The sequence below is a fragment of the Stutzerimonas sp. CXK-1 genome (assembly GCF_057738225.1).
On the sequence record NZ_CM173217.1, the window covers coordinates 279156 to 726002 of the forward strand.

Below are 446847 nucleotides of genomic sequence, written 5' to 3' on the forward strand. Positions count from 1 at the left end.
CCGGTCCTGGCGCTGGATGCTGCTCAGGAGCAGGCGGCGCAACAGGTCATCAAGCGCTTTCTGCAAGAGCGCTTCGAGCTCGAGCTGGGCTCGTTCGAGGCGCAGGAAGTGCTCGATCTGTTCGCCCGGGAAATCGCGCCGCTGTATTACAACAAGGCGATCTTCGACGTGCAGAGCCACCTGAAGGAGCGGTTCGAGAGCATCGAAAGCGACTTGTGGGCGCTCGAGAAGAGCTGACCCTTAACCGACACTTGATTTGAACAGGTTCAAGCCATGCTGATTATCCCCGCTATCGATCTCAAGGACGGCGCCTGCGTACGTCTGCGCCAGGGCCTGATGGACGACGCCACGGTGTTCTCCGACGACCCGGTGGCCATGGCTGCCAAGTGGGTCCAGGCCGGCTGCCGCCGCCTGCATCTGGTCGACCTCAACGGGGCCTTCGAAGGCCAGCCGGTCAACGGCGAAGTGGTCACCGCCATTGCCAAGCGTTACCCGGACCTGCCGATCCAGATCGGCGGCGGTATCCGCACCCTGGAAACCATTGAGCACTACGTGCGCGCCGGTGTCAGCTACGTGATCATCGGCACCAAGGCGGTCAAGGAGCCGGAGTTCGTCAGCGAGGCCTGCCGCGCCTTCCCGGGCAAGGTGATCGTCGGCCTGGATGCCAAGGACGGCTTCGTCGCCACCGACGGCTGGGCCGAAGTTTCCAGTGTTCAGGCCACCGACCTGGCCCGCCGCTTCGAGGCCGACGGCGTCTCGGCGATCGTCTACACCGACATCGCCAAGGACGGCATGATGCAGGGCTGCAACGTCGAGGCCACCGTGGCGCTGGCCAATGCCAGCCGCATCCCGGTGATCGCTTCCGGTGGCATCCACAACATCGGCGACATCCAGAAGCTGCTCGACACCAACACCCCGGGCATCATCGGCGCCATTACCGGCCGCGCGATCTATGAAGGCACGCTCGACGTCGCCGAGGCGCAGGCGCTCTGCGACCTGAAAGACAAGGACGAGTGATGCGCTGAACTGCGGTGGATCGGCGAAGCGTGATCCAGCCTGCACACAGAAGGACGAGTAAGCCGTAGGGTGGGCACCGCTTCGCTTGCCCACCGTGCATTCGGTGACCCGGTGGATGCCCACCCAACGAGAGAGATCGACCATGGCCCTGGCCAAACGCATCATTCCCTGCCTCGACGTGGACAACGGCCGCGTGGTCAAGGGCGTCCAGTTCGAGAACATCCGCGACGCCGGCGACCCGGTGGAAATCGCCCGCCGCTACGACGAGCAGGGCGCCGACGAGATCACCTTTCTCGACATCACCGCCAGCGTCGACAACCGCGACACCACCCTGCACACCGTCGAGCGCATGGCCAGCCAGGTATTCATTCCGCTGACCGTGGGCGGTGGGGTCAGGACCGTGCAGGACATCCGCAACCTGCTCAACGCCGGTGCCGACAAGGTCTCGATCAACACCGCTGCGGTGTTCAACCCGGAGTTCGTCGGCGAGGCGGCGGATCGTTTCGGCTCCCAGTGCATCGTCGTCGCCATCGACGCCAAACGGGTTTCCGCGCCGGGCCAGCCGGGTCGCTGGGAAATCTTCACCCATGGCGGGCGCAAGCCCACCGGGCTGGATGCAGTGGCCTGGGCGAAGAAGATGGAAGACCTCGGTGCCGGCGAGATCCTGCTCACCAGCATGGACCAGGACGGCGTGAAGAGCGGCTACGACCTGGGCGTCACCCGCGCCATCAGCGAGGCGGTAGGCGTGCCGGTGATCGCTTCCGGGGGGGTCGGCAATCTGCAGCACCTGGCCGATGGGATTCTCGAAGGCAAGGCCGATGCAGTGCTGGCGGCGAGCATTTTCCACTTTGGCGAATACACCGTTCCGGAGGCCAAGGCCTACCTCGCCGCCCGCGGTATCGTGGTGCGCTGAGTGACCCGGCGCCGTTGGCGCCCTGAAGAGGGAGCGAGTACGAGGACCTGTCCGCCGGAGCGCGGACGTCACCAGGAGGACGACACAGATGTTCAAGGCGCTGATCACAACAATGGCCGCCACGCTGCTCGGCTGCACGCTGGCGCATGCCGAGCCCACCCCGCGCATCGACCTGCTCACCGAGAATTTCCCGCCGTACAACATGGCCGAAGACGGCAAGAACTTCGCCCGTGACGAGCACATCAGCGGTATCGCCGCCGACATCGTTCGCGAGATGTTCCAGCGTGCCGGCATCGAATACACCCTGACGTTGCGCTTTCCCTGGGAGCGCATCTACAAGATGACGCTGGACAACCCCGATTACGGCATCTTCGTGACTGCGCGCCTGCCCGAGCGGGAGGCGTTGTTCAAATGGGTGGGGCCGATCGGGCCGGATGACTGGGTATTGCTGGCGCGCGCCGACAGCCCGATCACGCTGCGTAGCCTCGACGAGGCGCGCCAGTATCAGATCGGTGCCTACAAGGGCGACGCGATTGCCGAGCATCTCGAGGGGCAGGGGCTGCAGCCGCAGCTGGCATTGCGCGATCAGGAGAACGTGAAGAAGCTGATCGACGGCAAGATCGACCTCTGGGCCACCGGCGATCCGGCCGGGCGCTATCTGGCACGTCAGGATGGAGTAACCGGTCTCAAGCGCGTGCTGCGTTTCGACAGTGCCGAGCTTTATCTGGCACTGAACAAACAGGTCGACGACCAGACCGTCCAGCGCCTGCAACAGGCGCTGGATCAGATGCGTGCCGATGGCACGGTGGACGCGATCAACGCGCGCTATCTGGACTGAGTCCCGAGCGGCGGCAGGTTGGCGTCGCCGCCGATCACAGTTTGGCCTTGCCGAGCAGGCCGCCCAGCGTCGTCTGCAGGTCGGCCGGCAACACGACCATCTTGGCGTTGCCGCTGCTGGCAAGGTTCTCCAGCGAGGTGATGTACTTCTCGCCGAGCAGGTACATCATCGGGCCGCTGTCGTTGCCGATGCTCTCGGCCACCAGCTTGATCGCAGTGGCCGAAGCCGTGGCCAGCTCGACCTGCGCCGATGCGTCGCGCTTGGCTGATTCCAGGCGCGCCTCGGCTTCGAGAATCGCCGCCTGCTTGGCGCCCTCTGCGCGGGTGACGGTTGCCTTGCGCTCGCGCTCGGCGGCGGCCTGCATCTCCATTGCGCGCTGCATGGACTCCGACGGCGAGATGTCCTGAATCTCTATGCCCTTGACGGTCAGGCCCCAGTCGCCGGCCTGCTCGGCCATGCTGTCGCGCAGCTTGGCCTTGATGATGTCACGCGACGACAACGCCTCGTCGAGCTCCATCTCGCCGATGATCTGGCGCAGGGTGGTCTTGGTCAGGTTGGAGATCGCCGACTTGTAGTCGGTGACACCGTAGACCGCCTTCACCGGATCGGTGACCTTCACGAAGCACAGCGCGTTGGTCAGGATCACCGCGTTGTCCTTGGTGATCACTTCCTGCTGCTCGATGTCGAGAATCTGGTCCTTGGTCACCAGCTTGTAGGCGACGTTATCCATGTAGGGAATGAGGATGTTGAGGCCGGGGATCAGCGTGCGCTGGTAGCGGCCGAGGCGTTCGACGATCCACTCGTCGCCCTGTGGAACCAGGCGCACGCCCTTGGCGATGGTGATGAGAGTGATGGCCGCGACCACGACCGCAATGACAAGACCGGGTGTCATAAAACTGCTTCCTTGTTGAGTGAGTTGATCCGTTTGAACCGGGCTCAGGTCCGTGCAACTTTCACGCAGTTGCCTTCGAAGGCGAGTATGCGCACCCGTTCGCCTGCGGGGATGGCCTCTTCGGCCATGCAGGTCCACTGCTCGCTGCCCAGGATTGGCTTCTGGAAGCGCACCTTGCCGTGCTGGAAGGGCGCGACGGCGCTGACCAGCAAGCCGATCTCGCCGACGACCTCGCCCTGTGCCGTGCCGGACTGGGTCTTCAGCCGATTGCCGGCGAACACCCGGAACCAGAGCAGCACCATGACCAGCGAGGCGCCGCTCCACAGGGCGATCTGTGCGGTCAGCGAAAGCCCGGGTAGCAGCCACAGGGCCAGCGCCACCAGCAGCGCGCCGACACCGAACCAGAGAATGAAGAACGAGGGCACCACCAGCTCCATGATGATCAGTACGGCGCCCGCGACGATCCAATACCACCACTGAATATCCATGCCTGTCCCGCTCCCCTGTGCGCTCCGGCCACTACGCTAGGTTATACGGACCGCGCGCTTGGCGGCACCTCGAAATCAGCGGATTGTGCTGGCCGACCGATACCGGCCGCCTTTGCCGTGTGCGGCCATGGCGCGGTTGCCACGGGTGGCGATCATCTGGCCGAGGCTGATCCAGTCGATGCCGCGCCCGGCCAGACGCGGTAGCTCGCGTTCGAGCAGGCTCAGGGTGCTGTCGTAGGGATGGCCGATGAGGACCACCGATCCCTGCCGGCGCGCCAGTGCGATGGCGGCCTGGAAGCGCTCGGCGACCGCCGCCGGGCTGGCGTCGTCGTCGAGGAAAATGTCGCGCGACAGGCTCGCCAGTTGGACCTGTTGTGCGCTCGCCGCGGCCACCGTACGCGGGGTGGTGCGACTGTCGAGGAAGAACAGGCGGCGCCGCTGCAGCTCACGCATCAACTGGCTCATCGCCTCGGGCTGCTCGGTCATCGCGCTGCCCATGTGATTGTTGACGCCGCTGGCATGCGGGACCGCGGCCAGTGCGGCTTCCAGGCGACGCTGGCGCTCGGCGCCTGGCAACTGCGGTTGCCAGGCGAAGGGGCCACCCGCTGGGGCCATGGGCAGGTGCAGCATCACCGTCTTGCCGGCATGCGCTGCGGTGATCGCCAATTCCCGGGCATGCGGGGTGTCGGGCAGGATCGCCAGCGCCACCGGGCCGGGCAGCGCCAGGACCCGACGGTCGCGGGCCGGACTCTGCCCAAGGTCATCGATGACCAGTGCCAGACGAGGCCGTTCGGCCGGTGCCGCGGCCAGGCAGGCTGGCGCCACCAGGCTGAACGCCAGGCCGAGCGCCAGCCAACCGCGGGTCACGTTCACTGCCCGCGGGTGAGGTTCAGGCCCTTGAGCAGGTTGAGCGCCTGGCCGAGCTGGTAGTCCTCGTCCTGCGGGCGTGCCTTGTCGGCGGCAAAGCTGCTGCTCGGCCGGTCCGCGCCGCCGTTGCCATTGCCCAGATGGCCGGCCAGGTCGGCCTCGCGCAGCATTTCGCCGGCCTGCTCGCGGGTCAGCTTGGCGCGGGCGACCTCGATGTCCGGAACGATGCCCTGGGCCTGGATCGAACGCCCGCTCGGCGTGTAGTACAGGGCCGTGGTCAGTTTCAGCGCGCGGTCGTTGTTCAGCGGCAGCACGGTCTGTACCGAACCCTTGCCGAAGCTGTCGGTTCCCATCACTACGGCGCGCTTGTGGTCCTGTAGCGCGCCGGCGACGATTTCCGATGCCGAGGCGCTGCCGCCGTTGATCAGCACCACCAGCGGTACGCCTTCGCTGGCATCGGCCGGGTCGGCGGAGAAACGCAGCTCGGAATTGGCAATGCGGCCCTTGGTGTAGACGATCAGTCCCTTGGTGAGGAAGTGATCGGAGACTTCCACCGCAGCCTGCAATACGCCGCCAGGGTTGTTGCGCAGATCCAGCACCAGACCGCTGAGCTTCTTGCCGCCGTTGTCTTTCTTCAGGCGGGCCAGCGCCTTGCCGACCTCTTCTCCGGTGTTGACCTGGAACTGGGTGACGCGCAGGTAGCCGTAGCCGGGCTCGAGTAGCTGGCTCTTGACACTCTTGACCTTGATCACTGCTCGGGTGAGCTTGACGTCGTACGGCTTGCCGCCTTCGCGGACCAGGGTGAGAGTGATGTCGCTGCCCGGCTTGCCACGCATCTGTGCGACGGCGTCCATCATCGACATGCCCTTCGTGGGCTTGCCGTCGATCTTGATGATCAGGTCGCCGGCCTCGATGCCGGCCCGCGAGGCTGGCGTGTCGTCGATCGGCGAAACCACCTTGATGAAGCCGTCCTCGACGCCCACTTCGATGCCAAGGCCACCGAACTCGCCACTGGTGCTCTCCTGCAGCTCGGCGAAGGCATCGGGCTCGAGGTAGGCCGAGTGCGGGTCGAGGTTGCTGAGCATGCCCTTGATGGCGTTTTCCAGCAGCGTCTTGTCGTCCACCGGTTCCACATAAGACGCCTTGATGCGGTCGAGCACCTCGGCGAAGGTGCGCAGCTCGTCGAGCGGCAAGGGCGCCTTGTCCGTCGTGGCGGGCGGCTCGGCGGCCGCCGCCTGTGGTGCCGGCTCCTGGGCCCAGGCAAGGCCGTGCGAGCCTAGCGTGACGGCCAGGGCCACCAGGGAAGGACGTGCAAAGCGACGCAGGTGCAGCATGTCAAACTCCAGTCATCAGGGGCGCTAACCTTGCGCGCGGCACCATTGCGCCGGGTCGCTGGGGCGGCCCTGTTGGCGAATGGCGAAATAGAGCGCGGCGGTCTCCTGACCGCCGCTGGTTCCGACCGTGGCGATAGGGTCGCCGGCCTTGACGATGTCGCCGGCGTCACGCAGCAGGCTCTGGTTATGGCCGTACAAGCTGAGATAGCCGTTGCCGTGATCCAGAATCACCAGCAGCCCGGCGCCGCGCAACCAGTCGGCGAACACCACGCGCCCACCGTGCACCGCGCGGACCTGGGTGCCGGCCTGCGCGCCGATCAGCACACCGTCCCACTTGCTTCGAGCGTCGCCACCGCGCGGAGTGCCGTAGCGGGCGACGATGCGTCCATCGACTGGCCATGGCAGCTTGCCTTTGGCCTTGGCGAACGGGCCGCCGAAGCTGTTGCCCGCGCTGGATACCAGAGGGCCGCCGCCCCCGGCACCCGCACCCCCGCGCTGCTGCTCACGCGCGGCTGCCAGCGCACGCTGACGCGCCGCCTCGGCTTCGCGAGCCTGACGGGCGAGGGTCTGTTCGATGGTGTTGAGGACGCGCTCGAGCTGAGCCTGGTCTTCGCGGCGGGCCTGCAGTTTCTGTTCGCGTGAGGCGATGTCGCGGTTGAGCTTGGCCAGCGCCTGGCGACGCTCCTGGCGGGCCTCGGCCAGCTGCGCACGGCGCTGTTCCAGCCCGTCACGGCGCTCGGCAAGCTTGGCCTGTTCGGCGGCGATATCGGCCTCCACATTGGCCAATTGCCGCAGCGTCTCATTGAACTGTGCCACCTGCTCGAAGCGGGCTTTGCTCAGGTAGTCGTAATAGGTCAGCGTGCGGCTGAATTTCTCCGGGTTCTGCTGGTTGAGCAGCAGCTTCAGGTACTCCTGGCGGCCATTGCGGTAGGCCGCTCGTGCCTGAATGCCGATCAGGCGCTGCTGCTCGATACGCGCGCCTTCGAGCGTGGTCTTCTCGTCGTCCAGTTTCTGCAGTTCGGCTTCGCCGCGGTCGATCTCGTGCTGCAGCGTATCGACCTGCTTCTCCAGCTCGCCCATCTCGCTCTCGGTAGCCTTGAGCTGCTTCTGGATGCCGGTCTTTTCCTGCTCGATGGTTTTGAGCAGTTTCTGCAGTTCGGCGATGTCCTTGCGGGCGGCTTCGATCTGCTGCTGCGTGGCCGCACGCTCGTCGGCGATGACGGAGCCTGCCAGGCAGAGCATTACCAGTGCGAAGAGGGCGCGGAGCATGCGGGCTTACCGGAGGAACTGGACGGCCTAGTATGCCTAAAAACATGGCCGGAAGCTTGGCGGCGATCGCGCCCCGTCTGGCTTCCGGCCGATGGCGTCAGCCGTTGAGCTGGATGATCGAATGGCCGGTCATCTCCTCCGGCACCGGCAACCCCAGCAGGGTCAGCATCGTTGGAGCGACGTCCGCGAGCACGCCGCCTTCGCGAATGCTCGCCTTGCGCTTGCCGACATAGATGAAGGGCACCGGCTCGCAGGTATGGGCGGTATGCGCTTGCCCGGTCACGACATCTTCCATCTGTTCGACGTTGCCGTGGTCGGCGGTGATCAGGGCTTCGCCGCCAACCTTCTCCAATGCCTCGACCAGGCGGCCCATGCAGGCGTCGAGGGTTTCGACCGCCTTGACGGCGGCCTCGAACACGCCGGTATGGCCGACCATGTCGCCGTTCGCGTAGTTGACGACGATCACGTCGTAACGCTGGTTCTCGATGGCGTCGACGATGCGATCGGTCACCTCGGGCGCGCTCATTTCCGGCTGCAGGTCGTAGGTGGCGACTTTCGGCGAGGGGATGAGGATGCGCTCTTCGCCCTCGAACGGCTCTTCGCGGCCGCCCGAGAAAAAGAAGGTCACATGGGCGTACTTCTCGGTCTCGGCGATGCGCAGCTGGGTCTTGCCATTCTTGGCCAGGTACTCGCCGAGCACGTTGTTCAGGGCCTCTGGGGCGAAGGCCGCCGGTGCCTGGATGCTCGCGGCATACTGGGTAAGCATGACGAAGCCTGCCAGTTGCGGCGTGCGGGCGCGCTGGAACTCGCTGAAGCCCGGTTCGACGAAGCAGCGAGTCAGCTCGCGCGCACGGTCGGCGCGGAAGTTCATGAACACCACGGCATCGCCATCCTCGACGCGCACCGGCTCGCCGACAGTGGTGGCCTTGACGAATTCATCGCTTTCGCCACGCTCGTAGGCGGCAATCAGGCCGTCCACGGCGTAATCGGCGTGGAATTCGCTCTGGCCCTCGACGATCAGGTTGTAGGCCTGCTCGACGCGCTCCCAGCGATTGTCGCGATCCATGGCGTAGTAACGCCCGATCAGGCTGGCGATGCGGCCCTTGCCCAGGCGGGTGAACGTGGCCTGCATCAGTTCGATGGAGCTCTGGGCGCTCTTGGGCGGTGTGTCGCGGCCGTCAAGGAATGCATGCAGGTAGATTTTCTCGGCACCGCGCTTAGCGGCCAGTTCGGCCATTGCGACCAGGTGGTCCTGGTGGCTGTGCACGCCACCGTCGGAAAGCAGGCCGAGGATGTGCACTGCCTTGCCGGCCCCGACGGCCTTGTCCACGGCTTCGCAGATCGCCGGATTGCTGAAGAAATCGCCGTCACGGATGGCTTTGGTGACGCGCGTGAAGTCCTGATACACCACCCGGCCGGCGCCAAGGTTCATGTGGCCGACCTCGGAGTTGCCCATCTGGCCATCCGGCAACCCGACGTCCATGCCGCTACCGGAGATCAGGCCGTGCGGCTGCGTGGCGAGCAGGCGATCGTAGACCGGGGTGTGGGCGGCATGGATGGCATTGAAGTCAGGGCTGTCGCTGTGTCCGAAGCCGTCGAGAATGACCAATACCAGGGGTTTGGGTGCGGAAGGCATCGCGTGAGGGCTCCTTGGCGCAGGGCGAAAAAAGGCGACCAGTCTACTGTCTGGACTGTTGCAGGTCACGATTGATCAGGGTTCAGCCGCCTGGGGGCGCTGTGTATACTGGCCCGCATTTTATCGCCTGGGTACCTGTTGATGCTCGCTAACCTGATTGAATTTGTCTCTAACCACTATGTGCTGAGCAGCCTGTTCGTCGTGCTGCTGGTGCTGCTGGTGATCACCGAGGCCCGCAAGGGCGGCAAGAGCCTGACTTCGCGCGAGCTGACGACGATGGTCAATGGTGGCCAGGGCGTGGTGTTGGACGTGCGTCCGAAGAAGGAGTTCGCCACCGGCCACATCGTCGACGCATTGAACATTCCGCACGACAAGCTGGTCAGCCGAATGGGCGAGCTGGAAAAACACAAGGGCAAGACCCTGATCGTGGTCGATGCCATGGGACAGCACGCCGGAGCGGTCTGCCGGGATCTACAGAAGGCAGGCTTCACCGCCGCCAAGCTGTCCGGAGGGATCTCGGCCTGGCGCGGCGACAATCTGCCAGTGGTCAAGTGAACATGCCCAAGGTCGTCATCTATACCACCGCCTGGTGCCCCTTCTGTGTCCGGGCCAAAGCCCTGCTCGACAACAAGGGCGTCGCCTATGAAGAAATCGCCGTCGACGGCAAACCGGCTTTGCGCGCCGAGATGGCGAGCAAGGCCGGGCGCACGTCGGTGCCGCAGATCTGGATCGGCGAGCGGCATGTCGGAGGGTGTGACGACCTGTATGCGCTCGAACGCGCCGGGCGGCTGGACGCGTTGCTCCAGGCCTGATGGCGCCGCTCTCTCTTCCATAACGACACGCACAACAGAAGGCTCATGAAATGACCGAACAAGCCAATAACGGTGCCGCCGCGAACGAGCAGCAGGGCGCGCAATTTTCCCTGCAGCGTATCTATGTTCGCGACCTGTCCTTCGAGGCACCGAAGAGCCCGGAGATTTTCCGTCAGGAATGGAACCCGAGCGTCGCTCTGGATCTGAATACCAAGCAGAAACCGCTGGAAAGCGATTTCTTCGAAGTGGTGCTGACCCTGTCGGTGACCGTCAAGACGGGCGAGGAGGTTGCCTTCATCGCCGAGGTGCAACAGGCCGGCATCTTCCTGATCAAGGGGCTGGACGCCGGCGCCATGAGCCATACTCTTGGCGCCTTCTGCCCGAACATCCTGTTCCCCTACGCTCGCGAGGCGCTCGACAACCTGGTCACGCGTGGCTCGTTCCCGGCATTGATGCTGGCGCCGGTGAACTTCGATGCGCTCTATGCGCAGGAGATGGCGCGGATGCAGCAGGGTGGTCAGGCACAGCACTGAGTGCCTTGAGGCGGGTCGCGAGCGATCCGCCTCGTCCTTCCTTACCTGACGGTTACCACCAGCTTGCCGATCGCCTTGCGCTGCCCCAGCGCGGCAATCGCCTCACCGGTGCGCTCGAGTGGGTAACGGTGCGAAATCACTGGTTTGAGCTTGCCTTCGGCGTACCAGGCGAACAGCTGCTTGAAGTTCGCGGCATTGTCATGCGGCTGGCGTTGCGCAAAGGCGCCCCAGAATACGCCGACCAGCGCGGCACCCTTGAGCAGGGGCAGGTTGGCTGGCAGCGAAGGAATCTCCCCGGCGGCAAAGCCGACCACCAGCATACGGCCGTTCCAGGCGATGCTGCGAAACGCCTCCTCGAACAGGCCGCCGCCGACCGGGTCGTAGATCACATCCACGCCTTGCCCACCGGTCAGTTCTTTCAGACGCTCTTTCAGGCTTGCCTCGGTGTAGTTGATCAGTTCGTCGGCACCGGCCTGGCCAGCGGTCTCCAGCTTCTCATCGGTGGAGGCGGCTGCGATCACACGGGCGCCCATGGCCTTGCCGATCTCGACTGCCGCCAGACCGACTCCCCCGGAGGCGCCGAGCACCAGCAGCGTTTCGCCCGGTTGCAGGTTGCCACGCTGCTTCAGAGCGTGCATCGAGGTGCCATAGGTCATGCTGAATGCGGATGCGGTCTCGAAGTCCATGCCGTCGGGGATCGGCAGCGCGTTGTAGGCCGGCACTGCGACCTGCTCGGCAAAGCTGCCCCAGCCGGTGAGGCCCATGATCCGGTCCCCTGGCTTCAGGTGGCTGACCTTCTCGCCTACTGCAGCGACCACGCCGGCCGCCTCGCCACCCGGGGAAAATGGAAAGGGGGGCTTGAATTGGTACTTGCCTTCGATGATCAGCGTGTCGGGAAAATTCACGCTGGCAGCGTGCACGTCGAGCAGGACTTCGTTGGGCTTGATGCTCGGGCTGGGCACCTCTTCGAGGACCAGGTTTTCGGGCGGGCCGAAATTTTTGCAGAGAATGGCTTTCATCGGGGTTCCTTTATAGGTGTTTTTGGCGGCCGTGATGGCTGGAGTCTAGGCGGCCGTGATTCAGGAACAACGAGCATGGCCGTCTGTAATGGCAGTGCATAAGCCGTTCGCAGGCTTGGGTCGCGCCGCTCGACTGGTTATGCTGGCGCAATCTCATTCTGGAGCTCGCCCGTGAAGCGCATCATCGCTCTTGTCTTTGCCCTAGGTCTGGCGCTGCCGGTCTGCGCCGAGGAGCCTGCCGCCGAAGAGGGGGCGCCACAGGTCGTCTATTACGCACTGGTGCCTGCGCTGGTCGGCAATTATGGCGGCGGAGAGCGATTGAAGTACTACAAGGCTGACGTGGCCCTGCGCATCACTGGCAAGGAAGCCGAGGAGAAGGTCAAGCATCACGAGCCGCTGATCCGCAATCAGCTGGTCATGCTGTTCTCTCAGCAAACCGATGCGAGCCTCGGCAGCGTCGAGGCCAAGGAGCAGTTACGTCAGGAGGCGCTCAAGCAGGTCCAGGAGGTGCTCACGCAGGAAGAGGGCAAGCCGCTGGTGGACGACCTGCTGTTCAACAATCTGATCATCCAGTGAGCAGTGCATCGCGCAGGTTGAGCACTGTCTGCCACTGCTGTTCATCCACCGGCATCACCGACAGTCGGCTGCCTTTCTTGACCAGCGCGAGTTCGGATAGGTGCGGGTCGGCCTTGAGCAGGGGCAGGCTCAGTACCTCGCCGAAGCGTTCGACGAACTCGATATCCACGGCGCTCCAGGGGTTGTTGGCGTCGCTGGCTTTCGGGTCGAAATAGTCGCTCTGTGGGTCGAGTGCCAGCGGGTCGGGATAGGCGCTCCGCGTGATTCGGCCTATGCCGGCGATACCGGGCGTGGCGCAACTGGAGTGATAGAAGTAGAACAGGTCACCGGCGGCCATCTGCCGGATGAAATTCCGCGCCTGGTAATTGCGCACGCCGTCCCAGCGGCCAGCGCCCCTGTTTTCAAGGTCGCGGATGGAAAATTCATCAGGTTCGGACTTCATCAGCCAGTAGTGCATGGCGGCTCTCCGGAGGTTTTTTGTTAGCTCTGTCGCGGCTCCGACAATCGGCTATACGCGCCATTTGCGCAGAGCGATTGCTTGACGGAAAATGCCGCGGCTGTTGAGTTGGGTCGTCGAAACCAGAACGAAAAAAACCGTTTCGACGTGGACGATTCGCCTTGCAGGGGGAGGCGATCATTATGAAGCGCAAACCGGATATTCTCTGGGTTTTGGTACTTATCTTCGGGCTCGGTGTGGTCACCACCGGCTACACGCAGAGTCTCTGGGAGCGGCAGGCCGAGCCAGGCGGCGCGCCGGTCCTCCAGACCACCACGCAGGCTCAGCGCTAGTCATCCGAGTCGTGGCGCGAGCAGGTCTCCGGGCGATACCAGTCTCGGTCCGTCACGGTCGCATCCAGCGCCACATCCCAGCTCGCAAGCGGCAGTCGGTCGACCTTCTGACATTCATGGGCCAGGCCCAATAGGGTGGGCTTGCGCCAGCTCTTCTGGCGGGCGCGGTAAGCCAGGCTGCGGTCGTAGAAGCCGCCTCCCATGCCCAGCCGGCCGCCGGCCTCGTCGAAGCCCACCAGCGGCATCAGCAATAGATCCAACGTCCAGACCTTCCGCTGAGCTTCGCGTGCTCGCACGGGTTCGGGTATTCCGTAGCGGTTCGGCCTGAGTCGCTCGCCGGGTCGTACGCGTTGAAAGATCATCCGTGTGCGCGGCCATGGATCGAGCACCGGAAGGTAGGTGGCCTTTCCTCGTCGCTGGGCAGCGCGCAGCAATGGGCGCGGATCGATTTCGCCATCGTTGGGCAGGTATAGGGCGATGTGCCGAGCACGCCGAAACAGCGGATGTTGGGCGAGCAGGCGATAGAGGCGTTGCGCGGCGAGCCGTTGCTCGAGCGGTGAAAGGCTGCGGCGAGCCTGGCGGAGTTGCCGCCGTAAAGCGGCGCGAGACAGGCCCGCGGCGCTGATCATGAAAGGTAGCTCCCCAGCATGCCGCTGCCGGCGTAGGCCCTTGAACCCGAGAGTTCAAGGTGGCGACTACAGAGAACCTTCAGGCTTTCCGTCAGGCGGACATGCACACCGGTCCCACGTGTAGCCTCCATGGTGTTGCTTATCGGGAGAGGGTCATCGCCGACTGGCGCACATGCCAGGGAGTTGCGGGGATTATACCTCAATGCTTTTGCATCTGTTCCCGTTTCATCGGGCATCGCGGCGCTACGACGAATGGTTTTCAGTGAGGGGCCGCCGAGGCTGCACGTGCGCGCCATGCTGCCGCCGGCCGCGCGGGACCTCGGCTTCCGTACGGTGACGCGCAGAGGGTAGTTCACTCGACGTTCGATCAGTTGCCTGAGGGGTTCGGGTCGGTAGCCAAGGCGCTGTCGACGCGCTCGAGCAGCATGCGCACGTGCTCGCGGGCGCTGCTGGCTTCGGCGTCGAGCTGGTCGTTCTTGTGCAGCAGTTCGTGGGTGATGTTCAGGGCAGCCATCACCGCCACGCGGTCGGCGCCGATCACCTTGCCGCTGCTGCGGATGTCGCGCATCTTGCGATCCAGATAGCGCGCGGCGCCTTCCAGGTTGCTGCGCTCCTCGGGCGGACAGGCGATGCAGTATTCCTTGTCCATGATGTGCACGGTGACGGTGTTTGGCTGGGTCATGAGTCCTGCTCCAGGGCTTTCAGGCGCGAAATCATCGATTCGACCTTCAACCGGGCCATTTCGTTCTTTTCGATCAGATGAGCGCGCTCCTCGCGCCAGGCCTGCTCGTTCGCCTGCAGCAGGCGATTCTGGGCCTTGAGTTGCTCGATGCGCTGGATCAGCTGCTCGAGCTTGGCGGTCAGCAATCGCAGATCGGCGTCTTCCATGGGATTCCTACTAGGGGGCGCGGGCAGGGCCGCCGGGCTTCGATGGTCTTGCCGCAATCGCCGATGCTAGGATACGGAGCCTTCATTCTAGTCATTGCGCTCTGGTGCGCCTAGCCGCCATGTCGATTCAAGCTTCCCCTTATGCAGCCTTCGCCAGTTTGCTGCAGAACGCTCCGCAAGCCGTCTCCCCCGCCGAACTGCACGGGCTGCTGCTCGGGCGCAGCTGTGCCGGCGCCAGTTTCGATCCCGATGCCTGGCTGACCGATGCCGCCGATCTGCTTGGCGAGATGCCCGAAGGCCCGGTCCGGCAGGCGCTGATCGGCCTGCAGGAAATGGTCAAGAACGAACTGGCCGGCGAGGACGTCGCACTGGTTCTGCTGCTGCCCAGCGACGAGGCCAGCCTGACCGAGCGCGCCGTGGCCCTCGGCCAGTGGTGTCAGGGTTTCCTGGCCGGCTTCGGCCTGACCGCGGGTGATCGTGCGCTGAGCGACGAGGCGCGCGAGGTGCTGCAGGATCTCGCTGCCATCGCGCAGATCCAGGACTCGCTGGAGGAGTCCGAGGACGGTGAGAACGACTACATGGAGGTGATGGAGTACCTGCGCGTCGCGCCGCTGCTGCTGTTCGCCGAATGCGCCAAGCCTCTGCCGCCTACCGCCAAACCTTCCTTGCACTGAGATGTCCCGATGACTCGCATCCCGAAATCGGAATATGCCCGTCGGCGCAAGACGCTGATGGAGCAGATGGGCCCCGACAGTATCGCCATCCTGCCTGCCGCGCCGATGTACATCCGCAACCGGGACGTCGAGCACGTCTATCGCCAGGACAGCGACTTCCAGTACCTCTCCGGGTTTCCCGAGCCCGAAGCGGTGATCGCGCTGATTCCCGGTCGCGAACACGGCGAGTACGTGCTGTTCTGCCGCGAGCGCGACCCCGAGCGCGAGCTCTGGGACGGGCTGCGTGCCGGCCAGGACGGTGCAGTGCGCGACTACGGTGCCGACGATGCCTTTCCGATCGGCGACATCGATGACATCTTGCCCGGCCTGATCGAAGGTCGTGAGCGCGTCTACTACGCCATCGGCAGCAACGAGTCGTTCGACCACCGGCTGATGGAGTGGATCAAGACCATTCGCTCCAAGGCCCGCCAGGGCGCACAGCCGCCCAGCGAGTTCGTCGCGCTCGACCACCTGCTGCATGATCTGCGGCTGTACAAATCGGCGGCCGAGGTGAAGGTGATGCAGGCCGCGGCCGAGATCTCCGCGCGGGCGCATGTGCGGGCGATGCAAGCGGCGCGCCCTGGCTTGTTCGAGTATCACCTCGAGGCCGAATTGGATTACGAGTTTCGCAAGGGCGGGGCAAAGATGCCGGCCTACGGCTCGATTGTCGCCAGCGGGCGCAACGCCTGCATCCTGCATTACCGGGAGAACGACCAGCCGCTGAAGGACGGCGACCTGGTGCTGATCGACGCGGGGTGCGAGATCGACTGCTACGCCAGCGACATCACCCGCACCTTCCCGGTCAACGGCCGGTTTTCGGCAGAGCAGAAGGCCATCTACGAGCTGGTACTGGCTGCCAACGAGGAGGCGTTCAAGCACATCGCGCCGGGCAGGCACTGGAACGAGGCCCACGAAGCCACCGTGCGGGTCATCACGGCCGGGCTGGTCGAACTCGGCTTGCTGCAGGGCGAGGTCGATGCGCTGATTGCCAGCGAAGCCTACAAGCCGTTCTACATGCATCGCGCCGGCCACTGGCTGGGCATGGACGTGCACGATGTCGGCGATTACAAGGTGGGCGGCGTCTGGCGCGAGCTCGAGCCGGGTATGTGCATGACCGTAGAGCCCGGCATCTACATCGCGGCCGACAACCAGAACGTCGAGCGCCGCTGGCGGGGAATCGGTGTGCGCATCGAGGATGACGTCGTGGTCACCAAGACCGGCTGCCAGGTTCTGACCGGCGGCGTGCCTAAGCGCGTCGAGGAGATCGAGGCGCTGATGGCCGCTGTGCGAGAAGAGGGGCTCTGACTTGAGCACACTGGCGATTATCGGCGGTGGGCTGGTAGGCGCCAGCCTGGCGCTGGCCTTGCAGGCCGGCGCACGTGAACGCGGCTGGATGATCCAGCTGATCGAGCCTTTCGCACCTGGCGATGAATACCAGCCGAGCTACGATGCCCGCTCCACGGCGCTGTCCTATGGCACCCGGCTGATCTACGAGCGCCTCGGCATCTGGGCCGAGATTGCCAGGCGCGCTGAGCCGATCCGGCGCATCCATGTCTCCGAGCGCGGCAAGTTCGGCGCGACCCGGCTGGATGCCTCGAACGAAGGGGTGCCGGCGCTCGGCTATGTGGTCGAGAATGCCTGGATCGGCCACTGCCTCTGGCAGGCGCTGGACGATACGGTCATCACTCGCCGCTGCCCGGCGGAAGTCGCGGCGCTGGAACCGATCGAGACGGGTTATCGCCTGACCCTTGCCGATGGCGCGACGCTCGACTGCGCACTCGCCGTGCTCGCCGACGGTGGGCGTTCGGCCCTGCGCGAGCAGCTGGGTATTCATGTGCGGCGTCGGCCCTATGGGCAGACGGCGCTGATCGCCAATGTCACGCCCGGCCAGCCGCATCAGGGCCTGGCCTACGAGCGTTTCACCGAGCAGGGGCCCATGGCCTTGCTGCCGTTGCCCGATGATCGTTGTGCGCTGGTCTGGACGCGCTCGCATGCCGATGCCGAGCAGCTGGCGCTGCTTGATGACACGCCGTTTCTCGAAGCCTTGCAGCAGGCTTTCGGCTTTCGCCTGGGCGGCTTCCGCCAGGTCGGTACACGCCACCTCTATCCGTTGGCATTGGTCGAAGCCGAGGAGCAGGTGCGCAGCGGGCTGGTGGTGCTCGGCAATGCGGCGCACAGCCTGCACCCCATCGCCGGGCAGGGCTACAACCTGTCGCTACGCGATGTCGATGCACTGGCCGATGCGCTGCTAAGCAGTCGTGCGCCGCTGGGTGACCCGGCGCTGCTGCATGACTATGCGCTGCGCCAGCAGCGCGATCAGTGGATTACCGTGGGGTTTTCCGATCAGGTAACCCGGCTCTTCGGCGACTCGGGGCCCTTCGTCTCGGCCGGGCGCAGTCTCGGGCTGATCGGCCTGGACCTGCTGCCGCCAGCCAAGCGCTGGTTCGCCCGTCAGGCGATGGGCCTTGGCGTACGACCGCGCTGAGTCGCGGGCACCAATCACAACCTTGCAGCCGGTGCGCGATGGGCGCCCAAAGGAGAAGCAGATGCAGGCGGATCTGGTCATCGTCGGCGCCGGCATGGTCGGCAGTACGCTCGCGCTGGCCCTGGCCGGTAGTGGGCTGAGCATTCTGGTCGTCGATGCCGGCGCGCTCGAGGTGTCGGCTTTCGAAGCGGCAGCGCCCTTCGAGCCGCGGGTCAGCGCCCTGTCGATGGCCAGTCAGCGCATCCTCGAGCGCGTGGGCGCCTGGCCCGGCATCGTCTCCCGCCGCGCCTGTCGATACACCGACATGCGAGTATGGGACGGATCAGGCACCGGGCAGATTCACTTCTCCGCTGCGTCGGTGCATGCCGAGGCGCTCGGGCATATCGTCGAGAACCGCGTGGTGCAGGATGCGTTGCTCGACGCCCTGCGCGCCGGGGGCGAGATCGAGCTGCTCGGCAATGCATCGCTGCAGACGCTCGAGCGCGATGGCACGGGCTGGCAGATCGAACTGGCCGACGGCCGTCGGATCCGCTCGGAATTGGTGGTCGCGGCCGATGGCGCGCAATCGACGGTGCGTCGTCTGGCGAACTGCGAGACGCGCGAATGGGATTACCTGCACCATGCCATCGTGACCAGTGTGCGCTGCGCCGAACCCCACCTGCGCACGGCCTGGCAGCGCTTCACCGATGATGGCCCGCTGGCCTTTCTGCCGCTCGAACGCGCCGGCGATCAGCACTGGTGCTCGATTGTCTGGTCGTGCACCGAGCCGGAGGCGCGCCGGCTCATGGCGCTCGATGACGAGGCGTTCCGCGCTGCGCTGGGTCGGGCCTTCGAATATCGTGTGGGCGAGATTCAATCGGTCGATCCGCGGCTGTGCATTCCGCTGCGCCAGCGTCACGCCAAGCGCTATGTGCAACCCGGCCTGGCGCTGGTCGGCGATGCCGCGCACGTCATCCATCCGCTGGCGGGGCAGGGTGTCAATCTTGGCCTGCTCGATGCCGCGACCCTGGCCGAGGTGCTGCACGCGGCACTGACCCGCGGCGAGCGGCCCGGCGAGCTGCGCGTGCTTTCACGCTACGAACGTCGTCGCATGCCGCACAACCTGGCGATGATGGCGGCGATGGAGGGCTTCGAGCGTCTGTTCCAAGCCGATCCACTGCCGCTGCGCTGGTTGCGCAACGCCGGGCTCAAGGGCGTCGAGGCGCTGCCCGAGCTCAAGTCGATGTTCGTACGGCAGGCCCTTGGCCTGACCGGTGATCTGCCGGAGCTGGCGCGCGCCTGAAACACGCTGCGACAGGCGGTCGCCCAATGTCGCATTGAGAAGCTAAATAACATTCACTACTATTTGGCTCTCCCAAGCTCCGCAAGAGGCACGCTACATGCAGGCAAGCAAAGGTTTTCTCGCCGCGTTGACCCTGACGGCCCTGTCGGGCGCCGTGCAGGCGGCCGATGAAGTCGTGGTGTATTCGTCGCGTATCGACGAGCTAATCAAGCCGGTGTTCGACGCCTATACCGAAAAGACCGGTGTGACCGTCAAGTTCATCACTGACAAGGAAGCGCCGCTGATGGCGCGGCTCAAGGCTGAAGGCGAGAACACGCCTGCCGACCTCTTGCTGACTGTCGATGGCGGCAACCTCTGGCAGGCCGAGCAGATGGGCATCCTGCAGCCGCTCGACTCCGAGGTGGTCAAGCAGAACATTCCGGCTCAGTACCGTTCCTCCAGCGATGCCTGGACCGGCCTGTCGCTGCGCGCGCGGACCATCGTCTACTCGCCGCAGCGGGTCAAGGAAGGCGAGTTGTCTACCTACGAGGCACTCGCGGGCGACAACTGGGAAGGCCGCCTGTGCCTGCGCACCAGCAAGAAGGTCTACAACCAGTCGCTGACCGCGACGATGATCGAGACCCACGGCGCGGAGAAGACCGAAGAAATCATCCGTGGCTGGGTCGACAACCTGGCCACCGACGTCTTTGCCGACGATACCGCGCTGATCCAGGCGATCGATGCCGGCCAGTGCGATGTGGGGATCGTCAACACCTACTACTACGGCCGTTTGCACAAGAGCGATCCGCAGTTGAAGGCCAAGCTGTTCTGGCCGAACCAGGGCGACCGCGGCGTACACGTCAACCTCTCGGGCATCGGTCTGACCAAGCATGCGCCGCATCCTGAAGCGGCGCGCAAGCTGGTCGAGTGGATGACCGGGCCGCAAGCGCAGAGCATCTTCGCCGACATCAACATGGAGTACCCGGCCAATCCGGCGGTGAAGCCGTCAGCCGAGGTTGCCAGCTGGGGCGAGTTCAAGGCCGACACCATTCCGGTGGAAGTCGCTGGCAAGCGCCAGGCCGAAGCGATCAAGCTGATGGATCGCGCTGGCTGGAACTGAGGTCTGGTGCGGGTGGGCGCCCGGGGCGCTTTCCCGCAGATTGCCGAGCTGATGCCGTTATACTCGACGCCCCCTCCATGGGGGCGTCGTCTTTCCTGCTGCCGAGGCCCGAGTGTCCCATCCCGTCGAGCACCGCTGGTATCCCATCGCTTTTGCCGTCGCTGCGCTGGTTCTGTTGCCGCTCAGCGTCTTGCTGCTCAGCTGGCACGAGGTCGACCGCGAGATCTGGTCGCACCTGTGGGAAACCCAGATGCCACGCTTGCTCGGCAATACCTTGACGCTGGTGGCCGGGGTCTCGATCGGCGTGACCCTGCTCGGGGTCAGCCTGGCCTGGCTGACGGCCCTGTGCGAATTCCCCGGCCGGCGCTGGCTGGACTGGGCGCTGATGCTGCCCTTCGCCATTCCCGCCTATGTCCTGGCGTTCGTCTTCATTGGCCTGCTGGATTTCGCCGGGCCGGTGCAGAGCCTGGCGCGCGAATGGTTCGGCAGCGACATCCGCTTCCCGCGGGTGCGCTCGACCGGTGGGGTGATCGTCGTGCTGGTGCTGGTCTTCTATCCCTATGTCTACCTGCTGGCACGCTCGGCCTTCCTGGCCCAGGGCAAGGGATTGATGGAGGCGGCACGGGTGCTGGGCCAGTCGCCGCTACAGGCGTTCTGGCACGTTGCGCTGCCAATGGCGCGCCCGGCGATCGGTGCGGGGCTGGCCCTCGCCCTGATGGAAACCCTGGCCGACTTCGGTGCGGTCTCGGTGTTCAACTTCGATACCTTTACCACGGCGATCTACAAGACCTGGTACGGCTTCTTCAGCCTTACCAGCGCGACCCAGCTAGCCAGCCTGCTGTTGCTGGCGGTGATGCTGGTGCTCTACGGCGAGCGGCGGGCCCGCGGTGCGGCGCGGCCGGCAAACGAGCGCGCGCGCAGCGCGGCGTTGTATCGGCTGCACGGCTGGAAGGCGCTCGCCGCGACCGCTTGGTGTGTGCTGGTGTTTCTCTGTGCCTTCGTCGTGCCTGTCCTGCAATTGTTGACCTGGTTGTGGCAGCGCGGACGCTTCGATCTCGATGAGCGATATGCCGCGCTGATCATGCACACCCTGTCGCTCGGCGGACTGGCTGCGACGGTCACGGTGGGCGTCGCCCTGCTGCTTGCCTTTGCTCGCCGGCAGGCGCCGGTGCGCTCGATTCGCGCCGCAGTGGGGCTGGCGAACCTCGGCTATGCGTTGCCGGGGTCGGTGCTGGCCGTGGCGATCATGCTTGCGTTCAGCTACCTCGACCGCGAACTGGTGATTCCGCTGTCGACTTGGCTGGGCGGGGCTGGCAAGCCGATTCTGCTCGGCAGCCTCGGCGCGCTGCTGGTGGCTTACCTGATCCGCTTCATGGCGGTTGCCTTCGGCCCGCTGGAGAGCAGCCTTGCGCGCATCCGTCCCTCCCTGCCGCAGGCCTCGCGCAGCCTGGGCGTCGGTGGGCCGGCACTGTTCCTCCGGGTCTACCTGCCGCTGCTCCTGCCCGGCGCCCTGAGTGCCGCGCTGCTGGTGTTCGTCGATGTGCTCAAGGAGATGCCGGCTACGCTGATCATGCGACCCTTCGGCTGGGACACGCTGGCCGTACGCATCTTCGAAATGACCAGCGAAGGGGAGTGGGCGCGTGCCTCGCTGCCAGCGCTGACGCTGGTGCTGGTCGGGTTGTTGCCGGTGGTGCTGCTGATACGCCGTTCGGCCAGGCGCTGAGCTCGCCGACAGCGCGCCGTGACCTGTCATGACCTTGGGGCTACAATGCGCGCCAATTCGAACGCCGGCCCCCCGCGGGCCGGTCCTATCGCCCGTCACACCCAGCCGCTTCGGCGACCTGCCCGGAAGGAGACACCCATGGGTCAGCGTACTCCCCTTTACGATCAGCACCTCGCGCTCGGCGCCAAGATGGTCGATTTCGGCGGCTGGGACATGCCGCTGCACTACGGCTCGCAGGTCGAGGAGCATCACCAGGTGCGTCGTGACTGTGGGGTGTTCGATGTGTCGCACATGACCGTCGTCGACGTCGCCGGTGCGCAAGCTGCCGATTACCTGCGGCGGCTGCTGGCAAACGACGTGGCGCGCCTGCAGAGCGTCGGCAAGGCGCTGTACACCGCCATGCTCAACGAGCGCGGCGGAGTGGTCGACGACCTGATCGTCTACCTCACCGACTGGGGCTATCGCCTGGTGGTCAACGCCGCCACCCGCGAGAAGGACCTTGCCTGGATGCAGCGGCAGGCCGAGGGGTTCGCGGTAGAGATCCGCGAGCGGCCGGAGCTCGCCATGCTGGCGATCCAGGGGCCCAGCGCCCGCGAGCGTACCGCCGAGCTGGTCGACCAGAACCGTGCCAGCCTGATCGAGCAGCTCAAGCCCTTCCAGGGGCTCGCCGAGGGAGACTGGTTCATCGGTCGTACCGGCTATACCGGCGAAGATGGCCTGGAGATCATTCTGCCGGCCGAGCAGGCGCCGGACTTTCTCAGCGAACTGGTGGGCGCCGGCATTCCGCCGATCGGCCTGGGCGCGCGCGACACCTTGCGCCTGGAAGCCGGCCTGAATCTGTACGGCCAGGATATGGACGAAGACGTCTCGCCGCTTGCCGCGAACATGGGCTGGACGGTGGCCTGGGAGCCAGCCGAGCGGGATTTCGTCGGCCGCCAGGCGCTCGAGCAGCAACGCGCTGCGGGCGATCTGCCACGGCTCGTCGGCCTGGTTCTCGAAGAGCGTGGCGTCCTGCGCGCGCACCAGGTTGTGCGGGTCGCCGGGCTGGGCGATGGTGAAATCACCAGCGGCAGTTTCTCGCCTACGCTTGGCAAGTCGATCGCCTTGGCGCGGGTGCCGGCCGGCACCGGCGAGCGCGCCGAGGTCGAGATTCGCGGCAAGTGGTATCCGGTACGCGTGGTGCAGCCGACCTTCGTGCGTCACGGCAAGGTACTGGTGTAAATTCGGCAGACGTCTCGCGCCAACCGCGTCACCCACTGTCGACAGCCTTGAGGACCTTACAAGATGAGCAACATCCCCAGCGATCTGCGTTACGCCTCCAGCCATGAGTGGGCCCGCCTCGAAGCTGACGGCAGCATCAGCGTCGGCATTTCCGACCACGCCCAGGAGGCGCTGGGCGATGTGGTCTTCGTCGAGCTGCCGGAAGTCGGCCGCACCCTGAGCGCCGGCCAGGAGGCCGGGGTCGTCGAGTCGGTGAAGGCTGCGTCGGACATCTACGCGCCGGTCTCCGGCGAGGTGATCGCGGTGAACGAACAACTCACCGACTCGCCCGAGCAGGTCAACAGCGATCCCTATGGCAGCTGGTTCTTCCGACTGCAGCCGAGCGACCCGGCGGAGCTCGAAAAGCTCCTCGATGCCGCCGCCTACGAGGCCGCCTGCGCACAAGCCTGATTCCATGCAAAAGCCCCGCTTCGTCGGGGCTTTCGTTTTTTGAGAGTACCGCCATGCCGCATATGCCGAATCTTTCACAACTTCAGCAACCTGACGCCTTCCTGCGGCGCCACCTCGGGCCGGATGCCAGCGAGCAACAGGCGATGCTCGAGGCCCTGGGCCTGGGCAGCCGCGATCAGCTGATCGACGAGACGGTACCGCCGGCCATCCGCCTGCAGGGTGAGCTGGCGCTGCCCGCTGCGCTCGACGAGCCGGCCGCGTTGGCGAAGCTGCGTGGCTATGCCGAGCAGAACCAGTTGTGGACCAGCCTGATCGGCATGGGCTACCACGGTACGCTCACGCCTGCCGTCATCCTGCGCAACGTGCTGGAGAACCCCGGCTGGTATACCGCCTACACGCCCTATCAACCCGAGATCGCCCAGGGGCGGCTGGAGGCGCTGCTGAACTACCAGCAGATGGTCATCGACCTGACCGGGCTCGATCTGGCCAATGCCTCGCTGCTCGACGAGGCGACCGCCGCCGCCGAGGCGATGACCCTGGCCAGGCGTGTCGCCAAGAGCAAGAGCAATCGCTTCTTCGTCGACGAGAACTGCCATCCGCAAACCATTTCGGTGGTGCAGACCCGTGCCGAGGCCTTCGGCTTCGAGCTGACGGTCGCTCCGCTGGAAGAACTGGCCCAGCAGGAAGTGTTCGGTGCCCTGCTGCAATATCCGGATACCCACGGCGAGATCCACGACCTGCGCCCGTTCATCGAGCAGCTGCACGCCGGTCAGGCGCTGGCCTGCGTCGCGGCCGATCTGCTCAGCCTGCTGCTGCTGTCCCCGCCGGGTGAGCTGGGCGCCGATGTGGTGCTGGGCTCGACGCAGCGTTTCGGTGTGCCGATGGGCTACGGTGGTCCGCATGCGGCTTACTTCGCCAGCCGTGACGACTACAAGCGCGCGATGCCCGGACGCATCATCGGCGTGTCCAAGGACGCGCGCGGCAACACCGCACTACGCATGGCGCTGCAGACGCGAGAGCAGCATATCCGCCGCGAGAAAGCCAATTCGAACATCTGCACCGCGCAGGTGCTGTTGGCCAACATCGCCGGTTTCTATGCCGTCTACCACGGGCCGGAAGGGCTCAAGCGTATCGCCCAGCGCGTGCACCGGCTGACCTGCCTGCTGGCCGCCGGGTTGGAGCGCAAGGGCGTCGTGCGGCTCAACCAGCACTTCTTCGACACCCTGACGCTCGAGGTCGGCGGTGCGCAGACTGCGATCATCGAGAGCGCCGTGGCGGCGCGCATCAATCTGCGTGTGCTGGGCCGCGGCAAGCTCGGCGTGAGCCTCGACGAAACCTGCTCCGAAGCGACCGTCGAGCAGTTGCTGGCGATCTTCCTCGGCGCCGACCATGGTCTGGACCTCGCCGAACTCGATGCCGGGGAGCTGCCCAGCGGCATCCCGGATGAGCTGCAGCGCACCAGCGGCTACCTGGCCCACCCGGTGTTCAATGCGCACCACAGCGAGACCGAGATGCTGCGCTATCTCAAGCAGCTCGAGAACAAGGACCTGGCGCTGAACCAGGCGATGATTCCGCTCGGCTCCTGCACCATGAAGCTCAATGCCACCAGCGAGATGATTCCGATCACCTGGCCGGAATTCGCCAACGTGCACCCCTTCGCTCCGCGCGAGCAGGCGGTCGGCTACCGGCTGATGATCGACGAGCTCGAGCGCTGGCTGTGCGTGATCACCGGCTTCGACGCCATCAGCATGCAGCCCAACTCCGGCGCCCAGGGCGAGTACGCCGGTTTGCTGGCTATCCGCAAGTATCACGAGAGCCGCGGCGAGCCGCAGCGCGACGTCTGCCTGATTCCCTCGTCGGCGCATGGCACCAACCCGGCCTCGGCCCAGATGGCCAGCATGAAGGTGGTCATCGTCGACTGTGACAAGGCCGGCAACGTCGACCTGGAGGACCTCAAGCGCAAGGCCGCCGAGGCTGGCGAGCGGCTGTCTTGTCTGATGATCACCTATCCGTCGACCCACGGCGTCTACGAGGAGAACGTGCGCGAGATCTGCGCGGCGATCCACGCCCAGGGCGGCCAGGTCTACATGGACGGCGCCAATCTCAACGCGCAGGTCGGGCTGGCGCGTCCGGCGGACATCGGCGCCGATGTCTCGCACATGAACCTGCACAAGACCTTCTGTATCCCGCATGGCGGCGGCGGCCCTGGCATGGGGCCGATCGGCGTCAAGGCGCATCTGGCGCCCTTCGTTGCCAACCATCCGGTGGTCGATCTCGAGGGGCCTCAGCCGGGCAATGGTGCAGTCAGCGCGGCGCCCTGGGGTAGCGCGAGCATCCTGCCGATCAGCTGGATGTACATCGCCATGATGGGGCCGAGCCTGCGTGATGCCACTGAAGTGGCGATCCTCAACGCCAACTACCTGGCCAACCGTCTGGGTGGCGCCTTCCCGGTGCTATACAGCGGACGCAACGGCAGGGTTGCGCACGAGTGCATCCTCGACTTGCGACCGCTGAAGGCCGAGACCGGCATCAGCGAGGAAGATGTCGCCAAGCGTCTGATGGACTACGGCTTCCACGCGCCGACCATGTCCTTCCCGGTGCCCGGCACGCTGATGATCGAGCCGACCGAAAGCGAGTCGAAGGCCGAGCTCGACCGCTTCGTCGAAGCCATGTTGAGCATCCGCGCCGAGATCGCCAAGGTGCAGGAAGGCCAGTGGCCGGCAGACAACAACCCGCTGGTGCGCGCCCCGCACACCCTGGCCGACGTGATCGGCGACTGGGATCGCCCCTACAGCATCGCCGAGGCGGTAACGCCAAGCGCCCATGCCCGTGCGCATAAGTACTGGCCGGCGGTGAACCGCGTGGACAACGTCTATGGCGACCGCAATCTGTTCTGCGCCTGCGTGCCGGTGGAGGCTTATCGCGATTGAGTGGGCGGGCTGGGCGGGCGCCGTTCAGCGGCGTCAACCCGCCCGGTTGGCCGAGGAAGATGATCGGCGCTGAACCAGCATCTGGCGCCGATGCATTTCTGCTTGGCGTGGGGCCTTGCATCCCGTTCGGGCCTGGCGCGGCAGTGAGACAGGCGCCCGCTTATGCGCCTGTCTCTTGGTCGCTGTCGGCCGGCTCTTCCAGCCCCAGCCAGCTGGCCAGCACCTGCTGCGCTTCGTCTACGCCCTGACGTTTGGGCGCGGAAAACAGCTGCACGCTGACGCTTTCGCCCCAACCCTTGCGGATGTCGCGCTGGATTGCCAGCAGGGCATTCTTTGCCGCGCCGAAGGCCAGCTTGTCGGACTTGGTCAGCAGGATGTGCAGCGGCATCTCGGCGGCGCCGGACCAGTCGAGCATCATCCGGTCGAACTCGGTCAGCGGGTGGCGGATATCCATCATCAGAAACACGCCGACCAGGCTTTCCCGGCTACCCAGGTAGGCTTCGAGGTGTCGTTGCCAGTGCTGTTTCAGCGGAATCGGAACCTTTGCATAGCCGTAGCCGGGCAGGTCGACCAGCCGACGTTCGTCATCCAGTCGAAAGAAATTGAGCAGCTGGGTGCGGCCGGGAGTCTTCGAGGTGCGCGCGAGGTTGGCGTGGGTCAGCGTATTGAGCGCGCTGGACTTGCCGGCATTGGAGCGACCGGCAAAGGCGACCTCGCGACCTTCGTCGGCGGGGCACTGGTCCACCTTGGCGGCGCTGATGAGAAAGCTGGCCTGTTGGCAGAGGCCGAGAATCGGGTTCTTCGGGGGCATGGGGAGTCCGGTGGCGGCGCAGGGGGTGCGGCAATGGTTCATTTCCGTTTCGCAAGCGGGAGTATATAATGCCGCGGATTTTGTGTGCGCTTTGCTCTCTGGAGCCTTGGCACATGCGCGCCGATGCGGTGCCGAACAGCCGCAGCCGCCCTGGCGGAACGCTGCCCGGTGCGTCCATAACGAGCGCCGTCATGACCTCGCCGGTATGCGCGGCCCGAGAACACCACAAACCTTTAGCCGTAGTTGGATGAGCTGATGAACAAAATACTCGTGAGTCTGCTGTTGACCCTTGGCATCACCGGTATGGCCCACGCGGCTGGAAACGCCGAAGCCGGGCAGGGCAAAGTTGCAGTGTGTGGCGCCTGCCACGGTGCCGATGGCAACAGCGCGGCCCCGAATTTCCCCAAGCTCGCCGGTCAGGGCGAGCGCTATCTGCTCAAGCAATTGCAGGACATCAAGGCCGGCAGTACCCCGGGTGCGCCTGAAGGCGTCGGCCGCAAGGTGCTGGAGATGACCGGGCTGCTCGATCCGTACAGCGATCAGGATCTTGCGGATATCGCCGCCTACTTCTCCAGCCAGAAGATGACCGTCGGCATGGCCGATCCCAAACTGGTCAAGCAGGGCGAGAAGCTGTTCCGTGGCGGCAAGGTCGATGTCGGCATGCCGGCCTGCACCGGTTGCCACGCGCCGAACGGCGTCGGCATCGAGGCGGCGGGCTTCCCGAAACTCGGCGGTCAGCACGCGGCCTACGTGGCCAAGCAGCTCACCGATTTCCGTGAGGGCAACCGTACCAACGATGGCGACACGATGATCATGCGCAACATTGCCGCCAAGCTGAGCAACAAGGACATCGAAGCGCTGTCCAGCTACATCCAGGGCCTGCACTGATCGTAGCGGGCTAGCCTGAAAAGGGCGGTCGGACGCAAGTCCGGCCGCCCTTTTTGCATTCTGCGTCCGGCTCTAGAATGTCGTGCACGCGACCGGCGGAAAACGCTGGCGAGCTGCCGCGTTTTATAGGAGCCTGTCGCGCAAACGTTCTGAGGGTCAAGGAGTCTTCCATGCGCAAACTCGTACTCGCCGCCGTTCTGGCTACCTGCAGCCTGTTCGGCCTGCCGGCCGTAGCTGCCGACTTCCAGGCCGGCAAGGAGTATGTCGAGCTCAAAAGCCCGGTACCGGTTTCCGAGCCCGGCAAGATCGAGGTCGTCGAGCTGTTCTGGTACGGCTGCCCGCACTGCTACAAGTTCGAGCCAACGATCAATCCGTGGGTCGAGCAGCTTCCCGATGATGTCGCCTTCAAGCGCATCCCGGCGATGTTTGGCGGCGTCTGGAATGCGCACGGGCAGATGTTCATCGCGCTGGAAAGCATGGGTGTCGAGCGCAAGGTGCACGACGCCGTGTTCCGCGCCTACCACGAGCAGGGCAACAAGCTGGCTACGCCCGAGGCAATGGCCGACTTCCTCCAGACCCAGGGGGTCGACCGGGACGCCTTTCTCAAAGCCTATAACTCCTTTGGCGTGAAGAGCCGCGTCGAACAGGCCAAGAAGCTGGGCATGGCTTACCAGATCAGCGGCGTTCCAGTGATGATCGTCAATGGCAAATACCGCTTCGATCTGGGCTCGGCCGGTGGTCCGGAGCGCACCCTGCAGGTGGCCGACTTCCTCATCGAGAAAGAGCGTTCGGCGCAGTAAATCACCATGTTGCGCCGCTGGAGCGCCACGCGGGCGGCCAGGGCCGGGCAGGCCCAGGTCAACCCGCATTGCCTTGATCGCAGCGGTCTGCCCCGCGACGGCCGGCTGCGCTTGCTCAGTTTCAATATCCAGGTTGGTATCAGCACCGAAGGCTACCGTCACTATCTGACGCGCAGCTGGCAGCACCTGTTGCCGCATTCCGGGCGTGCGATCAACCTGCAGCGAATCGGCGAGTTGCTCGAAGGCTACGACCTCGTTGCGCTGCAGGAGGTCGATGGCGGCAGCCTGCGCTCCGATTACATCAACCAGGTCGAGCGTCTGGCTCACCTGGGTGCTTTTCCCTACTGGTATCAGCAGCTAAACCGCAACCTCGGGCGTTTCGCCCAGCACAGCAATGGTGTCCTGAGTCGCCTGCAGCCGCGCGAACTGGAAGATCACCCGCTGCCCGGGCCATCCGGGCGTGGCGCCATCCTGTTGCGCTTTGGTGACACACCCGACGCGCTGATGGTCGTGGTGATGCACCTGGCGCTCGGTGGTCGTGTGCGAGCCCGCCAACTGGCCTATATCCGCGAACTGATCGGCGATTGTCGGCATGTCGTGCTCATGGGCGACATGAACACCCACGCCACCGAGCTGTTGGAAGTGTCGCCGTTGCGTGATCTCGGTTTGCTGGCGCCGCAGGTGCAGGCGACCTTTCCCAGTTGGCGCCCGCAGCGCTGTCTCGACCATATCCTGCTCAGCCCCGGCCTGGCGCTGGAAAGGGTGGAAGTGCTGCCGTTGCCGATATCCGATCATCTGCCGGTGGCGGTGGAGATCCGCCTGCCCGACGCGCTGCATGCGCAGGCTCTGCCGGCCAAGCAGGAGCAAGCCGGATGACCGTAGAAGAGCAGCGCTGGCGGGAAAAGTATCTGCAGCTACTGGAGCAGCAGGAGCGCCAGGAGGCGCGCTGGGAGCAGCGCCTGGACCTGTTGCGGCGCAGCCTGGTCCGCAGCAGCCTGGCGGTCGAGGGCGCCGACCCGGGAGTCGAGCAGTGCCTGAGGAAGATGCGCGAGATCCTGCGGGACGGTGATCTCGACAGCGGGCTCGACGTGCTGGTGCCGCGCCTGGAAAAGGCCGTGCTGGATTCCGAGCGACACCGCCATGAGCGCAGCCTGCGCTTGCATGAAGCGCTGCAGCGCCTGGTGGCTCAGTTGCTGGCTCTGGAGCTGCCGGGCGAGGTTCGGCGGGCGCTCAAGCGCTTTGGCAAACAGCTGGACCGCCGTGCGTCCCAGCTGCGCGAGCTGCCGTCGCTGCTCGGGGAACTCGGCGCGCTGCAGGCGCAGGCGCTGCAGGTCCGTCAGCCGGAACCGGCGCCGGGACTGCTGCGGCGCCTGTTCGGCAAGCGCAACGAGGCAGACGGCGTGTTGGGCGAGCCAATTACGCCCGTGCTGGCCGAAGAGCCAGCCTCACCACCTCCGCTGGACGAGCCGGGCCCGGACGTGGCACCGACGCCATTGTCGCTGGCGGCCGAAGTGGTAGAGCAATCTGCCGACGCCGACGCCGACGCCGACGCCGACGCCGACCCGGACACAGCAGCTCCGACGGTACCGGCCGAGCCCGTGGTCTTCCAGGCCGCCAGTGCGGCCGACTACGCCCTGCCCGAATCGCCGGATCAGCCCTATAGCGCCATTGCCGAGCACGTCGAGAGCACGCTGCGTAGCCTGCTCGATGCGCTGCGGCTGCCCGAGCACCGGCAGCCGCAGGCCGAGGCCCTGCGGGTACGCATTCAGCACGGCCTCAACTGGTACGAACTGGTCCCGGTGCTCGACGACCTCGCCGGGCTGATGGTCGCGGTCAGCGACCAGAGCCAGCGCGAATTCGAGGCCTACCTGCAGACGCTCAACGAGCGCCTGGTGGCGATGCAGAACAGCCTGGCCGCCGCTCATCAGGGGCATACCCAGGGGCGGGAAGCGGCGGATGTCCTGGACGCCCAGCTGCGCGAGCAGGTCGGCGGCCTGCAGACCAGCATGCACCAGGCGACCGATCTGGCCAGCCTGAAGCAGGCAGTGCAGACGCGCCTGGACGGGCTGCTGCACACTGTCGACTGCTACAAGCAACAGCGCAGCGAGCAGGAACAGGCACTCGGCGAGCGCCTGCAGCAGCTGGTCACCCGGGTCGGTGTGCTCGAAGAGGCGGCGCGCGGCCTGCGTGAAAACCTCTCCGAGCAGCGGCAGAAAGCGCTGGAGGATTCACTGACCGGCCTGCCGAACCGCGCCGCCTGGAGCGAGCGCCTGGAAATCGAGGTGTCGCGCTGGCAGCGCTATGGCGGCGACCTGCTGCTGGCAGTCATCGATATCGACCATTTCAAACGTATCAATGACGACTTCGGCCATCTCGCCGGCGACCGCGTGCTGCGCATCATCGCCACCGAGCTGCGCAAGCGGCTGCGCAAGACCGACTTCATCGCCCGTTTCGGCGGCGAGGAGTTCGTCCTGTTGCTGCCGGCGACCGCCATCGCCGCTGGCCAGGGTGTGCTGGAAGCGCTGCGGACGGCGATCGAGGCTTGCCCGTTCCACTTCAAGGGCGAACGGGTGCAGGTGACCTTTTCCGCCGGCGTTACCGCCTTCACCGGGGAGGACGATGGCGAGCAGGCCTTCGAACGGGCCGACCAGGCCCTGTATCGAGCCAAGCGCGCCGGGCGCAATCGGATCGAGGCGGGCTGACGGGTTGCCTGGGATGGCAGCGGCCCGGCACGTATAATCCGCGCCCCGTCGCCTATCTGCGTCATCCAGTCGTCGACCAGAGGTCACCCATGAAAGCCTTCGGCCTTGTTGCCCTGCTGCTGTTGCTCGCCGGCTGCGCCAGCGGCCCGGAAATCGACACGCGCTACAGCGCGGTCGCCCAGGACAGCCGCGCCCAGTTCATCGTTCTGCACTACACATCGACCGATTTCGAGCACTCCCTCGAGCTGCTCTCTCGAGGCGAGGTCAGCAGCCATTACCTGATCGACCGGGCTCCGGCGAAGATCTATCGATTGGTCGACGAGAATCGCCGTGCCTGGCATGCCGGCGAGAGCGAATGGCAGGGCCGAACCTGGCTGAACTCCAGTTCCATCGGTATCGAGCTGGTCAATCCGGGCTATGAGCAGACCGCCGATGGCCGTCGGCTCTGGTACCCCTACCCGGAGCCGCAGATCGATGCCTTGATCCTCTTGCTCAAGGACATCATGCAGCGCCACGGGCTGAAACCGGGGGCGATCGTCGGCCACAGCGACATCGCGGCGCAGCGCAAGGTGGACCCTGGTCCGTTGTTTCCCTGGAAGCGCCTGGCCGATGCCGGGCTGCTGCCCTGGCCGGACGCCCGGCTGGTCGCCGCGCACCGTGAAGTCTTCAGTCGTGCGCTGCCGGCTACCGAATGGTTCCAGACGCAACTGGCGCAGCAGGGCTACCGGGTGCCGCGGCACGGGATGCTCGACGAAGAAACGCACAACGTGATCGCCGCTTTCCAGATGAAATATCGGCCGGCGCGCTTCGACGGTATGCCCGATGCCGAAACCGCGGCGATTCTCGCCGCCCTGGAGGCGCAGCGCTAAGGCCTAGCGCCGCGTCGCGCCGATCAGCCTCGAATCGGCCAGGGCCGCCGTGCGATGTACCGTGGCGGCGCGATATTCCTCGTCGGCGAGCATGGCCAGAAAGGCTTCCCTGGACGGATAGCTGACCAACAGAATGTCGTCCCACTGCTCGTCCGCCGGGGCGATGAGCGCAGCGTGGGCCTGGGCCATCAGCGTTACCTCGCCGCCAGCGGCCTTGACCTTGGCCAGCGCGGTACGGCTGTAGCGGGCGTAGGCCTTGCGGCCGCTGCAGGCTGCATGCGCGCTGCCCGAGGGGTAGTTGGCCTCGGCGTGATAGCGCAGCAGGTTGAGCATCAGCACCGGCGTGCCGGCGGGCATTGCCTCGGCATAGTGGGCCAGCTGCTGCGCGCTGGGATTCAGACTCGGCATGGGGTCTCCTCGAACGGGCGCCGTCAGATGGGCAGCGCGACGTAGAAGATGGTGCCGTGGCCGATCCGCGAGTGCACGCCAATCCGCCCACCATGCAGCTGGGCGATTTCCTTGCATAAGGCAAGCCCCAGTCCGGCTCCGCCACGCCGGCGACCGATTTGCACGAAGGGCTCGAAGATCCGCGCCTGCTGGCTGTAGGGAATGCCCTCGCCATTGTCTTCGACGCTGAGAATGATCCGCTCGCCATGATGGCGGGCAAGCAATCGCACCTCGCCGCCCTTGGGGGTATGGCGCAGCGCATTGCTCAACAGGTTGTCCAGCACCCGGTCGATCTGCTGACGGTCGAGCAGCATGCTCGGCAGCGGCGCCTGTACCTCCAGGGTGAGCGTGATGTCCTGTTCGGCGGCAGGCGTCAGGAAGCGCTGACGCGCGCCCTCCAGTAGCTCGGCGATGTCGCACTGGACCAGCTCGAGCTTCTGCTGGCCGCTCTGATAGCGCGAGAAGTTCAGCAGGTCGTTGATCAGCCGGACCAGCCGCTGCATTTCCTCGTGCACTGTGACCAGGAGGTCCGATTCGCGGCTGCCCTCGGGAAACTTCAAGCGTTCGCGCAGCAGGCTGAAGGCCATCTGCATGCCGGTGACCGGGGTTCGCAGCTCGTGAGAGGCGCGCAGGACGAACTCGTTGCGCACCCGCTCGAAGGTGCGCTGGTCGGTGACATCGTGCAGCACCATCACGGCGCCGCTGATGCTGCCGTCGTGATGGCTGACCGGGCTCATGCGCCAGGCGAGCAGGCGCCGCTCGCCATCGGCCTCGATGACCAGGTCCTGCGGGGGCGCGGCCAGCGGCTTGTCGTCCAGCACCTGGCGGGTCGCCTGGTCGAGTTCCGGTGCGTCGAGCGCCTCGCCGACACGCGCGCCGAGGTGCTCCTCCTCCCACGCCAGTTGGCGTTGCGCGACCGGGTTGGCGTGCTCCAGGCGGCCCTCGCGATCGATGATCAGCAGGCCGTCATCGATGCTGTCGAGCAGCGCCTGCAGGCGCTGCTGGCCGTTGACCAGGGCCTCCACGTTGGTTTGCTTGAATTCGTGCAGCGCCTGGGCCATGAGCCCGAAGCGCCGGCTCAGCGAGGACAGCTCGGCGATCGGCGAGCTCGGCAGGGCGATGTTGAAGTCGCCGCGGCCGATCTGGTCGGCGGCGGCGGACAGCCGCTCGATCGGCTCGCCGAAACGGCGCGCGAAACCGTGCGCGGTAATGAAGCCGATCAGCAGCACGGCTACGCCGGTCAGGCCCAGCACGCCGGCCAGTAGAATGGCGCGATCGCGGCTGTGCTGCTCCATTTCGCGGATGTGCTGATAGGCGCGGTTCTGCACCTCCAGCAGGCGCTCGCGCACGGCGGAGAAGGCATCGCCCAACGCCTGGTCGTCCGCGGTCGTCCAGTCGGCGCTGTGCGGCACCGTGAGCTGCTCGACGAAACGGGCGAACGCCGCGCTGATCTCGCGCAGGTCCCGCTCCTGCTCGGCGCTCGTGCTCTCGCCGAGGCGCTGCTCCAGCAGCGCCTCGAACTTGGCCTGCTCACGCTCCAGCAGCGCGACATCGGTCTCGGCATGCATCCGCCCGAGCAGCATGTTGCCCAGGGCATGGCGCATCTGCTGGTTGAGTTCGATGGCGGTGAAATTGTCGCCGATCAGGCGCTCCTGGCTCTTGGCCATCTGCATCACGCTGACCAGCGCCAGCATCAACCCGAGCAGGGCTACGGTCATCAGTGCCGAGAACCCGAGAAACAACCGGGTTCGAAGCTTCATGTGCAGTTTCATAGGCCGTACTGCTTGCGTTTTCGGTACAGCGTCGAGGCGTCGATGCCGAGGATGCGCGCTGCCTGCTCGAGGGTGCCGCTGGTGCTCAGCACGCCGGCGATATGGGCGCGCTCGAGCGCCTCGAGGCTCATCGGTTCGCCGATGCGCGGGGCATTGCTGCCCGCCTGTTCGCCGAGCCCGAGGTGGTGGACCTCGATAATCTGCTGCGGGCAGATGATGCTGGCGCGCTCGATGACGTTGCGCAGCTCGCGCACGTTGCCCGGCCAGCGATAGGTCTTCAGCGCGGCAATCGCCTCATCGGTGAAGCCGCGGGCCGGCCGCCCGTAGTTCTTGACGAAGGAGGCGAGGAAGCGCTCGGCCAGCGGCATCACGTCTTCGGGCCGCTCGCGCATCGGCGGCAGGTTGAGCGTGATGACGTTCAGGCGGTAGAGCAGGTCTTCGCGGAACTTGCCCTCGCGCACCATTTCCTCGAGGTTGAGGTTGGTCGCCGCGAGGATGCGCACGTCGGCGCGACGCGTCACCGGGTCGCCGACGCGCTCGTATTCCTTGTCCTGGATGAAGCGCAGCAGCTTGGGTTGCAGCGCCAGCGGGAAGTCACCGATTTCGTCGAGGAAGAGCGTGCCGCCGTCGGCCTGGTTGACCCGACCCAGGGTGCTTTCGGTCGCCCCGGTGAACGCGCCGCGGTTATGGCCGAACAGCTCGCTTTCCATCAGGTCCGCCGACAGCGAGGGGCAGTTGATGGTGACGAAGGCCTTCTTCGAACGCCGGCTCCAGGTGTGGATGGCGCGCGCCAGTTCGCCCTTGCCGGTGCCGGACTCGCCGAGGATGAGGATGTTGGCATCGGTATCGGCGACCTGCCGGGCGGTTTCCAGCACGGCCATCATGGCTGGACTGTGCGAGCCGAGCGCGTCGCTACGCTGCTGGACCTGCCCCTCGAGCGCCTCGAGACGGGCAGCCATCTGCCGCACTTCCAGTTGCTTGGCTGCCGACAGCCGCAGCTGCTCGGGGCTGCATGGCTTGAGCAGGTAGTCGGCCGCGCCGGCCTGCATGGCATCGACGGCGGTGTCCACGCCTGAGTGCGCGGTGACGATCACCACCCGCATCCAGGGTGCCAGCGTGCGCATGATCTGCAGTACGTCGAGACCGTTGTCTTCGCCCAGGCGCAGGTCGAGGAAGCAGACGTCGAACACCTGGCGCTGCAGGATGGCTTCGGCCTGTGCGGCGCTGGCGGCGGTCATCACGGTATAGCCGCGATCCTCCAGGCAATAGCGGAAGGTGCGCAGGATCGCCGCTTCGTCATCCACCAGAAGAATACGTCCGCCGGTTTCCGTGGTCTGCTCCATGAACGCTCCAGTCAGCAAGGCGATGAAAAGGGAAAAGAGAGGTGCCGCTGGCGTCTCGCCCGCCAGCGCGAGTGCTTAGTCTACGAAAAGTCTTGCAAGTTGCACGGTCCGAGCGTCGCAAGCGCTACGGCGTGTCATCTGGCGTCTCGATCCGGCGCGCCGCGGCGCGGAGCCATCGCCGGCTGGCGAGGTCGAACACTCAGCGGCACTTCGCGTGCCGAGACCAACGCGCATATTCGAGGAGGATCGCATGAACACCAACGTCCAGCAGCTCAACGAACTGATCGAGATCACCCGCGACGGCCAGCGTTTCTACCAGCACGCCATCGAGGAAGTAAAGGATGTCGAGCTGCAGCACCTGTTCCGCGACATGGCCCAGGCCAAGACCCAGATCATCCAGGCGCTGGCCGTCAAGGTAGCCGCCAACCATGCGCAACCCGCCGCGGGTGGCACCGCGCTCGGGCGGCTGCGTGAACTCTATGCCGACACCCGGGCGCATATCGGCGATCGTTCGAAGGCCTATGTCGAGCAGCTGCTGCATGCCGAGGAGCGCATCCTCGAGGCCTTCGAGAGCGCCTGCGACGGAGCCGAGCCGGACGTCCGCGCGCTGCTCGCGGTCGAGCTGCCGAAACTGCGCGCCTGCCACCAGCGCATGCTGCAGCTGAAGAACAGCTTTGGCTGAAGGCTTGCAAAATGCACGGGCCCCATAGGGGGCTCTTGCAATTTACGCTGGCGGGCTGATCGATGTGTATTTGCAACCTATTGAAAAATAAAGGAAAAATCTTCAAATAGCTTCTGGCACGGCTACTGCAATGTGTTCTGCAAACGCAATTGCACGTACCCCATGCTTAGAAGGAGTTGAGGATGAACCGCGAAGCCCGCTTTTCCCTAGCCAGCAAAGGTTTCCTCACCGCTGCCGTGGTTGTCCTGATCATGGGCGCCGAGCGTCCGCTTTCCCAGCCAGTTGGTCAGGAAGCGCCGCAGGCAGCGGAACGAATCGGCATGTACGACGCTCAACCAATCGAGATCACGCGAACCGGTCAAGCGCCGCAGTCGCTGGACTATCGCTCGCTGCGCTCGGAGCAGCGTTGGGTGTTCTGAGAGAAGGATGAAGCACGGCCAAGGACGATCGGCGAGCAGTTCGCAATCAGTTCCGTAGCAAGAGGAGTCACGCCATGCTGAGTTGGGCCATTACCTTCCTGATCATCGCCATCATCGCCGCGGTATTGGGCTTCGGTGGTATCGCCGGCACCGCAACGGGTATCGCCAAGATCCTGTTCGTGGTTTTCCTGGTGCTGTTCGTCGCTTCGCTGATCTTCGGACGGGGTCGCGGGCCGCGAGTCTGACCACGCGTATGAGCCGCCTTCGGGCGGCTCGGGCCAGGGAGCTGCAGCGGCATAGGATGCCAGTCTTTCCGAAGGATGCAGCCGCATCCTTCGACAGAGGAGCTTCCCCTGACCGGGTTGCTCACAGGGACAGATCCCGTACGGGATGAACCAGGGGGTCGGGTTGCTCTGCCTGGCGGAGCGATCTAGGGGTACAGGGGGTGCCTCCGGTAACGGACCAGGTTCGGCAGGCGCTGCCGCCGGAGCGGCTTGAACGACCGCTCCGGCGCGCAGCCAGTCCCTTTCTTCGCATCACCGTCATCATTCCTCCTTGCGGGCCGCTATCATCGCCGGCACTCGCAAAGGAGAACGTCATGCTCAACGGCCTCTGGCTGGGATTCTTCATCGTTGCCGCCTTGGCTGCGCTGGCACGCTGGCTGGTGGGCGGCGATCCCGGCGTCTTTGCCGCCCTCGTCGAAAGCCTGTTCGCCATGGCCAAGCTGGCCGTGGAAGTGATGATCCTGCTGTTCGGCACCCTGACGCTGTGGCTGGGGTTCCTGCGTATCGCCGAGAAGGCCGGCCTGGTCGAAGCCCTGGCGCGGCTGCTCGGCCCGCTGTTTCGTCGGCTGATGCCGGAGGTGCCGCCGGGCCATCCGGCGCTGGGCCTGATCACCCTCAACTTCGCCGCCAACGGCCTCGGCCTGGACAACGCCGCCACGCCGATCGGGCTCAAGGCCATGCGCGCCCTGCAGACGCTCAACCCGTCGGAAAGCACTGCGAGCAACGCCCAGATCCTGTTTCTGGTGCTCAACGCCTCTTCGCTGACCCTGCTGCCGGTGTCGATCTTCATGTACCGCGTACAGCAGGGCGCCGACGATCCCACCCTGGTGTTCCTGCCGATCCTGCTGGCGACCAGCGCCTCGACGCTGGCCGGCCTGCTGTCGGTGGCTGTAATGCAGCGCCTGCGCCTCTGGGACCCGGTGGTGCTGGGCTACCTGGTGCCCGGGGCGCTGTTGCTCGGCGGCTTCATGGCGCTGCTCGCCGGGCTCTCGGCGACCGTGTTGGCGTCGTTGTCCTCGCTGCTCGGCAACCTCACGCTGTTCGGCCTGATCGTCGTCTTCGTGATGGTCGGCGCGCTGCGCAAGGTGCCGGTCTACGAAAGCTTCGTCGAAGGTGCCAAGGAAGGCTTCGACGTGGCCAAGAGCCTGTTGCCCTATCTGGTGGCGATGCTGGTGGCGGTCGGTGCCCTGCGCGCCTCCGGTGCGCTGGAGTTCGGCCTGGACGGCATCCGCTGGCTGGTCGAGGCGTTCGGCTGGGACACCCGCTTCGTCGATGCCTTGCCCACCGCGCTGGTCAAGCCGTTCTCCGGTTCGGCGGCACGGGCGATGCTGATCGAAACCATGCAGAACCATGGCGTCGACAGCTTTCCCGCGTTGGTCGCCGCGACGCTGCAGGGCAGTACCGAGACGACCTTCTATGTGCTGGCGGTGTATTTCGGCGCCGTCGGCATCCAGCGGGCACGGCATGCGGTGGGCTGTGCGCTGCTGGCGGACCTCGCCGGGGTGATCGCGGCGATCGGGGTGTGCTACTGGTTCTTCGGTTGACGCTGGCTGCGGCTTGGTGTGCTCGTAGGGTGGATGGCCGAAGCCATCCACCGTGAGCTGCATCGTCCTGCCGTTCAACGAGCCGCCTGGTGGGCCGGGTCACTTTCTCTTCGAACGCGCAGAGCAACGTGCGCGGCTCTGCCGCTGGATGGCCTCGGCGATCAAACCCTATAGGAAGCCTTGTCCCTGCGGCTGCCACAAAAAAAGAACCCGCCTGACGGCGGGCTAAAGCGTGGCTCGTTGCCAGAGCCGAAACACCGGCTCGGCGAGAAACATCACCAGAAACAACCTGAGCACCTGCACCGCCGTCACCAGCGCCACCGATAGCTGCAACGCCTCGGCCGTCAGGCACAGCTCGGTGATGCCGCCGGGCATCATCCCCAGCATCAGTGAGGTTTCGTCCAGTGCCGTCAGCCAACCCAGCCCGGCTGCCAGCGCGGCGGCGACCAGCATCGCCGAGAGGGTGAACAGCAGCACCCGCAGCAGAAAGGCCGGCGCGCTGCGAAAGAAGGCCCGGTCGAAGTGACAGGCCAGCGACGAGCCGATCAGCCACTGGCCGACCTGGCCGAGCCCGTCCGGCAAGCCGATGTGCAGATCGAACCCGGCGCTGGCCAGCGCGCAGACGGTCAGCGGGCCGAGCATCCAGGGATTGGGCTGGCCGAGCCGGCGCCAGAGCAGGGCCAGCAGACCGCCGGCTGGTAGCAGCACGGCCAGCCAGAAGCCGTCGACCGGTAGCGGTGCCGGTGCCTGGATCGGCGGCAGGCTCCAGGTGAAGAGCGCGGGGATCAGCAGCACCACCAGCAGCATGCGCAGGCTGTGCGCGGCGGCCACGCGGCCGGGGTGGGCGGCGTGGCGGCTGGCCAGGTTGACCATCTCGCTGGCGCCGCCCGGCATGCTGGCGAAGTAGGCGGTGGCCCGATCGCAGCCGCCGCGCGAGAGGATGGCCATGCCGATCAGGCTCAACGCCAGGGTGCCGAGTGCGCCGGCGAGGATCACGCCGAAGTGCACCAGCACCTCGCGCATCACCTCGCCGGTGAAATGCAGGCCAATGGCGCTGGCGACGATCCACTGCCCGGCCTGACGGCCGCGCGGCATCTCACTCACCAGCCAGCCGCTGCAGCGCACCGCGATCACCGCCAGCAGCGAGCCGACCATCCACGGCAGTGGCCAGTTGGCCAGACTCGCCAGCCAGCCGCCGACCGCGCCGATCAGTGGCGTTGCCCACCAGGCCGGCAGCCGCTGGCGCATCTCAGGCCTGTGCCTCGACCACGTTGCCGCGACGGCGCTTGAGGTACCAGCGCAGCCCCGGCATGGCCAGCATCGCCACGGTCAGTGCCCACAGCGCCAGGGTGATCGGGCTGCCCCAGAGAATGCCCAGCTCACCGTTCGAGATCGACAATGCGCGGCGCAGGTTGTCTTCCATCATCTCGCCGAGCACGAAGCCGAGAATCAGCGACGACAGCGGGAAGTCCAGCTTGCGCAACAGGTAGCCGAACACGCCGAGGCCGACCATCAGCACCAGGTCGAAGGTGGTGCTGTGCACCGAATACACACCGACCATGCTGATCACGGTGATCGCTGGCACCAGCACCCAGTTCGGCACGGCGAGCATGCGCGAGAACAGGCCGACCAGCGGAATGTTCATCACCAGCAGGATCACGTTGCCGATGAACAGCGAAGCGATCAGGCCCCAGACCACGTCCGGCTGCTGTTCGAACAGCAGCGGGCCGGGGGTGATGTTGTAAAGCGTCAGCGCGCCGATCATCACCGCCGTGGTGCCCGAACCCGGTACGCCGAGGGTCAGCATGGGAATCAGCGAGCCACAGGCCGAAGCGTTGTTGGCCGCTTCCGGCGCCGCCAGACCGCGCAGGTCGCCATCGCCGAAGCGGCCCTTGTCGCCGGCCATGCGCTTCTCGCTCATGTAGGTCATGGCACTGGCGATGGTCGCCCCGGCGCCCGGCAGCGTGCCGATGACGAAGCCAGCCACGGCGCTGCGCACCATGGTGAAAAAGGTCAGGCAGAACTCCTTGAAGTTGAACAGCAGCCGGCCGCTGGCCTTCACCGCCTGCTGCCCACTGTGGGTTTTCTCCAGCATCAGGAGGATCTCGCTGACGCTGAAGAAGCCGATCACCACGATGACGAACTGGATGCCATCGGACAGGCTGACGCTGCCGAAGGTGAAGCGGTAGACGCCGGTGGTCGAGTCGACACCGACGGTGGCCAGGCCCAGCCCCATCAGCGCGGCCATCAGCGTCTTCACCGGCTTGTCACCGACCATGCCGCCAAGGCAGGCGATGGCGAAGATCATCAGCACGAAGTATTCCGCCGGGCCGAAGGCCACCGCCCACTTGGCCAGCAGCGGGGCGAACAGCACCACGCCGCAGGTGGCGATGATGCTGCCGATGAACGAGCTGACCGCGGAAAGCGAAAGGGCGATGCCGGCCTTGCCCTGGCGCGCCAGCGGGTAACCGTCGAGGGTGGTCATCACCGCGGCGGCATCACCCGGCACGTTGAGCAGGATCGCCGAGATGCGGCCGCCGTACTCGCAGCCCAGGTACACCGCGGCGAGCAGGATCAGCGCAGTCTCCGGCGGCAGGCCGAGGGCAAAGGCCAAGGGCAGCAAGAGCGCCACGCCGTTGATCGGGCCGAGCCCCGGCAAGAGGCCGACCACGGTGCCGACGAAGGCGCCGAACAGCGCCACCAGCAGGTTGGTCGGCCGGGTGGCGACGTCGAAGCCCTGCAGCAAGAAATTCAAAGTTTCCATATCAGCTCTCCAGCAGACGCAGCAGGCCGAGCGGCAGCGGCACGTCCAGCAGGTAATCGAACAGCCCGTAGAGCAGCACGCCAAGCAGCACGCCGCTGATCAGGCTGGGCCACAGGCGACCGTTGAACAGCAGGCCGAGGGCAAAACCGGCCAGGGCGGTGGCGATGACGAAGCCCAGGGTCTCGAACAGCAGTGCGTAGGCCAGCAGCGCGAGCACGCAGAGCACGGCGCGCATGGCCATGCCGCGGTCGAGCGGCGGGGTGGGCGCCTCGTCGTGTTTGAGCAGCAACCACAGGGCACCGCAGCCCATCAGTGCCAGCAGCAGCAGCGGGTAGGCGCGCGGGCCGACCGGGTCGTAGGCGAAGGGCGCCTCGAAGCCCCAGGCGAGCAGGGCGAGGCCGGCGCAGGCGAGCAGCCACGCCGCGGCGAAGACACGTACGTACATGACGGGATACCTCAGGGATTCGGCGACCCGGCAGCTGCCGGGCCCGCCGTGCGGCCCGCGAACGCGGGCCGGTTCGCGTTACTTGACCAGGCCGAACTCGCCGGCCAGCGCCTTGTAGTCCTGCACCTGCTTCTGGACGAAGGCTTCCAGCTCGTCGCCGGTCATCGACAGCGGGAACAGGTCGCGCTGTTCGCGCAGCTTGGCGAAGTCCTCGTCGGCGAGCAGGGTGTCGAACCGGGTCTTCCACCAGTTGAAGTCCTCGTCAGGCACTTCCGGCCCCATGTAGAAGCCGCGGATTACCGGCCAGCTGATGTCGTAGCCCTGTTCCTTGGCCGTGGGGATGTCGGCGAGCTTGCCCGGCAGACGCTCGTCGGAGAGCACGGCAAGGATGCGGATCTTGCCGGCGTCGAGCTGCGGGGTGACTTCGCCGAGGCCGCTGCTGGTGACCTGCACATGGCCGCCGAGCATGGCGGTGAGCGTTTCGCCGCCACCCTCGAAGGCGACGTAGCGCAGCTTCTTCGGATCGACCCCGGCAGCGCGGGCGATCAGCGCGGTCTGCATCCAGTCCTGGCCGCCGATGGTGGCGCCGGCGCCGAACACTACGCTGCCCGGGTCCTTCTTCACGGCGGCAATCAGCTCGTCGAGGTTCTTGTAAGGCGCGTCGGCTCGCACCGAGATGGCGCCGTAGTCAGTGCCGACCGCCGCCAGCCAGCGCACGGCGTTCTCGTCGTAACGACCGAACTTGCCCTGCGCGAGGTTGAGCAGCGAACCGCTGGAGAAGGCGGTGATGGTGCCAGGTTCGTCCGCGCGCTGGGCGACCACTGCGTTGTAGGCCACCGCACCGACGCCGCCGGGCATGTAGGTGACGCGCATCGGCGCTTCGAGCAGGCCGCTGTCCTTCAGGCCGCTCTGGGCCAGCTTGCAGGTCAGGTCGAAACCGCCGCCGGGCTTGGCCGGGGCGATGCACTCGGGGCGCTTGGGTTCGGCCAAGAGCTGGCTGGAGAGCAGCAGGCAGGACGACAGCAGGGCAAAACGGCTGAGTCGGGTTTTCATCGAAAGGTCCTCTTCTTGTTCTGTTTACCAGATCGGCAGGCTGTAGCTGACGATCAGACGGTTCTCGTCGGCGTCGCGGGCGAAGTCGGAGCGGAACATCGCGTTGCGCCAGCGCAGCGCGACGTTCTTCAGCGGGCCGCTCTGCACCACGTACTTGAACTCGAAGTCGCGTTCCCACTCGCTGCCGTTGTTGCCGCCTGAGTACTCGGCGTTGTCACCGGAGATATAGCGAGTCAGGAAGGTCAGCCCGGGGATGCCGACAGCGGCGAAGTTGTAGTCGTAACGGGCCTGCCAGGAGCGCTCGTCGGCATTGGCGAAGTCGTTGATCTGCACGAAATTGACCAGGAACGGATCACCGCCGTCGATGTAGGCGTAGCCGGTGTCGCCGCGCATCTGCTGGTAGCCGACGCTGACCTTGTGCCCGCCGAGGCTGTAACCGAGCATGCCGTTCCAGGCCTGGTTATCGATCTTGCCGGCATTCGCCGCGCCGGTGTCGTCGCTGAGCATCACGCGCAGGTCGGCGCTCAACGCCGAATCCTCACCCAGCGGCTTGACTGCCAGCAGGCCGAAGAAGTGCTGGCGGTAGATGTCATCCAGCTCGCCATAGTAGTAGCGCCCGGTGAGGTTCTTGTTGAAGGCGTACTCGGCGCCGGCGTAGCTCAGGTGATCGGCCTCGGCGGCGCTGGCGAAACGGCTGTTCTTGTTGTTCAGCTGCAGGTCCTGGGAATTGGTCGAGGAGCGGTCGATCACCTTGTCCAGGCGCCCACCGGTCAGGATCAGGCCGTCGATATCGGTGGAGGTGACGGTGGCACCTTCGAACACCTGCGGCAGGGTGCGGCTGTCGCTGGCCTTGACCACCGGCGTCTCGGGAATGTGCGAGCCGTAGCGCAGCTCGGTCTCGCCGATCCTGGCCTTGGCGGTCAGGCCCAGGCGGCTGAACTCGTCCGGCGTGCCGCCGTCGTCCTGTACCGGCAAGAGGTCGGTGCCGGCGCGGCCGCCACCGGAATCCAGCTTGACGCCGAGCATGCCCAGGGCATCGAGGCCGACGCCGACGGTGCCTTCGGTAAAGCCCGACTGAACGTCGAGGATGAAACCCTGGGTCCACTCCTCGCGCTTGGACTGGCCGCTGCCTTCGCGGAAATCGCGGTTCAGGTAGATGTTGTGGGTCTGCAGGGTCGCGCTGCTGTCTTCGATGAATGCGGCCTGGGCAAGAGGCGCCAGCGAGGCGGCGGCAACGGCAAGGGCGAGGCGGGCAGGGACGGGGGAACGTCTGACGGCTGTCAGCATCGATTTTCTCCACTGTTGTTTTTGTTGTAGCGGCGCAGGCGCCGCGCGGGGTGGGTCGAGCCACCTGCGAGCGATCCTAGGCGGCCAAGCTTTCGCCAGCCTTTCAGCGCGCCGTCGGGTGATTTCTGCCGCTACACTGGCGCTCCGTTGGCAATCGCAGAGGGCAGGCAGATGCGCATTCTCTTGGTCGAGGACCACCCGCCGCTGGCCGAAAGCGTGGCCCAGGCCCTGCGCGCCGCCGGCTGGACCGTGGACCTGCTCGACGACGGCGTTGCCGCCGACCTGGCGCTGGCCAGCGAGGACTATGCGCTGGCGATTCTCGACGTCGGCCTGCCGCGGCTCGACGGCTTTCAGGTGCTGGCGCGCCTGCGCGAGCGCGGCAAGACGCTGCCGGTACTGATGCTCACCGCGCGCGGCGAGGTCAGCGACCGCGTGCACGGGCTCAACCTCGGTGCCGACGATTACCTGGCCAAGCCGTTCGAACTGTCCGAGCTGGAAGCGCGGGTCAAGGCGCTGCTGCGCCGCAGCGTCGGCGGCGGCGAACGCCAGCAGCGCTGCGGCGCACTGGTCTACGACCTGGATGCGCGGCGCTTCAGCCTGGCCGACGAGCCACTGACGCTGACCTCCCGCGAGCAGGGCGTGCTGGAAGCGCTGATCGCCCGCCCCGGTCGGGTGATGAGCAAGGACCAACTGGCCGCCCAGGTATTCGGCCTCGACGAGGAGGCCAGCGCCGACGCCATCGAGATCTACATCCATCGCCTGCGCAAGAAACTCGAGGGCCAGCCGGTGCGCATCGTCACCTTCCGCGGGCTGGGCTATATGCTCGAGGCGCTCGATGGCTGAGCGCGGGGCGGCCGGCAGTCTGCGTGCACGGCTGCTGCTGCGGCTGGCGATCCTGCTCACGCCGCTGCTGCTGTACGGGGCCTGGAGTGCCTACTGGAACGGCCGCGCCGCCGCCGATACCGCCTACGACCGCACCCTGCTGGCCTCGGCCCGGGCGATCGCCGAGGGGCTGGTGACCAGCGACGGCAGGCTGCGCGCCAACGTGCCCTACGTGGCGCTGGACACCTTCGCCTACGACAGTGCCGGACGCATCTATTACCAGGTGCTGGACACCGAGGGGCGCCTGGTCAGCGGCTACGAACAGTTGCCCGCGCCGGGTGCCGAGGTCCGTCGCACCGACGACTACCCGGCGCTGGCGCGCTTCTACGACGGCGAGTTCCTGGGCCAGGGCGTGCGCCTGGTGAGCTTGCTGCAGCCGGTCAGCGAACCCGAGCTCAACGGCATCGCCGAGATTCGCGTGGCCGAGACGCTCGGCGCGCGCGAGCGCATGGCGCGCAGCCTGTTGAGCGACACGCTGTGGCGCCTGGGCCTGCTGGCGCTTGCCGCGCTGATGCTGGTCTGGCTGGCGGTCAGCGCGGCGTTGCGCCCGTTGGCCCGGCTCAGCGAGGCCGTGCAGGACCGCGCCCCGGACGACTTGCGGCCGTTGCCGCTGGTCGATGTGCAGCGCGAGCTGAAGCCGCTGGTCGGCGCGCTCAACGGCTTCACCGAGCGCCTGCGCGGGCAGTTCGAGCGCCAGGCGCGCTTCATCGCCGATGCCTCCCACGAGCTGCGCACGCCACTGGCGGCGCTCAAGGCGCGCATCGAACTGGGCCTGCGCGAGCCGCAGCCCGAGGTCTGGCGCAACACGCTGGAGGAAGCCGGGCAGAGCACCGACAAGGTCATCCACCTGGCCAACCAGCTGCTTTCGCTGGCGCGTATCGAAAGCGGTGCGCAGTCGATCGCCGAGGGCGGCGCGCAGCGCCTGGACCTGTCGCAGCTGGCCCGCGAGCTGGGCCTGGCGATGGCCGCGCTGGCGCATCAGCGCGGGGTGGCCTTGGCGCTCGAAGCCGAACAGCCGGTATGGGTAGTCGGCGAGCCGACCCTGCTCAGCGAATTGCTCGGCAATCTGGTGCACAACGCCCTGGCCCACACGCCCGCCGGTGGCAACGTGATCCTGCGGGTGCGCGAGGGCGGGCTACTGGAAGTCGAGGACGACGGCCCGGGTATTCCGCCGGCCGAGCGCAGCCGGGTATTCGCGCGTTTCTACCGCCGCGACAGCGCCGGCCACGGCGCCGGCCTCGGGCTGGCCATCGTCGGCGAGATCGTCCGTGCCCACCGGGCCGGCATCGAGCTCGGCGAGGGCGCGCTCGGCGGTCTGCTGGTTCAGGTGCGTTTTCCCGGCAACGAGCGTTGAGGCCGCGTGCTCAGCCGCGCCGGCGGCCCCAGAACTGCTGTACCAGCTCCTGCATGCCTTCGGCCAGCCGCGCCACGCCCGAAGCGCTTTCCTGGCTCTGCAGGCCGCCGGTCACGTGGTCGTCCGAGCCGACCCGGATGCTCACGATGTTGCGATTGATCTCCTCGCTCACGGCACTTTGCTGATCCACCGCCGCGGCGATCTGGCTGCTCATCTCGCTGATCTCGTTGACCCGGCTGTTGATGCCGTTGAGCGAGCGCTCGGCCTCGCCGGCATGTGCGACGCTGCGCTGTGCCTCTTCGCGGCTGTGCTGCATCACCTGCACGGCCTGGCGGGTGCCGTCCTGCAGGGTGGCGATGGTGCGCTGGATCTCCGCAGTCGCCGACGAGGTCCGCAGGGCCAGGCTGCGCACCTCGTCGGCGACCACGGCGAAGCCGCGGCCCTGGTCACCGGCGCGCGCCGCTTCGATGGCGGCGTTGAGCGCAAGCAGGTTGGTCTGCTCGGCAATGCTGTGAATGACCTCGAGGACCCGGCTGATCTCCTGGCTGTGCGTTTCCAGCTGGTGGATCACTTCGGCGGCCCGCTGGATCTCCTCGGCCAGGCGCAGAATGCTGCTGCCGGTCAGGCTGACGATCTGCTCGCCGCTGGCTGCCTCGCCATGCGCATGGGTAGCCGCCTCTGCGGTGCGCAGGGCATTCGCCGCGACCTCCTGGATGCTCGCGGCCATCTGGTTGATCGCCGTGGCGACCTGGTCGGTCTCGCTCTGCTGGCGCGAGGCGCTTTGCGAGCTGCTCTGTACCGCGCTCAACAACTCGCGCGAGTGCCGGCTGAGCTGTCGGCTCGAGTCGGCGATGCGTCCGACCACGGCGCCGGCTTCGGCTTCGAGCATGCTGATGGCAAAGCCGATTTCGCCGATCTCATCGGCGCGCCCGGTATAGATCAGCTGGCTGACCGGGTTGTGGCCGATCTCGCGGGCCCGCTCGGCCAGCTGCGCCAGGGGCCTGAGGGCCACCATGCCCAGCGTCGCAGCCATGCCGCCGGCCAGCACCACGCCAACGGCCAGGGCGAGTGCCGGCGCGCCAGCCAGCAGCAGGCCGACGCCGGCCCCCAGCGTGGCGCCACCGCCGGCGAGCAGAGCGGACCGGCCGCGCAAGCCGAGCCGACGCGCCCGCAGCGCCGCCGGCAGGCCGCCGCCATGCAGCTTGGCGTAAAGTGCCTCGGCATTGCGGATCTGCTCCGGTTGCGCCCGGGTGCGGACCGATTGGTATTCGATGGTCTCGCCGTTGCGGCTGACTGGCGTGGCGAAGGCGCTGACCCAGTAGTGGTCGCCGTTCTTGCAGCGGTTCTTGACGATGCCCATCCAGGATTTGCCGCTGCGCAGCGTGGCCCAGAGATCGGCGAAGGCCGGTTCCGGCATGTCCGGATGGCGCACGATGTTGTGCGGCTGGCCAAGCAGCTCGGCTTCGCTGAAACCGGAGATTGCGACGAAATCGGCGTTGGCGTAGGTGATCGTACCCTTGAGGTCGGTGGTGGAAAGGATGTTGGCGGTTTCGCCGACGGCGACTTCGCGGCCGCTGACGGGATGGTTGGTGCGCATAGACAGAACGTCCCTGGTAAATGGTCTGAATACGCGAGGCAATGGGCGCGCATCAGCCGGCGCGCCTCGTTGTTATGGTCGATCGTGGTGTGGCGGTCAGTCTTTATCCTTGACGGGTTCGTCGGTCTCCAGCCGCTCGAGCAGCTCGATCAGGCGCCGGCGCAGCTGCCCCAGCTCACGTGACTTGAATGAGCGGCGTGTGCGCTCGAGCACCTGGACGGTCTCTTCCAACGCGGTGCGCAAGGTTTCTTCGGTCAACATGCGTCTTCTTCTGGCTACCCGGTCAGGATGCATGGCGATTGTGACGCTGCAGGTACGGCCAGGCCTGAAAACAAAAAAGGCGCCAGTCGTGGGTGCTCCAGAGGAGCAACACGAATGGCGCCTTAGCTTTCAGGTCCGGGTTGCCCTGAGCGGTAAAGCCGTTCTCGCTGTACACGAGACTGATGGCATTTTGCCTTTACCTTGATGCGCTAACAAGTCTGCCTCCCGATGCCGTGTCCGATTCATGGGCCGCGGTATGCCTCAGCGGCTGGCCGGGCCGCGGCGCTGCGTCCAGAACTGCTGGACCAGCATCTCCATGCTGTCGGCCAGCTGCGCGACGCCGTTGGCGCTCTGTCGGCTGCGCAGGCCGTTTTCCACGTGATGATCCGAGCTGCTGCGGATGCTCGCGACGTTCTGGTTGATGTCTTCGCTTGCCGCGCTCTGCTCCTCCACGGCCGCCGCAATTTGCATGCTCATCGCGCTGATCTCGTTGACCCGCAGGTTGATGTCGCGCAGGGAGCTGGCGGCCTGCTCGGCCTGCTGCACGCTCTGCACGGCCTGCTCGCGGCTGTGCTGCATGACCTGCACGGCCTGGCGTGCACCGTCCTGCAGCGCGGCGATCATCGCGTTGATCTCCTGGGTGGACTGTTGGGTGCGCGACGCCAGGCTGCGCACCTCGTCGGCGACCACGGCGAAGCCGCGGCCCTGCTCGCCGGCGCGTGCCGCCTCGATGGCCGCGTTGAGCGCCAGCAGGTTGGTCTGCTCGGCGACACCGCGGATCACGTCGAGCACCTTGGTGATGTCGTTGCTGTGCGCCTCCAGCTGGTGGATCACCTCGCCGGCCTGCTGGATGTCCCGGGCCAGCTGGCCGATGCTCGCGCCGGCGCGGTTGACCACCTCGGTGCCGCTGCCGGCTTCGCTATCGGCGCGGCTGGCTGCCTCGGCGGTGCGCTGCGCACTGGCGGCCACCTCCTGCACGCTGGCCGCCATCTGGTTGATCGCCGTGGCGACCTGATCGGTTTCGCTTTGCTGGCGCGAGGCGCTCCGGGTGCTGCTGTCCATGGCGGCCAGCAGTTCATGCGCGTGCCGGTTCAACTGGCGTGAGGCATCACCGATACGGCCGACCATCGCGCCGGCTTCGGTTTCCAGCATCTGCATGGCGAAGCCAATCTCGCCGAACTCGTCGCGTCGCCCGGTATAGACCAGTTGGCCGACCGGGTTGTCGCCGAGACGGCGCGCCTGCTCGGCCAGTTGCCGCAGGGGCGCCAGGGCCGCGTAGGTCAGGCCGCCGCTGGCCAGCGCGGCGCCTGGCGACACGCCGGCGATGGCGCCACCGATACCGGCGCAGGCCGCGGCAGCGACACCGGCAAGCGCTGCCACCCGGCTGCGGACGCTCAGCGGCCGACGACGCAACGCCGCGGGCGGCCGCTTGTCGCGCAGGCGTGCATAGAGCTGCTCTGCCGCGGCGACCTGCTCCGGCCGCGGTTTGGTGCGTACCGATTGATATTCGACGACTCGGCCGTCCCGGCTGATCGGCGTGACGAAGGCACTGACCCAATAGTGATCGCCGTTCTTGCAGCGATTCTTGACCATGCCCATCCAGGAGCGGCCGGCACGCACGCAGGACCACAGATCGGCGAAGGCCTCGGGCGGCATGTCCGGGTGGCGAACCACGTTGTGATGCTGGCCGAGCAACTCCTGCTCGTCGAAACCGCTGATCCGGATGAAGTCCGGGTTCACATAGGTGATGTCGCCGTTGAGGTCGGTGGTGGAGAGGATGTTGGCGCTATCGCTGTAACTGACCTCGCGGCCAGTGACGGGCAGGTTCATACGCATGATGGATTCTCGCGAGCTAGCCGAAGTTGTTGTTCTGTACCGCTACGCACGTCTGGCTGCGATGCGCTATGGCGCGTCGCCCTTGCCGTGATCAACTCCAGTGAGAATCCCTGTCTCGGACGGTCCTGCAGGCCCGAGGCGCACCGCCACGGAAAAACTACCCAGAAAAAAAAGCGCCAACGTCGATCATCCGGGGACAGTCTCCGTTGGCGCGCATGTATCGCGAGGCTTTCCGGGCTTCCTCACCACGGAAAGAATGTGACGCTGATCTCATATTGATATCAGCGAATCCGCGATCACAAGCGTACTTAGGGAGTACCTCCTTGGAGGTATTTGCCTGCTTGGCACAGCAAACTTGTACAGAAATATACATATGTACAACTGCATGTACAATAAATCTGTCTTGCAGGCCGCAACCCTGAACGCGATGGCCGGTCTATTTCTGGCATGCGAGCGCCTTTGCCGGTTTCGGCTGTTGCCAGCTCGGTCGCCTGCTAGACTCCCTATTCCGCGCAGACTCACGAGGGATGCCGGATCAACCGAAAACAACCAGAAAAGGAGTGCATCCATGAAAGGCAAATCCTTGGCATGGATCTTCACCGCTGCATTGGCGGGTGCCGGTCTGAGCAACCTGGCTCAGGCCCAGGAGCGATTCGTCACCATCGGCACCGGCGGTCAGACCGGCGTCTACTATGTGGCTGGCCAGTCGATCTGTCGTTTCGTCAACCGCAACGCCGAGAACATCAAGTGCAACGCCCCGGCCAGCGGCGGTGGCGTGGCCAACGTCAACGGTCTGCGTAGCGGCGAGTTCAACTTCGGCATCATGCAGTCCGACCACCAATACAAGGCGATGAAGGGCCTGGCACCGTTCGAGAAGGAAGGCGCCATGGATGACATTCGCGCGGTCTTCTCGCTGCAGAGCGAGGTCTTCACCGTACTCGCGCGCCGCGACGCCAACATCAAGGGCCTCGACGATCTGAAGGGCAAGCGCGTCAACATCGGCAACCCCGGTTCCGGCCAGCGCGACACCCTCGAAGAAATCATGCAGGTCAAGGGTTGGGACAAGTCGGCCTTCGCCCTGGCCGCCGAGCTCAAGCCGGCCGAGCAGGCCAGCGCCCTGAGCGACAACAACATCGACGCCATGACCTACTTCGTCGGTCATCCGAACGGCGCGATCCAGGAAGCGACCACCACCGTCGATGCGGTACTGGTACCGATCACCGGTCCGGAAATCGACAAGCTGCTCAAGGAAAAGACCTACTACACCAAGGCCGAGATTCCCGGCGGCCTGTACAAGGGCAATGACTCGCCAACGCAGTCCATCGGCGGCAAGGCCGTGCTGTCGACGACCTCCAAGGTCGATGCCGACGTCGTCTACCAGCTGGTCAAGTCGGTGTTCGAGAACATTGAGCGCTTCCAGCGTCTGCACCCGGCATTCAAGGACCTCAAGCCCGAGGACATGATCAAGGTCGGCCTGACCGCGCCGCTGCACGAAGGCGCCGAGCGCTACTACAAGGAGCGTGGCTGGCTGTAAGGCGGCCGGCGGGCCGTGGCTGCGGTCCGTCTGCGTCTCATGCCTCACCCGAAACCCGTGTGCCGAGTCGGCCACGGGTTTCTTGGGTTAACGATTCCTGAAAAACAGGCCCCATTTGATGCAAGACAAACATCTTTCCACCGAGGAACTGATCGCTCAGGACGTCGGTGCCCGTTTGCCGGAAGGCTTCATGGCCAAGGCCATCGCCGGGTTGGCCCTGGCCTGGTCGCTGTTCCAGCTGTGGATCGCCTCGCCGCTGCCGTTCATCTTCCGCATCGGCGTGCTCAACGATACCGAGACGCGCTCGATCCACCTGGCCTTCGCCCTGCTGCTGGCCTTTCTCGCCTATCCGGCCTTCAAGCGTTCGCCGCGTGATCGCGTGCCCTTGCTGGATGTGGCGCTCGGCCTGGTAGCGGCGGCCAGTGCCGCCTACCTGTTCATCTTCTACGAGCAACTGGCGCAGCGCCCCGGCAACCTGACGACCGCCGACCTGGTCACGGCCTGTATCGGCATTCCGCTGCTGCTCGAGGCGACCCGCCGGGCGCTCGGCCCGCCGTTGGCGATCATCGCGCTGGTGTTCATCGTCTACAGCCTGGCCGGCCCCTGGATGCCGGGGCTGCTGGCGCATCGCGGGGTGAGCTTCACGGCGATGGCCAACCACCAGTGGATCACCACCGAGGGCGTGTTCGGCATCGCCCTGGGCGTGTCCACCAGCTTCGTGTTTCTCTTCGTGCTGTTCGGTGCGCTGCTCGAGCGCGCCGGTGCCGGCCACTACTTCATCCAGCTGGCGTTCAGCCTGCTCGGCCACATGCGCGGCGGCCCGGCCAAGGCCGCGGTGGTCGCATCGGGCATGACCGGCCTGATCTCCGGTTCGTCGATCGCCAACGTGGTGACCACCGGGACCTTCACCATTCCGATGATGAAGAAGGTCGGCTTCTCCAAGGAAAAGGCCGGGGCGGTGGAGGTCGCGTCTTCGGTCAACGGCCAGATCATGCCGCCGGTGATGGGCGCGGCGGCGTTCCTCATGGTCGAGTACATCGGCATGCCCTATGTGGAGATCATCAAGCATGCCTTCCTGCCGGCGGCGATCTCCTACATCGCGCTGCTCTATATCGTGCACCTGGAAGCGCTGAAGCAGGACATGCAGCCGATCGGCACGCACCAGCCCAAACCCTGGCTGCGCCGGCTGACCGGCTTCGCCTTCGGTGCGGCGCTGATCAGCGGCCTCTCGCTGGCGGTCTACTACGGCCTTGGCTGGCTCAAACCGGCGCTTGGCGACTTTGCCCTGCCGGGCATCGGCGCGTTGCTGGCGCTGGTCTATCTGGGCTTGCTCAAGGTGGCGGCGAGCAACCCGCCGCTGCCTGGCGAAGACCCGGACAAACCGCTGGAAGAACTGCCCAACACCCGTGCCGTGCTGCTCTCGGGCCTGCACTTCGTGCTGCCGGTGGTGGTGCTGGTCTGGTGCCTGATGATCGAGCGGCTGTCGCCCGGACTCTCGGCCTTCTGGGGCACCGTGATGCTGGTGATCATCCTGCTCACCCAGCGCCCGCTGCTGTCCTGGATGCGTGGCGACGGCGGGGCGACCCACGGCACCGCCATGGACGGGCTGATCGACCTGCGCGAGGGCATGATCGCCGGTGCGCGCAACATGATCGGTATCGGCATCGCCACCGCGGCGGCCGGGATCATCGTCGGCGCGGTGTCGCAGACCGGCGTCGGCCTGGTGCTGGCCGATCTGGTCGAGCTGCTGTCGATGGGCAACCTGCTGCTGATGCTGCTGCTCATCGCGGTCTTCAGCCTGATCCTCGGCATGGGGCTGCCGACCACGGCGAACTACATCGTGGTCTCCAGCCTGCTGGCGCCGGTGGTGGTTTCGCTCGGGCAGCAGAACGGCCTGATCGTGCCGCTGATCGCGGTGCATCTGTTCGTCTTCTACTTCGGCATCATGGCCGACGTGACGCCGCCGGTCGGGCTGGCCTCGTTCGCTGCCGCGGCGGTGTCCAAGGGCGACCCGATCAAGACCGGGGTCACGGCGTTCTATTACAGCCTGCGCACCGCGGCGTTGCCGTTCCTGTTCATCTTCAACACCGACCTGCTGCTGATCGACGTCGACTTCTGGCACGGCGTGCTGATCTTCATCGTCGCCACCGGTGCCATGCTGATCTTCGCCGCGGGCACCCAGGGCTACTTCCTGGTGCGCAGCCGCTGGTACGAGAGCGTGCTGCTGCTGCTGGTGGCCTTCACCCTGTTCCGTCCGGGATTCTGGATGGATCTGGTGCACGACCCCTATCGCGACATCCCGCCGAGCGAGCTGGTCCAGGCACTCGACCGGGTGGACCCGGACAGCCAGCTGCGTCTGCGCATCCGCGGTGAGGATGCGGTGGGCGACCCGCTGGAGTTCAGCCTGCTGCTGGCCATTCCCGATGGCGAAAGCGGCGCGCAGAAGCTCGAGAAGCTCGGCCTGATGACCTACGAACAAGACGGCAAGGTGCTGATCGACAGCGTCACCTTCGGCAGCCCGGCGGCCGAGGCGGGGCTGGAGTTTGATCAGGAGATCCTGCGCGTACGCGCGCCGACGGAGCGTCTGCCCAAGGAGTGGATGTGGATCCCCGGCCTGTTGCTGTTCGGTCTGGTGATCTGGCTGCAGCGTCGCCGCCGGCCGCGCTGAGCGGCTGCCCGAGGCTAGACGAACCCGGCCATGCCCTGCGCATGGCCGGGTTTTTCATGCCCGGCCGATTACGGTTGGACGCCGGTCAAACCGGGCGCCCCGGCAGATGGCGCTCGGCGGGCAGCAGCGTCGCCGCCGGCTCGCTCGGCAGGCGCTCACGCGTTGCCGCCTTGCCTTCCAGCGCGGCATAGGCGGGGCTGCAGAACAGCGAATTGAGCCGCTTCATGTCGGCGATGAGTTCGAGGTGGGCGGCGCTGGTCTCGATGCTTTCCAGCACCTGCTGATGCAGGCGGTGAACGTGGGCGTGGGCCAGCTCGCGTTCACGCTGGCGAAAGTCGCGCTTCTGCCGCAGCAGGCGGCGCGCACTGTGCGGGTCGCCGGAGAGAAACACCGAAAGCCCCAGGCTCAGGTTGGCGCTGAGCAGCGCGTGCAGCTGGCCGAGTTCTTCCAGGCCGCTCTCGGAAAAGCTCATGCGGCGCGTCTTTTTCAATGTCTGCACCTTGCCGAGCATGTGCTCGATGATGTCGCCGGCGTGCTCGAGGTTGATCGCCAGTTCGATGATCTCCGCCCAACGCCGGCTCTCCTGGTCGGCCAGATCCTCGCGCGGCATGCGCGCCAGGTAGAGCTTGACCCCGCTGTACAGCGCATCGACGTCGTCATCCAGCCGGCGGATCTCCTCGGCGGCCTGCGGGTGCTCGCTCTGCAGTACTTCCAGCAGGCGGGCGAGCATGCTTTCCACCAGGTCGCCGATGCGCAGCGTTTCCCGCACCGCATTGGCCAACGCCAGGCTTGGCGTCTCCAGTGCGGCGGGGTCGAGGTGCCGGGGCTGGGCGATGCCCTGTTCGATGCGGCGGTCCGGCAGCAGCTGCTCGCACAGGTGGGCCATCGGTCGCACCGTGGGCAACAGCACCAGGCAGCGCAGCGTGTTGTAGAACAGGTGAAAGGCGATCACCTGGGTCTGCAGGCTGAAGCCGAGGGTCGCCATCCAGCCCACCAGGGGATCGAGAAACGGCACCACCGCCAGCCCGGCCAGCTTGTACAGCAGGTTGCCGAGCGCCACGCGGCGGGCCTGCGGAGGCTGCAGGCTGGCATTCAGCCAAGCCAGCACGCCGCTGCCGACGTTGGCGCCGATTACCACACCGAGCGCTACCGGCATGCCGATCAGCCCGGCGCCAGCAAGCGTGGCGGTAAGCAGTACGGCGGCCAGGCTGGAATAGGACAGCAACGCGAACAGCGCGCCAACCACCACGGCCAGCAGGGTGTCGCCGGCCAGTTCAGCAAACAGCACCTGCATGCCGCGTGCCTCGGTGATCGGTTCGGCGGCGGCGACGATCAGTTGCAGGGCCAGAATGATCAGGCCCAGCCCGATCATCACCCTGCCGAGCTGGCCGACGCGGCTCTGCTTGCGCGACAGGAACAGGCTGACACCGACGAGCGTCAGCACCGGCGAGAGCCAGGAAAGATCCAGGGTCAGCACGCGTGCCATCAATGCCGTGCCGACGTCGGCGCCGAGCATGATCGCCAGTGCGGTGGGCAGCGCCATCAGGCCCTGGGCGACGAAGGAAAAGGTCAGCAGCGCAGTGGCGTTGCTGCTCTGTACCAGGGCGGTGACGCCGATGCCGGCGCCGAACGCCAGTGGCGTGTGGGCCATGCTGTGGCTGAGCAGGCGCCGCAGGTGCGAGCCGTACACCCGCATGATCCCGGTCCGCACGATGTGCGTCCCCCAGACCAGCAGGGCGATCGACGATAGCAGGTGCAGCAGCGTGAGCATGGGCGTACAGGGTCTCGGTCAGTGGTCGGCCGCGCGAGCGGAGCGATACGTTCGCTCCGCGGCGGCTCTAAGGGTTGACCACTGGCCAACGGGGCCCGTTCACCGAATTGTCATCAACGCATCGGCGGGTGTCCGCTTCAGCGGGGTGTGTAGTAGCCCACGCCAAGCAGCACGTCGCCGACGCGGCGAATCAGCGTGTGCTTCTGCTCGACGGCATTGGTCGCCGGGTTGCGCCAGACGTAATCGACACTGCCGCTGCCGTCCTTCTTCGCCAGCTCGATCATTTCCTGGAACAGCGGTTCGCCGGCGGCGTCGCGCACCTCACGCACATCGGTGCCGACCAGGTTCGGGGAGCCGCCGCTGGCGCGGTACTTGCCATCTTCCAGACCGATCACGAAGACGTACTCATCGCCGATCACGAAGCCGCCCTGCGGGTCGTTGAAGCGACGGTACGCGGCATCGCCGCCTTCCTTCTCGACCAGCGCAACCGCCTTGTCGAGCAGGGTCCGCGCCTGCTCGGCGCTGGAGCGTGGAATGTAATAGCCGACGCAGACGATGTAGTCGCCGCTGCGGCGGAACAGGCTGGTCTTGTTCTGCAGCTTGTTGTTGCTCGGGTTCAGCCAGTGGTAGTCGACCGCACCGCTCTCGGCGCTCTTTGCCTTGTCGAGAATCTCGGCCATGAACGCCTTGCCGGCGGCGTCCTGCAGCTGCGTCACGTCCAGGCCCACCAGGTTATGCGAGGCGCCGCTGCTGGCGCGCATGGTGCCGGCCTTGTCCAGAACGAACACGTAGTACTCGCCCTGGGCGAAGCGGCCGTTACGCTGGTTGAAGTCGGCCAGTGCCTGCTCGGCACCGTTACGCTTCAGGTGCTCGACGGCATCGGCCAGCAGTGCTTCGGCCTGGCGCGCGTGGCTGCGCTCGACCGAACCCATCGGGCGCGCCTGTTCGGCGTCCGGCGCGGCGCTGACCAGCGGCGCCGTGCCGAGCGCACCGAGCATGGAAAGAACGAGCAGTGTCTTGTGTTTCGTTTGCATGAACGACTCCTGGCAAAAGCGGGCCGACAGGCCCTTTCAAAGCATCCTGTGAGCCTCTGGCGGCAATTCATATTGGTCTGTGGGAGGAAAAAGGCCCGGCGAAAGAACTAGAGCGCGGCCCCCCGGCAGGGGCTGGGTGCTCGCTCTGGCGGCAGGGGCTCGGTAACCTAGCCGCCTGCTCACAAGGGACCGCCCATGCTCAGCCTCTACCACGCGCCCGACCTGGAAACCCTCGGTGAACTGGCCACGGCCTTGCTCGCCCAGCCGCTGGCCGATCCCTTCGCCCCGGCGCAGGTGGTGGTCCCGAGTCAGGGCATGGGGCGCTGGCTGACCCTCGCGCTGGCGCGCAAGCAGGGCATCGCCATGCAGCTCGAGCTGCAGCTGCCGGCCGCCTTCGTCTGGGCGCTGAGCCGCCAGGTGCTCGGCAGCCTGCCGGAGCAGTCGGCGTTTACCCCGACCACCCTGACCTGGCGCCTGTATGGCTGGCTCTGCGAGCCGGACAACCTGGCGCAGGCACCGCGCCTCCGGCAGTACCTGGACGGCGGCGATGAACGCCGGCGCCTGGCCTTGGCGGCGAAGATCGCCGATACCTTCGACCAGTACCTGCTCTACCGCGACGACTGGCTGTCGGCCTGGGAACGGGGCGAAACGCGTGATCTGGGGCCCGACGAGGCCTGGCAGGCGCTGCTCTGGCGCGAGCTGACGAAGGACGGCCACCCGCACCGGGCGCGCCTGCTCGGCGACCTCTTGCAGCGCCTGCACGGCGACGAACCGCTGGCGGGATTGCCCGAGCGCCTGCTGGTGTTTGGCATCAGCAGCCTGCCACCGCATCACCTGCGCGTGCTCGACGGGCTGGCTCGACACATCGATGTGGTGGTCTTCGCGCTCAACCCGAGCCGCGAAGCCTGGGGCGAGATTCGCGACATCCGCGAGCTGGCCCGGCAGCTCCCGCAGCCCGCGGGCTCGGCGCGCGCAGCGGCTGAGCAGCCTGGCGTCGACCGCGCCGTGGCAGATCAACCCTCGAGTGCCGATGACTGGTATCTGGACGTGGGGCATCCCTTGCTGGCCAGCCTTGGCAAGCAGGGCCGCGATTTCTTCGATGCGCTGTTCGGCCTCGGCGGCCAGGAGTTCGGGCTCTATTCCGAGGATGCCGACCTGCACGATGGCAGCCTGCTGCAGGCGCTGCAGAACGACATCCTGCGGTTGCGCACGCGCCGCCCCGAGGAACGTATCGCGCTGGCCGAGGGCGACCGTTCGCTGGAAGTGCACGTCGCCCATTCGCCGCTGCGCGAGGTGGAAATCCTCCACGATCAGCTGCTTGCGCGTTTCGCCGCCGACCCCGGGCTGACTCCCGACCAGGTCGTCGTGCTGACCCCTGACATCGAGCGCTATGCGCCTTTCATCGAGGCGGTGTTCGCCGCGCGGGCGCCGGGCGGGCGGGCCAGCGGCGCGCGGATACCCTACAGCCTGGCCGACCGCAGCCTGCGCGCCGAAGTGCCGCTGGTGGAGGCCTTTCTCGAACTGCTCGGCCTGCCGCAGAGCCGTTTTGCCGCCGAGGAGGTGCTCGCCTGGCTGGAACGGCCGGCGATCGCCCGGCGCGCCGGTATCGAGAACGAGGATCTGCCGCTGCTGCGCGACTGGCTGCGTGAGGCCGGCGTGCGCTGGGGGCGCGACGCTGAGCAGCGCGCCCGACTCGGCCTGCCGGATGATCCGGCGTTCACCTGGCGCCAGGGGCTGGATCGCCTGCTACTGGGCTTCGCCGCGCCGCCGCAGCTGGCCGGCGCGCAGGCGCCGCTGCTCGGTGCGCACTGGCCGCTGGATGCCCTGGAAGGTGCGCGTGGCCAGCTGCTCGGGCGGCTGGTGGAGTTCGTCGAGCGGCTCGGTCGGCTTGCCGATCGCCTGGCCGCACCGCGCCCGCTGGCGGCCTGGGCCGACGACCTGCAGGCCCTGCTCGATGAGCTGTTCGACGAACGCGAGGCGGGCGACACGCTGCTCGCCCTGTCGCAGGCCTGCGCGGCGTTGCGCACGCAGGCCGAGGCGTCCGGGCTGGAGCGGCCGGTCGAGCTCGATCTGGTGCGCCAGCAGCTTACCGCGGCGCTGCAGCAGGGCGGTGGCGCCTCCGGCTTTCTCACCGGCGCGGTGACGTTCTGCACCATGGTGCCGATGCGCAGCCTGCCGTTCCGCCTGGTCTGCCTGCTCGGTCTGGATGATGGCGTGTTCCCGCGGCGTAACCCGCCGGCCGGCTTCGACCTCATTGCCCGTCACCCCCGGCGTGGCGATCGGGCGCGGCGGCTGGATGACCGCTACCTGCTGCTGGAAACCCTGCTCTCGGCACGCCAGGCGCTGTACCTGTCCTATGTCGGCCGCGACCCGCGCGACAACGCCGAACTGCCGCCTTCGGTGCTGCTCAGCGAGGTGCTCGAAGCGGTCGACCTGACCGCGCAGGCCGATGCCGACGGGCGCAAGGCCAGCCAGCGCATTCGCGTCGAGCATCCGCTGCAGCCCTTTGCCCCGGGCAACTTCGCTGACGACCCCTGCGCGGGCTTCGCCGAGCACTGGTACCGCGCCGCGCAGCGCCTGGCCGCCGCACCGCAGCCGCCACGCCCCTTCGCCAGCCAACTCGACGAGCCGGACGAGGCCTGGCTGACCCTCGAGCCCTCCCAGCTCCTGCAGTGCTTCCGCCACCCGCCGCGCTTCCTGCTCGAGCAGCGCCTGGGGCTGCGTCTGCCCGATGCGCAGCAGGCGCTGGCGAGCGATGAGCCGTTCGAGCTCGAGCTGCCCGCCTGGAACGGCCTGCGTCACCTGGCCATCGATGCCCTCGAGCGGGGCTGGAGCGAGGGGGACGAGCGGCGCCTGGCCTGTGCCGCCGGCTGGCTGCCCAGCGGCGAGCTGGGCCAGGCCTTGTGGGGCAAGCTGCGTGGGCCGGTGCGCGCCTTTGCGCCGCGCCTGTTCGAAATGCGCCCGGACGCGGTGCCGGCGCCGCTGGCGGTGGATGTGCAGCTGGGAGGCGTGCGCATTCACGGCTGGTTGGACGGCGTGACGCCCAGCGGCCTGTTCGGCTGGAAGCTCGGTCGTCTCGGCGAGTGGGACCTGGCGCCGTTCTGGCTGCGCCATCTGCTGCTCAACCTCAGCGCCACCCCGGACATCGCACGCGAAAGCCTGCTGCTGTCGCCGGCTGGCGACTGGCAGCTCGGCCCGCTCGAGAATGCCGCGGCGCTGCTCGAGCCCTGGCTGGCCGCCTACCGTTCCGCGATCCGCGAGCCGCTGCCGCTGCTGGCCCGCAGCAGTCATGCCTTCGCCCGTGGCTACCGCAACCCGAGCCGTGGCAGCGAGCCGCTGCAAACCGCCCGCAAGCGCGCGAAGGAGGCCTGGCTCGGTGCCGATTTCAGCCCAGTCGCCGCCGAATGCGAGGACCCCTGGAACGCCCTGGCCTTTCGTGATCGCGACCCACTGGATGAGCGCTTCGAGGCGCTGGCCGAACAGCTCATCGGCCCGATACTCGATGCGCTGGCCGACGACGAGGAGACGGACGCATGAGCCTGGACCTGCTCGAATCGCCTTTCGACGGGCGCTCGCTGATCGAGGCGAGCGCCGGCACCGGCAAGACCTGGACGCTCACCGCACTGTATGCGCGGCTGCTGCTCGAGCGGCAGCTGTCGGTGGGGCAGATCCTGGTGGTGACCTATACCACCGCCGCCACCGCCGAATTGCGCGAGCGTATCCGCACGCGCCTGGCCGACCTGCTGGCGATCTACGACGGTACGCCAGGCGACGATGCCTTCCTGCAACGCCTGCATGCGCGCTTTCCCGACGAGGCGTCGCGACGGCGCCTGCTGCTGGCGGTGCATGGCTTCGACGAGGCGGCGATCTTCACCATTCACGGCTTTTGCCAGCGCGCCCTGCAGGATGCCGCGTTCGAGGCCGGTGGCGACTTCGACAGCGAGCTGACCGCCGATGACCGCGAGCTCATCGATGCGCTGCTCGCCGACTGCTGGCGCAGCGAGCTGGCCGACGCCGATCCGGCCTGGGCACGCTTCCTGGCCAAGCAGCGCATCACCCCGACCTGGCTGCGCGGGCGCCTGCGCGCGCATCTGGGCAAACCCTACCTGCGGGTCGAGCCGGCCGAGCCGCCGCCAGCGGCCGACCTCTCGGCGGTGGACGCGGCCTGGCAGCGAGCCGCGCCGCTCTGGCAGGCGACTGGCCACGCCTGGGCGGCCGAGCTGGCGGCGCACCCGGGGCTCAGCCAGACCACCCACAAGGCGCTGAAGTTTCCGGCCTGGCGCGCCGAGCTGGACAGCTATTTCGCCGACCCGGCGGCCTGTTACGACGCGCCCGAAGGCCTGCTTAAGCTGGGCGCTCGCGCGCTTGCCAAGGCCTGCAAGAAGGGCCACGCGGCGCCGCAGTGTGCATTGGCCGAGGCCCTCGATGCGCTGGCCGACGCCCTCGCGCAGGCCGTACCGGCTGGCCGGCAGCGCCTGGTCGGGCTGCAGGTGCGGCTGCTCGAGCGCCTCAATCGCGAGTTGCCCGAACGCAAGGCAGAGCAGCGCCTGCTGGCCTTCGACGACTTGCTCAACCGCCTCGATCAGGCCCTGCGCGGCCCGGTCGGCGAGGCTCTGGCGGCATCGCTGCGCGATAGTTATCCGCTGGCGCTGATCGACGAGTTCCAGGATACCGACCCGATCCAGTACGCGATATTCGATCGCATCTACGCGCCGGGCAGCGGAGCCTCGCTGTGTTTCGTCGGCGACCCCAAGCAGGCCATCTATGCCTTTCGCGGCGCCGACCTGGCGACCTACCTGAAGGCCAAGCAGCAGGTCGATCGCGCACCCTACAGCCTGCCGGTCAACCACCGTTCCACGCCGCAACTGATCGACGCGCTCAACCTGCTGTTCGAGCGGCCGCGCCCGTTCTCCGAGGCCGGCCTGGAATACCCGCCGGTGCGGGCTGCCGAGCGCCCGCGTGCGCGCCTGCGGCTGGACGATGAAGCGGCGCCGCTGGCGCTGGTCTGGCTTGGCGACGAGCCGCTGAACAAGGGCGAGGCAGCCGAACGGGCGGCGGCGGACTGCGCACGACGCATTGCCGGGCAGCTGGCCGAGGCTGCCGAGGGAAGTGTCGGTTTCGGGCGGGACGGTGAGTTCGCGCCACTCAAGGGCGGCGATATCGCGGTGCTGGTGGCCAACCACCGGCAGGCCGCGCTGATCGCCGACGAACTGGCCCGGCGCGGTGTGCCCAGCGTGCGCCGTGGGCGCGATAGCGTCTGGCAGAGCGAGGAGGCCGCCGAACTGGCCGCGGTGCTGGCCGCCTACGCCGAACCCGGGCGCGAAGGCCTGCTGCGTTATGCGCTGGCGACACGCCTGCTGGGGCGCGACAGCACCGCCCTGGCGCGTTGCCAGGAGGATCCCCAGCAGTGGGATGCCGAGCGTGAGAGTGCCGAGCGCTATCACCAGCTGTGGCAGCAGCATGGCTTCATGCGCGTGTTTCGTGCCTGGCTCGATGAACAGACCGTGGCCGAGCGGTTGCTGGCCCGGGTCGACGGCGAGCGGCGGCTGACCAACCTGCTGCACCTGGGTGAGCTGTTGCAGGCCGAGAGCCTGTTGCGCCCCGGGCTCGAGCCGCTGCTCGCCTGGTTCGAGGCGCAGCGGGCCGGCGAAAGTGGTGGCGAGGAGGCCCTGCTGCGTCTGGAAAGCGATGCCGAGCGCGTGCAGATCGTCACCATCCATACCAGCAAGGGGCTGGAGTACCCGCTGGTCTATTGCCCCTTCCTCTGGGACGGGAAGCTGCTCGGCAAGAACCGCGACGCCGCCAGCTGCCACGACGAGAGCGGCCGGCCGCTGCTCGACCTGGGCAGCGAGCGGCTCGAGGCGCACCTTGAGCAGGCGCGCCGCGAAACTTTTGCCGAACAGTTGCGCCTGGCCTATGTGGCGCTGACGCGTGCGCGCGACCGGCTCTGGGTGCACTGGGGGCCCGTGAACCTGTGCAAGCCGAAAAAGGACGGAAGCCTCGCCGAGGAGGGCCTGCATACCAGCGCCATGGCCTGGCTGCTGCACGGCCGAGCCCTGCCCGGAAGCGACGCGCTCGGCGAGCTGGGTAACTATCTCGGCGAGCGTGATGCGCTCGGCCTGCGCCGCGAGGTCGAGCGGTTGGCCGAGGCGAGTGCCGGCAGCCTTGCCTGTCTGCCGCTGCAGGCGCATGAAGCCAGCGCCGCAGGCAATCTTCGAGCCGAGCCGCCGCACCGCCTGGCCGAGCTGGGGCGCAGCCTGCACAGCGCCTGGCGAATCGGCAGCTTTTCCGGTCTGGCTGCCGGCCTGCACATGGAGGCACCGGATCGCGACGCCCTGGCGATGCCTGATCCGGCCGAGCCGGGCAGTGGTTTCTTTGCCTTTCCCCGTGGCGCGCGCGCCGGGACCTGCCTGCACGCGATTCTCGAGGACTGGGCACGCGGCAAGGCCCCATTGGCCGAGCTGGTGGAACCAGCGCTCGCTGCCCACGGCCTGTCGGGCGAATGGCGCGACGTCGCCGCGGCGCAGCTGCAACAGGTGCTGGACACCGACCTCGACGGCCAGGGCCTGCGCCTGTCCGCGCTGTCGTCGGCCCGACGCCTGCCGGAACTGGGCTTCACCTTTCCGGTGCGCGAGCTGGATGTGGCGCGCCTGCGCGCGCTGCTCGGCGACCCCGCCAGCGGCCTTCCGGCGCCCTTGCGCGAGGCCGCGGCGCGGCTGGAGTTCGACAGCCTGCGCGGCTATCTCAAGGGCTTCATCGACCTGACCTTCGAACATGCCGGGCGCTGGTACATCGCCGACTACAAGTCCAACTGGCTCGGCCCGGACGCGAGCTACTACGGCGGGGAGCGATTGCTGCAGGCGCTCGCCGGTGAGCACTACTACCTGCAATACCTGATCTACCTCGTGGCCCTGCGCCGCTTCCTGCGCCAGCGCCTGACCGACTATCGCGACGACTGCCTGGGCGGTGCCTTCTACCTGTTCCTGCGTGGCATGCCGGAGGCCGGCGTGTACTTCGCGCGACCGGACGAGCACCTGCTCGATGCGCTGGACCGGTTGTTCGAGGGGGGCAGGTGATGTGCATGGAAGAGGTGAAGCACTTGGCCGCGTATCAACGCGCCTGTCCTGCCGGGCCGAAGCCCGCCCTGTCGGGAGATCAGGGCGCATCGGCTGTAGGGCCGCGCCGGCCGGCCGCGCTCGGGGCACGCGCTGCTGCGCTCATCGAGCGTCCGTTGCGAGCCGCCTCGGCGGCGCAGCGGGGCGCCCGACGCTGGGCGAGCCGGCCCCGCCACGTTGGGGGCGATCTTGACCGCGGGTCGGCGCCGCGCGACGCCGTGACGTTTGTTTCAAGGAGCGCCCGATGACCTCTGCCGTACTACCCCTCGGCCCGCTGGAGCGCGCCTTTGTCGCCAGCCTGCAACGGCTCGAGCCGCAGACGCCCGAAGCGGTGCTGCTGGCCGCTGCCCTGTGTTGCGAAGCGCTGGCAGGCGGGGATGTCTGCCTGCCACTGCGACGGCTGGCCGGCAGGCGGCCCTGGCCGGAGATCGACCTTGTGTTACCCGCGCTGGAGGCCTGGCGCGCCCAGCTCGAGGCTTCGCCACTGGTCGGCGAGCCTGGCGCCTATGCGCCGCTGATCCTCGATGGCGAGCGGCTCTATCTCGCGCGCTACCAGGCTTATGAACAACAGCTGGCCGAACGCCTGCTGGCCCGCGCCAGCGACGCGCCGGAGGTTGACGAAGCCTGTCTTGCCGACAGCCTGGCGCGGCTGTTCGCCTTCAACCGGCAGACGCCCGACTGGCAGCGACTGGCCGCTGCGCAGGCGGTGCGGCGCCGATTGGCGGTGATTTCCGGCGGGCCGGGCACTGGCAAGACGACCACCGTGGTGCGTCTGCTCGCCGCCCTGCTCGAACAACCCGATGGGGCGAACCTGGCCATCGGCCTGGCGGCGCCCACCGGCAAGGCGGCGGCGCGCATGGCCGAGGCAATCCGCAACGCCAAGGCCCAGTTGCCGGTCGCCGAGGCGATCAGAGCAGCGCTGCCAGACGAGGCGCGGACGCTGCACCGGCTGCTCGGCAGCCGGGGCGACAGCCCGCGGGTGCGCCATGATGCGGCCAACCCACTGCCGCTCGACGTGCTCGTGGTGGACGAAGCCTCCATGGTCGACCTGGCCCTGATGGCCAAGCTGGTCGAGGCGCTGCCACCGCGCGCCCGGCTGATCCTGCTGGGCGACAAGGACCAGCTCGCCGCGGTAGAAGCCGGCGCGGTGTTCGCCGAGCTCTGCGAGGGGCGCGGCTTCGACGCCCGGGCGGCCGCCGATCTCGAGCGCCTGACGGGCCAGGCGGTGCCGATCCAGGCACCGCGCTCGCGCCTCGGCGATGCGGTGGTGTTGCTGACCCACAGCCATCGCTTCGCCGGCGATAGCGGCATTGGCGAACTGGCCCGGCGAATCAATGCCGGCGATGCGCCCGGTACCCTGGCGCTGCTGCGCGAGGGCGCGGCCGAACTGCTGTGGAACGCCGAGCCCTCGGCGGCGGCGCTGGTCGAGCGGCTGGAGCAGGGCTATGCGGCCTATCTGCAGGCCGCACGGCAGGGTGATCCGGCGGCGGCCTTCGCGGCGTTCAATGGCTTTCGTGCGCTGACTGCGCAGCGCGAGGGTGCGTTCGGCGTGGCCGGCCTCAACGAGGCCCTGGAGGCGCGCTTCAAGCGTCGCCTCGGGGTGGCGAGCCGCGAGCGCTGGTATCCCGGGCGCGCGATCATGGTGCGACAGAACGATTACGCGTTGGGCCTGTTCAATGGTGACATCGGCCTGTGCCTGCCGAGCGGCGACGGGCTGCGTGTGTTCTTCGAGGGTGAGCAGGGCTTCCGCGGCTTTGCCCCGGCCCGCCTGCCGAGCCACGACAGTGCCTTCGCGATGACCGTGCACAAGAGTCAGGGCTCGGAATTCAGCGAAGTGCTGCTGGCCCTGCCCGAGCAGCCGAGCCCGCTGCTGACCCGTGCCCTGCTGTACACCGGCATCACCCGGGCGCGCCAGCGGGTCGAGCTGTGGGCGCTGCCGGCGCGGCTGGCCGAGGCGGTCAACGCGCGGGCCGAGCGTGCATCCGGCCTGGCCGAGCGGCTGGCCGCTGCGGAGCCGACGACGCCGGCTGTCGCAGCGCCCACCGATGGCGACCAGCTCAGTCTGTTCTGAGTGCAACTGAGCTGCAGCCCACGGCTGATGCGGGCTGCGGCCGGTTTTGCGGCGCTCGATGCGTCGTTTCGTGAAACGGTTGTGCGTTTGCACGAGGGCTTTCTGCTCCGATGCGCGTCTGTCTGACGCGAGCGGAAGCGGGCCTATGCAAAAGCTGTTTTACCTTCTCTGGGCGCTGTGCAGCCTTGGCCTCGGCGGCCTGGCCGTGACCAATCTGTGGTTACGACCCGGCGCACCCTCACTGTTCGCCCTGGCGCTGGTGGGCTATTACGCGTTCTGCTTCTTCGGACTGATCCGCGCGGCCTTTCTGCCCTGGGGCCTGCTCGGCCGGCATCGACGCAGCGGTTACTGGCTATGCCTGTTGTTGCTGCCGCTGGCGCTGGTGCCGCTGCAGGTTGCCTATCGCGTCTGGCAGGCAGAGGGCTACCTGGCGGTCGACCCGCTGCACCGTGCCGCCTGGCTGCATCCACTGCTCGGCTGGCTGCAGGGCGCGCTGGGCTATCTCGGCCCGCTGCTGCTGCTCGGCAGCCTCGGGTTGGGCATGGCCGCGGTGCTGTTGCGCGCCTTGCGCGGCCAGGTGGCGCGCTGATCAGCCTTCGAGCAGCAGCAGAATCAGCGGCAGGCTGGCGGCGGCGAGCAGCGTCTGCAGGGTGATGATGCCCGCCATCAGGTGACTGTCCCCGCCCAGCTGACGGGTCAGGACGTAGGCGGTAGGGGCGGTGGGTAGCGCGAAGAACAGCACCAGGATGGTCGTCTCCATCGCCGGCAGGCCGGTCAGCCTCGCCACGCCGTAGGCCATCGCCGGCACCAGCAGCAGGCGCACCGCGCTGTTCCAGCCGAGCGCCGGGACTTCCCCGCCGAGTTCCTGGGGTTTCAGCGCCGCGCCCACGCAGAGCAGGCCGAGTGGCAGACTGGCCGCGGCAAGCAGGCCCAGCAGGCGGTCGCTGCCGCCGGGCAGGCCAAGGCCCGAGAGGTTGACCAGCGCGCCGGCAAGGCAGGCCAGGATCAGCGGGTTCTTCAGGATCGGCAGCAGCAGGCTGCGTGCACTGACACCGCGTTCGGCGGTCAGCGACCAGACTGACATCACGTTCACCGTCGGCACCATCAGCGCCAGCATCAGCGCCGCCAGGGCCAGGCCCTGCTCGCCGAACAGGCTGCCGACTGCGGCCAGCCCCAGGTAGGTGTTGAAGCGCAGTGTGCCCTGCGTCAGCGCACCGAAGCGGCTGGCTGGCCAGCCGCGCACGCGTTTGCAGATCAACAGCGCGACCCAGCCGCAGCCGAGCGCCAGCAGCACGGCACCGGCCAGATCGGGCAGGGCGGGGTTGTCGAGTGGCGCGCGGGCCAGGCTGCTGAACAGCAGGGCCGGGAAGAGGATGAAATAGTTGAGTCGCTCGGCGCCGGGCCAGAAGGCTTCGCTCGGGAAGCCGCGCAGGCGCAGCGCATAGCCGGCGACGATGAGGGCGAACAGCGGCCACAGGGCCAGCAGCAGGTCGGTCACGGATACATCCATTCTTGTAGGTCAGGGCAATCTAGGGCTGACGCAACGCCGGCCGCAAGTCCTGTGTCGTATCAGACAAGCTCTGTTGAGCGGTGCGGCGGCCACAGCGCGACCAACCGGTCGGCGGGCGCCTGCGCGCGAGGCGGAGTTTTCCCTTTCAACGTAATGGCCAGGTGATATCATTCTTGGCGCCAGAAAACCGGGGTTCCCGATGCGCAAGCCCGCTCATCCCTATGTCGAAGACTTCCGCGACACGCCGTATGGGCGGCAGTTGCATGAAGGCTTCCGCCTGTTGCGCTTCCGCGCGCCGCTGGAGGGGGATTTCCGTGGCTATCTGGACCGTCATGCGCGGCTCTCGCAGCAGCTGGCGGCGCTGCTGCTGATTCTCGTGGTGAGCAGCTACCTGTACGTCGAATGGCGCTATCTGCCGATCGGCAAAAGCGGCTGGATCGGCGAACTCACGTTGCTGCGTCTGCTGCAGCTGGTGCCCGGGGTGGTAGTGCTGGCGCTGTCCTTCTTCAACCGCTGGGTGCGCGCGCAGGCCGACCGGCTATTCCCGCTGTTGCTGGTGCTGATCGGCGCCATCGCCTCGCGCATCGATATCCAGTACGAGCGCATCGGTCTGGACATCGCCTTTCGCTATGGCGCCGGCCTGCTGATCATCGCCTCGTTCTTCTTTCTCGGCATTACCTTCTGGCGCGCCCTGCTCTGCGCCACGGCGATGATCGTGATCGACGTGCTGCTCGCGCTGTTGCTGCTGGCACCCGAGCAACTGCCCGAGCACTGGCTTGCGGTGAGCTACTACGGCGTGCTGTTGATCATCGGGGCGGTCAGCCGCTATGCCCACGAATACTCGCAGCGCGAGCAGTTCCTGGTGCGCAAGCTGCTTGGCTGGGTCGCCGAGCACGATGCCCTGAGCGGGCTGGCCAACCGCCGCAGCCACGACGCGACGCTGGCGCGTCTGGCCGGGCAGGCGCATCGCGAGCAGACGCCGCTGGCGATGCTGTTGCTGGATATCGATGACTTCAAGCCCTACAACGATCGGCTCGGCCACCCGGCCGGCGATGCGCTGATCCGGATCTGCGGCGAGCTGCTGCAGAGCTTCGCGCGCCGGCCGCTCGATCATGTGGCGCGGGTCGGCGGCGAGGAGTTCGCGGTCCTGCTGTACGACTGCGACGCCGACTCCGCCCGGCGCATCGCCGAGCAGGTCCTCGCGGCGTTCGCCGCACGCAACATAGCGCATCCACAGTCGGCGAGCGGTCGGGTGGGGGTGAGCATCGGGCTGGCCATGCTGCAGCCTGAGCAGACGGCCGAACAGCTCTACCACGAGGCCGATGCTGCGTTATACCGGGCCAAGCAGGCGGGCAAGAACCGCATCGACGTCGCGGTTGCGCCGGCCGCCGGCTGAGTTCAGCTGCGCCGCGGCGGGACGGGACGGGTACGGCCGCTGCCGTCGATGGCGACGAAGACGAATACCGCCTCGGTGACCTTGCGCCATTCGCTGGACAGCGGGTCGTCGCTCCAGACCTCCACCAGCATGCGGATCGAGCTGCGGCCGACTTCGAGTGTCTGGGTATAGAAGGAGAGCTGAGCGCCGACCGCGACCGGGACCATGAATGCCATGCGGTCGATGGATACCGTCGCCACCCGGCCGCCGGCCACGCGGCTGGCCATCGCCGTGCCGGCCAGGTCCATCTGCGAGACCAGCCAGCCACCATAGATGTCGCCGAAACCGTTGGTTTCGCGGGGCAGCGCGGTCAGCTGCAGGGCCAGGTCGCCCTGGGGGATCGGATCTTCCTGTTCGTAATCTTTCATCGTGAAGACTCGCGGCGCGGTTGTTCTTGTGGCGCAGACCCGTCTGGGTCGGGCGAGTATACCGACTGCCTGCGTACCGGGGCGACCGATCTGGATCAAGTCGTTTCGCCGTCACCAGATTGTCACATTCGCTTCATAGAGTGTTCATACGGCCTGCCGATACTGGCCACCGTTCCAACACACACGAACACAACCCTGCTAGGAGCATGGTATGAAACTGAATCGTTTGATGGCGGCCCTGACCTTCGTCGCGGCTGGAGTGGGCGCGGCCAGTGCGGTCGCAGCGGTCGATCCGGCCCTGCCAAGCTACGAGAAGACTTCCGGCGTTTCCGGCAACCTGTCGAGTGTCGGTTCCGACTCGCTGGCCAACCTGATGACCCTGTGGGCCGAAGAATTCAAGCGTCAGTACCCGAACGTCAACGTACAGATCCAGGCTGCCGGCTCCTCCACCGCACCGCCGGCGCTGACCGAGGGCACCTCCAACCTGGGCCCGATGAGCCGCCCGATGAAGGACAACGAGATCCAGGCCTTCGAGGAGAAATACGGTTACAAGCCGACCGCCGTACCGGTGGCCATCGACGCCCTGGCCGTGTTCGTGCACAAGGACAACCCGATCAAGAGCCTGGACATCGAGCAGGTCGATGCCATCTTCTCCAGCACCCGCCTGTGCGGTGGCGAGAAGGACATCAAGACCTGGGGCGACCTGGGCCTGACCGGCGAGTGGGCGGCCAAGCCGATCCAGCTGTTCGGTCGTAACTCGGTATCGGGCACCTACGGCTACTTCAAGGAAGAAGCCCTGTGCAAGGGTGACTACAAGCCGAACGTCAACGAGCAGCCGGGTTCGGCCTCGGTGGTGCAGTCGGTGTCCAGCACCCTCAACGCCATCGGCTACTCGGGTATCGGCTACAAGACTTCCAGCGTTCGCGCCGTACCGCTGTCCAAGGGTGGCGAGGCCTTCGAGGCCAACGAAGAGAACGCGCTGGCCGGCAAGTTCCCCCTGGCTCGCTTCTTCTACGTCTATGTGAACAAGGCGCCGAACAAGCCGCTGAGCCCGATCGACGCCGAGTTCCTCAAGCTGGTGCTGTCCAAGCAGGGTCAGGAAGTCGTGGTCAAGGACGGCTACATCCCGCTGCCGAAAAAGGTCATCGACAAGACCAAGCAGGACCTGGGCCTGTAACGACGGCCGGTCGGCGGCGCCTGGCGCCGCCACCGTCCCCGGAACCCGCCGCGCCTTCAGTGCCGGCGGGTTTCGCACGTCTTGCCCTTGTAACTTTTCTGTCACAGACCGGCAGTACAGTGTGCGGGCTGTGAAACCCGGCACCCGGCCGGAGCAGGATTCCTGGCATGAACGACATAGAGCCCATGACCGCTAATTCCGATGTGCAACGGCTGGATTTCAACACCCCGGCCCTGCAGCGCAAACGCCGCATTCGCGCGCTCAAAGACCACCTGGCGCGCTGGTACGTGTCCATCGGCGGTCTGGCCGTGCTGGGGGCGATCACGCTGATCTTCTTCTATCTCGCCCAGGTCGTCGTGCCGATGTTCCAGGGCGCCGAGGTCGAGGCGCGCGAGACGCACACGCCGGCCTGGCTGGCCGAGGCGGGCGAACCGCTGCTGCTGGCGATCGAGGAACAGAATCAGGTGGCCATGCATCTGGGCGCCGACGGCCAGGCACGCTTCTTCGCGCTCAAGAGTGGCGAGCTGCTCAAGCAGGTTGCCGTGCCGCTGGCCGAAGGCGCTCGTATCGCCTCCATCGGTCAGGACGTGCCTGGCAGCCGGCGTCTGGTGCTGGGCCTGGATAACGGTCAGGTCCTGGTGGTCGAGCAGAGCTACAAGGTCAGCTACCCGAACAACCAGAAGACCATCACGCCCGCGCTGCTGTATCCCTACGGCGAGACGCCGCTGACGCTGGACGAGCAGGGCCGGCCGATCGCCCACCCGGCAATCAGCCGTAACGGCGACACCCTGCTGGTCGCCGGCGCGACCGATACCGAGCTGCACGCGCTGCGCATCTCCTCCACGGAAAACCTGCTGACCGGCGAGACCAGCATCGAACAGCAGCGGCTCGATCTGCCGCAACTCGCCGAGCCGATCCGTGCGCTGCAAATCGACCCGCGCCACCTGTGGCTCTACGCATTCAGCGGCAAGGCCAGTGCCGACGTGTTCGACCTGCGTCGCAAGCAGCTCAACGGTCGCTACAAGCTGGCGGCCGACGGCAGCGAGGTGACCACGGTCAGCCCGTTGCTCGGCGGCATCTCGCTGATGGTCGGCGACTCCAAGGGTGGCATCGGCCAGTGGTTCATGGTTCGAGGCGCGGACGGCCAGGCCGAACTCAAGCACGTTCGCCAGTTCAGCCTCGGTGACGCGCCGATCACCCAGATCATTCCGGAAGAGCGACGCAAGGGCTTCCTCGCGCTGGATGCCAAGGGGCAGCTGGGCATCTTCCACAGCACCGCGCACCGCACGCTGCTGGTCGAGAAAGTGGCCGACGGCCAGGCCACGGCCGCGCTGTCGCCACGGGCGACCCGCGTGCTGGTGCAGAGCGCCGCCGGCCTGCAGCGTTTCGTGATCGACAACCCGCACCCGGAGATCTCCTGGAGCGCGCTGTGGAGCAAGGTCTGGTACGAGAGCTATCCGGAGCCTGACTACGTCTGGCAGTCGACCTCGGCGAACATCGACTTCGAGCCCAAGCTGAGCCTCGCGCCGCTCGCCTTCGGCACGCTCAAGGCGGCCTTCTACGCGATGCTGCTGGCCGCGCCGCTGGCGATCTGCGCCGCGTTCTACACCGCCTACTTTATGGCGCCGCGCCTGCGCCGCAAGGTCAAGCCGGTGATCGAGCTGATGGAAGCGCTGCCGACGGTGATCCTCGGTTTCTTCGCCGGCCTGTTTCTCGCGCCGTTCCTGGAGAACCATCTGCCGGGCATCTTCAGCCTGCTGCTGCTGATGCCGCTGGGCATCCTCTTCGCCGCCTGGACCTGGAGCAAGCTGCCCGACAGCATCCGGCTGAACGTGCCGGACGGCTGGGAGGCGCTGCTGCTGATCCCGGTGATCCTGCTGGTCGGTGCCGGTTCGCTGGCCATGAGCGGCCACCTGGAAAACTGGTTCTTCGGCGGCGACATGCGCCTGTGGCTGTCGAACGACCTGGGGATTCCGTTCGACCAGCGCAACGCCCTGGTGATCGGCCTGGCGATGGGCTTCGCGGTGATCCCGAACATCTACTCGATCGCCGAGGACGCCGTGTTCAGCGTGCCCAAGAGCCTCACCCTCGGTTCGCTCGCGCTGGGCGCCACGCCCTGGCAGACGCTGACCCGCGTGGTGCTGCTGACCGCCAGCCCCGGCATCTTCTCGGCGTTGATGATCGGCATGGGCCGTGCGGTCGGCGAGACCATGATCGTGCTGATGGCCACCGGCAACACGCCGATCATGGAGGCCAATATCTTCGAAGGCATGCGCACCCTGGCGGCCAACGTGGCCGTGGAAATGCCCGAGTCGGAAGTGGGCAGCACGCACTACCGCGTGCTGTTCCTCGCCGCGCTGGTGTTGCTCAGCTTCACCTTCGTGATGAACACCGCCGCCGAGCTGATTCGTACCCGGTTGCGCAAGAAATATGCGTCGCTCTGAGAACTGAAGGTAGACGAACGTGAAACAGCAGAACCTCAAGACCTGGTTCAAGAGCGGCACGCCGTGGGTCTGGATGAACGCCGGCGCGGTGGCCATCGCCATTCTGATGACGCTGGGCCTGCTCTCGGTGATCGCGGTGCGTGGCCTGGCGCACTTCTGGCCGGCCGATGTCATCGTCGCCGACTATCAGGTGCCCGGCAGTCCGGCGCGGGTAGTCGCCGGCGAGGTGGTCGAAGCCGAAGAGGTGCCGCGTGCACGCCTGGCCGCCAGCGGCCTGCCGGTGGACGTCGAAGGCGGTGAGTTCATGACCCGCGAGCTGCTCAAGGTGGGCAACCGCGAGGTCTACGGTGCCGACTTCACCTGGGTGGTCGGCGAGTGGCTGAGCGAGATGCGCCGGCCGGCCGAGTTGATGGCGGTCGAGCGGCGTGAGTGGGGCAATTTCTACGGCTATCTGGTCAACGTCAAGGAGCGGGGCCAGGTGGTCGCCGAGGGTGCCGATGCCTGGACCGAACTGCAGCAGCGCATCGCCCGTGTCGACGAGCTGCACGCGCAGATCGCCGAGCTGGAAAAGGTCGATATCGGCCGCATCAACCATGGCCTCGAGCGCCTGCGCCTGAGAACCCGCCAGCTCGAGTTGGGCGGTCGGCTGGATGCGACGGCCCAGGCCGACCTGGACGCCGAGCGGGCCGAGTGGGACGCCCAGTACAAGGCGCTGGAGAGCGAACTGGTGGCGCTGAACCAGCAGTTCAGCCGCGACAGCATGACGGTGCGCACCGCCGACGGCCGCGAGATGGAAATCAACCTCGGCAAGGTGGTACGGGCCTACCAGCCCAACGACATGTCGATTGCCGACAAGCTCGGCTTCTACTTCGCCAAGCTGTGGGAGTTCGTCAGCGACGAACCGCGCGAGGCCAACACCGAGGGCGGTATCTTCCCGGCGATCTTCGGCACCGTGCTGATGACCATCATCATGGCGTTGATCGTCACCCCGTTCGGTGTGATCGCGGCGGTCTACCTGCGCGAATACGCCAAGCAGGGGCTGCTCACCCGCATCATCCGCATCGCAGTGAACAACCTCGCCGGCGTACCCTCGATCGTCTACGGGGTGTTCGGCCTGGGCTTCTTCGTCTACGTCCTCGGCGGCTCGATCGACCGCCTGTTCTACCCTGAGGCCGCGCCGGCGCCGGTGTTCGGCACCCCGGGGCTGATGTGGGCCTCGCTGACCCTGGCGATCCTCACGCTGCCAGTGGTGATCGTGGCCACCGAGGAAGGCCTGGCGCGCATCCCGCGGATGATCCGCGAAGGCTCGCTGGCGCTCGGTGCGACCAAGTCCGAGACGTTGTGGAAGGTGGTGCTGCCAATGGCCAGCCCGGCGATGATGACCGGCCTGATCCTCGCCGTGGCGCGCGCTGCCGGTGAGGTCGCCCCGCTGATGCTGGTCGGCGTGGTCAAGCTGGCGCCGACCCTGCCGCTCAACGGCAACTACCCCTATCTGCACCTGGACCAGAAGATCATGCACCTGGGCTTCCACATCTACGACGTCGGCTTCCAGAGCCCCAACGTCGAGGCGGCGCGCCCGCTGGTCTACGCCACGGCGCTGCTGCTGGTGCTGGTCATCGCGATTCTCAACTTCAGCGCGGTGGTCATCCGTAACCATCTGCGCGAGAAGTACAAGGCGCTGGATCATTAATCGAGGGCGCAAGCCGCGGGCGCCGGCCCGGGCTTGCCATTCAAGCTTGCAGCTTGCCGCTGCGAACGGAGTGAGCACATGCAAACCAACACCCATTCCATCGACATCGCCGCCCTCGGACGCGACAAACGCAGCCTGAGCCTGGCTGACGAGCCGGTGGCCATCGAAGTGCCGGACCTGAGCCTGTACTACGGCGAGAAGCAGGCGCTGTTCAACGTCAGCATGAACATCCCGCGCCAGCGTGTGACCGCCTTCATCGGGCCGTCGGGCTGTGGCAAGTCGACCCTGCTGCGTTGCTTCAACCGCATGAACGACCTGGTCGATGGCTGCCGCATTGAGGGCGCGATCAACCTCGACGGCACCAACATCTACCGCAAGGGCGAAGACGTCGCCGACCTGCGCCGTCGCGTCGGCATGGTGTTCCAGAAGCCCAACCCGTTCCCCAAGAGTATCTACGAGAACGTCGTCTACGGCCTGCGCATCCAGGGCATCAAGCAGAAGCGCGTGCTCGACGAAACCGTCGAATGGGCGCTCAAGGGCGCGGCGCTGTGGGAGGAGGTCAAGGATCGCCTGCACGAGTCGGCCCTCGGCCTGTCCGGCGGTCAGCAGCAGCGCCTGGTGATCGCCCGCACCATCGCCGTGCAGCCGGAAGTGCTGCTGCTCGACGAACCGAGCTCGGCCCTCGACCCGATTTCCTCGCTGAAGGTCGAGGAGCTGATCTACGAGCTGAAATCCAAGTACACCATCGTCATCGTCACCCACAACATGCAGCAGGCCGCGCGGGTGTCCGACTACACCGCGTTCATGTACATGGGCAAGCTGATCGAGTATGGCGATACCGATACGCTGTTCACCAACCCGGCCAAGAAGCAGACCGAAGACTACATCACCGGACGCTACGGTTGAGGCCATGGGAAATCTCCCCTGGCCTTGTCGGGCGCGCTTGCCGTACTAGATGTACTGTCTGCGCACGCCCTCCGCGCCAGTGAAGATTTCCCAAGGGCCTCAACGTCAACTGGACAATTTCCAGGTGCGCTGTGCACCAGAGCCGCCTAGCGGCAGTCTCCTCGGAGCGAGAACAATGATCAGCAAAGACAGCCACACCCAACACATCTCCCAGCAGTTCAACGCCGAGCTCGAGGAGGTGCGCAGCCACCTGCTGGCCATGGGCGGGTTGGTGGAGAAGCAGGTCAACGACGCGGTCACCGCGCTGATCGAGGCCGATTCTGGCCTGGCGCAGCAGGTGCGTGAGGTCGATGACCAGATCAACCAGATGGAGCGCAACATCGACGAGGAGTGCATCCGCATCCTCGCCCGCCGCCAGCCGGCGGCCTCCGATCTGCGCCTGATCATCAGCGTGTCGAAGTCGGTGATCGACCTCGAACGCATCGGCGACGAGGCCTCGAAAATCGCCCGCCGCGCCATCCAGTTGTGCGAGGAAGGCGAGTCGCCGCGCGGCTACGTCGAGGTGCGTCATATCGGCGACCAGGTGCGACGCATGGTGCAGGAAGCGCTCGACGCCTTTGCCCGTTTCGACGCCGAGCTGGCGTTGTCGGTGGCGCAGTACGACAAGACCGTCGATCGCGAGTACAAGACCGCGCTGCGCGAGCTGGTGACCTTCATGATGGAAGACCCGCGCTCGATCTCCCGCGTGCTCAACGTGATCTGGGTGCTGCGCTCGCTCGAACGCATCGGCGACCACGCGCGCAACATCGCCGAGCTGGTGATCTATCTGGTGCGCGGCACCGACGTCCGCCACCTGGGCCTGGCGCGCATGGCCGAGGAAGTCGAGAGCGGCAAGAACCGCTGAGGCCGCTCAGGCCAGCTGCGCGGCGAGAAAATCGATCAGCACGCGCAGCTTCGGCGGCAGTTGGCGGTCCTGACGCCAGAGCAGCCAGGCGGCACCCTGGTAGGAACCGGTGTAGCGCCAGCCGGGCAGCACCTCGACCAGGCGGCCCGCGGCCAGTGCCTCGGCTGCGGTGAAGTGTGGCAGGCAGGTGATGCCCAGGTGCGCCAACGCCGCCTGCAATCGCGCCTCGCTATGGTTGCTGACGAAGCGCCCGTGCACGGCGACCACCTGCTGCTCGCCGTCGCGGCGCAGGTGCCAGCGGTGATCCCCGGCGGTTTCCCCCAGATACAGACAGCTGTGCCGCAGCAGCGCCTGCGGATGGTCCGGCGTGCCATGGCGGGCCAGGTATTCGGGGCTGGCGCAGAGCAGCTGGCGCACCTCGCCCAGCGGCCGGCCGGCGAGGCCTTCGGGCGGCTGGTCGGTGACCTGCACCATCAGGTCGAAGCCATCCTCGATCAGATCCGGTGACAGATCGCTGATGCGCAGCTGCACGTCGATCTCCGGATAGCGCTGCAGAAACGGCCCCATCAGCGGCGCGATGAGGAATTTTCCGTAGGCCTTGGGCACGCTCAGGCGCACCCGGCCGCGTGGGCTGCGCATCATGCCTTCGCTCAGCGCCAGCGCGGCGTCGGCGGCCTGCAGCGCCTGGCGGCACTGCGCGTAGAATGCCTGGCCGGCTTCGTTCAGCCGCAGCTGGCGGGTGGTGCGCTCGAGCAGCCGCAAGCCCAGCCGTTGCTCCAGGCGGGCGATCTGCCGGCTCAGCGCCGAGGGCGTGCTGCCGATCTCGCGGGCCGCTGCGGAGAAGCTGCCGGCCTCGACCACGCGGGCGAACGCCGCCATGTAGGGCAGGAGGTCAGCGGCCTGATTCGTTCCCATGGTGCAAAAGTCCTGTTCGTTTCGACAGGATTATCGCCAGAGGTGCCCGGTCGGACAATGACGCTCCGACCCCTGGAGCGCCCGCCGATGATTTCTTCCACGCCTGTCCCTGCTCGTTGGCCCGGTGTCGCCGACGGCATGCTGCTGTTGGTCGCCATCATCTGGGGCAGCAGCTACGCGGCGGCCAAGCAGGCCCTGCTGTTCTACCCGGTGCTGGGCTTCATTGCGATTCGCTTCGGCCTGACCTTTGTGCTCCTGCTGCCGCAGTTGCGCGGCGCCGGCCGGCGTGCCTGGCGCCCGGGGCTGCCGCTTGGCCTGCTGCTGCTGGCGATCTTTCTCTGCGAGATCTATGGCGTGAGCCTCACCCGCGCGAGCAATGCCGCATTCCTGATCAGCCTGTGCGTCATCCTGACGCCATTGCTCGAGTGGCTGCTGCTCGGGCAGCGGCCTCATCCAGCCCTTTGCGCGGCGGCCGGTATGTCGCTGCTTGGCGTGTGGTTGCTCACCGGCGGGCCGCAGGCCGGCTTCAACGTCGGCGACGGGCTGATGCTGCTGGCCGCGCTGCTGCGGGCGCTGTTCGTCTGCCTGACGCGGCGCCTCACCGCGGCCCGCGGCGTGCCGGCGTTGGCGCTGACCGGCGTGCAGAGTGGCGTGGTGGCGCTGGCTTGCCTGGTGCTGGCTGCGGCTACGGGTGGCCTGCCGGCATTGCCGCGCGAGCCGCAGTTCTGGGCCTTGAGCCTGTACCTGGTGCTGTTCGCCACGCTGTTTGCGTTCTATGCGCAGAATCTCGCCCTAGCGCGGACCAGTGCGACCCGCGTCTCGCTGCTGATGGGGTCCGAGCCGCTGTTCGGTGCGCTGATCGCCGGGCTCTGGCTGGGTGAGCGGCTCGATCCGTTGGGCTGGGCCGGCGGCCTGCTGATCGTTGTGGCGACGCTCTGGACGCTGCGGCTGGGCAGCGCCGCGCCGGCGGTCGAAGGGCGTGAGCGCATGGCCGCCGGCTGAGGCGCCCGGTGGTCAGCCGTGCTGCAAATCGGCCTGCAGCTGGTCGAGCACCTGCCGCCGCTCGTCCTCGGCCAGCCGCGCGCCCGGGTTGAGCGACGACCACTGCGGGTGCGCCCGACAGCGAACCAGGGCCTCCGGCAATTTGCCTTCGCGCCAGCTCTGATCCTGCGGCGCGGCCAGGCGGATTGCCTCGGTGGCGGCATGCCCACGGCTGGCCAGCGCGGCCAGCAACTGGCGCTGGCGCAGGGCGAGCAGGCGCAGCACCGCATCATCGACGGTCAGTTCGCGCTGGCCCTTGAGCTTGCCGAGCAGGCGGTTGCCGTAGTGCCGCGCGGTCTGCGCACCGCCGCCGGCAATGGCGCCGAGCAGCGCCGCCGCGCCGAGGGTGATACCGCCGACCATCAGGTCCACGCCGGCACCTGCCGCGGCACCTGCGGCCATGCCGCCGCCGATCTTCACGCCGAGTTGCTTCAAGGTCTCGGGATTGAACAGATCGTCGCCCCAGCGCCCATCGAGCAACGGGAGATCGCTGGCTGCCGCGTCGTCCCGGCGAAAGGCGTACAGGCGCAGCAGCGCCTCGACGCAGCGCTGCTCGCGGCCGCGCACGGCGTCGTGCAATTCTCGAATGGCGCCACGCTCCAGTTCCGGCTGGGCCGCCACGCTGCGTCGGCAGGCGGCGACATCCACCAGCAGTTCGGCGATCAGTCGCTGGCCGCTGGCCAGGCGTGCGGCAGCCTGGGCCTCGTGGTCCTCGATCAGGCGCTGCAGCTTGGGGCGCGCCTGTTCCAGCAGCAGCGCCAGGCTTTCATACAGCCGGCGCTCACCGTCCACGGGTGGCGCCACGCTGTCGAAGCGCACCAGTGCATGCAGGCCGAGGCGGGCCAGGGCCTGACGCCATTCCTCATCGCGGTGCCCCGGCTGGGCGACGAAGTTGAGCACCGGCAACAGCGGCTTGCCGCAGCCGGCGAGCACCGCCAGCTCGTCCTTGTACTTGGCCAGCACCGGCTCACGGGCGTCGATCACGTAGAGCCCGGCGTCGCTGGCGAGCAGCTGACGCAGCACCTTGGCTTCCTGCTCGAAGCGCCCCCGCGCCTCGCTGCCGTCGAGAAAGCGCGCGGTGCGTGCCGGGCCGTCGAGGCGTTCGCCGGGGCGCTCCAGTCGCTCGAGGTAGTCGAGCAGGGCGATGGCATCTTCGAGACCCGGGGTGTCGTAGAGCTCCAGCAGCGCTTCGCCATCCACCGACAGCCGTGCGCCTTCGACGTGACGCGTGGTGCTCGGCCGGTGCGAGACCTCGCCGAAGCCGATGTCACGGGTCAGGGTGCGCAGTAGCGAGGTCTTGCCGACATTGGTGTGGCCGACCACGGCCAGCTTGAGGGCGTCAGTCATGGCCAGTCTCCAGCCAGCGCAGCGGGGCAGCGCTGGAATGCGTCAGCCCCAGCGTATCGAGGGCCTGATGCCAGTCTTGCATGCGCGCGCTGTCGAGCGCCTCGCCGGCTGGTGCCTGCAGCAGCCAGACGCGAGTCGCCGCCGCACAGCGCGACAGCTCGCCGAGTAGCGCCAGCGTGCCGCGGTCCGGCGAGCGCCGCGGGTCGCAGGCGATGACCAGACGCGCTGGCGGAAAACGGCTGAGCTGTTCGAGCAGGCGCCGCCGGCCTTCGCGATCGTCGAGCACGCCGGCATCGGCAACACCCTTTGGTAGAACCGGCGGCCATGGGCGACCGCCATCCAGTTCGATGGCCACCAGTACGGCACCGGCGCTGCCATCGAGCTGAGCGCCGGCGCTGGGCGCGTGCAGTTGGGCAGGCGCCGCATCACGGATGCCGAGGCGCTCGCTGGTCGGCTGCAGACGTTCACGCAGCAGGCGATAGGCCGGTAGGTCGAGGTCGAGACGCAACGCCGCCCGGCCACGTCGCCAGCGCCACAGGCAAAGCGCGGCAAGCCCCAGGCGCGGCAGCAGGCCATAGACCAGCAGCACGCCGACCAGCCAGCCGGCCCAGCTCTGCCGCGCGCGCTCGAGGTCGCCACCGAGCATGCCGCTGGCGCGGATCTGCTCGACATCCGGCAGGCTGAAGCCGAGCAGCGACGGAAGCGCACCGAGTGCCTGGGTCAGGCCGATGAAAGCGCTCTCGCCGAGGATGGTGGTCTCCCAGACAAAGCCGTAGCGGCGGGTGGCCAGCAGCGCGAGCAGTGTGAGCAAGGCGCTGCCCATCGCCAGCAGCCACAGTCCATGCACTCCAAGGCCGAGCAGCCAGCGGCCAAGCCGGCGCTGGTGCAGGACGGCAAGCAGGGCCGGGGCCAGTTGAGCCGCGCGGGCGTCGCGGGCGAGCTTCTCGCTGAGCCACAGCCAGAGCCGGCCGAGGGCGCCGCCGCTGTCACGCGTGAGGAAAAAGGCCAGCAGCCAGCCGAGCAGGGTCAGCAGGTTCAGCCCGAGCAGGCTGCCCAGCGCCCAGAACACGTTGATCGGCCGCGTACCGTCGCCCAGTGCCGCCCAGGCCAGCCCGGCACCGCTGGCAGCAGCCAGCAGCGCCAGGGCGAAAGCGCCCAGACGGGCGCCCTGGCGCCAGTGCATCAGGGCTTCGATCAGGCCGTCGCGACGCGCCAGCCAGAGCGCGCGGTGCTCGATCCTCGCCTGCAGCTCGCCGCCGGCGGCGCGGGCCTGGCGATTGGCCTCGTCGTCCTCCAGGGGGCCGGCGTGTTCTTCGCGCAGGCGAACGGCCTCGGTGAGCCAGAGGCGATCGAGCGGGTCGGCTGGGGTCTCGGGTGAAAACGGTGCGGATGCAGGCACGCGGCTTCTCGTCGTGGGGCTCGATCGGCAGGATAACCGCTCCCGATTGGAAGGGTGAAATCGGTCAAATGACGCGGGTGCGCTGTCCGTTAGTATGCGCCGCCGATCAACCGATCGACTCCGCGGTTCGCCGCATCATCCGCCAGGGACCGGCCAATGCTCAGCACCATGTGCTCGCTGCCCCTGCGCACCGAAAAAGGGACTTTTCATGAAACAAACCTTGTTCTTCGACGCGATGGTGACACCCAAGATCATTACGCTGCTGTACTGGCTCGGGCTGGTCGGCGTGGTGGTCGGCTCGATCGCACTCATGGCCGGTATGTTCGGCGGCGGGCTCTGGTCCGGGTTGGCTGTGCTGGTGTTCGGCCTGATCGGCACGCGCGTCTGGTGCGAGCTGCTGATCGTGCTGTTCAAGATTCACGAAAACCTGCAGAAGGTGGCCAGCAAGGCCTGAAACGAAAGGGCGGTCGAATGACCGCCCTTTTGCTTTGGCTGGCCGCCGGCCGGGCTCAGGCGCTGCTCGAGCTGGCCGCGCGCATCTGTGGCCGCGGCGGCGGTGCGGCGTGATGGTGAGCGTCGACCAGCGGAACTTCTTTACCGTCGGCGTCATACAGCTTGCCGTTGCGGAAGTAGTCGCCATCGTGCAGGGCCGCGATGTCCTGGTAGCGCAGCGTGCGCTCGCTGGCGGCGACGAATACCGATTGCTGATCGGAGTTGCCGGCCTTCAGGTGGTTGAAGGTCAGATTCAAGAGAATCGCCATGATCGCCGCCGAGCTGATGCCGGAGTGGAAGATCGTCTCGAACCAGGCGGGGAAGTGGTGGTAGAAGCCCGGTGCGGCGATCGGGATCATGCCGAAGCCGATCGAGGTGGCGACGATCACCAGGTTCATGTTGTTGCGGTAGTCGACCTGCGCCAGGGTGCGGATGCCGCTGGCGGCCACCGTGCCGAACAGCACCACGCCGGCGCCACCGAGCACGGCGGTGGGCACCGCGGCGATCAGGCGTCCCATCACCGGCAGCAGACCGAGGGTGACCAGAATCAGGCCGGCGGTGGCTACCACGTAGCGGCTCTTCACGCCGGTGACTGCGACCAGCCCGACATTCTGCGCGAACGCGCTCTGGGTGAAGGAGCCGAACAGCGGCGCCAGAGAGCTGGAGATCATGTCGGCGCGCAGGCCATTGCCCAGGCGCTTGGAGTCGACCTTGGTCTCGATGATTTCGCCCACCGCGAGGATGTCCGCCGAGGTTTCCACCAGGGTGACCACGATGACGATGAGCATCGACAGGATCGCCGCCACCTGAAACTCCGGCGCGCCGAAGTGCAGCGGCGACGGCAGGGCGACCAGCGGCCCCTCAAGCACCTGGGAGAAGTCGGCCATGCCGAAGAACACCGCGACCAGGGTGCCGACCACCATCGCCAGGAGGATCGACAGGCGCGAGATGCTGGCATTGCCCAGCTTGCTCAGCGCCAGCACGGTAAAGAGGGTGAACGCAGCCAGGCAGATGTTGGCGACGCTGCCGAAATCCGGGGCCTGGCTGTTGCCGCCCATCGCCCAGCGCGCCGCGACCGGCATCAGCGTCAGGCCGATGGTGGTGATGACGATGCCGGTGACCAGCGGCGGAAAGAATTTGGTGATGCGAGAGAACACCGGCGTGATCAGCAGGCCGATCAATGAGGCGGCAATGACCGAGCCGAACACCACCGGTAGCCCGCCGGCGCCGTCGCTGCCGATGATGGCGATCATCGTCGCCACGCCAGCGAAGGAGACGCCTTGCACGAGGGGCAGCTGGCAACCGAAGAAAGGGATGCCAAGTGTTTGCAGCAGCGTGGCCAGCCCGCCGGCGAACAGCGAGGCGGCGATCAACAGACCGATGTCGGCCGGTGACAGGCCGGCCGCCTGGCCGACGATCAGGGGCACGGCGACGATGCCGCCATACATGGTGAGCACGTGTTGCAGACCGTAGGCCAGGTTCGCACCTATGCCGAGGTTTTCGTCTTCGGGGCGTTTTTCGGGGGCGGACGCGACTGACATGGGGTAGCTTCTCCCGTCTTTTTTATTGTGCTGCCACTGTAGACAATTGAATGCGCTTGATGCCAGCTTTTGTATACAAGTTTTCTGCACTTGAGCACTGCTGGCAGATCGGCATCTGTCCGACGAGCCGCGCGGCGGCACGGCCCGGATGGCGAGCGGCCTCTGGTTCTGGAAGGCAAAAGCCGACGAACGGTTGGTTCAGGTTTTGCCGGGCATTCGTCGCTGGCCGGCAGCAGGCAGGCAAAGCGGGTGTGCGTTGAGCGTGGCGCGGCTGCCTGAGACGGGGCGCCGGGCTACAAGGTGAGCTGCCCGACCATGCGCACGTGCCGCTCGCCCTGGCGCTCTGCTATCCTCGCGGGCATGACTCAGCCCTCACTTCCCCTCGCGATGATCGCGGCCCTCGCAGAGCGGCACGTGATCGGGCGCGACAACAGCATGCCCTGGCACCTGCCGGGGGACCTGCGCCATTTCAAGGCCATGACCCTCGGCAAGCCGGTGATCATGGGACGCAAGACCTGGGATTCACTCGGTCGGCCGTTGCCGGGCCGGCTCAATCTGGTGGTCAGTCGCCAGGCCGGCCTGCAGCTCGAGGGCGCCGAGACCTTCACCGATCTCGAATCTGCGCTGCAGCGGGCCGAGCAGTGGGCGCGCGAGCAGGGCGCGGGCGAGCTGATGCTGATCGGCGGTGCGCAGCTCTATTCCCAGGCGCTGGCCCGTGCGCAGCGGCTCTATCTCACCCGCATCGATGCGCGCCCGGAAGGCGATGCCTTCTTTCCGGCCTTCGACGAGGCCGAGTGGCAGTGCGTCGAGCGCGAGGCGCACCCGGCCGAAGGCGACGCTCCGGCGTACCGTTTCGAGACCTGGGTACGCGCCGACCGCCGCGCTTGACCGAGGCCAAGGCGCGCTCGGGCGCGGCTCTCTAAGCTTCTGCGCGTCGCCAACGGGAATCTGACCATGTCATCCGATGAAACCGGCGCCCCGGCCACCGACCGGGTCGCCCCGATCTTTGTGCGCCATCCTCTGTGGGAGGATCTCCTGGCGCTGCTGCTCGGCACCGCCATGGTCGCCCTCGGCATTACCTTCTACAGCCATGCGCAACTGCTCACGGGTGGCACCGTGGGTGTCGCCTTTCTGCTCAGCTACCTGAGCGACTGGTCGTTCGGCCCGCTGTTCTTTCTCGTCAACCTGCCGTTCTATGCGCTGGCGATCTGGCGCATGGGCTGGAAGTTCACCCTGCGCACCGCCTGCGCGGTCGGGCTGGTCTCGTTGTATGCGGAACTGATGCCCAACTGGGTCCAGTTCGCCAGGCTCGACGTGGTCTACGCCGCGCTTTTTGGGGGGGTCGCCATGGGCGTCGGGTTGCTCATGCTGTTCCGCCATCGCGCCAGCCTCGGCGGAGTGAACATCCTGGCGCTGTACATTCAGGAGCGTTTCGGCGTGCGCGCCGGCAAGGTGCAGATGGGTATCGATGCGCTGATCGTGCTCGGTGCGGTATTGGCGGTGCCGCTGGATCGGGTGCTGCTCTCGGTGCTCGGCGCGGTGGCGCTGAATCTGGTGCTGGCAATCAACCACCGTGCCGACCGCTATACCGGGGTCAGCTGAGCTCGATCAGCTGGGCTGCGGCGCCTTCTGCGCTCAGCTCGAGCAGCGCCAGGCAGATTGGCAGGCGAAAGCGCCGCGGCCCGGCGCTGCCCGGGTTGAGGAAGAGCACGCCGTCGCGCCGTTCGATCGAGGGCTTGTGCGAATGGCCGCTGATGACCACGGCGAAACCGCGGGCGGCCGGGTCGAACGCCAGCGTCTTCAAGTCGTGACGCACATGCAGGCGCCGACTCTCGTACTCGAGGTCCAACTCCTCGGGCAGGGCCGTCGCCCAGTCCGCGACATCGACGTTGCCGCGAATGGCCTGCACCGGCGCAATCTGGCGCAGAGCGTCGAGCACTTCAGGCTTGCCGATGTCACCGGCATGGATGATCAGGTCGCAGCCCTGCAGGGCCACGCTGGCCTGCGCACGCAGCAGGCCATGGGTATCGGAGATGACGCCGATGCGCATGCCGGGTTTTTCCTCCGGGCAAAGCGCCCAGCATAGGCCAGGCCGTCATCCGGCGGGCGCCGTTCGTCGCGGCTTACTTGTGCAGTACGTACTGCCCGGTGAAGCGCACGGCGTCACGGCCGTCGGCGGCGAGAATGCGGCTGTGCAGCTCCAGGCGGGCACGGCCGCGGCGGCGGTAGATCGCCTCGAAGCGCTCCCAGGCGCCTTCGACCGGGGCGTTGCAGATGGCGGTGGCGTCGTCGACCACGGGAAGCGGATATTCGATCCGGCCGTCCTGGATGACGATGTGGCCATCGTCGATACCGGCCTCGCGCAGGCGCAGGTGCAGCCAGCCCCAGCCAGCCAGCACCGCCGCGCAATACAGGCTGCCGCCGAACATGCTGCTCTTGTGATTGATGTTGGCCTGCAGCGGGACCTTCAGGCGCAGCTCGTGGTTTTCCCAGACATCGACGCGCAGGCCCATTGAACGGGTCAGCGGAATGTCGTGGTGGAGAATGGCTTCCAGATAGCGGCTTTCGCGGCTCATGCCGGTTGGATTCCTAAAACGTGACGGAGATACAGGCAGACGCCAAGCATGACCGCTGAGTCACGTTTTTGCCAGTTCCGCTCGGCGTTCTTCCGCGATCCCGGCGCGATCTGGCCGCCTCGCGCCGGCTCAGCGACCCGCCTTGCGGACGTAGGCGCAATGCCCCGGGCGCGGGCCGATGCGCGGGTGGTTGCGGCAGGTATCCGGGCGCTTGTCATAGACCTTGCACAGACGCGTGCGAGTATCCAGAAACAGGCAGTCGCCATTGGCCATGCGCGTCAGGGTGAAGAGTCCGTGCTTCTGGTTGAAGTGCTCGACCACGCCTTCGCGGGACAGGCGGCGGGCCACCTGCTTGGCCGGCTCGTCGCGCTCGAACTCATCGACCAGCTGCAGGCGAATGAGGTCGTCGATGCGCACTTCGACCGGCAGCGTGCAGCAGGTCGCCTGGCAATCGCGGCACAGGCCGTTGCTGTAGCGCACCCAGGTTTCCAGGCGTTCGGGGTCGGCAGAGGCGATCAGTCGGGTCTTCACGGCGGTTGTCGCTGGGCAGGGGCGCGCGATCATAACCTCTGCCCGGGGAATTTCCAGCGCTGCCCTGCGTTCGAATGGCGAACCGCTGGTCCAGGCGACGGCCGGATGCCCCGCGAGCTGTCTAGACTGCCTTCTGCCGGCCTGCAGGTGCCGTCGTTCTTCCAGATTCTCTTGCTTGCGAGGGTAATTCATGACGCAGGAACCCAACGCTCCCACCGCCGATGAAGTGGCCGCCTTTCGTGAAAAGGTGCTGCGCAAGCTGACCTACTCGGTCGGCAAGGATCCCGAGCATGCGGCCGAGTTCGACTGGTTCGAGGCGGTGGCGCTGGCCACCCGCGACCGGGTCATCGACCACTGGATGGAGTGCACCCGACAGACCTATGACAAGGGCTGCAAGCGCGTCTATTACCTTTCGCTGGAATTTCTCATCGGGCGCCTGCTGTTCGACAGTCTGAGCAACCTCGGCCTGCTGGACACGGCGCGCCAGGCGCTCGCCGAGCTGGGCGTGGATCTGGACCGCATCCGCCTGTCCGAGCCGGACGCGGCGCTGGGCAACGGCGGCCTCGGGCGCCTGGCCGCCTGCTTCATGGAGAGCATGGCCACACTCGGCGTGCCGGCGCACGGCTATGGCATCCGCTACGACCACGGGCTGTTTCGCCAGGTGATCGTCGATGGCTGGCAGCATGAGCAGACCGAGACCTGGCTCGATTTCGGCAACCCCTGGGAATTCGAACGCTCGGAGGTCAGCTACCTGATCGGCTTTGGCGGCCACGTCACTGCGCTGCCCGACGGCAATGGCGAGCCGCGGCACTTCTGGCATTGGGCCGAGGGCGTGCGCGCCAACGCCTATGACACCCCGATCGTCGGCTGGCGCGGGGCCAGCGTGAACACCTTGCGCCTGTGGCGCGCGCGCGCCGAGGCCGACTTCCACCTCGAGCGCTTCAACGCCGGCGACCACATCGGTGCGGTCGCCGAGGAAGCCAAGGCGCAGAGCATCTCCCGCGTGCTCTATCCGGCCGACAGCACCGAGGCTGGCCAGGAACTGCGCCTGCGCCAGGAGTATTTCTTCGTCGCCGCCTCGCTGCAGGATCTCCTGCGTCGTCATCTGGACCAGCGCGGCACGCTGGACAACCTGCCCGATTACGCGGCCATCCAGCTCAACGACACCCATCCGGCGATCGCCGTGGCCGAGCTGATGCGCCTGTTGGTGGACGTGCATGGCATGCCCTGGGAGAAGGCCTGGCGCCTGACCACCGCGACGCTCTGCTACACCAACCACACCCTGCTGCCCGAGGCGCTGGAAACCTGGCCGGTGGGCCTGATGGAGCGCCTGTTGCCGCGGCACATGCAGATCATCTACCTGATCAACGCCCATCACCTGGACGCCCTGCGCAACCGCGGCCTGCACGATGGCGAACTGCTGCGCTCGGTGTCGTTGATCGAAGAGGGCCATGGCCGCCGTGTGCGCATGGGCAACCTGGCGTTTCTCGGCTCGCACAGCGTCAATGGCGTCTCCGCGCTGCACACCGGGCTGATGCGCAAGACGGTGTTCACCGACCTGCACCGGCTCTATCCGCAGCGCATCAACAACAAGACCAACGGCATCACCTTCCGCCGCTGGCTGTACCAGGCCAACCCGAGGCTCACCAGGCTGCTCGTCGAGACGCTTGGCGAGGACGTGCTCGACTCACCGCAGACGCGCCTGCGCGACCTCGAACCCTTCGCCGAGCAGGTCGAGTTCCGTCGCCGCTTCGCCGAGCAGCGCCAGGCCAACAAGCGCCACCTGGCCAAGGTGATTCACGAGCGACTCGGCATCCAGGTCGACCCGGAGGCGCTGTTCGACGTCCACGTCAAGCGCATCCACGAGTACAAGCGCCAGTTGCTCAACCTGCTGCACACCGTCGCGCTGTATCACGCGATCTGCGCCGACCCGGGCGGTGACTGGGTGCCGCGGGTGAAGATCTTTGCCGGCAAGGCGGCGGCGAGCTACCACCAGGCCAAGCTGATCATCAAACTGGCCAACGACATCGCCCGCACGATCAACGACGATCCGACCGTGCGTGGCCTGCTCAAGGTCGTGTTCCTGCCCAACTACAACGTCAGCCTGGCCGAGGACATCATCCCGGCGGCCGACCTTTCCGAGCAGATATCCACCGCCGGCCTCGAGGCCTCGGGCACCAGCAACATGAAGTTCGCGCTCAACGGCGCGTTGACCATCGGCACGCTGGACGGGGCGAATGTCGAGATGAGCGAGCAGATCGGCCGCGAGCACATGTTCATCTTCGGCCTCACCGCGCAGCAGGTCGAGGCGCGCAAGCGTGCCGGCGAGTACAACGCCGAAGCGACCATCATCGGCTCGCCGCGTCTGGGTGAGGTCCTTTCGGCAATTCGCCGCGGCGCCTTCTCTTCCGACGATCCGGGGCGCTACACCGGCCTTATCGACGGGCTCGGCTGGCACGACACCTTCATGGTCTGCGCCGATTTCGAGGCGTACTGGCAGGCGCAACTGGAGGTCGAGTCGCGCTGGCGCGATGCGGACGCCTGGTGGCGTTCGGCCGTGCTCAACACGGCGCGTACCGGCTGGTTCTCCTCGGACCGCACCATCAGCGAGTACGCCACGGAGATCTGGAAGGTCATGTAGCACGCTGGCCAGTTGCCGCCCCGGGGCTGAACTCTGCCCGGGGCGCGCCGGTCTGAGGGGAGTCTGTTTTCCACCGGCCTGCTAAACTGCGTCGGTTTTTTCCCCCTCTGGAGCCAGTCCATGTCACGCATCACCCTGAGCCGCTACCTGATCGAGCAGACCCGCAGTAACAATACCCCGGCGGACCTGCGCTTCCTTATCGAGGTGGTGGCACGTGCGTGCAAGGCCATCAGCCATCAGGTTTCCAAGGGCGCGCTGGGCGGCGTGCTGGGCAGCGCCGGCAGCGAGAACGTGCAGGGCGAGGTACAGAAGAAGCTCGACGTGCTGTCCAACGAGATCCTGCTGGAGGCCAACGAGTGGGGGGGGCACCTGGCAGGCATGGCCTCGGAAGAAATGGACAACGCCTACCAGATTCCCGGCAAGTACCCCAAGGGGGCGTACCTGCTGGTATTCGATCCGCTGGACGGCTCCTCGAACATCGATGTGAACGTCTCGGTGGGTACCATCTTCTCGGTGCTGCGCTGCCCGGATGCCTGCTTCAGCCAGAACGACGCCCTCGGCGAGGAAGCGTTCCTGCAGCCGGGCACCAAGCAGGTCGCCGCCGGTTACGCCATCTACGGCCCGCAGACCATGCTGGTACTGACCCTCGGCCACGGCGTGATGGGTTTCACCCTCGACCGTGAGCTGGGCAGCTTCGTGCTCACCCACGAAAACCTGCGCGTGCCGGAATCGACCGCCGAGTTCGCCATCAACATGTCCAACCAGCGCCACTGGGAAGAGCCGGTCAAGCGCTACGTCAGCGAGTTGCTGGCCGGCAAGGAAGGCCCGCTGGGCAAGAACTACAACATGCGCTGGATCGCCTCGATGGTGGCCGATGTGCACCGTATCCTGACGCGCGGCGGCATCTTCATGTACCCGCGCGACGCCCGCGAGCCGGAGAAGCCCGGCAAGCTGCGCCTGATGTACGAGGCCAACCCGATGTCGATGATCATCGAACAGGCCGGCGGCGCCTCCACCAATGGCACGCAGCGCATCCTCGATATCCAGCCCGAATCGCTGCATCAACGCGTGGCGGTGTTCCTCGGCTCGAAGGAAGAAGTCGAGCGCGTGACCGGCTACCACCAGGCCTGAGCCATGCAGGCCCCCTGGCAGGCGTTGCTCGACTGGTGGTTCGGCGACGGCGCCACGGCCGGGGAGGTTGCTGCGCAGAAGCACCGGCTGTGGTTCGGCTATCGTCCCGAGCAGGATGCCGAGGCCGCCGAGCGGTTCGGTGGCCAGGTCGACGAGGCGCTCGGCGGCGGGCTTGGTGACTGGGCGGCGACGCCGCAGGGCTGGCTGGCGCTGATCCTGCTGCTCGATCAGCTGCCCCGCATGATCTATCGCAATACGCCCAAGGCGTTTGCTGGCGATGCCCGCGCGCAGCATCTCGTGCATGACGGCCTGGTGCAGGGTGGCGACGTGCTGCTCGCGCCGATCCAGCGGGTGTTCGTTTATCTGGTGCTCGAGCACGCCGAGAACCTGGCCCTGCAGGAGCAGGCGGTGCTGCAGTTCGGTGCGCTGCGCGAGCATGCGGCAGCGGACGAGCAGGCCTTGTTCGCCGACTTTCTCGATTTCGCGCAGCGCCACCGCGCCGTCATTGCCCGCTTCGGGCGTTTTCCGCATCGCAACGCCATTCTCGGCCGTGATTCGACGGCGGCCGAACTGGCTTATCTGGCCGAGCCCGGCTCAGGCTTCTGAGCGCGGCTGGCGCTGAATCTCTGGCCCGCTATCGTGTCTAGACACTCCAAGGAGTCCGATATGTCTTTGCGTCCCTTTGCCCTGCTGACCGTTCTGCTCGCGCTTGGCGGCTGCAGCCCGATCACTCAGGAGAACTACGCCAAGCTCGAGGCCGGCATGAGCCGGGCGCAGGTCGAGCAGCTGCTGGGCAAGCCGGAGGAATGTGCCGGAGCGCTCGGCATGTCGAGCTGCACCTGGGGCGACAAGAACCGCTTCATCAGCATCCAGTTCGCCGGTGACCAGGTCATGATGTTCTCCGGCAAAGGCCTGAAATGACGGAGGTTTCATGCGTTTTCCGAGCCTGCTCCTCGCCTTCTTGCTGACCGCCGGCTGTGCCAGCGAGCCGGCTCAGGAACCCTACACCGCGGGTGAGGTGGACCTGGCCCGTTACCAGGGCACCTGGTACGAACTGGCCCGTCTGCCGATGTTCTTCCAGCGCAACTGCGTGGAATCGGAGGCGCACTATCGCCTGCAGGGCGACGAGCGTGTCGCGGTGACCAATCGCTGCCGGACCGAGGATGGCCAATGGCAGGAAGCGACGGGCACAGCGGTGCCTCAGGAGCCCGGCCGCAGCGATCGCCTGTGGGTGCGCTTCGATAACTGGTTCAGCCGGCTGTTCCCGACCCTGACCCGCGGTCATTACTGGGTGCTCTATCTCGATCCCGACTACCGCGTGGCGCTGGTCGGCAGCCCGGACCGCGAGTACCTCTGGCTGCTTTCGCGCACGCCCGAGGTTTCCACCGAGACGCGAGAGCGTCTGCTGGATGAAGCCCATGCGCGTGGTTACGACACCCGCGAGCTGATCTGGCGCGGCGAGACGCAGTGAGCCACCGCTCACTGCCAGTACATACGTGCCAGCAGCCAGCGCTCGTTTTCGCGCCACCACTCCAGGCGCACCTGGTAATGCCCGAGGCGCTCGGGCAGCAGGCCTTCGGCGCCGCTCAGGGTGACCTGCGCTTCGCTGAAGCCGCGCGACGGCAGTGCCGGATCGATCCAGCTGGATCCGCTGAGGACCAGCACCCGCACGTTTCGGTGACGTAGGAACAGCGTACCGGCAGTGCGCGTCGCCCAGTTGCGGTCGTGCCTGTCCTGGGCGAGGAAGTCCGGGTGCAGAGCGTCGTGCAGGGCGGCGACCCGTTTCGCCTCGAGGCTCTCCTGCAGTTCGCTGGCGGCCTTTTCGAGCGCGGCCTGGGCGTCGTCGCGTTCGCAGCCGCTCACGGCGAGCAGGAGGCTCAGCAACAGCGCTAGCAGGGTGCGGGGTGACATGCCCAAGTGCTCCAACCTCGTTATGATGCCGGGAAAACTCACGCGGGCCCGATGCCCGCCATGCAGACGCGGGAGTGTGCCATGCAGAGCCTGTATCCGGAGATCAAACCCTATGCGCGACACGAGCTGGCGGTGCAGGAGCCCCATGTGCTCTATGTCGACGAGAGCGGCGTGGCGGACGGTTTGCCGGTGCTCTTCGTGCACGGTGGTCCTGGCGGCGGCTGCGATGCCCTGAGCCGGCGGTTCTTTGACCCCACCATCTATCGCATCGTCACCTTCGATCAGCGCGGCTGTGGCCGCTCAACGCCGCATGCGAGCCTGGAAAACAATACGACCGCTCATCTGATCGCTGACATGGAGCGCATCCGTGAGCACCTGGGTATCGACAAATGGGTGCTGTTCGGTGGTTCCTGGGGCTCGACGCTGTCGCTGGCCTACGCCCAGACCTATCCCGAGCGGGTGCATGCGCTGATCCTGCGAGGCATCTTTCTCTGCCGCCCGCAGGACCTGAGCTGGTTCTACCAGGACGGCGCGAGCCGGCTGTTCCCCGACTATTGGGATGAGTTTCTTGCGCCGATTCCGCCCCAGGAGCGCGACGACCTGATCGGCGCGTACTATGCGCGCCTGACCGGCAGCGACCAGATCGCCCAGATGCACGCCGCCAAGGCGTGGTCCTGCTGGGAAGGGCGTACCGCCACGCTGCGCCCCAACCACCAGGTCGTCGACCGTTTCGGCGATGCACACCGGGCGCTGGCGATGGCGCGCATCGAATGCCACTACTTCATCAACCAGGCCTTTCTCGAGCCCGACCAACTGCTGCGCGACATGCCCAGGATCGCTCACCTGCCGGGCATCATCGTGCACGGGCGCTACGATTCGATCTGTCCGCTGGACAATGCCTGGGCACTGCACCAGGCCTGGCCGCAAAGCGAGCTGCAGATCATCCGCGACGCTGGCCACTCGGCGGCCGAATGCGGCATCACCGATGCGCTGGTGCGGGCGGCGGCGGATATCGCGCACCGTCTGCTCGACCTGCCGCCGGCGGAGGACGCCTGATGAAGGCACTGATCCAGCGGGTACGTCAGGCCAGGGTCGAGGTGGCTGGCGAGGTGATCGGGGCGATCGATCAGGGGCTGCTGGTGCTGGTCGGGGTGGAGCGCGACGACGACCAGGCCCGTGCCGACAAGCTGTTGCACAAGCTGCTCAACTACCGGGTATTCGCCGACGACCAAGGGCGCATGAACCGCTCGCTCAAGGACGTCGAGGGCGGCCTGCTGCTGGTTTCCCAGTTCACCCTGGCGGCCGACACCCGCAGCGGGCTACGGCCGAGCTTTTCCAGCGCGGCACCGCCGGAGCATGGGGCGGCGCTCTACGATTACCTGCTCAGCCGGGCGTGCGCACAGCACGCACCGACCGCCTGCGGGCGCTTCGGCGCCGATATGCAGGTCTTCCTGCAGAACGACGGGCCGGTCACCTTTCTGCTGGAAAGCTAGCCGTGTGGGCCGGCTCCAGCCCGTTCTCGCGTAGCCAGGTGGTGGCGTATTCGCGCAGCTGAACCTCCTGGTAGCGCAGCCAGGCCTGGCGCACTGCCGGAAAATCCTCGAGCTTGAAGTCGAAGGTGCGCAGCGGCTTGCGTCCGCCCAGTGCGCTGGCCAGTACCGCGTGCGCGTGCGGATCGTGCTGGGTGAACAGAAACGCCTCGCGCATGGCCAGGTGCTGGGCCAACTCCAGGGGTTCGATGTGCAGGTAGCGGTCGTCCTGCACGTCGTACTTCTCCTCGGCGCCGGGCGTCGGTTGGCCGGGTAGCACGGCGAGGATCTGGCCGGTCTCCAGGTCGAGGTAGTGCTCGCTGGTGTCGCGGTGGTCCAGCGCGTATTCGAGGCGGTGCATGTCGATGGTCAGGGGGCGCATGGGCAGTCACCTACTCGTTGGGTACGTGCATCTGACCGAGGCACGGCGCCACTGTGCCCGACGTTCATCGGCGCGGCGATTGCCTCAATACAGGCGAGCCAGCAGCGCGCTGACGGCTGTCTCCACGCGCAGGATGCGCTCGCCGAGCTGGACCGGCTGCAACCCGGCCTCGCCAAGCTTTTCAACCTCGTAGGGAATCCAGCCGCCCTCGGGGCCGATGGCCAGCGTCGCCGGCTCGCTCAGCGCGCGTGGGCAGGGCGGGTAATCGCCCGGATGGCCGACCAGTCCGCGGGTGCCGGCGGCCAGCGCGGGAAGCCGATCCTCAACGAACGGCTTGAAGCGCTTCTCGAGGGTGACGGTCGGCAGCACGGTATCGCGGGCCTGTTCCAGCCCGAGGATCAGTTGCTCGCGGATCGCAGCGGGCTCGAGAAAGGGCGTCTGCCAGAAGCTCTTTTCCACCCGGACGCTGTTGAGCAGCACCAGGCGCGGCACGCCCATCGCGGCGACCGTCTGCAGCACCCGGCGCAGCATCTTCGGCCGGGGCAGGGCCAGCAGCAGGGTGATCGGCAGCTTGGCCGGCGGCGGCTGGTCGAAGGCGACCGCCAGTTCCGCCTCTTGCTCATCGAGTCGCAGAACCCGACCGCTGCCCATCTGCGCACCGAGCAGGCCGACCCGCAGGCATTCACCGGCCTCGACCCGATGGACCTCGCGCATGTGCTTCAGCCGCCGACCGCGCAGCAGCACGCGGTCGGCGGCGATGAAGTCGGCCGGCTCGAGCAGCAGCAGGTTCACGGGCGCGGCGCGGGTGGCTGGCTGTCGGCTTCGCTGTCGCCTTCGGCATCGCCGCGGAACGCGGCTTCACGCTTGCTGATCATGCTGCCACACAGGAGGCCGGCTTCGAACAGCAGCCACATCGGCACCGCCAGCAGGGTCTGCGAGAACACGTCGGGGGGCGTCAGCACCATGCCGATCACGAAGCAACCGACCAGCACGTAGGGCCGGCTCTTGCGCAGCGTCTGCACCTCGACGATGCCGACCCAGATCAGCAGAAAGGTCGCCACCGGAATCTCGAAGGCCACGCCAAAGGCGAAAAACAGCGTGAGCACGAAGTCCAGGTACTGGCCGATGTCGGTCATCATCGCCACGCCTTCGGGCGTCACGCTGGCGAAGAAGCCGAACATGATCGGGAACACCACGAAGTAGGCGAAGGCCATCCCAGCGTAGAACAGGAAGATGCTGGAGATCAGCAAGGGCACCGCGATGCGCTTCTCGTGCTTGTACAGGCCGGGCGCGATGAAGCCCCAGATCTGATACAGGATGATCGGCATCGAAACGAACAGCGCGACCATCAGCGTCAGCTTGAACGGGGTGAGGAATGGCGAGGCCACCCCGGTGGCGATCATCGTCGCGCCTTCGGGCAGGTAGGCGCGCAGCGGTGCGGCCACCAGCGCGTAGATCTGCTGGGAGAAGTAGAACAGCCCGGCGAACACCAGGCCAATGGCGATCACGCTGCGCAGCAGGCGCTTGCGCAGCTCGGTGAGGTGCGCGATCAGCGGCATTTCCTGATCGTCGAGGGACGGCTTGCTCATGGATTGGGGCGTTCAGTCGGGGCGGAGGGCTTTTCGGAAGCCGCGGCGGGTACATCCTCGCGTGCCGTTTCGGCATCGCCGGCCGGCTTGACCGGAGCGGCTGCCGGAGGCTCGGCAGCTGGGCTCGGCGGGCTGCTCGGCGCCGAGGCACCGCTGTTACCCGGAGGCATGATGCTCTGCTTCATCTCGCGCTCCAAATCGAGGATGCGCTCGTTGTGCAGCTGGCGGCGGATCTCGTCCGCGCCGATCTCACGCTCCACTTCGGCCTTGATGTTGGCGAAGCTGCGCTTGAGCCGGCCGATCCACAGGCCCGTCGTGCGCACGGCACCGGGCAGGCGCTCGGGGCCGAGCACCACCAGCGCCACCAGCCCGACCAGCAGCAGTTCGGTAAAACCGATATCGAACATCGCGGCGCGCCTGTGTCAGTCTTTTTTCGCCGGATCGTCGACCTTGCGTGCCTGGGCATCGATGGTCTGCCCCGGTTTTTCCTCTACGCCGGGCTTTTCCTCGTCGGTGCCCATCGATTTGCGGAAGCCCTTGATCGCATCGCCCAGATCCGATCCCAGGCCCTTCAGGCGCTTGGTGCCGAACAGCATGATGACGATGAGCAGGATGATCAGTAGTTGCCAGACGCTGATGCCGCCAAGACCCATGATGTTGTCTCCGAAGTGAATCAGTTTTGCGGGCGCGCGGCTTTTTCCGCGTGCCCGGACAGGCCGAAACGTCGATCCAGCTCATCCAGTACCGCCTGCGGATGCTGGCCGAGGGCGGCAAGCATGACCAGGCTGTGGAACCAGAGGTCGGCGGTTTCGTAGATGACGTCGCTGCAGTCGCCGCTGCCTGCGGCATCCTTGGCGGCCAGGATGGTTTCCACCGATTCCTCGCCGACCTTTTCCAGAATCTTGTTCAGCCCCTTGTGGTACAGGCTGGCGACATAGGAACTCTCCGGCGCGGCGCCCTTGCGCGCCTCGAGCACTTCGGCCAGCCGGGTCAGGGTGTCACTCATGCTTGTGCTCCGCGTAGATGGCGTGCGGGTCCTTGAGTACCGGCTCGACGGTCTTCCACTGGTCCTGCTCCAGTACCCGATAGAAACAGCTCTGCCGCCCGGTATGACAGGCAATGCCGCCGATCTGCTCGACCATCAGGATGATCACATCGGCGTCGCAGTCCAGGCGCAGCTCGTGCAGTTTCTGCACATGGCCGGATTCCTCGCCCTTGCGCCACAGCTTGCCGCGCGAACGTGACCAGTAGATGGCGCGGTTCTCCTGCACCGTCAGCTGCAGCGACTCGCGGTTCATCCAGGCCATCATCAGTACACGGCCGGTCTGGTGGTCCTGCGCAATCGCCGGGACCAGCCCGTCCGCGTTCCAGTTGATCTCGTCCAGCCAGTTCATCGAATTCTCCGCTCAGTGCCGTCCAGTGTGCCAGCCGCCCCCGCAGCTGGCTATCGGCGTACGACGATATAGGTACCCGCGACGAGCATCAGCCAGGCCGGCCACGCGGCCACGGCGGTCAAGGTCGCGGCTTCGGCGGCCAGTACCGCACCGCCGCCGAGCAGCAGCGCGCCCAGCAGCCGCAGCGGCCAGCCGCGCGGGTGGTGCTGCCAGGGCGGCGGTGGGTTGTCGGCATGCGGGTGCGACATGCGTTCGAGCAGCTCGCGGGTCATGTTGGCCAGGTGTGGCAACTGCTCGACCTGGGCCTGCACATTCTTCAGCACCTGCTTGGGGCTCATGCGCTCGCGCATCCAGCGTTCGAGGTAGGGCTGGCCGGTGGTCCACAGGTCCAGCTCGGGATAGAGCTCGCGTCCCAGTCCCTCGATGTTCAACAGGGTCTTCTGCAGCAGCACCAGCTGGGGCTGCACCTCCATGTTGAAGCGTCGCGCCACCTGGAACAGGCGTACCAGCAGCTGGCCGAACGAGATGTCCTTCAGCGGCTTTTCGAAGATCGGCTCGCAAACGGTGCGAATCGCCGCCTCGAACTCGTTGACCTTGGTTTCGGCCGGTACCCAGCCCGAGTCGATGTGCAGTTGTGCGACCTTTCGATAGTCGCGCTTGAAGAAGGCCACCAGGTTGCGCGCCAGGTAGTCCTGGTCCTCCGGCGTCAGGCTGCCGACGATGCCGAAGTCCACCGCGATATATTGCGGGCTCCAGGGCTCGCGCGTGCTGACGAAGATGTTCCCCGGGTGCATGTCGGCGTGGAAGAAACTGTCGCGGAACACCTGGGTGAAGAAGATCTCCACACCGCGCTCGGCCAGCTGGCGCATGTCGGTGTTCTGCCGCTTGAGCGCCGCCATGTCAGTGACCGGAACACCGTAGATGCGCTCCATGACCAGCACCTGCGGGCGGCAGTAGTCCCAGTACACCTGCGGTACGTAGAGCAGCCGCGAGCCCTCGAAGTTGCGCCTGAGCTGGCTGGCGTTGGCCGCCTCGCGCAACAGGTCGAGCTCGTCGTAGATGGTCTTGGCGTAGTCGTCGACCACCTCGACCAGGTGCAGGCGTCGCGCGTCGGCGGAGAGGCGTTCGGCCGAGCGTGCCAGCAGGAACAGCCAGGCCAGGTCCTGGCTGATGACCGGGCGCAGGTTCGGCCGGACGACCTTGACGATGACTTCTTCGCCGGTGTGCAGGCGTGCGGCATGGACCTGCGCGACCGACGCCGAGGCGAGTGGCTTGGTGTCGAAGCGGGCGAACAGCTTGTCGATCGGCGCGCCGAGCTGCTGTTCGATCAGTGCAGTGGCGACGGCCGAGTCGAAAGGGGGGACGCGGTCCTGCAGCATCGCCAGTTCCTCGGCGATATCAGGCGGCAGCAGGTCGCGACGGGTCGAGAGAATCTGGCCGAACTTGATGAAGATCGGCCCCAGCCCTTCGAGCGCGAGGCGCAGGCGGGCGCCGCGGCTCAAGGCGCTATGGCGGCGCGGGATCCAGCGCCAGGGCAGCAGATAGCTGCTGGCGCGCAGCCAGAATGGCATCGGCAGATCGAGCAGGATGTCATCGAGGCGGTAGCGGATCACCACCAGCAGGATGCGAAACAGGCGAGCGGCGGCGGCGAACAGCTTCATTCGGGTTTTTCTGGCGCGAGGTTGTGGGCGAGGCGCTCGATGCGCGCCTCGAGGCGGTCGAGCGCCAGCTTGAGGTCATCGATTTCGCTGAAGCGGGCTTCGGCCTCTTGCTGGCCGACCAGTGCACGACTTTCCTCGGTGAGGTAGTCGGCCAGGTCCTGGCGTAGCGAATCGCCGCTCTCGCGCAGCCAGCGGGTCGGTGTGCGCACCCCTGTGCCGAGCAGCTGCGCGCCGACCGGGCCGAGCCAGCGCGACGCCTCGTATTCCCAGTCCAGTTCGAGGTCCTGCAGCACTTCGGCCAGGCTCATCAGCACGCCGCTGTCGCCGTCGATGCTGACTTGTGGCTCGTGCAGCACGGCCGTCTTCTGGCGGCTGACGAGCAGGCGAACCAGGCTGGAGGCCGGTGCGCGCAGACGACAGTCGGCGTCGGCCGCCCAGCTCGAGGCCAGGCGCAGGCCGTCTTCCTCGACCAGCACAAAGAGCTGCATGGCCGGCGCGCTGCAGTCGATCTCGATGATGCGTCCTGCCAGCCGCGCCAGGCGCGGCAGTGCCGTGGGGTCCAGCCGCAGCACGCGGTTGAGCCCCTGCTCGGCGCTAGCAAGCAGAGCCTGGCGCAGCATCAGGGTTTGATTCCGCGGTGCAGGGCGACGATGCCCCCGGTCAGGTTGTGATAGGTCACGCGCTCGAAGCCGGCGGTTTCCATCATGCCCTTGAGGGTTTCCTGATCCGGGTGCATGCGGATCGACTCGGCCAGGTAGCGATAGCTGTCGGCGTCGTTGGTGATCAGCTTGCCCATCATCGGCAGCAGGCTGAACGAGTAGGCATCGTAGGCCTTGGAGAACAGCTGGTTGGTCGGCTTGGAGAATTCCAGCACCAGCAGGCGGCCGCCCGGCTTGAGCACGCGCAGCATCGAGGCGATCGCGTCTTCCTTGTGGGTGACGTTGCGCAGGCCGAAGGCGATGGTGACCACGTCGAAGTGGTTGTCCGGGAAGGGCAGCTTCTCGGCATCGGCCTGTACGAACTTGACGTTGCCGGCCACGCCCTTGTCCAGCAGCTTGTCGCGGCCGACCTTGAGCATCGAGGCATTGATGTCGGCCAGCACCACCTCGCCGGTAGGCCCGACGATGCGCGAGAACTGCCGGGTCAGGTCGCCGGTGCCGCCGGCGATGTCGAGAATCCGGTTGCCTTGACGCGCGCCGGACAGCTCGATGGTGAAACGCTTCCACAGGCGATGGATGCCGCCAGACATCAGGTCGTTCATCAGGTCGTACTTGGCGGCCACGGAGTGGAACACCTCGGCCACCTTCTGCGCCTTCTGGCTCTCCGGCACGCTCTTGTAGCCGAAGTGGGTGGTCGGTTCTGCGTCATGCACTTTGCGAGGATCGGTCATGTCACTGTCACCGGAAGAATGTCGCGGCATTCTAAACCCAAAGGCGTTGGCAAGCTCCACGCTTGTGCCGGGGCGGGCGATGGCCTGAGCGGAAAACTTGATCTGGATCGGGCTGCGCGGTTTTGCTGCCGCCGCGCTGCTGTATAGTGCCGGCCGTTCATCGGCCCGCAGTCAGGAGTCGGCATGGCCCGAATCATCGTTGAGCGTTCCCACAGCCTCGGTCGCGAAGCCGCGCGTGCCAAGGCCGAGCAATTGGCCGGACGGCTGGCCAGCGAGTTCGGTGTGAGCTGCCAGTGGCAGGGCGACGTGCTGGCCGTACGGCGCAGCGGCGCGGACGGCCACATTGAAGTGGGCGAGGATCGGGTAAAGGTGCTGCTCAACCTGGGGCTGTTGTTGTCGGCGATGGGGCCGAGCATCCAGGGGCAGATCGAGCGCGCGCTGGACAAGGCACTGGCCTGAGCCGGCGCATCGCGCTTGTGCTCCGCCAGAGGTGCGACATCGACCCAGCGTTTCACCGATCCACCGCGCCGCGCTGGGGTGGTTGCAAGAAGCGACATCCAGCCTTCGGCTGCGTGCTCAGAGCATCAGCTTGACCACCGATTCGTCCGGGTCGCGTGACTTGCCCGCCTTCTCCAGCGCTTGCAGATAGTCGGCCCAGAGCGCCTGCTGGTTCTGCGCCAGGTGGTCGAGGTACTCCCAGGAATACAGCCCGCTGTCATGGCCATCGCTGAAGGTGAGCTTCAGTGCGTACTGGCCGGCCGGCTCGACCTTGTCCAGCGCGACGTTCAGTTTGCCGGTCTGCAGCACCGGGTTGCCGTGGCCCTGCACTTCGGCCGAGGGCGAATGCACGCGGAGGAATTCGGCCGGCAGGACATGGCGCTCGCTGGCGCCGTACTCCAGCTCCAGCGTCTTCGAGGCCTTGTGCAGCTTGATCGCAGTAGGAATGCGCATGCAACGCTCCGGAAGGATCGGCCGCAGCCTTCGCCACGGCCGCAGCGGTTAGAGGATGTAGCGCGACAGGTCTTCGTCCTGCGCCAGTTCGCCGAGGTGCTCGTTGACGTAGGCGGCATCGATACGGATCGCCTCGCCATCCTGCTTGACCGCCAGGTCTGCGGCGCTGAACGAAACCTCCTCGAGCAGCCGCTCGAGCAGCGTGTGCAGGCGACGTGCGCCGATGTTCTCGGTCTTCTCGTTGACCTGCCAGGCGATCTCGGCGATGCGCTTGATGCCGTCTTCGAGGAATTCGACCTGCAGCCCCTCGGTCTTGAGCAGCTCGCGGTACTGTTCGGCGAGCGAGGCGTGCGGCTCGGTGAGGATGCGCTCGAAGTCCTCCGGCGACAGTGCCTTGAGTTCGACGCGGATCGGCAGGCGGCCCTGCAGTTCCGGCACCAGGTCGCTGGGCTTGGACAGGTGGAAGGCGCCGGAGGCGATGAACAGGATGTGGTCGGTCTTGATCATGCCCAGCTTGGTGTTCACCGTGCTGCCCTCGATCAGCGGCAGCAGGTCGCGTTGCACGCCTTCGCGTGACACGTCGGCGCCGCCGGCGTTGGCGCGCTTGGCGACCTTGTCGATCTCGTCGATGAAGACGATGCCGTTCTGCTCGACCGCCTCCAACGCACGGGCCTTGAGTTCTTCCTCATTGACCAGGCGTGCGGCCTCTTCGTCGCGGACGAGCTTGAGCGCATCCTTGATCTTCAGCTTGCGGCTCTTCTTCTTGCCCTTGCCCATGTTGGCGAAGAGGTTCTGCAGCTGGCTGGTCATCTCTTCCATGCCGGGCGGGGCCATGATTTCCACGCCAGCCGGACTTTCGGCGACCTCGATGTCGATTTCCTTGTCGTCGAGCTGGCCTTCGCGCAGGCGCTTGCGGAACAGCTGGCGGGTGTTGGAATCGCCGGATTGCACCGGCTCCTCGGAGAAGCCTACCGGGCGTGCGGGTGGCAGCAGGGCGTCGAGAATGCGCTCCTCGGCGGCGTCTTCGGCACGGTGGCGCATCTTGTGCACTTCCTGCTCGCGCAGCATCTTCAGCGCCGCGTCGGCCAAGTCACGGATGATCGATTCGACATCGCGGCCGACATAGCCGACCTCGGTGAACTTGGTCGCTTCGACCTTGAGGAAGGGCGCGTTGGCCAGCTTGGCCAGGCGCCGGGCGATTTCGGTCTTGCCGACCCCGGTGGGGCCGATCATCAGAATGTTCTTCGGGGTGACTTCCTGGCGCAGCTCGGCCGGCAGCTGCATGCGCCGCCAGCGGTTGCGCAGGGCGATGGCCACGGCGCGCTTGGCGTCGTCCTGGCCGATGATGTGGCGGTTGAGTTCGTGGACGATCTCGCGGGGCGTCATGGACATTTTTTCAATACTCCGGGAGCTGGACAGTGAATGAACGGGCAGCTCGAAAAACCTGGGCGAGGCGGGCAACGCGGTATTGCCGCAGCAACCGGTTTTTCATCGGCCTGTCAGATCGCGCTGTCCAGCTCCTCGATGGTCAGGTTCTGGTTGGTGAACACGCAGATGCTGCCGGCGATGTTCAGGGCGGTTTCGGCAATCTCGCGGGCGGACATGTCGTCGCCGGCCTTCTGCAGCAGTGCCAGCGCGGCGGCCTGGGCGAAGCCGCCGCCCGAGCCCATGGCGATCAGCCCGTGCTCGGGTTCGACCACGTCGCCGTTGCCGGTGATGATCAGCGAGGCGTCCTTGTTGGCCACCGCGAGCATGGCCTCCAGGCGACTCAGCGAACGGTCGGTGCGCCAGTCCTTGGCCAGCTCGACTGCGGCGCGGACCAGATGACCCTGATGCTTCTCCAGCTGGCCTTCGAAGCGCTCGAACAGGGTGAAGGCATCGGCGGTGGCGCCGGCGAAGCCGGCCAGTACCTGGCCGTGATAGAGGCGACGGACCTTTTTGGCGTTGCCTTTCATCACGGTGTTGCCGAGGGAAACCTGGCCGTCGCCGCCCATGACGACTTTGCCGTTGCGGCGCACTGAAACGATGGTGGTCAAGGGGGAAATCTCCACGCAGCGGGGCGATGAATGCCCGAATGCGGGTGATATGGGGGGCCGTCACCGGCATTTCAACGTTCAGTCCATCGCAAAGTCCAGCTGGCGCCAGGCTTCGTAGACCGCCACGGCAACCGTGTTGGAAAGGTTCAGGCTGCGGCTGTCAGGGCGCATCGGCAGGCGCAGGCGGCGCTGCGCAGCGAAGGCGTCACGTACCTCGTCCGGCAAGCCGCGGCTCTCCGGGCCGAAGAGGAAGGCATCCCCGCGCCGGAACTCGACCTCATGAAAGGCCTGCGAGCCCTTGGTGGTGAAGGCGAACAGGCGTGGCGCGGTGCCGTCGCAGGGCGTGCCGGGCGGGGCGATGCCCAGTGCGGCCAGGCAGCTGGCAAGATCGGCATGGCGGCGCACCGGGGCGTACTCGTGGTAATCAAGGCCCGCCCGGCGCAGGCGCTTGTCGTCCAGCTCGTAGCCCAGTGGCTCGATCAGGTGCAGGCTGCAGCCGGTGTTGGCGCAGAGCCTGATAATGTTGCCGGTGTTCGGTGGAATTTCCGGTTGGAAGAGGATCACGTGAAACATGCGCAGCACCCGAGTGGACGACCGCGGCGATTCTACTGCGCCAGACCCGATGCCGCGCCTGCGCCGGCGGTTTTTCGCTTCGCTGTTGCTGATCGGCTTTCTCGTCGGGCTGATGCTCGGCCGGCTCGATACGCCCGAGCCGGTGCGGTTGCAGCGTATCGAACCGACCGAGGATGGGCTGCGCCTGGTGTTCGACGGGGAGCCCGAGGTACGTCAGCAGCAGGATGTCGACGGCGCCTTCGCCTTGCTGCTGGCGGCTGAGGCGTCGGGCCGCAGCGGTGAGCTGCAGCTGGCCGGCATGCCGGTGCGCTGGCGGCTGCAGCCCGGCGAGACCGGCCTGCTGCTGCACTTCGTCGCCACCCGTCCGCTGCAGGGTCGCTGGCACCTCGAAGGAGATCGCGACCAGGCCCTCAGGGTAGCCCTGATCCCCAAATCCTGAGCCTCGCGGCGTCAGCCCTCCTCGCCGTCGTCCTCGTCAGCGCCGTCGACACGCATGCCCAGCTCCTTGATCTTGCGCGTCAGTGTGTTGCGCCCCCAGCCGAGCAGCAGCGCGGCATCGCGACGGCGCCCGGCGGTGTGCTTGAGCGCGGTCTCGATCATGATCCGCTCGAAGGCCGGCACCGCCTCGTCGAGCAGGTTCGACTGGCCGCGGCCAAGGGCCAGATCCGCCCAGTTGCGCAGTGCCTGCTGCCAGTCGTCGACTGGCTGCGCCTCGCCGTGCTGGTGCAGCAGCTCGGGCGGCAGGTCGCTGACATGCACCTCGCGCCCGGAGGCCATCACCGTGATCCAGCGACAGGTGTTTTCCAGCTGACGCACGTTGCCGGCCCAGGGCAGGTGCTTGAGGTATTCCTCGGTTTCCGGCTTGAGCAGCTTGGTCTCGACAGCCAGTTCCTGTGCGGCGTTGGCGAGGAAGTGCCGCGCCAGCGCCGGGATATCCTCGCGCCGGTCGGCCAGGCGCGGGATGTGGATGCGGATGACGTTGAGCCGATGGAAAAGGTCCTCGCGAAACTTGCCGGCCTGCACCAGCGCCTCGAGATCCTGGTGGGTCGCGGCGATGATGCGCACGTCGACTTTCACCGGGGTATGCCCGCCGACACGGTAGAACTCGCCATCGGCGAGCACGCGCAGCAGGCGGGTCTGGGTATCGGCCGGCATGTCGCCGATCTCGTCGAGGAACAGCGTGCCGCCGTCGGCCTGCTCGAAGCGCCCGCGGCGCTGGCTGGCCGCGCCGGTGAACGCGCCTTTCTCGTGGCCGAACAGCTCGGACTCCATCAGGTCCTTCGGGATCGCCGCCATGTTCAGCGCGATGAACGGCGAGGCTGCACGCGGGCTGTGGCGGTGCAGGGCATGGGCGACCAGCTCCTTGCCGGTACCGGACTCGCCGTTGATCAGTACGGTGATGTTCGAGTGCGAAAGGCGACCGATGGCGCGGAACACCTCCTGCATTGCCGGCGCCTCGCCGATGATCTCCGGCGTGTGGTGCTGATCGGGCGTCGGCGCCTGGGCCTGCTGCTCCTGGGCATGCTGGTAGGCCCGCTTGACCAGCGAAACGGCGTCGTCGACATCGAACGGCTTGGGCAGGTACTCGAAGGCGCCGCCCTGGTAGGAGGCCACTGCGCTGTCGAGGTCCGAGTGCGCGGTCATGATGATCACCGGCAGGCGCGGATGCTGTTCGCGGATCTTGGCCAGCAGGTCGAGGCCGCTGGTGCCCGGCATGCGGATGTCGGAGATGATCACGTCGGGTTGCTGCCGGGCCAGCCGGTTGAGCACGCTGTCGGCGCTGTCGAAGCTCTGGATGTCCATGCCTTCCTGTTGCAGGGCCTTCTCCAGCACCCAGCGGATGGAGCGATCGTCGTCGACGATCCAGACGGTTTCGCTTCGGCTCATGGCGTTGTGGCTCCTTGTTCCAGCGGCAGGAAGATCGAGAAGGCGGTGTGTCCCGGATGGCTCTCGCACTCGATCAGGCCCTGGTGCTGACTGATGATGTTCTGGGTGATGGCCAGGCCCAGCCCGGTGCCGTCGGGGCGGCCGCTGACCATCGGGTAGAAGAGGGTGTTCTGCAGTTCGGCGGGGATGCCCGGGCCGTTGTCGATGATCTCGATGCGTGCGACCAGGCGATGGCGCACATGGCCGATGGTGAACTGGCGCAGCGTGCGCGTGCGCAAGGTGAGCCGGCCGAGCCCGAGTTCGGTCTGCCCGGCCAGCGCCTGCATGGCGTTGCGCATGATGTTGAGCAGCGCCTGGATCATCTGCTCGCGGTCCATCAGCACTTCCGGAATGCTTGGGTCGTAATCGCGCACCAAAATGAGGCGTCCCTGTGACTCGGCCTCGATCAGGCTGGCAACGTGTTCCAGCACCTCATGGATATTGGTCATCGCCAGCGACGGCAGCTTGTTCGAGCCGAGCATGCGGTCGACCAGATTGCGCAGGCGGTCGGCCTCTTCGATGATCACCTCGGTGTAATCCTTCAGGTGCTCGTCGGGCAGCTCGCGGGCCAGCAGCTGCGCCGCTCCGCGGATGCCGCCCAGCGGATTCTTGATCTCGTGGGCCAGGCCGCGCACCAGTAGCTTGGTGGTTTCCTGGGTCGACAGCTGGGCCTCATCCTTGGTGATGCGCAGCAGGCGATCGCGCGGCAGCACTTCAAGCAGCAACATGGTTTCCTGCTGCGTCGGGATGGGCGTCACGGCGTAGTCGACGGTCAGCGTCTGGCCGCTGACCGAGGTCAGGGTCGCCTCGCGCTTGGTGAACGGATGGGCTTCGGCGACTGCCTGGCGCAAGGCCGAGAGCGCCTCGGGGGATTCGGTAAACAGCTCGCTGATGAACTGGCCGTGGCTACGCTGGCCGCTGACCGCCAGCAGCATCTCGGCAGCCGGGTTCATGTACTCCAGGCGCAGCCGCGCATTGAGCAGAAGGGTTGCGGTAGTCAGATTCTCGAGCAGCAGGCGTTGCAAGGCATCGTTGATCATGGCGGGTCCGCATCCGGTGGGTAGACCGTCAAATGCAAGAAGCAAACCAACGCGCCATAGCGGCGCGAAATGGCGGTTCCCTGCACGCCTCGGGCAGGCTGCGTGAACCAAATTGGGCTTTCCCGCAGCCGTTGGCGAGCTATCGCACCAAAAAAGTGCGCCGCCTGATCATAGATAGGGCACGAACGGGATGTCGCGTTTTTCTTCCGGCTTGTCCTTCAGCGGGCACTCCAGGCGCACGCCGTAGTCGTCTTTCGCGCAGGGCCGAGCCTTGCGGCGCTGAGCCAGCGACATGCGCCGCAGGTGGACGTCCTGCTCGGCGCTGCGTGCCAGCTCGCTTCCGTCGGCAGCAAGGATCAGCAGGGCGATGCGATGCGTGCCGCGGTCGACATTGTGCAGGGCGAATGTGCCCGACTCGCCCGGCTCGCCGTATGGCTGGCCATCGAACAGCAGCTGGTAGCGGTGCCCGGGGCGTAGCGGTGGCTCGCTCGCGCCGTTGATGGTCAGGTTGCCGGCATTGTCGCGGACGGTGGCATCTGCCGCCGGGCTGATGATTCGCAGCGCCTGGTAGCCGGCGCGTGCGGGCGTCGCTGGCGGTGCTTGTGTTGCGGGCGCGGGCAGCGGCACCGCTGGCATCTGGTTCGCCGGCTTGAGCTCGATCGGCTCGGCTGCCGTCGTGGGGCGGTCGGTAAATACGCGGTTGCCCTCGGCATCCAGATAACTGTAGATGCCGGCCTGTGCCGGGGCGGCCAGCAGGGCCAGCAAAAGCCAGGCGAGCAATTGCACCCTCAGCGCCCCCGCAGGGCCGGGCTGGAGGTGTGGACACGCTGCACGGTGAACAGCTGCGGTTCACTGCGCTGTATCTCGCGTTCGCCCTGCAGGATCTGTACTTCCAGGCGGTGCTGGCCGCGGTCGATGTTGTTCAGCTGCAGGCTGGTGGCCTGGCTCGGCTCGGCCTGCGGAATGCCGTCGAGCACGAAGCGCAGGCGATGGCTCGGTTGCAGAGGCGGGTCCAGCTCGGCGCTGACCACGAAGGTGCCGTTGTTGGCGCGCAGCGCCTGTTCGTCGGGGATGCCGGCGATCGCCAGGTGCCGATAGGGTTGGCCGTTCTGCTGCGCCTCGCCTGGCAACGGCGGCGGCGGCTCCGGCGTGCGGATATCGACGGTGTTGGCCGGCGGCAGCTCGACGGGTTGGGCCTGGACGTTTTCCGGCGGCTGGTTGGTGAACACCGTGTTGCCCTGGGCATCGGTGTATTTGTAGATCTCGCTGCCATGTGCCTGGAGGGCCAGCAGTGCGAGCAGGCCGAGCAGTGCGTTGCGCATCGGAAAGGCTCCGCGGGGGTTGGGTGATCGAAGCCTTGCACCGCCAGCTATGGCAGGCAAGTTCGATCGCGCGGAATTGCGACGCCCTGCTGATGGCGGCCATCGCTTGGCCCGGGTGGCCCATAAACGACGAACCCCGCCGGGTGGCGGGGTTCGTGGGCGCGGTCGAGGCCGGTGTTGGCCGGCCTCGATTCGGCGATCAGCAGCTGTAGTACAGATCGTATTCCAGTGGGTGCACGAAGGTGCGTACCTTGATTTCCTCGGCCGCCTTCAGCTCGACGTAGGAATCCAGGAAGTCCTTGGTGAACACGCCGCCCTTGAGCAGGAACTCGTGGTCGGCTTCCAGCGCTTCCAGGGCTTCCTTCAGGCTGCCGCAGACCTGCGGGATGTTGGCCGCTTCTTCCGGCGGCAGGTCGTACAGGTTCTTGTCGGCGGCGTCGCCAGGGTGAATCTTGTTCTGGATGCCGTCCAGGCCGGCCATCAGCAGCGCGGCGAAGGCCAGGTAGGGGTTGGCCGACGGATCCGGGAAGCGCGCCTCGATGCGACGGCCCTTCGGGCTGGCGACGTACGGGATGCGGATGGAGGCGGAACGGTTGCGGGCCGAGTAGGCCAGCATGACCGGAGCCTCGAAGCCCGGAACCAGACGCTTGTAGGAGTTGGTCGACGGGTTGGTCAGGGCGTTCAGCGCCTTGCCGTGCTTGATGATGCCGCCGATGAAGTACAGCGCGGTATCGGACAGGCCGGCATAGCCTTCGCCGGCGAAGGTGTTCTTGCCGTCTTTGGCGATGGACATGTGCACGTGCATGCCCGAGCCGTTGTCGCCGTACAGGGGCTTCGGCATGAAGGTCACGGTCTTGCCGTAGGCGGCGGCGACGTTCTGCACGCAGTACTTCAGGGTCTGAACTTCGTCAGCCTTGGCCACCAGGGTGTTGAACTTCACGCCGATTTCGTTCTGCGCGCCGGCCACTTCGTGGTGGTGCACTTCGACGACCTGGCCCATTTCTTCCAGGGCGTTGCACATGGCGGTACGGATCTCGTGATCCGGATCGGCCGGCGGAGTCGGCAGGTAGCCGCCCTTCACGCGGATGAAGTGGCCGCTGTTGCCCTGACGGCCGTCGAGGTCGGCGTCACTGCTCCAGGAAGCCTGCTCGGAGAAGATCTTGAACATCGAGCCGGACATGTCCGACTTGTACTTCACGGAGTCGAAGATGAAGAACTCGGGCTCCGGGCCGGCGAATACGGTGTCACCGATGCCGGTGGACTTGAGGTATTCCTCGGCGCGCTTGGCGATGGCGCGCGGGTCGCGCTCGTAGCCCTGCATGGTCGAAGGTTCGATGACGTCGCAGACCAGGATCAGGGTCGGCTCTTCGGTGAACGGATCGAGCACGGCGGTGCTGTCGTCCGGCAGCAGGATCATGTCGGAGGCTTCGATGCCCTTCCAGCCATCGATGGAAGACCCGTCGAACATCTTGCCGACTTCGAAGAAGTCGTCATCGGCGTCGCGGGCCGGCATGGTGATGTGATGCTGGCGGCCCTTGGGGTCGGTGAAGCGCAGATCAATCCACTTCACATCGTTATCTTTGATCAGTTGAAGCGACTTCGACATGGGTGTTCTCCAAGTGGTGGAAGCGTGACAGTAGCTTCCCTGTATCGAGGTTGAAGCCGGGTGGCGATGTTCCGCCAAGGCGACCTGCCTCACAAGGGAGCAAATTGCATGCCAGTGCTCCGAGTTGGGTCCGGTGCGCCCGCCGGCGCCGCCTGCGCCTCTGGCCCCCGGTCAGGGCAGGCTGTCTATGCCACTGCTGTGCACGCTAATGGTGCGCTCCCGCAGTGCGCTGCCTCCTTTTGGTGCCTTGCGCCAGTGGTGCAGAAAACCGACTAAAGGTCTGGCCATTTCCGCTATACTCCGCGCCCCTCTTTTTCAGGCCTCGCCGGCCACGCGCTGCGTCCATGAAGCTGATCGTCAAGGTTTTCCCGGAAATCACCATCAAGAGCCCACCGGTGCGCAAGGGCTTCATTCGTCAGCTGACGAAAAACATCCGCGCCGTGCTCAAGGACCTGGACCCTGCGCTCCAGGTCGAGGGTGTGTGGGACAACATCGAGGTGGAGACTTCCGTCGGCGAGGCCAAGGCGCTGCGCGAGATGATCGAGCGGTTGCGCTGCATGCCTGGCATTGCGCATTTTCTCGAGGTCCACGAGTACCCGCTGGGCGACCTGGACGACATCGTCGAAAAATGCCAGGCGCACTATGCCGAGCGCCTGCCGGGGCGCATCTTCGCCGTGCGCTGCAAGCGTGCCGGCAAGCATCCGTTCAGCTCGATGGACGTCGAGCGCCACGTCGGCAGCCAGTTGCGCCAGCGCTGCGGCGCCGCCGGCATCTCGCTGAAGGCGCCGGAAGTCGAAGTGCGCATGGAGATCCGCGACCAGCGCCTGTTCGTCGTGCATCAGCAGCATGACGGCATTGGCGGCTACCCGCTTGGCTCGCTGGAGCAGACGCTGGTGCTGATGTCCGGCGGTTTCGACTCCACTGTCGCGGCCTACCAGATGATGCGCCGCGGGCTGATGACCCACTTCTGCTTCTTCAACCTCGGCGGCCGCGCCCATGAACTGGGCGTGATGGAAGTGGCCCACTATCTATGGAAGAAGTACGGCAGCTCGCACCGCGTGCTGTTCATCAGCGTGCCCTTCGAAGAGGTGGTCGGCGAAATCCTGCAGAAGGTCGACAACAGCCAGATGGGCGTGGTCTTGAAGCGCATGATGCTGCGTGCCGCGACCCAGATCGCCGAGCGCCTGAGCATCGATGCGCTGGTCACCGGCGAGGCTATCAGCCAGGTGTCCAGCCAGACGCTGACCAACCTCAAGGTGATCGACTCGGCTACCGACATGCTCGTCCTGCGCCCGCTGATCGCCAGCCACAAGCAGGACATCATCGACACCGCGACGGCCATCGGCACCGCCGAATTCGCCCGCAACATGCCCGAATACTGCGGCGTGATCTCGGTGAACCCGACCACCCGAGCCAAGGGCTACCGGGTCGTGCACGAGGAAAAGCAGTTCGACATGGCGATTCTCGAGCGCGCCCTGGCGAACACCCGCCAGGTCGCCATCGACCGGGTCATCGACGAACTGGGCCAGGATCTCTCGGTCGAGGAAGTCGGCGAAGCGCTTCCCGGCCAGGTCGTCCTCGACATCCGACACCCGGACCTGGCCGAGGACGAACCCCTCGAGCTGGCCGGCATCGAAGTCGAAACGGTGCCCTTCTACGCGCTGAACAACCGCTTCAAGGAACTGGATGGCAACCGCCAGTACCTGCTGTATTGCGATAAAGGTGTCATGAGCCGCCTGCATGCTCATCACCTGCTGAGCGAGGGGCACCAGAACGTGCGGGTCTACCGACCGGCAAGCCCGAAAGCCGTTGCTGGAAGCGCCCAGTGAAGAGCGCCCGTCCGACCAGCCGTATCGTCATTCGACGCAAGCACCCTCCCGACCGGGCTGCTGCCTGCGCCTTCCGTCCCGTTTCGGCTTCACGCTTCCCGCATATTTTTTAGGTAACCAAAGTGATCGAGAACCTCAGAAACATCGCCATCATCGCCCACGTCGACCATGGCAAGACCACCCTCGTCGACAAGCTGCTCAAGCTCTCCGGCACCCTTGACCGCAAGGAAGCCGAAGGCGAGCGCGTGATGGACTCCAACGACCAGGAACGCGAACGCGGCATCACCATCCTGGCGAAGAACACCGCCATCAAGTGGAACGACTACCGCATCAACATCGTCGACACCCCCGGCCACGCCGACTTCGGTGGCGAGGTCGAGCGCGTCATGTCGATGGTCGACTCCGTGCTGCTGGTGGTCGACGCCCAGGACGGCCCCATGCCGCAGACCCGCTTCGTGACCCAGAAGGCGTTCAAGGCCGGCCTGCGTCCGATCGTCGTGGTGAACAAGATCGACCGCCCGGGCGCGCGTCCGGATTGGGTCATCGACCAGATCTTCGACCTGTTCGACAACCTCGGCGCCACCGATGAGCAGCTCGATTTCCCGATCGTCTACGCCAGCGCCCTGAACGGCATCGCCGGTCTCGATCACGAAGCCATGGACGACAACATGGATGCCCTGTTCCAGGCCATCGTCGACCACGTGCCGGCACCCAAGGTCGACACCGAAGGCGCATTCCAGATGCAGATTTCGCAGCTGGACTACAACAGCTTCCTCGGCGTGATCGGCATCGGCCGCATCGCCCGCGGCAAGGTCCGCTCCAACACCCCGGTGACCGCCATCGGCGCCGACGGCAAGAAGCGCAACGGCCGCATCCTGAAGATCATGGGCCACCACGGCCTGCAGCGCGTCGAGGTGGAAGAAGCCACCGCCGGCGACATCGTCTGCGTCTCGGGCATGGATGAGCTGTTCATCTCCGACACGCTTTGCGACCAGCAGAGCGTCGAGGCGCTGCCGCCGCTGACCGTCGACCAGCCGACCGTGAGCATGACCTTCCAGGTCAACGACTCGCCGTTCGCCGGCAAGGAAGGCAAGTTCGTCACCAGCCGCAACATCAAGGACCGTCTGGACAAGGAGCTGCTGCACAACGTGGCGCTGCGCGTCGAACAGGGCGACAGCCCGGAGAAGTTCAAGGTCTCCGGCCGCGGCGAGCTGCACCTGTCGGTACTGATCGAAACCATGCGCCGTGAAGGCTTCGAGCTGGCCGTGGGCCGCCCGGAAGTGGTGATCATCGAGAACGAGGCCGGCGAGAAGCAGGAACCGTACGAGAACGTCACCATCGACATCGAGGAGCAGCACCAGGGCCCGGTGATGGAGCAGATGGGCCTGCGCAAGGGCGATCTGACCAACATGATCCCCGACGGCAAGGGGCGTATCCGTCTGGAATACACCATTCCCGCGCGCGGCCTGATCGGCTTCCGCAACGCCTTCCTGACCCTGACCTCGGGCACCGGCATTCTGACCTCGACCTTCAGCCATTACGGGCCGATCAAGGCCGGTGAAGTGACCAACCGCCAGAACGGCGTGCTGGTCTCCATGGCTACCGGCACCGCGCTGACCTACTCGCTGGAAACCCTGCAGGACCGCGGCAAGCTGTTCCTCAGCCCGGGCGACGAGGTCTACGAAGGCCAGCTGGCCGGCATCCACAGCCGTGACAACGACCTGGTGATCAACCCGACCAAGGCCAAGAAGCTCGATAACATGCGCGCTTCGGGCAAGGACGAGACCATCCAGCTGACCCCGGCACTGAAATTCACCCTTGAGCAGGCGCTGGAATTCATTGCTGACGACGAGCTGGTGGAAGTCACGCCGAAGTCGATCCGCCTGCGCAAGAAGATGCTGAACGAGAACGACCGCAAGCGCTACGAGCGCAGCAAGGTCTAAACGCCGTTGCAGTCAGACAAAGGCGCCTTCGGGCGCCTTTGTTGTTTCTATCCAAAAATCGCGCCCATGGACTTGAGCCACGGCATCTGCGCGAACTACCCTGCCGAGGGTGATGGCATGTCGCCATCCTGGCAGGGACCGCCGTCATCAACACCCAGACGCCCAACCATGGGTCGCTCCACCGCTCAACCCAGCGGGCTGCGCACCCCCGCAAATGCCTGACCCAGCACATGCGAATAGATTTGCGTCGTGCGCGCGTCGGCATGCCCGAGCAGCGTCTGTACCGTGCGGATATCACTGCCCCGGCGCAGCAGCTCGGTAGCAAAGGTATGCCGGAAGGTGTGGGAACTCGCCGGCTTGCCCAACCCACAGGCCTGCACCGCCTGCTTGATGGCACGCTGAATGGAGCTGACACGCACGTGATGACGAGCCGGGTCGCCGTCCGCATCCATGCATACCCCGGCGGAGGGAAACAGCCATTGCCATTGCAGCGAACCGGAAGCGCTGGGGTACTTGCGTTTGAGCGCGTGGGGCACCGTCACCGGCACCTGGTAGAACGCCTCCCGCGCCTGCCACCGCCCGCGAATCAGCGCAATCCGTTCCGTCAGCCGCGCAATCAGGCTGGTTGGCAGCAAGGTGGTGCGGTCCTTACCGCCCTTGCCGTCACGCACGATGATAACCTGCTTGTCGAAATCGATGTCCTTAACCCACAACCGCGCAGCTTCCACCACGCGCAAGCCTGCGCCATACATCAGCGACGCCAGCAGATCATAGGGTGGTGCCAGCCGACCAATGACCGCCAGCGCCTCCTGGTGCGACAGCACCACCGACAAGCGCGGTGGGCGTTTGGCTCGGATCGTCTCGCCAATATCACCCAGCGGTCGCTCAAGTACACGGGCGTACAGAAACACGACGGCATTCAGCGCCAGATTTTGCGTGGCCGCCGCCACGTGACGCTCGCTGGCAAGCCAGCTCAGAAACTGGTTGACCTCGGCAGGCCCGAGCTCCAGCGGATGGCGCATCTGGTGAAACCGCAGGTAAAAGCGTATCCAGTACCAGTAACTTTTCTCGGTGCGGATGCTGTAGTGATGCGCGCGCATCACTGCGTGAAACTGCTCCCGCAGGCGCGGCTTGGGCGGTTGGCTGTCCATATGACTTTCTTGACTGGTTGTTTGTACAGTATTCGTAGATTCACAACAGACAACCGTCAAGCGAACACAGTGGAAGCCATGATCGATCAGCTAAGTCTTTGTTTTAAAAGGGGAATATTTTTATAAGTGGCTCCGTGTTTTCTGAGTTATACCGAACGCTACCGTTATGCGTTAACGCCGCATACGGTCTAATCACTGTTATACGCTCTGAAGGAACCAGCCCTGTGAAGATATTTACGATGTGTGTGGAGTGTCAAAAAGAACTTGGGCACCCTTCGTTTGAGCCAATAATCGCTGACTATTACGAAGAGTCTCTAGCATTTATTGAGTGCTCCAGAGGTCATAAGTCAGCAATTTTGCTTCAAAGTCAGAAGTTTGAAATACTTCTTGAGTCAGCAGCAAATGCTTTGATTGAGGGATATACGCTTGAGGCTGCATCTGGCCTTTCATCGGCATATGAGCGCTTTTTTGAGTTCGCAATAAATGTTTTCTGCAAGAAGAACAACGTTTCTAAAGAGGCTCTGGAGGAAACATATAAACAAGTTTCCAAGCAATCAGAGCGTCAAATCGGCGCCTTTCTATTTCTTCATCTGCTTGTATTTGGCAGCAACTACACACTCAACAAAAAAATCCCAGAACTCAGAAATCGAGTGATACACCAGGGTTACATTCCAACGCCAGAGGAAGTAATCAAGCTCGGAGAGCTGATTTATCAGGAAATACTGTCGATAACCAAGTTAATTAACTCAAACCTTGCTAGCGAAAAGCAGCAAGTGATAATGGACACATTGCAAGCACGCAACGAGAAGATTCCTGCCGAAACACCTCGCGCAACCACAACAGGCACAATGTTCTTTTCCTTGGCCATGGCAGAGCAAAAAGAAAATTTTCAAGAAGCCCTTGCCAGCTACAAAGAGGCTAGAGAAAAGCTGCTTGGCTCAGTGCCATACTTGCGCTCCTTTAGCAAAGCAGTTGCCCTCTATACCAATCTTCGCGGCCCCGTATAACAATGCGCTCAACACCGTTCGCTTCGCTCACTGGACTCACAAAAGCTACGCTTTGGCTCGCCTGTTAGATTAATCGTTATATTCAATAGAAGAAATCAGAATGGCCTGGGATGACGCATTCAAAATCATAACGGCAATGATTGCCTCAATTGGCGCAGGTGGCGCGATTATTTTTGCCCTGTCCACCTGGCTGGGCAAATTATGGGCGCAGCGAATCCTAGAAAACGAAAAGCATCAACTGGCATCTGAGCTTGAGAAAACAAAGCTTGAGCTTGATATCGTAAAAGAAACGACGCTTCGCTTTCAAAACGACAAATTACATACCTATCGAGCCGTAATCGATGTAATTGCAAGAATTCTATCCGCGTTAGATGCTCATGAGTCTGGGAGGCTACAAGCCAATGAAGCTAATGCGCGTTTCGATGAATTCAATGAACAGCGTATAAGAATATATGGCTACCTTGCCATGATCGCACCACAGGCTGTCATGGACGCACAAGACGAACTGATAGATAACTTACTATTGGTCGCCCATGGAAACGCCGAGTACAAGTGGGAAAAGGTTAGAGCAAATGCACTTGCGTTGCTCAACGCTATACGCATAGATATAGGCATTGATAAAAGCCCTATCTTTTACAATGGGACGCTATGAATATAACAATGCGCTCAACTGCCGCTCACTTCGTTCGCTGGACAGTCAAAAGCTGCGCTTTTGCCTGCCCGTTAGATTAATCGTTAGGCATTATGAACATCACTGAAGCTCAACTTGAGAGGGCTATTTATTCTGTTTGGGATTTCCAGCAGGCGCTCTCTGCGCTGACGTTTTTACTTCAGGATTGTGATTTCGATGCCAAGTACAGCAAAGTCGAGTTGCGTCGGTTCAGGTGCTATGAGTCCACTCTGATTATCTCAATGGCACGCCCTTTCGAAACGACTAGAAAAGGAACAACAATTGGCTTGCGTGCTCTCGGTATCACCTTGAGCCAAGATCAGAAAGCTTTGGTTGAGAAAATCCTGGAACTCAGACGAAAAATTGTCGCCCACTCGGACGAAGAAGAGATGCATTTCAGGGTTACTACTTTTCCCATAAAGGATATGGGATTCAATTTTCCCCACTTTCAGTTCAATGAAGGCCTACATCTTGGTGAAAAAGAGCTGAGATATTTGGAGTATTTTTTGAGAGTTCTCACAAGCCAAATGGGGGAGTTTTTCTATAAAGTTGCCCAAGAACAACCTGAAATGCTTGCGCGCTATAAAGAGCCGAAATCTTGGAGTAGCAGTGATTGATTGCCTAACAAGGCCATTAAGGTTGTTCCGGGCCGATGGCCCTCCACCGGACGCCCTTTTCAGGGCGCCCCTTATGGCTGGCGTTAGGTATCACATGGAATGCGTCGTACAAACCGACACCTATCTACTTGCATGCTCTCGCTATATCGAACTGAACCCCGTTCGTGCACGAATGGTGGGCGTTCGTTCATGGAGCCGTATCGCAAGGAACTATCCCAGATTCGTGAAGGTCTGCAGCGCGGCCAGTTGACGGGCGATAATCGCTTCGTAGACGAAGTAGAGCGAATTGCAGGGCTGCGAATCGAGCGGAGAGGGCAAGGCAGGCCGCGAGCGTTAACGGAAAATCAAATCTGGCCCCCTTTTCTCAACGGGCTAATGCACGCATCCTTAACCAAACGTTGGGCAGAAAGAGACTTGTATGCCACATCTTTATGACATTATTGTTGGTCATCTTAAATCTGCATTCGAAGAAATGGAGAAGCTGGGCATCCGCGATGCCGTGGCGAAAGGCGGGGTGGGTGAGATTCTGTTGGCGCATCACTTAGGTCATCAGATCGCTGACTCAGACAAGGGGTATGACGGAATCGCTGAAGGCAAACTTTATGAGTATAAAGTGAGCACGACTGATCAGTTTAATTTTCACTTCGGCACACGCGAAGTCAAAGATGACCCGGAGACAAAAGTTCGTCGACATTTCCAGAATATAGAAGGCGCGTATTGTGCAAAGCGTTTGGGTCACTCGTTTAGTGAGATCGTGTTTATACCGAGTGAGTCGCTGGTGAATGCTCTGGTTGTGCATTTCAAAAATAGTAAGGGGAGTCAACTGAACAAGAATTACCGACTTGACTCCTTAAAGCAGCTAGATGGTGCAGAGTTGTTGCCCTGCTAGGCAATGCAGCGGGCGCCCTAAGGGGCGCCACTGGTGTTTGCGTTAAATCTTTTCATGGAGGGCATCTGCGATGCAGGTAAAGGATACGAGGCTTGCAGAAATCTGGAGATAAGCTAAGCCACTCCTATCTATTGGCTTGTTGTCGCTATATCAAACTGAACCCTGTCCGCACGAATGTTGGCCGATCCAAGCGACTCTCGTTGACCTAGTTACAACAGCCGTAGATAGACGCTGTTGATTCGGCGATTTGGCTGGATACCGTTGCTACCTAGCGTTAGGGAACACTACGCAGCAGCGGAGCGAGCGATATCGAACGTGTCGTTCATGGCGCCGTGTCGCAAGCGGAGCTATCTCTGATTCTTGAATGTTGGCAGCGCGGCCAACTAACGGGGGCTAGCCGCTTCGTAGACGAAGTAGAGGAGATTGCCGGGCTGCGAATCGAGCGGAGAGGGCAAGGCAGGCTGACGGCCTCCACGAGACATGAACAGCCAGCGGTATTGAAAAAGGCGCGTTCGGGCGCCTTTTTGCCGTTTAGCCAGGCTGATGTGACTGCACTCAACACGGCAACGAAACCGCCTGTGGCAGCGCTTCCAGGCGTAGCGAGCCGGGCGTTCGGCGGCGCACGGCCATCCAGTCTTCCAGGGCGGCGAGCGAGCGTGGGGGCGAGAGCAGGTAGCCCTGGAACAGGTCGCAGCCGGCTTCCAGCAGGGCCGTCTGTTTGTGCAGGTTGTCCACGCCTTCGGCGTTCACCCGCTTGCCCTGGGCATGGCAGAAGGCAATGAGCGCGGCCAGGCTCTGCTGCATCGCCGGGCGGGTCAGGCTGTCGACGATGACCATGTCCAGCTTGATGGTGTCGGCCGGGTAGTGCAGCAGTTGCTGGAACGAGGTGTAGCCGACGCCGAAGTCATCGATTGCCACGCGAAAGCCCGCCTGTCGCAGGGCGGTTACCACTGCCATGGTGTCCTTGCTCAGTTCGGCTGCGTAGGTTTCGGTCAGCTCGATCTCGACGCGGCCCGGTTCGATACCGTAGTGCGTGGTGCGCTCGATTAGGTAGCGGCAGATGCGATCGTCGACCAGCTGCGCCGAGGACACGTTGATCGCCAGGATGACGTGCTCGCCGAACAGCCGAACCAGCGCGGGGTATTCGGCCAGCGCATGGTCGATGACCCAGCTGTCGATCTTCGGAAACAGCCCGGCACGCTCGGCGATGGGAATGAATTCGCCGGGCGAGACGGTGCCGAGTGTCGGCGAATGCCAGCGCAGCAACACTTCGCAGCTGACCACCGTGCCGTCACGGTCGAGCGCCGGCATGTAGACCAGGCGCAACTGGTCGTCGCCATCGAGCGTGCGCAGCTGATCCTCAATCAGGCGGATGCGCTCGTTGCGCTGTTCGAGCTCGCCGTTGAAGGCCACCACGGTGTTCTTGCCCTCGGCCTTGGCCTGGTACATGGCGGAGTCGGCACGGGTCAGCAGTTGGCTGATCGAGTCGGCGTCGTCCGGATAGCGGGCGGTACCGATGCTGAGGCTGACGGGGTAGAGGCGGTCCTCCAGCCGGAAGCCGCCACGGCACAGGCCGAGCAGTGCCTCGCACAGCTCATCCAGGCCGGCGTCTTCGTTGTCGGTCAGCAGGAGAATGGCGAATTCGTCGCCCGACAGCCGGGCGAAGGCCGTTTCCGTCCGTGGATGCTGCAGCCGATGGCGCTCGAGCACGCCCTGGGCGCGCTGGGCGAAGATGCGCAGCAGGGCATCGCCGGCGTCATGGCCATGCTGATCGTTGACCTGCTTGAAGTTGTCCAGGTCGATGAACAGTAGCGCCAAGCGCCGCTCGCCATGCTGGCATTGTTCATACATGGCATTGGCCAGCATGCCGAAGTGCGCGCGATTACTGGTCTGGGTCAGGCTGTCGGTCCAGGAGATCTCCTGGATGCGCTGCAGCGCGGCGGTGTTGCGCTCGTGGAGCGTCTTCATGTTCGTGGTCAGGCGACCGATCTCGCCGCCGTCGCCGGGCTCGTCGAGGGCGGCCCGGCGGCACAGCAGCAGGTCGGTGAGCTGGTCGTCGAGTGTGCTGATCGGGCCGGTGATGTAGCGACGGATCAGCCACAGCAGCAGGCCGATGGACACCAGACAGATGAGCCCGCCGCCGGCGATGAAGGCCAGCCCCAGGGTGCGCAGGCGCTCGGCCTTGTAATGCGCGGCGGGCGTCAGCCGCGCGTGCAGCCCGCGCGACAACGAGATCGTGGCGGACAGCTCCGACTCGGCGGGCATCGGTTGCGCGGCGATCTCCACCGCGGCGCCGTATTCCCGCTCCAGGCTCTGCTTGAGCCTGATGAAGCGCTCCGGGCGCACCGCCAGCTGGACGGCGAAGGCCTCGCCGCGCTGACTCGGCAGCGGGCGGGTGCTGGTCTGCGCGAGGATGAAGTCGGTGTTGAGCAACAGGGGCCCGCCGTCGGCCTGGCCGGCGTATACCGTGCGCCTAGGCGCCGACGACGCCCGTGCCTGCCGGGCGGCTTCCTGCTGGGTGGCGCTCATCGTGGCGAACGGCGACAGGCTGCTTTCGAAGTAATAGGCCGGTTCGCCGTCGGGCTGCACCACGGCCAGCGCGACGAATGTCAGCTCGGTGTTGGACAACGAGCGGATGCTCTGCTGGATGCGCAGCCCCAGGGTGTCGTTGCGGAACTCGGTGTCGGTTTCGCGCAGAAAGGCCCGCAGTGCCTCGCTATCCATCAGCGTGCTGAGCACGCTGCGGTTGAATGCCTCGTAGTCCAGGTAGGCCGATTTCAGTGCCAGCAGCTGCTGCTCCAGGCGTGCTTGTTCGAGGCCGAGCAGCGAGGCCCGCTGGGTCAGGTAGGCGGTCGTCGAGGCCACGAGCTGGATGATCAGGATGACCGGAAAGATCACCAGCAGGGCGCGTTTACCGAGCGTCATGGGCGTTGATCAGTGCGCTGATGATACGCCGCCGGGTCTGCGTACCCTGCAGCGGTCGCATCTCGTAGACCTGGCTGCGGGCCAGGACATCCTCCGGCGGATAGATCGTCGGGTCATGTCGGATCTCGTCCGGCAGCAGCGCCTGCGCCGCCGCGTTCGGTGTGGCGACGCCCAGGTCGGCGGCGTTCAGCGCGGCAATTTCCGGGCGGTTGAGAAAGTCGAGGAAACGGTAGGCGAGCGCCTTGTTGCGCGTGTTGCTCGGCACCGACAGGCAATCGACCCAGAGCAGGGTGCCTTCCTCGGGCACGACGTAGCGCCAGGGCTCGCCTTCGATGCCCTCGACCTCGTTGAGTACCTGCTGGTCGCCGCTGTAGGCCAGCGCCATGTCGGCACGCTCGAGAAAGCGCTGGCTGCGCAGCGCGGTGATTGCATATTCGTAGGTCAGTACGGCGCCGGACTGCGCGACGAGCAGGTCGAACGCGGCCTTGAGCTCGTCATTGTCAGAGGTGTTGATCGAGTGCTGCTGCAGGATCAGCGGGCTGGCCAGGATGTCTTCGTGGTCCTCCATCATGATGATGTGCGGTTCGCGGCGAGCAGGCTCGAGCAGGTCGGCCCAGGAGCGCGGTGCGCTGGCGATGCGGTCGCTGCGATAGGCGATACCGAGCGTGCCCCACAGGTAGGGCACGGCGTAGCGCCCGCAACTGCTGCGCCAGCGCTGCGGCACATGGCGCAGCCGGGGCAGCTGCTGGGTGTCCAGCGGCTCGAGCAGGCCGCGCGCGCCGAAGCGTGAGGCGCTGATCATCTCGGTGAGGGCGAGATCGATCTGATGGTCGGGCTGGGCGAGGACGCGATCACGCCTGTCGCCGTTGTCGAAATAGATCTGCCTGATCTCGACGCCGGTTTCGCGCTGCCAGCGTTCGATTACCGCGTCGCTGAGATATTCCTCCCAGGTCAGCAGGGTCAGGCTTTCGCCGGCCTGCGCGGGCACGGTCGAAGCGAGCAGGCCGAGCGCCAGCAGCTGCACGCTGCGGGCAAGCCAGGGAATCCTTTTGTTCTTCTTGTTCATCGGCTGTCCATCCTGGTTGGCCGCCGTGCAGGCGGCGTGGCGGCCGGCTCCCGGGCGCCTCGGCGGACGGGTTGCACTAATGGCACTTTAATGGCGCCAAGTGCCTGGCGGCAACGCTTTTGTGCGGCCGCCCGGCACGGAAGGGCTCGGCTTTTCATGGCAGGCGTGCGCAGCGCCAGGCGACGGCTATCTTTTATGGGCGAGGGTGCGGCCACACTCGCCAAGCCTGTGCGCATGGCCGCTGACGGTGGAGGAATAGCCGATGCAGGTGGTCCCCAGCGTATGCACGTTCTGCGGCGTTGGCTGCGGCCTGGGGCTGCGCGTCGAGGGTGGCCGGGTCATCGGCGTCGAGCCGCAGGCAGGCCACCCGGTGAGCCAGGGGCAGCTCTGCGCCAAGGGCTGGGCCAGCGGCTTCGCGGTCGATCCCGGCGACCGCCTGCGCAAGCCGCTGATCAAGGCCCATGGGCGCTTCCGCGAGGCGAGCTGGGACGAGGCGCTGACGCTGGTGGCGGGTGAAATGCGTGCCGCGCTGGAGGCCGCCGGGCCGGCCGCGGTCGGGGTGATCAGCTGTGCCCATGCGACGAACGAGGATAACTACGCGGCGCAGAAGTTCGCGCGCGCGGTACTCGGCACGGCCAATATCGACCACTGCGCGCGCATCTGCCACAGCCCTTCGGTGGCCGGGCTCAGCCGCACGCTTGGCTCCGGTGCGATGACCAACTCGATTGCCGATATCGACGAGGCCGAGCTGATCCTGGTGATCGGTGCCGACGTGACCGAAAACCACGCGATGATCGGTGCGCGCATGCTCCGCGCGCAGGCGCGCGGCGCCCGGTTGGTGGTGGTCGACCCGCGGCGGACCCGGCTGGCGCGCCTGGCCGATCAGCACGTCCAGCTGCGCGTAGGCAGCAACATCGCGCTGCTCAACGGCCTGCTGCACATCATCTTCGCCAACGGTTGGGAGGATCGCGAGTTCCTTGCCTACCGCTGCGAGAACGAGCAGGCGCTGCGCGAACAGGTGCGCGAGCTGACGCCGGCGCTCACCAGCCGCCTGACCGGCGTGCCGGTGCTGGCGCTGATCGAGCTGGCACGGGCCTACAGCCAGGCGCGCCGTGCGTTCATCGCCTACGGCATGGGCATCACCCAGTTCCAGAGCGGCACCGGCAACGTGATCGCGGTGGCCAACCTGGCCCTGGCCTGCGGTCAGCTCGGGCGGCCGGGCACCGGCGTCAATCCGCTGCGCGGGCAGAACAATGTGCAGGGCGCTTGCGACATGGGCTGTCTGCCGGACGTCTATCCCGGCTACCAGAAGGTCAGTGACGCGGCGGTACGCGCCAGATTCGCCCGCGCCTGGGGCGTGGCGCAGCCCGCCGCAGCGGGGCTGACTTCGCTGGGCATGAGCGAGGCGGCGCTGCGTGGCGAGTTCCGCGCCTTGATGGTGCTCGGCGAGGAACTGGTGGTCACCGACCCCGACCAGCACAAGCTGGCGCGCGCCCTGCAGGCGCTGGATTTTCTCGTGGTGGTGGAGCTGACCCTGAGCGAAACCGCGCGCTATGCCGATGTGGTCCTGCCGGCGGCCGCCTTCGCCGAGAAGGACGGCACCTTCAGCAACTGCGAGCGGCGCGTGCAGCGGGTGCGCAAGGCGGTCGAACCCCCGGGTGAGGCGCGCGCGGACTGGCAGATCCTCGCCGCCCTTGCCGAACGCATGGGCTATTCCGGCATGGGCTGGGCGGATGCCGCCGCGGTGTTCGCCGAGATGGCGGCACTGACGCCCTCCTTCAGCGCCATGAGCCATGCGCGGCTCGAGCGTCCCGGCGGCCTGCAGTGGCCGTGCGATGCGGCGCATCCCGAGGGCTCGCCAATCCTGCATATGCAGAGCTTTCCGCGCGGGCGCGCACAGCTGCTGCCCGTTTCGCAGGTCGAACCGGATGAATGCCCGGACGCCGAATACCCGTTCTGCTTCACCACGCACCGGCTGCATTTCCACTACGGCGGCGGGGCGATGACCCGCAAGTCGCCGCTGCTCGAGCGGGAGACGCCGGCCGGGCTGCTGTTCATCCATCCGCAGGACGCGGCGCAGCTGGGCCTGCACGAGGCGCAGGGGGTACGGGTGCGCTCGCGGCGCGGCGTGCTGGAGACGCGGGCACACCTGACCGACGACGTGCCGCCGGGCACCGTCGGCATGCCGTATCACTTCCGGGAGGCCCCTTGTAATCGACTGACCAACAGCGCGCAGGACCCGATCAGCCACATGCCCGAGCTGAAGGCCTGCGCTGTGGCGCTCGAACCGTTGCCGGCCGACCAGGCGCCGCGCATCGAACTCGAACGGCCCCCGGAGGACTGCCATGCAGGCCCTTGAACTGGAATCGCGCGAGCTGCTGCGCGCCCATCTGGGCGAGCGGCGGCAGCTCTACCAACCGCTGCCGGACAGCCAGGGCGCCCTGCGCTGGCAGCGGCTGGAGGCCGGCTCCGCGCTGCCCTTCGCCGCGCCGGAGGAGCCGCCGCAGTTCGCCGCCAAGGCGTTCTTCTTCGCCGAGCGCGAGGCGCTGTTCCGCTACGAGCACGGCCGCTTCATTGCGCTGCTGCCCGAGCCGCAACCGCAGGTGCTGTTCGGCCTCAGCGCCTGCGACCTGACCGCGATCGCCTATCAGGACCGCTTCTTCGCCGACGACCCGCACTATCAACTGCGCCGGGGCGCCACCCTGCTGGTCGGTGTCGACTGCGCGCACAGTTGCCGGCACGGCTTCTGCGCGCGCATGGACAGCGGGCCGGACGTTCGCCCGGCGACGGCCGACCTGATCCTCTCGCGGCTCGACGCGCACTGGTTGCTGCTGGTGGCCTCCGCGGCGGGCGAGCGGGCGCTCGCCGGGCTGGCGCTGCCCGCCGCCGCGCCGGGCTGGGTGCACGAGCGGGCCGCGAATGCCCAGCGCGTGGCCGCCGAACAGGGCGAGCAGCCAGCGATCGCCGCCGGCCGCGCAGCGTTGAATGCCGGAACCGTAGCGCAGGGCACCTGGGACGAACTGGGCCTGCGCTGTTTCGGCTGCTCCGGCTGCACCTCGGTATGCCCGACCTGCTCGTGCTTCGCGCCAGCGCAGCAGGCGGGCGAGGGCGGTGTCGTTCAGGAGCGCGTCTGGGATTCCTGCCTGTATGCCGGCTTCCAGAAGGAAGCCAGCGGCCACAACCCCAGCGCCGGCCCGGGCCAGCTCGTGCAGCGCTTCTGGTATCACAAGTTCGGCGAGGCCTTTGCCGAGCGCTTCGGCCGCGATGGCTGCGTGGGTTGCGGCCGCTGCGATGCGGTCTGCCCCGGAAGCATCGGCGTGCACCAGGTGATGCAGAGGATCAGCCAGCCATGATCGACCTGACGCCCAGGCCGCTGCGCCTGCTCGAGGCCTATGCCGACGGTGAGGCCGCGCGGCATTTCACCTTTGCCTTCGAGCCCCGGCGGGACGAGCCGAGGGGGCGCCCCGGGCAATTCTTCATGCTCGCCCTGCCCGGTGTTGGCGAGGCCGCCTTTACCTATGTCAGCACACCCGATGCGAACGGCCGCTTCAGCGCGCTGATCCGCCGGACCGGCAGCCTCACCGCGGCGCTGTTCGCCCTCGAGGCGGGCGCGGTGCTCGGCTATCGCGGCCCGTTCGGCCGCCCCTGGCCCGAGCTACCGGCGACCGGACGCGTTCTGGCGGTTGCTGGCGGCTGCGGGCTGGCGCCCTTGGCCGGCTTGCTCGAACAGGCCCCGGAGCGGCTGGCGTTGATCTATGCCGCCCGCAGCCGGGCCCACCAGGTGCTCGGGCGCGAGCGCGAGCGGTGGCGGGCGCGATTGCGGCTGATCGAGACGCTCGACCAGGGCGAAGCCGGCCTGCCGGGCGGCAACCCGCTCACCGTCGTGCGTCAGTGGCTGAGCGAAGGCGAGGCGCCGGCCCTGGTGCTCAGCTGTGGCCCCGAGGCGCTGATGCTGGCGGTGGCACGCTGCTGCCTGGACGCAGGCATGGCGGCAGACCGGGTGTGGTTGTCGCTGGAGCGCCGCATGCACTGCGGCGTCGGGCTCTGCGGGCACTGCTACATCGGTGCGAGCTACGCCTGTCTCGACGGGCCGACCTATCGCTACGACGACTACCTGCAACTGCTCGCGGCCAGCGGCCAGGTCGCGGCGGCAGCCCTGCCACCGCAGCCGTGCTGAGGGTCAGTCGCGCTGCCAGTGCACATCGACGAAGTATTCCTCGTCGTTGTAGTGGATCTTCAGCTCGCCGTCGTAGGCCGCTTCCAGCGCATGGCCGATGCGCTGAGCCAGATGCACGCCGGTAGTGGTCACTTCCAGGCCGTCGGTCGCGTCGCTGATGGCCATCAGGCGCTCGAGCGGGTGTTCGCGCTTTTCCAGTTCCTCGGTGTTGCGCATCAGGCCGCAGAGTTCGTCGGGGTGCTGCAGCACGAACGCGCCGTGCAGTCTGACGGTGCCGGCCGGCACGTCTTCGTCGATGCGCTGGCAGGCCGGGCACAGCGCTTCCTGCGCATCGGCCGGGTTGATCAGCCCCTGCCAGGTCCAGCGGCCTTCCTGGTAGGCGGCGCCGCACTGCGGGCAAAGCGTATCGCTGCGCTGATGCCAGGCCTTGAGGTAGGGGTCGTGGTGTTCGGGTTGAAGGAGTTTGTCGCTGAGGCGCTGACGCTGTTTGTCCATTTTCAGAGTCTCGACAAGCAAGGAGAGGGGCCTTTTCAGCGTAGTTCACTGGTGCAGGTTTCGACGCCCCGTCTGCGCTGCCTGGCAGCCGCCGCCGAGCCCATCGAGCGGGCCTCGCGGCCAGGCAGCCGGCGCGCCTTGCAGGACAGGCGGCCGGCCGCAACTTGGGCCAGACTCAGACGATATTCGCCGACGCGGAGGAGACGACCATGTCCCTGACCATTCCCTTTCCCGACCGCCGCTATGCCGGCCAGGCGCTGGCCGAGCGCCTGCACCAGCTGGGCGATTGGGCCGGCGCCCTGGTGCTGGCCCTGCCACGCGGCGGTGTGCCGGTGGCCTTCGAGGTAGCCGAACGGCTGGGGCTGGAGCTGGACATCCTGGTCGTGCGCAAGCTCGGCGCGCCGGGCAACCGCGAGCTGGCGATGGGCGCTATCGCCAGTGGTGGCGTGCGGGTGATGAACCCCGACGTGGTCCGGCTCAGCCACGCTTCGCAGGCCGAGATCGATGCCACCATGGTCCAGGAAACCGACGAGCTGTACCGCCGCGAGAAGGCCTACCGCGCCGACCGCCCGCGGCCGGCGATCAAGGGCCGCGCGGTGATCCTCGTCGACGATGGCCTGGCCACCGGCGCGACCATGCGTGCGGCGGCCGAGGCGGTACGCAAGCTGGGCGCTACGCGTATCACCGTAGCGGTGCCGGTGGCGGCACCTGAAAGTATCGCGCAGCTGGAGCGGATCGCCGATCGGGTCGTCTGCCTGCACATGCCGTACGACCTCTATGCCATCGGCCGTTGGTACGAACTGTTCGACCAGACCTCCGACCGCCAGGTGGTGGAGTTGCTGCAGCAGGCCTGGGCGCGGGGAGGTGAACCGGCATGAACCCGCTCGTCAGCACCCCGATGCGCTTCACCCTGGGCCGGGCCCGGCTGCATGGCGACCTTCGCGTTCCGCCGCAGGCGTGCGGGCTGGTGGTCTTCGTGCATGGCAGCGGCAGCAGCCGACACAGCCCGCGTAACCGCAACGTGGCGCGCTATTTCAACGAGCGTGGCCTGGCCACGCTGCTGTTCGACCTGCTCACTACGCAGGAGCAGCCCCTCGACGAACTGACCCGGCGCCTGCGTTTCGACATTCCGCTGCTCAGCCAGCGGCTGACCGGCGTAGTCGACCAGCTGCGTCAGGACGCCGGGCTGCGCGAGCTGCGCATCGGCCTGTTCGGCGCCAGCACGGGCGCCGCCGCGGCCTTGATTACCGCGGCTTCGCGCCCGGCGGACATTGCCGCGGTGGTCTCGCGCGGTGGGCGGGTCGACCTGGCTGCCGATGCCCTGGAGCAGGTCCACGCGCCGACGCTGTTCATCGTCGGCGGGCGCGACCACGAAGTGCTGCGCCTCAACCGCGACGCCGCCGCGCGGCTGCGCTGCCCGCACCAACTGACCCTGGTCGAAGGCGCCACGCACCTGTTCGACGAGCCGGGCAGCCTGCAAGAGGTGGCGCGGCTCGCCGGTGACTGGTTCGTGCGGCAGCTGGCGCCCTGAGGCGGCTCAGGCGCGGCCGAGTTCGCCGAGCAGGTCGGCCTGGACGATCTCGATCCAGTAGCCGTCCGGGTCGCGGATGAAGGCGACGTGCTTCATGCCCTTGTCGAGCGTCTTGACGAAGGACACGTCCAGCTGTGCGAAGCGCGCACAGGCGCGTTCGATATCCGGTACGGAGAAGCAGATGTGGCCGAAGCCGCGCGGCTCGGCGTTGCCGTTGTGGTACTGGCTGTCGTCGGACTCGGTGCCCCAGTTGTGGGTCAGCTCGAGCACCGACTGGCGGCCGAAGGCGTAGCGCTGCCGTTCGGCGGCATCTTCGGGCACCGCCTCGCCACGGGTCATGGCGAGGAAGTACAGCGAGAAGCGCGCCTCCTCGAAGTCCAGCCGGCGCAGCAGGCGCATGCCCAGCACACGGCTGTAGAAGTCCAGCGAGCGCTCCGGGTCCTTGACCCGCAGCATGGTGTGGTTGAACACATAGTCCTGGGTCTCGGCATCGGGCTGTTCGCAGACGCCGGGCTGAAGTTCGGTATTGAACGGCATTGAGCGCTCTCCATCGGGCTAGGCAAGGCGGCCCATTCTAGAAGCACGCCCGCCGGCCACGGGTAGCACCGGACTACTACGCCGCGGTTCAGGCCTGGGCGTTGCTCGCCGCACCGCGTCGCTGCCGTGACGGCATGGCGAGCAGCTCCAGGGTTCTGGCCGACTGCCGACCATGCGTCAGATAGACCGTGCAGACCACGCGCAGCAGGGACGCCAGGTTGCCGACTTCACCGCGGCGCAGGATCACCTCGCTGTACAGCTGGTTGATGAACTGCGGCACGCCATAACCCTCGCCGGCGGCAATTTCCTCGAGGATCGACCAGAACTCGCGCTCTAGGCGCACGCTGGTCACCGCGCCCTGAAGGCGGATCGAGCGGGTCTGGTGTTCGTAGAGCGAAGGGTCGGTGGATGAATACAGATTGCACATAGCGGCTCCAGGTTGCGGTTGCGCCATCCCGGCGACGTTGTGAATGGCCCGCCGCGGCGGGCAGGTACGCGCATAGGACCATATCGGTTCGGCAATGGCTCCGCCAACCTCGCGATCCCGGCTTCGCAGGCGCGCCCGCGCGACCCTTGCGCACAAACGTAGTACCTCAGTGTTACCCGGCGCCGGCGAAGGCTGCCTAGGATGGCTTCCAAGGCAGGCCTGTCCCGTCCTGCCCAGAAGAACAACAAGAGGAGACATGCCATGAGCGAGATGACGCTCGACCGCCGGCGCTTCCTGCAGGGCGCCGGCAGCCTGCTGATGGGTACCCTGCTGTTCGCCAACGGCCCGGTGGCGCTGGCCGCGCCGACGCGCAGCTGGTCGCTGCCGCTGAGCCGCCTCGATGGCCACCAGGCCGAGCGCCTGCTGGTCATGGTCCGCCGGCTCTATCCCCACGACAGCATGGAGGATGCCGTCTACGCCCTGGTGGTCAAGGAACTCGACAGCCGTGCCGCCGCCGACCCGGGGCTCGCCGATCTGCTGCGCGAAGGGGTGGTCACGCTTGACCGCGCCGCGGGCGGCGACTGGCTGGCGGCCGATGCCGGGGAACAGCAGGCGATCCTCGAAACGTTGCAGGCGCAGCCGTTTTTCGCCCAGGTGCGCGGCGTGGCGGTGACGGCGCTGTACAGCAACGAGCTGGCCTACCTGCACTTCGGCTATGAAGGCGCCTCCTTTCCCAAGGGCGGCTACCTGCACCGTGGCTTCAACGACCTGTCCTGGCTGCCCGACCCGCCGCTGAACGCCAGTCCGAAGCCCTTTGCCTGAGGTGACCCAGATGACGACCTATCAGTACGACGACGATTCGGTAGTGGTGATCATCGGCTCCGGTGCCGGTGGCGGCACCCTGGCCAACGAGCTGTGCCAGAAGGGCGTGCCGGTGGTGCTGCTCGAGGCCGGCAAGCGCGAGTCCCCGGCGACCTTCATCAACGACGAGTGGCCCTCGTTCAACCAGCTGAGCTGGGGCGACCCGCGCACCACCTCCGGCTCCTGGCGCATCGCCCGCGATTTTCCCAACCTGCCGGCGTGGATCTGCAAGACCGTCGGTGGCACCACCACGCACTGGGCCGGCGCCAGCCTGCGCCTGCAGGCGCACGAATTCCGTGCCCGCGACACCTACGGCGCGATCAACGGCGCCGACCTGCTCGACTGGCCGCTGACCCTCGAAGACCTCGCGCCGTACTACGCGCGCGCCGAGGACAAGATGGGCGTGACCCGCACCCACGACATCCCCGGGCTGCCGGGCAACAACAACTTCAAGGTGATGTACGCCGGTGCGCAGAAACTCGGCTACCGGCACTGCTCCACCGGGCGCATGGCGATCAACAGCCGGCCGCGCAACGGCCGTGCCGGTTGCCAGCAGCTGGGCTTCTGCTTCCAGGGCTGCAAGATGGGCGCGAAGTGGTCGACGCTCTACACCGAGATCCCTGCCGCCGAGGCTACCGGCAAGCTGGAGCTGCGCACCCAGGCGCAGGTGCTGCGCATCGAGCACGACGCCCGCGGCCGCGCCAGCGCGGTGGTCTACGCCGATGCCGAGGGCCGGCTGCAGCGGCAGAAGGCGCGGCTGGTGGCGGTGGCCGGCAATGCCATCGAGACGCCGCGAATCCTGCTCAACTCGCAGTCGAGCCTGTTTCCCCACGGTCTGGGCAACGGCTCGGGCACCGTCGGGCGCTATTACATGCGCCACACCACCGGCTCGGTGTTCGCCGAGTTCGAGGAACCGGTGCACTTCTACCGCGGCACCATCATGGCCGGGATCATCAGCGACGAGGTGCTGCATCGTCCCGAGCGCGGCTTCGCCGGCGGCTACGAGATGGAGACGCTGTCGCTGGGCCTGCCGTTCATGGCGGCGTTCTTCGACCCGGGCGCCTGGGGCAGCGACTTCACCCGCGTGATGGATCGCTACACCCATCTCGCCGGGCTGTGGATCGTTGGTGAGGACATGCCGCGGCCGACCAACCGCATCACCCTCAACGAGGCGGTGCGCGATGCCTGGGGCATGCCGGTGGCGAACGTCCACTACGACGACCACCCCAACGACCTGGCCATGCGCGAGCACGCCTACCGCCAGGGCGAGGCGCTCTACCAGGCGGTGGGTGCGACCAAGGCGCATCGTCTGCCGCCGTTTCCGTCGACGCACAACCTCGGCACCTGCCGGATGAGCGCGAAGGAGGATGACGGGGTCTGCAACCGCTATGGGCAGAGCCACGAGGTGGCCAACCTGTTCATCTCCGATGGCAGCCAGTTCACCAGCAGCGCGGCGGAAAACCCCACGCTGACCATCGTCAGCCTGGCGATCCGCCAGGCCGAGTACATCGCCGAGCAACTGAGCACGCGCGCCGTGTAGGGCCGGCCGGGCGGCGGCGCCGGCTCAGTGCTCGGCCAGCCGCCGGGCGAAGGCCTGCAGGGCGGCCTGGCCCACCACGTCGCCGGGCAGCAACGGCAGCTCCTGCAAGGGCAGCTGGCCGAGCCGCTGGCGCAGGGTGGCCAGGTGCTGCGCCTCCTGCGCGTGGCGTTCGGCGAGAAAGCGGCCGGCATCGTTCGGTGAGCGCTTGTTGACGACCAGGGCGGCCACCGCGATGCCGCTGCGCGCAAGCTTGTCGTGCAGCTCCAGGGTCTCGAGTACCGGCAGGCGTTCGGCCGCCAGCACCACGACGAAGGCGCAGCGTTTGCTGTCGCTGATCAGCTCGCGCAGTGCGGCGAAGCGCTCGCGGCGCCGGTTGAGGATGCGCCGGATGCGCGCGCCGCGGTCGCCTTCCGCTTGCTCCTCGGGCCCGCCCAGCACATTGCGCCCCAGGCCCTCGTCCTGGCCGAGGTTCTGCAGGACCTGGCTGAAGCGCGACTGGCGCTGCTGGCGCTGCAGCAGGCCTTCGGTCCAGGCGGTCATCATTTCCGGCAGCGCCATCAGCCGCGCGGTATGGCCCGAAGGCGCGGTGTCGAACACCAGCAGATCGTAGCTCGCCAGGCCGTCGAGCAGGGTGTCGGCGATACGCTCGAGCAGCGCGGCTTCGTGCATGCCCGGCGCCTCGCGTGACAGCGCCATGTGCTTGTCGACCTCGCCGGCCAGGTGCGGCGGCATCAGCTGGCGCAGCGCGGCGCCGACCTGCGCCAGGTGTTCGCGGGTGGTCAGCTCCGGGTCCAGCTCCAGGCCGTCGAGCCCCGGGGCCAGGCGTACCGGCTGCGGGCCGACCTCGCGTTGCCAGAGGTGGCCGAGGTTGTGCGCCGGGTCGGTGGATACCAGCAGCACGCGGCGCCCGGCCTCGGCCTGGGCCAGCGCGGTGGCGGCGGCAACGGTGGTCTTGCCGACGCCGCCCTTGCCGCTGAAGAACAGCACGCGGCGGCGCGCGGCCAGCGTCAGCAGCATCCGATGTGCTCCAGCGGCGAGCGCTCCATGCCCATGCGCCGGTGCCAGTCGTGAAAGCGCTCGTAGAGCTCGGGCATCAGTTCCAGGGTGTACCAGGCCGCCGGGTTGGGTACGCCAAGCATCTCGGAGAACACCAGCAGCATGAACAGGTCCTCCTCGTCGCGCCGGGCGCGGGCGAAGGTGCGCCGGTAGGGCGCGACGTAGAACTCGCGCAGCCCGGCCGAGAGCTGGGCGAGGATCTTCACGGCAGCGGCTCGTCGGTGGGCACGTCGACCAGCGGATCGCGGCCGCCGCGCATGGCGATCACCGCTTCGAAGGTCACCCAAAGTGCGGCGATGAGGATGATCACGTCCATGCCCAGCAGCAGCCAGTTCTCGGCGCGGAAGAACTGGCCCATCTGCACCAGCAGCGCATAGATCGACATCACCAGCAGGAACACCAGCGGCACCAGGGTGTAGATCGCCGGGCGGCCCTGCTTGATCAGGATCACGGTGATGATCGCCAGGGTCAGCCCGGCGAGCAGCTGGTTGGTGGTGCCGAACAGCGGCCAGATGACCATGCCGCCGGTGCCGTCCGAGCCGGCGCCGTAGGCCAGTGCCATGCATACGCCGACGGCGATCAGGGTGCCGACCAGGGTGTTGACCTTGAAGCCGGCCAGCTCGCCGGCTTCCTGGATGACGAAACGCTGCAGGCGCAGGCCGGTGTCCATGGTGGTGCCGGCGAAGAGAATCGCCATCACCGCCAGCACCGTGGCACCGAGGTCGGCCGGCAGCCCCAGGCCGTTGGCCAGCAGGGTGCCGCCGCCGGCGACAAAGGCGTTCACGCCGCCCTGGCCGAATGCGGTGTAAACCTGCTGCCAGTCGAGCAGGCTGGCGAAGCCCGCGGTGCAGCAGATGATCGCGGCGAGCGAGAGCATGCCTTCGCCCATGGCGCCGAAGTAGCCGACGAAGCGGGCGTCGGTTTCCTTGTCCAGCTGCTTGGACGTGGTGCCCGAGGCGACCAGCCCGTGGAAGCCGGAGATCGCGCCGCAGGCGATGGTGACGAACAGCAGCGGCACGATGCTCGGCGTGTCGGCCGGCATCTCGGCGTTGTAGGCCGGGGCGACGATGTCCGGTGCGCCGAACAGCACCGCCAGGTAGAGCAGGCCGAGGCCGACGAACAGCTGCAGGCCGTTGATGTAGTCGCGCGGCTGCAGCAGCACCCATACCGGCAGCAGCGAGGCGATCGCCGCGTAGAGGAACAGCAGCAGGATCCAGAACGACTTGGCCGACAGGCCCAGCACGCTCTCCGGCAGCACGATGGGGTAGGCGTTGCCGAGCAGGATCAGCGCATAGAGCACGATCACCCCGCCGACCGACGGCCACAGCAGCTTCATGTTGTAGCGGTAGATCATCTGGCCGATCACCAGCGCGACGAGGATCGCCCCCCACACCGGAATCACCGAGGTCGGTGTGGACACCAGCAGGTTGGAGATCACCGCGGCAAAGGCGCCGTTGACCATCAGCAGGACGAGAAAGATCACCACCAGGAACAGGCTGCGCCCGCGCGAGCCGATCAGCCGGCCGCTGAGCATGCCGACCGACTGGCCCTTGTTGCGTGCGCTGGCCCAGAGCGCGCCGAAGTCGTGCACGCCGGCAAAGAAGATCGTGCCCAGCACCACCCAGAGAAATGCCGGCACCCAGCCCCAGATCACCGCGATCGCCGGGCCGACGATCGGCGCGGCGCCGGCCACCGAGGTGAAGTGGTGGCCCCAGAGCACGAATTTGTTGGTGGGCACGTAGTCCACGCCGTCGCGCATGCTGTGCGCCGGGGTGCGGTAGTTCGGGTCGAGCCGGTAGATCTTCTCGGCGATGAACTTCGAATAGAACAGGTAGCCGAGGCTCATGGCCCCCAGGCCGATCAGCAGCAGAACGATGGCGCTCATGGCGATTTCCTTGGTCGTGCCGTCGCGCCGGGCCGCTGTCGGTGCCCGCGAGGCGGCTTGGTCTTGTTGTCGCTGCGCGCGCGGGCGCTCAGATCACTGACCCGCCTGCGGCGCAGGCGTTCCTTGCCGGTTGCCGGGCCGCGGCGGGCGGGAGCGAAACGGCAATCTGCTGAAACAAGGCGGCTCGGGCCGGCAGTGGACAGCACCGAACTCTTGGCCTCGACTGTCAAACAAAGAAGCCATGACTCGGGAAAACCCCATGGATCGCACCATGCGCAGACACCCAGGCTTCAACCCGCTCGGCTGGTTGCTCGCTTACGCGGCCCTCTGGGCGCTGTTCAGCGAGGGGCGCGGCTGGTTGGTCGGCATCCCCGCGGTATTGCTCGCCACCTGGCTGAGCCTGCGCCTGGGCCTGCAGCCCTGGCGGCTGCGTTGGCGCGCCCTGCCGGGGTTTCTCGGCTTCTTCCTCTGGCACATGACGATCGGTGGCATCGACGTGGCGCGGCGGGCCCTGGGTTCGCCCCGGCGCGTCGCACCGGCCTGGGCCGGCTACCGCCTGGCCAGCCGCGTGCCGCGCGTGCGGCTGTTGCTTTCGGCGCTGGTGGGGCTGCTGCCCGGGACGCTGGCGTCGCGCATCGAGGGCGATGTGTTGCGCGTCCATGTGCTCGACGCCACGCAGGCCTGGGAGCCGACCGTGGCGGAACTGGAGCGGCGGCTGCAGCGGCTGTTCGGCGAGGGGAGGGGCGCATGACAGTGCTCGCGGCGTTCGTGCTGCTGACCCTGCTGCTCGGCCTGGTGCGCGTGGTCCGCGGGCCGGCTCGGGTCGACCGGCTGCTGGTGATCCAGCTCTTCGGCACTGCCGGCACCGCGGTCCTGCTGGTGCTGGCCGACGCCGGGCAGCAGCCGGCGCTGCGTGACGTGGCGCTGCTGCTGGCCCTGCTCGCGGCCATCGCCAGTGCTGCGCTGGTCCAGCTGCTGCGGCGGAGCCGCCATGAGTGACTGGCTGCACTGGGCCAGCTGGGCGCCGCTGCTGGCGGGCCTGGGTTTTCTGGCGGCTGGCAGCCTCGGCCTGCTGCGTTTCCCCGATGCGGTCAGCCGGCTGCATGCGCTGACCAAGGCCGACACCCTGGGCCTCGGGCTGATCGTCCTCGGCCTGTCGCTGCGCGCCGACAGCCTGCTGGCGATCGCGCAGATGCTGCTGATCTGGCTGCTGATCCTGGCCTCCGGCGCCGTCGCCTGCCAGCTGCTCGCGCGGCAGAGCGAGGAGGACGGGCATGAGTGAGCTGCTGCTCGACGGCACCCTCGGCGTGTTGCTGCTCGGCCTGGCGGCCGGGGCACTGCATGCCCGCCAGCTGTACGCGGCGGTGCTGCTGTTCATCGCTTTCGGGCTGATCCTGGCGCTGGTCTGGGCCCGTCTCGGCGCGGCGGACCTGGCGCTCGCCGAAGCGGCGATCGGCGCCGGCCTCACCGGCGTGCTGCTGTTCGCTGCGCTGGCCCGGCAACCGCTGGAAGGCAGCGAGCCGCGCCTGCCGGCACCGCGGCGGCTGGCGGTGCTGGCGGTACTGTTGCCCCTGTTCTGGCTGTTGTTCGATGCCGTGGCGCCGCTGGCCGAGGCGCGTTCGCCGCTGCCGGCAGCGGTCGAGGCGGCGTTGCCTGACAGCGGCGTGAGCCACCCGGTGACGGCCGTGCTGCTGAATTTCCGGGCCTGGGACACCCTGCTCGAACTGGCGGTGCTGCTGCTGGCGCTGCTCGGCGCCCGGCAGAGCGGCCCGGCCCGGCTGTTGCTGAGCCGGCCCTGGCCGCTGCTGCGCGCCTGGGCCCCGACCCTGGCGCCGCTGCTGGTGCTGGCCAGCGGCTATGTGCTCTGGCGCGGCGCGGCCTCGCCCGGTGGCGCCTTTCAGGCCGGCGCGGTGCTGGCCGCAGGGCTGGTGCTGCTGCGCCTGGCCGATGCCCTGCCGGCGCTCGGCTGGCACCGCCTGCCGCTGCGCCTGGCGGTGCTCGGCGGGCTGCTGCTGTTCGTCGGCGTGGCTGCCGCGTGCGCCTGGTTCGGGCGTGGCTGGCTGACCTATCCCAGCGGCTGGGCCAAACCGCTGATCCTGCTGATCGAGGCCGCAGCAACCCTGTCCATCGGCCTCAGCCTGGCGCTGCTGGTGGTCGGCGAGCGCGCGGAGCGCCAGCGATGAACGCCACACTGCTGTGGGTTGCCCTTGGCCTCGGGCTCTGGCTGCTCGGCCTGCATGGCCTGCTGACCCTGCGCCAGCCGCTGCGGCGGATCATCGCCATCAACCTGATGGGCAGTGGCGTGTTCCTGCTGATGATCGCCCTGGCGGCGCGCCACACGCCGACCGATCCCCTGCTGGTGGCGCTGGTGGTCACCGGTCTGGTGGTGGCCGTCAGCGCCACGGCCCTGGCCCTGCGCCTGGTCAACGGCCTGGCCCGCCGCGACGAGAAACGGTCATGAACAGCGCCTTGCTCAGCCTGCTGCTGCCGCTGGCCGGCGCGCTCTGGCTGCTGCTGGCCCGGCCGCGTCGACCGGGACGCTGGGTGGTCGCTGTGAGCCTCGCCAGCCTGCTGGCCGCAGCCTTGGCGCTCGTCGAGGTCCTCGCCGGTGGCAGCCAGCAGCTGCTGGTCGGTGGCTGGGCGGAAGGCTTGGCGATCCGCCTGCGGCTGACCCCGCTGGCCGCGCTGCTGTTGCTGTTCACCGCGTTGCTGCACCTGCTGGTAGCGCTGTACGCCACGCGCATCGCCCATGCGGCGGGCGGCGAGGACTTCTGGCCACTGTCCTGCCTGCTGCAGGCGGCGCTCGCGGCGCTCTGGCTGTCGGCGGATCTGTTCAATCTCTACGTCACGCTGGAGCTGCTCGCCCTCTGCGCGGTGGCGCTGGTCGCACTGGCCGGCGATGCGGCCTGGAAGCCGGCGCTCAACTACCTGCTGCTGTCGCTCGCCGGTTCGCTGGCCTATCTGCTGGGCGTGGCACTGCTCTATGGACGCTACGGCGTGCTCGACATCCCCTCGCTGGCGGCGTTGGCCGAGGCGGATGCCGCGACCCGCACGGCGCTGTTGCTGGCCAGCCTCGGCCTGATGCTCAAGGCGGCGCTGTGGCCACTGCACCTGTGGTTGCCACCGGCCCACGCCGCGGCGCCGACGGCAGTCAGCGCCCTGCTTTCGGCGCTGGTGGTCAAGGGGCCGCTGTACATCCTCTGGCTGCTGTGGAGCGAGATTGCCCCCGCCGAGCTGGGCCGCGAGGCCGGTGGCCTGTTCGCCGCCGCCGGCGTGCTGGCGCTGCTGGCGGGGGGATGGTCGGCGCTGCGTGCGCCGTTGCTCAAGAGCCTGGTCGCCTATTCGACGGTGGCCCAGCTGGGGTATGCGCTGCTCGCGCTCGGCCTGTTGCTGCAGCTGCAGGACCCGCGACTGCACGCTGCGCTGTGGCTGTTCGTGCTGGCGCACGGGCTGGCCAAGGCCTCGATGTTTCTCGCTGCCGGTGAGCTGAAGAGCATTCTGGGCAGCACGCGCGTACGCGGGATGAAGGGAGCCAGCCAGAACGTGCCGGTGGCGCTGACCGCCTTTGCCGTGGCCGGTGGCAGCCTGATCGGGCTGCCGCCCAGTGGCGGTTTTGTCGCCAAATGGCTGCTGCTCGAGCCGCTGCTGGCCGAGCCGCGGCTGTGGCCCTGGGCCTTCGGCATCCTGCTCGGCACGCTGCTCTCGGCTGCCTATGTGATGCGCGTGGTCAGCCATGGCTTCGACCGCGCCCGGCCGAACCCGCCGAGCCTGCGTGCCGATCGCCCGGCGCAATGGCTGGCGCTGCTGCCGGCGCTGCTGGTCTGGTGCCTGGCGCTGGTCAGCGAACCGCTGCTGCGCTGGCTCGGAGGGTTGGGCTGATGAATCCGCAGACCTGGCTGCCCCTGGCGATCGTACTCAGCTCGCTGCTGCCCGGGCTGATCATCTTCGCCCTGCGCGAGGAGCAGCAGCGCCTGCGGGTGACGCTCAACCTGCTCGGCGTGACCGTCAAGCTGGTGCTGGTGGGCTGGTTGCTCTACGGCGTCAGCCAGGGACTGGAATTCCGTTTCAGCGTGCCGCTGTTGCCGGGGGCGCCGCTGGTACTGCAGGCCGACGCGCTGTCGCTGCTGTTCGTCGCGCTGTCTTCGCTGCTCTGGGCGGCGACTACGCTGTACGCCATCGGCTACCTGGAGCGCTCACCGCTGCGCTCGCGCTTCTTCGGCTATTTCAGCCTCTGCGTCAGCGCCACCGTGGGCATCGCCCTGGCCGGCAACCTGGTCAGCTTTCTGCTGTTCTACGAACTGCTGACGCTGGCGACCTTTCCGCTGGTGGTGCACCGCGGCACGCCCGATTCGCTGGCCGCCGGCCGGGTCTACCTCGCCTATACGCTGGGCGGCGGGGCGCTGGTGCTGATGGGCGTGGCCCTGCTGCACGGGCTGGCGGGCACGCCGGACTTCCAGGCGGCCGGCTACCTGCTCGGCCAGGTCGACGAACATGAACTGGCACTGCGCGTGGCCTTTGTGCTGCTGATCGCCGGGCTGGGGGTCAAGGCGGCGCTGATTCCGCTGCACGGCTGGCTGCCCCAGGCGATGGTCGCGCCGGCGCCGGTCAGCGCGCTGTTGCATGCGGTGGCGGTGGTCAAGGCCGGCGCCTTTGGCATCGTCCGCGTGGTCTACGACGTATACGGCGCCGAGGCGCTGCTCGAACTGGAACTGACTCGGCCGCTGCTCTGGCTGGCGGCAGCGACCATCCTGTTCGGCTCGTTGCGCGCGCTGCAGCAGCAGGAGCTGAAGAAGCGCCTGGCCTACTCGACGATCAGCCAGGTGTCCTACATCACCCTGGGCGTCGCCCTGCTCGGGCCGATCGCCGCGGTGGGCGGGCTGGTGCACCTGGTGCACCAGGGGCTGATGAAGGTCACGCTGTTCTACTGCGCCGGCAATTTCGCCGAGACCCTCGGCATTCACCGCATCCGCGAAATGGACGGTGTCGGCCGGCGCATGCCCTGGACCATGACCGCCTTTTCGGTTGGCGCGCTGGGCATGATCGGCATTCCGCCGATCGCCGGGTTCATCAGCAAGTGGACGCTGGGCTTGGGCGCGCTGGAGGTCGGCCAGGACTGGGTCGTCCTGGTACTGCTCGGTTCCGCCTTGCTCAATGCGGCGTACTTTCTGCCGCTGCTCTGGCGCGGCTGGTTCGCCACGCCGGCGGACTGGCACGAGAACCGCTGGGCCGAACGGCGCCTGGAAACCCACTGGATGCTCCTGTTGCCGCCGCTGTTCACCGCGCTGTTGTCGTTGCTGGTCGGCCTGCTGGCGGCCACCGCGTTGAGCCCGCTGGGCTGGAGTCAGCTGATCGTCGAGCGGGAGTTCGTCCTGTGAACGCCTGGCTCTGGCTGCTGGTGCCGCTCGCACCGCTGTTTGCCGCAGCCCTGCTGCCGTGGCTGCGCGAGCGCCTCCTGCCGCTGCTGCCGCTGACCTGCCTGCCGGGTCTGCTGGCAGCCCTGCAGCCGGCGCCGGCGCTGGAACTGCCCTGGCTGTGGGAAGGCGTGCGCTGGGGCGGCGATGACCTGCTGACGCGCGCCTGGCTGGGCTTTTCCGCAGTGCTCTGGTCGGCGGTTGGCAGCCTGGCAGCCGATGCGAAGCGGCTGCGCTTCTGGGTGTTCCGGCAGCTGGCGTTGGCCGGCAACCTGCTGCTGATCGTTGCTACCGACGCGCTCAGCTTCTACCTGGGCTTCAGCGCCATGAGCCTGGCTGCCTACGGGTTGATCGCCCACCACGCCGGGCCGCGCCCGCGCCGCGCCGCGCGCTTGTACCTGCAGCTGGCGCTGTGCGGCGAGATGTTGCTGCTCGCCGGGCTGCTGCTGCGTAGCCACGCGACCGGGCAGGCGTTCGACTTCGCCAGCTGGCAGGCCCAGCCGATCGACTCGCTCAGCCTGGGCCTGCTGCTGGTCGGCCTGGGCCTGAAGGCGGGTTTCTGGCCGCTGCATGTCTGGCTGCCGCTGGCCCACCCCGAGGCGCCGGCACCGGCCAGTGCGGTGCTTTCCGGGGCGATGCTCAAGGCCGGGGTGCTGGGTCTCTGGCGATGCCTGCCGGCGGCCGATCCGACGCTCGCGGCCTGGAGCACGCCCATGCTGCTGGCGGGGCTGTTCGGCGCCTTCTATGCCGCCGCGCTGGGGCTGTGTGCCAGCAAACCCAAGGCGGTGCTGGCCTGGTCGTCGGTGAGCCAGATGGGCTGGCTGCTGATGATCCTGGCGCTGGCCTGGGGCGCCGGGGCGCCGTCTGCGGCGTTGCTGACCCTGCTCGTGCTGTTCGGCGTGCATCACGGCCTGGCCAAGGGGGCGCTGTTTCTCGCCGCCGGGCTGGCGCACGACAGTCGCCTCACGCGCGGGAGCTGGCTCGTGCTCTGGTTGCCGGCGCTGGCAATCATGGGCGCGCCGCTGACCAGCGGAGCGGCGGTGAAGTACTTGCTCAAGGATGCCTGGCACGCCAGCCCGCTTGCCGCCTGGGGCGTGCTGTTGGCGCTGGCCAGCGTGGCCACCGCGCTGTTGCTGCTGCGCGCCCTGTGGCTGCTGCGTGGCGAGCAGCGGGCGATGCGCCGACCGGCGCCGCGGCCATCGCAATGGTTGCCCTGGGCGCTGCTGAGCCTCGCGCCGGTGGTATTGCCGTGGGTCTGGTCGCCGCTGCGCGAACCGCTGCTTGCCGGGCTCTATCCCGGCGGCGTCTGGGCGGCGCTCTGGCCGTTGCTGGCAGCGCTGGGCCTGGCGGCCCTCGCATTGCAGCGGGGCTGGAGCGTGCCGCGGCGCCTGAGGCAGCTGCCGAACCCGGCGCTGGTGGCGTCGCTGCGGCTGACCCGCCTGCTGCGCCGGCCCCCCCTGCCGGAGCCGAACTGGCAGCCCGATCGCAGCGCCTGGCGCCGTCGCGAGCGGCACTGGAACCGCTGGCTCGATCGCGGTGTGCTGGCTTTCAGTGCCTGGCTGCTGGCGCTGCTGCTCTGGCTCGGCTGGCTCTGGTGAGGCCGGGCACGGCGCCCCCTTGCCCAACTTGATCGAGCACGCAAAAGCGCTGCCTGCCCCCAGATGTTTCGAAACTTTTCAGCGAGCGCTCCGCTCCTATTTTTTGGTGCGCGACCGATCGCGCTCCGACTTTCCCCATGCCTGCTGGCAGGCGCGCAGACAAGGAGGTAGCAGTGCAACGCTTCGATGTGCTGGATAGTTTTCGCGGCCTCTGTGCCTTGGCCGTGGTGTTGTTCCACGCGCAGATCCTGCTGAGCTTTTCCGAGCTCGGGTTCTTTCGCAACGCGGACCTGTTCGTCGAGTTCTTTTTCGTGCTCAGTGGCTTCGTGCTCTGCCACGCCTACGGCAACCGGCCGTTCAGCCCGGACGTGCTGCGCCGTTTCGTGATCAGCCGGACATTCCGCCTGCTGCCCCTGCACCTGGTGATGCTCGCCGTGTTCATCCTGCTCGAGTGCGCCAAGCTGGTTGCCCAGCATCACGGCTTCTCGTTCAACGACCCGGCCTTCAGTGGCAAGACCGCGCCCGGCGAAATCCTGCCCAATGCGCTGCTCATGCAGTCCTGGCTGCCCTGGAGCGAAAGCCTGTCGTTCAACACGCCGGCCTGGAGCATCAGCATTGAGTACTACCTGTATCTGGTGTTCGGCCTGACGCTGCTGCTGATGCCGCGCCGCAGCCTGCAGCTGTTCGCCGCGGTATCGCTGGTGAGCGCTGCGTTGCTGTTCGTCGAGCCGGAGCCGATGCTGGCGTTCATCCGCCGTGGCGGCACCTGTTTCTTTGCCGGCGTGCTGCTGTACCGGCTCTACGAGCGAATCCGCGAGGCGGTGATGCGGCTGGACGACGGCCCCCTGTTCGATGCGCTGGAGCTGCTCGGTGTGCTGCTGGTCTACCGGGTGCTGACCGCCGAACTACCGCACAAGGGGCTGCTCGCCAGCCTGCTGTTCTGCGCCGTGATCCTGGTCTTCGCCTTCGAGCGCGGGGTGATCTCGCGGCTGCTGCGGATGCGGCTGTTCAAGCGCCTCGGCGAGCTGTCGTTCTCGATCTACCTGACCCATGCCGCGGTGCTGTTCGTCTTCACCAGCGTGGCGATTGTGCTGTCGCGGCTGCTCGGCGCCGAGTTCACGGTGATTCTGGAGAACCCGCAGAGCCACCAGATCATGCGCTACATCACCTCCGGCGATCGCCTGATCGATGTGCTGCTGACCGTGGCCTTGCTGGGCGCGGTGCTGATGGTCTCGACGTTCACCTACCACTGCATCGAACTCAAGGGGATGGCGCTCGGCCGGCGCCTGAGCCAGAGCCAGCCGCGGCACCTGTCGCGGGTCTAGCGGCTCAGCCGGCGTGGCTGTCCGGCGCCTCCGCCGGCGGCCACTGGCGGCGGATCGGGGGCTGTTCGCGGCCATCGACCCACCAGCGCAGCTCGGCCTGCAACCGAACCCCGGCTCCAGCACCGAGGCGATTGCGCACCGGGCAGAGCGGTTCGCTCGCGGCCACCAGCGTGCCGCCCTGGCCGCTGCGACTGGTGCCGGCGGCGCCGGTCGAGGTCAGCTGCAGGCGATAGCGCACCTGCTGGCCGTGGCCGGTAAAGCACAGTTGAGTCTGTATCCCATCCTCGCCGGCGGCGGAGAGGCTGAGCGCTGCCTGTACGCCATCCGCGGCGCTGGCGAGCAGTATCGAGGCGAGTGTCATGGCGAGCATCCGTTCGGCTTCCTGCGTGGGCGGCGTCCTGCCGGGTTCAACGCCGCTGGATGAGTTGGATGTCCATCCCCGAGCCGTGCTGGATGATCGCGCCGCTGAGGCCGTCGCCCTGCTGCTCCAGGCGTGCGTTGTTGTAGTCGCCAACCTGCTCGATGCTGGCCGCATTGTCGTTGCCGAGCTGGACGATGGCGGCGTTGTTGCCGTAACCGGACTGGCGGATCAGCGCCTCCAGCCCGCTGCCCTGCTGCAGGATCAGCGCTTCCTGGGCGGCACCGTTCTGCAGGATGCGGCCGCGCAGCAGCTGGCCGCGCTGGTCGAGCAGGGCCTGGTTGTCGCTGCCCTGCTGCAGCACCCAGGCGCTGCGGTTCAGCGGATCCTGCGCGGCGGCGCTGGTCGCTGCGCCGTAGAGGTCGGCGTTGTCCAGCAGGTCGGCGGCCTGCAGCGTGGCGGGCCCGGCGAGCAGGGCGGCCAGGCCGAGCGCAGCGGCACAGAGGGGAGGCGTCATGGCACGCTCCTCGAAGAATCGACCAGCCGATTCTTCGCGCTGCCCGCTGGGCTGGATATCCATCCGAGGATGGAAAAACGCGCAAATGCGAGGCTTAAGCCGTACCGGCTCAGGCCTCGCACGACTCGGTCCAGTCGAGCCGGCTGCGCAGCAGGTAGGCCGCCTCGGCGCGGTTGGAGGCGCCGATCTTGCGCAGCAGATTGTGGATATGGCTCTTGATGGTGTGCGGGCTCAGGCACAGGCGTTCGGCGATTTCCGCGTTGGACAGGCCTTTGCCGGCGAGGCTGAGGATCTCCCGTTCGCGCAGTGTCAGCGTGGCCTTGCTCTCGGCCAGCTGGCGCATCCGCCGCAACTGGCCGAGCAGCCGCTCCATGAGCATGCGCGGCAGCCAGTCGCCGCCGGCCAGCAGGGTGCGGATGCCACTGAGCAGGTGTTCGGGTGTGGCCTGGGTGTAGAACACGCCGCGTATCCAGGGGTGACGATCGACCAGCGCCATGGCCTGGTCCGGCACGATGTTGACCAGGGCCAGCGGCGTCTTGCCGTCGATCTGTTCGATCAGCGAGGACAGTTCGCCGGTTTCGCTGTGCCCGGCATCGACCAGGATCAGGTCGCCGTCGAGGCCGTTCTCCGGCGGCGACAGGCTGGCCAGTGCCACCTTGAGGTGGGCCTGTTCGTCGAGAAAGTGGCGAAAGAAGCGCCCCAGCAGTTCGTTGTGGGTCAGAAGGGTGACTCTGCCGCTGGCAGAGGTTTCGCCCCGGGTAAGATCCGCATCCATGTCCGGTACCTAGAGTCGGGCTGCAAGTGAAAGGTGGCAAAAGTCACTAACCGACCAGCCCCTGACGTCGAAGTTCATGCCGCGAGTGGAAAAGCCGCGAATATGCCGCCAATTCGAGGCGATTGCTTCGCGCCGTCGGCAAATGCGCTAGGGTTAGCGAATGCTCGAATTTCAGGCCGCGACGACCAAGCGCCGCGAACTCAGCCTCCGCGCCCTGGCGACCGGGCTGCTGCTGGGGGCCGTGCTGGTGCCCTCCAATCTTTATTCCGGGTTGAAGATCGGCTGGTCGTTCAACATGTCGATCATCGCCCTGCTGGTCGGCTACACCCTCTGGCAGAGCGCGGCAGCCTGGTTCGGCCGGCCACCGTGGACGCTGCATGAAAGCAACATCAACCAGACCACGGCTTCGGCCTGTGCCTCGATCGCCTCGGCCGGCCTGGTCGCGCCCATTCCCGCCTACAGCCTGCTGACCGGCGAGCAGGTGCCGACCTGGCCCCTGGTCGCCTGGGTGTTTTCGGTCAGCTTTCTCGGCGTCTGGGTGGCTTGGTATCTCCGGCCATCGTTGATCGTTGGCGCCGGTCTGCGGTTTCCCGAAGGCATGGCGACCCTGGCGACGCTCGAGCAGATCTACAGCCACGGTGCGGAGGCCGGGCGGCGGTTGCGGGTGCTGGCGGCGGCGGCGAGTACCGCCGCCTTGCTCAAGCTCTCGGACGTGCTCTGGTGGGCCTTGCCGCGCTGGGCGCCGTCGGTGTCGCTGGAGCGCCTGACGTTCCAGCTCGAGCCTTCGCTGTTGCTGCTTGGCTTCGGTGGCATCGTCGGCCTGCGCATCGGTCTGTCGCTGCTGTTCGGCGCGCTGTTGGCCTGGGGTGTGGTCGCGCCCTGGCTGCACGACAGTGGTCGGGTGCTGCTGGCAGCGGACACCCGCGGGCCGCAGTTCGCCGCGCTGGTGGAGTGGCTGCTCTGGCCCGGTGTGAGCCTGATGGTGACGGCGACGCTCGCCGGGCTCGGTGTGCGGCTGCTGCGCCAGCGCCGGGTCGGCCGGGCGGCGGGCCCGAAATTCACGGCGCTGCCGCTGCTCGGCCTGGCGCTGGCGGCGCTGCTGGTGGTGGCGTTGCAGACGACGCTGTTCGGCATCGATCCCTGGCTGGCGGCGCTGTCGATTCCCCTGGCGCTGCTCTTGGCGATCGTCGCTGCCCGGGTCGTGGGTGCCACCGGCATCCCGCCGATCGGCGCCATGGGCCAGCTGTCGCAGCTCGGCTTCGGCGTACTGGCGCCCGGGCAGTTGACGGTCAACCTGATGAGCGCCAACACCGCCGGCGGCGCCGCCGGGCAATGCACGGACCTGCTCAACGACTTCAAGGTCGGCCATGTGATCGGTGCCTCGCCCGGGCGCCAGGCGGTGGCGCAATGCCTGGGCATTGCGCTCGGCAGCCTGGTCGGGGTGCTGGTCTACGAGCTGCTGATTCCCTCGCCGCAGAGCATGTTGATCACCCCCGAGTGGCCGGCCCCGGCGGTGGCGACCTGGAAGGCGGTGGCCGAAGCGCTCGGCGGCGGGCCGGATGCGCTCGCCGGCGAGACGCGCCTGGCGATGCTGGCCGGGGCGCTGGTGGGACTGCCGCTGGGCGTGCTCGAGGCGCTGCTGCCGCCGGCGCGGTTGCGCTGGCTGCCGAGCTCGGCGGCGCTCGGGCTGGCATTCGTGATCCCGGCCTCGGTGTCGCTGATGATGAGCCTGGGTGCGCTGCTTGCCTGGCTGCTCGCCGTGCGCTCGCGGCAGCTGGCCGAACGCTTCGTGATCGTCGCCGCGGCCGGGCTCGTCGCCGGCGAGAGCATCGCCGGGATCGCGGCGTCACTCTGGCAGATGCTGCGCTGAGCGATGCAACCTCCGGACGGCGGCGGCCCTCTAACCTCCGTCACCCCAGCGAGGAAACGATCATGAACTGGAGCAAGATTGCCGCCTTGAGCCTATCGCTGTGCCTGCCGGCCGTGGTTTCGGCCGCCGAGCACGGGCAGACGGCCGAACCGGCGGCGGCGCAGTCCGAGCAGCCCGAGGCGCGTGGCAACGACATGAGTGGCAAGGGCTTCGGCAGTGCGGCGCAGGGCTCGACCCAGGGCGGTGCGGCGACCGATACCGGCGGGACCGGCGGCGACGGATCGACTCCGCAAGTCGACAAGGGGGCTGACGGCCAGCCACCGGCCGCCCCGGGTACCAGCGGCACGGGCGGCGAAGGCGGCGCACGCGGCGCCTACTGAGCGGCGGGCATGAAAAAGGGAGGCCTGGGCCTCCCTTCTTGCCTCACCGCGGGCCGATCAGAACAGCACGCGGCTGCGGATGGTGCCGTTGACGTGCTGCAGTTTCTCCAGGGCGAGGTCGGAGTATTCCTTGTCCACGTCGATGACGACGTAGCCGACTTTCTCGTTGGTCTGCAGGAACTGGCCGCAGATATTGATGCCGTTGTCGGCGAACACCTTGTTGATCTCGCTCATCACGCCCGGAATGTTCTGGTGGATGTGCAGCAGGCGGTGCTTGCCCGGATGCGACGGCAGGGCGACTTCGGGGAAGTTGACCGAGGACACCGAGGTGCCGTTGTCGCTGTACTTGACCAGCTTCTCGGCGACTTCCAGGCCGATGTTGGCCTGCGCTTCGGCAGTCGAACCACCGATGTGCGGCGTCAGGATCACGCGATCCAGGCCACGCAGCGGGCTTTCGAACTCCTCGTCGTTGGAGCGGGGCTCGACCGGGAACACGTCGATGGCGGCGCCGATCAGGTGCTCGTCCTTGATCGCGGCGGCCAGGTGGTCCAGCTCGACCACGGTGCCGCGCGCGGCGTTGATCAGGATGCCGCCCTTCTTCATCGCGCGGATTTCCTTCTCACCGATCATCCACTGGGTGGACGGCAGTTCCGGCACGTGCAGCGAGACGATGTCGCACATGCCCAGCAGGTCGTACAGCGAGCCGACCTGGGTGGCGTTGCCCAGCGGCAGCTTGGTCACCACGTCGTAGAAGTAGACCTGCATGCCGAGGGCCTCGGCGAGTACCGAGAGCTGCGTGCCGATCGAGCCGTAACCGATGATGCCGAGCTTCTTGCCACGGATCTCGAAGGAGTTGGCCGCCGACTTGATCCAGCCGCCACGGTGGCAGGAGGCGTTCTTCTCCGGGATGCCGCGCAACAGCAGGATGGCCTCGGCCAGCACCAGCTCGGCGACCGAGCGGGTGTTGGAATAGGGGGCGTTGAACACCGCGATGCCACGCTCGCGGGCCGCGTTGAGGTCGACCTGGTTGGTGCCGATGCAGAAGCAGCCGACGGCGATCAGCTTCTTGGCGGCGTCGAAGACTTCCTCGGTGAGCTGGGTGCGCGAGCGGATGCCGATGAAATGGGCGTCGGCGATCTTTTCCTTCAGCTCGTCGCCGGACAGCGCGGTCTTCAGGTACTCGATGTTGGAGTAGCCGGCCGCCTTGAGGGTGTCGACAGCGTTCTGGTGGACGCCTTCGAGAAGAAGGAACTTGATCTTGCTCTTGTCGAGAGAGGTCTGGCTCATCTGCGTTAAAACCTTAGGGCCGAAAGAGAGGACGAAGTGTCCAGCGAAGGCTGACCGACCCGGCGTCGCCGGTGCCGGGAGTCTGCCGAGGCACGTTTGAAAAGGGTGCGTATGCTAGCATACGAGCCCCTCGAAACACCCCACCTCCTGAGCTGAAGCGTACTCAGGGTGACCATGAATCGTATGAGAGTTCCCGTGATGACCGATCTCGCCCTGATCGACGAGCTGAAGACCCTGGTCGAGCCTGGCAAAGTGCTGACCGATGCCGATTCGCTGAATGCCTACGGCAAGGACTGGACCAAGCAATTCTCGCCGGCGCCGTCGGCCATCGTCTTTCCCAAGAGCATCGAGCAGGTGCAGGCCATCGTGCGCTGGGCCAACCAGCACAAGGTCGCACTGGTGCCCTCGGGCGGCCGTACCGGGCTCTCCGCCGCCGCCGTCGCAGCCAATGGCGAAGTGGTGGTGGCCTTCGACTACATGAACCAGATCCTCGACTTCAACGCCACCGACCGCACCGTGGTCTGCCAGCCGGGTGTGGTCACCGCGCAGCTGCAGCAGTTCGCCGAGGACAAGGGCCTGTACTACCCGGTGGACTTCGCCTCGGCCGGCTCGAGCCAGATCGGCGGCAACATCGGCACCAATGCCGGCGGGATCAAGGTGATCCGCTACGGCATGACCCGCAACTGGGTCGCCGGCCTGAAGGTCGTCACCGGCAAGGGCGACCTGCTCGAGCTGAACAAGGACCTGATCAAGAACGCCACCGGCTACGACCTGCGCCAGCTGTTCATCGGCGCCGAGGGCACCCTGGGCTTCGTCGTCGAGGCGACCATGCGCCTGGAGCGCCAGCCGACCAACCTCACCGCGATGGTGCTGGGCACGCCGGACTTCGATTCGATCATGCCGGTGCTGCACGCCTTCCAGGACAAGATGGACCTGACCGCCTTCGAGTTCTTCTCCGACAAGTGCCTGGACAAGATCCTCGCCCGCGGCGATGTGCCGGCACCGTTCGAGACGCGCGCACCGTTCTACGCGCTGCTGGAGTTCGAGGCCACCACTGAGGAGCGCGCCGAGCAGGCGCTGGCGACCTTCGAGCACTGCGTCAACGAAGGCTGGGTGATCGACGGGGTGATGAGTCAGAGCGACCAGCAGCTGCAGAACCTGTGGAAGCTGCGTGAGTTCATCTCCGAGACCATCGCCCACTACACGCCGTACAAGAACGACATCTCGGTGACCGTCTCCAGGGTGCCGGCCTTCCTCGCCGACATCGACGCCATCGTCACCCGCAATTACCCGGACTTCGAGGTGCTCTGGTACGGCCATATCGGCGACGGCAACCTGCACCTGAACATCCTCAAGCCCGAGGCGTTGTCGAAGGAAGAGTTCTTCGACAAGTGCGCCGCAGTGAACAAGTGGGTGTTCGAGACGGTGCAGAAGTACAACGGCTCGATCAGCGCCGAGCACGGCGTCGGCATGACCAAGCGCGACTACCTCGAGTACAGCCGTTCGCCGGCCGAGATCGCCTACATGAAGGCGGTCAAGGCGGCGTTCGACCCGAACGGCATCATGAACCCGGGCAAGATCTTTTCTCTCTGATCCGTCAGGTGGAAGGCGCCTTGCGCTTTCCATCCCCGACAGCGACTGGTGGCAGCAAGCGCTGCCGCCCCACGGCTGAGGACTGCCATGAACTACAAGCATCAGTACACCGACGGCACGCCGATCCACTACCCGCTGGGCAAGGTGGTCTGCATCGGGCGCAACTACGCCGAGCATGCCAAGGAGCTGAACAACCCGGTGCCGAGCGAGCCGCTGCTGTTCATCAAGCCGGGCAGCTGTGCGGTGCCGCTGGCCGGTGGCTTTGCCATTCCGCGCGATCGCGGTGCGGTGCATTACGAAGCGGAGATCGCCGTGCTGATCGGCAAGCCGCTGTCGCGCCAGCCCGGTGAGGAAGAGATCCGCGACGCGATTTCGGGCTTTGCCCCGGCGCTGGACCTGACGCTGCGCGATGTGCAGGCGAAGCTGAAGGAAAAGGGCCACCCCTGGGAGCTGGCCAAGAGCTTTGACGGCGCCTGCGTACTGGCCCCCTTCGTGCCGGGTGATGCGGTCGAAGACCTGGGCGATATCGGCATTCGCCTGACGCTCAATGGCGAGGTGCGCCAGGACGGCAACAGCAGCCAGATGCTCAATTCCATCGTGCCGCTGATCCGACACATCGCCGGCCACTTCAGCCTGCAACCGGGCGATGTGGTGCTGACCGGTACGCCGGCTGGTGTCGGCCCGCTGCAATCGGGCGACCAGCTGGTGCTCGAGCTGGTCGGCCTGTCGCGTTTCGAGAGCCGCGTGCTCTGATCGCTCGGCGGCCGGGCGTCGGTCCGGCCGCCTTTTTCCGGGTGTTCCGCTGTTGGCGCGGGCGTGCTGTAATCCCTTGCCCTGCGTCGATGGAATCACCCATGCCTTCTTCTCGCCGTGCCTGGCGCCTGTTCGCCTGGGTCGCTGTGGCGTGTCTGCTGGTCACCCTGCTGATCGCTGCAAAACTCCTGCACTGGGATGACCAGCTACGGCTGCTCTGGCAGGAGCGGAGCGTCCCGCTCGAGCAGCGAACGGCCGGCATCTGGCTGCCGAACTACGAGCTGGCGCTGGAAACGCGCCTGGCCGGGCTGGAGGATGATGAAACCTCCGGGCTGACCTGGAATCCCTTGACCGGCACGCTGTTCACCGTGACCGGCAAACACCCCAAGCTGGTCGAGTTCACCCCGGCCGGGCTGATTCTGCGCAGCATCGAACTGGTCGGTTTTGCCGACCCCGAGGCGGTCGAGGCGCTTGGCGACGGGCGCATGGCCATCGTCGACGAACGTCGCCGGCTGGTGGCGGTGTTCCGTCTGGAGCCCGACGTCGAGCGCCTCGATCTGGCCGATCTGCCCAGCTACGATCTCGGCTTTCCCGAGGCGGGCAACAAGGGCTTCGAAGGATTGGCCTGGAACCCGCGCAGCCAGCGCCTGCTGCTGGCCAAGGAGCGTGATCCGCAGGGGCTGTTCGAGCTGCCGTTTCCCGGCGAGGATGGCGCCGCCGGGGTCTTGCAGGCGCTGCCGGAGCGGCCGCTCATCGTCCGCGACCTGTCTTCGGTGACCATCGATCCGCGCAGCGGGCACGTGCTGATGCTGTCGGACGAGTCGCGGCTGCTGGTCGAGCTCGACCTGCAGGGCCGGCCGCGCAGCTTCATCAGCCTGTTCGGCGGGCTCAACGGGCTGGTCGAGGGTATCGAGCAGGCCGAAGGCGTGGCGATGGACGCCGCCGGCAACATCTATGTGGTCGGCGAACCGAACCGGTTCTACGTGTTCCAGCGCAAGGTGGCCGTGCCGGCACGGCCCTGATCCGCGCCGGCCTGTCATACAGACGGTGCGCCAAGGACGGCGATCCGTAGCGGAGCTACAAAACCCTCGTTTTCCCGCCTCGACGCGGCCCGACCGTTGCAGCCTGCGCTACGGCGAGCACAGCGGGCATTTGTCTGGCGCCGCGCCTGATGCTGGCGTTCAAGCGTGGCGACAGACACCGGCGTGCCGGCCGCCATGGCTGAAGCCCAGGAGGCCTGGCCGTGACGTCAGACGGCATGCTGTACCGGCTCGGCGAGGCAAGTCTGCCCCGGTGTTCTGCCGCCGAGGTTGGGCGCCAGGCCTCCTGTGTTGTCAGGAGGCGAGGGCAGCGCTCTCGTCCTGCAGGGGCGCGTCGGGTGCGTGTCGGCGCACCGAGTCGCAGCCCTGTTCGGCACTGCGCTCGCTGGCATACATCTGGCTCTGGCCGATGACCTGTCCGTTGCTGGCCTTGAGCACGAAGTAGTGCTTGCCGCCCGCGCCGGTCTTGATTTCGAACGCGCCGTCACGCGTAGCGTTCTTGCGTACCGATTCGATTCCGCCCAGCGCCGAGGCGTGGGCCTTGTACTGCTCGCTGGACAGGATGACCTGGCCGTTGCTGGCCAGCAGGTTGAAGTGGAACTGCCCGTTGCTGGATTTCTTCAGATGGAACTTGCCGGACATGGCGACACCCTCCTGATTGGTGGTCACGCGGTGAGCGCCCTCACAAGCGTAGCCGCCGGTTCCGTCGGGTGCCGCCCCGCCTTCAGCGTTTGAGTGTCTGAACGCCGCTCGGCGTGCCGAGCAGCAGGACGTCGGCCGGGCGCGCGGAGAACAGGCCGTTGGTCACCACGCCGACAATGTTGTTGATCTTCGCTTCCAGGTCGGGGGCGAAGCCGATCATCAGGTTGTGCACGTCGAGGATCACGTTGCCGTTATCGGTCACCACCCCCTCGCGATAGACCGGGTCGCCGCCGAGCTTGACCAGCTCGCGGGCGACGTGGCTGCGCGCCATGGGGATCACCTCGACCGGCAGCGGGAAGGCACCGAGCTGTTCGACCAGCTTGCTGGCGTCGGCGATGCAGATGAAGGTGCGGGCCACCGCGGCGACGATCTTTTCGCGGGTCAATGCGGCGCCGCCGCCCTTGATCAGCTCCAGGTGCTTGTTGGCCTCGTCGGCACCGTCGACGTAGAACTCGAGGTCCGCGACGTTGTTCAGGTCGTAGACCGGGATGCCGTGCTGCTTCAGTCGCTCGGCGGTGGCCTGCGAGCTTGCGACGGCTCCATCGAAGAAGCCCTTGTGCTGCGCCAGCAGGTCGATGAAGAAGTTCGCCGTCGAGCCGGTGCCGACGCCGACGATGCTGCGGTCGGTGAGCTGGGGAACGATAAGGTCGACGGCGGCCTGAGCGACGGCCTGCTTGAGCTGGTCCTGGTTCATCGTGGACATCCGGGGCGGGAGACGGGCCGAGGATTATAGCCGCGCATGACTGGCCGATGTCGCTCACCCGCTGTACCGGTGTTCTGCCGCGGGATTGTCGGTGGTCGTCGGTCCGGTCGCGGGGTAGACTCGGCGCTTCCGCGAAACGCCTGCCCACCCGCTCAAGACCGCCACGATGCTCGAACAGTACGTCAAGAAGATCCTCACCTCGCGCGTCTATGACGTCGCCGTGGAAACCCCGCTGCAACCGGCCCGTCAGCTTTCCGAACGCCTCGGCAACCAGGTCCTGCTCAAGCGCGAAGACCTGCAGCCGGTGTTCTCCTTCAAGATTCGTGGCGCCTACAACAAGCTGGCCCAGCTGTCGGCCGATGAGCTGGCGCGCGGCGTGGTCACGGCCTCCGCCGGCAATCACGCCCAGGGCGTGGCGCTGGCGGCCCGCCAGCTGGGCATCAAGGCGACCATCGTGATGCCGCGCACCACGCCCGAGCTGAAGGTGCAGGGTGTGCGCGCACGCGGCGGGCGAGCGGTGCTGCACGGCGATGCCTTCCCCGACGCGCTGGCCTATTCGCTCAAGCTGGTCGAGGAGAAGGGCTACGTCTATATCCACCCGTACGATGATCCGGATGTGATCGCCGGGCAGGGCACCGTGGCGATGGAGATCCTGCGCCAGCACCAGGGGCCGATCGACGCCATCTTCGTGCCGGTCGGTGGCGGCGGGCTGATCGCCGGCATTGCCGCCTACGTCAAGTACCTGCGGCCCGAGACCAAGGTGATCGGGGTCGAGCCGGACGATTCGAATTGCCTGCAGGCTGCGATGGCCGCCGGCGAGCGCGTGGTGCTCGAGCAGGTCGGCCTGTTCGCCGACGGCGTGGCCGTGGCGCAGATCGGCCAGCACACCTTCGACATCTGCCGGCGTTATGTCGACGAGGTGATCACCGTCAGCACCGACGAGATCTGCGCGGCGATCAAGGACATCTACGACGACACCCGCTCGATCACCGAGCCGGCCGGCGCGCTCGCGGTCGCCGGTATCAAGAAGTACGCCGAGCGCGAAGGGGTCAGCGACCAGGTGCTGGTCGGTATCGACTCGGGGGCGAACATCAATTTCGATCGCTTGCGGCACGTCGCCGAGCGCGCCGAGCTTGGCGAGAAGCGTGAAGCGATCATCGCCGTGACCATCCCCGAGCGTCCGGGCAGCTTCAAGACCTTCTGCGAGGCGATCGGCAAGCGTCAGATCACCGAATTCAACTACCGCTACCACACCGACCGCGAGGCGCACATTTTCGTCGGCGTGCAGACCCATCCGGAAAACGATCCGCGCGCGACGCTGGTGCAGGGCCTGCGTGACAAGGGCTTCCCGGTGCTCGATCTGACCGACAACGAACTGGCCAAGCTGCACACCCGACACATGGTCGGTGGGCACGCGGCCGGGGTCAGCGACGAGATGGTGCTGCGCTTCGAATTCCCGGAACGGCCCGGCGCGCTGTTCAACTTCCTCAACAAGCTGGGCGGGCGCTGGAACATCTCGATGTTCCACTACCGCAACCACGGCGCGGCCGATGGCCGGGTGGTCGCCGGCCTGCAGGTGCCTGCCGAGGAGCGCCACCTGGTACCCGCGGCGCTGGACAAGATCGGCTACCGCTACTGGGATGAAAGCGACAACCCCGCCTACAAGCTGTTTCTCGGCTGAGCGCAGATAAAGGAAAGCCAATGGAACACTACCTGTCCCTCCGCATCGTGCATGGCGCCACCGCAGTGCTCTTGCTGCTGGGCGTGATCGTGCACCTGCTGATGCTGTGGAAGGCGGCCCGCGGCGGCGACCAAGCCGTGCTGCAGCGCAAGTTGCAACGCACCCGCCGGCTGTCCCTGCCGCTGTTGGCGGTGATCGGCCTGTCATTGCCGCTGACCGGATGGTGGATGACACATCTGGCCGGATGGCCGCTGGGGCAGCTATGGCTGCTGGCCAGCTCCGTGCTGTTCGTCGTGCTGGTAGCGCTGGTGCCGCTGCTGGCCGGCCGCCTCGCCGCCTGGCAGGCACCGGGCAACGCCACCGCCGCACGCAATGCCGGCATCTACGGCGTGCTGGTACTGCTGGTGCTGATCGCAATCACGGCGCTGATGGGCGCCAAGCCGGTCTGATCAATCGCCCGCACGGCCCCTGCGGCGCAGCCAGGCCAGGGCCAACAGCAGGTAGATCGCCGAGCCGCCCCAGTACAGCCAGGCGAAGCCGTCGGCCAGCCCGATCAGCAGGTAGGCGAGCAGCGGCCCGAGGGCAGCGCCCAGGTCCTGGGCGATCGAATAGCGCGTCATGAAGGCGACGACGTTGCTGGTGCTGGCGGCGTCGCTGGCCAGCGCATCGGTAAGGGTGGTCAGCGCCGTCGCCAGCAGCATCACCAGTAGGGTCACGGCGAGCCAGGGCAGCAGCGGCAGGCCGCTGGCCATCAGGCCGAAACTCAGCGCCGCCACCAGCAGCGTTCCGCCATAGAGCCGCGAGCGGCCGCGCGGGCCGTCGGACCAGGCACCGAAGCGCCGACCCAGCCAAGGCTCCCATGACCAGCGCAGCGCCTGCAGGATGCCAGACAGCGCGGTCGCGCTGAGCAGCAGGCCGAACAGGTCGAGCCGGTTGCCGTAGAAACGTTCGATCAGTGCGCTCAGGGTCGCCGCCAGCACGCCCTGGATCAGCATGGCGGTGCAGAAGCCGCTGACGATCACCCGGTATTTGCCGTTCAGCCGTGCGGACCGTCGCGGGGTATCGGCGGCGGGCGCCGTCGGCAATTGGCGCTCGTCGAGCGCCGCCGGGGGCTGGAAGTGGCGCAGCAGCAATGGCAGGCCCAGCAGGGCCATGGCGGCGAAGCTCAGAGCCAGTGCCGGCAGGCCGTAGACCGGCACCAGCAGGCCGCCGAGCAGCATGCCGACGAGGCTGCCGAGTCGATAGAGACCGTTGTACAGGCCCATCGCCTGGCCGCGCGACTGGCCGGTGGCACAGTAGACCACCGCCGATAGGCCGCCGATGCGGAAGAACGACCAGCCGATGCCCCACAGCGCGCGCAACAGCAGCCAGGCGATGAACCCCTTGGCGATGCCGTAGCCCAGGGTGGTCAGGGTGCCGAGCGTGGTGGCCAGCAGCAGGCCGGCGCGCAGACTGATGCGCTGGTACAGCCAGCCGATCAGCGGGTTGAACGGCAGGCGGATCAGGCGGTTGACCGAGAGCAGTACGCCCACCTGCCAGAGCGCCTCAAGGCCGACTTCGTGCCAGTAGATCGGCAGGGCGATGTACAGCATGGAATCGCCGGTCAGGCACAGTGCGGTGGCCAGGGCGACCACCACGATCGGTCGGGAACTGCGTTGTTCGAGGGACGCGGGCATGCTGCTCCTCTTGTGAGCGTGCGAGCGGTGTCCCGGGCAGGCTGACCGCGGTGTCGGGTTCCTTTGGGGTGTCGCATTAGCGCCGCGCCGCAGCACGGCGCGTAATTCGTCGGATCACGGGCGCAGCGAGATGACCTGCCAGCCGCGCTCCTCGGCGATCGCCCGCAGCACCGGGTCGGGATCGACCGCCACCGGATGGGTGACCCGCTCGAGCAGCGGCAGGTCGTTGCGCGAATCGCTGTAGAAGTAACTGCCCTCGAGCGTCTGCTCGTTTTCCGCCAGCCAGCGCTCGATGCGCTGCACCTTGCCTTCCTGGAAGCAGGGGATGTCGGTCAGGCGGCCGGTGTAGCGCCCGTCGACCATCTCGCATTCGGTGGCCAAGAGCGTTTCCACGCCCAGGCGTGCGGCGATCGGGCCGGTGATGAAGCGGTTGGTCGCGGTGACGATGGCTACCCGGTCACCCGCCTCCAGGTGCCGACGCAGCAGCGCCTCGCCCTTGGCCAGCACCAGCGGTTCGATGTGCTCGCGCATGAACTCGTCGTGCCAGCGCTGCAGTTCGGCCATCTCGCGGCGCCCGAGAATCTCCTGGCAGAAGTTCTGGTAGGCGTGGACGTCCAGCTTGCCGTCGAGATAGTCCTGATAGAACGCGTCGTTGCGCGCCCGGTAGGTGTCGACATCGACCAGGCCGCGCTGGCAGAGGAATTCGCCCCAGGCGTGATCGCTGTCACCGGCCAGCAGGGTATTGTCCAGGTCGAATAGGGCCAAGCGCACGGTCGGGAACCTCGGTCATCAGTCAGAGGGCGCCAAGCATAGCGGAACTCGGCCGTCGGTAGGCGAGCGGCGTATCGGCCCGTTCGCCATGTCCGGCAGGGGCGGTCAGGGCCGTGTTGACGGCTGATTCCAGCGGCCGCTTGCCGCGCTTTCGGCTCGCTGCCGTTTTGTGGAACAATGCGGCGACATGCGTTTTCGAGGTTGCTAGTCGTGATCGATTCCGATGGTTTTCGGCCGAATGTCGGTATCATCCTGACCAATGATTTCGGCCAGGTCCTCTGGGCCAGGCGGATCAATCAGGACGCCTGGCAGTTTCCCCAGGGCGGCATCAACGCTCGCGAGACACCCGAAGAAGCGCTCTACCGTGAGCTCAACGAAGAAGTGGGGCTCGAGCAGCACGATGTCGACATCCTTGCCTGTACCCGTGGTTGGCTGCGTTATCGGCTGCCGCAGCGCCTGGTACGCACGCACAGCCAGCCGCTGTGCATCGGCCAGAAGCAGAAGTGGTTCCTGCTGCGGTTGGTCGGCGCCGAAGACCGGGTCAGGATGGATCTGACCGGCAAGCCGGAATTCGACGGTTGGCGCTGGGTCAGCTACTGGTATCCGCTGGGACAGGTGGTCACCTTCAAGCGCGAGGTCTATCGTCGCGCACTCAAAGAACTGGCCCCGCGCTTGCCGGTGCGGGACTGAAGAGGAGAAAGCCTCTTTGAGCATGCTCGGCACGCTGCGCAAGATCGTCCAGGAAGTCAATGCCGCCAAGGACCTCAAGGCGGCCTTGGGCATCATCGTGCTGAGAGTCAAGGAGGCCATGGGCAGCCATGTCTGCTCGGTCTATCTGCTCGATCCGGAAACCGAACGCTTCGTTCTGATGGCCACCGAAGGCCTCAACAAGCGCGCCATCGGCAAGGTCAGCATGGCGCCGAGCGAAGGCCTGGTCGGCCTGGTCGGCACGCGCGAGGAGCCGCTCAATCTCGAGCATGCCTCTGAACACCCCCGCTATCGCTACTTCGCCGAAACCGGCGAGGAACGCTACGCCTCTTTTCTCGGCGCGCCGATCATCCACCATCGCCGCGTCATGGGCGTGCTGGTCATCCAGCAGCGTGAACGGCGGCAGTTCGACGAGGGCGAGGAAGCCTTTCTCGTCACCATGAGCGCGCAGCTCGCCGGGGTTATCGCGCACGCCGAGGCGACCGGCTCGATCCGCGGCCTCGGCCGCCAGGGCAAGGGTATCCAGGAGGCGCGCTTCGGCGGTATTCCCGGCGCCCCGGGAGCCGCGGTGGGGACCGCCGTGGTTGTGCTGCCTCCGGCCGATCTCGAGGTGGTGCCGGACAAGCAGGTCGAGGACGTCGAGGCCGAACTGGCGCTGTTCCACAATGCCCTCGAGTCGGTGCGCCGCGACATGCGCACGCTGTCGGAAAAACTGGCAAGCCAGATGCGCAAGGAAGAGCGTGCGCTGTTCGACGTCTATCTGATGATGCTCGACGACTCCGCGCTCGGCGGTGAGGTGATCAAGGTCATTCGCACCGGGCAGTGGGCGCAGGGCGCCCTGCGCCAGGTCGTGAACGACCACGTGCGGCGTTTCGAGCTGATGGACGACGCCTACCTGCGCGAGCGCGCCTCGGACGTCAAGGACATCGGCCGGCGTCTGCTTTCCTACCTGCAGGAAGCCCACCAGCAGACGCTGACCTACCCGGACAAGACCATCCTCGTGAGCGAGGAACTGTCGCCGGCAATGCTCGGCGAGGTGCCTGAAGGCAAGCTCGTGGGGATGGTCTCGGTGCTCGGTTCGAGCAACTCGCACGTCGCCATCCTCGCGCGGGCGATGGGCATTCCGACGGTGATGGGTGCGGTCGACCTGCCTTATTCGAAGCTCGATGGCATCGAGCTGATCGTCGATGGCTACCGGGGCGAAATCATCACCAACCCCGGCAAGGTATTGCGCGAGCAGTACGAGGTACTCGCCGAGCAGGAGCGTCAGCTCTCCGAGGGCCTCGACGTGCTGCGCGAGCTGCCTTGCGAGACCACCGACGGGCATCGTGTGCCGCTTTGGGTCAACACCGGCCTGCTCGCCGATGTGGTACGGGCGCAGGAGCGCGGCGCCGAAGGCGTCGGTCTGTATCGCACCGAAGTGCCCTTCATGATCAAGGAGCGTTTCCCCAGCGAAAAGGAACAGATGGCCATCTACCGCGAGCAGCTGGAGGCTTTTCATCCGCTGCCGGTGACGATGCGCAGCCTGGACATCGGCGGCGACAAGTGCCTGCCTTATTTCCCGATCAAGGAAGAGAACCCCTTCCTCGGCTGGCGCGGCATCCGCGTCACGCTCGATCATCCGGAAATCTTCCTGCTGCAGACCCGCGCCATGCTCAAGGCCAGCGCGGGGCTGAACAACCTGCGCATTCTGCTGCCGATGATCTCCGGGATCCGCGAGCTGGAAGAGGCGTTGCACCTGATTCACCGCGCCTGGGGCGAGGTGCGCGACGAGGGCCTGGATATCGAGATGCCGCCCGTGGGCGTGATGATCGAAGTGCCCGCGGCGGTCTACCTGACCCGCGAGATGGCGCGAATGGCCGATTTCATCTCGGTCGGCTCCAACGACCTGACCCAGTACATGCTGGCCGTTGATCGCAACAATCCGCGTGTTGCCGACCTCTACGACTACCTGCACCCGGCGGTGCTGCAGACCCTGCAGCGTGTGGTCAGCGAAGCGCACGAGGAAGGCAAGCCGGTGAGCATCTGCGGCGAGATGGCCGGCGATCCGGCGGCGGCGATTCTCTTGCTGGCGATGGGCTTCGACAGCCTGTCGATGAACGCCACCAACCTGCCGAAGGTGAAGTGGCTGTTGCGCCAGATCAGCATGCAGACCGCCAAGGATCTGCTCGCCCGGGTCATGGTGCTCGACAGCCCGCAGGTCATTCATGCCACCGTGCAGCTGACCCTGCGCAACCTCGGCCTCAACCGCCTGCTCAATCCGTCCGCCGCGGTCTGACGGCTGCGCTCACCCTGCGCGCGTTTCGAGCTGCAGCCAGGTATCGCTGGCGCGGCCGTCGGCCGCGTAGCTGCGCTCGACTACCACCAGCCGGCCATCGGCGTGGTGCAACAGGGCGGTGCTCGCCCGCGTACCGTAACCCGGGCTGGCGATAAAGATGCTCGATAACAGTCGCTCCCATTCCAGCGGAACCCCCGTGCTCGGCAGTTCGCTGTCGGCGGCACGCTGCCGGTCGGCGAGCAGCTCCAGCAGCGCCTCGGGTGTCGGCTCCAGCAGGCAGTGTGTGAAGGCCGCGCGGGCGCGTTCGAGCTTCGGCCACGGGCTGTCCAGGTCGGCGTTGCTGAGCCCGTAGACGCCACCCGGCAGGCGTTGCACGGTGCCGCTATGCGAATTCAGATGCCAGAGTTCGTCGCGGTCGCCCACCAGCAGGTTGAAGCCGGCATAGTCCTGCAGGCGCCCGCAAAGCGCGCGCAGAAACGACTCCGGGGCCGCCTCGCCGCGCAGGAAGGCTTCCGGCAGCTCGCCACGGCTGCGCTTGCCGGCCGGCTGCCCGCCGACGCGAATGTTGGTCAGCGCGGCGAAGCGACCGGTTTCGGTGATGCCCATCCAGGTGCCGCCGGCTTGCAGATCCCGGCCGGCGATGATCTCTGGTGCATCTTCCCAGCGGCCAAGGGCCAGGCTCGGGCGCTCGTGAAACTCGTCGCGGTTGGCGGCGACCACCAGGGGGAGCGGGTGCCCGGGGCGCCGGGCTAGAACGATCAGACACATGGTTCGCCCTGTTTGCGGAAGGCTGGAGCGGCAGAGTGCAGGCTGGCGAGCGGTTCGGCAACCACGACTCGGCTTCGCACCGGCTTTCCGCTACCATTTCGCCTTTGCTCGCCTGGTTGGATGCCGCGATGGAGTTTGTGCTTTACCTGACCCTTGGCGCCCTGGCCGGCGTGCTGGCCGGGCTGTTCGGTGTCGGCGGCGGGTTGGTGATCGTGCCGGTGCTGGTATTCAGCTTCACCGCGCAGGGCGTCGCCCCCGAGGTGCTCACCCATCTTGCCGTGGGGACGTCGCTGGCAACCATCGTCTTCACCTCGATCAACTCGGTGCTCGCACATCACCAGAAAGGCGCGGTTCGCTGGCCGCTGGTGGGCTGGATGACCCTCGGCATCCTTGCTGGCGCCGGCCTCGGCAGCCTCACCGCTGCTGCGCTGCAGGGGCCGGTCCTGCAGAAGATCATCGGTGTGTTCGCCATTCTCATGGCCGTGCAGATGGGCCTGGATCTGCGCCCAAAAGCGGCCGGCAGCGTGCCGGGCAAGCCGGGGCTGACGGTCGCCGGCGCCGTGATCGGCTGGGCTTCGGCGATCTTCGGTATCGGTGGCGGCTCGCTGACCGTGCCCTTCCTCAGTTGGCGCAGCGTGCCGATGCAACAGGCGGTGGCGACGTCCGCCGCTTGTGGCGTACCGATTGCCGTCGCCGGTGCGGCGAGCTTCATGGTGGTCGGTTGGCACGAAGCCGCGCTGCCGGAGTGGAGCCTGGGCTTCGTCTATCTGCCGGCGATGGTCGGCATCGCCCTGACCAGCATGTTCTTCGCCCGGCTCGGCGCACGCTTGGCGCACCGACTGTCGCCCAAGGTGCTGCGCCGTCTGTTCGCCCTGCTGTTGCTCACCGTGGGCACCAATTTCTTGATCTAAGGAGACTTCGATGCTGCCCTATCCGCAGATCGACCCCGTGGCCGTGGCCCTTGGCCCGCTGAAGATCCACTGGTACGGCCTGATGTACCTCGTCGGCATCGGTGGCGCCTGGCTGCTGGCCTCGCGCAGGGTCCAGCGCTTCGCGCCCGAATGGCCGAAGGACAAGCTGTCCGATCTGGTGTTCTGGGTGGCGATGGGGGTGATCGTCGGTGGCCGCCTCGGCTACGTGCTGTTCTACGACCTGCCGGCCTACCTCAATGATCCGAGCCTGATCCTGCAGATCTGGAAGGGTGGCATGTCGTTTCACGGCGGTCTGCTCGGTGTGCTGCTGTGCACCTGGATCTTCGCGCGGCGCAATGGCAAGAGCTTCTTCGAGCTGATGGACTTCATTGCCCCGCTGGTGCCGATCGGCCTCGGTGCCGGACGCATCGGCAACTTCATCAACGCCGAGCTCTGGGGCAAGGCGAGCGATGTGCCCTGGGCCATGGTGTTTCCGACCGATCCGCAGCAGCTGGCGCGGCATCCGTCGCAGCTGTACCAGTTCGCCCTCGAGGGCGTGGCGTTGTTCGTGATTCTCTGGATCTACTCGCGCAAGCCGCGCCCGACGATGGCGGTATCGGGCCTGTTCGCGATCTGCTACGGCATCTTCCGCTTCATCGTCGAGTTCGTCCGGGTGCCCGACCCGCAGCTCGGCTACCTGGCGTTCGGCTGGCTGACCATGGGACAGGTGCTCTGCGTGCCGATGATCCTCGGCGGCGCGGGCCTGATGGCCTGGGCCTACCGGCATAATCCGCCGAAGGCGATTGCCTGACCGTCCGGCCCGGCCGACGCGACAAGCGCGGCCGGGCCTCTTACCATTGGCCCTTTTCCATTCCACGAGCCTGCGATGAAACAGTACCTCGACCTGATGCGGCATGTGCGTGAACACGGCACTTACAAGAGCGACCGCACCGGCACCGGCACCTACAGCGTCTTCGGCTACCAGATGCGCTTCGATCTGGCCGAGGGTTTTCCGCTGGTCACGACGAAGAAATGCCACCTGCGCTCGATCATCCACGAGCTGCTGTGGTTCCTCAAAGGTGAGACCAACATCGGCTACCTGAAGGAAAACGGCGTGTCGATCTGGGACGAATGGGCCGACGAGAACGGCGACCTCGGCCCGGTCTACGGCTACCAATGGCGCAGCTGGCCGGCGCCCAATGGCGAGTCGATCGACCAGATCGCCAAGCTGCTGGAGATGATTCGCGCCAATCCCGATTCGCGACGGCTGATCGTCTCGGCCTGGAACCCGGCACTGGTCGATCAGATGGCACTGCCGCCGTGTCACGCGCTGTTCCAGTTCTACGTCGCCGACGGCAAGCTCAGCTGCCAGCTCTATCAGCGCTCGGCGGACATCTTCCTCGGGGTGCCGTTCAACATCGCGAGCTACGCGTTGCTGACGTTGATGATCGCCCAGGTCTGCGATCTCGAGCCGGGCGAGTTCATCTGGACCGGCGGCGACTGCCACCTGTACGCCAACCACCTGGAGCAGGCCGACCTGCAGCTGACGCGCGAGCCGCTGCCGTTGCCGACGATGAAACTCAACCCCGAGGTACGTGACCTGTTCGCCTTCCGCTTCGAGGATTTCGAGCTGGTCGGCTACCAGAGCCATCCGCACATCAAGGCGCCGGTCGCGGTCTGACCCGCGGCGGCGCCTGGCCTAGTCCTCCTCGCGGCGCTGCGCCAGTCGGCGGCCCAGGCGTGAGGCGTAGAGCTCGCCGATCATGCCGCGGCGGAAGACCAGCACGCAGACCATGAAAATGATGCCGGTGACCAGCGTCACCGGCAAGTTGGACGTGGCGAAGTAGTTGCCCAGGGTCGTCACCAGCGCGGCGCCGAAGGCTGGCCCGACCAGCGTGCCGATGCCGCCGAGCAGGGTCATCAGCACCACTTCGCCGGACATCTGCCAGCTCACGTCGGTCAGCGTGGCGAACTGGAACACCAGGGCCTTCAGCCCGCCGGCCAGGCCGGCCAGCGCGGCGGACATGACGAACGCGCCGAGCTTGTAGCGTGCCACCGAATAGCCGAGCGAGATCGCCCGGTTCTCGTTCTCGCGGATCGAGCGCAGCACCATGCCGTAGGGCGAATGGATCACCCGCCAGATCACGAACAGGCCGGCGAGAAAGGCGCTCAGCACGAAGAAGTACATGAACAGCGGCTGGCTCAGGTCGATGAGGCCGAACAGCCGTCCGCGCGGCACGTTCTGGATGCCATCCTCGCCGTGGGTGAAGGGCGCCTGCAGGCAGAAGAAGAAAAACATCTGCGACAGCGCCAGGGTGATCATCGTCGAATAGATGCCTTGCCGGCGGATCGCCAGAAAGCCGATGACCAGGCCGAGCAGCGAGGCGCCGGCCACGCCGACCAGCACGCCGAGTTCCGGCGACAGGCCCCACTCCTTGACCGCGTGGGCGGTGAAATAGGCCGAGCCGCCGAAGAAGGCTGCGTGCCCGAAAGACAGGATCCCGGTGTAGCCGAGCAGCAGGTTGAAGGCGCAGGCGAACAGCGCGAAGCACAGCACCTTCATCAGGAAGATCGGGTAGAAATACAACGGCGCCAGCGCCAGGAGCAGCACGCCGATGCCGATCAGCACTGTTTCCAGACGCAGCGCCCGGCGCTTGGCGCCGGCGTCGATTCGCGCTTGGCTGTTCATCAGGCGTCCCTCCCCATCAGGCCGGCCGGGCGCACCAGCAGCACGATCGCCATGATCACGAAGATCACGATATTGGAGGCTTCGGGGTAGAACACCTTGGTCAGCCCTTCGAGGATGCCGAGCATGTAGCCGGTGATGATCGCGCCCAGGATCGAACCCATGCCGCCAACCACCACCACGGCGAACACCACGATGATCAGGTTGGAGCCCATCAGCGGGCTGACCTGATAGATCGGCGCGGCGAGCATCCCGGCGAGCCCGGCCAGCGCCGCCCCCATGCCGTAGGTGAAGGTCAGGAGCAGCGGCACGTTGATGCCGAAGGTGCGCACCAGCGTCGGATTTTCGGTCGAGGCGCGCAGGTAGGCGCCAAGCTTGGTCTTCTCGATCAGCAGCCAGCTGGCGATACAGATCACCAAGGATGCCAGCACGACCCAGGCGCGGTACTTGGGCAGGAACATGAAGCCCAGGTTGTAGCCACCGGCCAGTTCCTTCGGTACCGCATAGGGTTGTCCGGACGAGCCGTAGAAATAGCGGAAGGCGCCTTCGAGCGTGAGCGCCAGGCCAAAGGTGAAGAGCAGGCTGTAGAGATGGTCGAGGTTGTACAGCCGCGACAGCGCGACGCGCTCGATCGCGGCACTGACCAGGCCGACGATCAGCGGTGCGAGCAGCAATGCCGGCCAGTAGCCGATGCCGAAGGTGGCCAGCAGCAGGTAGCCGGCGAAGGCGCCGATCATGAACTGCGCGCCGTGGGCGAAGTTGATGATCTTCAGCATGCCGAAGATGATCGCCAGCCCGAGGCTCAGCATGGCGTAGAACGAGCCGTTGATCAGGCCGATCAGCAGTTGGCCGAGCAGGGCCTGAATGGGTATGTCGAAGAGTGTCGTCATCAGACCCCCAGCGCTTCGTTGAGCATCGTCATGCGACCCGGCAGTTCGCCGACCGTGAAACGATCGATGACCTTGCCGTGGTCGACCACGTAGAAGCGATCCGCGATCTTGCTGGCGAAGCGGAAGTTCTGCTCGACCAGCAGGATCGTCATGCCCCGTTTCTTGAGGGTCTGCAGCACCTCGCCGATGCGCTGGACGATCACCGGGGCGAGGCCCTCGGTGGGCTCGTCAAGCAGCAGCAGGCGCGCGCCGGTGCGCAGGATGCGCGCCATGGCGAGCATCTGCTGCTCGCCGCCGGACAGCTTGGTGCCGGGGCTCTTGCGGCGCTCCTCGAGATTGGGGAACAGCTGGTAGATCTCCTTCAGGTTCATTCCGCCCTTGGCGATCACCGGCGGCAGCGTGAGATTTTCCTCGACGCTCAGCGTGGCGAAGATGCCGCGTTCCTCGGGCACGTAGCCGATCCCGCAACGGGCGGTGCGATGCAGCGGCACGCGCAGCAGGTCCTTGCCATCGAAGCGGATGCTGCCGCTGCGGGTGCGGATGATCCCGACGATCGAGCGCAGCGCGGTGGTCTTGCCGACCCCGTTGCGCCCGAGCAGGGTCACGGTTTCGCCCTCGTGCACATCGAGGTCGATGCCGTACAGGGCGTGGCTTTCGCCGTACCAGGCATTGAGGTCGCGGACCTCGAGCAAAGCGTCAGTCATCGTCGGTCCCCATGTAGGCCTCGCGTACCCGTTCGTCCTCGCTGACGCTGCGGTAGTCGCCCGAGGTGAGGATTTCGCCACGCTGCAGCACTGTCACCTGCTGGCAGAGGTCGGCGACCACCTTGAGGTTGTGCTCGACCATGAGTACGGCGCGGTCGCGTGCGACCTCGCGGATGATCTCGGCGACCGTGTGCACGTCCTCGTGGCCCATGCCGGCCATGGGCTCGTCGAGCAACAACACCTTGGGCTCGAGCGCCAGGGTGGTCGCCAGCTCCAGCACGCGCTTGCGCCCGTAGGAGAGGTCGGCTGCCAGGTCGTTGCGCCGGTCGCCCAGGCCGACCGCCTCGAGCAGCTGCATGGCCCTGTCGTTGAGGCGGTTCAGCGAGCGCAGCGGCAGCCAGCACTGGGTCGCCAGGCCATTGGGGCGCTGCAGGGCGACGCGCACGTTGTCCAGCACCGAGAGGTGCGGAAATACCGCCGAGATCTGGAACGAGCGCACCAGCCCCAGCCGCGCGACGCGCGCGGGGTCGGTGCGGGTGATGTCCTGTTCGAGCAGGCGAATGCTGCCGGCGGTGGGCTGCAGAAACTTGGTCAGCAGGTTGAACACCGTGGTCTTGCCGGCCCCGTTGGGGCCGATCAGGGCATGCACCTGGGCATGGCGCACGTCCAGATCGACATTGTTGACCGCGACGAAACCGCCGAACTCCTTGCGCAGGCCGCGCGCCGCGAGCAGCACCGGGTGCTGCTCGGCGGGCTCGGGCTCGCGCGGGCTTTCCGAGCGGACGGCCATGTTCATTTCCCGGCCAGCTCGCAGCCGCTCTCGGCCGGCTTGATGTAGGCCTCATCGCCCGGGACGGTCGCCAGCACCTTGTAGTAGTCCCAGTCGCGCTGGCTTTCCTCTGGCTTCTTCACCTCCATCAGATAGACGTCGCTGATCAGCCGGCCGTTGGCGCCGACCCGGGCGTTACGTGCGAAGACGTCGTTCACCGGCATCTCGTGCATGGCCTTGGCGACCGGCTCGGTCGCGTCGCTGCCGACCTTGTCGATTGCCTTGAGATACTGCATCACCCCGGAGTAGGTGCCGGCCTGAATCATGTTCGGCATCCGCCCGGTGCGTTTGAAGAAGCGCTCGCCGAACTCGCGCGACTGGTCGTCGCGATCCCAGTAGAAGCTTTCGGTGAGGGTCAGGCCCTGAGCGGCATCGAGCCCCAGGCCATGCACTTCCGAAAGGGTGAAAAGCAGGGCGGCCAGGCGCTGGCCGCTGGCGACGATGCCGAACTCGGCGGCCTGCTTGATGCTGTTGGCGGTGTCCAGGCCGGCGTTGGCCAGGCCGATGACCTTCGCCCCAGAGGCCTGCGCCTGGAGCAGGAACGATGAGTAGTCGGTGGTCGCCAGCGGATGGCGAACCGAGCCCAGCACCTCTCCGCCCTTGGATTTGACGAAGGTGGAGGTCTGCTCTTCCAGCGAGTAGCCAAAGGCATAGTCGGCGGTGAGGAAATACCAGCTGTCGCCACCCTGGGAAACCAGCGCGCCGCCGGTACCGACCGCCAGCGCGTGGGTGTCGTAGGCCCAGTGGAAGCCATAGGGCGAGCATTGCTTGCCGGTCAGCTCGGTGGTTGCGGCGCCGGTGACCAGGTTGATCTTCTGCTTGCTCTTGGAAATGCCCTGCACCGCCAGGGCGACCGAAGAGGTGGTCAACTCCATGATCGCGTCGACCTGCTCGCGGTCGTACCACTGACGCGCGATGTTCGAGGCGATGTCCGGCTTGTTCTGGTGGTCGGCGGTGACGATCTCGATCGGCACACCCTTGACCTTGCCGCCGAAGTCTTCGGCGGCCATCTTCGCCGCTTCGTACGACCACTTGCCGCCGAAGTCGGCGTACACGCCGGACTGGTCGTTGAGAATGCCGATCTTCACCTTGCCGTCGGAAAATTCGGCCGCCGACACCGGCACGGTCAGTGCCGCGGCGAGGGTTGCCGCTGCAATGGCTGTTGGCTTCATGCGTATCTCCTTGCGCGTTGGACCGCCGTGCCGGGCGCGCCGCAAGAGGCGTCGCCCGGCCGGTGGCTGGATGGGAAGCGGAAGCAGGCGGCCGGCCGTGTGGTCGGCCGGAACAGGTTGCATGTCGGATAGTGGCAGCCGGCGCCCTGCCATGCGGGCAGGCCGGCAGCGCGGGATCGGTGGTGTCGGCTCGTTGTCAGACAGGGGCGACGAGTACCCGGAGGGAGAGGCATTCGGTGTGCCTTTTATTGTTATCGGTAGAGCTAACCGTAGCAGGGCTTTGGCGGTACGCAACCGCGTGCCGGGCGCGGCCCGGCGTTGCCAGGCTCGGCAAATCGCCGCGCTGTCAGGTAGATGTCGCGTTTGCCGTATAGACTCGGGCGATCAGATCAGGGAGACGAGACATGCGCAGGGTGGTGTTCAATCAGAAAGGTGGCGTCGGCAAATCCAGCATCGCCTGCAACCTCGCCGCGATCAGTGCCGCACAGGGTTACCGCACGCTGCTGATCGACCTCGATGCGCAGGCCAACTCGAGCCATTACCTCAGCGGCAAGCTGGGTGACAACATTCCGCTGGGCATCGCCGAGTTCTTCGTCCAGGTGCTCGAGGGCGGGGCGAGTGCGCGCAAGGCGCGGCCGCCGATCAGCCCGACGCCCTTTGCCAATCTCGACCTGATCACTGCCAGCCCGGCACTGGCCGACCTGCAGCCGAAGCTGGAGGCCAAGCACAAGATCAACAAGCTGCGCAAACTGCTCGAGGCGTTGGCCGAGGACTACGAGCGGATCTACCTGGATACCCCGCCCGCGCTGAATTTCTACACGGTGTCGGCGCTGATTGCCGCCGACCGTTGCCTGATTCCCTTTGACTGCGATGCCTTTTCCCGACAGGCGCTCTATGGCCTGCTGGCCGAGATCGAAGAAGTACGCGACGACCACAACCCGGCGCTGGCGGTGGAGGGCATCGTGGTCAACCAGTTCCAGCCGCGCGCCGGCTTGCCGCAGCAGATGATCGAGGCGCTGGTTGCCGAGGGCCTGCCGGTGCTACCGGTGTACCTGATGAGTTCGGTGAAGATGCGCGAGTCGCACCAGGCCTGCCTGCCGCTGGTGCACCTCGATGCGCGACACAAGCTGAGTCGCCAGTTCGTCGAACTGCACGACTTGCTCGACGCCTAGCGGGCGACCAGCACATCGCATGGCGGGTTATCGAAGAAGTACCGGGTCAGGCTGCCGAGCAGCGCGTGGCTCAGCTCGCTGCGGCTGTGCCCGCCGAGCGCCAGCAGTTGCGGCTGCAGCTCGCTGATCGCCGCATCCAGGCAGTTGAGCCGTTCGCCCTGATGCAGGCTGTAGCTGAGCCGCCCCTCGTCGGCCCCGAGCGCTGTGCGCGTATCGTCGATCAGCTGGCCGAACAGCTCGACCTGCAGCGCCAGCGCCGCCGGATCGGCCCCGTGAATCTCCGCGACTTCCTCGATGTTCAGCGCATGCAGCTTCGCCTCGGGCGGCAATAGCTGCCAGGCGGCGTGCAGGGCCCGGTTGGCGCAGCGCGAATAATCCAGCGCAGCCAGGGCCTGGCGGTAGGGCTCGATTGCCGGATGCGTCACCAGCAACAGCGGAATCGGGGTGGCCAGCAGGATGCGTTCCAGTGTGGTGCCGGCGAAGCCTTGCGGTGACTGGCGATGGTGGCGGCCGAGTACCAGCAGGTCGGCCTCGATGCCGCCGGCCAGCGCCAGCAGCCCTTCGACTGTAGGCCCCGGGCGGAGCCACAGGCGTACATCGTCCAGGCCCAGCTGGTCCAGTTGTGCCTGCAGCTGCTCACCGGCGGCCTGCTCGTCGGCCTCGCAGACATGCGCCAGGCTCAGCTGCGCGTTGCACTGGCGAGCCAGCTGTGCGGCGCGGCGCAGTGCCAGATCGGCGTCCGGACTGAGATCGTGGGCGACCAGAATGTGCTTGACCATGCGGGCCTCGGCTGCGCTCGAAAAAGGGCAGAGTATGCCGCGACCGCGAATGGCTGTCTGCGTTGCGGCGTCCGGCAGGTCGTCGCGCTTCAGTCTCGACATGCTTTGCCGATATGCTTGCCGCAACGGCTAGGGGAGGGACCGATGAGCAAAGTCAGCGTACTGGTGGTGGATGATGCGCCTTTCATCCGCGACCTGATCAAGAAGGGCCTGCGCAGTCAGTTCCCCGGCATCGTCATCGAAGAGGCCGTCAATGGCCGCAAGGCCCAGCAGTTGCTGGGCCGCGAGCGTTTCGACCTGATCCTCTGCGACTGGGAAATGCCCGAGATGTCCGGGCTCGAACTGCTTACCTGGTGCCGCGCGCAGGACGCACTCAAGACCGTGCCTTTCATCATGGTCACCAGCCGCGGCGACAAGGAGAACGTCGTGCAGGCGATCCAGTCCGGCGTCTCGGACTATATCGGCAAGCCGTTCTCCAACGAGCAGCTGGCGACCAAGGTGCGCAAGGCGCTCGGCCGGGCCGGCAAGCTCGATGCCCTGGCCGCCAGCGCGCCGACCCGAGCGCTGGCCGGTGGCGTCGCCAACGATTCGCTCGCTGCGCTGACCGGCGGCAAGGCCGAGGTCGTGCGCCAGCCCAAGCCGGAGGCGACGGCGCCGGTGGCCGCGCCGCCTGCCGCGGCCCCAGCGGCGAGCAAGCCTGCGGCGGCGTCGGGCGGGCGCGGCCAGGGCCAGTTGCGCCTGGCCGCCGGCACCCAGGCCTGCGTGATCAAGGCGCTGAGTCTGAAGGAGGCGCTGCTGGTGGTGCGTCGAGGCGACGACCTGCCGCAGGTGCTGGAAAGCGCCGTGCTCGACCTCGAGCAGGGCGAGGGCGCCGAGGTGGCGCGGCTCAACGGCTATCTGCACGCGGTGGCGGCACTCGAGCCCAAGCCTGACAGCGAGTGGCTGCAGCTATCGTTCCGCTTCGTCGACCGCGACCCGCAGAAGCTGGACTATCTGTCCCGGCTGATCGCCCGCGGCACCGCCCAGCGGCATTTCGTCCCGGGGGCCTAGCGCCGCCCATCGCCTGGAGCCACCTGTGCTTGATGCGTTTCACAGCCGCGGGGCTGGCCGCTCGCCGCGCGCTGCAGGGCACTGCTAGGCTGTGCCCGCCAACACTCCTACAACTACCAGAATTGCCATCATGCTGGGGCGTATCCTTCTGCTGCTCGGGCTGTCGCTGGCCGTGATGCCGGCCAGCGCGCTGACCATCTACAAGTACACCGATGCCAACGGTGTGGTGACCTATTCCGACCAGGCCGCACCGGGTGCACGTGTGTTCGTGTTTCGCGACCGCATGGTCGAGAAGCTCGACAACCAGGTGAAGCTCGAGACGCGCAAGCATGCCGCTGGCGAAACCCTGCTGGTGCGCAACGACCTGTTCGCCCCGGTGGACATCGAGCTGAGCCTGAGCAACGTCAGCAATGCCGTCGGTGCGCCGGACAAGCCGATTCGCTGGGTCCTGCCGCCGCGCAGCCAGATCCGCCTGGCCACCCTGGCGCCGCGCGATCCGGCCAAGCCGCTGCGCTACACACCGCGCCTGCGCCACGCCCTGGGTGACCCGCGCCTGCTGCCCAAGCCCTACAAGTACCCGTTGCCCTGGCGCGGCGGCCCGTTCCGCCAGACGCAGGGCGCCAATGGCCAGTACAGCCATTTCACTGCCAAGGGCCGCTATGCCGTGGACATCGCCATGCCCGAGGGCACGCCGATCATTGCCGCGCGCGGCGGCATGGTGGTGAAGGTGGAGAACGAGCAGAGCGGGCGCGGCAACAACCCGGCCGGCAACTTCGTTCGCGTGCTGCACGATGACGGCACCATGGGCGTTTACCTGCACCTGATGCAGGGCTCGGTGATGGTGCGCGAAGGCCAGCGCGTCGCAACCGGGGAACGGCTGGCGCGCTCTGGCAATACGGGCAACAGCACCGGGCCGCACCTGCACTTCGTGGTGCAGCGCAACGTCGGGCTGGCGATCGAGTCGATTCCCTTCGACTTCGCCCAGCCGGTCAACAGCCTGCCGAACTTCGCCGTGGGCGGCGAGTGACGCAGCCCCCCTTCATTATCGTCGTCCCGGGGCTGGTGGTTTCTACGACGCCTTGAGCACCTTGGCCAGGACGATCTTCGGCCCGCGCATCTTCTTGACGATGATCTGCAAGCCGTCGACGCGCAGTTCCTCGTTCTCCTCGGGAACGCGCTTGAGGCTCTCATAGACCAGCCCGGCGAGGGTTTCGGCCTCGATGTGGTCGAGGTCGACATCGAGCAGCCGTTCGATCTTGAACAGCGGCGTGTCGCCGCGTACCAGCAGCTTGCCGGGCTGGTACGCAAGGATGCCGCGCTCGGCCTTGCGGTGTTCGTCCTGGATGTCGCCGACGAGCACTTCGAGCACGTCTTCCATCGACAGGAAGCCGATCACCTTGTGGTCGCCTTCCTCGACCAGCACGAAATGCGCGCCGCCCTGGCGGAACTGCTCGAGCAGGGCATTGAGCGGCATGTGCTTGGACACCCGGTCGAGCGGGCGCAGCAGGTCGTCCAGGCAGAAATGCTCGGCGAGCCGCTCGTCGCCGGCCAGGGCCAGTAGCAGGTCCTTGATGTGCAGCAGGCCGACGTATTCGCCGAGGTCGCGGTTGTAGACCGGATAGCGGCTGTACTTGTGCCGACGCACCAGCTCGAGGATGTCGGCCAGCGGCGCATCGTGCTCGAGCTGCACCAGGTCCTCGCGCGAGTTGGCCCAGTCGACGACCTCCAGTTCGCTCATTTCCACCGCCGAGGCGAGTACCTGGATGTGCTGGTTGCTCGGGTCCATGGCGCGGTTCGAGTGCAGGATCAGCTTGAGCTCGTCACGCGTGTAGTGATGCTCGTGATGCGGCCCGGGCTCGCCCTGGCCGGCGATCCGCAGGATGGCGTTGGCGCTGGCGTTGAGCAGGTAGATCGCCGGGTACATCAGCCAGTAGAACAGGTACAGCGGTGCGGCCGTCCACAGCGACAGCAGCTCGGGTTTGCGGATCGCCCAGGACTTGGGCGCCAGCTCGCCGACCACGATGTGCAGGTAGGAAATGATGAAAAACGCGGTGAAGAAGGCGATGCCGTGCACCAGCGCCGGCGAATCGATGCCGACGGCGGCCAGCACCGGCTCGAGCAGATGGGCGAAGGCCGGCTCGCCGACCCAGCCCAGGCCCAGCGAGGCGAGCGTAATGCCCAGCTGGCAGGCCGACAGGTAGGCGTCGAGCTGGTTGTGCACCTTGCGCAGGATGCGCCCGCGCCAGCCATGCGCATCGGCGATCGCCTCGACGCGAGTGGAGCGCAGCTTGACCATGGCGAACTCGGCGGCAACGAAGAAGCCGTTGAGCAGTACCAGGAACAGGGCAAAGAGAATCAGGCCGAAATCGGCGAAGTACGAGGGGGCGGTGTAACCGGGGGAAGGGTCCATGAGCTCGGGAAAGGCCGTTGACCCGCGTGAGGATGGGGGCAGCCCGGCGGCATTTCAAGCGAGCCGGGCGTTGCCGCCGACGAATCCATCGTTCGGTCTAGTCGGTCACCACCTGCTCTGGCTGGAAGTGGCAGGTGAATACGCTGCCTTTGCCGGGCGTACTGCTGATATCCAGGCGGCCGTGGTGGCGCAGCAGTACGTGCTTGACGATGGCCAGGCCGAGGCCGGTGCCGCCGGTGCTGCTGGCGCGGCTGGAGTCGACCCGGTAGAAGCGCTCGGTCAGGCGTGGCAGGTGCTTCTGTTCGACGCCGATGCCGTTGTCCTCGACGCTCAGGTGCGCACCGTACTCGTTGCGCCACCAGCGGATGCGAATGTCGCCGCCGTCGGGCGTGTACTTGACCGCATTGAACACCAGGTTGGAGAAGGCGCTGCGCAGCTCCGACTCGCTGCCCTTGAGCCGCAGCGACGCATCGGCCTCGAGACTGATGCGATGGCCGCGCTCGCCGGACAGCGCCTGGGCGTCGTGCTGCACGGTCTGCAACAGCGCGGCGATGTCCAGCGGCACGCCTCCGGTGGGTGGGTTGGTGGCTTCGAGCTTGGCCAGCAGCAAGAGGTCGTTGAGCAGGTGCTGCATGCGTCCGGCCTGCTGGTTCATCTGCTGCAGGGCGCGCAGCCAGCGCGGGTTGACCTGGTCGCTGTTCTCCAGCAGCGTCTCCAGATAGCCGGAGATCACCGTCAGCGGGGTACGCAGTTCGTGGCTGACGTTGGCGACGAAATCCTTGCGCATCTGTTCGAGCTGATGCAGCCGGGTGATGTCGCGTACCAGCAGCAGATGCTCGCTGTTGCCGTAGCGGGTGATGTTGAACTGCAGGCGGATGCGGTCGTTGATCGGCGAGATCAGCTCCAGCGGCTCCTCGTAGTGGCCCTTCTCGAAATATTCCTTGAACGCCGGATGACGCACCAGGTTGGTGATCGGGTGGCCGCTATCCTGGCGCTTCTTCAGGCCGAGCAGGTGGTCGGCGGCGGGGTTCCACCATTCCAGGTTGCCGTCGCTGTCGAGCATGATCACCGCATCCTTGAGTGCAGCGGTCGAGCCCTGCACGCGGTCGATCACGGCCTGCAGCTGGCCGCGCAGGCGCAGGTCGCGGCGTTGCATCTGGTAGAGGCTGTCGAACACGTCGCCCCACAGGCCCACCGCATCCGGAGGCGGGGAATCCGGCTCGCTGCTCTTGAGCCAGCGCTGCAGGCGCAGCACCTGATAAAGCGTCCAGGCCAGGTAGCCGAGCGCGCCGAGCGCCAGGGCCCAGCCGTATTCGCCGGTCGCCAGGCCCAGCAGCAGGCAGACGCCCAGCAGAAGCAGCAGCTTGCGCACCAGCGCGCCTTGCCAGTCGCGGTTCAATCCCTGTGCTCCCGATCCAGTGGCAGGTGTGGCCGTTCGGGCTGTCCTGCGCGTTTGCGCTGGCGCAGAGCCTCGCTCATGTCGGCTCAGTTCTTCGTCGAGAAACGATAGCCGGTGCCGCGCACCGTCTGCACCAGGTTTTCGTAGGCTTCGCCGAGTGCCTTGCGCAGGCGGCGGATGTGCACGTCGACGGTGCGTTCTTCGACGTAGACGTTGCCGCCCCAGACCTGGTCGAGCAGCTGGCCGCGGGTATAGGCACGCTCCTGGTGGGTCATGAAGAACTGCAGCAGGCGGTATTCGGTCGGGCCCATCTCGGCCGGCTTGCCGTCGATGGTGACGCGGTGGCTGATCGGATCGAGCAGCAGGCCACCGATCTCGATCGGCGTCTCGTTGTCGGCAGGAGCGGCGCGCCGCAGGACGGCCTTCAGACGGGCGACCAGTTCGCGCGGCGAGAAGGGCTTGGTGATGTAGTCGTCGGCACCGACTTCCAGGCCCTGGATCTTGTTGTCTTCCTCATCCTTGGCGGTGAGCATGATGATCGGCGTGTTGGCGGTCAGCTCGTCGCGCTTGAGCCGGCGCGCCAGTTCGATGCCGGAGGTGCCCGGGAGCATCCAGTCGAGCAGGATCAGGTCGGGCTGGCGATCGACGATCAGGGCATGCGCCTGTTGGGTGTTCTCCGCCTCCAGGCACTCGTAGCCGGCCATTTCCAGGGCGACGACGATCATCTCGCGGATCGGCGCTTCGTCGTCGACGATCAGTATGCTCTTGCCGTTCATGGTCAAGCCTCGGTCGTTCTTGTCGCCCGGCATTAGATAACGCAATTGTTGCAGCGATGTGACAGCCTGGAGACGGCCAGCATGGCGTCAACAGGCCGTCTGCGCCAGGGGCGGAGGCCGCTCAGCGGGCGGCGTAGTCGAGGATGCAGCCGACCAGCACGGCCAGCCCGGCCCAGTGATTGTGCAGGAAGGCGTGGAAGCAGGCCTGGCGGTCGCGTGTGCGGGTCTGGCGGAACTCCCAGAGGTACAGGCCGAGCGCGACCAGCAATCCGGCATTGAAGAACAGGCCCAGCTCGAAGCGCGCGCCGGCCAGCGCCAGGCAGAACAGCGCCAGGCCCTGCAGCGTGAGGACGACCACGCGGTCGGCATCGCCGAACAGGATCGCGGTGGACTTGATGCCGATCTTCAGGTCGTCCTCGCGGTCGGCCATCGCGTAGTAGGTGTCGTAGGCCACCGTCCACACCACGTTGGCGACGAACAGCAGCCAGGCCTCCGGCGGCAGGCTGCCGCGCTCGGCGGTAAAGCACATCAGGATGCCCCAGGAATAGGCTGCGCCGAGCACCACCTGCGGGTAGTAGGTGTAGCGCTTCATGAACGGGTAGAGCGAGGCGACCGCCAGTGCGCCGAACGACAGCCACACGGTGGTGGCGTTGGTCAGCAGCACCAGGCCGAAGCTCAGCGTCACCAGCACGGCGAACAGCACCCAGCCCTCGCGCGGCTTGACCCGGCCGGTGGCCATCGGCCGCTCGCGGGTGCGCTGCACATGGCCATCGAAATTGCGGTCGGCGAAGTCGTTGATCACGCAGCCGGCCGAGCGCATGAAGAACACGCCGAGCGTGAAGATGATCACGTTGGCGACGCTCGGTCGGCCACCGCCGGCGATCACCAGGGCGGTGAGCGTCGGCCAGAGCAGCAGGTAGATGCCGATCGGTCGATCCCAGCGCATCAGCTGGATGAAGTCCCAGGCGCGCGGGTGAAGGCGATTGCACGATTGCAGGAGTTTCAGATACATCGGCGGCTCCGTGCGGAAGATGACGAATCAGACGCGGCAGCGCGGCTCACGGCGCGAGGCCGGCGGCTTGCCAGAGTTCGGGCAGGAATACCTCAGCAACCAGCACGCCGAGGGGCTCGCGACTGAAGCGCGAGCGGCGCGCCCACAGGTCGGGGTGGCGATGCTCCGGCGGCAGCCAGGCCGCCGGGTAGCGGCAGGCTTGCAGCGTGCCGCGGGTGAATGCCGGGTCGCTGAACAGCAGTTCGCCGAGCGAGCGGCTGCCCAGGCGCTGCAGGTCCATGTCGGAACGCTCCAGCGCGGCGCGTGCGGCGACGCTGCGGGCGAACACCCAGGGCCGCCCGTGCCCACACAGGTAGACTTCGCGCACCCAGCCTTCGCTGCCCCCGGCCACGCCCAGCGCACTGCATTCGTCGTCACGCAGCAGCTGCCAGCCCTCGACGAGCGGCGTGACGCTGAACGCACCGCCTGCCAGCTCGGTGAGGCGTCGGGTGAGCGAGCCTTTGTCGACGTAGAGCCAGTCATGCTGCAGCGGGTCGAGCGGCGTCGGCAGTTGGTTGGCGGTCAGCCATGTGTGAAGTTCAGGCACAGGCGATAGAGGGTGCGGTTCCGAGAAGGCGGGGAGTCTAACAAGAAAGCCGGCCAGCGCGATGGCCCCGGCGGTTGCGCGGGTTGCCGATGTTGGTTACAACCTGCGCATTCCCCGCCCGGAATGTCCGCCATGCACCTGCACGACTCGATGATGAACGGCTCGATGATGAACGATAGTGCGGTGTACAAGACCTTGCTGGAATCGACCAAAGCCATCCCCTGGAAGATCGACTGGGCCACCATGACGTTTGCCTATATCGGCCCGCAGATCGAAACCCTGCTGGGCTGGCCGCAGGGCAGTTGGCTGAGCGCCAATGACTGGGCAGAGCGCATGCACCCTGAAGACCGCGAGTGGGTGGTGAATTTCTGTGTGGCGCAGTCCCAGTCAGGGCTCGACCACGAGGCCGACTATCGCGCGCTGACCCGCGACGGCCGTTATGTGTGGATCCGCGATGTGGTGCATGTGCTGCGCAATGCCGCGGGCGAGGTCGAAGCGCTGGTTGGCTTCATGTTCGACATCAGTGAGCGCAAGCAGACCGAGCAAAAGCTGTTGCAGCTGCAGAAGCAGCTGGAAGAACTTTCCTATCAGGACGGCCTTACCGGCGTGGCCAACCGGCGCATGTTCGACAACCGCTTGCAGATGGAGTGGAGCAATGCCCAGCGCAACAGCCTGCCGCTATCCCTGATCCTGCTGGATATCGACTATTTCAAGCAGTACAACGACCACTATGGCCATGTGCGTGGCGACGATTGCCTGAAAAGCGTTGGCCAGGCCTTGAGCGGTGCCGCCGTGCGCCCGCGTGACCTGCTGGCCCGTTATGGCGGTGAAGAGTTCGTCCTGTTGCTTCCAGAGACCGATGCGCAGGCTGCTGCCCAGGTTGCCGAGCGCTGTCGCCAGCTGATTCGCGAACAAAATATCCAGCACGCCCACTCCCAGGTCGCACCGCTGCTGACGATCAGTCTAGGCGTCGGTACTCTCGTACCAGGCCCGTTCGACCAGCCCGAGGCCTTTCTCGAAAGGGTGGATAGCCTGCTCTACAAGGCCAAGCATCAGGGCCGCGACCAGGCGGTACTCGCTTAGCCCTGAGGTGAGCTTTCGAGGGCCCGGTTTGGGTGTAAGAATCGACAGCCCCCCTGCGTTCGTCCAGCTTCCGGGTTTTACGCCCAACCCTCCAACCGCATGGTCGCCCGCACCAGTCGCTGCTCCTCCTGCTCGATTTCCTTGAGGTTGTCGCGAATGCTGTGGATGTGGTCGCGCGCCGCGCGCTGCGCCTGATCCGGCAGGCGCTCGGTGACGGCATGGTAGAGCCGCGAATGCTGGCGATCGATCTGCCGCTTGGGGGCCGGCCGGTGATAGAGGTTGTTCACCGAGGCGAACACGGTGCTGAGCATCAGGTCGGTGAGCGACTGCAGGGTGTGCACCAGCACCGGGTTGTGCGAGGCCTCGCAGATGGCCAGGTGAAAGGCGTGGTCCAGCCGGGCATGTTCACGCGGGTCGGCGCCTTCGCCATCGGCATGCGCGGCGAGCATTTCCTCGTAGCGCCGGCGCAGCAGGATGAAATCCGCCTCGGTACCGCGCAGCGCCGCCAGCCGTGCCGATTCGCCTTCGAGCAGGGCGCGCACTTCGAGCAGGTCGTAAAGCGTGCGCGGCTGCGAGTTGAACAGGTGCATCAGCGGGCTGGCGTCGTGGCTGTCGGACAGCTGCGCGACAAAGGAGCCGCGGCCCTGCGCCGTCTCGATGATGCCGCGCCCGCGCAGCACCCGCAGGCCCTCGCGCAGCGCCGACCGCGAGATGCCGAGCTTCTCGCACAGACGCCGCTCGGAGGGCAGCGCCTGGCCGACCTTGAGCACGCCATCGACGATCAAGCGTTCGATGCGCTCGGCCACCACGTCGGCGACTTGACGACGGTCATTGTGTTTTTCGCTCAGCATGCAGGGTTCTCCACAGCTGGTAGGACCAGTTGCCGGCGAGTTTAGCCTCAGTGCCTGCAGATGTGCAGTGGCGCCGGTCGGAGCGGGTTTCGCGTAGTGCCTTGCAGGGTCTCACTACAAAAACTGGTAGGACCAGTTGTCGCTGGCATGGACGCCGCCGCCCGGGCCGGCTAAAGATGCGGCATCTCACCGCAGCGGCCGTGCTGGGGTGACCGTACGAGAGCGGCGAATCTGCATGAATATCCTCTACGACGAACGCGTCGACGGCGCGTTACCCAAGGTCGACAAGGCCGCCCTGCTGGCCGAGCTGCAGCGAGCGCTGCCGGACCTGGAAATCCTCCATCGCGGCGAAGACCTCAAGCCGTACGAATGCGACGGCCTGTCGGCCTACCGCACCACGCCGATGCTGGTGGTGCTGCCCGAGCGGGTCGAGCAGGTCGAAACCCTGCTCAAGCTCTGTCACCAGCGCGGCGTGCCGGTGGTCGCCCGCGGCGCCGGCACCGGGCTGTCCGGCGGTGCGTTGCCGCTGGAGCAGGGCATCCTGCTGGTGATGGCGCGCTTCAACAAGATTCTCGAGGTCGACCCGGCCGGGCGCTTCGCCCGCGTCCAGCCCGGCGTGCGCAACCTGGCGATTTCCCAGGCCGCCGCGCCCCATGAGCTGTACTACGCGCCGGACCCCTCGTCGCAGATCGCCTGCTCGATCGGCGGCAACGTCGCCGAGAACGCCGGTGGCGTGCACTGCCTGAAATACGGCCTGACCGTGCACAACCTGCTCAAGGTGGAAATCCTCACCGTCGAAGGCGAGCGCATGGTGCTCGGCTCCGACGCGCTGGATTCGCCGGGCTTCGACCTGCTGGCGCTGTTCACCGGTTCCGAGGGCATGCTCGGCATCGTTACCGAGGTGACCGTCAAGCTGCTGCCCAAGCCGCAGGTGGCCAAGGTGCTGCTGGCCGCCTTCGACTCGGTGGAGAAGGCCGGCCGTGCGGTGGGCGACATCATCGCCGCCGGCATCATCCCCGGCGGCCTGGAGATGATGGACAACCTGTCGATCCGCGCCGCCGAGGACTTCATCCACGCCGGCTATCCGGTGGATGCCGAGGCGATCCTGCTCTGCGAGCTGGATGGCGTGGAAGCCGACGTGCACGACGACTGTGCGCGCGTCAGCGAAGTGCTCAAGCTGGCCGGCGCCACCGAAGTGCGCCTGGCCAAGGACGAAGCCGAGCGCGTGCGCTTCTGGGCAGGGCGCAAGAACGCCTTCCCGGCGGTCGGGCGCATCTCGCCGGACTACTACTGCATGGACGGCACCATTCCGCGGCGCGAGCTGCCGGGCGTGCTCAAGGGCATTTCCGATCTGTCCGAGCAGTTCGGACTGCGCGTGGCCAACGTGTTCCACGCCGGCGACGGCAACATGCACCCGCTGATCCTCTTCGATGCCAACCAGCCCGGTGAGCTGGAGCGCGCCGAGGAACTGGGCGGCAAGATCCTCGAACTCTGCGTCGAGGTCGGCGGCAGCATCACCGGCGAGCACGGTGTCGGCCGCGAGAAAATCAACCAGATGTGCGCGCAGTTCAACAGCGACGAGCTGACCCTGTTCCACGCGGTGAAAGCGGCGTTCGACCCGAGCGGCCTGCTCAACCCCGGCAAGAACATCCCGACCCTGCATCGCTGCGCCGAATTCGGCCGCATGCACATCCACAACGGTCAGCTGCCTTTCCCCGAACTGGAGCGTTTCTGATGTCCGTATTCGCCAACGACGCCAGCGCGCTGTTGCTGGACCAGGTCAACCAGGCGCTCGCCGCCAAGACCCCGCTGCGCATCCAGGGTGGCGCGACCAAGGCATTCCTCGGTCGCGCGGTCGAGGGCCAGCTGCTCGACGTGCGCGAGCACCGCGGCATCGTCAGCTATGACCCCACCGAACTGGTGGTGAGCGTGCGTGCCGGCACGCCGCTGGCCGAACTCGAGGCCACCCTGGACGAAGCCGGGCAGATGCTGCCCTGCGAGCCGCCGCACTTCGGCGAAGGCGCCACCGTCGGCGGCATGATCGCCGCCGGGCTGTCCGGCCCGCGGCGCCCGTGGAGCGGTTCGGTGCGCGACTTCGTGCTCGGCTCGCGCATCATCACCGGCCAGGGCAAGCACCTGCGCTTCGGCGGCGAGGTGATGAAGAACGTCGCCGGCTACGACCTGTCGCGCCTGATGGCCGGCAGCTTCGGTTGCCTCGGCGTGCTCACCGAAGTTTCGCTCAAGGTCCTGCCCAAGCCGCGCCAGTGCACCAGCCTGCGTCTGGAAATCGACCTCGAGCGCGCGCTGCTCAAGCTTGCCGAATGGGGCCAGCAGCCGGTACCGATCAGCGCCGCCAGCCATGACGGCCAGGTGCTGCACCTGCGCCTGGAAGGCGGCGAAGGGTCGGTCAACGCCGCGCGCGAACGCATCGGTGGCGAGGACCTCGAGCCCGGCTACTGGAATGACCTGCGCGAGCAGCGCCTGGCCTTCTTTGCCGACGCGCGCCCGCTGTGGCGCCTGTCGCTGCCGAACAACACGCCGGCCGTGGCCCTGCCGGGCGAGCAACTGGTGGACTGGGCCGGCGCCCAGCGCTGGCTGAAGTCCGATGCCGACGCGGCAAGCATCCGCGCCATCGCGGCGGAAGTCGGCGGCCATGCCACCTGTTTCACCGCCGGTGCCGCCGAGCCGTTCCAGCCGCTGTCGGCGCCGCTGTTGCGCTACCACCGCCAGCTCAAGGCCGCGCTCGATCCGCAGGGGATCTTCAACCCCGGCCGCATGTATTCCGAGGTCTGACGACGTATGCAAACGAATCTGAGCGAAGCCGCGAAAAAACTGCCGCGCGCCGAGGAAGCCGAAAGCATCCTGCGCTCCTGCGTGCACTGCGGTTTCTGCAATGCCACCTGCCCGACCTACCAGCTGCTCGGTGACGAGCTGGATGGCCCGCGCGGGCGCATCTACCTGATGAAGCAGATGTTCGAGGGCGGCGAGGTGACCGAGAGCACCCAGCTGCACCTGGATCGCTGCCTGACCTGCCGCAACTGCGAGACCACCTGCCCATCCGGGGTGAAGTACCACAATCTGCTGGATATCGGCCGCGACTTCATCGAGCGCCAGGTCCAGCGCCCGTTGGGCGAGCGCCTGGTGCGCGGCGGCCTGCGCACGGTGATCCCGCGTCCGGGGCTGTTCAAGGCGCTGCTCGGTACCGGCAATGCGCTCAAGCCGCTGATGCCGGCCTCGCTGAAGGACCACCTGCCGCGCGAGATTCGCCCGGCCAAACCGCGCCCGCAGGTCATGCACCAGCGTCGCGTGCTGATGCTCGAGGGCTGCGTGCAGCCGAGCCTGTCGCCGAACACCAACGCCGCCGCCGCGCGCGTGCTCGACCGCCTGGGCATCAGCGTCAGCCCGGCGCGTGAGGCCGGCTGTTGCGGTGCGGTGGACTACCACCTCAACGCCCAGGACGCCGGCCTCGAGCGCGCACGACGCAACATCGACGCCTGGTGGCCGGCCATCGAGGCGGGTGCCGAAGCCATCGTGCAGACCGCCAGCGGCTGCGGCGCCTTCGTCAAGGAATACGGCCATCTGCTCAAGGACGACCCGGCCTACGCGGCGAAGGCCGCACGGGTCAGCGAGCTGGCCAAGGACCTGGTCGAGGTGCTGCGCAGCGCCGAGCTGGAAAAGCTCGACGTGCGCGCCGACAAGCGCATGGCCTTCCACTGCCCGTGCACCCTGCAGCACGCACAGAAGCTCGGCGGCGCGGTCGAAGACGTGCTCACCCGCCTGGGCTTCCAGCTCACCGCGGTGCCCGATGCGCACCTGTGCTGCGGCTCGGCGGGCAGCTATTCGATCACCCAGCCGGAGATTTCCCACCAGCTGCGCGACAACAAGCTCAACGCGCTGGAGAGCGGCAAGCCGGAAGTGATCGTCACCGCCAACATCGGCTGCCAGACCCACCTCGACGGCGCCGGCCGCACGCCGGTCAAGCACTGGATCGAAGTGGTCGAGGAATCGATGGGGTGACGGTGGAAAGGCTGCGCCGTTTTCCACCCTACGACGCCGTAGGGTGGAAATCTCGCAAAGCGAATTTCCACCGAATCGAACCCTCCGGCCCGCCCGCCGCGCGCCAACCGAACAACCGAAATACGCAGACAGGAGAATCGAGATGAAAAGCAAAGCCGTACTGAGCCAGACCGAAGTCGCCACCATCCTCGCCGCCGCCCGCGCCGAAGCGCAGACCAACGGCTGGGCCGTGACCATCGTCGTCGCCGACGACGGCGGCCACCCGCTGGCGCTGGAGCGTCTGGATGGCTGTGCGCCGATCGCCTCCTACATCGCCAGCGAGAAGGCCCGCAGCGCCGCGCTCGGTCGCCGCGAAACCAAGGGTTATGAAGATATGGTCAACGGTGGCCGCAGCGCCTTCCTCTCCGCGCCGGTGGTCTGCTCGCTGGAAGGCGGCGTGCCGGTGGTGGTCGACGGCCAGGTCATCGGCTCGGTCGGCGTGTCCGGCGTGACCGCCGCGCAGGACGCCCAGATCGCCAAGGCCGGCGTCGCCGCCCTGGCCAACTGAACAGACAAGGAGAACGACAGATGACCGAGCGTGTAACCCTGGGCCGCCTGCAAGTCGCGGCCAACCTCAAGCGTTTCATCGAAGACGAAGTCCTGCCGGGCACCGGTATCGAAGCCGCCGCCTTCTGGCAGGGCCTGGATGCCCTGGTCCACGACCTGGCGCCGAAGAACCGCGAGCTGCTCGCCGAGCGCGACCGCCTGCAGCTCGAGCTGGACGCCTGGCACAAGGCCAATCCGGGCCCGATCAAGGATATGGCCGCCTACCGCGCCTTCCTCGAGTCCATCGGCTACCTGCTGCCGGTGCCGGGCGAGGTCAAGATCGACACCGCCAACGTCGACAGCGAGATCGCCACCCAGGCCGGTCCACAGCTGGTGGTGCCGATCATGAACGCGCGCTATGCGCTGAACGCGGCCAACGCCCGCTGGGGCTCGCTGTATGACGCGCTCTACGGCACCGACGCCATCTCCGAAGAGGGCGGCGCACAGAAGGGCCCGGGCTACAACGAAGTCCGTGGCGCCAAGGTCATCGCCTTTGCCCGCAACTTCCTCGACCAGGCCGCGCCGCTGGCCGAAGGCAGCCACGCCGACGCCACCGCCTACCGCGTGCAGGATGGCCAGCTCAAGGTCACCCTGGAGAACGGCAGCGTCACCGGCCTCAAGCAGCCGGAGAAATTCGTCGGCTTCCAGGGCGAAGCGGTCGAGCCCAAGGCCGTGCTGCTAAAGAACAACGGCCTGCACATCGAGATCCAGATCGACCCGAACAGCCCGATCGGCCAGACCGACGCCGCCGGCGTGAAGGACCTGCTGATCGAATCCGCCGTGTCGACCATCCTCGACTGCGAAGACTCGGTCGCCGCGGTGGATGCCGACGACAAGGTATTGGCCTACCGCAACTGGCTGGGCATCGTGCAGGGCACCCTCAGCGAGGAAGTGGCCAAGGGCAATTCCAGCTTCGTCCGTCGCCTCAACCCGGACCGCGAATACAGCGCGCCGGACGGCGGCGAGCTGAAACTGCACGGCCGCTCGCTGCTGTTCATCCGTAACGTCGGCCACCTGATGACCAACCCGGCGATCCTCCTGGAAGACGGCAGCGAAATCCCCGAAGGCATCATGGACGGCGTGTTCACCAGCCTGATCGCCAAGCATGACTTGAAGCGCAAGGGCAACTCGCGCACCGGCAGCTTCTACATCGTCAAGCCGAAGATGCATGGCCCGAAGGAAGTCGCCTTTGCCGACGAGCTGTTCGGCCGCGTCGAGGACCTGATCGGCGTACCGCGCTTCACCCTGAAGATGGGCATCATGGACGAGGAGCGCCGCACCAGCGCCAACCTCAAGGCCTGCATCGCCGCGGCCAAGAGCCGTGTGGCCTTCATCAATACCGGCTTCCTCGACCGCACCGGTGACGAGATGCACACCTGCATGGAAGCCGGCCCGGTGCTGCGCAAGGGCGACATGAAGAACACGCCGTGGATCAAGTCCTACGAGCGCAACAACGTGCTGGTCGGCCTGGCCTGCGGCCTGCGCGGCAAGGCGCAGATCGGCAAGGGCATGTGGGCCATGCCGGACCTGATGGCGGCCATGCTCGAGCAGAAGATCGGCCACCCGAAGTCCGGCGCCAACACCGCCTGGGTGCCGTCGCCGACCGGTGCCACCCTGCATGCGCTGCACTACCACCAGGTCGACGTGCAGGCCGTGCAGAGCGAGCTGGAAAAGGTCGACCTGGCCGCCGAGCGCGAGCAGCTGCTCAATGATCTGCTGACCATCCCGGTGGTCGCCGAGGACACCTGGAGCGCCGAGGAAAAGCAGCAGGAGCTGGACAACAACTGCCAGGGCATCCTCGGTTACGTGGTGCGTTGGGTCGAGCAGGGCGTCGGTTGCTCCAAGGTGCCGGACATCCACAACGTCGGCCTGATGGAAGACCGCGCCACCCTGCGCATCTCCAGCCAGCACATCGCCAACTGGCTGCACCACGGCGTGGTCAGCCGCGAGCAGGTGCAGGAAACGCTCGAGCGCATGGCCAAGGTGGTCGACGAGCAGAACGCCGGTGACCCGCTGTACCGCCCGATGGCGCCGGACTATGCCAAGTCCATCGCCTTCCAGGCCGCCAGCGATCTGGTGTTCAAGGGCCGCGAACAGCCCGCCGGCTACACCGAGCCGTTGCTGCACCAGTGGCGGCAGCGCTTCAAGGCGGCCAACCCGGCCTGAGGCCTGGATGAGCGGCAAGGCGGGAGTGCGCTCCCGCCCGGCTGAAACACGAGCCCCGGACGCCTCTTGGCGCTCGGGGCTTTCGAGCATGGGGACCTGCCAGGCAGTACGGCAGGCACCCGGGGGACCGCCACGACGTCGGCCGCAGGGTCACGGTGGGGCGGGTATCCATGCAAGGCACCGGGCTTGCCCGGACAAAAAAGCGGTTCACAACAAAAACAGGAACCAACAATGAGTCAAACACTACTGTCCATACTGGCCTTCGTGCCGTTGGTGCTGGCGGGTGTCCTGCTGATCGGCTTTCGTTGGCCGGCCAAGTACGCGATGCCGCTGGTTTTCGTCCTCACCGCGCTGATCGGGCTGCTTGCCTGGGACATGACGTTCAACCGCGTCCTGGCCTCGACGCTGCAGGGGCTCATTCTCACCGCGGCGATCCTCTGGATCATCTTCGGTGCGATCCTGCTGCTCAACACGCTCAAGCACTCCGGGGGCATCGCCGCGATTCGTCGGGGCTTTTCCAACATCAGCCCGGATCGTCGCGTCCAGGCGCTGATCGTGGCCTGGCTGTTCGGCTGCTTCATCGAGGGCGCCTCGGGCTTCGGTACGCCGGCCGCGGTCGCCGCGCCGCTGCTGGTAGCACTGGGTTTCCCGGCGCTGGCGGCGGTGGTGCTGGGGATGATGGTGCAGTCGACGCCGGTATCCTTCGGTGCCGTGGGGACGCCGATCCTGGTCGGTGTGGGCGGTGGTCTGGACAAGACCGGGATCGGTGAACAGCTGATCGCCCTGGGCAGCAACTGGGATGTGTTCTTCCACCTGATCTTCTCGCGGGTGGCGATCATCCATGCGCTGTGCGGCATTCTCATGCCGCTGATCATGCTCAGCATCATGACCCGCTTCTTCGGCCGCAACAAATCCTGGGCCGAAGGCCTGGCGATGGCGCCGTTCGCGGTGTTCACCGGTCTGTGCTTCGTCATCCCCTATGCCGCTGCCGGCGTGTTCCTCGGCCCGGAATTCCCCTCGATGATCGGCGCGCTGGTCGGCCTGGCCATCGTGGTGCCGGCGGCCAAGGCCGGCTTCCTGCTGCCGAAGGAAAGCTGGGACTTCGCTCCGGCGAGCGAATGGCCGGCCGAGTGGATGGGCAAGATCGAGATGAAGCTCGACGATGTCGCCGGCAAGACGCCGATCTCCGTGCCGATGGCCTGGGCGCCCTACCTGCTGCTGGCGGTGTTCCTGGTGATCTCGCGCGTGTTCCCGGAAGTCAAGGCAGCGCTGATGTCGCTGAGCTTCGGCTGGAAGGACATCCTCGGTGAGACCGGCGTGTCCGGTACCCTCGAGCCGCTGTACCTGCCGGGCGGGATTCTCTGCATGGTGGTGATCGTCACCTTCTTCCTGCACCGCATGCGTGCCGGCGAGCTGGTGGCAGCGGTGTCGGAGTCGAGCAAGACGCTGCTCGGCGCGGGCTTCGTGCTGATCTTCACCATCCCGATGGTGCGGATCCTCATCAACTCGGGCGTCAACGGCTCGGACCTGGTGTCCATGCCGGTGGCCATGGCGCAGCTGGTGGCCAACAGCGTGGGCTCGGTCTATCCGTTCTTCGCCCCGGCGGTCGGTGCACTGGGGGCCTTCATCGCCGGTTCCAACACCGTGTCGAACCTGATGCTGTCGCAGTTCCAGTTCAACACCGCGGGGCTGCTCGGCCTCTCCGGTGCGCTGATGGTGGCGCTGCAGTCGGTGGGCGCCGCGGCGGGCAACATGATCGCCATCCACAACGTGGTAGCGGCCTCGGCCACCGTCGGCCTGCTCGGTCGCGAAGGGGTCACCCTGCGCAAGACCATGCTGCCGACGCTGTACTACCTCATCCTGGCTGGCAGCATCGGCCTGATCGGGTTCTACGTGATGGGCATCGGCGACCCGCTGACGGTCGCTGCTGGCTAAGCGCAGCAACGGGTGGAACGGGCGGCTTCGGCCGCCCGTTTCGTTTGTCGACTTCTGCCGCCGGCCGCTTGTGGTATAGGCTGCGGCGCAACGCAACGAGCGAGGTGAAACATGAAAAAGTGGCAGTGCGTGGTCTGCGGATTCATCTACGACGAGGCCGAAGGCTGGCCGGACGACGGCATCGCCCCTGGCACCCGCTGGGAAGACGTGCCCGAGGATTGGGTATGCCCGGACTGTGGCGTCGGCAAGATGGACTTCGAAATGATCGCCATCTCCTGATTTCCGATTACCAACCGAGCGAGGACACTTCGTGACTGCACCCATCGTCATCATCGGCACCGGCCTGGCCGGCTACAACCTCGCACGCGAACTGCGCAAGCTGGACGGCGACATACCGTTGCTGCTGATCACCCGCGACGATGGGCGCTCGTATTCCAAGCCGATGCTCTCCACCGGTTTTGCCATGAACAAGGATGCCGAAAGCCTGGGCATGGCCAGCGCCGGTGCGATGGCCGCGCAGCTGAAGGCCGAGATTCGCACCCATACCGAGGTCACCCGGCTGGAGCCGGCGGCGCAGCGCATCTGGCTGGGCAACGAGCCGGTCGCCTACCGCGACCTGGTGATCGCCTGGGGCGCGCAGACGCTGCGGGTACCGCTGGCCGGCGATGCCGCCGATGCCGTGCATCCGATCAACGACCTGCTCGACTACGGCCATTTCCGTGCCGCCGCCCAGGGGCGCAAGCGGGTGCTGATCATGGGCGCCGGGCTGATCGGCTGTGAATTTGCCAACGACCTGCGCCTGGGCGGCTACGAGGTGGATGTGGTGGCGCCGGCCGAGCAACTGATGCCCGGCCTGTTGCCGCCGCAGCCGGCCGCGGCGGTGCGCCAGGGCCTGGAGGCGCTGGGTGCGCGCTTTCACCTGGGTACCGTGGTCGAGCGGCTGGATCGCCACGGCGACGCGCTGAGCGCGCAATTGGCCGACGGCCGCCGGCTGGATTGCGATCTGGTGGTCAGCGCCGTCGGCCTGCGCCCGCGCACCGAACTGGCGGCCCAGGCGGGGTTGGCCGTCGCGCGCGGTATTGCCGTCGACCGCCAGCTGCGCACCTCCGCGCCGCACGTCTATGCGCTGGGCGACTGCGCCGAGGTCGACGGGCTCAACCTGCTCTATGTGATGCCGCTGATGAGTGGCGTGCGCGCCCTGGCCCGCACGCTGCTGGGCACGCCGACGGAGGTCAGCTACGGGCCCATGCCGGTCACGGTGAAGACGCCGGCCTGCCCGCTGGTGGTCTCGCCACCGGCGGCCGACGCTGCAGGGCGCTGGGTTGTCGAAGGGCAGGGCGCAGACATCAAGGCGCTGTACCTGGGCGCAGACGGCAAGCTGCTCGGCTATGCACTGACCGGCGCGGCGGTGCAGGACAAGCTCGCGCTCAATCGGCAGCTGCCGCCGGTGCTGGCGGAACTGCCGCAAACTCTGACGCTAAAGCCTTCGAGCTGACTAAGCCTTGAGTCGTAGAAGACTGGCGCCAGTGCTAGCAGCGTGCCATTCTCCCTGAGTCTGCCCAGCTAGAGCTGTCGCAGCGCCTTTCAGGGTCGTTCCTCGGGAGCGGCCAAGACACAACAACAACAAAGTCTCAGAGGCTACCAATGCGTAAACCGGAACTTGCCGCCGCCATCGCCGAGAAGGCTGACCTGTCCAAGGATCAGGCCAACCGTGTCCTCAACGCCGTTCTGGACGAAATCACCAATGCGCTGAACCGCAAGGACAGCGTCACCCTGGTCGGTTTCGGCACCTTCGTCCAACGCCACCGCGGAGCCCGCGCCGGCAAGAACCCGCAGACCGGCGAGCCGGTCACCATCAAGGCCAGCAACACTGTGGCCTTCAAGCCGGGAAAGATGCTGCGCGACGCCATCAACTGATGGGCTGCCCCGGAGCCTCCGGGCTCCGGGCTCCGGGCGATCTGACTGCCCGGTCCCGCTCGGACTCCTCGTTACCCACGCTTTTTCGCTGCCGACGAGCCGCTACAATGCGGCGCAAATCGAATCCTCCCGTCGGATGCCCGCCTGATGAAATTTCGCTTCCTGCTCTGGATGCTTGGCCGCCTGATGGCCAAGGCCAGCCGCACCAATCCCGAGTTCCAGCAGCAGCTGGGTGACAAGAACCTGAGCTTTCAGCTGCACACCCTGGACGGCAAGGTCGCCCGGCATTTCGTGGTGAAGGACCAGCGCGTCACCAGCAAGCGCGGCCCGGCGACTGAGCCAGCGTTCTCCCTGGGCTTCAAGGATGCCGCCTATGGTTTCGCGACCATGACGGCGAAGAACAAGCAGCTGGCGTTCATGCAGGGAATTCAGAACAAGGACATCCAGATCCAGGGCAATCCGGCGCTGGTGATGTGGTTTCAGGGGCTGACCAAATACCTGAAGCCGAAAAAGAAGAAGTAGTTTCGCCCTGAGCCCGCGATCCGGTGCCCTCATTTCGGGGTGTCCTGGGCTCCTGGCTCGTCAGACGCAGGGCTGCACGTTACCTGTGGTGGAAAACGCTGCGCGGTTTTCCACCCTACGGCTGGCCACACGGCCCTACGGCGCCTCCCGCCAAACCCTCGCTTCCTCCTTCAACCACTCCCGAAACGCCACCAGCCCCGCCGACTCCACCTTGCGCTCGGGAATCATCAGGTAGTACGCCCGCGTCTCGCTGCGGTAGGCGTGCGGATGCGCCAGCACCAGCCGCCCCTCGGCCAGTTCGCGCTGGATCAAAAACGGCGGGATCAGCGCCACCCCCATGCCATGCTCGGCCGCCTGCGCCAGCATGGAGAACAGCTCCAGCCGCGGGCCGGTCATGTCGCGGGCGACTTTCAGCCCCAGCGAATCGAACCACTGCCGCCAGGCATAGGGCCGGGTGGTCTGCTGCAGCAGCGGCAGCTCGCTCAGGGCCTGGGTCGTGAACGGCTGAGCGTCGCGCAGCAGGGCGGGGCTGCAGACTGGCTGCAGGTCCTCGGGCATCAGGTAGTGCGCCTCGGTACCGGACCAGTCGGCATCGCCGAAGTAGATGGCAGCATCGAACTCGGTATCGGCAAAGAGAAAGGGCCGGGTGCGGTTGGTCAGGTTCACCGTGATCTCCGGGTGCAGCGCCTGGAAATGCCTGAGGCGCGGCACCAGCCACTGGGTGCCGAAGGTCGGCACCACGGCCAGCTCCAGGCTCATGGCGCCCTGCTGGCCCATCACCGACAGCGTGTCGCGCTCGACCGCGTCCAGCTGCGCGGCGATGCGACGGGCGTAGGATTGGCCGGCGGCGGTCAGCTTCACGCCGCGCCGCGAACGGCGGAACAGCGCCAGGCCGAGGAATTCCTCCAGCCCGCCAATCTGCCGGCAGATGGCGCTCTGGGTCAGCGCCAGCTCGTCGGCTGCGCGGGTAAAGCTCTCGTGGCGGGCGGCGGCCTCGAAGGCGATCAGCGCGGCGGTGCTGGGAATCTTCCGGCGCATTATGCAAAGACCTCACGTGATGAGCCTGATAATCGGACAAAAGCTTATCTCGGAGTGAGCGAAACGCACAGTTTGGTGCGAAATCCTCGTTTGCGACGCACCGTTGCGGCGCCTAGGATCAGCCCATCCCGCCCGCGCGCCTGCGGTGCCGAAGACAACAAGAGGAGCCTCCCGAATGGCCGGCAAAGCAAGCTTCAACTGGATCGACCCGCTGCTGCTCGACCAGCAGCTGACCGAAGAAGAGCGCATGGTGCGTGACAGCGCCGCGCAGTTCGCCGCTGACAAGCTGGCGCCGCGGGTGCTGGAAGCCTTCCGCCATGAGCGCACCGATCCGGCGATCTTTCGCGAGATGGGCGAGACCGGCCTGCTCGGCGCGACCATTCCCGAAGCCTACGGCGGCAGCGGGCTGAACTACGTGTGCTACGGCCTGATCGCCCGCGAGGTCGAGCGCATCGATTCGGGCTACCGCTCGATGATGAGCGTGCAGTCCTCGCTGGTGATGGTGCCGATCTTCGAATTCGGCAACGAGGCGACCAGGCAGAAGTACCTGCCCAAGCTGGCCAGCGGCGAATACATCGGCTGCTTCGGCCTCACCGAACCGAACCACGGCTCCGACCCCGGTTCGATGGTCACCCGGGCGAAAAAGGTCGACGGCGGCTATCGGCTGTCCGGCAGCAAGATGTGGATCACCAACAGCCCGATCGCCGATGTCTTCGTGGTCTGGGCCAAGGATGAGGCTGGCGAGATTCGCGGCTTCGTGCTGGAAAAGGGCTGGGAAGGGCTGTCCGCCCCGACGATCCACGGAAAAGTCGGCCTGCGCGCGTCGATCACCGGCGAGATCGTCATGGACAACGTGTTCTGCCCGGAAGAGAACGCCTTCCCCGACGTGCGCGGGCTGAAGGGGCCGTTCACCTGCCTGAACAGTGCCCGCTACGGCATCAGCTGGGGCGCGCTGGGCGCCGCCGAGTTCTGCTGGCACACCGCGCGCCAGTACGTGCTCGACCGCCAGCAGTTCGGCCGGGCGCTGGCGGCCAACCAGCTGATCCAGAAGAAGCTGGCCGACATGCAGACCGAGATCACCCTGGCCCTGCAGGGTTGCCTGCGCCTCGGCCGGATGAAGGACGAGGGCAGCGCCGCGGTGGAAATCACCTCGATCATGAAGCGCAACAGCTGCGGCAAGGCGCTGGATGTGGCGCGCATGGCGCGCGACATGATGGGCGGCAATGGCATCAGCGACGAGTTCGGCGTGGCCCGGCACCTGGTCAACCTGGAGGTGGTGAACACCTACGAGGGCACCCACGATGTGCATGCACTGATCCTCGGCCGCGCGCAGACCGGCATCCAGGCGTTCTTCTGACGGTTCGTAGGGTGGAAAACCGCGACAGCGTTTTCCACCTTTGCTCCCGGTCCCGTATCCATTGGTGGAAAAGACCTGCGGTCATTTTCCACCCTACCCACGAAGGAAGTCGCGATGCCCGGCGCCCTGTCCCATATCCGTGTTCTCGACCTGTCGCGCGTGCTCGCCGGGCCCTGGTGCGGGCAGATCCTCGGTGATCTCGGCGCCGAGGTGATCAAGGTCGAGCGCCCTGGCACGGGCGACGATACCCGCCATTGGGGCCCGCCCTATCTCAAGGACCAGCACGGCGAGAACACCTCTGAGGCGGCCTATTACCTGACCGCCAACCGCAACAAGCAGTCGCTGACCGTCGACTTCACCCGGCCCGAGGGCCAGCGCATCATCCGCGAGCTGGTGGCGCAATGCGATGTGCTGCTGGAGAACTTCAAGGTCGGCGGGCTGGCCGCCTACGGGCTGGATTACGAAAGCCTGAAGGCGATCAATCCGCGGCTGATCTATTGCTCGATCACCGGTTTCGGCCAGGACGGCCCCTACGCTGCGCGTGCCGGCTACGACTTCATGATCCAGGGCCTCGGCGGGCTGATGAGCCTGACCGGCCGCAGCGATGCGGAGGAGGGCGCCGGGCCGGTGAAGGTCGGTGTGGCGCTGACCGATATCCTCACCGGCCTGTACGCCACCGTTGGCGTGCTCGCTGCGCTGGCACATCGCGAACGCAGCGGCGAGGGCCAGCATATCGACACGGCGCTGCTCGACGTGCAGGTCGCCTGCCTCGGCAACCAGGCGCTCAACTATCTCACCACCGGCGTGGCGCCCAGGCGCATGGGCAATGCCCATCCGAACATCGTGCCCTATCAGGATTTTCCCACTGCCGACGGCGACATCATCCTCACCGTCGGCAACGACGGTCAGTTCCGCAAGTTCTGCGAGGTGGCCGGGCGTCCCGAGTGGGCGGCTGATGCCCGCTTCGCCACCAATCGCGCGCGCGTTGCCCATCGCGCCGAACTGATTCCGCTGATCCGCCAGGTCACGGTGTTCCGCACCACGGCCGAATGGGTCAGTGCGCTGGAGCAGGCCGGTGTGCCCTGCGGGCCGATCAACGACCTGGCGCAGGTGTTCGCCGACCCGCAGGTGCAGCATCGCGGGCTGAATGTCGATATGCCGCATCCGCTGGCCGGCCGTGTGCCGCAGGTGGCCAGCCCGCTGCGGCTGTCCGCTTCGCCAGTGGCGTACCGCAACCCGCCGCCGCTGCTCGGCGAGCACAGCGAGGCGCTGTTGCAGCGCCTGCTGGGCATGAACGACGAGCAGATCGTCGGCCTGCGCGCGGCCGGAGTGATCTAGCCTGGAGGCTATCTAGCTCAGAAGCCTTCCAGCACGATCTTGCCCTTGGCCTTGCCGCTTTCCAGCAGGGCATGGGCGCGGCGCAGGTTAGCCGCGTTGATGGTGCCGAAGTGCTCGCCGAGGGTGGTGCGCAGCACGCCCAGATCAACCAGCTGGCTGACGCGCTGCAGCAGGTGGTGCTGCTCGATCATATCCGGCGTCTCGAACAGTGAGCGGGTGAACATCAGTTCCCAGTGCAGCGACAGGCTTTTGCGCTTGAGCTTCATCACGTCCAGCGGCTGGGCCGGATCGTCGATGAGCGCCAGGCGGCCCTGGGGTGCCAGTGCCTCGACCAGCTGGTCGAAATGCTGGTCGGTCTGGGTCAGGCTGGCGACATGGCTGACGCTGGCGAAACCGGCGCGCTGCAGCTCGGCGTGCAACGGCTGACTATGGTCGATGACATGGTGCGCGCCCAGTTCACGCGCCCAGGCCTGGGTTTCCGGACGCGAGGCGGTGGCGATCACGCTGACCTCGGTGAGCTGGCGGGCCAGCTGCAGCATGATCGAACCGACCCCGCCGGCGGCTCCGACGATCAGCAGCTGCTGCCCGGCGCTCTGGCCTTCCACCAGTTGCAGGCGTTCGAACAGCAGCTCCCAGGCGGTGATGGCGGTCAGCGGCAGTGCGGCGGCCTCGGCGAAGCTCAGGCTCTGCGGCTTGCGGCCGACGATGCGCTCGTCCACCAGATGGCGTTCGCTGTTGCCGCCGGCGCGGGCGATGGAGCCGGCGTAGAACACCTCGTCGCCGACCTTGAACAGGCTGACTTCGCTGCCCACCCCGACCACCACACCGGCGACGTCCCAGCCCAGCACCTTCGGCTGACCGCCCTCGGGCTGAGTGTTGCGGCGTACCTTGGTATCCACCGGGTTGACCGAAATGGCGCGCACCTCCACCAGCAGATCGCGCGGGCCGGGTACCGGCTCGGGCAGTTCCACGTCCTGCAGCGCGCGGGGATCGTCGATGGCGAGGGATTCGAAGTAGGCGACCGCTTTCATGCTGTTGCTCCGTATGGGTTCGGTGGAGGGGCATGCTCAGCTATTTGACGCGGCGGAAAAACGGGGCGATAAGCGAGGCTCTTTCAACAGGATTTTGAAAATGCTGCGTATCGACGACCTCCAGCTGTTCGTCCGTACCGCCGACAGCGGCAGCCTTTCCGCGGCCGCGCGCGGGCTCGACGTGTCGCCGGCGGTGGCCAGTGCGGCCTTGAAGCGCCTGGAGGCGAGCCTGGGGGCGCGACTGTTCGTGCGCTCCACCCGCAGCCTGCGCCTGACCGCCGAGGGCGAGGCGTATCTGCTGCATGCCCGGGCAGCACTGGCCAGCCTGCACGAGGGTGCCCAGGCGCTCGCTGGCGGGCGCGAGGCGATCAGCGGCGTGCTGCAGCTGTCGGCGCCATCGGACTTCGGGCGCAACGTGCTGCTGCCCTGGCTCGACGAATTCCAGGCGCGCCATCCGCAGTTGCAGCTGCGCCTGCTGTTGGGCGACGGGCTGACCGATCTGTTCCGCCAGCCGGTGGACCTGGTCCTGCGCTATGGCGCGCCGGAGGATTCCAGCCTTGTCGCGCTGCCGGTTGCTGGCGAGAACCGCCGGGTGCTGTGCGCCTCGCCTGCCTACCTGCAGCGTCACGGTGCGCCGCAGCGGCTGGACGAACTGGCGGCGCACAACTGCCTGCGCTTCATGCTCGCCGGGCGCGTGCATGACCGCTGGTGCTTTCAGGAGGGACGCCGGGCGCTCACCGTGCAGGTCAGCGGTGATCGGATCAGCGACGATGCCGACGTGGTGCGACGCTGGGCCCTGGCCGGCCTCGGGCTGGCCTACAAGTCCTGGCTGGACATCGCCGACGACGTGGCCGCGGGCCGTCTACAGGTGCTGTTGCCAGACTGTCTCGGCGAGGCGGCGCCCTTGAACCTGCTCTGCGCCCATCGCGCACAGTTGAGCAAGCCGGTGCGGCTGCTGCGCGAGCATCTGCAGCAGCGCTGCGCCGAGCTGTTGGCGTCCTCGCCCTGGCTGGCCGCTCGCTGAGCAGGACGCTGCGACGCTTCGCTCCGGTTGTTCGGCCTGAACTCTTGCGCCGGCTGGCTATCCTTAGAGGAACACTTCGGATCGATGGATGAACGGATCATGCGAACCCTGCGCTTCACCCACGCCTGGCAGCTGGCAGTCGTGCTTTTCATGTCGTCGCTTCTGGCCGGCTGCGGCATCAACAACATTCCGCAGTACGACGAGCAGGTGAAATCTGCCTGGGCCCAGGTGGAAAACCAGTACCAGCGGCGCGCCGATCTGGTCCCCAACCTGGTGGAAACGGTCAAGGGCTTCGCCCGCCAGGAGCAGGAGACCCTCACTGCGGTGATCGAGGCGCGCGCCAAAGCGACGTCGATCCAGGTCGATGCCAACACGCTGGACAACCCCGAGCAACTGCAGCGCTTCCAGCAGGCGCAGAACCAGCTGTCCGGTGCGCTGAGCCGGTTGATGGTGGTCTCCGAGCGCTACCCGGAACTCAAGTCCAACCAGAACTTCCTCGCCCTGCAGTCGCAACTCGAAGGCACGGAGAACCGCATCGCGGTGGCCCGGCGTGATTTCATCGCCGCGGTGGAGCGCTATAACACCGAGATCCGCACCTTCCCTGGGCGCATCTGGCACACGCTGATGTACAGCGACATGCCGATTCGCGAGACCTTCGAGGCCACGGCGACCAATGCCGATCAGGCGCCGCAAGTGAAGTTCGAATGATCCGCGCGCTGTGCCTGCTCGGTCTGCTCCTGCTGGTTGGCCCCCTGGCCGCCCAGGAGCACGAGCTGCCGGCACTGACCGGGCGGGTGGTCGATCGCGCCGAGCTGCTCGATGCTCAGACCGAGGCACGCCTGACGAGCTTGCTGGCCGGTCATGAGCAGCGCAGCGGCGGTGAGCAGCTGGTGGTGGTCACCGTGCCGGACCTCGGCGGGCGCAGCATCGAGGCCTTTGGTGTCGAGCTCGGGCGCGCCTGGGGGATCGGGCAGAAGGCCAAGGACAACGGCGCGCTGCTGATCGTCGCGCGTGACGAGCGCCAGATTCGCATCGAGGTCGGCTACGGCCTGGAAGGTGAACTCACCGATGCGCAGTCCTCGGTGATCATCAATCGCATCATGGTCCCGGCGTTTCGCGAAGGCGACTTTGCCCGCGGCATCCTCGATGGCGCGACGGCGATCATCCGGGTGCTCGGCGGCGAACCCCTGCCGGCCGAGCTGCGTCCGGTGATGCCGCTGCAGGGGGAGCGGCCCGGCGGGCTCGGATTGCTGTTGTTCTTCGGCATGCTGGTGGTGATCTTCCTGCTTGGCGGCGGTCGCGGAGGCCGCGGCGGTGGCGGGCGCGCCTTTCTGCTCGGGGCACTGCTCGGCAGCATGGGCCGCGGCGGTGGCTTCGGTGGCGGCGGCGGATTTGGCGGCGGCGGCTTCGGTGGAGGCGGCGGTGGTTTCGGTGGCGGCGGCGCTTCCGGCGGCTGGTAAGGAGAGGACATGACGCTACTGAGCGAAAGCGAGCTGCAACAGGTCGCCGCGGCGATCGAGCGGGTCGAGGCACACACCGACGCCGAGCTGGTGACGGTGCTTGCCGCCCGCGCCGACGACTACCGCTATATTCCGCTGCTCTGGGCCAGCCTGATCGCCCTCTTGCTGCCCGGCGCGCTGCTGTTCTTCAGCGGCTGGTTGAGCGCCTGGCAGCTGGTGCTGGTGCAATGGGCAACCTTCGTGGGGCTGGCGCTGCTATTTCGCCTGCCGGGCCTGACCACCCGGCTGATCCCGCCGGCGGTGCGCCGCTGGCGGGCCTGCAACCTGGCGCGCCGGCAGTTCCTCGAACTCAACCTGCACCACACCGAGGGCGAGACCGGCATGCTGATCTTCGTCTCCGAAGCTGAGCGCTACGTGGAAATCCTCGTCGACCGCGGTATTTCCCGCCGTATCGACAACAGCGCCTGGCAGGCGGTGGTCGCAGAGTTCACCGGGCGCGTGCGCGACGGGCAGGTCCTCGAAGGCTTTCTCGCCTGCATCGAATCCTGCGGCGAGCTGCTGCGCGAGCAAGTGCCCAAGACCCATCCGCGCAACGAATTGCCCAACCGGCTGGTGGTGCTGGACTAGCCCCGGCCGGGTGGCGCCGTGCCTGCCTGCGACGGGCAAGGCCGCGGCCGGGGCTTTCGGTGGATGGCTTCGGCCATCCACCCTACACGGTGCTCGCTGGAGCGTAGGGTGGAAAACGCGCGCAGCGCTTTTCCACGTAATGGGCGAGGGTGCGCGGGCTCGAGTGGCAGGTGGCAAAGCTGGCGGCCAGGGCGTTCGGTGGTTGGCTTCGGCCATCCACCCTACGTGGCTTGCTGGAGCGTAGGGTGGAAAATGCGCACGGCGCTTTTCCACGTAATGGGCGAGGGTGCGCGGGCTCGAGTGGCAGGTGGCAAAGCTGGCGGCCAGGGCTTTCGGTGGCTGGCTTCGGCCATCCACCCCACGCGGCTCGCAGGAGCGTAGGGTGGAAAACGCGCGCAGCGCTTTTCCACGTAATGGGCGAGGGTGCGCGGGCTCGAGTGGCAGGTGGCGAAGCTGGCGGCCAGGGCGTTCGGTGGCTGGCTTCGGCCAGCCACCCCACGCGGCTCGCAGGAGCGTAGGGTGGAAAACGCGCGCAGCGCTTTTCCACGCAGTGGGCGAGGGGCGCGCAGGTTCGGGTGGCGGGTGGCGAGGGCTGCGGGCGGGGCTTCCGGTGGATGGCTTCGGCCATCCACCCTACGCAGTGCCCGCAGGAGCGTAGAGTGGAAAACGCTCGCAGCGCTTTTCCACCGAAGCCGTTACCGGGGCGCGCCGACCTCAGGCCATCCCCGGTCCGTCGTCGCGCGGGTTGTCCTGCGGCGACAGCTCGAAATGCTCGGCATGCTCCAGCGCGCTGGCAGCGACGCGATCGATGGCATGCAGCGCATGGCCGACGATATGGCTGACGCTCGCCTCCTGCGGTACTTCCGGCAGGGTGGCGATGGCGGCATAGACGGCCTCGCCCGGTACCGTTTCCTCATCGAGCAGGCGCGTGGTGATCGCATCCAGTGCCGGACGGATGCGCTGCAGCAGCGCCAGGCAGTCGCGTTCGAGCTGGCGCAGCAGGTCGTCGGCGGCGCGGATGGCTTCGCCGGAATCGAACTCGATGTGCGCATCGCGTACCGCCTGCAGGCTGAGCAGCGAACCGCTCGGGCTCATGCCCAGCGCACCGACCATCGACAGGGCGATCTTCGAGGCTTCCTGCAGGTCCTGCCCGGCGCCGGACGACACCTCGTGGAAGTACAGCTGCTCGGCACCGCGGCCGGCGAGTAGCATCTGAATGCGCGCGCGCAGTTCCGAATGCAGGTGCAGGCGCTTGTCCTCGACCGGCGTGACCAGGGTGACGCCGAGCGCCTGGCCGCGCGGCAGGATGGTGACCTTTTCCACCCGGCCGACCTTCAGCGCCGCGGCGACCAGCGCGTGGCCGGCCTCGTGGACGGCGATGCGCTTGCGCTCGGTTTCCGACATCGGGCTGACGCCGGCGGGCTTTTCGCCGATGCGGCAGGTCTCGATGGCGTCGACGAAATGCCCCATGGCGACCGTACCGGCGCCGGCGCGGGCGGCCAGCAGGGCGGCATGGTTGACGATTTGGGCAATGGCTGCGGGCGTCAGGCCGACGGTGTTGCGCGCCAGCTGGGCGAAGTCCAGGCCCTGCTCGGCGCGCACGCGGCCGGCATACAGGCGGAACAGCGCCTCGCGGTCATCGAGGCCGGGCAGGCCGACGGCGATGCTGCGGTCGAAGCGGCCTTCGCGCACCAGCGCCGGGTCCAGCGAGTTCGGAAAGTTGGTCGCGCCGAGCACCAGCACGCCGCTGCTGCCGTCGAAACCGTCCAGCTCGGCGAGGAACTGGTTGATGATGCGGTTGCTCTCGGCATCGCTGGAGCGCTGTTGTTCGGCGCGCTTGCCGATGCCGTCGATCTCGTCGATGAAGATGATGCACGGTGCCTGCCGGCGTGCGGTGCGGAACAGCGACTTGACCTTCTGGATGCCGACGCCGAAGTACATCGAAGAGAAGTCGCTGCCGGTCACCTGGATGAAGCTGGCATTCGCTTCCCCGGCCAGCGCCTTGGCCAGCTGGGTCTTGCCGGTGCCGGGTTCGCCGGTCAGCAGCACGCCCTTGGGTGGACGCGCGCCGAGCCGCGCATAGGCCTGCGGGTCGCGCAGGTAGGCGGTGACGTCGCGCAGCGCCTGCTTGGCCTCGCTGGCGCCGATCACGTCATCGAAGCCGACCTCGCTGCGCTTGCGCTGGATCTGGAAACCGCTGCTGCGCACCGCCAGGTAGACCAGCGCCAGAACCAGCACCAGGGCGAACGGTAGGTAGGGTACCAGCGGCTTGTACCAGCGGGCTTCGGCGTCGGTTTCATAGAGGGCCAGCGGGAACAGCCGGGTGGCGGCATCGGCGTACTGGCCGAGCAGCAGGCCGGCGGCGCGCCCGGAGATGTCCGGCACCCAGTAGCGGGCGCCGTCAACGGCGGTCACGTAGACCGCATCCGGGGCCAGGGCGGCACTCGCGATGCGCTGCTCGCGCAGGTCACCGATCAGGCGCGAAAGGTCGCCGCGGTTGGCCTGCCAGGGCTCGCGCGATGCCTGCAGCTCGGCCAGCATGGCAGCTGCGGTACCGGGCTCGGCGGGCGTCGCCGGTGGGGTGGAGCGGAGCGCCCAGAAAGCCAGCGCAGCGGCGCCGACCAGCAACAGGGCAACAAGCGCAAGGCCGCGTGGGCCTTGGAGCAGTCGTGGTTTCTTCATGTCACATCCAATCGGGCCAGCCCGATGCATCGATAAACAACCGCCGGTGGCGGACCACAGTTTTTTTACGCGGGTCGACCCGCAAGCACATCGGTACTGTGCTTTACGGCCGCAGGCTTATGGATGTGAGTTATGTGCTCGACCGCTGGTCGGTTTCCCCTTCCCGACTGCTGGCGAGGATACGGCAAGCACCGGCCAGCTTGGGGCGGTGCGACGAATGGACGATGCCTTTGCGACGAATGACCGGTGACGGACTGAACTCCTGATCGTTCGGCGTGGGCGTCCGATTCGTTGTCGAAGGGTGCGCTGTTCACCTTTTTACCCATCGAGGGGGAATCTTGGGCCACCTGTTGCTGCCAGAGAGAGGCAGCCGCAACAGGGGAGGTTTGGCTAACCATGTATCGCGTTTTGCACGGGGTGGCTTTTGGCATGTTGGTCGCCGTGGCGTTGCCCGGCGCGGCCGAGGCGTCTGCATTGCCCGAAGTGATCGGGCTGGTGCGCTCGGTCGACGGTGCGTCGCGGTTCATCAATCGGGGCCAGGTCGCCCCGGTTCGGCTCGGGCAAGCTCTGGTGGTCGGTGCCGTGCTGGAAACCGACCAGGGTCGCCTTGGCCTGGCCCTGAATGACGGCACGCGCCTGGTGCTGGGGCCGGAAAGCCGACTGCGCCTGGCGGCCTTCGAGTTCGCCCCGGCGCGACGAGCGCTCGGTTTTCGCGCTCGGCTGGAGCGCGGCAGCCTCTATCTGAAGGGGGGTGAACTCACGCGCCTGGCGGGGGCGGCACTGCGCATCGATACCGCCGATGGCCAGGTCACGCTCGACGGAGCGGCCGGCGTGCTGGTGAGGGCTGGCCGATGAAGCCGTGGCATTGGTCGGTCTTATGGCTGCTGTCGGCGCTGGCTGGCTGTGGTAGCAGCCGTGTCACTCTGCTCGAAGGGCCTGGCAGCGTGACGGTGGCGGAGGGCGAGCAGCGCTTGAGCCTGAAAGAGCCGGGCGAGGCTGCCTGGTATTCCGGCGGCGGCTGGCTACGCGGCACTGGTAATCGCGACGAACCGGACTGGGTGAGTGCATCGTTGGCGCCGGCGCCGCTGCGATTTCGCCTGTACTTTCGTGACTGGAACGAGCTGACCGATGAGTCGCAGCGGGTCTACGCGCAGCTTCTAACGAGTCTGCGACAGCGCGCGCCGGCGATGGTCAGCGTGATCGGCCATACCGATACGCTTGGTGAGGCTGGCTATAACGAGCGGGTCGGGCTCAAGCGCGCCGGGCAGCTGGCCCGCAAGCTGCAGGCCAGTGGCATCGAGTTGTTGCAGCTACGGGTCGCTTCCCATGGCGAAGCGGACCCACTGCGGGCGACCCCGGACGAGACCTACGAGCCGCTCAATCGGCGCGTGGAGGTCTGGGTGCAGTAGCTTTCGAATGGTCGCCTGCGCGCCGCGTCGGCTACGACAGGACGCGCAGGCGGCTGGCTCAGTCGAGCACCATGATCGCATCCATTTCGACCTGCGCCGCCTTCGGCAGGGCGGCGACGCCGATGGCCGCGCGGGCCGGGTAGGGCTGTTCGAAGTAGCGGCTCATCACTTCGTTGACCGTGGCGAAGTTGCCAAGGTCGGTGAGGAAGATGTTCAGCTTGGCGACGTCCTTGAGCGAGCCGCCAGCCGCTTCAGCCACCGCCTTGAGGTTCTCGAACACCTGCACGGCCTGGGCTTCGAAGCCTTCGACCAGCTCCATGGTCTGCGGATTCAGCGGAATCTGCCCGGACAGGTAGACGGTGTTGCCGGTCTTGATGGCCTGGGAATAGGTGCCGATGGCGGCAGGCGCCTTGTCGGTGGAAATGACGGTGCGGGACATGGGATCTCCTTCGGGGGTGCGGCAAGCCTTGAGTGGCGAGCCTCAAGTGAAGAGCGAAAGCCGGGGACAAGGATTCTAACCCGGTATTGTGTGGAAACAGTGGCCGCGGCTCGCGCCTGACTGCTCACCAGGATCCGTAGGGAATGCCGTGTTTTTCGATATAGGCTCTGGATTCGGGCTCTAATGGCAGTGCGTACTGGCCGCCGGTCTTGCCTTGGGGTGGCTCCTTGGGCTCGATTTCCGCCTGGGCGCGCAGGACTTCGATGGGCCCGCCGCAGGTGCTCATGACCCAGCCCCTGACCACGCCGCCCGGTGCGAGTCCCAAGGCGAAGGCTTCCCGGTATTCGCTGGCGGGGCAGGGCGGATCGAGCCGCTCGCTCATCAACTGTCGGGCGCGTTCGGGAATCTCGAGAATGACCCGGTAGGTCTGGGGCTCGGCCAGGGATTGCCAGCGCACGTAGATGCGCCGGGGCAGGTCGGCGCCGTTGACATGACGGCCCGCGCCCCAGCCTAGGCCGCTGCACCACCCAGCGGTGTTCCCGCTGCCATCGGACGGCTTGGCGATCGATACGGTGCCCCCCTCCCATTCGATAGAAAAGGTTGCCGCGTATGTCCTCCACATCGGCGGTTTCTACCCAGACCTCCATATGGTCTGGAGCCAGAAAGCCCAGGCGCCAGCATTTATAGGGCAGGCTGCCGGGGTTTCTCTCGGCGCAGCCGCCGAGAAACAGTAAGGCCAAGATGAGCGGCAACTTGGAGGCGGTCATGATCGCTTGCCTGCTCACCAAGAGCCGTAGGGGATACCGTGTTTTTCGATATAGGCTCTGGAGGTTTCCGAAAGCGGCCGATGGGCCCCCTGGGAGGTTCCTTCATAGGGGCCCTTTGGCTCGATTTCCGCCTGGGCGCGCAGGACTTCGATGGGCTCGCCGCAGGTGCTCATGACCCAGCCCCTGACCACGCCGCCCGGTGCGAGTCCCAAAGTGAGGGCATAACGGTAATCACTGGCTGGGCAGGGTGGATCAAGCCGTTCGCTCATCAATTGCCGGGCGCGTTCGGGAATGTCCAAGACCACCCGATAGGTCTGGGGTTCCGCTAGGGACTGCCACCGCACGTAGATGCGCTCGGGCAGATCGGCGCCATTGACGTGGCGCCCCGCACCCCTGCCGAAGCGTTCACCCCAACCGGCAGCGTTCCCTTGGCCTTCTGGCGGGGTGCGAACGGCCACTATGCCGCTACCTACGTGAAAAAAATTACGTCCACGAATATCTTTCACGCCGGCTGTCTCCACCCAAACCTCCATATAGTCCGGCGCCAGAAAACCCAGGTACCAGTATTTGTACGGCAGGCTTCCGGGGCCTCTCTCGGCGCTGGCACAGCCGCCGAGCAGCATAAGAAACAGGCCAAGCAGTGGTGCTCTCATCGCTTTTTCTCCTGGGGCCGGTCGGCATGGCGTGCCCGTCCGCGTTCGGCCGGGGCATTGACGAAGACCACATCGAGCAGGCTACCGCCACGTCCTGCAGCGGCGTTCCAATTGGCCGACAGGTGAATATAGCGCTGGCGCAGCAGGCGCTCCTCTTCCATATCCAGCGCGCCGTTGCCGCTTCTGGCCCAGGCCAGCAGCTTGCCGCTGATAGGTACAAGCTCTGCGGGTAGAGAGAGTTTGCTGTCTTGTTCGTCGATGAAATCGAGCGGAACGCCTGCTTCCACAGCAAGCGTATGCATGACCCGCAGATACACCCGCGAAAGGTGCCCGTAGACCCTGCGCTCCAGATAGGGCGCCGCCAGCACGTATTTCATCTGGTCGCCGCGTCCGCCGCTGGAGGGCATGAAGTGCTCCCAGACGTCCGTTCCTAGCTGCGCGGTGCGGTCATGTGGGTGGAGAAGGTCGGCCTGACGGGCGAGTTCGGTGTCCTGCTGCGCCTGTTGGTAGGCCAGGGTGTTGGATGGGGTGGTCGTTCGGCTGACCCAGTTGCTGCGTGGGCGTATGGGGTAGAGCCGCTCGCGGCACAGTGGCTGGTAGCCACCGCCCAGGTCCGAATGGGCGCCGGGCAGCACGATCCCCGGTGCTGCGGGGAGACCTGGTTGAGGGCGAAGTTGCGCCGGTATTCGTCACGGGCGACTAGATGCACCACCTGGCGGGCCGCATCGGGCGCCAGATGGAGATCGATTCCGCCGTTGACGTCATCGCTGGGATCGCCCCAGTCGTCCCAGCCGCCGATAGCGGCCACGGTATCGAACAGACCGATGAAGTTGACGGCGACGTCGTTTCGCCAATCGAAGCTGCGCGTAACGCCGAGCTTGCCCGCTTGGCGCATTTCGCCCAATGGACCCCGCTCGCGCAGTAGCACCTGGTTGGCGAAATGCCGGGCTGCCGCAGCACCGCGGCTGAAACCGAAGATATCCAGTTCCAGCCGGGCCAGTAAGTGTTCGGGGTTTTCGTCCTTGAAATCTACCAATGCTTCTGCGAGAAGCGTTATGCCTTCCGCAACCTTGGCCAGTACCCCCGTCGCACCCTGGCCGAAGACCTGGCCGGGAAACAGGGTGTCTGGTTCGCCAGTGGTTGTACCGATACCGGTGACGTAGACCCGCAAGCTGGCATTGTTCGTCCTAGCGGGCAATGCCTGGCCCGAGTCATTCGGGTAGAGATCATACAGCCGCCAGATATTGCTCACATCGTTGGCGTAGCTGCTGTCCGGGTCGAGATGATGCGCTTCGCAGCGCTGGACCATGGCCAGCGCTTCCTGCTCGTCGAGGCCGAGCGCCGGTGCGCGGCACTGGGCGCCGATGGCGCTGTTGGCGGCATTGTTGCCGGTGCCGTCGAAGAACACGCCGATGCGCAGGGTGATGGCCTGACGCTCCAGCTGCTGCGGCTGGTCGCCCAGCTCTTCCTCTTCGTCCTCTTGTTCCAGCCCCAGTGGGGCGAGGTCGCCGGGCTCTTCCTGCCAAGCACGGGCCATGGGGATAGCCGACCGTTGGGGCAAGGCGGGGCTGGCCAGCATGGCATGCGCGGAGGTGGCGATATTCAGCGGCTCGGGTGGCACGAAGGGGCTCGGCGTGTGTGAGGCGCCGATGATCACGGTGCCCGAGCCGCCGATCACCACGCTGCCGTGGTCGCCGAGGCTGCCCAGGGTGGCGGCTGGTTTGCCATTGATCAGCACATTGGGAACGAGATTGCTTGACAGGGTGCTGCCGCAGCCTGTGCTGTCGCCAGCGCGGACGGCGGGTAGGCCGTCGAAGAAAACATCGGGCGAGCCGCTCGCGATGGGGTTGTTCCCATGCCCGGTCTTCGGGCAGCTGCTGGAATCGCCCAGGCGGGCGGCGGGTTTGCCGGACATGACCAATTTCCTTATCGGTATGCGAGGCGGCACCTTGCCTAAACAGGCGAGTGGTTCGCAAGCGGGCTGCCGGTTTTCAAGAGCTGGTTCGCAATCGCCCGTGTTCATGGGCGGCGGATGAACCGTCGTGGCGCGACAAGGCCTCGCCCGGTTTGCGCAGGCGGAAACTGCGGTGCGCCTCAAGCGACAAGGCAAAGCGGAGTCAGGGTGGATGTGAAAGCGACATCCACCCTAGGTTCGTCGGCCGATACGGTTAAGCCTTGACGCGGGTGATCCGCGTGACGCCCTTGATGGTGCGCAGCTTCTTGATCACGCGTGCCAGATGCACGCGGTCGTGCACGCTGACCACCAGCTGCACGACGCTGATGCGGCCATCGCGTTCGTCCATGCCGATCTTCTCGATATTGCCGTCGGCGGCATTGACGCTGCCGGCGAGCAGGGCGATGAGGCCGCGCTGGTGTTCGAGCTCGATGCGCAATTCGACGTTGAATTCGCCGGTGACGTCCTTCGACCAGGACAGCTGGATGCACTTGTCCGGGTTGTGGCGAACCTCGCTGATGTTCCGGCAGCTCTCCTGATGCACCACCATGCCCTTGCCGGCCGACAGGTGACCGACGATCGGGTCGCCCGGAATCGGAGTGCAGCACTTGGCATAACTGAGGACCAGGCCCTCGGTGCCACGGATCGCCAGCGGGCCCTCGTCGGCCGGAGCCTGTTCGCCCTCGCTCGCAATCAGTCTGCGAGCGATGACGTAGGCCATGCGATTGCCCAGGCCGATGTCCTCGAGCAGGTCGTCCATCGAGTCGACCTGGTATTCGGCGACGGTCTGGCGGATGCGCTCGGGGCCGATTTTCTCCAGGCTGGTCTCGAAGCCGGCGAGAACCTTGTTCAGCAGGCGTTCGCCGAGGTTCACCGACTCGGAGCGACGCTGCAGCTTGAGCGCATGGCGGATGTGGGTGCGAGCCTTGCCGGTGACGACGAAGTTCAGCCAGGCCGGGTTCGGCCGTGCGCCCGGAGCGGTGACGATTTCCACCGTCGAGCCGCTTTCCAGGGGTTGCGAGAGCGGCGCCAGGCGACGGTTGACGCGGCAGGCGATACAGGTGTTGCCAACGTCGGTGTGTACCGCATAGGCGAAGTCGACGGCGGTCGAGCCCTTGGGCATCTCCATGATGCGGCCCTTGGGAGTGAAGACATAGACCTCGTCCGGAAACAGGTCGATCTTCACGCTCTCAATGAATTCCAGCGAATTGCCGGCGCGCTGCTGCAGTTCCAGCACGCCCTTGACCCACTGCCGTGCCCGTGCGTGGGTGCCCTTGGGCGTTTCCTCGCCGTTGGATTTGTACAGCCAGTGCGCAGCGATCCCGTTGTTGGCCATCTCTTCCATTTCGCGGGTGCGGATCTGGATCTCGATGGGCACGCCATGCATGCCGAACAGGGTCGTGTGCAGGGACTGGTAGCCGTTGGCCTTGGGGATCGCGATGTAATCCTTGAAACGGCCGGGCAGTGGCTTGTACAGGTTGTGCACGGCGCCGAGCACGCGGTAGCAGGTGTCCACCTTGTCGACGACGATGCGGAAGGCATAGACGTCCATGATCTCGTTGAACGCCCGGCGCTTGCCGCGCATTTTCTTGTAGATGCTGTAGAGGTGCTTTTCGCGGCCCATCACCTCGCCTTCGAGCCCTTCGCGCTCGAGGCAGTGGATCAGCGATTCCTCGATCTTCTCGACGATTTCGTTGCGATTGCCGCGCGCCCGGCGCACGGCAGCGCGGATGCGCTCGGAGCGCATCGGGTGCATCGCCTTGAAGCCCAGGTCTTCGAACTCCACGCGCATGGTATGCATGCCCAGGCGGTTGGCGATCGGGGCGTAGATTTCCAGCGTTTCCTTGGCGATGCGGCGGCGCTTCTCCCCGGCCAGTACCTCGAGGGTGCGCATGTTATGCAGACGGTCGGCGAGCTTGACCAGGATGACGCGAATGTCGCGGGCCATGGCCATGGCCATCTTCTGGAAGTTTTCCGCCTGCGCTTCGGCCTTGGACTGGAAGTCCATCTGGGTCAGCTTGCTGACGCCGTCGACCAGTTCGGCGACGGTTTCGCCGAACTGCGCAACCAGGGCTTCCTTGGGAATGCCGGTATCCTCGATCACGTCATGCAGCATCGCGGCCATCAGGCTCTGATGATCCATGTGCATGTCGGCGAGGATGTTGGCGACTGCCAGCGGGTGCGTGACGTAGGCTTCGCCACTGCGCCGACGCTGGCCGTCATGGGCCTGCTCGGCATAGAAATAGGCGCGGCGGACCAGGTTGACCTGGTCCGGGCCGAGGTAGGTCGACAGGCGATCAGCCAGGGCGTCTATGGCTGGCAAGGCGTTGCTCCTTGCCGGCAGGCTTCGAGTGATGCAGCTCGACGTCGACCGGGCATTGATCAGATGGTCTCGTTCGGCTCTTCCTCGTATTGGACGAAGAGCGGTTCTTCATCAACGATCTCGTCCTGGGCGATCACGTCGTAATCGACCAGGCCCGAGGCGATTTCGCGCAGGGCGACGACGGTCGGCTTGTCATTTTCCCAGCCTACCTTCGGCTCCTTGCCGCCGGTGGCCAGCTGGCGCGCGCGCTTGGTGGCCAGCATGACCAGCTCGAAGCGGTTCTCGACGTTGTCCAGGCAATCTTCAACGGTAACGCGTGCCATGGTGTTCCTCGTGATCAATAGCGATAAGGCATGCCCGTGCGGGCGAGCGGACGGAATAGTCTAAAAAATCACCAGCTTTTAGGGAAGCGGCAAAAGCGGGCCGAGGCTGCCGTGCCCGGTCAGGCTAACAGCTGCTCGAGCAACTGGCGATAGCGCTGCTGCTGGCTTTGCTGGTGCAGGCGGTTGGCGCGAAAGATCGACTGCAGGTCGCTCAGCGCGTGGCTGAAGTCGTCGTTGATCACCAGATAGTCGTATTCGACGTAGTGACTCATTTCGCTGACCGCCTCGCGCATGCGCCGCTCGATGATCTCCTCGCTGTCCTGGCCGCGGTTGTTCAGGCGTTGACGCAATGCTTCCTGGGTCGGCGGGAGAATGAAGATCGATTTGGCCTGCGGCATCAGCTTGCGCACCTGCTGGGCGCCTTGCCAGTCGATTTCGAGAATCAGGTCGAAACCCTCGGCCAGGGTCTGCTCCAGCCAGCGCTGCGAGGTGCCGTACAGGTTGCCGAAGACTTCGGCATGCTCGAGAAACTCATCCTGCGCCAGGCGCTCGAGGAACTCCTCGCGACTGACGAAGTGGTAGTTCACCCCGTCCACTTCGCCCGGGCGCATTGCGCGCGTGGTATGCGAGACCGAGACGCGAACCTGCGGCTGGGCGTCGATCAGCGCCTTGACCAGGCTGGTCTTGCCGGCGCCGGAAGGTGCGGAAATGATGTAGAGCGTACCGGTGGTGGCGGGCATGACGGGTTCCTGCGAAAGCGGCGGTTGAATCGGATCAGGGTTGTCGGGCTATTCGATGTTCTGGACTTGCTCGCGCATCTGCTCGATGAGGACCTTCAGGTTGACCGCCGCCTGGGTACTGCGTGGGTCGAAGGCTTTCGAGCCGAGCGTGTTGGCCTCGCGGTTGAGCTCCTGCATCAGGAAATCCAGTCGCCGCCCGGCCGCGCCACCGGCACCGAGCACACGCTTGACCTCGCCTACATGAGTGCTGAGGCGGTCGAGTTCCTCGGCAACATCGCTCTTCTGCGCGAGCAGGACCATCTCTTGCTCTAGGCGCTGAGGGTCGATCTCCAGCTGCATTTCATTGCAGCGATCAAGAATCTTCTGCCGTTGCGCAGCCAACATCTGCGGCACCTGCTCGCGCAAGGTGGCGACCTGCTCGAGGATGCCGTCGAGGCGCTCGTCGATCAGTCGGGCGAGTTCCTCGCCTTCGCGCTGGCGGCCCTGGCGAAGTTGCTCGAGCGCCATGTGGAAGAGCTTCAGCGCGCTCTGGTTGAGCGCCTGGGGATCCGCGGATTCGGCGACGAGCACGCCCGGCCAGGCGAGCACGTCGAGCGGTGAGATCGGTGCGGACTGGTCGATCAGCTCGGCCACCGCCTGGGCGGCCTCGATCAGCTGGCGGGCGCGCTCGGTGTCGACCTGCAGCCCGCTGCCGGCTTTCTCCTCGGCAAAGCGCAGGGTGCATTCGACCTTGCCGCGCGACAGCCCTTTGCGCAGAGCGTCGCGCACCGGGCCTTCGAGATCACGAAACGCCTCGGGCAGACGCAGGTGTGGCTCCAGGTAGCGATGGTTGACCGAGCGGATTTCCCAGCTGAGGGTGCCGTGGGGGCCGGCCTGCTCGCTGCGGGCGAATGCCGTCATGCTGTGGACCATCGGTTGCCTCTCGTAGCCGGTTGCGAAAAGCAGGCGATTGTAAAGGAAAATGGCGCGCTGCGTGTCGTCGCGCCGGGCGGGCAGTCGTTTTTCCGGGCCAGGCTTCTATAATGGCGGCCAATACCCAGACCAGACAGGATCATTCCATGAAGCGTCCCAGTGGCCGTGCTGCAGATCAGCTGCGCTCGATCAGCATCACCCGCAACTACACCAAGCATGCCGAAGGCTCTGTCCTGGTTGAATTCGGTGACACCCGGGTCATCTGTACCTGCAGCGTCGAGTCGGGCGTGCCGCGCTTTCTCAAGGGTCAGGGGCAGGGTTGGCTGACCGCGGAATACGGCATGCTGCCGCGGGCTACCGGCGAGCGCAATCAGCGCGAGGCCAGTCGAGGCAAACAGGGCGGCCGCACCCTGGAAATCCAGCGCCTGATCGGGCGCTCGCTGCGGGCGGCGCTGGACATGAGCAAGCTCGGTGAGAACACCTTGTTCATCGATTGCGACGTGATCCAGGCCGACGGTGGCACTCGCACGGCATCGATCACCGGCGCGATGGTGGCGCTGGTCGATGCCCTGGCATTGATGAAGAAGCGCGGTGCGCTCAAGGGAGGCGATCCGGTCAAGCAGATGGTGGCGGCCGTCTCGGTCGGTATCTACCAGGGGCAGCCGGTGCTCGATCTGGACTATCTCGAAGACTCGGCTGCCGAGACCGACCTGAACGTGGTGATGACCGATGCTGGTGGTTTCATCGAGGTTCAGGGCACTGCCGAAGGTGCCGCGTTCCAGCCGCACGAGCTCAACGCCATGCTGGAGCTGGCCCAGAGCGGCATGCGCGAGTTGTTCGAAGTGCAGCGCCTGGCGCTGAGCGTCTGAGGTCATTGCCATGAGCGACCAGCCACCGGTCCCAGTGCCCAGTCGTGAGGCGCGGCAGTGGGCGATGCTCTGTCACTACGCAGCGTTCTTCTGGTTTCTGGCGCCGATGATCGGCAACGTCGTCGGGCCGCTGCTGGTCTGGCAACTGAAGAAGGATCTCGATCCCTTCGTCGATCAGCAGGGCAAGGAGGCGCTGAATTTCCAGATCACCTTCAGCATCCTGATGATGATCTGCGGCGTGCTCGCATGGATCATCATCGGCTTTCCGCTGATGGTGCTGGTCAGTGTGGTGGCGCTGGTGCTGGTGATCATCGCCGGCATTCGCGCCAACGAAGGCAAGCCCTATCGCTATCCGTTCTGCTGGCGGCTGGTGAAATAGCCCGTTGCTGCGGGTGGTAGAGACCGCGCGCCACGCGCGCGGTCTGCATCAGAGGCTCAGCGTCCAGTCGTAATCGACGATCACCGGAGCATGCTGGGAAAAGCGCGGTTGGCGCGGGAGGCGGGCGCTACGGACGAAGCGGCGCAGCCCGGGCGTGAGGATCTGATAGTCGAAGCGCCAGCCGAGGTTGAGCATCTCGGCCTGCTCGGTATCGGGCCACCAGCTGAAAAGATCGCCCTCGCGATTCACTTCACGCAGTGCATCGACATAGCCCATGGTGCCAAACACTTCGTCCAGCCAGGCGCGTTCCGGCGCGAGGAAGCCGGGGCTCTGCTGGCAATCACGCCAGTTCTTCACATCGAGCTTCTGGTGCGCGACGTAGAGCGAGCCGCAGTACAGGTATTCACGGCGCTTGCGGCGCTGCTTGTCCAGGTAATGGGCGAAGTCATCCATGAACTTGAATTTCTGGTTCAGGCTGGCGTCGCCACTCTGGCCCGAAGGCAGCAGCAGGCTGGCAATGCTGACCTTGTCGAAATCGGCCTGCAGGTAACGGCCGTAGCGGTCGGCCATTTCGAAGCCGAGCCCAGTGATGACGGCCTTCGGCTGCAGTCGCGAATACAGCGCGACGCCTCCCTGTTCGGGGATTTCGGCATCGCATGAGTAGAGGAAGTAACCGTCGAGCTGGTAGGCCGGGTCGTCGAGTTCCACAACGGAGGCGCGGGTATCCTGCAGACAGATGACATCGGCATTCTGCGCCTGCAGCCAGCTGAGCAAGCCTCGCTGAGCTGCGGCTTGAATGCCATTCACGTTGACGCTGATGATCCGCATAAATGGCCCCTAAAAACACGTGCGTGTATGATAACCCAACCTTTTCGCAATTAGCTAAACCGCTGTTTTCGGGGCTTTTCCTACATGCAGGCGTACCAGCGCGAGTTCATCAGTTTTGCCATCGAGCGTGGGGTACTGCGCTTCGGTCAGTTCACGCTCAAGTCCGGGCGAACCAGCCCCTATTTCTTCAATGCCGGTCTGTTCAATAGCGGTAAGGCCCTGGCTCAGCTTGGAAAGTTCTACGCTGCGGCGGTTGCCGACAGTGGCATCGATTTCGACGTCATCTTCGGGCCTGCCTACAAAGGCATTCCGCTGGCGGCGGCGACAGCGATTGCCCTGGCCGAGCACCATCAGCTTGATCTGCCGTGGTGCTTCAATCGCAAGGAAGCCAAGGATCATGGCGAGGGCGGTACGCTGGTCGGCGCGCCACTCAACGGGCGCGTGCTGATCATTGACGACGTGATCACCGCCGGCACCGCGATCCGTGAGGTGATGCAGATCATTCATGGTCAGCAGGCACAGGCTGCGGGGGTGGTGATCGCGCTGAACCGTCAGGAGCGTGGACAGGGCGAACTGTCGGCAATCCAGGAAGTCGAGCGCGACTACGCGATGCCGGTGATCAGTATTGTGTCGCTGTCGCAAGTCCTGGAATATCTCGCCGGCGATAATCAGCTCAAACAGCACCTGCCCGCGGTCGAGGCCTATCGCGAGCAATACGGAATCTGACTCTGCAGGACTCCACTTCCCATGCCGACATCGCGCGCCCTGCTTGCTCTGCTTTCAGCGGTTATCTTGATGGCGGCGAACCATGCCTGCGCCGAGCTGTACCGCTATACGAACGAGCGCGGAGTGGTGGTGCTCGATCGTCAGGGTGTGCCGCCGCAGCATGTCGCGCGCGGCTATGAGGTGCTGAATGAGCAAGGGCGGGTGATCCAGGTCGTGCCACCGGCACCGACCGCGGCGCAACGCCAGCGCTTGCTCGAAGAGCGACAGCGCGCCGAGGCCGATGCCCGGCTGTTGCGGCTGTATGCCAGCGTCGAGGATGTAGAGCGGGCCAAGGCGCGCAAGCTGGCCGAGCTCGAGAGCGTCATCGGCATCGCGCGCGGCAACCTGCAGTCGCTGCGTTCGCAGCACGCCAGCCTTCGCCAGCAGGCTGCCAATCATGAGCGCTCGGGGCGCCGCGTGCCGGAGAACCTGCTGGCGCAGATCGCCAACCTCGAGCAGGAGCAGGCCGGCCTGCAGCGCGACCTGCAGCGCTACGAGGCCGCCCGGGCCGAGGCGGAAAGTGCCTTCAGTCAGGAACGCCAGCGCGTGGCCGAGCTGCTCGGCGATCGCTGAACGCGATTCTTGACCGCACGCAAGAACGGTTGGCCGCTAACAAACAAGCCGCTCTGGATCAATGCTTTTAAGGTATTGATGAGTATTCCCCGTTAGGTCTGTACCTTTCGCCGCGAATTTTTCGACGGTGAGTTTTCGCATGAAAGATAGCGACCTAAGCAGTTATCCGGAGCGGCATAAGCCATACTCCGAGTTCGCGTCGCGCAGCGATTATCTGGAACACGAGCTGCAGATCATGGCCCCGCGGCGCTGGAAGCCGAACCTGCCCTGGCGCGATTACCGCTTCGAGGTCGAGGACTGGGTGCCTGCCATGGCGGCGACGATCGGCAAGATCGTCATGGTGGCGGCGGTGGTCGCGGCGTTCGCCGGTCCGCTCGGCTTGTCGAACGCGTTCGTCATCGAGAACGTCCGCTTCGAGATGCTGATCGCGGCGGTGCTGTTCGTGGTGCTGTTCTCCGGCTTTCTCAATCCGACCGCCAACCTGGCTGGGACGCACGGCCCGCTGATTCCCTTGATTCCGCTGATCGTCGCCTCCGGCGGTCATCCCATGGCGTTGGGGCTGATGGTCGGTGTGCTCGGCTTTGCGCTTGGCGTGGCGAAGGGCGGAAGCCTGCTGGCGCGCCTGACCAGTGACGGTGTGTGCGGAGGCCTGTTGCTCTATCTCGGCTTCATAGGGGTGACCTCGCAGATCCAGAAGCTGTTCGCCTGGGCCAACGGTTTCGACCTGGGTTACATCGCCTTTGTCGTGGTGCTTTCGACGATCGTCATGTATGCCTACCTTGAGCACATCCGCATGCGCTGGCTGGCGATCCCGCTGGGCGCCGTGCTGGCGGCGGTCATCGCCTTCGCGCTCGGCGCGCCCTTCGAGTTCTCTACCGAGCCAGGAATTCCCAACCTCAACCCGGCCTATTGGTGGGGCGAGAACAGCGGCTGGCAGCTCGGCCTTCCGGAATTGCACCACTTCGTTGCGGTGGCGCCCTTTGCCGTGCTCGCCGTGGCGATGTGGTCACCGGACTTCCTCGGTCATCGCGTGTTCCAGCAGCTCAACTATCCGCCGCGCACGGACAAGGTGCTGATGAACATCGACGACACCATGTGCGTCGCCGCAGCACGCCAGGCGGTGGGCACGGCGCTCGGTGGCGGCAACCTGGCGTCGTCCTGGGGCACCTACATGGTGCCGGCGGCGATCGCCAAGCGACCGATTCCGGCAGGCGCGGTACTTACCGGTCTGCTCTGCATCGTGGCGGCGATTCTCGGCTATCCGATGGACCTCGCCATCTGGCCGCCGGTGCTTTCCGTGGCGCTGCTGGTCGGTGTGTACCTGCCGCTGCTCGAGGCCGGCATGCAGATGACCCGTGAGGGCAAGACCTCGCAGTCGGCAGCGATCGTGGTGTTCTCCTCGGCCCTGGTCAACCCGGTGTTCGGCTGGTCGCTGACGGTGCTGCTCGACAACCTCGGGCTGATCGGCGACAAGGAGCGCGGGCAGAGCCTGAGCCACATGCATCGCTGGGTGATTCCGTCGATCGTGTTCGTCCTGCTGTGCGCCGTGATGCTGGGTATCGGCATGTTCCCGGGAATACCGGCACTGTTCGAGTCGTTCCGCGTCCAGCACTGAGCGGCCGGCATGAAAAAGGGGAGCCTGTGGCTCCCCTTTTTTCGTCCCGACGCCGGCCGCTCAGCCGGCCTTGTTGGTGATCAGCGTGCCGACACCCACGTCGGTGAAGATCTCCAGCAGTACCGCATTGGGAACGCGGCCGTCGATGATATGCGCGCTGGTCACGCCTCCCTGCACTGCATCGAGGGCGCAGCGGATCTTTGGCAGCATGCCGCCATAGATGGTGCCATCGGCGATCAAGGCATCGACCTGCTCGGTTGACAGGCCGGTGAGCACCTGGCCCTGCTTGTCCATCAGTCCGGCGATATTGGTCAGCAGCATCAGTTTCTCGGCCTTGAGTGCCTCGGCGGCCTTGCCGGCGACAAGGTCGGCATTGATGTTGTAGGACTCGCCGTGCTCACCAACGCCGATCGGCGCGATCACCGGGATGAAGTTGCCCTTGACCAGCATCTCCAGCAGCTCGGTGTTCACCCCGGTCACCTCGCCGACATGACCGATGTCGATGATTTCCGGCTTGGTCATCTCTGGCGTCTGGCGCGTGGCCTTGAGCTTCTTCGCCCGGATCAGCCCGGCGTCCTTGCCGGTCAGGCCGATGGCGCTGCCACCGTGCTGGTTGATCAGGCTGACGATGCTCTTGTTGACCTGGCCACCGAGCACCATTTCGACCACATCCATCGTCTGGCTGTCGGTTACCCGCATGCCGTCGATGAAGTGACTTTCGATGTTCAGGCGCTTGAGCAGGTCGCCGATCTGCGGCCCGCCGCCGTGCACCACCACCGGATTGATCCCCACGGCCTTCATCAGCACCACGTCACGCGCGAAGCCGGTCTTGAGCTCCTCGCTTTCCATCGCGTTGCCGCCGTACTTGATCACCAGGGTCTTGCCGACGAAGCGGCGAATGTAGGGCAGCGCCTCGGAGAGTACCTTGGCGAATTGGGTGGCAGCTTCACGGCTGAGGGTCATGCAGGGCTCCGCAGATCAGAACGGCAGTTTCAGGTCGGGTGCAACGTTGAGCAGCTGAGCTCGGAACACGGTCTGGATGCGGCTGAGCTCTTCTTCGGTATCGGCCTCGAAGCGCAGCACCAGGACGGGTGTGGTGTTGGAGGCGCGAACCAGGCCCCAGCCCTTGGGATAGTCGACCCGCACACCGTCGAGGGTGGTCAGGTTGGCCTCGCCCCACTGGGCATCGCGTTGCAGGGCGTCAATGATGGTGAATTTGCTTTCTTCTGTCACCGTGATGTTGATCTCCGGGGTGGAGATGTCGCACGGGAACGCCGCGAACACCTGCTCAGCGTCACGCTTGTCCAGGCTGAGGATTTCCAGCAGGCGGGCGGCGCTGTAAATGCCGTCGTCGAAACCGAACCAGCGCTCCTTGAAGAAGATGTGTCCGCTCATCTCGCCGGCGAGCAAGGCGCCGGATTCCTTCATCTTCTTCTTGATCAGCGAATGGCCGGTCTTGTACATCACCGGGCGGCCGCCGTAGCCGCTGATCAGCGGGGTCAGGCGGCGGGTGCACTTGACGTCGAAGATGATGTCGGCCCCGGGGTTGCGCGACACGACGTCCTTGGCGAACAGCATCAGCAGACGGTCGGGATAGATCAGCGTGCCAGCGTTGGTCACCACGCCGACGCGATCGCCGTCGCCGTCGAAGGCCAGGCCCAGGTCGGCTTTCTCGGCCTTCACCCGGGCGATCAGGTCGACCAGATTTTCCGGCTTGCCCGGGTCCGGGTGATGGTTGGGGAAGTTGCCGTCGACCTCGCAATACAGCGGGATGACCTTGCAGCCCAGTGCCTCGATCAGCCTGGGCGCGATGACGCCGGCGACGCCGTTGCCGCAGTCGACCACCACGCGAAGCGGCTTGGCCATGGCGATGTCGCCACGAATCTGATCGAAATAGCGGTCGAGCACGTCGACCTGCTCGACCGAGCCGACGCCTTCGCTGAGGTCATTGTTCTCGATGCGCTGGCGCAGCACCTGAATCTGCTCATTGGCCAGGGTGTCGCCAGCGATGACAATCTTGAAGCCGTTGTAGTCCGGCGGGTTGTGGCTGCCGGTAAGCATCACGCCAGAGCGTCCGGCGAGGATATTGGCGGCGTAATAGAGCACCGGCGTCGGCACCATGCCGATGTCGCTGACATGGCAGCCGCTGTCCACCAGGCCCTGTATCAGGTGTTGCACCAGCTCGGGGCCGGAAAGGCGTCCGTCGCGGCCGACGGAAACGTTGGGTTCGCCTTTGGCCAGGCTTTCGGAGCCGATGGCCCGGCCGATCCAGTAAGCGGTCTCGCTGGTCAGGCTGTCGCCGACGACGCCACGAATGTCGTACGCGCGGAAGATGCTGGCGGGCAAGTTCGGGGCTTTGGCGCTACTCATTGCGTTCTCTCGCTCCTTGATGTCGAGGCCGAAGGGATCCTGGTCCTCGTCGAGAATATCGATGTCGAGCACGTCGGTTGGCGGCAGGCGCGGATCGACGTGCTCGCTGGATGGGGCTCGCTGTGCGGAGGACGCCGCAACAGCCGGTTTGCTGCTGACTGCCGAGGCGGTTTGGCGGAACGGCAGGCGCGCCATGTTCCTGGCCAGTGCGTCGAGCGCTGGCAGGCTCAAGGTCGGTAGTTGGATGACCTTGCCATTGGAGAGTTCCTGCAGCAGCCGGCCGATTTGCAGCACGTCCTGACGCAGGCGACGTTGCTGGGCGCCCAGCACCAGTTGCAGTCCGATCAGTACCCCGGCCAACGCCAGCAGCACGGCGGCGGCAAGCGTCAGTGGCGCCATGCCTTCGCTGCTCGATGCTGGCTGGAACTGCAGGTGCCAGTTGGGGTTGCTGCTGGGCAGGTTCAGAGACGGCGCAGCCCCGTCGCCAGTGCCTTGTCGCGTCAGCACCTGTGTCGACGAACCACTGAATTGCTGGGTGATCTGCAGCTGCCCGGCGGCGGCCGGCAGCCTGGGTAGCGTGCCGAGCAGACGATTCAGCTCGATCACGCGCAGCAGGGTGCCCTGTGGCGGCTGCAGCGGATCGGGCTGCACTGCCGCGACGCTGTAGACCAGCCAGCGATCACCGACCTTGTAGGCTTCGGGGGCCGGATGCTTGCCCGCTTCGGCACGCTGCAGCAGGTCGAGCGCGGCGAAGTTCATCGGGCCGGGCCGCGTGCTGTCCGGCCTGGCCTTGGCGCGTGGATTGAGATGAACGTCGACCACCCCTGACGGGTAGCGCAGGCTGCGTTCCGCCGCGGCGATCTGCTCGCCATCGGCGCTGGCCAGCGCTTCGAGCACCGCCGGGCTGGCGGCTGCCGTCTGGGTGTCGGCCGCCAGCTGACGCAGGGCCTGATCGAGCGCACTGGCCTGGCTCTGCCCCCAGGCCATGGCAACCTGCTGTTGTTGCTCGCGCTGCTGGCTTTGCAGGCCGAACCAGAGCACCGCGGCGGCGGCGAGCAAGCCGGCTAGCGCGGCCGCCAGGCCAGGCAGCAGTGGTGCGAGCGGCGAGGCGCCACGTGCGGCGGGTTCGGGGCGGGCCGGATTCAGTGCGCCTGAGTCCTTGGCATTGCGCTTGAAGAACGGCATGGGGCTCCTCGTTTTCGTCCTGAAAGTCTGCCGGCGGTGGGTGTCTTGTTCAGCGGGTGCCGGAGTGGCCGAATCCGCCGCTGCCGCGCGCGCTATCGTCGAACTGCTCGACCAGCTCGAACTGAGCCTGGATCACCGGTACCAGCATCAGCTGAGCGATACGCTCACCCACGGCGATGCGAAAGGTGCTCTGGCCACGGTTCCAGCACGAGACCATCAGCTCGCCCTGGTAATCCGAGTCGATCAGCCCGACCAGATTGCCGAGCACTATGCCGTGCTTGTGGCCGAGGCCCGAGCGCGGAAGGACCAGCGCGGCCAGCGAAGGGTCACCGATGTGGATCGACAGACCCGTGGGAATCAGCAGGGTCTGGCCAGGCTCCAGGGTGGCGTCTTCCTGCAGCATGGCGCGCAGGTCGAGGCCGGCAGAGCCGGGGGTTGCGTACTCGGGCAGCGGGAAGTCGCGGCCCAGGCGGGAGTCGAGGATCTTGGCTTGGAGCTTGTGCATGTCAGGCCTTTGTATAGCGGTCGGCAATGAAGGCCACCAGCGCCCGGGCGATATGCCCCTTGCTGGCCTGGCCGAAGCGGGTCACCTGCTGCTGGCGGTCGATCACGCTGACGGCGTTCTCTTCGCTGTTGAAGCCGATGCTGGGGTTGGCCACGTCGTTGGCGACGATGAGATCGAGGTTCTTGTCACGCAGCTTGCGGCTGGCGTACTCGAGCAGGTTCTCGGTTTCGGCCGCGAAGCCGACGCAGAACGGCCGATCGGCACGCGCGGCGAGCGTGGCGAGAATGTCGGGGTTGCGCACCATCTGCAGCAGCAGGCCATCACCGGAGTTCGGGTCTTTCTTGAGCTTCTGCGGCGCCACCACCTCCGGACGATAGTCGGCCACCGCCGCGGCGGCGATCAGCAGGTCGCAAGGCATCGCGGCCTCGCAGGCGGCGAGCATGTCGCGCGCACTGACCACGTCGATGCGCTGCACGCGGTCGGGCGTCGGCAGGAACACCGGGCCGGTGACCAGCGTGACGCGCGCGCCCGCCTCGGCAGCTGCTTCGGCAAGGGCGAAGCCCATCTTGCCGGAGCTGTGATTGGTGATGTAACGCACTGGGTCGATGTTTTCCTGCGTCGGCCCGGCGGTGATCAGCAGGTGCCGGCCGGTCAACAGGCCCGTCTCGAAGCAGTCGGCCGCAGCCTGCGTCAGCTGCTCGGCTTCGAGCATGCGCCCTAGCCCGACGTCGCCGCAGGCCTGGCTACCCGACGCCGGGCCGAACAGGCGGATGCCGCGTTCGAGCAGCCGCTCGCGATTGGCCTGGGTAGCCGGGTCGGCCCACATCGCCTGGTTCATTGCCGGCGCCAGCGCAACCGGCGCCTTGGTGGCCAGCACCAGGGTCGTTAGCAGGTCGTTGGCGACTCCCTGGACCAGGCGGGCCATCAGATCGGCCGTGGCCGGCGCGATGAGCACCAGGTCGGCCCAGCGTGCCAGCTCGATATGGCCCATGGCGGCCTCGGCGGCAGGGTCGAGCAGGTCCAGATGTACCGGGTGGCCGGAAAGCGCCTGCAGGGTGAGGGGGGTGATGAACTCGCGGCCGCCCTGGGTCATGACCACGCGCACCTCGGCGCCGTGATCGCGCAGCCGACGGACCAGCTCGGCACTCTTGTAGGCGGCGATGCCGCCGCCGACGCCCAGGACGATGCGTTTACGATACAGCCGCTGCATAGGCCTGCCTTGTTGCGGGTGGAGTCGTGCAGATGTGAACTGCGTCGAAAGCGGCACAGCGGCCGCCGAAAAAATGACGGCTAAGATAGCACAGCGCCTGTAACGGAACAGCGGGCGGCTCGACAGGGAGAACACATGAGCATCCGAGATTGGCCCGCGGCCGAGCGCCCGCGGGAAAAGCTGCTGCAGCAAGGCGCGGCGGCACTTTCCGACGCCGAACTGCTGGCGATTTTTCTGCGTACGGGCGTGGCCGGCAGGAGTGCGGTCGACCTCTCGCGCCATCTGCTCAATGAGTTTGGCAGCCTGCGAGCGCTGCTCGAAGCCGACCTCGAGCGATTCAGCGCGCATCTCGGCCTCGGCCCGGCAAAGTTCGCGCAGCTGCAGGCGGTGCTGGAAATGGCGCGTCGCCACCTGGCCGAGCGCATGCGTCGCGAGTCGGCCCTGGAAAGCCCACAGGCGGTGCGCGATTACCTCAAGGCGCGCTTGCGTCACGAGCCACATGAGCTGTTCGGCTGCCTTTTTCTGGATTCCAAGCACCGCGTGCTGGCGTTCGAGGTGCTATTTCAGGGAACCATCGACGGTGCCAGCGTCTACCCGCGGCAGGTGGTCAAGCGCGCGCTGGCACAGAATGCGGCCGCGGTGATCCTCACGCACAACCACCCCTCGGGCGTTGCCGAGCCGAGCCAGGCCGACCGCCAGCTGACGCAGCGTCTGAAGGACGCGCTGGCGCTGATCGATGTGCGCGTGCTCGACCACTTCATCGTCGGTGATGGCGAGCCTCTATCCATGGCCGAGCTGGGCTGGATGTAGCTTCGGATGCCGAGCGGCCCCGGCCGTCAGGCCAGCAGCGGCACCAGCATCAGCGGCCCGAGCGCCAGTAGCACGAAGCGGCCGTTCCAGCCGAAGGCGATACGCCACGGCGAAAGGCCGGCGTGGCGCGCCAGCATCAGCGCCGAGGGCCCGTAGGGCGAGAGCAGCATGGCGAGTGAAAACCCGGTGAGCAGGGCGACGGCTGGTTGCATGGTTGGTATGCCATGCCCGCCGAGTTGGGCGAGCAGAGCCGTACACAGGCTCAGCGAAACGATGGGCGCGACACCAAGCAGCGCCAGGCCGATGATCGCGAGCATGCCAAGCAGGCCCAGGAAGAAGCTCAGCAGCGGCGTCACGCCAAGGTGCCCGGCGATCGCCTGCACCGGAACCAGCGCGGCGACCAGGCCGGCGAGCACGGCCGAGTTGGCGAAGATGAATGTCTCGTTGCGCATGCCCGCCAGGGTGTCGCGCACTTCGCCATAGACCGCAGCCGGGCGCTCGCCCCAGCCGAGCAGGGTGACGATCACCGCAAGCGGCACCAGCAGCATGGCCGCCTGCGTGGCCGACAGCCAGCTGAACGTCGCCAACAGAGCGATGGCGAGGATGCCCAGCAGGCTCGCCAGCACCAGGCGGCGCATCCCCGGCTGTCCGGTCGAGGCTGCCGATGGCTGCGCTGCGCCGGCTTCGCGCAGGCGCTGCAGGCGGTGGTTGTCCAGCCGCCAGCCGATCAGCAGCAGAACCGTTGCCGCCAGCAGGCCGAAGGGCAGCAGGTGAACCCAGCTCAGCCCGGGCAATTCGCGCGTCAGGATGGCGATCGCCACGCTGGTCGGGGCCAGCAGAGGAACCAGCGCGAAGCCTCGCAGGGCGGCGACCATTACCCCTCGGCTGCCCTCGCGGCGCGCCTCCTCGGCATGCCCGTGGCGCTGCAGATGCCGGTCCAGCGAGCCGCAGACGAGGTTGAGCATGCCGAAGCTGAGGATCGAACTGATGGCAAAACTGCTCAGCAGGTAGCTGGGATACAGCCCCGCCGACGGGCCGGCAAGCAGCAGCCGGTGAAGGGCGTCGAACTGCTGCAGGCGCCGAACCAGGCAGTGCATCAGCCCCAGCGCACCGACGAAGGCGCCGTAATAGGCCGCCGAGGCAAGCATGCGCTGCACCTGGGGCCAACTGGCCTCGCCGCTCAGCAGCCAGTAGGCCAGCAATGCCAGCGTGACCAGCCCAAGGCGGCTGGGATAGGGCATTAGCGAACGCCAGTGCCAGACGAAGAACGCCGTCAGCAGGATGCCGCTGGTCACGCTCAGTGCTGGCTGCCGCATCACCAGGGCGAATAACTCGCACAGCAGCGCCAGAGGCAGCAGGGCGAGCATGGCTCAGCGCCGCTCCCGTAGGACGAAGGCGTCCGTGGCGCCTGGAAGGACGCACTCCTGCCTGCATCGGGCTTTGCGTTGGGGGCGTCGTGGGGGCGGTCGCCGTGAGACAGGCAGTGACGGGAACTCGAGCATGGGAAGGGGCGGGCGGCTGGCTTGCGCGGCAGACTGGCAGTCTTTAGGCTCGTGGTCAACTTCACGAAATGCTGTTTCGCATAGCGGAACTTGATCAAGCTGAGGAGGTGGCATGTTCAAGCGGATCGGCGTCATCGGCGCGGGCGTGATGGGGCGTGGAATCGCCCAGCTCTTCGCGTCGGCCGGCATCGAAATCAGGTTGTTCGATGCGCGCGAGCAGGCCGTGGAGCAGGCCCTGCAGGCAAACCGGGAGCTGCTGGCGCGCGGTGTGGCCAAAGGGCGCCTCACACCGGAGGCACTTGCCGCCACCTTGCAGCGCATGCAGCCGGCCAAGACGCTGGCGGAGCTGGCCGACTGCGATCTTCTGATCGAAGCGATCGTCGAGGAGCTGAGTGCGAAGCAGGCGCTGTTTCGCGAACTGGAGGCGCTGGTGGCCGAGGACGCCGTGCTCGCCAGCAACACCTCGTCGCTGTCGATCACACGCATTGCAGCCGGGTGCCGCTGCCCGCAACGCGTTGCGGGCCTGCATTTCTTCAACCCGGTGCCGCTGATGCGGCTGGTGGAAGTGGTGCGGGGTGAGCGTACCGAGACAACGGTCGTCGAGCGGTTGGTCGCGCTGGTCGAGCTGGCCGGCCATTTCCCGGCGATTACACCCGATTCGCCGGGTTTTCTGGTCAACCATGCCGGGCGGGCATTCGGCAGCGAAGCGCTGCGCATACTCGGCGAGGGCATCGCCAGCGCCGAACAGATCGATCGCATCCTGCGAGACGGTCCCGGGTTCCGCATGGGGCCGTTCGAGCTGTTCGATCTGACGGGGCTGGATATCTCCCATGCGGTAATGGAGTCGATCTACCACCAGTACTATCAGGATCCGCGCTATAGCCCATCGCCGCTGGCTGCGCAGCGGGTGGCGGCCGGCCTGCTCGGGCGCAAGAGCGGTCTTGGCTTCTATCGTTACGAGCAAGGGCGCCAGCTGCGCTCGGCCGAGCCGCAGTATGCGCCGGTGGAGTTGCGTCAGCCTTTCTGGCTCGGGGTCGAGGATCCGCAGTTGCATGCGGCGCTCAGCGCGCTGATTCGCATGGCTGGCGGAGAGGTCGAGGCGGGCGAGCACCCGGGTGCGCAGGCGATCTGCCTGATCGCACCGCTGGGTGAAGATGCCAGTGCGGCCATCGCCCGGCTCGCGCTGCCGGCACCGCGCACGCTCGCCTATGATGCCTTCTCCAACTTCGAGCGCCGGCGCGTGCTGATGCGCCAGCCGGCACTCGAGCCCGGCGTGGAGGCGCAGGCGCGCCAGGCGCTGGCGGCTGACGGCGTGGCCGTTGAAGTGATCAACGACTCGCCCGGATTCGTCAGTCAGCGCGTCATCGCCAGCATCGTCAACCTGGGCTGCGAGATCCTGCAAAAGGGCATCGCCGACGCGGCAACGCTGGACCGAGCAGTCGAACTGGCGCTGGGCTATCCGCGCGGACCGCTAGCGCTGGGTGAACACTATGGCGGTGCGCAGGTGCTTGCCGTGCTCGAGGGGCTGCAGCGGTGCTACGGCGGGGAGGCGCGCTATCGTCCCAGCCCGTGGCTACGCAGGCGCGTCCAGCTCGGTCTGCCGCTGGCCACTCCGGACGCCAGCTGATCGGCGCAGCCCCGCCGACCAGTGACGCCTTCAGTTTCGTCGTGCCCGGCCGCTAGCCTGATTGGCCTCCAATGCAGGCCACTTGCTACCAAGGGCCACTGTCGTCTCCCGGTGCGTCCAGGTAAAACTGTTCTTGCGACGAGAGAACAAGAGGCCTCCGATGCGTTCCGCTAATCGCCGTTTTCCACTGGTCGGCCTGCTCCATGGGCTGGGTATCTGTGCCGTCGCTCTGCTGCAGGCCTGGCAGGAGCCGCCGCTGGCCTTCAGCCTGGCCCTATTTCTCGCTGCCGCGCTGTGGCCCTGGTTTGGCCCCTGGCGCGTGGCGCAGGTGCCGGCAGCAGAGGAAGCGGCTCGGCCGGACTTCACCGAGCTGAGCAAAAACCTTTCGCACACTACCTGCCACAATGCCCTGGCCTCGGCGCAGGTGGCCTTCAGTGCAGAGCAGCTGGCCAGCCGCCTGCAATCACAGCTGCAGGCCATCAGTGAAATCGCTAACGGAGCGCAAGCGGTCACCCAGACCGAACAGCACAGCGCCGAGCAGGCGCGTCAGGCGCTGCAGGCCGCCGAAAGCGTGCGAGCGAGCAGCGACACGGGCCAGGCCGGCCTGGCTCAGGCGATCACTCGCATGCAGCAACTCAGCGATCAGACGCGCACCAGTCGCGAACTGATCGACGGCCTGTCCGCACGCACCGATGACATCCGCCAGATCACCGACGTGATTCAATCGATCGCCAGCCAGACCAACCTGCTGGCGCTTAACGCGGCCATCGAGGCGGCGCGTGCCGGCGAGGCCGGGCGCGGCTTCGCGGTGGTCGCCGACGAGGTGCGCAACCTGGCGGCGCGCACCAGCACCGCGACCGAGGAAGTGGGCCGCATGGTCGCCGACATCCGCCAGCAGAGCGAGGCGGTGGTGAGCTTCATCCAGCAGCAGGCGCACGAACTGGACCAGGCCGCCGTGCAAGTGGCCGGCGCCGGCGAGCAACTGACCGGTATTGCCGAGCTGGCCAGCGGTGTCGAGGCACAGGTGGCGCAGATCACCGCAGGCACCGCGAGCAATCACGAGCGCCTCACCGCGCTGTTCGTCGCGCTCGATCAACTGCGCAGCGATGCGTTGGACAGCGGCGAGCAGACCCGTCAGCTCGAGCAGGCGGCCGAAAAACTCGTCGGTCAGGCCGAGAGCGCGAGCGAGCAGCTGGCCGAGGTCCAGCTGGACGACTACCACCAGCACATGTTCGACCTGGCGCGCCGCGGCGCCACGGCAATCGCGGCGCGCTTCGAGGCGGACATCGACGCCGGGCGCATCCGCCTCGACGACCTGTTCGACCGCAAGTATCAGGCCCAGGCCGGAACCGATCCGCAGAAGTACCACACCCGGTTCGACCGCTATGCCGACGAGGTACTGCCGCCGATCCAGGAGCCGCTGCTGGCTGGCAGCGAGGCGGTCGTCTACGCCATCGCCACGACGCCGGAAGGCTACGTGCCGACGCACAACCGCGCGTTCAACCACCCGCCGGTCGGCGATCCAGATATCGATCGCGCCAGGAGCCGTGGCAAGCGCCTGTTCAACGATCGCACCGGAGCTCGCTGTGGCAGCCACCAGCGGCCGGTGCTGCTGCAGACTTACAGCCGCGACACCGGCGAGCTGATGCACGACCTGTCGGTGCCGATCATGGTCAAGGGGCGTCATTGGGGTGGGTTGCGGCTGGGTTATCGCCCGGAAGAGTGATTTCAGCGACTGATCTGCGGCGAAAGGTCGCGGCCGGGCTAGGATGTACGGACTCGTGAAGGAGCGCCGCCAGGTGCTCCGCAGCCGATCCGGAGCGCTGGCCATGAAGACCCTGACCGATCACCTCGCCCAATACGCGGCCTATCACCGCGACCCGCGCAACCTGCTCACGCACTTCATCGGCGTCCCGATGATCGTGGTGGCGGTGGCGATCCTGCTGTCGCGCCCCGGAGCCGAATACGCCGGCCTTTGGCTGAGCCCGCTGTTGCCGGTCGCGCTGGCCGCAGCGGTCTTCTATCTGCGTCTGGATCTTCGCTACGGCATCCTGATGGCGGCCTTTCTCGCCGTTTGCGTCTGGCTGGGCGCCGTCTTGGCCCGAGCGCCGCTCCCGCTCTGGCTGAGCGCCGGCCTCGGCTTGTTCGTCGTCGGTTGGATCATCCAGTTCGTCGGCCACTTCTTCGAGGGGCGCAAGCCGGCATTCGTCGACGACCTCAGCGGGCTGATCGTCGGGCCACTGTTCGTCGCCGCCGAACTCGGCTTCCTCTGCGGGCTGCGTGAGCCGCTGCGTCGAGCCATCGAGGCGCGGGTCGGACCGGTCCGCCAGCGTAATCGCCGCGCCGAGGCCTGACGCCGTCCGGCTTTACTGGCCGAGCGCCATCCACTGGTCGCTGAGGCTGCGCGTGTGCCGGTCCACGGTGATCGGAGCAAACGGCCGGCCCGAGGCCGTCGAGAAGTTGTTGCTGGCGCTGTTCATGTCCTCGAGAGCGACCTTGAGAAAATCCCAGCGGGTCTTCAGCGAGGCCAGTTTCGATTCCTGCCCCTGAAGGGTGGCGAACTCGGCGTCGATTGCCGGCACCAGCTGCCGTTCGTCCTGGCCGAGATAAGTGTCGGGTTGTTCGCGGGCGGTCTCGAATGAACCGATGTAGGCGCGGCTCAGATACTGCACCGCAAGGTATTCGACCTTGGCCGGCAGTTCGGCATGTACGCCCGGCCCCTGCTGGGCGCGCGCGGCGGTGAGGAAGTCGCGCAAGGCCTTGCTCAGCTCCAGCGGCCAGCCCCAGGGCATGTCGTCTTCCTTGAAACCAAAGGCCGCCCCCTCGCGTAGCTTGGCTTCGAGCGCTCGGTGGCTCTCACGCAGCGGCGAGCTGACCGAGGGCAGGGCCTGCAGCGCTGTATCCAGCGCCTGGATGTCGCGTTCCATGCGGGCCAGGTGGGCCTTCTGAAAGCCCTCGCCGCGGTACAGCAGCAGGCTGCTGGTGGCGCGACTGGCGTGGATCTGCAGGGTCTGCAGGGTTGAGAGTTCCTGCTCGGTGGCGCTCTCGGCCAAGGCGGGTAGCCAGCCGAGTAACAGCACCAAGAGCCATATCCCTATGCGATGGCGCATTGTTGTGCTCCTTTTTTGTTTTTATCGAAGCGGTATCGCGTGCGCAGTTGGCAATCGCAGAGACTAGACCACCACTGGCGAAGTGGTATCACCCCAAAGAACGATTTTCTCGCCGCGGGTGTGGCCGCTAGAGCATGCGTTCGAAGCCGATGACGTCAGTCAGCCAGGCATTGAGGCGACGCCACAGGCCGCCCGGCTCCTTGAGCAGCAGGTGGCGCCGGCCATTGTCCTCGGCCAGCCAGGCGAGCACCTGCTCACCTTCACGCTCGATCAGCCGCACTTCGTAGCTGATCGCCGGGGCCATACCTTCCAGCGTCAGGCGCTGCACTTCGGCCGCCAACTCAGGGCTTTCCACCAGAATCCCCACCTCGGTGTTCCACAGCACCGAGCGCGGGTCGAAATTCAGCGAGCCGATAAAGACCCGTTGTCGATCGAACACGGCCGCCTTGCTGTGCAGGCTCGACTCGGACTCGCCGAACAGGTTGTACGAGGTTTTTTCATCCGGCTGACGCCGCATTTCGAACAGCCGCACGCCGCGTGCGAGCAGCTCCCGTCGATACGGGGCGTAGCCGCCGTGCACCGCGGGTACGTCGGTAGCCTCCAGTGAGTTGGTCAATACGCGGACGGTGGCGCCCGCCTCGGCGAGCCCGGCCAGATAGTCGACGCCTTCGTCGGTCGGCACGAAATAGGCCGAGACCAGGGTCAGCTCACGCTTTACCGAGCCCAGGGCAGGTGCGAGTTGAGTGGTCAAAAGCAGTTCCGGGCCGGGCAGCCCGGGGGCGGTGACCTTGTCCGGAGCGTCCCACATGGCCTGGCCGGGCGCCCAGATCATCTCGTCCAGCCATTGCCGCAGCTGCGGTTGTTGCCGATAGCGCAGCAGCCGGTGGTAAAGCGCGTCGGCCTCGCGGCGCGCCTTGTCGAGCGACCGGTGCAGCTGGCGGCGGGCCTTGTCCAGGCTCGCCTGGCGCGGAGGCCGCCAGAGAAACTGCTCGATCGGCACGCTCAGGCTGTGGTTCCAGTACTGATCGAAGCTGTCGGCCAACTGCCGCGCCACGGGGCCGGCGGCGAGCAGGTCAATGTCGGTGAAGTTCAGCCGCTGGTCGGCATCGAAGTATTCGTCGCCCAGATTGCGCCCGCCGACGATGGCCAGGTGGCTGTCGGCGAGCATCAGTTTGTTGTGCATGCGCCGATGTTGCTGCGACAGATGCAGCAGGCGCCCGAGGGCGCGCGTTATACCGGTGCTGCGGCCGAGGTGCAGCGGATTGAACACGCGGATCTGGATGTTTGGATGGGCGGCCAGGGTCGCGATGCGGTAATCGCCCCCGTCACTGGCGGTGTCATCGAGCAGCAGGCGGATGCGCACGCCACGGTCGGCGGCGGCGAGCAACTCGACGACCAGGGCGCGCGTCGACAGGCCGTCGTGCAGGATGTAGTACTGGATGTCCAGGCTCCGGCTGGCGGCACGAATCATCTCGGCGCGCGCCGCGAAGGCTTCGTTGCTCTGCGGCAGCAGCCGATAGCCCGACTGGCCGGCGGCATGCCCGGCAGCCAGTTGCTCGATGCGCTGCACCAGCGGCGAATTCTCGGCGGGCAACGCCTGGCTCGGCTCGGGGCGAGGATGGCTGGCGCAGCCGACCAGCGCCAGCACGATCAGTAGCAGCAGGGACGCGCGCACGGTGGTGTCCTGTCCGGGAGGCTCGTTTCGCTTGGACGCCGGCCCGCGAGCGAAATTCAGAAGCGGTCCTTGAACCGATACCAGAGCATGCCCAGCGCGAGCAGTGGCGAGCGCAGCGCGCGACCACCGGGAAAAGCACGGTGCGGCACGCGGGCGAACAGGTCGAAGCCCCGGCTCTGGCGCTCGGCGATGGCCTGACCGAGCAGGCGGCCGGCCAGGTGGGTGGCGTTGAGTCCGTGGCCGGAATAGGCCTGGGCGTAATAGATGTTGGGCTGATCGTCGAGCCGGCCGATCTGCGGCAGGCGGTTGGCGCCGATGCCGATCATGCCGCCCCAGGCGAAGTCGAGGCCAATGCCGCGCAGCTGTGGAAACACCTCGAGCATCTTCGGCTGCATGTACGCGCGGATGTCCTTCGGGTCCCTGCCGGAGTAGTGGCAGGCGCCGCCGAATAGCAGGCGGTGGTCGGCCGAGAGGCGAAAATAGTCGAGTGCCACGCGCTGGTCGCACACCGCCATGTTCTGCGGCAGCAGTTCGCGCGCCAGGGGCTCGGGCAAACGCTCGGTGGCGATGATGTAGCTGCCGGCTGGCAGCACCCTGGCGGCGAGCCTGGGCTCGAGGCCGTTGAGGTAGGCATTGCAGGCCAGCACCAGCGAATCGGCTTGCACGCTACCGCTGGCGGTTTCGATGCGCAGAGGCGTACCGGGGTGAATGCGAGTGACCGGTGAGTGTTCGTATAGCTGCACGCCCAAAGAGCGTGCGGCGTGCGCCTCGCCCAGGGCGAGGTTCAGCGGGTGCAGATGACCCGAGCCCATGTCGACCAGCCCGCCGAGGTAGCGCTGCGAGCCGATGACAGTCGGCATGTTGACCCGTGAAACGCGCTGCAGCGCATGCGGATAGCCCAGGCGCTGCAGATCGGCATATTCCTCGTCGAAGTTCTGCAGGTGCCTGGGCTTGGTCGCCAGGTCGCAGTAGCCCCAGGTCAGATCGCAGTCGATGCCGTATCGCTCGATGCGCTCGCGCACGATCTGCACGGCCTCGATGCCCATGCGCTTGAGCTCGGTGACGCCTTCCTCGCCGAGCACGGAGCTGAACTGCTCGACGTCGTGGCCAACTCCGCGGATCAACTGGCCGCCGTTGCGGCCGCTGGCGCCCCAGCCGATTTGACGTGCTTCGAGAAGGATGACCGAGAGTCCGCGCTCGGCCAGTTCGATGGCGGTATTCAGCCCGCTGAAGCCGCCGCCGATCACGCAGACGTCGGCGCGCTGCTCGCCTTCCAGGCAGGGCAGGTCGAGTTCGCGGTTGCGGCTCGCAGCATAGTAGGAAGGGGCGTGGTCGGCCTCGGCCGTCGGCGTGGCGCAGGAGTTCTGTTCGGTTCGCATGCGCCCTAGGGTAGACCGGCAGCGGCGCGCAGGGCAAAACCTCGGACAGGGCAGATCGGCCGAAACGGCTGGCGCATTGCGCCGCAGGCGGCCGGTCGCTCAGTCAGGTACCGGCAGCTCCAGCGATTCCTTGACCTCTTCCATGACGATGTAGCTCTTCGATTCGCGGACATGCGGCAGCTTGAGGAGGATGTCGCCGAGCAGCTTGCGGTACGACGCCATCTCCGAGATGCGCGCCTTGATCAGGTAGTCGAAGTCGCCGGACACCAGATGGCATTCGAGCACATGCGGCAGCTTCAGCACGGCACGACGAAACTCCTCGAAGATGTCGCCGGACTTGTAGGCCAGGCTGATCTCGACGAACACCAGCAGGCCGGCCTTGAGGTGCTGCGGGTTCAGGCGCGCCGAATAGCCGAGGATGATGCCCTCGCGCTCCAGGCGGCGGACGCGCTCCGTGCAGGGGGTGGTCGACAGCCCGACCCGCTCACCCAGCTCGGTGAAGGGGAGGCGACCTTCGGCCTGGAGGATGCGCAGGATATGGCGGTCGATCTTGTCCAGTTCGCGGCGAGCCTGATGGCGGGTTCGCATGGGTAAATAACCTCCACAGAAAGGCTTGGTGCCGTTAATAAACGCCGAATTTAGCCGTTTATATAGGGAATAACACTAGATAGGCCTTTCTATACTCGCCTCAAGAACGACTCTCGGATAAGTCCGCGGCGAACGGGCGAGGAGGCTTGCAATGCGTGTTCTGGTATTGGGCGGTGGCGTCGTTGGCACGGCCAGCGCTTACTATCTGGCCAGGGCCGGCTTCGAGGTGGTGGTGGTCGATCGCCAGCCGGCGGTGGCCATGGAAACCAGCTTCGCCAATGCCGGACAGGTATCGCCGGGCTATGCCTCACCCTGGGCCGCGCCGGGCGTACCGCTCAAGGCGATCAAGTGGCTGTTGCAGCGCCACGCGCCGTTGGCGATCAAGCTCACCGGTGACGTCGCTCAATACCTGTGGATGGCGCAGATGCTGCGCAACTGCACGGCGGCGCGCTATGCGGTGAACAAGGAGCGCATGGTGCGTCTGTCCGAATACAGTCGCGACTGCCTTGACGAGCTGCGTGCTGAAACCGGCATCGGCTACGAAGGACGCCAGTTGGGCACCACCCAGTTGTTCCGCACCCAGGCGCAGCTTGACGCCGCAGCGAAGGACATCGCGGTGCTCGAGCGCTCCGGCGTGCCTTACGAATTGCTCGACCGCAACGGCATCGCGCGCGCCGAGCCGGCGTTGGCGAAGGTGGCTCACAAACTGGCCGGCGCGCTGCGCCTGCCCAATGACCAGACCGGCGATTGCCAGATGTTCACCACTCGCCTGGCGGAAATGGCCCGGGAACTTGGTGTCGAGTTCCGCTTCGGGCGGGATATCCAGCGCCTCGAACACCAGGGCGACCGCCTCGCCGGCGTCTGGATCGATGGCCAGCTGGAGACCGCCGATCGCTACGTCCTCGCATTGGGCAGCTACAGCCCGCAGATGCTCAAGCCGCTGGGCATTCGCGCGCCGGTCTACCCGCTCAAGGGCTATTCGCTGACCGTGCCGATCACCGATCCGGGCATGGCCCCGATGTCCACCGTGCTCGACGAGACCTACAAGGTGGCGATCACCCGTTTCGATCAGCGCATCCGCGTCGGCGGCATGGCCGAGATCGCCGGCTACGACCTGTCGCTCAACCCGCGCCGGCGCGAGACGCTGGAGATGGTCGTCAACGACCTCTATCCGCTGGGCGGCGACACGCACGAAGCGGTATTCTGGACCGGACTTCGCCCGGCCACGCCGGACGGTACCCCGATCATTGGCGCGACGCCCTATCGCAACCTGTTCCTCAACACCGGGCATGGCACGCTCGGCTGGACCATGGCCTGTGGCTCCGGTCGGGTGCTGGCCGATCTGCTGGCCTCGAAGCGGCCGCAGATCAGCACCGATGGGCTGGACATTTCCCGATACGGCTACCGCAAGGAGCAACGCAAGCATGCCCATCCGGCGTCTGCACACTGAAACCCGCTACAGCGAAGCGGTCATCCACAGCGGCACGGTCTATCTCTCGGGACAGCTGGCTGACGATCTGTCCGGGGACATCCGCCAGCAGACCCGCGAAACGCTCGCCAGCATCGATCGCCTGCTGGCCGAGGTGGGCACCGACAAGACACGCCTGTTGTCGGCGCTGATACACCTGCGTGACATCGACGGTGACTACGCCGGCATGAACGAGGTGTGGGACGCCTGGGTCCCGGCGGGTTCCGCGCCAGCGAGAACCACCGTCAGGGCCGAGATGTACGCGCCGCAGGTGCGCGTCGAGATCACGGTCGTCGCCGCGCTGCCGGACCTCTCCGGGCCCGATCTCTAACACCGCCCAGGCGGCCAGTGCGCAAGAGCGCCTGGTCGCTTCGTCGTGTTGTAAATACTGAACGCGATTGCCATCATTGGCGCCAATCCGTATCGCTCTTAAAGGGGGCTCCCGTATTGGACGTTGGCGTTCGTTTGCAGACCATCCGCAAGCTCAAGGGGCTCTCACAGCGCGAACTGGCCAAGCGCGCCGGGGTGACCAACAGCACCATCTCGATGATCGAGAAAAACAGCGTCAGCCCGTCGATCAGCTCGCTGAAAAAGGTGCTGGGCGGGATCCCCATGTCGCTGGTGGAGTTCTTCTCGCCCGACTTCGATCAGGACGGCGACACCCAGGTGGTCTACAAGGCCGGCGAGCTGATCGATATCTCGGACGGCGCGGTGAGCATGAAACTCGTCGGCAAGGCCCATCCGGGGCGCGCCATCGCTTTCCTCGACGAGACCTATCCGCCGGGTACGGATACCGGCGAGGAAATGCTCAACCACCAGGGCGAGGAGGCCGGCATGCTGATCGAGGGGCGGCTCGAACTTACCGTCAACGGTCAGACCTACATCCTCGAACGCGGCGATAGTTACTACTTCGAGAGCAGCAAGCCGCATCGCTTTCGCAATCCCTTCGACCAGCCGGCACGGTTGATCAGCGCGACCACCCCGGCCAACTTCTGAAAAAGCGGCGACCGCTGGCGGTGCAATGCGACACAGGGTCGCTATGGCGGCGGATTGTTTCAGGCGGGCAGGCTTGTCGGTATACTACCGGCCGCTCGCGATACCGTGGCCGCGAGCGTAACCAGCCACATGAGGGTATAAGGTGAACCTGATTAAGAAGATCCTGGTAGCGCAGGCTGCCGTAGTGGCCCTGTGGGCAGTGAGCGCTCAGGCTGCGACCAATGATGATATCGCGGCACGTCTGAAGCCGGTTGGCGAAGTCTGCGTGCAGGGCGAAGAGTGTGCCGCTGCTGGCGCCGGTGCGGCTGCTGCAGCGGGTGGTGCAGCGCGCAGCGGTGCCGATGTGGTCGGCAAGTTCTGTAACGCCTGCCATGGCTCCGGCCTGCTCAACTCGCCGAAGGTTGGCGACACCGCCGCCTGGAAGGCCCGCGCCGATGCGGCTGGCGGTCTGGACACGCTGCTCCAGCACGCCATCAACGGTATCCGCGCCATGCCGCCGAAAGGCACCTGCGCCGATTGCTCGGATGACGAACTGAAGGCCGCCATCGAGCACATGTCCGGCCTGTGATCGCCACGCGCTGATCGCACCCGCAACGAAGCCGCCCGATTGGGCGGCTTCGTCGTTTCTGGCGGAGAAAAGCCGGGCTGGCGTCGGTCCATTGGACATGTACGGCTGCGCATCCCGCGTGGCACCGCCAGCTTCCAGAGGTCGATATGCCCAGCACCGCTCCGCAGCCGGAACAGCTCTTCTTTTGCAGCGACGGCCGAACGCCGAACAGCCCGCACCCCGTATTGCTCTACCGCGGTTTGCCCCTGGCCGGCGGCGATTACGCCAGCGCCTTCGAGCGGCTGTTCGCCAGTCATCTCTGGCCCGCGCAGTGGCGCGCCGGCGTGTATGACTATCAGCACTACCATTCAACGGCGCACGAAGTGCTGGGCGTCGCGCGCGGCCGTGCTCGGCTGAAGCTCGGCGGCGAATCCGGTCAGGAGGTGGAGGTGCAGGCCGGCGATGCGCTGGTGCTACCGGCCGGCACCGGGCATTGCCAGCTCGAGGCGAGTGACGATTTCGAGGTGGTCGGCGGCTATCCGCTCGAGCAGCGCTACGACGCCTTGCGGCCGGACGCTGACAGCCACGACCTAGCCGCCGCGAGGGCAGCACAGGTTCCCGTGCCGGTAAGCGATCCGGTCGGTGGTACGCAGGGTGCTCTGGTCGCGCTCTGGCGGCGTGGCTGAAGCTTATTCGACGAACTGGACCTGGCCGTTCTCGAGTGACTTCACACGGGCCAGCGACTCGACGCGCAGCCCGGCTTCTTCCAGCTCCTTGCGCCCGGCCTGGAAAGACTTCTCGATGACAATGCCGAGCCCGGCGATGCTCGCGCCAGCCTGCTCGATGATCGAAATCAGCCCCTTGGCCGCTTTGCCGTTGGCCAGGAAGTCATCGATGATCAGGATCCGGTCGCTGGGCGACAGGTGATTCGAGGCGATGGCGATGGTGGTTTCCAGCTGCTTGGTGAACGAATACACCGAAGCGGTTAGCAGGTTGTCGGTGAGCGTCAACGACTGGTGCTTGCGGGCGAAGATCACCGGGACGCCAAGCTCCAGCCCCGTCATTACCGCCGGGGCAATGCCCGAGGCCTCGATGGTGACGATCTTGGTCACGCCGGCATCGCGAAAGCGCCGGGCGAATTCCTGGCCGATCGCCTGCATGAGCTTCGGATCGATCTGATGATTGAGGAAAGCGTCGACCTTCAGGACTCGGTCGGACAGTACGATGCCTTCACTGCGGATTTTCTGTTTCAGCTGTTCCACGAACGCGCAACCTCAAGCGAACCCCTTGGAAACAGGCCGGACAAGACCTCGGTGCAGCGCCATGAAACGGCACGAGGCGACGCGTTTTTCGCGTCGCCTCGTCGAATGGCGCCAACACTGCGACTTTCCGCAGCCTGGAAAGCCGCGCATTCTCGCCTAAATCGACCCGCCAGTTCAAAGCGGGTATTTCAATCCACCGGTTCGATCGACAAGCGGCGAAAGCGAACGGCCTCGCCGTGGTGCTGCAGCACCAGATGGCCCTCGCTGGCCTGGGCGAAGCCGGCAAAGCCGGCGAACTTGCCGCCGCGCATCGCTTCGCGCAGCCCAGGGTCGTCCAGTGCGCAGGCCAATACTCGGCGCCCGGCCAGCCAATGCTCGACGTGCTGGCCTCGCAGGCTGACCGCGCCGCTGATGAATCTACCGTGTTCGATCGGCGTAGCCGGCTCGGCGGCGCGCAACGCATAGAGCGCACCGTTGCGGGTGGTCGGCTGGCGGCCGTCGGGGTGGTGGGCGTCGTCGAGCAGCTGCATCTCCGGGCCGCTGTGCCAGGCCAGCTCGGCGGCCTCGTCGACGCGGTAGAACACGCCGGAGTTGCCGCGCTGCGGCAGGCTGAATTCGAAGCGGAAGACGAAATCACGGTAGCGCTGACGCGAGATCAGGTCGATGCGCGGCGCGCCGGCAATCGCCTGCAGCTCGTCGCCGGCCACCTGCCAGCTGCCCTGCGGGAAGGCGTCGCAATGCCAGCCGCGCCATTGATCGGCGTTCAGTGGGTAGGGCTTCACGGTCAGGGCTCCTCCGGTGCGGATGGTCGGCGCGGGCGGCTTGCGGGACGAGGACTCAAGGGCTGACATCAGCCGCCATCTGAGCGATCCGACCCGTCTACCGACGATGGGTTCGGCAATGGGAACGCAGCTCTGGCACGGGCGCCTAAGCTTGTGTCAGCCCCTCTCACTGGAGACTGTCATGCTGCGTATTGCCATCAACGGTTACGGTCGTATCGGTCGCTGCGTCCTGCGCGCGCTGTTCGAGCGCGGACTGGAAAACCGCATCCACGTCGAGGTCATCAATGATCTCAGCGACATCGCCACCCTGGCGCATCTGACCCGCTTCGATTCGACCTTCGGCCGCTTTCACGGCCAGGTCGATGTGCGCGACGACGTGATGCAGATCCGCGGCCAGTCGATCCGGCTGCTGCGCGAGCGCGATCCGGCGCAACTGCCCTGGAAGGAACTCGATGTCGATGTGGTGCTGGAATGCTCGGGGGTATTCAAGAAGCGCGAGCAGGTCGACCAGCACCTGCAGGCCGGTGCGCGGCGTGTGCTGGTGTCGCACCCGCTCGACAACGCGGACCTGACGGTGGTCTACGGCGTCAACCATCAGTTGCTCGGCAGCCAACGGGTGGTTTCCAACGCCTCCTGCACCACCAACTGCCTGGCGCCGCTGGCCAAGGTGCTGCACGAAGCGGTGGGCATCCGCCAAGGGCTGCTCAATACCGTGCACTCCTACACCAACGACCAGAACCTGCTCGACAAACCGCACCGTGATCTCTACCGCGCCCGTGCTGCGGCGCTGTCGATGATTCCCTCGACCACCGGCGCAGCCAAGGCCATCGGCCTGGTGCTGCCGGAGCTGGCCGGCCGCCTCGACGGCCTGGCGGTACGGGTGCCGACGCCGAATGTCTCGCTGGTCGACCTCACCTTTGTCGCCGAGCGGTCGCCGGGCGGTGTCGAGGCGATCAATCGGGCGCTGATTGAAGGCGCACGGCAGATGCCGCAAGGGGTGATGGAATGCAATGACCTGCCGCTGGTGTCGAGCGACTTCAATGGTCATCCGCTGTCGTGCGTGGCCGACCTCAGCCACACGCGGGTGCAGGGGGACCTGGTCAAGGTGCTGGCCTGGTACGACAACGAATGGGGCTTCTCCAATCGCATGCTGGATGTGCTGCTGGCCTGGCCAAAGGTGCTCGACCAGCCGTGAGCGATGAGCTCTGGCGCGAGTCCCTGGCGGCCTTCCGCGCCGCGCTGGCCGCCGACGCGCCAACGCCTGGCTGCGGCGCGGCCGCCGCGGTGACCGCCGACCTGGGGCTGGCACTGGTGGTCAAGGCGCTGCGTATCAGCCGTCGGCACGCCGACAGCGTCGCGCTGGCCGAGCAGCTCGCGCAGGCCGAGTCGTTGCTGGGCCGCCTCGGCCGTTTCGCCGACGAAGACATGCAGGCCTTCAGCGACTACCTGCAGGCCGCGCAGCGAGGCGATGAGGCGCGCGACCTGGCGGCCCGCCAGGCCTGCGCCGTACCTCTGGCCAGTGCGCACGGTTGCCTGCAGGGGCTGGAGATCGCTGTCGTCGCCCGGCCGCTCGTGCGTGGCGCGCTGTCCAGCGATGTGCACGCTGGGGGGCTGCTGCTGCACGCCGCGCTGTCGGCGGCCTTGCTCAATGTGGATGCCGATCTCGCGCAACTGTCCGCCGCACAAGCGCACCGGCTGCGCGCGGCGCGAACGCGTCTGCAGCAGGACGCCGATCGCTGTCTCGCCGCTCTTCGGTAGCAGTCTAACCTCGTCGCTGGCTAAAACGAGACGAATTGTCTCATTTTTCACTTGACGCACTCCCGGCTGCTTTCTAGGCTCTGCCTGTCATATCGATACTTTGAGTCTCAGAATAAGTGCGGAGGGTTCGCCCTCGCGACCGTGGAGGGCCCCTATGAGTCATCGCATCGTTCTGCCGCGCCTGATGGAAGTCGGCGCTGGCGCCAGCGGGCAACTCGCCCGCGTATTGCAGGAACTGGGCTGCAGTCGCCCGCTGATCGTCACCGACCGCATGATGGTCGAGCTCGGCTATGTCGCGCGCATCGCCGGTCAGCTGGAAGAGGCCGGCATCGCCAGCCAGTGCTTCGCCGATACCCTGCCCGAACCGACCGCTGCCTCCATTCGCGCCGGCGTCGAAATGGTCCGCCAGGGTGATTTCGATTCCATCGTCGCCCTCGGCGGTGGCAGCCCGATCGACTCGGCCAAGGCCATCGGCATCCTCGGCAAGTTCGGCGGCGAGATGCGCGACTACCGCTTCCCGCGCGATGTCAGCGAGGCCGGCCTGCCGCTGATCGCGATCCCCACCACCGCCGGCACCGGCTCGGAGGCGACGCGTTTCACCATCATCACCGACGAGACCAGCGACGAGAAAATGCTCTGCGCGGGCCTCGGCTTCATGCCCATCGCTGCGCTGATCGATTACGAGCTGACTCTCTCGCTGCCGCCTCGGGTCACCGCCGACACCGGCATCGACGCGCTGACCCACGCCATCGAGGCCTATGTCAGCCGCAAGGCCAGCCTCTACAGCGATTCGCAGGCGCTGGAAGCCATGCGCCTCTTGGCGCCGAACCTGCGCACGGCCTTCCACGAGCCGGGCAACCGCGCCGCGCGTGAGGCCATGATGCTCGGCGCGACCCTGGCCGGAATCGCCTTCTCCAACGCCTCGGTGGCGCTGGTGCATGGCATGAGCCGGCCGATCGGCGCCTTCTTCCATGTGCCGCATGGGTTGTCCAACGCCATGCTGCTGCCGGCGATCACAGCCTTCTCGATTCCCGCGGCGCCGGAGCGCTACGCCGACTGCGCCCGGGCCATGGGCGTCGCCGCACAGACCGACAGCGTCGAGGTGGCGAACGCCAAGCTGCTCGCCGAGCTGCGCGCGATCAATCAGGAGCTGAAAGTGCCGAGCCCGGAACAGTTCGGCATCGCCCGCGAACGCTTCTTCGAATTGCGCGAGACCATGGCGCGCCAGGCGCTGGCCTCCGGCTCGCCCGGCAACAACCCGCGCGTACCCACGGAAGCGGAAATCATCGACCTCTACGAAACCGTCTGGAACCAGGAGTGAAGCCATGCAGACCCTCGGCAATCTGATCAACAACGAGGCCGTCGCAGGCCGCTCCGAGCGCCATGCCACCGTCTACAACCCGGCCACCGGCGAGCCGCGCCTGTATGTCTCGCTGTCCTCGGCGGACGAGACCCGTGAGGCCATCGCCGCTGCCCAGGCCGCCTTCGAAGGCTGGTCGAAGACGCCGCCGCTGGTGCGCGCGCGGGTCATGTTTCGTTTCAAGGAACTGCTCGAAAAACGTCGCGACGACGTCGCCCGGCTGATCACCAGCGAGCACGGCAAGGTCTTTTCCGACGCCCAGGGCGAAGTGACCCGCGGGCTGGAAGTGGTGGAGTTCGCCTGCGGCATCCCGCATCTGCTCAAGGGCGAGTTTTCTTCCAATGTCGGCCGCGACATCGATTCGAACTCGCTGATGCAGCCGCTGGGCGTCTGCGCCGGGATCACCCCGTTCAATTTCCCGGCCATGGTGCCGCTGTGGATGCTGCCGGTGGCCATCGCCTGCGGTAACACCTTCGTCTTGAAGCCCTCGGAGAAGGACCCCAGCGCGACGATGCTGATCGGCGAACTGCTGGCCGAGGCCGGGTTGCCGACCGGTGTGTTGAACATCGTCAACGGCGACAAGGAAGCGGTGGACGTGCTGCTCACCGATGAGCGGGTGCAATCGGTCAGCTTCGTCGGCTCGACGCCCATCGCCGAATACATCTATGCCACCGCCTCGGCCCACGGCAAGCGCTGCCAGGCGCTGGGCGGGGCGAAGAACCATATGGTGGTGATGCCCGACGCCGATCCGCAGCAGGTGGTCAGCTCGCTGATGGGCGCGGCCTACGGCTCGGCCGGCGAGCGCTGCATGGCGATTTCCGTCGCGGTGTGCGTCGGCGACGAGGTGGCTGACAAGCTGGTCGAAATGCTCAAAGGCGAAATCAGCCAGATGCGCACCGGCCCGGGCCTGGGCGTCGAGCCCGAGCCGCACATGGGGCCGCTGGTGACCCGCGAGCACCAGCAGAAGGTCAGCGGCTACATCGATCTGGGCGTGGAAGAGGGCGCAACGCTGGTCTGCGACGGTCGCGGCATCAAGGTCGAGGGCCACGAGAACGGCTTCTATGTCGGCCCGACGCTGTTCGATCGGGTCACGCCGAGCATGCGCATCTACCGCGAGGAAATCTTCGGCCCGGTGCTGGCCGTGGTGCGGGTTGCGTCGTTCGACGAGGCGCTGCAACTGATCAACGACCACGAGTTCGGCAACGGCACCTCGATCTTCACCCGTGACGGCGACACCGCGCGGCAGTTCGAGGAGAACGTCAAGGTCGGCATGGTTGGCGTCAACGTGCCGATTCCGGTGCCGATGGCCTTCCATTGCTTCGGCGGCTGGAAGCGCTCGGTGTTCGGCCCGCTGAACATGCACGGCCCGGATGGGGTGCGTTTCTTCACCCGGATGAAGACCGTGACCCGGCGCTGGCCCACCGGTATCCGTGCCGGCGCCGAGTTCGCCATGCCGACCATGAAGTAACCCGCGCGGTACCGTTGCACTGGCGGTGCCGATCGCTACACTCCCGGGCGCCCTGCGGGGCGTCCATTTCTATCGAACGACAAGGCAGACGATGCGCAGCACTCCCCGCGAGAAAGGCTCTTCCATCACCCGCGTGCTGGAAATCATCGAAGCGGTCGCCGCGGCGAAGGAGCCGCTCAGCCCGACCGCGCTGGCCGAGCGCCTGGACATCCCCAAGGCCAGCGCGCACCGGCTGGTGCAGACGCTGGAGAAGGAAGGCTTCCTGCAGTTCGGTCTGCGCGGCGGGCTGCTGCCGGGCGAGCGCCTGCATGTCGCGGCGCTGAACATCCTGCGCAGCAGCCGGCACAAGGCGCTGCGCCAGGCGATCCTGCGCCAGCTCTCCCAAGCCATCGGCGAGACCTGCGGGCTGGCCATCCCGGACGGGCTGGACATGCTCTATTTCGACCGGGTGCAGACCAACTGGCCGCTGCAGATCAACCTGCCGATCGGCAGCCACACGCCGCTCTGGTGCACCGCCAGCGGCAAGCTCTACCTCGCCTCGCTGCCGCCGGAGCAGCTGGAGCGGGTGCTGCCGCGCCTGCCGCTGCAGCGGATGGCGCGCAACACCCTCACTGACCTCAGCGCGCTGCGCGACGACCTGGCGCGGGTGCGGGAAGAGCAACTGGGCACCGACTGCGAGGAGTTCATCGACGGCATGGTCGCCTGTGCGGTGCCGGTACGTGCATCCGACGGCGAGCTGCTGGCCTGCCTGTTCAGCCACGCGCCGGTGATCCGCTGTTCGATGGCGCAGCTGCTGGAGTTCGTGCCACGGATGCGTGCCGCTGCACGCGAACTGGAGGCGGTGCTGGGCAGCGCGGCGGCGCTGGAGGCCGATCAGAGCACGTAGAACAGAATGGCGATGAAGTGCAGCAGGCTGCCGACCATCACGAAGATGTGCCAGATGCCGTGCCAGTGCCGGAAGCGGTCGTCGAAGACGAAAAAGACGATGCCCACCGTGTAGCAGATGCCGCCGGCCAGCAACCAGCTGAAACCGGCGCCGCCCAGGGCGGCGAACAGCGGCTTGACCGCCACCAGCACGACCCAGCCCATCACCGCGTAGATCACCAGTGACAGCACCCGTGCTTCGGAGCGCGGCTTGATCTCCTGCAGCATGCCGATCACCGCGAGGCCCCAGACGATACCGAAAAGCGTCCAGCCCCAGGCGCCAGCGAGGGTGACCAGACAGAACGGCGTGTAGCTGCCGGCGATCAAGAGGTAGATCGACAGGTGGTCGAGCTTGCGCATGACCACCTTCGCCCGCCCGCGCAGGCTGTGATAGAGCGTCGAGATGCTGTAGAGCAGGATCAGGCTGAGGCCGTAGATCGCCACGCTGACGATCTTTGCCGGCGAGCCGTCGAGCGCGGCAAGCACCAGCAGCCAGATCGCCCCGACGCTGGCCAGGGCAGCACCGACCAGGTGCGTCCAGGCATTGAAGCGTTCGCCGTGATACATCCCGACCCTCCCGTAACCGCGACGCCACCAGCATGCCGCGGCCGGGTTACAGGATTCAAATCGACCGCGAGAAAAAGCGAGCCCTGCCGTCAGCGCTTGAGCATCGCCCGCATCGCCGCCAGCGCGTCGTTGCCGCGCGCCGCTTTCACCTCGACCGGCGCCTCTTCCCCGCCTTCCCAGACCAGGTCTTCGGGCGGCAGCTCGTCGAGGAAGCGGCTCGGCGTGCAGTCGATGATCTCACCGTACTGCTTGCGCTTGGCAGCAAAGGTCAGCGCCAGGTTGCGCTTGGCGCGGGTGATGCCGACATAGGCCAGGCGCCGCTCTTCCTCGATGGTGTCGGCCTCGATGCTGGAGCGGTGCGGCAGGATCTCCTCCTCGAAGCCGATGATGTACACCGAGGGAAATTCCAGGCCCTTGGAGGCGTGCATGGTCATCATCTGCACGCCTTCGGCACCTTCTTCCTCTTCCTGCTGGCGCTCGAGCATGTCGCGCAGCACCAGCTTGCCAATGGCGTCCTCGATGGTCATGTCGCCGTCTTCGTCTTTCTCCAGGGTGTTCTTCAGCGCGTCGACGAGAAACCAGACGTTGCCCATGCGCGCGTCGGCCACCTTGTCGCTGGAGGCGTTCTGCCTGAGCCAGTTCTCGTAGTCGATGTCCATCACCATGCTGCGGATGGCGGCGATCGGGTCGTTCTGCGCGCACTGCTGGCGCACGTTGTCCATCCAGTGCTTGAAGCGCGCCAGGCGCTCGGTGTAGCGGCTGTCCAGATGCGCGCCGAGGCCGATCTCGTCGGCGGCGGCGTACATGCTGATGCCGCGCTCGCTGGCGTAGTTGCCGAGCTTTTCCAGGGTGGTGGAGCCGATTTCGCGGCGCGGCACGTTGATCACCCGCAGGAAGGCATTGTCGTCGTCCGGGTTGACCAAGAGGCGGAAGTAACTCATCAGGTCCTTCACCTCCTGGCGGGCGAAGAAGCTGGTGCCGCCGGACAGGCGATAGGGAATCTGGTGGTGTTGCAACTTCAGCTCCATCAGCTTGGCCTGGTAGTTGCCGCGATAGAGGATGGCGAAGTCGCTGTACGGGCGCTGGGTACGCAGGTGCTCGGTGAGGATTTCAAGCGCCACGCGCTCGCATTCGGCGTCCTCGTTGCGCGTACGGATCACGCGGATCTCGTCGCCATGACCCATCTCCGACCACAACTGTTTCTCGAACACGTGCGGGTTGTTGGCGATGAGGATGTTGGCGCACTTGAGGATGCGGCTGGTGGAGCGGTAGTTCTGCTCCAGCATCACCACCTTCAGCGAGGGGTAATCCTCCTTCAGCAGCATCAGGTTTTCCGGACGCGCGCCACGCCAGGCATAGATCGACTGGTCGTCGTCGCCGACCACGGTGAACTGGTTGCGCATGCCCACCAGCAATTTGACCAGCAGGTACTGGCTGGCGTTGGTGTCCTGGTATTCGTCCACCAGCAGGTAGCGAATGCGGTTCTGCCATTTTTCCAGAATGTCGGCGTGCTCCTGGAAGAGCTTCACCGGCAGCAGGATCAGGTCGTTGAAGTCCACCGCGTTGTACGCCTTGAGCGTGCGCTGGTAGTGCAGGTAGACGATGGCGGCGGTCTGCTCCTTCGGCCCACGGGCGTTGGCCAGGGCCTCGTCGGGCAGGATCAGGTCGTTCTTCCAGCTGTCGATGAGGTTCTTGATCTCATCGGCACCGTCGTCGCCGGCGTATTCCTTCTGCATGATGTCGGTGAGCAGCGCCTTGATGTCGCCGTCATCGAAGATCGAGAAACCGGGCTTGTAGCCCAGGCGCGCGTATTCCTTGCGGATGATGTTCATGCCCAGGTTGTGGAAGGTGGACACGGTCAGCCCGCGCGCCTCGGTCCCCTTGAGCAGGGTGCCGACGCGCTCCTTCATCTCGCGCGCGGCCTTGTTGGTGAAGGTCATGGCGACGATGTGGCGGGCCTGGATGCCGCACTGTTGCACCAGATAGGCGATCTTGCGGGTGATCACGCTGGTCTTGCCGGAGCCGGCGCCGGCGAGCACCAGCAGGGGGCCGCCGACGTAGTTCACGGCTTCCTGCTGCCGGGGGTTGAGTCGGGACATGTTTCGTTCAGGTCGTTTCGAGCGGGGGCGAGAGTTTAACAGGGTGCCGCGTGCAGACCTCTGGCGAAGCCGGTATCGACCTGCCGGTCGTCGTCTGCGCTGGCCTCCGGCAGCGGCTTGGTTGGCCTGGGGCCTTGGCTAATGCACAGATTCCTTTAGTCTTGTCGCGCGGTGCCGGAAGCAGGCCAGGCCTGGATGCACCCGCGCTCAACACGGACGGTGGCGTCAGCGAGGCGGTCAAGCGCCTCTTCTTTGCTCAACGGAGGTCGCTTGTCCGCGTCCACTCAAAGCATGGCTCTGGTCCTGCTCGCCGATCAGCCCGCCTGGGCCCGGCGTCTGCGCGCCTGCCTGGCGGCGGCCGGCAGCCGTCAGCCGCTGCTGGTGGCGGAGGACTGGGACGACGTGCGCGAGCGCCTCGACGGTGACCAGCCCTGCGTGGTGCTGGCCACACCCTCGCAGCGGCCGTTGCTGTCACAGTGCCGCTGGCCGGTGATCCTGCTGCTCGAGCAGGAGCCATCCGAGACGCCTGAGGGCGTGGTGGACTGGCTGGTGCGCAGCCAGCTGAGCCCGGAGGTGCTGCGCCGCTGCCTGCGATACGTGCGCGAACGCTGCAATCTGCAGGGCACGCTGCAGCGCCTGGCCGAGCATGATCCGCTGACCGGCATCGTCAACCGCCAGGGTTTTCAGGCCCAGCTGATGGCTGCGCTGGCCGAGCACCACGGGCGCGGGCTGGCCCTGGGCTACCTGGACCTGGACAACTTCCGACGGGCCAACGATGCGCTCGGCCACGCGGCGGGCGACCGTCTGATGCTGCAGGTTGTGGCCCGGCTGGAAACCGCGCTGGAGGCCGGTGATTCGCTCGCACGCCTGGGCAGCGACGAATTCGCCCTGCTGATCGATACCCGCCGCGACCCCCAGCGCGCCGAGCAGCTCGCCGACCAGCTCGTCGAGGCACTGGGCGAGCCCTACTGGATCGACGGCGAAAGCCTGATGCTTGGCTGCAGCCTGGGCCTGGCGCATGCCCACGCCGGCATCGGTGCCGATCCGCTGCTGCGCCACGCACAGCTGGCGATGCGCCAGGCCAAGGCCAGCCAGGGCTGTACCTGGCATGCCTATGACGAGCACAGCAGCCGCGCCGCGCGCACGCTCGTGGACCTCGAGGGCGAGCTGCGCCGGGCGCTGCGCCGCGGCGAGCTGGAGCTGCACTACCAGCCGCGCCTGTGCCTGCACAGCGGGCTCATCCTTGGCGTCGAGGCGCTGGTGCGCTGGGCCCACCCGGAGCGCGGGCTGCTGCCGCCAGGGGCGTTCATTCCGCTGGCCGAAGAGAGTGGCTTGATCGTGCCGTTGGGCTACTGGGTGATCGCGCGCGCCCTGCATGATCTGCAACAGCTGCGCGACCGTGGCGTGGACGGCTTGCACATGGCGGTCAACCTGTCGTTCCGGCAGTTCCAGGACAGCCAGCTGCTGCCAACGCTGAACCGGCTGATCGGCGAATGCGGCGTCGATCCGCGCTGGCTGGAGTTCGAGCTGACCGAAACCGCGGTGATGCGCCGCAGCGAGCAGGTGCGCAGGACCATGGACAGCCTCGCGCGGCTGGGCGTGCGCTTCTCGCTGGACGACTTCGGTACCGGTTTCTCGTCCTTCGTGCACCTCTCCAGCCTGCCGATCGCCCTGCTCAAGATCGACAAGAGCTTTGTCGCCGCCATGCACGGCGACCGCCAGCTGGTTCAGGCGATGATCAGCCTGGCGCACAACCTCGGGCTGGAGATCGTCGCCGAGGGCGTCGAGACCGAAGAGCAGCTGCGCGGGCTGAAGCAGTTCGGCGCGCACCAGGTGCAGGGCTTCCTGATCAGTCAGCCGCTGCCGCTCGAGGAGCTGGCGGCCTTTCTCGCGGAAAAGGCCCGCGCGCCTGTCCAGTCGCGGCAGTGAGGCCCGGCTGCGCGGCCGGGCCCCGGCCTGCTCAGCGGACGATGTGCAGGAAGTGCAGGTGCTTCTCGTACTGGTCGATGATGTCGCCGATCACGTCGTCGCGGCTCCAGCCCATCAGATCGTAGTCCTGGCCCCCCTCCTTCAGATGCACCTCGGCACGGAAGTACTGGCGCTCGTCCTCTTCGCCCAGGCTGGGCACGAAATTGGGCATCTCATAGGCACGCGGGCGCACCTCGTAGATGAAGTCCGGCTCGCCCTCATGGCGGATCTCGATGCGTACGCGCCGGTCCTCGCCTTCGCTGACCTCGGCGATATAGCCCTCGCTGCGCATCTCGTCGGCCACAGCCTCGCAGGCCGGGCGAACCACCCCGGTGATGAAACGCACCACATCGGGGCGTCGCGGGAATTGCATGAGGTTGTGCAGGCGCTGCTGCCAGCCGCCGGGCGTGCGTGGCGCACTCGGTGAGGTGGTCAGCGACTGATAGCGCAGGCCTTGCTTGGTGGCATCCAGGCGCAGGGCCTTGAGCAGGCCCCACATCGAGCAAAGCAGGGCGATGGTGAACGGCAGGGCGCTGGCGATAGTCGCCGTCTGCAGCGCGGTCAGGCCGTCGGCGAGCAGCAGCGCGATCGCCACCGCGCCCATGGAGCCGGCCCAGAACACCCGTTGCCAGGTCGGCGTGCCCTGGTGGCCGCCCGAGGCGAGCATGTCGACGACCAATGCCCCGGAGTCGGCCGAAGTCACGAAGAACACCACGACCATGACGATCGCCACCAGCGAGACCAGCGACGAGAACGGGAACTGCTCGAGAAACACGAACAGGGCCAGCGCGCTGTCCTGCTCGATGGCCTTGCCGAGGCTATCGAGGTGTTCCCAGAGGATCATGTGGATGGCGGTGTCGCCGAACACGGTCATCCACAGCAGGGTGAAGCCGGTCGGTACGAGCAGCACGCCGGCGACGAACTCGCGGATGGTCCGCCCGCGCGAGATGCGCGCGATGAACAGCCCGACAAAGGGCGACCAGGCCAGCCACCAGCCCCAGTAGAACAGCGTCCAGCCGCCGATCCAGTCATTCGGCTCGTAGGCGTAGAGGTTGAAGGTCTTGTTGATGATTTCCGAGAAGTAGCTGCCGGTGTTCTGCACGAAGGTCTGCAGGATGAACACCGTCGGTCCGGCGATCAGCACCATGAGCAGCAGCAGCAGGGCCAGCGACAGGTTCAGCTCCGACAGACGGCGCACGCCCTTGTCCAGGCCGGTGACCACGGAAATCGTCGCCAGCAGGGTGGTTGCGACGATCAGGCCGATCTGCACCGGTATCGACACCGGTACGCCGTACAGGTGATTGAGCCCGGTATTGATCTGCGTGACGCCCAGCCCGAGCGAGGTGGCGACCCCGAGCACCGTGCCGATGATGGCGAAGATGTCCACGGCATGGCCGATCGGGCCATAGATGCGTTCGCCGATCAGCGGGTAGAGCGCCGAGCGCAGCGTCAGGGGCAGGCCATGGCGATAGGCGAAGTAGGCCAGGATCATCGCCACGATCGCGTAGATCGCCCAGGCATGCAGCCCCCAGTGGAAGAAGGTGATCTTCATCGCTTCGCGCGCGGCGAGGGCCGTGCTGCCATCACCGATCGGTGGCGAGAGGAAGTGCATCACCGGCTCGGCGACACCGAAGAACATCAGGCCGATGCCCATCCCGGCCGAGAAGAGCATGGCGAACCAGGTCAGGTAGCTGTAGTCGGGCACGCTATGGTCGGGACCGAGCTTGATGTCGCCATAGCGACTCAGTGCAACCAGCGTGACCATCAGCAGGATCACCGCGACGGCAAGGATGTAGAGCCAACTGACGTTGGCGATGATCCAGGCCTGGGCATCGCTGAATACGGTTTGTGCGTTTTCCTGAAAGCCGATGCTGTAGATCAGCAAGGCCAGAAGGATGATGGCCGAGCCGAAGAAAACCGGCCGGTTGATGGTCGAGGGCGAGGACGTCTGGGCCTCCATGCTGCTCTCCTTTGATTAGCGTTCTTGGGAGTGGCCGCCTGTGGCGAAACGGTGAACCTTACCACAGACCATAGACTCGGCCCGGATGCTGCGCCTGTCGTGGAGCGGCCGGCGACTCAGGCGGTCGCCGAGGGGCGGTACTGCAGGGCTTCGGCGAGGTGCGCGCGGGTGATGCCCGGCGCCTGTTCGAGGTCGGCCAGGGTGCGTGCCACCTTGAGCAGGCGATGCGCCGCGCGCAGCGAGAGCGCCAGCCGCTCGCAGGCCTTCTCCAGCCACTGCTGGTCCTCCGTGCTCAGCCGGCAGTGCTGGCGCAGGCCGGCGAGATCGAGAAAGGCATTGGCACAACCCTGACGCGCCTGCTGGACGGCACGTGCCGCGGCGACCTGGCCGGCCACCGCGGCGCTGCTCTGACCCTCGAGGCGCGGCGCGTTCAGCGAGGTGGCTTCGCGCGCGACCGTCAGGTGCAGGTCGATGCGGTCGAGCAGCGGGCCGGAGAGTTTGCCGCGATAGCGCTGGATCTGGTCCGGCGTGCAGCGGCAGCGGCCGCTGGGGTCGCCGAGATAGCCGCAGGGGCAGGGATTCATGGCGGCGACCAGCTGGAAGCGCGCGGGAAAGCGCACCTTGTCGCGAGCCCGGGCGATGACGATGTGTCCGGATTCCAGCGGTTCGCGCAGGACCTCGAGCACCTTGCGGTCGAACTCGGGGAGCTCGTCGAGAAACAGCACACCCTGGTGCGCCAGGGTGATTTCCCCGGGCTGCGGACGGCTGCCACCGCCGACCAGCGCCGGTCCCGAGGCGCTGTGATGCGGCTGTCGGAACGGTCGTTGTGGCCAGTGTTCGAGCGGACCATGGCCGGCCACCGATCGAATGGCGGCCACCTCCAGCGCCTCCTGCTCGCCGAGCGGCGGCAGGAGGCCCGGCAGACGGCTGGCCAGCAGCGTCTTGCCGGTTCCGGGCGGGCCGGAGAACAGCAGGTTGTGGGCACCGGCGGCGGCAATCAGCAGGCCGCGCTTGGCCGCCAGCTGGCCTTGCACGTCAGCCAGGTCGGGGTAGGGCAGCTCCTGGCGCAGGAGACCTTCGGCCTGGTAGGGCGCCAGCGGTGTCTGACCGGAGAAATGCGCAGCCACCTCCAGTAGATGATCGGCGGCGTAGACGGTCAGGCCAGAGGCCAGGCTGGCCTCCTCGGCGTTGGCTCGCGGTACCAGCAGGGCTCGGCCGGCGGCGCGTGCGGCCAGCGCTGCGGGCAGTACGCCCTGGACCGGGCGCAACGCGCCGGACAGGGCGAGCTCGCCGAGGCATTCCAGTTGCGCCAGCGGTTCGCCCGGCAGCTGGCCGCTGGCGGCGAGGATGCCGAGCGCAATGGCCAGGTCGAAACGGCCGCCATCCTTCGGTAGGTCGGCCGGAGCCAGGTTCAGCGTGATGCGGCGGGCGGGAAAATCGAACCCCGAGGTGAGGATCGCGCTGCGCACGCGGTCCTTGCTTTCCTTGACAGCCGTCTCCGGCAGTCCGACCAGCGCCAGTGACGGCAGGCCGTTGGCCAGATGGGCTTCGACCGTGACCGCCGGCGCTTCGACGCCTATCTGGGCACGGCTGTGGACGAGGGCGAGGGACATTCGATCACTCCTTGATCGTGTCGCGCCCGGCTCATTCGGCCGGTGGCGGCGCGAGTTTTTCTTCCAATGCGGCGACTTTCGCCTCCAGGGCTTCGAGGCGGGCACGGGTGCGCGCGAGTACTACCATCTGGCTGTCGAACTCCTCGCGGCTGACGACATCCAGCTTGCTCAGCGCGCCTTGCAGGATGCCCTTGAGCTGAGCCTCGAACTCGGCGCGTGGCAGCGGGTTTTCGCCATTGAACAGGCGCGAGGCCTGGGAACCGATGGCATCGAGAAAGGCTTTGGGCGGCAACATGAGGGACGTACCTGTTGGTGAACCGGCCCGGCAGTGTAGCACGCGCCCTTGCACCTGCCGCCCGCCGGTCGCTGCACAGAATCCGGGCAACCGCTGCGCTGGCGATGCACTGAGTTGGTGCGTGGGCTGATGACATTTTGCCCTGCGGCTCACCTCGACATGGCTGCAGCGCTTTTACGACGGGGCCTGGGCAAAAGTGGCACCGATTCTGCTTTGCTCCAGCTGCCGGAGCGTTGCAGGTGCACGCCGCCGCAAAGGTCATTGAGCTGGTGGGTGATGTCGGGATGCGCCGCGGCGCCAGCCGAAGCGTTACAACAGCCAGACACTGCGCTTAGACTTGAACCCGGGTTCGTACTTCTGGGGCAAGTCCACCTAAACGGGAGAAGTTTCATGAAACTAGTCACTGCCATCATCAAGCCGTTCAAGCTGGACGACGTACGCGAATCACTGTCGGAAATCGGCGTTCAGGGCATCACCGTAACCGAGGTCAAGGGCTTCGGCCGTCAGAAGGGGCATACCGAGCTCTACCGCGGCGCCGAGTACGTGGTCGACTTCCTGCCAAAGGTGAAGATCGACGTCGCCATCGCTGACGATCAGCTCGATCGCGTCATCGAGGCCATCACCAAGGCTGCCAACACCGGCAAGATCGGCGACGGCAAGATCTTCGTCGTCAACCTGGAGCAGGCGATCCGCATCCGTACCGGCGAAACCGATACCGACGCGATCTAAGCGCCCTCCGAACCCCCCGCCCCAGGAGTAAAACACCATGACTCTGCGTAAATTCGCAGGGCTAGGCGCCCTTTTGTCTCTGTTAAGCCCGAGCCTGGCCCTGGCGCAGGAGGCGACGCTCGATTCAGGCGACACGGCCTGGATGCTCACCGCCACCGCGCTGGTGCTGTTCATGACCATTCCCGGCCTGGCGTTGTTCTATAGCGGCATGGTCCGTTCGAAGAACGTGCTGTCGGTGATGATGCAGTGCTTCGCCATCACCGGCCTGATGAGCATCCTCTGGATGGTCTACGGCTACAGCCTGGCCTTCGATACCACCGGCATGGAAGCGGGCGTGACCAACTTCAGCTCCTTCGTCGGTGGGCTGGAGCGCGCCTTTCTCAGCGGCCTGACCGTCGACAGCCTGGTCGGCGCCTTCCCGGAAAGCGTGTTCATCACCTTCCAGATGACCTTCGCCATCATCACCCCGGCACTCATCGTCGGCGCCTTCGCCGAACGCATGAAATTCTCCGCGATGTTGGTGTTCATGACCGTATGGTTCACCCTCGTCTATGCGCCGATCGCGCACATGGTCTGGGCCGGTGACGGCGGCCTGATGTGGGACTGGGGCGTGCTGGACTTCGCCGGCGGCACCGTGGTGCACATCAATGCGGGCATCGCCGGCCTGGTGGCCTGCCTGGTGCTGGGCAAGCGCAAGGGTTACCCGACCACGCCGATGGCACCGCACAACCTGGGCTACACGCTGACCGGCGCCGCCATGCTGTGGATCGGCTGGTTCGGCTTCAACGCCGGTTCCGCAGTCGCCGCCAACGGCACTGCCGGGATGGCCATGCTGGTGACCCAGATCGCCACTGCCGCCGCCGCGCTGGCCTGGATGTTCGCCGAGTGGATGACGCACGGCAAACCCAGCGCACTGGGCATCGCTTCCGGCGTGGTTGCCGGTCTGGTGGCGATCACGCCGGCTGCCGGTACTGCCGGCCCGATGGGCGCGCTGGTGATCGGCCTGGCATCCGGGGTGATCTGCTTCTTCTGTGCCACCAGCCTCAAGCGCAAGCTCGGCTATGACGACTCGCTGGACGCCTTCGGTGTGCATGGCGTGGGTGGCATCGTCGGCGCGATCCTGACCGGGGCCTTCGCCGCGCCGGCGCTCGGTGGCTTCGGCGAGGTCGAGAACATCGGCCTGCAGTTGTGGATCCAGTTCAAGGGCGTGCTCTTCACCGTGGTCTACACCGCCATCGTCACCTTCGTGATCCTCAAGGTCATCGACGTGGTCATGGGCCTGCGCGTCAACGAAGAGCAGGAGTCGGTCGGCCTGGATCTCAGCCTGCACAACGAGCGCGGCTACAACCTGTAACCCCGAGCCAAACAGCCGGCCCCGGAGCGCACTCCGGGGCACGGGGTCGGCTTGCCGCAAGAATGGCGAGCCGACAGCAAGACATCGGACATACGCGACTGAGAGGTGAACATGGATAGCACGGCACTGATACCCGTCCAGTACGGACTCGATACCTTCTACTTCGTCATCTGCGGCGCGCTGGTCATGTGGATGGCGGCCGGCTTCGCCATGCTGGAATCCGGCCTGGTGCGAGCGAAGAACACCGCCGAGATACTGACCAAGAACATCGTGCTCTACGCGGTGGCCTCGATCATGTACCTGCTGATCGGCTACTACATCATGTATTCCAGCCCCGAGGGCGGCATCCTGCCGAGCCTGGGGCTGCTGATCGGCGACGAGCATGCGGTCGACCTGGTTGCCGCCGGTGGCGAGGACGCACCCTACTATTCGGCTCGGGCGGACTTCTTCTTCCAGGTGGTGTTCGCCGCGACCTGCATGTCGGTTGTTTCCGGTGCGGTTGCCGAACGCATGAAGCTGTGGGCCTTCATCGCCTTCGCAGTGGTGATGACCGGCTTCATCTACCCGATCCAGGGCTTCTGGAAGTGGGGCGGTGGCTTCCTCGATGCGGCCGGCTTCCTCGACTTCGCCGGCTCGGGCCTGGTGCACATGGCCGGCGCCACCGCGGCGCTGACCGGGGTTCTGCTGCTTGGCCCGCGCAAGGGCAAGTACGGCCCCAATGGCCAGATCAATGCCATCCCCGGTGCCAACCTGCCGCTGGCGACCCTCGGTGCCTTCATTCTCTGGATGGGCTGGTTCGGCTTCAACGGCGGCTCGCAGCTGAAGATGAGCACCATCGAGGATGCCAATGCGGTGGCTCAGGTGTTCACCAACACCAACATGGCCGCAGCCGGTGGCCTGATCGCGGCGCTGATCACCGCGCGGCTGCTGTTCGGCAAGTCCGATCTGACCATGGTCCTCAACGGTGCGCTGGCCGGTCTGGTGGCGATCACCGCAGAGCCGCTGACGCCCAGCGCTTTGCAGGCGACCATGATCGGCGCCGTGGGTGGCGTGCTGGTGGTGTTCAGCATTCTCACCCTGGACAAGCTGCGCATCGACGATCCGGTCGGCGCCATCTCGGTGCACGGCGTGGCCGGCATCTGGGGCCTGCTGGCAGTGCCGCTGACCAATGCCGACGGCAGCTTCGCCGCGCAGCTGCTGGGCGTGGCCTCGATCTTTGCCTGGGTCTTCGTCGCCAGCCTGGTGGTCTGGGGCATTCTCAAGGCGGTGATCGGCCTGCGTGTCAGCGAGGAAGAGGAGTACGAAGGGGTGGACGTGGTCGAATGCGGCCTGGAAGCCTACCCGGAGTTCACCAAGCACTGATTCGGAAAGGCTCTAAACGGGGCGCCTTCGGGCGCCCTTTGTTTTTTCTGCGGCCACGCTAGAATGCGCCCGATCGAATGCAGGCGCGGCGATTGTCGCCCGCCCGGCGCGACCGCCTGGAATGAACAAGGGCAGAGCCGATATATGTGGCACCAGACGCTGATCACGCTGCGCGCGCGACCGCGTGGCTTTCATCTCGTCACCGATGAAGTGCTGGCGGCCCTGCCGGAACTGCAAAGTTGCCGGGTCGGTCTGTTACACCTGTGGCTGCAGCACACCTCCGCTTCGTTGGCCGTGAACGAGAACGCGGACCCGTCGGTCCGGCGTGATTTCGAGCGCTTCTTCAATCGGTTGGCGCCAGAAGGCGAGGCGGGGTACGAGCACGACTACGAGGGGCCGGACGACCTGCCGGCGCACTTCAAGGCCAGCCTGCTCGGTTGCCAGCTCAGCCTGCCGGTCAGCCAGGGGCGATTGGCGCTGGGGACCTGGCAAGGTATCTATCTGGGGGAGCATCGCGACCAGGGCGGATCGCGGCGGCTGCTGGCGACGCTTCACGCGTCCGATAGTTGAATTTTTGTTGAAGCAGCGGACAAATTGCACCGCTGAGCTATATATCTACCGCTTTGGCATGCCATGAGGTTGAACATGAGCGACGAAGAACTCGAACAAGACGACCTGGAAGTAGGGGACGAGGACGAAGGCGAGGAGCTGGAAGCCGCGGACGAGGGGGAGAACAGCCTGGACGAGGAAGGCACCGACAGCGAGCGTGCCACGCCCTCGAAGAAGGCCAAGGCCAAGGCGGCCGAGCCCGAAGAACTGCCGAGCCTGGAAGCCAAGCAGCGTGAGCGCGAGGCGCTGGCGCGGGCGATGGAGGAGTTTCTGGCTCGCGGTGGCCGGGTCCAGGAGGTCGAACCCAACGTGGTCGCCGACCCGCCGAAAAAGCCGGACAGCAAGTACGGCAGCCGGCCTATCTGAGCCGCACAGACACGAAAGAGCCCGCATTGCGCGGGCTCTTTCGTTTCAGTCATTCGCCGCGCTGCCAGCTCAGCAGCAGTCGGGGCAGGTCGACGAGGCTGTGCACCTCGGCATCCGGTTGGCCAGCCTGCAGCCAGGGGCGACGCTCGGGGTTGTACCAGATGGCGCGAAGCCCGGCCTGCTGTGCGCCAAAGATGTCGTCCTCGTGGTGATCGCCGATGTGCACCGCCTCGTCGGCCGTTACCTCCGCCAGCCGCAGGGCTTCGCGGAACGGTCGCGGATCGGGCTTGCCGATGCCCAGCTCTTCGGCGCAGAGCGCGAAGCGGAAGTGGTCGGCGAGCCCCAGCCGGCGAACGTCGGCGTTGCCGTTGGTGATCACGCCAAGCGTAAAGTGGTTGGCGAGCCACTCCAGGGTCGGCAAAACCTCCGGGGCCAGCTCGATCTGATGGCGCGCGTCGAGAAAAACACGGAAACCTTCCTCGGCCAGTGTCCGTGCCTCGGCGTCCGGATAGCCCGCGTCGCTCAGTGCGTGGAACAGGATGCGCCGACGCAGCTCGCTGACGCGATGGCGCAGCGACGGCTCCTGTTCGACCAGCATGCGGCGGATGGCGCCCAGCGCCTCGATCGGAAAGCCGCCCAGGCGCGGGGCATTGACCGCCAGCCAGTCGCGCAGTGCCGTCTCGGCGCCCTGGATGATCGGTGCTGTGTGCCAGAGCGTGTCGTCGAGGTCGAAGGTGATCAGCCGGATACTCATGGTTCGCCGTCCTGCTTGCGCTTGGCGCGTGGGTGAGCCTGGTCGTAGACCTTGGCCAGATGCTGGAAATCCAGATGCGTATAGATCTGCGTGGTGCCGATGTCGGCGTGGCCGAGCAGCTCCTGGACGGCGCGCAGATCCTGCGAGGATTCGAGCAAATGGCTGGCGAAACTGTGCCGCAGCATATGCGGATGCAGGTGCTGCCCGAGCTCGCGCACGCCCGCCTCGCGCACGCGCAGCTGCACGGCGCGCTGGCTGAGCCGCCGCCCCTGGCGACCAATGAACACCGCGTGGTCCTGCGGAGCGGCCAGCTGGCGCAGCGGCAACCAGGCCCGCAGCGCTTCGCGTGCCTTGCTGCCGACCGGCAGCTCGCGCACTTTCCTGCCCTTGCCGGTCACGCGTACGAGGCCCGCCGCCAGGTCCAGCTGGTCCAGGTCCAGTCCGACCAGCTCGGACAGGCGCAGGCCGGAGGAATAGAACAGCTCGAGCAGCGCCTGGTCACGGCGCGCGATGAAATCGTCCTCGACGCCACCATCGAGCAGCTGCATGGCGCGATCGGTATCGAGCAGGCGCGGCAGGCGTCGTTCGCCCTTGGGGGGCGACAGGCCGTTGGCCGGGTCATGTTCGCAAAGGCGCTCCTGATTCAGGTAGCGATACAGCCCGCGCACCGACGACAGCAGCCGCGCCAGGCTGCGGCCACTCTGGCCATGGCGATGCTGCTCGGCGATCAGTTGGCGCAGTTGCGCCGGCCTCAGCTCGGCCCAGCTGGCGATACCGAGGCGTTCGCAATGGGCCAGCACCTTGGCCAGGTCGCGCCGATAGCCGTCGACCGAATTCGGCGACAGCTGGCGAACGCTGCGCAGATGTTCCAGATAGGCGTCGAGATGGGGCTGCAGCATCGGCTTCGCTTCGCCTCCCGGATGGTGCCAGATGAGCCGGAATCGCTGGTGCCAGCGGCCCCGGCGAACGGTCAGCGTACCGAGCGCAACGGCATGGCGAAGCGCGGCAGCACGCGCGCCAGCACTTCGGCCACGTAGCCGAGAAACAGCGTGCCCAGCGAGCTCTTGTAGTGCTGCGGGTCGGGGCTGCCGATCGCCAGTACGCCGAGCTGATGGTTGAGCGACACCATGGCTGCCGAGCCGACGCTGGCCGCCTCTTGCTCGCCAAACAGAAAGGCCAGTTCGTGCGGTCGCAGCACGCCGCAGATGGTCTTGCCCCCGCCGAGCAGGCCGCCGATGGCCTGGTGGGCTTCGGCGCTGGTGACGCAGCGGCCGACCGGCAGCGCGTTGTCGCTGAACAGGATCAGCGCGACGTGCGGAACCTGGAACTCATGGCGCAGGCTGTCCTCCACGGCGCTGACCACGGCTTCGAGGCTGTCGGCATCGAGCAGGTCGAGGACCAGGCGGCGGGTCTTGTCGAACAGCCGGTCGTTGTCGCGGGCGACATCCATCAGCTGCGACAGGCGATGGCGCATCTCGATGTTGCGTTCGCGCAGCAGCTTGACCTGCCGTTCCACCAGCGAGACGGCGGCGCCGGGCTGGTGCGGCAGGCGCAGCTCGGCAAGCAGCTCGTCGTGGTCGACAAAGAATTCGGGATGGGCGCGAAGATAGGCGGCCACCGCCTCGGCATCGGGCAGTGGCGCAGCGGGCGTCGGCGTGTGTTCGGTCATAGGCGGACCTGTCCTTCGTAAACGCGCACGGCGGGGCCGGTCATCATAACCGGCTGGCCGGGGCCGGCCCATTCAATGGACAGACGGCCACCGGGCAGGTCGATCTGCACCGGCGAATCCATCCAGCCCTGGCGAATCGCTGCGACCGCGGCCGCGCAGGCACCCGTGCCGCAGGCCTGGGTCTCGCCGGCGCCGCGCTCCCACACGCGCAGACGCGCGTGCTGGCGGTCGATCACCTGCAGGAAACCGACGTTGACACGCTGCGGGAAGCGCGGATGGTGCTCGACCAGCGGGCCGAGCTCGTGGACCGGCGCCGTATCCACCCGATCGACGCGCAGCACGGCGTGCGGGTTGCCCATCGACACGGCCGCGATATCGATGGCCTGTCCGTTGACGTCCAGTGCATAGCTGAGCGCCTCGGCCTCGGCCTGGAACGGAATCTCGGCTGGCACCAGGCGTGGCGGGCCCATGTCGACCCTGACCTGGCCATCGGGACGCACATGCAGCTCGATGATGCCGCTCTTGGTTTCCACACGGATGCGCCGCTTGAGCGTCAGTCGTTTGTCCAGCACGAAGCGGGCGAAACAGCGGGCGCCGTTGCCGCATTGCTCCACTTCCGAGCCGTCGGAATTGAAGATGCGGTAACGGAAGTCCACCTCCGGATCGCTCGGCGGTTCGACGATCAGCAGCTGGTCGAAACCGATGCCGGTGTGGCGGTCACCCCACTGCTTGGCGTGCTTGGGCTGGATGTGCGCGTGCTGGCTGACCAGGTCGATGACCATGAAGTCGTTGCCCAGCCCGTGCATCTTGGTGAAGCGCAGAAGCATGTGTCGGGCCTCAGGCAGGCAGCAGGCTTTCGCCGGCGTAGAGATCCTGCACGCTCTCGCGGCGGCGTACCTCGTGGGCCTGGTCGCCATCGACCAGTACCTCGGCGGCACGGCCACGGGTGTTGTAGTTCGAACTCATGACGAAACCGTAGGCGCCGGCCGAGCACACCGCCAGCAGGTCACCCTCGGCCAGCGCCAGCTCGCGGTCCTTGGCGAGGAAGTCGCCGGTCTCGCAGATCGGTCCGACGATGTCGTAGCGCCGCGTATCGCCCTCGTGGGGCTGCACGGCGATGACGTTCATCCAGGCCTGGTAAAGCGCCGGGCGAATCAGGTCGTTCATCGCGGCGTCGACGATGGCGAAATCCTTGTGCGCGGTGTGCTTGAGGTACTCGACCCGGGTCAGCAGTACGCCGGCGTTGGCGACGATCGAACGGCCCGGTTCGAACACCAGCGTCAATGCGCGACCCTGCATGCGCTGGCGCACCGCGGCGATGTAGTCGCCGGCCAGCGGCGGCTGCTCGTCGCGATAGCGCACGCCGAGGCCGCCACCCAGGTCCAGGTGGCGAATGGCGATGCCCTGTTCGGCCAGCCGGTCGACGAGGGCGAGCAGGCGGTCCAGTGCGTCGAGGAACGGGGGCAGGCTGGTCAGTTGCGAGCCGATATGGCAGTCCACGCCGACTACCTCGAGGTTCGGCAGGTCGGCGGCGCGGGCGTATACCGCCGGAGCCTGCTCGATGTCGATGCCGAACTTGTTTTCCTTCAGGCCGGTGGAGATGTAGGGGTGGGTCTGGGCATCGACGTCCGGGTTGACCCGCAGCGAGATGGCGGCGGTCACGCCCATTTCTGCAGCGACCTGCTGCAGGCGCTCGAGCTCCTCGGTGGATTCGACGTTGAAGCAGTGCACGCCCACTTCCAGGGCGCGACGCATGTCGTCACGGCTCTTGCCGACGCCGGAGTAGACGATTTTGCTCGGCTCGCCGCCCGCGGCCAGCACCCGCTCCAGTTCGCCGCGCGAGACGATGTCGAAGCCGGCGCCCAGGCGTGCCAGCAGGTTCAGCACGCCGAGGTTGGAATTCGCCTTGACGGCAAAACAGACCAGGTGCGGCAGGTCGCCGAGTGCATCGGCATAGGCGCGGAACTGCGCCTCGATGTGCGCACGCGAGTACACGTAGGTGGGCGTGCCGAAGCGTTGAGCGAGCGCGGACAGTGCCACGCCTTCCGCGAACAGCTGACCGTCGCGGTACGAAAAGGCTTCCATGAATGAGTCCCCTTAAAGTTCGAAACGGTCTTTGGAGCGTTCTTTCACGGTCGCCTGATCATCTGGCAGATACAGGGGGCCTTTCTGGCCGCAGGCGCTGAGGGCCGAAGCAAGCACGGCCAGGGCGAGGAACGGAAGCAGCAGACGCTTCATGGGACTGGAATCCTTGGAAAATCTAATCGCCGGAGTATACCCAGCGCCTGTGCCATTGCCTATGCGAGCAGCTCGGCGGGCCGGCTGCGCCTCGCTAGCGGCGCCGCGTGCCTGATAAGCTCGCCGGCATTGTCCGCGGCCAGGGGCCGCTCTACCGAGGAATTGCACATGAGCCTGAGCGAAGCCCGTTATCACGATCTGGTCGATGCTGCGCAGCAGCTGATCGAGGATGCCTTCGATGACAGTGGCTTGGACGTCGATCTGGAAAACGCCGGTGGGGTGCTGACGGTACGCTTCGCCAACGGCAGCCAGCTGATCGTCAGCCGTCAGCCGGCGATGCGCCAGCTATGGGTCGCCGCGCGTTCCGGCGGTTTTCACTTCGACTACGACGAGGCGATCGAGGCCTGGGTCTGCGATACCAGTGCCGAGCGACTCGGCGAGCTGCTGGGCCGTGCGGCTCAGGAACAGGGCGGCGAGGCAGTGGAGTTCGACGAGCTCTGAATCGCCCTGTTGCATTGCCGGGCTTGCGAATTCGGTCGGCTGTGATAGGGTCGAGTGCAGGTCACAAAACCCCGCCTTCGGGCGGGGTTTTGCTTTTTTTGCCTTTCGAACTAAACAGGAGCAGGCCCACGACCATGACCAACGCAACGTCCATCATCCTCACCAAACTCGATCTGCAGCGGCTCGAGAAATTGCTCGATAGCCTGGACGACTACGGTCCGGCAGCCGAGGCCCTGGAGCAGGAGCTGTCGCGGGCGCAGGTCGTGGAACGCAGCGAGATGCCTGCCGGCGTGGTGACCATGAATTCGCGCGTGCATTGCCGCGAAGAGGGCAGCGGCAAGGATTACCACCTGACGCTGGTCTACCCGCACGATGCCGGCAAGGAGGGCACCGTCTCGGTACTCGCGCCGGTCGGCACGGCATTGCTCGGCATGAGCGTCGGCCAGCACATCGATTGGCCGACGCCGGGTGGCAAGGTGCTGCAACTCACCCTGCTGGAAGTCGAATACCAGCCCGAGGCGGCGGGCGATCCGTTCTGACCGCGCCAGCGTAGCTGCCCCGGCCAGCGGCCGGGCGCGGTGCCTGTACCCGCTCGATGAGCGGGTTTCTTTTGCGCTCGGCGCACCCTTTCACCTGTCCATCTGCAGCGCCTGGTTCAGTGCCGCCTCCAGGCGTGCCTTGTAGCGCAGGTAATGCACGGTCTGCCCTTGCCCCCTGCCACGCAGGCCGGACAGGTCGAGGTCAGTGATGTAGCAGGGGTAGCGCTCGCGGTTGCGCCGCTGCGAGAGAATGTATTCGGCGACTGCAGTGAACAGCCGCGCGCCGTATTCGAGCCCCGAGAATTCCTGGTGGTTGCAGTACAGCGTGACCGTGCTGCGGCCGTTCTCGCGGGATTCGACGATGGCTTGCACCTCGTAGAGCGGGTCGTCCGGTTCGTCCTGCGGCACCGGGCGGCGCTCGACCACGGGCGGCTGCCCGGCCGGTGTGCGAATCCGGTAGAGCAGGATTTCCAGTCCTGAGGATGGGCGCAGGCTGCTGAGCGAGCGCTGCGCGTTGCGTCGGTGGATCATCGAGCGGAGAAAGCGCAGCAGCGGCATCAGCAGGCGCTGCTCGTCGCGAAACGGCCATTGCTGGGTCCACAGCGCATTGCGCTCGTCGAGCACGGCGAGCTCGGCGCTGTCGCCGCGTACGCGGTAGAACACCTGCAGGCAGTCGGGCCGCCCCAGCGGCAGGATCAGCCCGAGATCGTCGTCCCGCAGTGCATAGCGGTCCAGGCGGATCGGGTCGCTGTCATGGTGCGCCTCGCCCAGGTGCTCAAGCAGCGCCGTGCGATCGCTGAGGCAGCTGTGCGCGACGTCCTCTGCGCGGCGTTCGAACAGGTGGAACCGCTGGCGGATCTGCAGCAGATAGCGGCGGTGCGTCGCGTCGAGGTTGCTCTGCGCATCGAGCAGCAGTTCCATCACGCGCCGGGCGATGGCCTGGCCGCGGTTGCGCGAGAAGCAGCGCACCTGCAGGCCGCAATCGCCAGCACCGGCCAGGCCGGTGAGGTGATCACGCAGGCAGTCGGCGAGCGCCTGTGGCCCTTCGTAGCGGCTGACGCTCAGTTCGTTCCAGCTGTTGAGCACCAGTTGATCGATGCTCAGAACCAGGTTTTCCCGCGCGCTGGCATAGCCGAGCGGGTCGCTCTGCTCGGCGCAGTTGGGCATTTGCTGCGGCGCCAGCAGGCTGAACGGGTCCAGGCCGACGTTGATCAGCAGGAGTACCTGGCGTGGTGTGGCCGGGTCGAGCAATGCCTGTTCGGCCACTGCGCCAAGCGGTAGCGGGAAGACCTGGCGCAGCTCGCCGAGCAGGCCGAACAGCTCGGTCTCGCCGAGGCCGCTGTCACCGGGATGCAGCGAAATGTGGGTGCCGCCGTCGATGACTCCGTTGCGATGGCCCCAGGCCAGCAGGGGCACCAGTTCCGGCATGCGGCGCAGCGGTGCGTAGTGCGCGCAATCGGCGCTCGTCAGGCTGCCCTCGTAGAGTGACCAGCTCGGCTCGCCGCTGGCGTCGGTGCCCTGTAGCAGGGTCAGGCTGCCTTCGGACATGTCCGGGGAAATGCCAAGGTTGACGGCCTCGACCTTGCCCGCCTTGCGCCCGATGGCCGCCTGCAGGCGGCGTTCGAGCACGCTGAGGTCGCGCCCGCTGATCGGGCTGGCAGCCTCCAGCCGCTGGCTCAGGTCGCTGAGAAAGCGGTAGCCGTAGGTCAGCTCGTTGACCAGCGCGCGGCGTTCCTGCAGGACCTGGCGTACCTTCCATTGCTTGCGCCCGTCGAGGCCGGCGAAGCAGCGTTCGTCCCAGCCCCAGTCCCGTGTCAGGCGCTCGGCCAGCAGGCGCTGCCAGCTCTTGGTGCGATTGCGCGGCGGTCGGCTCAGGGCGCGGTTGATCTTCAGGTACAGCGCGCGGCGCGCCAGCTGCAGGCGCTCGCGGTCGGCGTGCTCGGCGAGGTAGCCCTCGATGGCGCGATAGGCGGCGATGTACGGGTCCAGTTCATCGAGGTCGAGCCGGCCGTCGTAGACCGCCTGCTTGTACGCCAGGGCCAGCGGTTGCACCTGTGGATGCTGGCTGGCATAGACCTCGACCAGCAGCAGTTTGAACAAGGACTTGTAGGGTGACTCCAGCGCCTTGTACAGCTGCCAGAGGGCGGCACCGGCAAATTCCCCCGCCGGAATCTGCGCGAGATGCCCGAGGTCCAGCACCTCTTCGGCGCGAATGAAGCGCCGTTCGAGCAGCGCCGCGACATAGTCCGGATAGCGGTGCTCCTCGTAGGCTGGCACCAGCCACCACAGCGGCACGCGGCCGCCGAGCCACAGCGCGGTGCGATAGAACTCATCGAGCAACAGGTAGTGCTGGGTGCTGCCACAGTCGTCCGAACTCAGCTGCGCCTGGCGCTCGCCGCTGGCAAAGCGCACCGGATCGACGAGAAAGAAGTGCGCCTCGCAGCCCTGGCTGGCCGCCCAGCCTTGCAGCAGGTCGCACTTGCGGCGCAGTTCGGCGAGCTGCGAAGCGTCCAGCGTCGGCTCATGGCAGACCCAGACGTCCAGATCGCTGCTCTCGTCCTGCGCGACCGTGCCCAGGCTGCCCATCGCGAACAGCGCCAGGATCGGCTGTGGCGGGCGGTGGCGCAGCGGCTTGTAGGCGAACGAGCGCGCCAGGCGCTGGGCCTCGCCGAGCAGCTCGCCGTCCGGTTCGAAGCCGCTGAGCCCGGCCGGCGTGGCGGCCGAAACGTAACCAGGCAGCAGTGGGTGATTGACATGAAACAGCAGGGGCAACAGGCGGAACACCTGCTGCTGGCGGCTGGACAGGCCGAGCAGGGCACGCTCGATGCGCGCCGCGTTGATTTGCAGGAAGCGCGCACGCAGCGTCGCCAGCACCTTGCGGTCGATGCCTTCTTCCAGGATCGGTTGGATCTTTGGGCAGCCGGTCATTGCCGTTCGCAGTCAAAAACGGGAGTCGGACTGTCATCGGCCGCGCGCGCCCCGACTTGAGCTGAGCGCGGCCTGGGCGAAGCGTGGGGCTCAGACGGCTTGCGGACCGCGCAGAATCGTCAGCAGCGCCTGGGCGTGTTCGGCGGCGTCGCGCCCCAGGCTGGTGAGATAACCGCCGTCGGCCTGGGTGGTCAGCCCCTTGCGGTGCAGGCGTGCGGCCGCGGCGATCGCCTCGGCGGCGGCGTCATGGTGAACCTTCAGACCTTCCTGATGGTTGTCGAGGTTGAACAGGCAGAGAATCTCGAGCTCGGCGACCAACTCTGGGGTATAGGACATGTCCACTCCTGGGAAGATGGGCCTCGGCCCGGTCCGCTGAGTGTAGATGCAGATCCCCGGCCGAGGTTGACCTGCGTCTATTCGGGCAGCTCGGGCAGCGCGCGCAGCAGGCTTTCGTAGCGCGCGGCATCGAACGGCCGATCCTCGGCGAGCATGCTCTGGATCTCGTTGGCCAGCACCAGCGCCATCATTTCCAGGCTTTCCTCACGTTCGTAGCCCACCAGCGTGAGCTTGTTCAGGGTGGCCTGGGCTGCCGGCGGCTCGCCGGATTCGAGCTGGTTCTCGATGGCCTCGAGCAGGGTGGCTTGGGCGAAGACCTCGTCTTCTTCGTTGTCGTGGGCGTCTTGGGTCATGGGTGTCTCGAGCGGGGCCGGATTCTCGTCGTCCAGCTGACAGAGGGTGCAGCTGCCGTCATCCGGACGGTTGGTTTCGACGTAGCGTACCCGGCGACTCGGCGCCTGGCGATCGGCATCGATGCGAAAGCGTGGGCGGTCTGATTCGGTCATGCGTCTGCTTCCGGCTGTTACGTGACCGTTGTGATAGCGCGCGGCGGAGTGGAAGGCAAGCAAGCCGCCGCTGCAGCGACGGCTTGCTCCGCTCCGGGGCTGCTCAGCGGCCGCCGCCTCCGCCGCCCTTGCGATCACCCGAGCCCATGCCGCCGCCCTGGCCCATGCCCATCCCTTGGCCCATGCCGCCGCCCTGGCCCATGCCGCGGCCCGCCGGTGGCTCTTCCGGCAGTGTCACGCCGCGTTCGCGGGCGCGTTCACGCATCTGCTGATGGTGCTCGTTGCGAATGCGCTCGCGTTCTTCCTGCGTCTGCGCCTGGCGCATGCGGTTGCGGTACTCCATGCGCTCCTGCTGGGTCATGATCTGCGAGCCATAGACCTGCTCGTCGTTGCCGCCAGCCTGCTGGGCGAAGGCTGCGCCTGAAAGCAGCAGCGTGCCGAGCGCGAGCGCGGTGGTCAGTCGTTTCATGTGCTTCTCCTGCCGTTTTGCCGGGTTAGTGGGTGTGCTCCTCGTCATCGTGATGCGATGACTCGTCTCCGGGCTTGCCGCCCATGTACTTGGGGCCTTTGCCGCGGCCCTCGTCGAATACCTTGTTTTCCATCGATTTGCTGCCACCGGGGCCGCCGGTATGCCCGGAGTGGCTGCCTTCCTCGTGGGTCTGATCGCTGTGGCTGCTGCCGTGATCGCGGCCACCGCCGTATTTCGGCCCCTTGCCCTTGCCGCTGGAGTCGTGACTAGTGTGGCCGCCGTCATGGCTGGAGTGGTCGTCGGCGGCGTGCAGCGGGCCGCTGCCGCCGGCCAGCAACAGGGCGAGAGTGGCCGCCAGCAGCGGGGATCTGTAGCGAACGCGCATAGTGCTCCCCCCGAACGGGGCGGCTGACGTCGCGGCCAGCCGCCCCGGCCGTTACCTGACTTCGTTGTCGTGGACGAATTCGATGACCTGCAGGTAGTCGTTGGCCGCCGCGGCAAAGTCATCGGCGCCGCCTTCACTGGTCGGATCGCTCCAGGCGGTGCTGCCGAACACGGCGTCGTACAGGTTCACCAGGGTCGGCCGGTAGACATCGTCCGCCGGGTCCGCCGGATCGCCCTCGTCCAGCACCAGCACGGTGGCGGTGGCGGCGGACCAAGTCGCGGTGCGGTCGTACTGGTAGTCGGAGAAGTCGTAGTACGTCGTTCCGGAATTGATGCCCAGGATCGAGTTCATGTAGACCAGTGTGTCGACGCTGATGGTGCCGGTCTTGTCACCAGCCGCCGCGAGCAGGGCGGCCGGGTTGAAACCGTCCGGCAAGGTGACGCCAGGAATCGTCCCGGTGGTCATGTAGGTCTCGTACAGCGCCAGGTTTTCCAGCGGTGAGTCGATGGTGGTGCCGTCGACCGTCAGCCGGCCGGTGGAATCGATGGCGATCACCGCGCCGTCGGCGGTCAGCTTGGCCAGCGCTTCGTCCAGCGAGTGGTTGAGGACCTTGCTCGGCGAGCGGCCGACGCTCAGGCGACCCAGTTCCACCTCACCGGGCACGACGTCGTAGGTGGTTTCGCCGACTGTCACCGAGGTCAGCAGATCACCTTCTTCGTTGCGCGGGATGGCCACCAGCTGGCCGTCGGCGTCGGTCACCGGGACCAGCACGCCGGTTGTGTCGTAGTAGAACGCCACCACCAGCTCCTCGCCATTGGCATCGGTCAGCGGAACGCCGTTGGGGTCGCGCAGCAGGATGTACATGTCGCCGAACAGGTCGCCCTTCTTGGTGCCGGCGCCGAACGGCTTGCCACCGCCACCCGCCTTGCCGCCCTTCACGCCGGCCCACTCGGGGCGGTCGCTGTCTTCTTCGGCTGCAGGGTCGACGCGGAAGATCTTGTCCACTGCGCCATGCCCGCCGCCCATGCGCGAGCCGCCCTGGCCCCGCTCTCCGCCATTGCCGCCACTGCCCTGGCCGCCGCGGCCGCCATGGCTGTCGCTGCCACCCTTGCCGGCGCCGCTATGCTCGGCGGCCACACTCGAGGTGGCGACGCTCAGTGACAGCGCACCGGTGATCACCAGCGGCGCGGCGAGTGCGACGATGAGTGCCCCGCCGGCAAGCCCGAAGGTGTTGCGTTTGAACTGACTGTGTTTCATGACCTTGCTCCTTTGCTTGCGGGGCCGGTGCTCCGGGCCGTTGGCGCATGGAAGACACCGGTATTGCGGTTGCACCTGACGGCAGGCCCTTGGCCCGCCGCCGCCGATGATCAGAAGCGCAAGCCCAGGCCCATGCGGAATAGGCTTTCGCGGTTTTCGAACTGCATGTCATCCGGGCTTCCGTGCGCGGTCGTGAAGCGGTAGCTGTCGTAATAGGTGCGGGTGTAATCCAGGCGAGCGAACGCCATGGCCCCCAGCGGTATCTCCGCACCCAGGCCGTAGCGCATGCCGTCGACCTTGTAGCTGCGATCGATGTTGGCGTCGGCGTTGTTGCCCTTGGCCCAGGTCGTGTTGAAGCGACCGCGTACCGGTCCGGCGCGGCCATACAGCAGGGTGCCGTTGGGCAGGCTGTAGCCCAGGCGCAGCGCGATGCCGTAGTCGCTCTTTTTCTGCACCGAGAAATCACGGCCGCCGCTGCCATTGGTATCGCGCCGGTGCATCCAGTCGATGTCGGCGGTGTCGATTTCCGCTTCCAGCCCGGCATACCAGCGGCCGAAATCACGGCCGTAGCCGGCAAACACCCCGTAGACGCCGCCGAGCCCGGCGAAATCGCCTGCGTAGGGCTGCGAGAACGCCGGCTCGCCGCTCTCCGAATGGCGTCCTTCGAGGCGGGAGTCGACGCCGCCATGGCCGGCATGTGCGCCGACATAGAAGCCCCGCACGGCCGGCAGGCGTGGCAGCGGTGACGGATTGGCGGTCAGACGCCAGCCCAGCCCGAGGCGAAACTGGCCCTCTTCCGGCGCGAAGCGCTCGCTGGTGGTGCCCTCGTCGTCGCCGTAGGCGACCGGATAGGCGTCATAGTCGGTGTAGACGTATTCCATGCGCAGGAACAGCCGCTCGCCCGCCGGCAGGTCGGCGCCCACGCCGAAGCGGCTGCCGGACTGCCGATCGTCGCGGCTGCCGGCGGCAACAAGCTGGTCGTTCACCGTGTAGAAGCTGTCGAAGCGGGTTTCCACTCGGCCGGCGCGCAGGTAAAGCAGGCTGCCGTTGTCGACCACGTAGCCGCCGCGCAGGCTCAATCCATAGCTGTCGTCCTTGTCCAGCGAGCTGCTGCGCGCGTCGGCCTTGCTCTTGGCAAAGGACCAGTCGGCCTGGCTGGTTTCGCCTTCGGCCTCGGCGCCCAGGTACCAGCGCCCGAACTGCCGGCCATAGCCGACGAAGAGCAACTCGCCGAAGCCGTCGGCCCCGTGCGGGCTGACATCGCTGCCGCCGTCGCCGCGGCTGCCGGAGGTTTCGCTGTAGAGCATGCCATGTCCGAGCGCGGCACCGCCGTACAGGCCATCGAAGAGTTCGCTCAGCGGTAGCGGCGTCAGCGGATAGGCCGAACCATGCGCCAGCGCGGCGGCCGGCAGCCGGTAGCTGCTCGAGCGACCAGGCGTGTAACCGAGGCTGAGGCTGATCTGGCTGCGACGGTACTCGCCATCGAGTTCGTCGGAGTCGCGATCGATCACCCGCAGGTCGCTGCCGACGAACAGGGTCGGGGTGAGGTAGTAGCGCAGCCCGGCGCCGGCATCGGTGATCTTGTCCTGCCGCGGGTAACTGAGGAATTCGCTGTCGATATAGGCGGCATGGCCGACTGCCGACAGCCGGCTGGTCAGCTTGCGCTCCACTTCGAAGCCGTAGACGGTATCCAGGGTGCCAGCGGCGTAACGGTCGTCGAGGGCGACGGTGGTTTCCTCGATCGAGCGGTCGATGTAGAGATCGATCCGGGTGACGACATCGGGACGCCAGGCCAGCTGCGCACCGAAATAGGGTTTGCGCACGTCGGAGAAGCCCGGGTGGTCGTAGCGCTGGCGCAGGCTGCCGAGGAAGACCTCGCCAGCCAGGCGCTGGCGCGGTCGGACGAAGCGCAGCCCGGCGGCGGCCCGATAGCCATCGGAGTCGCGGTTGAAGCCGGTGCCGTTGATCGGCTGGTCGTAGCGCCGCTGATCGGTGGCGTACTGCACGAAGGGCTCGTACTCGGCGCTCAGCGCGTAGCCGGCGCGCAAGCCGATGGAGACCAGGTCATAGCGGCGGTCGCGGTTGTCGATGCGTGCGCCCGAGGTGGCGGTGGCGTCCTCGTAGTCGTAGCGATCGAAGGTGGTGCCGCCGCGCAGGCGCCACTTGCCCAGGTCGCTGGCCAGCCCCAGGTGCGCTTCCTCATGGTCGTAGCGGGTCGGTTCGCGCTGCTGATCGGGCCCCGGGGTGCCGGCTATATAGCGGTCCTCATGGTCGCGAGTGTGGCGCATGCCGCCGAACAGCCGGGTCTGCTCGGTGAACTCGTACTGGCCGTCGAAGCCCAGCCAGTAGTCGTCCACGTCTTCCTCGCCGTGGTCCTGGTAGCGATCGAAGTCGGCGCCCATGTCGAGGTTCAGGGCGTGACGCTGCCAGTCCGACTGCAACAGCAGGGTCGGTGAAAAGGTGTAGACGGTGTCTTCGATCTCGCCGCTGCGCTGGGCATAGATGTTGTCGTCGCGCATGGTCCAGAAGGTCAACTCCGGAAAGGCGCGGAACGAGCCCCACGGCAGCCCCGGAAACTCGCGCTGCTCGGCACGCGACGGGCGCGGTTTCGGTGAACCGCTGGCGGGGGCTGTCGTATCGGTCTGCGCCAAAACGCTTGCCGATGCGAATGCCACCAGCGTAGCGACGAGAATTCGACCCATGAGATCCACTCCGATAGCTGCCTGACGGCGCGGTGCGGCCCGTGCGCTGCGCGGTGCATCTGGGATCACGTTAGGTCGGAGCGGGTGGCGCGAGGCTGATAAATGTCAACGCACTCTGGCATTACTTATCGCGATTCGAAGCAAGCCAAGTCCGGCTTAGGGAAAAATTTGCACGCGGCGCTGGCTCGAGTGCAGCTCATTCCGCCTCTCTTCGACGCGCGCGTCGCTGGCCACGGCTGCGCCAGAACAGCGTCGCCAGGGCGAGGAAGGCCAGGCTCCAGCTGCCGGCGGCGAAGGCCAGCGCAGCAGGTGAGGCCGGAGCCAGCAGACGAATCAGCGCGGCCAGGCTGATGCACAGTGCGAACGGGTAGATCCAGGGGCGGGCGTTGGCGTCGCGGAAGCGCTGGGTCAGCCACGTGCGCGCCATCACGCTGAAGCTCAGTGTGCCGAGCGCCCCGACGGTGAGCGCGTGGAGCAGCGGCGTCGGCGGCTCGTGGCCGGCGCTCAAAGGCGCACCGAGCAGCAGCATGCCAAGCGCCAGCCAGGCATAGCCGAGCAGCGGTGCCAGCAGGTCGTTGCGCGTGCGGCAGTGCCAGGGCTGCCAGCGCACCAGGCGAATCGCGCTCAGCAGAGCGCTGGCACAGAGCAGACCGCCGGCCACCCGCCGCGGCAGTGGCCAGGGGCTGAAGGCAAGCAGCAGCGCGCCGGCAAGCAGCAGCAGAACGGCACCCTCCAGCTGCGGCTGCACGCGGGCCTCCAGGCGCCGACCCTGGCTCTGCGCGTGCCCAGCGAGCGCCGGTGCGATGATGCGCCCGCCCATGAAGAACAACAGCCCGGCGAACAGCAGCAGCGCGGCCAGACGCAGGTTCGCCGGTAGCTGTACAAGGTGGAGCCAGGCCATGACGGCGCTGAGCAGCGCGAGCCCGGCGACGGTCGGCGCGACCATCTGGTTGCGCCACTTCTTCGCGGCGCCGAGAAAGCGTGGCACTACGCGCCAGGCCAGCCCGGCGGCGAACAACGCCGAAGCGAGCGGCCCGAGCGGGGCATCCGGCCAAAACAGGTGGCCGAGCCTGGCAAGCAGCCAGCCGGCAAGCAGCGCGGCGATCAGTGGGCGGGGTTGCGGGCCGAGCAGATAGCCGGCGACCACCGCCAGGCCATAGCCGAACAGCATCTCGCGGGCGTGGGCGGCGGGAGTGAGCAGGCCTGGCAGCGCTGGCAGCAGGCCGAGCAGGCTCAGCACCGACAGCGGCAGGATCAGCGCCGCGTGCAGCGCGGCTGCGGGAAAGAACCAGTCGCTGGCGAAGGGTTGGCGTGGTCGTGGGGGTGACACGCTGAGCCCTCCGCGCAGCGATGCGCTCGATCTGGCTGCGGCGCCCCGGAGTGCGCAGCCGCCACGGTTCAGACGGTACGGCTGGCCAGCAGCTCGCGACCGCGCGCCACGGCGGCGCGCACCTGCGCCGGGGCGGTGCCGCCGATGTGGTCGCGGGCATTCACCGAGCCTTCCAGGGTCAGCACGGCGAAGACGTCGTCGCCGATCTGGTCGCTGAACTGGCGCAGTTCGTCGAGGCTCATCTCGGCCAGGTCCTTGCCGGTCTCTACGCCGTACTTCACCGCATGGCCGACGATCTCGTGGCAGTCGCGGAAGGGCAGGCCCTTGCGCACCAGGTAGTCGGCCAGGTCGGTGGCGGTGGAGAAACCGCGCAGCGCGGCCTCACGCATGATCTCGCGCTTGGGCTTGATCGCCGGAACCATGTCGGCGAAGGCGCGCAGCGAGTCACGCAGGGTGTCGGCGGCGTCGAATAGGGGTTCCTTGTCTTCCTGGTTGTCCTTGTTGTAGGCCAGCGGCTGGCCCTTCATCAGCACCAGCAGGCCGCTCAGGGCGCCGAATACGCGGCCCGTCTTGCCGCGCACCAGCTCGGGCACGTCGGGGTTCTTCTTCTGCGGCATGATGGAAGAGCCGGTGCAGAAGCGGTCCGGCAGGTCGATGAACTGGAACTGCGCGGACGTCCAGAGCACCAGCTCTTCGGAGAAGCGCGACAGGTGCATCATCGCCAGCGAGGCGGCGGCGCAGAATTCGATGGCGAAGTCGCGATCGGAGACGCCGTCCAGCGAGTTGCCGGAGATGGCTTCGAAGCCCAGCAGTTCGCAGGTGATCTCCCGCTGGATCGGGTAGGTGGTGCCGGCCAGTGCGGCCGAGCCGAGCGGCATGCGGTTGGTGCGCTTGCGGCAGTCGACCAGGCGCTCGTAGTCGCGTGACAGCATCTCGAACCAGGCCAGCAGGTGATGGCCGAAGGTCACCGGCTGGGCGGTCTGCAGGTGGGTGAAGCCGGGCATGATGGTGTCGGCTTCGGCTTCGGCAAGACCCAGCAGACCCTGCTGCAGGCGGGTGATTTCGGCGAGGATGGTGTCGATTTCGTCGCGCAGCCACAGGCGGATGTCGGTGGCGACCTGGTCGTTGCGCGAGCGGCCGGTGTGCAGCTTCTTGCCGGTCACGCCGATGCGGTCGGTCAGGCGCGCCTCGATGTTCATGTGCACGTCTTCCAGGTCGACGCGCCAGTCAAAGGTTCCGGCCTCGATCTCGGCCTGGATGTCCTTCAGGTTGGCGATGATCTGGTCGCGCTCATCCGCGCTCAGCACGCCGGCCTTTTCCAGCATCGTGGCGTGGGCGATGGAGCCCATGATGTCGTGGCGGTAGAGGCGCTTGTCAAACTCGACGGAGGCGGTGAAACGGGCGACGAAGGCGTCGACGGGCTCGCTGAAACGGCCGCCCCAGGACTGGTTGGTCTTGTCGGTGCTCATGAATGCGCTCGCTGAAAATCCGAAGCAGAAGGAGAGGCCGGCGATGATAGCAGGGTTGCCGCCGCCCACGGTTGTGCGCTGCCCGGCTGCACGAGGGTGAGCTGGCTGGCAAAACGACCGTCCGGCATGCGCCATGCCTTGCCGCCGGGGCAGGCGCTGCGGAAACTCACAGGCCAAGTCAGCCAGGGGCGTGTCCGTGAGCAAGCAAGCCGTCTCAGATGAATTCTTCGTTCCCGAACTGTGCCAGGCCGAGGCGCTGCTGAGCCTGATACTGCTGGCCGAACTGCTGGTTCTGGTGCTGGTTCTGGCCGAGCCGATGATGGCGGGCTTCGACTGGATGCGCCTGGCGTTGACCTCGCTTTTCGTGCAGTGGATCGTGCTGCTCTCGGCCGGCACCGTCTGCCTGCTGCGGCCGATGCTGGCGCGCCTGCGCCCAGCGCTGGCCGGAGGTGTGTGCTGTGCGGTGGTGGTCGGCCTGACCCTGGCCTGCACGGCGGTGGCCGACATCTACCAGCTGGCCGGCCCGCTTGCGCGCAGTGGCGAGGTCAACCTCTACCTGCGTCACGCGCTGATCGGTCTGATCATGTCTGGCCTACTACTGCGCTATTTCTACCTGCACAGCCAGTGGCGCCGTCAGGAGCAGGCCGAGCTGCGCTCGCGCATCGAGTCGCTGCAGGCGCGGATCCGTCCGCATTTCCTGTTCAACAGCCTCAACAGCATCGCCAGCCTGGTCGTGGTCGATCCGGCCAGGGCCGAGCAAGCCGTGCTGGACCTTTCCGACCTGTTTCGCGCCAGCCTGGCGCGGCCGGGCACGCTGGTGCCCTGGCGCGAGGAACTTGAGCTGTCCAGGCGCTATCTCTCCATAGAGCAGTATCGTTTCGGTGAGCGCCTGCAGGTCGACTGGCAGGTCAGCGATGTCCCGGACGATCTGCCGATTCCGCAGCTGACGCTGCAGCCGCTGCTGGAAAATGCCGTCGCGTACGGCATCCAGCCGCGGATCGAGGGGGGATGGGTGAGTGTGGTCGCCCGTTATGCCGATGGCGTGTTCCAGCTCGAGGTGAGCAACCCGTTCGAAGGCGGCGCTCTGGCGCAGGCATCCCGCGGGACGCAGCAGGGATTGCACAACATCGAGGCACGATTAGCGGCACTTTTCGGACCGGCAGCGAGTCTCAGCGTGGAGCGCCGTGATGGCCGCCACTACACCTGTCTACGCTATCCATGTGCGAGACAAAAGCAGGAAGCCAGAACTCTATGAATGTGCTGATTGTCGATGACGAACCCCTGGCTCGCGAGCGTCTCAGCCGTCTGGTGGCTGACGTCGAGGGCTATCGTGTCCTCGAACCTGCCGCCAGCAATGGTGAAGAAGCCCTTGCGATGATCGAAGAACTGCGTCCGGACGTGGTGCTGCTGGATATCCGCATGCCCGGCCTGGACGGTCTGCAGGTCGCTGCCAGGCTCTGCGAGATGGATGCGCCTCCGGCCGTGATCTTTTGCACCGCGCACGACGAATTCGCGCTGGATGCCTTCCAGGTCAGTGCCGTCGGCTACCTGGTCAAACCGGTACGGCCGGAACACATGGCCGAAGCCCTGAAGAAGGCCGAGCGGCCCAACCGTGTGCAGCTGGCGGCGCTGACACGCCCGGCGGCGGTGTCCGGCACCGGGCCGCGCTCGCATATCAGCGCGCGGACCCGCAAGGGGATCGAGCTGGTGCCGCTGGACAAGGTGATCTACTTCATCGCCGACCACAAATACGTGACGCTGCGCCACGAGGGCGGCGAGGTGCTGCTCGACGAGCCGCTCAAGTCGCTGGAAGACGAGTTCGGCGAGCGCTTCGTGCGCATCCACCGCAACGCGCTGGTCTATCGCGACCGAATCGAGCGCCTGCAGAGGACGCCGCTGGGGCACTTCCAGCTGTTCCTCAAGGGCCTGGACAACGAGGCGCTGACGGTCAGCCGCCGGCACGTCGCGGGCGTTCGGAAGCTGATGCAGGTGCTGTAAGCGCAGGCCGGCGGTCGCCGCGCCTGCGGCGACGCGGCCCGCGCGCAGGCCTGAAGCCTGAGGCCTGGCCTGTTATCATCGCGCCAGTTCATCGCTTCCGGAATTGCTCATGTCTCGCGAAATCCGCATTGCTACCCGCAAGAGTGCCCTGGCCCTGTGGCAGGCCGAATATGTCAAGGCGCGTCTGGAAAGTGCCCACCCGGGCCTGAAGGTCAGTTTGGTGCCCATGGTCAGTCGCGGCGACAAGCTGCTCGACGCGCCTCTGGCGAAGATTGGCGGCAAGGGTCTGTTCGTCAAGGAACTGGAGACCGCGCTCCTGGAAAACGAGGCAGACATCGCCGTGCACTCGATGAAAGACGTGCCGATGGAGTTTCCCGAAGGGCTCGGGCTTTATTGCATCTGCGAGCGCGAAGACCCGCGCGATGCCTTCGTTTCCAATCACCATGACAGCCTCGATGCACTGCCGGCCGGCAGCGTGGTCGGCACCTCCAGCCTGCGGCGCCAGGCGCAGCTGCTGGCGCGGCGCCCCGATCTGAAGATCCAGTTCCTGCGCGGCAACGTGAACACGCGCCTGGCCAAGCTCGACGCTGGCGAGTACGACGCCATCATTCTTGCCGCCGCCGGGCTGATCCGCCTCGGCTTCGGCGAGCGCATCCGCGCCTCGATCGGGGTCGATGAAAGCCTGCCGGCCGGCGGGCAGGGGGCCGTCGGTATCGAATGCCGGACCGCCGACAGCGAGCTGCACGCACTGCTTGCTTGTCTCAATCACGACGCCACCGCCGTGCGCGTCAAGGCCGAACGGGCGCTCAACCATCGCCTGAATGGCGGCTGCCAGGTGCCGATCGCCTGCTACGCGGTGCTCGAAGGTGAGCAGCTCTGGCTGCGCGGCCTGGTCGGCCAGCCCGATGGTACCCAACTGCTGCGCGCCGAAGGCCGCGCACCGGCCACAGAGGCTGAAACACTGGGCGTGCAGGTCGCCGAAGCGCTGCTGGCGCAAGGTGCCGAGCAGATTCTCAAGGCGGTATACGGCGAGGCAGGGCACGCGTGAACGGCTGGCGCCTGCTGCTGACTCGGCCTGCAGAGGAGTGCGAGGCGCTGGCCGCCGCGCTAGCCGAGCAGGAGGTGCAGAGCGCCAGTCTGCCATTGCTGGCGATCGAGCCGCTGGCCGAGACCGCCGAGCAGCGCGCCACCATCCTTGAACTCGATCGCTACAGCGCGGTGGTCGTTGTCAGCAAGCCGGCGGCACGCCTGGGGCTGCGACTGGTCGACCGCTACTGGCCGCAGCCACCTTTCGGTCAGCCGTGGTTCAGCGTCGGTGCCGCGACCGGAGCGATCCTGCAGGATTATGGGCTCGAGGTGACCTGGCCCGAGCAGGGCGATGATAGCGAGGCGCTGCTCGCCGTGCCGCGCCTTGCCGAGGCGCTGAGCAAGCCGGACCCCAAAGTACTGATCCTGCGCGGCGAGGGCGGCCGCGAGTTCTTTGCCGAAACCCTGCGCAGCCGCGGCGTGCAGGTCGATATTCTCGAACTCTATCGTCGCCGGCGTCCCGCTTATCCGCCCGGCACGCTGCAGCAGGTCGTTCGTTCGCAGCACCTCAATGGCCTGGTGGTCAGCAGTGGCCAGGGGCTCGAAGCGTTGCGCGCGCTTGCCGCCGAAGCCTGGGCGCAGCTGCGTGAACTACCCTTGTTCGTACCCAGCCCGCGAGTCGCGCAGATGGCGCGTCAGCTCGGGGCCGAGCGGGTGGTGGACTGCCGTGGCGCCGGCACCACGGCGCTGCTGGCAGCGCTGCGCGAAACTCCTATACCCGTCTCCTGAAACAAGGATCGAATTGTGAGCGAAGCAGATTCCAACAAGAAAGAAGCGCCGCAGACGCCGGTCGGCAAGGCGCAGCCAGCCACCGATAGCGCACCGGCTGGCACGGCAAAGCCCGCCGCAGCAAAGCCTGCGACAAAGCCGGGCAAAGGGCTCGCAGCCCTGGCGCTGGCGGTCGGCTTGGGTGGGCTGTTGCTGGGTGGATACGCCTACTGGCAGCTGCAGCAGGTCGCCGAGCGGGAAAGCCGGCAGGCCCAGGCGGCCCAGTCCGCGGTCGATCAGGTCGAGCGATTCGCGGAGCAGAATCGCCAGCTGGCCGAGCGGCTCGGGCGGTTGGAGCAGCTGCCGAGCGCCGAGGAATTCGACGAACGCCGCCGGCTGCTGGCTGCGCTGCAGAGCGATCAGCAGCGGCTCTCCGGTCGCGTCGAGCAGGTGCTCGGCGCCAGCCGCGAGGAGTGGCGCCTGGCCGAGGCCGAGCACCTGCTGCGCATGGCGATGCTGCAGCTGTCGGCGATGCAGGACGTCAAGAGCGCCGAAATGCTGGTGCATGAGGCGGACCTGATCCTGCAGAAGCAGGACGACCCACGCGCCTACGCGACCCGGCAGAAGCTGCTCGAGGGGTTGGAAGCCTTGCGTAGCCTGCCGCAGCTGGATCGCACTGGGCTGTTCCTGCAGCTTGGCGCCCTGCGCGGGCAAACGGCCCGACTGGATGCCCTGGCACCTGAATTCGCGGTGGGCGAGGCGGCCACCGCCGACAGCTCGCGCAGCCAGTGGCAGCGCTGGACCGATGAGCTGAGCCGCTATATCCGGGTCGATCTCGACTCCGAAACCGAGGTGCGTCCGCTGCTGGCCGGGCAAAGCCTGGCGCAGGTGCGCCTCGCCCTGTCGCTGGCGATCGAGCAGGCGCAGTGGGCGGTACTCAACGGCAACAGCGAGGTCTACCGGCAATCGCTGGCACAGGCGCAGGAGATGCTTGCCGGCTATTTCAGCGAGGACAACGGCCAGGCCAGCGGTTTGCGGCGACGCCTTGGCGAGCTCGCCGGCCAGCCGGTCGAGGTGTCATTGCCCGATCTAGCGCCGGCGCTCGAGGCCCTTCAGCGCTACGTGGAAAAGCGTCAGCGAGCAGATGAGGCGCAGCCTGGCCAGCAGCCGGTCGAGCCGGCGCCCGAGGCGCCGCAGGAATCGAGCGAGCCGGAGGAGCAGCCTGCATGAAGCGCCTGGTCCTGTATGTCGTACTGTTGCTTGCGGTGGGCGGCTTTCTCGCCTGGGCGATCGCCCAGAGCCCCGGCTATGTGCTGATTACCTATGACCGTTTCCGTTACGAGTCGACCTTCTGGGTCTTCGTCGCCTTGGTCGCGGCGATCTGGCTGCTGGCGCTGCTGGTGCGTTGGCTGCTCGGCGTGCTGCAGGCCTCCGGCGCGTGGGTCAATCCCTGGTCGCGTCGGCATCGTGAACGGCGGGTGAACAAGGCGTCACGCCTCGGGCAGCGCGAGCTGGCCGAAGGGCAGTGGGCCAAGGCGCTGGGCCACCTGAAGCTGGCCGCCGAGCATGACCGGCAGCCGCTGGTGCACTATCTCGGTGCAGCGCGCGCAGCCAATGAGTTGGGTGAACACGAGCAGAGCGACCAGCTGCTGGGCAAGGCCCGCGATTGCCAGCCGGATGCCGCGCTGGCAATCGGTCTGACCCAGGCTCAGTTGCAGATCGCTCGTCATCAATATGCCGAGGCGCGGGCCTCGCTCAGCGAATTGCAGGCCGATCATCCGCATCACCCGCAGCTGCTCACCCTGTTGCAGCAGCTCTATGTGGAACTGCAGGACTGGCCGGCGCTGTGCCGCCTGCTGCCGGAGCTGCGTAAGCAGCGCGTATTGCCGCCGGCGCGACTGGACGAGCTGGAGCGCCTGGCCTGGACTGCGGCGGTCGAGCAGGCTGGTGTGGAAGAAGGGGCAGCGCCCGAGCAGGCGCGCGAAGCACTGGAGAAGCGCTGGCAGGCTATGCCTGGCGGGCTGCGCAGCGAGCCACTGGTGGTGCGTGCCTATGCCGACGGCCTCGCGCGGCTGGGGGACGAGGGCAAGGCCGAGGAAGTCCTGCTTGCAGCGCTCAAGCGCCAGTTCGACGACCGTCTGGTCGAGCGCTACGGCCTGGTTCGTGGCCGCGAGCCGGCGCGCCAATTGACTAATGCCGAAGGCTGGCTCAAAAGTCACTCGCAGAACGCCGAACTGCTTCTCGCGCTGGGGCGCATCAGCCTGCGCAACGAACTTTGGGGCAAGGCCCGCGACTACTTCGAGGCCAGCCTGCGCATGGAACACCGTGCCGAAACCTGCGCCGAACTCGCACGTCTGCTGACGCAGCTGGGCGACGTCGAGGGTGGCAACCGGTTCTTTCAGCAGGGCCTGGGGCTGATCGATCAGCGCCTCCCGGCGGTCCGCTGAAGCCCCCGGCGTAAGGCCCTGGCGCCGCCGAATATGACGGCGTCACGGCTTTGTGCGAGACGACTTGTAAGGCGCTCCCGCTTTCCTCTACCGTAGCGGGCTTTCCCCGCTGCGGAGTCGCCATGAACTTGGCCAGCCCACGTTCGCCCTTTGTCCTTGCCTTCCTCGCTTGCGTGCTGATGATCGCGGCGGCGCTCTATCTGGAGCACGTCATGGGCTTGGCGCCTTGCCCGCTATGCATCGTGCAGCGCATCTGCGTGATCGGCTTCGGCGTTGTCTGCCTGCTCGCGGCGATTCATGGTCCGGCTGCCACGGGGCGGCGCCTGTATGCCGGCTTCGCAGCGCTATTCGCGCTGTTCGGCGGGGCGACGGCGATCCGCCAGATCTGGCTGCAGAGCATCCCGGCCGATGAGCTGCCGGCCTGCCTGCCGAGCCTGGAATACATGATGGAGGCGCTGCCGTTCCAGGAGATCGCCCGGCTGGTGCTGCATGGCACGGCCGAGTGCGCCGAAGTCAACTGGACGATGCTCGGCCTGAGCATTCCCGAGTGGAGCCTGCTGGGCTTCATCGCGATGCTGGCGTTCGCCGGCTGGCAACTGCTGCGCGGCGGTTGACCCCGCGCTTTCTCGCTCCGCTCTCGATCGAACTCTTGGCGTGCCTCGGTGGTCACTGTACGAGGTGCGCACCCTTGCGAGTCGCTACGGCCATCCGACCGACCTTGCTTGAAGGTTCCCGCGCGGGGGCATAGGCTGCCCCTGTGGTGACGGAAATCGCACCCGCCAGTCGCCCAATGTGCATGCGTGGACACGGCGCCCACGAGGGCCATAGCCAATCGATAAGGGAAGTGAGGTCAACATGCTCGAGAGCTGTCGGAATGCCCAGGAACGCTGGGGTGGTGTGCACCTGCTGATCGACCGTTGGCTGCAGGAGCGGCATGAGCTGATCAACGCCTTCGACCAGCTCCGAGTGGAGAACAGTGACGACGCACGAAAGGCATTGGTCCGGTTCTGCGAGTTGCTGCTCGATTACGTCTCGGCCGGGCACTTTGAAATCTACGAGCAGCTCATCGGAGAGGCCGAGGCTTTCGGGGATGAGCGCGGCATCGAATTGGCGCGGCAGATCTATCCGCGTATCCAGGTGATCACCGAAGTGGCGCTGGCCTTCAACGATCGCTGTGACCAGGGCGATTGTCTGAACAGCCCCGGGCTTGAAGGCGAGCTGCAGCGGCTCGGCCAGCTGCTGCAAGAGCGCTTCGAGCTGGAGGATTGCCTCATCGAAGTGTTGCACAACGCGCATCAGCAGCAGCCCGTCGCCACCGCCTGAGGCGCGACGACGTCAGCGGCTGGCGACCTCGGGGTCGAGCCGCTGGCCGGCCCGCCGCGGGCCGTCTAGTATGGGCGCATCGTTCGGCAAGGAGGCATCGTGATGCCCGCGAAGAAGAAAGCGCTCAATACGCCGCTGCAGTTGCTGCAAGAACTCTCCAACAGTCTGCTCGTTCATTTCGACAAGGCTTGCCGGCAGGCGGTCGCCGAGGCTGAAAGCGCCCTGGCGAAGCTGGAAAAGCAGCGCGGCAAGGCCCAGGACAAGCTGTTGAAAGCACGCGCCCGGCTCGACGAAGCCGGCAGCGCCGGCAAACCCAAGGCTCAAGCCAAGGCGCGCAACCGCATCGAAGAACTCGAGTCGTCCATGGCGCTGCTGCAGGAGCGTCAGGGCGAAATGCTGACCTACCTCGCCGAGCTCAAGCGTGACGTGGCCACCGCCACGGGGTTGGCGCGCGGCATTCAGGAGGTCGAGACGGCGGTCGGTCGGGTCATGCAGCCGGCAGCGGCCAAGGCAGACAAGGCAGCCAGCCCCAAGGCCACGACAACTGCGGCGAAGCGCCCTGCAGCCTCGGCCAAGGCGGCGGCCAGCAAGCCCACCAGCAGCGCACGCGCGCCAGCCAAACCGGTGGCCGCCAAGCGTGCGCCAGGCAAAGCCGCCGCCAGCAGCGCTGCCAATAGCAAGGCGGCGCCGGCGAGCACGGCCAAGCCGAAACCCACCCCCGCGAAGCCGGCCAGTGCGAAGCCGGCGGGTACGAAAGCGCCGGCCGGCAGCAAGGCCGCCGCGAGCAAAGCGGGCGGCAGCACGAAGGCGGCTACGGCGAAAAAGCCCAGCGCGCGAAAGCCCGCACGTCCGGCCAGCAAGGCCACTGAGGCCGTCGCCACCGAGGGAACTCAGCCGGACGCCAGCGCCAGCTGAGTCTCGTGCGCCGCGTCGCGTAGCTGTTGCAGCGCGGCGCGGTCCGCTGTATCCGGTGCCAGGCGTGCCAGCCAGCCTGATTCCATCGAACGCTCTTCCCAGCCTCGGCAGCTTTCCTCCAGCCGGGCAAGCTGAACGCGCTCGGCGTCCAGTTCCAGTTCCTTGATTCGCTCACGCAACCGAGCCAACGCTGGGTCCTGCTCGCTGCTCGTCTTCCAGGCGTGGCGCAGTTGGCGCAGCGGCTCGACCACCGAGCTCTGCCAGTTTTCGGCGGCCGTCTTGAGTTGCGCCACCCGCGGTGCCCGGCACTCGATGGCTCGGCTCTCGAGCCAGGCGGCGCAGAGCAGCAGGCAGACGTCAGCGCCCTTCGCCTGCAGATCCAGACAGGCCTGCTCGACGCCCGGGCGCGCGTAGCAGGCGAGGGCGAACGACCAGAGATCGGCCGGCGGCGAAGCAGGGATTTTTTTCATGGCGCCAGCTTGGCCCTCCGGGTGAACTGATAAACTCCGCCGCCATTATGATCCGACTCCAGAACCTCTCACTACAGCGAGGCCCCCAGCGTCTGCTGGACGGCGCCGACCTCACCCTGCATCCCGGGCAGAAAGCCGGCCTCGTCGGCGCCAACGGTGCCGGCAAGTCGAGCCTGTTCGCGCTTCTGCGTGGCCAGCTCGGTGCCGACGGCGGGGATTGCCAGATACCGCCGAACTGGCGCATTGCGCATATGCGCCAGGAGGTCGATACGCTCGATCGCCTGGCGGTCGACTACGTGCTCGATGGCGACGTCGAGTTGCGCCGCATCCAGGCCGAGCTGGCCGCGGCCGAGGCTGCGCATGACGGCCATGCGCTGGCGCGCCTGCATGGCGAGCTGGACAATGCCGGCGGCTACAGCGCGGATGCCCGGGCTCGCAAACTGCTGGCCGGGCTGGGCTTCGACAGTGCGCAGATGGAGCAGGCGGTGGGCAGCTTTTCCGGCGGCTGGCGGATGCGCCTGAACCTGGCGCAGGCGCTGATGTGCCCCTCCGATCTCTTGCTGCTCGACGAACCGACCAACCACCTGGACCTGGATGCGATCCTCTGGCTGGAGGACTGGCTCAAGAGCTACCCCGGCACCTTGCTGCTGATTTCCCACGACCGCGATTTTCTCGACGCGGTGGTCGACCACGTGGTGCATCTCGAGCAGCGCAAGCTCACGCTTTACCGGGGTGGTTATTCGGCGTTCGAGCGGACCCGTGCCGAGCGCCTGGCGCAGCAGCAGCAGGCCTACGAGAAGCAGCAGGCCCAGCGCGCGCACATGGAGGATTTCATCCGCCGGTTCAAGGCCAAGGCGACCAAGGCACGCCAGGCGCAGAGCCGGATCAAGGCGCTGGAGCGTCTGGAAGAGCTGGCCCCGGCGCACGTCGATTCGCCATTCGACTTCCGTTTCCGTGAGGCCGAGCGGATTTCCAGCCCGCTGCTGGATATGCAGGAAGCCCAGCTGGGTTATGGCGACAAGCGGGTGCTGGACAAGGTCAAACTGCAGCTCGCCCCGGGCGTGCGCATCGGCCTGCTCGGCCCCAACGGCGCCGGCAAGTCGACCCTGATCAAGACCCTCGCCGGTGAGCTGAGCCCGCTGGGCGGCAGGCTGCAGCGCGGCGAGAACCTGGTGATCGGCTATTTCGCCCAGCATCAGCTCGATGCGCTCGACCCCTCGGCCAGCCCGCTGCTGCACCTGCAGCGCATCGCACCGGGCGAGCGCGAGCAGACGCTGCGCGATTTCCTGGGCGGCTTCGATTTCCGCGGCGACCGCTGTGACGAGCCGGTGCTGAATTTCTCCGGTGGCGAGAAGGCGCGCCTGGCGCTGGCGCTGATCGCCTGGGGCAAGCCCAACCTGCTGCTGCTCGACGAACCGACCAACCACCTGGATCTGGAGATGCGCCTGGCGCTGACCCTGGCACTGCAGGACTTCGAAGGCGCTGTGCTGGTGGTTTCGCACGATCGGCATCTGCTCAAGAGCACCACCGATGAATTCCTGCTCGTCGCCGATGGTCGGGTACAGGCCTTCGACGGTGATCTGGAGGACTATGCGCGTTGGCTCGTCGAGTTCCGTGCGCGGCAGGCGCCGCTGACGAGCGAGCCGGCCGGCGAACGGACCGATCGCAAGGCTCAGCGCCAGGCGGCGGCTGCGCTGCGCCAGCAGCTGGCGCCGCACAGGAAGAAGGCGGACAAGCTGGAAGCCGAGCTGGGCAACGTGCAGCAGCGGCTGGCCGAGCTGGAAGCGCAGCTGGCCGACAGCCAGCTGTACGAGGCGGCACGCAAGGATGAGCTGCGCGATCTGTTGGCCCGGCAGGCCGAGCTGAAGAGCCGTGAAGCCGAGCTGGAGGACGCCTGGCTGGAAGCACTGGAGCTGCTCGAAAGCCTGCAGAGCCAGCTGGAGCCCGGTGCATGAACGAGCAGCTGCTGAACATCGCCCAGGAGTGGCGCGGCCCGCTGCTGTTGGCCGCGCAGGTGCTGGCGATCCTGCTCGGTGCCTATCTGCTGCAGCGCCTGGTGGCCCGTGCGCTGACACGCTTGTCGAACCGCTACCCGCTGCCGCCCGAGCTGTTGTTACCGGTGCGCGGCGGCATCCGCTGGCTGATCATGGGCGGCGCGCTGATCATGGTGCTCGAGCGCTTCGGCGTATCGGCGGCCGTGCTCTGGACGGCCATTTCCGGCTTTGTCGCGGTGGCTGCGGTGGCCTTCTTCGCCATCTGGAGCGTGCTGTCCAACCTGCTTTGCGCAGTGCTGATCCTGATGCTCGGCCCGTTCCGTCTGGGCGACGTGGTCGAGCTCGTGGAGTCGTCCGACAAGCCGATCGTCAAGGGCCGGGTGATCGATATCAACCTGCTCTACACCACGCTCGAGGAGGTCGCCGAGGCTGGAACCGGCGCCCTCGTGCAGGTGCCCAACAGTCTGTTCTTCCAGAAGGCCGTGCGCCGTTGGCGCGGCGGCGAAATCCCGCTTCACACCCAACTTCCACACGAGAAATAACTTATGGAATGGCTCAGCAACCCGGAGATTTGGGTCGCTTTCCTGACGTTGACTGCCCTGGAGATCGTCCTCGGCATCGACAACATCATCTTCATCTCCATTCTGGTCAGCCGGCTGCCCAAGGCCGAGCAGCCCCGCGCGCGCTTCTTCGGCCTGGCGCTGGCAATGGGCACGCGCATTCTCCTGCTGCTGTCGATCGCCTGGGTCATGCGTCTGACCAACGACCTGTTCAGCGTGCTCGGGCAGGGCGTCTCGGGCCGTGATCTGATCCTGTTCTTTGGCGGCCTGTTCCTGTTGTTCAAGAGCACCATGGAAATCTGGCACAGCGTCGAGGGCGAGGAAGAGGAGCAGTCGGCCGGCGGTGCGGCCAGGGCCAGCTTCATCGGTATCATCCTGCAGATTGCGGTGATCGATATCGTCTTCTCGCTCGACTCGGTGATCACTGCGGTCGGTCTGGTCGATCACGTGCCGGTGATGATCGCGGCGATCGTCATTGCCGTGCTGGTGATGATGGCGGCGGCCGGCACCATCAGCGACTTCATCGAGCACCACCCGACGCTGAAGATTCTTGCGCTATCGTTCCTCATCGTGGTCGGTACGCTGCTTATCGCCGAGGCCTTCGGCGTGCACGTGCCCAAGGGCTACGTCTATTTCGCCATGGCTTTCTCGCTGGGCGTCGAGGCGCTGAACATCCGCATGCGCAAGGCCATGCGGCGCAAGCTCAAGGAGCCGATGAAGCTCGGCAAGGACCTGCCGGACTGACCGTCCGGCCGCGCTGCAGAGGAGACCTCGCATGACACTGGAAACCTGGCTCGCCTTTTTCGTCGCCTGCTGGATCATCAGCCTCTCGCCAGGTGCCGGCGCCATCGCCTCGATGTCCTGCGGGCTGCAGTACGGCTTCTGGCGGGGTTACTGGAATGCCATCGGGCTGCAACTGGCGCTGCTGCTGCAGATCGCCATCGTCGCCGCGGGCGTCGGTGCCGTGCTGGCGACCTCGGCGCTGGCCTTCAGCCTGATCAAGTGGTTCGGCGTCGCCTACCTGCTGTGGCTGGCGGTCAAGCAATGGCGGGCAATGCCCGAGGCGCTGCAGGATCCTTCGCTCGGGCGTCCCATCGGCCGCCCGCTGAGCCTTGTGTTGCGCGGCTTTCTGGTCAATGCCAGCAACCCCAAGGCGATCGTGTTCATCCTCGCGGTGCTGCCGCAGTTTCTCGACCCGAAGGCGCCGCTGCTGATGCAGTACGTCGCGATGGCCGCGACCATGGTGGTCGTCGATTTGATCGTCATGGCTGCCTACACGGGGCTTGCTGCGCGTGTCCTGCGCCTGCTGCGCACGCCGCGTCAGCAGCGCCTGGTCAATCGTACCTTCGCCGCCATGTTTGCCGGGGCCGCCGCGTTGCTGGCCACCGTGCGCCGGGCGGCCGCATGACGCTGCCGGCACCGCTGCGGATTTGGATCGACGCCGACGCCTGCCCGCGGGCAGCGAAGGATCAGGTGGTCAAGTTCGCACTCAAGCGCGGTTTCGAGGTGCTGCTGGTCGCCGGGCAGAGTCAGGTCAAGCCCCCATTCGCCTGTGTCCGGTTGATCGTGGTCCCCAGCGGCCCGGATGCGGCAGACGATTACCTGGTCGAGCACGCCATGCCGGGTGAGCTGGTGATCTGCAGCGACGTGCCGCTGGCCGATCGGCTGGTGAAGAAGGGCGTCGCCGCGCTCGACCCGCGCGGGCGCGAATTCGACGAGCGCAACATGGGCGAGCGCCTGGCGGTGCGCAACCTGTTCAGCGACTTGCGCGATCAGGGCCAGATGGGCGGTGGGCAGGCCAGCTACGGCGAGCGCGACCGCCAGGCCTTCGCCAACGCGCTGGACCGCCTGCTTACGCGCTTGTCGCGGTCACGCTGAGGCGCGCCGTCAGCCAGTCGCGCAACGCCGGCAGGGGCAGCGGGCGGCTGAACAGATAGCCCTGGATGTAGTCGCAGCGATTGTCCTGCAGATGGGCCAGCTGCGTCCGGTCTTCCACCCCTTCGGCCACTACCTTGAGCTGCAGCTTGTGCGCCATCGCCACGATCGCAGCGGTGATGGCGCGGTCGTTGGCCTGTTCGGCGATCTCCCGAACGAAGGCGCGGTCGATCTTCAGCGTATCCAGTGGCAGCTTGCTGAGATAGGCCAGTGACGAGTAGCCGCTGCCGAAATCGTCGATGGATATCTTCAGGCCCAGCTGGCGCACCTGCTCGAGGTTGCGCACCGCGGCGACAAAGTCGTTCATCAGGGCGTTTTCGGTGACTTCGAGTGAAACCCGGCTCGGCGCCAGCCCGGTATCGGCCAGGATCCGCGCGACCACCTTCGGCAGGAAGGGACTGCCCAGGTTCAGGGCCGAGCAGTTGATCGCCACGCGCAGGTCGTGCCCGGCGGCGAGCAGCTCGACGAGATCCTGGCAGGCGCGCCGGGCAACCCAGCTGTCCAGCTCGCCGACGAAACCGTTGCGCTCGGCCAGGCCGACGAAGCGCTCCGGGCTGATGAAGCCCAGCTGCGGATGCTGCCAGCGCACCAGCGCCTCGAGGCCGATCGGCTGGCCGCTACGGCAATCGACGATCGGCTGGTAATGCACCGCCAGCTGGTTGCCGCGGATCGCCTGGCGCAGGTCCTGTTCGAGGGCGAGATTCTCACGCGCCTGTTGCTCGAGAGCGGGATCGAAGCGCAGCGCGCGGTTGCGCCCGCTGGCCTTGCACTGGCCGACCGCGAGCCCCGCGTGACGAAACAGCGTGTCAAAGCTGCTGCCGTCCTCCGGATACTGGCTGATGCCGATGCTCGCGGTCAGGCACAGCTGGACATCCTCGATCGGCAGCGGTGGCCGCAACTGTTCGAGGATGCGTCCTGCCAGTTCCTGGGCGGCCTGCAGGTCGCCAAGGGTGAGCACGCAAAATTCGTCGCCGGAAAAGCGCGCCAAGCGGTCATGCGTGCCGAGCACCGCGCGGATACGCTGGGCGACCAGTTGCAGCGCCAGATCACCGCTGCGATGACCGAGGCTGTCGTTGATGCGCTTGAAGTTGTCCAGGTCCACCACCAGTACGGCCAGGGCCTCGGCCTGCTCCCGTGCGACTAGCAGCTGGCTGACCATTTCGGTGAACGCCCGGCCGTTGAGCAGGTTGGTTAGCGGATCGTAGTGGGTCATCGCGTTGAGCTGGTGCTCGGCCCGGTGCAGCGCCTCGCGCTGTTCGCTGAAGCGTTGCTCGGCCCAGCTTGCGGCGATGCCGGCGACGATCACCAGCAGTGCCACCACGCCGATGGCCAGCGCCAGGGCTTGCTGGTGTCCGCTGCCGGCGTGCGTGGCGATCTGCAGCAGCAGGCTGCGCGGCACCGCCAGCACCAGTGCGTGCATGCCGGTGTAATGCATGGACACGATGGCCAGGCCCATGACCAGACCACAGGCGCCCCGTTGCCAGTGGTGGCTGCGGCCATGGTGTTCGCGGAAGTGGAAGCCCAGGACCAGCGCCACCAGCACGGCGGCGATGGCAATCAGGATCGACAGGCCGAAGGCCCAGGGCTCGTAGTGCAGCGTGGCCGCCGAGCGAATGGCCGCCATCCCGGTGTAGTGCATCGCGGCAATGCTGGTGCCGGCGGCGGTAGCCGCCAGGCCGTACTGCCAGCTGCGCAGGCGCTCGCGGCCGAGCAGGCGCATGACCAGGTAGGAGGTGGCCACGGCGATCACCAGCGAGAGCAGGGTAACCCGGTGATCGTAGGCAATATCCAGTGGCGCCTGAAACGCCAGCATCGCGATGAAGTGCATCGACCAGATACCGCCGCCCAGGGCTAGGGCGCCGACCCAGCGCCAATATTCGCGATAGCGCGCCTCAACGCTCTGGCTGACGCGATGCGCCAGAGCCAGCGCGGTGTAGGCCGCGGCGCTGGCGACCAGGTATGACAACAGCACCAGGCCGGGATCGTGCGAGGCGCCGGGCAGGGCGATCTGGTCTGGCGGCAGGGAGGACAGCAGCAGTCGGCTCATGGGCAGCACTCAAGGTCTGGGCGTCCTGCCTCACGAATAGTGGCAATAGGCTATTGCTTTGCGCGGCAAGTGGAAAGGGCCGCCGCTTCGCCTGTATCGGCCGCTCAGCCGCAGAGATAAGTGCCGGTGCCGACGGCGATCAACACGCCCGCTTCGTTGTGCAGTTCCGAGCGCACCACGGCGACCTTGTTGCCCGAGCGCAGCAGGGTGGCCGTGGCGCTGAAGCGCTGGCCTCGCCCGGGGCGCAGGTAGTCGATGCGCAGGTCGATGGTGCCCAGCCGCGCAAGCCGGATGGCGCGTTCGGATTCGTCCAAATGGCGGTGCCGATCGAACGCGCCGACCATTGCCATGGCCCCGCCGACCACGTCGAGCAGCGAGGCGATCACGCCGCCATGCAGGATGCCGTGGACGAAGTTGCCGACCAGTTGTGGCTGCATCGGCAGATGCATCACCACGCGCTCGGCGGAGACTTCGTCGAGCTCGATGCCCAGCTCCCGGTTGAACGGAATGCGCTCGAACAGCTGGCGTACGGCTTCGTGTTCGGACAGGCTCAGTTCACTGTGCTCGCTCATGGCCGCGCTCCACAAAAATGAAACGTCACGCTGCATCAGAGTAGGCGGTCGGCGCCAGAGGCGGGGCAGCTGCGGCGGGGCGATTGGCCGGATCACCCTTGCTCGGGCGGCCCGCTGGCGCGGCCCGCCCGGTCGGCGTCAGGCTTCGTGGGTCAGCTCGAGTACGCGGTCGACCAGCTTGTAGATGCCGCCGGCGGCCTCGCTGATCGATTCGGCGAGCATGTAGGCAGGCGTGGTGACCAGCTTGTGCTTGGTGTCCTCGACGATGTCGTTGACTTCGCAGGCCTGATGCTCGACGCCCATCTGCACGGCTGCCTTGGCTGCATCCGCCTCGTCGCTGCCGAGCGTGCAGACCACGCCCTGGCCGAAGATCTGCGCCGCCATCGTCGGTGCGATGCACATCATGCCGATCGGCTTGCCGGCCTGGGCGAATGCCTGGGCCACGCGCAGCACCTCCGGAAGCACCGTGCAGTTCGCCCCGGCGCTGGCGAAATCGGAAAGATTCTTCGCCGCACCGAAGCCACCCGGCAGGATCAACGCGTCGAAGTCCTCGGCGCGCGCCTCGCGCAGGTCCTTGATATTGCCGCGTGCCAGGCGCGCGGACTCGACCAGCACGTTACGGCTCTCGTTCATCTCCTCGCCGGTCATGTGATTGACCACATGCGCCTGCGCGATGTCGGGTGCGAAACACTGCACGGCGGCGCCACGCTGGTCCAGGCGCAGCAGGGTAGCGACGCTTTCGTAGATTTCCGAGCCGTCGTAGACACCGCAGCCGGACAGGATCACGGCGACTTTCTTGTTCATGGCGATACTCCTGGAATGGTTCGACGCCCCGGGGCCGGGGCTGGCGTAAAGGCGATGCTAAAGCCTGCAGAGCATGGAGGTAAGCCCTGCCTAGGCGTTGGATGGCGGGCGGGCACGGCCGTTCCTTCGAGTGCGCGGCGTTCGCCGAGGTGCGCGGACAAAGCACTGGCACAGGCGCCACGGGCTGGCCATAATGTCGGATTCGCGGTGGCGTCGCCTGTTGTAACAGTTCTGTCATGCCGCCGGCCTATATATGTCACATTCGCGCCCGCTCTGCGGGCCAGGAGTCCGTTGTGAGCTTCGTTCCTGCCGATCGACTTTTTCCCGCCACTCGCCTGCGTCGCAATCGTCGCGACGATTTCTCGCGTCGCCTGGTGCGCGAGAACGCGCTGACCGTCGACGATCTGATCCTGCCGGTGTTCGTGCTCGACGGCGAGAACCGCCGTGAGAGCGTGCCGTCGATGCCGGGCGTCGAGCGGCTGTCGATCGATCTGCTGCTCGAGGAGGCCGAAGAACTGGTTGCGCTGGGTATTCCGGCACTGGCGCTGTTCCCGGTCACGCCGCTGGAGAAGAAGTCGCTGGACGCCGCCGAGGCCTGGAACCCGGAGGGCATCGCCCAGCGTGCCACGCGTGCCCTGCGTGAGCGCTTTCCGGAACTCGGCATCATCACCGATGTGGCGCTCGACCCCTTCACCACTCACGGGCAGGACGGCATCCTCGATGAGCACGGCTACGTGCAGAACGACATCACCGTCGATGCGTTGGTGCGCCAGGCGCTGTCGCATGCCGAGGCCGGCGCCCAGGTGGTCGCGCCTTCGGACATGATGGACGGGCGCATCCAGGCCATCCGCGAAGCGCTGGAGGTGGCCGGCCATCACAACGTGCGCATCATGGCCTACTCGGCCAAGTACGCCAGCGCCTACTACGGCCCGTTCCGCGATGCCGTCGGTTCGGCCGGCAACCTCGGCAAGAGCAACAAGAATACCTACCAGATGGATCCGGCCAACGGCGACGAGGCGCTGCACGAAGTCGCCGCGGACCTGGCCGAAGGCGCCGACATGGTCATGGTCAAGCCGGGGCAGCCGTACCTGGACATCGTCTGGCGCGTGAAAGAGGCGTTCAAGGCGCCGACCTTTGTCTATCAGGTGAGCGGCGAGTACGCCATGCACATGGCGGCCATTCAGAACGGCTGGCTTTCGGAGGCGGTCATCCTCGAGTCTTTGGTCGGCTTCAAGCGCGCCGGAGCCGATGGCATCCTCACCTACTTCGCCAAGCACGCCGCACAACAATTGAAACGGGGCCAGTGAGCCCGAGGCACTCATGAATCAGGGACTCAGCGAAACGCAGTTGCAGATCGATGAAACGCAGGAGGCGCTGCCGGCCCAGGCCGGCGTCGAGGTGCCCGTGCCCGAGACGCCGGCAGTCGAGCCGGAAGCGGCTCCGGTCGCGCCGGTTCCGAGCCTGGACGACACCAGCCTGTACATCCATCGCGAGCTGTCGCAGCTGCAATTCAATATCCGCGTGCTGGAGCAGGCGCTGGACGAGTCCTACCCGCTGCTCGAGCGGCTGAAGTTCCTGCTGATCTTTTCCAGCAACCTCGACGAGTTCTTCGAGATCCGCGTTGCCGGCCTGAAAAAACGCGTCACCTTTGCCCGCGAGCAGGCCGGCGCCGACGGCTTGCAGCCCCATCAGGCGCTGGCGCGAATCTGCGAGCTGGTGCATGAGCAGGTCGACCGGCAGTACGCGATTCTCAACGAGGTACTGCTGCCGGAACTGGCCAAGCATCAGATCCGCTTCATTCGTCGACGCCACTGGACGGCCAAGCTCAAGGCCTGGGTGCGGCGCTATTTCCGCGACGAGATCGCGCCGATCATCACGCCCATCGGGCTCGACCCGACGCACCCCTTTCCGCTGCTGGTGAACAAGAGCCTGAACTTCATCGTCGAGCTGGAAGGCATCGATGCGTTCGGCCGTGACTCCGGGCTGGCGATCATTCCGGCGCCGCGCTCGCTGCCGCGGGTCATCCGCGTGCCGGAGGAGGTCAGCGGGGCGGGCGATCACTTCGTGTTTCTGTCGTCGATGATCCATGCACACGCCGACGACCTGTTCCACGGCATGCGGGTCAAGGGCTGCTACCAGTTCCGCCTGACGCGTAATGCCGACCTCTCGGTCGATACCGAGGACGTCGAGGACCTCGCACGTGCGCTGCGCGGCGAGCTGATCTCGCGGCGCTACGGCGATGCGGTGCGCCTGGAGGTGGTCGACACCTGCCCGAAACACCTGGCGGACTTCCTGCTCAAGCAGTTCGGCCTGGCCGAAAGCGAGATGTATCGGGTCAATGGCCCGGTCAACCTGACCCGGCTGTTCAGCGTCACCGGCCTGGACAGTCATCCGGAGCTGCAATACGCGCCGTTCACCCCAGCGATCCCCAAGCTGCTGCAGAACAGCGAGAACATCTTCAACGTCATCAGCAAGCAGGACATTCTGCTGATGCACCCGTTCGAATCCTTCACGCCGGTGGTCGACCTGCTGCGTGAAGCGGCCAAGGACCCGCACGTGCTGGCCGTCAAGCAGACGCTGTACCGCTCGGGCGCCAACTCGGAGATCGTCGACGCCCTCGTCGAGGCGGCGCGCAACGGCAAGGAGGTCACCGCGGTGATCGAGCTGCGTGCGCGTTTCGACGAGGAATCGAACCTGCAACTGGCCAGTCGGCTGCAGCAGGCCGGCGCCGTGGTGATCTACGGTGTGGTCGGCTACAAGACCCACGCCAAGATGATGCTGATCCTGCGTCGCGAAAACGGCGAACTCTGCCGCTACGCGCACCTGGGTACCGGCAACTACCACGCCGGCAACGCGCGCCTGTACACCGACTACAGCCTGCTGACCTCCGATGACGCGCTGTGCGAGGACGTCTCCAAGCTGTTCAGCCAGCTGATCGGCATGGGCAAGGTGATGCGCATGAAGAAGCTGCTGCATTCGCCGTTCACCCTGAAGAAGACGCTGCTCGACCTCATCGCGCTGGAGACGCAGCATGCCGCCGAGGGCAAGCCGGCGCACATCATCCTCAAGGTCAACGCGCTGACCGACGCGAAGATGATCAAGGCGCTGTACAAGGCCAGCCAGACAGGCGTGCGTATCGACCTCATCGTGCGGGGCATGTGCTGCCTGCGCCCGGGCATCGCCGGGGTATCGCACAACATCCAGGTGCGCTCGATCATCGGACGCTTCCTCGAGCACAGCCGGGTGTTCTATTTCCACAACGACGGCGACGAAAAGCTCTACCTGTCGAGTGCCGACTGGATGGAGCGCAACCTCGACCGACGGGTGGAAACCTGCTTCCCGGTCGAAGGCAAGAAGCTGGTGACGCGGGTGAAGAAGGAACTCGAGGCCTTGCTGACCGACAACACGCAGAGCTGGATCCTGCAGCCCGACGGCAGTTACGTGCGCAACAGCCCGAGTGGCAATCAGCTCGCGCGCAACGCCCAGAACACCCTGCTCGAGCGGCTCAGCAACACCACGGGGCGTTAACGGCGGCGGCTGCGCGCAAACGAAACGCCCGGCTTTGGCCGGGCGTTTTCGTCAGCGCAGGTCTCGATCAGCGCACATCCAGCGTGAAATCGATGCGCTTGAGCCACTCGGCTTCCTGGGCGAAATCGGCGGCGGTCAGCGGGTTGCTACCCAGCCAGCCCTCGGGAAACAGCACGTGCAAGCAGTCGCCGTCGGCCCTGAGCTGGTAGTCCGGCGCCTGCTGCGGGCCGCGGATGTGATGGAAGAGGATGGCGAAGCGCAGCAGTACGCAGAGGCGGGTCAGCTTGACGCCGTCCTCGCTGAGCTCTTCGAACTTGGCCTTGGGAATATTGCGGCGGTGGCCGCGGACCAGCAGTGCCAGCATCTGCTGGTCCTGGCGCGAGAAGCCGGGCAGGTCGGAATGCTCGATCAGGTAGGCGCCGTGCTTGTGGTAGTGGTAGTGGGCAATGTCGAGGCCCACCTCGTGGATGCGGGCCGCCCAGCCGAGCAGTTCACGCAGACGCTCGTCGTCCAGGCCCCAGTCGGCCGCCACCTGGTCGAAGGCTTCCAGTGCCTTGGCTTCGACGCGCGCGGCCTGTTCGGTGTCGACGTGATAGCGCTCCATGAGAAAGCTCAGCGTGCGATCGCGCACATCCTCGCGGTGATGTCGGCCGAGCAGGTCGTAGAGCACACCCTCGCGCAGCGCGCCTTCGGAATGACTCATGCTCTGCAGCTCGAGCGCGTCGAAAATGGCCTCGAGGATGGCCAGGCCGGCCGGGAACACGCCGCGGCGGTCCGGCTTGATGCCGTCCAGTTCGATGCGCTCGACATCGCCGAGCTTGAACAGGCGACCCTTGAGCCAGGCGATCCCGCCCGGGTTGACCTCGCCGTTGCCCTGGCCGCCGGCCTGGATAGCCTGCGCCACGGCGCGGATCGTGCCGGAGGCACCGATGCTCTGCTCCCAGCCCAGCCGGCGCAGGCCCTGCTCGATGCCCATGAGTTCCAGGCGCGCCGCTGTGTAGGCCTGCGCGTAGCGGGCCGGGGTGATCTTGCCATCGCGAAAGAAGCGCTGGGTGTAGCTGACGCAGCCCATCTGCAGGCTCTCGCGCAGCTGTGAATCGAAGTGCTCGCCGATGATGAATTCCGTGCTGCCGCCGCCGATGTCCGCCACCAGGCGCTTGCCGGGCGCGCCGGGGTAGGTGTGGGCGACGCCGAGGTAGATCAGGCGGGCCTCCTCGCGACCGGAGATCACCTCGACCTGATGGTTGATGATCGATTCGGCGCGGCGAATGAACTCGGCACGGTTGCGCGCCTCGCGCAGGGCGTTGGTGCCGACCACGCGCACCGCGCCTTCGGGCAGATGGTTGACCAGCTGGGCGAAACGCCGCAGGCAGTCCAGGCCGCGCTGCATGGCGGCCTCATCAAGCACCCGCTGTTCGGTGATGCCGGCGGCCAGCTGCACCTTTTCGCCGAGCCGCTCGAGGATGCGCAGTTCTCCGTTACTGGTACGGGCCAGAACCATGTGGAAGCTGTTCGAGCCCAGGTCGAGGGCGGCGATCAAGGGAAAGGCGTCAGAGGAGGTCGTGCGCATGAATGGATCTCGGTGCGGAACCGCAACATCGTGACATGATCGACAGCCCATCGCCAACGCAGGGCGACGTCGTGCCGCTGTAGCGGGCATCCTCGTGTGGAATGTCCGGGCGATGGGCTGTGGCTTTCGGTCCGTCGGCAACGGGGCTATGATGACGCCCACTTTCAGTTCGGAACCTGGAGATCATCCATGAGCGAGTACATCCACAATGTTACCGACACCAGCTTCGAGCAGGACGTGCTCCAAGCGGACGGTCCGGTGCTGGTCGACTACTGGGCCGAATGGTGCGGTCCCTGCAAGATGATCGCTCCGGTGCTCGACGAGATTGCCAAGGACTACGAGGGCAAGCTCAAGGTGTGCAAGCTGAACATCGACGAGAATCAGGAAACCCCGCCCAAGTACGGCGTGCGCGGCATCCCGACGCTGATGCTGTTCAAGAACGGCAACGTCGAGGCGACCAAGGTTGGCGCGCTGTCCAAGTCGCAGCTGGCGGCGTTCCTCGATAGCAACATCTGAGCCTTCTGGTTCGACCAAAGCCCCCGCCGCCGCGGGGGCTTTTTTATGGAAGCAGGGTGGACGCTTGCTCCATGCGGTGATAAATTCGGCCCCGCGACGCATTCTTCCGTCGCCCTCTTGCATGTCGTCGCCGACGCACTTCAGCCTCTTGAAGCATAACGAACTCTCGTTCGTCTCCTGCAGCTCGGCCGCCCAAGCCAACGCTTCCATACCCCTTCCTGATCTTTCTATGAATCTGACCGAACTCAAGCAAAAGCCCATCACCGAACTGCTGGAAATGGCCGAACAGATGGGCATCGAAAACATGGCCCGTTCGCGCAAGCAGGACGTGATCTTTTCCCTGCTCAAGAAGCATGCGAAGAGCGGCGAAGAGATTTCCGGTGACGGTGTGCTGGAGATCCTGCAGGACGGTTTCGGCTTCCTGCGCAGCGCGGATTCCTCCTACCTGGCCGGCCCCGATGACATCTACGTCTCGCCGAGCCAGATCCGCCGCTTCAACCTGCGCACGGGTGACACCATCGTCGGCAAGATTCGCCCGCCGAAGGAAGGCGAACGCTATTTCGCCCTGCTGAAGGTGGACTCGATCAATTACGATCGTCCCGAGAATGCCAAGAGCAAGATCCTGTTCGAGAACCTTACTCCGCTGTTCCCCAATGAACGGCTGAAAATGGAGGCCGGCAACGGCTCCACCGAGGATCTCACCGGCCGCGTGATCGACCTGACCGCGCCGATCGGCAAGGGCCAGCGCGGCCTGATCGTCGCCCCGCCGAAAGCGGGCAAGACGATCATGCTGCAGAACATCGCGGCCAACATCACCCGCAACAATCCCGAATGCCACCTGATCGTCCTCCTGATCGACGAGCGTCCGGAAGAAGTCACCGAGATGCAGCGCACCGTGCGCGGCGAAGTGGTCGCCTCCACCTTCGACGAGCCGCCGACCCGCCACGTGCAGGTCGCCGAAATGGTGATCGAGAAGGCCAAGCGCCTGGTCGAGCACAAGAAGGACGTGGTCATTCTGCTCGACTCCATCACCCGTCTGGCGCGCGCCTACAATACCGTGATCCCGAGCTCCGGCAAGGTGCTGACCGGTGGTGTCGACGCCCATGCGCTGGAAAAGCCCAAGCGCTTCTTCGGCGCGGCGCGCAACATCGAGGAAGGCGGCAGCCTGACCATCCTCGCCACCGCGCTGGTGGAAACCGGCTCGAAGATGGACGAGGTGATCTACGAGGAATTCAAGGGCACCGGCAACCTGGAGCTGCAGCTGGACCGCCGCATCGCCGAGAAGCGCGTGTTCCCGGCGATCAACATCAACCGCTCCGGCACCCGCCGCGAGGAGTTGCTGACTGCCGAGGACGAGCTGCAGCGCATGTGGATCCTGCGCAAGCTGCTGCATCCGATGGATGAGATCGCAGCCATCGAGTTCCTGCTCGACAAGCTCAAGGACACCAAGACCAACGACGAATTCTTCATGTCGATGAAGCGCAAGTAAGCGTCGGGTCGTTTCACCGAGGCCGGGGAAACCCGGCCTTCGTCTGTCTGCCGGTTTGGATTTGCCCGCCCCGCGGCTACACTCTGCGGCCGAACCCTGCCGGACCCTGCGAGGCTCATGCATGCAGTACCGTGATCTGCGCGAATTCATCAGTGGCCTGGAACAGCGCGGCCAGCTCAAGCGCATCGCCACGCCCGTGTCGCCTGTGCTGGAGATGACCGAGATCTGCGACCGCACCCTGCGCAAGCAGGGGCCGGCGCTGCTGTTCGAGCAGCCGAGCGGCTTCGACATGCCGGTGCTCGGTAACCTGTTCGGCACGCCTGGGCGCGTGGCGCTGGGCATGGGTGCCGAGGATGTCTCCGAGCTGCGCGAGATCGGCAAGCTGCTGGCTTTCCTCAAGGAGCCGGAGCCGCCCAAGGGCCTGAAAGATGCCTGGAGCAAGCTGCCGATCTACAAGAAGGTCATCAGCATGGCGCCCAAGGTGCTCAAGGATGCGCCCTGTCAGGAGGTCGTGCTCGAGGGCGATGACGTCGACCTCGGGCGAATTCCGGTGCAGCACTGCTGGCCGGGGGATGCCGCGCCGCTGATCACCTGGGGCCTGACCATCACCCGCGGGCCGAACAAGGAGCGGCAGAACCTCGGCATCTACCGCCAGCAGGTGATCGGCCGCAACAAGGTGATCATGCGCTGGCTCAGCCATCGTGGCGGCGCGCTGGACTACCGCGAGTGGTGCCAGAAGTATCCGGATCGGCCGTACCCGGTGGCCGTGGCCCTGGGCGCAGATCCGGCGACCATTCTCGGCGCGGTCACACCGGTGCCCGACACCCTTTCCGAGTATGCCTTCGCCGGCCTGCTGCGCGGCTCGCGCACCGAGCTGGTCAAGGCGATCGGCTCGGACCTGCAGGTGCCGGCCTATGCCGAGATTGTTCTCGAGGGGCACATCCACCCGGGCGAGACCGCACCGGAAGGCCCCTACGGCGACCACACCGGTTACTACAACGAGGTCGACACCTTTCCGGTGTTCACCGTCGAGCGCATCACCCATCGCCGCCAGCCGATCTACCACAGCACCTATACCGGGCGTCCGCCGGACGAGCCGGCGATTCTCGGCGTGGCACTGAACGAGGTGTTCGTACCGATTCTGCAGAAGCAGTTCCCGGAGATCGTCGACTTCTACCTGCCGCCGGAGGGCTGTTCCTACCGCATGGCGGTGGTGACGATGAAGAAGCAGTACCCGGGCCACGCCAAGCGGGTGATGCTCGGCGTCTGGTCCTTTCTGCGCCAGTTCATGTACACCAAGTTCGTCATCGTCACCGACGACGACATCAATGCGCGTGACTGGAATGACGTGATCTGGGCCATCACCACTCGCATGGATCCCAAGCGCGATACGGTGCTGATCGACAACACGCCGATCGACTACCTGGATTTCGCCTCGCCGGTCTCTGGGCTCGGCTCGAAGATGGGCCTGGATGCGACGCACAAATGGCCGGGCGAGACCAGCCGCGAATGGGGCAGGGCCATCGTTCAGGACGAGGCGGTCAAGCGCCGTGTCGATGAACTCTGGGGCCAGCTGGGCATCGACTGAACACAGGGGCGCGCAGACGCCCTGCAGCCTTGGCGGACACACCGCTCGACAATTCGACGTGCACATGAAAGTAACCTTGCAACCATCCGGTGCCGTGCTCGAGGTAGAGCCCGGCGAACGTATTCTCGATGCGGCCAGGCGCCAGGGCTTCGAGTGCCCGCAGAGCTGTCGCAACGGCAACTGTCATATCTGTGCCTCGCTGCTGGTCGAAGGGCGCGTGCGGCAGGATGGCGAAGTGCGCGACCACGGCGAACTGCTCGCCTGCCTGGCCGAGCCGCTGGAAGATTGCGTGCTGCACTGGGATGGCGTACTGGCGCCCGGCGAGTTGCCGGTGCGCGAGCTGAGCTGCCAGCTGGCCGCGTATGAAGCGGTCGGCGGTGACGTGGTGCGTCTGTTGCTACGGTTGCCGGCCGGGCGGCAGCCGCGCTATTACGCCGGCCAATATGTGCTGCTGCAGCGCGAGGACGGCGAATGGTCGGCGTTCTCGCTGGCGTCGGCGCCAGGCAGTGGTCGCGAACTGGAGCTGCACGTACTGGCGCGCGATGCGTCAGCCATCGAGCTGCTGGCTTTCATCAGACGTCAGGGGTTCGCCCGAGTGCAGATGCCCTTCGGCGATACGCATCTGGCCGAGCTGCCGGATGGGCCGCTGGTGCTGGTGGCGGCCGGAACCGGCATGGCGCAGATGCACAGCCTGATCGAATACTGCCGTGCCGCCGGGTTCGCCCATCCCGTGCATCTGTACTGGGGCGTGCGCCGGCCCGAAGATTTCTATCAGCTGCGGCATTGGGACGAGTGGCGGCGCATGCCCAATCTTCACCTTCACCGCGTGGTCAGCGACGTCTGCGATTGGGGCGGTCGTTGCGGGCTGCTGCACGAGGCGATTCGCCAGGACTTCAGTAACCTCAAGTCGCTGCATGTCTATGCCAGCGGTTCGCCGGCGATGGTGTACGGCACGCTGGATGCACTGGTCGAGGCCGGTATGGACCCGCATCAGATGCGGGCCGACGTCTTTGCCTATGCACCGCGTGAGAGCTGACTGCCGCCAATGCAAAACGCCGGGTTCGCCCGGCGTTTTGCTTTTTGCTCTCAGCGCACCTGGCGTTGCTGCAGAAGCAGGTTCTTGTAGCCGCTGCCGGCCAGCGTCTTCTGCGCGAGGTTGAGTTGCTCGCGGGTGGTGAAGGGGCCGACCAGCACGCGGAACCAGGGCTCTTCGCGTACCGTGACCCGCTCGACGCGAACGTCCTGGCCAAGCAGGATGATCTGTGCGCGCACCTTGTCGGCTTCGACCTGCTTGCGGAACGAGCCGGCCTGCAGGAAGAACTGGGTGACCGGCGCCTTCGCTACCGTGGGCGGAGGCGGCGGCACCTGCCCGCTGAGTGCGGCGAGCGCGCGCTCCTCATCTAGCTTCGCAGCCTGCTCGGGCGTCACCGCTTTGGCTGGCGCCTCCGGCTCCTTCGTCTCCGGCGGCAGGATCACTTCGGACTCGGGCAGCAGGGTGTAGAAGTCGTACTTCGGCTTCGGCGGCTGCTCGCCCTGTGGCTTGGGCTTGGCTTGCTGCTTGGCTTGCGGCGGCTCCTTGGTGCGCTTGATCTCGTCGCCGCCGGGTTCGAGCGTGGCGAGGAATACGAGAAACCCGCCGATCGCCAGGCCGCAGACCAGCCAGACCCAGCCCGGCACATTCTTTTTCGCCGGTGCCTGATAGCGGCTGGCGCCGCGTTTGGGTGCGGCTTTCTTCCGTGCTGCCACTTACATCCGCTCCAGTGGTTCCAGGCCAAGCAACTCCAGGCCCTGTTTCAGCGTGCGGCCGGTCAGTGCGGCCAGGCGTAGGCGGCTGGTGCGCACGGCTTCGTCCTCGGCGGCCAGGACCGGGCAGTTCTCGTAGAAGCTCGAGAACAGGCCGGCGAGGTCGTACAGGTAGCTGCATAGCAGGTGGGGCTCACCTTTCTCGCCAACGCTGTTGAGCGTTTCGCCGAACTGCGCCAGCTTTGCGGCCAGTGCCTGCTCCTGCTCGGCGTCGAGCTGAATGTGCCCGTCGACCTCTTGCATGCCCTTGCCCAGCTTGCGGAACAGGCTGGCCACGCGGGTGTAGGCATAAAGCAGGTAGGGTGCGGTGTTGCCTTCGAAGCTGAGCATCAGGTCGAAGTTGAAGCGGTAATCGCTGGTGCGATGCTTGGACAGGTCTGCGTATTTCACCGCGCCGACGCCTACGGCGCGGGCGATGTTGCGCAGTTCCGCCTCGTCGAGGTCGGGGTTCTTCTCGCTGACCAGGGCATAGGCGCGCTGCTCGGCTTCGTCGAGCAGGTCGATCAGCTTAACCGTGCCGCCGTCGCGCGTCTTGAATGGCCGGCCGTCCGCACCGTTCATGGTGCCGAAGCCCATGTGCTCGAGCTGCAGTTGCTCGCGCACGAGCCCAGCGCGACGCGCGACGGCAAACACCATCTGGAAGTGCAGGGCCTGGCGCTGGTCGACGAAGTACAGCACGCGATCGGCGTTCAGCGTCTGGCTGCGGTAATTCAGCGAGGCCAGGTCGGTGGTGGCGTAGAGGTACCCGCCTCCGGCCTTCTGCACGATGACCGGCAGCGGCTTGCCTTCGGCGTTCTGGAATTCCTCGAGGAACACGCACTGGGCGCCTTCGTCCTCGGTGAGCAGGCCCTTGGCGCGCAGCGTCTCGACGATGCCCGGCAGGGCGTCGTTGTACGCGCTCTCGCCCTTGACGTCGGCAGGGCTCAGCTTGACGTTCAGGCGGTCGTAGATCTTCTGGCAATGCGACAGGGAGATTTCGTTGAAGCGGGTCCACAGGCGCAGGCACTCGGCATCCCCGGCCTGCAGCCGGACCACCAGCTCACGTGCCCGGTCGGCAAAGGCGGGGCTTTCGTCGAAACGCTGCTTGGCGGCTCGATAGAACTGCTCGAGGTCGGCCAGCTCGCTTTCCGCCGCGGCAGGTTTCTCCTCCAGATAGGCCAGCAGCATGCCGAACTGGGTGCCCCAGTCGCCCACATGGTTCTGGCGGATCACCTCGTCGCCGAGAAACTCCAGCACCCGACCGACGGCGTCACCAATGATCGTCGAGCGCAGGTGGCCGACGTGCATCTCCTTGGCCAGGTTCGGCGAGGACATGTCGATGACGACGCGCTGCGCCGGGCCGGCTTTGCGCACATCGAGATGCTCGTCGTGCAGTGCCGCATCCAGCCGCTGGGCAAGTGCGTCGGTGTTCTGGAAAAAGTTGAGAAAGCCCGGCCCGGCGATCTCCACCTTGCTGATGCCGGCGTCGGCCGGCAGTGCCTCGATGAGCTTTTGCGCCAGGTCGCGCGGCTTCATGCCGGCGGGCTTGGCCAGCATCATCGCGATGTTGCTGGCGAAGTCGCCATGGCTCTTGTCGCGGGTGTTCTCCACTTGGATGGCCGGGGCCAGCCCTGCGGGCAGCACGCCATCTTCGGTCAGGCGGGCGAGGGCTTGCTGGATCAGGTGGCGAATGCTGTCTTTCATGGTCGGCTCTGTCGGCGGAAGTGCGCGAAAACTTGGCATTATCGACGGCCTTGAGTCAGCGCTTCAAGCGGCGCGGGCCGTTCATGGCTGCAGCGGCCTCAGAACAGATCGATCGGGTCGACGTCCACCGACCAGCGTACCGCCCGCCCACTGGGCAGTGCCTCCAGCCGCGGAAGCAGCGTACCCATCAGGCGGTGCAACGCGATTCGCGCACTACCTTGCAGCAGCAACTGCGCGCGATAGCGCCCAGCACGGCGCTCCATGGGCGCCGGGATCGGGCCGAGCAGCTCGATGCCCTGCAGTTGCAGCTCGTCGAGCAACTGTTCGGCCTCGCTGCAGGCCTGGTCGAGAAAGTCTTCCGCCTGACCGGGCTTGTGGGCTTCGGCGCGCAGCAGGGCGAGATGGCTGAAAGGCGGCAGGCCGGCAGCACGACGTTCGCTCAGCGCCTGCTCGGCAAAGGCGAAATAGCCCTGCTCGGTCAGCTGAACCAACAGCGGATGGTCGGCCAGGTGCGTCTGGATGATGACCCGGCCGGGCTCGTCGGCCCTGCCGGCCCGGCCGGCGACCTGGACGATCAGTTGCGCCATGCGCTCGGCGGCACGAAAGTCGGCCGAGAACAGTCCGCCATCGGCATCGAGAATGGCGACCAGCGTCACGCGCGGGAAATGGTGGCCCTTGGCAATCATCTGCGTGCCCACCAGCAGGCACGGCGCGCCGCGGTTGATGGTGGTGTAGAGCTGTTCCATGGCGCCCTTGCGCGAGGTGCTGTCGCGGTCGATGCGCAGCACCGGGACGTCCGGGAACAGCGTCGCCAGCCGTTCCTCGGCGCGCTCGGTGCCGGCGCCGACCGGGCGCAGGTCGACATGGGCGCAACTGGGGCAGTTGCTTGGCGGTCGCTGAACGTGGCCGCAATGATGGCAGCGCAGCTCGTGGTGGCGCTGGTGCAGCGTCATGCGGGCGTCGCAGCGGGGGCACTGGCTGATCCAGCCGCAATCGTGGCAGAGCAGTGTCGGCGCGAAGCCGCGGCGGTTGAGGAAGACCAGCACCTGTTGGCCGGCTTTCAGCGTCTGGCCGATCGCCTGTTCGAGCGGTGCCGAAATGCCCGCTTCCAGTGGTCGACTCTTTACATCCAGGCGCAGGAAGCGCGGGCTCTTCGCGCCGCCGGCTCGCTCGCTCAGGCGCAGCAAGGCGTAGCGGCCGCTGTGCGCGTTGTGCAGGCTCTCGAGCGAAGGTGTCGCCGAGCCAAGCAGGATCGGGATGTCCTCCTGGCGGGCGCGGACCAGCGCCAGGTCGCGTGCGTGATAGCGCAGGCCTTCCTGCTGCTTGTAGGAGGCGTCGTGCTCCTCGTCGATGATGATCAGCCCCGGCCGCTTCATCGGCGTGAACAGCGCCGAGCGGGTGCCGATGATGATGTCGGCTTCGCCATCGCGCGCTGCCAGCCAGGCGTCCAGCCGCTCCCGATCGTTGACATTGGAATGCAGCAGGGCGATACGGGCATTGAAGCGCTGCTCGAATCGCGCGAGCGTCTGCGGCCCCAGGTTGATTTCCGGGATCAGTACCAGGGTCTGTCGGCCGGCTTCGAGCATGCGGTGGATCAGTTGCAGGTACACCTCGGTCTTGCCGCTACCGGTCACGCCCGCGAGAAGAAAGGCCTGGAAGCCACCAAAGCCTGCCTGCACGGCGGTAAAGGCAGCGCGCTGCTGGGCGTTGAGCGGGAGCTCCGGCTGCAGCAGCCAACTGCCGTGGTGGGGCGCGGGCGGGCTGCTGCGCCGTGCCTCCAGCCGTACCAGGCCTTTCTCGCGTAGGAGCTCCAGGCTGTCACGGTTGATCTGCAACTTGCCGAGCAGGCTATGGGCGACGCCATGCGGGTGCTGGGCGATGGTCTTGAGTGCCTCGCGCTGACGAGGCGCCCTGCTCAGGCGCGGGTCATCGAGGCTGGCGCCCTCGCACGCCAGCCAGAAACGCTCCAGGCGAACTTCGGCAGGCTCACCCTGGCGCAGCAGGGTTGGCAACGCCCAGCTGAAGGTGTCGCCCAGGCTGTGCTGGTAGTACTGGGCAGCCCAAAGACACAGGCGAACCATGGCCGGCGGCAGAGGCGGCGTAGCATCCAGGATCTCGCGCGCCGGACGCAGCTTGTCCGCGGGAACCTCGCTTCGGTCGGCGAGTTCGACCAGCACGCCGATCACCTCGCGCCGGCCGAAAGGCACGCGTACCCGTACGCCGGGCTGCAGCTGGGCGGTGCGGCTGCCGGCGGGCGGCAGATAATCGAACAACCGCCGCAACGGCGAGGGTAGTGCGAGGCGAAGGATGGTCTGGGCCACGGGGCATTCCTGAGGGGTGGACGGCGATGGTAGCCGATCGCTGACCGCCGAGCAGCGGCGCGGTCCTGCGCTTGCAACAGCGCAAGCCTCTGGTATCATTCGCGCCCTAATTCGTGCGGTGCTCGGCATAGGGTCGGGTGGCGGCACGCAATCCAAGAGGATTCATCATGAAAGCCGATATCCATCCGAACTACGTTGAGGTCAAGGCGACCTGCAGTTGTGGCAACGTCATCCAGACTCGTTCGACTCTGGGCAAGGACCTCAGCCTCGACGTGTGCTCCGAGTGCCACCCGTTCTACACCGGCAAGCAGAAAGTGCTGGATACCGGTGGTCGCATCGACCGCTTCAAGCAGCGCTTCGGTGTGTTCGGCGCCAAGTAAGCCGAACCGAAAATCCCATGGGGTTTTCCGAGCGTTTGAGAAAGGCGTCCCTGGTGGGCGCCTTTTTCGTTTCTGCAGTCCTGGCGCTTCCCGTGCACGCCCTCTGCCCGGCGCCGCAGGGGCTCGAGCTCCAGCGGGTCGCGCAGGTCATCGACGGGGATACGCTGCGGCTGGATGACGGGCGCAGTGTGCGCATGATTGGCCTCAACACGCCGGAGCGGGGCCGCAAGGGGCGCTCGGCCGAGCCGTTTGCCGAGCAGGCGACGCGCAACCTGCGGGCGCTGGTCGAGGCCAGCGAGGGCCGGGTGTTCGTGCAGCCCGGGGCCGAGTCGCATGACCGCTATGGGCGCCTGCTCGCGCACGTGTATGACAGTCGGGGCGGAAATCTCGAGGCTGAGCAACTGCTGGCCGGGCTGGGCTATTTCGTGGCGGCTTATCCGAACGCGGCGCTGGTCGCCTGCCATCAGGCCGCCGAACGTCAGGCTCGCGAGGCGCATCTGGGGCTCTGGCGGCAGGCCAAGGCTCAGCGGCCCGAGGCCATCAGGCAGGGTGGGTTTGCGTTGATTCGCGGCCGGGTCATGCGCGTCGAGCGTAATCGCGGCGGTGTATGGCTCGAGCTTGACGGGCCGATGGTGCTGCAGGTGTCGCCGCGGCAGCTGGCTGGGTTCGATGTCGCGGCGCTGCGGAGGCTGGAGGGGCGTGACGTCGAGGTACGTGGCTGGGTCGTCGATCGCCAGGGGCGCAAGGCCAAGCGGCAGGCGCGTTGGCTGCTGCGACTGACCCATCCAGCGATGCTGGAAGTGCGCTGACGAAGACGTCGCATATCTGTGCGTGCTTTGGCGAGTATGCCCTGAAAGTCGTAAGGGGCGAGGCTTGACAGCCCTGGGGTGGTCTAGCTTGAGGCGCCGCTCGGTCTTGGCGTATGCTCGGCCGGCTGTCTGTCCCAATAAAATAAGCGGAAATGCCAAATGACTGACCTGAAAACTGCCGCTCTTGACTACCATTCCCAGCCGCGTCCGGGAAAGCTGAGCGTAGAGTTGACCAAGCCTACTGCCACCGCTCGTGATCTGTCGTTGGCCTACAGTCCAGGCGTTGCCGCACCCGTTCGTGAGATCGCTCGTGATGCCGAGCTGGCCTACCGCTACACCGGTAAGGGCAACCTGGTGGCGGTCATCTCCGACGGCACCGCAATTCTGGGGCTGGGTAACCTGGGGCCGCTGGCGTCCAAGCCGGTAATGGAAGGCAAGGGCGTTCTGTTCAAGCGCTTCGCTGGCGTGGACGTGTTCGATATCGAAGTCGATGCCGAAAGCCCGCAGGCTTTCATCGATACCGTCAAGCGCATCTCCATTACCTTCGGCGGCATCAACCTCGAGGACATCAAGGCGCCCGAGTGCTTCGAAATCGAGCGCGCGCTCATCGAGCAGTGCGATATCCCTGTCTTCCATGACGACCAGCATGGCACTGCGATCGTTACCGCGGCTGGCATGCTTAATGCGCTGGAGATCGCGGGCAAGAGCATCGAAGACGCGAAGATCGTCTGCCTGGGTGCTGGTGCGGCGGCTACCTCCTGCATGAAGCTGCTGGTGAGCATCGGGGCGAAGATCGAGAACATCTTCATGATCGACCGCAAGGGTGTGATTCATGCCGGGCGCGACGATCTCAACCAGTACAAGGCGATTTTCGCTCACGAAACCGACAAGCGAACCCTCGACGACGCGCTGGACGGCGCTGATGTGTTCGTCGGCCTTTCCGGTGCCAACCTGCTGAGCCCCGAAGGTCTCAAGCGCATGGCAGCCAATCCGATCGTGTTCGCCTGCTCGAACCCCGATCCCGAAATCAGCCCGGAACTGGCGCATGCCACACGTTCCGACGTGATCATGGCGACCGGTCGTTCCGACTATCCGAATCAGGTCAACAATGTACTCGGCTTCCCGTTCATCTTCCGGGGCGCACTGGATGTCCGCGCCAAGCGCATCAACGAAGAGATGAAGATTGCTGCTGCGCTGGCGCTGCGTGATCTGGCCAAGCTGCCGGTTCCTGCCGAGGTATGTGAGGCCTATGGCGGGCAGAGCCTGGAGTTCGGCCGCGAATACATCATTCCCAAGCCGATGGATCCGCGGCTGATCACCCTGGTGTCCGATGCGGTGGCCAAGGCGGCCATCGAAAGTGGTGTTGCGACGCTGCCCTATCCGGCCAACTACCCGCTGAAGTCGGTGGATGACGTCTTCGTCTGACAATCGATACGAGCGCTAAAAAACGCCCTGCTTAGTCAGGGCGTTTTCTTTGGTGTCGCAGATCGGTCGGCTGGCGAGCGCTCGATGTGACCGATGAGATCGCGCGGGCACTTCTGGTCGGCTCGCGCGACCTGTGGACCTCAGAACAGGTCCAGCGGCGCGGCTTCGTTCGCCGGTAACGGGCTGCCCGGGATCTGCAGGTCGGGCGCGAGTTCGTTCATCGGCGGTGGCGAGTCTTCGCTCTTGAACACTTCGAAGTAGGCGTCCGGCGTTCCCGGCGAGGCGGCGCGACCGCTGACCGGGTCCACGCGCAGGGTAAGGATGCCTTCAGGTTCCGGCGGCAGGTGCTCGGGTTGGTCCTTGAGCACGGTCCCCATGTAGCTCATCCAGATCGGCAGAGCCACGGTGCCGCCGTACTCGTTGCGTCCAAGGCTTCGCGGCTGGTCGAAGCCGCTCCAGACGGTGGTGACAATATCGGCGTTATAGCCGGAGAACCAGCTGTCGAACGAATCGTTGGTCGTGCCGGTCTTGCCGGCCAGGTCGTTGCGCCCCAGGGCCAGTGCGCGTCGCCCGGTGCCGCGCTTGATCACATCCTGAAGCATGCTGGTCATGATGTAGGCGGTGCGCTCATCGATGATGCGCTCGGCCACCTGCGGTGCGCTTTCGTCTTCCCCTGCGACAGCTTCGGCGGAGCTGACTGCCGAGCTATCCTCCTGCGCAGCGATTTGCTCGTGCGGGACGCGCGGCGGGTTCGCGGTAAACAGTACCTCGCCCTGCCTGTCCTCGATGCGCTCGATCAGATAAGGCTCGATGCGGTAGCCGCCATTGGCGAAAACGGTCCAGCCTGTGGCGATTTCCATTGGGGTCAGCGTGGCGGTGCCCAGTGCCAGGGAGAGGTTGCGCGGCAAGTCCTCGCGCTTGAAGCCGAAGCGGGTGATGTAATCAAGGGCGTAGTCGATGCCAATGGCCTGGAGCAGGCGAATGGATACGAGGTTACGGGACTTATATAGTGCCTCGCGCATGCGGATCGGGCCGAGGAAGGTATTGTTGTCGTTCTTCGGTCGCCAGACTCGGTCCATACCTTCCTCGACGAAAACGATCGGCGAGTCGTTGACCAGGGTCGCTGCGGTGTAGCCGGCGTCGAGGGCTGCGCTGTAGACGAACGGCTTGAAGCTGGACCCGGGTTGGCGCTTGGCCTGGATGGCACGGTTGTACTTGCTCTGGCCGAAGGAGAAGCCGCCGGCAAGCGCCTCGATAGAGCCGTCCTGCGGGTCGAGCGAAACCAGGGCCGCCTGAGCCTGGGGGATCTGGCTGAACAGGGCGTGCTTGTCCGTCCAGCGAATGCGTACCAAGTCGCCAAGTTTGACGACGTCGGATGGCTTGGTCGGTCGTGGCCCGAGGCTGTTGGTGGCCAGATGGGGGCGAGCCCATTTCATGCTGTCCCAGCTCACCGCGTGTTCCTGGCCGTCACGAGTCAGTACCTGAATGCCGTCGTTTCCGACCTGGCTCACGACGGCTGGCTGGAGCCCCGAGAGCGCCCGGCGGCTGCTCAACTCATCCAGCCATTTGCTGCGCTCTGTGCCCAGTTGCGCTTCGGCGCCGCGGTAGCCATGGCGCTGGTCGTAGCTGATGAGGCCGTCGATCAGGGCCTGGTTGGCGGCTTCCTGGCGGTCGCTGCGCACGCTGGTGACGACCCGAAAGCCGTCGGTATAGGCGGCGCTGCCATAGCGGCCGACCATTTCGGCCCGCGCCATCTCGGCGATGTAAGGCGCCTCGAGCTCGGGCGAAGCGCCGTGATAGCGCGCCGTCTCGCTCTCGGCAATGGCCTGCTCGTAGCGCTGCTGGTCGATGTAGCCGAGCTTTTGCATTCGGCCGAGGATCCAGTCGCGTCGCTCTTTGCTGCGTGTCGGGTTGACCAGAGGATTGAACGCTGAGGGGGCTTTCGGCAGACCGGCGATCATCGCCAGCTGCGCCAGGCTCAAGTCCTTGATCGACTGGCCGTAATAGACCTGAGAGGCCGCTTCGATGCCGTACGCGCGGTGGCCGAGATAGATCTTGTTGACGTACAGCTCGAGGATTTCGTTCTTGCTTAGCTCACGCTCAATCTGCAGGGCCAGGAGGATCTCGCTGATCTTGCGTGAAAAGCTGCGTTCGCTGGTCAGGAAGTAGTTCTTGGCCACCTGCATCGTGATGGTGCTGCCGCCGGTCTGGATGTGCCCGCTCTTCAATAATTGCGCGGCAGCGCGCATCAGGCCGGTTACGTCGACGCCATAATGGTTAGCGAAATTGTCGTCTTCGGCGGCCAGCAGCGCGTGAATGAAGTCTTCGGGGATTTTTTCGAAGCGGATCGGCGAGCGGCGCATTTCGCCAAATTCGGCGATGAGCTTTTCGTCGGCGCTGAACACGCGCAAGGGGATCTGCAGCTGGACGTTGCGCAGCGATTCGACCGAGGGGAGGTTGGGGTTCAGGTAGAGGAACGCCCCGCTGATACTGAGCAGGACGGCGCACAGCAAGCCAAGGCTGGACCACAAGAGAAACTTCAGAAGACGCATCAGGGCTCTAGAAATCCGGAAAGCAGTGGGTGCGGCAGCAGACGATGCCGAAAGAGAAAAACGGATCACAGTATATGCGTTTTTTTTGCCTTCTAGCCATTTGCGGTTCTGTCAAGCCTGTAATCTAATGCGGCAAAACATAATTAATCCGTAACTTGCGGATATCGATAGGAAATCGGTTGTGCTAGGGCTCTTCACTAAGAAAGCGAATACGCTACTTGGGATCGACATTAGTTCGACCTCGGTCAAGCTCCTGGAATTAAGCCGCTCAGGCAATCGCTATCGGGTCGAGGCGTACGCCGTTGAGCCTTTGCCGCCCAACGCAGTGGTCGAGAAGAACATCGCCGAGCTGGAGGGCGTCGGGCAGGCCCTGCAGCGTGTTGTGGCGCGCGCCAAGACCGGTTGCAAGCAAGCCGCTGTCGCTGTCTCCGGCTCGGCGGTCATTACCAAGACCATCGAAATGGACGGCGGCCTGAGCGATGACGAGCTGGAGAATCAGCTCAAGATCGAGGCGGACCAGTACATTCCTTACCCGCTCGAAGAAGTTGCCATCGATTTCGAGGTTCAGGGTCCTGCGGCGCGCGCGCCTGGGCGCGTGGACGTGCTGCTTGCGGCCTGTCGCAAGGAGAACGTGGAGATCCGCGAGGCCGCTCTAGCGCTCGCCGGTCTGAGCGCAAAGGTGGTCGATGTAGAGGCGTATGCGCTAGAGCGGTCCTACGATCTGCTCGCGCCCATGCTTGCACAGGGGCACGCCGATCTCACCGTCGCCATCGTCGATATTGGCGCCACCATGACCACGCTCAGTGTGCTGCACAACGGCCGTACCATTTATACCCGGGAGCAGCTGTTTGGCGGTCGCCAGCTCACCGAGGAAATTCAGCGTCGCTACGGGCTTTCGGTGGAGGAGGCAGGGCTGGCGAAGAAACAGGGTGGCTTGCCGGACGACTACGAAACCGAAGTGTTGCAGCCGTTCAAGGAGGCGGTCGTTCAGCAGGTGTCGCGCTCACTGCAGTTCTTTTTCGCAGCCGGTCAGTTCCATGACGTGGATTGCATTCTGCTGGCAGGTGGCACGGCTTCGATACCGGATCTCGACCGGCTCATCCAGCAGAAGGTGGGCACGCAGACCATGGTTGCCAATCCGTTCGCCGACATGTCGCTGAGCAGCAAGGTCAACGCCGGGGCGCTGGCGAGCGATGCGCCCGCGCTGATGATTGCCTGTGGCTTGGCCCTGAGGAGCTTCGACTGATGGCACGGATCAACCTACTTCCCTGGCGCGAACAGCTGCGCGAAGAGCGCAAGCAGCGCTTCCTGGTCAGTCTGGTCGGTGTGGTTCTGCTCGCCGCTGGCCTGTTATTCCTGGGTGACCGTTTGCTGCAGGGCGCCATCGAGAACCAGGTCGCACGCAACGATTTTGTCCGTCAGGAAATTGCCCTGCTCGATGCGCGCATCAAGGAAATCAAGGAGCTGAAGGAGCGACGCCAGCAGTTGCTCGAGCGGATGAAGATCATTCAGGACTTGCAGGGCAATCGTCCGATCATCGCGCGAGTCTTCGACCAGTTGGTGCGTACGCTACCGGACGGAGTCTACTTCACCAATCTCAAGATGGCCGGAAAGACCATCTCCATTGCGGGCGCGGCCGAGTCGAACAATCGCGTTTCGAACCTGATGCGCAACCTGGATGGGTCTGAGTGGCTCGATGCGCCGAATCTCATCGAGGTTAAAGCGGTGACGGCGGGGGCGATCGATCAGGAAAACGTATTTCAGCTGACCGTGCAGCAAACGCAACCGGTTGCTGCAAAGGAAGGAGCCAAGCCATGAGTCTGGCTGAAACCATCGAAAGCCTGAAGAAGGTAGATCTGTCCGAGCTGGACGTGAACAACCTGGGTTCCTGGCCGGGGCCGATCAAGGTCATTGCGGCGGTCTTGCTGCTGGTTGCTCTGCTGGTCGGCGGCTACTACTTCCATCTGAGCGATCTCAACGTCGAGCTCGAGCAGCAGCGAGCTCAAGAGGAAAGCCTCAAGCAGCAGTTTTCCACCAAGGCATTCCAGGCGGCCAACCTCGAAGCCTATAAAGCGCAAATGGCGGAAATGGAGACGTCGTTCGGCGCCTTGTTGCGTCAACTGCCGAGCGATACCGAAGTGCCCGGCCTGCTGGAGGACATCACTCGCACCGGTTTGGGCAGCGGCCTCGAGTTCGAAGAGATCAAGCTGCAGCCGGAAGTGGCGCAGCAGTTCTACATCGAGCTTCCCATCCAGATATCCGTAGTGGGCGGCTATCACGATCTCGCAACATTCGTCAGCGGCGTTGCCAGTCTGCCCCGTATCGTCACCCTCCATGACTTCGATATCAGTCCGGTGAAGGACGCCGGTTCATCGAAACTGCGCATGAAGATTCTCGCCAAGACTTATCGCTATAACGAGAAGGGGCTGCAGAAATGAGAAAGTCCCGAGTTTGGTTTTCTGCTCTGCTCGTGCTGGCGTTGACTGGCTGCAGCGGTGGCAACGATTTCACCGACCTCCAGCAGTACCTCGATGAGGTCAGGGCCAGGCCCAAGGGCTCCATCGAGCCACTGCCGCCATTCGTTCCTTATGAGGCCTTTACCTACAGCGCTTCGGCCATGCGGCATCCATTTCAGCCGCCGATCAAGGTCGACTTGGCGCAGCGGCAGAAGGGTACGAAGAACATTCATCCGGATGAGACCCGGGTGCGTCAGTTCCTCGAAGGCTTCAACATCGAAAACTTCGTCATGGTCGGCACGCTGAGCAATCGCGACGGGCGCTACGCGCTGGTTCTCGGTGGCGGTGGCGTGCATCGGGTAAAGGTTGGTGACTACCTCGGACGCAACCACGGACGCATCGTCGAGATCAGCGAGGCGAGTGTCGACGTGGTGGAAATCGTGCCAGACGGCGATGGTGGGTGGCTGGAACGCCCGCGCAGCTTGAACCTGAAAGAGCGCACCTGAGCGAGGGCACCAGACAATGGAAAACCTAGATTGGTCTGCACAACGGAAGCAATTTATGAATAGCACCCTCTCTCGTGTAGGCGTCGCCATGCTGGCGCTGCTTGCCTCGCCTGCGCTGTTGGCAGCGAATTTGAACAAGCTTGATGTGGCATCGCTACCGGGAGATCGGGTCGAGCTCAAGCTGGCCTTCGATGAGCCGGTCAGCAAGCCGCGCGGCTATACGCTAGAGCAGCCGGCCCGCATTGCGCTGGACCTGCCAGGCGTTTCGAACAAGCTTGGTGTGAAGAACCGGGAGCTGGGCCTTGGCAACGCGCGTAGCGTAACGGTGGTCGAAGCGCAGGGGCGTACCCGTCTGATCGTAAATCTTGCGTCGCTCGTGCCCTACGCCACTCGCGTCGAAGGTAACGAGCTGTTCATTGTTCTCGGCGAGAACGAGGGGGCGGTTGCCCCAATTGCGTCCGCGGCTGCGTCCCCGGTAGCGAGCCGGCCTGCGCCGGTCGCTGCCAAGATGGTCGGCAAAGCCATCAGTAATATCGATTTCCGACGAGGCGAAGACGGAGCAGGCAATGTCGTGATCACCCTGTCCGACGCATCGGTCGGCTCGACCATCGAGGAGCAGGGCGGAAAGATCAATGTGAAGTTCGACAAGGCACAGCTGCCGGAAGCGCTACGTGTCCGCCTGGATGTGCAGGACTTTGCCACGCCGGTGCGCTTTGTGGATGCCACCAGCTCATCCGGCGGCGCCAGTGTGGCGATCGAGTCGAGCGGCCGATATGACTATCTCGCATACCAGACGGACAACCAGCTGACCATTAGCGTAAAGCCGCTGAGTGAAGACGAGGCCGAGAAGCGCAAGTCTGAGCGCTTTGCATACAGCGGGGAAAAGCTGTCGCTGAACTTCCAGGATATCGATGTGCGCTCGGTGCTGCAGCTGATTGCCGACTTCACCGATCTGAACCTGGTGGCCAGTGACACCGTGCAGGGCAACATTACCCTGCGTCTGCAGAATGTGCCGTGGGATCAGGCGCTTGACTTGGTGCTCAAGACGAAGGGATTGGATAAGCGCCAGGTAGGTAATGTGCTGCTTGTGGCGCCTGCGGACGAGATCGCGGCCCGTGAGCGGCAGGAGCTCGAGTCGCAGCGGCAAATCGCCGAGCTGGCGCCGCTGCGGCGCGAGCTGATTCAGGTCAACTATGCCAAGGCTGCCGACATTGCGCGTCTGTTCCAGTCGGTCACCGAGAATGGCAGCGGGGCAACCGAGGAGCGCGGCTCCATCGCCGTCGATGACCGCACCAACAGCATCATCGCCTACCAGACCCAGGAGCGGCTGGACGAACTGCGCCGCATCGTCATGCAGCTGGATATCCCGGTTCGCCAGGTGATGATCGAGGCACGGATCGTCGAGGCGAACGTCGATTACGACAAGAGTCTTGGGGTGCGCTGGGGCGGAAACCTCGGTACTGGCCGCAAATGGAGCGCCTGGGGTAAGAATGGAAATCTGACGGTGGAAGACGCGGAGGGTGGTGGCCAGGAGCTCAAGTGGCCCGCCAACACGCCATTCGTAGACATGGGGGCGGTCGGCTCGACGTCCGGCATTGGTCTTGGCTTCGTTACGGACAATGCGATTCTAGACCTTCAGCTTTCTGCCATGGAAAAGACCGGAAATGGTGAGGTCGTTTCGCAGCCGAAGGTCGTTACCTCGGACAAGGAAACAGCCAAGATCCTGAAGGGCTCCGAAATTCCCTACCAGGAAGCCAGCTCCAGCGGCGCGACCAGCACCTCGTTTAAAGAGGCCGCATTGTCCTTGGAAGTTACGCCTCAGATCACGCCTGACGATCGGATCATCATGGAGGTGAAAGTCACCAAGGACGCGCCTGATTTTGGCAATGCCGTAGGCGGGGTGCCCCCGATCAGCAAGAACGAGGTCAATGCCAAAGTGCTGGTCAACGACGGCGAGACGATTGTGATCGGTGGCGTCTTCTCGAATACGCAGAGCAAGTCGGTCGACAAGGTACCGTTCCTGGGGGACTTGCCTTACCTCGGTCGCCTGTTCCGTCGTGACACTGTAACCAACGAAAAATCGGAACTGCTGATCTTCCTGACTCCGCGTATCATGAGTAACCAAGCGATAGCTGTGAGTCATTGATGCGGTGACCAATACCATTCTCGTAGGCCCGATGGGGGCAGGCAAAAGCACCATCGGGCGCCTGTTGGCAAAAGAGCTGCACGTACCCTTCAAGGATTCGGACAAGGAGATCGAGCAGCGCACGGGGGCTAGTATTCCACTGATTTTCGATGTGGAGGGCGAGCAAGGCTTCCGTGATCGCGAGCAGGCCGTCATCGCCGAGCTATGCCAGCTTGGCGGAATGGTGTTGGCGACTGGCGGTGGTGCCGTCATGCGAGAACAGAATCGGCAGGCGCTGCGTGCGGGCGGAAGGGTGGTCTATCTGTGTACATCAGTGGACCAACAGCTCGAGCGGACTGCCCGGGACCGCAATCGCCCCTTGTTGCAGACCTTGGATCCGCGCAAGACGCTGACCGAGCTGATGTCTTTGCGCGATCCCTTATATCGATCCGTAGCCGACATCATCATCGAGACGGATGACCGTCCGCCGCGCGCGGTGGTCGGTGAGATTCTGCGCCGGCTTGAGGGGCTGCCGTCTCGTGATGGGCGGGAGCAATCTGCGCTATCCTAGCGCCCTTTATCCAGCGGGGGCGTCATGCAGACTCTGAAGGTCGATCTCGGCGAGCGTAGCTATCCCATTTATATCGGCGAAGGGCTGCTGTCGCGCAGCGAGCTTTTCGCAGGGCTTATTCGAGGTCGTCAGGTCGCTGTGGTGACCAACGAGACGGTCGCGCCACTGTATCTTGAGCGCCTGTTGGCCAGCCTTGGGGGTTACGCCGTCACGCCGATCGTTCTTCCAGACGGCGAGGCGTTCAAGAATTGGCAGACGCTACAGCTGATTTTCGACGGCCTACTCCAGGCCCGGCACGACCGGCGTACCACCATCATCGCCCTGGGCGGTGGCGTGGTCGGCGACATGGCTGGCTTCGCAGCGGCGTGTTATCAGCGCGGTGTCGACTTCATACAGGTGCCTACCACCTTGCTCTCACAGGTCGATTCGTCGGTCGGTGGCAAGACGGGCATCAATCACCCGCTTGGCAAGAACATGATCGGTGCCTTCTACCAGCCGCTCGGCGTGATCATCGATTCCTCCACCTTGACCACGCTGCCGGCCCGCGAACTGTCGGCGGGCTTGGCGGAGGTCATCAAGTACGGCCTGATCTGCGATGCACCGTTTCTCGAGTGGCTGGAAGGCAACATCGATAAGCTGCTGGCGCTCGACATGGCGTCTTTGAACGAGGCGATTCACCGCTCGTGTGCTGCCAAGGCGCGGGTCGTCGGTGCAGACGAGCGCGAAGAAGGTATTCGAGCGATCCTCAATCTTGGGCATACCTTCGGCCATGCAATCGAAACGCATCAGGGCTACGGGGCCTGGTTGCACGGCGAGGCGGTGGGCGCTGGATCGGCCATGGCGTTGGAGATGTCCCGACGCCTGGGCTGGATCGATGGCGGGGCGCGTGATCGTGCGATGCGCCTGCTTCTGGCTGCGGGGCTTCCGGTGGAGCCACCCGCCGACATGCGGGCGGAAGACTTCCTGACGCATATGGCGGTCGACAAGAAAGTCCAGAACGGCCAGCTTCGTCTGGTTCTGCTCAAGTCGCTGGGGCAGGCCGTGGTGACCGCTGATTTCTCTCGCGATGTACTGAACGAAACCCTTGTTGCCGACTACCGTTCGATTGCGCAAGAGCTTGGAGCATGAACATGACTGGTCTGGCTGCTGACGACGCCTTTCTCGCCCATTACGGGTTTTCCCACGATCCTTTCGCTGCGCGGGTGCCTGGATTCAAGTTTTTCCCGGCGCAGCGCAAGCCGGTGCTTGGGCAGTTGCATCACCTGGCTCGCTATAGCCAGCTAGTGCTTGTTGTGACCGGGCCTGAGGGGAGCGGCAAGACGCTGCTTCGCCAGGCGCTCGTCGCCAGCAGCAACAAGCAGTCGGTACAAAGCGTGGTGATCACTCCTTCTGGGTCGCTGGATGCCAGTGCGCTGCTTCAGCAGATTGCTCAGGCCGTGAGCGCCCCGGTCGCCGACTTCGAGGCGATCATGGCGCAAATTGTCCAGCTCGCCATTACCGGGCAAGAAGTTTATCTGCTGGTCGATGATGCAGACCGTCTCACAGGGGCGGCGATCGAAACCCTCATGCGGCTCGCCAACGGCAACGCCGAAGCAAGGCCGCACGTGTTTCTCTTCGGGCTGGATGCTTTGGTCTCCCGTCTTGAGGCGCTGAGCGGGGGGGCGGCACAGGAGTCGTACCACGTCATCGCATTGCAGCCCTATGAAGAGGACGAGACCCGAGAGTACCTGGCAGCTCGATTGGAAGGCGCCGGTAGCGATCTGGACTGCTTCACCCGCGAGCAGGTCGTGCGGATCCATGAGGAGTCGGGTGGCTGGCCTGGCGCGATAAACGAAGTTGCGCGAGAGGAGCTGGTCGAAAGCATGCAGCAATCGGCGGCTTCCCGTGGGCGAAAGCGAAACTGGGGCTTGCCATTGCCTGGTAAGCACCTGCTTGCCGCCCTTGGTGTCGTGCTGGTGGTCGTGGTCGCGCTGGTGCTCAGGAGTGGAGAGGAGGGGCCAGGTGAGCTCGCAGGTAATGCAGGTCTCGATGCTCGGAGCGAAACCGGCTCCTCCGGGGCTGCCATAGAGTTCAACGGTGCCGAGAAGCCGCTGCCGTTACCGCTTGGCAGCGAGGCGCAGCCGGTCATTCGCGAGCCGCTCGCCGCTGCGGCCGGTGCGCCGGAGGACGACGGCGACAATGCGATCGCTGCGCCGGGGGCGCTGCCGCCAGATGTTGCTGCTTCGGGCTCTTCGCCGGCAAGCTCAACGCCAACGCCAACGCCAACGCCAGCGCCGCAAGCCTCTCCCGCGCCAACAGTGGCTGTAGCGCCGCGACCGGTTGCCGCACCGTCACGCGATTCGACCGTTTCGTCTGCCGCACAGTCGTGGTATTCGCAGCAGCCGGGGAGTCGCTATCTGGTTCAGGTCGTTGGGACTCGTGCCGAGAAGAATGCGAAAGCACTGGTGCAGGAATACGGAGGCGAGTTCCGATACTTCGTCAAGAATCACCAAGGCAAGCCGCTCTACGTGGTTACCTACGGCAGTTTTGCTTCGCGTGCGCAGGCCGTTGATGCCGTGAAGAAATTGCCGGCCAAGCTTCAGGCGGGCAAGCCCTGGGTGCGTAGTTTTTCGAGTGTGCAGGGCGAAATTCGCTCTGCACAGTAAAAATTGCCCCAAAAAAGTGCGCGATGCACCGTTTTGGGGCTTGCAAATTTTTGTTTGTGTCGCTCTAGCAGCCTTTGTAAACTGCTCCCCCTTTTGCCCGCGTGTATGACGGGGCTTTTCAGCGCTCCGTCAGTAAGGGGTTGATTTACAACGTATTAGCTGGTGGAGCGCCTATGAGAGCAGGTCTGTTTCGTCCTGAAGAATTCAAGGATAACTGCGGCTTCGGCCTGATTGCCCACATGCAGGGCGAGGCAAGCCATCACCTGCTAAAAACCGCCATCGAATCGTTGACCTGCATGACCCATCGGGGCGGGATCAACGCCGACGGCAAGACCGGCGACGGCTGCGGTCTGTTGATGCAGAAGCCCGATGCCTTCCTTCGCGCAGTCGCCAGGGAGCGCTTCGATGTCGAAATGCCCGAGCAGTACGCTGTCGGCATGGTCTTTCTCAGTCAGGATGCAGCGAAAGCTGACAGCGCACGCGGGCGACTGAGTGAGGAGCTGGTCGCTCAAGGGCTCGACGTTGTCGGCTGGCGCGAAGTTCCGGTCGACACCAGCGTGCTTGGTCGGCTGGCCCTCGAGCGCCTGCCGCGTATCGAGCAGGTATTCGTCGCAGCGCCGGAGCTCTCCGATCGCGAGTTCGCCATCAAGCTGTTCTTTGCGCGCCGCCGCGCCGAAGTGGCCTTGGTCGCCGACAAAGAATTCTACGTCTGCAGCCTTTCGGCCAAGGACATCATCTACAAAGGCCTGATGATGCCAGCCGATCTGGCTAGCTTCTATCCCGACCTTGGCGATGAGCGCCTGGCTACCGCCATCTGCGTGTTCCACCAGCGCTTCTCCACCAATACCATGCCGCAGTGGCCGCTTGCTCAACCGTTCCGCTTCCTCGCGCACAACGGCGAGATCAACACCATCACCGGCAACCGCAACTGGGCTCAGGCTCGTCGCCTGAAGTTCGCCAACGAGCAGTTGCCCGACCTCGAGAGCCTGTCACCGCTGGTCAATCGCACCGGTTCCGACTCCTCGAGCATGGATAACATGCTTGAGCTGTTGGTCACCGGCGGAATGGATCTGTTCCGCGGCGTGCGCATGATTATTCCGCCGGCATGGCAGAACGTCGAAACCATGGACGCCGATCTGCGCGCCTTCTACGAGTACAACTCCATGCACATGGAGCCGTGGGATGGCCCGGCGGGCGTGGTGTTGACCGACGGCCGCTATGCGGTGTGTCTGCTCGATCGTAACGGTCTTCGTCCGGCTCGCTGGGTCACCACGAAGAACGGCTACATTACGCTCGCATCGGAAGTGGGCGTGTGGGACTACAAGCCCGAAGATGTCATCGCCAAGGGGCGGGTAGGCCCTGGGCAGATTCTCGCCGTGGATACCGAGACCGGCGAAGTGCTGCACACTGCCGACATCGATAATCGACTGAAATCGCGCCACCCTTACAAGAAGTGGCTGCGTGAAAATGCGCTGCGCATCCAGTCGACGCTCGACGATAACGATCATGGCTCGGCGTTCTACGACGCCGACCAGCTCAAGCAGTACATGAAAATGTTCCAGGTCACCTTCGAGGAGCGTGACCAGGTGCTTCGCCCGTTGGCCGAGCAGGGCCAGGAAGCGGTCGGATCGATGGGCGACGATACGCCCATGGCTGTGCTTTCGCGCCGGGTTCGCTCGCCTTACGATTACTTCCGTCAGCAGTTCGCGCAGGTCACCAATCCTCCGATCGATCCGCTGCGCGAAGCCATCGTGATGTCGCTCGAAACCTGTCTGGGAGCCGAGCGCAACGTCTTCGAGGAAACCGCTGACCACGCCAATCGCGCCATCCTGACGACTCCAGTGATTTCGCCTGCCAAGTGGCGGAGCATCATGGAGCTGGGTCGGCCGGGTTTCGAGCGCCACCTGATCGATCTCAACTACGACGAGAGCGTCGGCCTCGAGGCCGCGGTGCGCAATATCGCCGACCAGGCCGAAGAGGCGGTGCGTGCCGGCAAGGTGCTGCTGGTGCTCAGCGACCGGCACATCGTGCCCGGAAAGCTGCCGGTGCATGCCTCGCTCGCCGTGGGTGCCGTGCACCACCGGCTGGTCGAGACCGGCCTGCGCTGTGACTGCAACATTCTGGTGGAAACCGCGACGGCGCGCGATCCGCATCACTTTGCCGTGCTCATCGGTTTCGGCGCGACCGCGGTCTACCCGTTCCTTGCCTACGAGGTGCTTGGCGACCTGATCCGTACCGGTGAAGTGCTGGGCGATCTCTACGAGGTGTTCAAGCATTACCGCAAAGGCATCTCCAAGGGGCTGCTGAAAATCATCTCGAAGATGGGTATCTCCACGATCGCATCCTATCGCGGTGCGCAGCTGTTCGAGGCAGTCGGCCTAGCCGAAGAGGTGGTCGATCTGAGCTTCCGCGGCGTGGCCAGCCGGATCAAGGGCGCGCGTTTCGTCGATCTCGAAGCCGAGCAGAAGGCGCTGGCGACCGAGGCCTGGAACGCTCGTCGGCCGATCCAGCAGGGTGGTCTGCTCAAGTTCGTCTATGGCGGCGAGTATCACGCCTACAACCCCGATGTGGTCGGTGCGCTACAGGCGGCGGTGCAGAGCGGCGACTATTCGCGCTTCAAGGAATACACCGCACTGGTCGACCAGCGGCCGGTATCGATGATCCGCGACCTGCTGAAGGTCAAGGAGGCGGCCCAGCCGCTGGCGCTCGAGGAAGTCGAGCCGCTGGAGCAGATCCTCAAGCGCTTCGACTCTGCCGGCATCTCCCTCGGAGCCCTCTCGCCAGAGGCGCATGAGGCGATCGCTGCGGCGATGAACCGGATCGGCGCGCGTTCCAACTCAGGTGAGGGTGGGGAAGACCCGGCCCGCTACCGTACCGAGCGCAGCTCCAAGATCAAGCAGGTCGCCACCGGTCGCTTCGGCGTCACGCCGGAGTATCTGGTCAATGCCGAAGTACTGCAGATCAAGGTTGCCCAGGGTGCCAAGCCTGGCGAGGGCGGCCAGTTGCCGGGCGGCAAGGTCAACGGCCTGATCGCACGCCTGCGTTATGCGGTGCCGGGCGTCACGCTGATCTCGCCGCCGCCGCATCACGATATCTATTCGATCGAAGACCTTGCGCAGCTGATCTATGACCTCAAGCAGGTCAACCCGCAGGCGCTTGTCTCGGTCAAGCTGGTTGCCGAGCCGGGCGTGGGCACCATCGCGGCCGGCGTGGCCAAGGCCTATGCCGATCTGATCACCATTTCCGGCTACGATGGCGGCACCGGCGCCTCGCCGCTGACATCGATTCGTTATGCCGGCTCGCCATGGGAGCTGGGGCTCGCAGAGACCCATCAGACCCTGCGTGGCAACGATCTGCGCGGCAAGGTCCGGGTGCAGACCGATGGCGGTCTGAAAACCGGCCTGGACGTGATCAAGGCGGCGATCCTCGGCGCCGAAAGCTTTGGCTTCGGTACGGCGCCAATGATCGCACTGGGCTGCAAGTACCTGCGCATCTGCCACCTGAACAACTGTGCGACCGGCATCGCGACGCAGAACGAACAACTGCGCAAGGACCACTTCATCGGGACCGTCGACATGGTGGTGAACTTCTTCACCTTTGTTGCCGAGGAAACCCGCGAGTGGCTGGCTCGTCTCGGTGTGCGCAGTCTCGGAGAGCTGATCGGTCGTACCGACCTGCTCGATGTATTGCCTGGCGAGACCGACAAGCAGAAGGCACTCGACCTCTCGCCGCTGCTCGGCGGCAGCGAGCTGGCCGACAAGCCACAGACCTGCGAAGTCGACCGCAACCCGCCATTCGACCAGGGCCTGCTGGCCGAGGAAATGGTGCGACTGGCCAAGTCGGCCATCGAACAGAAGGCGGGCGGCGAGTACGAGCTGTCGATTTGCAACTGTGATCGCTCGATCGGCGCGCGCGTGTCGGGCGAAATCGCACGCCTGCACGGCAACCAGGGCATGAAGGATGCGCCACTGACCTTCCGCTTCAAGGGTACCGCCGGACAGAGCTTCGGTGTATGGAACGCCGGCGGTCTGCATCTGTACCTCGAGGGCGATGCCAACGACTACGTGGGCAAGGGCATGACCGGAGGCAAGCTGGTGGTCACTCCGCCGCGCGAAGCCGGTTACGCCTCTCAGGAGTCGGCCATCATCGGCAACACCTGTCTGTATGGTGCAACCGGGGGCAAGCTGTTCGCGGCGGGCACCGCCGGTGAGCGCTTCGCGGTGCGCAACTCGGGGGCGCATGCCGTCGTCGAGGGCACTGGCGATCATTGCTGCGAGTACATGACGGGCGGCTTCGTCTGTGTTCTGGGCAAGACGGGCTCCAACTTCGGCTCCGGCATGACAGGCGGCTTCGCCTATGTGCTGGACATGGACAACAGCTTCATCGATCGGGTGAACAACGAGCTGGTGAACCTGCACCGCATTACCGGCGAGACGATGGAAGCGCACCGCAGCCATCTGCAGTCGGTACTGCGTGAGTATGTCAACGAGACGGGCAGCGCCTGGGGCGCTCAGATCCTGGAGAATCTCGACGATTACCTGCGCCGCTTCTGGCTGGTCAAGCCAAAGGCCGCGAATCTGGCGTCGCTGCTTTCCAGCACCCGAGCCAACCCGCAATAAGAATTTGAGCGTAGTGCTGCATGCCAGTGACGCCTGGCCCGCCTCTGCGGGCCAGGCGCGCCGGCTCAAGCTAGCTGATGAGGTTTCAAATGACTGAACGTCTAAACAACGACTTCCAGTTCATCGAGGTCGGGCGCAAGGATCCGAAGAAGAAGCTGCTGCGCCAGCGCAAGAAGGAATTCGTCGAGATCTACGAACCCTTCAAGCCGGAGCAGGCTTGCGAACAGGCGCACCGCTGCCTCGGTTGCGGCAACCCGTACTGCGAGTGGAAGTGCCCAGTTCACAACTACATCCCGAACTGGCTGAAGCTGGTTTCCGAGGGCAACATCCTCGCGGCTGCCGAACTGTGTCACCAGACCAACACGCTGCCGGAAGTCTGTGGCCGGGTCTGCCCGCAGGATCGCCTGTGCGAGGGCGCCTGCACGCTGAACGACGGTTTCGGCGCGGTGACCATCGGCTCTGTCGAGAAGTACATCACCGACACGGCCTTCGCCATGGGCTGGCGACCGGACATGTCCAAGGTCAAGCCGACCGGCAAGCGTGTGGCGGTCATCGGCGCCGGTCCTGCCGGTCTCGGTTGCGCCGATGTGCTGGCGCGTAATGGTGTCACCCCCGTGGTGTTCGATCGGAACCCGGAAATCGGCGGCCTGCTGACCTTCGGTATTCCGGAGTTCAAGCTTGAGAAGACCGTTCTCAGCCGTCGTCGCGAGATCTTCACTGGCATGGGCATCGAATTCCGCCTCAATACCGAGGTGGGTAAAGATATCTCCATGGACCAGCTGCTCGCCGAATACGACGCGGTGTTCATGGGCATGGGCACCTACACCTACATGAAAGGCGGCTTCCCGGGTGAGGACCTGCCCGGTGTGTACGACGCGCTGGACTTCCTCATCTCCAACGTCAACCGCAACCTTGGTTTCGAGAAATCGGCCGAAGACTTCATCGACATGAAGGGCAAGAGGGTCGTGGTGCTGGGTGGCGGTGATACAGCGATGGACTGCAACCGCACCTCGATCCGCCAGGGCGCCAAGAGCGTTACCTGCGCCTACCGCCGTGACGCCAAGAACATGCCCGGCTCGCGCCGTGAGGTGAAGAATGCGAAGGAAGAGGGCGTCAAGTTCCTCTTCAATCGTCAGCCGATCGCCATCATCGGCGAGGACAAGGTCGAAGGCGTCAAGGTCGTCGAGACGCGCCTCGGTGAGCCTGATGCCCGTGGTCGTCGCAGCCCCGAGCCGATCCCGGGTTCCGAGGAAGTGCTACCGGCCGATGCCGTGGTGATCGCCTTTGGTTTCCGTCCCAGCCCGGCCCCGTGGTTCGAGGATATCGGTATCCAGCTGGACAATCAGGGTCGCGTGATCGCGCCGGAGCTCGGTGAGTTCAAGCACCAGACCAGCAATCCGAAGATCTTCGCCGGCGGCGACATGGTGCGCGGTTCCGACCTGGTCGTCACCGCGATCTTCGAGGGGCGTCAGGCTGCCGAAGGAATTCTTGACTACCTCGGCGTCTGAACCTCAGCGCATCGGCCTGACCTGAATCAAGCCGATTGAAAGGGCACGGCGTTCGCCGTGCCTTTTGCTATCCGCTTTGCGACAATGCACGGCAATTTTTCGCGGGAACCCCTACATGACTGCCTTGAAGAACGACCGTTTCCTTCGTGCCCTGCTCAAGCAGCCCGTCGACGTCACCCCGGTATGGATGATGCGCCAGGCTGGCCGCTACCTGCCGGAATATCGTGCCAGCCGCGCCAAGGCAGGCGACTTCATGAGCCTGTGCATGAATCCGGAGCTGGCCTGTGAAGTGACGCTGCAGCCGCTGGATCGCTATCCGCTCGATGCGGCGATCCTCTTCTCGGACATCCTCACGGTTCCTGACGCCATGGGCCTGGGGCTCTACTTCGAGACAGGCGAAGGCCCGCGTTTCAAGAAAGTGGTCAGCACTGCAGCCGACATCGAAGCACTACCGATCCCCGACCCCGAGCAGGATCTGGGTTACGTCATGGAGGCGGTGCGCACCATTCGCCGTGAACTGAATGGCCGTGTGCCGCTGATCGGGTTCTCCGGCAGTCCCTGGACGCTGGCGACCTATATGGTCGAGGGCGGCTCCTCCAAGGACTTCCGCAAGTCCAAGGCGATGCTCTATAGCGATCCGGCAGCGATGCATGCGCTGCTCGACAAGCTGGCGCAGTCCGTCACCAGCTACCTCAACGGCCAGATCCGCGCCGGCGCCCAGGCGGTACAGATCTTCGATTCCTGGGGTGGCAGCCTGTCGGCGGCGGCATACCAGGAATTTTCGCTGGCCTACATGCGCAAGATCGTTGACGGGCTGATCCGCGAGCATGATGGACGCCGGGTGCCGGTGATCCTGTTCACCAAGGGCGGCGGGCTGTGGCTCGAATCCATGGCCGACAGCGGTGCCGAGGCGCTGGGTCTGGACTGGACCTGCGACATTGGCAGTGCCCGTGCTCGTGTAGGTGCCAAGGTCGCTCTGCAGGGCAACATGGACCCGAGCGTGCTCTACGCCAAGCCGGAAGCGATTCGCGCCGAGGTCGGCCGAATTCTCGCCAGCTTCGGCCACGGCAACGGCCACGTCTTCAATCTTGGTCATGGCATCACGCCAGAGGTCGATCCGGCGCATGCCGGCGCGTTCATCGAGGCTGTGCACGAGCTGTCACTGCCGTACCACCAGGTCTGATCCGGTCGCCGTAACGTCAACGCCCCGCTCGAGCGGGGCGTTTGCGCTTTCAGTGGTTGCCGGCCGGGCTTTTGTTGACGCAATGCGCCGCGGCGCACGGGTTCGCCTTGACAGCCCCGCGGGATATGCCGAAAGCTACGGCGCGGCCGGCAAGGGCGTCGGCCATTTCACTGGATAAGAGAACGAACATGAAACGGATTCTGCTAGCGTCCCTGCTCTGCACTGTATCGGCCGGCGCCTTCGCCGAAGCGCCCGGCGGCCCCGGCTGCGGTTGGGGCAACATGCTGTTCGAAGGCCAGCGCGGCCTGCCTTCCCACCTGGTGGCGTCGATCACCAACGGCACTTCCGGCAATGCCACCTTCGGCATGACGTCGGGCACCAACGGTTGCTCTACCGATGGCACGCTGACCTACAACGGCAAGCCAATGCTGGTGCTGAGCAGCATCATGACCGAGCTGTCGGAGGATATGGCCAAGGGCGAGGGCGAAGCCCTGACCACCTATGCGGTGGTGCTCGGTGTCAAACCCGAGGATCGTGCGCACTTCGCTGCCGTCACCCATGCTCATTTCGAGCAGATCTTCAGCTCTGCTGATGTGACTGCCGAGCAGGTCCACGCGGCGACCCTGGCCGTACTGAAGCAGGACGCCCGCCTGGCTCACTACGCCGAGCAGGTCTGACACGGGTCTCCTCATCGTGCCCGCTCAGCGGGCACGTTTCTCTCAGGCTATCTCTTGGCCAGGCATGTTTCGAACACTGTTCCTGCTGACGTGCTGCTGCGCGAGCGCCCTCGTGCAGGCGGCTGCCCCCGTTCCGGCTGATCGGTTGCAGCGGCTGGCAAGCGATCCCTACTGGCTCTCGCTTGGCCATTACGAACGCGGCAAGCTGGCTGGCTGGCGCAGCTACGTCGACGATGACGCCTTCTTTCTGGCCGAGGACGGCGCGTGGAACCCAGCCGCAGAGCTGACGGCTACCCTGGCCGGCCTCTATGCTCCGTCCAGCCTGGGCGACCGGCATCCGCAGTGCGTCTATCCGGCGCGTACCCGCTGGCTGCGCGAGCAGCTGGCACTGGATGATCTTCCTGCCGTCTCCTGTGCCGAGTTCAATGAGTGGTATGCCGACATTGCCCCTCACAGCAGTGTGCTGGTGTTTCCGGCGGCCTATCTCAACAGCCCTTCGTCGATGTTCGGCCATACGCTGCTGCGCATCGATCAGGTCGACATCGATACGCAAGGCAGCCCGCTGCTCAGTTATGCGTTGAATTTCGGTGCCTTCATCGAGGGCATGGACAACAGCATTCTCTACGCCTGGAAAGGCCTGATGGGCGGCTACCCCGGGCTGTTCTCACTGCTGCCCTATCGCGAAAAGATCGGCGAATACAGTCGTTTGGAAAACCGCGACCTCTGGGAGTACCGGCTGAATCTCACGCCCGAAGAAACCGGGCGGATGCTCGAGCACGTCTGGGAACTCAAGCAGATCCAGTTCGACTACTTCTTCTTTGATGAAAATTGCTCCTATCGGCTGCTGGAGCTGCTGGAGATCGCCCGGCCAGGTCTGGAGCTTACCGAGCAGTTTCCCCTGACCGCGATTCCCGCCGACTCCGTACGTGCGGTCAAGGATGCCGGCCTGGTGGAGCGCATCGATTACCGGCCATCGCGTGAGCGCGAACTCCTGACGCGCAGTGCACCGCTGCAAGCGCAGGAGCTCGCATGGGTTTCCCGTCTTGCCGACAGCCCGAGCGTCGTCGACGAGCCGGACTATCTGAAACTGGCCGCTGAGCGGCGCGCGCTGATTCAGGATGCGGCCTATCGCCTGCTGCGCTATCACGCGGCAGGGCAGGAGCGAGACCCGCGCAATGCCGCTCACAGCTATCGATTACTCCAGGCGATCAATCGCAACCCGCCTCCTCGATTGCAGATCGAGCAGCCGGCACTGCCCGAGCAGGGGCATGAATCGAGAACGCTGCTGGCTGGCGTCGGCAGTCGGGATGGCCGTGCCTTCGCCGACTACGGCCTTCGGATGGCTTATCACGATCTGCTGGACAACCTCGAGGGCTTTCCGCTCGGTGCGCAGATCGAGATTGCACAGCTACAGCTTCGTCAGTACGAAGGCGGTCGATTGCAGCTGCGGCGGCTGGATCTGGCCGGCATCCGCTCGCTGACGCCGATGTCACCGCTGCTCAAACCATGGTCGTGGCAGGTGGCCGCCGGCCTCGAGCGGGTAGCCACGGAGCAGGCGGACGAGCGTCTGGTAGGGCATATCAATGGTGGCGGTGGCTTCACTTGGGAGTTGAATGAAGCGCTGCTCGGTTTTGCCCTGGCGACGGTGCGGATCGAACACAATCCCGACGCAGCGGCATGGCTCAGCCCCGCTGTCGGATTCGACAGCGGGCTGCTGTGGCGCAATCGGATGGGCAACCTGCTGTTGGAGGCGCGAGGCGACTATTTCCATCATGGCGAGGTGCGCCGCCGGCTCGGGCTGGCTCAGCAGTTCGAGCTGAGTCGCGATGTGGGGTTGCGCCTTGGTCTCGAGCGGGTTTTTGCCGAGGCCGCAGCGACCGAGGTGCAGCTGCAGCTACGCTGGTACTTCTATTGAGGATCGAGGCTCAGGGCTGCTGATAGTGGCCCGGTGTGGTTCCGGGCTCATGCTCATGAACAACCTTTGTCACTCGGATGTCGGTGATACCGAGCACTTCAGCCTGCCGCAACAGCTCCTGCTCCCCCGCGTCGGCATCGGGCATCACCAGGCGGTTCTCGGCATCGGCATTGTGCAGGCGGATCAGGTGTTCAGCCGCATGCGCGCTGGATAGGCTCTGCTCGTCGGACTCGATGATCTCGGCGCGCGGATCGTTCTGGTAGATGTAGTTCACTTCGAATTTGTGCGTGCTCTTGCCGAACATGTGCGGGCTCCTGGTAGCTGCGACGTGTTCAGTGGACAGGCGTCCCGAGAGGGTTGTTCCGCAGCCGAAGAGCCCGGCTGCGGGAGAGGGCCTAGTTGTAGCGATACTTCGTTTCGACCCGGCGCTTCTGGATGCTGTACTGCGTCATGTCGATCTCGTTGCGCGTCAACCGATCCTCGAGTGCATCGAGCTCCCGATTTTCCAGCGTACTCACGTGCTGTTTGGTCGCGTGATAGTTGATGGTCTCGGCGGCGCTGTGGCCGCTAACCGGATCCCACAGAATCGAGAGCGGCCAGAACAGCAGATTGACGACGCCCAGGCCATACTCGCGGCCATAGAAGGAGCCGCCACCGGGCAGCAGGCCGAGCGCGGTCCCCACGGCGGGGTTCTTTTCCTCGACGGCAAGCCCGGCAGCCTCGAAATGGCGCAGTTCGGATTTCTGGTAGGAATTAAGGCCGCTCGCGCAACCGGTCGAAGCCACGATCGCTCCGATGACAAACAGATGGGACAGCTTCACAACAGCTCCTTCTCGCTGACAGATCCAAGCGCTCTTCGGCGCGGGCGCAGCCTAGCATGTTGTGATGGCTAAATGGCATCGATCGGTGCTATCCAACGCCTTGCTGCTTCAACCAGCTGAGCAGTTGTGGCAGCGGCATGGCACCGCTTTGCCGGGCTACCTCGCGGCCGTCCCGGAACAGAATCAGGCTTGGAATAGAGCGGATGCCCAGCTGAGTCGACAGCTGTCGGTTGGCTTCGCTGTCCAGCTTCGCCAGCCGGCAGCGGCCTTGAAGTTGGGACGCGGCCTGGGCGAATACCGGAGCGAAGCTGCGGCAAGGCCCGCACCAACTGGCCCAGACGTCCACCAGCAACGGCAGGTCGCCCTTGATCTGGTTGGCGAACTGGCCCGCCTGCAATTCGAAGGGTTGCGCAGAGAGCAGATCGGCTTTGCAGCGTCCGCAATGTGGCGCGTCGCTGAGCCGAGCAGCGGGGATACGGTTGAGACTGGCGCAATGCGCACAGGGGACGATCAGTGAGTCGGTCATGGCGAGGCTCCATGGCGGTATGCCGATTAATGTGGAGCCTCGCCTGCGAATATCAAGCCGGGTGGGCGAGAGGAGGTCAGCCCTTGGCGGCGTCCAGTGCCTGTGCCAGGTCCGCAAGGATGTCATCGATGTGTTCGATGCCGATGGAAAGGCGGATCAGGTCCTGGGACACGCCCGCGCGGGCAAGTTCCTGAGCATTGAGTTGACGATGGGTGGTGCTCGCCGGGTGGCAGGCCAGCGACTTGGCGTCGCCGATATTGACCAGGCGAACGATCAGCTTGAGGGCGTCGATGAAGCGCGCGCCGGCCTCCAGGCCGCCGGCGATGCCAAAGCAGAGGATCGACGCCGGCTTGCCGCCCATGTAGCGCTGCGCCAGCGCATGCTCGGGATGATCGCTGAGGCCGGCGTACTTCACCCAGGCGACCTGGGGGTGGGCCTGAAGGAACTCGGCCACCTTGCGTGCATTCTCGCAGTGGCGCTCCATGCGCAGGGCGAGGGTCTCCAGGCCCTGCAGGATCAGGAACGAGTTGAACGGCGAGATCGCTGCGCCCATGTTGCGTAGCGGTACCACGCGGCAGCGGCCGATGAAAGCGGCCAGACCGAAGGCTTCGGTATAGGTCACGCCGTGATAGGACACGTCCGGCGTGTTGAGCAGCGCGAAGCGCTCCTTGTGCTGCGCCCAAGGGAATTTGCCGGAGTCGACGACGATGCCGCCAATGCTGGTGCCGTGGCCGCCCATGTACTTGGTCAGCGAATGGACGACGATGTCGGCGTCGTGTTCGAACGGTCGGCAGAGGATGGGCGTCGCCACCGTGTTGTCGACGATCAGCGGAACGCCGTGACGGTGCGCGGCGTCAGCCAGCGCCTTGAGATCGATGATATTGCCGGCCGGGTTGCCGATGGACTCGCAGAAGACCGCCTTGGTCTTGTCGTCGATCAGCGCTTCCAGCGCGGCGATGTCGTCGTGGGCGGCGAAGCGCACCTCGATGCCCTGACGCGGCAGGGTGTGGGCGAAAAGGTTGTAGGTGCCGCCATAGAGCTTGGCCACCGAAACGATGTTATCGCCCGCTTCAGCGATGGTCTGGATCGCATAGGTGATCGCCGCCATGCCCGAAGCCACCGCCAGCGCGGCGATACCGCCTTCCAATGCAACGACACGCTGTTCGAGCACGTCGGTGGTGGGATTCATGATGCGCGTATAGATGTTGCCAGGCACCTTCAGATCGAAGAGGTCGGCGCCATGCTGGGTATCGTCGAACGCATAGGATGTGGTCTGGTAGATCGGCACCGCCACGGCCTTGGTTGTCGGGTCCGGGCTGTAGCCCGCATGAATCGCCAGGGTCTCCAGTTTCATTGCGGCATGTCCTTGTTGTTGGCCGGAAAGTTCCGGAGGATGCGGCGAAGCCTTGCCTGGGTCAATGACCCAGCGCAACGAAGCACGGCGCACCTGACGCGCGCGGAAATTGCCGGCAAATGCGCAAGAAAAAGCCGCGCATTGCGCGGCCTTGGAGTTGGTGGGCCCACACGGACTCGAACCGTGGACCAAAGGATTATGAGTCCTCTGCTCTAACCAACTGAGCTATAGGCCCTCAGTAGGAGGGCGGATTATACCGGGGTGATAGTTCAGCGCCAACCAAGCTCGATTGCGGGCATAAAAAACCCCGGCGAACCGGGGTTTGGCAGTCACTCGTCGAGGAACGAGCGCAAGTGCTCGCTTCGCGTCGGGTGACGCAGCTTGCGCAGCGCCTTGGCTTCGATTTGGCGAATCCGCTCGCGCGTTACATCGAACTGCTTGCCGACTTCCTCGAGGGTGTGGTCGGTATTCATGTCGATGCCGAAGCGCATGCGCAGCACCTTGGCTTCGCGTGCGGTCAGCCCGGCGAGTACCTCGCGGGTGGCTTCCTTGAGGCTTTCCACGGTGGCTACGTCGATCGGGGACTGCATGGTGCTGTCCTCGATGAAGTCGCCGAGATGCGAGTCTTCGTCGTCGCCAATCGGCGTCTCCATGGAGATCGGTTCCTTGGCGATCTTCAGCACCTTGCGGATCTTGTCCTCGGGCATCTCCATGCGCTCGCCCAGCTCTTCCGGCGTCGGCTCGCGGCCCATCTCCTGCAGCATCTGGCGGGAGATGCGGTTGAGCTTGTTGATCGTCTCGATCATATGCACCGGGATGCGGATGGTGCGCGCCTGGTCGGCGATCGAGCGAGTGATGGCCTGGCGAATCCACCAGGTGGCGTAGGTCGAGAACTTATAGCCGCGGCGGTATTCGAACTTGTCCACCGCCTTCATCAGGCCGATATTGCCTTCCTGGATCAGGTCGAGGAACTGCAGGCCGCGGTTGGTGTACTTCTTGGCGATCGAGATCACCAGGCGCAGGTTGGCCTCGACCATCTCTTTCTTCGCTCGGCGGGCTTTGGCCTCACCGATGGACATGCGGCGGTTGATGTCCTTGACGTCGGCAACGCTGAGGCCGGTTTCCTGCTCTAGGTCCACCAGCTTCTGCTGGCAGGCGCGAATGTCGTCCTTGCGCGCGGCAATCGCTTCGGCGTACTTGCTCTTGCCGCTGGCGATGGCCTCGGCCCAGCCGAGGTTGGTCTCGTTGTTGGGGAACTCGCGGAGGAAGTCGGCGCGCGGCATGCGGGCATCCCGAACGCAGAGCTGCATGATGGCGCGCTCCTGGGCGCGGATGCGCGCCAGCGCGTCGCGCACACGCTCGACCAGTGCGTCGTACTGCTTGGGCACGAGCTTGATCGGCATGAACAGGATGGCCAGTGCCTCCAGTTCATCGGTGGCCTGCTGGCTGCCGCGGCCAAACTTCTTCAGGGCCTTCTGGGCTTTGGCCAGCTGTTCGGCCACTGCGCCGAAGCGGATGCGGGCAACTTCGGGGTCCGGACCGCCGTCGCCTTCTTCCTCGTCGCTGTCGCTCGACTCTTCGTCCTCCTCGTCGTCGTCCTTGTCGTCCGCGGCGGCCTTGGAGGCAACCTGGGGCGCGACCGGCTCGACTTCCTGAGGGGCGGCGGCGCCGTCGTCATCAGGATCGATGTAGCCACTGAGGATGTCGGACAGACGGCCGCCCTCGCTGACGACGCGGTCGTAATCGGCCAGGATTCCGTCCACGGTGCCGGGGAAGTGAGCGATCGCGCTCATCACCTCGCGGATGCCTTCCTCGATGCGTTTGGCGATCTCGATTTCGCCTTCGCGGGTCAGCAGCTCGACGGTACCCATTTCGCGCATGTACATGCGCACCGGGTCGGTGGTGCGGCCGATGTCGGTCTCGACCGCAGCGAGCGCTGCGGCAGCCTCTTCGGCGGCCGCTTCATCGGTATCGGCTTCGGCCAACAACAGGGCATCGGCATCCGGAGCGGTCTCGAATACGTTGATGCCCATGTCGTTGATCATGCGAATGATGTCTTCCACCTGTTCCGGATCGGAAATATCCTCCGGCAGGTGGTCGTTGACCTCGGCGTAAGTCAGGTAACCCTGCTCACGGCCACGCTGGATCAACTCTTTGAGGCGGGACTGCTGTTGCGCTTTTCCGGACATATAACCCTATCCACTGAAGGTTCTGGCGGGCTGAAAACAAGCTGAGCATTATAGCCGAGCTAGGACCTCACGCGCCAGTTGAGGTCGGTGCTGCAGGTGCTGCGTTGCGATTCAACAGTGCGCGCAGGTGATCTTTTTCCTCTGCGCTCAGGGCACCCTGGCGAGCCTTGCGCAGCAACTGCTCGAGGCTGCGCTCGCGTTGTCTGGCGGCAAGGCTTGAGATGGTGTCGAAAAACTGTTGTTCAAGGTTATCGGCCGATATCAGCCATTCTTTCTCCGCCAATGCGCGTAAAAGACGCCCTTGGTCGGTTCCGTGCCAGCGCGCGATCAGCTGCAGGCTGCGCAGGCGGGGATTTTTCTGCAGCGTACCGATCAAGGCGATGAGTAGCTGGGTGTAAGTGTCGTCTTCGGCAGCGAAATGACTGGCATCTTCGACCTTCTGTGCGAGCTCCGGATGGTGTAGCAGGGTGCGAAGCGTGGTCAGGGCTGGCGGCTCGACGGTTGCTGGCGTGCGCGGTGCTCGCGGCGTGAAATCCTGGCGCTGGCCGCTTTTCTTCCAATCGTTCTTCCAGGGGCGTTTGCTGCCCTTGCCTGCGGGTGGGGGAGCCGGCTCGTAGCTGGGGGGCTCGTAATCGACGGATATTGCGTCGTAATACCCGTAGTCGTCGCCGGGCGGGGTGCTGGCGGGTGAGGGGGTGGCTGCAAGCTGGTGCAGCGCTTCGCCGTTGAGCCCGGTGAGTTCGGCCAGGCGCTGGCGCATCAGGGCCCGCAGGTTCGCCCCTGGGACCTTTTCGATCAGCGGTGCGGCCAGCGTAGCCAGGTGCGCCTTGCCTTCCAGTGAGCGCGGGTCGGCCTCCTCGCTCAGTTGCTGGAAGAAATAGTCCGCCAGCGGCTGGGCCTGCTGGTTGATCCGTGCCTGGAAGGCGTCGGTGCCTTCGGCGCGAACCAGGCTGTCAGGGTCTTCGCCTTCGGGGAGAAACAGAAAGCGCGCGCGCCGCCCATCCTGCAGGTTCGGCAGGGTCGCCTCGAGGGCGCGCCACGCCGCCTTGCGTCCGGCGCTATCGCCATCGAAGCAGAACAGTACGCTCGGCACCAGTCGGAACAGGCGCTTGAGGTGCTCCTCGCTGGTGGCCGTGCCCAGCGTCGCGACGGCATTGCGCAAGCCTTGCTGGGCCAGGGCGATGACGTCCATATAGCCTTCGACGACGATGATTTCGTCGAGATCGCGGTTGGCCTGGCGGGCTTCGTACAGGCCATAGAGTTCCTGGCCTTTGTGAAAGACCGGGGTTTCCGGCGAATTCAGGTACTTGGGCTTGTCATCGCCTAGCACGCGGCCGCCGAAGGCGATCACCCGGCCACGGCTGTCGCGGATCGGGAACATCACGCGGTCGCGGAAACGGTCGTAGCGCTTGCCGGATTCGGCGTTTTCGATCAGCAGCCCGGCGTCGATCAGCGCCTTTTGCTGCAGCGCATCGCCGCCCAAGTGTTTCAGCAGGTTGTCCCAGCCGGGCGGCGCGAAGCCCAGGCCGAAGTCGCGGGCGATGACGCCGGAAAGTCCGCGCCCCTTCAGGTAGTCGACCGCGGCCTTGCGGGCCGGATGACTCTTCAGTGCCTGGCGGTAGAAGTCGGCAGCGGCGGCGAGCAGCGGATAGAGGGGGGAGTCGACCGGTTGCCGCGGTTTGTGCCCGCGTCCACTGTCCTCGCGTGGAACTTCGAGTCCGGCGCGCCGGGCGAGCTCCTCGACCGCCTGGGGGAAGTCCAGATGATCGTGGTCCATGATGAAGCCGAGGGCGTTGCCGCCGGCGCCACAGCCGAAGCAGTAATAGAACTGCTTGTCCGGGCTGACGCTGAAGGAGGGGGTCTTCTCGTTATGGAAGGGGCAGCGTGCGGTGTAGTTTTTGCCGGCCTTCTTCAGCTGGATGCGCGAGCCCACCACTTCGACGATATCGGAGCGGTTGAGCAGGTCATCGATGAAGGATTGCGGGATCAGTCCGGCCATAGGGGTATCAGGTTAGTTCGCAGTGCATGGGACCGGAAACGAAAAAACTCCGGCCTTTCGCCGATTGGCGAAGCGGAGTCTGCATGCAAACGCAAAGCCCGGCCAGGGCCGGGCTTTAGGCGACGTCAGCGGTACCGGATCAGTACAGGCGGACGCTACGGCGCTGCTCGCGCTGCACTTTCTTGGCGTGACGCTTGACTGCGGCAGCAGCCTTGCGCTTGCGCTCGGCAGTCGGCTTCTCGTAGAACTCGCGGGAACGGACTTCGGCCAGAACGCCGGCCTTTTCGCAGGAGCGCTTGAAGCGACGCAGTGCTACGTCGAAGGGTTCATTCTCTTTAACTTTGACAGCGGGCATCCAGGACTTACCTTCACTTGATTACCGGTGGCAACGCGCTTCGGCAAATGACTCGCAAGCACGCTGGTTTTAAGGGTTGCGGATGTTAACGCCTCGGCTGGAGGAATGCAAAGCCCCTGATCGAAAAGCGCTGGCCGGTGGCCGACCCCGGCGATTAATATGCACGGCTTCATTCGCTTCCCTCGGACGGTTCGAACCCATGCTGGTGCTGGGGCTGGAAACTTCCTGCGACGAGACTGGCGTCGCGCTCTACGACAGCGAGCAGGGCCTGTTGGCCGACGCGCTATTCAGCCAGATCGACCTGCATCGCGTCTATGGCGGCGTAGTGCCCGAGCTCGCCTCGCGCGATCACGTCAAGCGCATGCTGCCGCTGATTCGCCAGGTGCTTGCCGATGCCGAGCGTGATGCTGCGCAGATCGATGCGATCGCCTATACCGCCGGCCCAGGACTGGTCGGCGCGCTGCTGGTCGGGGCCTCCTGCGCGCAGGCGTTGGCGTTCGCCTGGGGCATACCGGCGGTTGGTGTGCATCATATGGAAGGGCATCTGCTGGCACCGATGCTCGAGGAGCAGCCGCCGGCGTTTCCGTTCGTCGCATTGCTGGTTTCCGGCGGGCATACCCAGCTGGTGCGCGTCGATGGCATCGGTCGCTACGAGCTGCTCGGTGAGTCGGTGGATGATGCTGCCGGCGAGGCCTTCGACAAGACCGCCAAGCTGATGGGCCTGCCGTATCCCGGCGGGCCGGAAATCGCCCGGCTGGCCGAGCACGGCGTGCCGGGGCGTTTCGTGTTTCCGCGGCCGATGACCGATCGGCCAGGGCTCGATTTCAGCTTCAGCGGGTTGAAGACCTTTACCCTCAATACATTCCAACAGCGTCGGGCGGCCGGTGACGACAGCGAGCAGACCCGCAGCGACATCGCCCTCGCATTCCAGCAGGCGGTGGTCGAAACGCTCACGATCAAGTGCCGCCGCGCGTTGAAGCAGACCGGCCTGAAATCGCTGGTGATCGCCGGCGGGGTCAGTGCCAACCGCGCGCTGCGCGAGGCGCTGCAAGCCATGCTGGCCGAGATGAAAGGGCAGGTCTTTTATGCGCGGCCACGGTTCTGCACGGACAATGGCGCCATGATTGCCTACGCAGGCTGCCAGCGCTTGCTGGCCGGGCAGCACGACGGGCCGCAGATCGGCGTGCAGGCACGCTGGCCGATGGAGGCGCTGCCGGCTATTTGAGCGGCGCCATCAGAAATGCCGTTCCCGTCCCGCCAGCAGAGCCTGCAGGTTGCTGCGATGTCGCCAGACGATCAGCAGTGCGAGCACGCTCATCGGCAACAGCGATCCAGGTTGTCGCCAGGCCAGCAGAGGCAGGCAAAGCGGCAAGGCAATCAGCGCGGCGAGGGAGCTGGTGCGCGTCAGGCGAAACACGGTGAGCCAGGCGGCCGCCGCGAGCGCCGCGGCCGGGGCGTAGAGGCCGAGCAGTACACCGGCCGCAGTGGCAACGCCCTTGCCGCCCTGGAAACGAAAGTAAATTGGATAGAGATGGCCAAGCACGGCTGCCAGACCGATCCAGGCCTGCTGCTGAGCGTCATAGCCAAGCCAGGCGGCGAGCGTGACAGGCAGCAAGCCTTTGAGCAGGTCGCCGAGCAGGGTGCCGATGGCCAGGCGGCGTCCCGCCAGGCGCAGCATGTTGGTGGCGCCCGGGTTACCCGATCCACCGGCCCGCGGGTCTGGCATGCCCGACAGCTGGCTGAGCACAATGGCGAATGACAGCGAACCGAGCAGGTAAGCGAACAGTGTCAGCAGCCAGAACATGGAAATCATCCGGGGCAGGGAGCTCCTGAGTCTAACGGTGCGGCCTCGGCTTGTCGTGCCGCGGGAGAGACGGTTTGGATACAGTGTTTATCGAAGGCCTGGAAGTGGACACCGTGATCGGTGCCTATGACTGGGAGCGCGGCATCCGCCAGAGCCTGCGTCTGGATCTGACCCTGGGCTGGGACATTCGTCCCGCTGCGGAGAAGGACGAACTGGACAAGGCGCTGGACTATGCCAAGGTCGGCCAGGCCATCGATCGTTTCGCCGGTGCTGTGCGTTTCGAATTGGTGGAAACCTTCGCCGAGCAACTGGCGGCGCAGCTGATGACCGAGTTCGGCATTCCCTGGCTGCGCCTGCGCGTGACCAAGCCGGGAGTCAATGCGCGCGCACGCGCGTTGGGCGTGGAGATCGAACGCGGATGCCGTTGACTCCCGTTCTGCTCGGCCTCGGCAGCAACAGCGAGCGCGAAAGGCATCTGCATGCCGGACTCGACGCGCTGGCGGCACTGCTGAGCGACATGCATTGCTCGCCGGTCTTCGAAAGCCTTGCGGTAGGCTACCGCGGTGACAATTTCTACAATCTGGTGGTGGCCGGGTGCACGGACCTGCCGCTGATCGAACTGGATCGAAGGCTGAAGTTCATCGAGGCGGACAATGGTCGCTATGCGCCGGATCGCAAGGGTTTGCCGCTGGATATCGACGTGTTGCTCTATGCCGATCTGGTCGGTGAGTTCGATGGGCTGAGACTGCCGAGGCCGGAAGTGCTGCGCAACGCCTTCGTGCTCTGGCCGCTGTCGTTGCTGGTGCCCGAGCGAATCCACCCCGAAGCGGGGCTGAGCTTTGCCGAGCTCTGGCGCCGCGCCTCCATCGATCAGCGCCTCTGGCCGGTGCCCTTCGGCTGGAACGGTATGGCGCTGACCCCCGAGTATCTGCTGCAACCTTCACCGTTTTCCGAGCCCCCCGCCGTTGGCTGAGACAGCGCTAGCGGCACGCGGCGTATCGTGCGACAGCGGCCACGCGTTCGCGTTTGAGCGCTTCGCCCAGTTCGGCTCCCCGGTAGCCTTGCTCGACCAGAGGGGCTGCAGTCACCTGGCGTGCCGCGTCAGCCGCTCCCCTCAGATACTCGGCCTGCGCGTGGAAAGCTGCTCCGCTGCTGGGTGCAGCGGCGCCGGCTATTTCGCTGGCGATGAGGAAGCGCTCGAAGCGCTCCGGGCGGCGGTAGATGTCGAAGTGCTGCAGCAGGTCGAGCAGCTGGTTTGCCGACAGCTCAAGCGCCCGTGCAGCGGCGTGGCGGTAGCCGGCGACCAGCTCGGCGAGCTCTTGGCAATCCCGGGGCACCTTGCTGCGCTGGCTGATCGCCCGGACCGGCTCGACGCCCTGACCGTCCTCGATGCTCAGTGGCGAAAGCAGCACCGCCCAGCGCACCGGCAGCGGCTGCTGGCGCCGGGCGCATTCGCGCAGCGCGGCCAGCAGGGCGTCTGGCGTAGGGGCCAGGTGCGCGTCCAGTTCCGGATAGAGCTCGGCCAGTGCGCCGCAGTCGCGCAACACCTGTAGGAACACGTCCGGTCGCGGCTCCATCAGGGCGCGGGAGATTTCCTTCCAGCTGCGCTCGGGCGTCAGCGCCTGCAATTCGCCGGAGCGGGACAGCTGGCGCATCAGTTCCAGCGTTTCGCTGGCGATATGAAAACCGAGGTCGGCGTAGCGCGCGGCGAAACGTGCGACACGCAGGACCCGGAGCGGATCTTCGGCGAAGGCCGGCGAGACATGGCGCAGCAAGCGATCTGCCAGGTCCCGTTGCCCGCCATAGGGGTCATGGAGCTGGCCGTGTTCGTCCTCGGCCATGGCATTGATTGTCAGGTCGCGGCGCAGCAGGTCCTGTTCCAACGTGACATACGGGCTGGCAAAGAAGGTGAAGCCCCCGTAACCGCGGCCGCTCTTGCGCTCGGTGCGGGCCAGCGCGTATTCGTCGCCGGTTTGCGGGTGCAGGAACACCGGGAAATCTGCGCCGACCGGGCGAAAGCCCAAGGCTTCCATTTGTTCGGCCGTCGCGCCGACGACCACCCAGTCGATCTCGCTGACGGGTCTTCCGAGCAGGCGGTCGCGTACCGCACCACCGACTTTGTAGATCTGCATGAATACCTCCGTTGGCACGGAGGATAAGGCATAGCGCCGCCATACGGCAGGCGGCGTACCCGACCGACCGGCGCGCGGCGCCCCCGGAAGGGCGCACCGTGCCGAGCGACACGGCTCAGGCGAAGTTCATTCCGGGAAAGCGTGGCTCGGCTTCCGCCTCGCTGTTGCGCGGGGGCATGTGTTGGGTGTTGACCACCTGCTCGCCCTGCATCGATTGCAGGTGAACGTCGAAGCCCCAAAGCCGATGCAGATGCTTGAGCACGTCGCTGGTCGAATCGCCGAGCGGCTTGCGGTCGTGTTGCTGGTGACGCAGCGTCAGCGAGCGATCACCTCTTCTATTGACGTTCCAGACCTGCACGTTCGGCTCGCGGTTGCCAAGGTTGTACTGTGCCGCGAGCAGTTCGCGAATCGTGTGATAGCCGCTTTCGTCGTGAATCGCCGGAATCAGCAGTTCGTCCTTGCGGTCATCGTCGAGCACGCTGAACAGCTTCAGATCGCGGATCACCTTTGGCGAGAGGAACTGCAGGATGAAGCTCTCGTCCTTGAAGTTCTGCATGGCGAACTTGACGGTGGTCAGCCAGTCGCTGCCGGCGATGTCGGGGAACCAGCGGCGGTCCTCCTCGGTGGGGTTCTCGCAGATGCGGCGGATGTCCTGATACATCGCGAAGCCCAGGGTGTAGGGGTTGATGCCGCTGTAATAGGGGCTGTCGAAGCCGGGCTGGTAGATGACGCTGGTGTGTGACTGCAGGAACTCCATCATGAAGCCGTCGGTCACCAGGCCTTCGTCGTACAGGTCGTTCATCAGCGTGTAGTGCCAGAACGTGGCCCAGCCTTCGTTCATCACCTGGGTCTGGCGCTGCGGATAGAAGTACTGGGCGATCTTGCGCACGATGCGCACGATCTCGCGTTGCCAGGGTTCGAGCAGCGGCGCGTGTTTCTCGATGAAATAAAGGATGTTCTCCTGCGGTTCGGCCGGGAAGCGCTGGCCGGCTTCCTGTTCCTCGTCCTTGTCGCCGAGGCGTGGAATGGTGCGCCACAGGTCGTTGATCTGCCGTTGCAGATGCTCTTCGCGTTCGGCCTGGCGGCGGCGCTCTTCTTCGGCTGAGATCGGGTAGGGGCGCTTGTAGCGGTCGACGCCGTAGTTCATCAGCGCATGGCAGGAATCGAGCAGATCCTCGACGGCATTGATGCCATGACGCTCTTCGCACTGGGTGATGTACTGCTTGGCGAACACCAGGTAGTCGATGATCGAGCTGGCGTCGGTCCAGGTGCGGAACAGGTAGTTGCCCTTGAAGAAGCTGTTGTGGCCATAGCAGGCGTGGGCGATCACCAGCGCCTGCATGCAGATGGTGTTTTCCTCCATCAGGTAGGCGATGCAGGGATCGGAATTGATCACGATTTCATAGGCCAGGCCCATCTGTCCGCGACGATAGCCTTTCTCGGTGGAGAGAAAGTGCTTGCCGTACGACCAATGGTGATAGCCGATGGGCATGCCGACCGAGGCATAGGCATCCATCATCTGCTCGGCCGTGATGACCTCGATCTGGTTCGGGTAGGTGTCCAGGGCGTAGCGCTCGGCGAGGCGGCCGATCTCACGGTCGTAGGTTCTGATCAGGTCGAAGGTCCATTCCGAGCCGGTGGAGATGGGTTGTCTCTTCATGCTGCACCTCTTCCGGCGCCGACGCGCCGTTGGAACAGCTCGCGGAACACCGGGTAGATGTCCGCGGCACTGATCAGCTGCTGCTGGGCGAAAGCCTCGGGGAAGGCTTCGCACACCTGGTTGTATTCGTACCAGAGCGCCTGATGCTCGCGCGGGGTGATCTCGACGTAGGTGAAATACTGCACGAAGGGCATGATCTGGTTGATCAGGATGTCCCGGCACAGCGGCGAGTCGTCGTTCCAGTTGTCGCCGTCCGAAGCCTGCGCGCCGTAGATGTTCCACTCCGCAGCCGGATAACGCTCGGCCATGATTTCCTGCATCATTTTCAGCGCGCTGGAGACGATGGTCCCGCCGGTCTCGCGCGAATAGAAGAACTCCTCTTCATCCACTTCCTTGGCGCTGGTGTGGTGGCGGATGAACACCACATCGATCTTGTCGTAGTTCCGCTTGAGGAACAGGTAGAGGAGGATGAAGAAGCGCTTGGCGACGTCTTTCGTCGCCTGGGTCATCGAGCCCGACACGTCCATCAGGCAGAACATCACCGCCTTGGAGCTGGGGTTGGGATGCTTGACCAGTAGGTTGTACTTGAGGTCGAAGGTGTCGAGGAACGGCACCCGTTCGATGCGCGCACGCAGCCGCAGGATTTCTTCCTCGCAGGCCTTGATGTCGCCGAGGTTGTCCGGCTCTTCGAGCTTGAGGCGCTCGAGTTCGGCGCGCGCCTGGCGTAGCTTGGCGCGGCTGGAGCCCGACAGCGCAATGCGCCGCGCATGCGCCGAGCGCAAGGTGCGCACGATGTTGATCCGGGAGGGGTTGCCCTCGTTGCTGATGCCGGCGCGCACCGTCTTGAAGGTGTCGGTGCCGGTCAGGTGACGCTTGACCAGGTTGGGCAGCTCGAGGTCCTCGAACATGAAGTCGAGGAATTCCTCCTGGGTGATCTGGAAGACGAAGTCATCCATCCCTTCGCCGCTGTTGCTCGCCTGCCCGGCACCCTGGCCGCCGCCACCGCCCTGCGGGCGCGGGATGCGTTCGCCGGCGACGAACTCCTTGTTGCCCGGATGGACGATCGTCTGCCGCCCACCGCGGCCGTGGTGCAGCACCGGTTCGTCGATGTCGCGACCGGGAATGCTGATCTGTTCGCCATGCTCCATGTCGGTGATGGAACGCCGGCTGACGGCCTCTTCCACCGCCTTCTTGATGTGGCCCCGATAGCGCTGCAGGAAGCGCTGACGGTTGACCATGCTCTTGTTCTTGCCGTTGAGGCGCCGATCGATCACGTAGCTCATACGAGCCCTCCGAGGGACGCTGCAGGCCTTGAGGGATCGGCCGCCTGCGTCGGCAACCGACCCTCCAAGCTCTCGTCTGCAGCCTACAGCTTTTGGCGTGAGGCTGCGTTACTGCGACTTGCGCACCCGCAAATACCATTCGGATAGCAGGCGGACCTGCTTCTCGGTGTAACCGCGCTCGACCATGCGCGACACGAAGTCGTTGTGCTTCTTCTGGTCTTCCTTGCTGGCCTTGGCATTGAAGCTGATGACCGGCAGCAGATCCTCGGTGTTGGAGAACATCTTCTTCTCGATCACCACGCGCAGCTTCTCGTAGGACAGCCAGCTCGGGTTCTTGCCGTTGTTGTTGGCCCGCGCGCGCAGTACGAAGTTGACGATCTCGTTGCGGAAGTCCTTGGGATTGCTGATGCCGGCAGGCTTCTCGATCTTCTCCAGCTCTTCGTTGAGGGCGGCGCGGTTGAGGATCTCGCCGGTTTCCGGGTCGCGGTATTCCTGGTCCTGGATCCAGAAGTCGGCGTACAGCACATAGCGATCGAAGATGTTCTGCCCGTATTCGCTGTAGGACTCGAGGTAGGCGGTCTGGATCTCCTTGCCGATGAACTCGACGTAGCGCGGCGCCAGGTATTCCTTGATGAAGCGCAGGTAGCGCTCGCGCACCTCGGCCGGGAACTGCTCCTGCTCGATCTGCTGCTCGAGCACGTAGAGCAGGTGTACCGGGTTGGCGGCGACCTCGTGCGGGTCGAAGTTGAAGACCTTCGACAGGATCTTGAAGGCGAAGCGGGTGGAGAGGCCGTTCATGCCTTCGTCCACGCCAGCAGCGTCGCGGTATTCCTGGATCGACTTCGCCTTGGGGTCAGTGTCCTTCAGGTTCTCGCCGTCGTAGACCCGCATCTTCGAGTAGATGTTGGAGTTCTCCGGCTCTTTCAGGCGCGAGAGCACGCTGAACTGCGCGAGCATCTTCAGGGTGTCCGGGGCGCAGTGAGCCTGCGACAGCGAGCTGTTGGTCAGCAGCTTGTCGTAGATCTTCACCTCGTCCGACACCCGCAGGCAGTACGGCACCTTGACGATGTAGATACGGTCGATGAAGGCTTCGTTGTTCTTGTTGTTGCGGAAGCTGTGCCACTCCGATTCGTTGGAGTGCGCCAGAATGATGCCGCTGTAGGGAATCGCACCCAGGCCCTCGGTGGAGTTGTAGTTGCCTTCCTGGGTCGCGGTCAGCAGCGGGTGCAGCACCTTGATCGGCGCCTTGAACATCTCGACGAATTCCATCAGGCCCTGGTTCGCCCGGCACAGCGCGCCCGAATAGGCGTAGGCGTCGGCATCGTTCTGCGGGAATTCCTCCAGCTTGCGGATATCCACCTTGCCGACCAGCGCCGAGATGTCCTGGTTGTTCTCGTCGCCCGGCTCGGTCTTGGCCACGGCAATCTGATTGAGGATCGACGGGTAGAGCTTGACCACGCGGAACTGACTGATATCGCCACCGAATTCCTGCAGCCGCTTGGTTGCCCAGGGCGACATGATGGAGCTGAGGTAGCGCCGCGGGATGCCGTAATCCTCCTCGAGGATCTGGGCGTCTTCGGCGGGATTGAACAGGCCCAGCGGCGACTCGAATACCGGCGAGCCCTTGATCGCATAGAAGGGCACCCGCTCGATCAGCTGCTTGAGCTTTTCGGCCAGCGACGACTTGCCACCGCCTACCGGGCCGAGGAGATAGAGGATCTGCTTCTTCTCCTCCAGGCCCTGCGCCGCGTGGCGGAAGTAGGAGACGATCTGGTCGATGCAGTCCTCCATGCCGTGGAAGTCTTCGAACGCGGGGTAGCGGCGGATCACCTTGTTGGAAAAGATGCGCGACAGCCGCGGGTCGGTCGAGGTGTCGACCAGCTCCGGCTCGCCGATCGCCATCAGCATGCGCTCGGCCGCGGTGGCGTAGGTACTCGGGTCCTGTTTGCACAGATCGAGGTATTCCTGCAGGGAATATTCCTCCTGCCGGGTCGCTTCGAATCGTTGTTGGAAGTGGCTGAAAATGCTCATGACTTCACCTCGTCGCTGCACAGGTAGGCGTTGTCATCAGGCATCCCGGAGCCCGGCCGCAACGGCGGCCAGCGGAGTTCCCCCGAACACCCAATGGTCGAAACCATAATCCGAAGCCGTTCTACCCGGCTTTCATCGTTTGGATGGCCTGAGCTAAAGGATAGTTCGGATTCGGCGGCGTAAAGGGGCGGGGCGACTTTTTACCGGGAGCGGAAGCCGGCAAACAGGGTGCAGCCCGCGCGACGCGGGGCCTGCACGGGGACACAAAAACTTACGACTGCTCGTCGCGCTCCACTTCCTGCGGGTAAGTGACGCGCCACAGTTCGAAGCCTCCATCGAGACTATAGACGTCGGAAAAACCCTGGCCCACCAGATAGGCCGCGGCGCCCTGGCTCGAATGGCCGTGGTAGCAGGTCACGATCAGTGGATGGTCGAGGTCGGCGGCGGCGATGAAGTCCGGCAGCGAGTAGTTGTCCAGCCGGGTCGAGCCGGCGATGTGGCCGCTGGCGAAGCTGTGCGGGTCGCGGATGTCCACCACCACCGCGCCTTCGCGACGCATCTGCTGGGCTTGCTCGGGGGCAATGCGCTTGAATTCCATCAGTTCGGTCTCCCGTGATCGCAGGCGCAGCGCAACAGCTCGCCGCTGTCGAGGTTCATCAGGGTCATGGCGTTACCCCAGACGCAGCCGGTGTCCAGGGCGAAGACGTCCGGCTCGTCACAGCGACCCTCGAGCGCGGCCCAGTGGCCGAAGACGATCTTCACATTGCGGGTCTTGCGCTGCGGATGGCTGAACCAGGGCGCATAGCCGGAGGGCGCCTTGTTCAGCCCCTCCTTGGCTTCAAGTTCCAGCGTGCCGTCGGCCTTGCAGAAGCGCATGCGCGTGAAGTAGTTGGTGATCAAGCGCAGGCGTGGCACACCGTGCAGGTCCTTGTTCCACTTGGCCGGCTCATTGCCGTACATCCCGTCGAGGAATGGCATCAGCAGGGCGTCGTCCTGCAAGGCTGCCTCGACTTCGGCCGCGCGCCTGAGAGCTTTTTCCAGCGTCCACTGCGGCGGTATCCCGGCGTGCACCAGCGCGGTATGCCGGTGCTCATCGTAGTGCAGCAGCTTTTGCCGGCGCAGCCAGTCGATCAGGTCATTGCGGTCCGGCGCGTCGAGAATGGCCTGCAGCGTATCGGACTTGCGCATGCGTTCGATGTTGTGGGCGACCGCCAGCAGATGCAGGTCATGGTTGCCGAGTACACAGACTGCCGAGCCGTCGAGGTCCCGCACGTAGCGCAGCGCCTCGAGTGATTGTGGGCCACGGTTGACCAGGTCACCGGCCAGCCACAGGCAATCTCGCGAGGGGCTGAAGTCGACCTGCTCGAGCAGGCACTTGAGGGGGGCGAGGCAACCCTGCAGGTCGCCGACGGCATAGGTGGTCAATGCAGTGCTCCGGGTACGGCAAGGCGGAACGGCGCGATGATCGCGTCGAAGTGGTGACCGTCCTCGGCGAGCATCTGGTAGCTGCCCTGCATGATGCCGACACGTGTGGTCAGCAGGGTGCCGCTGGTATAGACATGCCGTTCGCCGGGGGCGATCGTCGGCTGTTCACCGACGACGCCGGCCCCGCGCACTTCCTGCACCTGGCCGTCGCCGTCGGTGATGAGCCAGTGCCGGGAAAGCAGCTGTGCCGCCACCTGGCCCTTGTTCTCTATGGTTACCCTGTAGGCAAAGGCATAGCGGTTTTGTTCCGGCTCGGAGTGTTCCTTGAGGTAATGCGGAACGACGCTGACGTCGATCCGGTAGCGCTGATCGTCGGACATAAAAAGACTCGTCGATGAGGTGCCGTTACTGGCGCAGGGCGAGTTGGTCGGACAGGCGGACAAACGCGGCCAGGTCCAGCTGCTCGGGGCGCAGGCTGCCGTCGACGCCGGCTGCCTCGATGGCTTCGGCATCGAGCAGGCCCTTGAGCGTGTTGCGCAGGGTCTTGCGGCGCTGGTTGAACGCCTCGCGCACGACGCGTTCGAGCAGGCGTGGGTCCTTGGCCGGGTGCGGCAGTTCGGCATGCGGCACCAGGCGAACGATCGCCGAGTCCACCTTTGGCGCCGGGTTGAAAGCGCCCGGGCCGACGTTGAACAGGTGTTCGACCCGGCAGTGGTACTGCACCATGATCGAGAGCCGGCCCCAGTCGCCGCCACCGGGTTCGGCAGCCAGGCGCTCGACCACTTCCTTTTGCAGCATGAAGTGCATGTCGCGGATCAGGCCGGCGTGCTCGAGCAGGTGGAAGATCAACGGCGTGGAAATGTTGTAGGGCAGGTTGCCGACGATACGCAGGCTGGCTGGCTCGCGGCTGAGCTGGGCGAAGTCGAATTTCAGCGCATCGCCCTGGTGCAGGGCGAAATTGCTTCGCTCGGCGAAGCGGCTCTGGAGAATCGGGATCAGGTCGAGATCGAGCTCGACCACATCCAGATGGGCGCCGCTGTCGAGCAACCCCTCGGTGAGGGCACCCTGGCCGGGGCCGATCTCGACCAGCCGCTCGCCCGCTCGCGGATGGATGGCGCGCAGGATGCGGTGAATGACGCCGGCGTCATGCAGGAAATTCTGGCCGAAGCGCTTGCGCGCGCGGTGTTGGTACTCGGACATAGAAGGCAGCTCCAGGCTTCAAGCTGCAAGCGACAAGCAAGAGCGTAAAGCGAACGATGCAAAGGCGCGAAGCTTAACAGTTGCGCCCGTGCGCGACACGCACCGACCGCGCCGTCAGCTGCCTGCCGCCATCTGGTAAGCGGTTTCGAGCGCGACCTTGAGGCTGCCGGTGTCGATGCGCCCGCTGCCGGCCAGGTCCAGCGCGGTGCCGTGGTCGACGGAGGTGCGCACGATCGGCAGGCCCAGGGTGACGTTCACCGCTGCACCGAAACCCTTGTACTTGAGCACCGGGAGGCCCTGGTCGTGGTACATGGCCAGCACCGCGTCGCAGTGTTCCAAGTGCTTGGGGGTGAACAGCGTGTCGGCCGGCAGCGGGCCGACCAGGTCGAGCCCTTCGTCACGCAGCCGCGCCAGCGTCGGCTCGATGATCTCGATCTCTTCGCGGCCCAGGTGGCCGCCTTCTCCGGCGTGCGGGTTGAGCCCGCAAACGAGGATGCGTGGCCGTGCGATGCCGAACTTGCCGACCAGATCGGCGTGCAGGATGCGCGTCACACGCTCGAGACGTTCGGCTGTAATCGCGTCGGCCACCTCGCGCAGTGGCAGATGGGTGGTGACCAGTGCCACGCGCAATCCGTGGGTGGCCAGCATCATGACGACCTGCGGCGTCCGGGTCAGCTCCGCGAGAAATTCCGTGTGCCCGGAGAAGGCGACACCGGCTTCGTTGATCACGCCTTTGTGCACGGGGGCGGTGATCATGCCGGCGAAGTCGCCCGCGAGGCAGCCGCGGGCAGCGCGAGTCAGCGTCTCCAGTACGTAGGGACCGTTGGCGGGGTCGAGCTGGCCGGCCTGCGCCGGCGCCTGCAATGGCGTGTCCCAGACGTAGAGGCTGCCGGCTGGCGCCGGATGCTCCGGCCAGGCGCCGGGATGTACCTCTATCAACTCGATCGACAGACCGAGCGCTGCGCTCCGCGCTTGCAGCAGTTCCACGCTGGCGATGGCAACCAGCGTTCTGGCCTGCGCGTCGCGGGCCAGCAGTAGGCAGAGGTCCGGGCCGATACCGGCTGGTTCGCCGGGGGTGAGAACGAAGGGGCGGGAGCGCGTCATGGATACCTCGGTGCGTTCGGCAAGCAAAAACGGGGTGAGGCACCTGGTGCCATCACCCCGTCTGTTTCAGGCCTGTCGGATCAGAGCTTGATTTCGACGTAGGCCTCATCGCGGATCTGTCGTAGCCAGGCCTGCAGTTCTTCATCGTAGCGGCGGTTGCGCAGCAGATTGCGAGCCTGCTGCTCGCGGAACTCCTCACTGGTGTCCGTGGCGCGACGGCCGAGCACCTCGAGAATGTGCCAGCCATAGGGCGACTGGAACGGCTGCGAGAGTTCGCCGCTGGCGGTGTTGGCCATCACCTGGCGGAACTCCGGAACCAGCGAATTCGGGTCGATCCAGTTCAGGTCGCCACCGTTGAGTGCTGAACCCGGGTCTTCCGAAAAATTGCGCGCCAGCTCGGCGAAGTCTTCGCCCGCCAGGATGCGCTCACGCAGGCGCTTGACCAGCAGGCGAGCCTCGTCTTCGCTGCGAATCGCGCTGGGCTTGATGAGAATATGGCGAACGTGCACCTCGTCGCGCACCTGCGTTTCGCCGCCGCGCTTTTCCAGCACCTTGACGATGATGAACCCGGGCGGCGTGCGTACCGGCTCGGTGAACTCACCAACGGCCAGCTCGCGTACCAGGCTGTCGAACGGCGGCGGTAGCTGAGCGGCCTTGCGCCAGCCCATGTCTCCACCTTCGAGGGCGTTCTCGCTGGCGGAGCGGGCCACCGCCAGGCGGGCGAAGTCCGCGCCTTTCTGCAGTTGCTCGTGAGTGTCGCGTGCCATGCGCTCGGCGGCCTGGATGGTGGCCGAATCGGCCGCCTCGGGTACCGGGATGAGGATGTTGGCCAGGTGGTACTCCTCCGACAGCTGCAGCTTGCCGAGGTCGGAGGCGAGGAAGTTCTGCACTTCCTGCTCGGAAACCTGGATGCGCTCGGCGACCCGGCGCTGACGTACGCGGCTGATGATCATCTCACGCCGGATCTGCTCGCGCGCGGTCTCCGGGCTCAGGCCGTCGCGTGCCAAGGCCTCGCGGAACTGCTCGGGGGTCATGTTGTTGCGCTGGGCAATGGTGGCCATCGCCTGGTTCAGCTCTTCATCGGAGATGCGAACGCCGGAGCGTTCGCCGATCTGCAATTGCAGGTTTTCGCTGATCAGGCGTTCCAGAACCTGTTGCTGCAGCACCTCGTTGGGCGGCACTTCCGCGCCGCGCTTCTCGATGGTCTGACGGACCTCTTGGATGCGCTGATCAAGCTGGCTCTGCATGATCACGTCGTTGTCGACGATCGCGACCACGCGATCCAGCGGTTGTACCTGGGCCAGCGCAGCCGTGGTCAGCGTGGCGCTGCCCAGTAGCAGAGTGCCCAGCAGTAGCGGGCGCAGGAAATCAGAGAGCTTGGTCTTCACGTTCACGGTAGCCTTGAATGCCTTGTTCGAGGAAGGTCTCGGTCGCGCTGCCAACGACGCCGCCGAGTCCCTTGAGGACGATCTGCAGGAAGATGCCGCTGTCCGGCTCGTCGTTGCGATCGGGGTTGAGGCTGGTCTCGTCGTAATCCACCCAGTAGCGGTTGATCAGGCGCAGCTTCCAGCAGCAACTGTCGTACTCGAAGCCGCCGAAGGCCTCCAGCGTGCGGCTGCGGCTGTAGTCGTGCTGCCAGCGTCCGATGACGCTCCATTGCGGGACGATCGGCCAGATGAACGAGAAGTCATGCTGGTTGATCTTGTAGTAGTCCTCGATGTACTCGGGAGTGCCGGGCGTGCCGTAGTCGCCGCCGTAGGTCCATTCGCCGGTGGCCTGGTCGAAACGGATGGTGTCGTTGCGGTAGCGATAACCGACGTTGACGATCTTGTTCGGGTTGGCTTCCGGCTGGTAGTGCCACATCGCGCTGCCGGAGCGGGTACGACCCTGGTCCGGATCCCAGTTGAAGGTCGAGGTGAAACGCCAGTCACGGTTGTAGCGGTACTGGTATTCGAGCGCGTAGGGCGATACCGAGCTCTGCGCGTCCGGACGGCCTTCGACGGACATGCCGGGCAGTTGCACTTCACGATCGCGGAAGTAGTAGATCTGGCCGATGCTCAAGCGCTGGCGTTCGAAGCCATTGGGCTCGATCCAGCGGTTGGTCACGCCCAGCGAGAGCTGGTTGGCGTCCCCGATCCGGTCGCGACCACTGAAGCGGTTCTCGCGCCACAGCGAGGAATAGCTGAAGCTGCTTTCGCCAGTGTCGAACACCGGGATGTCGTCCTGGTCCTCTTTCGGTACATAGAGGTAGAACAGGCGCGGCTCGAGCGTCTGCCGGTAGTCCTTGCCGAACCATTGGGTGTCGCGGTCGAAATACAGGCCGCTGTCGACGCTGAAGATCGGAACGCTGCGGTCGGGCGAGTCCTGGAAATCCGCAACCTGGCTGCGGCCGCGACTGTCGAGATCCAGGTCGTACTGGGTATAGGCGTACTTGAGCGACGGTTTGACGAAGCCCCAGGTCCACTGCAGCGGCAGGCTGACGCCCGGCTCCAGGTGCAGGCGCTCGCCTTCGGCGCGGGTCAGCCCCCGCAGACGGTCGTCATACCAGCGCTCCGGATTGCCGTCTTCGTTGAAGAAGAATCCGTCGCGCAGGCTGCGCTGGAAGCTGACGAACTCGGTCTTGTAGGCGAAGTTCAGCCCACCGGGCTGGAAGGGCAGACGGCCATCGAGGGTGACCTGCGGCAGGCGCTCGTACGGCGTGATGTCGGCCACCGTGGCGCGCTCGTAGGCATGGGCATTCAGTCGCGCGGTGTAGTTATCGCCGCGGTAGGTGAGCGTGCCACGCTGGTCCAGGTGCTCCTTGGTGGAAATATTCAGGTTGGTGTCCAGGTCCTGAAAGTAGTACGGGTCGCTGATGTCGGTGTAGTCGACCTCGGCGAGCCAGCGCGAGTCCAGGCCGGTGCGGTGCTGCCAGCTGTACATCCAGCGCTGGTCTTCATACTCGGACTGCAGCTTGCGATCGTCGTTGCTGTCGTCCAGATAGGCCGCGCCGAACTGCCCCTCGCTGCTGCGGGTCAGGTAGCGGAACTCGCCTTCCATCAGCAGGCCGCGGTCGGTCATCAGGTGCGGATACAGCGTGGCGTCGAAGTTCGGTGCCAGGTTGAAGTAGTAAGGCGTCTGCAGCGAGAACCCGGTGTCGCTCGACGAGCCGATGCTCGGGGCGAGAAACCCGGACTGGCGACGATCATCGATCGGGAAGTAGATGTACGGTGTGTAGAACACCGGTACGTCCTTCACCCGCAGCGTCACGTTGGTCGCCGAGCCGAAGCCGGTCGCCGGGTTCAGCGTCACGTTGTTGCCCTGCAGATGCCAGGTGTTCTCGCCCGGCTCGCAGCGGGTGTAGGTACCGTCCTTGAGCCGGATGATCGCGGTTTCCTCGCGCTTGGCATAGAGCGCGCTGCCGCGCACCTTGCCCGAGTGCACCACATACTCGGCGTTCTCGACCTTGGCTTCGCCGTTGTCGAGGAAGATTTCCGCGCGATCCCCCACCATCAGCGCATTGCGGTCACGCAGACGGACGTTGCCGACCAGCTCGCCGCGGTTTTCCAGCTGGTGCAGGCGGGCCTCGTCGGCCTCGGCCTGGATGCTGCCCTGGCGCAGCACCACGTCACCGGCCAGGGTGGCGATTTCCTGTTCCTGTTCGTAGCGCGTGGCCTTGGCCGAAACGTAGGTCGGCGCCTCGCTCATCGGCGTGTCGTCGAACTTGCCCGGGCGGTTGGGCTCGACGTAGGTACCGGTGCAGTAGGGGCCGGTTTCGGCCAGTTGCGCGGCGGTGAGCTTTTCGCGCGGCACCCAGTCCAGATGGCTGTAGTCCTGGCTGCGTGAGGCCAATGCGCGTCCTTTGCTCTCGGTCACCAGCTTGGCGCTGGTGTCGGGGCGGTCGCCCTCCGGCGTGCGGCTCGCGGAGCTGGCGACGCCGGCGGATTCGACCGGGCGCGGCGGCAAGGCGTGGCTGGGCGTGGTAGTCGCGCAATTCCAGCCACCGCCTGGGCCAGGCTGGCAGTCGAACTGCTCGGCAGCGCTGGCGAAGGGAGCGGCAACGGGTTGCAGAGCAAGCAGGCTACCAGTGACAAGGAGGGGGAACTTTCTACGAAACGCGGGATATCTGACTGCCATCTTGTTCTTTGGTCCGTGCTTGCGGCGAGCCATCGGCCGGCTTACTGCAGGCCTCTCGATGGGCTGAAAAAGATGCTGGATAATAAAGCATGACCTGCCCATCGGCTAGCGCCGCGGAGACGCCCAATGCCTCACGAAGACCAACGCCTGTCAGCTTTGCAAGCCTGGCTGGCGCATCAGCTACCTGCCATTTTCCGAGAGCGTGACTGGGGCGAGGTCCCGGTCGGCGAGCTGAGCGCGGCCAGCAGCGACGCCAGTTTTCGTCGCTATTTCCGTTGGGCGGACGGCGTGCACAGCCTGATCGTGATGGATGCACCGCCACCGCAGGAAGACTGCCGGCCCTTCGTGAAGGTCGCCGGGCTGCTTGCGGACGCAGGCGTCCACGTGCCGGCGGTGCTGGCGAGCGATCTGGAGAACGGCTTCCTGCTGCTCGATGATCTCGGGCGGCATACCTACCTTGACGTGATCGACGAGGCCAATGCCGACCGACTGTTCGCCGATGCCATCGACACGCTCATCGCATTTCAGCGCCGCCCGGTCGCGCAGCCGCTGCCCAGTTACGATGAGGCGCTGCTGCGGCGCGAGCTGGAGCTGTTCCCCGAATGGTACGTGAGCCGGCATCTCGGTCATCGCTTCGATGCCGCGCAGCAGGCCTGCTGGTCGCGCATCTGCGACCTGCTGATCGACTCGGCGTTGGCGCAGCCGCGAGTGCTGGTGCACCGCGACTACATGCCGCGCAACCTGATGCTGAGCGAGCCCAATCCGGGTGTGCTGGATTTCCAGGATGCCGTGCTGGGGCCGGTCAGCTACGACATCACCTCGCTGTTCAAGGATGCCTTCCTGAGCTGGCCGCAGGCGCGTGTCGACGCCTGGCTGCAGCGCTACTTGCAGCAGGCGCGGGAAGCTGGCGTGCCGCTGCCCGAAGCCTTCGGCGACTTCCAGCGTGACAGCGACCTCATGGGGGTGCAGCGCCACCTGAAGGTGATCGGCATCTTCGCGCGCATCTGTCACCGCGACGGCAAACCGCGCTATCTCGCCGACGTACCGCGATTCTTCGCCTATCTGCGCGAGGTGCTGGCGCGACGGCCTGAGCTGGCCGAGCTTGAACGGCTGCTCGACAGCCTGCCCGGGCAGGCGCGCCCATGAAGGCGATGATCCTGGCCGCCGGCAAGGGCGAGCGCCTGCGTCCGTTGACCCTGCATACACCCAAGCCGCTGGTTCGTGCCGGGGGGATGCCGCTGATCGAGTACCACGTCAGGGCGCTGGTCGCCGCCGGCTTCGACGAGCTGGTGGTCAACCATGCCTGGCTCGGCGAGCAGCTCGAGGCGTACCTGGGGGACGGCGCCCGCTTTGGCGCCTGCATTCGCTACTCGCCGGAGGGGGAACCACTGGAAACCGGCGGTGGCATCCTGCGTGCGCTGCCATTGCTCGGGGAGGAGCCGTTCCTGGTGGTCAATGGCGACATCTGGACCCGCTATGATTTCGCGCGCCTGCGGCGGCCGCTCGAGGCGCTGGCGCACCTGGTGCTGGTCGACAACCCGGCACACAACCCGCAGGGGGATTTCGTGCTCCGTGACGGCCAGGTGCACGAGGCGGGTGCGGGCGTCGCGCTGACCTACAGCGGCATGGCGCTGCTGCATCCGGCCCTGTTCAGCGGTCAGCAGCCCGGCGCGTTCAAGCTGGCGCCGCTGCTGCGCAGAGCAATGGCCAAGGGGCAGGTGACCGGCGAGCACTTTGCTGGTGACTGGATCGATGTCGGCACGCACGAGCGGCTGGCGCAGGTCGAGCGGCTGCTGGAGAAACAGCCTTGAGGTACTGGCCGCTGACCCTGGCCGGCGCCCTGGCGGGTTGGCTGCTGGCGAGCATCCCTGGCGCGCTGCTTGGCGGCGTGTTGGGGCAGGTGCTGGACCGGCGCCTGGGGCTGGAGGGCTGGGCGAGTCTGCTCGCGCTGTTGCGTGGGCAGCCACCGCTGCGAGGCAACGAGCTGCAGTTCATCCTGTTGGGCCGGCTGGCCAAGAGCGCCGGCCGGGTCACCGAGGCGCATATCCGGGTCGCGCGTGCCGAGATGCAGCGGCTCGGCCTCGACGGTGCCGCTCAGCGCGCCGCGATCGAAGCCTTTTCGCGCGGCAAGCGAGACGATCTCGGCTTGCGTACGCCGCTGCGCCGCCTGCGCGGGCGGCGTGAGCAGGCACGGGCCCTGCTCGAGGCCTGCTGGCGCATGGCGCGGGCCGACGCCGAGATCGGGCCGCGCGAGCACGAGCTGATTCTGCTCTGGGGCAAGTGGATGGGTTGGACGGCGGCCGATGTGGCCGCGCTGGACACCGCCCCACGACCGCGCGGCGCAGCTCCGGCAAGCCGTGGCGGCGCCTATCAGAAAGCGCTGGATCTGCTGGGCGTGCGCGCCGATACCGAGCCGGAGGCCATCAAGCGCGCCTACCGTCGCCTGCTCAGTCGCCACCACCCGGACAAGCTGGCCGGTGCCGGGGCCAGCCCGGCTGCCGTGCGCGAGGCTACCGAACGTACCCGTGAGCTGCACAGCGCCTACGCCCTGGTGCGCGAGCGGCGGGGCTTCCGCTGAGCGCGGTCAAGGCGTTGTCTGCTTGTCCAGCCAGGCGCGGACGCGCCGGTAGAGTTGCTCCTGCTCGGCCGCCGCATCGGCGGGTAGCCGCTGCAGGATGATCTGGCGATAGTTCGGATGGCGCGCCCGCTGGCTGGCGTCGAGGCGCTCGCGCGCTTGCGGCGAGCGGGTCCCGGTTTGGCCGTAGATGAAGTCCGCAGTAGGCAGCGCCAGTTCGCTCAGCAGATCGGCGAGCGGCTTGTCCTGTTCTGCCGGACGCCTGGGCTCGATGAGCACCAGGCCGCCGACGTCTTTCGCACCGCTGTTTTGCAGATAGCGGGCGGCCCAGTAGGCGCCGGTGCCGTGCCCGACGAGCACGACCGTCGCCGCGCCACTGCTGCGCGCTTGTGTCAGGGCGGCCTCAAGGCGGGCCTCGATTCGCTGTGCCTGATTCACCGGCTCGGCTTTGGGCTCGGCGGCCGGTGCTTGCGGCGGTTGTGCGTCGTCGGGCGGCGGTGCGGTCTTCTCCGGCAGATAGCCGGCCTCGCTGGGGGCGCCGTCTGCAGGCGCGGCATCCGCCTCGGGCGCGGTGCCTGCGTCGGGCGCGGGCGCGGGCGCGGCCGGCTCGGCGGCGGGCGGCGCCGGTGCCGCATCCGGCAGCGTCAGGCTGAGCGTCTGCCAGCCGGCATCCGGCAGCTGACGGCGCAGCGGTCCGATGACTCTGGGCCAGTCGGCGCTTTCGCCGTCACCGGGCAGCAGCACGATGACGCCACGGCTCTGCCCCAGGTTCGAGGGCAGCTGCAGGCCGACAAAGGTTTCTTCGCCCGCCTGCAGTTCGAGGGCCTGACGCGGAAAGCGCTGGGCAAGGGCCCGGCCGAGCTGTTCGCTTCGTTCACCGGCAGCGACCCGCACCGGCTCCGCAGGCGGCGCTTCGGTAGGCGCCGGGGGCGGCTCCTCGCTTCTCGCGATCGTTGGCAGCAGCAACAGGGTGGCTAGTAGCAGGCTCGGCAGCATTCCGTCTCTCCAGGCGCGACCCTCAGGGTAGCGGCGCTGTTCGCGCATGGCCAGCGGTGGCCACGCGGGGACCGGGCTCGGGTAAACTGCCGCCTTTTCGCTGCTCAAGAGGTGCGCCATGCAGCCTTTCGCCATCGCTCCGTCGATTCTCTCTGCCGATTTCGCCCGCCTCGGACAGGAGGTGGACAGTGTGCTCGCTGCGGGTGCCGACATCGTTCACTTCGATGTCATGGACAACCATTACGTGCCCAACCTGACCATCGGCCCGATGGTCTGCAGCGCCTTGCGCAAGTACGGCATCACCGCGCCGATCGATGTGCACCTGATGGTCAAGCCGGTCGATCGCATCATCGGCGACTTCCTCGAGGCCGGCGCCAGCTACATCACCTTTCACCCGGAAGCGTCCGAGCACATCGATCGCTCGCTGCAGCTGATCCGCGACGGCGGCGCCAAGGCCGGGCTGGTGTTCAACCCGGCCACGCCGCTGGACTGCCTGAAGTACGTCATGGACAAGGTCGACATGATCCTGTTGATGAGCGTCAACCCCGGATTCGGCGGCCAGAAGTTCATTCCCGGTACGCTCGACAAGCTGCGCGAAGCGCGCGCGCTGATCGACGCCAGCGGCCGCGAGATTCGCCTGGAAATCGACGGCGGGGTGAACGTGAAGAACATTCGCGAGATTGCCGAGGCCGGCGCCGACACCTTTGTCGCCGGCTCGGCGATCTTCAATCAGCCGGACTACAAGGCCGTGATCGACACCATGCGCAGCGAGCTGGCGCAGGTCCGCCGATGAACCGGCTGCAGCGTCTGTTCGACGGCCAGCTGCCGCGCCTGGCGATGTTCGACCTGGACGGCACGCTGATGGATTCGGTACCTGACCTGGCGGCGGCGGTCGACAGGATGCTGATGCTGCTCGGCCGGGAACCTGCCGGCATCGAGCGGGTGCGTGACTGGGTCGGCAACGGCTCACGGGTGCTGGTTCGCCGCGCCCTGGCCGGACACTACGAGCACGCCGGCGTCGGCGAGGACGAGACCGACGCGGCGCTGGCGCTGTTCATGCAGGCCTACGCCGGTGCACATGAACTGACCAGCGTTTACCCCGGTGTCGTCGATTGCCTGGACTGGCTGCGCGAGCGCGGTGTCGCACTGGCGGTGATCACCAACAAGCCGTCGCAGTTCGTCGCGCCGTTACTGGAGGAAAAGGGGCTGGGCGGCTATTTCCGCTGGCTGGTCGGTGGCGATACCCTGCCTCAGCAGAAGCCCGATCCTGCCGCGTTGCACTGGGTCATGCAGCAGGCCGGCGTAACCGCGGCCGAAGCGCTGTTTGTCGGCGACTCGCGTAACGACGTGCTGGCCGCTCGCGCGGCCGGCGCGCCCTGCGTCGCGGTCAGCTATGGCTACAACCACGGTCGACCGATCGACGAGGAGGAGCCGGAGCTGGTGCTCGACGACCTGCGCCAGCTGGTTGCTTCGCCTGAGGGGCTGCGCTAGTGTGGCGAGGTTTTCCTCCTGCCCGCCGAAGAGATCAGATCGTGGTGGTGACTCGCAAACAGTGGATGAAGGTCATCAAGGCCCTGGCGCGCTGGCGCTGGCGCGCCTGAGCTCCCCTGTGCCGGCATCTGGCCGGCCCCTGTTTGCGAACCGTTCCAAGCCCCTCAGACCACGAGGCTGACATGACCCGCGACGAATTTCTGCGTCTGGCCGCCGAAGGCCACAATCGCATTCCGCTGTCCTTCGAAACCCTGGCCGATTTCGACACACCGCTGTCGCTCTATCTCAAGCTGGCCGATGCGCCCAACTCCTACCTGCTCGAGTCGGTGCAGGGCGGCGAGAAGTGGGGCCGTTATTCGATCATCGGCTTGCCCTGTCGCACCGTGCTGCGCGTCCATGGACAGCGGATCAGCGTGACCACCGACGGCGTCGAGCAGGAACGCGCCGAGGTCGAGGATCCGCTGGTCTTTGTCGAGGCATTCCAGCAGCGCTATCGCGTGGCGCCGGTCGAGGGGCTGCCGCGCTTCAACGGCGGGCTGGTCGGCTACTTCGGCTACGACAGCGTGCGCTACGTCGAGCAGCGCCTGGGCCGCTGCGAGGCGCCCGACCCGCTGGGCACGCCGGACATCCTGCTGATGGTCTCCGATGCCGTGGTGGTGTTCGACAACCTGGCTGGCAAGCTGCATTGCATCGTGCTGGTCGACCCGGCCGCGGCGGATGCCTACGAGCAGGGCCTGGCCCAGTTGCGTGCCCTGCGTGAGCGCCTGCGCCAGCCGGTCGTGCCGCGCCTGGGGCTGGACTTCGAGACCGGGGCCAGGGGCGAGCCGGTGTTCCGCTCGAGTTTCTCGCGCGAGGACTTTGAGGCGGCGGTTTCGCGCATCAAGGACTACATCCTCGCCGGCGACTGCATGCAGGTGGTGATTTCCCAGCGCATGTCGATTCCGTTCGCCGCCGCGCCGATCGACCTCTATCGGGCGCTGCGCTGTTTCAACCCGACGCCCTACATGTACTTCTTCAATTTCGGCGACTTCCACGTGGTCGGCTCTTCCCCGGAGGTGCTGGTGCGCGTCGAGGACGGCCTGGTTACCGTGCGGCCGATCGCCGGGACCCGTCCACGCGGCGCCACCGACGAGGCCGACCGCGCCCTCGAGGCCGACCTGTTGTCCGATACCAAGGAGCTGGCCGAGCACCTGATGCTGATCGACCTGGGCCGCAACGACGTCGGCCGGGTCGCCGAGACCGGCTCGGTGAAGCTCACCGAGAAGATGGTCATCGAGCGCTACTCCAACGTGATGCACATCGTTTCCAACGTCACCGGGCAGCTCAAGCAGGGGCTCTCGGCAATGGATGCGCTGCGCGCCATCCTGCCGGCGGGCACCTTGTCCGGTGCGCCGAAGATCCGTGCCATGGAGATCATCGACGAACTGGAGCCGGTCAAGCGCGGCGTCTACGGCGGTGCGGTCGGCTACCTCGCCTGGAACGGCAACATGGACACCGCCATCGCCATTCGTACCGCGGTAATCAAGGACGGCGAGCTGCACGTGCAGGCCGGCGCCGGCATCGTCGCCGACTCGCAGCCGGCACTCGAGTGGGAAGAAACCCTGAACAAGCGCCGCGCGATGTTCCGTGCCGTCGCCCTGGCCGAACAGACCGCCCCCGAACAGTCCGAGCGCTGAGGAGCCGAGCCATGCTGCTGATGATCGACAACTACGACTCCTTTACCTACAACGTGGTGCAGTACCTCGGCGAGCTGGGTGCCGACGTGCACGTGGTACGCAACGACGAACTCGACGTCGCGGCGATCGAGGCACTCGCCCCCGAACGTATCGTCGTCTCTCCCGGCCCCTGCACGCCGAACGAGGCCGGCGTATCGCTCGAAGTGATCCGCCATTTCGCCGGCAAGCTGCCGATTCTCGGGGTCTGCCTTGGCCATCAGAGCATTGGCCAGGCCTTCGGCGGCGAAGTGGTCCGCGCACGCCAGGCCATGCACGGCAAGACCAGCCCGGTGTTCCATCGCAACCAGGGCGTGTTCGCCGGCCTCAACAATCCGCTGACCGTCACCCGCTACCACTCGCTGGTGGTCAAGCGCGAGACGCTGCCCGATTGCCTGGAGATCACCGCCTGGACGCAGCTGGAGGACGGCTCGGTCGACGAGATCATGGGCCTGCGGCACAAGACGCTGAACGTCGAAGGCGTGCAGTTCCATCCCGAATCCATCCTTACCGAACAGGGCCACGAACTGTTCGCCAACTTCCTCAAGCAGACCGGAGGCGCGCGCTGATGGAGATCAAGGAAGCGCTCAACCGGATCGTCGCTCAGCTGGACCTGACCACCGACGAAATGAAGGATGTGATGCGCCAGATCATGACCGGGCAATGTACCGATGCGCAGATCGGTGCCTTCCTCATGGGCATGCGCATGAAGAGCGAGACCATCGATGAAATCGTCGGCGCGGTGCAGGTCATGCGTGAGCTGGCCGCGCCGGTCGCCTTCGACAGCGAGCGGCTGGTCGATACCTGCGGCACCGGCGGCGATGGCATGAACATCTTCAACGTCTCCACCGCGGCGGCGTTCGTCGTCGCCGCAGCAGGAGGCAAGGTAGCGAAGCACGGCAACCGTGCAGTGTCCGGCAAGAGCGGCAGTGCCGACCTGCTGGAGGCGGCGGGGGTCTACCTCGACCTCGCCCCTGAGCAGGTGGCGCGCAGCGTCGACGCGGTGGGCGTGGGCTTCATGTTTGCCCCGGCACATCACGGCGCCATGCGTTTCGCCGCGGGCCCGCGGCGCGAACTGGGGCTGCGTACGCTGTTCAATATCCTCGGGCCGATGTCCAACCCGGCGGGTGTAAAGCATCAGGTGCTCGGCGTGTTCAGCAAGGCGTTGTGCCGACCGATGGCCGAGGTGCTGCAGCGCCTGGGCAGCAAGCACGTGCTGGTGGTGCATGCGCAGGATGGCCTGGACGAGGTCAGCCTCGCCGCGCCGACCCATGTGGCCGAGCTGAAGGATGGCGCGATCCGCGAGTACAGCGTGCAGCCGGAGGACTTCGGCATTCGTAGCCAGAGCCTGATCGGGCTCAACGTCGAGGACGCACAGGGTTCGCTGGCACTGATCAAGGATGCGCTCGGGCGCCGGCAAACCGAGAACGGTCAGAAGGCTGCCGACATGATCGTGCTCAACGCTGGCGCTGCGCTCTATGCCGCGGACCAGGCGTCTTCGTTCAAGCAGGGCGTGGAACTGGCCCACGATGCGCTCAGTACCGGCCTGGCGCGCGACAAGCTCGAGGAGCTGGTGTCCTTTACCGCCGTGTTCAAGCAGGAGAATGCCCGATGAGCGTGCCAACCGTGCTGGAGAAGATCGTTGCCCGCAAGGCCGAGGAAGTGGCCGAGCGCCGCGCCCGAGTGGCGCTCGACGAGTTGGCGCGGCAGGCCGCGGCTGCCGATCCGGTGCGCGGCTTCGCCGACGCGCTGATCCGCCGCGTGCGCGCCAAGGAGGCGGCAGTGATCGCCGAGGTGAAGAAGGCCTCGCCGAGCAAGGGCGTGCTGCGTGAGAACTTCGACCCGGTGCAGATCGCCCGTAGCTACGAAGCCGGTGGCGCGGCCTGCCTGTCGGTGCTCACCGACATCGATTTCTTCCAGGGCGCCGATGCCTACCTGCAGCAGGCGCGTTCGGCCTGCAGCCTGCCGGTGATTCGCAAGGATTTCATGATCGACCCCTACCAGGTGGTCGAGGCCCGGGCCCTGGGCGCCGATTGCATTCTGCTGATTGCCGCGGTGCTCGATGACGGCCAGCTGGCCGAGTTGTCCGCCGAAGCGCGTTCGCTGGGCATGGACGTGCTGGTGGAAGTGCACGATGCCAGCGAGCTTGAGCGGGCGCTGAAGCTGGAGACGCCGCTGTTGGGGATCAACAACCGCAACCTGCACACCTTCGAGGTGAGCCTGGAAACGACGCTCGACCTGTTGCCGCGCATTCCGCAGGACCGCATCGTGGTCACCGAGAGCGGCATTCTCAATCGGGCCGACGTCGAGCTGATGGAAATCAACCAGGTCTACGCCTTCCTCGTCGGCGAGGCCTTCATGCGCGCCGAACAGCCGGGCGCCGAGTTGCAGCGCCTGTTCTTTCCCGAGCGCCGTCAGCGCACGGTAGCCGCCGATCCACAGTAGGGTCGGCCTTCGTCTGAAACGAAAAGGCCGGAGTCGCGTCGCCGCGGCTCCGGCCTTTTCCTGCTCGGGCGCGCTCAGCGCGTGCCGAACACCACCATCGTCTTGCCCTTCACGTAGACCAGCCCCTGAGCCTCGAGGCTCTTGAGTACCCGGCCTACCATCTCCCGCGAACAACCGACGATACGGCCGATCTCCTGGCGGGTGATCTTGATCTGCATGCCGTCGGGGTGGGTCATGGCGTCAGGTTGCTTGCACAGGTCGAGCAGGGTGCGCGCGACGCGGCCGGTGACGTCGAGAAACGCCAGGTCGCCGACCTTGCGCGTGGTGGCGCGCAGGCGATCGGCCATCTGGCTGCCCAGCGCATAGAGAATTTCCGGGTCCTGCTGGGTCAGTTCGCGGAACTTCGTGTAGCTGAGTTCCGCCACTTCGCATTCGGTCTTGGCGCGAACCCAGGCACTGCGTTCCTTCTCGCTGCCCTCCTTTTCGAACAGGCCCATCTCGCCGAAGAAGTCGCCGGCGTTTAGATAGGCGATGATCATTTCGCGGCCGTCATCGTCTTCGATGAGGATGGTGACCGAACCCTTGACGATATAGAACAGCGACTCGCAACGATCCCCTTGGTAGATGATTGTGCTCTTGGCCGTGTAACGGCGTCGGTGGCAGTGCGCCAGCAACTTGTCGATGTTCTTTACCTTGGGTGTGAGTGTGATAGCTACCATGCTCTGAGTCCCGGGATAATGCTTGGATAAATGTTGGTTCTTATTGTTTGAATTCATCATGTCCGCAGCTCTTTTGGCCAGCCAACCCGGAGGGTAAGCGGTCAGACATAACCTGCGATACATTTTTGCGGTGGGTCAACGCACCTTTGGTCGGGTCCGCTGTCCGCAGCGGCAGAAGTCCACATGTTAAGCTATTGCTCCTTTCAAATTGTGGAGCCAGTTGATGAAAGCGCGCATTCAATGGGTCGATGGCGCCATGTTTTTAGGTGAATCGGGCAGTGGGCACGTTGTGGTGATGGATGGGCCGCCCGAAGCCGGAGGGCGTAATCTCGGGGTGCGACCCATGGAAATGCTGTTGCTTGGCCTCGGCGGGTGCAGCAACTTCGATGTGGTGAGCATCCTGAAAAAGTCCCGACAGGCGGTCGATAGTTGCGAAGCCTTCGTCGAGGCCGAGCGTGCCAGCGAGGACCCCAAGGTCTTCACCAGGATCCACCTGCGCTTCGTAGTCAAGGGGCACGCCCTGAAGGAGCCGCAGGTCAAGCGTGCCGTGGAACTGTCGGCGGAGAAGTACTGCTCGGCCTCGATCATGCTGGGCCGCGCCGGCGTCGAGATCACCCACTCCTACGAGATCGTCGAGCTGCAGTAAGCGCTTGGCGGTCGGCGACAGCCGCTGGCGAGCGCATCGGCCGCCCAGCATGGCGTGCGCTCGGTTGCCCCGGGCGATCACGTCGATCACGCAATTGCCTAACCTCCGCGCGTAGAGAGGCCCGGCGTCCGGGCGGCGGGGTTTCGTCTGCCGGTATGCTCAGCACCTGGGCAGGGCCGCACGCGAGAGATCTTCAATGGCGACAAGCAAACTCAAGCTCCACGGGTTCAACAACCTGACCAAGACCTTGAGCTTCAACATCTACGACATCTGCTATGCGCAGACGCCGGAAGATCAGCAGGCGTACGTCCAGTACATCAACGAAGAGTACGATGCCGAACGCCTGACGCAGATTCTCGGCGATGTCGTCGACATCATCGGCGCGAACATCCTCAACATCGCCCGCCAGGACTACGACCCACAAGGCGCCAGCGTGACCATGCTGATCTCCGAGCAGCCGGTGACGCCGACCGACAGCCAGATCGAGGAGTCGCCCGGGCCGCTGCCGGATACCGTCGTTGCGCACCTCGACAAGAGCCACATCACCGTGCATACCTACCCGGAAATCCATCCGGACGACGGTATCGCCACCTTCAGGGTCGACATCGACGTCTCGACCTGCGGGGTGATCTCACCGCTCAAGGCGCTGAACTACCTGATTCATCAGTTCGATTCGGACATCGTCACCGTCGACTACCGGATACGCGGGTTCACCCGCGATGTCGAAGGCAGGAAGCACTTCATCGACCACGAGATCAATTCGATCCAGAACTACCTCTCCGACGACACTCGCGCGGTGTACCAGATGACCGACGTCAACGTGTATCAGGAGAACCTGTTCCACACCAAGATGCTGCTCAAGGACTTCGCGCTGGAGAACTACCTGTTCGGCGATGCCACGCGCAACCTCTCGCCGCCGCAGCGCCAGCAGGTCGAAGCGCGACTGCGCCACGAGATGCTGGAGATCTTCTACGCACGCAACATGCCGGGCTGACGCGGCCCTTCGCTCAGGCCTTCTTCACCACTTCCTGCGGGTCGGCGTGTACCAGCACCTCGGCGCGTGGGTAGTGCGCCTTGATCGCCGCCTCCACCTCGTCACACAGCGCATGCGCGCGCGACAGCGACAGTTCGCCGGGCAGCTCCAGGTGCAACTGGACGAACCAGCGTGTGCCCGATATCCGCGTGCGCAGGTCGTGGCAGCCGAGCACGCCGGGCACGGTGCGGGCCAGGCGCTGCATGTCTTCGCCGATTTCCGGCGAGAGCTCGGTATCCATCAGCACCGCTGCCGCCTCGCGCAGGATGCTCGCCGCGCTCCAGAGAATGTAGAAGGCGATGGCGATGCCGAAGACTGCATCCAGCCGCGCCCAGCCGTAGCTGGCCAACACCAGCGCCACCAGGATGCTGAGGTTGAGCAGCAGGTCGGAGCGATAGTGCAGCGAGTCGGCGCGAATCGCGGTCGAGCCGGTGAGCCTGACCACGTGTCGTTGGTAGGCCAGCAGCGCCGCGGTCAGCAGCAGGGAGACGACGATCACCACGATGCCCACCAGGGGCGCGCCCAGCGGCTGCGGATGCAGCAGCCGATCGACCCCTTGCGCCCCCACGAGCAGGGCGCTGACGCCGATGAACGCGGCCTGGCCGAGGCCCGCCAGCGCTTCGGCCTTGCCGTGGCCGTAGCGATGATCGTCGTCAGCCGGGCGCAGCGAGTAATGCACGGCGAGCAGGTTGATCAGCGAGGCGGCGCCATCGAGCAGCGAGTCGGTGAGCCCGGCGAGCAGGCTGACCGAGCCGCTCAGCCACCAGGCGACCGCCTTGCTAAGGGCCAGGAACAGCGCGACGGCCAGCGCTGCGCCGGACGCGCGACGCAGCAGGCGGGCGTGCTCTGCGCTGACGCTCATTGGCCGCTCACGCCGCCGGCCGCAGGCCGAACGCCGCGAGCTGGTCCAGGCTGCCCTGGTGGCGAATCAGGCGCGGGTCGTCCAGCGGCAGGCTGCGACCGGTTTCGGCCTCGATGATGGCCTTCAGGCGAGCCTGGTTGATCTGGCCGTCGGCGCCGATGGTTTCCTGCAGCTTTTGCGGAGCCACCGAGTACTCGTCGCCCGGCAGGTAGATGGCGCCCGTGGCGAAGTCGATGCCAAAGGCGATCAGCCCGGGAATCACGTAGAACAGCAGGCCGACCGCGTCGAGCACGGCGATGGCCGGGTCGATACGGCCTTCGATCTGGCCACGGCGGTCCGGGTAGAACAGCGTGCCGCAGGCCGACAGCTGGGTGACCAGCGTGAGGGTGAGCAGGCCGCCAAGCAGACGGGAGCGGGGAAGCGATCGGGTAACCATGCGTACCTCCGGAAATAGTGGCGCAACTATACAAGGGAGCGATGATGTTTTCTCGACATCAGACCGCGATCCGTGGCGACCTGTTCGTTGCCGCGCTCGACGCCCACTGCCGCCGCCGGGCTGCCTATAATCGCGGCCTGAAGCGGAGTAGCCCATGATCTCACTGCCCATCGACGAAGCCCTGCCGGCCCTGCGCCGCGCGTTGCATGCGCGTGACGAGGCGGTTCTCGAAGCGCCGCCCGGCGCCGGCAAGACCACCCGCGTACCGCTCGCATTGCTCGACGAACCCTGGCTGGCGGGGCAGCGCATCATCGTGCTCGAACCCAGGCGTCTGGCCGCTCGCGCCGCTGCCGAGCGGATGGCCGATGAGCTGGGCGAGAGAGTCGGGCAGACGGTGGGCTATCGCATCCGCCTGGACAGCCGTGTCGGACCGCAGACGCGCATCGAGGTGGTGACCGAGGGGATTCTCGCCCGCCGTCTGCAGGACGATCCGGCGCTCGAGGGCGTCGGCCTGGTGATATTCGACGAATTCCATGAGCGCAGCCTTGATGCCGATCTGACGCTGGCGCTGACGCTCAATGCCCGCGCCTTGCTGCGCGACGAGCCGCTGAAGGTGCTGCTGATGTCCGCCACGCTGGAGGGCGAGCGGCTCTCGGCGCTGCTTGCCGACGCGCCGCTGGTGCGCAGCGAAGGGCGCATGCACCCGGTGGCGGTGCGCTGGGGCGCGCCTTGGCGGGCAGGCGAGCGCGTCGAGCCCAGGGTGGTACAGACGGTGCTGCAGGCGCTCGACGAGGAGGCCGGCAGCCTGCTGGTGTTCCTCCCCGGGCAGGGAGAGATCCGGCGCGTTCACGAGGCCCTGCGCGAGCGGCTGGTCGAGCGGCAGGACATCCTGCTCTGCCCGTTGCATGGCGAATTGCAGCTCAACGATCAGCGTGCCGCCATCGAGCCGCCCCCGCCCGGCCGGCGCAAGGTCGTGCTGGCGACCAACATCGCCGAGACCAGCCTGACCATCGAAGGTGTGCGCGTGGTGGTCGATGCGGGGCTTGCGCGGGTACCGCGCTTCGATCCGGCCAGCGGCATGACGCGGCTGGAAACCCGGCGCATCTCGCGGGCCTCGGCAACCCAGCGAGCCGGTCGGGCCGGGCGCCTGGAGCCGGGTAGCTGCTATCGGCTCTGGTCGGAAGACCAGCATGCGCAGCTGGCGGCTTTTGGCGAGGCGGAGATGCTGCAGGCCGATCTCGCGTCGCTGGCCTTGCAACTGGCGCGCTGGGGGGCGGAACCGGCCGAGCTGAGCTGGCTCGACATGCCGCCGCCAGCCGCCTATGCCCAGGCGCAGACACTCCTGGCCGATCTCGGTGCGTTGCAGCGCAACGCACGCGGTGGTTGGCAGATCACGGCGCACGGCCAGCGCATGGCGACGCTGCCGGCCCATCCGCGCCTGGCGCATATGCTGCTGCGCGGGCATGCCCTCGGCTGGCCTGGGGTGGCCGCGTCGCTCGCCGCCCTGCTGGTCGAGCGCGACATCCTGCGAGGCGCCGGTGCCGATCTGGCGTTGCGCATGCAGGCACTGGAGGCCGGACGCGGCGCGGACGTCCAGCGCGTGCGCCAGCTTGCCCGGCAGTTCCGTAGCCTGCTGCCGGCCGATACCGACCTGCCAGCGGCGCCGTTGAGCGAGGCGCAGGCGCTCGCGGCACTGCTTGCCTTCGCCTATCCGGATCGCGTCGCCCGCCAGCGCCAAGAGGGCGGCGGAAGCTATCGGCTGGCCAACGGTCGAGCGGCGCAGTTCGTCGAGCCTGACGGGCTGATGAAGCAGCCCTGGCTGGTGATCGCCGAGCTGGGCAGTCAGCAGGGCCAGCGCGAAGAACGCATCTATCGCGCCGTGGCGCTCGATGCGGGATTGTTCGATGGCGTGCTTGGCGAGCAGGTGCGCCTGCATGATGAACTCGACTGGGACGAGCGCGAGGGCGTCCTACGTGCCGAGCGCCAGCGCCGGGTCGGTGAGCTGGTGCTGGCACGCGAGCCGCTGCCGAGCCTTGACGAACAGGCGCGCGGCCAGGCGCTGCTGGCGCTGGTCCGGCGCCGTGGCCTGGCCTTGCTGCCCTGGACGCCCGAGCTGCGCCAGTGGCAGGCGCGCATCGCCCTGCTGCGACGGTTGGAGGTGGAGCGCCAGGGCGAAAGCGCCTGGCCCGAGCTGAGCGATGCCGCCCTGCTGCAGCGTCTGGAAGAGTGGTTGTTGCCCTACCTGGGCAAGGTTTCGCGGCTCTCCCACTTCGCCCAGCTCGACCTGGCGCCAATGCTGGCTACCCTGCTGCCCTGGCCGTTGCCGCGCCAACTCGACGAGCTGGCACCGGTAGCCATCGAAGTACCGTCCGGCTCGCGTATTCGCCTGGACTACAGCGAAAACCCGCCGGTGCTGGCGGTGCGCCTGCAGGAGCTGTTCGGGCTTGCCGAAACCCCGCGCATCGCCGGCGGCAGCCAGCCGGTCAAGCTGCATCTGCTATCGCCGGCCCGTCGGCCGGTGCAGGTGACACAAGACCTGGCGAGCTTCTGGGCCAATACCTATGCCGAGGTGAAGAAGGACCTCAAAGGCCGCTATCCCAAACACTACTGGCCGGACGACCCGCTGCAGGCCGAACCTACGGCGCGCGCGAAGCCGCGGCGCTGAGGCTGCCCTCCGGCAGGCTGGGCAGGCGGCCGGCGGCGCGCAGTGCGAGAAAGGCGCGGTCCAGGTCGGCCAGCACCGCCGCGCTGTCGGCGATATGGCGCGACACGATGAAATGGATCGGCACCTGCTGCAGCACCAGGTGCGGCAGCGGCTCGAGGCCCTGGTCACGCCGGGCCTGTTCGGCCGGCAGCTGGTAGTCGAGCAGGTAGTCCGCGCGGCGATAGCGCAGCATGGCCAGTGCCGACTCGTGCGTGGCGGTGCGCAGCAGGCGGATGTCCAGCGCCGGGTCCTGGAGCAGCTGATTGACGCTCGGCCAGTAGCTGTAGCCATTGATGACGATCACTCCCTGGCCGACCAGGCTCTCGGGAATGCGCGGCGCTGGCGTGTCGGCGCGGTGATACAGATTGAGATCGACCCGGCCGAGGCTATGCGCGGACTCGCGCGTATGCGCACGCAGCTCCGGCTTGCCGGGTGCGCCGAGCCAGATGTCGACGCTACCGCTCTTCAGGGCCGTATACAGACGTGCGCTGGGCAGGCGCCGGAAGCGCGGGCGATAACCGGCGCGGCGCAGCACCAGACGGGTCAGTTCCGCCATCTCGCCACGTGTCACACCGTGCGAATCGCCGTACATCACGGGCGGAAAATCGTAATACCCCACTGTCAGCGTTCGTCCGGCGGCCTGCGCCTGACTGACGGCGGCCAAACCCAGCAGCAATACGAAAATTGGCAGCATTCGATACACGGTTGCGCTTCCCTGGCGGCGAGGGCGCACAGGATGCGCACTCGTGCCGTGCTTGTCCATGCACCGCTTGTCGCGGCGGGGCGGGTGGTAGCTGACTATGCTCTAAAGCAAAAGGCCGGAGAGCTCCGCATGCGCCGCAAGGTATTCGTCAGCAAGGTGTTCGATCGCAAGGTAGTCGTCATCACCGGCGGTTGTGCCGGCATCGGTCGCGCGCTCGCGGTGCGCATGGCCCAGGCCGGCGCGCGGCTGGCGATCCTCGATCTGGATCAGGCGGCGCTGGACAGCCTCGTTCAGCATCTGCACAGCCATCACAACGCCGATGCCCTCGGCCTGCGTTGCGACGTCGCCGACCCCCAGGCGGTGCAGCAGGCACTGGCGCTGGTGATCGAGCGCTTCGGGGGCATCGACATCCTCGTCAACAATGCCGGCATCACTCACCGTAGCCGGATCGCCGACACCCGGCTGGCAGTGTTCGAGCGGGTCATGGCGGTGAACTTCTACGGCGCGCTGCACTGCACCCAGGCTGCGCTGCCATCGTTGCTCGAGCGGCAGGGACAGATCATCGTGCTCAGCTCGCTGTCGCAGTACGCGCCGGTACCCAACCGCGGCGCTTACAACGCCAGCAAGCATGCCCTGCACGGGCTGTTCGAAACCTTGCGCGGTGAGCTGGTCGGCAGCGGCGTGAACGTCATGCTGGTCTGCCCGGGCTACACCGCAACCGACCTGCGCAAGAACGTCCTGGTCGGCGATGGCTCCACCGCGCCGCATCCGGCACTGGCGCTTGGGCGCCTGGCCTCGCCGCAAGACGTGGCCGAAGCCATCTACCAAGGGGCGCTCAAGCGCCGGCGCCTGCTGGTGCTGTCCAACCTGAGCTGGAAGGCGCGGCTGGTGGCGCGGCTTTTTCCGCGTCTCTACGAGCGCTTCCTGCTGCCGCGGCTGCTTGCCGGTCGGCAGGTGGTGCAGGCCTAGCCTTCAGCCCATGTCCCAGTAGGCGGCCTCGATCTTGTGGCCGTCCAGGTCGCGGACGAAGCAGCCGTAATAGGCCTCGCCGTAGTCGGCGCGGGGCCCCGGCGCGCCCTCGTCGCTGGCGCCGGCCGCCAGTGCCGCCCGGTGGAAGGCATCCACCGCGGCGCGGTCATTGGCGAAGAAGCCGACGTGGGTACCGTTGCCCACCGTTGCCGGGGCTCCGTCGATTGGCGTCTGCAACCAGAATTCCGGGTATTCGCGACCCCAGGCAATCGCCCCCGGATGCGCCATGATCCGTTGGCAGCCGAGGGGCGCGAGGACCTGGTCGTAAAAAGCGGCCGCCTCCTCGAAGCGGTTGGTGCCTAGCGAGATGTGCGACAGGATACTGGGGTTGGTCGTGCTCATGGCGGCGGGTCCTCGGTGGGGAAGCACAAGCCTAGCAAGCCCCTGGCCGATTGCCCGCCGGAGCGATCAGCCGTCGTTGCGCTCCTGGCCGGTACAGAGCATGAAGCAGCGGAACAGCATGACCGTGGGCAGCAGCTGCAGCAGGCCGACGAGCGCATCCAGCAGCAGCTTCACGAACAGGCCCCCCGCGCTCGCTTCGGCCGGGCTGGCGAGCCAGGCCTCGAGCAGCCAGAGCGGCAGCATGACGCTCAGTACGCAGCCAAGCACCAGCAGGAAGTGCCCGCGGGTCAGCTCGAAACTCGCCTTCACCGCCGCAAGCGGTGTGTGGCCGCGCAGTACCAGCAGGTATTCGGCAAAGGCCACGCGCACCATTACCCAGATCCCGGGCAGGACGAACAGCGAGGCGCCAAGCATGATCAGCAGCGTGGTCAGCCCCGTGAGCACTGCCAGCGCCGGCCACAGCGGCAGGGCACGGGCGAGGACGTCGCGCAGCGCCGGCTCATGGCCGCGGCTGCGCGCGTCGATGAAGAGAATCAGCGCGCCGGTATACAGCGGGTAGAACAGCAGGCCGATCAGCAGGTCCTGCGCCGGCATCGTCGCACCGCCGAACAGGTGGTCGGCGCCCAGACGGGTGAGACTTTCCAGGGCGATCAGCGGCAGGCACAGGCGGGCGATCGTGGCGAAGTGACGCGAGTAGAAGAACCAGGCATCGCGCAGGATGGTGAATACGTTCATGCGTAAGCGGCAGGGCATGGCCAGCGAAGGGCGACACTTTAGCCGAAGCGGCCGAGGCGCGACACGCATCGCCTATACTGGGGCGCCCCGCGCGAGGTGCCCGTGAAGAAGATCGCCCTGTTTGCCGACGTGCAAAACCTCTATTACACCGTGCGCCAGGCCTACGGCTGCCATTTCGACTATGCGGCGCTGTGGTCGGACGTCAGCCGCCGCGGGCAGATCGTCGAAGCCTATGCCTATGCCATCGAGCGCGGCGATCCGCGCCAGCAGCAGTTCCAGCAGATCCTGCGCAACCTCGGCTTCACGGTCAGGCTCAAGCCCTATATCCAGCGCAGTGACGGCTCGGCCAAGGGTGACTGGGACGTCGGCATCACCATCGACGTGCTGGATGCCGCCGTGCGTGTCGATGAAGTGGTGCTGGCCTCCGGTGACGGTGATTTCGACCTGCTGCTCGAGCGGGTGCGCGCGAGAGGCGTCGAGGCCACTGCCTACGGCGTGCCGGGGCTCACTGCGCAGTCGTTGATCCGTGCGGCGACGCGTTATGTGCCGATCGAGGGTGATCTGCTGTTGCGCTGAATGCGCGGAGGTGAGGGTCGAGGCGGAGGTTGGTGGAAAATGCTTCGCAGTTTTCCACCCTACGGCCGCGTCAGACGTAGGGTGGATGACGCTTTACCCATTCACCGCGGCGCCGTGAACACGGTGTAGGTTCAGGGGGGCGGGCGTGATGGATAGCCACCCGTGGAAAGTGCTTCGCAGTTTTCCACCCTACGGCCGCGTCAAACGTAGGGTGGATGGCTCCACCCATCCACCGAAACGACGTCAGGCGTTGTCCAGTGCGGCCAGGCGCTGGCGCACTGCGGCTTCGATGCCGGCGGCATCCAGGCCGCATTCGGCGAGCATCTCGCTCGGCTTGGCGTGTTCGACATAGAGGTCCGGCAGCCCGAGGTGCAGGACCGGCATGACGATTCGCTCGGCGGCGAGAAACTCCGCTACTGCACTGCCGGCACCGCCCATGATGCTGTTCTCCTCGATCGTCACCAGCAGCTCGTGGCTGGCCGCGACTTCGCGCAGCCGCGCCTCGTCCAGCGGCTTGACGAAGCGCATGTCGACCACCGTGGCGTCGAGCGCTTCGCCGACCTGCAGCGCTTCGGGCAGCTGCACGCCGAACACCAGCAGCGCCACCTTGCTGCCCTGGCGGCGCAGCACGGCCTTGCCGATCTCCAGCGGCTCGAGCCCCGGCTCCAGCGGCGCGTTCGGCCCGGTGCCGCGCGGGTAACGCACCGCCGCAGGCCCCTCGAAGTGATAGCCGGTGGTGAGCATGCGGCGCATCTCGTTCTCGTCGCTCGGCGTCATGATCAGCATGCCGGGGATGCAACGCAGGTAGGAGAGATCGAAGCTGCCGGCATGGGTCGGGCCGTCCTCGCCGACCAGGCCGGCGCGGTCGATGGCGAACAGCACGTCGAGGTTTTGCACCGCGACATCGTGGATCAGCTGGTCATAGGCGCGCTGCAGGAAAGTCGAGTAGATCGCCACCACCGGCTTCAGGCCGTCGCAGGCCATGCCGGCGGCCAAGGTCACGGCGTGCTGCTCGGCGATGGCGACATCGAAGTAGCGTTCCGGGTAGCGCTCGCTGAAGGCGACCAGGTCCGAGCCTTCCTTCATCGCCGGGGTGATGCCGGTCAGGCGCGGATCGGCCGCAGCCATGTCGCACAGCCACTGGCCGAACACGTTGGAGTACTTCGGCCCGCTGGGCTTCTTCGGCTTGGCCGGGGCGTCCACCGGCTCCAGCTTGCTGATCGCGTGCCAGGTGATCGGGTCGGCCTCCGCCGGGGCGAAGCCCTTGCCCTTCTTCGTCACCACGTGGAGGAATTGCGGGCCGTCGAGGTCGCGCATGTTGCGCAGGGTAGCGATCAGGGTCGGCAGGTCGTGGCCGTCGATCGGGCCGATGTAGTTCCAGCCCAGTTCCTCGAACAGGGTGCCGGGAACCAGCATGCCCTTGGCGTATTCCTCGGTGCGGCGGGCGATCTCCCAGGCGCCGGGCAGGCGCGAAAGGATCTTCTTGCTGCCCTCGCGCATGCTGGCGTAGGTGCGGCTGGAGAGGATCTTGGCCAGGTAGTTGGACATGCCGCCGACGTTGCGCGAGATCGACATGTCGTTGTCGTTGAGCACCACGAGCATGTTGGCGCCGACTTCCGGTGCGTGGTTGAGCGCCTCGAAGGCCATGCCGGCCGTCAGTGCCCCGTCGCCGATCACGGCGATCGCCTTGCGCTGCTCGCCCTTGAGGCGTGCGGCGATGGCCATGCCCAGCGCAGCACTGATCGAGGTGCTCGAATGGCCGACGCCAAAGGTGTCGTACTCGCTTTCCGAGCGTCGCGGGAAGGCGGCCAGGCCGTCCTTCTGGCGCAGGCTGGCCATGCGCTCGCGGCGGCCGGTGAGGATCTTGTGCGGATAGGCCTGATGGCCGACGTCCCAGACCAGGCGGTCGTCGGGCGTATCGAAGACGTAATGCAGGGCGATGGTCAGCTCGATCACGCCGAGCCCGGCGCCGAAGTGGCCGCCGGTCTGGCCGACGCTGAACAAGAGTTCCTGGCGCAGCTCGTTGGCCAGCTCCTCGAGTTCGGTCTCGCCCAGACGCCGGAGTTGCTCGGGATTGGCCGCGCGGTCTAGAACGGGCGTCGCAGGGCGGACCCGAGGGATCTCATGGAACGTCTTGGGCATCGGGACGATATCGTTCTGGCTGAAAAAAGAGCGGCAGTTTAACCGATGGGATGCGCGATAAGAACGGCCGGGCCGTCGGGCCGTACTGCGCCGGCACCGCGCGCATGCGCCCGAGGCGCTCTGGCGCGCGGCCTGTGCGCCGACCGCGGACCCAGGCCGGCGCGCACGCGTGGTTCAGTTGCGCCGCGCGACGATGTAACGGGCGAGTGCGCGCAGCGGTTCGGCCTTGGCGTCGAACGGGCTCAGCGCATGCAGCGCCAGGTCGCGCAGCTCCAGCGCGTAGGCTTTCGCCGCGTCGAGCCCGAGCAATGCCGGGTAGGTGGGTTTGTCGCGTGCGATATCGGCACCCTGGGTCTTGCCGAGGGTCGCGGTGTCGCTTTCCACGTCGAGAATGTCGTCGTGCACCTGAAAGGCCAGGCCAATGGCCTGCGCGTACTGCTCCAGCGCCGCCAGGCTGGTGGCGTCCGCACGGCCGCTGGCCAGGGCGCCGAGCCGCACGCTGGCCTCGATCAGCGCGCCGGTCTTGTGCCGGTGCATCAGCTCGAGCGCCGCGCGATCGAGCTTGTGCCCGACCGAGCCGAGGTCGATCGCCTGGCCACCGACCATGCCGGCCGGGCCGGCTGCCCGCGCCAGGACACTGAACATCTCCAGGCGCAGGGCGGCGTCGGCCGGGTTGTGCGAGGGGCTGGCCAGCACTTCGAACGCCAGGCTCTGCAGGCCGTCGCCGGCAAGGATCGCGCAGGCCTCGTCATAGGCCTTGTGCGTGGTCGGCTGGCCGCGTCGCAGGTCGTCGTCGTCCATCGCCGGCAAATCGTCGTGAACCAGCGAATAGGCGTGAATCAATTCGACTGCACAGGCGGCGCCATCGGCCTGCGCCTTGTCGCCGCCGAGCGCTTCGCAGGCGGCATAGGCGAGCAGCGGGCGAACGCGCTTGCCGCCGTTCATCACGCTGTAGCGCATCGCCTGGTAGAGCCGCTCGAGCTGGGGCAGCGGCGCGCTGAACAGCGCTTCGAGACAGCCGTCGACGCGCTTTTGGCAGACCTGCTGGTAGCCCTGGATCATGCGTCTTCGTCCGTCTGGAATGGTGCCGGTTCGAGCTTGCCGTCGCGCTCGAGGAGGATCTGCACCTTCTGCTCGGCCTGGTTGAGTGCCGCCTGGCATTCGCGCGTCAGGCCGATGCCCTGCTCGAAGCAGGTCAGCGAATCCTCCAGCGACAGTTCGCCGCTCTCCAGGCGCTCGACCAGCTGCTGCAGTTCGGCGAGGGATTGTTCGAAATCGAGGGCGGCTTTCTTGCGGGCCATGGCGGGACCTGTGCGGGGACGAGCGGAATCGGCCGCGACATTAACAAAGAAGCGCCCGGCGCAGCTACCGGTTCAGCCGAGGTAGGTGCGCGCGAAGTAGTAGAGCGTCATGCCGCTGCCAACGAGGATCACCAGGGCCCTGAGCCAGCGTGTCGGCAGCCGCTGGCTGAGGGCGCCGCCGGCATAGCCACCGGCCGTGGCGCCGGCCAGTACGACCACCAGTTCGGCCCAGCTGACGCGCCCGGCGGCGATAAAGGTCAGGCTGGCGACGCTGTAGATCACGGCGGAGATCAGGTTCTTCAGCGCGTTGGCGCGAACCAGCGCATGGCCTTCGATGGAAAACGCCGCCAGTTGCAGGATGCCCATGCCCGCGCCGAAGTAGCCGCCGTAAATGGCGACCAGGCCGTGAGCGCCCAGCGAACCGGCCGAATGCGCCGGCACCTCGGCTTGCGTCGGTCGCCGGGCTGCCAGCCAGCGGCTCAGCCAGGGGCTCGAGGAGAACAGGGCAGTGGCGAGCAACAGCAGCCAGGGGATCAGCAGGCTGAACACGGCGTCGCCGCCGGCGAGCAGCAGCAGGCCACCGAGCAGCCCACCGGCCAGCCCGGCCAGCAACAACGGCACGAGATAGCGGCCCAGCGCGCGCAGGCTGCTACGGGCCGCCCAGGCGGCGGCTAGGCTGGCCGGCCACAGCGCCACCGCGTTGGTGGCGTTGGCGGTCACCGGCGGCAGGCCGGTCGCCAGCAGGGCGGGAAAGGAAAAGAAGGTCCCGCCGCCGGCGAGGGCGTTCATGCCGCCGGCCGCGAAACCGGCACAGAGCAGCAGGAGGATGTCGGGCAATGGCATGGTCGGCCCCGATGGCAAAAGGCCGCAGGTTAGTCAGCCCGGCGGGTTTGCGCCAGCGCCGGGCAGTCGCTCAGCCATCCAGGGGTAGCGGCAGGGTGGTCGGTGTGCGCGGCTTGTAGTCGAGCTGGCACTGCTCGGCCGGCAGCGGGCGCGAATAGTAGTAGCCCTGCAGGCTCTGGCAGTTGTTCAGGCGCAGGAAGGCAGCCTGGCGCTCGTTCTCGACCCCTTCGGCGACCACCTGCAGGCCAAGGTGGGTGGCCATGGTCAGGATGCCGCGCACCAGCGCCACCGAGTGCTCGCTATCGGGCAGCCCGGCGACGAAGCCGCGGTCGATCTTGATGCCGTCGAAGGGAAAGCGCTGCAGGTAGGTGAGCGACGCATAGCCGGTGCCGAAGTCATCGAGGAACAGCGGCATGCCGGCGGCCTTCAGGCGGGCCAGGGTCTGCTGCACGTGGTCGTCGGCTTCGAGCAGCGCGCTCTCGGTGATTTCCAGCTCGAGCAGGCGCGGGTCGGTGCCTTCCTCCTCGAGAATGGCGAGCAGGCTGCCGGCCAGGTCGGCCTGGCGGAAGTCCAGCGGCGAGAGGTTGATCGCGATGCTGACTCGGTTGCCGCCTTCGGCCCACTGGCGTGCCTGGCGACAGGCCTGGCGGAACACCCAGCGCGTCGCTTCGATGATCATCCCGCTGTCTTCGAGCACCGGAATGAATTCGCCCGGCGGGACCAGGCCGCGGTCCGGCGAATTCCAGCGCAGCAGCGCTTCCATGACGCGGGGCTGGCCCTGGCTGTCGACTTGTGGCTGGTAGTGCAGCACGAACTCGTCGCGATCGAGCGCGCGCCGCAGCGCTTGTTCCAGCTGGCGGCGCCGGTCGGCCTCGGCGCTCAGCTCGGCACTGTAGAGCGCCGTGCAGTTGCGCCCTGCGGCCTTGGCCGCATACAGCGCGAGGTCAACCTGCTTGAGCAGATCGACCGCCGTGCCTCGCCCGTCACTGCTGGTGATACCGATGCTCGGGCTGACGAAGCATTCGTACTTGCCGACCTGGATCGGCGCACGGAAGCCATCGAGGATGCGGTTGGCGACGTCCTGCGCCTGTTCGCGCGGGCTGCCTTCGAGCAGCACCATGAACTCGTCGCCGCCGGTGCGCGCCAGCAAAGCCTTGCCGGTCACCAGGCTGCGCAGCCGATCGGCGACATAGGCGAGCAGGCGGTCGCCGGTCTCATGGCCGAGCGCGTCGTTGATGCGCTTGAAATGGTCGAGATCGAGAAACAGCAGGCTCAGCGGGGTGCGCGCGGCGAGCATCTGTTCGAGCGTCTGGACCACGTTGTGGCGATTGGCCAGATGCGTCAGCGGGTCGAAGTGGGCGAGAAAGCGCAGCCGCTGTTCGGCACGCAGACGGTCGCCGATGTCGCGCAGCAGCACCAGGTTGAGCCGCGCGCCGTGGCGTTCGAACGGCGTACAGGTGATCTCCAGTGGAATCTGCGCGTCGCCACGGCGGCCGGTCATCTGCAGCGGAGTGTTGGCTGGCAGGCGGAGCAGGCGCTCGCTGGCGTCGGCATCGAACAGACGATCCTCCGGGCGCTGGCCGAGCAGGTCCTCCGGCGGGCAACCGAACAGCCGGGCGGCTGCGGGGTTGGCCTGTTGCACGCGCAGCTGGTCGTCGACGACCAGCATGCCGATCGGGGCGTTGTCGATCAGCTCGCGCATTAGCTGCTCGCTCTGGCGCAGTTCGTTCTGTCGGTTGTGCAACTGCAGCATCATGCGGCTGAAGGTCGCCGCCAGGTGGCCGATCTCGTCGCTGCCGGTGACTGCCGGCGGCTGCGGTTGCTGGTCCAGCGTGAAGGCGCGTGCGGCCCGATCGATGCGCGCCAGGCGGTTGGTGATCAGCCACTGGTAGAGGGCCTGCAGCAGCAGACCGAGCATGATCAGCAGGGTCAGCGTCTGGGCCAGATACAGCCAGGCATCCCGCTCGGTCTGCCAGAGGATCGGGCGCACGTCGAAATCCACCAGCAGCGCCTCGCGCAGTGGCCGGCCATCAACGGCGACGCGATCGAGCGGATACACCGCCAGCTGTTCCGAGCCGTCCGTACCGATCCAGCTCGAACGCCCGTCGGCGATACGCTCGGCCAGCTCGCCCGCGTCGACGGCAACCAGCTCTTCCGGGCTCTGGCCCAGGCGGGTGGTGGCGATCACGCGCAGCTGCTGGTCGACGACCATTGCCCAGCGCACCCCTTCCAGGCTCGCCAGGTCGGCCAGCTCGGTCTCCATCTCGGCGATGCGGCCGTAGCGCCGGTGATCGCTCAGGCTGCTCTGCAGCAGCGCCAGGTGCTGCTGGGTGTGGTTGCGCCAGCTGTGCAGCGCCTCATCGGCGCGCCACGGCAGGTGCCAGGCGGTGAGCAGCAGGGTGAAGGCCAGGCCGAACAGGCCGAGTACCAGCGGCAGCGATTTGCGCAGCGACAGACGGGTCAGCATGGGTGGCGGCCCCCTTGGCATTCGGCGAAGAGTTCATCGGGGCGGCTGGCCTTGCCCAGTAGCTGACGGCCGGAGAGGTAGCTGGCCAGACGCGTCACGCCGCTGCGCAGGCGGCCCTGTTCGTGCCACTGGCGGTTCAGCGCCGGATCGCCAAGCACCAGCCCGCCGAGGGTCACCTGTAGTGCCTCGGGCGTCAGGCCGAGGCGGCGTTCCAGGCGCGGATTGGTCTGCGCCGGGTTCTCCTGCCAGGCGCGCAGGGCGTCGTACCACAGCGCCGCGAGGCGCTTGCGCTCCTGCGCATTGACCCGGCGCCGGTCGACGACCAGCACGTCGACGATCTCGTCGGGCAGCAGGCGACTGTCGAACACCCGCCGCGCGCCGAGCTTCTCCAGGGCCGGGCCTTCCGAGGCAAAACTGACGACCGCATCGATCTGGCCGCTGCGAAATGCCTGCAGATGTTCGTGCACCTGGAGGTTGGCGACTTCGATGTCGGTGATCGTCAGGCCGGCGCTGTCGAGGATGCGCGACAGGAAAAACGCGCCCAGCGCGGTGTTCTCCACGCCGATCCGGTGGCCCTTGAGCTCGCTCAGCATGCCGATTGGCGGGCGCGCATAGAGCACGTCGGCGCCCGCGGAGACATTGGTGACCAGGAGGATCTCCAGATCCATTTCGGCGTTCTGGCTCTGCAGCACCAGCAGCTCGTCGAGCGTCAGCATGGCGCCGTCGAGCATGCCGTTGCGAAAGCCGCGGATGACCCCGGTGGTGTTCGGGTATTCGACCAGGCGGATGCGGCTTGGGCCGGTCCAGCCGAGTTCGTCCGCCAGGTATAGCGGGCCGTAGCCCAGCCAGCGGTTGCTGCCGATGCGCACTTCTTCGGGTGCCGGTTCGCAGCCGGCCAGGGCCAGCAACAGGGTCAGCAAAAGCAATGGAAACGCACGGGTCATCCAGTGACTCCATAGTGGTCTATTGCCACCATAGCTGGAGTCTGGCGCCGAGGGAATCCTTTCAACGTCTAGGGTTATTCGATTTGGCGTTCTGTGACTCACTGCGCCGAGCGCGCGCTACCCGGATTGGCGCTGGCTGCCGTGGAAGGTCCGTCCCAGGGCCCGCCGAGCGCCTGGTACAGGCTGATCGACTGGGCGATCAGGGCCTCGCGCAGGGCAACGGCCGTGAGCTGAGCATCGAACAGCTGGCGTTGTGCGTCGAGCACCTCCAGATGTGACGAATAGCCGCTGCGGTAACGGTCCTGCGCGATCTGCAGCGAGCGCTCCAGCGTCACCTGGCGCGTCTGGATGCGGGCCAGACGACGTTCGAGCTGCTCGATGGCCGAGAGCGCGTTCTCGACCTCGCTGAACGCTTGCAGCACCGCACCGCGGTAGGCGAACGCTACCTCGTCGCGCTGCGCCGTGGCGATGTTCAGCCCGGCCTCCAGGCGGCCGCCTGTGAACAGCGGAGCCAGTACGCTGCCGCCCAGGCTCCAGACTCTTACCGGGTCGTAATCGAGGCTGTCGACGAACAACCTGCCGAGGCTGGCCGACAGGCGGACCTGCGGCAGGAACAGGTCGCGCTGCGCCTGCAGGTTCTGGTCGCTGGCGGCCAGCAGGCGTTCGGCCTGGCGCAGGTCCGGGCGACGCCTGAGCAGCTCGGACGGCAGCCCCGCGGCAATGCGCGGGCGTTGCAGTTGCGCCAGGGTCGCGCCACGTTCCACCGGCCCCGGCAAGCGCCCGGTCAGCAGGCGCAGGGCGTGCTCCTGCTCGCGAATGGCCTGTTCCAGCTGCGGTAGCAACTCGGCCGCCGCTTCGTATTCGGCCAGCGCCTGGCTGACTTCCAGTTGCGAGGTATAACCGAGCGCAGCGCGGTCCTCGGCCACGCGCAGCGCTTCGCGGCGTGCGGCGACCGTGGCGCCGGTGACCGCGTGCTGCTCGTCGAGCGACAGCAGCCGCACATAAGCCCGTGCGGTCGTGCTGGCAACCGCCAGGCGAACCGCGGCGCGCTCACTCTCACTGGCCTGGTACTGCAGGCGCGCGCTGCGCTGCAAGCGGCGCAGACGGCCCCAGAGATCGACTTCGTAAGCGACCTCAAGGCTCGGTTGCACGGCCAGGCTGCGGCTGACGCCGAGTGCGCCGAGCTGCCGCGAACGGCCGACCGAGAGCGCCGCGTCCAGCGTCGGCAGCAAGCCGGCGTCGGCCAGGCGAATCCGCTCGCGGGCCTGCTCGACGCGGGCGGCGGCGCGCAGCACGTCGCTATTGTGCGCCAGGGCCTGCTCGATCAGGGCGCTCAGCCGCGGGTCGCCATAGCGGCTCCAGCCGTCGGCCGGCGCCGACGAGCGCTCTGGCGTATCGGCGCGCCAGGCGGCCGGCGGATCGATCTGCGCTTGCGGCGGCACGGGGCGCGGTGTCGGTGCGCAGCCGGTCAGCGCCACCAGCGCCAGGCCCGCCGTCCAGCGCAACAGGGCCAGCCCGCGCGTCATGGCGCGGCGGCCGCGTCGGTATCGACGTAAGTGATCACCGACAGGCCCGGGCGCAGGCGTGCGGCCAGCGGCTGGTCGGGGTCGATGCTGATCCGAACCGGCACCCGCTGGACCACCTTGGTGAAGTTGCCGGTGGCGTTGTCCGGGCGTAGCAGGCTGAACTCCGAGCCGGTGGCCGGCGCCAGGCGTTCGACCCGACCGCTCAGCCGGGCGCCGTCGAGTGCATCGACGGCGATGCTGACCGGCTGCCCGGGGCGCATGCGAAAGGTCTGCGTCTCCTTGTAGTTGGCGATGACCCAGAGTTGCTCGGGCACGAGGTAGAGCAGCTGAGTGCCGGCGGAGACGTACTGGCCCAGACGCACGCCGAGTTCGCTGACCTGACCGTCGCGGGGCGCGGTTATCACGGTGTTGTCGAGGTCGATCAGCGCCTGGCTCAGGGCGGCTTCGGCGATCGCGATCTGCGCCTGCAGGCCGCCGCGCGAGACCTCGCTGGCCTTGAGCGTCTGCTCGGCGATCTCGATGGCGGCCTCGGCCTTGTGCACATTGGCCGCGGCGGCGCGTGCGGTGGCGCGGATCTGGTCGCGCTCGCGGATCGAGACCGAGCCGCGCTCGGCCAACTCGCTGACCCGGCGCTCGTCGGCGCGCGCACGGTCCCGCTCGGCCTGCGCGGCGAAAAGCTCGGCGCGTCGGGCCTGCAGCGTGGCCCGGTTGGCGGCCAGCGTCTGCTCGAGGTTTTCCAGCTCGAAGCGCCGCGCCGCCAGTTCGGCCCGGCGCTGCTCGACGCGCTGGCGATACTGCCGGTCATCGATGCGCACCAGTACCTGGCCTTTCTCGACGCGCTCGAAGTCCTGCACGGCCACCTCGACGACGTAACCGGCGACCTGGGGCGCCAGCACGGTGATCTGCCCTCGCACGTAGGCGTTCTCGGTGATGGCGACGGCGCTGGTGAACGGCCACAGTTGCCAGGCGTAGAGGATGGCGAAGATGCCGAGCAGCGCGACCAGCGCCATCAGCAGCACCGAGCGCAGGCTCGGGCGGATCGTCTTTGGCGGCTCGACCGGCTGGGCACCGGCATCGGTGGCGGCGGCCGACGCCTCGGCCGGTGCGCGCGGTTCGGTTTGCGGCTGCTGATCCTGGCTCATGGGCTGGCACGCTTGCGGTCGAGGCGGGCGTTGCGCACCGCGTGGAACAGCGACCAGGCCAGCACCCCGATGGCCAGCAGCACCACCAGCCGGAACACATCGATGAACGCCAGCACGTTGGCTTCGCGGGTGACCTCACGATCGAGCGCCGCGGCACCCAGCGCCTGGCGCAGCGCCGGATCGCTCTGGCGCGGCCGCTGTGCGCCCGCTGCCTGGTTCAGTCGGGCGGCGACCTGCGGGTCGGTGGCGACCACCTGCTCGGTCAGGTGGGCCGAATGGAACTTCTCGCGCAGCACCTGATAGCTGCCGAGCACGGCCGGCCCGGCCAGGCCGCCGAGCGACTGGGTGAGCGAGAACACCACGACAAAGCTGACCAGGTAACCCGGCCCGTTGCGCAGCGCCTTGCCGATCCCGGTGATCGCCAGCGGGCCGAGAAACAGACCGCCGGCAAAAGCTGCCAGCCCCTGGCTGAGAAACATGTCGTGCGGCCGGGTCAGGTCGCTGGCGTCGATGTCCAGATAGCCGGCGGTGCCGATCAGCACGATCGCCAGGAGGATCTGCGGGATCGCCGTCTTCGGCGTGAAGGTCAGGGCGCTGAAGGCGATCCCCATGACCGTGCCGAGCAGGATCACCGCATACAGCGGCTGCAATTGCTCGGCCCCCATGCCGAGGGTCTGCAGCAGGCCGACCGCGCCGTAGTTCTGCTCCGAAAGCAGAAAGCGCAGGGCCAGCGCGCCAAAGGCGAACCGCAGCATCTCGGCAGTACCCAGCCAGCGCGTCTGCAGCAGTGGGTTGCGCCGATGGTGTTCGATCATCACCGCGATACACAGCAGGACCAGTGCGGCGATCAGCGCGTAGGCCAGCCAGGGTTGCTCGGTCCACCACTGCAGGCGCGCCTGGGCGAGCACCGCGGCGAGCAGTGCCAGCGCCGGTGCGACCAGCAGGAAAGTGACGAAATCCAGCGGCTCGAAGGCTTTGATGCGCTCGCCCAGCGGCAGCTTGAGCACCACCACCGCGGCCAGCGAGCACAGGGCCAGGCCGCTTTCGAAGACGTACAGGCGGTGCCACTGATCGAGATCGAGCAGCGCCGGCGACAACAGCCAGGCGATCGGCGTGGCCAGCTGGGTCACGCCGAAGCCGACGATCACCCCGCGCGGCAGGTCGGCCTTGCGAAAGGCCTGCAGCATGTAGAACAGCGCCAGGCTGCTGGTGGTCGCGCCGGCCAGGCCGCTGGCCGCGCGCACGAAGATCGCCATGGCCAACCCTTCGACGAACACGTGCGCGATAGTCAGCGCGGCATACAGCGCCAGGCCGATCTCGGCGAAGCGGCGCAAGCCGTACTGCTGACGGAACTTGATCAGCAGCAGATTGGTGGAGGCGTTGACCATGAAGTAGGCCGCTGGCAGCCAGGCGCCCTGGCTCGGCGTCAGGCCCAGGTCGCCCTGGATGCTCGGCAGGTTGGCCAGCACCAGCGCATTGCCGAGCCCGCCGGTCAGCCCGACCAGCACCGAGACGCTGGCATAGGCCAGCCGCACCGGCATGCTGTGCAGCAGGATCGCGGGCGAGCCCGGCATGGTCGGGCGTTCGTGCGGTTCCCAGCGGGGGACCGGGGCGAGGTATTCGGGCATCGGCTCGTCGGCTGAGGGCGGGTGACAGAAGTGGGACAACCCGGGCGCGGGAAAGATTGCCTGGCGCGGAAGAAACGCGGCCCCCGTCTGCGCGACGCGCGGGGGGCCGGTGATTGACATTTATCAACCGCGCGCCGGTGCGGCACGCGCAGGCTGACCGCTGTCCATTCCTGGCGCCGTCAGCTGTTGCGCCGCGCCTGCGGAGAAGGCACATGGCACACACCCGGATCCTGTTTCGCAGCGCCGCGCGCGAGAAGGTGCTGCGCGGCACCACCCAGCTGGCCGACGCCGTGCGCGTGACGCTGGGGCCCAAATCCAAGTCGGTGCTGATCAAGCGGCAATGGGGCCCGCCGATGGTCTGCAACGACGGCGTCACCATCGCCAAGCAGGTCGAGCTGGAAGACCCTGAGGAAAGCCTCGGTGCGCAGATGCTGCGGCAGGCCGCCGAGCGCACCGGCGAGGCCGTCGGCGACGGCACCAGCACGGCTACGGTGCTGGCCCAGGCGATCTTCGCCGATGGCGTGCGCAACGTCGTCGCCGGTGCCAGCGCCATCGACATCAAGCGTGGCCTGGACCAGGCGCTGAAGGTCGCCATCGCTTCGCTCGCCTCGCAGTCGCGGTCGGTGCGCACACGCAAGGAAAAGGCCCAGGTGGCGACGCTCTCGGCGCATAACGACGAGGCGATGGGCGAGCTGGTCGCCGACGCCATGGAAAAGGTCGGCGGCGAAGGCGTCATCACCGTCGAGGAGTCGAAGACCCTCGAAACGGTGGTCGAGGTGGTCGAGGGCACGCGCTTCGAGCGCGGCTACGTCTCGCCCTATTTCGTTACCGACACCGAGAAGATGCAGGCGGTGCTGGAAGACGCCTACCTGTTGCTCAGCGACCAGAAGATCGGCCTGCTCAAGGACCTGATCCCGCTGCTCGAACAGATTGCCAAGAGTGGCCGGCCGCTGCTGTTCATCGACGGCGAGGCACTGGCCACGCTGATCGTCAACCAGATCCGCGGAGTGCTGCGCGCCGTGGCGGTGAAGGCGCCGGGCTTCGGCGAGCGGCGCAAGGAGCTGCTGCAGGACATCGCCGTGCTCACCGGCGCTCAGGTGATCTCGCCCGAACTCGGCCTGTCGCTCGAGCAGGTCGAGCTGGCCCAGCTCGGCCGTGCGCGGCGCGTGGTGGTCGACCGCGACAGCACCACGCTGATCGGCGGTGCGGGCACGCGCGAGGCGCTCGAGGCGCGCCTGCAGCAGATCCGCGTGCAGCTGGACAAGACCGGCAGCGACTACGACCGGGAAAAGCTGCAGGAGCGCCTGGCCAAACTCGCCGGCGGCGTCGCGGTGATCCGTGTCGGCGAGCCCACCGAAGCGGAGATGAAGACGCGCAAGGACGCCCTCGACGATGCGATCGCTGCGACCAAGGCGGCGATCGCCGAAGGCATCGTGCCGGGTGGCGGGCTGGCGCTGCTGCGTGCGGTCCAGGCGCTGGCCGAGGAAGAGCCGCGGCATCAGGGCGACGCGCGCACCGGTGTGCAGATCCTGCGTCGCGCGCTGGAGGCGCCGGCCCGCACCATCGCCGAGAACTCCGCGGTGGACGCCGGCGTGGTGGTGGCGCGCATGCTGGCCGAGCCCGGCACCGTCGGCTTCGACGCCGCGGCCAACCGCTACGTGGACCTGTACGAAGCGGGGATCATCGACCCGACCAAGGTCGTGCGGGTGGCGCTGGAAAACGCGGTGTCGGTGGCCAGCGTGCTGTTGCTGACGGAGGCGACACTGACCGAGCTACCGGAGCCGCAGACGCCAGCATCCGAGCCGCCGCTGCCGGGCTGATGGCGGGTTCAGCTGCCCGCGTCGGGCCAGGCCAGCTGCCATCCGCCCCCAGCCGAAGGGCTCAGGCTGCAGCCGAACGGCGCGTATTCGCGCTCGAGCGTGGCCCGCAGCCACGCCTGGTCCTCGCCTTCGGCGGCCTGAATGCTGAACTGGCGCTGGCGCGTCGGATACAGGCTCAGGGCATGCAGGCGCCCGTCGCTGCCGAGCGTCGGAAAATAGAGCAGGCCCAGATCGCTGCGGTAGCTGTCGTAGCCGTCGATGCCTTCGTAGTCGTCCAGCAGGCCGCCGCAGCCGTAGAGGATCAGGCGGCCGCGGTAGACCTCCAGGGCTTTGACGTGGTGCGACGAGTGACCGTGGATGAGGTCGACGCCGGCCTCGTCGATCAGCCCATGGGCGAAGCGGATCTGCGCCGGCGCCACGCCGAAGTCCCAGTTGCCGCCCCAGTGCAGCGACACCAGCACGCGATCGCCTGGCCGCTTCAGCGCCCGGATGTGCCCGGCGACCCGTGCCAGGCTGCGCGGCGACAGCTCGTCAAGCCGCGCGATGCCGGCGCTGCGCTCGCCGGCGGCCCATTCCGCCGGCACGCCGCACTCGGGGGTGGCATAGGCGAATGCCAGCAACCGTCCGCCGCTGGCCACCGGCAGGATCGCCGGGGCCGCCGCGCCGGCGCGGTCGAACCCGGCGCCGCAGTGACGGATGCCCAGGCGATCGAGCGCGGCAAGGGTGTCGGACAGCCCGGCCTCGCCCCAGTCGAGCACATGGTTGTTGGCCAGACTGCAGCAATCGAGGCGCACCGCCGCGAGCAGCGCCAGGTTGGCCGGGTGCATGCGGTAGTTGATGCCCTTGGGCGCGGGCTGGCCGCGGCTGGTGATGGCCGTTTCCAGATTGACCAGGCCGATATGCGGCCGCTGATGTGCCAGCACTTCGGGGACCACGCCCCAGACCTGGCGGTAGTCCTGCGGCCGGGCGATCGGCCCGTTGCGCCGCTCGGCCAGGGCAACATAGTCGTTCGCATCGCTCACCCAGCTTTCATACAGCCGCGGGTCGCCGGGGTGCGGCAGGATCTGGTCGATGCCGCGGGCCGGCATCAGGTCGCCGCCGAGAAAAAGCCGCAGGTCGGGCATGGCCGCTGCCTCATGGTCCGTTTGCCGCCATCTTTGGCGCTGGCGTGGAGCTAGAGTTTGATCGATATCAGCTCGCCGCTACGGCGAGACGGAGCCGCCGATGACCGCCAAGCCCCCGCGACTCGCCGCCCCCGGCGTGCTGCTTACCGACCTCTACCAGCTGACCATGCTGCAGGGGTACTTCGAGCGCGGCATGACCGAGACCGCGGTGTTCGAGTTTTTCGCTCGAGAGCTGCCGGCCTGTCGCCACTTCTATCTGGCCGCCGGGCTGGAGCAGGCGCTCGATTACCTCGAGCAGCTGCGCTTCAGCCCCGCGGAGCTGGCCTGGCTGGCCACCCAGCGGATGTTCAAGCCAGCCTTTCTCGACTACCTGGCCGCGCTGCGATTCACCGGCGACGTGCATGCGATGCCCGAGGGCACGCCCTTCTTCGCCGACGAGCCGATCCTGCGGGTCACCGCGCCGCTGCCCGAGGCCCAGCTGGTCGAGTCGCGGCTGATCAACCTGCTGCATTTCCAGACGCTGGTCGCCAGCAAGGCTGCGCGCATCGTGCTGCAGGCGCCGGGCAAGCGCCTGGTGGACTTCGGCCTGCGCCGGTCGCACGGCGCCGAGGCCGGGCTGTTTGCCGCGCGGGCGTCCTATCTGGCCGGGTTCTCGGCGACCGCCACGGTTCTGGCGGGAGCCCAGTTCGGCATTCCGCTGGCCGGCACCATGGCGCACTCGTTCGTCCAGGCGCACGCCGACGAGCGCGAAGCCTTCGCCCATTTCGCCGAGAGCCTGCCGCAGTCGGTGGTCTTGCTGATCGACACCTATGACACCGAGGCTGGCGCCGCGAGGGTGGTCGAACTGGCTCCGCAGCTGGCGGCGCGTGGTCTCGCGGTGCATGGCGTGCGGCTCGACTCCGGCGATCTCGGCGCGCACGCGCGGCGGGTGCGGGCGATTCTCGATGCCGGCGGGCTGGGCCGGGTGACCCTGTTCGCCAGTGGCAGCGTGGACGAATACCTGATCCGTGACCTGCTGGCCCAGGGGGCGCCGATCGACGGCTTTGGCGTAGGTACGCGGCTGGATACGTCCAGCGATGCGCCGGCGCTCGATTGCGCCTACAAATTGCAGGAATACGCCGGACGGCCGCGCCGCAAGCGCTCCGAAGGCAAGGCAACCTGGCCTGGACGCAAGCAGGTCTATCGACGCTACGACGAGGCCGGCTGCTGCCAGGGCGACACGCTCGCGCTCGAGGCCGAGGTTGCCGCCGGCGCGCCGCTGCTCGAACAGGTGATGCACCAGGGGCAGCGCCTGCGGCCCTCGCCGAGCCTCGACGAGGTGCGCCGCTACACCCGCGCGCAGTTGGCGAGCCTGCCGCCGGCGTTGCGCGGGCTCGACCCGGCACCGCCCTACGCGGTGCGGATCAGCGCGTCCATCCGTGCGCTGGCCGCCGATGCGGACCGCTTCAGCGAGGGTCTCTGAGCCCGCGCTGGTCGGCGCTCGCTAAGCGCGCTCGAGCACCTCGACGCCGGCCGCGCGCATCGCCGCCAGCGCCTTGGCCACCGAGCTCTCGATGTCCAGGCCGCGGCAGGCCTCGGCCAGCAACACCGTTTGAAAGCCCGCCCGGCGTGCGTCGAGCGCCGAGTACAGGACGCAGTAGTCGGTCGCCAGGCCGGCGAGGAACAGCCGGCGGATACCGCGTTCGCGCAGATAGCCGCAGAGCCCGGTCGGCGTGCTGCGGTCGTTTTCGTAGAAGGCCGAATAGGAATCGATGCTGCGCCGGTAGCCCTTGCGCAGGATCAGCTCGGCCCGCGCCGTCAGCGCCAGCTGCGGATGAAACTCGGCGCCAGGGCTGCCCTGGACGCAGTGCTCGGGCCACAGCGTCTGCTTGCCGTAGCCGAGCGTCACGGTCTCGAACGGCTGGTGGCCGGGGTGCTGGCTGGCGAAGCTGTGATGGTCGGCCGGGTGCCAGTCCTGGGTAAGCACGATGTGCTCGAAACGCTCGGCCAGGCGGTTGATCGGCGCTATCACTTCGTCAGCCGCGGGCACCGCCAATGCCCCACCGGAGCAGAAGTCGTTCTGCACGTCGATTACCAGCAGCAGGTCATCCGAGTTCGGTTGCAGCCTGTTCATAGGCCGTATTCCTCGGTCAGCGAGGCGGCGACCAGCGCCGTGGTGTCGAGAATCTCCAGGCGCCGGGCGCAGAGGGCCGGGTCGAGGCGGAACGGTGGCACGCTGTCGCCGATGAGGATGCGCTCGAACAGGGGGCTGTCCAGCAAGGCGCTGCCGCCGGTGAACAGGCCGTGGGTGGCGGCGGCGAACAGGCGCGTCGCCCCCGCAGCCTGACAGGCCTGGCCGGCGCGCAGCAGGGTGCCGCCGGTGCTGATCAGGTCATCGAGGACGACCGCGACCGCGCCTTTCACCTCGCCGACCAGAAGGTCGCCGGTGACCACGTCGTTGGCCCGGTACTTCTCCATGAACGCGCTGCCGACCGGTCGCCCGAGGCGGCGTTCGAGGGCCTGGCGAAAGCGCTCGGCGCGCTTGGCGCCGCCGGCATCGGGCGAGACCGCCACGACCCTGGTGTCGGCTGGCAGGTCGGCGAAGCGCTCGGCGAACAGCTCGGCGCCTTCGAGGTGGCGGGTCGGGATGCGAAAGGCGTTGTCGAAAGCGGCCGGGTTGTGCACGTCGATGACGCTCAGCCGCGCGACTCCGGAAGCTTCCAGCAGCGCCGCAACATAGCGGCTGATGATCGGGTCCTGGTATTGGGTACGGCGCTCCTTGCGGGCGTAGCACAGGTACGGCGCGACCACATGCACGCGCGCGGCACCGGCGTCCCTGAGTGCTCCGCAAAAGAACAGCAGGCGGCAGAGCTTGTCGTTGACGCTGCGTTCGACCTCGCCATGGAGCGAGTGGAATACCACCACCTGGCGGCCGAGCACCGGCTCCAGCGGGCGGCTCTTGTGCTCGCCGTCCTCGAAGTCGCGCTCCTCCAGCGCGGCCAGGGGCAGGCCGAGGCGGTTGGCGACGCGGCTGGCGTAATCCTCGCTGTCGTGCAGGGCGAACAGCAGGGGAGTCGATGGGATCATGGGCAGCTCCTGTGGTCGACGGTCGTTTGGGCGATGGCCAGGTCGGTTGGTGTGCCGAGCCGTTGCAGGTAGTGCTCGGCCTGCCGCAACAGCGCCTGGGCGCGACGCGCCTTGTCCGCGGCGAGCTGCGCGTTGGGCTGGCGGCCGGCGCTGCAGGCCTGGGTAAACGAGCGGGTGGCCGCGCGCAACGACAGGAACAAGGGTAGCGGACGGACGTCATCCGGCACTTCGCCGTGGCGCAGGTAGCGGCGCAGCAGGTGTTCACCGAGGACGGCGAGGCCGTGGTGATCGAGGTCCATGAGGACGAAGGCGAGATCGAATAGCACATCGATGCAGGCCAGCCGCTCGCTGAACTCGATGCCGTCGAACAGCGTCGGCTGGCCGTCGAGCAGGCAGATGTTGGCCAGGCGTAGGTCGCCATGGCAACGCCGCACGCAGCCGGCGAGGCGGCGTCGTTCGAGCAGCGGGGCGAGCTGCTCGAGCGCGTCGAGCGCGCCACGGTGCAGACGTTCGACGGCCTCGGCCTCGAGCAGCGCCGGGTAGCGGCGCAGTTCGCGGTGGTTTTCGGCGATGACTTCGGCGATGCCCTGCGCGCCGCCAAAGGTCGGCGTGACCTCGGCGGCAGCATGAAAGCGCGCGATCTCGTCGCCCAGGCGCTCAGCCAGGTCGACGTTGAGGTTGCCGCTGCTGGCGAGGCGTTCGAACAGGGCGTCCTGCGGGAAGCGGCGCATTACCACCAACCAGTCCAGCGCGTGCTCACCGCCACCATCGAACACCAGCCCGCCGGTGCCGGCGCGGTCGATCGAGCGCACCTCCAGATACAGCGTCGGCGCGGTGCGGCGATTCACCGCCAGTTCGGCGCGACAGGCCCGCTCGCGGCTCTCGCGGCTGCGAAAGTCCAGCGCCGCATAGGCCACCGCACGCTTGAGCTTGTAGGCCCGGCGGCCATGCAGAAAGATCACCGACCCGTGGGTGTCGATGCGCTCGACGACACCGTCCGGCTCGCCATAGCTGGCCGGGCGGGAAAGAAAATCGATGACCTCGGCCTGGCTATCCATGTATCGCTCCGCAGGCGGCGGGCGGCAGCGGGCCTGCCGTGGCGCGCAAGGCTTCGGTATGGCGCAGGGCGAGGCATAACGGCGTCAACGCGATGATCGATCCTCCCTCGGTGATCGGAGCAGCCGCTGGTGACGGCACTGCCTGATCAGAGCGTAGCTGCCCATGGCGGTTCGAAGGGGGGCGGAAGGATCGGGACGAAGGGCGGGGGCGTGAAAGGCAGGCAATAAAAAAGCCGGCTTGTGGCCGGCTTTTACGGGGTGGCGTTGGCTTACTTCTGGTAAGCCGCAACCGCCTTGTTGATCGCGGCGCGGGCGGCGTCGGCGCCTTCCCAGCCTTCGACCTTGACCCACTTGCCCTTCTCGAGATCCTTGTAGTTCTCGAAGAAATGCTTGATCTGCTCGATCAGCAGCGGCGGCAGGTCGGTGTATTCCTTAACGTCCTTGTACAGCTGAGTCAGCTTGTCGTGCGGGACGGCGATCAGCTTGGCGTCGCCGCCGGCTTCGTCGGTCATGTTCAGCACGCCGACCGGACGGCAGCGGATGACCGAACCCGGGGCAACCGGATAGGGGGTCACGACCAGCACGTCGAGCGGATCGCCGTCGTCGGCCAGGGTGTGCGGGATGAACCCGTAGTTGGCCGGGTAGAACATCGGGGTGGCCATGAAGCGGTCGACCATCAGGCAGTCGGTATCGTGGTCGATCTCGTACTTGATCGGCGCGTGGTTGGCCGGGATCTCGATGGCGACGTAGATGTCGTTCGGCAGGTCTTTGCCGGCCGGGACTTTGCTGTAGCTCATGAAGGAAAGGCTCCGTGATCGGCCAGCGCGGCCTGGGGGCGTAAAAAAGTGGGCGCGATTATAGGCGCATTGCGCCGGGCAATGCACGCCGGCTTCGACGCGCCCATTTCAGGTGGGTTCCCGATAGGCCGGGTGCTCGGCCTGCAGCCGTTGCAGCCGTGCCAGCGGGTCTTGCCGGTAGAACGCGGCGAGCTGTGTGTAGACATCGGGAAAGGCGTGCTGCAGCACGTCCGGTGCGCTGAAGAAGTATTCGCTGGTCACCGCGAAGAATTCCGCCGGGTTTTCCGCGGCGTAGGGGTCGATCGGCGTCTCGGCTTGCGGGTTGGCGTCCAGCGCGGCGTTGAGCCGGTCGTAGGCGCCCTGCATGGCCGCAGCCCAGGCATCGATGCGCATCTGCCGATGCAGCGGCGGCAGGCCGTTGGCGTCGCCATTGAGCATGTCCAGCTTGTGCGCCAGCTCGTGGATCACCAGGTTGTAGGCCTCCCAGCCGCCGCTTTGCTGCACACCGGGCCAGGCGAGGATCACCGGACCCTGCAACCAGGCCTCGCCGCTGTGCTCGGCGTCCCACTCGTGCTCGACGCCCGCGGCATCGCGGTGTTTCTGCGGGCTGAGGAAGTCATCGGGGTAGATGACGATCTCGTGGAAGCCGTGATACCAGCCGAGATCGGCCAGGTGCAGCAGCGGCAACTGCGCCTGCAGTGCCAGGCGCAGGCGGTCCTCGGCCTGCAGCTCGACGCCGGGCAGGGCGGTGAGGCGCTTGTCGTGCAGGAACAGCACGGCGCGCTCGCGCAGCCGGTCGAGTTCCCCGTCGCTCAGGCCGTCGAGAATCGGCAGGCTGTCGAGCACCCGCTGCCACAGGTCGGCATCGACCGGGTTGCGGGCGAGGATGCGTTTGCGCTGCCAGGCGCGAAAGGACCACATGCCGAGGCTTCCAGCGGGGCGGGGCGCTCACCATAAGCGCGGCGCTCACCCGCGGCAAGCGCGACCTCCGCAGCCGTGGAGTAGACGCCGGGGCCGGCCCGAAGCCTGCGTGCACGCTGATTCCGGTGCCGCGTCTGGCACCGGCCGGCATGCTGTTCGAGATCGAGCCGTTCGAGCCGCTCCCGGAGTTCGTCGCAGGGCCCTTGAACGCCGGCAGCTTCGGACCGAATCCGCTGGACGGCACCTTCGGCCCGGAGGTGGTGTTTCAGAAGGCGGCGCCTACGCCAAACAGCTCGCCGCGGGCGGGCTTCCAGTTCTTCGGCGAGGTGGAGATCGACGCCCAGAGCGGTGCGCTGAGCGTGAGCCTGCGCGACATCGACGGCGCGGTGGTCTACAGCCAGACGCTGGAGCCCTGGCAGCCGGCCTGATGCCGGCTAGCCGAGCAGGAAGTTGCCGGCGCGCGGCTGACCGTCCAGCGCCGGCACGTCGGCTTCGTCCTTGAGCTGGACGCCGGAGAGCTGCCGGCGGCTCGCTTCGCGCATCAGATAGAGCAGGCGGTGCGCGGCCAGGTTGTAGCTCAGCCCCTCGGGGCGGATGTTGGAGATGCAGTTGCGCTGCGCATCGTGCCGGCCGACCTGCGGCGCCCAGGTGAAGTACAGGCCCAGGCTGTCCGGCGAGCTGAGGCCTGGGCGTTCGCCGAGCAGGATCACCACCATGCGCGCCTTGAGGCGCTGGCCGATTTCGTCGGCAACCGCGACGCGGCCCTGTTCGACCAAGCTGATCGGCCCGAGCGCCCAGCCTTCGGCCTGACACTGCTCGGCGATCTTCAGTGCCATGGGTGCCGCATGACGCTGCACGGCCAGGGCCGAGAGGCCATCGGCGATCACCAGTGCCAGGTCGCAGCCGTCGCCGGCCTCGGCGTCGAGCGTGGCGGCGCTGGTTTCGTCGAGACGCCGACCGAGGTCGGGACGCTGCAGGTAGATCTGCCGGTCGCTGGCGGCGCTGCGCAGGTGCAGATGGCTGAGGTCATGCCTTTCCAGTTCGGCAGCCAGTGCGGCGCAGTCCAGCGGCAGGTGCACGGCATCACGGGCCTGGGCATGGGCGAACTGGAAATCCAGTTGCGCCACCGTCGGCAGACTGGTGCCGGCACGGCCAAGGGCGATGCGCGCCGGGGTCAGCTGGCGCAGGTGCTGCCAGGGATTTTCGATGGTGGGGGAGCGGTCGGGCATGGCTACCTCGGCGCGTGGCGGTCAGGCGCGTGGACAAGCGCGCAGGAGAACGCGTGGAAAAACGCGTGGAAAAGACCTGCGGTCGTTTTCCACCCTACGGCGCGGCGCCTGGGTAGGGTGGAAAACCGCGCAGCGTTTTCCACCGGATGCCGGTGGAGATCCGGGGAGCGGCTTCATGCCTGCTGCTCCAGCGCCCGGCGGAAGGCTTCGGGCAGGTCACGGCCGAGCTGCAGGCGATTGCCGTCCTGTCGGAGGATCTGCATCTTCGCCAGCCACTCCTCGAATTCCGGCGCGGGCCGCAGGCCAAGCACCTGACGCACGTAGAGGGCGTCGTGGAAGGAAGTGGTCTGGTAGTTGAGCATCACGTCGTCCGAGCCCGGGATGCCCATGATGAAGTTGATGCCCGCCGTGCCGAGCAGGGTCAACAGCATGTCCATGTCGTCCTGGTCGGCTTCGGCGTGGTTGGTGTAGCAGATGTCGCAACCCATGGGCACACCGAGCAGCTTGCCGCAGAAGTGGTCCTCCAGCCCGGCGCGGATGATCTGCTTGCCGTTGTAGAGGTATTCCGGGCCGATGAAGCCGACCACGGTGTTCACCAGCAGCGGCTTGTAGCGGCGCGCGACGGCGTAGGCGCGGGCTTCGCAGGTCTGCTGATCGACGCCGTGATGGGCGTTGGCCGAGAGCGCGCTGCCCTGGCCGGTCTCGAAATACATCAGGTTGTCGCCGAGGGTGCCGCGCTTTTGCGACAGGCCGGCCTCGTAGCCTTCCTGCAGCGTTGCCAGGCTGATGCCGAAGCTGGCGTTGGCCGCCTCGGTGCCGGCGATGGACTGGAACACCAGGTCCAGCGGCGCGCCGCGGTTGATCGCCTCGATGGAGGTGGTGACGTGGGTGAGGATGCAACCCTGGGTCGGGATCCCGTAGCGGCTGATCACCGCGTCGAGCATTTTCAGCAGCTCGCAGATGCCGGCGGTGCTGTCGGTGGCCGGGTTGATGCCGATCACCGCGTCGCCGTTGCCGTAGAGCAGGCCGTCGAGAATGCTCGCGGCGATGCCGGCGCCGTCGTCGGTGGGATGGTTCGGCTGCAGCCGGGTGGACATGCGTCCGGCCAGGCCGATGCTATTGCGAAAGCGGGTGACGACGCGGACCTTCTGCGCGACGAGGATCAGGTCCTGCACGCGCATGATCTTCGACACCGCGGCGACCATCTCCGGCGTCAGCCCCGGTGCGAGGGCTTTCAGCGACGACTCGTCCGCCTCCTCGCCGAGCAGCCAGTTGCGGAAATCGCCCACGGTCAGGTGGCTGATCGGCGCGAAGGCGGCGGCGTCATGACTGTCGATGATCAGCCGGGTGACTTCATCGCTTTCGTAGGGGATCAGTGCTTCTTCGAGAAAACGCCTGAGCGGCACATCTGCCAGGCACATCTGCGCCGCCACTCGCTCGGCGTCGCTGCCCGCCGCGACCCCGGCGAGCAGGTCGCCGGATCGCGCCGGGCTGGCCTTGGCCATCACCTCGCGCAGATCGTCGAAGCGCCAGGTGGTGCCGCCCACGCTGTGCGAGTACGTCATGGCTGCTCTCCCTACTTGAGTGTCGCCTCGGCCTGCTCGATCGCCGCGAATTCCTCTTCCGGCGTGCCGGCCACCAGATGGTGTCGACTGTAGATCGCGAAATAGGCGATGAAGATCCCGTAGATGATCGCGGCGCCGATCACCACCCGCGGGTCGACCAGGAAGCCCGCGATGACCGCGATGCAGGCCAGTACCAGCGCCACGCCCGAGGTGACGATGCCGCCGGGTGTCCGGTACGGGCGATGCAGATCCGGCCGGCGCAGGCGCAGCACGATGTGCGAGGCCATCATCAACACGTAGGAGATGGTCGCGCCGAACACCGCGACGAGGATTAGCAGGTCACCCTCGCCAGTCAGCGAGAGCAGGAAGCCGATCACACCTGGGATTACCAGGGCCAGCACCGGCGCCTTGTTCTTGTTGGTCAGCGAGAGGTTGCGCGGCAGGTAGCCGGCCCGCGACAGGGCAAAGATCTGCCGCGAGTAGGCGAAGATGATCGAGAAGAAGCTGGCGATCAGCCCGGCCAGGCCGACCAGGTTGACGAAGCCGCTCATCCAGGTGGACGAGCCGTAGGCCGTGGTCAGCGCTTCCACCAGCGGGTTGCCGGATGCCACCAGAGTGCTGGAGCCGGCGCCGCCCGGGCCGACCAGCAAGATCAGCCCGGCGAAGGCGACCAGGATCAGCATGGCGCCGATCAGCCCGCGGGGCATGTCGCGCTGCGGGTTCTTGGTTTCCTCGGCGGCCAGCGGCACGCCTTCGACGGCGAGGAAGAACCAGATCGCGTAGGGAATCGCCGCCCAGATGCCGACATAGCCATAGGGCAGGAAGTTGCTGGCACCGGCAGCGGTGGTCGGCGCGATATCGAGCAGCTTGTCCACCGAGAAGTGCGGCACCATGGCGACGATGAACACCGCCAGGGCAAGGGCGGCGACGGCGGTGATGATGAACATCAGCTTCAGCGCCTCGCCGACGCCGAAGATATGGATGCCGATGAAGACGATGTAGAAGGCCAGATAGATCATCCAGCCGCCGATGCCGAACAGTGACTCGCAATAGGCGCCGATGAACACGGCGATCGCCGCCGGTGCGATGGCGTATTCGATGAGGATCGCCGTGCCGGTGAGAAAGCCGCCCAATGGGCCGAAGGCGGTGCGGGCAAAACCGTAGCCGCCGCCCGCGGTCGGGACCATCGAGGACAGCTCGGCCAGCGAGAAGCACATGCACAGGTACATGGTCGCCATCAGCAGCGTGGCGATGAACAGCCCGCCCCAGCCGCCCTGGGCGAGGCCGAAGTTCCAGCCGGCGTAGTCGCCGGAAATCACATAGGCGACGCCAAGGCCGACCAGCAGCACCCAGCCGGCGGCGCCTTTCTTCAGTTCGCGTTCCTGGAAATAGCTACTGCCAACGGTTTCGAAATCGATCGCATGCTGCGGTGGCGCGGAGCGGCTGTGTTCGAGGGCCATGGGGAAATCCTCTTGGATAGGTTGGCAGTCTCTCCCTAGCAAGCGTCATGCCCCGGCACCGGAATGCAGGATTGCCGGTGTTTTGTCAGCGGATGTCGGCAGAAACGCACCTTTTGCGCGCCCCCAGCACCACGGAAGGGCTCGGCAGGTGTCTTGTTCAAGGCGCGGGCGGCAGGTGCCACCCGCGCCGGCCCATCAGAAGAAGCCCAGCGGATTGATGTCGTAGCTGACCAGCAGGTTCTTGGTCTGCTGGTAGTGGTCGAGAATCATCTTGTGGGTCTCGCGACCAACGCCGGATTTCTTGTAACCCCCGAACGCCGCGTGGGCCGGGTAGAGGTGGTAGCAGTTGGTCCACACGCGGCCCGCCTTGATCGCCCGGCCCATGCGGTAGGCGCGGTTGATGTCGCGGGTCCAGACGCCGGCGCCGAGGCCGTACTCGGTGTCGTTGGCAATGGCCAGCGCCTCGGCCTCGTCCTTGAAGGTGGTGACGCCGATCACCGGGCCGAAGATCTCCTCCTGGAACACGCGCATCTTGTTGGTGCCCTTGAGCAGGGTCGGCTGGATGTAATAGCCGGTGGCGAGCGAGCCTTCGAGCTTCTCCGCGGCACCGCCGGTGAGCACCTCGGCGCCTTCCTCGCGGGCGATGTCGAGGTAGGACATGATCTTGTCGAACTGCTGCTGGCTGGCCTGGGCGCCGACCATGGTGTCGGTGTCCAGCGGGTCGCCACGCTTGATCTGCGCGACCTTTTTCATCACCGCTTCCATGAACGGCGCGTAGATCGACTCCTGCACCAGTGCGCGGGATGGGCAGGTGCACACCTCGCCCTGGTTGAAGAAACCCAGCACCAGCCCCTCGGCGGCCTTCTCGATGAAGGCCGGTTCGGCCTGCATGATGTCTTCGAAGTAGATATTCGGGCTCTTGCCGCCCAATTCCACGGTGCTGGGAATGATGCTTTCGGCGGCGCGCTTCATGATGTGCGAGCCCACCGGAGTGGAGCCGGTGAAGGCGATCTTGGCGATGCGCTTGCTCGAGGCCAGTGCCTCGCCGGCCTCACGGCCAAAGCCGTGCACCACGTTGAGCACGCCCGGCGGCAGCAGATCGCCGATGCATTCGAGCAGCACGTTGATGCCCAGCGGGGTCTGCTCGGCCGGTTTGAGCACCACGCAGTTGCCGGCGGCCAGCGCCGGGGCGAGCTTCCAGGCGGCCATCAGGATCGGGAAGTTCCACGGAATGATCTGCCCGACCACGCCCAGCGGCTCGTGGAAGTGATAGGCCGCGGTGTGCTCGTCGATCTCGGCGGCGGTGCCTTCCTGGGCGCGGATGCAGCCGGCGAAGTAGCGGAAGTGGTCGGCGGCCAGCGGGATATCGGCGTTCAGCGTCTCGCGCACCGCCTTGCCGTTGTCCCAGGTCTCGGTGATGGCGAGCAGTTCCAGGTTCTGCTCGATGCGGTCGGCGATCTGCAACAGGATCAGCGAGCGCGCCTGCACGCTGGTCTTGCCCCAGGCGTCGGCGGCGGCATGGGCGGCGTCCAGAGCTTTCTCGATGTCGGCTGCGTCCGAACGCGGGAATTCGGCGATGGGCTGGCCGTTGACCGGCGAAAGATTGGTGAAGTACTGGCCACCGACCGGCTCGACGAACTGGCCATTGATGAAGTTGCCGTAGCGGGATTTGAAATTGACCTTGGCACCCTCGGTGCCGGGATGGGCGTAACGCATGGTGTGTCTCCGGGTCTTGTAGCGGTCGTGGAAACGGCGGTCGTTTCAGCGTAGATCAGCTTGCCGAAGCCGGCGAACGAGTTGATCTGCGCGGTGGTTCCGGGCGCCGGCAGGGGCCGATTGCCCGGCGCCGCTGTGCTAATCTGCCGCGCATTTCCCGGCTTCGCGGGGGCGCCCTGACGGCGCTGCGCGGGGCATTGCAGAGGTCACCCATGCATATCCATATTCTCGGTATCTGCGGCACCTTCATGGGCTCGCTCGCGGTGCTGGCCAAGGAACTCGGCCATCGCGTCACCGGCTCCGACGCCAACGTCTATCCGCCGATGAGCACGCAACTCGAGGCGCAGGGCATCGAACTGATGCAGGGCTACGAGCCGGCGCATCTGGAACCGGCACCCGATCTGGTGGTGGTCGGCAACGCCCTGTCGCGTGGCAACCCGGCAGTCGAATACGTGCTGAACAAGGGCCTGCCCTACGTCTCCGGCCCGCAATGGCTGGCCGATCACGTGCTGCAGGGGCGCTGGGTGCTGGCGGCGGCCGGTACCCATGGCAAGACCACCACCAGCAGCATGCTGGCCTGGGTGCTGGAGCACGCCGGCATGAGCCCGGGCTTTCTCATCGGTGGCGTGCCGCAGAACTTCGGCATCTCCGCGCGGCTGGGCGGCACGCCGTTCTTCGTGGTCGAGGCGGACGAATACGACAGCGCCTTTTTCGACAAGCGCAGCAAGTTCGTCCATTACCGTCCGCGTACCGCCATCCTGAACAATCTGGAGTTCGATCACGCGGATATCTTTCCGGATCTGGCCGCCATCGAGCGGCAGTTCCATCACCTGGTGCGCACCGTGCCGGGCGAGGGGCTGATCATCCATCCCGAGTCGGAAACGGCGCTCAAGCGCGTCATCGGCATGGGCTGCTGGACACCGGTGCAGACCACCGGCGAGGGCGGCCAGTGGCAGGCCAGGTTGCTCAGCGCCGACGGCTCGCGCTTCGAAGTGATCTTCGACGGCGAGGTGCAGGGCGTGGTGGAGTGGGAGCTGACCGGCCGGCACAACGTCAACAATGCGCTGGCGACGCTGGCGGCGGCGCGGCATGTCGGCGTGCTGCCCAGGGAGGGCGCCGAGGCGCTGAGCGAGTTTCGTAGCGTCAAGCGACGCATGGAGAAGGTCGCCGAGGTCAATGGCGTGACCATCTATGACGACTTCGCCCATCACCCGACCGCCATCGCCACCACCCTCGACGGCCTGCGCAAGCGCGTCGGCGATACGCCGATCATCGCCGTGGTCGAGCCGCGTTCGAACTCGATGAAGCTCGGCGCGCACCGCGAGGGGCTGGCGGAATCCGTGGCGCTGGCCGACCAGGCGATCTGGTATGCGCCGCCGAATCTCGGTTGGGACCTGGCCGCCACCGTCGCCGGCTCGCCGGTCCCGACCACGGTCTGCGACTCGCTGGAGGCGATCATCGCCAAGGTCAAGGCCGATGCCGTGCCGGGCACCCAGGTGGTGGTGATGAGCAACGGTGGTTTTGGTGGGCTGCACAACAAGCTGGCCGCCGCACTGGCGTAGGGTGGAAAACGCTTCGCGGTTTTCCACCCTACGAGGACCGTAGGTAGGGTGGAAATCGCCGCAGGCATTTCCACGCGCCGGGTTGCCGATGTGGCGGGCACCGGGTGAATTTGTTCTCAAAGCGTCGCGAGCGAAGCTTAGGCAAGGCGAAACCTTGCGAGACAGCGGAGCTTGCTGGTGCAAGTGAGCAATTCGAGTAAGGTTTCAACGCAGCATAAGCAAGCGCAGCAGCTTTGGGAGCACATTCATGAGCGGACCGGAACGCATCACCCTGGCCATGACCGGCGCCTCCGGCGCGCAGTACGGTTTGCGCCTGCTCGACTGCCTGGTGCAGGAAGACCGCGAGGTGCACTTTCTGATCTCCAAGGCCGCGCAACTGGTGATGGCCACCGAGACCGACGTGGTATTGCCGGCCAAGCCCCAGGCCATGCAGGCTTTCCTCTCCGAATACACCGGTGCCGCCGCCGGGCAGATCCGTGTGTTCGCCAAGGAGGACTGGATGGCGCCGCCGGCGTCCGGCTCCGGCGCACCGACGGCGATGGTGGTGGTGCCCTGTTCCACCGGCACGCTATCGGCAATCGCCAGCGGCGCCTGCAACAACCTGATCGAACGCGCCGCCGACGTCACCCTCAAGGAGCGCCGCCAGCTGATTCTGGTGCCACGCGAGGCGCCCTATTCGAGCATTCATCTGGAAAACATGCTCAAGCTGTCGAACCTGGGCGCGGTGATCCTGCCGGCCTCGCCGGGCTTCTATCACCAGCCGCAGACGATCGACGATCTGGTGGATTTCGTCGTCGCGCGCATCCTCAATCTGCTCAATATTCCGCAGGACATGCTGCCGCGCTGGGGCGAGCATCATCTGGTCAGCGAAGACTGACCGCCAGCGGCTATGGTGATTGTGGCGAGTGGAACGGGAGGCGAAATGGGCAGAGTGCTGGGTGCCGGTCTGCTGGTGCTGGGCATCGCACTGAGCGGCGGTTGCGCGACGGTGCGCACGTTGGATGCGGCCAAGCCCGGCGCACCGCTGGTGTATGCCGGCACGCGGCTGGATTGGTACAGCCTCAACGGTGGGTGTTGCCCGGTCGAGCGTTTTGGCGCCGAGGCGCCACGGCATGCCGCGCTGGATCTGCCGGCCAGCGCATTGCTCGATACCCTGCTGCTGCCATTTTCGTTGGCCGCCGCGCTGGGCTTCAGCCTTGGCGTCACCGGCGGGCTCTGATTCACCCGTTTTGCTGATTTGCGTCCGGGCGTTGCCGCACGCGGCGAGGCAAGATTCCGCTGTCGAGCGTTTCGCCCTTCATGGAGCTCAAGGAGAGACAGGTGAAAGACCAGGCCCAGTTCCACATGCGTTACTGGATGATCGCCATCCTCGTGTTCATGGGTTTGCAGTACCTGCTGTCGCAGCAGCAAACCGTCGCGACGATTCCCTACAGCGAGTTCGAAGCGCACCTGAAGGCCGGGCGCATCGACGAGATCGCCGTTACCGACCGGCGCATCGAAGGCACCTTCAAGGAAGCGCTGCCGAGCGGCCAGCGACGCTTCGTCACCAACCGCGTCGAGCCGGACCTGGCGGCCTTCCTCGAGCAGTACCCGGTGCGCTACAGCGGCCGGGTGGAGAGCACCCTGCTGCGCGACCTGCTGTCGTGGATCGTGCCGGCGGCGTTGTTCTTCGGCATCTGGTTGTTCCTGCTCAGGCGCATCGGCAGCGGCCTGGGCGGTGGCGGCATGATGCAGATCGGCAAGAGCAAGGCGCGGGTCTACGTCGAGACCGACATGAAGGTGACCTTTGCCGATGTCGCCGGCGTGGACGAGGCCAAGGACGAGCTCAAGGAGATCATCGAATTCCTGCGCGACCCGCAGACCTATGGCCGCCTTGGCGGACGCATGCCCAAGGGCGTGCTGCTGGTCGGCCCGCCCGGCACCGGCAAGACGCTGCTGGCCCGCGCCGTGGCCGGCGAGGCGAAGGTGCCGTTCTTTTCCATTTCCGGTTCCGAGTTCGTCGAGATGTTCGTCGGCGTCGGCGCCGCGCGGGTGCGTGATCTGTTCGAGCAGGCGCGGGCCCAGGCGCCGGCGATCATCTTCATCGACGAGCTGGACGCTCTTGGTCGCGCCCGCGGTGCCGGGCCGCTGTCCGGCGGGCATGACGAGAAGGAGCAGACGCTCAACCAGCTGCTGGTGGAGATGGACGGCTTCGACACCTCCAGTGGGCTGGTCCTCTTGGCGGCCACCAATCGCCCGGAAATCCTCGATCCGGCACTGCTGCGTGCCGGCCGCTTCGACCGTCAGGTGCTGGTCGATCGTCCGGACAAGGTCGGCCGGGTGCAGATTCTCAACGTGCATCTGAAGAAAGCACGGTTGGCCGCGGATGTCGATCCGCAGGCGATTGCCGCGCTCACGCCGGGGTTCACCGGCGCCGACCTGGCCAATCTGGTCAACGAGGCGACGCTGCTGGCGACCCGGCGCAATGCCGACGCGGTGTCGATGCAGGACTTCACTGCAGCGATCGAACGCATCATCGCCGGGCTGGAGAAACGCAACCGCCTGCTCAATCCGCGCGAGCGCGAGATCGTCGCCTATCACGAGATGGGCCATGCGCTGGTGGCGATGGCGCTGCCGGGCGTCGATCCGGTGCACAAGGTGTCGATCATTCCGCGCGGCATGGGGGCGCTGGGTTACACCATCCAACGGCCGATCGAGGATCGCTTCCTGATGACCCGTGAGGAGTTGGAGAACAAGATGGCCGTGCTGCTCGGCGGACGTGCCGCGGAATGGCTGATCTTCGCGCATCTGTCCACCGGCGCGGCGGACGACCTGGCTAAGGTCACCGACATTGCCCGGGCGATGGTGACGCGCTACGGCATGTCCAAGCGCCTCGGACACCTGGCCTTGGAGCGCGAGCCCAATTCTTTCCTCGGCAACGAGGCGATGCTCGGCCTCAAGCCCCAGCACGACTATGCCGAGAGCACGGCGACGGCGATTGACGAGGAAGTGCAGGAGCTGGTTCAGTCGGCCTTCCAGCGTAGCGTCGATCTGCTGCAGGCGCGTCGTGCACTGCTCGAGCGCTGCGCCCGGCAGCTGCTGCAACAGGAGACGCTGGATGCCGGACAACTGCGTGCGTTGAGCGCCGAGCTCGGCGCGCAGTCGCCGTCGTCGGACTAGCCTGCCCGCTTGGCGTGCTGGGTCAGGGCCCACTCCACATGCTCGCGCACCAGCTCCGACGGATCGTCGCGGCGCGCCTCGAGCGCCTCCAGCACCGGGATGCTCGACGGTGCATTGCCCAGGCCCACCGCGAGATTGCGCAGCCAGCGTTCGTAGCCGGCGCGGCGTAGCGGTGAGCCCTCGGTGCGACTGAGAAATTCCTCTTCCGTCCAGCGGAACAAGGTCGCCAGCTCAGCGTTGTCCAGACTGTGGCGCGGTTGGAAGTCGCCTTGCTCGGTGGGGCGGGCGAAGCGGTTCCAGGGGCAGACGATCTGGCAATCGTCGCAGCCGAACACGCGATTGCCGATCTTGCCGCGCAGCTCGAGCGGGATCGGTCCCTTCAACTCGATGGTGAGGTAGGAAATGCAGCGCCGCGCGTCCAGCAGCCGTTCACCGACGAACGCCTCGGTGGGGCAGATGTCCAGGCAGGCGTGGCAGCTGCCGCAGTGATCGCGGGTCATCGGCTCGTCGACCGGCAGGGCGATGTCGACGAACAGCTCGCCGAGAAAGAACCAGCTGCCGGCCTTGCGGTTGAGTAGCAGGGTGTTCTTGCCGATCCAGCCGAGCCCGGCCTGCTGGCCGGCGGCCTTTTCCAGCACCGGCGCGCTGTCGACGAAGGCGCGGAAACCGAACGGGCCGACCACCTGCTGAATGCGCTCGGCCAGCTGCTGCAGGCGCTTGCGGATCAGCTTGTGATAGTCGCGGCCCAGCGCATAGCGCGACACATAGGCCTTCTCCGGGTCGGCCAGCTGCTGGCTCATGCGCGTGTCGCCGGGCAGGTAGTCCATGCGCAGCGAGATGACCCGCAGCGTGCCGGGCACCAGTTCGTCCGGCCGCGAGCGCTTGCTGCCGTGGGCGGCCATGTAGTCCATCTCGCCTTGGTAGCCCGCCGCCAGCCAGGCCTCGAGATGCGCTTCGTGCTCGCCGAGATCGACGCCGGTGATCCCCACCTGCTGAAAGCCGAGCTCGCGGCCCCACTCCTTGATGGAGTCGGCGAGGGCGATGGGGTCGAGAGCGGAGCTGGACATCGGAGACTGCAGCGCGATTCAGGCGGGTGCGTATAATTCTGCCAGACATTCCGCCGCGATGATCCTCTGCCGATGACCGACCCGCTGCCCACCGCCCTGTATACCGCCACTCAGGTGCGCGAACTCGACGCACGCCTGATCGGCGCCGGCACGCCCGGCTTCGAACTCATGCAGCGTGCCGCGCACGCCTGCTGGCGTGCGTTGCGGCGACGCTGGCCCGATGCTGGCGCGGTCACCGTGCTGGCTGGCAGCGGCAACAACGCCGGCGACGGCTACCTGGTCGCCACGCTGGCACAGCGGGCCGGCTGGCAGGTGAAGGTTGTCGCGGTCGGCGAACCGCAAGCGCTCAAGGGCGATGCCGCAAAGGCCTGTGCCGAGGCTCGGCAGGCGGGCGTCGTGATCGAGCCCTGGCGCAGCGATAGTCCGCTGGACGGTGTGCTGGTCGACGCGTTGCTTGGTACCGGCCTGACCGGCGCGGTGCGGCCGCCTTATGCGCAGGCCATCGGGGCGATCAATGAAAGCGGGCGTCCGGTGCTGGCGGTGGATATCCCCTCGGGGCTCTGCGCTGACACGGGGGCGCTGCTCGGCCATGCCGTACGCGCCGAGGTGACCGTGACCTTTATCGGTCTCAAGCTGGGGTTGTTCACCGGGGAAGGGCCGGATCGAGTCGGCCAGCTGGTCTTCGATGATCTGCAAGCCGAGCAGGTGCAGGTCGCGGCGATGCCGCACGAAGCGGTGCGTCTGTGCCCGGACACTCTGCCGCGGCTGGCGCCAAGGCGCCCGACCGCGCACAAGGGCAGTTTCGGCCAGGTGTTGGTCATCGGTGGCGACCTGGGTACCGGCGGTGCCGCGCTCCTGGCCAGCGAGGCGGCGCTGCGCTGCGGCGCCGGCATGGTCACCCTGGCGACCCGCCCTGAGCATGTCACCGCATCACTGGTGCGACGCCCCGAGATCATGTGCAGCGGCGTCGAGTCGACCTACGCGCTGACGGCACTGACCGAGCGTGCCGACGTGCTGGTGGTCGGGCCTGGGTTGGGGCAGGGGCCTTGGGGGCGCAGCCTGCTGTCGCTGGCCGTGCAGGCCGAGGTGCCGCAGGTGTGGGACGCCGATGCGCTGAACCTGCTTGCCCACGGCGCAGTCGAGTTGCCCGCCCGCTGCCTGATCACGCCACATCCGGGCGAGGCCGCACGGCTGCTGGGCTGCACCACTGCCGAAGTGCAGGCCGATCGACCTCGCGCGGTACGCGAGTTGGCCCGGCGGTTTCGCTGCAGCGCGCTGCTCAAGGGCGCCGGGACGCTGATCGCTGATGCCGAGGGGCGGATGGCCCTGTGCGACCGTGGCCATCCTGCCATGGCCAGCGCCGGGCTGGGCGATGTGCTGGCCGGTGTCGCCGGTGCGCTATTGGCGCAGGGGCTGGAGCCGTTCGAAGCGGGCTGCCTGGCCGCCTGGCTGCATGCGGTCGCCGGTGAGCGTTGTGCCGACGGAGGGCGCGGACTGGCTGCCGGCGATCTGATCCCGCAGGTGCGTCACCTGCTCGAGGAGCACGCGCCATGCACGAAGTGACTTTGTATGCCGCCGACGAGGCGCAGATGCTAGAGCTGGGCGCGCGCATCGCCCGGGCGACCGGCGGGCGCGGCGTGATCTATCTGCATGGCGACCTGGGGGCCGGCAAGACCACGCTTTCACGCGGGTTGATCCGCGGCTTCGGCCACGACGGCAAGGTCAAGAGCCCGACGTTTACCCTTGTCGAGCCCTACGAGATCGGCACGGTGCGGATCTTTCACTTCGATCTCTATCGGCTCGTCGATCCCGAGGAACTTGAGTTTCTGGGCATTCGCGACTATTTCGCGGGGGATGCCCTGTGCCTGGTGGAGTGGCCGGAACGCGGGGCCGGCGTTTTGCCAAAGGCAGACCTGGACATTACCATTGCGCCGCATGACGCCGGGCGCTTGTTGCGCCTTTCGCCGCGGGGCGAGCGAGGCCAGGCCTGGTGCGACGCCCTGACCGAAGACGAACATTGAACACGAGGTTGGGTATGCGCATACGCGCGCTGGTTAGCGGTCTGCTGGTCCTGTTCGCCACGGTGCAGGCGTTCGCTGCCACCGATGTGCAGAGCGTGCGGCTCTGGCGTGCGCCGGACAACACCCGTCTGGTGTTCGATCTGTCGGGGCCGGTCAAGCACAACGTGTTCACACTCGAGGCTCCGGACCGGATCGTCATCGATGTCACCGGGGCCAGCCTCAAGGCACAACTCAGCGGCCTTCCGCTGGAAAACACGCCGGTGGCGGCGCTGCGTGCCGGCCAACCCGATGCCGATACCCTGCGCGTGGTGGTCGATCTCAAGGCTCCGGTATCGCCGAAGAGCTTTGCCCTGGCGCCGAACCAGCAATACGGGCATCGCCTGGTGGTCGACCTCTACGATCAGCCGGGCGGTGCCGCTGCCGATACCCGGCTGCCGGTCAATACGGCGCCGGCTGTTCCCGTGGCGCCGGTCTCGCCTACGTTGCCGGCGGTCAAGTTGCCTGCCACGCCGACCAGCAAGCGCGACATCGTGATCGCCATCGATGCCGGCCACGGCGGCGAGGATCCGGGCGCCATCGGGCCGGGCAAGATCTACGAAAAGACCGTAGTACTGCAGATCGCCAAGGAGCTGCAGCGGCAGATCAATGCCGAGAAGGGCTTCCGTGCCGAACTGGTGCGCACCGGCGACTACTTCATCCCCTTGCGCAAACGCACCGAGATTGCGCGCAAGAAGGGCGCCGACCTGTTCGTCTCGGTCCACGCCGATGCCGCGCCGCGTTCATCGGCCTACGGCGCTTCGGTCTTTGCACTCTCCGATCGCGGCGCGACCTCGGAAACTGCGCGCTGGCTGGCCGACAGCGAGAACCGCTCCGACCTGATCGGTGGCGCTGGCAATGTCAGCCTCGACGACAAGGACCGCATGCTCGCCGGCGTGCTGCTCGATCTGTCGATGACCGCCTCGCTGTCCTCCAGCCTCAACGTCGGGCAGAAGGTGCTGAGCAACATGGGCCGTATCACGCCTCTGCACAAGCGCCGCGTGGAACAGGCCGGTTTCATGGTGCTCAAGAGTCCGGACATCCCGTCGATCCTGGTCGAGACCGGGTTCATCTCCAACCCGTCGGAAGCGCGCAAGCTGCAGACGCGCAGCCATCAGCAGGCGCTGGCCCGGTCGATTCACAGTGGGGTCAAGCAGTTCTTCCACGAGAACCCGCCGCCCGGAACCTATGTCGCCTGGTTGCGCGACGCCGGCAAGATCGCTGCCGGGCCGCGCGAGCACGTGGTGCGGTCGGGCGAGAGCCTGGCCCTGCTGGCGCAACGTTACCAGGTCAGTCTGGCCTCGTTGCGCAGCGCCAATGGCCTGAAGAGCGACACCATCAAGATAGGCCAGACGCTAAACATTCCTGCCACCACGCTGGCCTCGCAACCATGATTGAGTTGCGCCGTATCCAGCTGCTTACCCCCCGGCTGGCGAACCAGATTGCCGCTGGCGAAGTGGTCGAGCGACCCGCCTCGGTCGCCAAGGAGTTGCTGGAGAACAGCCTTGATTCCGGCGCGCTGCGCATCGATGTGGACGTCGAGCAGGGCGGTATCAAGCTGTTGCGGGTGCGCGATGACGGCTGCGGTATTCCCGCCGACGATCTGCCGCTGGCCCTCGCGCGCCATGCCACCAGCAAGATCCGTGACCTGGAAGATCTGGAGCGGGTGATGAGCCTGGGCTTTCGCGGCGAAGCGCTGGCCTCGATCAGTTCGGTCTCGCGTCTGACGCTGACCTCGCGCACATCCGATGCCAGCGAGGCCTGGCAGGTGGAAACCGAAGGGCGCGAAATGGAGGCGCGGGTGCAGCCGGCGGCGCATCCGGTGGGCACCTCGGTCGAGGTGCGCGACCTGTTCTTCAATACGCCGGCGCGACGCAAGTTCCTGCGTACCGAAAAGACCGAATTCGACCACTTGCAGGAAGTCATCAAGCGGCTGGCGCTGGCGCGTTTCGACGTTGCTTTCCATCTGCGGCACAACGGCAAGAGCGTGCTGGCGCTGCATCAGGCCGACGATGACGTGGCGCGCGGACGGCGGGTGGCAGCCGTCTGTGGCTCTGCCTTTCTCGAGCAGGCGCTGCCGATCGAAGTCGAACGCAATGGCTTGCGCCTGTGGGGCTGGGTGGGCCTGCCGACGTTCTCGCGCAGCCAGGCGGACCTGCAGTACTTCTATGTCAACGGCCGCATGGTGCGTGACAAGCTGGTCGCGCATGCGGTGCGTCAGGCCTATCGCGACGTGCTGTTCAATGGCCGGCATCCGACCTTCGTGCTGTTTCTTGACGTCGATCCGGGCGTGGTGGATGTCAACGTGCATCCGACCAAGCACGAGGTGCGCTTCCGTGACAGTCGCATGGTGCATGACTTCCTCTACGGTACGCTGCACCGCGCGCTGGGCGACGTGCGCCCCGAAGACCAGCTGGCTGCCCCTGCCAGCGTTGCCGGTATTGCGCAGCCGATAAGCGGCCTGGCGGCGGGGGAGTTCGCCGGGCAGAACGAGATGAGCCTGTCGGCCAGCGTGCTGGAGGCTTCCCCGGCCGAATCCCAGCCGGCCTGGCGCACAAGCGGTGCGGGCTACCAGATGCCACGCCCGGCTGCCGGTGGTTTCACCGCCGAGGCCCAGGGCGCCTATCGCGAGTTCGTGACGCCCCTGCCAGCTCCCGCGGCGTTGCCCGAGGCGCAGGCCGACGTGCCGCCGCTGGGCTACGCGCTGGCGCAGCTCAAGGGCATCTACATCCTGGCCGAGAATGCCCAGGGCATGGTGCTGGTGGACATGCATGCAGCGCATGAACGCATCACCTATGAACGCTTGAAGACGGCCATGGCCAGCGAGGGGCTGCGTGGCCAGCCGCTGCTGGTACCCGAGTCGATCGCGGTGAGCCAGCGCGAAGCCGACTGTGCCGAAGAGCACAGCGAGTGGTTCCAGCGGTTGGGCTTCGAGTTACAGCGCTTGGGGCCTGAAACCCTGGCGATCCGGCAGATTCCGGCGCTGCTCCGGCAGGCCGAGGCGACCCAATTGGTGCGCGACGTGCTGGCCGACCTGCTCGAGTACGGCACCAGTGACCGTATTCAGGCGCATCTCAACGAGCTGTTGGCGACGATGGCTTGCCACGGCGCCGTGCGCGCCAATCGCCGGCTGACGGTGCCGGAGATGAACGCCCTGCTGCGCGACATGGAACAAACCGAGCGCAGCGGGCAGTGCAATCATGGCCGCCCGACCTGGACGCAGTTGGGCATGGACGATCTGGACCGGCTGTTCCTGCGCGGTCGCTGACCGCCCGTTCGGCTTGCTAGTGCGGGGCTTCTTCCGGACACTATGTGGCCGCAAGTCGTGAGTTCGCCAATGCCTGCACTGCCTCCTGCCATCTTTCTCATGGGCCCCACCGCGTCCGGCAAGACCGACCTGGCGCTGGAGCTGGCCGAGGCGCTGCCCTGCGAGCTCGTCAGCGTCGATTCGGCGCTGGTCTATCGGGGCATGGATATCGGCACGGCCAAGCCGTCGAGCGAAGTGCTGGCGCGCTTTCCGCACCGCCTGGTGGATATCCTCGATCCGGCGGAAAGCTATTCGGCTGCGCGCTTCGCCGGCGATGCGCTGCAGGCGATGGCGGAGATCACCGCCTCGGGACGTATCCCCCTGCTCGTTGGCGGCACCATGCTTTACTTCAAGGCGTTGCTCGAGGGGCTGGCGGATATGCCGGCCGCGGACTCGCAGGTGCGCGCGCAACTGGAGGCCGAGGCCGCTGTCGATGGGCTTGCCGCGTTGCATGAGCGCCTCTCCGAGATCGACCCGGAGTCCGCAGCACGCATTCATCCCAACGATCCGCAGCGGTTGATCCGGGCGCTGGAGGTCTATCACGTCAGCGGGCTGACGATGACCGAACATCGCGCCAGACAAAGGTCGCAAAAGCTTGGGGCTCATGCGCCGGACAGCGGCGTCTTGCCTTATACTGTTGCGCAGCTATCCATTGCGCCAGCGCAGCGGGAAGTGCTTCACCAGCGTATCGAACGGCGCTTCGTTCACATGGTTGAACAGGGCTTCGTTGCAGAGGTCGAAGCTCTTCGCGGTCGTGGTGATCTGCATCTCGGGTTGCCCTCGATGCGCGCAGTGGGTTACCGCCAGGTCTGGGAATATCTGGACGGGGCGATGACGCATGACCAGATGATCGAGCGCGGCATCATTGCCACGCGCCAGCTGGCCAAGCGGCAGTTCACCTGGCTGCGCGGTTGGAAGGGGGTTGCCTGGCTCGATAGCCTGGCCTGCGACAATCTGCCGCGAGCATTGAAATACCTGCAGCAGCTCCACATATTGAGCTGAACTGCTAACAGACCGTCTATTCTCACACTCGTGGATCGTCGGTTGACCGAATAAATCACGAATAAACAGATCCTCTAAGGAAACCCTGAAGAAGACTTCCCGTTTCTGATGAAATACGCCACTCCCGTTGCCCGAGTTTTCCGATGAAGCAGATGACCTTCGCCGACGCCGAGTACGCCGGCAAGCGCAAGCAGACCCGCAAGGAGTTGTTCCTGATCGAGATGGATCAGGTGGTGCCGTGGAAGGGCTTGATCGCCCTGATCGAGCCGCATTACCCGAAGGGCGAAGGCGGTCGTCCGGCATACCCGTTGATGGCGATGCTGCGCGTGCATCTGCTGCAGAACTGGTTCGGCTACAGCGATCCGGCGATGGAGGAAGCGCTCTATGAGACCACGATCTTGCGCCAGTTCGCCGGCCTGAGCCTGGAGCGTATTCCCGACGAAACCACCATCCTCAACTTCCGCCGCCTGCTGGAGAAGCATGAGTTGGCGGCGGGGATTCTGGCGGTGATCAATGGCTACCTGGGTGACCGGGGCCTGTCGCTGCGCCAGGGCACCATCGTCGATGCCACGCTGATCCATGCGCCGAGTTCGACCAAGAACCAGGACGGCAAGCGCGACCCGGAAATGCACCAGACCAAGAAGGGCAACCAGTATTACTTCGGCGCGAAAGCCCACATCGGTGCCGACGAAGACTCGGGCCTGGTGCACAGCGTGGTGGTGACCGCCGCCAATGTCGCGGACATCACCCAGGTCGACAAACTGCTGCACGGCGAGGAAAACGTGGTGTGCGCGGACGCTGGCTACACCGGAGTCGAAAAGCGCCCTGAACATGAAGGCCGCCCAGTCATCTGGCAGATCGCGGCTCGGCGCAGCACCTACAAGAAGCATGGCAAGCACAGTGCCTTGTACAAAGCGATCCGCAAGGTCGAGAAAGCCAAGGCTCAGGTGCGGGCGAAAGTTGAGCATCCATTCCGAGTGATCAAGCGGCAGTTTGGCTACACCAAGGTGCGCTTCCGTGGATTGGCCAAGAATGCTGCGCAAATGATGACGCTGTTTGCCCTGTCGAATCTGTGGATGGCCCGCCGACATTTGCTGTCGACCACAGGAGAGGTGCGTCTGTGATGCGGGAAATGGCCGCCGCGAGGTCCTCGCCGCAGCTGAAAGCACCGAAATGAGCGAGTGTCCGCTCAATTTTGATCGGCTCGCCTCTTTCAAAATCGGCGGTGGCTGAAGTCAGCCAGAAATGCATGGCTATTTCAGACCATCCCTAAGGAGTGCGGCACATGTCAAAAGGGCATTCGCTACAAGACCCTTACCTCAACACACTGCGTAAGGAACGCGTCCCGGTTTCCATCTATCTGGTCAACGGCATCAAGCTGCAAGGTCAGATCGAGTCGTTCGACCAGTTCGTCATTCTGCTGAAGAACACCGTCAGTCAGATGGTGTACAAGCACGCCATTTCCACCGTCGTGCCGGGTCGTCCGGTGCGTCTGCCCGCTGCGGGAGATGCCGAGCAATCCGAGTCGGGCAACGACTAAGGTAGGTATCTTTGTTCTTCGAACGTCCCGGCGGGGGAGAGCGGGCCATCCTGGTGCATCTGGAAGGCCAGGACCCCGCGGTACGCGAGGATCCTCAGGAGTTTCAGGAGCTCGCCCGCTCGGCTGGTGCCGAGACGGTGAGCTTCGTCAGCGTTTCCCGTCACCAGCCTTCAGCCAAGTATCTGATTGGCAGCGGCAAGGTCGAAGAGCTTCGTGATCTGGTCAAGCAGACCGAGTCCGAACTGGTGATCTTCAATCACACCCTTACGCCCAGCCAGGAGCGCAACCTCGAGCGCGTTCTCGAGTGTCGCGTGCTCGACCGTACCGGATTGATCCTCGATATCTTCGCGCAGCGCGCGCGGACCCACGAAGGCAAGCTGCAGGTCGAGCTGGCTCAGCTCGAGCACATGAGTACGCGCCTGGTTCGGGGCTGGACCCACCTCGAGCGACAGAAGGGCGGTATCGGTTTGCGCGGTCCGGGTGAAACCCAGCTGGAAACCGACCGTCGCCTGTTGCGCGTGCGCATCCGGCAAATCAAGCAACGTCTGGAAAAGGTTCGCGGGCAGCGCGAGCAGGCGCGTCGCGGTCGGCGGCGTGCTGACATCCCCTCGGTATCGCTGGTCGGCTATACCAACGCCGGCAAGTCCACGTTATTCAATTCGTTGACCGAAGCGGAGGTCTACGCGGCCAACCAGTTGTTCGCCACGCTCGACCCGACGCTGCGACGCATTGAAATCGGCGATGTCGGTCCGGTCGTGCTGGCCGATACCGTGGGCTTCATCCGCCATCTGCCGCACAAGCTGGTCGAGTCCTTTCGTGCCACGCTGGAGGAGTCGAGCAACGCCGACCTCTTGCTGCACGTGATCGACGCCCACGAGCCCGAGCGCGATCAGCAGATCGAGCAGGTGCTGGCTGTGCTCGGCGAGATCGGTGCCAACGAGTTGCCACTGCTCGAGGTTTACAACAAGGTCGACCTGCTCGAGGGCATCGAGCCACAGATTCAGCGCGATGCCGACGGCAGGCCGCTGCGAGTCTGGGTTTCGGCGCGTGAGGGGCTTGGGCTGGATCTGCTGCGACAGGCCATCGCCGAGCTTCTCGGGAATGATCTGTTCGTGGGTATGCTGTGCTTGCCGCAGGCGCTTGGCAGGTTGCGTGCTCAGCTGTTCGAACTGGGCGCAGTACAGAGCGAAACGCATGATGAGCAGGGCGGCAGCGTACTGCAGGTTCGTGTTCCACGCGTCGAGCTGCATCGCCTGGTCAGCCGTGAAGGTTTTCAGCCAAACGAGTTCCTGCAGCAACATACTTTGCAATAAAGCCTGGAAGGGCGGCTTTGCCGCGCGTTTGAGGCTTTCGGTAGCATTGGCGGGCACGTCGTCGACGTGCCTAAGGCTTCAACAGAATGGAGAGCGCTATGGCTTGGAATGAGCCGGGTGGCAACTCGAACAATCAGGATCCCTGGGGCGGCGGCGGTGGTCGCCGTGGTGGTGGGGATCAGAAGGGGCCGCCGGATCTCGATGAGGCCTTTCGCAAGCTGCAGGACAGCCTCAACGGCATGTTCGGCAACAAGAAGCGCGGCTCTGGCGGTGGGGCCGGTGGCCGTGGCCGTCGCGGCGGTCTGGGGCTGGTGTGGATCTCGTTGGTCGTCCTGCTCGCGGTCTGGCTGTTCAACGCGATTTATATCGTCGATGAACAGGAACAGGCTGTCGTGCTGCGCTTCGGCAAGTACCACGAGACGGTCGGGCCGGGCCTGAACATCTACTTCCCGCCGATCGATCGCAAGTTCCAGGAAAACGTCACGCGTGAGCGCTCCTACAGCAAGCAGGGGCAGATGTTGACCGAGGACGAGAACATCATCGAAGTGCCGCTGACGGTCCAGTACAAGATCAGCGACCTGCAATCGTTCGTGCTCAACGTCGATCAGCCCGAAGTCAGCCTGCAGCATGCGACCGACAGCGCCGTACGCCACGTGGTGGGTTCCACCGCCATGGATCAGGTGCTGACGGAGGGTCGCGAAGTGATGGCAGGCGAGGTCAAGGAGCGTCTGCAACGTTTCCTCGACAACTACGGTACCGGCATCACGGTCACCCAGGTCAACTTGCAGAGCGCCGCGGCGCCGCGTGAAGTCCAGGAAGCGTTCGATGACGTAATTCGGGCTCGCGAGGACGAGCAGCGCGAGAAGAACCAGGCCGAATCCTACGCCAACGGTGTGGTTCCGGAGGCGCGAGGCCAGGCCCAGCGGATGCTGGAAGAGGCAAGCGGCTATCGTGATGCGGTGATCTCGCGCGCTCAGGGTGAGGCCGATCGCTTCAGCAAGCTGCTGACCGAGTATCGCAAGGCGCCGGAAGTGACTCGCGAGCGCCTCTATCTGGAAACCATGCAGGAAGTCATGAGCAACACCAGCAAGGTCATGGTCACTGGCGAAAACGGGCAAAACAACCTGCTCTACCTGCCGCTGGACAAGATGGTCAACAGCGCGAGCAGCGCCGGTAGTGCGGCGTCGGGCAGTTCGGCCTCGTCGTCGGCTGCGGCGGGCCAGGCCACGCGTTTGCCGCCGGAGCTCGATCCGCGTGAAGTTCGCACCAGGGAGAGCCGCTGATGAGTAACAAATCGCTTACGGCGCTGATCGTTGGTGTGGTGCTGGCGGTAGCGCTATGGAACAGCTTCTATATCGTCTCGCAGACCGAGCGTGCCGTCATGCTGCGCTTCGGTCGAATCGTCGAGCCGGACGTCAAGCCCGGGCTGCACATGAAGATTCCGTACGTCAACAGCGTGCGCAAATTCGATGCGCGCCTGATGACGCTGGACTCCACGACGTCGCGCTTCCTTACGCTCGAGAAGAAGGCCCTGATGGTCGATGCCTACGCCAAGTGGCGCGTCGCGGACGCAGAGCGCTTCTATACCGCGACCTCGGGCATGAAGCAGATTGCCGACGAGCGCCTGTCTCGGCGTCTGGAGGCTGCACTGCGCGACCAGTTCGGCAAGCGCACGCTGCACGAGGCGGTGTCCGGCCAGCGTGACGAGCTGATGGCACAAGTGACTTCGTCGCTCAATCGCGCTGCGCAGCAGGAGCTTGGCATCGAGGTGGTCGACGTGCGGGTCAAGGGCATCGACCTGCCGCGCGAGGTCAACCGCAGCGTGTTCGAGCGGATGAGTTCCGAGCGAGAGCGTGAGGCGCGTGAGCATCGTGCCAAGGGACGTGAATTGGCCGAGGGCATTCGCGCCGATGCTGATCGTCAGCGCCGCGTGTTGTTGGCGGAAGCCTTCCGCGAGGCCGAAGAGCTGCGCGGCGACGGTGATGCACGTGCGGCGGCGATCTATGCGGCGGCGTACGACCAGGATCCCGAGTTCTACTCGTTCTACCGCAGCCTGCAGGCCTATCGCGAAAGCTTCGCCAACAAGCAGGACGTGCTGGTGCTGGATCCAAAGAGCGAGTTCTTCCGTTATCTCGAGAAGTCCCGCTGACAGCGTGGTCACCCGGTGGGGCGCGGCCTCTCCGGGTGACCATCAGGCAAAAGGTTGCTATGATCGGCCAGCCGGGAACATCCCGGCTTTTTTGCGTCTGTGCCCCTGAGGCGCAGGCGATTCCCGGGCATGGCACATCATGCTGATATCTGGTCGGGCGCCTGGCTATTTCGCCAGGCCTCGGCCCGATTGCGTGCGGCCGCCGGTCTGCCCTGGGGCGATTACGACCGCGGTTCGTTTGAATAGGCTTGCCGGATCGAGAGGTGATTGGCGATATGGCAACGGTAGACCGCTGGCTTCTGCCAGATGGCATCGAAGAGGTGCTCCCGCCAGAGGCGGCACGTATCGAAACGGCACGCCGCCGTGTGCTGGATCTGTTCCACCGCTGGGGCTATGAACTGGTAATCACGCCTCACGTGGAGTTTCTCGAATCGCTGCTCACCGGCTCCGGGCAAGACCTCGACCTGCGAACATTCAAGGTTACCGATCCGCTTTCCGGTCGACAGATGGGCTTTCGCGCCGATATCACCCCTCAGGTCGCGCGGGTCGATGCACACACCTTGCGTCGTACCGGTCCGAGCCGGCTGTGCTATGCCGGCAGCGTGCTGCATGCCAAGCCGCAGGCGCTGGCCACGTCGCGCAGCCCGATCCAGCTGGGTGCCGAGCTCTATGGTGATGCCAGCGCTGCCAGCGATCTGGAGATCATCAGCCTGATGGTCGAAACGCTGGAACTCGCCGATGTGCCCAACGTGCACATGGATCTCGGCCACGTCGGTATCTATCGCGGGCTGGCCAAGGCGGCCGGGCTCGCTGGTGATCTCGAGCAACGGCTGTTCGATGCCTTGCAGCGCAAGGCGATGGACGAGCTGGCTGAGCTGACCGATACGCTCGAGCCCGGGCTGGCCGCGATGATTCGCGCCCTTGCCCGTCTGTGCGGGGGGCGCGAGGCGTTGGTCGAGGCGCAGCGCGTGCTGGCCGACGCTCCGGGCGAAGTGCGTGATGCGCTGGCTGCGCTGGCTCGGGTCGCTGAAGAGCTGGCGTCGCGCTATCCGCAAATCCCGCTTTACTTCGATCTGGGTGAACTGCGCGGCTACCACTATCACACCGGAGTGGTGTTTGCCGCGTTCGTACCAGGCGTCGGTCAGTCAATCGCACAGGGCGGACGCTACGATGCCATTGGGGCGGACTTCGGTCGTGCGCGCCCGGCTACGGGGTTCTCTACCGATCTCAAGACGCTCGTGAGTCTGGGTAACGCCGAGCTGGATACGCCTGCCGCCGGTATCTGGGCGCCGGAGGGCGCTGAGTCGACGCTCTGGGCGGAAATTGCGCGCCTGCGTCAGTCGGGAGAGCGCGTCATTCAGGCTCTCGAGGGGCAGTCGCAGGCTGAGGCCCTCGAAGCAGGGTGCGATCGTTCGTTGGTCAGGGGCAAGGACGGCTGGAAAGTGATGCCACTGGCATCCTGAGGCGCGCCTGCGCGGGCCGCATCGCTACGGATTCTGTAATTTCTTGCCGGCAGGGCCGGCACGCTTCGCCGAAGAGGACAAAGGGTTATGGGTAAGAATGTCGTGGTCCTGGGCACCCAGTGGGGTGATGAGGGCAAGGGCAAGATCGTCGATTTGCTGACCGACCAGGCGGCCGCGGTGGTGCGCTATCAGGGCGGCCACAACGCCGGTCATACGCTGGTCATCGACGGTGAGAAGACCGTTCTGCACCTGATCCCGTCCGGGATCCTGCGTGAAAACGTGCAGTGCCTGATCGGCAACGGCGTGGTCGTTGCGCCGGATGCGTTGCTGCGCGAGATCACCAAGCTCGAGGAGAAGGGGGTTCCGGTGCGTGAGCGTCTGCGCATCAGCCCTGCCTGTACGTTGATCCTGCCTTATCACGTGGCATTGGATCAGGCGCGTGAGGCGGCTCGCTCCGAGGGCAAGATCGGTACGACGGGGCGTGGTATCGGGCCTGCCTACGAAGACAAGGTCGCTCGTCGCGGGCTGCGCATCGGTGATCTGTTCAATCCGGAACGCTTTGCCAAGAAGCTGCGCGAGCTGCTCGACTATCACAACTTCGTGCTGCAGAACTATTACAAGGTCGAGCCGGTAGATTTTCAGAAGACGCTCGACGAGGCGCTGGCCTACGCCGAGATTCTCAAGCCGATGATGACCGATGTCGCGGCCCGTCTTCACGAGTTGCGCAAGCAGGGCGCTTACATCATGTTCGAGGGCGCTCAGGGTTCGCTGCTCGATATCGACCATGGCACCTATCCCTATGTGACCAGTTCCAGTACCACCGCAGGCGGTACCGCGACCGGTTCTGGCTTTGGTCCGCTGTATCTCGACTACATCCTCGGTATCACCAAGGCCTACACGACGCGCGTAGGGTCGGGGCCGTTCCCGACCGAGCTGTTCGATGAGGTCGGTGCTCGCCTTGCCGAGCGCGGTCACGAGTTTGGCTCGACTACGGGGCGTGCTCGGCGTTGTGGCTGGTTCGATGCGGTGATTCTGCGTCGCGCCATCGAGATCAACAGCATTTCCGGCATATGCCTGACTAAGCTCGATGTGCTTGACGGCCTGGAAACGATCCGCATCTGTACCGGTTACAAGGACGCCGTCGGCGAGGTGCTGGTCGATGCGCCGACAGACGCCGACAGTTATGTCGGTCTGCAGCCGGTTTATGAGGAGTTGCCGGGCTGGTCCGAGTCGACCCTTGGCGCGAAGAGCCTCGACGAGCTGCCCGCTAATGCCCGAGCCTATATCCGCCGCATCGAGGAGTTGATCGAGGCGCCGGTAGATATCGTTTCGACCGGGCCTGATCGAAACGAAACCATCGTTTTGCGTCATCCCTACGCCTGAGGCTGAGGCTGAGGCTGAGGCTGAGGCTGAGGCTGAGGCTGAGGCTGAGGCTGAGGCTGAGGCTGAGGCTGAAACGAAAAAGCCGCCCTATGGGCGGCTTTTTTCTGTCTGTTCACCTGCAAAGCAAAGCGCTGGCAAGGCCGGGTATGCTGCTGAAACGAAAAAACCGAGCCAGGGCTCGGTTTTTTCTTCAAGAGTGGTGCCCAGGAGAAGACTCGAACTTCCACGGTGTTGCCACCGCTAGGACCTGAACCTAGTGCGTCTACCAATTCCGCCACCTGGGCACGTTGCGATGATTGAAGCCATCGCCGGCTTGTCGTTTATCGCCGTTCAGGCCGAAGTCGACTTCTTCGTATCGGAGGACTCGATTGCTCGCTTCCTCAAGATGATGGTGCCCAGGAGAAGACTCGAACTTCCACGGTGTTGCCACCGCTAGGACCTGAACCTAGTGCGTCTACCAATTCCGCCACCTGGGCACGAGAAACGATGTTTGCAAGCCGTTTCCGTGATACAACGTCTGTCCGACGTCGTGGGCGCGAACTATAAGGCTGAGGTCGGAGCTTGTAAACCCCTGACAGTGAAAAATAATTCGCATCGAGGCTGCGCCTCGGGTGCGTTTCGCGCTTCAATATAAAGCAGTAATGCAATCCCTCTGAATATGAATGAAAGGTGACATTTCTTGATGGCCGACTGGCAATCGCTCGATCCCCAGGCCGCCCGCGAGGCGGAAAAGTACGACAACCCCATCCCCAGCCGCGAGCTGATCCTGCAGCACCTGGGGGAGCGTGGTTCGCCTGCGGCCAGGGAAGAACTGGTCGATGAGTTCGGCCTGGTTTCCGATGAGCAGATCGAGGCGCTGCGCCGGCGTTTGCGTGCCATGGAGCGCGATGGCCAGTTGATCTATACCCGCCGCGGCACCTATGCGCCGGTGGACAAGCTCGACCTGATCTGTGGGCGCGTCAGCGGGCACCGCGACGGTTTCGGCTTTCTCATCCCGGACGATGGTAGCGACGACCTTTTTCTGAGCCCGGCACAGATGCGGCTGGTGTTCGACGGCGATCGGTGTCTGGCGCGTGTTTCGGGCATCGACCGGCGTGGTCGGCGCGAGGGCGCTATTGTCGAGGTCATCAGCCGTGCCCACGAAACCATTGTTGGCCGCTACCAGATCGAAAGCGATGTGGGATTCGTGGTTGCCGACAATCCGAAGATTCAGCAGGAGGTGCTGGTCACCCCCGGTCGCGCCCTGGATGCCAAGCCCGGACAGTTCGTCGAAGTGAAAATCACGCACTGGCCCACGCAACGGTTCCAGCCCCAGGGCGACATCATCGAGGTGATCGGCAACTACATGGCGCCGGGCATGGAAATCGACGTTGCACTACGCAGCTTCGATATCCCGCACGTCTGGCCTGAAGCCGTGCTCAAGGAGGCTGCGCGCCTCAAGCCCGAAGTCGAGGAGAAGGACAAGCAGCGGCGCGTCGATCTGCGACATCTGCCCTTCGTTACCATCGACGGCGAGGATGCGCGTGACTTCGATGACGCCGTTTATTGCGAGAAGCTGCGCAGCTGGAACCTCTTCTCCGGCGGCTACCGGCTGTTCGTGGCCATCGCCGATGTTTCCCACTACGTCCGGGTCGGCTCGGCGCTGGACCAGGAGGCGCAGAACCGCGGCAACTCCGTTTACTTCCCCGAGCGCGTCGTGCCGATGCTGCCCGAGGCCTTGTCCAATGGGTTGTGTTCGCTGAATCCGCAGGTCGATCGCCTGGCGATGGTCTGCGAGGTCACCCTGAGCAAGACCGGCAAGATGACCGACTATCAGTTCTATGAGGCGGTGATCCATTCGCACGCGCGGCTGACCTACAACAAGGTCAGTACGATGCTCGAGCAGCCGAAGTCGGCGGAGGCCAAGCAGCTGGCTGGTCAGTACGCTGAGGTGTTGCCGCATCTCAAGCAATTGCATGCCCTGTACAAGGTATTGGCCAAGGCCCGGCATGTCCGCGGCGCTATCGACTTCGAGACGCAGGAGACCCGCATTCTGTTCGGCGAAGACCGCAAGATCGCCGCCATCAAGCCCACCGAGCGTAACGATGCACACAAGCTGATCGAGGAATGCATGCTCTGCGCAAACGTGGCGACGGCCGCGTTCCTGCAGCAGCACAAGCTGCCCGGGTTATATCGTGTCCACGATGCGCCACCGTTGGAGCGGCAGGAGAAGCTCACCGCGTTTCTCGGCGAGTTGGGTCTGTCTTTGCACAAAGGCAAGGAGGGGCCGACGCCGAAGGATTACCAGGCGCTGCTGGAAAAGGTCCAGGATCGCCCGGACTTCCACGTGATCCAGACCGTGATGCTGCGCTCGCTGAGTCAGGCCGTCTACAGCGCGGACAACCACGGGCATTTCGGCCTCAACTACGAGGCCTACGCCCACTTTACCTCGCCGATTCGGCGCTACCCGGACCTGCTGGTGCATCGCGCCATTCGCAGCGTCATTCGTTCGCGGCGTGAGACGCCACATGTACGGCGCGCCGGTGCGGCAAGCATGCCGAAGGTGCGCATCTATCCATACGACGAAAGCGCCCTGGAGCAGCTCGGTGAGCAGTGTTCGATGACCGAGCGCCGGGCCGACGAGGCGACTCGTGACGTGGTGAACTGGCTCAAGTGCGAGTTCATGCGTGATCGGGTCGGTGAGACGTTCCCGGGGGTGATCTCCGCGGTGACCGGATTCGGCTTGTTCGTAGAGTTGACCGATATCTATGTCGAGGGGCTGGTCCATGTCACGGCGATGCCGGGTGACTACTACCACTTCGATCCGCTGCATCATCGTCTGACCGGCGAGCGCAGCGGGCGGAATTTCCGCCTGGGCGATACGGTGTCGGTTCGGGTCATGCGCGTGGATCTGGACGAGCGCAAGATCGATTTCGAGCTGGTCGAGGGCGGTGCACGCGGCGACACCTCGCGCGATGTCGGCGGGCGCCCGCACACGGGGCGGCGGAGCCAGTCGGGCAAAGGGGGCGACGCCGGCAGCGCCGATGTTCAGAAGAGTCGCGCAATGAAGAAGGCGCTACTGGATGAGGCCAAGACCGGTGGTCGCGGCGGCAAGCCGGGGCGCACCGAGGACGGTAAGTCGAGCAAGGGCAAGCGGACGTCGGGCGGAAAGCGTCCGGCCTCCGCGCCGGCCAAGTCAGGCAGTGGCTCGGCCGCGAGAAAGCGCAAGGCCAAATCATGAGCGACCTGGAAAAAGTGTTCGGCCTGCACGCGGTCGAGGCCCTGCTGCGTCATCATCCTCGGCGGGTCAAACGGATCTGGCTGGCCGAGCGCCGCAATGATCCGCGCGTCCAGGCGGTGCTCGAACTGGCTGCTCAGGCCAGGATCGGCGTCACTTCCTGCGAACGGCGGGAAATGGACGAATGGGTCGAGGGCGTCCATCAGGGTGTGGTCGCCGAGGTCAGCCCCAGCCAGGTCTGGGGCGAGCCTATGCTCGACGAATTGCTCGATCGCAGCGAGGCGCCGCCGCTCTTGCTGGTGCTCGACGGTGTGACCGATCCGCATAACCTTGGCGCCTGTCTGCGTACCGCCGACGCAGCGGGGGCGCTGGCGGTGATCGTGCCGAAGGACAAGTCGGCAACGCTCAACGCCACGGTGCGAAAGGTCGCCTGTGGCGCCGCCGAGGTGGTGCCGCTGGTGGCGGTAACCAACCTGGCGCGGACGCTGGAGAAGCTGCAGAAGCGCGGCGTGTGGATCGTCGGCACCGCAGGCGAGGCGTCGCAGGAGCTCTACAGTCAGGATCTCAGTGGGCCGATCGCATTGGTCATGGGGGCAGAGGGCAAGGGCATGCGTCGCCTGACCCGCGAGCATTGCGACTATCTGGTGCGCCTGCCGATGGCCGGTAGCGTCAGCAGTCTCAATGTATCGGTCGCCACGGGGGTCTGTTTGTTCGAGGCGCTGCGCCAGCGCCGGGCGACGTCCGGCGGTTGATCCCCCTTGGCGGCCTGCGGCCGCCAGTTTTCTTCATTCTGCAACCGATCGCGCGTTTGGCGGTCAATGGGCTGATCTATGCCCGTTCGCCGCCGCCGTTGCGCATGCTGCGCGCTGCCTTGTCGGGGCGCGCAATCGCTCGATTCCGGGCGCACCAAGGAGGACTTCATGCAGCAACGCCCGAGTTTCGAGAGCCTGTTTCGGCTGTCGCCCAATGCCTATGTGCTGCTGGCTCCGGATCTGGCCATCCTCGATGCCAATGATGCCTACCTCAGGCTGACCGGGCGCCGTCGCGAGGAAATCCTCGGTCAGCGCCTGCATGAGGCCTTTGCGGTTGATCCGCAACAGCCCGATGCAGTGAATGTCGCAGAGTTGCTGGAGTCGTTCGACCGGGTCCTTGAGCGCCGGGTGCCCGACACCATTCCGGTAATCCGCTATTCGATCAGCCGGCAGACCGAGCACGGGCCGGTGTTCGAGGATCGATACTGGAGCGCGACCCACACCCCGTTGCTCGATGACGATGGCAGGGTGTCTGCCATCCTTCAGCACACCTCGGATATCACCGAGCTGTACGGCATGCAGGCCGCCCGCGCGGCCGCCGAGGCGCGCATGCAGCCGCTGCAGCAGATCGGCCAGGCGATCATCGCCAGGGCGCGTCTGGTGCAGGACGAGGGCAATCTGTTGCGCCGCCTGTTTGCGCAGGCCCCGGGGTTCGTCTGTTTTCTGCGTGGCCCAGAGCACATCTTCGAACTGGTCAACGCCGAGTACCAGCGACTTACCGGCCATCGTGAGCTGATCGGTAGGTCGGTGCGCGAGGCATTGCCTGAAGTGGATGGTCAGGGCTTCCTTGAGCTGCTCGATCATGCTTTCGCCAGTGGCGAGCCCATCGTCCGGCGCCAGGCGCCCGTACGGTTGCGGCGCGATCCGCAGGGGGCGCTAGAGGAGTTGTTCGTCGATTTTCTCTATCAGCCGATCACCGAGAGCAGTGGTCGCGTCAGCGGTATTTTCGTGCTCGGCCACGATGTCACCGAACAGCGCCGGGCTGAAGATGAGGTGCGCAGCTATCGAGAACACCTCGAAGAGCTGGTCCGGGAGCGGACCGCCGCCTTGCTGCAGAGCGAGGCGGAGCGGCAGGCGGCAGAGGCTGCGCTGCTGCAGGCGCAGAAGCTGGAAGCGGTGGGCAAGCTGACAGGCGGCATTGCGCATGACTTCAACAACATGCTGCAGATCATTGGCGGCAACCTGCAGTTGCTTCGGCGCAGCTTGGGCGCCGATGAAACCGCCTTGCGGCGTCTCGATTCGGCGGTCAGCGGCGTGGATAAGGGGGCGCGGCTGGCATCGCAGCTCCTGGCCTTCGCCAGTCGGCAGCCGCTGCGTCCGCAGCGGGTTCACCTCGAGCAACTGATCGGCGATATGCATGAATTGCTGGACGGTGCGCTGGGCTCGTCAATCACTGTCGAGGTGGACGTGCCGGGTGGCTTGTGGCCGGTGCATGCCGACGTGGGCAACCTGCAGAGTGTGCTGCTCAATCTTGCCGCCAACGCGCGCGAAGCGATGGCCGGGACGGGACGCTTGCAGATCCGGCTGCACAACTCCACGCTGACCGAGAAAGTGCATGGCGAGGCGGCCGATATCGCGCCGGGTGATTACGTCGTGCTCAGTGTCATCGACGAGGGCGTAGGCATGAGCGACGCGGTTCGTAGTCACGCCTTCGAACCTTTCTTCACCACCAAGCAGGAAACCAATGCCTCCGGGCTCGGCCTGAGCATGGTGTACGGCTTCGTCAAGCAGAGTGGGGGCTTCGTCAGGCTCGACAATGGAGAGCAGGGTGGCACTGCGGTGCATGTCTATCTGCCGCGTGCGCAAGAGGCCTCTGGCCAGGGAAGCGAGGAGCGGCCGGCTCCGGCTGTGGTCGAGGACACGGTTCCTGTCGAGCGCGCAAATGCAGATGAAGCGGGGCTGCAGGTGCTCTTTGTCGAGGATGATCCGACCCTGCGGATGCTGACCGGGGAGGTCATGCTCGAACTGGGGCATCAGGTCACGCTCAGTGAGACGGCCGAGGATGCGTTGGCGCAGTTGGAAAGTGGTGAGTTCGATGTGCTGCTGACCGATGTCGGATTGCATGGCATGAGCGGCATCGAGCTGGCGCGCCGCGTTCGCCAGCATCATCCGGGCGTTACTGTGGTGATTGCCTCGGGCTACGCCGTCGATGCGCGCGAGGAAGCGCTGGCCGACGTTCGCACGATGCTCAAGCCCTACGATATCCAGCAGGTGCGGGCGCTGCTCGAGGCCATTGCGCGCGAGCGCAGGGGCTGATCGCGCTGATCAAAACTTCGCCAATTCGCCTTGCGCAGCTAATGGCCCTTCTCTAGAATGGCGCCCCTTGCCCGGACGGCAGGCTTCTGTTCGTCCTGGCAATGGCAAGACAACAAAGTCATTCACTCCTTGCCTGACCGCATCGTCGGCAGGCTGCAACCCGTAAGGAGCATTTATGCGTCATTACGAAATCATCTTTCTGGTTCACCCGGACCAGAGCGAGCAGGTCGGCGGCATGGTGGAACGTTACACCAAGCTGATCGAAGAAGATGGCGGCAAGATCCACCGCCTGGAAGACTGGGGCCGTCGTCAGCTGGCTTACGCCATCAACAACGTGCACAAGGCTCACTACGTCATGATGAATGTCGAGTGCAGCGGCAAGGCACTGGCCGAGCTGGAAGACAACTTCCGCTACAACGACGCCGTCATCCGTAACCTGGTCATCCGTCGCGACGAAGCCGTGACCGAGCAATCCGAAATGCTCAAGGCCGAGGAAAACCGCAGCGAGCGTCGCGAGCGTCGCGAGCGCCCGGAGAACGCTGAAGGCTCCAACGAGAGCGACAACAGCGACAACTCCGCTGACGAGTAATCACCGGATCTATTGAGGAGCCTATTTCATGGCACGTTTTTTCCGTCGTCGTAAGTTCTGCCGTTTCACCGCCGAAGGCGTGAAAGAGATCGACTACAAGGATCTCAACACCCTGAAGGCCTACATCTCCGAGACCGGCAAGATCGTTCCGAGCCGCATCACCGGTACCAAGGCCCGTTATCAGCGTCAGCTGGCTACCGCCATCAAGCGTGCCCGCTACCTGGCCCTGCTGCCCTACACCGACAGCCACGGCCGTTGATTCGGCTGGTCGACCGAAGTAGGGATTGATCGCGTGCGCGCTTTGGCGGACTACATCATGCGCGGCCGCAAGCAAGCCATCTTCGTGATGGCGGGCGCGGCGGCAGTGCCGATGCTGTTCTGGCTCAGCGCCGCGGCTGGAAGTCTGGTGTTGCTGCGTCGCGGGCTTAACGACGCCTTGGGTGTGCTGGTCTGGGGCGCGTTGCCGGCACTGGTGTGGTGGTACTTCGGTGACCCACGCACGTTGTTGGTGATGCTTGGCACGTTGGGCTTGGGGATGCTGCTGCGCAATCAGGCATCCTGGGCCCGTGTGCTGATGGCAAGTGTCGGTGTCGGTTTGCTCTATGCCTGGGCGCTTGGCCTGGTCTTCGACGAACCGATCAAGGCTCTGGCCGGCGAGTTGCAGAAGGTATTGCCGCAGACACTGTCGGACGCCTACCAGCAACTTTCGGTGGATGAGCGGACGCGGCTAGAGTCGCTTCTGGCTCCGGTGTTGACCGGGCTGCTTGCGGCACTGCTGCAGATCACCACGCTGCTCAGCCTGATGCTGGCGCGCTATTGGCAGGCCGCGCTGTACAACCCGGGTGGCTTCGGTAAGGAGTTCCGGGCGTTGCGTTTGCGCCCGCTGCTGGCAGCGCTGCTGCTGGCGGGCATGCTGCTCGGCCCGAACCTCGGCGCGGAGCTGGCGATGCTGACGCCGCTGTGCAGTGTGCCGCTGGTGTTTGCCGGCGTCGCGCTGGTGCATGGGCTGGTCGCACAGGGGCGCCTGCAGCGTTTTTGGCTGGTAGGGCTCTACGTCACGCTGGTGCTGTTCATGCAGTTGATTTATCCGCTACTGGCCGTGTTGGCCATGGTCGACAGTCTGTTTGATTTTCGCGGTCGCGCCGCCGACAGAAACGGTGCGGGGCCTGCGAACGGTGAAGGTTAAAAGTTAAGAGGTGAGACTCAAATGGAAGTCATCCTGCTGGAAAAGATCGCCAACCTGGGCAACCTGGGCGACAAGGTAAACGTCAAGGCCGGTTACGGTCGTAACTATCTGCTGCCGCAAGGCAAGGCTACCGCTGCCACTGCGGCCAACGTCGCGGCTTTCGAAGCGCGTCGTGCCGAACTGGAAAAGGCTGCTGCAGAGAAGAAGGCCTCGGCCGAAGCTCGTGCTGCTCAGCTGGCTGAACTGGAAGTCACCATCACCGCTACTGCCGGTGACGAGGGCAAACTGTTCGGTTCCATCGGTACCGCCGACATCGCTGACGCCCTGACCGCCTCTGGCGTGGAAGTGGCCAAGAGCGAAGTTCGCCTGCCCAACGGCACCATTCGCCAGACCGGCGAGTACGACGTCGCGCTGCATCTGCACACCGACGTCGAAGCTGCCGTCAAGGTGATCGTAGTCGCGGCCTAAGCCGTCGTCTGGCACCCCGGGTGCCTGGCGAGTAACATCGGGCACGCTTCCACGCAGGTGGGGCGTGCCCTTTGTTTTTCTGCAGTTTCGAGTTTCGCGAGAACCATGAACGACATCAGTGTGCCCCAGCAATACGACCTGGAAACCGCCGCGCTCAAGGTGCCGCCGCATTCCATCGAGGCCGAGCAGGCCGTCCTTGGCGGCCTGATGCTGGACAACAACGCCTGGGAGCGCGTGCTCGACCAGGTCTCCGACGGTGACTTCTACCGGCACGATCACCGGCTGATCTTCCGTGCCATCTACGCGCTGGCCGAGCGCAACATGCCGTTCGACGTGGTCACCCTGTCCGAGCAGCTGGACAAGGAAGGCCACCTGGTGCAGGTCGGCGGGTTGGCCTATCTGGGCGAGCTAGCGAAGAACACGCCCTCGGTGGCGAACATCAAGGCCTACGCGCAGATCATTCGCGAGCGTGCGACGCTGCGTCAGTTGATCGGCATCAGCAACGAGATCGCCGACAGCGCCTACGCACCGCAGGGACGCACCGGCGAGGAGATCCTCGACGAGGCCGAGCGACTGATCTTCCAGATCGCCGAAGCGCGGCCGAAGACCGGCGGGCCGGTGGGCATCAACGACATCCTGGTCAAGGCCATCGACCGCATCGACACCCTGTTCAATGCCGGCGAGGCGATCACCGGTCTGTCCACCGGGTTCACCGATCTCGACGAGGCCACCAATGGTCTGCAACCGGCGGACCTGATCATCGTCGCCGGGCGCCCTTCGATGGGTAAGACCACCTTCGCCATGAATCTGGTGGAGAACGCCGTTCTGCGTACCGACAAGGCCGTGCTGGTCTATTCGCTGGAAATGCCGTCCGAATCCATCGTCATCCGTATGCTCGCTTCGCTCGGACGTATCGATCAGACCAAGGTGCGGGCGGGCAAGCTGGACGACGACGATTGGCCGCGGCTGACCTCGGCGGTCAACCTGCTCAACGACCGCAAGTTGTTCATCGACGACACGGCCGGTATCAGCCCGTCGGAAATGCGCGCGCGCACTCGGCGCCTTGCCCGCGAGCACGGCGAGATCGCCATGATCATGGTCGACTACCTGCAGCTGATGCAGATTCCCGGCTCCAGCGGTGACAATCGGACCAACGAGATTTCCGAAATCTCTCGCTCGCTCAAGGGGCTGGCCAAGGAATTCAACTGTCCGGTGATCGCCCTCTCGCAGCTCAACCGCTCGCTCGAGCAGCGCCCGAACAAGCGCCCGGTGAACTCCGACCTGCGCGAATCCGGGGCCATCGAGCAGGACGCCGACATCATCATGTTCGTCTACCGGGACGAGGTCTATCACCCGGAAACCGAATACAAAGGCGTCGCCGAAATCATCATCGGCAAGCAGCGGAACGGCCCGATCGGCACGACCCGCCTGGCTTTTCTTGGCAAGTACTCGCGTTTCGAGAACCTCGCGCCGGGCAGCTACCAGTTCGACGACGAATAAGCGCACGGGTCAGGCTTCGACCGGCCGAGCGTCGAGGATCGCTTTGGCGGCTTGAAGCCTGAAGCCTGAAGCCTGAAGCTAGACAGCCTCTCCCTACCGGAACATCCGCCATGCGTCCCCTGGTTGCAACGGTCGATCTGGCCGCGCTTCGACACAATTATCTCCATGCCAAGCAGTGCGCTCCGCAGCGCCGGGCCTTCGCCGTGGTCAAGGCCGATGCCTATGGCCACGGCGCGAGGCGCGCGGTCCAGGCGCTGCAGGACATCGCCGACGGGTTCGCCGTCGCCTGCATCGAGGAGGCCGAGGTCGTGCGCGAGGTCGCGCCTACTGCACGCCTGCTATTGCTCGAGGGCTGCTTCGAACCAGCCGAGCTGCCGCGTGCGGCCGAACTCGGCCTGGACGTCGCCGTGCAAGGCGAGGCGCAGGCCGAGGCGCTGCTGGCGGCCGATCTGGCCCGCCCGCTGAATGTCTGGCTCAAGCTCGATTCGGGCATGCATCGGCTGGGCTTCGATATCGCCGGCCTGCGTGCCTGGCATGCCCGGCTCAAGGATGCGCCGCAGGTGGCCGAACTGAACCTGATCAGTCACTTCGCCTGTGCTGACGAGCGTGGGCACGCGCTGACCGACCTGCAGCTGCAGCGTTATGCCGAGGTGATGCAGCTTGGTTTCGATAACTGCACGTTGGCCAACTCGGCGGCGGTGCTGACACTGCCTCAGGCGCACATGGAGTGGATTCGTCCGGGCATCATGCTCTATGGCGCGACGCCCTTTGCCGAACTGGCGGCGACGACGCTGGGCCTGCAGCCGGTGATGACGCTGACCGGCGCGCTGATCGCTGTGCGTGAGATAGACGCCGGCGAGAGCGTGGGATACGGCGGGACCTGGGTAGCGCAGCGGCCTTCGCGTATCGGTACAGTCAGTTGCGGCTATGCCGATGGCTACCCGCGCACCGCACCGCCCGGAACCGAGGTCGTGATCCGGGGGCAGCGTGTACCACTGGCTGGTCGGGTATCGATGGACATGCTCGCGGTGGATCTCACTGACCTGCCGGCGGCCCGGCTTGGCGATGCGGTCGAGCTGTGGGGCGCGCAGCTGCCCATCGATGAGCTGGCCCAGGCGTGTGGCACGATCGGCTACGAATTGCTGACGAAAGTCACCGGTCGGGTGCCGCGCCGTTACGTCGGCTGATCGGCGGAGGCTGGGCGCTCATCGTGTTGCGCCCAGCCTGCACGGCCCTGATGCTTGGCGCGATACAGCGCCTGGTCGGCGGCCTTGCATAGCCCTGCGAAGTGTTCGGCGTGACGTGGATAAAAGGCCGCGCCGACGCTTACCGTCACGGCCAGGGTGGCGTTGCGGTACGGTACCGGGTGCGCCAGCTCACGCAGCAGGCGCTCGGCGATCTGCTCCACGTCACTCTCGGCATTCGGTCCGGTCACCAACAGTGCGAACTCGTCGCCGCCGAGCCGTGCAGCCATGTCGCCTGCGCGTACCAGGGTGCGCAGGCGCAGCGCCAGGGTGCGCAGCAGCAGGTCGCCGGCATCATGGCCGTGGTGATCGTTGACCGGTTTGAAGTGATCCAGGTCGATCAGTAATAGCGCAACCGCCTCGGCCTTTCGGCCCGCTTCATCCAGAGCAGCCTCGGCTCGTTCGATTAAGTAGCGGCGGTTGGGCAGCTCGGTCAATGGATCGTGGAAGGCCGCATGCTTGAGTTCCTGCTCGCGCTCACTGAGGTGCCGGTTGGCCTCGGCCAGCTCCGCGGTGCGGGTCTCCACCGCCTGGCTGAGCTGCGCTGCGCTGGCCTGCACCTGCTCGAGCCGTGCCGCCTTTTCGCGATCGGCGCGCTCGAGGGCCGCGGCCTTTTCCTGCTTGAGGATCTGGATGCGGTACGCCAGTGCGAACGAGAAGAGAATCGACTCGGCGGCCACAGCCAGTGGAAAGATGTGAGCATTCCAGGGGGCTGGCTGGACCACGCCGGTGGCGCGCAACAGCAGCAGGTTGACGCTGCCGAGGATCACGCCGAAACCGATCAGATAGAGCAGCGCAGGGAAATAGCCCAGGCGCCAGCGCCGGAACGAGGCCCAGAGCGAGGCGGGAATGGCGGTCAGTGCCAGCGCCACGAAGACCCAGGCGCCGAACGCACGATAACCGACGAGGTTCAACAACACGGCCAGTACGTAGAGGCCGCAGGCCAGGCTCAGCAGACGGTGTGCCCAGGGTGCGAAGTGCCGGGTCTGCAGCAGGGTCTGGGTGAAGCGACAGGCGCTGAAGCCCCAGAGGGCCGGAATACTGATGCGGTCCAGCCAGAGCGGCACCGGGCCGTTCGGCCAGAGGTACTGGAAGCCGTGGCCGGTCATCGCGACGATCATCAGCAGCGCGCCGCTGGTGGTCATCACGTACCAGAAGTAGGCCTTGTCCCGCAGGCTGAAGAAGATGAACAGGTTGTACAGCAGCATCGCCAGGATCACGCCGTAGACCAGGCCGAGAAACAGGTTCTCGCCCGCGGCCTGTGCCTGCAGTGCATCCAGTTGCCACACGCGCAGTGGAAAGGAGTTGCCGGCCGGGTCGTGGGTGCGCAGGTAGAAGGTCAGCGGCGCATCGTCGGCCAGCTGCGGAAGGCGCAACAGCATGCGTCGGTATGGGTAGTCGCGCCCCTCGGCAAAGCCGACCAGTTCGCCAGACTGACGCGCCTGCCAGCCACCTGCGCCATCGGACAGGTAGATTCGTAGATCCTTCAGGGTTACCGAGCCGATCTCCAGCCACCACTGGACGGGGGCATCGCTCGTGCGCTGCAGGCTGACCCTGATCCACCAGGGGTGGGGGCTCTGGCCGACGCTGGCCTTGCCCTGCGCGGGTTCGAAGCGGGCCTGGACCTCGGGGCGCTGAAGATCGCTGATCTCCAGGCTGGCGCCAGGGTCGGCGAGCAGATCCACGTCGGCATTCAGGCTTCGACCGCTGTCGGCAGGGGCCAGCAAGGTCGTTTCCGCGCGGGCAGCGCCGAGGCTGCACAGGCTCAGGAGCAAGGCGAACAGGACGAAACGCACCAGGGACTCCCGAGAGCGAGGCGTGGCTAGGGTCACGCGAGTATACCCACGCCGATGGTGGGCTGCGCAGGCTATCTGGCTACCGGGGAAAGACCGCGCGGGGTAGTCGGGCTTGATCATTTTTTGTGCTATATTCCGCGCCCGTTTTCGTTGCCCCCGGTCTTCGCCATGCACGCCGTCAAGCCGCTCTACGACTATCCCAAGTACTGGGCCGAATGCTTCGGCCCGGCGCCGTTCCTGCCGATGAGCAGAGCGGAGATGGATCTGCTCGGCTGGGACTGTTGCGACATCATCATCGTGACCGGAGATGCCTACGTCGACCATCCGTCGTTCGGCATGGCAATCATCGGCCGCCTGCTGGAAACCCAGGGCTTTCGCGTGGGCATCATCAGCCAGCCCGACTGGCGCTCGAAGGACGACTTCATGGCGCTTGGCGAGCCGAACCTGTTCTTCGGCGTGGCGGCCGGCAACATGGATTCGATGATCAACCGCTACACCGCCGACCGCAAGGTTCGCTCCGACGACGCCTACACCGCCGGCGGCCTGGCCGGCAAGCGGCCGGATCGTGCCAGCCTGGTCTATAGCCAGCGCTGCAAGGAGGCCTACAGCCATGTGCCGGTGGTGCTTGGTGGTATCGAGGCCTCGCTGCGGCGCATTGCACATTACGACTACTGGTCCGACAAGGTACGCCGTTCGATCCTGATGGACGCCACCGCCGACCTGCTGCTCTATGGCAACGCCGAGCGAGCGATCGTCGAGGTCGCCCACCGTCTGGCCGCTGGCGAGGCGATCGAGGCGATCACCGATGTGCGGGGTACGGCCTTTGTCCGCAAAGACGCCCCCGAGGGTTGGTTCGAGATCGACTCGACCCGCATCGACCGGCCGGGCAAGATCGACAAGATCGTCAACCCTTACGTCAACACCCGCGACCTGGAAGCCTGCGCGCTGGAGAACGGTCAGCCGCCGGCCGACGACCCCGCCGAGGCGCGGCCCGTGGAGTTGCTGCCGCACCCGCGCCTGGAACGCGAGCGGACGGTGATTCGTCTGCCTTCGTTCGAGAAGGTGCGCAATGATCCGGTGCTCTACGCGCATGCCAACCGCGTGCTGCACCTGGAAACCAACCCCGGCAACGCCCGCGCGCTGGTGCAGCGGCACGACGAACGCGAACTGTGGCTGAATCCCCCGCCCATCCCGCTCTCGACCGAGGAAATGGACTACGTGTTCGCCGCGCCCTATGCGCGCGTGCCGCACCCGGCCTATGAGGGCGCGAAGATTCCGGCCTACGAGATGATCCGTTTCTCGGTGAACATCATGCGCGGCTGCTTTGGCGGCTGCACCTTCTGCTCGATCACCGAGCACGAGGGCCGCATCATCCAGAACCGTTCGCACGAGTCGATCCTTCACGAAATCGAACAGATGAAGGGTGTCCCGGGTTTCACCGGCGTCGTTTCCGACCTTGGCGGGCCGACTGCGAACATGTACCGCCTGGCGTGCAAGAGCCACGATATCGAGAAGCACTGCCGCAAGCCGTCCTGCGTCTACCCCGGGATCTGCGAGAACCTCAACACCGACCACAGTTCGCTGATCGAGCTGTACCGCAAGGCCCGGGCGCTGCCGGGAGTGAAGAAGATTCTTATCGCCTCGGGGCTGCGCTACGACCTGGCGGTCGAGTCGCCGGAGTATGTCAAGGAGCTGGTCACCCACCATGTCGGCGGCTACCTGAAGATCGCGCCGGAGCATACCGAGCGTGGCCCGCTGGACAAGATGATGAAGCCGGGCATCGGCTCCTATGATCGCTTCAAGCGGATGTTCGAGAAGTTCTCGAAGGAGGCGGGCAAGGAGCAGTACCTGATCCCGTACTTCATCGCGGCGCACCCCGGCACCACCGATGAGGACATGCTCAACCTGGCGCTGTGGCTGAAAGCCAACGGCTTTCGCGCCGACCAGGTGCAGGCCTTTTATCCGTCGCCGATGGCTACTGCCACGGCGATGTACCACAGCGGCAAGAACCCGCTGCGCAAGGTGACCTACAAGAGTGAAGGCGTCACCATCGTCAAGAGCGAAGAACAGCGCCGCCTGCACAAAGCCTTCCTGCGTTATCACGATCCCAAGGGTTGGCCACTGCTGCGCGAGGCCCTTATTCGCATGGGGCGTGCCGACCTGATCGGCCCGGCCAAGCATCAGCTGATTCCGGCTCACCAGCCGGCGAGCGATGGCTACCACAGCGCTCGGCGCAAGAACTCCACGCCCGTCGGCAGCAAGAAGGCGGGCGGTGCGTCGGCAGGGCGTCCGCTGCTTACCCAGCACACCGGGCTGCCGCCGCGCAGCCAGGACGGCAATCCCTGGGACAAGCGCGAGCAGGCCAAGGCCGCCGCCGAGCAGCGACGCAAGGACAGCAAGCCGGGCAAGGGCGGCAAGGGCAAGCCTCAGCGTCCGGTTGCGCCGCGCTGAGCCTGGGGCTCAGAAGCGAAAGGCACGCGTCGCATCCTGCAGTTGATTGCCCAGGCGTAGCATCTGCGCGCTGCGTTCGCGACCCTGGGAGATGTGCGCCAGATTGGTGTCGCCGAGCTCGTGGATATGCTCGCTATGGCGGCGGATTTCGCTGACCGCAGCACTCTGCTGCGCGGTGGCGTCGGCGATCTGCTCGGCCATGCGACCGATATCGGCGATGGTGCGCACGATGCCTTCCAGGGCGCCATCGGCGGTCTGCGCCAGCTGAGCGGTGCGTTCGGCATGCTCGACCTGCTCGCGCATGGCCTGCAGCGACTGTTCAACGGCACCCTGCAGGTGCGCGATGAGCTGCTGGATTTCCTCGGTGGCACCTGTGGTGCGCTGCGCCAGTGAGCGCACTTCATCGGCGACCACGGCGAAGCCACGCCCATGCGAGCCGGCGCGCGCCGCTTCGATTGCGGCGTTGAGCGCGAGCAGGTTGGTCTGTTCGGCAATCGAGCGGATCACGGTCAGCACCTTGCCGATGGCTGATGTCTCTTCGCTCAGGCGCTCGATGGCCTGGGCATTGTCCTGCACTTCGCCGACCAGAGCATGCAGCCCGCCCAGGCTTTCGGCGATGACTTGCTGTCCCTCGCCGACTGCCTGGGCGGCGTTGCGCCCGGCGCTGGCTGCTTCGCCCGCGCCGCCGGCGACCTGCTGAATGGTCGCCTCCAGCTCGCCCAGCGAGTCGCGGATCTGTGCGGTGTTGTCGGCCTGTCGGCGGGCGCTGCGCTGCAGCTCGTCGTTCATGCTGTCCAGGCTACGGCTGCTGCCGGCCACATCCTCGGCCTGCTGGCGCAGGGTGCGTACCAGCTCGAGCAGATAGCTGCGCAGGCGGTTGAGCGAGGTCTCCATTTCTCCCAGCTCGGCCAGGCGTGAATGGATCTGCACTTCGTCGGTGAAATCGCCCTGCGCCCACGCCGACAGTGAGGGCACCAGCGCGCCCAGGGTCCGTGTGAGCTGGCGCTGCAGGCGGTCGATGCCCAGGGCGATGAGCAGGATCAGGGCGATGATGCCGCCCTGAACCAGGCGCACCTCGCGCTGAATACGCCCGTGTTCGGCGCGTACGGCTGGCTCTAGCTCGGCCAGCGCCTGCTGCACCGCCGCCAGGCGCTGTTCGGTGGTGCTGGTCAGTGCGCTGCGCTTGGCGATCAGTTCACGGGTGCGATCCAGTTCGCGCGGATAGCGCGCGAGCAGGCTGTCCAGTTCCCGACGCAGCGCTTCACCCTTGTCGGTCGCCTCCTGCTGCGTCTGCTCTGTCTGCAGGTCGAGCAACGCGGCGAAGTCGTTTGCGGCCGAGTGTTGTGTTTCAAGGACGCCGAGCAGCGGTAGCTGCTGAATGCGCTCGGCGGTGCGCTGCAGCGCCTCGCGCGCCTGCAGGACCTCGTCGACGAGTTGCTCGCGGCCGCTGGCGATCAGCTTGCCGCGTGCGTGACTCAGGCGCAGCAGCTGCTGGCTGGCCTCGAACAGGGGACTGCGATAGGCCGCCGCTGCAGGATCGGTGCTGCTTTGCGCATAGGCCGCGAGCTGGTCGAGCGTCGCGGCGATCTCGCGCTCGGCTTGCAGCAGCAAACCCTGCGGGTCGCCAGCGAGCTTGCCGGCGGCCAGCAGATCGCCCGCGACGAACTCGCCGAGCGAGGCGAGGCTGGGCCTCAGGGCCTGGGCGAACGCCTCGGGCAACTCGCGCAGCTCGGCGTCGAGAGCCGCCAGTGAAGTCGCGGCCTCGCTGTGGCGCAACGCATCGCCGCCGGCCAGGTAAGCGCGAATGTTGTTTGCGCTCTGGTGTTCGAACTGCTGCGAAAGCGTCAGGTAGCGGGCCATCAGCAGATAGGGCCGCTCGAGGGCGCGTTCCGACCACCAGAGCGTTGCGCCGAGCGCCAGACAGACGCCGATCAGCAGTAGGGTATTGATGGTGGTGAGCGACTTCAGACGCATCCCGGCCTCGCGCGACGACTGCTTAGGAGGCGGCAGGTTATGGCGTTTTGATGTCAGGCTGATGACAGCGCTTCAGGCTGTGCGGCAGTTCGCTGATGGGTGCCGGGAGCGGGCGGTGGCCTCAGAACCGCTCCACACGGTTGCGTCCCTCGCGCTTGGCTCGATAGAGGGCGGCGTCGGCCTGCTGGGTGAGCGTTTTGACGTCCGCATCGGACGCCAACTCGGTGATGCCGCAGCTGAACGTGCAACTGAGGTCGGTCGGTTGTGCCGGGTAGCGGATCTCACCGAAACGCCGGCGAATTTCGTCCAGCACGCCCATGGCGGCTTCGGCGCTGGTGTCGGGCATCACCACGGCGAACTCTTCGCCGCCGTAGCGGCCGATGTGGTCGGTCTTGCGCAGGCGTTGCTTGAGGAACAGCGCGAGGCTCTTGATCACCCGGTCGCCCATGGGGTGACCATAGGTGTCGTTGACCCGTTTGAAGTGGTCGATGTCCAGCATGGCGAAGGCCAGTGGGCGGTTGTCACGCCGCGCACGGAAGCGGGCATCATCCAGCAGTTGCAGGCTATGGGTGTGGTTGTAAAGGCCGGTAAGGCTGTCGCGCACGATTCGCGCCTTGAGGCTGCGGGCGCGCGCCGCGCGGGTGCGCACCGTGGCAATCAGATGGCTTGGCTTGATCGGCTTGGTCAGGAAGTCGTCGCCGCCTTCGCCCATGGCGTCGAGCTGCTTGTCCAGGTCGTCCTCGGCCGACAGGTAAATGATCGGTACGCTGACGTATCGCTCGTGCTGACGGATCACCTTCGCCAGCTCCGTGCCCAGGCAGTCTGGCATGTACATATCGAGGATGATCAGGTCAGGCTGGAACTCGGCCAACGCGGTAATCGCCTGAATCGGCTCGGTAAGCGTCTGGGTCACGATGCCGGCATTGTTCAGCACGCGTTCGGTATGCGTTGCCTGGGCCCGTGAGTCGTCGATGATCAGCACGCGGATGGGTTCGTAGTGCGCGGTCCGCGTGAATATCTCGATCTTTTCGATGAGACTCGAGGCGTCCAGCGTGCCGGTGAAGAACTCCAGACCTCCGGCGCGCACCGCGGCCAGGCGAGTCGGCGTATCGGTTTCCTGATGGCTGAAGAAGAGAATCGGCAGCTTGTCGTCCAGCCCCTGCTGGATACGCTCGGCCAAGCGTAGCCCCTCACCTGCACCGTTGAAGTCCACCTCCATGACGATGGCCGCCGGGTGGCGTTCGTTCATGGCCGCGCGGAACTCGTCGTCGTTGGCGAAGGCGCGTGCGGTCATGCTGAAGAAATCCAGCTGACGAACCAGGTGCTGGGCGCGTTGGACGTCCTGCAGGGCGATGTAGATCGGTTTGCTCAGCGGCGGCAGGAACATCTGGTTGTGCGGGTCGCTGTGCCGCAGGCCGGTGCGTGCGAGCCGGTAGATCAGTTGGCTGAGCGTCGAAATGCTTTCGCTGGACAGGCGCCCGCGGTTGTCGCGGATGTCGCTCAGACAATCCTCGATACCGATCGCCAGCTCACTGTGCTCGGTTTGCTCGAAGCGCTCGGCGAAGCGCCGCAGACGCAGCGTGGCATCGGTCAGTGTCGAGTGGTAGCGATCGCTCCACTCGCTGCGCTGCAGCTGCTGCCAGAGCTCCAGTACTTCCCGCGCCTGGTGAATCACACGCTGGGCGAAATGCTGTTTGAGGCCTTCCTGATCCGACATCCCTGCGGCTCCGGGTGATACGCGCAATGGTGGCTGCATGCTATCACTAACCTGTGCGGGCCATGCCAGTCCGAGGCGGCCTGGTTCACAATTTCGCACCGAGTCGATCGGAAAGCTGCGTTATAGTGGTGGCCGCCGCTGCCGCTCTGTCGGCGCGGGTCATCCGCTTACCGAGAGAAGGACACGTCGCCCATGCTCGACCTGAAGAATCGTTTCGCACGTCTAGGCCGCTCGAATGGCAGCTCGGCGCGTACCGGGTCCGGCAAGCCGATCTGGCAGATCCTTGGAGCCTTGTTGGCGATCTATCTGGTCGCGGCCATTCTGGTTGGCTGGTACTGGAGTCGCGAACCGGCGCTGTTCCCGGTGCAGCAACACGCCCGCGAGGCGGCGCAGGATTCCGGGCGCCAGCTGGTCAACGGCTACACGACCGTCGAAACGCTCAAGCAGGTCGCCGGTACGCTGCTCGACAAGCCTGGCGGTTACCTGAGCAATGACATCGCGCCGCCTGGTGTCTGGCTCGACAACATGCCGGCGTGGGAATACGGCGTGCTGGTGCAGGTCCGCGACCTGACTCGCGCGTTACGCAAGGATTTCACCCGGTCGCAATCGCAGTCGACCGAGGACCCCGATCTTTCCAAGGGCGAGCCGTTCTTCCATTTCGACAATCGCAGCTGGGCATTGCCGGCCTCCGAAGGCGAGTACCGTAACGGCATCCGTTCGCTGGACCGCTATCTCGCTCGCCTGAGCGCAGCCGAGCCGAAGGCGTTGTTCTATACCCGCGCCGACAACCTGAACAACTGGCTGGGCGATGTGGCAACCCGGCTCGGTTCCCTGTCCCAGCGCCTGTCGGCGAGTGTCGGGCGGGTGCGGCTGGATACCAACGTCGCGCCGGAACAGGAGCGCGCCGGGGTGGTACCGCAGGTGAAGGAGGAAGTGGTCGAAACGCCGTGGCTGCAGATCGATAACGTGTTCTACGAGGCGCGCGGCCAGGCCTGGGCGCTGTCGCATCTGCTGCGGGCGATCGAAGTGGATTTCGCCGACGTGCTGGCCAAGAAGAATGCGACGGTCAGCGTACGGCAGATCATTCGTGAGCTTGAGGCCGCGCAGGAACCGCTCTGGAGCCCGATGGTGCTCAATGGCAGTGGTTACGGCATCCTCGCCAACCATTCGCTGGTGATGGCCAACTACATTTCCCGCGCCAACGCGGCGATCATCGACCTGCGCACGCTGCTGTCGCAGGGCTGAGGCCAGGCGGCGGGCTCGCCTCCAACGGGCCCGCCGCGCTCTGCTCAATCTAGGCCGAGCTTTTTCAGCCGGTAGCGCATCGAGCGGAAAGTCAGCCCCAGGCGCTGTGCGGCGGCGGTGCGGTTCCAGCGCGTCTCCTCCAGCGCCTGCATGATCAGCTTGCGTTCGATCTCTTCCAGATGGTCTTCCAGGTTGTCGATCTGCGCCAGATTGTTCTCCTGGCCGTCGGCTGCCGGCACGGCCTCGGCCAGGCGCAGGTCGCCGGCCTTGATCTGGTCGTCTTCGCAAAGCGTGTAGGCGCGCTCGAGCATGTTTTCCAGTTCACGGACGTTGCCGGGGAAGCGATAACTCTCCAGCTTGGCCAGCGCATCGGCTGTCAGCCGTGCCGGCGGCTCGCCGCACTCGGCCGCCAGGCGCTTGAGCATCACGTCGGCCAGCAAACCGATGTCTTCGCGACGCTCGCGCAGCGGCGGCACGCGCAGTTCGATGACGTTCAGGCGGTAATAGAGGTCCTGGCGGAAACGCCCGGCCGCCACTTCGCTGGCGAGATCCTTGTGCGTTGCGCAGAGGATGCGCACATCGACCATGACCTCCTGAGCGCCGCCAACCACGCGCACGGCTTTTTCCTGGATCGCGCGCAGCAGCTTGACCTGCATGGGTAAAGGCAGGTCGGCGACCTCGTCGAGGAACAGCGTGCCGCCATTGGCGGCCTGGAACAGCCCCGGCTTGTCCTCGATGGCGCCGCTGAAGCTGCCCTTCTTGTGTCCGAAGAACTCGCTCTCCATCAGCTCCGACGGGATCGCACCGCAGTTGACCGGGACGAAAGGCCGCTCTGCGCGTGCGCCCTGCTCGTGGATCAGGCGCGCAACCAGCTCCTTGCCGCTGCCGGACTCGCCGCTGATATACACCGGAGCCTGACTGCGGGCGAGCTTGCCAATCTGCTTGCGCAGCGTCTTCATCGGCGGCGAGTTGCCCAGCAGGCGGCTGTCGCTGGGTACTTCCGGGGTGCTTGGGCGCAGGCGCAGTGCCGTGCTGACGAGCTCGCGCAGGCGGTTGAGATCCACCGGTTTGGTGACGAAGTCGAAAGCGCCCGCTTTCAGTGCGCTGATTGCCGTATCGAGGCTGCCGTAGGCGGTGATCATCGCGACTGGCAGATGCGGGTACTGCTGCTGTATGTGCTGTACCAGCTCCAGGCCGGAGCCGTCGGGCAGGCGCATATCGGTCAGGCACAGGTCGTAATGCTCGCGGCTGAGGCACTCGCGCGCCTCCTTGACGCTGCGGGCGCTGCGCGTGTCGAGCTTCATGCGCCCGAGGGTGATCTCCAGCAGTTCGCGGATATCGGGTTCGTCATCGATGATCAGGGCTTTCTGGCGGGCGCTCATGTTCGGTCTGCACGGTGTGTGAAGCGGGTTGCGGAGCTCATGTTAACCGCTGGCGGCTGCGCCCGGCGCCTGCTTTGGCGGTTGTGTGACGGGCCGCAGCTTCGTCTCAGCCCAGCTTGCGCGGATGGGCGAAGACAATGCGGAAGCAGCTGCCACCTTCCGGACGGGGCTGATAGTCCAGGCGCGCCTGGTTGCTCTCGCACAGCTCCCGCGAAATGTACAAGCCCAGCCCGGTGCCTTTGCTCTCGGTGGTATAGAAGGGCTCGAAGATGTTGCTCAGCTGTTCCGGTGCAACGCCGGGACCATCGTCGAGCACTTCGGCCATCGGCAGGTCGCTGGACTCGTCGCGGTACAGGCGCAGCCATACCTGGGCTGTGTCGTGCACCTGCCCGCTATAGCGCAGGCCGTTCTGCACCAGGTTGGTCAGCACCTGCGTCAGCTGATTGGGGTCCATGCGGGTCTGCAGTGAGCTGCCGATGGTTTCCAGATGCAGGCACTGGCGCGGCGAAAGGCCGCTGCGGAACTCGCTGACGAAGCGATGCAGCCAGTACTTCAGGTCCAGCAGCTGCGGTTCCGCCTGCCGTCGGCGCGACAGCTGCAGGACGTTTTCGATCACCAGATTCATGCGTCTCGAATGATCCTGGATGATCTGTGCCAGCCGTCGATCCGGGCCGTCGAGCTGCTCGGATTCCTGCAGCAGCTGGGCGGCATGGCTGATCGCACCAAGCGGGTTGCGGATCTCATGGGCGATGCTGGCGGTCAGCCGGCCGAGCGAAGCCAGCTTGAGCTGCTGGGCCTGCTGGGCGATCTGCGAGATGTCTTCGAGAAACACCAGCGTGTTGCATCGCTCGCCATGCTGCAGCGAGGCAAAGCTTGGCTGCAGCATCGGCCCGCCGCTGGAAATCTGCAGTCCCTGGGCGCGCAAGGTCGGGTTGTTCTGCCATTGGCCCAGGCGCGCGATCAGATCCGGGCAATGCTCGGCCAGCTTCGTGCCGGTGAGGCTGTCCTGTTCGAGCATCTGCAGTGCACCCTGATTGGCCAGCAGTACGCGCTGCTGCGGGTCGAGCACGAGAATGCCGGTGCGCATGCGTTGCAGGATGAGCGTGTTCAGCGCCTCGAGGTTCGCGACGTCCGCCGCGCGCTGACGGGCCAGGTCTTCACTGGCTTGCAGGCGACGCGTCAGGCCCTGGACCAGAAAAGCGGCGGCGAAGCACAGCGTGCCCAGTGCGCCCGCCTGGACGAACTGGCTGTTGGCGGCCGGGTGGCTGAGGCTCAGGTAAAAGGTCAGGTAGATCAGGCCGGTAGCCGCGACCGCGGCGATCAGAAAGCCGACCTTGCCGCGTACCAGGATGTTCGAGATGGCTACCGCGATGATCAGCAGGTTGCCGATCCCGCTGGGCGTGCCGCCAGCAAAATAGAACAGGGCGGCCAGTAGCATCACGTCGACCAGGGCCAGCGCCAGGACCTGTACCGTCTGTGTGGGGTTCTGCAGCAGTACCGCGACAACGATGTTGACGATCAGGTAGAGCCAGGCGCCGTAGCTGAACAGCTGCGGGTTGCTCATCTGCAGCAGGTCGTTGTGCAGGTCGCTGCTGATCAGCAGCACCAGCGCCAGCCCGATGGCGAGGCGGTAGAGGTGGTAGAGACGCAGGATGCGCTGGCTCTGGCCAGCGGCGATGGCCAGGGTGTCAGTGTCCACCGGGTTGCCGGCCTCGCTCCAGATGCGCCTGGCTGCAGTACCAGGCATCGGCGGCCCGCAAGGCCTTGCTCTGCGGTACATGCACGCCGCAATGCGCACAGCGGACCATCGTTACCTCGGCGGTCTGCGCGTTGCCGGCGGGCGGCTTGCGAAAGACCCGGCGCCACAGCCAGACGGCGGCGGCGATGATGGCGATCCAGAACAGCAAGCGAAGCAGGCCCATTGAAACGTCCTCGAGCGTGGCTGCGCGGTCAGCCGCGATCGAATCGGCGGATCAGGCGCCTGCCCGCGAGGCGCCGGGGGTTAGTCGAACAGGCCGAAGGTCAGCCGGCTCCACCAGGAGCGCTTCGGTGCTTCGGCTTCGCGCGCTTCGTCCAGTACCGGAATCAGCTCCTCGGGCAGGTCGCGCTCGGCGGCTTCGTACTGGCGGATGACGTCGCGGTTGGCGCGCGAGGTATCTGGTGGCGGCACGTCGCCTTCGATCAGGCCGAGCGTGGCGCGGCTCAGCCAGCTGCGCGAGTCCTCTTCGGTCTCGCGTGGGGTGAATTCACCGTCTTCCAGCGAAGCGTGCTCAGGGTAGTTCAGGCGCAGCGTTTCGAGACTGCTGGCGGCCAGTTCATCCAGGCCAAGGCGCTGATAAGCCTCGGTCATCACGGCCAGGCCGTCGGCTACCGAAGGGGTGCCCTGGAAGTTCTCGACCACGTAGCGGCCACGGTTGGCAGCCGCCACATAGGCCTGGCGCTTGAGGTAGTAATGAGCGACGTGAATCTCGTTGGCCGCCAGCAGGTTGCGCAGGTAGATCATCCGCGCCTTGGCGTCCGGCGCGTAGCGGCTGTTGGGGTAACGGCTGGTGAGCTGGGCGAACTCGTTGAACGAGTCGCGCGCCGCGCCGGGATCCCGCTTGGTCATGTCCAGCGGCAGGAAGCGCGCCAGCAGACCGCGATCCTGATCGAACGAGGCCAGCCCCTTCAGGTAATAGGCGTAGTCGACGTTCGGATGCTGCGGATGCAGGCGAATGAAGCGCTCGGCGGACGAGCGGGCCGCTTCCGGCTCCATGTTGCGATAGTAGGCGTAGATCAATTCCAGCTGCGCCTGCTCGGCGAAGCGGCCGAAGGGATAGCGCGACTCGAGCGCCTTGAGCTTGCTGATGGCGCTGGTGTAAGCCTTGCTGTCCAGGTCGGCCTGCGCCTGCTGGTAAAGCTCGACTTCACCCAGGTTCTCGTCGACCGTCTCGTTGGACGAGCAGGCGGCGGTGAGGGCGAGAATGGCGATCAGCAGCAGGTGTTTCACTTGCATGGCGGCTTGCGTCCCTGTGACGGCTGGCTGTCTCGCACGGAGCCGTCCTGTTATGATGGGCGCCCCGGTTTGCCGGGGCAAAGACGCCGTATTTAAACACAAGCGCGTGGCCGAAACCAAAGGCCGCGCCCCCGCCGCAGTGCCCTTATGTCCACGACCAGCAAGCAGGCTATCCACCTTCGCGCCGAGGTGCCTTTCGACCTTGGCGGGCAACGCCTTGACCAGATTGCCGCACAGCTCTTCAGCGAGCATTCGCGGTCGCGCCTGGCCGCCTGGATCAAGGACGGCGTGCTTACCGTCGATGGCGCCGTACTGCGCCCGCGTGACACCGTGCATGCCGGTGCGGTGCTAGAACTGAGCGCCGAGCAGCAGGCGCAGGGTGAATGGGAGGCGCAGGCCATCCCGTTGAACATCGTTTACGAAGACGAACACATCCTGGTGATCGACAAGCCGGCAGGGCTGGTCGTGCACCCGGCGGCCGGGCATGCCGACGGCACGTTGCTCAACGCGCTGCTGCATCATGTGCCCGGGTTGATCAACGTGCCACGCGCCGGCATCGTCCATCGCCTGGACAAGGACACCACGGGATTGATGGTGGTGGCCAAGACGCTGGAGGCGCAGACACGGCTGGTCGAGCAGCTGCAGGCGCGCAGCGTCAGCCGCATCTATGAAGCCATCGTCATCGGCGTAGTGATCAGTGGTGGAACCGTCGACGCGCCTATCGGCCGTCATGGCCAGCAGCGCCAGCGCATGGCGGTGGCCGAAGGCGGCAAGCCGGCAGTCAGTCACTATCGGGTGCTGGAGCGTTTTCGCTCGCACACCCATGTGCGGGTCAAGCTGGAGACCGGGCGTACGCACCAGATTCGCGTGCATATGGCCCATATCGGCCACCCCCTGGTGGGCGACCCGTTGTATGCCGGCCGCTTCCGCATCCCTCCGGCGGCCAGCCCGACCCTGGTACAGGAGCTGCGCGCGTTTCCCCGGCAGGCCCTGCATGCACGCTTTCTCGAGCTGGAGCATCCGGCCACCGGCAAGCGGATGAAGTGGGAGTCGCCGTTGCCAGATGATTTCGTCTGGCTGCTGACCCTGCTGCAGCAGGACCGTGAGGCCTTCGTCGGATGACTCCGTGGCCGGGCGATTGGCTGGTGCCGGATTGGCCGGCCCCCGCCAACGTGCGGGCCTGCGTGACCACGCGCAGCGGGGGAGTCAGCCTGCCGCCGTTCGAGACCTTCAACCTCGGTGACCACGTTGGCGATGCGCCGCAGGCGGTCGCCGAGAATCGTCATCGCCTGTGTGAAGCCCTTGGCTGCGACGTCGCCTGGCTGTCTCAGGTGCATTCCTGCGATGTGGTCGACGCCGCCGTGTCTGGCAGGGTGGCTGACGCTTGCTGGACCGATGTGCGGCGCCGCGCCTGTGCGGTACTGACCGCCGACTGCCTGCCGGTGCTGTTCTGCGACCGCAGCGGCGAGCGGGTCGCCGCTGCGCATGCGGGTTGGCGGGGGCTGGCCGGTGGCGTGCTGGAAAATACCTTGGCGGCGCTGCAGGTCCCGCCGGAAGAGGTGTTGGTCTGGCTCGGTCCGGCAATCGGGCCGCATGCTTTCGAGGTTGGCCCCGAGGTGCGCCAGGCATTTCTCGAGGGGCATGCCGATGCTGCAGTCGCTTTCGTGCCGAGCGTCAACGGCGGGCGCTTCATGGCCGACCTCTATGCACTCGCCCGTTTGCGGTTGGCGGCGTCTGGGGTCCGTTCGGTGCATGGCGGTGGGTTCTGCACCTATAGCGATCCGCGTTTCTATTCCTATCGGCGCAATGCGCGTACGGGGCGTTTCGCCAGCCTCGTCTGGCTTGTCTGAGGGGCTCATCCCGGCGGGCCGAGCGCGGTTTGCCTGATCTCGGTCAACCCCGCGTGGCTTGAATCGCCAACAATCATCCTCATCTATGCTGCATCTCGCGGGTCATGGTTTTCGGCGAGTCAATGCCGGCCCGCTCCACTCGAGGATAAATCTTCATGCGTATAGACCGTCTGACCAGCAAGCTGCAGCTTGCCCTCTCCGACGCACAGTCCATTGCCGTTGGCCTGGACCACTCGGCCATCGAGCCGCTTCACCTGATGCAGGCGCTGCTCGAACAGCAGGGCGGCTCGATCAAGCCGCTGCTGATGCAGGTGGGCTTCGACATCAATTCGCTCCGTCAGGCGCTGACCAAGGAACTCGACGGTCTGGCGAAACTGCAGAACCCCACCGGGGACATGAACATGTCCCAGGACCTGGCGCGGCTGCTCAATCAGGCCGATCGCCTGGCGCAGCAGAAGGGCGATCAGTACATCTCCAGCGAGCTGGTCCTGCTGGCGGCGTTGGATCCCAATACCCGACTCGGCAAGCTGCTGCTCGGCCAGGGTGTATCGAAAAAGGCGCTGGAGAATGCCATTTCCAACCTGCGTGGCGGAGAGGCGGTAAACGACCCCAATGCCGAGGAATCGCGTCAGGCGCTCGACAAGTACACCGTCGACATGACCAAGCGTGCCGAGGACGGCAAGCTCGATCCGGTGATCGGCCGCGACGACGAGATTCGCCGAACCATCCAGGTCCTGCAGCGGCGTACGAAAAACAATCCGGTGCTGATCGGCGAGCCGGGGGTCGGCAAGACCGCGATCGTCGAGGGGCTGGCCCAACGCATCGTCAACGGCGAGGTCCCCGACGGGTTGAAGGACAAGCGCTTGCTGGCGCTGGACATGGGGGCCCTCATCGCCGGCGCCAAGTTCCGCGGCGAATTCGAGGAACGCCTGAAGGCCGTGCTCAATGAGCTGGCCAAACAGGAAGGGCGGATCATTCTGTTCATCGACGAGTTGCACACCATGGTCGGCGCCGGCAAGGCCGAGGGCGCGATGGACGCCGGCAACATGCTCAAACCGGCGCTCGCGCGTGGCGAGCTGCATTGTGTTGGCGCGACCACCCTCGACGAGTATCGCCAGTACATCGAGAAGGATGCTGCGCTCGAACGGCGCTTCCAGAAGGTGCTGGTCGATGAGCCGAGCGAAGAAGACACCATTGCCATCCTGCGTGGCCTCAAGGAGCGCTACGAGGTGCACCACGGGGTCAGCATCACCGACGGCGCGATCATCGCCGCGGCCAAGCTCAGCCACCGCTACATCACCGATCGGCAGCTGCCTGACAAGGCCATCGACTTGATCGACGAGGCGGCCAGTCGCATCCGTATGGAAATCGACTCCAAGCCCGAGGAGCTCGATCGCCTGGATCGGCGGCTGATTCAGCTGAAGATCGAGCGCGAAGCGCTGAAGAAGGAAGACGACGAGGCGACCCGCAAGCGCCTGGCCAAGCTCGAGGACGACATCGCCAAGCTGGAGAAGGAGTATTCGGACCTCGAAGAAATCTGGAAGTCGGAAAAGGCCGAGGTGCAGGGCTCCGCACAGATCCAGCAAAAGATCGAGCAGGCCAAGGCCGATCTTGAGGCCGCGCGGCGCAAGGGTGACCTGGCGCGTATGGCCGAGCTGCAGTACGGCATCATTCCCGACCTGGAGCGCAGCCTGCAGATGGTCGACCAGCACGGCAAGACCGAGAACCAGCTGCTGCGCAACAAGGTGACCGACGAGGAGATCGCCGAAGTCGTCTCCAAGTGGACGGGCATTCCAGTCTCGAAGATGCTCGAGGGCGAACGCGACAAGCTGCTTCGCATGGAAGACCAGCTGCACACCCGTGTCATCGGGCAGCATGAGGCCGTGGTTGCGGTTTCCAACGCCGTGCGCCGATCGCGCGCGGGCCTGGCTGACCCGAACCGGCCGAGTGGATCATTCCTCTTCCTCGGGCCGACCGGGGTTGGCAAGACCGAGCTGTGCAAGGCGTTGGCCGAGTTCCTCTTCGATACCGAGGAGGCGATGATCCGCATCGACATGTCGGAGTTCATGGAGAAGCACTCGGTCGCTCGCCTGATCGGCGCGCCTCCGGGCTACGTCGGCTACGAGGAGGGCGGCTACCTGACCGAGGCCGTGCGCCGCAAGCCATACTCGGTCGTGCTGATGGACGAGGTGGAAAAGGCCCATCCGGATGTCTTCAACATCCTGCTGCAGGTCCTCGAGGACGGGCGCCTGACCGATAGCCACGGGCGCACCGTGGACTTCCGCAATACAGTGGTCGTGATGACCTCCAACCTGGGCTCGACGCAGATCCAGGAGCTGGTCGGTGATCCCGAGGCACAGCGCGCGGCGGTGATGGACGCAGTGAGCCAGCATTTCCGGCCCGAGTTCATCAACCGAATCGACGAGGTTGTGGTGTTCGATCCGCTCGGCAAGGATCAGATCGCCGGTATCGCCGAGATTCAACTGGGCCGCCTGCGCAAGCGCCTGGCCGAGCGTGAACTGAGCCTGGAGCTGTCACAGGAGGCGATGGACAAGCTGATTGCCGTCGGCTACGACCCGGTCTACGGTGCGCGGCCACTCAAGCGAGCCATTCAGCGCTGGATCGAGAACCCGCTCGCGCAGCAGATTCTCGCGGGTCGCTTCGTACCTGGCGCCACTATCAAGGCGAGCGTGGAGGGCGACGAAATCGTCTTCGCCTGAGTCGATTTCCGGCCGCTCCCCGCGCGCGGGAGCAGCCGGAACCCAGGCTGTCGTAAATTACTGATGCGAATCGCAAGTTTGGGGTTGACAGCCCATTCGTGAACCGTAAAATGGCGCGCCTCTGAAGCGCGAACGTTGCGCTGAGGGGCTGGAATAGAGTTGTTCCGCGATAGCTCAGTCGGTAGAGCAAATGACTGTTAATCATTGGGTCCCTGGTTCGAGTCCAGGTCGCGGAGCCAAATTCCAATCGGGGTATAGCGCAGTCCGGTAGCGCGCCTGCTTTGGGAGCAGGATGTCGGGAGTTCGAATCCCCCTACCCCGACCATTTATGGGTCGTTAGCTCAGTCGGTAGAGCAGTTGGCTTTTAACCAATTGGTCGTAGGTTCGAATCCTACACGACCCACCATATCGGCTTCTTCGGAAGCGAAGAGAGCTGGAAGTGCCGAAAGGCCTTCCAGCTTTTTTTATGCCTGCGTTTTGGCGAGGCGGCCAAGGTTATCGGTGCCTTGGCCGCAGGTGCGCTTTCAGTGGAGCTTCAGCCGCGGTTCGGTGCTGCGACTGAGCCGATCGCCCAGCATCATCAGTGCCGTGCGGGCAACGCCATACAGCGCGATCTGGTGCATGCGGTAAAGCGAGATGTAGAACATTCTCGCCAGCCAGCCTTCGAGCATCACGTTGCCGGTCAGGTTGCCCATGAGGTTGCCAACGGCCGAGAAGCGCGACAGCGAGATCAGCGAGCCGTAGTCGCGGTAGTGGTATTCCGGCAGTGGCTGGCCGCTCAGGTGCAGTTTCAGTGACTTGGCCAGTAGCGAGGCTTGCTGGTGTGCCGCCTGAGCGCGCGGCGGCACGTTGCGCTCGCTGTCGCGTTGCGGGCAGGCGGCGCAGTCGCCAAAGGCAAAAATGTCCGGGTCACGACTCGTCTGCAGCGTTGGGCGGACGACCAGCTGATTGATGCGGTTGCTTTCCAGTCCGTCCAGGTCGCGCAGGAAAGCCGGCGCCTGAATTCCGGCCGCCCACACCTTGAGGCTGCACGGCACGAACTCGCCGTCACGGGTACGCAGCCCGTGCTGTTCGACCTCG

412 protein-coding genes, 6 tRNA genes, 1 other RNA gene and 4 pseudogenes (2 of these 423 running past the window's edge) are annotated in these 446847 nt (G+C 66.0%); 228 read left to right on the forward strand and 195 right to left on the reverse strand.

Features of this window, described 5'->3' with window-relative positions:
* The 4 genes from AC0KXH_RS01340 to AC0KXH_RS01355 form a co-directional block, all read left to right on the forward strand.
* On the forward strand, window positions 1–237 hold the 3' portion of the coding sequence (locus AC0KXH_RS01340) for a DUF2164 domain-containing protein (RefSeq protein ID WP_061339644.1). Its footprint begins 24 nt before the window's first position; the window shows 237 of its 261 coding nt (coding positions 25–261); its start codon lies off the left edge, out of view; its stop codon occupies window positions 235–237.
* Window positions 238–273: 36 nt separating this feature from the next.
* Window positions 274–1017 carry a 1-(5-phosphoribosyl)-5-[(5-phosphoribosylamino)methylideneamino]imidazole-4-carboxamide isomerase gene (hisA, locus tag AC0KXH_RS01345; RefSeq protein ID WP_312381464.1) on the forward strand — a complete coding sequence of 248 codons (744 nt, stop codon included), beginning with the start codon at window positions 274–276 and terminating at the stop codon, window positions 1015–1017.
* 142 nt (window positions 1018–1159) lie between these two features.
* On the forward strand, window positions 1160–1930 hold the full coding sequence (hisF, locus tag AC0KXH_RS01350) for an imidazole glycerol phosphate synthase subunit HisF (RefSeq protein WP_212542357.1): 771 nt from the start codon (window positions 1160–1162) through the stop codon (window positions 1928–1930).
* An 88-nt stretch (window positions 1931–2018) separates the two neighbouring features.
* The gene (locus tag AC0KXH_RS01355) at window positions 2019–2768 is read left to right on the forward strand and encodes a substrate-binding periplasmic protein (protein ID WP_041108762.1); all 750 of its coding nucleotides are present in this window, start codon (window positions 2019–2021) and stop codon (window positions 2766–2768) included.
* 34 nt (window positions 2769–2802) lie between these two features.
* Here the strand turns inward: AC0KXH_RS01355 and AC0KXH_RS01360 are convergent, their stop codons facing one another.
* The 6 genes from AC0KXH_RS01360 to gpmI all read right to left on the reverse strand — a co-directional run bounded on the left by AC0KXH_RS01360 (window position 2803) and on the right by gpmI (window position 9254).
* Window positions 2803–3660: an SPFH domain-containing protein gene (locus AC0KXH_RS01360; protein ID WP_488224023.1), complete on the reverse strand. Its 858-nt coding sequence runs from the start codon at window positions 3658–3660 to the stop codon at window positions 2803–2805.
* Between the two features lie 44 nt (window positions 3661–3704).
* Window positions 3705–4148 carry an NfeD family protein gene (locus AC0KXH_RS01365; protein WP_061339646.1) on the reverse strand — a complete coding sequence of 148 codons (444 nt, stop codon included), beginning with the start codon at window positions 4146–4148 and terminating at the stop codon, window positions 3705–3707.
* A gap of 75 nt (window positions 4149–4223) precedes the next feature.
* Complete coding sequence (locus AC0KXH_RS01370; RefSeq protein ID WP_488224581.1) at window positions 4224–4988, reverse strand: divergent polysaccharide deacetylase family protein; 765 nt, start codon at window positions 4986–4988, stop codon at window positions 4224–4226.
* Between the two features lie 29 nt (window positions 4989–5017).
* Window positions 5018–6349: a S41 family peptidase gene (locus tag AC0KXH_RS01375; RefSeq protein ID WP_041108754.1), complete on the reverse strand. Its 1332-nt coding sequence runs from the start codon at window positions 6347–6349 to the stop codon at window positions 5018–5020.
* A 24-nt stretch (window positions 6350–6373) separates the two neighbouring features.
* A complete protein-coding gene (locus AC0KXH_RS01380) occupies window positions 6374–7618 on the reverse strand; it encodes a murein hydrolase activator EnvC family protein (RefSeq protein ID WP_488224024.1) in 1245 nt (414 codons plus the stop codon).
* Window positions 7619–7715: 97 nt separating this feature from the next.
* A complete protein-coding gene (gene gpmI / locus AC0KXH_RS01385; RefSeq protein WP_312198439.1) occupies window positions 7716–9254 on the reverse strand; it encodes a 2,3-bisphosphoglycerate-independent phosphoglycerate mutase in 1539 nt (512 codons plus the stop codon).
* 141 nt (window positions 9255–9395) lie between these two features.
* Between gpmI and AC0KXH_RS01390 the strand changes: the two genes are divergently transcribed.
* Genes AC0KXH_RS01390 through secB form a run of 3 tightly spaced genes read left to right on the forward strand, consistent with a single transcriptional unit; the run spans window position 9396 to window position 10599 of the window.
* A complete protein-coding gene (locus AC0KXH_RS01390; RefSeq protein ID WP_041108748.1) occupies window positions 9396–9809 on the forward strand; it encodes a rhodanese-like domain-containing protein in 414 nt (137 codons plus the stop codon).
* Window positions 9810–9811: 2 nt separating this feature from the next.
* Window positions 9812–10066 carry a glutaredoxin 3 gene (gene grxC / locus AC0KXH_RS01395; RefSeq protein ID WP_041108746.1) on the forward strand — a complete coding sequence of 85 codons (255 nt, stop codon included), beginning with the start codon at window positions 9812–9814 and terminating at the stop codon, window positions 10064–10066.
* A 50-nt stretch (window positions 10067–10116) separates the two neighbouring features.
* Window positions 10117–10599 carry a protein-export chaperone SecB gene (secB, locus tag AC0KXH_RS01400; protein WP_043217925.1) on the forward strand — a complete coding sequence of 161 codons (483 nt, stop codon included), beginning with the start codon at window positions 10117–10119 and terminating at the stop codon, window positions 10597–10599.
* A gap of 41 nt (window positions 10600–10640) precedes the next feature.
* Here secB and AC0KXH_RS01405 read toward each other — a convergent pair whose 3' ends face one another.
* A complete protein-coding gene (locus tag AC0KXH_RS01405; RefSeq protein WP_437270225.1) occupies window positions 10641–11618 on the reverse strand; it encodes an NADPH:quinone oxidoreductase family protein in 978 nt (325 codons plus the stop codon).
* A 171-nt stretch (window positions 11619–11789) separates the two neighbouring features.
* Between AC0KXH_RS01405 and AC0KXH_RS01410 the strand changes: the two genes are divergently transcribed.
* A complete protein-coding gene (locus tag AC0KXH_RS01410) occupies window positions 11790–12194 on the forward strand; it encodes a flagellar basal body-associated protein FliL (RefSeq protein ID WP_041108741.1) in 405 nt (134 codons plus the stop codon).
* Here AC0KXH_RS01410 and AC0KXH_RS01415 read toward each other — a convergent pair.
* Window positions 12184–12651: an EVE domain-containing protein gene (locus AC0KXH_RS01415; protein ID WP_488224025.1), complete on the reverse strand. Its 468-nt coding sequence runs from the start codon at window positions 12649–12651 to the stop codon at window positions 12184–12186. The genes AC0KXH_RS01410 and AC0KXH_RS01415 overlap by 11 nt on opposite strands.
* Before the next feature lie 182 nt (window positions 12652–12833).
* Here AC0KXH_RS01415 and AC0KXH_RS01420 point away from each other — a divergent pair, with 182 nt between their 5' ends.
* Window positions 12834–12983, forward strand: a complete 150-nt coding sequence (locus AC0KXH_RS01420) for a hypothetical protein (RefSeq protein ID WP_165562265.1) — start codon at window positions 12834–12836, stop codon at window positions 12981–12983.
* Here AC0KXH_RS01420 and AC0KXH_RS01425 read toward each other — a convergent pair.
* The 4 genes from AC0KXH_RS01425 to AC0KXH_RS01440 all read right to left on the reverse strand — a co-directional run bounded on the left by AC0KXH_RS01425 (window position 12980) and on the right by AC0KXH_RS01440 (window position 14500).
* Entirely contained in the window at window positions 12980–13612 is a 633-nt protein-coding gene (locus tag AC0KXH_RS01425) for a 5-formyltetrahydrofolate cyclo-ligase (protein ID WP_488224026.1), read from the reverse strand. The genes AC0KXH_RS01420 and AC0KXH_RS01425 overlap by 4 nt on opposite strands.
* Window positions 13613–13618: 6 nt before the next feature.
* A non-coding RNA gene (gene ssrS / locus AC0KXH_RS01430) (6S RNA) lies at window positions 13619–13797 on the reverse strand.
* Between the two features lie 182 nt (window positions 13798–13979).
* Window positions 13980–14294, reverse strand: a complete 315-nt coding sequence (locus tag AC0KXH_RS01435) for a cell division protein ZapA (protein WP_041108737.1) — start codon at window positions 14292–14294, stop codon at window positions 13980–13982.
* On the reverse strand, window positions 14291–14500 hold the full coding sequence (locus AC0KXH_RS01440) for a TIGR02449 family protein (protein ID WP_041108734.1): 210 nt from the start codon (window positions 14498–14500) through the stop codon (window positions 14291–14293). Before AC0KXH_RS01440 ends, AC0KXH_RS01435 begins: the two co-directional genes overlap by 4 nt.
* A 119-nt stretch (window positions 14501–14619) precedes the next feature.
* Here AC0KXH_RS01440 and AC0KXH_RS01445 point away from each other — a divergent pair, with 119 nt between their 5' ends.
* The 9 genes from AC0KXH_RS01445 to gcvP all read left to right on the forward strand — a co-directional run bounded on the left by AC0KXH_RS01445 (window position 14620) and on the right by gcvP (window position 26403).
* A complete protein-coding gene (locus AC0KXH_RS01445; RefSeq protein WP_041108896.1) occupies window positions 14620–15174 on the forward strand; it encodes a YecA/YgfB family protein in 555 nt (184 codons plus the stop codon).
* A gap of 9 nt (window positions 15175–15183) precedes the next feature.
* The gene (gene pepP, locus AC0KXH_RS01450) at window positions 15184–16518 is read left to right on the forward strand and encodes a Xaa-Pro aminopeptidase (RefSeq protein WP_043217931.1); all 1335 of its coding nucleotides are present in this window, start codon (window positions 15184–15186) and stop codon (window positions 16516–16518) included.
* 1 nt (window position 16519) lies between these two features.
* The gene (gene ubiH, locus AC0KXH_RS01455; RefSeq protein WP_041108730.1) at window positions 16520–17698 is read left to right on the forward strand and encodes a 2-octaprenyl-6-methoxyphenyl hydroxylase; all 1179 of its coding nucleotides are present in this window, start codon (window positions 16520–16522) and stop codon (window positions 17696–17698) included.
* 61 nt (window positions 17699–17759) lie between these two features.
* Window positions 17760–18980 (forward strand): 2-octaprenyl-3-methyl-6-methoxy-1,4-benzoquinol hydroxylase, encoded by a 1221-nt coding sequence (locus AC0KXH_RS01460; protein WP_488224027.1) that lies wholly within the window; start codon window positions 17760–17762, stop codon window positions 18978–18980.
* 97 nt (window positions 18981–19077) lie between these two features.
* On the forward strand, window positions 19078–20079 hold the full coding sequence (locus AC0KXH_RS01465; RefSeq protein ID WP_043217933.1) for an extracellular solute-binding protein: 1002 nt from the start codon (window positions 19078–19080) through the stop codon (window positions 20077–20079).
* A gap of 112 nt (window positions 20080–20191) precedes the next feature.
* Window positions 20192–21802, forward strand: a complete 1611-nt coding sequence (locus AC0KXH_RS01470) for an ABC transporter permease (RefSeq protein ID WP_200627399.1) — start codon at window positions 20192–20194, stop codon at window positions 21800–21802.
* 138 nt (window positions 21803–21940) lie between these two features.
* On the forward strand, window positions 21941–23023 hold the full coding sequence (gene gcvT, locus AC0KXH_RS01475; RefSeq protein ID WP_041108722.1) for a glycine cleavage system aminomethyltransferase GcvT: 1083 nt from the start codon (window positions 21941–21943) through the stop codon (window positions 23021–23023).
* 63 nt (window positions 23024–23086) lie between these two features.
* Window positions 23087–23473, forward strand: a complete 387-nt coding sequence (gene gcvH, locus AC0KXH_RS01480; RefSeq protein WP_041108720.1) for a glycine cleavage system protein GcvH — start codon at window positions 23087–23089, stop codon at window positions 23471–23473.
* 53 nt (window positions 23474–23526) lie between these two features.
* Window positions 23527–26403, forward strand: coding sequence for an aminomethyl-transferring glycine dehydrogenase (gcvP, locus tag AC0KXH_RS01485; protein WP_488224028.1), 2877 nt, complete (start codon window positions 23527–23529; stop codon window positions 26401–26403).
* A 160-nt stretch (window positions 26404–26563) separates the two neighbouring features.
* Here gcvP and yihA read toward each other — a convergent pair whose 3' ends face one another.
* On the reverse strand, window positions 26564–27214 hold the full coding sequence (gene yihA / locus AC0KXH_RS01490) for a ribosome biogenesis GTP-binding protein YihA/YsxC (protein WP_061338037.1): 651 nt from the start codon (window positions 27212–27214) through the stop codon (window positions 26564–26566).
* A 255-nt stretch (window positions 27215–27469) separates the two neighbouring features.
* Between yihA and AC0KXH_RS01495 the strand changes: the two genes are divergently transcribed.
* From AC0KXH_RS01495 to AC0KXH_RS01515, 5 genes are all read left to right on the forward strand, one after another.
* On the forward strand, window positions 27470–28102 hold the full coding sequence (locus AC0KXH_RS01495; RefSeq protein ID WP_041108714.1) for a c-type cytochrome: 633 nt from the start codon (window positions 27470–27472) through the stop codon (window positions 28100–28102).
* 170 nt (window positions 28103–28272) lie between these two features.
* Window positions 28273–28902, forward strand: a complete 630-nt coding sequence (locus tag AC0KXH_RS01500) for a thiol:disulfide interchange protein DsbA/DsbL (RefSeq protein WP_061338036.1) — start codon at window positions 28273–28275, stop codon at window positions 28900–28902.
* A gap of 6 nt (window positions 28903–28908) precedes the next feature.
* On the forward strand, window positions 28909–29778 hold the full coding sequence (locus AC0KXH_RS01505; protein WP_041108710.1) for an endonuclease/exonuclease/phosphatase family protein: 870 nt from the start codon (window positions 28909–28911) through the stop codon (window positions 29776–29778).
* On the forward strand, window positions 29775–31604 hold the full coding sequence (locus AC0KXH_RS01510; protein WP_488224029.1) for a diguanylate cyclase: 1830 nt from the start codon (window positions 29775–29777) through the stop codon (window positions 31602–31604). Before AC0KXH_RS01505 ends, AC0KXH_RS01510 begins: the two co-directional genes overlap by 4 nt.
* 89 nt (window positions 31605–31693) lie before the next feature.
* Entirely contained in the window at window positions 31694–32473 is a 780-nt protein-coding gene (locus AC0KXH_RS01515) for an N-acetylmuramoyl-L-alanine amidase (RefSeq protein ID WP_488224030.1), read from the forward strand.
* A gap of 3 nt (window positions 32474–32476) precedes the next feature.
* Here AC0KXH_RS01515 and AC0KXH_RS01520 read toward each other — a convergent pair whose 3' ends face one another.
* The 3 genes from AC0KXH_RS01520 to algB are packed head-to-tail and all read right to left on the reverse strand — an operon-like array spanning window position 32477 to window position 36035.
* On the reverse strand, window positions 32477–32881 hold the full coding sequence (locus tag AC0KXH_RS01520; RefSeq protein WP_488224031.1) for a DUF1330 domain-containing protein: 405 nt from the start codon (window positions 32879–32881) through the stop codon (window positions 32477–32479).
* A gap of 23 nt (window positions 32882–32904) precedes the next feature.
* Complete coding sequence (locus AC0KXH_RS01525; protein ID WP_165562257.1) at window positions 32905–34692, reverse strand: ATP-binding protein; 1788 nt, start codon at window positions 34690–34692, stop codon at window positions 32905–32907.
* Window positions 34689–36035 (reverse strand): sigma-54-dependent response regulator transcription factor AlgB, encoded by a 1347-nt coding sequence (gene algB / locus AC0KXH_RS01530; protein WP_165562256.1) that lies wholly within the window; start codon window positions 36033–36035, stop codon window positions 34689–34691. The genes AC0KXH_RS01525 and algB overlap by 4 nt, the downstream gene beginning before the upstream one ends.
* A gap of 250 nt (window positions 36036–36285) precedes the next feature.
* On the opposite strand from algB, the gene AC0KXH_RS01535 reads away from it, so the two are divergent.
* From AC0KXH_RS01535 to AC0KXH_RS01550, 4 genes are all read left to right on the forward strand, one after another.
* On the forward strand, window positions 36286–36717 hold the full coding sequence (locus tag AC0KXH_RS01535) for a ferritin-like domain-containing protein (protein WP_061339658.1): 432 nt from the start codon (window positions 36286–36288) through the stop codon (window positions 36715–36717).
* Window positions 36718–36899: 182 nt separating this feature from the next.
* Window positions 36900–37136: a hypothetical protein gene (locus tag AC0KXH_RS01540; RefSeq protein ID WP_041108696.1), complete on the forward strand. Its 237-nt coding sequence runs from the start codon at window positions 36900–36902 to the stop codon at window positions 37134–37136.
* Between the two features lie 74 nt (window positions 37137–37210).
* Complete coding sequence (locus AC0KXH_RS01545) at window positions 37211–37381, forward strand: DUF1328 domain-containing protein (RefSeq protein WP_003282841.1); 171 nt, start codon at window positions 37211–37213, stop codon at window positions 37379–37381.
* Between the two features lie 353 nt (window positions 37382–37734).
* Window positions 37735–38964: a nucleoside recognition domain-containing protein gene (locus AC0KXH_RS01550; protein WP_488224032.1), complete on the forward strand. Its 1230-nt coding sequence runs from the start codon at window positions 37735–37737 to the stop codon at window positions 38962–38964.
* A gap of 225 nt (window positions 38965–39189) precedes the next feature.
* Here AC0KXH_RS01550 and AC0KXH_RS01555 read toward each other — a convergent pair whose 3' ends face one another.
* The 5 genes from AC0KXH_RS01555 to AC0KXH_RS01575 all read right to left on the reverse strand — a co-directional run bounded on the left by AC0KXH_RS01555 (window position 39190) and on the right by AC0KXH_RS01575 (window position 44513).
* Window positions 39190–40212 (reverse strand): AbrB family transcriptional regulator, encoded by a 1023-nt coding sequence (locus tag AC0KXH_RS01555; RefSeq protein ID WP_488224033.1) that lies wholly within the window; start codon window positions 40210–40212, stop codon window positions 39190–39192.
* A gap of 1 nt (window position 40213) precedes the next feature.
* The gene (locus AC0KXH_RS01560) at window positions 40214–41728 is read right to left on the reverse strand and encodes a tripartite tricarboxylate transporter permease (protein WP_278467057.1); all 1515 of its coding nucleotides are present in this window, start codon (window positions 41726–41728) and stop codon (window positions 40214–40216) included.
* Window position 41729: 1 nt separating this feature from the next.
* Window positions 41730–42173: a tripartite tricarboxylate transporter TctB family protein gene (locus AC0KXH_RS01565; protein WP_061338029.1), complete on the reverse strand. Its 444-nt coding sequence runs from the start codon at window positions 42171–42173 to the stop codon at window positions 41730–41732.
* Between the two features lie 78 nt (window positions 42174–42251).
* Window positions 42252–43226, reverse strand: coding sequence for a tripartite tricarboxylate transporter substrate binding protein (locus AC0KXH_RS01570; RefSeq protein ID WP_061338028.1), 975 nt, complete (start codon window positions 43224–43226; stop codon window positions 42252–42254).
* A 24-nt stretch (window positions 43227–43250) separates the two neighbouring features.
* Window positions 43251–44513 carry an OprD family porin gene (locus tag AC0KXH_RS01575; protein WP_488224034.1) on the reverse strand — a complete coding sequence of 421 codons (1263 nt, stop codon included), beginning with the start codon at window positions 44511–44513 and terminating at the stop codon, window positions 43251–43253.
* 171 nt (window positions 44514–44684) lie between these two features.
* Between AC0KXH_RS01575 and AC0KXH_RS01580 the strand changes: the two genes are divergently transcribed.
* Both AC0KXH_RS01580 and AC0KXH_RS01585 read left to right on the forward strand, forming a co-directional pair.
* The gene (locus tag AC0KXH_RS01580; protein ID WP_043217952.1) at window positions 44685–45356 is read left to right on the forward strand and encodes a response regulator; all 672 of its coding nucleotides are present in this window, start codon (window positions 44685–44687) and stop codon (window positions 45354–45356) included.
* On the forward strand, window positions 45349–46749 hold the full coding sequence (locus tag AC0KXH_RS01585) for a sensor histidine kinase (RefSeq protein ID WP_488224035.1): 1401 nt from the start codon (window positions 45349–45351) through the stop codon (window positions 46747–46749). The genes AC0KXH_RS01580 and AC0KXH_RS01585 overlap by 8 nt, the downstream gene beginning before the upstream one ends.
* A 10-nt stretch (window positions 46750–46759) precedes the next feature.
* Here AC0KXH_RS01585 and AC0KXH_RS01590 read toward each other — a convergent pair whose 3' ends face one another.
* The 3 genes from AC0KXH_RS01590 to AC0KXH_RS01600 form a co-directional block, all read right to left on the reverse strand.
* The gene (locus AC0KXH_RS01590) at window positions 46760–48346 is read right to left on the reverse strand and encodes a methyl-accepting chemotaxis protein (protein WP_488224036.1); all 1587 of its coding nucleotides are present in this window, start codon (window positions 48344–48346) and stop codon (window positions 46760–46762) included.
* Window positions 48347–48442: 96 nt separating this feature from the next.
* The gene (locus AC0KXH_RS01595) at window positions 48443–48607 is read right to left on the reverse strand and encodes a hypothetical protein (RefSeq protein ID WP_165562248.1); all 165 of its coding nucleotides are present in this window, start codon (window positions 48605–48607) and stop codon (window positions 48443–48445) included.
* A gap of 261 nt (window positions 48608–48868) precedes the next feature.
* On the reverse strand, window positions 48869–50443 hold the full coding sequence (locus tag AC0KXH_RS01600; RefSeq protein WP_488224037.1) for a methyl-accepting chemotaxis protein: 1575 nt from the start codon (window positions 50441–50443) through the stop codon (window positions 48869–48871).
* Window positions 50444–51011: 568 nt separating this feature from the next.
* Between AC0KXH_RS01600 and AC0KXH_RS01605 the strand changes: the two genes are divergently transcribed.
* Together AC0KXH_RS01605 and AC0KXH_RS01610 are read left to right on the forward strand one after the other, a co-directional pair.
* The gene (locus AC0KXH_RS01605; RefSeq protein WP_041108682.1) at window positions 51012–51977 is read left to right on the forward strand and encodes a TAXI family TRAP transporter solute-binding subunit; all 966 of its coding nucleotides are present in this window, start codon (window positions 51012–51014) and stop codon (window positions 51975–51977) included.
* A gap of 118 nt (window positions 51978–52095) precedes the next feature.
* Window positions 52096–54645 carry a TRAP transporter permease gene (locus AC0KXH_RS01610; RefSeq protein ID WP_061338022.1) on the forward strand — a complete coding sequence of 850 codons (2550 nt, stop codon included), beginning with the start codon at window positions 52096–52098 and terminating at the stop codon, window positions 54643–54645.
* 85 nt (window positions 54646–54730) lie between these two features.
* Here AC0KXH_RS01610 and AC0KXH_RS01615 read toward each other — a convergent pair whose 3' ends face one another.
* Window positions 54731–56416 (reverse strand): Na/Pi cotransporter family protein, encoded by a 1686-nt coding sequence (locus AC0KXH_RS01615; RefSeq protein ID WP_041108686.1) that lies wholly within the window; start codon window positions 56414–56416, stop codon window positions 54731–54733.
* Window positions 56417–56553: 137 nt separating this feature from the next.
* On the reverse strand, window positions 56554–57450 hold the full coding sequence (locus AC0KXH_RS01620) for a cache domain-containing protein (RefSeq protein ID WP_061338020.1): 897 nt from the start codon (window positions 57448–57450) through the stop codon (window positions 56554–56556).
* Window positions 57451–57645: 195 nt separating this feature from the next.
* Between AC0KXH_RS01620 and recC the strand changes: the two genes are divergently transcribed.
* From recC to AC0KXH_RS01640, 4 genes are all read left to right on the forward strand, one after another.
* Window positions 57646–60987, forward strand: coding sequence for an exodeoxyribonuclease V subunit gamma (gene recC / locus AC0KXH_RS01625; protein WP_488224038.1), 3342 nt, complete (start codon window positions 57646–57648; stop codon window positions 60985–60987).
* Window positions 60984–64526 carry an exodeoxyribonuclease V subunit beta gene (gene recB / locus AC0KXH_RS01630; protein ID WP_488224039.1) on the forward strand — a complete coding sequence of 1181 codons (3543 nt, stop codon included), beginning with the start codon at window positions 60984–60986 and terminating at the stop codon, window positions 64524–64526. Before recC ends, recB begins: the two co-directional genes overlap by 4 nt.
* Before the next feature lie 283 nt (window positions 64527–64809).
* Window positions 64810–66636 (forward strand): exodeoxyribonuclease V subunit alpha, encoded by a 1827-nt coding sequence (gene recD, locus AC0KXH_RS01635; RefSeq protein ID WP_488224040.1) that lies wholly within the window; start codon window positions 64810–64812, stop codon window positions 66634–66636.
* A gap of 145 nt (window positions 66637–66781) precedes the next feature.
* On the forward strand, window positions 66782–67225 hold the full coding sequence (locus tag AC0KXH_RS01640) for a hypothetical protein (protein WP_488224041.1): 444 nt from the start codon (window positions 66782–66784) through the stop codon (window positions 67223–67225).
* Here AC0KXH_RS01640 and AC0KXH_RS01645 read toward each other — a convergent pair whose 3' ends face one another.
* The gene (locus AC0KXH_RS01645; RefSeq protein ID WP_256372487.1) at window positions 67226–68134 is read right to left on the reverse strand and encodes an AEC family transporter; all 909 of its coding nucleotides are present in this window, start codon (window positions 68132–68134) and stop codon (window positions 67226–67228) included. It abuts the gene before it with no gap.
* A 211-nt stretch (window positions 68135–68345) separates the two neighbouring features.
* Here AC0KXH_RS01645 and AC0KXH_RS01650 point away from each other — a divergent pair, with 211 nt between their 5' ends.
* Window positions 68346–69542: a GGDEF domain-containing protein gene (locus AC0KXH_RS01650; protein ID WP_269262094.1), complete on the forward strand. Its 1197-nt coding sequence runs from the start codon at window positions 68346–68348 to the stop codon at window positions 69540–69542.
* Window positions 69543–69544: 2 nt separating this feature from the next.
* Here AC0KXH_RS01650 and AC0KXH_RS01655 read toward each other — a convergent pair whose 3' ends face one another.
* Window positions 69545–69949: an acyl-CoA thioesterase gene (locus tag AC0KXH_RS01655; protein ID WP_041108564.1), complete on the reverse strand. Its 405-nt coding sequence runs from the start codon at window positions 69947–69949 to the stop codon at window positions 69545–69547.
* Between the two features lie 211 nt (window positions 69950–70160).
* Between AC0KXH_RS01655 and AC0KXH_RS01660 the strand changes: the two genes are divergently transcribed.
* The 5 genes from AC0KXH_RS01660 to phoU all read left to right on the forward strand — a co-directional run bounded on the left by AC0KXH_RS01660 (window position 70161) and on the right by phoU (window position 77070).
* Complete coding sequence (locus AC0KXH_RS01660) at window positions 70161–71126, forward strand: PstS family phosphate ABC transporter substrate-binding protein (protein ID WP_041108563.1); 966 nt, start codon at window positions 70161–70163, stop codon at window positions 71124–71126.
* Window positions 71127–71293: 167 nt separating this feature from the next.
* The gene (locus tag AC0KXH_RS01665; protein WP_488224042.1) at window positions 71294–73570 is read left to right on the forward strand and encodes an ABC transporter permease subunit; all 2277 of its coding nucleotides are present in this window, start codon (window positions 71294–71296) and stop codon (window positions 73568–73570) included.
* 19 nt (window positions 73571–73589) lie between these two features.
* Entirely contained in the window at window positions 73590–75260 is a 1671-nt protein-coding gene (gene pstA / locus AC0KXH_RS01670) for a phosphate ABC transporter permease PstA (RefSeq protein WP_312571910.1), read from the forward strand.
* Between the two features lie 78 nt (window positions 75261–75338).
* Window positions 75339–76166: a phosphate ABC transporter ATP-binding protein PstB gene (pstB, locus tag AC0KXH_RS01675; RefSeq protein WP_041108560.1), complete on the forward strand. Its 828-nt coding sequence runs from the start codon at window positions 75339–75341 to the stop codon at window positions 76164–76166.
* A gap of 175 nt (window positions 76167–76341) precedes the next feature.
* Window positions 76342–77070, forward strand: coding sequence for a phosphate signaling complex protein PhoU (gene phoU / locus AC0KXH_RS01680; RefSeq protein ID WP_041108654.1), 729 nt, complete (start codon window positions 76342–76344; stop codon window positions 77068–77070).
* A 6-nt stretch (window positions 77071–77076) separates the two neighbouring features.
* Here the strand turns inward: phoU and AC0KXH_RS01685 are convergent, their stop codons facing one another.
* Window positions 77077–77985 (reverse strand): LysR family transcriptional regulator, encoded by a 909-nt coding sequence (locus AC0KXH_RS01685; protein WP_313328239.1) that lies wholly within the window; start codon window positions 77983–77985, stop codon window positions 77077–77079.
* 87 nt (window positions 77986–78072) lie between these two features.
* On the opposite strand from AC0KXH_RS01685, the gene AC0KXH_RS01690 reads away from it, so the two are divergent.
* Entirely contained in the window at window positions 78073–78987 is a 915-nt protein-coding gene (locus AC0KXH_RS01690) for a DMT family transporter (RefSeq protein ID WP_061338013.1), read from the forward strand.
* A gap of 12 nt (window positions 78988–78999) precedes the next feature.
* Here AC0KXH_RS01690 and AC0KXH_RS01695 read toward each other — a convergent pair whose 3' ends face one another.
* A complete protein-coding gene (locus tag AC0KXH_RS01695) occupies window positions 79000–80373 on the reverse strand; it encodes a DUF3482 domain-containing protein (protein ID WP_061338012.1) in 1374 nt (457 codons plus the stop codon).
* Window positions 80366–81772 (reverse strand): DUF2868 domain-containing protein, encoded by a 1407-nt coding sequence (locus AC0KXH_RS01700; RefSeq protein WP_437270246.1) that lies wholly within the window; start codon window positions 81770–81772, stop codon window positions 80366–80368. The genes AC0KXH_RS01695 and AC0KXH_RS01700 overlap by 8 nt, the downstream gene beginning before the upstream one ends.
* A 208-nt stretch (window positions 81773–81980) precedes the next feature.
* On the opposite strand from AC0KXH_RS01700, the gene AC0KXH_RS01705 reads away from it, so the two are divergent.
* On the forward strand, window positions 81981–82226 hold the full coding sequence (locus tag AC0KXH_RS01705) for a DUF4282 domain-containing protein (RefSeq protein WP_041108557.1): 246 nt from the start codon (window positions 81981–81983) through the stop codon (window positions 82224–82226).
* Window positions 82227–82281: 55 nt separating this feature from the next.
* Here AC0KXH_RS01705 and AC0KXH_RS01710 read toward each other — a convergent pair whose 3' ends face one another.
* The gene (locus AC0KXH_RS01710) at window positions 82282–83805 is read right to left on the reverse strand and encodes a nucleobase:cation symporter-2 family protein (protein ID WP_488224043.1); all 1524 of its coding nucleotides are present in this window, start codon (window positions 83803–83805) and stop codon (window positions 82282–82284) included.
* A gap of 360 nt (window positions 83806–84165) precedes the next feature.
* On the opposite strand from AC0KXH_RS01710, the gene AC0KXH_RS01715 reads away from it, so the two are divergent.
* Together AC0KXH_RS01715 and AC0KXH_RS01720 are read left to right on the forward strand one after the other, a co-directional pair.
* Window positions 84166–84693: a dihydrofolate reductase gene (locus AC0KXH_RS01715; RefSeq protein ID WP_488224582.1), complete on the forward strand. Its 528-nt coding sequence runs from the start codon at window positions 84166–84168 to the stop codon at window positions 84691–84693.
* Between the two features lie 66 nt (window positions 84694–84759).
* On the forward strand, window positions 84760–85407 hold the full coding sequence (locus AC0KXH_RS01720) for a YitT family protein (protein ID WP_213150389.1): 648 nt from the start codon (window positions 84760–84762) through the stop codon (window positions 85405–85407).
* Here AC0KXH_RS01720 and AC0KXH_RS01725 read toward each other — a convergent pair.
* The 3 genes from AC0KXH_RS01725 to AC0KXH_RS01735 form a co-directional block, all read right to left on the reverse strand.
* Window positions 85400–85855 (reverse strand): metallophosphoesterase family protein, encoded by a 456-nt coding sequence (locus AC0KXH_RS01725; protein WP_488224044.1) that lies wholly within the window; start codon window positions 85853–85855, stop codon window positions 85400–85402. The genes AC0KXH_RS01720 and AC0KXH_RS01725 overlap by 8 nt on opposite strands.
* A 73-nt stretch (window positions 85856–85928) precedes the next feature.
* On the reverse strand, window positions 85929–86381 hold the full coding sequence (locus AC0KXH_RS01730; RefSeq protein ID WP_041108552.1) for a thioesterase domain-containing protein: 453 nt from the start codon (window positions 86379–86381) through the stop codon (window positions 85929–85931).
* Window positions 86382–86510: 129 nt separating this feature from the next.
* Entirely contained in the window at window positions 86511–86912 is a 402-nt protein-coding gene (locus tag AC0KXH_RS01735; protein WP_041108652.1) for a YkgJ family cysteine cluster protein, read from the reverse strand.
* Window positions 86913–87102: 190 nt separating this feature from the next.
* Here AC0KXH_RS01735 and AC0KXH_RS01740 point away from each other — a divergent pair, with 190 nt between their 5' ends.
* From AC0KXH_RS01740 to AC0KXH_RS01760, 5 genes are all read left to right on the forward strand, one after another.
* Entirely contained in the window at window positions 87103–89553 is a 2451-nt protein-coding gene (locus AC0KXH_RS01740) for a glycogen/starch/alpha-glucan phosphorylase (RefSeq protein ID WP_488224045.1), read from the forward strand.
* Between the two features lie 120 nt (window positions 89554–89673).
* Window positions 89674–90684: a class 1 fructose-bisphosphatase gene (locus AC0KXH_RS01745; protein WP_041108550.1), complete on the forward strand. Its 1011-nt coding sequence runs from the start codon at window positions 89674–89676 to the stop codon at window positions 90682–90684.
* 3 nt (window positions 90685–90687) lie between these two features.
* Window positions 90688–91290 (forward strand): DUF924 family protein, encoded by a 603-nt coding sequence (locus AC0KXH_RS01750; RefSeq protein ID WP_312359782.1) that lies wholly within the window; start codon window positions 90688–90690, stop codon window positions 91288–91290.
* Between the two features lie 60 nt (window positions 91291–91350).
* Window positions 91351–91605, forward strand: a complete 255-nt coding sequence (gene bamE, locus AC0KXH_RS01755; RefSeq protein ID WP_041108548.1) for an outer membrane protein assembly factor BamE domain-containing protein — start codon at window positions 91351–91353, stop codon at window positions 91603–91605.
* A gap of 10 nt (window positions 91606–91615) precedes the next feature.
* Window positions 91616–92155, forward strand: a complete 540-nt coding sequence (locus tag AC0KXH_RS01760) for a lipocalin family protein (RefSeq protein ID WP_165562234.1) — start codon at window positions 91616–91618, stop codon at window positions 92153–92155.
* Window positions 92156–92163: 8 nt separating this feature from the next.
* Here the strand turns inward: AC0KXH_RS01760 and AC0KXH_RS01765 are convergent, their stop codons facing one another.
* Window positions 92164–92595, reverse strand: a complete 432-nt coding sequence (locus tag AC0KXH_RS01765; protein ID WP_488224046.1) for a hypothetical protein — start codon at window positions 92593–92595, stop codon at window positions 92164–92166.
* A gap of 81 nt (window positions 92596–92676) precedes the next feature.
* Here AC0KXH_RS01765 and pip point away from each other — a divergent pair, with 81 nt between their 5' ends.
* Window positions 92677–93651, forward strand: a complete 975-nt coding sequence (gene pip, locus AC0KXH_RS01770; protein ID WP_488224047.1) for a prolyl aminopeptidase — start codon at window positions 92677–92679, stop codon at window positions 93649–93651.
* Window positions 93651–94088, forward strand: a complete 438-nt coding sequence (gene dtd, locus AC0KXH_RS01775; RefSeq protein WP_439931137.1) for a D-aminoacyl-tRNA deacylase — start codon at window positions 93651–93653, stop codon at window positions 94086–94088. Before pip ends, dtd begins: the two co-directional genes overlap by 1 nt.
* Here the strand turns inward: dtd and AC0KXH_RS01780 are convergent.
* The 10 genes from AC0KXH_RS01780 to ubiE form a co-directional block, all read right to left on the reverse strand.
* On the reverse strand, window positions 94066–94506 hold the full coding sequence (locus tag AC0KXH_RS01780) for a UPF0158 family protein (RefSeq protein WP_041108543.1): 441 nt from the start codon (window positions 94504–94506) through the stop codon (window positions 94066–94068). The genes dtd and AC0KXH_RS01780 overlap by 23 nt on opposite strands.
* 84 nt (window positions 94507–94590) lie before the next feature.
* Window positions 94591–95298, reverse strand: a complete 708-nt coding sequence (locus tag AC0KXH_RS01785; protein ID WP_041108542.1) for a 16S rRNA (uracil(1498)-N(3))-methyltransferase — start codon at window positions 95296–95298, stop codon at window positions 94591–94593.
* A complete protein-coding gene (gene tatC / locus AC0KXH_RS01790; RefSeq protein WP_041108540.1) occupies window positions 95295–96095 on the reverse strand; it encodes a twin-arginine translocase subunit TatC in 801 nt (266 codons plus the stop codon). The genes AC0KXH_RS01785 and tatC overlap by 4 nt, the downstream gene beginning before the upstream one ends.
* On the reverse strand, window positions 96092–96502 hold the full coding sequence (tatB, locus tag AC0KXH_RS01795; protein ID WP_312359164.1) for a Sec-independent protein translocase protein TatB: 411 nt from the start codon (window positions 96500–96502) through the stop codon (window positions 96092–96094). Before tatB ends, tatC begins: the two co-directional genes overlap by 4 nt.
* 15 nt (window positions 96503–96517) lie before the next feature.
* Entirely contained in the window at window positions 96518–96748 is a 231-nt protein-coding gene (gene tatA / locus AC0KXH_RS01800) for a twin-arginine translocase TatA/TatE family subunit (RefSeq protein ID WP_041108536.1), read from the reverse strand.
* Window positions 96749–96768: 20 nt separating this feature from the next.
* The gene (locus tag AC0KXH_RS01805) at window positions 96769–97101 is read right to left on the reverse strand and encodes a phosphoribosyl-ATP diphosphatase (protein WP_041108534.1); all 333 of its coding nucleotides are present in this window, start codon (window positions 97099–97101) and stop codon (window positions 96769–96771) included.
* Window positions 97094–97489: a phosphoribosyl-AMP cyclohydrolase gene (hisI, locus tag AC0KXH_RS01810; protein ID WP_061338002.1), complete on the reverse strand. Its 396-nt coding sequence runs from the start codon at window positions 97487–97489 to the stop codon at window positions 97094–97096. Before hisI ends, AC0KXH_RS01805 begins: the two co-directional genes overlap by 8 nt.
* Before the next feature lie 50 nt (window positions 97490–97539).
* Window positions 97540–99150 (reverse strand): ubiquinone biosynthesis regulatory protein kinase UbiB, encoded by a 1611-nt coding sequence (gene ubiB / locus AC0KXH_RS01815; protein ID WP_041108530.1) that lies wholly within the window; start codon window positions 99148–99150, stop codon window positions 97540–97542.
* Complete coding sequence (locus tag AC0KXH_RS01820) at window positions 99147–99770, reverse strand: ubiquinone biosynthesis accessory factor UbiJ (RefSeq protein WP_061338001.1); 624 nt, start codon at window positions 99768–99770, stop codon at window positions 99147–99149. Before AC0KXH_RS01820 ends, ubiB begins: the two co-directional genes overlap by 4 nt.
* Window positions 99770–100540, reverse strand: coding sequence for a bifunctional demethylmenaquinone methyltransferase/2-methoxy-6-polyprenyl-1,4-benzoquinol methylase UbiE (ubiE, locus tag AC0KXH_RS01825; protein ID WP_041108526.1), 771 nt, complete (start codon window positions 100538–100540; stop codon window positions 99770–99772). The genes AC0KXH_RS01820 and ubiE overlap by 1 nt, the downstream gene beginning before the upstream one ends.
* Window positions 100541–100723: 183 nt before the next feature.
* Between ubiE and AC0KXH_RS01830 the strand changes: the two genes are divergently transcribed.
* On the forward strand, window positions 100724–100999 hold the full coding sequence (locus AC0KXH_RS01830) for a polyhydroxyalkanoic acid system family protein (protein WP_041108524.1): 276 nt from the start codon (window positions 100724–100726) through the stop codon (window positions 100997–100999).
* Between the two features lie 117 nt (window positions 101000–101116).
* On the opposite strand, the gene AC0KXH_RS01835 is transcribed toward AC0KXH_RS01830, so the two are convergent.
* The 4 genes from AC0KXH_RS01835 to AC0KXH_RS01850 form a co-directional block, all read right to left on the reverse strand.
* Complete coding sequence (locus AC0KXH_RS01835) at window positions 101117–101491, reverse strand: gamma-butyrobetaine hydroxylase family protein (RefSeq protein WP_061338000.1); 375 nt, start codon at window positions 101489–101491, stop codon at window positions 101117–101119.
* 48 nt (window positions 101492–101539) lie between these two features.
* Window positions 101540–102883 carry an ATP-dependent protease ATPase subunit HslU gene (gene hslU / locus AC0KXH_RS01840; RefSeq protein ID WP_041108520.1) on the reverse strand — a complete coding sequence of 448 codons (1344 nt, stop codon included), beginning with the start codon at window positions 102881–102883 and terminating at the stop codon, window positions 101540–101542.
* Between the two features lie 107 nt (window positions 102884–102990).
* Complete coding sequence (gene hslV / locus AC0KXH_RS01845; RefSeq protein ID WP_041108518.1) at window positions 102991–103527, reverse strand: ATP-dependent protease subunit HslV; 537 nt, start codon at window positions 103525–103527, stop codon at window positions 102991–102993.
* A gap of 78 nt (window positions 103528–103605) precedes the next feature.
* On the reverse strand, window positions 103606–104100 hold the full coding sequence (locus AC0KXH_RS01850) for a tRNA (cytidine(34)-2'-O)-methyltransferase (protein ID WP_041108516.1): 495 nt from the start codon (window positions 104098–104100) through the stop codon (window positions 103606–103608).
* Between AC0KXH_RS01850 and AC0KXH_RS01855 the strand changes: the two genes are divergently transcribed.
* Window positions 104099–104539 carry a hypothetical protein gene (locus tag AC0KXH_RS01855; RefSeq protein WP_488224048.1) on the forward strand — a complete coding sequence of 147 codons (441 nt, stop codon included), beginning with the start codon at window positions 104099–104101 and terminating at the stop codon, window positions 104537–104539. The genes AC0KXH_RS01850 and AC0KXH_RS01855 overlap by 2 nt on opposite strands.
* Before the next feature lie 11 nt (window positions 104540–104550).
* Here the strand turns inward: AC0KXH_RS01855 and ntrC are convergent, their stop codons facing one another.
* The 5 genes from ntrC to glnA form a co-directional block, all read right to left on the reverse strand.
* Window positions 104551–105987 carry a nitrogen regulation protein NR(I) gene (gene ntrC, locus AC0KXH_RS01860; protein ID WP_041108511.1) on the reverse strand — a complete coding sequence of 479 codons (1437 nt, stop codon included), beginning with the start codon at window positions 105985–105987 and terminating at the stop codon, window positions 104551–104553.
* Window positions 105984–107066 carry a nitrogen regulation protein NR(II) gene (gene glnL, locus AC0KXH_RS01865; protein ID WP_041108509.1) on the reverse strand — a complete coding sequence of 361 codons (1083 nt, stop codon included), beginning with the start codon at window positions 107064–107066 and terminating at the stop codon, window positions 105984–105986. The genes ntrC and glnL overlap by 4 nt, the downstream gene beginning before the upstream one ends.
* A 168-nt stretch (window positions 107067–107234) precedes the next feature.
* Window positions 107235–107846, reverse strand: coding sequence for a DUF4124 domain-containing protein (locus AC0KXH_RS01870; RefSeq protein WP_376748526.1), 612 nt, complete (start codon window positions 107844–107846; stop codon window positions 107235–107237).
* A gap of 8 nt (window positions 107847–107854) precedes the next feature.
* Entirely contained in the window at window positions 107855–108388 is a 534-nt protein-coding gene (locus tag AC0KXH_RS01875; RefSeq protein ID WP_488224049.1) for a DUF4124 domain-containing protein, read from the reverse strand.
* A 199-nt stretch (window positions 108389–108587) separates the two neighbouring features.
* Window positions 108588–109994 (reverse strand): type I glutamate--ammonia ligase, encoded by a 1407-nt coding sequence (glnA, locus tag AC0KXH_RS01880; RefSeq protein WP_061337995.1) that lies wholly within the window; start codon window positions 109992–109994, stop codon window positions 108588–108590.
* Between the two features lie 344 nt (window positions 109995–110338).
* On the opposite strand from glnA, the gene thiI reads away from it, so the two are divergent.
* Both thiI and typA read left to right on the forward strand, forming a co-directional pair.
* Window positions 110339–111823, forward strand: a complete 1485-nt coding sequence (thiI, locus tag AC0KXH_RS01885; protein WP_041108501.1) for a tRNA uracil 4-sulfurtransferase ThiI — start codon at window positions 110339–110341, stop codon at window positions 111821–111823.
* Window positions 111824–111945: 122 nt separating this feature from the next.
* A complete protein-coding gene (typA, locus tag AC0KXH_RS01890) occupies window positions 111946–113766 on the forward strand; it encodes a translational GTPase TypA (RefSeq protein WP_041108499.1) in 1821 nt (606 codons plus the stop codon).
* 185 nt (window positions 113767–113951) lie between these two features.
* Here the strand turns inward: typA and AC0KXH_RS01895 are convergent, their stop codons facing one another.
* Window positions 113952–114917, reverse strand: coding sequence for an integron integrase (locus AC0KXH_RS01895; RefSeq protein WP_488224050.1), 966 nt, complete (start codon window positions 114915–114917; stop codon window positions 113952–113954).
* Window positions 114918–115141: 224 nt separating this feature from the next.
* Here AC0KXH_RS01895 and AC0KXH_RS01900 point away from each other — a divergent pair, with 224 nt between their 5' ends.
* The 5 genes and pseudogenes from AC0KXH_RS01900 (at window position 115142) to AC0KXH_RS01920 (ending at window position 118100) form a co-directional block, all read left to right on the forward strand.
* Window positions 115142–115924 (forward strand): hypothetical protein, encoded by a 783-nt coding sequence (locus AC0KXH_RS01900; protein ID WP_488224051.1) that lies wholly within the window; start codon window positions 115142–115144, stop codon window positions 115922–115924.
* Window positions 115925–116024: 100 nt separating this feature from the next.
* A complete protein-coding gene (locus AC0KXH_RS01905) occupies window positions 116025–116576 on the forward strand; it encodes a hypothetical protein (RefSeq protein ID WP_488224052.1) in 552 nt (183 codons plus the stop codon).
* Between the two features lie 92 nt (window positions 116577–116668).
* Window positions 116669–117211, forward strand: coding sequence for a hypothetical protein (locus AC0KXH_RS01910; RefSeq protein WP_488224053.1), 543 nt, complete (start codon window positions 116669–116671; stop codon window positions 117209–117211).
* 103 nt (window positions 117212–117314) lie between these two features.
* Window positions 117315–117646: pseudogene (locus AC0KXH_RS01915) on the forward strand (hypothetical protein); the annotation flags it as partial.
* The gene (locus tag AC0KXH_RS01920; RefSeq protein WP_488224054.1) at window positions 117630–118100 is read left to right on the forward strand and encodes a hypothetical protein; all 471 of its coding nucleotides are present in this window, start codon (window positions 117630–117632) and stop codon (window positions 118098–118100) included. The pseudogene AC0KXH_RS01915 and the gene AC0KXH_RS01920, both read left to right, overlap by 17 nt.
* Window positions 118101–118655: 555 nt before the next feature.
* Here AC0KXH_RS01920 and AC0KXH_RS01925 read toward each other — a convergent pair.
* Window positions 118656–121025, reverse strand: a complete 2370-nt coding sequence (locus AC0KXH_RS01925; protein ID WP_488224055.1) for a putative bifunctional diguanylate cyclase/phosphodiesterase — start codon at window positions 121023–121025, stop codon at window positions 118656–118658.
* A complete protein-coding gene (locus tag AC0KXH_RS01930) occupies window positions 121012–122091 on the reverse strand; it encodes a polyamine ABC transporter substrate-binding protein (protein ID WP_488224056.1) in 1080 nt (359 codons plus the stop codon). The genes AC0KXH_RS01925 and AC0KXH_RS01930 overlap by 14 nt, the downstream gene beginning before the upstream one ends.
* A gap of 262 nt (window positions 122092–122353) precedes the next feature.
* Here AC0KXH_RS01930 and fdhF point away from each other — a divergent pair, with 262 nt between their 5' ends.
* From fdhF to AC0KXH_RS01945, 3 genes are read left to right on the forward strand one after another with little or no spacing between them, the layout of a single operon-like run.
* The gene (fdhF, locus tag AC0KXH_RS01935; RefSeq protein ID WP_488224057.1) at window positions 122354–124450 is read left to right on the forward strand and encodes a formate dehydrogenase subunit alpha; all 2097 of its coding nucleotides are present in this window, start codon (window positions 122354–122356) and stop codon (window positions 124448–124450) included.
* A complete protein-coding gene (locus AC0KXH_RS01940; protein WP_488224058.1) occupies window positions 124437–125444 on the forward strand; it encodes a 4Fe-4S dicluster domain-containing protein in 1008 nt (335 codons plus the stop codon). The genes fdhF and AC0KXH_RS01940 overlap by 14 nt, the downstream gene beginning before the upstream one ends.
* Window positions 125441–126268 (forward strand): FAD/NAD(P)-binding protein, encoded by an 828-nt coding sequence (locus tag AC0KXH_RS01945; protein WP_488224059.1) that lies wholly within the window; start codon window positions 125441–125443, stop codon window positions 126266–126268. The genes AC0KXH_RS01940 and AC0KXH_RS01945 overlap by 4 nt, the downstream gene beginning before the upstream one ends.
* Before the next feature lie 3 nt (window positions 126269–126271).
* Here the strand turns inward: AC0KXH_RS01945 and AC0KXH_RS01950 are convergent, their stop codons facing one another.
* Window positions 126272–126763 (reverse strand): BCAM0308 family protein, encoded by a 492-nt coding sequence (locus AC0KXH_RS01950; RefSeq protein ID WP_488224060.1) that lies wholly within the window; start codon window positions 126761–126763, stop codon window positions 126272–126274.
* 209 nt (window positions 126764–126972) lie between these two features.
* Between AC0KXH_RS01950 and AC0KXH_RS01955 the strand changes: the two genes are divergently transcribed.
* Together AC0KXH_RS01955 and AC0KXH_RS01960 are read left to right on the forward strand one after the other, a co-directional pair.
* Complete coding sequence (locus AC0KXH_RS01955; protein ID WP_488224061.1) at window positions 126973–127641, forward strand: phosphoribosyltransferase; 669 nt, start codon at window positions 126973–126975, stop codon at window positions 127639–127641.
* Window positions 127638–128294: a dienelactone hydrolase family protein gene (locus AC0KXH_RS01960; RefSeq protein ID WP_080773457.1), complete on the forward strand. Its 657-nt coding sequence runs from the start codon at window positions 127638–127640 to the stop codon at window positions 128292–128294. Before AC0KXH_RS01955 ends, AC0KXH_RS01960 begins: the two co-directional genes overlap by 4 nt.
* A gap of 6 nt (window positions 128295–128300) precedes the next feature.
* Here the strand turns inward: AC0KXH_RS01960 and gloA are convergent, their stop codons facing one another.
* Together gloA and AC0KXH_RS01970 are read right to left on the reverse strand one after the other, a co-directional pair.
* The gene (gene gloA, locus AC0KXH_RS01965) at window positions 128301–128831 is read right to left on the reverse strand and encodes a lactoylglutathione lyase (protein WP_041110764.1); all 531 of its coding nucleotides are present in this window, start codon (window positions 128829–128831) and stop codon (window positions 128301–128303) included.
* A gap of 88 nt (window positions 128832–128919) precedes the next feature.
* On the reverse strand, window positions 128920–129258 hold the full coding sequence (locus tag AC0KXH_RS01970) for a ribbon-helix-helix domain-containing protein (protein WP_488224062.1): 339 nt from the start codon (window positions 129256–129258) through the stop codon (window positions 128920–128922).
* A 261-nt stretch (window positions 129259–129519) separates the two neighbouring features.
* Between AC0KXH_RS01970 and AC0KXH_RS01975 the strand changes: the two genes are divergently transcribed.
* Both AC0KXH_RS01975 and AC0KXH_RS01980 read left to right on the forward strand, forming a co-directional pair.
* Window positions 129520–130080 (forward strand): tat (twin-arginine translocation) pathway signal sequence, encoded by a 561-nt coding sequence (locus tag AC0KXH_RS01975; RefSeq protein WP_488224063.1) that lies wholly within the window; start codon window positions 129520–129522, stop codon window positions 130078–130080.
* A 10-nt stretch (window positions 130081–130090) separates the two neighbouring features.
* Entirely contained in the window at window positions 130091–131659 is a 1569-nt protein-coding gene (locus tag AC0KXH_RS01980) for a GMC family oxidoreductase (RefSeq protein ID WP_488224064.1), read from the forward strand.
* Between the two features lie 24 nt (window positions 131660–131683).
* Here the strand turns inward: AC0KXH_RS01980 and AC0KXH_RS01985 are convergent, their stop codons facing one another.
* The 3 genes from AC0KXH_RS01985 to AC0KXH_RS01995 are packed head-to-tail and all read right to left on the reverse strand — an operon-like array spanning window position 131684 to window position 134600.
* Window positions 131684–132676: an ArsA family ATPase gene (locus AC0KXH_RS01985; RefSeq protein ID WP_488224065.1), complete on the reverse strand. Its 993-nt coding sequence runs from the start codon at window positions 132674–132676 to the stop codon at window positions 131684–131686.
* A complete protein-coding gene (locus AC0KXH_RS01990) occupies window positions 132667–132921 on the reverse strand; it encodes a cory-CC-star protein (protein WP_041110754.1) in 255 nt (84 codons plus the stop codon). Before AC0KXH_RS01990 ends, AC0KXH_RS01985 begins: the two co-directional genes overlap by 10 nt.
* On the reverse strand, window positions 132918–134600 hold the full coding sequence (locus AC0KXH_RS01995; protein WP_041110752.1) for a carbon starvation CstA family protein: 1683 nt from the start codon (window positions 134598–134600) through the stop codon (window positions 132918–132920). The genes AC0KXH_RS01990 and AC0KXH_RS01995 overlap by 4 nt, the downstream gene beginning before the upstream one ends.
* A 271-nt stretch (window positions 134601–134871) precedes the next feature.
* Between AC0KXH_RS01995 and AC0KXH_RS02000 the strand changes: the two genes are divergently transcribed.
* The 9 genes from AC0KXH_RS02000 to AC0KXH_RS02040 all read left to right on the forward strand — a co-directional run bounded on the left by AC0KXH_RS02000 (window position 134872) and on the right by AC0KXH_RS02040 (window position 142934).
* Window positions 134872–135351, forward strand: coding sequence for a Na+/H+ antiporter subunit E (locus tag AC0KXH_RS02000; protein WP_236719846.1), 480 nt, complete (start codon window positions 134872–134874; stop codon window positions 135349–135351).
* Entirely contained in the window at window positions 135348–135599 is a 252-nt protein-coding gene (locus tag AC0KXH_RS02005; RefSeq protein WP_043218032.1) for a monovalent cation/H+ antiporter complex subunit F, read from the forward strand. The genes AC0KXH_RS02000 and AC0KXH_RS02005 overlap by 4 nt, the downstream gene beginning before the upstream one ends.
* On the forward strand, window positions 135592–135882 hold the full coding sequence (locus tag AC0KXH_RS02010; protein WP_041110746.1) for a cation:proton antiporter: 291 nt from the start codon (window positions 135592–135594) through the stop codon (window positions 135880–135882). Before AC0KXH_RS02005 ends, AC0KXH_RS02010 begins: the two co-directional genes overlap by 8 nt.
* On the forward strand, window positions 135875–136783 hold the full coding sequence (locus AC0KXH_RS02015) for a hydrogenase subunit MbhD domain-containing protein (protein WP_488224066.1): 909 nt from the start codon (window positions 135875–135877) through the stop codon (window positions 136781–136783). Before AC0KXH_RS02010 ends, AC0KXH_RS02015 begins: the two co-directional genes overlap by 8 nt.
* Entirely contained in the window at window positions 136780–137061 is a 282-nt protein-coding gene (locus AC0KXH_RS02020) for an NADH-quinone oxidoreductase subunit K (protein WP_043218038.1), read from the forward strand. Before AC0KXH_RS02015 ends, AC0KXH_RS02020 begins: the two co-directional genes overlap by 4 nt.
* Window positions 137058–138479: a proton-conducting transporter transmembrane domain-containing protein gene (locus tag AC0KXH_RS02025; protein WP_488224067.1), complete on the forward strand. Its 1422-nt coding sequence runs from the start codon at window positions 137058–137060 to the stop codon at window positions 138477–138479. Before AC0KXH_RS02020 ends, AC0KXH_RS02025 begins: the two co-directional genes overlap by 4 nt.
* Entirely contained in the window at window positions 138479–139975 is a 1497-nt protein-coding gene (locus AC0KXH_RS02030; RefSeq protein ID WP_488224068.1) for a complex I subunit 5 family protein, read from the forward strand. The genes AC0KXH_RS02025 and AC0KXH_RS02030 overlap by 1 nt, the downstream gene beginning before the upstream one ends.
* Entirely contained in the window at window positions 139972–141609 is a 1638-nt protein-coding gene (locus tag AC0KXH_RS02035; protein WP_488224069.1) for a complex I subunit 5 family protein, read from the forward strand. Before AC0KXH_RS02030 ends, AC0KXH_RS02035 begins: the two co-directional genes overlap by 4 nt.
* A 173-nt stretch (window positions 141610–141782) precedes the next feature.
* A complete protein-coding gene (locus AC0KXH_RS02040; RefSeq protein ID WP_043218041.1) occupies window positions 141783–142934 on the forward strand; it encodes an acyltransferase family protein in 1152 nt (383 codons plus the stop codon).
* Window positions 142935–142938: 4 nt separating this feature from the next.
* Here the strand turns inward: AC0KXH_RS02040 and AC0KXH_RS02045 are convergent, their stop codons facing one another.
* From AC0KXH_RS02045 to AC0KXH_RS02055, 3 genes are all read right to left on the reverse strand, one after another.
* Window positions 142939–143295: a hypothetical protein gene (locus AC0KXH_RS02045; RefSeq protein WP_237145192.1), complete on the reverse strand. Its 357-nt coding sequence runs from the start codon at window positions 143293–143295 to the stop codon at window positions 142939–142941.
* Window positions 143296–143341: 46 nt separating this feature from the next.
* Complete coding sequence (locus tag AC0KXH_RS02050; protein ID WP_165562211.1) at window positions 143342–143809, reverse strand: hypothetical protein; 468 nt, start codon at window positions 143807–143809, stop codon at window positions 143342–143344.
* Window positions 143810–143918: 109 nt separating this feature from the next.
* Window positions 143919–144584: a helix-turn-helix transcriptional regulator gene (locus AC0KXH_RS02055; protein ID WP_082041963.1), complete on the reverse strand. Its 666-nt coding sequence runs from the start codon at window positions 144582–144584 to the stop codon at window positions 143919–143921.
* A gap of 160 nt (window positions 144585–144744) precedes the next feature.
* Here AC0KXH_RS02055 and AC0KXH_RS02060 point away from each other — a divergent pair, with 160 nt between their 5' ends.
* On the forward strand, window positions 144745–146454 hold the full coding sequence (locus AC0KXH_RS02060; protein ID WP_488224070.1) for an OPT/YSL family transporter: 1710 nt from the start codon (window positions 144745–144747) through the stop codon (window positions 146452–146454).
* A 62-nt stretch (window positions 146455–146516) separates the two neighbouring features.
* The gene (locus tag AC0KXH_RS02065) at window positions 146517–146834 is read left to right on the forward strand and encodes a hypothetical protein (protein ID WP_043218049.1); all 318 of its coding nucleotides are present in this window, start codon (window positions 146517–146519) and stop codon (window positions 146832–146834) included.
* A gap of 57 nt (window positions 146835–146891) precedes the next feature.
* Here AC0KXH_RS02065 and serA read toward each other — a convergent pair whose 3' ends face one another.
* Window positions 146892–148121, reverse strand: coding sequence for a phosphoglycerate dehydrogenase (gene serA / locus AC0KXH_RS02070; RefSeq protein ID WP_061340242.1), 1230 nt, complete (start codon window positions 148119–148121; stop codon window positions 146892–146894).
* Window positions 148122–148319: 198 nt separating this feature from the next.
* On the opposite strand from serA, the gene AC0KXH_RS02075 reads away from it, so the two are divergent.
* The 3 genes from AC0KXH_RS02075 to AC0KXH_RS02085 all read left to right on the forward strand — a co-directional run bounded on the left by AC0KXH_RS02075 (window position 148320) and on the right by AC0KXH_RS02085 (window position 151489).
* Window positions 148320–149714 (forward strand): FAD-binding oxidoreductase, encoded by a 1395-nt coding sequence (locus AC0KXH_RS02075; RefSeq protein WP_313328626.1) that lies wholly within the window; start codon window positions 148320–148322, stop codon window positions 149712–149714.
* Window positions 149715–149801: 87 nt separating this feature from the next.
* Window positions 149802–150467 (forward strand): fumarylacetoacetate hydrolase family protein, encoded by a 666-nt coding sequence (locus tag AC0KXH_RS02080; RefSeq protein WP_269262147.1) that lies wholly within the window; start codon window positions 149802–149804, stop codon window positions 150465–150467.
* 101 nt (window positions 150468–150568) lie between these two features.
* The gene (locus AC0KXH_RS02085; RefSeq protein ID WP_312200456.1) at window positions 150569–151489 is read left to right on the forward strand and encodes an SdiA-regulated domain-containing protein; all 921 of its coding nucleotides are present in this window, start codon (window positions 150569–150571) and stop codon (window positions 151487–151489) included.
* 312 nt (window positions 151490–151801) lie between these two features.
* Here AC0KXH_RS02085 and AC0KXH_RS02090 read toward each other — a convergent pair whose 3' ends face one another.
* The gene (locus AC0KXH_RS02090) at window positions 151802–152149 is read right to left on the reverse strand and encodes a YegP family protein (RefSeq protein ID WP_061337967.1); all 348 of its coding nucleotides are present in this window, start codon (window positions 152147–152149) and stop codon (window positions 151802–151804) included.
* Between the two features lie 82 nt (window positions 152150–152231).
* Entirely contained in the window at window positions 152232–152903 is a 672-nt protein-coding gene (gene rpiA, locus AC0KXH_RS02095; protein WP_437270279.1) for a ribose-5-phosphate isomerase RpiA, read from the reverse strand.
* A 175-nt stretch (window positions 152904–153078) separates the two neighbouring features.
* On the opposite strand from rpiA, the gene ilvA reads away from it, so the two are divergent.
* Both ilvA and AC0KXH_RS02105 read left to right on the forward strand, forming a co-directional pair.
* Window positions 153079–154593, forward strand: a complete 1515-nt coding sequence (gene ilvA / locus AC0KXH_RS02100) for a threonine ammonia-lyase, biosynthetic (protein WP_488224071.1) — start codon at window positions 153079–153081, stop codon at window positions 154591–154593.
* A gap of 20 nt (window positions 154594–154613) precedes the next feature.
* On the forward strand, window positions 154614–155042 hold the full coding sequence (locus AC0KXH_RS02105) for a DUF2269 family protein (protein WP_061337965.1): 429 nt from the start codon (window positions 154614–154616) through the stop codon (window positions 155040–155042).
* On the opposite strand, the gene AC0KXH_RS02110 is transcribed toward AC0KXH_RS02105, so the two are convergent.
* Both AC0KXH_RS02110 and AC0KXH_RS02115 read right to left on the reverse strand, forming a co-directional pair.
* Window positions 155043–156269, reverse strand: a complete 1227-nt coding sequence (locus AC0KXH_RS02110) for an MFS transporter (protein ID WP_488224072.1) — start codon at window positions 156267–156269, stop codon at window positions 155043–155045.
* Window positions 156270–156383: 114 nt separating this feature from the next.
* Window positions 156384–157040 carry a histidinol-phosphatase gene (locus AC0KXH_RS02115; RefSeq protein ID WP_488224073.1) on the reverse strand — a complete coding sequence of 219 codons (657 nt, stop codon included), beginning with the start codon at window positions 157038–157040 and terminating at the stop codon, window positions 156384–156386.
* Between the two features lie 210 nt (window positions 157041–157250).
* Here AC0KXH_RS02115 and AC0KXH_RS02120 point away from each other — a divergent pair, with 210 nt between their 5' ends.
* Together AC0KXH_RS02120 and ptsP are read left to right on the forward strand one after the other, a co-directional pair.
* On the forward strand, window positions 157251–157730 hold the full coding sequence (locus tag AC0KXH_RS02120) for an RNA pyrophosphohydrolase (RefSeq protein WP_061337962.1): 480 nt from the start codon (window positions 157251–157253) through the stop codon (window positions 157728–157730).
* A 22-nt stretch (window positions 157731–157752) separates the two neighbouring features.
* Complete coding sequence (ptsP, locus tag AC0KXH_RS02125) at window positions 157753–160026, forward strand: phosphoenolpyruvate--protein phosphotransferase (RefSeq protein WP_043218070.1); 2274 nt, start codon at window positions 157753–157755, stop codon at window positions 160024–160026.
* 9 nt (window positions 160027–160035) lie between these two features.
* Here ptsP and AC0KXH_RS02130 read toward each other — a convergent pair whose 3' ends face one another.
* Window positions 160036–160794 (reverse strand): NRDE family protein, encoded by a 759-nt coding sequence (locus tag AC0KXH_RS02130; protein WP_488224074.1) that lies wholly within the window; start codon window positions 160792–160794, stop codon window positions 160036–160038.
* Window positions 160795–160922: 128 nt separating this feature from the next.
* Here AC0KXH_RS02130 and AC0KXH_RS02135 point away from each other — a divergent pair, with 128 nt between their 5' ends.
* From AC0KXH_RS02135 to AC0KXH_RS02145, 3 genes are all read left to right on the forward strand, one after another.
* Window positions 160923–161705: a sulfite exporter TauE/SafE family protein gene (locus AC0KXH_RS02135; RefSeq protein WP_061338100.1), complete on the forward strand. Its 783-nt coding sequence runs from the start codon at window positions 160923–160925 to the stop codon at window positions 161703–161705.
* A gap of 10 nt (window positions 161706–161715) precedes the next feature.
* On the forward strand, window positions 161716–162516 hold the full coding sequence (gene lgt, locus AC0KXH_RS02140) for a prolipoprotein diacylglyceryl transferase (RefSeq protein WP_165562204.1): 801 nt from the start codon (window positions 161716–161718) through the stop codon (window positions 162514–162516).
* 75 nt (window positions 162517–162591) lie between these two features.
* Window positions 162592–163386, forward strand: coding sequence for a thymidylate synthase (locus AC0KXH_RS02145; RefSeq protein ID WP_061337959.1), 795 nt, complete (start codon window positions 162592–162594; stop codon window positions 163384–163386).
* A gap of 18 nt (window positions 163387–163404) precedes the next feature.
* On the opposite strand, the gene AC0KXH_RS02150 is transcribed toward AC0KXH_RS02145, so the two are convergent.
* From AC0KXH_RS02150 to AC0KXH_RS02170, 5 genes are read right to left on the reverse strand one after another with little or no spacing between them, the layout of a single operon-like run.
* Window positions 163405–164394 carry a branched-chain amino acid ABC transporter permease gene (locus AC0KXH_RS02150; protein ID WP_043218075.1) on the reverse strand — a complete coding sequence of 330 codons (990 nt, stop codon included), beginning with the start codon at window positions 164392–164394 and terminating at the stop codon, window positions 163405–163407.
* On the reverse strand, window positions 164394–165281 hold the full coding sequence (locus AC0KXH_RS02155) for a branched-chain amino acid ABC transporter permease (protein WP_488224075.1): 888 nt from the start codon (window positions 165279–165281) through the stop codon (window positions 164394–164396). The genes AC0KXH_RS02150 and AC0KXH_RS02155 overlap by 1 nt, the downstream gene beginning before the upstream one ends.
* Window positions 165281–165985, reverse strand: coding sequence for an ABC transporter ATP-binding protein (locus AC0KXH_RS02160; RefSeq protein WP_269262151.1), 705 nt, complete (start codon window positions 165983–165985; stop codon window positions 165281–165283). Before AC0KXH_RS02160 ends, AC0KXH_RS02155 begins: the two co-directional genes overlap by 1 nt.
* Window positions 165978–166775, reverse strand: a complete 798-nt coding sequence (locus AC0KXH_RS02165) for an ABC transporter ATP-binding protein (RefSeq protein WP_043218080.1) — start codon at window positions 166773–166775, stop codon at window positions 165978–165980. The genes AC0KXH_RS02160 and AC0KXH_RS02165 overlap by 8 nt, the downstream gene beginning before the upstream one ends.
* A 2-nt stretch (window positions 166776–166777) precedes the next feature.
* Window positions 166778–167986, reverse strand: a complete 1209-nt coding sequence (locus AC0KXH_RS02170; RefSeq protein WP_061340253.1) for an ABC transporter substrate-binding protein — start codon at window positions 167984–167986, stop codon at window positions 166778–166780.
* Window positions 167987–168390: 404 nt separating this feature from the next.
* On the opposite strand from AC0KXH_RS02170, the gene AC0KXH_RS02175 reads away from it, so the two are divergent.
* The gene (locus tag AC0KXH_RS02175) at window positions 168391–169158 is read left to right on the forward strand and encodes a ParA family protein (RefSeq protein ID WP_488224076.1); all 768 of its coding nucleotides are present in this window, start codon (window positions 168391–168393) and stop codon (window positions 169156–169158) included.
* On the opposite strand, the gene AC0KXH_RS02180 is transcribed toward AC0KXH_RS02175, so the two are convergent.
* Window positions 169155–169937, reverse strand: coding sequence for a universal stress protein (locus AC0KXH_RS02180; protein ID WP_488224077.1), 783 nt, complete (start codon window positions 169935–169937; stop codon window positions 169155–169157). The genes AC0KXH_RS02175 and AC0KXH_RS02180 overlap by 4 nt on opposite strands.
* Before the next feature lie 144 nt (window positions 169938–170081).
* Between AC0KXH_RS02180 and AC0KXH_RS02185 the strand changes: the two genes are divergently transcribed.
* Window positions 170082–170987 (forward strand): response regulator, encoded by a 906-nt coding sequence (locus AC0KXH_RS02185; protein ID WP_043218086.1) that lies wholly within the window; start codon window positions 170082–170084, stop codon window positions 170985–170987.
* A 130-nt stretch (window positions 170988–171117) separates the two neighbouring features.
* Entirely contained in the window at window positions 171118–172014 is an 897-nt protein-coding gene (locus AC0KXH_RS02190; RefSeq protein WP_237145183.1) for a peptidoglycan DD-metalloendopeptidase family protein, read from the forward strand.
* 42 nt (window positions 172015–172056) lie between these two features.
* Here AC0KXH_RS02190 and AC0KXH_RS02195 read toward each other — a convergent pair whose 3' ends face one another.
* The 5 genes from AC0KXH_RS02195 to AC0KXH_RS02215 form a co-directional block, all read right to left on the reverse strand.
* On the reverse strand, window positions 172057–173397 hold the full coding sequence (locus tag AC0KXH_RS02195; RefSeq protein ID WP_043218090.1) for a hemolysin family protein: 1341 nt from the start codon (window positions 173395–173397) through the stop codon (window positions 172057–172059).
* Window positions 173398–173494: 97 nt separating this feature from the next.
* On the reverse strand, window positions 173495–174796 hold the full coding sequence (gene phoR, locus AC0KXH_RS02200; protein WP_043218091.1) for a phosphate regulon sensor histidine kinase PhoR: 1302 nt from the start codon (window positions 174794–174796) through the stop codon (window positions 173495–173497).
* 86 nt (window positions 174797–174882) lie between these two features.
* Window positions 174883–175572, reverse strand: a complete 690-nt coding sequence (gene phoB / locus AC0KXH_RS02205) for a phosphate regulon transcriptional regulator PhoB (protein WP_043222862.1) — start codon at window positions 175570–175572, stop codon at window positions 174883–174885.
* 121 nt (window positions 175573–175693) lie between these two features.
* Window positions 175694–176584: a 4-hydroxybenzoate octaprenyltransferase gene (ubiA, locus tag AC0KXH_RS02210; RefSeq protein WP_213150342.1), complete on the reverse strand. Its 891-nt coding sequence runs from the start codon at window positions 176582–176584 to the stop codon at window positions 175694–175696.
* Between the two features lie 46 nt (window positions 176585–176630).
* Window positions 176631–177170, reverse strand: coding sequence for a chorismate--pyruvate lyase family protein (locus AC0KXH_RS02215; protein WP_200627503.1), 540 nt, complete (start codon window positions 177168–177170; stop codon window positions 176631–176633).
* A 132-nt stretch (window positions 177171–177302) separates the two neighbouring features.
* Here AC0KXH_RS02215 and AC0KXH_RS02220 point away from each other — a divergent pair, with 132 nt between their 5' ends.
* Window positions 177303–178253 carry a sensor domain-containing diguanylate cyclase gene (locus AC0KXH_RS02220; RefSeq protein ID WP_369804578.1) on the forward strand — a complete coding sequence of 317 codons (951 nt, stop codon included), beginning with the start codon at window positions 177303–177305 and terminating at the stop codon, window positions 178251–178253.
* Window positions 178254–178330: 77 nt separating this feature from the next.
* Here AC0KXH_RS02220 and glcC read toward each other — a convergent pair whose 3' ends face one another.
* Window positions 178331–179104: a transcriptional regulator GlcC gene (gene glcC, locus AC0KXH_RS02225; protein WP_043218095.1), complete on the reverse strand. Its 774-nt coding sequence runs from the start codon at window positions 179102–179104 to the stop codon at window positions 178331–178333.
* Window positions 179105–179339: 235 nt separating this feature from the next.
* Between glcC and glcD the strand changes: the two genes are divergently transcribed.
* The 10 genes from glcD to AC0KXH_RS02275 all read left to right on the forward strand — a co-directional run bounded on the left by glcD (window position 179340) and on the right by AC0KXH_RS02275 (window position 190246).
* On the forward strand, window positions 179340–180839 hold the full coding sequence (gene glcD, locus AC0KXH_RS02230; protein ID WP_212542857.1) for a glycolate oxidase subunit GlcD: 1500 nt from the start codon (window positions 179340–179342) through the stop codon (window positions 180837–180839).
* Window positions 180839–181897 carry a glycolate oxidase subunit GlcE gene (gene glcE / locus AC0KXH_RS02235; RefSeq protein WP_488224078.1) on the forward strand — a complete coding sequence of 353 codons (1059 nt, stop codon included), beginning with the start codon at window positions 180839–180841 and terminating at the stop codon, window positions 181895–181897. The genes glcD and glcE overlap by 1 nt, the downstream gene beginning before the upstream one ends.
* A 6-nt stretch (window positions 181898–181903) precedes the next feature.
* A complete protein-coding gene (gene glcF / locus AC0KXH_RS02240) occupies window positions 181904–183121 on the forward strand; it encodes a glycolate oxidase subunit GlcF (RefSeq protein ID WP_488224079.1) in 1218 nt (405 codons plus the stop codon).
* A gap of 142 nt (window positions 183122–183263) precedes the next feature.
* Window positions 183264–183668: a heme-binding protein gene (locus AC0KXH_RS02245; RefSeq protein ID WP_061340262.1), complete on the forward strand. Its 405-nt coding sequence runs from the start codon at window positions 183264–183266 to the stop codon at window positions 183666–183668.
* Window positions 183669–183688: 20 nt separating this feature from the next.
* A complete protein-coding gene (locus AC0KXH_RS02250; protein WP_488224080.1) occupies window positions 183689–185872 on the forward strand; it encodes a malate synthase G in 2184 nt (727 codons plus the stop codon).
* A 231-nt stretch (window positions 185873–186103) separates the two neighbouring features.
* Window positions 186104–187807 carry an L-lactate permease gene (locus AC0KXH_RS02255; RefSeq protein WP_043218102.1) on the forward strand — a complete coding sequence of 568 codons (1704 nt, stop codon included), beginning with the start codon at window positions 186104–186106 and terminating at the stop codon, window positions 187805–187807.
* Window positions 187808–187918: 111 nt separating this feature from the next.
* Window positions 187919–188086, forward strand: a complete 168-nt coding sequence (locus AC0KXH_RS02260; RefSeq protein ID WP_043218103.1) for a rubredoxin — start codon at window positions 187919–187921, stop codon at window positions 188084–188086.
* A gap of 31 nt (window positions 188087–188117) precedes the next feature.
* The gene (locus AC0KXH_RS02265) at window positions 188118–189302 is read left to right on the forward strand and encodes an NAD(P)/FAD-dependent oxidoreductase (protein WP_212542852.1); all 1185 of its coding nucleotides are present in this window, start codon (window positions 188118–188120) and stop codon (window positions 189300–189302) included.
* 149 nt (window positions 189303–189451) lie between these two features.
* A complete protein-coding gene (locus tag AC0KXH_RS02270) occupies window positions 189452–189724 on the forward strand; it encodes an HU family DNA-binding protein (RefSeq protein ID WP_043218106.1) in 273 nt (90 codons plus the stop codon).
* 147 nt (window positions 189725–189871) lie between these two features.
* Window positions 189872–190246, forward strand: coding sequence for an SCP2 sterol-binding domain-containing protein (locus AC0KXH_RS02275; RefSeq protein WP_061337945.1), 375 nt, complete (start codon window positions 189872–189874; stop codon window positions 190244–190246).
* A gap of 135 nt (window positions 190247–190381) precedes the next feature.
* Here AC0KXH_RS02275 and AC0KXH_RS02280 read toward each other — a convergent pair whose 3' ends face one another.
* Window positions 190382–191284: a LysR family transcriptional regulator gene (locus AC0KXH_RS02280; RefSeq protein ID WP_488224081.1), complete on the reverse strand. Its 903-nt coding sequence runs from the start codon at window positions 191282–191284 to the stop codon at window positions 190382–190384.
* A 175-nt stretch (window positions 191285–191459) separates the two neighbouring features.
* Between AC0KXH_RS02280 and AC0KXH_RS02285 the strand changes: the two genes are divergently transcribed.
* Together AC0KXH_RS02285 and AC0KXH_RS02290 are read left to right on the forward strand one after the other, a co-directional pair.
* Entirely contained in the window at window positions 191460–192641 is a 1182-nt protein-coding gene (locus tag AC0KXH_RS02285) for an acyl-CoA dehydrogenase (protein WP_488224082.1), read from the forward strand.
* Between the two features lie 114 nt (window positions 192642–192755).
* A complete protein-coding gene (locus tag AC0KXH_RS02290) occupies window positions 192756–193979 on the forward strand; it encodes a CaiB/BaiF CoA transferase family protein (RefSeq protein ID WP_488224083.1) in 1224 nt (407 codons plus the stop codon).
* A gap of 17 nt (window positions 193980–193996) precedes the next feature.
* Here AC0KXH_RS02290 and AC0KXH_RS02295 read toward each other — a convergent pair whose 3' ends face one another.
* The gene (locus AC0KXH_RS02295; protein ID WP_488224084.1) at window positions 193997–195010 is read right to left on the reverse strand and encodes a zinc-binding alcohol dehydrogenase family protein; all 1014 of its coding nucleotides are present in this window, start codon (window positions 195008–195010) and stop codon (window positions 193997–193999) included.
* 100 nt (window positions 195011–195110) lie between these two features.
* On the opposite strand from AC0KXH_RS02295, the gene AC0KXH_RS02300 reads away from it, so the two are divergent.
* The 4 genes from AC0KXH_RS02300 to AC0KXH_RS02315 all read left to right on the forward strand — a co-directional run bounded on the left by AC0KXH_RS02300 (window position 195111) and on the right by AC0KXH_RS02315 (window position 198121).
* A complete protein-coding gene (locus tag AC0KXH_RS02300) occupies window positions 195111–196034 on the forward strand; it encodes a LysR family transcriptional regulator (protein ID WP_488224085.1) in 924 nt (307 codons plus the stop codon).
* A 99-nt stretch (window positions 196035–196133) separates the two neighbouring features.
* Entirely contained in the window at window positions 196134–196742 is a 609-nt protein-coding gene (locus AC0KXH_RS02305; RefSeq protein WP_043222867.1) for a LemA family protein, read from the forward strand.
* Entirely contained in the window at window positions 196739–197494 is a 756-nt protein-coding gene (locus tag AC0KXH_RS02310; protein ID WP_488224086.1) for a TPM domain-containing protein, read from the forward strand. Before AC0KXH_RS02305 ends, AC0KXH_RS02310 begins: the two co-directional genes overlap by 4 nt.
* Window positions 197495–197503: 9 nt before the next feature.
* On the forward strand, window positions 197504–198121 hold the full coding sequence (locus AC0KXH_RS02315) for a TPM domain-containing protein (protein WP_061337938.1): 618 nt from the start codon (window positions 197504–197506) through the stop codon (window positions 198119–198121).
* A gap of 714 nt (window positions 198122–198835) precedes the next feature.
* Here the strand turns inward: AC0KXH_RS02315 and AC0KXH_RS02320 are convergent.
* A complete protein-coding gene (locus AC0KXH_RS02320) occupies window positions 198836–200803 on the reverse strand; it encodes an AAA family ATPase (RefSeq protein ID WP_488224087.1) in 1968 nt (655 codons plus the stop codon).
* Window positions 200804–201199: 396 nt separating this feature from the next.
* Here AC0KXH_RS02320 and AC0KXH_RS02325 point away from each other — a divergent pair, with 396 nt between their 5' ends.
* Together AC0KXH_RS02325 and AC0KXH_RS02330 are read left to right on the forward strand one after the other, a co-directional pair.
* Window positions 201200–201658: a FecR family protein gene (locus AC0KXH_RS02325; RefSeq protein WP_437270297.1), complete on the forward strand. Its 459-nt coding sequence runs from the start codon at window positions 201200–201202 to the stop codon at window positions 201656–201658.
* Complete coding sequence (locus AC0KXH_RS02330) at window positions 201655–202212, forward strand: OmpA family protein (RefSeq protein WP_488224088.1); 558 nt, start codon at window positions 201655–201657, stop codon at window positions 202210–202212. Before AC0KXH_RS02325 ends, AC0KXH_RS02330 begins: the two co-directional genes overlap by 4 nt.
* Before the next feature lie 58 nt (window positions 202213–202270).
* Here the strand turns inward: AC0KXH_RS02330 and AC0KXH_RS02335 are convergent, their stop codons facing one another.
* The 9 genes and pseudogenes from AC0KXH_RS02335 to AC0KXH_RS02375 form a co-directional block, all read right to left on the reverse strand.
* Entirely contained in the window at window positions 202271–202651 is a 381-nt protein-coding gene (locus tag AC0KXH_RS02335) for a RidA family protein (RefSeq protein WP_043218123.1), read from the reverse strand.
* 124 nt (window positions 202652–202775) lie between these two features.
* Window positions 202776–203418 (reverse strand): annotated as a pseudogene (locus tag AC0KXH_RS02340) (DUF2931 family protein).
* A 14-nt stretch (window positions 203419–203432) separates the two neighbouring features.
* Window positions 203433–204071, reverse strand: coding sequence for a DUF2931 family protein (locus AC0KXH_RS02345; RefSeq protein WP_312941006.1), 639 nt, complete (start codon window positions 204069–204071; stop codon window positions 203433–203435).
* On the reverse strand, window positions 204068–204448 hold the full coding sequence (locus AC0KXH_RS02350) for a hypothetical protein (RefSeq protein WP_488224089.1): 381 nt from the start codon (window positions 204446–204448) through the stop codon (window positions 204068–204070). The genes AC0KXH_RS02345 and AC0KXH_RS02350 overlap by 4 nt, the downstream gene beginning before the upstream one ends.
* Window positions 204449–204501: 53 nt before the next feature.
* Window positions 204502–205986, reverse strand: coding sequence for a PAAR domain-containing protein (locus AC0KXH_RS02355; protein WP_488224090.1), 1485 nt, complete (start codon window positions 205984–205986; stop codon window positions 204502–204504).
* Window positions 205987–206239: 253 nt separating this feature from the next.
* Complete coding sequence (spoT, locus tag AC0KXH_RS02360; protein ID WP_061337931.1) at window positions 206240–208348, reverse strand: bifunctional GTP diphosphokinase/guanosine-3',5'-bis pyrophosphate 3'-pyrophosphohydrolase; 2109 nt, start codon at window positions 208346–208348, stop codon at window positions 206240–206242.
* 59 nt (window positions 208349–208407) lie between these two features.
* Window positions 208408–208671 (reverse strand): DNA-directed RNA polymerase subunit omega, encoded by a 264-nt coding sequence (gene rpoZ / locus AC0KXH_RS02365; RefSeq protein WP_043218131.1) that lies wholly within the window; start codon window positions 208669–208671, stop codon window positions 208408–208410.
* A gap of 119 nt (window positions 208672–208790) precedes the next feature.
* Window positions 208791–209411 carry a guanylate kinase gene (gene gmk, locus AC0KXH_RS02370; protein WP_061337930.1) on the reverse strand — a complete coding sequence of 207 codons (621 nt, stop codon included), beginning with the start codon at window positions 209409–209411 and terminating at the stop codon, window positions 208791–208793.
* Between the two features lie 48 nt (window positions 209412–209459).
* Entirely contained in the window at window positions 209460–210323 is an 864-nt protein-coding gene (locus AC0KXH_RS02375) for a YicC/YloC family endoribonuclease (RefSeq protein ID WP_165562177.1), read from the reverse strand.
* A 146-nt stretch (window positions 210324–210469) separates the two neighbouring features.
* Here AC0KXH_RS02375 and rph point away from each other — a divergent pair, with 146 nt between their 5' ends.
* Window positions 210470–211192: a ribonuclease PH gene (gene rph / locus AC0KXH_RS02380; RefSeq protein WP_043218135.1), complete on the forward strand. Its 723-nt coding sequence runs from the start codon at window positions 210470–210472 to the stop codon at window positions 211190–211192.
* Between the two features lie 10 nt (window positions 211193–211202).
* Window positions 211203–211571, forward strand: coding sequence for a DUF4870 domain-containing protein (locus tag AC0KXH_RS02385; protein WP_043218136.1), 369 nt, complete (start codon window positions 211203–211205; stop codon window positions 211569–211571).
* A gap of 48 nt (window positions 211572–211619) precedes the next feature.
* Here the strand turns inward: AC0KXH_RS02385 and AC0KXH_RS02390 are convergent, their stop codons facing one another.
* On the reverse strand, window positions 211620–212399 hold the full coding sequence (locus AC0KXH_RS02390) for a catabolite repression control protein Crc (RefSeq protein ID WP_043218137.1): 780 nt from the start codon (window positions 212397–212399) through the stop codon (window positions 211620–211622).
* 84 nt (window positions 212400–212483) lie between these two features.
* Here AC0KXH_RS02390 and pyrE point away from each other — a divergent pair, with 84 nt between their 5' ends.
* The 3 genes from pyrE to AC0KXH_RS02405 all read left to right on the forward strand — a co-directional run bounded on the left by pyrE (window position 212484) and on the right by AC0KXH_RS02405 (window position 215352).
* Entirely contained in the window at window positions 212484–213125 is a 642-nt protein-coding gene (gene pyrE / locus AC0KXH_RS02395) for an orotate phosphoribosyltransferase (protein WP_200627537.1), read from the forward strand.
* Between the two features lie 69 nt (window positions 213126–213194).
* A complete protein-coding gene (locus AC0KXH_RS02400; protein WP_143008615.1) occupies window positions 213195–213737 on the forward strand; it encodes a DUF4124 domain-containing protein in 543 nt (180 codons plus the stop codon).
* Between the two features lie 139 nt (window positions 213738–213876).
* Entirely contained in the window at window positions 213877–215352 is a 1476-nt protein-coding gene (locus AC0KXH_RS02405) for a DUF3360 family protein (protein WP_165562176.1), read from the forward strand.
* 60 nt (window positions 215353–215412) lie between these two features.
* Here the strand turns inward: AC0KXH_RS02405 and argB are convergent, their stop codons facing one another.
* Genes argB through coaBC form a run of 4 tightly spaced genes read right to left on the reverse strand, consistent with a single transcriptional unit; the run spans window position 215413 to window position 220622 of the window.
* Window positions 215413–216315 carry an acetylglutamate kinase gene (gene argB, locus AC0KXH_RS02410; RefSeq protein WP_488224091.1) on the reverse strand — a complete coding sequence of 301 codons (903 nt, stop codon included), beginning with the start codon at window positions 216313–216315 and terminating at the stop codon, window positions 215413–215415.
* A gap of 15 nt (window positions 216316–216330) precedes the next feature.
* Window positions 216331–218907: a phosphomannomutase/phosphoglucomutase gene (locus AC0KXH_RS02415; protein WP_488224092.1), complete on the reverse strand. Its 2577-nt coding sequence runs from the start codon at window positions 218905–218907 to the stop codon at window positions 216331–216333.
* A gap of 49 nt (window positions 218908–218956) precedes the next feature.
* The gene (gene dut, locus AC0KXH_RS02420) at window positions 218957–219412 is read right to left on the reverse strand and encodes a dUTP diphosphatase (RefSeq protein WP_043218148.1); all 456 of its coding nucleotides are present in this window, start codon (window positions 219410–219412) and stop codon (window positions 218957–218959) included.
* A gap of 1 nt (window position 219413) precedes the next feature.
* A complete protein-coding gene (coaBC, locus tag AC0KXH_RS02425) occupies window positions 219414–220622 on the reverse strand; it encodes a bifunctional phosphopantothenoylcysteine decarboxylase/phosphopantothenate--cysteine ligase CoaBC (RefSeq protein WP_488224093.1) in 1209 nt (402 codons plus the stop codon).
* A 135-nt stretch (window positions 220623–220757) separates the two neighbouring features.
* Between coaBC and radC the strand changes: the two genes are divergently transcribed.
* Window positions 220758–221432: a RadC family protein gene (gene radC / locus AC0KXH_RS02430; protein WP_043218152.1), complete on the forward strand. Its 675-nt coding sequence runs from the start codon at window positions 220758–220760 to the stop codon at window positions 221430–221432.
* A gap of 26 nt (window positions 221433–221458) precedes the next feature.
* Here the strand turns inward: radC and AC0KXH_RS02435 are convergent, their stop codons facing one another.
* On the reverse strand, window positions 221459–222799 hold the full coding sequence (locus AC0KXH_RS02435; protein ID WP_488224094.1) for a hypothetical protein: 1341 nt from the start codon (window positions 222797–222799) through the stop codon (window positions 221459–221461).
* Window positions 222800–223046: 247 nt separating this feature from the next.
* Here AC0KXH_RS02435 and AC0KXH_RS02440 point away from each other — a divergent pair, with 247 nt between their 5' ends.
* The 3 genes from AC0KXH_RS02440 to AC0KXH_RS02450 all read left to right on the forward strand — a co-directional run bounded on the left by AC0KXH_RS02440 (window position 223047) and on the right by AC0KXH_RS02450 (window position 226915).
* Complete coding sequence (locus AC0KXH_RS02440) at window positions 223047–224561, forward strand: 3-hydroxyacyl-CoA dehydrogenase (RefSeq protein ID WP_488224095.1); 1515 nt, start codon at window positions 223047–223049, stop codon at window positions 224559–224561.
* A 160-nt stretch (window positions 224562–224721) separates the two neighbouring features.
* Complete coding sequence (locus AC0KXH_RS02445) at window positions 224722–226287, forward strand: methyl-accepting chemotaxis protein (RefSeq protein ID WP_488224096.1); 1566 nt, start codon at window positions 224722–224724, stop codon at window positions 226285–226287.
* A 103-nt stretch (window positions 226288–226390) separates the two neighbouring features.
* Window positions 226391–226915, forward strand: a complete 525-nt coding sequence (locus tag AC0KXH_RS02450) for an Mpo1 family 2-hydroxy fatty acid dioxygenase (protein WP_488224097.1) — start codon at window positions 226391–226393, stop codon at window positions 226913–226915.
* A gap of 12 nt (window positions 226916–226927) precedes the next feature.
* Here AC0KXH_RS02450 and AC0KXH_RS02455 read toward each other — a convergent pair whose 3' ends face one another.
* The 4 genes from AC0KXH_RS02455 to AC0KXH_RS02470 all read right to left on the reverse strand — a co-directional run bounded on the left by AC0KXH_RS02455 (window position 226928) and on the right by AC0KXH_RS02470 (window position 231313).
* A complete protein-coding gene (locus AC0KXH_RS02455; RefSeq protein WP_043218161.1) occupies window positions 226928–227671 on the reverse strand; it encodes a hypothetical protein in 744 nt (247 codons plus the stop codon).
* A gap of 127 nt (window positions 227672–227798) precedes the next feature.
* A complete protein-coding gene (locus tag AC0KXH_RS02460; RefSeq protein ID WP_488224098.1) occupies window positions 227799–229346 on the reverse strand; it encodes a phospholipase D family protein in 1548 nt (515 codons plus the stop codon).
* A 56-nt stretch (window positions 229347–229402) separates the two neighbouring features.
* Window positions 229403–230725: an NAD(P)/FAD-dependent oxidoreductase gene (locus tag AC0KXH_RS02465; RefSeq protein WP_212542833.1), complete on the reverse strand. Its 1323-nt coding sequence runs from the start codon at window positions 230723–230725 to the stop codon at window positions 229403–229405.
* Window positions 230726–230824: 99 nt separating this feature from the next.
* Window positions 230825–231313 carry an Lrp/AsnC ligand binding domain-containing protein gene (locus tag AC0KXH_RS02470; RefSeq protein WP_043218166.1) on the reverse strand — a complete coding sequence of 163 codons (489 nt, stop codon included), beginning with the start codon at window positions 231311–231313 and terminating at the stop codon, window positions 230825–230827.
* A gap of 151 nt (window positions 231314–231464) precedes the next feature.
* Between AC0KXH_RS02470 and dadA the strand changes: the two genes are divergently transcribed.
* The 5 genes from dadA (at window position 231465) to AC0KXH_RS02495 (ending at window position 235010) form a co-directional block, all read left to right on the forward strand.
* The gene (gene dadA / locus AC0KXH_RS02475; protein ID WP_043218167.1) at window positions 231465–232763 is read left to right on the forward strand and encodes a D-amino acid dehydrogenase; all 1299 of its coding nucleotides are present in this window, start codon (window positions 231465–231467) and stop codon (window positions 232761–232763) included.
* Entirely contained in the window at window positions 232738–233112 is a 375-nt protein-coding gene (locus tag AC0KXH_RS02480) for a RidA family protein (protein ID WP_043218168.1), read from the forward strand. The genes dadA and AC0KXH_RS02480 overlap by 26 nt, the downstream gene beginning before the upstream one ends.
* Before the next feature lie 116 nt (window positions 233113–233228).
* Window positions 233229–233777 carry a cupin domain-containing protein gene (locus AC0KXH_RS02485; RefSeq protein ID WP_043218169.1) on the forward strand — a complete coding sequence of 183 codons (549 nt, stop codon included), beginning with the start codon at window positions 233229–233231 and terminating at the stop codon, window positions 233775–233777.
* 142 nt (window positions 233778–233919) lie between these two features.
* On the forward strand, window positions 233920–234345 hold the full coding sequence (locus tag AC0KXH_RS02490; protein WP_043218171.1) for a c-type cytochrome: 426 nt from the start codon (window positions 233920–233922) through the stop codon (window positions 234343–234345).
* 146 nt (window positions 234346–234491) lie between these two features.
* A complete protein-coding gene (locus AC0KXH_RS02495) occupies window positions 234492–235010 on the forward strand; it encodes a cupin domain-containing protein (RefSeq protein WP_061337917.1) in 519 nt (172 codons plus the stop codon).
* Window positions 235011–235013: 3 nt separating this feature from the next.
* Here AC0KXH_RS02495 and AC0KXH_RS02500 read toward each other — a convergent pair whose 3' ends face one another.
* Together AC0KXH_RS02500 and AC0KXH_RS02505 are read right to left on the reverse strand one after the other, a co-directional pair.
* The gene (locus AC0KXH_RS02500) at window positions 235014–235586 is read right to left on the reverse strand and encodes a xanthine phosphoribosyltransferase (protein ID WP_043218177.1); all 573 of its coding nucleotides are present in this window, start codon (window positions 235584–235586) and stop codon (window positions 235014–235016) included.
* Window positions 235587–235774: 188 nt separating this feature from the next.
* The gene (locus AC0KXH_RS02505) at window positions 235775–236368 is read right to left on the reverse strand and encodes a 3-keto-disaccharide hydrolase (protein ID WP_428744146.1); all 594 of its coding nucleotides are present in this window, start codon (window positions 236366–236368) and stop codon (window positions 235775–235777) included.
* A 181-nt stretch (window positions 236369–236549) separates the two neighbouring features.
* Here AC0KXH_RS02505 and gap point away from each other — a divergent pair, with 181 nt between their 5' ends.
* The 5 genes from gap to AC0KXH_RS02530 all read left to right on the forward strand — a co-directional run bounded on the left by gap (window position 236550) and on the right by AC0KXH_RS02530 (window position 241840).
* Window positions 236550–237563, forward strand: a complete 1014-nt coding sequence (gene gap, locus AC0KXH_RS02510) for a type I glyceraldehyde-3-phosphate dehydrogenase (RefSeq protein WP_200627577.1) — start codon at window positions 236550–236552, stop codon at window positions 237561–237563.
* Entirely contained in the window at window positions 237560–238126 is a 567-nt protein-coding gene (locus tag AC0KXH_RS02515) for a cyclodeaminase/cyclohydrolase family protein (RefSeq protein ID WP_241833443.1), read from the forward strand. Before gap ends, AC0KXH_RS02515 begins: the two co-directional genes overlap by 4 nt.
* Window positions 238127–238280: 154 nt before the next feature.
* A complete protein-coding gene (locus AC0KXH_RS02520) occupies window positions 238281–239447 on the forward strand; it encodes an iron-containing alcohol dehydrogenase (RefSeq protein ID WP_312764589.1) in 1167 nt (388 codons plus the stop codon).
* 4 nt (window positions 239448–239451) lie between these two features.
* Window positions 239452–240954, forward strand: coding sequence for a CoA-acylating methylmalonate-semialdehyde dehydrogenase (locus tag AC0KXH_RS02525; protein ID WP_488224099.1), 1503 nt, complete (start codon window positions 239452–239454; stop codon window positions 240952–240954).
* 91 nt (window positions 240955–241045) lie between these two features.
* Window positions 241046–241840 (forward strand): IclR family transcriptional regulator, encoded by a 795-nt coding sequence (locus tag AC0KXH_RS02530; protein ID WP_488224100.1) that lies wholly within the window; start codon window positions 241046–241048, stop codon window positions 241838–241840.
* On the opposite strand, the gene trhA is transcribed toward AC0KXH_RS02530, so the two are convergent.
* Together trhA and rep are read right to left on the reverse strand one after the other, a co-directional pair.
* Window positions 241828–242445 carry a PAQR family membrane homeostasis protein TrhA gene (gene trhA / locus AC0KXH_RS02535; RefSeq protein ID WP_043218191.1) on the reverse strand — a complete coding sequence of 206 codons (618 nt, stop codon included), beginning with the start codon at window positions 242443–242445 and terminating at the stop codon, window positions 241828–241830. The genes AC0KXH_RS02530 and trhA overlap by 13 nt on opposite strands.
* An 89-nt stretch (window positions 242446–242534) precedes the next feature.
* Entirely contained in the window at window positions 242535–244544 is a 2010-nt protein-coding gene (gene rep, locus AC0KXH_RS02540; protein WP_488224101.1) for a DNA helicase Rep, read from the reverse strand.
* 291 nt (window positions 244545–244835) lie between these two features.
* Between rep and AC0KXH_RS02545 the strand changes: the two genes are divergently transcribed.
* On the forward strand, window positions 244836–246473 hold the full coding sequence (locus AC0KXH_RS02545) for a putative bifunctional diguanylate cyclase/phosphodiesterase (RefSeq protein WP_488224583.1): 1638 nt from the start codon (window positions 244836–244838) through the stop codon (window positions 246471–246473).
* A gap of 31 nt (window positions 246474–246504) precedes the next feature.
* Here AC0KXH_RS02545 and AC0KXH_RS02550 read toward each other — a convergent pair whose 3' ends face one another.
* The 3 genes from AC0KXH_RS02550 to AC0KXH_RS02560 all read right to left on the reverse strand — a co-directional run bounded on the left by AC0KXH_RS02550 (window position 246505) and on the right by AC0KXH_RS02560 (window position 250380).
* Window positions 246505–248472: a BCCT family transporter gene (locus tag AC0KXH_RS02550; RefSeq protein ID WP_043218197.1), complete on the reverse strand. Its 1968-nt coding sequence runs from the start codon at window positions 248470–248472 to the stop codon at window positions 246505–246507.
* Window positions 248473–248588: 116 nt separating this feature from the next.
* Window positions 248589–250085, reverse strand: coding sequence for a YifB family Mg chelatase-like AAA ATPase (locus AC0KXH_RS02555; RefSeq protein ID WP_488224102.1), 1497 nt, complete (start codon window positions 250083–250085; stop codon window positions 248589–248591).
* 31 nt (window positions 250086–250116) lie between these two features.
* A complete protein-coding gene (locus AC0KXH_RS02560; RefSeq protein ID WP_043218200.1) occupies window positions 250117–250380 on the reverse strand; it encodes an accessory factor UbiK family protein in 264 nt (87 codons plus the stop codon).
* A gap of 390 nt (window positions 250381–250770) precedes the next feature.
* On the opposite strand from AC0KXH_RS02560, the gene glnK reads away from it, so the two are divergent.
* The 5 genes from glnK (at window position 250771) to sutA (ending at window position 254800) form a co-directional block, all read left to right on the forward strand.
* Entirely contained in the window at window positions 250771–251109 is a 339-nt protein-coding gene (gene glnK, locus AC0KXH_RS02565) for a P-II family nitrogen regulator (RefSeq protein WP_003096476.1), read from the forward strand.
* Between the two features lie 37 nt (window positions 251110–251146).
* Window positions 251147–252463 (forward strand): ammonium transporter, encoded by a 1317-nt coding sequence (locus AC0KXH_RS02570; protein ID WP_043218201.1) that lies wholly within the window; start codon window positions 251147–251149, stop codon window positions 252461–252463.
* 111 nt (window positions 252464–252574) lie between these two features.
* Window positions 252575–253825, forward strand: coding sequence for an ammonium transporter (locus AC0KXH_RS02575; protein ID WP_043218203.1), 1251 nt, complete (start codon window positions 252575–252577; stop codon window positions 253823–253825).
* A gap of 144 nt (window positions 253826–253969) precedes the next feature.
* Window positions 253970–254395 carry a secondary thiamine-phosphate synthase enzyme YjbQ gene (locus AC0KXH_RS02580; RefSeq protein ID WP_061339706.1) on the forward strand — a complete coding sequence of 142 codons (426 nt, stop codon included), beginning with the start codon at window positions 253970–253972 and terminating at the stop codon, window positions 254393–254395.
* Between the two features lie 75 nt (window positions 254396–254470).
* Window positions 254471–254800, forward strand: coding sequence for a transcriptional regulator SutA (gene sutA / locus AC0KXH_RS02585; RefSeq protein WP_061337905.1), 330 nt, complete (start codon window positions 254471–254473; stop codon window positions 254798–254800).
* 49 nt (window positions 254801–254849) lie between these two features.
* Here sutA and AC0KXH_RS02590 read toward each other — a convergent pair whose 3' ends face one another.
* The 6 genes from AC0KXH_RS02590 to lptM all read right to left on the reverse strand — a co-directional run bounded on the left by AC0KXH_RS02590 (window position 254850) and on the right by lptM (window position 259461).
* On the reverse strand, window positions 254850–255554 hold the full coding sequence (locus AC0KXH_RS02590; protein ID WP_165564100.1) for an HAD family hydrolase: 705 nt from the start codon (window positions 255552–255554) through the stop codon (window positions 254850–254852).
* Window positions 255551–256450, reverse strand: a complete 900-nt coding sequence (gene xerC, locus AC0KXH_RS02595) for a tyrosine recombinase XerC (RefSeq protein WP_269263206.1) — start codon at window positions 256448–256450, stop codon at window positions 255551–255553. The genes AC0KXH_RS02590 and xerC overlap by 4 nt, the downstream gene beginning before the upstream one ends.
* Before the next feature lie 74 nt (window positions 256451–256524).
* Window positions 256525–257223, reverse strand: a complete 699-nt coding sequence (locus tag AC0KXH_RS02600) for a DUF484 family protein (protein ID WP_043218209.1) — start codon at window positions 257221–257223, stop codon at window positions 256525–256527.
* Entirely contained in the window at window positions 257220–258050 is an 831-nt protein-coding gene (dapF, locus tag AC0KXH_RS02605) for a diaminopimelate epimerase (RefSeq protein ID WP_165564098.1), read from the reverse strand. Before dapF ends, AC0KXH_RS02600 begins: the two co-directional genes overlap by 4 nt.
* Window positions 258051–258060: 10 nt before the next feature.
* Window positions 258061–259308, reverse strand: a complete 1248-nt coding sequence (gene lysA, locus AC0KXH_RS02610) for a diaminopimelate decarboxylase (protein ID WP_061337902.1) — start codon at window positions 259306–259308, stop codon at window positions 258061–258063.
* 12 nt (window positions 259309–259320) lie between these two features.
* Window positions 259321–259461, reverse strand: a complete 141-nt coding sequence (lptM, locus tag AC0KXH_RS02615) for an LPS translocon maturation chaperone LptM (RefSeq protein ID WP_043218217.1) — start codon at window positions 259459–259461, stop codon at window positions 259321–259323.
* A gap of 168 nt (window positions 259462–259629) precedes the next feature.
* Between lptM and cyaY the strand changes: the two genes are divergently transcribed.
* Complete coding sequence (cyaY, locus tag AC0KXH_RS02620; protein WP_043218220.1) at window positions 259630–259962, forward strand: iron donor protein CyaY; 333 nt, start codon at window positions 259630–259632, stop codon at window positions 259960–259962.
* 134 nt (window positions 259963–260096) lie between these two features.
* Window positions 260097–260501, forward strand: coding sequence for a nucleoside diphosphate kinase regulator (rnk, locus tag AC0KXH_RS02625; RefSeq protein WP_043218222.1), 405 nt, complete (start codon window positions 260097–260099; stop codon window positions 260499–260501).
* Between the two features lie 90 nt (window positions 260502–260591).
* On the opposite strand, the gene AC0KXH_RS02630 is transcribed toward rnk, so the two are convergent.
* From AC0KXH_RS02630 to argH, 9 genes are all read right to left on the reverse strand, one after another.
* A complete protein-coding gene (locus AC0KXH_RS02630) occupies window positions 260592–263429 on the reverse strand; it encodes a class I adenylate cyclase (RefSeq protein ID WP_488224103.1) in 2838 nt (945 codons plus the stop codon).
* 90 nt (window positions 263430–263519) lie between these two features.
* Window positions 263520–263765, reverse strand: coding sequence for a TIGR02647 family protein (locus tag AC0KXH_RS02635; protein ID WP_488224104.1), 246 nt, complete (start codon window positions 263763–263765; stop codon window positions 263520–263522).
* Window positions 263766–263842: 77 nt separating this feature from the next.
* Complete coding sequence (locus tag AC0KXH_RS02640) at window positions 263843–264271, reverse strand: hypothetical protein (RefSeq protein ID WP_174606264.1); 429 nt, start codon at window positions 264269–264271, stop codon at window positions 263843–263845.
* 103 nt (window positions 264272–264374) lie between these two features.
* Entirely contained in the window at window positions 264375–264740 is a 366-nt protein-coding gene (locus AC0KXH_RS02645) for a hypothetical protein (RefSeq protein WP_488224105.1), read from the reverse strand.
* A 25-nt stretch (window positions 264741–264765) separates the two neighbouring features.
* Complete coding sequence (locus tag AC0KXH_RS02650; protein WP_200627599.1) at window positions 264766–265125, reverse strand: hypothetical protein; 360 nt, start codon at window positions 265123–265125, stop codon at window positions 264766–264768.
* 51 nt (window positions 265126–265176) lie between these two features.
* Window positions 265177–266382: a hypothetical protein gene (locus AC0KXH_RS02655; protein WP_488224106.1), complete on the reverse strand. Its 1206-nt coding sequence runs from the start codon at window positions 266380–266382 to the stop codon at window positions 265177–265179.
* A 110-nt stretch (window positions 266383–266492) separates the two neighbouring features.
* Window positions 266493–269084, reverse strand: a complete 2592-nt coding sequence (locus AC0KXH_RS02660) for an outer membrane beta-barrel protein (RefSeq protein ID WP_488224107.1) — start codon at window positions 269082–269084, stop codon at window positions 266493–266495.
* Window positions 269085–269280: 196 nt separating this feature from the next.
* Complete coding sequence (locus tag AC0KXH_RS02665; protein WP_488224108.1) at window positions 269281–270414, reverse strand: NnrS family protein; 1134 nt, start codon at window positions 270412–270414, stop codon at window positions 269281–269283.
* Window positions 270415–270482: 68 nt separating this feature from the next.
* On the reverse strand, window positions 270483–271883 hold the full coding sequence (argH, locus tag AC0KXH_RS02670) for an argininosuccinate lyase (RefSeq protein WP_212542820.1): 1401 nt from the start codon (window positions 271881–271883) through the stop codon (window positions 270483–270485).
* A gap of 196 nt (window positions 271884–272079) precedes the next feature.
* Here argH and AC0KXH_RS02675 point away from each other — a divergent pair, with 196 nt between their 5' ends.
* From AC0KXH_RS02675 to AC0KXH_RS02715, 9 genes are all read left to right on the forward strand, one after another.
* Window positions 272080–273138, forward strand: a complete 1059-nt coding sequence (locus AC0KXH_RS02675) for a sensor histidine kinase (RefSeq protein WP_488224109.1) — start codon at window positions 272080–272082, stop codon at window positions 273136–273138.
* Window positions 273135–273881 (forward strand): LytR/AlgR family response regulator transcription factor, encoded by a 747-nt coding sequence (locus AC0KXH_RS02680; RefSeq protein WP_488224110.1) that lies wholly within the window; start codon window positions 273135–273137, stop codon window positions 273879–273881. Before AC0KXH_RS02675 ends, AC0KXH_RS02680 begins: the two co-directional genes overlap by 4 nt.
* Before the next feature lie 109 nt (window positions 273882–273990).
* Entirely contained in the window at window positions 273991–274929 is a 939-nt protein-coding gene (hemC, locus tag AC0KXH_RS02685; RefSeq protein WP_061337895.1) for a hydroxymethylbilane synthase, read from the forward strand.
* The gene (locus tag AC0KXH_RS02690) at window positions 274926–275696 is read left to right on the forward strand and encodes a uroporphyrinogen-III synthase (RefSeq protein ID WP_488224111.1); all 771 of its coding nucleotides are present in this window, start codon (window positions 274926–274928) and stop codon (window positions 275694–275696) included. The genes hemC and AC0KXH_RS02690 overlap by 4 nt, the downstream gene beginning before the upstream one ends.
* A gap of 15 nt (window positions 275697–275711) precedes the next feature.
* On the forward strand, window positions 275712–276905 hold the full coding sequence (locus AC0KXH_RS02695; protein WP_061339719.1) for a uroporphyrinogen-III C-methyltransferase: 1194 nt from the start codon (window positions 275712–275714) through the stop codon (window positions 276903–276905).
* Window positions 276902–278122, forward strand: coding sequence for a heme biosynthesis HemY N-terminal domain-containing protein (locus AC0KXH_RS02700; RefSeq protein ID WP_061339720.1), 1221 nt, complete (start codon window positions 276902–276904; stop codon window positions 278120–278122). Before AC0KXH_RS02695 ends, AC0KXH_RS02700 begins: the two co-directional genes overlap by 4 nt.
* A gap of 122 nt (window positions 278123–278244) precedes the next feature.
* On the forward strand, window positions 278245–278736 hold the full coding sequence (locus AC0KXH_RS02705; RefSeq protein WP_061339721.1) for a disulfide bond formation protein B: 492 nt from the start codon (window positions 278245–278247) through the stop codon (window positions 278734–278736).
* 241 nt (window positions 278737–278977) lie between these two features.
* The gene (locus tag AC0KXH_RS02710; RefSeq protein WP_043218254.1) at window positions 278978–279445 is read left to right on the forward strand and encodes an Rsd/AlgQ family anti-sigma factor; all 468 of its coding nucleotides are present in this window, start codon (window positions 278978–278980) and stop codon (window positions 279443–279445) included.
* A gap of 102 nt (window positions 279446–279547) precedes the next feature.
* Window positions 279548–280360, forward strand: a complete 813-nt coding sequence (locus AC0KXH_RS02715) for an AlgP family protein (protein ID WP_488224112.1) — start codon at window positions 279548–279550, stop codon at window positions 280358–280360.
* Here AC0KXH_RS02715 and AC0KXH_RS02720 read toward each other — a convergent pair.
* Window positions 280336–280830: a TIGR02444 family protein gene (locus tag AC0KXH_RS02720; RefSeq protein ID WP_043218255.1), complete on the reverse strand. Its 495-nt coding sequence runs from the start codon at window positions 280828–280830 to the stop codon at window positions 280336–280338. The two genes, AC0KXH_RS02715 and AC0KXH_RS02720, sit on opposite strands and share 25 nt — an antisense overlap.
* Window positions 280831–280877: 47 nt before the next feature.
* Here AC0KXH_RS02720 and AC0KXH_RS02725 point away from each other — a divergent pair, with 47 nt between their 5' ends.
* From AC0KXH_RS02725 to AC0KXH_RS02745, 5 genes are read left to right on the forward strand one after another with little or no spacing between them, the layout of a single operon-like run.
* Window positions 280878–282785: an ATP-binding cassette domain-containing protein gene (locus AC0KXH_RS02725; protein ID WP_488224113.1), complete on the forward strand. Its 1908-nt coding sequence runs from the start codon at window positions 280878–280880 to the stop codon at window positions 282783–282785.
* Window positions 282782–283366, forward strand: a complete 585-nt coding sequence (locus AC0KXH_RS02730) for a mechanosensitive ion channel family protein (protein WP_061337889.1) — start codon at window positions 282782–282784, stop codon at window positions 283364–283366. The genes AC0KXH_RS02725 and AC0KXH_RS02730 overlap by 4 nt, the downstream gene beginning before the upstream one ends.
* Before the next feature lie 3 nt (window positions 283367–283369).
* The gene (locus AC0KXH_RS02735; protein WP_043218259.1) at window positions 283370–284128 is read left to right on the forward strand and encodes a TerC family protein; all 759 of its coding nucleotides are present in this window, start codon (window positions 283370–283372) and stop codon (window positions 284126–284128) included.
* A 31-nt stretch (window positions 284129–284159) separates the two neighbouring features.
* Window positions 284160–284792 (forward strand): LysE family transporter, encoded by a 633-nt coding sequence (locus tag AC0KXH_RS02740; protein WP_488224114.1) that lies wholly within the window; start codon window positions 284160–284162, stop codon window positions 284790–284792.
* A 14-nt stretch (window positions 284793–284806) separates the two neighbouring features.
* Window positions 284807–285262 (forward strand): YaiI/YqxD family protein, encoded by a 456-nt coding sequence (locus AC0KXH_RS02745; RefSeq protein ID WP_043222886.1) that lies wholly within the window; start codon window positions 284807–284809, stop codon window positions 285260–285262.
* Here AC0KXH_RS02745 and AC0KXH_RS02750 read toward each other — a convergent pair.
* The 3 genes from AC0KXH_RS02750 to elbB form a co-directional block, all read right to left on the reverse strand.
* A complete protein-coding gene (locus AC0KXH_RS02750) occupies window positions 285237–287366 on the reverse strand; it encodes a putative bifunctional diguanylate cyclase/phosphodiesterase (protein ID WP_488224115.1) in 2130 nt (709 codons plus the stop codon). The two genes, AC0KXH_RS02745 and AC0KXH_RS02750, sit on opposite strands and share 26 nt — an antisense overlap.
* A gap of 104 nt (window positions 287367–287470) precedes the next feature.
* On the reverse strand, window positions 287471–287938 hold the full coding sequence (locus AC0KXH_RS02755; RefSeq protein WP_043218262.1) for a thioesterase family protein: 468 nt from the start codon (window positions 287936–287938) through the stop codon (window positions 287471–287473).
* Between the two features lie 138 nt (window positions 287939–288076).
* Complete coding sequence (elbB, locus tag AC0KXH_RS02760) at window positions 288077–288742, reverse strand: isoprenoid biosynthesis glyoxalase ElbB (protein ID WP_061337887.1); 666 nt, start codon at window positions 288740–288742, stop codon at window positions 288077–288079.
* A gap of 293 nt (window positions 288743–289035) precedes the next feature.
* Here elbB and hemB point away from each other — a divergent pair, with 293 nt between their 5' ends.
* On the forward strand, window positions 289036–290049 hold the full coding sequence (gene hemB, locus AC0KXH_RS02765; RefSeq protein WP_043218266.1) for a porphobilinogen synthase: 1014 nt from the start codon (window positions 289036–289038) through the stop codon (window positions 290047–290049).
* Between the two features lie 13 nt (window positions 290050–290062).
* Window positions 290063–292270 carry a polyphosphate kinase 1 gene (gene ppk1 / locus AC0KXH_RS02770; protein WP_043218268.1) on the forward strand — a complete coding sequence of 736 codons (2208 nt, stop codon included), beginning with the start codon at window positions 290063–290065 and terminating at the stop codon, window positions 292268–292270.
* Window positions 292271–292337: 67 nt separating this feature from the next.
* On the opposite strand, the gene ppx is transcribed toward ppk1, so the two are convergent.
* On the reverse strand, window positions 292338–293840 hold the full coding sequence (ppx, locus tag AC0KXH_RS02775) for an exopolyphosphatase (RefSeq protein WP_061337886.1): 1503 nt from the start codon (window positions 293838–293840) through the stop codon (window positions 292338–292340).
* A gap of 189 nt (window positions 293841–294029) precedes the next feature.
* Here ppx and trxA point away from each other — a divergent pair, with 189 nt between their 5' ends.
* From trxA to AC0KXH_RS02795, 4 genes are all read left to right on the forward strand, one after another.
* A complete protein-coding gene (gene trxA, locus AC0KXH_RS02780; protein ID WP_043218273.1) occupies window positions 294030–294356 on the forward strand; it encodes a thioredoxin TrxA in 327 nt (108 codons plus the stop codon).
* A 229-nt stretch (window positions 294357–294585) separates the two neighbouring features.
* A complete protein-coding gene (gene rho, locus AC0KXH_RS02785) occupies window positions 294586–295845 on the forward strand; it encodes a transcription termination factor Rho (RefSeq protein WP_043218278.1) in 1260 nt (419 codons plus the stop codon).
* A gap of 121 nt (window positions 295846–295966) precedes the next feature.
* Complete coding sequence (ubiD, locus tag AC0KXH_RS02790; RefSeq protein ID WP_488224116.1) at window positions 295967–297433, forward strand: 4-hydroxy-3-polyprenylbenzoate decarboxylase; 1467 nt, start codon at window positions 295967–295969, stop codon at window positions 297431–297433.
* Between the two features lie 64 nt (window positions 297434–297497).
* Entirely contained in the window at window positions 297498–298469 is a 972-nt protein-coding gene (locus tag AC0KXH_RS02795) for a CDP-6-deoxy-delta-3,4-glucoseen reductase (RefSeq protein ID WP_488224117.1), read from the forward strand.
* Window positions 298470–298519: 50 nt separating this feature from the next.
* Here AC0KXH_RS02795 and AC0KXH_RS02800 read toward each other — a convergent pair whose 3' ends face one another.
* From AC0KXH_RS02800 to AC0KXH_RS02810, 3 genes are all read right to left on the reverse strand, one after another.
* Entirely contained in the window at window positions 298520–299179 is a 660-nt protein-coding gene (locus tag AC0KXH_RS02800) for an SPOR domain-containing protein (RefSeq protein ID WP_061337884.1), read from the reverse strand.
* Window positions 299180–300919, reverse strand: coding sequence for an arginine--tRNA ligase (argS, locus tag AC0KXH_RS02805; protein WP_269263401.1), 1740 nt, complete (start codon window positions 300917–300919; stop codon window positions 299180–299182).
* A gap of 98 nt (window positions 300920–301017) precedes the next feature.
* A complete protein-coding gene (locus AC0KXH_RS02810) occupies window positions 301018–303240 on the reverse strand; it encodes a primosomal protein N' (protein ID WP_488224118.1) in 2223 nt (740 codons plus the stop codon).
* A gap of 167 nt (window positions 303241–303407) precedes the next feature.
* Between AC0KXH_RS02810 and rpmE the strand changes: the two genes are divergently transcribed.
* From rpmE to AC0KXH_RS02825, 3 genes are all read left to right on the forward strand, one after another.
* Window positions 303408–303620: a 50S ribosomal protein L31 gene (rpmE, locus tag AC0KXH_RS02815; RefSeq protein ID WP_043218287.1), complete on the forward strand. Its 213-nt coding sequence runs from the start codon at window positions 303408–303410 to the stop codon at window positions 303618–303620.
* Between the two features lie 17 nt (window positions 303621–303637).
* Window positions 303638–304429 carry a thermonuclease family protein gene (locus AC0KXH_RS02820; protein WP_488224119.1) on the forward strand — a complete coding sequence of 264 codons (792 nt, stop codon included), beginning with the start codon at window positions 303638–303640 and terminating at the stop codon, window positions 304427–304429.
* Window positions 304430–304588: 159 nt separating this feature from the next.
* Window positions 304589–305854, forward strand: coding sequence for a malic enzyme-like NAD(P)-binding protein (locus AC0KXH_RS02825; RefSeq protein WP_043218294.1), 1266 nt, complete (start codon window positions 304589–304591; stop codon window positions 305852–305854).
* A gap of 140 nt (window positions 305855–305994) precedes the next feature.
* Here the strand turns inward: AC0KXH_RS02825 and AC0KXH_RS02830 are convergent, their stop codons facing one another.
* The gene (locus tag AC0KXH_RS02830) at window positions 305995–308406 is read right to left on the reverse strand and encodes a penicillin-binding protein 1A (RefSeq protein WP_488224120.1); all 2412 of its coding nucleotides are present in this window, start codon (window positions 308404–308406) and stop codon (window positions 305995–305997) included.
* 181 nt (window positions 308407–308587) lie between these two features.
* Here AC0KXH_RS02830 and AC0KXH_RS02835 point away from each other — a divergent pair, with 181 nt between their 5' ends.
* The 13 genes from AC0KXH_RS02835 (at window position 308588) to AC0KXH_RS02895 (ending at window position 326611) form a co-directional block, all read left to right on the forward strand.
* Window positions 308588–309652: a pilus assembly protein PilM gene (locus AC0KXH_RS02835; protein WP_061337879.1), complete on the forward strand. Its 1065-nt coding sequence runs from the start codon at window positions 308588–308590 to the stop codon at window positions 309650–309652.
* On the forward strand, window positions 309652–310224 hold the full coding sequence (locus AC0KXH_RS02840) for a PilN domain-containing protein (protein WP_043218300.1): 573 nt from the start codon (window positions 309652–309654) through the stop codon (window positions 310222–310224). Before AC0KXH_RS02835 ends, AC0KXH_RS02840 begins: the two co-directional genes overlap by 1 nt.
* A complete protein-coding gene (pilO, locus tag AC0KXH_RS02845; protein ID WP_428743806.1) occupies window positions 310221–310844 on the forward strand; it encodes a type 4a pilus biogenesis protein PilO in 624 nt (207 codons plus the stop codon). Before AC0KXH_RS02840 ends, pilO begins: the two co-directional genes overlap by 4 nt.
* The gene (gene pilP / locus AC0KXH_RS02850; protein ID WP_043218306.1) at window positions 310841–311368 is read left to right on the forward strand and encodes a type 4a pilus biogenesis lipoprotein PilP; all 528 of its coding nucleotides are present in this window, start codon (window positions 310841–310843) and stop codon (window positions 311366–311368) included. The genes pilO and pilP overlap by 4 nt, the downstream gene beginning before the upstream one ends.
* 55 nt (window positions 311369–311423) lie before the next feature.
* Window positions 311424–313514, forward strand: a complete 2091-nt coding sequence (locus tag AC0KXH_RS02855) for a type IV pilus secretin PilQ (protein WP_488224121.1) — start codon at window positions 311424–311426, stop codon at window positions 313512–313514.
* 4 nt (window positions 313515–313518) lie between these two features.
* Window positions 313519–314064 (forward strand): shikimate kinase AroK, encoded by a 546-nt coding sequence (gene aroK, locus AC0KXH_RS02860; protein WP_061339736.1) that lies wholly within the window; start codon window positions 313519–313521, stop codon window positions 314062–314064.
* A gap of 24 nt (window positions 314065–314088) precedes the next feature.
* Window positions 314089–315192 (forward strand): 3-dehydroquinate synthase, encoded by a 1104-nt coding sequence (gene aroB, locus AC0KXH_RS02865; RefSeq protein ID WP_488224122.1) that lies wholly within the window; start codon window positions 314089–314091, stop codon window positions 315190–315192.
* Between the two features lie 2 nt (window positions 315193–315194).
* Window positions 315195–316709 (forward strand): AAA family ATPase, encoded by a 1515-nt coding sequence (locus tag AC0KXH_RS02870; RefSeq protein ID WP_488224584.1) that lies wholly within the window; start codon window positions 315195–315197, stop codon window positions 316707–316709.
* A gap of 173 nt (window positions 316710–316882) precedes the next feature.
* Window positions 316883–321328, forward strand: coding sequence for a glutamate synthase large subunit (gene gltB / locus AC0KXH_RS02875; RefSeq protein WP_395764356.1), 4446 nt, complete (start codon window positions 316883–316885; stop codon window positions 321326–321328).
* A gap of 89 nt (window positions 321329–321417) precedes the next feature.
* Window positions 321418–322836: an FAD-dependent oxidoreductase gene (locus AC0KXH_RS02880; protein WP_488224123.1), complete on the forward strand. Its 1419-nt coding sequence runs from the start codon at window positions 321418–321420 to the stop codon at window positions 322834–322836.
* A gap of 115 nt (window positions 322837–322951) precedes the next feature.
* A complete protein-coding gene (gene hemE / locus AC0KXH_RS02885) occupies window positions 322952–324019 on the forward strand; it encodes a uroporphyrinogen decarboxylase (protein ID WP_312198932.1) in 1068 nt (355 codons plus the stop codon).
* 188 nt (window positions 324020–324207) lie between these two features.
* A complete protein-coding gene (locus AC0KXH_RS02890; RefSeq protein ID WP_061337032.1) occupies window positions 324208–324696 on the forward strand; it encodes a DUF3015 domain-containing protein in 489 nt (162 codons plus the stop codon).
* Window positions 324697–324760: 64 nt separating this feature from the next.
* Window positions 324761–326611, forward strand: a complete 1851-nt coding sequence (locus AC0KXH_RS02895; RefSeq protein ID WP_488224124.1) for an Lnb N-terminal periplasmic domain-containing protein — start codon at window positions 324761–324763, stop codon at window positions 326609–326611.
* Between the two features lie 10 nt (window positions 326612–326621).
* Here AC0KXH_RS02895 and AC0KXH_RS02900 read toward each other — a convergent pair whose 3' ends face one another.
* The 8 genes from AC0KXH_RS02900 to rpsU all read right to left on the reverse strand — a co-directional run bounded on the left by AC0KXH_RS02900 (window position 326622) and on the right by rpsU (window position 333855).
* Complete coding sequence (locus tag AC0KXH_RS02900; protein ID WP_043218328.1) at window positions 326622–326915, reverse strand: hypothetical protein; 294 nt, start codon at window positions 326913–326915, stop codon at window positions 326622–326624.
* A 91-nt stretch (window positions 326916–327006) separates the two neighbouring features.
* Entirely contained in the window at window positions 327007–327426 is a 420-nt protein-coding gene (locus tag AC0KXH_RS02905) for a hypothetical protein (RefSeq protein ID WP_234458620.1), read from the reverse strand.
* A gap of 94 nt (window positions 327427–327520) precedes the next feature.
* Window positions 327521–327958 (reverse strand): thioredoxin TrxC, encoded by a 438-nt coding sequence (gene trxC, locus AC0KXH_RS02910; protein WP_043218336.1) that lies wholly within the window; start codon window positions 327956–327958, stop codon window positions 327521–327523.
* A gap of 76 nt (window positions 327959–328034) precedes the next feature.
* Window positions 328035–329312, reverse strand: a complete 1278-nt coding sequence (locus tag AC0KXH_RS02915) for a bifunctional O-acetylhomoserine aminocarboxypropyltransferase/cysteine synthase (RefSeq protein ID WP_488224125.1) — start codon at window positions 329310–329312, stop codon at window positions 328035–328037.
* A gap of 158 nt (window positions 329313–329470) precedes the next feature.
* Window positions 329471–329547: transfer RNA gene (locus tag AC0KXH_RS02920), tRNA-Ile, on the reverse strand.
* 94 nt (window positions 329548–329641) lie between these two features.
* A complete protein-coding gene (rpoD, locus tag AC0KXH_RS02925) occupies window positions 329642–331501 on the reverse strand; it encodes an RNA polymerase sigma factor RpoD (protein ID WP_061337029.1) in 1860 nt (619 codons plus the stop codon).
* Window positions 331502–331568: 67 nt separating this feature from the next.
* A complete protein-coding gene (gene dnaG, locus AC0KXH_RS02930; protein ID WP_488224126.1) occupies window positions 331569–333500 on the reverse strand; it encodes a DNA primase in 1932 nt (643 codons plus the stop codon).
* A 139-nt stretch (window positions 333501–333639) separates the two neighbouring features.
* Complete coding sequence (gene rpsU / locus AC0KXH_RS02935; protein ID WP_003290642.1) at window positions 333640–333855, reverse strand: 30S ribosomal protein S21; 216 nt, start codon at window positions 333853–333855, stop codon at window positions 333640–333642.
* A 199-nt stretch (window positions 333856–334054) separates the two neighbouring features.
* On the opposite strand from rpsU, the gene tsaD reads away from it, so the two are divergent.
* The gene (tsaD, locus tag AC0KXH_RS02940; RefSeq protein ID WP_488224585.1) at window positions 334055–335080 is read left to right on the forward strand and encodes a tRNA (adenosine(37)-N6)-threonylcarbamoyltransferase complex transferase subunit TsaD; all 1026 of its coding nucleotides are present in this window, start codon (window positions 334055–334057) and stop codon (window positions 335078–335080) included.
* Window positions 335081–335089: 9 nt separating this feature from the next.
* Here tsaD and plsY read toward each other — a convergent pair whose 3' ends face one another.
* Window positions 335090–335659 (reverse strand): glycerol-3-phosphate 1-O-acyltransferase PlsY, encoded by a 570-nt coding sequence (plsY, locus tag AC0KXH_RS02945; protein WP_488224127.1) that lies wholly within the window; start codon window positions 335657–335659, stop codon window positions 335090–335092.
* A gap of 74 nt (window positions 335660–335733) precedes the next feature.
* Between plsY and folB the strand changes: the two genes are divergently transcribed.
* Both folB and folK read left to right on the forward strand, forming a co-directional pair.
* The gene (gene folB, locus AC0KXH_RS02950; protein WP_061337026.1) at window positions 335734–336087 is read left to right on the forward strand and encodes a dihydroneopterin aldolase; all 354 of its coding nucleotides are present in this window, start codon (window positions 335734–335736) and stop codon (window positions 336085–336087) included.
* A complete protein-coding gene (gene folK / locus AC0KXH_RS02955; RefSeq protein WP_061337025.1) occupies window positions 336078–336632 on the forward strand; it encodes a 2-amino-4-hydroxy-6-hydroxymethyldihydropteridine diphosphokinase in 555 nt (184 codons plus the stop codon). The genes folB and folK overlap by 10 nt, the downstream gene beginning before the upstream one ends.
* Before the next feature lie 7 nt (window positions 336633–336639).
* Here the strand turns inward: folK and AC0KXH_RS02960 are convergent, their stop codons facing one another.
* The 11 genes from AC0KXH_RS02960 to AC0KXH_RS03010 all read right to left on the reverse strand — a co-directional run bounded on the left by AC0KXH_RS02960 (window position 336640) and on the right by AC0KXH_RS03010 (window position 350610).
* Entirely contained in the window at window positions 336640–337791 is a 1152-nt protein-coding gene (locus tag AC0KXH_RS02960) for a multifunctional CCA addition/repair protein (RefSeq protein ID WP_488224128.1), read from the reverse strand.
* 115 nt (window positions 337792–337906) lie between these two features.
* Window positions 337907–339451: a SpoVR family protein gene (locus tag AC0KXH_RS02965; protein ID WP_043218376.1), complete on the reverse strand. Its 1545-nt coding sequence runs from the start codon at window positions 339449–339451 to the stop codon at window positions 337907–337909.
* Entirely contained in the window at window positions 339448–340734 is a 1287-nt protein-coding gene (locus AC0KXH_RS02970; RefSeq protein ID WP_213150281.1) for a YeaH/YhbH family protein, read from the reverse strand. The genes AC0KXH_RS02965 and AC0KXH_RS02970 overlap by 4 nt, the downstream gene beginning before the upstream one ends.
* Window positions 340735–340842: 108 nt before the next feature.
* The gene (locus AC0KXH_RS02975) at window positions 340843–342765 is read right to left on the reverse strand and encodes a PrkA family serine protein kinase (protein ID WP_061337022.1); all 1923 of its coding nucleotides are present in this window, start codon (window positions 342763–342765) and stop codon (window positions 340843–340845) included.
* A 271-nt stretch (window positions 342766–343036) separates the two neighbouring features.
* Window positions 343037–343366 (reverse strand): thiosulfate sulfurtransferase GlpE, encoded by a 330-nt coding sequence (gene glpE / locus AC0KXH_RS02980; RefSeq protein WP_043218382.1) that lies wholly within the window; start codon window positions 343364–343366, stop codon window positions 343037–343039.
* Entirely contained in the window at window positions 343363–344190 is an 828-nt protein-coding gene (locus tag AC0KXH_RS02985) for a symmetrical bis(5'-nucleosyl)-tetraphosphatase (protein ID WP_488224129.1), read from the reverse strand. The genes glpE and AC0KXH_RS02985 overlap by 4 nt, the downstream gene beginning before the upstream one ends.
* Window positions 344187–344570 (reverse strand): Co2+/Mg2+ efflux protein ApaG, encoded by a 384-nt coding sequence (gene apaG, locus AC0KXH_RS02990; protein ID WP_043218386.1) that lies wholly within the window; start codon window positions 344568–344570, stop codon window positions 344187–344189. The genes AC0KXH_RS02985 and apaG overlap by 4 nt, the downstream gene beginning before the upstream one ends.
* A 25-nt stretch (window positions 344571–344595) precedes the next feature.
* Window positions 344596–345390, reverse strand: coding sequence for a 16S rRNA (adenine(1518)-N(6)/adenine(1519)-N(6))-dimethyltransferase RsmA (gene rsmA, locus AC0KXH_RS02995; RefSeq protein ID WP_165564069.1), 795 nt, complete (start codon window positions 345388–345390; stop codon window positions 344596–344598).
* 114 nt (window positions 345391–345504) lie between these two features.
* Window positions 345505–346494, reverse strand: coding sequence for a 4-hydroxythreonine-4-phosphate dehydrogenase PdxA (pdxA, locus tag AC0KXH_RS03000; RefSeq protein WP_488224130.1), 990 nt, complete (start codon window positions 346492–346494; stop codon window positions 345505–345507).
* An 80-nt stretch (window positions 346495–346574) separates the two neighbouring features.
* Window positions 346575–347882 carry a peptidylprolyl isomerase gene (locus tag AC0KXH_RS03005; RefSeq protein WP_014595747.1) on the reverse strand — a complete coding sequence of 436 codons (1308 nt, stop codon included), beginning with the start codon at window positions 347880–347882 and terminating at the stop codon, window positions 346575–346577.
* Window positions 347863–350610: an LPS-assembly protein LptD gene (locus AC0KXH_RS03010; protein ID WP_488224586.1), complete on the reverse strand. Its 2748-nt coding sequence runs from the start codon at window positions 350608–350610 to the stop codon at window positions 347863–347865. The genes AC0KXH_RS03005 and AC0KXH_RS03010 overlap by 20 nt, the downstream gene beginning before the upstream one ends.
* Window positions 350611–350736: 126 nt before the next feature.
* On the opposite strand from AC0KXH_RS03010, the gene AC0KXH_RS03015 reads away from it, so the two are divergent.
* The 3 genes from AC0KXH_RS03015 to AC0KXH_RS03025 are packed head-to-tail and all read left to right on the forward strand — an operon-like array spanning window position 350737 to window position 353188.
* Window positions 350737–351756, forward strand: a complete 1020-nt coding sequence (locus AC0KXH_RS03015) for an aminoglycoside phosphotransferase family protein (RefSeq protein ID WP_488224131.1) — start codon at window positions 350737–350739, stop codon at window positions 351754–351756.
* Entirely contained in the window at window positions 351753–352421 is a 669-nt protein-coding gene (murU, locus tag AC0KXH_RS03020) for an N-acetylmuramate alpha-1-phosphate uridylyltransferase MurU (RefSeq protein WP_488224132.1), read from the forward strand. Before AC0KXH_RS03015 ends, murU begins: the two co-directional genes overlap by 4 nt.
* The gene (locus tag AC0KXH_RS03025) at window positions 352418–353188 is read left to right on the forward strand and encodes a TerB family tellurite resistance protein (RefSeq protein ID WP_488224133.1); all 771 of its coding nucleotides are present in this window, start codon (window positions 352418–352420) and stop codon (window positions 353186–353188) included. The genes murU and AC0KXH_RS03025 overlap by 4 nt, the downstream gene beginning before the upstream one ends.
* A gap of 6 nt (window positions 353189–353194) precedes the next feature.
* Here AC0KXH_RS03025 and AC0KXH_RS03030 read toward each other — a convergent pair whose 3' ends face one another.
* Window positions 353195–354181 carry a DUF3530 family protein gene (locus AC0KXH_RS03030; protein ID WP_488224134.1) on the reverse strand — a complete coding sequence of 329 codons (987 nt, stop codon included), beginning with the start codon at window positions 354179–354181 and terminating at the stop codon, window positions 353195–353197.
* Between the two features lie 118 nt (window positions 354182–354299).
* On the opposite strand from AC0KXH_RS03030, the gene rpe reads away from it, so the two are divergent.
* The 6 genes from rpe to trpC all read left to right on the forward strand — a co-directional run bounded on the left by rpe (window position 354300) and on the right by trpC (window position 359829).
* The gene (gene rpe, locus AC0KXH_RS03035) at window positions 354300–354974 is read left to right on the forward strand and encodes a ribulose-phosphate 3-epimerase (protein WP_488224135.1); all 675 of its coding nucleotides are present in this window, start codon (window positions 354300–354302) and stop codon (window positions 354972–354974) included.
* Entirely contained in the window at window positions 354971–355672 is a 702-nt protein-coding gene (locus AC0KXH_RS03040; RefSeq protein ID WP_313304288.1) for a phosphoglycolate phosphatase, read from the forward strand. The genes rpe and AC0KXH_RS03040 overlap by 4 nt, the downstream gene beginning before the upstream one ends.
* A 182-nt stretch (window positions 355673–355854) precedes the next feature.
* Window positions 355855–357348: an anthranilate synthase component I gene (trpE, locus tag AC0KXH_RS03045; protein WP_200627688.1), complete on the forward strand. Its 1494-nt coding sequence runs from the start codon at window positions 355855–355857 to the stop codon at window positions 357346–357348.
* 11 nt (window positions 357349–357359) lie between these two features.
* Window positions 357360–357953 (forward strand): aminodeoxychorismate/anthranilate synthase component II, encoded by a 594-nt coding sequence (locus AC0KXH_RS03050; RefSeq protein ID WP_041110888.1) that lies wholly within the window; start codon window positions 357360–357362, stop codon window positions 357951–357953.
* Complete coding sequence (gene trpD / locus AC0KXH_RS03055; protein ID WP_061337012.1) at window positions 357953–358999, forward strand: anthranilate phosphoribosyltransferase; 1047 nt, start codon at window positions 357953–357955, stop codon at window positions 358997–358999. Before AC0KXH_RS03050 ends, trpD begins: the two co-directional genes overlap by 1 nt.
* Window positions 358996–359829: an indole-3-glycerol phosphate synthase TrpC gene (gene trpC, locus AC0KXH_RS03060; RefSeq protein WP_041110891.1), complete on the forward strand. Its 834-nt coding sequence runs from the start codon at window positions 358996–358998 to the stop codon at window positions 359827–359829. Before trpD ends, trpC begins: the two co-directional genes overlap by 4 nt.
* A 74-nt stretch (window positions 359830–359903) precedes the next feature.
* Here trpC and crp read toward each other — a convergent pair whose 3' ends face one another.
* The gene (gene crp, locus AC0KXH_RS03065; RefSeq protein WP_041110893.1) at window positions 359904–360548 is read right to left on the reverse strand and encodes a cAMP-activated global transcriptional regulator CRP; all 645 of its coding nucleotides are present in this window, start codon (window positions 360546–360548) and stop codon (window positions 359904–359906) included.
* 223 nt (window positions 360549–360771) lie between these two features.
* Here crp and AC0KXH_RS03070 point away from each other — a divergent pair, with 223 nt between their 5' ends.
* Together AC0KXH_RS03070 and speD are read left to right on the forward strand one after the other, a co-directional pair.
* Window positions 360772–361194: an OsmC family protein gene (locus AC0KXH_RS03070; protein WP_488224136.1), complete on the forward strand. Its 423-nt coding sequence runs from the start codon at window positions 360772–360774 to the stop codon at window positions 361192–361194.
* A 196-nt stretch (window positions 361195–361390) separates the two neighbouring features.
* Window positions 361391–362188: an adenosylmethionine decarboxylase gene (gene speD, locus AC0KXH_RS03075; RefSeq protein ID WP_200627692.1), complete on the forward strand. Its 798-nt coding sequence runs from the start codon at window positions 361391–361393 to the stop codon at window positions 362186–362188.
* Window positions 362189–362201: 13 nt separating this feature from the next.
* Here the strand turns inward: speD and AC0KXH_RS03080 are convergent, their stop codons facing one another.
* Complete coding sequence (locus tag AC0KXH_RS03080) at window positions 362202–363089, reverse strand: cation diffusion facilitator family transporter (protein ID WP_200627694.1); 888 nt, start codon at window positions 363087–363089, stop codon at window positions 362202–362204.
* 7 nt (window positions 363090–363096) lie between these two features.
* Complete coding sequence (locus tag AC0KXH_RS03085; RefSeq protein ID WP_488224137.1) at window positions 363097–363525, reverse strand: polyribonucleotide nucleotidyltransferase; 429 nt, start codon at window positions 363523–363525, stop codon at window positions 363097–363099.
* A gap of 154 nt (window positions 363526–363679) precedes the next feature.
* Here AC0KXH_RS03085 and hrpB point away from each other — a divergent pair, with 154 nt between their 5' ends.
* Entirely contained in the window at window positions 363680–366190 is a 2511-nt protein-coding gene (gene hrpB, locus AC0KXH_RS03090; protein ID WP_488224138.1) for an ATP-dependent helicase HrpB, read from the forward strand.
* On the opposite strand, the gene AC0KXH_RS03095 is transcribed toward hrpB, so the two are convergent.
* Window positions 366162–366923, reverse strand: coding sequence for a substrate-binding periplasmic protein (locus AC0KXH_RS03095; RefSeq protein WP_488224139.1), 762 nt, complete (start codon window positions 366921–366923; stop codon window positions 366162–366164). The genes hrpB and AC0KXH_RS03095 overlap by 29 nt on opposite strands.
* A gap of 138 nt (window positions 366924–367061) precedes the next feature.
* On the opposite strand from AC0KXH_RS03095, the gene AC0KXH_RS03100 reads away from it, so the two are divergent.
* Entirely contained in the window at window positions 367062–367901 is an 840-nt protein-coding gene (locus tag AC0KXH_RS03100; protein WP_061339767.1) for an SDR family oxidoreductase, read from the forward strand.
* A 3-nt stretch (window positions 367902–367904) separates the two neighbouring features.
* Here the strand turns inward: AC0KXH_RS03100 and AC0KXH_RS03105 are convergent, their stop codons facing one another.
* Together AC0KXH_RS03105 and AC0KXH_RS03110 are read right to left on the reverse strand one after the other, a co-directional pair.
* Window positions 367905–368303 carry a VOC family protein gene (locus AC0KXH_RS03105; RefSeq protein ID WP_041107983.1) on the reverse strand — a complete coding sequence of 133 codons (399 nt, stop codon included), beginning with the start codon at window positions 368301–368303 and terminating at the stop codon, window positions 367905–367907.
* A gap of 66 nt (window positions 368304–368369) precedes the next feature.
* Complete coding sequence (locus tag AC0KXH_RS03110) at window positions 368370–369038, reverse strand: YciC family protein (protein ID WP_061337004.1); 669 nt, start codon at window positions 369036–369038, stop codon at window positions 368370–368372.
* Window positions 369039–369140: 102 nt separating this feature from the next.
* Here AC0KXH_RS03110 and AC0KXH_RS03115 point away from each other — a divergent pair, with 102 nt between their 5' ends.
* A complete protein-coding gene (locus AC0KXH_RS03115; protein ID WP_213150271.1) occupies window positions 369141–369614 on the forward strand; it encodes a LabA-like NYN domain-containing protein in 474 nt (157 codons plus the stop codon).
* A gap of 243 nt (window positions 369615–369857) precedes the next feature.
* On the opposite strand, the gene dxs is transcribed toward AC0KXH_RS03115, so the two are convergent.
* The 9 genes from dxs to AC0KXH_RS03160 form a co-directional block, all read right to left on the reverse strand.
* Window positions 369858–371756, reverse strand: coding sequence for a 1-deoxy-D-xylulose-5-phosphate synthase (gene dxs / locus AC0KXH_RS03120; protein WP_488224140.1), 1899 nt, complete (start codon window positions 371754–371756; stop codon window positions 369858–369860).
* Window positions 371757–371930: 174 nt separating this feature from the next.
* Window positions 371931–372818, reverse strand: a complete 888-nt coding sequence (locus AC0KXH_RS03125; RefSeq protein WP_165564056.1) for a polyprenyl synthetase family protein — start codon at window positions 372816–372818, stop codon at window positions 371931–371933.
* Window positions 372815–373057, reverse strand: coding sequence for an exodeoxyribonuclease VII small subunit (locus AC0KXH_RS03130; protein ID WP_041107973.1), 243 nt, complete (start codon window positions 373055–373057; stop codon window positions 372815–372817). Before AC0KXH_RS03130 ends, AC0KXH_RS03125 begins: the two co-directional genes overlap by 4 nt.
* 72 nt (window positions 373058–373129) lie before the next feature.
* Window positions 373130–373900 carry a sulfite exporter TauE/SafE family protein gene (locus AC0KXH_RS03135; protein WP_488224141.1) on the reverse strand — a complete coding sequence of 257 codons (771 nt, stop codon included), beginning with the start codon at window positions 373898–373900 and terminating at the stop codon, window positions 373130–373132.
* A 70-nt stretch (window positions 373901–373970) separates the two neighbouring features.
* Window positions 373971–376367 carry a putative bifunctional diguanylate cyclase/phosphodiesterase gene (locus AC0KXH_RS03140; protein ID WP_488224142.1) on the reverse strand — a complete coding sequence of 799 codons (2397 nt, stop codon included), beginning with the start codon at window positions 376365–376367 and terminating at the stop codon, window positions 373971–373973.
* Window positions 376361–377311, reverse strand: a complete 951-nt coding sequence (locus AC0KXH_RS03145; protein ID WP_488224143.1) for an ABC transporter substrate-binding protein — start codon at window positions 377309–377311, stop codon at window positions 376361–376363. The genes AC0KXH_RS03140 and AC0KXH_RS03145 overlap by 7 nt, the downstream gene beginning before the upstream one ends.
* Window positions 377312–377409: 98 nt before the next feature.
* Window positions 377410–378837 carry an efflux transporter outer membrane subunit gene (locus AC0KXH_RS03150; protein ID WP_488224144.1) on the reverse strand — a complete coding sequence of 476 codons (1428 nt, stop codon included), beginning with the start codon at window positions 378835–378837 and terminating at the stop codon, window positions 377410–377412.
* Complete coding sequence (locus AC0KXH_RS03155; RefSeq protein ID WP_224109407.1) at window positions 378834–379979, reverse strand: HlyD family secretion protein; 1146 nt, start codon at window positions 379977–379979, stop codon at window positions 378834–378836. The genes AC0KXH_RS03150 and AC0KXH_RS03155 overlap by 4 nt, the downstream gene beginning before the upstream one ends.
* Window positions 379976–381553, reverse strand: coding sequence for an MFS transporter (locus AC0KXH_RS03160; protein WP_312201822.1), 1578 nt, complete (start codon window positions 381551–381553; stop codon window positions 379976–379978). The genes AC0KXH_RS03155 and AC0KXH_RS03160 overlap by 4 nt, the downstream gene beginning before the upstream one ends.
* A gap of 266 nt (window positions 381554–381819) precedes the next feature.
* On the opposite strand from AC0KXH_RS03160, the gene groL reads away from it, so the two are divergent.
* The gene (groL, locus tag AC0KXH_RS03165) at window positions 381820–383427 is read left to right on the forward strand and encodes a chaperonin GroEL (RefSeq protein WP_488224145.1); all 1608 of its coding nucleotides are present in this window, start codon (window positions 381820–381822) and stop codon (window positions 383425–383427) included.
* A gap of 8 nt (window positions 383428–383435) precedes the next feature.
* Here the strand turns inward: groL and AC0KXH_RS03170 are convergent, their stop codons facing one another.
* Window positions 383436–384551, reverse strand: coding sequence for a CapA family protein (locus AC0KXH_RS03170; protein ID WP_395764377.1), 1116 nt, complete (start codon window positions 384549–384551; stop codon window positions 383436–383438).
* Between the two features lie 100 nt (window positions 384552–384651).
* Here AC0KXH_RS03170 and AC0KXH_RS03175 point away from each other — a divergent pair, with 100 nt between their 5' ends.
* Window positions 384652–386013 carry a nicotinate phosphoribosyltransferase gene (locus tag AC0KXH_RS03175; protein ID WP_488224146.1) on the forward strand — a complete coding sequence of 454 codons (1362 nt, stop codon included), beginning with the start codon at window positions 384652–384654 and terminating at the stop codon, window positions 386011–386013.
* A 21-nt stretch (window positions 386014–386034) separates the two neighbouring features.
* On the opposite strand, the gene pncA is transcribed toward AC0KXH_RS03175, so the two are convergent.
* The 5 genes from pncA to AC0KXH_RS03200 all read right to left on the reverse strand — a co-directional run bounded on the left by pncA (window position 386035) and on the right by AC0KXH_RS03200 (window position 390393).
* Window positions 386035–386664: a bifunctional nicotinamidase/pyrazinamidase gene (gene pncA, locus AC0KXH_RS03180; protein WP_224109412.1), complete on the reverse strand. Its 630-nt coding sequence runs from the start codon at window positions 386662–386664 to the stop codon at window positions 386035–386037.
* On the reverse strand, window positions 386661–387617 hold the full coding sequence (locus AC0KXH_RS03185) for a ribose-phosphate diphosphokinase (RefSeq protein WP_488224147.1): 957 nt from the start codon (window positions 387615–387617) through the stop codon (window positions 386661–386663). Before AC0KXH_RS03185 ends, pncA begins: the two co-directional genes overlap by 4 nt.
* Window positions 387614–388675, reverse strand: coding sequence for a phosphotransferase (locus AC0KXH_RS03190; protein WP_488224148.1), 1062 nt, complete (start codon window positions 388673–388675; stop codon window positions 387614–387616). Before AC0KXH_RS03190 ends, AC0KXH_RS03185 begins: the two co-directional genes overlap by 4 nt.
* A 269-nt stretch (window positions 388676–388944) precedes the next feature.
* A complete protein-coding gene (gene ppa / locus AC0KXH_RS03195; RefSeq protein ID WP_061336990.1) occupies window positions 388945–389472 on the reverse strand; it encodes an inorganic diphosphatase in 528 nt (175 codons plus the stop codon).
* A 108-nt stretch (window positions 389473–389580) separates the two neighbouring features.
* On the reverse strand, window positions 389581–390393 hold the full coding sequence (locus tag AC0KXH_RS03200) for a M90 family metallopeptidase (RefSeq protein ID WP_212542475.1): 813 nt from the start codon (window positions 390391–390393) through the stop codon (window positions 389581–389583).
* A gap of 89 nt (window positions 390394–390482) precedes the next feature.
* On the opposite strand from AC0KXH_RS03200, the pseudogene AC0KXH_RS03205 reads away from it, so the two are divergent.
* Together AC0KXH_RS03205 and AC0KXH_RS03210 are read left to right on the forward strand one after the other, a co-directional pair.
* A pseudogene (locus AC0KXH_RS03205) lies at window positions 390483–390560 on the forward strand (RidA family protein); the annotation flags it as partial.
* Window positions 390558–390821, forward strand: a pseudogene (locus AC0KXH_RS03210) (alkaline phosphatase D family protein); the annotation flags it as partial. The pseudogenes AC0KXH_RS03205 and AC0KXH_RS03210, both read left to right, overlap by 3 nt.
* 6 nt (window positions 390822–390827) lie before the next feature.
* Here AC0KXH_RS03210 and eutC read toward each other — a convergent pair.
* From eutC to exaC, 4 genes are all read right to left on the reverse strand, one after another.
* Entirely contained in the window at window positions 390828–391622 is a 795-nt protein-coding gene (eutC, locus tag AC0KXH_RS03215) for an ethanolamine ammonia-lyase subunit EutC (RefSeq protein WP_488224149.1), read from the reverse strand.
* A 173-nt stretch (window positions 391623–391795) separates the two neighbouring features.
* Window positions 391796–393187, reverse strand: a complete 1392-nt coding sequence (locus tag AC0KXH_RS03220; RefSeq protein ID WP_488224150.1) for an ethanolamine ammonia-lyase subunit EutB — start codon at window positions 393185–393187, stop codon at window positions 391796–391798.
* A gap of 11 nt (window positions 393188–393198) precedes the next feature.
* The gene (gene eat, locus AC0KXH_RS03225) at window positions 393199–394647 is read right to left on the reverse strand and encodes an ethanolamine permease (RefSeq protein ID WP_488224151.1); all 1449 of its coding nucleotides are present in this window, start codon (window positions 394645–394647) and stop codon (window positions 393199–393201) included.
* A 195-nt stretch (window positions 394648–394842) separates the two neighbouring features.
* On the reverse strand, window positions 394843–396363 hold the full coding sequence (gene exaC / locus AC0KXH_RS03230) for an acetaldehyde dehydrogenase ExaC (RefSeq protein WP_061340045.1): 1521 nt from the start codon (window positions 396361–396363) through the stop codon (window positions 394843–394845).
* A 212-nt stretch (window positions 396364–396575) separates the two neighbouring features.
* Here exaC and mpl point away from each other — a divergent pair, with 212 nt between their 5' ends.
* The 4 genes from mpl to ftsH all read left to right on the forward strand — a co-directional run bounded on the left by mpl (window position 396576) and on the right by ftsH (window position 401084).
* Window positions 396576–397925 carry a UDP-N-acetylmuramate:L-alanyl-gamma-D-glutamyl-meso-diaminopimelate ligase gene (mpl, locus tag AC0KXH_RS03235; RefSeq protein ID WP_488224152.1) on the forward strand — a complete coding sequence of 450 codons (1350 nt, stop codon included), beginning with the start codon at window positions 396576–396578 and terminating at the stop codon, window positions 397923–397925.
* Between the two features lie 247 nt (window positions 397926–398172).
* Window positions 398173–398802: a flavin prenyltransferase UbiX gene (gene ubiX / locus AC0KXH_RS03240; protein ID WP_041107935.1), complete on the forward strand. Its 630-nt coding sequence runs from the start codon at window positions 398173–398175 to the stop codon at window positions 398800–398802.
* A gap of 54 nt (window positions 398803–398856) precedes the next feature.
* Window positions 398857–399144: a YceK/YidQ family lipoprotein gene (locus tag AC0KXH_RS03245; RefSeq protein ID WP_043222904.1), complete on the forward strand. Its 288-nt coding sequence runs from the start codon at window positions 398857–398859 to the stop codon at window positions 399142–399144.
* A 101-nt stretch (window positions 399145–399245) separates the two neighbouring features.
* The gene (gene ftsH / locus AC0KXH_RS03250) at window positions 399246–401084 is read left to right on the forward strand and encodes an ATP-dependent zinc metalloprotease FtsH (protein WP_213150259.1); all 1839 of its coding nucleotides are present in this window, start codon (window positions 399246–399248) and stop codon (window positions 401082–401084) included.
* Here ftsH and queG read toward each other — a convergent pair.
* A complete protein-coding gene (gene queG / locus AC0KXH_RS03255; protein WP_488224153.1) occupies window positions 401081–402151 on the reverse strand; it encodes a tRNA epoxyqueuosine(34) reductase QueG in 1071 nt (356 codons plus the stop codon). The genes ftsH and queG overlap by 4 nt on opposite strands.
* Before the next feature lie 72 nt (window positions 402152–402223).
* On the opposite strand from queG, the gene AC0KXH_RS03260 reads away from it, so the two are divergent.
* From AC0KXH_RS03260 to AC0KXH_RS03315, 12 genes are all read left to right on the forward strand, one after another.
* Complete coding sequence (locus AC0KXH_RS03260; protein WP_312381992.1) at window positions 402224–403714, forward strand: NAD(P)H-hydrate dehydratase; 1491 nt, start codon at window positions 402224–402226, stop codon at window positions 403712–403714.
* Window positions 403702–404172 (forward strand): tRNA (adenosine(37)-N6)-threonylcarbamoyltransferase complex ATPase subunit type 1 TsaE, encoded by a 471-nt coding sequence (gene tsaE / locus AC0KXH_RS03265; protein ID WP_041107927.1) that lies wholly within the window; start codon window positions 403702–403704, stop codon window positions 404170–404172. The genes AC0KXH_RS03260 and tsaE overlap by 13 nt, the downstream gene beginning before the upstream one ends.
* 14 nt (window positions 404173–404186) lie before the next feature.
* Window positions 404187–405602, forward strand: coding sequence for an N-acetylmuramoyl-L-alanine amidase (locus tag AC0KXH_RS03270; protein ID WP_269261798.1), 1416 nt, complete (start codon window positions 404187–404189; stop codon window positions 405600–405602).
* On the forward strand, window positions 405599–407476 hold the full coding sequence (gene mutL, locus AC0KXH_RS03275) for a DNA mismatch repair endonuclease MutL (protein ID WP_488224154.1): 1878 nt from the start codon (window positions 405599–405601) through the stop codon (window positions 407474–407476). Before AC0KXH_RS03270 ends, mutL begins: the two co-directional genes overlap by 4 nt.
* A gap of 69 nt (window positions 407477–407545) precedes the next feature.
* On the forward strand, window positions 407546–408517 hold the full coding sequence (miaA, locus tag AC0KXH_RS03280) for a tRNA (adenosine(37)-N6)-dimethylallyltransferase MiaA (protein ID WP_043218505.1): 972 nt from the start codon (window positions 407546–407548) through the stop codon (window positions 408515–408517).
* A 143-nt stretch (window positions 408518–408660) separates the two neighbouring features.
* The gene (locus tag AC0KXH_RS03285; RefSeq protein ID WP_037045410.1) at window positions 408661–409641 is read left to right on the forward strand and encodes an IS5 family transposase; all 981 of its coding nucleotides are present in this window, start codon (window positions 408661–408663) and stop codon (window positions 409639–409641) included.
* Window positions 409642–409802: 161 nt separating this feature from the next.
* The gene (gene hfq / locus AC0KXH_RS03290) at window positions 409803–410057 is read left to right on the forward strand and encodes an RNA chaperone Hfq (RefSeq protein ID WP_021206763.1); all 255 of its coding nucleotides are present in this window, start codon (window positions 409803–409805) and stop codon (window positions 410055–410057) included.
* An 11-nt stretch (window positions 410058–410068) separates the two neighbouring features.
* A complete protein-coding gene (gene hflX / locus AC0KXH_RS03295) occupies window positions 410069–411370 on the forward strand; it encodes a ribosome rescue GTPase HflX (RefSeq protein WP_165564040.1) in 1302 nt (433 codons plus the stop codon).
* A 98-nt stretch (window positions 411371–411468) separates the two neighbouring features.
* Window positions 411469–412653, forward strand: coding sequence for an FtsH protease activity modulator HflK (gene hflK / locus AC0KXH_RS03300; RefSeq protein WP_043218508.1), 1185 nt, complete (start codon window positions 411469–411471; stop codon window positions 412651–412653).
* Window positions 412653–413519 (forward strand): protease modulator HflC, encoded by an 867-nt coding sequence (hflC, locus tag AC0KXH_RS03305; protein ID WP_041107915.1) that lies wholly within the window; start codon window positions 412653–412655, stop codon window positions 413517–413519. Before hflK ends, hflC begins: the two co-directional genes overlap by 1 nt.
* A gap of 275 nt (window positions 413520–413794) precedes the next feature.
* Complete coding sequence (locus AC0KXH_RS03310; protein WP_488224155.1) at window positions 413795–414982, forward strand: ATP phosphoribosyltransferase regulatory subunit; 1188 nt, start codon at window positions 413795–413797, stop codon at window positions 414980–414982.
* 87 nt (window positions 414983–415069) lie between these two features.
* On the forward strand, window positions 415070–416365 hold the full coding sequence (locus tag AC0KXH_RS03315; RefSeq protein ID WP_212542486.1) for an adenylosuccinate synthase: 1296 nt from the start codon (window positions 415070–415072) through the stop codon (window positions 416363–416365).
* A 197-nt stretch (window positions 416366–416562) separates the two neighbouring features.
* On the opposite strand, the gene AC0KXH_RS03320 is transcribed toward AC0KXH_RS03315, so the two are convergent.
* Both AC0KXH_RS03320 and AC0KXH_RS03325 read right to left on the reverse strand, forming a co-directional pair.
* Window positions 416563–416649 (reverse strand) — tRNA-Leu (locus AC0KXH_RS03320).
* Window positions 416650–416754: 105 nt separating this feature from the next.
* Window positions 416755–416841: transfer RNA gene (locus tag AC0KXH_RS03325), tRNA-Leu, on the reverse strand.
* A 206-nt stretch (window positions 416842–417047) separates the two neighbouring features.
* Here AC0KXH_RS03325 and rnr point away from each other — a divergent pair.
* From rnr to alr, 9 genes are all read left to right on the forward strand, one after another.
* The gene (gene rnr / locus AC0KXH_RS03330; protein ID WP_213150252.1) at window positions 417048–419585 is read left to right on the forward strand and encodes a ribonuclease R; all 2538 of its coding nucleotides are present in this window, start codon (window positions 417048–417050) and stop codon (window positions 419583–419585) included.
* Complete coding sequence (rlmB, locus tag AC0KXH_RS03335) at window positions 419582–420334, forward strand: 23S rRNA (guanosine(2251)-2'-O)-methyltransferase RlmB (protein ID WP_041107908.1); 753 nt, start codon at window positions 419582–419584, stop codon at window positions 420332–420334. The genes rnr and rlmB overlap by 4 nt, the downstream gene beginning before the upstream one ends.
* A gap of 168 nt (window positions 420335–420502) precedes the next feature.
* Window positions 420503–422650, forward strand: coding sequence for a hybrid sensor histidine kinase/response regulator (locus AC0KXH_RS03340; RefSeq protein ID WP_488224156.1), 2148 nt, complete (start codon window positions 420503–420505; stop codon window positions 422648–422650).
* A 175-nt stretch (window positions 422651–422825) separates the two neighbouring features.
* Window positions 422826–423239, forward strand: coding sequence for a 30S ribosomal protein S6 (gene rpsF / locus AC0KXH_RS03345; protein ID WP_041107904.1), 414 nt, complete (start codon window positions 422826–422828; stop codon window positions 423237–423239).
* A 28-nt stretch (window positions 423240–423267) separates the two neighbouring features.
* Window positions 423268–423498 (forward strand): 30S ribosomal protein S18, encoded by a 231-nt coding sequence (rpsR, locus tag AC0KXH_RS03350; RefSeq protein WP_003283112.1) that lies wholly within the window; start codon window positions 423268–423270, stop codon window positions 423496–423498.
* 33 nt (window positions 423499–423531) lie between these two features.
* Window positions 423532–424425 carry a hypothetical protein gene (locus AC0KXH_RS03355; protein ID WP_488224157.1) on the forward strand — a complete coding sequence of 298 codons (894 nt, stop codon included), beginning with the start codon at window positions 423532–423534 and terminating at the stop codon, window positions 424423–424425.
* Between the two features lie 21 nt (window positions 424426–424446).
* Window positions 424447–424893, forward strand: a complete 447-nt coding sequence (gene rplI, locus AC0KXH_RS03360; RefSeq protein WP_041107899.1) for a 50S ribosomal protein L9 — start codon at window positions 424447–424449, stop codon at window positions 424891–424893.
* Between the two features lie 105 nt (window positions 424894–424998).
* Entirely contained in the window at window positions 424999–426393 is a 1395-nt protein-coding gene (gene dnaB / locus AC0KXH_RS03365; protein WP_041107897.1) for a replicative DNA helicase, read from the forward strand.
* A gap of 110 nt (window positions 426394–426503) precedes the next feature.
* Window positions 426504–427580: an alanine racemase gene (alr, locus tag AC0KXH_RS03370; protein ID WP_437270364.1), complete on the forward strand. Its 1077-nt coding sequence runs from the start codon at window positions 426504–426506 to the stop codon at window positions 427578–427580.
* Here the strand turns inward: alr and AC0KXH_RS03375 are convergent.
* Window positions 427568–429433 carry a diguanylate cyclase domain-containing protein gene (locus AC0KXH_RS03375; RefSeq protein WP_488224158.1) on the reverse strand — a complete coding sequence of 622 codons (1866 nt, stop codon included), beginning with the start codon at window positions 429431–429433 and terminating at the stop codon, window positions 427568–427570. The two genes, alr and AC0KXH_RS03375, sit on opposite strands and share 13 nt — an antisense overlap.
* 168 nt (window positions 429434–429601) lie before the next feature.
* Between AC0KXH_RS03375 and AC0KXH_RS03380 the strand changes: the two genes are divergently transcribed.
* Complete coding sequence (locus AC0KXH_RS03380; protein ID WP_488224159.1) at window positions 429602–431884, forward strand: YgiQ family radical SAM protein; 2283 nt, start codon at window positions 429602–429604, stop codon at window positions 431882–431884.
* A 9-nt stretch (window positions 431885–431893) separates the two neighbouring features.
* Here AC0KXH_RS03380 and AC0KXH_RS03385 read toward each other — a convergent pair whose 3' ends face one another.
* A complete protein-coding gene (locus tag AC0KXH_RS03385) occupies window positions 431894–433858 on the reverse strand; it encodes a methyl-accepting chemotaxis protein (RefSeq protein WP_488224160.1) in 1965 nt (654 codons plus the stop codon).
* Window positions 433859–433979: 121 nt separating this feature from the next.
* A complete protein-coding gene (locus AC0KXH_RS03390) occupies window positions 433980–435575 on the reverse strand; it encodes a diguanylate cyclase (RefSeq protein ID WP_200627791.1) in 1596 nt (531 codons plus the stop codon).
* Between the two features lie 192 nt (window positions 435576–435767).
* Between AC0KXH_RS03390 and AC0KXH_RS03395 the strand changes: the two genes are divergently transcribed.
* Entirely contained in the window at window positions 435768–436820 is a 1053-nt protein-coding gene (locus AC0KXH_RS03395) for a DUF2333 family protein (protein ID WP_041107889.1), read from the forward strand.
* A 44-nt stretch (window positions 436821–436864) separates the two neighbouring features.
* Here the strand turns inward: AC0KXH_RS03395 and AC0KXH_RS03400 are convergent, their stop codons facing one another.
* From AC0KXH_RS03400 to AC0KXH_RS03415, 4 genes are all read right to left on the reverse strand, one after another.
* On the reverse strand, window positions 436865–438202 hold the full coding sequence (locus AC0KXH_RS03400; RefSeq protein ID WP_041107887.1) for a sigma-54-dependent transcriptional regulator: 1338 nt from the start codon (window positions 438200–438202) through the stop codon (window positions 436865–436867).
* 106 nt (window positions 438203–438308) lie between these two features.
* Window positions 438309–439901, reverse strand: a complete 1593-nt coding sequence (locus AC0KXH_RS03405; protein WP_061336966.1) for a sensor histidine kinase — start codon at window positions 439899–439901, stop codon at window positions 438309–438311.
* The gene (locus AC0KXH_RS03410) at window positions 439891–440124 is read right to left on the reverse strand and encodes a PP0621 family protein (protein WP_061340058.1); all 234 of its coding nucleotides are present in this window, start codon (window positions 440122–440124) and stop codon (window positions 439891–439893) included. Before AC0KXH_RS03410 ends, AC0KXH_RS03405 begins: the two co-directional genes overlap by 11 nt.
* A gap of 80 nt (window positions 440125–440204) precedes the next feature.
* A complete protein-coding gene (locus AC0KXH_RS03415; protein ID WP_041107883.1) occupies window positions 440205–441197 on the reverse strand; it encodes an outer membrane protein assembly factor BamD in 993 nt (330 codons plus the stop codon).
* A 147-nt stretch (window positions 441198–441344) separates the two neighbouring features.
* Between AC0KXH_RS03415 and rluD the strand changes: the two genes are divergently transcribed.
* From rluD to AC0KXH_RS03445, 6 genes are all read left to right on the forward strand, one after another.
* Complete coding sequence (rluD, locus tag AC0KXH_RS03420; protein ID WP_043218532.1) at window positions 441345–442319, forward strand: 23S rRNA pseudouridine(1911/1915/1917) synthase RluD; 975 nt, start codon at window positions 441345–441347, stop codon at window positions 442317–442319.
* Window positions 442316–443047: a peptidoglycan editing factor PgeF gene (gene pgeF, locus AC0KXH_RS03425; RefSeq protein WP_488224161.1), complete on the forward strand. Its 732-nt coding sequence runs from the start codon at window positions 442316–442318 to the stop codon at window positions 443045–443047. The genes rluD and pgeF overlap by 4 nt, the downstream gene beginning before the upstream one ends.
* A 155-nt stretch (window positions 443048–443202) precedes the next feature.
* On the forward strand, window positions 443203–445767 hold the full coding sequence (gene clpB, locus AC0KXH_RS03430) for an ATP-dependent chaperone ClpB (RefSeq protein ID WP_041107877.1): 2565 nt from the start codon (window positions 443203–443205) through the stop codon (window positions 445765–445767).
* Window positions 445768–445930: 163 nt separating this feature from the next.
* Window positions 445931–446006 (forward strand) — tRNA-Asn (locus tag AC0KXH_RS03435).
* Window positions 446007–446015: 9 nt separating this feature from the next.
* A tRNA-Pro gene (locus tag AC0KXH_RS03440) sits at window positions 446016–446092 on the forward strand.
* A gap of 5 nt (window positions 446093–446097) precedes the next feature.
* A tRNA-Lys gene (locus AC0KXH_RS03445) sits at window positions 446098–446173 on the forward strand.
* 118 nt (window positions 446174–446291) lie between these two features.
* Here AC0KXH_RS03445 and AC0KXH_RS03450 read toward each other — a convergent pair.
* Window positions 446292–446847: the final stretch of an NAD(P)/FAD-dependent oxidoreductase gene (locus tag AC0KXH_RS03450; protein WP_041107875.1), read on the reverse strand. Its footprint extends 740 nt past the window's final position; the window shows 556 of its 1296 coding nt (coding positions 741–1296); its start codon lies beyond the right edge, outside the window; the stop codon is at window positions 446292–446294.

What these genes read in the sequence shown, in the direction of transcription:
- hisA (WP_312381464.1), top strand. Translation starts at nt 274, where the DNA reads ATGCTGATTATCCCCGCTATCGATCTCAAGGACGGCGCCTGCGTACGT.
- hisF (WP_212542357.1), top strand. Translation starts at nt 1,160, where the DNA reads ATGGCCCTGGCCAAACGCATCATTCCCTGCCTCGACGTGGACAACGGC.
- AC0KXH_RS01355 (WP_041108762.1), top strand. Translation starts at nt 2,019, where the DNA reads ATGTTCAAGGCGCTGATCACAACAATGGCCGCCACGCTGCTCGGCTGC.
- AC0KXH_RS01360 (WP_488224023.1), bottom strand. Translation starts at nt 3,660, where the DNA reads ATGACACCCGGTCTTGTCATTGCGGTCGTGGTCGCGGCCATCACTCTC.
- AC0KXH_RS01365 (WP_061339646.1), bottom strand. Translation starts at nt 4,148, where the DNA reads ATGGATATTCAGTGGTGGTATTGGATCGTCGCGGGCGCCGTACTGATC.
- AC0KXH_RS01375 (WP_041108754.1), bottom strand. Translation starts at nt 6,349, where the DNA reads ATGCTGCACCTGCGTCGCTTTGCACGTCCTTCCCTGGTGGCCCTGGCC.
- AC0KXH_RS01380 (WP_488224024.1), bottom strand. Translation starts at nt 7,618, where the DNA reads ATGCTCCGCGCCCTCTTCGCACTGGTAATGCTCTGCCTGGCAGGCTCC.
- gpmI (WP_312198439.1), bottom strand. Translation starts at nt 9,254, where the DNA reads ATGCCTTCCGCACCCAAACCCCTGGTATTGGTCATTCTCGACGGCTTC.
- AC0KXH_RS01390 (WP_041108748.1), top strand. Translation starts at nt 9,396, where the DNA reads ATGCTCGCTAACCTGATTGAATTTGTCTCTAACCACTATGTGCTGAGC.
- grxC (WP_041108746.1), top strand. Translation starts at nt 9,812, where the DNA reads ATGCCCAAGGTCGTCATCTATACCACCGCCTGGTGCCCCTTCTGTGTC.
- secB (WP_043217925.1), top strand. Translation starts at nt 10,117, where the DNA reads ATGACCGAACAAGCCAATAACGGTGCCGCCGCGAACGAGCAGCAGGGC.
- AC0KXH_RS01405 (WP_437270225.1), bottom strand. Translation starts at nt 11,618, where the DNA reads ATGAAAGCCATTCTCTGCAAAAATTTCGGCCCGCCCGAAAACCTGGTC.
- AC0KXH_RS01415 (WP_488224025.1), bottom strand. Translation starts at nt 12,651, where the DNA reads ATGCACTACTGGCTGATGAAGTCCGAACCTGATGAATTTTCCATCCGC.
- AC0KXH_RS01420 (WP_165562265.1), top strand. Translation starts at nt 12,834, where the DNA reads ATGAAGCGCAAACCGGATATTCTCTGGGTTTTGGTACTTATCTTCGGG.
- AC0KXH_RS01425 (WP_488224026.1), bottom strand. Translation starts at nt 13,612, where the DNA reads ATGATCAGCGCCGCGGGCCTGTCTCGCGCCGCTTTACGGCGGCAACTC.
- AC0KXH_RS01435 (WP_041108737.1), bottom strand. Translation starts at nt 14,294, where the DNA reads ATGACCCAGCCAAACACCGTCACCGTGCACATCATGGACAAGGAATAC.
- AC0KXH_RS01440 (WP_041108734.1), bottom strand. Translation starts at nt 14,500, where the DNA reads ATGGAAGACGCCGATCTGCGATTGCTGACCGCCAAGCTCGAGCAGCTG.
- AC0KXH_RS01445 (WP_041108896.1), top strand. Translation starts at nt 14,620, where the DNA reads ATGTCGATTCAAGCTTCCCCTTATGCAGCCTTCGCCAGTTTGCTGCAG.
- pepP (WP_043217931.1), top strand. Translation starts at nt 15,184, where the DNA reads ATGACTCGCATCCCGAAATCGGAATATGCCCGTCGGCGCAAGACGCTG.
- AC0KXH_RS01460 (WP_488224027.1), top strand. Translation starts at nt 17,760, where the DNA reads ATGCAGGCGGATCTGGTCATCGTCGGCGCCGGCATGGTCGGCAGTACG.
- AC0KXH_RS01465 (WP_043217933.1), top strand. Translation starts at nt 19,078, where the DNA reads ATGCAGGCAAGCAAAGGTTTTCTCGCCGCGTTGACCCTGACGGCCCTG.
- gcvT (WP_041108722.1), top strand. Translation starts at nt 21,941, where the DNA reads ATGGGTCAGCGTACTCCCCTTTACGATCAGCACCTCGCGCTCGGCGCC.
- gcvH (WP_041108720.1), top strand. Translation starts at nt 23,087, where the DNA reads ATGAGCAACATCCCCAGCGATCTGCGTTACGCCTCCAGCCATGAGTGG.
- gcvP (WP_488224028.1), top strand. Translation starts at nt 23,527, where the DNA reads ATGCCGCATATGCCGAATCTTTCACAACTTCAGCAACCTGACGCCTTC.
- yihA (WP_061338037.1), bottom strand. Translation starts at nt 27,214, where the DNA reads ATGCCCCCGAAGAACCCGATTCTCGGCCTCTGCCAACAGGCCAGCTTT.
- AC0KXH_RS01495 (WP_041108714.1), top strand. Translation starts at nt 27,470, where the DNA reads ATGAACAAAATACTCGTGAGTCTGCTGTTGACCCTTGGCATCACCGGT.
- AC0KXH_RS01500 (WP_061338036.1), top strand. Translation starts at nt 28,273, where the DNA reads ATGCGCAAACTCGTACTCGCCGCCGTTCTGGCTACCTGCAGCCTGTTC.
- AC0KXH_RS01505 (WP_041108710.1), top strand. Translation starts at nt 28,909, where the DNA reads ATGTTGCGCCGCTGGAGCGCCACGCGGGCGGCCAGGGCCGGGCAGGCC.
- AC0KXH_RS01510 (WP_488224029.1), top strand. Translation starts at nt 29,775, where the DNA reads ATGACCGTAGAAGAGCAGCGCTGGCGGGAAAAGTATCTGCAGCTACTG.
- AC0KXH_RS01515 (WP_488224030.1), top strand. Translation starts at nt 31,694, where the DNA reads ATGAAAGCCTTCGGCCTTGTTGCCCTGCTGCTGTTGCTCGCCGGCTGC.
- AC0KXH_RS01520 (WP_488224031.1), bottom strand. Translation starts at nt 32,881, where the DNA reads ATGCCGAGTCTGAATCCCAGCGCGCAGCAGCTGGCCCACTATGCCGAG.
- AC0KXH_RS01525 (WP_165562257.1), bottom strand. Translation starts at nt 34,692, where the DNA reads ATGAAACTGCACATGAAGCTTCGAACCCGGTTGTTTCTCGGGTTCTCG.
- algB (WP_165562256.1), bottom strand. Translation starts at nt 36,035, where the DNA reads ATGGAGCAGACCACGGAAACCGGCGGACGTATTCTTCTGGTGGATGAC.
- AC0KXH_RS01535 (WP_061339658.1), top strand. Translation starts at nt 36,286, where the DNA reads ATGAACACCAACGTCCAGCAGCTCAACGAACTGATCGAGATCACCCGC.
- AC0KXH_RS01540 (WP_041108696.1), top strand. Translation starts at nt 36,900, where the DNA reads ATGAACCGCGAAGCCCGCTTTTCCCTAGCCAGCAAAGGTTTCCTCACC.
- AC0KXH_RS01545 (WP_003282841.1), top strand. Translation starts at nt 37,211, where the DNA reads ATGCTGAGTTGGGCCATTACCTTCCTGATCATCGCCATCATCGCCGCG.
- AC0KXH_RS01550 (WP_488224032.1), top strand. Translation starts at nt 37,735, where the DNA reads ATGCTCAACGGCCTCTGGCTGGGATTCTTCATCGTTGCCGCCTTGGCT.
- AC0KXH_RS01555 (WP_488224033.1), bottom strand. Translation starts at nt 40,212, where the DNA reads ATGCGCCAGCGGCTGCCGGCCTGGTGGGCAACGCCACTGATCGGCGCG.
- AC0KXH_RS01560 (WP_278467057.1), bottom strand. Translation starts at nt 41,728, where the DNA reads ATGGAAACTTTGAATTTCTTGCTGCAGGGCTTCGACGTCGCCACCCGG.
- AC0KXH_RS01565 (WP_061338029.1), bottom strand. Translation starts at nt 42,173, where the DNA reads ATGTACGTACGTGTCTTCGCCGCGGCGTGGCTGCTCGCCTGCGCCGGC.
- AC0KXH_RS01570 (WP_061338028.1), bottom strand. Translation starts at nt 43,226, where the DNA reads ATGAAAACCCGACTCAGCCGTTTTGCCCTGCTGTCGTCCTGCCTGCTG.
- AC0KXH_RS01575 (WP_488224034.1), bottom strand. Translation starts at nt 44,513, where the DNA reads ATGCTGACAGCCGTCAGACGTTCCCCCGTCCCTGCCCGCCTCGCCCTT.
- AC0KXH_RS01580 (WP_043217952.1), top strand. Translation starts at nt 44,685, where the DNA reads ATGCGCATTCTCTTGGTCGAGGACCACCCGCCGCTGGCCGAAAGCGTG.
- AC0KXH_RS01585 (WP_488224035.1), top strand. Translation starts at nt 45,349, where the DNA reads ATGGCTGAGCGCGGGGCGGCCGGCAGTCTGCGTGCACGGCTGCTGCTG.
- AC0KXH_RS01590 (WP_488224036.1), bottom strand. Translation starts at nt 48,346, where the DNA reads ATGCGCACCAACCATCCCGTCAGCGGCCGCGAAGTCGCCGTCGGCGAA.
- AC0KXH_RS01595 (WP_165562248.1), bottom strand. Translation starts at nt 48,607, where the DNA reads ATGTTGACCGAAGAAACCTTGCGCACCGCGTTGGAAGAGACCGTCCAG.
- AC0KXH_RS01600 (WP_488224037.1), bottom strand. Translation starts at nt 50,443, where the DNA reads ATGCGTATGAACCTGCCCGTCACTGGCCGCGAGGTCAGTTACAGCGAT.
- AC0KXH_RS01605 (WP_041108682.1), top strand. Translation starts at nt 51,012, where the DNA reads ATGAAAGGCAAATCCTTGGCATGGATCTTCACCGCTGCATTGGCGGGT.
- AC0KXH_RS01610 (WP_061338022.1), top strand. Translation starts at nt 52,096, where the DNA reads ATGCAAGACAAACATCTTTCCACCGAGGAACTGATCGCTCAGGACGTC.
- AC0KXH_RS01615 (WP_041108686.1), bottom strand. Translation starts at nt 56,416, where the DNA reads ATGCTCACGCTGCTGCACCTGCTATCGTCGATCGCCCTGCTGGTCTGG.
- AC0KXH_RS01620 (WP_061338020.1), bottom strand. Translation starts at nt 57,450, where the DNA reads ATGCAAACGAAACACAAGACACTGCTCGTTCTTTCCATGCTCGGTGCG.
- recC (WP_488224038.1), top strand. Translation starts at nt 57,646, where the DNA reads ATGCTCAGCCTCTACCACGCGCCCGACCTGGAAACCCTCGGTGAACTG.
- recB (WP_488224039.1), top strand. Translation starts at nt 60,984, where the DNA reads ATGAGCCTGGACCTGCTCGAATCGCCTTTCGACGGGCGCTCGCTGATC.
- recD (WP_488224040.1), top strand. Translation starts at nt 64,810, where the DNA reads ATGACCTCTGCCGTACTACCCCTCGGCCCGCTGGAGCGCGCCTTTGTC.
- AC0KXH_RS01640 (WP_488224041.1), top strand. Translation starts at nt 66,782, where the DNA reads ATGCAAAAGCTGTTTTACCTTCTCTGGGCGCTGTGCAGCCTTGGCCTC.
- AC0KXH_RS01650 (WP_269262094.1), top strand. Translation starts at nt 68,346, where the DNA reads ATGCGCAAGCCCGCTCATCCCTATGTCGAAGACTTCCGCGACACGCCG.
- AC0KXH_RS01655 (WP_041108564.1), bottom strand. Translation starts at nt 69,949, where the DNA reads ATGAAAGATTACGAACAGGAAGATCCGATCCCCCAGGGCGACCTGGCC.
- AC0KXH_RS01660 (WP_041108563.1), top strand. Translation starts at nt 70,161, where the DNA reads ATGAAACTGAATCGTTTGATGGCGGCCCTGACCTTCGTCGCGGCTGGA.
- AC0KXH_RS01665 (WP_488224042.1), top strand. Translation starts at nt 71,294, where the DNA reads ATGAACGACATAGAGCCCATGACCGCTAATTCCGATGTGCAACGGCTG.
- pstB (WP_041108560.1), top strand. Translation starts at nt 75,339, where the DNA reads ATGCAAACCAACACCCATTCCATCGACATCGCCGCCCTCGGACGCGAC.
- phoU (WP_041108654.1), top strand. Translation starts at nt 76,342, where the DNA reads ATGATCAGCAAAGACAGCCACACCCAACACATCTCCCAGCAGTTCAAC.
- AC0KXH_RS01685 (WP_313328239.1), bottom strand. Translation starts at nt 77,985, where the DNA reads ATGGGAACGAATCAGGCCGCTGACCTCCTGCCCTACATGGCGGCGTTC.
- AC0KXH_RS01690 (WP_061338013.1), top strand. Translation starts at nt 78,073, where the DNA reads ATGATTTCTTCCACGCCTGTCCCTGCTCGTTGGCCCGGTGTCGCCGAC.
- AC0KXH_RS01695 (WP_061338012.1), bottom strand. Translation starts at nt 80,373, where the DNA reads ATGACTGACGCCCTCAAGCTGGCCGTGGTCGGCCACACCAATGTCGGC.
- AC0KXH_RS01705 (WP_041108557.1), top strand. Translation starts at nt 81,981, where the DNA reads ATGAAACAAACCTTGTTCTTCGACGCGATGGTGACACCCAAGATCATT.
- AC0KXH_RS01710 (WP_488224043.1), bottom strand. Translation starts at nt 83,805, where the DNA reads ATGTCAGTCGCGTCCGCCCCCGAAAAACGCCCCGAAGACGAAAACCTC.
- AC0KXH_RS01715 (WP_488224582.1), top strand. Translation starts at nt 84,166, where the DNA reads ATGACTCAGCCCTCACTTCCCCTCGCGATGATCGCGGCCCTCGCAGAG.
- AC0KXH_RS01720 (WP_213150389.1), top strand. Translation starts at nt 84,760, where the DNA reads ATGTCATCCGATGAAACCGGCGCCCCGGCCACCGACCGGGTCGCCCCG.
- AC0KXH_RS01725 (WP_488224044.1), bottom strand. Translation starts at nt 85,855, where the DNA reads ATGCGCATCGGCGTCATCTCCGATACCCATGGCCTGCTGCGTGCGCAG.
- AC0KXH_RS01730 (WP_041108552.1), bottom strand. Translation starts at nt 86,381, where the DNA reads ATGAGCCGCGAAAGCCGCTATCTGGAAGCCATTCTCCACCACGACATT.
- AC0KXH_RS01740 (WP_488224045.1), top strand. Translation starts at nt 87,103, where the DNA reads ATGACGCAGGAACCCAACGCTCCCACCGCCGATGAAGTGGCCGCCTTT.
- AC0KXH_RS01745 (WP_041108550.1), top strand. Translation starts at nt 89,674, where the DNA reads ATGTCACGCATCACCCTGAGCCGCTACCTGATCGAGCAGACCCGCAGT.
- AC0KXH_RS01750 (WP_312359782.1), top strand. Translation starts at nt 90,688, where the DNA reads ATGCAGGCCCCCTGGCAGGCGTTGCTCGACTGGTGGTTCGGCGACGGC.
- bamE (WP_041108548.1), top strand. Translation starts at nt 91,351, where the DNA reads ATGTCTTTGCGTCCCTTTGCCCTGCTGACCGTTCTGCTCGCGCTTGGC.
- AC0KXH_RS01760 (WP_165562234.1), top strand. Translation starts at nt 91,616, where the DNA reads ATGCGTTTTCCGAGCCTGCTCCTCGCCTTCTTGCTGACCGCCGGCTGT.
- AC0KXH_RS01765 (WP_488224046.1), bottom strand. Translation starts at nt 92,595, where the DNA reads ATGTCACCCCGCACCCTGCTAGCGCTGTTGCTGAGCCTCCTGCTCGCC.
- pip (WP_488224047.1), top strand. Translation starts at nt 92,677, where the DNA reads ATGCAGAGCCTGTATCCGGAGATCAAACCCTATGCGCGACACGAGCTG.
- dtd (WP_439931137.1), top strand. Translation starts at nt 93,651, where the DNA reads ATGAAGGCACTGATCCAGCGGGTACGTCAGGCCAGGGTCGAGGTGGCT.
- AC0KXH_RS01780 (WP_041108543.1), bottom strand. Translation starts at nt 94,506, where the DNA reads ATGCGCCCCCTGACCATCGACATGCACCGCCTCGAATACGCGCTGGAC.
- tatC (WP_041108540.1), bottom strand. Translation starts at nt 96,095, where the DNA reads ATGAGCAAGCCGTCCCTCGACGATCAGGAAATGCCGCTGATCGCGCAC.
- tatB (WP_312359164.1), bottom strand. Translation starts at nt 96,502, where the DNA reads ATGTTCGATATCGGTTTTACCGAACTGCTGCTGGTCGGGCTGGTGGCG.
- tatA (WP_041108536.1), bottom strand. Translation starts at nt 96,748, where the DNA reads ATGGGTCTTGGCGGCATCAGCGTCTGGCAACTACTGATCATCCTGCTC.
- AC0KXH_RS01805 (WP_041108534.1), bottom strand. Translation starts at nt 97,101, where the DNA reads ATGAGTGACACCCTGACCCGGCTGGCCGAAGTGCTCGAGGCGCGCAAG.
- hisI (WP_061338002.1), bottom strand. Translation starts at nt 97,489, where the DNA reads ATGAACTGGCTGGACGAGATCAACTGGAACGCGGACGGGCTGGTCCCG.
- ubiB (WP_041108530.1), bottom strand. Translation starts at nt 99,150, where the DNA reads ATGAAGCTGTTCGCCGCCGCCGCTCGCCTGTTTCGCATCCTGCTGGTG.
- AC0KXH_RS01820 (WP_061338001.1), bottom strand. Translation starts at nt 99,770, where the DNA reads ATGCTGCGCCAGGCTCTGCTTGCTAGCGCCGAGCAGGGGCTCAACCGC.
- ubiE (WP_041108526.1), bottom strand. Translation starts at nt 100,540, where the DNA reads ATGACCGATCCTCGCAAAGTGCATGACGCAGAACCGACCACCCACTTC.
- AC0KXH_RS01830 (WP_041108524.1), top strand. Translation starts at nt 100,724, where the DNA reads ATGGCCCGAATCATCGTTGAGCGTTCCCACAGCCTCGGTCGCGAAGCC.
- AC0KXH_RS01835 (WP_061338000.1), bottom strand. Translation starts at nt 101,491, where the DNA reads ATGCGCATTCCTACTGCGATCAAGCTGCACAAGGCCTCGAAGACGCTG.
- hslU (WP_041108520.1), bottom strand. Translation starts at nt 102,883, where the DNA reads ATGTCCATGACGCCCCGCGAGATCGTCCACGAACTCAACCGCCACATC.
- AC0KXH_RS01855 (WP_488224048.1), top strand. Translation starts at nt 104,099, where the DNA reads ATGCGCAGCACCCGAGTGGACGACCGCGGCGATTCTACTGCGCCAGAC.
- AC0KXH_RS01850 (WP_041108516.1), bottom strand. Translation starts at nt 104,100, where the DNA reads ATGTTTCACGTGATCCTCTTCCAACCGGAAATTCCACCGAACACCGGC.
- ntrC (WP_041108511.1), bottom strand. Translation starts at nt 105,987, where the DNA reads ATGAGCCGAAGCGAAACCGTCTGGATCGTCGACGACGATCGCTCCATC.
- glnL (WP_041108509.1), bottom strand. Translation starts at nt 107,066, where the DNA reads ATGATCAACGATGCCTTGCAACGCCTGCTGCTCGAGAATCTGACTACC.
- AC0KXH_RS01875 (WP_488224049.1), bottom strand. Translation starts at nt 108,388, where the DNA reads ATGCGCAACGCACTGCTCGGCCTGCTCGCACTGCTGGCCCTCCAGGCA.
- glnA (WP_061337995.1), bottom strand. Translation starts at nt 109,994, where the DNA reads ATGTCGAAGTCGCTTCAACTGATCAAAGATAACGATGTGAAGTGGATT.
- thiI (WP_041108501.1), top strand. Translation starts at nt 110,339, where the DNA reads ATGAAGCTGATCGTCAAGGTTTTCCCGGAAATCACCATCAAGAGCCCA.
- AC0KXH_RS01895 (WP_488224050.1), bottom strand. Translation starts at nt 114,917, where the DNA reads ATGGACAGCCAACCGCCCAAGCCGCGCCTGCGGGAGCAGTTTCACGCA.
- AC0KXH_RS01905 (WP_488224052.1), top strand. Translation starts at nt 116,025, where the DNA reads ATGGCCTGGGATGACGCATTCAAAATCATAACGGCAATGATTGCCTCA.
- AC0KXH_RS01910 (WP_488224053.1), top strand. Translation starts at nt 116,669, where the DNA reads ATGAACATCACTGAAGCTCAACTTGAGAGGGCTATTTATTCTGTTTGG.
- AC0KXH_RS01920 (WP_488224054.1), top strand. Translation starts at nt 117,630, where the DNA reads ATGCCACATCTTTATGACATTATTGTTGGTCATCTTAAATCTGCATTC.
- AC0KXH_RS01925 (WP_488224055.1), bottom strand. Translation starts at nt 121,025, where the DNA reads ATGACGCTCGGTAAACGCGCCCTGCTGGTGATCTTTCCGGTCATCCTG.
- AC0KXH_RS01930 (WP_488224056.1), bottom strand. Translation starts at nt 122,091, where the DNA reads ATGAACAAGAAGAACAAAAGGATTCCCTGGCTTGCCCGCAGCGTGCAG.
- fdhF (WP_488224057.1), top strand. Translation starts at nt 122,354, where the DNA reads ATGCAGGTGGTCCCCAGCGTATGCACGTTCTGCGGCGTTGGCTGCGGC.
- AC0KXH_RS01940 (WP_488224058.1), top strand. Translation starts at nt 124,437, where the DNA reads ATGCAGGCCCTTGAACTGGAATCGCGCGAGCTGCTGCGCGCCCATCTG.
- AC0KXH_RS01945 (WP_488224059.1), top strand. Translation starts at nt 125,441, where the DNA reads ATGATCGACCTGACGCCCAGGCCGCTGCGCCTGCTCGAGGCCTATGCC.
- AC0KXH_RS01950 (WP_488224060.1), bottom strand. Translation starts at nt 126,763, where the DNA reads ATGGACAAACAGCGTCAGCGCCTCAGCGACAAACTCCTTCAACCCGAA.
- AC0KXH_RS01955 (WP_488224061.1), top strand. Translation starts at nt 126,973, where the DNA reads ATGTCCCTGACCATTCCCTTTCCCGACCGCCGCTATGCCGGCCAGGCG.
- AC0KXH_RS01960 (WP_080773457.1), top strand. Translation starts at nt 127,638, where the DNA reads ATGAACCCGCTCGTCAGCACCCCGATGCGCTTCACCCTGGGCCGGGCC.
- gloA (WP_041110764.1), bottom strand. Translation starts at nt 128,831, where the DNA reads ATGCCGTTCAATACCGAACTTCAGCCCGGCGTCTGCGAACAGCCCGAT.
- AC0KXH_RS01970 (WP_488224062.1), bottom strand. Translation starts at nt 129,258, where the DNA reads ATGTGCAATCTGTATTCATCCACCGACCCTTCGCTCTACGAACACCAG.
- AC0KXH_RS01975 (WP_488224063.1), top strand. Translation starts at nt 129,520, where the DNA reads ATGAGCGAGATGACGCTCGACCGCCGGCGCTTCCTGCAGGGCGCCGGC.
- AC0KXH_RS01980 (WP_488224064.1), top strand. Translation starts at nt 130,091, where the DNA reads ATGACGACCTATCAGTACGACGACGATTCGGTAGTGGTGATCATCGGC.
- AC0KXH_RS01985 (WP_488224065.1), bottom strand. Translation starts at nt 132,676, where the DNA reads ATGCTGCTGACGCTGGCCGCGCGCCGCCGCGTGCTGTTCTTCAGCGGC.
- AC0KXH_RS01995 (WP_041110752.1), bottom strand. Translation starts at nt 134,600, where the DNA reads ATGAGCGCCATCGTTCTGCTGCTGATCGGCCTGGGGGCCATGAGCCTC.
- AC0KXH_RS02000 (WP_236719846.1), top strand. Translation starts at nt 134,872, where the DNA reads ATGCGCAGACACCCAGGCTTCAACCCGCTCGGCTGGTTGCTCGCTTAC.
- AC0KXH_RS02005 (WP_043218032.1), top strand. Translation starts at nt 135,348, where the DNA reads ATGACAGTGCTCGCGGCGTTCGTGCTGCTGACCCTGCTGCTCGGCCTG.
- AC0KXH_RS02010 (WP_041110746.1), top strand. Translation starts at nt 135,592, where the DNA reads ATGAGTGACTGGCTGCACTGGGCCAGCTGGGCGCCGCTGCTGGCGGGC.
- AC0KXH_RS02015 (WP_488224066.1), top strand. Translation starts at nt 135,875, where the DNA reads ATGAGTGAGCTGCTGCTCGACGGCACCCTCGGCGTGTTGCTGCTCGGC.
- AC0KXH_RS02020 (WP_043218038.1), top strand. Translation starts at nt 136,780, where the DNA reads ATGAACGCCACACTGCTGTGGGTTGCCCTTGGCCTCGGGCTCTGGCTG.
- AC0KXH_RS02025 (WP_488224067.1), top strand. Translation starts at nt 137,058, where the DNA reads ATGAACAGCGCCTTGCTCAGCCTGCTGCTGCCGCTGGCCGGCGCGCTC.
- AC0KXH_RS02030 (WP_488224068.1), top strand. Translation starts at nt 138,479, where the DNA reads ATGAATCCGCAGACCTGGCTGCCCCTGGCGATCGTACTCAGCTCGCTG.
- AC0KXH_RS02045 (WP_237145192.1), bottom strand. Translation starts at nt 143,295, where the DNA reads ATGACACTCGCCTCGATACTGCTCGCCAGCGCCGCGGATGGCGTACAG.
- AC0KXH_RS02050 (WP_165562211.1), bottom strand. Translation starts at nt 143,809, where the DNA reads ATGACGCCTCCCCTCTGTGCCGCTGCGCTCGGCCTGGCCGCCCTGCTC.
- AC0KXH_RS02055 (WP_082041963.1), bottom strand. Translation starts at nt 144,584, where the DNA reads ATGGATGCGGATCTTACCCGGGGCGAAACCTCTGCCAGCGGCAGAGTC.
- AC0KXH_RS02060 (WP_488224070.1), top strand. Translation starts at nt 144,745, where the DNA reads ATGCTCGAATTTCAGGCCGCGACGACCAAGCGCCGCGAACTCAGCCTC.
- AC0KXH_RS02065 (WP_043218049.1), top strand. Translation starts at nt 146,517, where the DNA reads ATGAACTGGAGCAAGATTGCCGCCTTGAGCCTATCGCTGTGCCTGCCG.
- serA (WP_061340242.1), bottom strand. Translation starts at nt 148,121, where the DNA reads ATGAGCCAGACCTCTCTCGACAAGAGCAAGATCAAGTTCCTTCTTCTC.
- AC0KXH_RS02075 (WP_313328626.1), top strand. Translation starts at nt 148,320, where the DNA reads ATGACCGATCTCGCCCTGATCGACGAGCTGAAGACCCTGGTCGAGCCT.
- AC0KXH_RS02080 (WP_269262147.1), top strand. Translation starts at nt 149,802, where the DNA reads ATGAACTACAAGCATCAGTACACCGACGGCACGCCGATCCACTACCCG.
- AC0KXH_RS02085 (WP_312200456.1), top strand. Translation starts at nt 150,569, where the DNA reads ATGCCTTCTTCTCGCCGTGCCTGGCGCCTGTTCGCCTGGGTCGCTGTG.
- AC0KXH_RS02090 (WP_061337967.1), bottom strand. Translation starts at nt 152,149, where the DNA reads ATGTCCGGCAAGTTCCATCTGAAGAAATCCAGCAACGGGCAGTTCCAC.
- rpiA (WP_437270279.1), bottom strand. Translation starts at nt 152,903, where the DNA reads ATGAACCAGGACCAGCTCAAGCAGGCCGTCGCTCAGGCCGCCGTCGAC.
- ilvA (WP_488224071.1), top strand. Translation starts at nt 153,079, where the DNA reads ATGCTCGAACAGTACGTCAAGAAGATCCTCACCTCGCGCGTCTATGAC.
- AC0KXH_RS02105 (WP_061337965.1), top strand. Translation starts at nt 154,614, where the DNA reads ATGGAACACTACCTGTCCCTCCGCATCGTGCATGGCGCCACCGCAGTG.
- AC0KXH_RS02110 (WP_488224072.1), bottom strand. Translation starts at nt 156,269, where the DNA reads ATGCCCGCGTCCCTCGAACAACGCAGTTCCCGACCGATCGTGGTGGTC.
- ptsP (WP_043218070.1), top strand. Translation starts at nt 157,753, where the DNA reads ATGCTCGGCACGCTGCGCAAGATCGTCCAGGAAGTCAATGCCGCCAAG.
- AC0KXH_RS02130 (WP_488224074.1), bottom strand. Translation starts at nt 160,794, where the DNA reads ATGTGTCTGATCGTTCTAGCCCGGCGCCCCGGGCACCCGCTCCCCCTG.
- AC0KXH_RS02135 (WP_061338100.1), top strand. Translation starts at nt 160,923, where the DNA reads ATGGAGTTTGTGCTTTACCTGACCCTTGGCGCCCTGGCCGGCGTGCTG.
- lgt (WP_165562204.1), top strand. Translation starts at nt 161,716, where the DNA reads ATGCTGCCCTATCCGCAGATCGACCCCGTGGCCGTGGCCCTTGGCCCG.
- AC0KXH_RS02145 (WP_061337959.1), top strand. Translation starts at nt 162,592, where the DNA reads ATGAAACAGTACCTCGACCTGATGCGGCATGTGCGTGAACACGGCACT.
- AC0KXH_RS02150 (WP_043218075.1), bottom strand. Translation starts at nt 164,394, where the DNA reads ATGAACAGCCAAGCGCGAATCGACGCCGGCGCCAAGCGCCGGGCGCTG.
- AC0KXH_RS02155 (WP_488224075.1), bottom strand. Translation starts at nt 165,281, where the DNA reads ATGACGACACTCTTCGACATACCCATTCAGGCCCTGCTCGGCCAACTG.
- AC0KXH_RS02160 (WP_269262151.1), bottom strand. Translation starts at nt 165,985, where the DNA reads ATGACTGACGCTTTGCTCGAGGTCCGCGACCTCAATGCCTGGTACGGC.
- AC0KXH_RS02165 (WP_043218080.1), bottom strand. Translation starts at nt 166,775, where the DNA reads ATGGCCGTCCGCTCGGAAAGCCCGCGCGAGCCCGAGCCCGCCGAGCAG.
- AC0KXH_RS02170 (WP_061340253.1), bottom strand. Translation starts at nt 167,986, where the DNA reads ATGAAGCCAACAGCCATTGCAGCGGCAACCCTCGCCGCGGCACTGACC.
- AC0KXH_RS02175 (WP_488224076.1), top strand. Translation starts at nt 168,391, where the DNA reads ATGCGCAGGGTGGTGTTCAATCAGAAAGGTGGCGTCGGCAAATCCAGC.
- AC0KXH_RS02180 (WP_488224077.1), bottom strand. Translation starts at nt 169,937, where the DNA reads ATGGTCAAGCACATTCTGGTCGCCCACGATCTCAGTCCGGACGCCGAT.
- AC0KXH_RS02185 (WP_043218086.1), top strand. Translation starts at nt 170,082, where the DNA reads ATGAGCAAAGTCAGCGTACTGGTGGTGGATGATGCGCCTTTCATCCGC.
- AC0KXH_RS02190 (WP_237145183.1), top strand. Translation starts at nt 171,118, where the DNA reads ATGCTGGGGCGTATCCTTCTGCTGCTCGGGCTGTCGCTGGCCGTGATG.
- AC0KXH_RS02195 (WP_043218090.1), bottom strand. Translation starts at nt 173,397, where the DNA reads ATGGACCCTTCCCCCGGTTACACCGCCCCCTCGTACTTCGCCGATTTC.
- phoB (WP_043222862.1), bottom strand. Translation starts at nt 175,572, where the DNA reads ATGAACGGCAAGAGCATACTGATCGTCGACGACGAAGCGCCGATCCGC.
- ubiA (WP_213150342.1), bottom strand. Translation starts at nt 176,584, where the DNA reads ATGTATCTGAAACTCCTGCAATCGTGCAATCGCCTTCACCCGCGCGCC.
- AC0KXH_RS02220 (WP_369804578.1), top strand. Translation starts at nt 177,303, where the DNA reads ATGCACCTGCACGACTCGATGATGAACGGCTCGATGATGAACGATAGT.
- glcC (WP_043218095.1), bottom strand. Translation starts at nt 179,104, where the DNA reads ATGCTGAGCGAAAAACACAATGACCGTCGTCAAGTCGCCGACGTGGTG.
- glcD (WP_212542857.1), top strand. Translation starts at nt 179,340, where the DNA reads ATGAATATCCTCTACGACGAACGCGTCGACGGCGCGTTACCCAAGGTC.
- glcE (WP_488224078.1), top strand. Translation starts at nt 180,839, where the DNA reads ATGTCCGTATTCGCCAACGACGCCAGCGCGCTGTTGCTGGACCAGGTC.
- glcF (WP_488224079.1), top strand. Translation starts at nt 181,904, where the DNA reads ATGCAAACGAATCTGAGCGAAGCCGCGAAAAAACTGCCGCGCGCCGAG.
- AC0KXH_RS02245 (WP_061340262.1), top strand. Translation starts at nt 183,264, where the DNA reads ATGAAAAGCAAAGCCGTACTGAGCCAGACCGAAGTCGCCACCATCCTC.
- AC0KXH_RS02250 (WP_488224080.1), top strand. Translation starts at nt 183,689, where the DNA reads ATGACCGAGCGTGTAACCCTGGGCCGCCTGCAAGTCGCGGCCAACCTC.
- AC0KXH_RS02255 (WP_043218102.1), top strand. Translation starts at nt 186,104, where the DNA reads ATGAGTCAAACACTACTGTCCATACTGGCCTTCGTGCCGTTGGTGCTG.
- AC0KXH_RS02260 (WP_043218103.1), top strand. Translation starts at nt 187,919, where the DNA reads ATGAAAAAGTGGCAGTGCGTGGTCTGCGGATTCATCTACGACGAGGCC.
- AC0KXH_RS02270 (WP_043218106.1), top strand. Translation starts at nt 189,452, where the DNA reads ATGCGTAAACCGGAACTTGCCGCCGCCATCGCCGAGAAGGCTGACCTG.
- AC0KXH_RS02275 (WP_061337945.1), top strand. Translation starts at nt 189,872, where the DNA reads ATGAAATTTCGCTTCCTGCTCTGGATGCTTGGCCGCCTGATGGCCAAG.
- AC0KXH_RS02280 (WP_488224081.1), bottom strand. Translation starts at nt 191,284, where the DNA reads ATGCGCCGGAAGATTCCCAGCACCGCCGCGCTGATCGCCTTCGAGGCC.
- AC0KXH_RS02285 (WP_488224082.1), top strand. Translation starts at nt 191,460, where the DNA reads ATGGCCGGCAAAGCAAGCTTCAACTGGATCGACCCGCTGCTGCTCGAC.
- AC0KXH_RS02290 (WP_488224083.1), top strand. Translation starts at nt 192,756, where the DNA reads ATGCCCGGCGCCCTGTCCCATATCCGTGTTCTCGACCTGTCGCGCGTG.
- AC0KXH_RS02295 (WP_488224084.1), bottom strand. Translation starts at nt 195,010, where the DNA reads ATGAAAGCGGTCGCCTACTTCGAATCCCTCGCCATCGACGATCCCCGC.
- AC0KXH_RS02300 (WP_488224085.1), top strand. Translation starts at nt 195,111, where the DNA reads ATGCTGCGTATCGACGACCTCCAGCTGTTCGTCCGTACCGCCGACAGC.
- AC0KXH_RS02305 (WP_043222867.1), top strand. Translation starts at nt 196,134, where the DNA reads ATGCGAACCCTGCGCTTCACCCACGCCTGGCAGCTGGCAGTCGTGCTT.
- AC0KXH_RS02310 (WP_488224086.1), top strand. Translation starts at nt 196,739, where the DNA reads ATGATCCGCGCGCTGTGCCTGCTCGGTCTGCTCCTGCTGGTTGGCCCC.
- AC0KXH_RS02315 (WP_061337938.1), top strand. Translation starts at nt 197,504, where the DNA reads ATGACGCTACTGAGCGAAAGCGAGCTGCAACAGGTCGCCGCGGCGATC.
- AC0KXH_RS02320 (WP_488224087.1), bottom strand. Translation starts at nt 200,803, where the DNA reads ATGAAGAAACCACGACTGCTCCAAGGCCCACGCGGCCTTGCGCTTGTT.
- AC0KXH_RS02325 (WP_437270297.1), top strand. Translation starts at nt 201,200, where the DNA reads ATGTATCGCGTTTTGCACGGGGTGGCTTTTGGCATGTTGGTCGCCGTG.
- AC0KXH_RS02330 (WP_488224088.1), top strand. Translation starts at nt 201,655, where the DNA reads ATGAAGCCGTGGCATTGGTCGGTCTTATGGCTGCTGTCGGCGCTGGCT.
- AC0KXH_RS02335 (WP_043218123.1), bottom strand. Translation starts at nt 202,651, where the DNA reads ATGTCCCGCACCGTCATTTCCACCGACAAGGCGCCTGCCGCCATCGGC.
- AC0KXH_RS02345 (WP_312941006.1), bottom strand. Translation starts at nt 204,071, where the DNA reads ATGAGAGCACCACTGCTTGGCCTGTTTCTTATGCTGCTCGGCGGCTGT.
- AC0KXH_RS02350 (WP_488224089.1), bottom strand. Translation starts at nt 204,448, where the DNA reads ATGAAATACGTGCTGGCGGCGCCCTATCTGGAGCGCAGGGTCTACGGG.
- AC0KXH_RS02355 (WP_488224090.1), bottom strand. Translation starts at nt 205,986, where the DNA reads ATGTCCGGCAAACCCGCCGCCCGCCTGGGCGATTCCAGCAGCTGCCCG.
- rpoZ (WP_043218131.1), bottom strand. Translation starts at nt 208,671, where the DNA reads ATGGCACGCGTTACCGTTGAAGATTGCCTGGACAACGTCGAGAACCGC.
- gmk (WP_061337930.1), bottom strand. Translation starts at nt 209,411, where the DNA reads ATGCCCGCCACCACCGGTACGCTCTACATCATTTCCGCACCTTCCGGC.
- AC0KXH_RS02375 (WP_165562177.1), bottom strand. Translation starts at nt 210,323, where the DNA reads ATGGTCCACAGCATGACGGCATTCGCCCGCAGCGAGCAGGCCGGCCCC.
- rph (WP_043218135.1), top strand. Translation starts at nt 210,470, where the DNA reads ATGAAGCGTCCCAGTGGCCGTGCTGCAGATCAGCTGCGCTCGATCAGC.
- AC0KXH_RS02385 (WP_043218136.1), top strand. Translation starts at nt 211,203, where the DNA reads ATGAGCGACCAGCCACCGGTCCCAGTGCCCAGTCGTGAGGCGCGGCAG.
- AC0KXH_RS02390 (WP_043218137.1), bottom strand. Translation starts at nt 212,399, where the DNA reads ATGCGGATCATCAGCGTCAACGTGAATGGCATTCAAGCCGCAGCTCAG.
- pyrE (WP_200627537.1), top strand. Translation starts at nt 212,484, where the DNA reads ATGCAGGCGTACCAGCGCGAGTTCATCAGTTTTGCCATCGAGCGTGGG.
- AC0KXH_RS02400 (WP_143008615.1), top strand. Translation starts at nt 213,195, where the DNA reads ATGGCGGCGAACCATGCCTGCGCCGAGCTGTACCGCTATACGAACGAG.
- AC0KXH_RS02405 (WP_165562176.1), top strand. Translation starts at nt 213,877, where the DNA reads ATGAAAGATAGCGACCTAAGCAGTTATCCGGAGCGGCATAAGCCATAC.
- argB (WP_488224091.1), bottom strand. Translation starts at nt 216,315, where the DNA reads ATGACCCTCAGCCGTGAAGCTGCCACCCAATTCGCCAAGGTACTCTCC.
- AC0KXH_RS02415 (WP_488224092.1), bottom strand. Translation starts at nt 218,907, where the DNA reads ATGCCGTTCTTCAAGCGCAATGCCAAGGACTCAGGCGCACTGAATCCG.
- dut (WP_043218148.1), bottom strand. Translation starts at nt 219,412, where the DNA reads ATGCACAAGCTCCAAGCCAAGATCCTCGACTCCCGCCTGGGCCGCGAC.
- coaBC (WP_488224093.1), bottom strand. Translation starts at nt 220,622, where the DNA reads ATGCAGCGGCTGTATCGTAAACGCATCGTCCTGGGCGTCGGCGGCGGC.
- radC (WP_043218152.1), top strand. Translation starts at nt 220,758, where the DNA reads ATGAGCATCCGAGATTGGCCCGCGGCCGAGCGCCCGCGGGAAAAGCTG.
- AC0KXH_RS02435 (WP_488224094.1), bottom strand. Translation starts at nt 222,799, where the DNA reads ATGCTCGCCCTGCTGCCTCTGGCGCTGCTGTGCGAGTTATTCGCCCTG.
- AC0KXH_RS02440 (WP_488224095.1), top strand. Translation starts at nt 223,047, where the DNA reads ATGTTCAAGCGGATCGGCGTCATCGGCGCGGGCGTGATGGGGCGTGGA.
- AC0KXH_RS02445 (WP_488224096.1), top strand. Translation starts at nt 224,722, where the DNA reads ATGCGTTCCGCTAATCGCCGTTTTCCACTGGTCGGCCTGCTCCATGGG.
- AC0KXH_RS02450 (WP_488224097.1), top strand. Translation starts at nt 226,391, where the DNA reads ATGAAGACCCTGACCGATCACCTCGCCCAATACGCGGCCTATCACCGC.
- AC0KXH_RS02455 (WP_043218161.1), bottom strand. Translation starts at nt 227,671, where the DNA reads ATGCGCCATCGCATAGGGATATGGCTCTTGGTGCTGTTACTCGGCTGG.
- AC0KXH_RS02465 (WP_212542833.1), bottom strand. Translation starts at nt 230,725, where the DNA reads ATGCGAACCGAACAGAACTCCTGCGCCACGCCGACGGCCGAGGCCGAC.
- AC0KXH_RS02470 (WP_043218166.1), bottom strand. Translation starts at nt 231,313, where the DNA reads ATGCGAACCCGCCATCAGGCTCGCCGCGAACTGGACAAGATCGACCGC.
- dadA (WP_043218167.1), top strand. Translation starts at nt 231,465, where the DNA reads ATGCGTGTTCTGGTATTGGGCGGTGGCGTCGTTGGCACGGCCAGCGCT.
- AC0KXH_RS02480 (WP_043218168.1), top strand. Translation starts at nt 232,738, where the DNA reads ATGCCCATCCGGCGTCTGCACACTGAAACCCGCTACAGCGAAGCGGTC.
- AC0KXH_RS02495 (WP_061337917.1), top strand. Translation starts at nt 234,492, where the DNA reads ATGCCCAGCACCGCTCCGCAGCCGGAACAGCTCTTCTTTTGCAGCGAC.
- gap (WP_200627577.1), top strand. Translation starts at nt 236,550, where the DNA reads ATGCTGCGTATTGCCATCAACGGTTACGGTCGTATCGGTCGCTGCGTC.
- AC0KXH_RS02520 (WP_312764589.1), top strand. Translation starts at nt 238,281, where the DNA reads ATGAGTCATCGCATCGTTCTGCCGCGCCTGATGGAAGTCGGCGCTGGC.
- AC0KXH_RS02525 (WP_488224099.1), top strand. Translation starts at nt 239,452, where the DNA reads ATGCAGACCCTCGGCAATCTGATCAACAACGAGGCCGTCGCAGGCCGC.
- AC0KXH_RS02530 (WP_488224100.1), top strand. Translation starts at nt 241,046, where the DNA reads ATGCGCAGCACTCCCCGCGAGAAAGGCTCTTCCATCACCCGCGTGCTG.
- trhA (WP_043218191.1), bottom strand. Translation starts at nt 242,445, where the DNA reads ATGTATCACGGCGAACGCTTCAATGCCTGGACGCACCTGGTCGGTGCT.
- rep (WP_488224101.1), bottom strand. Translation starts at nt 244,544, where the DNA reads ATGTCCCGACTCAACCCCCGGCAGCAGGAAGCCGTGAACTACGTCGGC.
- AC0KXH_RS02545 (WP_488224583.1), top strand. Translation starts at nt 244,836, where the DNA reads ATGGCTCTGGTCCTGCTCGCCGATCAGCCCGCCTGGGCCCGGCGTCTG.
- AC0KXH_RS02550 (WP_043218197.1), bottom strand. Translation starts at nt 248,472, where the DNA reads ATGGAGGCCCAGACGTCCTCGCCCTCGACCATCAACCGGCCGGTTTTC.
- AC0KXH_RS02555 (WP_488224102.1), bottom strand. Translation starts at nt 250,085, where the DNA reads ATGTCCCTCGCCCTCGTCCACAGCCGTGCCCAGATAGGCGTCGAAGCG.
- AC0KXH_RS02560 (WP_043218200.1), bottom strand. Translation starts at nt 250,380, where the DNA reads ATGTTGCCGCCCAAAGCCTTTCTCGATGCCATCGGTTCCCAGGCCTCG.
- glnK (WP_003096476.1), top strand. Translation starts at nt 250,771, where the DNA reads ATGAAACTAGTCACTGCCATCATCAAGCCGTTCAAGCTGGACGACGTA.
- AC0KXH_RS02570 (WP_043218201.1), top strand. Translation starts at nt 251,147, where the DNA reads ATGACTCTGCGTAAATTCGCAGGGCTAGGCGCCCTTTTGTCTCTGTTA.
- AC0KXH_RS02575 (WP_043218203.1), top strand. Translation starts at nt 252,575, where the DNA reads ATGGATAGCACGGCACTGATACCCGTCCAGTACGGACTCGATACCTTC.
- AC0KXH_RS02580 (WP_061339706.1), top strand. Translation starts at nt 253,970, where the DNA reads ATGTGGCACCAGACGCTGATCACGCTGCGCGCGCGACCGCGTGGCTTT.
- sutA (WP_061337905.1), top strand. Translation starts at nt 254,471, where the DNA reads ATGAGCGACGAAGAACTCGAACAAGACGACCTGGAAGTAGGGGACGAG.
- AC0KXH_RS02590 (WP_165564100.1), bottom strand. Translation starts at nt 255,554, where the DNA reads ATGAGTATCCGGCTGATCACCTTCGACCTCGACGACACGCTCTGGCAC.
- AC0KXH_RS02600 (WP_043218209.1), bottom strand. Translation starts at nt 257,223, where the DNA reads ATGACCGAACACACGCCGACGCCCGCTGCGCCACTGCCCGATGCCGAG.
- dapF (WP_165564098.1), bottom strand. Translation starts at nt 258,050, where the DNA reads ATGCTTCTGCGCTTCACCAAGATGCACGGGCTGGGCAACGACTTCATG.
- lysA (WP_061337902.1), bottom strand. Translation starts at nt 259,308, where the DNA reads ATGGAAGCCTTTTCGTACCGCGACGGTCAGCTGTTCGCGGAAGGCGTG.
- lptM (WP_043218217.1), bottom strand. Translation starts at nt 259,461, where the DNA reads ATGAAGCGTCTGCTGCTTCCGTTCCTCGCCCTGGCCGTGCTTGCTTCG.
- cyaY (WP_043218220.1), top strand. Translation starts at nt 259,630, where the DNA reads ATGAGCCTGAGCGAAGCCCGTTATCACGATCTGGTCGATGCTGCGCAG.
- rnk (WP_043218222.1), top strand. Translation starts at nt 260,097, where the DNA reads ATGACCAACGCAACGTCCATCATCCTCACCAAACTCGATCTGCAGCGG.
- AC0KXH_RS02630 (WP_488224103.1), bottom strand. Translation starts at nt 263,429, where the DNA reads ATGACCGGCTGCCCAAAGATCCAACCGATCCTGGAAGAAGGCATCGAC.
- AC0KXH_RS02635 (WP_488224104.1), bottom strand. Translation starts at nt 263,765, where the DNA reads ATGTCCTATACCCCAGAGTTGGTCGCCGAGCTCGAGATTCTCTGCCTG.
- AC0KXH_RS02640 (WP_174606264.1), bottom strand. Translation starts at nt 264,271, where the DNA reads ATGACCGAATCAGACCGCCCACGCTTTCGCATCGATGCCGATCGCCAG.
- AC0KXH_RS02645 (WP_488224105.1), bottom strand. Translation starts at nt 264,740, where the DNA reads ATGAAACGACTGACCACCGCGCTCGCGCTCGGCACGCTGCTGCTTTCA.
- AC0KXH_RS02650 (WP_200627599.1), bottom strand. Translation starts at nt 265,125, where the DNA reads ATGCGCGTTCGCTACAGATCCCCGCTGCTGGCGGCCACTCTCGCCCTG.
- AC0KXH_RS02655 (WP_488224106.1), bottom strand. Translation starts at nt 266,382, where the DNA reads ATGAAACACAGTCAGTTCAAACGCAACACCTTCGGGCTTGCCGGCGGG.
- AC0KXH_RS02660 (WP_488224107.1), bottom strand. Translation starts at nt 269,084, where the DNA reads ATGGGTCGAATTCTCGTCGCTACGCTGGTGGCATTCGCATCGGCAAGC.
- argH (WP_212542820.1), bottom strand. Translation starts at nt 271,883, where the DNA reads ATGAGCACCGACAAGACCAACCAGTCCTGGGGCGGCCGTTTCAGCGAG.
- AC0KXH_RS02680 (WP_488224110.1), top strand. Translation starts at nt 273,135, where the DNA reads ATGAATGTGCTGATTGTCGATGACGAACCCCTGGCTCGCGAGCGTCTC.
- hemC (WP_061337895.1), top strand. Translation starts at nt 273,991, where the DNA reads ATGTCTCGCGAAATCCGCATTGCTACCCGCAAGAGTGCCCTGGCCCTG.
- AC0KXH_RS02700 (WP_061339720.1), top strand. Translation starts at nt 276,902, where the DNA reads ATGAAGCGCCTGGTCCTGTATGTCGTACTGTTGCTTGCGGTGGGCGGC.
- AC0KXH_RS02705 (WP_061339721.1), top strand. Translation starts at nt 278,245, where the DNA reads ATGAACTTGGCCAGCCCACGTTCGCCCTTTGTCCTTGCCTTCCTCGCT.
- AC0KXH_RS02710 (WP_043218254.1), top strand. Translation starts at nt 278,978, where the DNA reads ATGCTCGAGAGCTGTCGGAATGCCCAGGAACGCTGGGGTGGTGTGCAC.
- AC0KXH_RS02715 (WP_488224112.1), top strand. Translation starts at nt 279,548, where the DNA reads ATGCCCGCGAAGAAGAAAGCGCTCAATACGCCGCTGCAGTTGCTGCAA.
- AC0KXH_RS02720 (WP_043218255.1), bottom strand. Translation starts at nt 280,830, where the DNA reads ATGAAAAAAATCCCTGCTTCGCCGCCGGCCGATCTCTGGTCGTTCGCC.
- AC0KXH_RS02725 (WP_488224113.1), top strand. Translation starts at nt 280,878, where the DNA reads ATGATCCGACTCCAGAACCTCTCACTACAGCGAGGCCCCCAGCGTCTG.
- AC0KXH_RS02730 (WP_061337889.1), top strand. Translation starts at nt 282,782, where the DNA reads ATGAACGAGCAGCTGCTGAACATCGCCCAGGAGTGGCGCGGCCCGCTG.
- AC0KXH_RS02735 (WP_043218259.1), top strand. Translation starts at nt 283,370, where the DNA reads ATGGAATGGCTCAGCAACCCGGAGATTTGGGTCGCTTTCCTGACGTTG.
- AC0KXH_RS02740 (WP_488224114.1), top strand. Translation starts at nt 284,160, where the DNA reads ATGACACTGGAAACCTGGCTCGCCTTTTTCGTCGCCTGCTGGATCATC.
- AC0KXH_RS02750 (WP_488224115.1), bottom strand. Translation starts at nt 287,366, where the DNA reads ATGAGCCGACTGCTGCTGTCCTCCCTGCCGCCAGACCAGATCGCCCTG.
- AC0KXH_RS02755 (WP_043218262.1), bottom strand. Translation starts at nt 287,938, where the DNA reads ATGAGCGAGCACAGTGAACTGAGCCTGTCCGAACACGAAGCCGTACGC.
- elbB (WP_061337887.1), bottom strand. Translation starts at nt 288,742, where the DNA reads ATGAACAAGAAAGTCGCCGTGATCCTGTCCGGCTGCGGTGTCTACGAC.
- ppk1 (WP_043218268.1), top strand. Translation starts at nt 290,063, where the DNA reads ATGAATCAGGGACTCAGCGAAACGCAGTTGCAGATCGATGAAACGCAG.
- ppx (WP_061337886.1), bottom strand. Translation starts at nt 293,840, where the DNA reads ATGCGCACGACCTCCTCTGACGCCTTTCCCTTGATCGCCGCCCTCGAC.
- trxA (WP_043218273.1), top strand. Translation starts at nt 294,030, where the DNA reads ATGAGCGAGTACATCCACAATGTTACCGACACCAGCTTCGAGCAGGAC.
- rho (WP_043218278.1), top strand. Translation starts at nt 294,586, where the DNA reads ATGAATCTGACCGAACTCAAGCAAAAGCCCATCACCGAACTGCTGGAA.
- ubiD (WP_488224116.1), top strand. Translation starts at nt 295,967, where the DNA reads ATGCAGTACCGTGATCTGCGCGAATTCATCAGTGGCCTGGAACAGCGC.
- AC0KXH_RS02795 (WP_488224117.1), top strand. Translation starts at nt 297,498, where the DNA reads ATGAAAGTAACCTTGCAACCATCCGGTGCCGTGCTCGAGGTAGAGCCC.
- argS (WP_269263401.1), bottom strand. Translation starts at nt 300,919, where the DNA reads ATGAAAGACAGCATTCGCCACCTGATCCAGCAAGCCCTCGCCCGCCTG.
- rpmE (WP_043218287.1), top strand. Translation starts at nt 303,408, where the DNA reads ATGAAAGCCGATATCCATCCGAACTACGTTGAGGTCAAGGCGACCTGC.
- AC0KXH_RS02820 (WP_488224119.1), top strand. Translation starts at nt 303,638, where the DNA reads ATGGGGTTTTCCGAGCGTTTGAGAAAGGCGTCCCTGGTGGGCGCCTTT.
- AC0KXH_RS02825 (WP_043218294.1), top strand. Translation starts at nt 304,589, where the DNA reads ATGACTGACCTGAAAACTGCCGCTCTTGACTACCATTCCCAGCCGCGT.
- AC0KXH_RS02830 (WP_488224120.1), bottom strand. Translation starts at nt 308,406, where the DNA reads ATGCGTCTTCTGAAGTTTCTCTTGTGGTCCAGCCTTGGCTTGCTGTGC.
- AC0KXH_RS02840 (WP_043218300.1), top strand. Translation starts at nt 309,652, where the DNA reads ATGGCACGGATCAACCTACTTCCCTGGCGCGAACAGCTGCGCGAAGAG.
- pilO (WP_428743806.1), top strand. Translation starts at nt 310,221, where the DNA reads ATGAGTCTGGCTGAAACCATCGAAAGCCTGAAGAAGGTAGATCTGTCC.
- pilP (WP_043218306.1), top strand. Translation starts at nt 310,841, where the DNA reads ATGAGAAAGTCCCGAGTTTGGTTTTCTGCTCTGCTCGTGCTGGCGTTG.
- AC0KXH_RS02855 (WP_488224121.1), top strand. Translation starts at nt 311,424, where the DNA reads ATGAATAGCACCCTCTCTCGTGTAGGCGTCGCCATGCTGGCGCTGCTT.
- aroB (WP_488224122.1), top strand. Translation starts at nt 314,089, where the DNA reads ATGCAGACTCTGAAGGTCGATCTCGGCGAGCGTAGCTATCCCATTTAT.
- AC0KXH_RS02870 (WP_488224584.1), top strand. Translation starts at nt 315,195, where the DNA reads ATGACTGGTCTGGCTGCTGACGACGCCTTTCTCGCCCATTACGGGTTT.
- gltB (WP_395764356.1), top strand. Translation starts at nt 316,883, where the DNA reads ATGAGAGCAGGTCTGTTTCGTCCTGAAGAATTCAAGGATAACTGCGGC.
- AC0KXH_RS02880 (WP_488224123.1), top strand. Translation starts at nt 321,418, where the DNA reads ATGACTGAACGTCTAAACAACGACTTCCAGTTCATCGAGGTCGGGCGC.
- hemE (WP_312198932.1), top strand. Translation starts at nt 322,952, where the DNA reads ATGACTGCCTTGAAGAACGACCGTTTCCTTCGTGCCCTGCTCAAGCAG.
- AC0KXH_RS02890 (WP_061337032.1), top strand. Translation starts at nt 324,208, where the DNA reads ATGAAACGGATTCTGCTAGCGTCCCTGCTCTGCACTGTATCGGCCGGC.
- AC0KXH_RS02895 (WP_488224124.1), top strand. Translation starts at nt 324,761, where the DNA reads ATGTTTCGAACACTGTTCCTGCTGACGTGCTGCTGCGCGAGCGCCCTC.
- AC0KXH_RS02900 (WP_043218328.1), bottom strand. Translation starts at nt 326,915, where the DNA reads ATGTTCGGCAAGAGCACGCACAAATTCGAAGTGAACTACATCTACCAG.
- trxC (WP_043218336.1), bottom strand. Translation starts at nt 327,958, where the DNA reads ATGACCGACTCACTGATCGTCCCCTGTGCGCATTGCGCCAGTCTCAAC.
- AC0KXH_RS02915 (WP_488224125.1), bottom strand. Translation starts at nt 329,312, where the DNA reads ATGAAACTGGAGACCCTGGCGATTCATGCGGGCTACAGCCCGGACCCG.
- rpoD (WP_061337029.1), bottom strand. Translation starts at nt 331,501, where the DNA reads ATGTCCGGAAAAGCGCAACAGCAGTCCCGCCTCAAAGAGTTGATCCAG.
- dnaG (WP_488224126.1), bottom strand. Translation starts at nt 333,500, where the DNA reads ATGGCCGGACTGATCCCGCAATCCTTCATCGATGACCTGCTCAACCGC.
- rpsU (WP_003290642.1), bottom strand. Translation starts at nt 333,855, where the DNA reads ATGCCCGCTGTCAAAGTTAAAGAGAATGAACCCTTCGACGTAGCACTG.
- tsaD (WP_488224585.1), top strand. Translation starts at nt 334,055, where the DNA reads ATGCTGGTGCTGGGGCTGGAAACTTCCTGCGACGAGACTGGCGTCGCG.
- plsY (WP_488224127.1), bottom strand. Translation starts at nt 335,659, where the DNA reads ATGTTCTGGCTGCTGACACTGTTCGCTTACCTGCTCGGTTCGCTGTCA.
- folK (WP_061337025.1), top strand. Translation starts at nt 336,078, where the DNA reads ATGCCGTTGACTCCCGTTCTGCTCGGCCTCGGCAGCAACAGCGAGCGC.
- AC0KXH_RS02960 (WP_488224128.1), bottom strand. Translation starts at nt 337,791, where the DNA reads ATGCAGATCTACAAAGTCGGTGGTGCGGTACGCGACCGCCTGCTCGGA.
- AC0KXH_RS02965 (WP_043218376.1), bottom strand. Translation starts at nt 339,451, where the DNA reads ATGAAGAGACAACCCATCTCCACCGGCTCGGAATGGACCTTCGACCTG.
- AC0KXH_RS02970 (WP_213150281.1), bottom strand. Translation starts at nt 340,734, where the DNA reads ATGAGCTACGTGATCGATCGGCGCCTCAACGGCAAGAACAAGAGCATG.
- AC0KXH_RS02975 (WP_061337022.1), bottom strand. Translation starts at nt 342,765, where the DNA reads ATGAGCATTTTCAGCCACTTCCAACAACGATTCGAAGCGACCCGGCAG.
- apaG (WP_043218386.1), bottom strand. Translation starts at nt 344,570, where the DNA reads ATGTCCGACGATCAGCGCTACCGGATCGACGTCAGCGTCGTTCCGCAT.
- rsmA (WP_165564069.1), bottom strand. Translation starts at nt 345,390, where the DNA reads ATGTCCGAGTACCAACACCGCGCGCGCAAGCGCTTCGGCCAGAATTTC.
- pdxA (WP_488224130.1), bottom strand. Translation starts at nt 346,494, where the DNA reads ATGACGCGCTCCCGCCCCTTCGTTCTCACCCCCGGCGAACCAGCCGGT.
- AC0KXH_RS03010 (WP_488224586.1), bottom strand. Translation starts at nt 350,610, where the DNA reads ATGGCAGTCAGATATCCCGCGTTTCGTAGAAAGTTCCCCCTCCTTGTC.
- AC0KXH_RS03015 (WP_488224131.1), top strand. Translation starts at nt 350,737, where the DNA reads ATGCCTCACGAAGACCAACGCCTGTCAGCTTTGCAAGCCTGGCTGGCG.
- murU (WP_488224132.1), top strand. Translation starts at nt 351,753, where the DNA reads ATGAAGGCGATGATCCTGGCCGCCGGCAAGGGCGAGCGCCTGCGTCCG.
- AC0KXH_RS03030 (WP_488224134.1), bottom strand. Translation starts at nt 354,181, where the DNA reads ATGCTGCCGAGCCTGCTACTAGCCACCCTGTTGCTGCTGCCAACGATC.
- rpe (WP_488224135.1), top strand. Translation starts at nt 354,300, where the DNA reads ATGCAGCCTTTCGCCATCGCTCCGTCGATTCTCTCTGCCGATTTCGCC.
- AC0KXH_RS03040 (WP_313304288.1), top strand. Translation starts at nt 354,971, where the DNA reads ATGAACCGGCTGCAGCGTCTGTTCGACGGCCAGCTGCCGCGCCTGGCG.
- trpE (WP_200627688.1), top strand. Translation starts at nt 355,855, where the DNA reads ATGACCCGCGACGAATTTCTGCGTCTGGCCGCCGAAGGCCACAATCGC.
- AC0KXH_RS03050 (WP_041110888.1), top strand. Translation starts at nt 357,360, where the DNA reads ATGCTGCTGATGATCGACAACTACGACTCCTTTACCTACAACGTGGTG.
- trpD (WP_061337012.1), top strand. Translation starts at nt 357,953, where the DNA reads ATGGAGATCAAGGAAGCGCTCAACCGGATCGTCGCTCAGCTGGACCTG.
- trpC (WP_041110891.1), top strand. Translation starts at nt 358,996, where the DNA reads ATGAGCGTGCCAACCGTGCTGGAGAAGATCGTTGCCCGCAAGGCCGAG.
- crp (WP_041110893.1), bottom strand. Translation starts at nt 360,548, where the DNA reads ATGGTAGCTATCACACTCACACCCAAGGTAAAGAACATCGACAAGTTG.
- AC0KXH_RS03070 (WP_488224136.1), top strand. Translation starts at nt 360,772, where the DNA reads ATGAAAGCGCGCATTCAATGGGTCGATGGCGCCATGTTTTTAGGTGAA.
- speD (WP_200627692.1), top strand. Translation starts at nt 361,391, where the DNA reads ATGGCGACAAGCAAACTCAAGCTCCACGGGTTCAACAACCTGACCAAG.
- AC0KXH_RS03080 (WP_200627694.1), bottom strand. Translation starts at nt 363,089, where the DNA reads ATGAGCGTCAGCGCAGAGCACGCCCGCCTGCTGCGTCGCGCGTCCGGC.
- AC0KXH_RS03085 (WP_488224137.1), bottom strand. Translation starts at nt 363,525, where the DNA reads ATGGTTACCCGATCGCTTCCCCGCTCCCGTCTGCTTGGCGGCCTGCTC.
- hrpB (WP_488224138.1), top strand. Translation starts at nt 363,680, where the DNA reads ATGATCTCACTGCCCATCGACGAAGCCCTGCCGGCCCTGCGCCGCGCG.
- AC0KXH_RS03095 (WP_488224139.1), bottom strand. Translation starts at nt 366,923, where the DNA reads ATGCTGCCAATTTTCGTATTGCTGCTGGGTTTGGCCGCCGTCAGTCAG.
- AC0KXH_RS03100 (WP_061339767.1), top strand. Translation starts at nt 367,062, where the DNA reads ATGCGCCGCAAGGTATTCGTCAGCAAGGTGTTCGATCGCAAGGTAGTC.
- AC0KXH_RS03105 (WP_041107983.1), bottom strand. Translation starts at nt 368,303, where the DNA reads ATGAGCACGACCAACCCCAGTATCCTGTCGCACATCTCGCTAGGCACC.
- AC0KXH_RS03110 (WP_061337004.1), bottom strand. Translation starts at nt 369,038, where the DNA reads ATGAACGTATTCACCATCCTGCGCGATGCCTGGTTCTTCTACTCGCGT.
- dxs (WP_488224140.1), bottom strand. Translation starts at nt 371,756, where the DNA reads ATGCCCAAGACGTTCCATGAGATCCCTCGGGTCCGCCCTGCGACGCCC.
- AC0KXH_RS03125 (WP_165564056.1), bottom strand. Translation starts at nt 372,818, where the DNA reads ATGATCCAGGGCTACCAGCAGGTCTGCCAAAAGCGCGTCGACGGCTGT.
- AC0KXH_RS03130 (WP_041107973.1), bottom strand. Translation starts at nt 373,057, where the DNA reads ATGGCCCGCAAGAAAGCCGCCCTCGATTTCGAACAATCCCTCGCCGAA.
- AC0KXH_RS03135 (WP_488224141.1), bottom strand. Translation starts at nt 373,900, where the DNA reads ATGCCATTGCCCGACATCCTCCTGCTGCTCTGTGCCGGTTTCGCGGCC.
- AC0KXH_RS03140 (WP_488224142.1), bottom strand. Translation starts at nt 376,367, where the DNA reads ATGCTGACCCGTCTGTCGCTGCGCAAATCGCTGCCGCTGGTACTCGGC.
- AC0KXH_RS03145 (WP_488224143.1), bottom strand. Translation starts at nt 377,311, where the DNA reads ATGACCCGTGCGTTTCCATTGCTTTTGCTGACCCTGTTGCTGGCCCTG.
- AC0KXH_RS03150 (WP_488224144.1), bottom strand. Translation starts at nt 378,837, where the DNA reads ATGACGCGCGGGCTGGCCCTGTTGCGCTGGACGGCGGGCCTGGCGCTG.
- AC0KXH_RS03155 (WP_224109407.1), bottom strand. Translation starts at nt 379,979, where the DNA reads ATGAGCCAGGATCAGCAGCCGCAAACCGAACCGCGCGCACCGGCCGAG.
- AC0KXH_RS03160 (WP_312201822.1), bottom strand. Translation starts at nt 381,553, where the DNA reads ATGCCGGGCTCGCCCGCGATCCTGCTGCACAGCATGCCGGTGCGGCTG.
- groL (WP_488224145.1), top strand. Translation starts at nt 381,820, where the DNA reads ATGGCACACACCCGGATCCTGTTTCGCAGCGCCGCGCGCGAGAAGGTG.
- AC0KXH_RS03170 (WP_395764377.1), bottom strand. Translation starts at nt 384,551, where the DNA reads ATGCCCGACCTGCGGCTTTTTCTCGGCGGCGACCTGATGCCGGCCCGC.
- AC0KXH_RS03175 (WP_488224146.1), top strand. Translation starts at nt 384,652, where the DNA reads ATGACCGCCAAGCCCCCGCGACTCGCCGCCCCCGGCGTGCTGCTTACC.
- pncA (WP_224109412.1), bottom strand. Translation starts at nt 386,664, where the DNA reads ATGAACAGGCTGCAACCGAACTCGGATGACCTGCTGCTGGTAATCGAC.
- AC0KXH_RS03185 (WP_488224147.1), bottom strand. Translation starts at nt 387,617, where the DNA reads ATGATCCCATCGACTCCCCTGCTGTTCGCCCTGCACGACAGCGAGGAT.
- AC0KXH_RS03190 (WP_488224148.1), bottom strand. Translation starts at nt 388,675, where the DNA reads ATGGATAGCCAGGCCGAGGTCATCGATTTTCTTTCCCGCCCGGCCAGC.
- ppa (WP_061336990.1), bottom strand. Translation starts at nt 389,472, where the DNA reads ATGAGCTACAGCAAAGTCCCGGCCGGCAAAGACCTGCCGAACGACATC.
- AC0KXH_RS03200 (WP_212542475.1), bottom strand. Translation starts at nt 390,393, where the DNA reads ATGTGGTCCTTTCGCGCCTGGCAGCGCAAACGCATCCTCGCCCGCAAC.
- eutC (WP_488224149.1), bottom strand. Translation starts at nt 391,622, where the DNA reads ATGCCCGACCGCTCCCCCACCATCGAAAATCCCTGGCAGCACCTGCGC.
- AC0KXH_RS03220 (WP_488224150.1), bottom strand. Translation starts at nt 393,187, where the DNA reads ATGACGTACTCGCACAGCGTGGGCGGCACCACCTGGCGCTTCGACGAT.
- eat (WP_488224151.1), bottom strand. Translation starts at nt 394,647, where the DNA reads ATGGCCCTCGAACACAGCCGCTCCGCGCCACCGCAGCATGCGATCGAT.
- exaC (WP_061340045.1), bottom strand. Translation starts at nt 396,363, where the DNA reads ATGCGTTACGCCCATCCCGGCACCGAGGGTGCCAAGGTCAATTTCAAA.
- mpl (WP_488224152.1), top strand. Translation starts at nt 396,576, where the DNA reads ATGCATATCCATATTCTCGGTATCTGCGGCACCTTCATGGGCTCGCTC.
- ubiX (WP_041107935.1), top strand. Translation starts at nt 398,173, where the DNA reads ATGAGCGGACCGGAACGCATCACCCTGGCCATGACCGGCGCCTCCGGC.
- queG (WP_488224153.1), bottom strand. Translation starts at nt 402,151, where the DNA reads ATGTCCAGCTCCGCTCTCGACCCCATCGCCCTCGCCGACTCCATCAAG.
- AC0KXH_RS03260 (WP_312381992.1), top strand. Translation starts at nt 402,224, where the DNA reads ATGACCGACCCGCTGCCCACCGCCCTGTATACCGCCACTCAGGTGCGC.
- tsaE (WP_041107927.1), top strand. Translation starts at nt 403,702, where the DNA reads ATGCACGAAGTGACTTTGTATGCCGCCGACGAGGCGCAGATGCTAGAG.
- AC0KXH_RS03270 (WP_269261798.1), top strand. Translation starts at nt 404,187, where the DNA reads ATGCGCATACGCGCGCTGGTTAGCGGTCTGCTGGTCCTGTTCGCCACG.
- mutL (WP_488224154.1), top strand. Translation starts at nt 405,599, where the DNA reads ATGATTGAGTTGCGCCGTATCCAGCTGCTTACCCCCCGGCTGGCGAAC.
- miaA (WP_043218505.1), top strand. Translation starts at nt 407,546, where the DNA reads ATGCCTGCACTGCCTCCTGCCATCTTTCTCATGGGCCCCACCGCGTCC.
- AC0KXH_RS03285 (WP_037045410.1), top strand. Translation starts at nt 408,661, where the DNA reads ATGAAGCAGATGACCTTCGCCGACGCCGAGTACGCCGGCAAGCGCAAG.
- hfq (WP_021206763.1), top strand. Translation starts at nt 409,803, where the DNA reads ATGTCAAAAGGGCATTCGCTACAAGACCCTTACCTCAACACACTGCGT.
- hflK (WP_043218508.1), top strand. Translation starts at nt 411,469, where the DNA reads ATGGCTTGGAATGAGCCGGGTGGCAACTCGAACAATCAGGATCCCTGG.
- hflC (WP_041107915.1), top strand. Translation starts at nt 412,653, where the DNA reads ATGAGTAACAAATCGCTTACGGCGCTGATCGTTGGTGTGGTGCTGGCG.
- AC0KXH_RS03310 (WP_488224155.1), top strand. Translation starts at nt 413,795, where the DNA reads ATGGCAACGGTAGACCGCTGGCTTCTGCCAGATGGCATCGAAGAGGTG.
- AC0KXH_RS03315 (WP_212542486.1), top strand. Translation starts at nt 415,070, where the DNA reads ATGGGTAAGAATGTCGTGGTCCTGGGCACCCAGTGGGGTGATGAGGGC.
- rnr (WP_213150252.1), top strand. Translation starts at nt 417,048, where the DNA reads ATGGCCGACTGGCAATCGCTCGATCCCCAGGCCGCCCGCGAGGCGGAA.
- rlmB (WP_041107908.1), top strand. Translation starts at nt 419,582, where the DNA reads ATGAGCGACCTGGAAAAAGTGTTCGGCCTGCACGCGGTCGAGGCCCTG.
- AC0KXH_RS03340 (WP_488224156.1), top strand. Translation starts at nt 420,503, where the DNA reads ATGCAGCAACGCCCGAGTTTCGAGAGCCTGTTTCGGCTGTCGCCCAAT.
- rpsF (WP_041107904.1), top strand. Translation starts at nt 422,826, where the DNA reads ATGCGTCATTACGAAATCATCTTTCTGGTTCACCCGGACCAGAGCGAG.
- rpsR (WP_003283112.1), top strand. Translation starts at nt 423,268, where the DNA reads ATGGCACGTTTTTTCCGTCGTCGTAAGTTCTGCCGTTTCACCGCCGAA.
- rplI (WP_041107899.1), top strand. Translation starts at nt 424,447, where the DNA reads ATGGAAGTCATCCTGCTGGAAAAGATCGCCAACCTGGGCAACCTGGGC.
- dnaB (WP_041107897.1), top strand. Translation starts at nt 424,999, where the DNA reads ATGAACGACATCAGTGTGCCCCAGCAATACGACCTGGAAACCGCCGCG.
- alr (WP_437270364.1), top strand. Translation starts at nt 426,504, where the DNA reads ATGCGTCCCCTGGTTGCAACGGTCGATCTGGCCGCGCTTCGACACAAT.
- AC0KXH_RS03380 (WP_488224159.1), top strand. Translation starts at nt 429,602, where the DNA reads ATGCACGCCGTCAAGCCGCTCTACGACTATCCCAAGTACTGGGCCGAA.
- AC0KXH_RS03385 (WP_488224160.1), bottom strand. Translation starts at nt 433,858, where the DNA reads ATGCGTCTGAAGTCGCTCACCACCATCAATACCCTACTGCTGATCGGC.
- AC0KXH_RS03390 (WP_200627791.1), bottom strand. Translation starts at nt 435,575, where the DNA reads ATGTCGGATCAGGAAGGCCTCAAACAGCATTTCGCCCAGCGTGTGATT.
- AC0KXH_RS03395 (WP_041107889.1), top strand. Translation starts at nt 435,768, where the DNA reads ATGCTCGACCTGAAGAATCGTTTCGCACGTCTAGGCCGCTCGAATGGC.
- AC0KXH_RS03400 (WP_041107887.1), bottom strand. Translation starts at nt 438,202, where the DNA reads ATGAGCGCCCGCCAGAAAGCCCTGATCATCGATGACGAACCCGATATC.
- AC0KXH_RS03410 (WP_061340058.1), bottom strand. Translation starts at nt 440,124, where the DNA reads ATGGGCCTGCTTCGCTTGCTGTTCTGGATCGCCATCATCGCCGCCGCC.
- AC0KXH_RS03415 (WP_041107883.1), bottom strand. Translation starts at nt 441,197, where the DNA reads ATGCAAGTGAAACACCTGCTGCTGATCGCCATTCTCGCCCTCACCGCC.
- rluD (WP_043218532.1), top strand. Translation starts at nt 441,345, where the DNA reads ATGTCCACGACCAGCAAGCAGGCTATCCACCTTCGCGCCGAGGTGCCT.
- pgeF (WP_488224161.1), top strand. Translation starts at nt 442,316, where the DNA reads ATGACTCCGTGGCCGGGCGATTGGCTGGTGCCGGATTGGCCGGCCCCC.
- clpB (WP_041107877.1), top strand. Translation starts at nt 443,203, where the DNA reads ATGCGTATAGACCGTCTGACCAGCAAGCTGCAGCTTGCCCTCTCCGAC.